The sequence below is a fragment of the Falsihalocynthiibacter sp. CO-5D18 genome (assembly GCF_041205445.1).
GTDB lineage: Bacteria > Pseudomonadota > Alphaproteobacteria > Rhodobacterales > Rhodobacteraceae > Falsihalocynthiibacter > Falsihalocynthiibacter arcticus.
The window spans coordinates 54,567-450,855 of the sequence record NZ_JBGFCF010000002.1 but is presented as its reverse complement, the minus strand read 5'-3'; the positions used below and the strand labels follow the sequence as shown (position 1 = coordinate 450,855).

The 396,289-nt window shown below is 53.5% G+C and carries 388 protein-coding genes, 1 tRNA gene, 3 pseudogenes and 2 riboswitches (1 of these 394 running past the window's edge); of the genes and pseudogenes, 203 read left to right on the top strand and 189 right to left on the bottom strand.

Annotated features, from left to right (window positions below):
- Positions 1-788, bottom strand: a 788-nt coding sequence (locus AB9F27_RS04745) for a transposase (protein ID WP_369757589.1), incomplete at its 3' end; no start/stop codon positions are given.
- A 413-nt stretch (positions 789-1,201) separates the two neighbouring features.
- Between AB9F27_RS04745 and AB9F27_RS04740 the strand changes: the two genes are divergently transcribed.
- Positions 1,202-1,663 (top strand): hypothetical protein, encoded by a 462-nt coding sequence (locus AB9F27_RS04740; RefSeq protein WP_369754931.1) that lies wholly within the window; start codon positions 1,202-1,204, stop codon positions 1,661-1,663.
- Between the two features lie 297 nt (positions 1,664-1,960).
- On the opposite strand, the gene AB9F27_RS04735 is transcribed toward AB9F27_RS04740, so the two are convergent.
- The 5 genes from AB9F27_RS04735 to AB9F27_RS04715 are packed head-to-tail and all read right to left on the bottom strand — an operon-like array spanning position 1,961 to position 5,715.
- A complete protein-coding gene (locus AB9F27_RS04735) occupies positions 1,961-3,493 on the bottom strand; it encodes a glutamate synthase-related protein (RefSeq protein WP_369757588.1) in 1,533 nt (510 codons plus the stop codon).
- A 28-nt stretch (positions 3,494-3,521) separates the two neighbouring features.
- Positions 3,522-4,082, bottom strand: coding sequence for a hypothetical protein (locus AB9F27_RS04730; RefSeq protein WP_335586909.1), 561 nt, complete (start codon positions 4,080-4,082; stop codon positions 3,522-3,524).
- A gap of 45 nt (positions 4,083-4,127) precedes the next feature.
- Positions 4,128-4,670, bottom strand: coding sequence for a luciferase family protein (locus AB9F27_RS04725; RefSeq protein WP_335586908.1), 543 nt, complete (start codon positions 4,668-4,670; stop codon positions 4,128-4,130).
- 43 nt (positions 4,671-4,713) lie between these two features.
- Positions 4,714-5,208, bottom strand: coding sequence for a nuclear transport factor 2 family protein (locus AB9F27_RS04720; protein WP_335586907.1), 495 nt, complete (start codon positions 5,206-5,208; stop codon positions 4,714-4,716).
- Positions 5,209-5,235: 27 nt separating this feature from the next.
- Positions 5,236-5,715, bottom strand: a complete 480-nt coding sequence (locus tag AB9F27_RS04715) for an ester cyclase (protein WP_335586906.1) — start codon at positions 5,713-5,715, stop codon at positions 5,236-5,238.
- A 127-nt stretch (positions 5,716-5,842) separates the two neighbouring features.
- Between AB9F27_RS04715 and AB9F27_RS04710 the strand changes: the two genes are divergently transcribed.
- A complete protein-coding gene (locus AB9F27_RS04710) occupies positions 5,843-6,727 on the top strand; it encodes a LysR family transcriptional regulator (protein WP_335586905.1) in 885 nt (294 codons plus the stop codon).
- Between the two features lie 173 nt (positions 6,728-6,900).
- Here AB9F27_RS04710 and AB9F27_RS04705 read toward each other — a convergent pair whose 3' ends face one another.
- The gene (locus AB9F27_RS04705) at positions 6,901-7,797 is read right to left on the bottom strand and encodes a LysR family transcriptional regulator (RefSeq protein WP_335586904.1); all 897 of its coding nucleotides are present in this window, start codon (positions 7,795-7,797) and stop codon (positions 6,901-6,903) included.
- A 105-nt stretch (positions 7,798-7,902) separates the two neighbouring features.
- Between AB9F27_RS04705 and AB9F27_RS04700 the strand changes: the two genes are divergently transcribed.
- From AB9F27_RS04700 to AB9F27_RS04680, 5 genes are all read left to right on the top strand, one after another.
- Positions 7,903-9,126: a hypothetical protein gene (locus tag AB9F27_RS04700; protein WP_335586903.1), complete on the top strand. Its 1,224-nt coding sequence runs from the start codon at positions 7,903-7,905 to the stop codon at positions 9,124-9,126.
- On the top strand, positions 9,126-10,211 hold the full coding sequence (locus AB9F27_RS04695) for an Ig-like domain-containing protein (RefSeq protein ID WP_335586902.1): 1,086 nt from the start codon (positions 9,126-9,128) through the stop codon (positions 10,209-10,211). Before AB9F27_RS04700 ends, AB9F27_RS04695 begins: the two co-directional genes overlap by 1 nt.
- Positions 10,212-10,289: 78 nt before the next feature.
- A complete protein-coding gene (locus AB9F27_RS04690) occupies positions 10,290-10,646 on the top strand; it encodes a DoxX family protein (protein WP_335586901.1) in 357 nt (118 codons plus the stop codon).
- 316 nt (positions 10,647-10,962) lie between these two features.
- Positions 10,963-11,595, top strand: coding sequence for a CDGSH iron-sulfur domain-containing protein (locus AB9F27_RS04685; RefSeq protein WP_335586900.1), 633 nt, complete (start codon positions 10,963-10,965; stop codon positions 11,593-11,595).
- Entirely contained in the window at positions 11,595-11,882 is a 288-nt protein-coding gene (locus AB9F27_RS04680) for a GNAT family N-acetyltransferase (RefSeq protein WP_335586899.1), read from the top strand. Before AB9F27_RS04685 ends, AB9F27_RS04680 begins: the two co-directional genes overlap by 1 nt.
- Before the next feature lie 249 nt (positions 11,883-12,131).
- Here AB9F27_RS04680 and AB9F27_RS04675 read toward each other — a convergent pair whose 3' ends face one another.
- Together AB9F27_RS04675 and AB9F27_RS04670 are read right to left on the bottom strand one after the other, a co-directional pair.
- Complete coding sequence (locus AB9F27_RS04675) at positions 12,132-12,287, bottom strand: hypothetical protein (protein WP_335586898.1); 156 nt, start codon at positions 12,285-12,287, stop codon at positions 12,132-12,134.
- A gap of 72 nt (positions 12,288-12,359) precedes the next feature.
- Positions 12,360-13,226 (bottom strand): alpha/beta fold hydrolase, encoded by an 867-nt coding sequence (locus tag AB9F27_RS04670; protein WP_335586897.1) that lies wholly within the window; start codon positions 13,224-13,226, stop codon positions 12,360-12,362.
- Positions 13,227-13,323: 97 nt separating this feature from the next.
- Here AB9F27_RS04670 and AB9F27_RS04665 point away from each other — a divergent pair, with 97 nt between their 5' ends.
- Positions 13,324-13,890, top strand: a complete 567-nt coding sequence (locus AB9F27_RS04665) for a TetR/AcrR family transcriptional regulator (RefSeq protein ID WP_335586896.1) — start codon at positions 13,324-13,326, stop codon at positions 13,888-13,890.
- Between the two features lie 183 nt (positions 13,891-14,073).
- Positions 14,074-15,456, top strand: coding sequence for a transposase (locus AB9F27_RS04660; protein ID WP_369757587.1), 1,383 nt, complete (start codon positions 14,074-14,076; stop codon positions 15,454-15,456).
- A gap of 228 nt (positions 15,457-15,684) precedes the next feature.
- Here the strand turns inward: AB9F27_RS04660 and AB9F27_RS04655 are convergent, their stop codons facing one another.
- Genes AB9F27_RS04655 through AB9F27_RS04645 form a run of 3 tightly spaced genes read right to left on the bottom strand, consistent with a single transcriptional unit; the run spans position 15,685 to position 17,772 of the window.
- Positions 15,685-16,539, bottom strand: a complete 855-nt coding sequence (locus tag AB9F27_RS04655) for a branched-chain amino acid aminotransferase (RefSeq protein WP_369757586.1) — start codon at positions 16,537-16,539, stop codon at positions 15,685-15,687.
- A gap of 10 nt (positions 16,540-16,549) precedes the next feature.
- Positions 16,550-16,999: a DUF2000 family protein gene (locus AB9F27_RS04650; protein WP_369757585.1), complete on the bottom strand. Its 450-nt coding sequence runs from the start codon at positions 16,997-16,999 to the stop codon at positions 16,550-16,552.
- Positions 16,996-17,772, bottom strand: coding sequence for an acetoacetate decarboxylase family protein (locus tag AB9F27_RS04645; RefSeq protein ID WP_369757584.1), 777 nt, complete (start codon positions 17,770-17,772; stop codon positions 16,996-16,998). The genes AB9F27_RS04650 and AB9F27_RS04645 overlap by 4 nt, the downstream gene beginning before the upstream one ends.
- A gap of 94 nt (positions 17,773-17,866) precedes the next feature.
- Between AB9F27_RS04645 and AB9F27_RS04640 the strand changes: the two genes are divergently transcribed.
- The 3 genes from AB9F27_RS04640 to AB9F27_RS04630 all read left to right on the top strand — a co-directional run bounded on the left by AB9F27_RS04640 (position 17,867) and on the right by AB9F27_RS04630 (position 20,355).
- Positions 17,867-18,385 (top strand): Lrp/AsnC family transcriptional regulator, encoded by a 519-nt coding sequence (locus AB9F27_RS04640; protein ID WP_369757583.1) that lies wholly within the window; start codon positions 17,867-17,869, stop codon positions 18,383-18,385.
- A gap of 573 nt (positions 18,386-18,958) precedes the next feature.
- Positions 18,959-19,297, top strand: a complete 339-nt coding sequence (locus AB9F27_RS04635; protein ID WP_039002689.1) for a DUF952 domain-containing protein — start codon at positions 18,959-18,961, stop codon at positions 19,295-19,297.
- Positions 19,294-20,355, top strand: coding sequence for a quinone-dependent dihydroorotate dehydrogenase (locus tag AB9F27_RS04630; RefSeq protein WP_335584946.1), 1,062 nt, complete (start codon positions 19,294-19,296; stop codon positions 20,353-20,355). The genes AB9F27_RS04635 and AB9F27_RS04630 overlap by 4 nt, the downstream gene beginning before the upstream one ends.
- Here AB9F27_RS04630 and AB9F27_RS04625 read toward each other — a convergent pair.
- Genes AB9F27_RS04625 through AB9F27_RS04615 form a run of 3 tightly spaced genes read right to left on the bottom strand, consistent with a single transcriptional unit; the run spans position 20,352 to position 22,610 of the window.
- On the bottom strand, positions 20,352-21,665 hold the full coding sequence (locus AB9F27_RS04625; protein ID WP_335584947.1) for an MATE family efflux transporter: 1,314 nt from the start codon (positions 21,663-21,665) through the stop codon (positions 20,352-20,354). The two genes, AB9F27_RS04630 and AB9F27_RS04625, sit on opposite strands and share 4 nt — an antisense overlap.
- 1 nt (position 21,666) lies before the next feature.
- Entirely contained in the window at positions 21,667-22,176 is a 510-nt protein-coding gene (locus AB9F27_RS04620) for a PaaI family thioesterase (RefSeq protein ID WP_335584948.1), read from the bottom strand.
- Positions 22,173-22,610: a PaaI family thioesterase gene (locus tag AB9F27_RS04615; RefSeq protein WP_335584949.1), complete on the bottom strand. Its 438-nt coding sequence runs from the start codon at positions 22,608-22,610 to the stop codon at positions 22,173-22,175. Before AB9F27_RS04615 ends, AB9F27_RS04620 begins: the two co-directional genes overlap by 4 nt.
- 137 nt (positions 22,611-22,747) lie before the next feature.
- On the opposite strand from AB9F27_RS04615, the gene AB9F27_RS04610 reads away from it, so the two are divergent.
- From AB9F27_RS04610 to AB9F27_RS04575, 8 genes are all read left to right on the top strand, one after another.
- Positions 22,748-23,107, top strand: a complete 360-nt coding sequence (locus AB9F27_RS04610) for a MerR family DNA-binding transcriptional regulator (RefSeq protein WP_335584950.1) — start codon at positions 22,748-22,750, stop codon at positions 23,105-23,107.
- 170 nt (positions 23,108-23,277) lie between these two features.
- Positions 23,278-23,673: a MerR family DNA-binding transcriptional regulator gene (locus AB9F27_RS04605; RefSeq protein WP_335584951.1), complete on the top strand. Its 396-nt coding sequence runs from the start codon at positions 23,278-23,280 to the stop codon at positions 23,671-23,673.
- 12 nt (positions 23,674-23,685) lie between these two features.
- Entirely contained in the window at positions 23,686-25,464 is a 1,779-nt protein-coding gene (locus tag AB9F27_RS04600) for an acyl-CoA dehydrogenase C-terminal domain-containing protein (RefSeq protein WP_335584952.1), read from the top strand.
- A gap of 19 nt (positions 25,465-25,483) precedes the next feature.
- Positions 25,484-25,696, top strand: a complete 213-nt coding sequence (locus AB9F27_RS04595) for a hypothetical protein (protein ID WP_039002697.1) — start codon at positions 25,484-25,486, stop codon at positions 25,694-25,696.
- Positions 25,697-25,747: 51 nt separating this feature from the next.
- Positions 25,748-26,383, top strand: a complete 636-nt coding sequence (locus AB9F27_RS04590; RefSeq protein ID WP_335584953.1) for a glutathione S-transferase family protein — start codon at positions 25,748-25,750, stop codon at positions 26,381-26,383.
- 13 nt (positions 26,384-26,396) lie between these two features.
- Positions 26,397-27,608 (top strand): acetyl-CoA C-acetyltransferase, encoded by a 1,212-nt coding sequence (locus AB9F27_RS04585; RefSeq protein ID WP_335584954.1) that lies wholly within the window; start codon positions 26,397-26,399, stop codon positions 27,606-27,608.
- A 39-nt stretch (positions 27,609-27,647) separates the two neighbouring features.
- The gene (locus AB9F27_RS04580; protein WP_369757582.1) at positions 27,648-28,118 is read left to right on the top strand and encodes a cupin domain-containing protein; all 471 of its coding nucleotides are present in this window, start codon (positions 27,648-27,650) and stop codon (positions 28,116-28,118) included.
- 105 nt (positions 28,119-28,223) lie between these two features.
- Entirely contained in the window at positions 28,224-30,425 is a 2,202-nt protein-coding gene (locus AB9F27_RS04575; protein ID WP_335584956.1) for a 3-hydroxyacyl-CoA dehydrogenase NAD-binding domain-containing protein, read from the top strand.
- A 76-nt stretch (positions 30,426-30,501) separates the two neighbouring features.
- Here the strand turns inward: AB9F27_RS04575 and AB9F27_RS04570 are convergent, their stop codons facing one another.
- Together AB9F27_RS04570 and AB9F27_RS04565 are read right to left on the bottom strand one after the other, a co-directional pair.
- The gene (locus AB9F27_RS04570; protein WP_335584957.1) at positions 30,502-31,158 is read right to left on the bottom strand and encodes a Hint domain-containing protein; all 657 of its coding nucleotides are present in this window, start codon (positions 31,156-31,158) and stop codon (positions 30,502-30,504) included.
- A gap of 169 nt (positions 31,159-31,327) precedes the next feature.
- Positions 31,328-31,960 carry a sulfotransferase family 2 domain-containing protein gene (locus AB9F27_RS04565; protein ID WP_335584958.1) on the bottom strand — a complete coding sequence of 211 codons (633 nt, stop codon included), beginning with the start codon at positions 31,958-31,960 and terminating at the stop codon, positions 31,328-31,330.
- A gap of 187 nt (positions 31,961-32,147) precedes the next feature.
- Between AB9F27_RS04565 and AB9F27_RS04560 the strand changes: the two genes are divergently transcribed.
- Positions 32,148-33,161, top strand: coding sequence for a hypothetical protein (locus tag AB9F27_RS04560; protein ID WP_335584959.1), 1,014 nt, complete (start codon positions 32,148-32,150; stop codon positions 33,159-33,161).
- Between the two features lie 14 nt (positions 33,162-33,175).
- Here AB9F27_RS04560 and AB9F27_RS04555 read toward each other — a convergent pair whose 3' ends face one another.
- The 6 genes from AB9F27_RS04555 to cdd form a co-directional block, all read right to left on the bottom strand.
- Entirely contained in the window at positions 33,176-34,138 is a 963-nt protein-coding gene (locus tag AB9F27_RS04555) for an SPOR domain-containing protein (protein WP_335584960.1), read from the bottom strand.
- A gap of 69 nt (positions 34,139-34,207) precedes the next feature.
- Positions 34,208-34,840: a uracil phosphoribosyltransferase gene (gene upp, locus AB9F27_RS04550; RefSeq protein WP_039002705.1), complete on the bottom strand. Its 633-nt coding sequence runs from the start codon at positions 34,838-34,840 to the stop codon at positions 34,208-34,210.
- A gap of 1 nt (position 34,841) precedes the next feature.
- On the bottom strand, positions 34,842-35,825 hold the full coding sequence (locus AB9F27_RS04545; RefSeq protein ID WP_335584961.1) for an adenosine deaminase: 984 nt from the start codon (positions 35,823-35,825) through the stop codon (positions 34,842-34,844).
- Positions 35,822-37,015 carry a phosphopentomutase gene (locus tag AB9F27_RS04540; protein WP_335584962.1) on the bottom strand — a complete coding sequence of 398 codons (1,194 nt, stop codon included), beginning with the start codon at positions 37,013-37,015 and terminating at the stop codon, positions 35,822-35,824. The genes AB9F27_RS04545 and AB9F27_RS04540 overlap by 4 nt, the downstream gene beginning before the upstream one ends.
- Positions 37,016-38,320 (bottom strand): thymidine phosphorylase, encoded by a 1,305-nt coding sequence (locus tag AB9F27_RS04535; RefSeq protein WP_335584963.1) that lies wholly within the window; start codon positions 38,318-38,320, stop codon positions 37,016-37,018. It abuts the gene before it with no gap.
- Positions 38,321-38,713, bottom strand: a complete 393-nt coding sequence (gene cdd / locus AB9F27_RS04530) for a cytidine deaminase (protein WP_039002709.1) — start codon at positions 38,711-38,713, stop codon at positions 38,321-38,323.
- 171 nt (positions 38,714-38,884) lie between these two features.
- Here cdd and AB9F27_RS04525 point away from each other — a divergent pair, with 171 nt between their 5' ends.
- Together AB9F27_RS04525 and prpE are read left to right on the top strand one after the other, a co-directional pair.
- Complete coding sequence (locus tag AB9F27_RS04525; protein WP_335584964.1) at positions 38,885-41,170, top strand: NADP-dependent malic enzyme; 2,286 nt, start codon at positions 38,885-38,887, stop codon at positions 41,168-41,170.
- A gap of 108 nt (positions 41,171-41,278) precedes the next feature.
- Positions 41,279-43,168, top strand: coding sequence for a propionate-CoA ligase PrpE (gene prpE, locus AB9F27_RS04520; RefSeq protein WP_335584965.1), 1,890 nt, complete (start codon positions 41,279-41,281; stop codon positions 43,166-43,168).
- A 34-nt stretch (positions 43,169-43,202) separates the two neighbouring features.
- Here the strand turns inward: prpE and AB9F27_RS04515 are convergent, their stop codons facing one another.
- The gene (locus tag AB9F27_RS04515; RefSeq protein ID WP_039002712.1) at positions 43,203-43,964 is read right to left on the bottom strand and encodes an NAD kinase; all 762 of its coding nucleotides are present in this window, start codon (positions 43,962-43,964) and stop codon (positions 43,203-43,205) included.
- Positions 43,965-44,149: 185 nt separating this feature from the next.
- On the opposite strand from AB9F27_RS04515, the gene glyA reads away from it, so the two are divergent.
- On the top strand, positions 44,150-45,445 hold the full coding sequence (gene glyA, locus AB9F27_RS04510; RefSeq protein WP_369757581.1) for a serine hydroxymethyltransferase: 1,296 nt from the start codon (positions 44,150-44,152) through the stop codon (positions 45,443-45,445).
- Between the two features lie 56 nt (positions 45,446-45,501).
- Here the strand turns inward: glyA and AB9F27_RS04505 are convergent, their stop codons facing one another.
- Positions 45,502-45,873: a hypothetical protein gene (locus AB9F27_RS04505; protein WP_369757580.1), complete on the bottom strand. Its 372-nt coding sequence runs from the start codon at positions 45,871-45,873 to the stop codon at positions 45,502-45,504.
- Positions 45,874-45,958: 85 nt separating this feature from the next.
- Between AB9F27_RS04505 and AB9F27_RS04500 the strand changes: the two genes are divergently transcribed.
- On the top strand, positions 45,959-46,714 hold the full coding sequence (locus AB9F27_RS04500; protein ID WP_335584968.1) for an alpha/beta fold hydrolase: 756 nt from the start codon (positions 45,959-45,961) through the stop codon (positions 46,712-46,714).
- 2 nt (positions 46,715-46,716) lie between these two features.
- Here AB9F27_RS04500 and AB9F27_RS04495 read toward each other — a convergent pair whose 3' ends face one another.
- Positions 46,717-46,899 (bottom strand): CTP synthetase, encoded by a 183-nt coding sequence (locus AB9F27_RS04495; RefSeq protein ID WP_335584969.1) that lies wholly within the window; start codon positions 46,897-46,899, stop codon positions 46,717-46,719.
- Between the two features lie 71 nt (positions 46,900-46,970).
- Positions 46,971-47,528: a PhnA domain-containing protein gene (locus AB9F27_RS04490; protein ID WP_369757579.1), complete on the bottom strand. Its 558-nt coding sequence runs from the start codon at positions 47,526-47,528 to the stop codon at positions 46,971-46,973.
- Between the two features lie 161 nt (positions 47,529-47,689).
- On the opposite strand from AB9F27_RS04490, the gene AB9F27_RS04485 reads away from it, so the two are divergent.
- Positions 47,690-47,977, top strand: coding sequence for a hypothetical protein (locus AB9F27_RS04485; RefSeq protein ID WP_335584970.1), 288 nt, complete (start codon positions 47,690-47,692; stop codon positions 47,975-47,977).
- A gap of 787 nt (positions 47,978-48,764) precedes the next feature.
- On the opposite strand, the gene lepA is transcribed toward AB9F27_RS04485, so the two are convergent.
- The gene (lepA, locus tag AB9F27_RS04480) at positions 48,765-50,564 is read right to left on the bottom strand and encodes a translation elongation factor 4 (protein ID WP_369757578.1); all 1,800 of its coding nucleotides are present in this window, start codon (positions 50,562-50,564) and stop codon (positions 48,765-48,767) included.
- A 297-nt stretch (positions 50,565-50,861) separates the two neighbouring features.
- Here lepA and AB9F27_RS04475 point away from each other — a divergent pair, with 297 nt between their 5' ends.
- Positions 50,862-51,191 carry a hypothetical protein gene (locus AB9F27_RS04475; protein ID WP_335584972.1) on the top strand — a complete coding sequence of 110 codons (330 nt, stop codon included), beginning with the start codon at positions 50,862-50,864 and terminating at the stop codon, positions 51,189-51,191.
- 55 nt (positions 51,192-51,246) lie between these two features.
- On the opposite strand, the gene AB9F27_RS04470 is transcribed toward AB9F27_RS04475, so the two are convergent.
- The 4 genes from AB9F27_RS04470 to meaB all read right to left on the bottom strand — a co-directional run bounded on the left by AB9F27_RS04470 (position 51,247) and on the right by meaB (position 53,790).
- Positions 51,247-51,747: a copper chaperone PCu(A)C gene (locus tag AB9F27_RS04470; protein WP_335584973.1), complete on the bottom strand. Its 501-nt coding sequence runs from the start codon at positions 51,745-51,747 to the stop codon at positions 51,247-51,249.
- A 53-nt stretch (positions 51,748-51,800) separates the two neighbouring features.
- Positions 51,801-52,265 (bottom strand): DUF2946 family protein, encoded by a 465-nt coding sequence (locus AB9F27_RS04465; RefSeq protein WP_335584974.1) that lies wholly within the window; start codon positions 52,263-52,265, stop codon positions 51,801-51,803.
- Positions 52,266-52,301: 36 nt separating this feature from the next.
- A complete protein-coding gene (gene rpmB, locus AB9F27_RS04460; protein ID WP_039002721.1) occupies positions 52,302-52,592 on the bottom strand; it encodes a 50S ribosomal protein L28 in 291 nt (96 codons plus the stop codon).
- A 199-nt stretch (positions 52,593-52,791) separates the two neighbouring features.
- Positions 52,792-53,790 (bottom strand): methylmalonyl Co-A mutase-associated GTPase MeaB, encoded by a 999-nt coding sequence (gene meaB, locus AB9F27_RS04455; protein ID WP_335584975.1) that lies wholly within the window; start codon positions 53,788-53,790, stop codon positions 52,792-52,794.
- 116 nt (positions 53,791-53,906) lie between these two features.
- Between meaB and AB9F27_RS04450 the strand changes: the two genes are divergently transcribed.
- From AB9F27_RS04450 to AB9F27_RS04435, 4 genes are all read left to right on the top strand, one after another.
- Positions 53,907-54,644, top strand: coding sequence for a DUF3108 domain-containing protein (locus AB9F27_RS04450; RefSeq protein WP_335584976.1), 738 nt, complete (start codon positions 53,907-53,909; stop codon positions 54,642-54,644).
- On the top strand, positions 54,583-57,123 hold the full coding sequence (gene hrpB, locus AB9F27_RS04445; RefSeq protein WP_369757577.1) for an ATP-dependent helicase HrpB: 2,541 nt from the start codon (positions 54,583-54,585) through the stop codon (positions 57,121-57,123). The genes AB9F27_RS04450 and hrpB overlap by 62 nt, the downstream gene beginning before the upstream one ends.
- A gap of 67 nt (positions 57,124-57,190) precedes the next feature.
- Positions 57,191-57,646: an NUDIX hydrolase gene (locus tag AB9F27_RS04440; RefSeq protein ID WP_335584978.1), complete on the top strand. Its 456-nt coding sequence runs from the start codon at positions 57,191-57,193 to the stop codon at positions 57,644-57,646.
- A gap of 75 nt (positions 57,647-57,721) precedes the next feature.
- Positions 57,722-59,203, top strand: a complete 1,482-nt coding sequence (locus AB9F27_RS04435) for an inorganic phosphate transporter (protein WP_335584979.1) — start codon at positions 57,722-57,724, stop codon at positions 59,201-59,203.
- A 65-nt stretch (positions 59,204-59,268) separates the two neighbouring features.
- Here AB9F27_RS04435 and gndA read toward each other — a convergent pair whose 3' ends face one another.
- The 4 genes from gndA to AB9F27_RS04415 form a co-directional block, all read right to left on the bottom strand.
- A complete protein-coding gene (gene gndA, locus AB9F27_RS04430) occupies positions 59,269-60,693 on the bottom strand; it encodes an NADP-dependent phosphogluconate dehydrogenase (protein ID WP_335584980.1) in 1,425 nt (474 codons plus the stop codon).
- Positions 60,694-60,747: 54 nt separating this feature from the next.
- Positions 60,748-61,674 (bottom strand): ornithine carbamoyltransferase, encoded by a 927-nt coding sequence (gene argF, locus AB9F27_RS04425; protein ID WP_335584981.1) that lies wholly within the window; start codon positions 61,672-61,674, stop codon positions 60,748-60,750.
- Between the two features lie 28 nt (positions 61,675-61,702).
- Positions 61,703-62,884 (bottom strand): aspartate aminotransferase family protein, encoded by a 1,182-nt coding sequence (locus AB9F27_RS04420; RefSeq protein WP_335584982.1) that lies wholly within the window; start codon positions 62,882-62,884, stop codon positions 61,703-61,705.
- 205 nt (positions 62,885-63,089) lie between these two features.
- The gene (locus AB9F27_RS04415; protein WP_369757592.1) at positions 63,090-63,833 is read right to left on the bottom strand and encodes an ABC transporter permease; all 744 of its coding nucleotides are present in this window, start codon (positions 63,831-63,833) and stop codon (positions 63,090-63,092) included.
- A gap of 217 nt (positions 63,834-64,050) precedes the next feature.
- Between AB9F27_RS04415 and AB9F27_RS04410 the strand changes: the two genes are divergently transcribed.
- The gene (locus AB9F27_RS04410; protein ID WP_039002729.1) at positions 64,051-64,617 is read left to right on the top strand and encodes a GcrA family cell cycle regulator; all 567 of its coding nucleotides are present in this window, start codon (positions 64,051-64,053) and stop codon (positions 64,615-64,617) included.
- Positions 64,618-64,675: 58 nt separating this feature from the next.
- Here the strand turns inward: AB9F27_RS04410 and AB9F27_RS04405 are convergent, their stop codons facing one another.
- Positions 64,676-66,643 carry an AsmA family protein gene (locus tag AB9F27_RS04405; protein WP_335584984.1) on the bottom strand — a complete coding sequence of 656 codons (1,968 nt, stop codon included), beginning with the start codon at positions 66,641-66,643 and terminating at the stop codon, positions 64,676-64,678.
- Between the two features lie 131 nt (positions 66,644-66,774).
- Here AB9F27_RS04405 and rimO point away from each other — a divergent pair, with 131 nt between their 5' ends.
- Complete coding sequence (rimO, locus tag AB9F27_RS04400) at positions 66,775-68,163, top strand: 30S ribosomal protein S12 methylthiotransferase RimO (RefSeq protein WP_335584985.1); 1,389 nt, start codon at positions 66,775-66,777, stop codon at positions 68,161-68,163.
- Here the strand turns inward: rimO and AB9F27_RS04395 are convergent.
- Positions 68,160-68,612: a nucleoside deaminase gene (locus tag AB9F27_RS04395; RefSeq protein WP_335584986.1), complete on the bottom strand. Its 453-nt coding sequence runs from the start codon at positions 68,610-68,612 to the stop codon at positions 68,160-68,162. The two genes, rimO and AB9F27_RS04395, sit on opposite strands and share 4 nt — an antisense overlap.
- A gap of 73 nt (positions 68,613-68,685) precedes the next feature.
- Between AB9F27_RS04395 and AB9F27_RS04390 the strand changes: the two genes are divergently transcribed.
- The 6 genes from AB9F27_RS04390 (at position 68,686) to AB9F27_RS04365 (ending at position 75,198) form a co-directional block, all read left to right on the top strand.
- Positions 68,686-69,648, top strand: a complete 963-nt coding sequence (locus AB9F27_RS04390; protein WP_335584987.1) for a pseudouridine synthase — start codon at positions 68,686-68,688, stop codon at positions 69,646-69,648.
- Between the two features lie 276 nt (positions 69,649-69,924).
- Positions 69,925-70,797 carry a 5-bromo-4-chloroindolyl phosphate hydrolysis family protein gene (locus tag AB9F27_RS04385; RefSeq protein WP_335584988.1) on the top strand — a complete coding sequence of 291 codons (873 nt, stop codon included), beginning with the start codon at positions 69,925-69,927 and terminating at the stop codon, positions 70,795-70,797.
- Positions 70,798-70,810: 13 nt separating this feature from the next.
- The gene (locus AB9F27_RS04380; RefSeq protein ID WP_335584990.1) at positions 70,811-72,004 is read left to right on the top strand and encodes a toxic anion resistance protein; all 1,194 of its coding nucleotides are present in this window, start codon (positions 70,811-70,813) and stop codon (positions 72,002-72,004) included.
- A complete protein-coding gene (locus AB9F27_RS04375) occupies positions 72,001-72,963 on the top strand; it encodes a DUF2927 domain-containing protein (RefSeq protein WP_335584991.1) in 963 nt (320 codons plus the stop codon). Before AB9F27_RS04380 ends, AB9F27_RS04375 begins: the two co-directional genes overlap by 4 nt.
- The gene (locus AB9F27_RS04370) at positions 72,963-74,075 is read left to right on the top strand and encodes an SPFH domain-containing protein (protein WP_369757576.1); all 1,113 of its coding nucleotides are present in this window, start codon (positions 72,963-72,965) and stop codon (positions 74,073-74,075) included. Before AB9F27_RS04375 ends, AB9F27_RS04370 begins: the two co-directional genes overlap by 1 nt.
- 25 nt (positions 74,076-74,100) lie before the next feature.
- On the top strand, positions 74,101-75,198 hold the full coding sequence (locus AB9F27_RS04365) for a primosomal protein N' (replication factor Y) - superfamily II helicase (protein WP_335584993.1): 1,098 nt from the start codon (positions 74,101-74,103) through the stop codon (positions 75,196-75,198).
- 640 nt (positions 75,199-75,838) lie between these two features.
- Here the strand turns inward: AB9F27_RS04365 and AB9F27_RS04360 are convergent.
- Positions 75,839-78,418 (bottom strand): methyl-accepting chemotaxis protein, encoded by a 2,580-nt coding sequence (locus tag AB9F27_RS04360; RefSeq protein ID WP_335584994.1) that lies wholly within the window; start codon positions 78,416-78,418, stop codon positions 75,839-75,841.
- A gap of 342 nt (positions 78,419-78,760) precedes the next feature.
- On the opposite strand from AB9F27_RS04360, the gene AB9F27_RS04355 reads away from it, so the two are divergent.
- From AB9F27_RS04355 to AB9F27_RS04335, 5 genes are all read left to right on the top strand, one after another.
- Positions 78,761-79,225, top strand: a complete 465-nt coding sequence (locus tag AB9F27_RS04355; protein WP_039003207.1) for an NUDIX hydrolase — start codon at positions 78,761-78,763, stop codon at positions 79,223-79,225.
- A 92-nt stretch (positions 79,226-79,317) separates the two neighbouring features.
- Positions 79,318-79,797 carry a DUF1178 family protein gene (locus AB9F27_RS04350; protein WP_335584995.1) on the top strand — a complete coding sequence of 160 codons (480 nt, stop codon included), beginning with the start codon at positions 79,318-79,320 and terminating at the stop codon, positions 79,795-79,797.
- 121 nt (positions 79,798-79,918) lie between these two features.
- Positions 79,919-81,157: an aspartate kinase gene (locus AB9F27_RS04345; protein ID WP_335584996.1), complete on the top strand. Its 1,239-nt coding sequence runs from the start codon at positions 79,919-79,921 to the stop codon at positions 81,155-81,157.
- 12 nt (positions 81,158-81,169) lie between these two features.
- Positions 81,170-83,422 (top strand): phosphoenolpyruvate--protein phosphotransferase, encoded by a 2,253-nt coding sequence (ptsP, locus tag AB9F27_RS04340; RefSeq protein ID WP_335584997.1) that lies wholly within the window; start codon positions 81,170-81,172, stop codon positions 83,420-83,422.
- Between the two features lie 61 nt (positions 83,423-83,483).
- Positions 83,484-83,675, top strand: a complete 192-nt coding sequence (locus AB9F27_RS04335) for a hypothetical protein (RefSeq protein WP_335584998.1) — start codon at positions 83,484-83,486, stop codon at positions 83,673-83,675.
- Here the strand turns inward: AB9F27_RS04335 and AB9F27_RS04330 are convergent.
- On the bottom strand, positions 83,672-84,157 hold the full coding sequence (locus tag AB9F27_RS04330) for an N-acetyltransferase (protein ID WP_335584999.1): 486 nt from the start codon (positions 84,155-84,157) through the stop codon (positions 83,672-83,674). The genes AB9F27_RS04335 and AB9F27_RS04330 overlap by 4 nt on opposite strands.
- Positions 84,158-84,258: 101 nt before the next feature.
- Here AB9F27_RS04330 and AB9F27_RS04325 point away from each other — a divergent pair, with 101 nt between their 5' ends.
- The 3 genes from AB9F27_RS04325 to AB9F27_RS04315 are packed head-to-tail and all read left to right on the top strand — an operon-like array spanning position 84,259 to position 86,332.
- Entirely contained in the window at positions 84,259-84,867 is a 609-nt protein-coding gene (locus tag AB9F27_RS04325; RefSeq protein WP_335585000.1) for a flavin reductase family protein, read from the top strand.
- 10 nt (positions 84,868-84,877) lie between these two features.
- Positions 84,878-85,756, top strand: coding sequence for an S-methyl-5'-thioadenosine phosphorylase (locus AB9F27_RS04320; RefSeq protein WP_335585001.1), 879 nt, complete (start codon positions 84,878-84,880; stop codon positions 85,754-85,756).
- 39 nt (positions 85,757-85,795) lie between these two features.
- On the top strand, positions 85,796-86,332 hold the full coding sequence (locus AB9F27_RS04315) for an adenine phosphoribosyltransferase (protein WP_335585002.1): 537 nt from the start codon (positions 85,796-85,798) through the stop codon (positions 86,330-86,332).
- 130 nt (positions 86,333-86,462) lie between these two features.
- Here AB9F27_RS04315 and AB9F27_RS04310 read toward each other — a convergent pair whose 3' ends face one another.
- The 10 genes from AB9F27_RS04310 to coxB all read right to left on the bottom strand — a co-directional run bounded on the left by AB9F27_RS04310 (position 86,463) and on the right by coxB (position 95,446).
- Positions 86,463-87,884 carry an FAD-binding oxidoreductase gene (locus AB9F27_RS04310; RefSeq protein WP_335585003.1) on the bottom strand — a complete coding sequence of 474 codons (1,422 nt, stop codon included), beginning with the start codon at positions 87,882-87,884 and terminating at the stop codon, positions 86,463-86,465.
- Between the two features lie 8 nt (positions 87,885-87,892).
- Positions 87,893-88,477: a GNAT family N-acetyltransferase gene (locus AB9F27_RS04305; protein WP_039001465.1), complete on the bottom strand. Its 585-nt coding sequence runs from the start codon at positions 88,475-88,477 to the stop codon at positions 87,893-87,895.
- Positions 88,477-89,739, bottom strand: coding sequence for a pitrilysin family protein (locus AB9F27_RS04300; protein ID WP_039001466.1), 1,263 nt, complete (start codon positions 89,737-89,739; stop codon positions 88,477-88,479). Before AB9F27_RS04300 ends, AB9F27_RS04305 begins: the two co-directional genes overlap by 1 nt.
- The gene (thrC, locus tag AB9F27_RS04295) at positions 89,736-91,121 is read right to left on the bottom strand and encodes a threonine synthase (RefSeq protein WP_335585004.1); all 1,386 of its coding nucleotides are present in this window, start codon (positions 91,119-91,121) and stop codon (positions 89,736-89,738) included. The genes AB9F27_RS04300 and thrC overlap by 4 nt, the downstream gene beginning before the upstream one ends.
- A 13-nt stretch (positions 91,122-91,134) precedes the next feature.
- On the bottom strand, positions 91,135-91,812 hold the full coding sequence (locus tag AB9F27_RS04290) for an SURF1 family protein (protein ID WP_335585005.1): 678 nt from the start codon (positions 91,810-91,812) through the stop codon (positions 91,135-91,137).
- Between the two features lie 92 nt (positions 91,813-91,904).
- Positions 91,905-92,705, bottom strand: a complete 801-nt coding sequence (locus AB9F27_RS04285; RefSeq protein ID WP_335585006.1) for a cytochrome c oxidase subunit 3 — start codon at positions 92,703-92,705, stop codon at positions 91,905-91,907.
- 20 nt (positions 92,706-92,725) lie between these two features.
- Positions 92,726-93,301, bottom strand: coding sequence for a cytochrome c oxidase assembly protein (locus AB9F27_RS04280; RefSeq protein ID WP_335585007.1), 576 nt, complete (start codon positions 93,299-93,301; stop codon positions 92,726-92,728).
- Positions 93,301-93,495 (bottom strand): hypothetical protein, encoded by a 195-nt coding sequence (locus AB9F27_RS04275; RefSeq protein ID WP_039001471.1) that lies wholly within the window; start codon positions 93,493-93,495, stop codon positions 93,301-93,303. Before AB9F27_RS04275 ends, AB9F27_RS04280 begins: the two co-directional genes overlap by 1 nt.
- Positions 93,495-94,439 carry a heme o synthase gene (gene cyoE, locus AB9F27_RS04270; protein WP_335585008.1) on the bottom strand — a complete coding sequence of 315 codons (945 nt, stop codon included), beginning with the start codon at positions 94,437-94,439 and terminating at the stop codon, positions 93,495-93,497. The genes AB9F27_RS04275 and cyoE overlap by 1 nt, the downstream gene beginning before the upstream one ends.
- Before the next feature lie 86 nt (positions 94,440-94,525).
- Positions 94,526-95,446 (bottom strand): cytochrome c oxidase subunit II, encoded by a 921-nt coding sequence (gene coxB / locus AB9F27_RS04265; protein ID WP_335585009.1) that lies wholly within the window; start codon positions 95,444-95,446, stop codon positions 94,526-94,528.
- Positions 95,447-95,624: 178 nt separating this feature from the next.
- Here coxB and tldD point away from each other — a divergent pair, with 178 nt between their 5' ends.
- From tldD to AB9F27_RS04220, 9 genes are all read left to right on the top strand, one after another.
- Positions 95,625-97,046, top strand: coding sequence for a metalloprotease TldD (tldD, locus tag AB9F27_RS04260; RefSeq protein ID WP_335585010.1), 1,422 nt, complete (start codon positions 95,625-95,627; stop codon positions 97,044-97,046).
- On the top strand, positions 97,046-97,513 hold the full coding sequence (locus AB9F27_RS04255; protein WP_335585011.1) for a GNAT family N-acetyltransferase: 468 nt from the start codon (positions 97,046-97,048) through the stop codon (positions 97,511-97,513). The genes tldD and AB9F27_RS04255 overlap by 1 nt, the downstream gene beginning before the upstream one ends.
- 63 nt (positions 97,514-97,576) lie before the next feature.
- On the top strand, positions 97,577-98,731 hold the full coding sequence (gene dprA, locus AB9F27_RS04250) for a DNA-processing protein DprA (RefSeq protein WP_335585012.1): 1,155 nt from the start codon (positions 97,577-97,579) through the stop codon (positions 98,729-98,731).
- Between the two features lie 85 nt (positions 98,732-98,816).
- Positions 98,817-101,552 carry a type I DNA topoisomerase gene (gene topA, locus AB9F27_RS04245; RefSeq protein ID WP_335585013.1) on the top strand — a complete coding sequence of 912 codons (2,736 nt, stop codon included), beginning with the start codon at positions 98,817-98,819 and terminating at the stop codon, positions 101,550-101,552.
- A gap of 141 nt (positions 101,553-101,693) precedes the next feature.
- On the top strand, positions 101,694-102,389 hold the full coding sequence (locus AB9F27_RS04240) for a CoA transferase subunit A (protein WP_335585014.1): 696 nt from the start codon (positions 101,694-101,696) through the stop codon (positions 102,387-102,389).
- 3 nt (positions 102,390-102,392) lie between these two features.
- Entirely contained in the window at positions 102,393-103,016 is a 624-nt protein-coding gene (locus tag AB9F27_RS04235) for a CoA transferase subunit B (protein WP_039001478.1), read from the top strand.
- 143 nt (positions 103,017-103,159) lie between these two features.
- Positions 103,160-104,182, top strand: a complete 1,023-nt coding sequence (locus tag AB9F27_RS04230) for a lysylphosphatidylglycerol synthase transmembrane domain-containing protein (protein WP_335585015.1) — start codon at positions 103,160-103,162, stop codon at positions 104,180-104,182.
- Complete coding sequence (locus AB9F27_RS04225; RefSeq protein WP_335585016.1) at positions 104,166-105,479, top strand: FAD-binding oxidoreductase; 1,314 nt, start codon at positions 104,166-104,168, stop codon at positions 105,477-105,479. The genes AB9F27_RS04230 and AB9F27_RS04225 overlap by 17 nt, the downstream gene beginning before the upstream one ends.
- A complete protein-coding gene (locus AB9F27_RS04220; protein WP_335585017.1) occupies positions 105,476-106,213 on the top strand; it encodes an SDR family NAD(P)-dependent oxidoreductase in 738 nt (245 codons plus the stop codon). Before AB9F27_RS04225 ends, AB9F27_RS04220 begins: the two co-directional genes overlap by 4 nt.
- On the opposite strand, the gene AB9F27_RS04215 is transcribed toward AB9F27_RS04220, so the two are convergent.
- Positions 106,210-107,643: a UbiA family prenyltransferase gene (locus AB9F27_RS04215; protein WP_335585018.1), complete on the bottom strand. Its 1,434-nt coding sequence runs from the start codon at positions 107,641-107,643 to the stop codon at positions 106,210-106,212. The genes AB9F27_RS04220 and AB9F27_RS04215 overlap by 4 nt on opposite strands.
- Positions 107,636-108,544, bottom strand: coding sequence for a lytic transglycosylase domain-containing protein (locus AB9F27_RS04210; RefSeq protein ID WP_335585019.1), 909 nt, complete (start codon positions 108,542-108,544; stop codon positions 107,636-107,638). Before AB9F27_RS04210 ends, AB9F27_RS04215 begins: the two co-directional genes overlap by 8 nt.
- 357 nt (positions 108,545-108,901) lie before the next feature.
- On the opposite strand from AB9F27_RS04210, the gene AB9F27_RS04205 reads away from it, so the two are divergent.
- The 13 genes from AB9F27_RS04205 (at position 108,902) to AB9F27_RS04145 (ending at position 119,903) form a co-directional block, all read left to right on the top strand.
- On the top strand, positions 108,902-109,093 hold the full coding sequence (locus AB9F27_RS04205; protein ID WP_369755003.1) for a Flp family type IVb pilin: 192 nt from the start codon (positions 108,902-108,904) through the stop codon (positions 109,091-109,093).
- Positions 109,094-109,234: 141 nt separating this feature from the next.
- On the top strand, positions 109,235-109,426 hold the full coding sequence (locus tag AB9F27_RS04200) for a Flp family type IVb pilin (protein ID WP_369755004.1): 192 nt from the start codon (positions 109,235-109,237) through the stop codon (positions 109,424-109,426).
- Positions 109,427-109,623: 197 nt separating this feature from the next.
- The gene (locus AB9F27_RS04195) at positions 109,624-109,809 is read left to right on the top strand and encodes a hypothetical protein (RefSeq protein ID WP_335585022.1); all 186 of its coding nucleotides are present in this window, start codon (positions 109,624-109,626) and stop codon (positions 109,807-109,809) included.
- Between the two features lie 143 nt (positions 109,810-109,952).
- Complete coding sequence (gene cpaB, locus AB9F27_RS04190; RefSeq protein WP_335585023.1) at positions 109,953-110,792, top strand: Flp pilus assembly protein CpaB; 840 nt, start codon at positions 109,953-109,955, stop codon at positions 110,790-110,792.
- Positions 110,793-111,005: 213 nt separating this feature from the next.
- Positions 111,006-112,445, top strand: a complete 1,440-nt coding sequence (locus AB9F27_RS04185; protein WP_335585024.1) for a type II and III secretion system protein family protein — start codon at positions 111,006-111,008, stop codon at positions 112,443-112,445.
- A 4-nt stretch (positions 112,446-112,449) separates the two neighbouring features.
- Positions 112,450-113,097, top strand: coding sequence for an OmpA family protein (locus AB9F27_RS04180; RefSeq protein ID WP_335585025.1), 648 nt, complete (start codon positions 112,450-112,452; stop codon positions 113,095-113,097).
- Between the two features lie 196 nt (positions 113,098-113,293).
- Positions 113,294-114,544 carry an AAA family ATPase gene (locus AB9F27_RS04175; protein ID WP_335585026.1) on the top strand — a complete coding sequence of 417 codons (1,251 nt, stop codon included), beginning with the start codon at positions 113,294-113,296 and terminating at the stop codon, positions 114,542-114,544.
- Between the two features lie 9 nt (positions 114,545-114,553).
- Positions 114,554-115,987: a CpaF family protein gene (locus tag AB9F27_RS04170; RefSeq protein ID WP_335585027.1), complete on the top strand. Its 1,434-nt coding sequence runs from the start codon at positions 114,554-114,556 to the stop codon at positions 115,985-115,987.
- 5 nt (positions 115,988-115,992) lie between these two features.
- Entirely contained in the window at positions 115,993-116,961 is a 969-nt protein-coding gene (locus AB9F27_RS04165; RefSeq protein WP_335585028.1) for a type II secretion system F family protein, read from the top strand.
- Positions 116,962-116,974: 13 nt separating this feature from the next.
- A complete protein-coding gene (locus AB9F27_RS04160; protein WP_039001489.1) occupies positions 116,975-117,955 on the top strand; it encodes a type II secretion system F family protein in 981 nt (326 codons plus the stop codon).
- A gap of 5 nt (positions 117,956-117,960) precedes the next feature.
- The gene (locus AB9F27_RS04155; RefSeq protein WP_369757575.1) at positions 117,961-118,524 is read left to right on the top strand and encodes a tetratricopeptide repeat protein; all 564 of its coding nucleotides are present in this window, start codon (positions 117,961-117,963) and stop codon (positions 118,522-118,524) included.
- Positions 118,525-118,542: 18 nt separating this feature from the next.
- On the top strand, positions 118,543-119,397 hold the full coding sequence (locus tag AB9F27_RS04150) for a tetratricopeptide repeat protein (protein ID WP_369757574.1): 855 nt from the start codon (positions 118,543-118,545) through the stop codon (positions 119,395-119,397).
- Between the two features lie 2 nt (positions 119,398-119,399).
- On the top strand, positions 119,400-119,903 hold the full coding sequence (locus tag AB9F27_RS04145) for a prepilin peptidase (protein WP_335585029.1): 504 nt from the start codon (positions 119,400-119,402) through the stop codon (positions 119,901-119,903).
- Here the strand turns inward: AB9F27_RS04145 and AB9F27_RS04140 are convergent.
- Positions 119,850-121,526, bottom strand: coding sequence for a hypothetical protein (locus AB9F27_RS04140; protein ID WP_369757573.1), 1,677 nt, complete (start codon positions 121,524-121,526; stop codon positions 119,850-119,852). The two genes, AB9F27_RS04145 and AB9F27_RS04140, sit on opposite strands and share 54 nt — an antisense overlap.
- 153 nt (positions 121,527-121,679) lie before the next feature.
- Between AB9F27_RS04140 and AB9F27_RS04135 the strand changes: the two genes are divergently transcribed.
- Entirely contained in the window at positions 121,680-122,990 is a 1,311-nt protein-coding gene (locus AB9F27_RS04135) for an ATPase (protein ID WP_039001494.1), read from the top strand.
- 87 nt (positions 122,991-123,077) lie between these two features.
- Positions 123,078-123,875, top strand: coding sequence for a crotonase/enoyl-CoA hydratase family protein (locus AB9F27_RS04130; protein WP_335585031.1), 798 nt, complete (start codon positions 123,078-123,080; stop codon positions 123,873-123,875).
- On the opposite strand, the gene folD is transcribed toward AB9F27_RS04130, so the two are convergent.
- The 17 genes from folD to ruvC all read right to left on the bottom strand — a co-directional run bounded on the left by folD (position 123,872) and on the right by ruvC (position 139,031).
- The gene (gene folD, locus AB9F27_RS04125) at positions 123,872-124,774 is read right to left on the bottom strand and encodes a bifunctional methylenetetrahydrofolate dehydrogenase/methenyltetrahydrofolate cyclohydrolase FolD (protein ID WP_335585032.1); all 903 of its coding nucleotides are present in this window, start codon (positions 124,772-124,774) and stop codon (positions 123,872-123,874) included. The two genes, AB9F27_RS04130 and folD, sit on opposite strands and share 4 nt — an antisense overlap.
- Positions 124,755-125,081, bottom strand: a complete 327-nt coding sequence (locus tag AB9F27_RS04120) for a chorismate mutase (protein ID WP_335585033.1) — start codon at positions 125,079-125,081, stop codon at positions 124,755-124,757. The genes folD and AB9F27_RS04120 overlap by 20 nt, the downstream gene beginning before the upstream one ends.
- 60 nt (positions 125,082-125,141) lie before the next feature.
- Positions 125,142-126,818: a formate--tetrahydrofolate ligase gene (locus AB9F27_RS04115; protein WP_335585034.1), complete on the bottom strand. Its 1,677-nt coding sequence runs from the start codon at positions 126,816-126,818 to the stop codon at positions 125,142-125,144.
- A 149-nt stretch (positions 126,819-126,967) separates the two neighbouring features.
- Positions 126,968-127,192, bottom strand: a complete 225-nt coding sequence (locus AB9F27_RS04110) for a DUF6500 family protein (protein ID WP_335585035.1) — start codon at positions 127,190-127,192, stop codon at positions 126,968-126,970.
- A gap of 67 nt (positions 127,193-127,259) precedes the next feature.
- Positions 127,260-129,182 carry an ATP-dependent zinc metalloprotease FtsH gene (ftsH, locus tag AB9F27_RS04105; protein ID WP_335585036.1) on the bottom strand — a complete coding sequence of 641 codons (1,923 nt, stop codon included), beginning with the start codon at positions 129,180-129,182 and terminating at the stop codon, positions 127,260-127,262.
- Positions 129,183-129,264: 82 nt separating this feature from the next.
- Positions 129,265-130,536, bottom strand: coding sequence for a tRNA lysidine(34) synthetase TilS (gene tilS / locus AB9F27_RS04100; RefSeq protein ID WP_369757572.1), 1,272 nt, complete (start codon positions 130,534-130,536; stop codon positions 129,265-129,267).
- Positions 130,533-131,378 carry a tol-pal system protein YbgF gene (gene ybgF, locus AB9F27_RS04095; RefSeq protein WP_369757571.1) on the bottom strand — a complete coding sequence of 282 codons (846 nt, stop codon included), beginning with the start codon at positions 131,376-131,378 and terminating at the stop codon, positions 130,533-130,535. The genes tilS and ybgF overlap by 4 nt, the downstream gene beginning before the upstream one ends.
- 3 nt (positions 131,379-131,381) lie before the next feature.
- Positions 131,382-131,894, bottom strand: coding sequence for a peptidoglycan-associated lipoprotein Pal (gene pal / locus AB9F27_RS04090; RefSeq protein ID WP_335585333.1), 513 nt, complete (start codon positions 131,892-131,894; stop codon positions 131,382-131,384).
- Positions 131,895-131,963: 69 nt separating this feature from the next.
- Positions 131,964-133,280, bottom strand: a complete 1,317-nt coding sequence (tolB, locus tag AB9F27_RS04085; protein WP_335585332.1) for a Tol-Pal system beta propeller repeat protein TolB — start codon at positions 133,278-133,280, stop codon at positions 131,964-131,966.
- Between the two features lie 2 nt (positions 133,281-133,282).
- Positions 133,283-134,335 (bottom strand): energy transducer TonB, encoded by a 1,053-nt coding sequence (locus AB9F27_RS04080; protein ID WP_369755018.1) that lies wholly within the window; start codon positions 134,333-134,335, stop codon positions 133,283-133,285.
- A gap of 9 nt (positions 134,336-134,344) precedes the next feature.
- On the bottom strand, positions 134,345-134,821 hold the full coding sequence (tolR, locus tag AB9F27_RS04075) for a protein TolR (RefSeq protein ID WP_335585330.1): 477 nt from the start codon (positions 134,819-134,821) through the stop codon (positions 134,345-134,347).
- A gap of 1 nt (position 134,822) precedes the next feature.
- Positions 134,823-135,518 (bottom strand): protein TolQ, encoded by a 696-nt coding sequence (gene tolQ / locus AB9F27_RS04070; RefSeq protein WP_335585329.1) that lies wholly within the window; start codon positions 135,516-135,518, stop codon positions 134,823-134,825.
- Between the two features lie 112 nt (positions 135,519-135,630).
- On the bottom strand, positions 135,631-136,023 hold the full coding sequence (gene ybgC / locus AB9F27_RS04065; RefSeq protein WP_039001505.1) for a tol-pal system-associated acyl-CoA thioesterase: 393 nt from the start codon (positions 136,021-136,023) through the stop codon (positions 135,631-135,633).
- Between the two features lie 57 nt (positions 136,024-136,080).
- Positions 136,081-136,719, bottom strand: coding sequence for a hypothetical protein (locus AB9F27_RS04060; protein WP_335585328.1), 639 nt, complete (start codon positions 136,717-136,719; stop codon positions 136,081-136,083).
- Positions 136,720-136,788: 69 nt separating this feature from the next.
- The gene (ruvB, locus tag AB9F27_RS04055; protein ID WP_335585327.1) at positions 136,789-137,826 is read right to left on the bottom strand and encodes a Holliday junction branch migration DNA helicase RuvB; all 1,038 of its coding nucleotides are present in this window, start codon (positions 137,824-137,826) and stop codon (positions 136,789-136,791) included.
- 3 nt (positions 137,827-137,829) lie between these two features.
- The gene (gene ruvA, locus AB9F27_RS04050) at positions 137,830-138,513 is read right to left on the bottom strand and encodes a Holliday junction branch migration protein RuvA (protein WP_335585326.1); all 684 of its coding nucleotides are present in this window, start codon (positions 138,511-138,513) and stop codon (positions 137,830-137,832) included.
- On the bottom strand, positions 138,510-139,031 hold the full coding sequence (gene ruvC / locus AB9F27_RS04045; protein ID WP_335585325.1) for a crossover junction endodeoxyribonuclease RuvC: 522 nt from the start codon (positions 139,029-139,031) through the stop codon (positions 138,510-138,512). The genes ruvA and ruvC overlap by 4 nt, the downstream gene beginning before the upstream one ends.
- A 303-nt stretch (positions 139,032-139,334) precedes the next feature.
- Here ruvC and AB9F27_RS04040 point away from each other — a divergent pair, with 303 nt between their 5' ends.
- Positions 139,335-139,532, top strand: a complete 198-nt coding sequence (locus tag AB9F27_RS04040; protein ID WP_335585324.1) for a DUF1127 domain-containing protein — start codon at positions 139,335-139,337, stop codon at positions 139,530-139,532.
- A 165-nt stretch (positions 139,533-139,697) separates the two neighbouring features.
- Here AB9F27_RS04040 and AB9F27_RS04035 read toward each other — a convergent pair whose 3' ends face one another.
- From AB9F27_RS04035 to AB9F27_RS04015, 5 genes are all read right to left on the bottom strand, one after another.
- Positions 139,698-140,048 (bottom strand): hypothetical protein, encoded by a 351-nt coding sequence (locus tag AB9F27_RS04035; protein ID WP_335585323.1) that lies wholly within the window; start codon positions 140,046-140,048, stop codon positions 139,698-139,700.
- Between the two features lie 102 nt (positions 140,049-140,150).
- Positions 140,151-141,023 carry a 50S ribosomal protein L11 methyltransferase gene (locus AB9F27_RS04030; RefSeq protein WP_335585322.1) on the bottom strand — a complete coding sequence of 291 codons (873 nt, stop codon included), beginning with the start codon at positions 141,021-141,023 and terminating at the stop codon, positions 140,151-140,153.
- A gap of 93 nt (positions 141,024-141,116) precedes the next feature.
- The gene (gene msrA, locus AB9F27_RS04025) at positions 141,117-141,761 is read right to left on the bottom strand and encodes a peptide-methionine (S)-S-oxide reductase MsrA (RefSeq protein ID WP_335585321.1); all 645 of its coding nucleotides are present in this window, start codon (positions 141,759-141,761) and stop codon (positions 141,117-141,119) included.
- A 58-nt stretch (positions 141,762-141,819) separates the two neighbouring features.
- Positions 141,820-143,049 carry an MFS transporter gene (locus AB9F27_RS04020; RefSeq protein ID WP_335585320.1) on the bottom strand — a complete coding sequence of 410 codons (1,230 nt, stop codon included), beginning with the start codon at positions 143,047-143,049 and terminating at the stop codon, positions 141,820-141,822.
- 42 nt (positions 143,050-143,091) lie between these two features.
- The gene (locus AB9F27_RS04015; RefSeq protein WP_407067044.1) at positions 143,092-145,242 is read right to left on the bottom strand and encodes a primosomal protein N'; all 2,151 of its coding nucleotides are present in this window, start codon (positions 145,240-145,242) and stop codon (positions 143,092-143,094) included.
- Between the two features lie 185 nt (positions 145,243-145,427).
- Between AB9F27_RS04015 and fsa the strand changes: the two genes are divergently transcribed.
- From fsa to AB9F27_RS03995, 4 genes are all read left to right on the top strand, one after another.
- Entirely contained in the window at positions 145,428-146,081 is a 654-nt protein-coding gene (fsa, locus tag AB9F27_RS04010) for a fructose-6-phosphate aldolase (protein ID WP_039001514.1), read from the top strand.
- A gap of 228 nt (positions 146,082-146,309) precedes the next feature.
- Complete coding sequence (locus AB9F27_RS04005) at positions 146,310-147,014, top strand: DUF484 family protein (RefSeq protein WP_369755024.1); 705 nt, start codon at positions 146,310-146,312, stop codon at positions 147,012-147,014.
- Entirely contained in the window at positions 147,011-147,931 is a 921-nt protein-coding gene (locus AB9F27_RS04000) for a tyrosine recombinase XerC (RefSeq protein WP_335585318.1), read from the top strand. The genes AB9F27_RS04005 and AB9F27_RS04000 overlap by 4 nt, the downstream gene beginning before the upstream one ends.
- A gap of 50 nt (positions 147,932-147,981) precedes the next feature.
- A complete protein-coding gene (locus tag AB9F27_RS03995) occupies positions 147,982-148,683 on the top strand; it encodes a phosphatidylcholine/phosphatidylserine synthase (RefSeq protein ID WP_039001546.1) in 702 nt (233 codons plus the stop codon).
- Here the strand turns inward: AB9F27_RS03995 and AB9F27_RS03990 are convergent.
- On the bottom strand, positions 148,676-149,131 hold the full coding sequence (locus tag AB9F27_RS03990) for a methylated-DNA--[protein]-cysteine S-methyltransferase (protein WP_335585317.1): 456 nt from the start codon (positions 149,129-149,131) through the stop codon (positions 148,676-148,678). The two genes, AB9F27_RS03995 and AB9F27_RS03990, sit on opposite strands and share 8 nt — an antisense overlap.
- Before the next feature lie 56 nt (positions 149,132-149,187).
- On the bottom strand, positions 149,188-152,121 hold the full coding sequence (gene ileS / locus AB9F27_RS03985; protein WP_335585316.1) for an isoleucine--tRNA ligase: 2,934 nt from the start codon (positions 152,119-152,121) through the stop codon (positions 149,188-149,190).
- A gap of 250 nt (positions 152,122-152,371) precedes the next feature.
- On the opposite strand from ileS, the gene AB9F27_RS03980 reads away from it, so the two are divergent.
- Positions 152,372-152,788: a group III truncated hemoglobin gene (locus AB9F27_RS03980; RefSeq protein ID WP_335585315.1), complete on the top strand. Its 417-nt coding sequence runs from the start codon at positions 152,372-152,374 to the stop codon at positions 152,786-152,788.
- Here AB9F27_RS03980 and AB9F27_RS03975 read toward each other — a convergent pair.
- Positions 152,785-153,792 carry a TIGR01620 family protein gene (locus AB9F27_RS03975; protein ID WP_335585314.1) on the bottom strand — a complete coding sequence of 336 codons (1,008 nt, stop codon included), beginning with the start codon at positions 153,790-153,792 and terminating at the stop codon, positions 152,785-152,787. The genes AB9F27_RS03980 and AB9F27_RS03975 overlap by 4 nt on opposite strands.
- Positions 153,789-155,204: a YcjX family protein gene (locus tag AB9F27_RS03970; RefSeq protein ID WP_335585313.1), complete on the bottom strand. Its 1,416-nt coding sequence runs from the start codon at positions 155,202-155,204 to the stop codon at positions 153,789-153,791. The genes AB9F27_RS03975 and AB9F27_RS03970 overlap by 4 nt, the downstream gene beginning before the upstream one ends.
- Before the next feature lie 114 nt (positions 155,205-155,318).
- Between AB9F27_RS03970 and truA the strand changes: the two genes are divergently transcribed.
- Both truA and pth read left to right on the top strand, forming a co-directional pair.
- The gene (truA, locus tag AB9F27_RS03965; protein WP_369755029.1) at positions 155,319-156,122 is read left to right on the top strand and encodes a tRNA pseudouridine(38-40) synthase TruA; all 804 of its coding nucleotides are present in this window, start codon (positions 155,319-155,321) and stop codon (positions 156,120-156,122) included.
- On the top strand, positions 156,119-156,805 hold the full coding sequence (gene pth, locus AB9F27_RS03960; protein WP_369755030.1) for an aminoacyl-tRNA hydrolase: 687 nt from the start codon (positions 156,119-156,121) through the stop codon (positions 156,803-156,805). The genes truA and pth overlap by 4 nt, the downstream gene beginning before the upstream one ends.
- A 2-nt stretch (positions 156,806-156,807) precedes the next feature.
- Here pth and trpB read toward each other — a convergent pair whose 3' ends face one another.
- From trpB to miaB, 15 genes are all read right to left on the bottom strand, one after another.
- A complete protein-coding gene (trpB, locus tag AB9F27_RS03955) occupies positions 156,808-158,043 on the bottom strand; it encodes a tryptophan synthase subunit beta (RefSeq protein WP_335585310.1) in 1,236 nt (411 codons plus the stop codon).
- On the bottom strand, positions 158,036-158,734 hold the full coding sequence (locus AB9F27_RS03950; RefSeq protein ID WP_335585309.1) for a phosphoribosylanthranilate isomerase: 699 nt from the start codon (positions 158,732-158,734) through the stop codon (positions 158,036-158,038). Before AB9F27_RS03950 ends, trpB begins: the two co-directional genes overlap by 8 nt.
- 9 nt (positions 158,735-158,743) lie before the next feature.
- The gene (locus AB9F27_RS03945) at positions 158,744-159,103 is read right to left on the bottom strand and encodes a lipopolysaccharide assembly protein LapA domain-containing protein (RefSeq protein ID WP_335585308.1); all 360 of its coding nucleotides are present in this window, start codon (positions 159,101-159,103) and stop codon (positions 158,744-158,746) included.
- Positions 159,104-159,107: 4 nt separating this feature from the next.
- The gene (gene ihfB, locus AB9F27_RS03940; RefSeq protein ID WP_039001524.1) at positions 159,108-159,389 is read right to left on the bottom strand and encodes an integration host factor subunit beta; all 282 of its coding nucleotides are present in this window, start codon (positions 159,387-159,389) and stop codon (positions 159,108-159,110) included.
- 284 nt (positions 159,390-159,673) lie between these two features.
- Positions 159,674-161,350, bottom strand: coding sequence for a 30S ribosomal protein S1 (gene rpsA / locus AB9F27_RS03935; protein ID WP_335585307.1), 1,677 nt, complete (start codon positions 161,348-161,350; stop codon positions 159,674-159,676).
- Positions 161,351-161,575: 225 nt separating this feature from the next.
- On the bottom strand, positions 161,576-162,193 hold the full coding sequence (locus AB9F27_RS03930; protein WP_335585306.1) for a d(CMP) kinase: 618 nt from the start codon (positions 162,191-162,193) through the stop codon (positions 161,576-161,578).
- Positions 162,194-162,277: 84 nt separating this feature from the next.
- The gene (locus AB9F27_RS03925; protein WP_335585305.1) at positions 162,278-163,024 is read right to left on the bottom strand and encodes a tRNA (guanine(46)-N(7))-methyltransferase TrmB; all 747 of its coding nucleotides are present in this window, start codon (positions 163,022-163,024) and stop codon (positions 162,278-162,280) included.
- A gap of 68 nt (positions 163,025-163,092) precedes the next feature.
- A complete protein-coding gene (gene metK, locus AB9F27_RS03920; RefSeq protein ID WP_335585304.1) occupies positions 163,093-164,265 on the bottom strand; it encodes a methionine adenosyltransferase in 1,173 nt (390 codons plus the stop codon).
- Positions 164,266-164,269: 4 nt separating this feature from the next.
- Positions 164,270-164,318: riboswitch (SAM-SAH riboswitch) on the bottom strand.
- A 33-nt stretch (positions 164,319-164,351) separates the two neighbouring features.
- Positions 164,352-165,854, bottom strand: coding sequence for an apolipoprotein N-acyltransferase (lnt, locus tag AB9F27_RS03915; RefSeq protein ID WP_335585303.1), 1,503 nt, complete (start codon positions 165,852-165,854; stop codon positions 164,352-164,354).
- Complete coding sequence (locus tag AB9F27_RS03910; protein WP_039001529.1) at positions 165,847-166,752, bottom strand: transporter associated domain-containing protein; 906 nt, start codon at positions 166,750-166,752, stop codon at positions 165,847-165,849. The genes lnt and AB9F27_RS03910 overlap by 8 nt, the downstream gene beginning before the upstream one ends.
- Positions 166,753-166,817: 65 nt before the next feature.
- The gene (gene ybeY / locus AB9F27_RS03905) at positions 166,818-167,336 is read right to left on the bottom strand and encodes an rRNA maturation RNase YbeY (protein WP_335585302.1); all 519 of its coding nucleotides are present in this window, start codon (positions 167,334-167,336) and stop codon (positions 166,818-166,820) included.
- A complete protein-coding gene (locus tag AB9F27_RS03900; protein WP_082802165.1) occupies positions 167,320-168,366 on the bottom strand; it encodes a PhoH family protein in 1,047 nt (348 codons plus the stop codon). Before AB9F27_RS03900 ends, ybeY begins: the two co-directional genes overlap by 17 nt.
- Before the next feature lie 117 nt (positions 168,367-168,483).
- Positions 168,484-168,777: a hypothetical protein gene (locus AB9F27_RS03895; protein ID WP_039001551.1), complete on the bottom strand. Its 294-nt coding sequence runs from the start codon at positions 168,775-168,777 to the stop codon at positions 168,484-168,486.
- A gap of 4 nt (positions 168,778-168,781) precedes the next feature.
- Positions 168,782-169,366, bottom strand: coding sequence for an OmpA family protein (locus AB9F27_RS03890; RefSeq protein ID WP_335585301.1), 585 nt, complete (start codon positions 169,364-169,366; stop codon positions 168,782-168,784).
- A 228-nt stretch (positions 169,367-169,594) separates the two neighbouring features.
- Positions 169,595-170,917, bottom strand: coding sequence for a tRNA (N6-isopentenyl adenosine(37)-C2)-methylthiotransferase MiaB (miaB, locus tag AB9F27_RS03885; RefSeq protein WP_335585300.1), 1,323 nt, complete (start codon positions 170,915-170,917; stop codon positions 169,595-169,597).
- Between the two features lie 122 nt (positions 170,918-171,039).
- Between miaB and AB9F27_RS03880 the strand changes: the two genes are divergently transcribed.
- The gene (locus tag AB9F27_RS03880) at positions 171,040-171,909 is read left to right on the top strand and encodes a hypothetical protein (RefSeq protein ID WP_335585299.1); all 870 of its coding nucleotides are present in this window, start codon (positions 171,040-171,042) and stop codon (positions 171,907-171,909) included.
- Positions 171,910-171,915: 6 nt separating this feature from the next.
- Here the strand turns inward: AB9F27_RS03880 and irr are convergent, their stop codons facing one another.
- Positions 171,916-172,353: a Fur family transcriptional regulator Irr gene (gene irr / locus AB9F27_RS03875; protein WP_052274647.1), complete on the bottom strand. Its 438-nt coding sequence runs from the start codon at positions 172,351-172,353 to the stop codon at positions 171,916-171,918.
- Between the two features lie 173 nt (positions 172,354-172,526).
- On the opposite strand from irr, the gene fabA reads away from it, so the two are divergent.
- The 3 genes from fabA to AB9F27_RS03860 are packed head-to-tail and all read left to right on the top strand — an operon-like array spanning position 172,527 to position 175,098.
- Entirely contained in the window at positions 172,527-173,039 is a 513-nt protein-coding gene (gene fabA, locus AB9F27_RS03870) for a bifunctional 3-hydroxydecanoyl-ACP dehydratase/trans-2-decenoyl-ACP isomerase (RefSeq protein WP_039000745.1), read from the top strand.
- A gap of 33 nt (positions 173,040-173,072) precedes the next feature.
- Positions 173,073-174,302 carry a beta-ketoacyl-ACP synthase I gene (gene fabB / locus AB9F27_RS03865; protein ID WP_039000744.1) on the top strand — a complete coding sequence of 410 codons (1,230 nt, stop codon included), beginning with the start codon at positions 173,073-173,075 and terminating at the stop codon, positions 174,300-174,302.
- A 7-nt stretch (positions 174,303-174,309) separates the two neighbouring features.
- Positions 174,310-175,098 (top strand): SDR family oxidoreductase, encoded by a 789-nt coding sequence (locus tag AB9F27_RS03860; protein WP_335585298.1) that lies wholly within the window; start codon positions 174,310-174,312, stop codon positions 175,096-175,098.
- A gap of 80 nt (positions 175,099-175,178) precedes the next feature.
- Here the strand turns inward: AB9F27_RS03860 and AB9F27_RS03855 are convergent, their stop codons facing one another.
- Positions 175,179-175,607: a peptidylprolyl isomerase gene (locus AB9F27_RS03855; RefSeq protein WP_039000742.1), complete on the bottom strand. Its 429-nt coding sequence runs from the start codon at positions 175,605-175,607 to the stop codon at positions 175,179-175,181.
- Between the two features lie 160 nt (positions 175,608-175,767).
- On the opposite strand from AB9F27_RS03855, the gene AB9F27_RS03850 reads away from it, so the two are divergent.
- The 4 genes from AB9F27_RS03850 to AB9F27_RS03835 are packed head-to-tail and all read left to right on the top strand — an operon-like array spanning position 175,768 to position 179,084.
- Entirely contained in the window at positions 175,768-176,454 is a 687-nt protein-coding gene (locus AB9F27_RS03850; RefSeq protein ID WP_335585297.1) for a haloacid dehalogenase type II, read from the top strand.
- The gene (locus tag AB9F27_RS03845) at positions 176,451-177,275 is read left to right on the top strand and encodes an alpha/beta hydrolase (RefSeq protein ID WP_335585296.1); all 825 of its coding nucleotides are present in this window, start codon (positions 176,451-176,453) and stop codon (positions 177,273-177,275) included. Before AB9F27_RS03850 ends, AB9F27_RS03845 begins: the two co-directional genes overlap by 4 nt.
- Positions 177,272-178,243: a threonine/serine dehydratase gene (locus AB9F27_RS03840; RefSeq protein WP_335585295.1), complete on the top strand. Its 972-nt coding sequence runs from the start codon at positions 177,272-177,274 to the stop codon at positions 178,241-178,243. Before AB9F27_RS03845 ends, AB9F27_RS03840 begins: the two co-directional genes overlap by 4 nt.
- 31 nt (positions 178,244-178,274) lie before the next feature.
- The gene (locus tag AB9F27_RS03835) at positions 178,275-179,084 is read left to right on the top strand and encodes an alpha/beta fold hydrolase (protein ID WP_335585294.1); all 810 of its coding nucleotides are present in this window, start codon (positions 178,275-178,277) and stop codon (positions 179,082-179,084) included.
- 166 nt (positions 179,085-179,250) lie between these two features.
- On the opposite strand, the gene AB9F27_RS03830 is transcribed toward AB9F27_RS03835, so the two are convergent.
- From AB9F27_RS03830 to AB9F27_RS03810, 5 genes are all read right to left on the bottom strand, one after another.
- Positions 179,251-180,102: an ABC transporter permease gene (locus AB9F27_RS03830; RefSeq protein WP_335585293.1), complete on the bottom strand. Its 852-nt coding sequence runs from the start codon at positions 180,100-180,102 to the stop codon at positions 179,251-179,253.
- Between the two features lie 4 nt (positions 180,103-180,106).
- The gene (locus tag AB9F27_RS03825) at positions 180,107-180,964 is read right to left on the bottom strand and encodes an ABC transporter permease (RefSeq protein ID WP_039000733.1); all 858 of its coding nucleotides are present in this window, start codon (positions 180,962-180,964) and stop codon (positions 180,107-180,109) included.
- A complete protein-coding gene (locus tag AB9F27_RS03820) occupies positions 180,964-182,058 on the bottom strand; it encodes an ABC transporter ATP-binding protein (protein ID WP_369757570.1) in 1,095 nt (364 codons plus the stop codon). The genes AB9F27_RS03825 and AB9F27_RS03820 overlap by 1 nt, the downstream gene beginning before the upstream one ends.
- Before the next feature lie 64 nt (positions 182,059-182,122).
- On the bottom strand, positions 182,123-183,187 hold the full coding sequence (locus tag AB9F27_RS03815) for an extracellular solute-binding protein (protein WP_335585292.1): 1,065 nt from the start codon (positions 183,185-183,187) through the stop codon (positions 182,123-182,125).
- Positions 183,188-183,354: 167 nt separating this feature from the next.
- Complete coding sequence (locus AB9F27_RS03810; protein WP_335585291.1) at positions 183,355-184,251, bottom strand: GNAT family N-acetyltransferase; 897 nt, start codon at positions 184,249-184,251, stop codon at positions 183,355-183,357.
- A gap of 45 nt (positions 184,252-184,296) precedes the next feature.
- On the opposite strand from AB9F27_RS03810, the gene AB9F27_RS03805 reads away from it, so the two are divergent.
- Positions 184,297-184,458 (top strand): hypothetical protein, encoded by a 162-nt coding sequence (locus AB9F27_RS03805; protein ID WP_335585290.1) that lies wholly within the window; start codon positions 184,297-184,299, stop codon positions 184,456-184,458.
- Positions 184,459-184,518: 60 nt separating this feature from the next.
- A complete protein-coding gene (locus tag AB9F27_RS03800; protein WP_335585289.1) occupies positions 184,519-185,208 on the top strand; it encodes a phosphatase PAP2 family protein in 690 nt (229 codons plus the stop codon).
- On the opposite strand, the gene AB9F27_RS03795 is transcribed toward AB9F27_RS03800, so the two are convergent.
- Positions 185,192-185,626, bottom strand: coding sequence for an RbsD/FucU family protein (locus AB9F27_RS03795; RefSeq protein ID WP_335585288.1), 435 nt, complete (start codon positions 185,624-185,626; stop codon positions 185,192-185,194). The genes AB9F27_RS03800 and AB9F27_RS03795 overlap by 17 nt on opposite strands.
- Positions 185,627-185,803: 177 nt before the next feature.
- Between AB9F27_RS03795 and AB9F27_RS03790 the strand changes: the two genes are divergently transcribed.
- Entirely contained in the window at positions 185,804-186,745 is a 942-nt protein-coding gene (locus AB9F27_RS03790; RefSeq protein ID WP_335585287.1) for a LysR family transcriptional regulator, read from the top strand.
- Here AB9F27_RS03790 and hemP read toward each other — a convergent pair.
- Positions 186,729-186,905, bottom strand: coding sequence for a hemin uptake protein HemP (gene hemP / locus AB9F27_RS03785; protein WP_335585286.1), 177 nt, complete (start codon positions 186,903-186,905; stop codon positions 186,729-186,731). The genes AB9F27_RS03790 and hemP overlap by 17 nt on opposite strands.
- 228 nt (positions 186,906-187,133) lie before the next feature.
- Here hemP and AB9F27_RS03780 point away from each other — a divergent pair, with 228 nt between their 5' ends.
- Positions 187,134-188,930 (top strand): IlvD/Edd family dehydratase, encoded by a 1,797-nt coding sequence (locus tag AB9F27_RS03780; protein ID WP_335585285.1) that lies wholly within the window; start codon positions 187,134-187,136, stop codon positions 188,928-188,930.
- A 69-nt stretch (positions 188,931-188,999) separates the two neighbouring features.
- Here the strand turns inward: AB9F27_RS03780 and AB9F27_RS03775 are convergent, their stop codons facing one another.
- Positions 189,000-189,839, bottom strand: a complete 840-nt coding sequence (locus AB9F27_RS03775) for a fumarylacetoacetate hydrolase family protein (protein WP_335585284.1) — start codon at positions 189,837-189,839, stop codon at positions 189,000-189,002.
- Positions 189,840-189,995: 156 nt separating this feature from the next.
- Here AB9F27_RS03775 and AB9F27_RS03770 point away from each other — a divergent pair, with 156 nt between their 5' ends.
- Together AB9F27_RS03770 and AB9F27_RS03765 are read left to right on the top strand one after the other, a co-directional pair.
- Positions 189,996-190,679, top strand: a complete 684-nt coding sequence (locus tag AB9F27_RS03770; protein ID WP_335585283.1) for a GntR family transcriptional regulator — start codon at positions 189,996-189,998, stop codon at positions 190,677-190,679.
- Between the two features lies 1 nt (position 190,680).
- Positions 190,681-191,589 (top strand): sugar kinase, encoded by a 909-nt coding sequence (locus tag AB9F27_RS03765; protein ID WP_335585282.1) that lies wholly within the window; start codon positions 190,681-190,683, stop codon positions 191,587-191,589.
- A gap of 79 nt (positions 191,590-191,668) precedes the next feature.
- On the opposite strand, the gene AB9F27_RS03760 is transcribed toward AB9F27_RS03765, so the two are convergent.
- The 4 genes from AB9F27_RS03760 to AB9F27_RS03745 form a co-directional block, all read right to left on the bottom strand.
- A complete protein-coding gene (locus AB9F27_RS03760) occupies positions 191,669-192,838 on the bottom strand; it encodes a Gfo/Idh/MocA family protein (protein ID WP_369757569.1) in 1,170 nt (389 codons plus the stop codon).
- A gap of 2 nt (positions 192,839-192,840) precedes the next feature.
- Positions 192,841-193,899: a sugar phosphate isomerase/epimerase gene (locus tag AB9F27_RS03755; RefSeq protein ID WP_335585280.1), complete on the bottom strand. Its 1,059-nt coding sequence runs from the start codon at positions 193,897-193,899 to the stop codon at positions 192,841-192,843.
- A gap of 208 nt (positions 193,900-194,107) precedes the next feature.
- Positions 194,108-194,248: a hypothetical protein gene (locus AB9F27_RS03750; RefSeq protein WP_335585279.1), complete on the bottom strand. Its 141-nt coding sequence runs from the start codon at positions 194,246-194,248 to the stop codon at positions 194,108-194,110.
- A 148-nt stretch (positions 194,249-194,396) separates the two neighbouring features.
- Positions 194,397-195,431, bottom strand: a complete 1,035-nt coding sequence (locus tag AB9F27_RS03745) for a LacI family DNA-binding transcriptional regulator (RefSeq protein WP_335585278.1) — start codon at positions 195,429-195,431, stop codon at positions 194,397-194,399.
- Positions 195,432-195,620: 189 nt separating this feature from the next.
- Here AB9F27_RS03745 and AB9F27_RS03740 point away from each other — a divergent pair, with 189 nt between their 5' ends.
- From AB9F27_RS03740 to AB9F27_RS03715, 6 genes are all read left to right on the top strand, one after another.
- Positions 195,621-196,853, top strand: coding sequence for an ABC transporter substrate-binding protein (locus AB9F27_RS03740; RefSeq protein ID WP_335585277.1), 1,233 nt, complete (start codon positions 195,621-195,623; stop codon positions 196,851-196,853).
- Positions 196,854-196,970: 117 nt separating this feature from the next.
- Positions 196,971-197,867 carry a sugar ABC transporter permease gene (locus tag AB9F27_RS03735; protein WP_335585276.1) on the top strand — a complete coding sequence of 299 codons (897 nt, stop codon included), beginning with the start codon at positions 196,971-196,973 and terminating at the stop codon, positions 197,865-197,867.
- A gap of 37 nt (positions 197,868-197,904) precedes the next feature.
- On the top strand, positions 197,905-198,750 hold the full coding sequence (locus AB9F27_RS03730; RefSeq protein WP_335585334.1) for a carbohydrate ABC transporter permease: 846 nt from the start codon (positions 197,905-197,907) through the stop codon (positions 198,748-198,750).
- A gap of 3 nt (positions 198,751-198,753) precedes the next feature.
- On the top strand, positions 198,754-199,836 hold the full coding sequence (locus AB9F27_RS03725; RefSeq protein ID WP_039000712.1) for an ABC transporter ATP-binding protein: 1,083 nt from the start codon (positions 198,754-198,756) through the stop codon (positions 199,834-199,836).
- Between the two features lie 5 nt (positions 199,837-199,841).
- Entirely contained in the window at positions 199,842-200,588 is a 747-nt protein-coding gene (locus tag AB9F27_RS03720) for a sugar phosphate isomerase/epimerase (RefSeq protein WP_335585275.1), read from the top strand.
- A gap of 9 nt (positions 200,589-200,597) precedes the next feature.
- Positions 200,598-201,719, top strand: coding sequence for a Gfo/Idh/MocA family protein (locus tag AB9F27_RS03715; protein ID WP_369757568.1), 1,122 nt, complete (start codon positions 200,598-200,600; stop codon positions 201,717-201,719).
- A 47-nt stretch (positions 201,720-201,766) separates the two neighbouring features.
- Here the strand turns inward: AB9F27_RS03715 and AB9F27_RS03710 are convergent, their stop codons facing one another.
- The gene (locus AB9F27_RS03710) at positions 201,767-202,558 is read right to left on the bottom strand and encodes an N-acyl homoserine lactonase family protein (protein ID WP_335585273.1); all 792 of its coding nucleotides are present in this window, start codon (positions 202,556-202,558) and stop codon (positions 201,767-201,769) included.
- Positions 202,559-202,711: 153 nt separating this feature from the next.
- On the opposite strand from AB9F27_RS03710, the gene AB9F27_RS03705 reads away from it, so the two are divergent.
- From AB9F27_RS03705 to AB9F27_RS03695, 3 genes are read left to right on the top strand one after another with little or no spacing between them, the layout of a single operon-like run.
- The gene (locus AB9F27_RS03705) at positions 202,712-203,818 is read left to right on the top strand and encodes an isocitrate/isopropylmalate family dehydrogenase (protein WP_335585272.1); all 1,107 of its coding nucleotides are present in this window, start codon (positions 202,712-202,714) and stop codon (positions 203,816-203,818) included.
- Positions 203,815-204,840, top strand: a complete 1,026-nt coding sequence (locus tag AB9F27_RS03700) for a Gfo/Idh/MocA family oxidoreductase (RefSeq protein ID WP_335585271.1) — start codon at positions 203,815-203,817, stop codon at positions 204,838-204,840. Before AB9F27_RS03705 ends, AB9F27_RS03700 begins: the two co-directional genes overlap by 4 nt.
- Before the next feature lie 9 nt (positions 204,841-204,849).
- Positions 204,850-205,149 carry a putative quinol monooxygenase gene (locus tag AB9F27_RS03695; protein WP_335585270.1) on the top strand — a complete coding sequence of 100 codons (300 nt, stop codon included), beginning with the start codon at positions 204,850-204,852 and terminating at the stop codon, positions 205,147-205,149.
- A gap of 30 nt (positions 205,150-205,179) precedes the next feature.
- On the opposite strand, the gene AB9F27_RS03690 is transcribed toward AB9F27_RS03695, so the two are convergent.
- The 3 genes from AB9F27_RS03690 to xylF form a co-directional block, all read right to left on the bottom strand.
- A complete protein-coding gene (locus AB9F27_RS03690; RefSeq protein WP_369757567.1) occupies positions 205,180-205,941 on the bottom strand; it encodes an ATP-binding cassette domain-containing protein in 762 nt (253 codons plus the stop codon).
- A gap of 15 nt (positions 205,942-205,956) precedes the next feature.
- A complete protein-coding gene (locus tag AB9F27_RS03685; RefSeq protein WP_335585269.1) occupies positions 205,957-207,222 on the bottom strand; it encodes a sugar ABC transporter permease in 1,266 nt (421 codons plus the stop codon).
- A 147-nt stretch (positions 207,223-207,369) separates the two neighbouring features.
- Positions 207,370-208,389, bottom strand: a complete 1,020-nt coding sequence (gene xylF, locus AB9F27_RS03680; protein ID WP_335585268.1) for a D-xylose ABC transporter substrate-binding protein — start codon at positions 208,387-208,389, stop codon at positions 207,370-207,372.
- Positions 208,390-208,665: 276 nt separating this feature from the next.
- On the opposite strand from xylF, the gene AB9F27_RS03675 reads away from it, so the two are divergent.
- The gene (locus tag AB9F27_RS03675; RefSeq protein ID WP_369757566.1) at positions 208,666-209,844 is read left to right on the top strand and encodes an ROK family protein; all 1,179 of its coding nucleotides are present in this window, start codon (positions 208,666-208,668) and stop codon (positions 209,842-209,844) included.
- Positions 209,807-211,372, top strand: coding sequence for a CRTAC1 family protein (locus tag AB9F27_RS03670; protein ID WP_335585266.1), 1,566 nt, complete (start codon positions 209,807-209,809; stop codon positions 211,370-211,372). The genes AB9F27_RS03675 and AB9F27_RS03670 overlap by 38 nt, the downstream gene beginning before the upstream one ends.
- Here the strand turns inward: AB9F27_RS03670 and AB9F27_RS03665 are convergent.
- The 6 genes from AB9F27_RS03665 to AB9F27_RS03640 form a co-directional block, all read right to left on the bottom strand.
- Positions 211,369-212,679 carry a cytochrome c peroxidase gene (locus tag AB9F27_RS03665; RefSeq protein ID WP_335585265.1) on the bottom strand — a complete coding sequence of 437 codons (1,311 nt, stop codon included), beginning with the start codon at positions 212,677-212,679 and terminating at the stop codon, positions 211,369-211,371. The two genes, AB9F27_RS03670 and AB9F27_RS03665, sit on opposite strands and share 4 nt — an antisense overlap.
- Positions 212,676-213,677, bottom strand: coding sequence for an aldose epimerase family protein (locus AB9F27_RS03660; protein WP_335585264.1), 1,002 nt, complete (start codon positions 213,675-213,677; stop codon positions 212,676-212,678). Before AB9F27_RS03660 ends, AB9F27_RS03665 begins: the two co-directional genes overlap by 4 nt.
- A gap of 35 nt (positions 213,678-213,712) precedes the next feature.
- Complete coding sequence (gene xylA, locus AB9F27_RS03655) at positions 213,713-215,023, bottom strand: xylose isomerase (RefSeq protein ID WP_335585263.1); 1,311 nt, start codon at positions 215,021-215,023, stop codon at positions 213,713-213,715.
- Entirely contained in the window at positions 215,020-216,474 is a 1,455-nt protein-coding gene (xylB, locus tag AB9F27_RS03650) for a xylulokinase (protein ID WP_335585262.1), read from the bottom strand. Before xylB ends, xylA begins: the two co-directional genes overlap by 4 nt.
- A 186-nt stretch (positions 216,475-216,660) precedes the next feature.
- Complete coding sequence (locus AB9F27_RS03645; RefSeq protein ID WP_335585261.1) at positions 216,661-217,719, bottom strand: sn-glycerol-3-phosphate ABC transporter ATP-binding protein UgpC; 1,059 nt, start codon at positions 217,717-217,719, stop codon at positions 216,661-216,663.
- Complete coding sequence (locus AB9F27_RS03640) at positions 217,707-218,531, bottom strand: IclR family transcriptional regulator (RefSeq protein WP_335585260.1); 825 nt, start codon at positions 218,529-218,531, stop codon at positions 217,707-217,709. The genes AB9F27_RS03645 and AB9F27_RS03640 overlap by 13 nt, the downstream gene beginning before the upstream one ends.
- 137 nt (positions 218,532-218,668) lie before the next feature.
- On the opposite strand from AB9F27_RS03640, the gene AB9F27_RS03635 reads away from it, so the two are divergent.
- The 9 genes from AB9F27_RS03635 (at position 218,669) to AB9F27_RS03595 (ending at position 228,951) form a co-directional block, all read left to right on the top strand.
- Complete coding sequence (locus AB9F27_RS03635) at positions 218,669-219,916, top strand: ABC transporter substrate-binding protein (protein ID WP_335585259.1); 1,248 nt, start codon at positions 218,669-218,671, stop codon at positions 219,914-219,916.
- Between the two features lie 75 nt (positions 219,917-219,991).
- The gene (locus tag AB9F27_RS03630; protein ID WP_335585258.1) at positions 219,992-220,918 is read left to right on the top strand and encodes a sugar ABC transporter permease; all 927 of its coding nucleotides are present in this window, start codon (positions 219,992-219,994) and stop codon (positions 220,916-220,918) included.
- A gap of 4 nt (positions 220,919-220,922) precedes the next feature.
- Complete coding sequence (locus AB9F27_RS03625) at positions 220,923-221,771, top strand: carbohydrate ABC transporter permease (RefSeq protein WP_039000692.1); 849 nt, start codon at positions 220,923-220,925, stop codon at positions 221,769-221,771.
- The gene (locus AB9F27_RS03620; RefSeq protein WP_335585257.1) at positions 221,768-223,867 is read left to right on the top strand and encodes an alpha-galactosidase; all 2,100 of its coding nucleotides are present in this window, start codon (positions 221,768-221,770) and stop codon (positions 223,865-223,867) included. The genes AB9F27_RS03625 and AB9F27_RS03620 overlap by 4 nt, the downstream gene beginning before the upstream one ends.
- A 21-nt stretch (positions 223,868-223,888) precedes the next feature.
- A complete protein-coding gene (locus tag AB9F27_RS03615) occupies positions 223,889-224,659 on the top strand; it encodes an SDR family oxidoreductase (protein WP_335585256.1) in 771 nt (256 codons plus the stop codon).
- Positions 224,659-225,570, top strand: a complete 912-nt coding sequence (locus AB9F27_RS03610; protein WP_335585255.1) for a 2-dehydro-3-deoxygalactonokinase — start codon at positions 224,659-224,661, stop codon at positions 225,568-225,570. The genes AB9F27_RS03615 and AB9F27_RS03610 overlap by 1 nt, the downstream gene beginning before the upstream one ends.
- Positions 225,567-226,184, top strand: a complete 618-nt coding sequence (locus tag AB9F27_RS03605) for a 2-dehydro-3-deoxy-6-phosphogalactonate aldolase (RefSeq protein ID WP_335585254.1) — start codon at positions 225,567-225,569, stop codon at positions 226,182-226,184. Before AB9F27_RS03610 ends, AB9F27_RS03605 begins: the two co-directional genes overlap by 4 nt.
- The gene (locus tag AB9F27_RS03600; protein WP_335585253.1) at positions 226,181-227,053 is read left to right on the top strand and encodes an SMP-30/gluconolactonase/LRE family protein; all 873 of its coding nucleotides are present in this window, start codon (positions 226,181-226,183) and stop codon (positions 227,051-227,053) included. The genes AB9F27_RS03605 and AB9F27_RS03600 overlap by 4 nt, the downstream gene beginning before the upstream one ends.
- The gene (locus AB9F27_RS03595) at positions 227,050-228,951 is read left to right on the top strand and encodes a beta-galactosidase (protein ID WP_335585252.1); all 1,902 of its coding nucleotides are present in this window, start codon (positions 227,050-227,052) and stop codon (positions 228,949-228,951) included. The genes AB9F27_RS03600 and AB9F27_RS03595 overlap by 4 nt, the downstream gene beginning before the upstream one ends.
- Positions 228,952-228,976: 25 nt before the next feature.
- On the opposite strand, the gene AB9F27_RS03590 is transcribed toward AB9F27_RS03595, so the two are convergent.
- Both AB9F27_RS03590 and AB9F27_RS03585 read right to left on the bottom strand, forming a co-directional pair.
- Positions 228,977-231,508, bottom strand: a complete 2,532-nt coding sequence (locus tag AB9F27_RS03590; RefSeq protein WP_335585251.1) for an FtsX-like permease family protein — start codon at positions 231,506-231,508, stop codon at positions 228,977-228,979.
- Positions 231,505-232,194, bottom strand: coding sequence for an ABC transporter ATP-binding protein (locus AB9F27_RS03585; RefSeq protein WP_039000683.1), 690 nt, complete (start codon positions 232,192-232,194; stop codon positions 231,505-231,507). The genes AB9F27_RS03590 and AB9F27_RS03585 overlap by 4 nt, the downstream gene beginning before the upstream one ends.
- Here AB9F27_RS03585 and AB9F27_RS03580 point away from each other — a divergent pair.
- The 3 genes from AB9F27_RS03580 (at position 232,193) to AB9F27_RS03570 (ending at position 234,976) form a co-directional block, all read left to right on the top strand.
- Positions 232,193-232,891, top strand: coding sequence for an arylesterase (locus AB9F27_RS03580; protein ID WP_335585250.1), 699 nt, complete (start codon positions 232,193-232,195; stop codon positions 232,889-232,891). The two genes, AB9F27_RS03585 and AB9F27_RS03580, sit on opposite strands and share 2 nt — an antisense overlap.
- A gap of 65 nt (positions 232,892-232,956) precedes the next feature.
- Positions 232,957-234,237, top strand: coding sequence for a 3-deoxy-D-manno-octulosonic acid transferase (locus tag AB9F27_RS03575; protein ID WP_369757565.1), 1,281 nt, complete (start codon positions 232,957-232,959; stop codon positions 234,235-234,237).
- A 118-nt stretch (positions 234,238-234,355) separates the two neighbouring features.
- Positions 234,356-234,976, top strand: a complete 621-nt coding sequence (locus AB9F27_RS03570; RefSeq protein WP_335585248.1) for a Crp/Fnr family transcriptional regulator — start codon at positions 234,356-234,358, stop codon at positions 234,974-234,976.
- 46 nt (positions 234,977-235,022) lie between these two features.
- Here the strand turns inward: AB9F27_RS03570 and AB9F27_RS03565 are convergent, their stop codons facing one another.
- The 3 genes from AB9F27_RS03565 to AB9F27_RS03555 form a co-directional block, all read right to left on the bottom strand.
- Entirely contained in the window at positions 235,023-236,159 is a 1,137-nt protein-coding gene (locus AB9F27_RS03565) for an ABC transporter substrate-binding protein (RefSeq protein ID WP_335585247.1), read from the bottom strand.
- Between the two features lie 19 nt (positions 236,160-236,178).
- A complete protein-coding gene (locus tag AB9F27_RS03560; RefSeq protein ID WP_039000680.1) occupies positions 236,179-236,415 on the bottom strand; it encodes an Lrp/AsnC ligand binding domain-containing protein in 237 nt (78 codons plus the stop codon).
- A gap of 196 nt (positions 236,416-236,611) precedes the next feature.
- Positions 236,612-237,259 carry a 50S ribosomal protein L25/general stress protein Ctc gene (locus AB9F27_RS03555; protein ID WP_335585246.1) on the bottom strand — a complete coding sequence of 216 codons (648 nt, stop codon included), beginning with the start codon at positions 237,257-237,259 and terminating at the stop codon, positions 236,612-236,614.
- Between the two features lie 155 nt (positions 237,260-237,414).
- Here AB9F27_RS03555 and AB9F27_RS03550 point away from each other — a divergent pair, with 155 nt between their 5' ends.
- Entirely contained in the window at positions 237,415-238,563 is a 1,149-nt protein-coding gene (locus AB9F27_RS03550; RefSeq protein WP_335587005.1) for an MFS transporter, read from the top strand.
- Here AB9F27_RS03550 and AB9F27_RS03545 read toward each other — a convergent pair whose 3' ends face one another.
- Both AB9F27_RS03545 and trpA read right to left on the bottom strand, forming a co-directional pair.
- Positions 238,564-239,727, bottom strand: a complete 1,164-nt coding sequence (locus AB9F27_RS03545) for an alpha-hydroxy acid oxidase (RefSeq protein WP_335587004.1) — start codon at positions 239,725-239,727, stop codon at positions 238,564-238,566.
- Between the two features lie 162 nt (positions 239,728-239,889).
- The gene (gene trpA / locus AB9F27_RS03540) at positions 239,890-240,681 is read right to left on the bottom strand and encodes a tryptophan synthase subunit alpha (RefSeq protein WP_335587006.1); all 792 of its coding nucleotides are present in this window, start codon (positions 240,679-240,681) and stop codon (positions 239,890-239,892) included.
- 153 nt (positions 240,682-240,834) lie between these two features.
- Here trpA and ychF point away from each other — a divergent pair, with 153 nt between their 5' ends.
- Positions 240,835-241,932 (top strand): redox-regulated ATPase YchF, encoded by a 1,098-nt coding sequence (gene ychF, locus AB9F27_RS03535; RefSeq protein ID WP_335587003.1) that lies wholly within the window; start codon positions 240,835-240,837, stop codon positions 241,930-241,932.
- A gap of 585 nt (positions 241,933-242,517) precedes the next feature.
- Positions 242,518-242,607 (top strand) — tRNA-Ser (locus AB9F27_RS03530).
- A 255-nt stretch (positions 242,608-242,862) separates the two neighbouring features.
- Here AB9F27_RS03530 and AB9F27_RS03525 read toward each other — a convergent pair.
- A complete protein-coding gene (locus AB9F27_RS03525; protein ID WP_335585102.1) occupies positions 242,863-243,774 on the bottom strand; it encodes a DMT family transporter in 912 nt (303 codons plus the stop codon).
- 395 nt (positions 243,775-244,169) lie between these two features.
- Positions 244,170-245,099, bottom strand: coding sequence for a DUF1214 domain-containing protein (locus AB9F27_RS03520; RefSeq protein ID WP_335585101.1), 930 nt, complete (start codon positions 245,097-245,099; stop codon positions 244,170-244,172).
- 116 nt (positions 245,100-245,215) lie between these two features.
- On the opposite strand from AB9F27_RS03520, the gene AB9F27_RS03515 reads away from it, so the two are divergent.
- On the top strand, positions 245,216-246,175 hold the full coding sequence (locus AB9F27_RS03515) for an IS110 family transposase (RefSeq protein WP_335585100.1): 960 nt from the start codon (positions 245,216-245,218) through the stop codon (positions 246,173-246,175).
- 83 nt (positions 246,176-246,258) lie between these two features.
- On the top strand, positions 246,259-247,317 hold the full coding sequence (locus tag AB9F27_RS03510) for a PHB depolymerase family esterase (RefSeq protein ID WP_369757564.1): 1,059 nt from the start codon (positions 246,259-246,261) through the stop codon (positions 247,315-247,317).
- 116 nt (positions 247,318-247,433) lie between these two features.
- Here AB9F27_RS03510 and AB9F27_RS03505 read toward each other — a convergent pair whose 3' ends face one another.
- Positions 247,434-248,111 carry a DUF2306 domain-containing protein gene (locus tag AB9F27_RS03505; protein ID WP_369757563.1) on the bottom strand — a complete coding sequence of 226 codons (678 nt, stop codon included), beginning with the start codon at positions 248,109-248,111 and terminating at the stop codon, positions 247,434-247,436.
- A gap of 193 nt (positions 248,112-248,304) precedes the next feature.
- Between AB9F27_RS03505 and AB9F27_RS03500 the strand changes: the two genes are divergently transcribed.
- Both AB9F27_RS03500 and AB9F27_RS03495 read left to right on the top strand, forming a co-directional pair.
- A complete protein-coding gene (locus tag AB9F27_RS03500; protein WP_335585097.1) occupies positions 248,305-248,937 on the top strand; it encodes a tyrosine-type recombinase/integrase in 633 nt (210 codons plus the stop codon).
- Between the two features lie 479 nt (positions 248,938-249,416).
- On the top strand, positions 249,417-250,421 hold the full coding sequence (locus AB9F27_RS03495; protein ID WP_335585096.1) for an AraC family transcriptional regulator ligand-binding domain-containing protein: 1,005 nt from the start codon (positions 249,417-249,419) through the stop codon (positions 250,419-250,421).
- 486 nt (positions 250,422-250,907) lie between these two features.
- Here the strand turns inward: AB9F27_RS03495 and AB9F27_RS03490 are convergent, their stop codons facing one another.
- The 5 genes from AB9F27_RS03490 to AB9F27_RS03470 form a co-directional block, all read right to left on the bottom strand.
- Positions 250,908-251,921, bottom strand: a complete 1,014-nt coding sequence (locus tag AB9F27_RS03490; RefSeq protein ID WP_335585095.1) for a DUF1214 domain-containing protein — start codon at positions 251,919-251,921, stop codon at positions 250,908-250,910.
- A 443-nt stretch (positions 251,922-252,364) separates the two neighbouring features.
- Positions 252,365-253,915, bottom strand: a complete 1,551-nt coding sequence (locus AB9F27_RS03485; RefSeq protein ID WP_369757562.1) for an AMP-binding protein — start codon at positions 253,913-253,915, stop codon at positions 252,365-252,367.
- Positions 253,916-254,201: 286 nt separating this feature from the next.
- A complete protein-coding gene (locus AB9F27_RS03480) occupies positions 254,202-254,531 on the bottom strand; it encodes an ArsC/Spx/MgsR family protein (protein WP_335585093.1) in 330 nt (109 codons plus the stop codon).
- A 148-nt stretch (positions 254,532-254,679) separates the two neighbouring features.
- Entirely contained in the window at positions 254,680-255,450 is a 771-nt protein-coding gene (locus AB9F27_RS03475) for a homocysteine S-methyltransferase family protein (RefSeq protein ID WP_335585092.1), read from the bottom strand.
- A gap of 252 nt (positions 255,451-255,702) precedes the next feature.
- Positions 255,703-256,188, bottom strand: a complete 486-nt coding sequence (locus AB9F27_RS03470) for a peroxiredoxin (RefSeq protein ID WP_335585091.1) — start codon at positions 256,186-256,188, stop codon at positions 255,703-255,705.
- A gap of 412 nt (positions 256,189-256,600) precedes the next feature.
- Here AB9F27_RS03470 and AB9F27_RS03465 point away from each other — a divergent pair, with 412 nt between their 5' ends.
- Both AB9F27_RS03465 and AB9F27_RS03460 read left to right on the top strand, forming a co-directional pair.
- Positions 256,601-256,948, top strand: coding sequence for a CidA/LrgA family protein (locus AB9F27_RS03465; RefSeq protein WP_335585090.1), 348 nt, complete (start codon positions 256,601-256,603; stop codon positions 256,946-256,948).
- Positions 256,941-257,657, top strand: coding sequence for an LrgB family protein (locus tag AB9F27_RS03460; RefSeq protein ID WP_335585089.1), 717 nt, complete (start codon positions 256,941-256,943; stop codon positions 257,655-257,657). The genes AB9F27_RS03465 and AB9F27_RS03460 overlap by 8 nt, the downstream gene beginning before the upstream one ends.
- Before the next feature lie 240 nt (positions 257,658-257,897).
- Here the strand turns inward: AB9F27_RS03460 and AB9F27_RS03455 are convergent, their stop codons facing one another.
- The gene (locus tag AB9F27_RS03455; protein WP_335585088.1) at positions 257,898-258,629 is read right to left on the bottom strand and encodes a GntR family transcriptional regulator; all 732 of its coding nucleotides are present in this window, start codon (positions 258,627-258,629) and stop codon (positions 257,898-257,900) included.
- 586 nt (positions 258,630-259,215) lie between these two features.
- Between AB9F27_RS03455 and AB9F27_RS03450 the strand changes: the two genes are divergently transcribed.
- The 7 genes from AB9F27_RS03450 (at position 259,216) to AB9F27_RS03420 (ending at position 265,797) form a co-directional block, all read left to right on the top strand.
- Positions 259,216-260,310: a TRAP transporter substrate-binding protein gene (locus AB9F27_RS03450; protein WP_335585087.1), complete on the top strand. Its 1,095-nt coding sequence runs from the start codon at positions 259,216-259,218 to the stop codon at positions 260,308-260,310.
- A 111-nt stretch (positions 260,311-260,421) separates the two neighbouring features.
- Complete coding sequence (locus AB9F27_RS03445) at positions 260,422-261,045, top strand: TRAP transporter small permease subunit (RefSeq protein WP_335585086.1); 624 nt, start codon at positions 260,422-260,424, stop codon at positions 261,043-261,045.
- Positions 261,042-262,409 carry a TRAP transporter large permease subunit gene (locus AB9F27_RS03440; RefSeq protein WP_335585085.1) on the top strand — a complete coding sequence of 456 codons (1,368 nt, stop codon included), beginning with the start codon at positions 261,042-261,044 and terminating at the stop codon, positions 262,407-262,409. Before AB9F27_RS03445 ends, AB9F27_RS03440 begins: the two co-directional genes overlap by 4 nt.
- A complete protein-coding gene (locus tag AB9F27_RS03435) occupies positions 262,406-263,746 on the top strand; it encodes an amidase (RefSeq protein WP_335585084.1) in 1,341 nt (446 codons plus the stop codon). Before AB9F27_RS03440 ends, AB9F27_RS03435 begins: the two co-directional genes overlap by 4 nt.
- A gap of 13 nt (positions 263,747-263,759) precedes the next feature.
- Complete coding sequence (locus tag AB9F27_RS03430; RefSeq protein WP_335585083.1) at positions 263,760-263,954, top strand: hypothetical protein; 195 nt, start codon at positions 263,760-263,762, stop codon at positions 263,952-263,954.
- The gene (locus tag AB9F27_RS03425) at positions 263,951-264,910 is read left to right on the top strand and encodes a D-glycerate dehydrogenase (protein ID WP_335585082.1); all 960 of its coding nucleotides are present in this window, start codon (positions 263,951-263,953) and stop codon (positions 264,908-264,910) included. Before AB9F27_RS03430 ends, AB9F27_RS03425 begins: the two co-directional genes overlap by 4 nt.
- A 17-nt stretch (positions 264,911-264,927) precedes the next feature.
- Positions 264,928-265,797 carry an NAD(P)-dependent oxidoreductase gene (locus AB9F27_RS03420; protein WP_335585081.1) on the top strand — a complete coding sequence of 290 codons (870 nt, stop codon included), beginning with the start codon at positions 264,928-264,930 and terminating at the stop codon, positions 265,795-265,797.
- A 483-nt stretch (positions 265,798-266,280) separates the two neighbouring features.
- Here the strand turns inward: AB9F27_RS03420 and AB9F27_RS03415 are convergent, their stop codons facing one another.
- Both AB9F27_RS03415 and AB9F27_RS03410 read right to left on the bottom strand, forming a co-directional pair.
- Positions 266,281-266,832 carry a hypothetical protein gene (locus AB9F27_RS03415; RefSeq protein WP_335585080.1) on the bottom strand — a complete coding sequence of 184 codons (552 nt, stop codon included), beginning with the start codon at positions 266,830-266,832 and terminating at the stop codon, positions 266,281-266,283.
- Between the two features lie 168 nt (positions 266,833-267,000).
- Complete coding sequence (locus tag AB9F27_RS03410) at positions 267,001-267,390, bottom strand: SHOCT domain-containing protein (RefSeq protein WP_369757561.1); 390 nt, start codon at positions 267,388-267,390, stop codon at positions 267,001-267,003.
- Positions 267,391-267,515: 125 nt separating this feature from the next.
- Between AB9F27_RS03410 and AB9F27_RS03405 the strand changes: the two genes are divergently transcribed.
- Positions 267,516-267,866, top strand: a complete 351-nt coding sequence (locus AB9F27_RS03405) for a hypothetical protein (RefSeq protein WP_369757560.1) — start codon at positions 267,516-267,518, stop codon at positions 267,864-267,866.
- Positions 267,787-268,188 (top strand): annotated as a pseudogene (locus tag AB9F27_RS03400) (ATP-binding protein); the annotation flags it as partial. The gene AB9F27_RS03405 and the pseudogene AB9F27_RS03400, both read left to right, overlap by 80 nt.
- Positions 268,189-268,333: 145 nt before the next feature.
- Here AB9F27_RS03400 and AB9F27_RS03395 read toward each other — a convergent pair.
- From AB9F27_RS03395 to AB9F27_RS03380, 4 genes are all read right to left on the bottom strand, one after another.
- Complete coding sequence (locus tag AB9F27_RS03395; RefSeq protein WP_369757559.1) at positions 268,334-268,690, bottom strand: hypothetical protein; 357 nt, start codon at positions 268,688-268,690, stop codon at positions 268,334-268,336.
- A gap of 366 nt (positions 268,691-269,056) precedes the next feature.
- On the bottom strand, positions 269,057-269,566 hold the full coding sequence (locus AB9F27_RS03390) for a hypothetical protein (RefSeq protein ID WP_369757558.1): 510 nt from the start codon (positions 269,564-269,566) through the stop codon (positions 269,057-269,059).
- A 439-nt stretch (positions 269,567-270,005) separates the two neighbouring features.
- On the bottom strand, positions 270,006-271,085 hold the full coding sequence (locus AB9F27_RS03385; protein ID WP_369757557.1) for an AAA family ATPase: 1,080 nt from the start codon (positions 271,083-271,085) through the stop codon (positions 270,006-270,008).
- Positions 271,082-271,504 carry a toprim domain-containing protein gene (locus AB9F27_RS03380; RefSeq protein ID WP_369757556.1) on the bottom strand — a complete coding sequence of 141 codons (423 nt, stop codon included), beginning with the start codon at positions 271,502-271,504 and terminating at the stop codon, positions 271,082-271,084. The genes AB9F27_RS03385 and AB9F27_RS03380 overlap by 4 nt, the downstream gene beginning before the upstream one ends.
- Before the next feature lie 180 nt (positions 271,505-271,684).
- Between AB9F27_RS03380 and AB9F27_RS03375 the strand changes: the two genes are divergently transcribed.
- Complete coding sequence (locus AB9F27_RS03375) at positions 271,685-271,912, top strand: hypothetical protein (RefSeq protein ID WP_369757555.1); 228 nt, start codon at positions 271,685-271,687, stop codon at positions 271,910-271,912.
- Positions 271,913-272,213: 301 nt separating this feature from the next.
- Here AB9F27_RS03375 and AB9F27_RS03370 read toward each other — a convergent pair whose 3' ends face one another.
- Both AB9F27_RS03370 and AB9F27_RS03365 read right to left on the bottom strand, forming a co-directional pair.
- Positions 272,214-272,777 (bottom strand): hypothetical protein, encoded by a 564-nt coding sequence (locus AB9F27_RS03370; RefSeq protein ID WP_369757554.1) that lies wholly within the window; start codon positions 272,775-272,777, stop codon positions 272,214-272,216.
- Positions 272,774-274,066 carry a tyrosine-type recombinase/integrase gene (locus AB9F27_RS03365; RefSeq protein ID WP_369757553.1) on the bottom strand — a complete coding sequence of 431 codons (1,293 nt, stop codon included), beginning with the start codon at positions 274,064-274,066 and terminating at the stop codon, positions 272,774-272,776. The genes AB9F27_RS03370 and AB9F27_RS03365 overlap by 4 nt, the downstream gene beginning before the upstream one ends.
- 309 nt (positions 274,067-274,375) lie before the next feature.
- Here AB9F27_RS03365 and AB9F27_RS03360 point away from each other — a divergent pair, with 309 nt between their 5' ends.
- Together AB9F27_RS03360 and AB9F27_RS03355 are read left to right on the top strand one after the other, a co-directional pair.
- Complete coding sequence (locus AB9F27_RS03360; RefSeq protein WP_369757552.1) at positions 274,376-275,038, top strand: tyrosine-type recombinase/integrase; 663 nt, start codon at positions 274,376-274,378, stop codon at positions 275,036-275,038.
- A 565-nt stretch (positions 275,039-275,603) separates the two neighbouring features.
- Positions 275,604-275,807 (top strand): annotated as a pseudogene (locus AB9F27_RS03355) (IS3 family transposase); the annotation flags it as partial.
- A gap of 218 nt (positions 275,808-276,025) precedes the next feature.
- Here AB9F27_RS03355 and AB9F27_RS03350 read toward each other — a convergent pair.
- Positions 276,026-276,628, bottom strand: a complete 603-nt coding sequence (locus AB9F27_RS03350; protein WP_369755084.1) for a TetR family transcriptional regulator — start codon at positions 276,626-276,628, stop codon at positions 276,026-276,028.
- Positions 276,629-276,834: 206 nt separating this feature from the next.
- Here AB9F27_RS03350 and AB9F27_RS03345 point away from each other — a divergent pair, with 206 nt between their 5' ends.
- The 4 genes and pseudogenes from AB9F27_RS03345 to AB9F27_RS03330 all read left to right on the top strand — a co-directional run bounded on the left by AB9F27_RS03345 (position 276,835) and on the right by AB9F27_RS03330 (position 279,537).
- Positions 276,835-277,224 carry a hypothetical protein gene (locus AB9F27_RS03345; protein WP_369757551.1) on the top strand — a complete coding sequence of 130 codons (390 nt, stop codon included), beginning with the start codon at positions 276,835-276,837 and terminating at the stop codon, positions 277,222-277,224.
- 15 nt (positions 277,225-277,239) lie between these two features.
- Positions 277,240-277,485 (top strand): annotated as a pseudogene (locus tag AB9F27_RS03340) (CocE/NonD family hydrolase); the annotation flags it as partial.
- 222 nt (positions 277,486-277,707) lie between these two features.
- Positions 277,708-278,583 carry a CocE/NonD family hydrolase C-terminal non-catalytic domain-containing protein gene (locus AB9F27_RS03335; protein ID WP_369757591.1) on the top strand — a complete coding sequence of 292 codons (876 nt, stop codon included), beginning with the start codon at positions 277,708-277,710 and terminating at the stop codon, positions 278,581-278,583.
- Between the two features lie 366 nt (positions 278,584-278,949).
- Positions 278,950-279,537 (top strand): hypothetical protein, encoded by a 588-nt coding sequence (locus tag AB9F27_RS03330; RefSeq protein ID WP_369755086.1) that lies wholly within the window; start codon positions 278,950-278,952, stop codon positions 279,535-279,537.
- Positions 279,538-280,008: 471 nt separating this feature from the next.
- Here the strand turns inward: AB9F27_RS03330 and AB9F27_RS03325 are convergent, their stop codons facing one another.
- The 5 genes from AB9F27_RS03325 to AB9F27_RS03305 all read right to left on the bottom strand — a co-directional run bounded on the left by AB9F27_RS03325 (position 280,009) and on the right by AB9F27_RS03305 (position 285,874).
- Positions 280,009-280,779 (bottom strand): SDR family NAD(P)-dependent oxidoreductase, encoded by a 771-nt coding sequence (locus tag AB9F27_RS03325; RefSeq protein WP_369757550.1) that lies wholly within the window; start codon positions 280,777-280,779, stop codon positions 280,009-280,011.
- Positions 280,776-282,296: an FGGY-family carbohydrate kinase gene (locus tag AB9F27_RS03320; RefSeq protein WP_369757549.1), complete on the bottom strand. Its 1,521-nt coding sequence runs from the start codon at positions 282,294-282,296 to the stop codon at positions 280,776-280,778. Before AB9F27_RS03320 ends, AB9F27_RS03325 begins: the two co-directional genes overlap by 4 nt.
- Before the next feature lie 2 nt (positions 282,297-282,298).
- Positions 282,299-283,321: an ABC transporter permease gene (locus AB9F27_RS03315; protein WP_369757548.1), complete on the bottom strand. Its 1,023-nt coding sequence runs from the start codon at positions 283,319-283,321 to the stop codon at positions 282,299-282,301.
- The gene (locus tag AB9F27_RS03310; protein ID WP_369757547.1) at positions 283,318-284,835 is read right to left on the bottom strand and encodes a sugar ABC transporter ATP-binding protein; all 1,518 of its coding nucleotides are present in this window, start codon (positions 284,833-284,835) and stop codon (positions 283,318-283,320) included. The genes AB9F27_RS03315 and AB9F27_RS03310 overlap by 4 nt, the downstream gene beginning before the upstream one ends.
- A 73-nt stretch (positions 284,836-284,908) precedes the next feature.
- A complete protein-coding gene (locus tag AB9F27_RS03305; protein WP_369757546.1) occupies positions 284,909-285,874 on the bottom strand; it encodes a substrate-binding domain-containing protein in 966 nt (321 codons plus the stop codon).
- Between the two features lie 212 nt (positions 285,875-286,086).
- Here AB9F27_RS03305 and AB9F27_RS03300 point away from each other — a divergent pair, with 212 nt between their 5' ends.
- The 6 genes from AB9F27_RS03300 to AB9F27_RS03275 are packed head-to-tail and all read left to right on the top strand — an operon-like array spanning position 286,087 to position 291,002.
- Entirely contained in the window at positions 286,087-286,722 is a 636-nt protein-coding gene (locus tag AB9F27_RS03300) for a glucose-6-phosphate isomerase (RefSeq protein ID WP_369757545.1), read from the top strand.
- Complete coding sequence (gene eda, locus AB9F27_RS03295; RefSeq protein ID WP_369757544.1) at positions 286,719-287,366, top strand: bifunctional 4-hydroxy-2-oxoglutarate aldolase/2-dehydro-3-deoxy-phosphogluconate aldolase; 648 nt, start codon at positions 286,719-286,721, stop codon at positions 287,364-287,366. Before AB9F27_RS03300 ends, eda begins: the two co-directional genes overlap by 4 nt.
- On the top strand, positions 287,363-288,316 hold the full coding sequence (locus tag AB9F27_RS03290) for a shikimate dehydrogenase (protein ID WP_369757543.1): 954 nt from the start codon (positions 287,363-287,365) through the stop codon (positions 288,314-288,316). The genes eda and AB9F27_RS03290 overlap by 4 nt, the downstream gene beginning before the upstream one ends.
- 4 nt (positions 288,317-288,320) lie before the next feature.
- Complete coding sequence (locus AB9F27_RS03285) at positions 288,321-289,253, top strand: phosphoglycerate dehydrogenase (RefSeq protein WP_369757542.1); 933 nt, start codon at positions 288,321-288,323, stop codon at positions 289,251-289,253.
- Entirely contained in the window at positions 289,246-290,097 is an 852-nt protein-coding gene (locus AB9F27_RS03280) for an MBL fold metallo-hydrolase (RefSeq protein WP_369757541.1), read from the top strand. Before AB9F27_RS03285 ends, AB9F27_RS03280 begins: the two co-directional genes overlap by 8 nt.
- 20 nt (positions 290,098-290,117) lie before the next feature.
- Positions 290,118-291,002 carry a MurR/RpiR family transcriptional regulator gene (locus AB9F27_RS03275; protein ID WP_369757540.1) on the top strand — a complete coding sequence of 295 codons (885 nt, stop codon included), beginning with the start codon at positions 290,118-290,120 and terminating at the stop codon, positions 291,000-291,002.
- Positions 291,003-291,095: 93 nt separating this feature from the next.
- Here AB9F27_RS03275 and AB9F27_RS03270 read toward each other — a convergent pair whose 3' ends face one another.
- Both AB9F27_RS03270 and AB9F27_RS03265 read right to left on the bottom strand, forming a co-directional pair.
- Complete coding sequence (locus tag AB9F27_RS03270) at positions 291,096-292,136, bottom strand: zinc-binding dehydrogenase (protein WP_369757539.1); 1,041 nt, start codon at positions 292,134-292,136, stop codon at positions 291,096-291,098.
- The gene (locus AB9F27_RS03265; protein ID WP_369757538.1) at positions 292,133-293,260 is read right to left on the bottom strand and encodes a mandelate racemase/muconate lactonizing enzyme family protein; all 1,128 of its coding nucleotides are present in this window, start codon (positions 293,258-293,260) and stop codon (positions 292,133-292,135) included. Before AB9F27_RS03265 ends, AB9F27_RS03270 begins: the two co-directional genes overlap by 4 nt.
- A gap of 193 nt (positions 293,261-293,453) precedes the next feature.
- Between AB9F27_RS03265 and AB9F27_RS03260 the strand changes: the two genes are divergently transcribed.
- From AB9F27_RS03260 to AB9F27_RS03240, 5 genes are all read left to right on the top strand, one after another.
- Positions 293,454-294,161: a FadR/GntR family transcriptional regulator gene (locus AB9F27_RS03260; RefSeq protein WP_369757537.1), complete on the top strand. Its 708-nt coding sequence runs from the start codon at positions 293,454-293,456 to the stop codon at positions 294,159-294,161.
- Positions 294,162-294,595: 434 nt separating this feature from the next.
- A complete protein-coding gene (locus AB9F27_RS03255; RefSeq protein ID WP_369757536.1) occupies positions 294,596-295,549 on the top strand; it encodes a sugar ABC transporter substrate-binding protein in 954 nt (317 codons plus the stop codon).
- A gap of 71 nt (positions 295,550-295,620) precedes the next feature.
- On the top strand, positions 295,621-296,562 hold the full coding sequence (locus tag AB9F27_RS03250) for an ABC transporter permease (protein ID WP_369757535.1): 942 nt from the start codon (positions 295,621-295,623) through the stop codon (positions 296,560-296,562).
- Positions 296,559-298,088, top strand: a complete 1,530-nt coding sequence (locus AB9F27_RS03245) for a sugar ABC transporter ATP-binding protein (protein WP_369757534.1) — start codon at positions 296,559-296,561, stop codon at positions 298,086-298,088. Before AB9F27_RS03250 ends, AB9F27_RS03245 begins: the two co-directional genes overlap by 4 nt.
- A complete protein-coding gene (locus AB9F27_RS03240) occupies positions 298,078-299,067 on the top strand; it encodes an ABC transporter permease (protein WP_369757533.1) in 990 nt (329 codons plus the stop codon). The genes AB9F27_RS03245 and AB9F27_RS03240 overlap by 11 nt, the downstream gene beginning before the upstream one ends.
- 61 nt (positions 299,068-299,128) lie before the next feature.
- On the opposite strand, the gene AB9F27_RS03235 is transcribed toward AB9F27_RS03240, so the two are convergent.
- The 9 genes from AB9F27_RS03235 to AB9F27_RS03195 form a co-directional block, all read right to left on the bottom strand.
- On the bottom strand, positions 299,129-300,562 hold the full coding sequence (locus AB9F27_RS03235; protein ID WP_369757532.1) for an aldehyde dehydrogenase family protein: 1,434 nt from the start codon (positions 300,560-300,562) through the stop codon (positions 299,129-299,131).
- 20 nt (positions 300,563-300,582) lie between these two features.
- Entirely contained in the window at positions 300,583-302,085 is a 1,503-nt protein-coding gene (locus AB9F27_RS03230; RefSeq protein WP_369757531.1) for a sugar ABC transporter ATP-binding protein, read from the bottom strand.
- Positions 302,082-303,068, bottom strand: coding sequence for an ABC transporter permease (locus AB9F27_RS03225; protein WP_369757530.1), 987 nt, complete (start codon positions 303,066-303,068; stop codon positions 302,082-302,084). Before AB9F27_RS03225 ends, AB9F27_RS03230 begins: the two co-directional genes overlap by 4 nt.
- Positions 303,069-303,124: 56 nt before the next feature.
- A complete protein-coding gene (locus AB9F27_RS03220; RefSeq protein ID WP_369757529.1) occupies positions 303,125-304,162 on the bottom strand; it encodes a sugar ABC transporter substrate-binding protein in 1,038 nt (345 codons plus the stop codon).
- 37 nt (positions 304,163-304,199) lie between these two features.
- Complete coding sequence (locus AB9F27_RS03215) at positions 304,200-305,156, bottom strand: ABC transporter permease (protein ID WP_369757528.1); 957 nt, start codon at positions 305,154-305,156, stop codon at positions 304,200-304,202.
- Positions 305,157-305,301: 145 nt separating this feature from the next.
- The gene (locus AB9F27_RS03210) at positions 305,302-306,918 is read right to left on the bottom strand and encodes a GMC family oxidoreductase (RefSeq protein ID WP_369757527.1); all 1,617 of its coding nucleotides are present in this window, start codon (positions 306,916-306,918) and stop codon (positions 305,302-305,304) included.
- Positions 306,919-307,035: 117 nt separating this feature from the next.
- Positions 307,036-308,073, bottom strand: a complete 1,038-nt coding sequence (locus AB9F27_RS03205; protein WP_369757526.1) for a zinc-binding dehydrogenase — start codon at positions 308,071-308,073, stop codon at positions 307,036-307,038.
- A gap of 12 nt (positions 308,074-308,085) precedes the next feature.
- Positions 308,086-308,802 (bottom strand): SDR family NAD(P)-dependent oxidoreductase, encoded by a 717-nt coding sequence (locus tag AB9F27_RS03200; RefSeq protein WP_369757525.1) that lies wholly within the window; start codon positions 308,800-308,802, stop codon positions 308,086-308,088.
- A gap of 3 nt (positions 308,803-308,805) precedes the next feature.
- Positions 308,806-309,918: an extracellular solute-binding protein gene (locus AB9F27_RS03195; RefSeq protein ID WP_369757524.1), complete on the bottom strand. Its 1,113-nt coding sequence runs from the start codon at positions 309,916-309,918 to the stop codon at positions 308,806-308,808.
- Positions 309,919-310,094: 176 nt separating this feature from the next.
- Between AB9F27_RS03195 and AB9F27_RS03190 the strand changes: the two genes are divergently transcribed.
- The 7 genes from AB9F27_RS03190 to AB9F27_RS03160 all read left to right on the top strand — a co-directional run bounded on the left by AB9F27_RS03190 (position 310,095) and on the right by AB9F27_RS03160 (position 317,732).
- The gene (locus AB9F27_RS03190) at positions 310,095-311,087 is read left to right on the top strand and encodes a C4-dicarboxylate TRAP transporter substrate-binding protein (RefSeq protein ID WP_369757523.1); all 993 of its coding nucleotides are present in this window, start codon (positions 310,095-310,097) and stop codon (positions 311,085-311,087) included.
- A 57-nt stretch (positions 311,088-311,144) separates the two neighbouring features.
- A complete protein-coding gene (locus tag AB9F27_RS03185; RefSeq protein ID WP_369757522.1) occupies positions 311,145-311,636 on the top strand; it encodes a TRAP transporter small permease in 492 nt (163 codons plus the stop codon).
- The gene (locus tag AB9F27_RS03180; protein WP_369757521.1) at positions 311,633-312,913 is read left to right on the top strand and encodes a TRAP transporter large permease; all 1,281 of its coding nucleotides are present in this window, start codon (positions 311,633-311,635) and stop codon (positions 312,911-312,913) included. Before AB9F27_RS03185 ends, AB9F27_RS03180 begins: the two co-directional genes overlap by 4 nt.
- An 8-nt stretch (positions 312,914-312,921) precedes the next feature.
- Positions 312,922-313,686, top strand: coding sequence for an enoyl-CoA hydratase/isomerase family protein (locus tag AB9F27_RS03175; protein WP_369757520.1), 765 nt, complete (start codon positions 312,922-312,924; stop codon positions 313,684-313,686).
- A complete protein-coding gene (locus tag AB9F27_RS03170; RefSeq protein WP_369757519.1) occupies positions 313,683-314,492 on the top strand; it encodes an IclR family transcriptional regulator in 810 nt (269 codons plus the stop codon). Before AB9F27_RS03175 ends, AB9F27_RS03170 begins: the two co-directional genes overlap by 4 nt.
- 14 nt (positions 314,493-314,506) lie before the next feature.
- Entirely contained in the window at positions 314,507-315,670 is a 1,164-nt protein-coding gene (locus tag AB9F27_RS03165) for a CaiB/BaiF CoA transferase family protein (RefSeq protein ID WP_369757518.1), read from the top strand.
- Between the two features lie 1,465 nt (positions 315,671-317,135).
- Entirely contained in the window at positions 317,136-317,732 is a 597-nt protein-coding gene (locus AB9F27_RS03160; RefSeq protein WP_335585078.1) for a hypothetical protein, read from the top strand.
- Between the two features lie 11 nt (positions 317,733-317,743).
- On the opposite strand, the gene AB9F27_RS03155 is transcribed toward AB9F27_RS03160, so the two are convergent.
- The gene (locus AB9F27_RS03155) at positions 317,744-321,181 is read right to left on the bottom strand and encodes a glycosyltransferase (protein WP_335585077.1); all 3,438 of its coding nucleotides are present in this window, start codon (positions 321,179-321,181) and stop codon (positions 317,744-317,746) included.
- A gap of 237 nt (positions 321,182-321,418) precedes the next feature.
- Here AB9F27_RS03155 and AB9F27_RS03150 point away from each other — a divergent pair, with 237 nt between their 5' ends.
- From AB9F27_RS03150 to AB9F27_RS03130, 5 genes are all read left to right on the top strand, one after another.
- Positions 321,419-323,980 carry a DUF3131 domain-containing protein gene (locus tag AB9F27_RS03150; protein ID WP_335585076.1) on the top strand — a complete coding sequence of 854 codons (2,562 nt, stop codon included), beginning with the start codon at positions 321,419-321,421 and terminating at the stop codon, positions 323,978-323,980.
- Between the two features lie 819 nt (positions 323,981-324,799).
- Positions 324,800-325,339 carry a VOC family protein gene (locus tag AB9F27_RS03145; protein ID WP_335585075.1) on the top strand — a complete coding sequence of 180 codons (540 nt, stop codon included), beginning with the start codon at positions 324,800-324,802 and terminating at the stop codon, positions 325,337-325,339.
- Positions 325,339-325,575 carry a VOC family protein gene (locus tag AB9F27_RS03140; protein ID WP_335585074.1) on the top strand — a complete coding sequence of 79 codons (237 nt, stop codon included), beginning with the start codon at positions 325,339-325,341 and terminating at the stop codon, positions 325,573-325,575. The genes AB9F27_RS03145 and AB9F27_RS03140 overlap by 1 nt, the downstream gene beginning before the upstream one ends.
- A gap of 5 nt (positions 325,576-325,580) precedes the next feature.
- Positions 325,581-326,051 carry an SRPBCC family protein gene (locus AB9F27_RS03135; RefSeq protein WP_335585073.1) on the top strand — a complete coding sequence of 157 codons (471 nt, stop codon included), beginning with the start codon at positions 325,581-325,583 and terminating at the stop codon, positions 326,049-326,051.
- 23 nt (positions 326,052-326,074) lie between these two features.
- On the top strand, positions 326,075-326,428 hold the full coding sequence (locus AB9F27_RS03130; RefSeq protein ID WP_335585072.1) for a VOC family protein: 354 nt from the start codon (positions 326,075-326,077) through the stop codon (positions 326,426-326,428).
- A gap of 117 nt (positions 326,429-326,545) precedes the next feature.
- Here AB9F27_RS03130 and AB9F27_RS03125 read toward each other — a convergent pair whose 3' ends face one another.
- Positions 326,546-326,662 carry a hypothetical protein gene (locus tag AB9F27_RS03125; protein WP_369757517.1) on the bottom strand — a complete coding sequence of 39 codons (117 nt, stop codon included), beginning with the start codon at positions 326,660-326,662 and terminating at the stop codon, positions 326,546-326,548.
- 143 nt (positions 326,663-326,805) lie between these two features.
- Here AB9F27_RS03125 and AB9F27_RS03120 point away from each other — a divergent pair, with 143 nt between their 5' ends.
- Together AB9F27_RS03120 and AB9F27_RS03115 are read left to right on the top strand one after the other, a co-directional pair.
- On the top strand, positions 326,806-327,294 hold the full coding sequence (locus AB9F27_RS03120; RefSeq protein ID WP_335585146.1) for a transporter: 489 nt from the start codon (positions 326,806-326,808) through the stop codon (positions 327,292-327,294).
- A gap of 329 nt (positions 327,295-327,623) precedes the next feature.
- Positions 327,624-329,399, top strand: coding sequence for an SLC13 family permease (locus tag AB9F27_RS03115; RefSeq protein WP_335585071.1), 1,776 nt, complete (start codon positions 327,624-327,626; stop codon positions 329,397-329,399).
- A 23-nt stretch (positions 329,400-329,422) separates the two neighbouring features.
- Here the strand turns inward: AB9F27_RS03115 and AB9F27_RS03110 are convergent, their stop codons facing one another.
- The 10 genes from AB9F27_RS03110 to thiD are packed head-to-tail and all read right to left on the bottom strand — an operon-like array spanning position 329,423 to position 336,880.
- Complete coding sequence (locus AB9F27_RS03110) at positions 329,423-330,175, bottom strand: ABC transporter permease (RefSeq protein WP_335585070.1); 753 nt, start codon at positions 330,173-330,175, stop codon at positions 329,423-329,425.
- The gene (locus AB9F27_RS03105) at positions 330,172-330,897 is read right to left on the bottom strand and encodes an ABC transporter ATP-binding protein (protein ID WP_335585069.1); all 726 of its coding nucleotides are present in this window, start codon (positions 330,895-330,897) and stop codon (positions 330,172-330,174) included. Before AB9F27_RS03105 ends, AB9F27_RS03110 begins: the two co-directional genes overlap by 4 nt.
- Entirely contained in the window at positions 330,894-331,577 is a 684-nt protein-coding gene (locus tag AB9F27_RS03100; protein WP_335585068.1) for a TenA family protein, read from the bottom strand. Before AB9F27_RS03100 ends, AB9F27_RS03105 begins: the two co-directional genes overlap by 4 nt.
- Positions 331,574-332,512: an ABC transporter substrate-binding protein gene (locus AB9F27_RS03095; protein ID WP_335585067.1), complete on the bottom strand. Its 939-nt coding sequence runs from the start codon at positions 332,510-332,512 to the stop codon at positions 331,574-331,576. Before AB9F27_RS03095 ends, AB9F27_RS03100 begins: the two co-directional genes overlap by 4 nt.
- Entirely contained in the window at positions 332,509-333,504 is a 996-nt protein-coding gene (locus tag AB9F27_RS03090) for a HesA/MoeB/ThiF family protein (RefSeq protein ID WP_335585066.1), read from the bottom strand. Before AB9F27_RS03090 ends, AB9F27_RS03095 begins: the two co-directional genes overlap by 4 nt.
- Positions 333,501-334,097 (bottom strand): thiamine phosphate synthase, encoded by a 597-nt coding sequence (locus tag AB9F27_RS03085; RefSeq protein ID WP_335585065.1) that lies wholly within the window; start codon positions 334,095-334,097, stop codon positions 333,501-333,503. The genes AB9F27_RS03090 and AB9F27_RS03085 overlap by 4 nt, the downstream gene beginning before the upstream one ends.
- A complete protein-coding gene (locus AB9F27_RS03080; RefSeq protein WP_335585064.1) occupies positions 334,094-334,867 on the bottom strand; it encodes a thiazole synthase in 774 nt (257 codons plus the stop codon). Before AB9F27_RS03080 ends, AB9F27_RS03085 begins: the two co-directional genes overlap by 4 nt.
- A 3-nt stretch (positions 334,868-334,870) precedes the next feature.
- On the bottom strand, positions 334,871-335,068 hold the full coding sequence (thiS, locus tag AB9F27_RS03075) for a sulfur carrier protein ThiS (protein ID WP_335585063.1): 198 nt from the start codon (positions 335,066-335,068) through the stop codon (positions 334,871-334,873).
- Positions 335,052-336,047, bottom strand: coding sequence for an FAD-dependent oxidoreductase (locus AB9F27_RS03070; protein ID WP_335585062.1), 996 nt, complete (start codon positions 336,045-336,047; stop codon positions 335,052-335,054). Before AB9F27_RS03070 ends, thiS begins: the two co-directional genes overlap by 17 nt.
- Positions 336,047-336,880: a bifunctional hydroxymethylpyrimidine kinase/phosphomethylpyrimidine kinase gene (gene thiD, locus AB9F27_RS03065; RefSeq protein ID WP_369757516.1), complete on the bottom strand. Its 834-nt coding sequence runs from the start codon at positions 336,878-336,880 to the stop codon at positions 336,047-336,049. Before thiD ends, AB9F27_RS03070 begins: the two co-directional genes overlap by 1 nt.
- Before the next feature lie 29 nt (positions 336,881-336,909).
- Positions 336,910-337,010, bottom strand: a riboswitch (TPP riboswitch).
- A 98-nt stretch (positions 337,011-337,108) separates the two neighbouring features.
- On the opposite strand from thiD, the gene AB9F27_RS03060 reads away from it, so the two are divergent.
- The 4 genes from AB9F27_RS03060 to AB9F27_RS03045 are packed head-to-tail and all read left to right on the top strand — an operon-like array spanning position 337,109 to position 340,845.
- Positions 337,109-337,822: a TetR/AcrR family transcriptional regulator gene (locus AB9F27_RS03060; RefSeq protein ID WP_335585060.1), complete on the top strand. Its 714-nt coding sequence runs from the start codon at positions 337,109-337,111 to the stop codon at positions 337,820-337,822.
- A 4-nt stretch (positions 337,823-337,826) separates the two neighbouring features.
- Positions 337,827-338,777, top strand: a complete 951-nt coding sequence (locus AB9F27_RS03055) for an HlyD family efflux transporter periplasmic adaptor subunit (protein ID WP_335585059.1) — start codon at positions 337,827-337,829, stop codon at positions 338,775-338,777.
- Entirely contained in the window at positions 338,774-339,712 is a 939-nt protein-coding gene (locus AB9F27_RS03050; RefSeq protein ID WP_335585058.1) for an ABC transporter ATP-binding protein, read from the top strand. The genes AB9F27_RS03055 and AB9F27_RS03050 overlap by 4 nt, the downstream gene beginning before the upstream one ends.
- Positions 339,709-340,845 carry an ABC transporter permease gene (locus AB9F27_RS03045; protein WP_335585057.1) on the top strand — a complete coding sequence of 379 codons (1,137 nt, stop codon included), beginning with the start codon at positions 339,709-339,711 and terminating at the stop codon, positions 340,843-340,845. The genes AB9F27_RS03050 and AB9F27_RS03045 overlap by 4 nt, the downstream gene beginning before the upstream one ends.
- A 53-nt stretch (positions 340,846-340,898) precedes the next feature.
- On the opposite strand, the gene katG is transcribed toward AB9F27_RS03045, so the two are convergent.
- Positions 340,899-343,073, bottom strand: a complete 2,175-nt coding sequence (gene katG / locus AB9F27_RS03040; RefSeq protein WP_335585056.1) for a catalase/peroxidase HPI — start codon at positions 343,071-343,073, stop codon at positions 340,899-340,901.
- 152 nt (positions 343,074-343,225) lie between these two features.
- Here katG and AB9F27_RS03035 point away from each other — a divergent pair, with 152 nt between their 5' ends.
- The 3 genes from AB9F27_RS03035 (at position 343,226) to AB9F27_RS03025 (ending at position 345,837) form a co-directional block, all read left to right on the top strand.
- A complete protein-coding gene (locus AB9F27_RS03035; RefSeq protein ID WP_039001640.1) occupies positions 343,226-344,122 on the top strand; it encodes a hydrogen peroxide-inducible genes activator in 897 nt (298 codons plus the stop codon).
- Positions 344,123-344,195: 73 nt separating this feature from the next.
- Complete coding sequence (locus AB9F27_RS03030; protein WP_335585055.1) at positions 344,196-344,960, top strand: NAD(P)H-dependent oxidoreductase; 765 nt, start codon at positions 344,196-344,198, stop codon at positions 344,958-344,960.
- 139 nt (positions 344,961-345,099) lie between these two features.
- The gene (locus AB9F27_RS03025) at positions 345,100-345,837 is read left to right on the top strand and encodes a YbaY family lipoprotein (protein ID WP_335585054.1); all 738 of its coding nucleotides are present in this window, start codon (positions 345,100-345,102) and stop codon (positions 345,835-345,837) included.
- Positions 345,838-345,927: 90 nt separating this feature from the next.
- Here the strand turns inward: AB9F27_RS03025 and AB9F27_RS03020 are convergent, their stop codons facing one another.
- The 8 genes from AB9F27_RS03020 to AB9F27_RS02985 all read right to left on the bottom strand — a co-directional run bounded on the left by AB9F27_RS03020 (position 345,928) and on the right by AB9F27_RS02985 (position 358,834).
- Positions 345,928-347,211, bottom strand: coding sequence for a TRAP transporter large permease (locus AB9F27_RS03020; RefSeq protein WP_335585053.1), 1,284 nt, complete (start codon positions 347,209-347,211; stop codon positions 345,928-345,930).
- Positions 347,208-347,735 carry a TRAP transporter small permease gene (locus AB9F27_RS03015; RefSeq protein WP_335585052.1) on the bottom strand — a complete coding sequence of 176 codons (528 nt, stop codon included), beginning with the start codon at positions 347,733-347,735 and terminating at the stop codon, positions 347,208-347,210. The genes AB9F27_RS03020 and AB9F27_RS03015 overlap by 4 nt, the downstream gene beginning before the upstream one ends.
- Positions 347,736-347,799: 64 nt before the next feature.
- Entirely contained in the window at positions 347,800-348,804 is a 1,005-nt protein-coding gene (locus tag AB9F27_RS03010) for a TRAP transporter substrate-binding protein (RefSeq protein WP_335585051.1), read from the bottom strand.
- Between the two features lie 291 nt (positions 348,805-349,095).
- A complete protein-coding gene (locus AB9F27_RS03005) occupies positions 349,096-354,954 on the bottom strand; it encodes a glycosyltransferase 61 family protein (protein WP_335585050.1) in 5,859 nt (1,952 codons plus the stop codon).
- 19 nt (positions 354,955-354,973) lie between these two features.
- Entirely contained in the window at positions 354,974-356,083 is a 1,110-nt protein-coding gene (locus tag AB9F27_RS03000) for a DegT/DnrJ/EryC1/StrS family aminotransferase (protein ID WP_335585049.1), read from the bottom strand.
- Between the two features lie 8 nt (positions 356,084-356,091).
- Positions 356,092-356,520, bottom strand: coding sequence for an FdtA/QdtA family cupin domain-containing protein (locus AB9F27_RS02995; protein ID WP_335585048.1), 429 nt, complete (start codon positions 356,518-356,520; stop codon positions 356,092-356,094).
- A 98-nt stretch (positions 356,521-356,618) separates the two neighbouring features.
- Positions 356,619-357,671: a Hint domain-containing protein gene (locus AB9F27_RS02990; protein ID WP_335585047.1), complete on the bottom strand. Its 1,053-nt coding sequence runs from the start codon at positions 357,669-357,671 to the stop codon at positions 356,619-356,621.
- A 236-nt stretch (positions 357,672-357,907) separates the two neighbouring features.
- Positions 357,908-358,834, bottom strand: a complete 927-nt coding sequence (locus tag AB9F27_RS02985) for an NAD-dependent epimerase/dehydratase family protein (protein WP_335585046.1) — start codon at positions 358,832-358,834, stop codon at positions 357,908-357,910.
- 226 nt (positions 358,835-359,060) lie between these two features.
- Here AB9F27_RS02985 and AB9F27_RS02980 point away from each other — a divergent pair, with 226 nt between their 5' ends.
- From AB9F27_RS02980 to AB9F27_RS02960, 5 genes are all read left to right on the top strand, one after another.
- Entirely contained in the window at positions 359,061-359,414 is a 354-nt protein-coding gene (locus tag AB9F27_RS02980) for a hypothetical protein (protein ID WP_335585045.1), read from the top strand.
- A gap of 209 nt (positions 359,415-359,623) precedes the next feature.
- On the top strand, positions 359,624-360,637 hold the full coding sequence (locus tag AB9F27_RS02975; RefSeq protein ID WP_335585044.1) for an NAD-dependent epimerase/dehydratase family protein: 1,014 nt from the start codon (positions 359,624-359,626) through the stop codon (positions 360,635-360,637).
- Positions 360,638-361,247: 610 nt separating this feature from the next.
- Entirely contained in the window at positions 361,248-361,907 is a 660-nt protein-coding gene (locus AB9F27_RS02970) for a hypothetical protein (protein WP_335585043.1), read from the top strand.
- Between the two features lie 134 nt (positions 361,908-362,041).
- The gene (locus AB9F27_RS02965; protein WP_335585042.1) at positions 362,042-363,229 is read left to right on the top strand and encodes an O-antigen ligase family protein; all 1,188 of its coding nucleotides are present in this window, start codon (positions 362,042-362,044) and stop codon (positions 363,227-363,229) included.
- Positions 363,230-363,304: 75 nt separating this feature from the next.
- Entirely contained in the window at positions 363,305-365,440 is a 2,136-nt protein-coding gene (locus AB9F27_RS02960) for a GNVR domain-containing protein (protein ID WP_335585041.1), read from the top strand.
- Between the two features lie 64 nt (positions 365,441-365,504).
- Here AB9F27_RS02960 and AB9F27_RS02955 read toward each other — a convergent pair whose 3' ends face one another.
- From AB9F27_RS02955 to AB9F27_RS02935, 5 genes are all read right to left on the bottom strand, one after another.
- Positions 365,505-366,059: a F0F1 ATP synthase subunit B gene (locus AB9F27_RS02955; protein ID WP_039001625.1), complete on the bottom strand. Its 555-nt coding sequence runs from the start codon at positions 366,057-366,059 to the stop codon at positions 365,505-365,507.
- Between the two features lie 4 nt (positions 366,060-366,063).
- The gene (locus tag AB9F27_RS02950) at positions 366,064-366,654 is read right to left on the bottom strand and encodes a F0F1 ATP synthase subunit B' (RefSeq protein ID WP_082802184.1); all 591 of its coding nucleotides are present in this window, start codon (positions 366,652-366,654) and stop codon (positions 366,064-366,066) included.
- 76 nt (positions 366,655-366,730) lie between these two features.
- Entirely contained in the window at positions 366,731-366,970 is a 240-nt protein-coding gene (locus AB9F27_RS02945; RefSeq protein WP_039001624.1) for a F0F1 ATP synthase subunit C, read from the bottom strand.
- A 62-nt stretch (positions 366,971-367,032) separates the two neighbouring features.
- Entirely contained in the window at positions 367,033-367,806 is a 774-nt protein-coding gene (locus tag AB9F27_RS02940) for a F0F1 ATP synthase subunit A (RefSeq protein ID WP_335586998.1), read from the bottom strand.
- Positions 367,807-367,877: 71 nt separating this feature from the next.
- Complete coding sequence (locus tag AB9F27_RS02935) at positions 367,878-368,234, bottom strand: AtpZ/AtpI family protein (protein ID WP_039001623.1); 357 nt, start codon at positions 368,232-368,234, stop codon at positions 367,878-367,880.
- A gap of 298 nt (positions 368,235-368,532) precedes the next feature.
- On the opposite strand from AB9F27_RS02935, the gene AB9F27_RS02930 reads away from it, so the two are divergent.
- A complete protein-coding gene (locus tag AB9F27_RS02930; RefSeq protein ID WP_335586993.1) occupies positions 368,533-368,856 on the top strand; it encodes a metalloregulator ArsR/SmtB family transcription factor in 324 nt (107 codons plus the stop codon).
- Here the strand turns inward: AB9F27_RS02930 and AB9F27_RS02925 are convergent.
- Together AB9F27_RS02925 and AB9F27_RS02920 are read right to left on the bottom strand one after the other, a co-directional pair.
- Positions 368,853-369,782: a DMT family transporter gene (locus AB9F27_RS02925; protein WP_335586994.1), complete on the bottom strand. Its 930-nt coding sequence runs from the start codon at positions 369,780-369,782 to the stop codon at positions 368,853-368,855. The genes AB9F27_RS02930 and AB9F27_RS02925 overlap by 4 nt on opposite strands.
- Positions 369,775-370,656, bottom strand: coding sequence for a LysR family transcriptional regulator (locus tag AB9F27_RS02920; protein ID WP_335586995.1), 882 nt, complete (start codon positions 370,654-370,656; stop codon positions 369,775-369,777). Before AB9F27_RS02920 ends, AB9F27_RS02925 begins: the two co-directional genes overlap by 8 nt.
- Before the next feature lie 124 nt (positions 370,657-370,780).
- Here AB9F27_RS02920 and AB9F27_RS02915 point away from each other — a divergent pair, with 124 nt between their 5' ends.
- From AB9F27_RS02915 to rpmE, 11 genes are all read left to right on the top strand, one after another.
- Positions 370,781-371,353, top strand: coding sequence for an NAD(P)H-dependent oxidoreductase (locus tag AB9F27_RS02915; protein ID WP_335586996.1), 573 nt, complete (start codon positions 370,781-370,783; stop codon positions 371,351-371,353).
- A 242-nt stretch (positions 371,354-371,595) separates the two neighbouring features.
- A complete protein-coding gene (gene ffh, locus AB9F27_RS02910; protein ID WP_039001619.1) occupies positions 371,596-373,095 on the top strand; it encodes a signal recognition particle protein in 1,500 nt (499 codons plus the stop codon).
- Complete coding sequence (locus AB9F27_RS02905) at positions 373,096-373,638, top strand: GNAT family N-acetyltransferase (protein ID WP_335586034.1); 543 nt, start codon at positions 373,096-373,098, stop codon at positions 373,636-373,638. It begins immediately after the preceding gene.
- Positions 373,639-373,702: 64 nt separating this feature from the next.
- Positions 373,703-373,999, top strand: coding sequence for a chorismate mutase (locus tag AB9F27_RS02900; protein WP_335586033.1), 297 nt, complete (start codon positions 373,703-373,705; stop codon positions 373,997-373,999).
- 57 nt (positions 374,000-374,056) lie between these two features.
- A complete protein-coding gene (rpsP, locus tag AB9F27_RS02895; RefSeq protein ID WP_335586032.1) occupies positions 374,057-374,443 on the top strand; it encodes a 30S ribosomal protein S16 in 387 nt (128 codons plus the stop codon).
- Between the two features lie 21 nt (positions 374,444-374,464).
- Positions 374,465-375,094, top strand: coding sequence for a 5,6-dimethylbenzimidazole synthase (bluB, locus tag AB9F27_RS02890; protein ID WP_335586031.1), 630 nt, complete (start codon positions 374,465-374,467; stop codon positions 375,092-375,094).
- 9 nt (positions 375,095-375,103) lie between these two features.
- Positions 375,104-375,622, top strand: a complete 519-nt coding sequence (rimM, locus tag AB9F27_RS02885) for a ribosome maturation factor RimM (protein WP_335586030.1) — start codon at positions 375,104-375,106, stop codon at positions 375,620-375,622.
- A 245-nt stretch (positions 375,623-375,867) separates the two neighbouring features.
- Positions 375,868-376,692, top strand: a complete 825-nt coding sequence (gene trmD / locus AB9F27_RS02880) for a tRNA (guanosine(37)-N1)-methyltransferase TrmD (protein WP_335586029.1) — start codon at positions 375,868-375,870, stop codon at positions 376,690-376,692.
- 86 nt (positions 376,693-376,778) lie between these two features.
- Positions 376,779-377,195: an MAPEG family protein gene (locus tag AB9F27_RS02875; protein WP_335586028.1), complete on the top strand. Its 417-nt coding sequence runs from the start codon at positions 376,779-376,781 to the stop codon at positions 377,193-377,195.
- A 345-nt stretch (positions 377,196-377,540) separates the two neighbouring features.
- Positions 377,541-377,918 carry a 50S ribosomal protein L19 gene (gene rplS / locus AB9F27_RS02870; RefSeq protein WP_039001659.1) on the top strand — a complete coding sequence of 126 codons (378 nt, stop codon included), beginning with the start codon at positions 377,541-377,543 and terminating at the stop codon, positions 377,916-377,918.
- An 11-nt stretch (positions 377,919-377,929) separates the two neighbouring features.
- Entirely contained in the window at positions 377,930-378,151 is a 222-nt protein-coding gene (gene rpmE / locus AB9F27_RS02865) for a 50S ribosomal protein L31 (protein ID WP_039001611.1), read from the top strand.
- A 71-nt stretch (positions 378,152-378,222) separates the two neighbouring features.
- On the opposite strand, the gene AB9F27_RS02860 is transcribed toward rpmE, so the two are convergent.
- Positions 378,223-378,501 carry a hypothetical protein gene (locus tag AB9F27_RS02860; RefSeq protein ID WP_335586027.1) on the bottom strand — a complete coding sequence of 93 codons (279 nt, stop codon included), beginning with the start codon at positions 378,499-378,501 and terminating at the stop codon, positions 378,223-378,225.
- A gap of 191 nt (positions 378,502-378,692) precedes the next feature.
- Here AB9F27_RS02860 and AB9F27_RS02855 point away from each other — a divergent pair, with 191 nt between their 5' ends.
- A complete protein-coding gene (locus tag AB9F27_RS02855) occupies positions 378,693-379,505 on the top strand; it encodes a division plane positioning ATPase MipZ (RefSeq protein ID WP_039001609.1) in 813 nt (270 codons plus the stop codon).
- A gap of 3 nt (positions 379,506-379,508) precedes the next feature.
- Here AB9F27_RS02855 and AB9F27_RS02850 read toward each other — a convergent pair whose 3' ends face one another.
- A complete protein-coding gene (locus tag AB9F27_RS02850) occupies positions 379,509-380,381 on the bottom strand; it encodes a MurR/RpiR family transcriptional regulator (protein ID WP_335586026.1) in 873 nt (290 codons plus the stop codon).
- Between the two features lie 141 nt (positions 380,382-380,522).
- Here AB9F27_RS02850 and AB9F27_RS02845 point away from each other — a divergent pair, with 141 nt between their 5' ends.
- From AB9F27_RS02845 to AB9F27_RS02790, 12 genes are all read left to right on the top strand, one after another.
- On the top strand, positions 380,523-381,296 hold the full coding sequence (locus AB9F27_RS02845; protein ID WP_335586025.1) for an N-formylglutamate amidohydrolase: 774 nt from the start codon (positions 380,523-380,525) through the stop codon (positions 381,294-381,296).
- Positions 381,293-381,802 (top strand): TRAP transporter small permease subunit, encoded by a 510-nt coding sequence (locus AB9F27_RS02840; RefSeq protein WP_369757515.1) that lies wholly within the window; start codon positions 381,293-381,295, stop codon positions 381,800-381,802. The genes AB9F27_RS02845 and AB9F27_RS02840 overlap by 4 nt, the downstream gene beginning before the upstream one ends.
- Positions 381,802-383,304: a TRAP transporter large permease subunit gene (locus AB9F27_RS02835; protein WP_335586024.1), complete on the top strand. Its 1,503-nt coding sequence runs from the start codon at positions 381,802-381,804 to the stop codon at positions 383,302-383,304. Before AB9F27_RS02840 ends, AB9F27_RS02835 begins: the two co-directional genes overlap by 1 nt.
- A 54-nt stretch (positions 383,305-383,358) precedes the next feature.
- Positions 383,359-384,387: a twin-arginine translocation signal domain-containing protein gene (locus AB9F27_RS02830; RefSeq protein ID WP_039001605.1), complete on the top strand. Its 1,029-nt coding sequence runs from the start codon at positions 383,359-383,361 to the stop codon at positions 384,385-384,387.
- Between the two features lie 59 nt (positions 384,388-384,446).
- Positions 384,447-385,799, top strand: coding sequence for a glutamine synthetase family protein (locus tag AB9F27_RS02825; RefSeq protein WP_335586023.1), 1,353 nt, complete (start codon positions 384,447-384,449; stop codon positions 385,797-385,799).
- A gap of 2 nt (positions 385,800-385,801) precedes the next feature.
- Positions 385,802-387,184 carry an aldehyde dehydrogenase family protein gene (locus tag AB9F27_RS02820; protein WP_369757514.1) on the top strand — a complete coding sequence of 461 codons (1,383 nt, stop codon included), beginning with the start codon at positions 385,802-385,804 and terminating at the stop codon, positions 387,182-387,184.
- Positions 387,185-387,189: 5 nt separating this feature from the next.
- Positions 387,190-388,335 (top strand): iron-containing alcohol dehydrogenase, encoded by a 1,146-nt coding sequence (locus tag AB9F27_RS02815; RefSeq protein ID WP_335586021.1) that lies wholly within the window; start codon positions 387,190-387,192, stop codon positions 388,333-388,335.
- A gap of 172 nt (positions 388,336-388,507) precedes the next feature.
- Positions 388,508-390,748 carry a glycosyltransferase family 2 protein gene (locus tag AB9F27_RS02810; protein ID WP_335586020.1) on the top strand — a complete coding sequence of 747 codons (2,241 nt, stop codon included), beginning with the start codon at positions 388,508-388,510 and terminating at the stop codon, positions 390,746-390,748.
- 42 nt (positions 390,749-390,790) lie between these two features.
- On the top strand, positions 390,791-391,729 hold the full coding sequence (locus tag AB9F27_RS02805) for a phosphoadenosine phosphosulfate reductase (RefSeq protein ID WP_369757513.1): 939 nt from the start codon (positions 390,791-390,793) through the stop codon (positions 391,727-391,729).
- A gap of 140 nt (positions 391,730-391,869) precedes the next feature.
- The gene (locus AB9F27_RS02800) at positions 391,870-394,677 is read left to right on the top strand and encodes a molybdopterin oxidoreductase family protein (RefSeq protein ID WP_335586018.1); all 2,808 of its coding nucleotides are present in this window, start codon (positions 391,870-391,872) and stop codon (positions 394,675-394,677) included.
- Positions 394,674-395,423: a 4Fe-4S dicluster domain-containing protein gene (locus tag AB9F27_RS02795; protein ID WP_335586017.1), complete on the top strand. Its 750-nt coding sequence runs from the start codon at positions 394,674-394,676 to the stop codon at positions 395,421-395,423. The genes AB9F27_RS02800 and AB9F27_RS02795 overlap by 4 nt, the downstream gene beginning before the upstream one ends.
- On the top strand, positions 395,420-396,289 hold the 5' portion of the coding sequence (locus AB9F27_RS02790) for a DmsC/YnfH family molybdoenzyme membrane anchor subunit (protein ID WP_335586016.1). It continues 3 nt past the right edge of the window; the window shows 870 of its 873 coding nt (coding positions 1-870); its start codon is at positions 395,420-395,422; its stop codon lies off the right edge, out of view. The genes AB9F27_RS02795 and AB9F27_RS02790 overlap by 4 nt, the downstream gene beginning before the upstream one ends.

The following is a 396,289-nucleotide window of genomic DNA, read 5'->3' as shown; positions in this document are numbered from 1 at the left end:
AAGTCGACGCCAATCATTGTAACTTCGTTCATGGATGTCTCCTCCGATTTGGTGCTTTCAATATCACCACTATGGCACACTTTGATGCCGGTTCCGGGGTGAGGCATCCACACCATCAGTGGCCTGGAACAGCCCGATCCTCGACCGATGCTGGTCTTTCTGAGATTGATATGGCGTTCTTGATCCGCTGACCGGCAGGCGAATGCAAAGCAATCGCTGAGAGGTTGACCAAGACCGTTGCGCTTGAGGCTGGCATGCTTAGACCGCCGAACTGTACGCTTGGCACGCAGATGCTCCAGCAGCTCCTTCTTGAGGACGCCACGTGCTTGTATGTATAGGCTTTTGTATATCGTCTCGTGTGACACTTGTCTCTGCGCCTCTCCCGGAAACGCACGTTTGAGCCAACCCGCAATCTGCTCGGGCGACCATTTACGTCGTAGCTTTGCTGATACTGCGCGGCTCAAAGATGGATGACAAGCCAGCTTACATGTCTTGGGGCGCAAAGCGCGATCCCATGTTGCTTGGTCTGAAGCCACCGCCCGATATCCAGCAGGCCCACCATTGCGCCTAACCTCGCGGCTGATGGTCGACGGGGAGCGCCCTAATTGGTGCGCTATCATGCGTAGTGAACATTTGATGCTCAGCCCACGCGATATTTCCTCCCGCTCAAAAAGGTTCAAAGCACGGGTGCTACGCTTGCGATCTGGTGGGCGGATGCCACCCGTCGGCGAAATCACCGAAAAGACCGACGAGGAGGGCCTATCAAACACGCGCCCAATCGACCTCATGGACTCCCCACGCTGCCATCCACTGCCGACAGGCGATGCTTGCATCGCTGAGAGGGATCCCAAATCTCCGTGCGCTGCTTAGACGAATAGTAAATTCTGCGACGATACTTCATGTTCAACACTCCATCTCTTCCAAAAGATTAAAGTGTTACGTCCACCGGTTGAAACCACCGCGGAAACCGGACTTTCGCTGCACACGCAAACTAATTTAGGCAACTTGAAGAAAGCGGACACTCGGGGCTGTGACCCAGTTTTTTCAATGTGCAAACGCAGCGAAAGTCAGCAAGGAGCCCATAGCAACCGTTACTTCTTTGCTTTTTCCTCGCATGCGAAGGCTTGCGACACGATACCCCGCTTTTCATTTGTGTATTTCTGCAAAGAATCTAAAATGAACGGAATTCAGGGAGGCCTTTGTGAAAATCCTAATCTTAGTCTCAATTCTGGCCGCAATTGGTTTTGCTGCCAATGCCGAAGAACAACGCATCGAAATCAATAACGTCTACCCGCTTTCTCAAGAGAATTTTGACCTTGGCGATCATATCTTTCACCTTACGGACAACAAGGGCGGTTTTGAAGTTATTGAAGGTCCTTTGGAAGACGGAGTCACCCGATGCGTTGGTTCAGGCTTCGGATACCAAGATGGAACCAACTCTATAACTGGGATATGCGTTTTCGGTGAGGGTGAAGACACGTTCATAATGCGTTGGAAGGCTGGAGAGAAAGGCGCGGCAAACAACTGGGAAATTGTCACTGGCACGGGGCGCTATAATGGTATGACTGGCAAGGGCATTGCCACAACGGATATTGTTTCGGCGTACCAAGCTCTGCCATTGAGGCGGACTCACATTGTTGGAGTTGTGGAAGTTCCCAACTGAAAAAACATACAATCGAAGATTGTGACGAACAGACTTGTTCGCAAGACCATCGGCTCATGGCCATTCTCTCCGAAATGCAGCAGTTTATTTCGGCAAAGCGAGCAGCGAACGGCGGCAAGGTCCGCATAGCCGCCGCTTGCCCTCCGATTTGACGTTGATTTCGTGTGCAAACGCAGCGAAAGTCGGCAACGAGCCCATATTGACAGATGCTGCAACGTGCTTGAATGGCGGCTTCCACGTTCAGTTGGCAACAGCGAGGCGACATTCAAGCACGTCACCTCGCATGATGGCTTATGCCTAACGCTTGATGCCACCAAATCGCACTCCGCTAAGATCGGCCATCTCTTTCTTCCATGTGGTGATGTCACGATGAGCGAAATCAGAAAGATTATTGTGTCCACAGGCGCGCGCCAAAACCTGCATTAACTCCACCGATGCACCGAAATAACGGGCGAGTTTTTTTGCGCCGATTTGCACATCCAGTCGGGCACGCAATTCGGGTTTCTGGGTCGCGACACCGACAGGGCAGTTGTTTGAATTACACATACGTGCTGCGATACAGCCGACCGCCTGCATGGCAGAGTTTGAAACTGCGACAGCATCCGCGCCCAAGGCCATGGCTTTGGCGAAATCCTCAGCCACGCGCAGGCCACCTGTGATGACCAAGGTCACTTCACGACCTGTCTTTGCATCCAGATGCGCACGGGCACGGGCCAATGCTGGGATTGTTGGCACTGAGATATGATCGCGGAAGATCAACGGTGCAGCACCTGTACCGCCGCCGCGACCATCCAGAATGATGTAGTCGGCACTGGCCTCCAGCGCGAAGTCGATGTCGTCCTCAATGTGGTTCGCCGACAGCTTGAACCCGATAGGAATGCCACCAGATCGTTCGCGAACTTCATCGGCGATACGTTTGAAATCTGCTGGCGTTTCAAGGTCTGGGAACGTTGAAGGGGATATCGCGGATTGTCCGGGTTCCAACCCACGCACTTCCGCAATCTTACCTTGCACCTTATCGCCGGGCAGATGCCCGCCCGTGCCGGTTTTGGCACCCTGACCACCTTTGAAATGAAAGGCTTGCACGCGCGCGACCAGATCGAGGTCCCAGCCAAACCGTGCGGAGGCCAATTCGTAGAAGTAACGCGCATTCTCGGCTTGTTCTTCAGGCAGCATACCGCCTTCACCGGAGCAAATCCCAGTTCCTGCCATCTGAGCGCCGCGCGATAACGCGATCTTCGCCTCCTCGGACAATGCGCCATAGCTCATGTCCGAAACGAATAATGGGATGTCCAATTGCAACGGTTTGGCCGCACGCGGGCCAATCGTCACGGATGTCGCCACGGGCACGTCATCCAGCAATGGTTTGCGGGCCATCTGCGCCGGTAAAATCTGAATGTCATCCCAGTGCGGAAGGTCTTTGCGTGGAACACCCATTGCACCCATTTCACCGTGGTGGCCCAGTTTGGATAGCCCGTCTTTAGCCAAGGCGTGAATTCGGGCCACGGTTGGCTCTTCTGGCGTGGGTGTCGCAGTCGGGGTGTCAGACTTCGGCTTCGGTGACGGATCACCTACTTTTAGGTCACCAAGGCTTGCATGGGTTCCATCGCAGAATGGACCGTTCGCTGTCGCCTTGCACTGACATAGCGCTGCGCTGCCTGTGCTATCAGCAGTAAATTTTTGAGGCGTCACATCAGTGCCTGCATGCGACCCATCGCAAAACGGTTGGCTTTTTGACAATCCGCACCGACACCAATAGTAATCCTTGCCCTTTTCCAGATCGACTTTGGCGGGATGTTTGGCGGCGATGATCGGAACGGATTGGGTCATATCTTTGTCCTTATTGATGCTTTGAATTTCATAACTTGATAGGCTGTGAAGTGCCCTTGAGATCAAGGGTACCTTGTTTTGCCGCAAGGCGGTCTATTCTGTGGCCTTGGTGGCAATAATAACTAGTTTTTGGGTTTTGAAAGTTGGAAAACAGCCCTCGAAATCTGAGCATAAACAGCAAACCAAAGAAGACTACATCTAATACCGTCTGTACTACGGGCGCAGCATAAGGGTTTCCTCCCCCGTTGAATTGTTCAAATGCAATGGGTTCACCGATCAGCGTGAGGTTCGTTAGTGCACCAATGTGATCGACGATAGACAGCGTGAAATAGACAATTGTGAGCGTCCAAACCGTATACCCCCGCCATTTCCAAATTGCGATTGCGAGCGGCACGGCAAGGATTGCAGTAACAACGTCAAGGATCGCGGGATACATCCAACTCGGCGCATCGATGCCGTTTGCGACTCTCGTGATGAGCGGGATCGCGATGAAGCGGATTAACTGCGCTAGAATCCAGACGACGAGAGCAGTTAGGAAAATCTTGCCAGATCGACCTAAACCGATTGAAGGGTTCGTTGTCTCTGGCATGTCGTACCTCTTTGATTAGTTTTTTTGTCGCGTGTTCTGCGCAAACTATGGCGCTGGCAGCCCCGTCACATAGGTGTAGGACCCACGCACCAATTGATGTACGACGTCTAACTCGGCTTTTGTGGTGGGCGTATAGATCATGACGAAGCCCTCCCAACAGGGTCTTTGATCAGCCCAAGGGTGCGGTGTGGCCCAACCGGCGTTCACCGCGGCGCGCGCCAGTTCAGGTTCGAGTGATGCGTGCAAACTGCCGTCTGGGTGGACGTGCGCGAACTCTCTTCCGCCGACGATTGCATCAGGTTCGGCAAGGATGATATCAGTGTTCAATTGAAAGCCAACAGCGCCGGTCAAGGAAACCCGTGTTGAACCGAGTGTCACACCGGAAAGCTCTGCCACTTGTTTCAGCATCACTTCTGTTAACTCAGGGACCGCCTCCAGACCCAACTGGATATGGGGGACGCCATTGGTAGTTTCGGGGCGGGGCCCGTCACGGTTCGGGATTGACACATCCTGCGCAAAGGCAGGTGTGACGCAGGCAAAAAGGGATGCCGCAGCCAAAATGGTAAATCTTTGTGAAAATCTAATCATTCTAATTTCCTCTAATGTTTGGCCACGGCTGTGGATTTGGAAGTTACTTCGCGTGGAAGGCTTGGCTGACTGCGAAACTGTCTTCGAACCAGTTCCAAAGCACAACTTGGCCGTCACGCACTTTGGCACGTAGGGCGAAGGTGAAGTCACCAATTTCTTGGCCGGACTTCGTGGTGATCCCATTCATGTCACCAAAGATCGCGACCGTGTCGCCAGAGGCGAGAACATCGGTATTTTCCCACTTGGTGGTTTGAAAGTTTTCACTAAAGACACCGAGGAAGCCAAAGATCTCTTCTTTGCCATCCCACGGACCGATCCAAGGAAGGGTCGGATCGCCAGCGTTTAACCAAACCATGTCGTCGGCCATAAGATCGGCCATCGCACCCATGTCACCGCTGCCCATTGCCCCCATAAGGGCCAAAACAGTGTCGAGGCCTGCCTGACTTTGATCATCATTTGACTGCGCTGTTGCAGCCGAGGCAAATGTTGCGCCGGTGACCGCGGCTACAGAAGCCTTCATTGCTTGTCGTCTATTCATTTTCAGTACTCCTATTGGGTTCAATTTCTAGCGGCCAGAAAGCTGCTGCAGTGCGCCTGCCCAGTCTTCGACGTGGTATGAGCGAACGATTTTTCCGCCGGCAAGCTCATGGATGTCGATCGTCATGATATCAAAGCTGCGACCTTCACCATCGACACCAAAGAAGGGTGCAACGGGTGTACCTGTCGCGCGGCTACGCACGGTTACGAAATTACCGCTTTCATGCAGATCTTGGATGGCCCAGTTCAGGTCAGGGAGAAGCTTGGCGAAGCCACCAACTTGACCCAAGAAAGCATCGCGGCTTTTGTTTTCACCGGCATAGCCGCCAACGCTTTCCCATGTGTCAGCAGTCGCTTCAACGAAGGCAGCAGTGTGGGATTCAGAACCTGGATTGCTGAGGAGTTCATAGAAAGCCTGAACCGTATCGGCATTGTCAGCGATGGCTGACGAGGCGATTGAAGAGACGGCCAATGTCGCGACCGCAAGTAGGGATTGTGACTTTTTCATGTGAATAATTCCTCTTATGAAAAGTGAAGCCCATGAAGTTGTCGGGCGCTGTTCGAATAAGCTGGACATATTTTAATTAGATCATAAGGTGCGTTTATCAATTTTAACTGTTCGGATTACTTACCTAATGATTGATCGCCTCAGACAGATGGCCATCTTTGCCAAGACAATCGACCATGGCTCATTTCGCGGCGCGGCGCGTGAGCTGCATCTTTCGCCGTCGGTAGTCAGCCATCATATTTCACAATTGGAAGAACACCTTGGAGTTGCGCTGATTTATCGCTCAACCAGAAAGCTGACGCTCACAAACGAGGGTCAAAGGCTGTTGGCTGCAACACGCAACATGTTGGACGCGGTTGAAGGCGAATTGCTGGACCTTTCTGCGACAGCTGGTGAACCCAGTGGAGAGTTGCGCATCACACTGCCCTCCGTTCTCTCCTTGTCACACATTACGGATCAGATCGCCGCGTTCTCACTGGAATATCCGCGCATCACATTGACTGTAGATTTTTCAGACACACGCCGCGCGTTGATTGACGATGGGTTTGATTTGGCAATTCGAATGGGGCCGAGTTCAAAGAACTCAGCGACCTCACGTACTTTGTTTGAAGTGCGACGTGTGCTGGTTGCGTCCAAAGACTACCTCTCGACGCGTACTGTCGGTAACGACCCCATGGCGCTAACCGATTGGGAATGGCTTGCGCTTGCACCGGTTCAAAACGTTCCTTTGAGTTTTAGGAACAAGGACGGGGAGACCATGAAGATCAAGCCCACCCCACACATGTTTACAAACGATGCCCAAGCTTTGCATCGCCTCGCCCACGCCGGAGCTGGGCTGGCTATCGTACCTGAGTTCCTTGTCGCGCCCGACATTGACAACGGCACGATGGAAATAGTGCTGCCTGAATGGGAATTACGATCAATCAGTGTCTTTGCCGAATGGCCAGCAAACGCGCCAAAACATGGGCTCATTCACCTTGCTTTAAACGTATTGAGCCTAGCAAAATCCTAATCACGGCAGCTTGTGACAATTTCAGGAAATCCCCAAACCAGACATTGGTGCAATTGCAGCGAATTCACACTTGGTCCCGCATAGCCGACCTAGGTGCATTGTGCAGCGAACGGCGGGTCTGAGCCCATTTTGCCAAATGCTGCGCACTGCGCGAACGTCTGCTTTGCATATGGTCAGCGATTTTCATTCAGTACGGTACAGCCCTGTTGGAGCGCATCAACCAACACCCGCATTCGTTTGTTCAGACGCCTGTTGGCACGATAGACGACTTGGACATTGAATGTTTCGAATTCGAAGCTCGGCAAGACAGGGACAAGATCGCCATTGTGAACCGCTGTGGACACCAAGAAGTCAGGCAAGCGGGCTAAGCCCTTGCCCTTCTGCGTCGCGTCCAGCAAAAAAGGCCCGTTATTTGAATTCAGCGCAGGCTGGAATTCGACGTATCGCTTTTTCCCGTCACACAGAAACTCCCAACGGGCACGCCGCGCGGAGCCATAATGTAGCAACGGGTGTTTGGTTAGGTCGCAGAGCTGTTGCGGCAGGCCGTTCTTGGCGGCGTAGGACGGGCTGGCAAAGAGGCCGTGACGCGTCACTGCAAGGGGATGGTTTACGTACCCGGCCATATCTCCAGAGGTCATGCGGACGCCCAGATCATAGTTCTCGCTCTCTAGATCAACGATCCGGTCGTCAAAATCGACGGTTAGATCAATCTGCGGGTGCGCCTCCATGAAAGAGAAAAGGGTGGGCTTGAGGAACGAAAGCCCGAACTCTCTTGCGATGGAGATACTGAGTGGTCCGCTTAGGCTTTGCGCGCTGTGGACAAAATCAGCCTGTAGCTCGTCGACATCCGCGACCGTGACGCTGGCGCGCTGGTAAAGCTCCTGACCCGCTCTTGTAACCACCCACGTGCGTGGCTGCCGGTCGATCAGATGCACGCCGTAGCGGTCTTCAAGTTGCCCAAGACGGCGGCTGACAGCGGACTTGGCGATACCCAATACTTCGGCCGCGCGAGCGATCCCGCCATTTTCGACGATGCTCACAAACACACGGAGGTCTTCGATCTGGCCCATTTCGACGTTCTCATTTTGTGACCCTAAGGACCACTTTTTTTCATCTATCGTAAAAATTTGCAACCGTTAGTTTGCATCTCATCAGATCAAACAAGGGAGACAGAAATGTCCATTTCCAAGTCTATACTCTCTGCAAGCGTGATGGCCCTCGCCACCGCCGGCGGAATTTCTGCGCAAGAGGTAAACTTGCAGTCCGCCGGTGCACTGGCCTTTGACACCGGCACTGTGTTGTTCGTTGGGGACAGCCAAGCGGGCCTCGTACATGCCTTTGATCTTGGCGAGGCCCTTGCGGATCAATCTGATTACCAATTGGGGCGTGCTCAAACATTTGAAGGGCGCACAATCTTTAACAACCTCGATGTTGAAATCGCAGCCTTGCTGGGTGTGAGCGCCGAGGACGTGGTGATCAATGACATGGTCGTACACAAACCGAGCAAGCAAATCTTCTTGTCCGTGCATCGTGGCCATGGTCCGGACGCCGAGGCGGTTATCGTCTCCGTCAATAATGGTGCGCTTGATATTGTTGATCTAGCCGCCGCTGACCACACCTTACAGAGCGTTGGCCCTGTTCCGACAGACGCAACGTTTGAATTTGGTCAACCGCTCAACACATTGGCAATAACGGATATCGACTACTACGACGGGGAGCTGCTGGTAGCGGGTCTATCGAACGAAGAGTTCAGCTCCAAGCTGCGCCGCATGGCATACCCGTTTGACGATGAAGTCAGCACCTCCTCGATCGAAATTTGGCACGCTGTTCATACGCAGTATGAGACCCGCGCGCCAATCATTTCTCAGACCGTGACCGAACTTGACGGTATTCCAACATTAATCGCGATTTACGCCTGCACACCGATTGTGCGCATCCCGCTGGCCGAACTGACCGATGGTGCGGAGGTGCGTGGCACGATGATCGGCGAGATGGGGTTCGGCAACACACCGATTGATATCGTTCCCTACGTGAATGGGTGGGACGGAAGCAGTAATGTGGTGGTGACGAACACCAATCGCTCGGCTGCGTCGTTGAACCTCGCCTCCGTCGCTTCGGCTGAAGAAATGCCACACGGCGAAGGTGTGCAACCTGTCTTTTCGGTTGCAGGTGTGGACCAGTTCGCACTGCCAATGAGTGGTACAATGCATCTTGATACGTTGGACGATAGTTTTGCCGTGGTCGTGCGCCGCAGCCCAGATGATGGGCGCAACATCCAACTGCACACGCTGGCCTTGCCGTTCTTCTTTGATCGTGCTGATCACATTGTCGAGATGAACTTTGAGGATGGCCCCGATCCATTTGGCTACGGCGCGGCTGGACCGCTTGAGTTTAACTGATGACATCCTTTGGCTCTTTCATGCGGCAGGCTTTGCTTGCCGCATGTATCACCCTTCCGTTGCCAACATTTGCAGCCCCAAATGCGCAGTATGACGCAACATCAGGTGCTGTAATCCTAAGGGGGCTTTCAGAGGCGGAGCAGTCAGAGGCAATGTCGACCGAGGATGCATTGCGCTTGCAAGTTGCCAACCTCAACACAGAGCTCGGGATGCCTGTCACGCTTGATGAACTGGGCGCAGACATCGTGATCATGCCTCGTTTCGCACTCCGGGCAGGGACGGAGTATATCCTAAATCTTGATCTGGCGAAAACGTCGTATGACTTGGGCATCTCTCTGCCCGAGACTGAGGTCACGATACCAAAACTCATTGGTTTTGCGCCATCTCAGGCTGTTATCCCTGCAAATACCCTACGCCTCTATGTACAGTTTTCCGAACCCATGGCGCGCGGTCAGTTGCGCGAGGCCGTCACGCTGACCCAAAGTGACGGTGACGCAGTCCCAAGTCCGTTCTTAAACCTTGAGACCGAGCTTTGGGACCCTTCACAAACCCGCGCCACCTTGCTGTTGGACCCCGGTCGCATCAAGCAAGGAGTCGGACCTAATATGCAGGCAGGCGCTCCATTGCAGTCAGGCGAAAGCTACCAGTTGATCGTGTCTGAGCGCATGCAAAGCGCGGCTGGCGCGCCGTTGGAAACAGACGTTACACTTGCCTTGCGTGTCGGGCCGTCCGAGCGCCGCGCTATTGATCCGATGAACTGGCAAATTCTAACACCGCCTGCCGGCAGCCATGCATCCCTAACAATTGCCTTTGACCGCATCATGGACAGCGGTGCTGTGCTGCGATTGCTGCGTGTGCAGGACAGCGCACGCAATGATCTGCGCGGTCACGTTTCCAGTGATGCGGGTGGTTGGGCCTTTGCCCCTACGGAAGCATGGCAAGCGGGCGAGTATTATCTGATCGTCGATCCTGAACTTGAAGACGTCTCGGGCAACACCATCGCGGCCCCTTTTGACGCGGCCTCTGGCACCATCGGGGCAACAGTTCCGGAGGCATTGATCACAATTCAGATTAGCAAAAACTAGGCGATCCTCCGGCTCCCAATTTAGCTTGAGGCTCGCCACAGCACACACCAGTCGAAGTCAAAGAAAAGAAAGAGAAATATGTTCTCCAACGTACACAAATACGGCCTTCTGACCATCAAGGCCCTGCTTACATTCGCCTTTGTCACTGCCGGCGGCGCGAAGCTTTTGGGCGCAGAGATGATGGTGCAAACCTTCGAAGCGGTCGGTGTCGGACAGTGTTTCCGCTATGTGACCGGCATCATCGAAATTGGCGGGGCCGCCCTGCTGTGGGCGCGCGGCCGTGAGGTTTTCGGTGCGGGTTTGCTACTTTGCACCATGATCGGTGCGGTGCTGTCGCACTTTTTTATCCTCGGTCCTTCAGCCGTCCCGGCGCTAGCGCTCGGGGTTCTGGCCGCCGCGGTGGTTTTCACGCATCGCGATCAGATTTCAGCCTGACGCAACAAATTCTATCGCTGCGCCATGAAAAGGGGCGCGGCCTCGAACTCAGAGGAAAGGCAAAAACTTTTGATTGTTTCAGCAAGGCCTCTGGGTCGATCAGTGGTACACCGCTAAAAAAAGCGAGGGTGTTGGCACGTGACTAGCCGAAGTCTTTGGCAACGCCCTCTTTGTTTGAACTCGCTCGCTTTTCGATAAGACACCTTGGCCTGAGCCAGAAACTCTCTTTGATCAAATCACCCTATTGGAGTCATAAGCGCTGATGTTAGACACTCCCGCCTTATAGCCTACAAACCCAGCAAGAAGGAAAATCATAATGGCCAATGTCAAAGGCAAAAATATCTCTGTCCAGTTCGACGGTAAAAAGTGCATTCATGCGCGGCGCTGCGTCCTCGGGCTTCCAGCGGTGTTTCAACCAGGCGCCAAGGGTGCCTGGATTTTTCCAGAAAATGCAAATGCCGAAGAAATTGCAAGGATCATAGACAGTTGCCCTTCCGGCGCGCTGACCTACGAACGATACGATGACGGAACTGATGAACCGATGCCTAATGTGAACACCTCCCGCATTTGGGAAAATGGTCCAAACGAGCTCCACGGAGATATTCGTATCCCCGGTGAAGAACCGCGCAAACGCGCCGTGCTGTGTCGCTGCGGGCAATCGAAGAACAAGCCATTCTGCGACAACTCCCATATTGAAGCTGGTTTCACCGGGACTGGAGTGGCCGACGCGACTGAAAACACAGATACGCTTGAAGTGCGAGATGGCCCGCTTGAGGTCAAACCGCTCAAAAACGGCCCCGTAATGGTAGTAGGGAATCTGGAGATTATTGCGGCATCTGGCCGGCGTGTCGCTACCGGACAGAGGTTTGCGCTTTGCCGGTGTGGAGCTTCCAAGAACAAGCCGTTCTGTGATGGGAGCCATGGTGAAATTGGGTTCGAGGCGGACTGATGGTGGATCTCAAAACTTCCAAAGAAGAGAGCGATACCCGAGGAAGATACATTACCGTCGTAGATGGGCTCGAAGCTGAACTTACTTTCTCGAAAATGGGGGATACTGGCGTAATTGCAGATCACACGGGTGTCCCCGAAGCGCTGGAAGGTCGAGGTGTTGGTAAGGCGTTGGTCGAGGCATTGATTGCAGACGCACGTGACAATAACTTTAAGATCATGCCGCTTAGCCCGTTTGTCAGGGGCCAATATACACGCCACCCAGAATGGGAAGATGTGATGATGTGACGCCTGCGGATTTCATCCGTGAATTCTGGCTTGCTGCGCAAAAGTCGGTCCAGCCGGGAAAAGCAGCTTGCGGACATTGGAGTGACGGCAGCGAAGGTCTCTTTTGTCCGCATAGCCGCCGCTCGCCCTCCGATTTGACGTTGATTTCGTGTGCAAACGCAGCGAAAGTCGGCAAAGAGCCCATTGTGCCTGTTTCTGCGGCCAGCCCCAATGTCAGCTTTCCTAGGTTGGAAAAGTAATAAGCGCGCACTATTCGATCTCGAAGGACGCCTTCATGTGTGGGTGGTATACACAGAAATAATACGTTTCCATTTCAACGTTTACGATGATCTCGTTGCTTTCGTCCTGAGCAATCTCACCAGTATCCCATCCAGCCTTATCGCCTGTCGCGGTATGTGGGGCCAAATCATTGTTGGTCCAACGAATTACATCCCCAATGAGCGGTGTTACGCTTCTAGACCAAAGAACATTTCAACATCAATCAATAATGGCGCGCCAGATATCTGTATTTCGTGCGGAGAAAGCGCCGAAATGTCCGATTTTTTTCAGAGAGAAGTCACTCGGCGCGAATACTTGATCAATGACATCAGCCTTTGGGTAAAGCTCTTTCAGTCGATTCACTGTGCGCGGTGGGATCAATTGATCATCTGTAAATGCGACCGTTTTCAAAGGACATTGAAGACGGGACGGATTCAACAATGACAACCAAGGGATTGCTGAATCATTCCGGAAGAATGTTCTGGTCAAACACCATCTGCGCCACTGCCAGTATACGCCAGCAGGTAAGTCAGCGCCCAGTCCAATCCGCCTGCCGGGCAGGTATCCGGAAAAAACCGTTGCGAGAGGGCCAATAACGAACCAGAAAAGCATTGCAAGAGGCATATAGCTCAACGGATGCTCCCGCCAATTGACTGGCCCGCTCGCTACGGCAATGAACCTATCAATCTTGCTAGCGTCTTCGTGAAAACCGGTCATAAAGCCGCCAAAAGAGTGCCCAATAACCCAAAGTGGCACGCCCCGCTGATCGGCTTGTCTTATTGCAAACGTGAGAGCGGCGGCCTGATCGAGCGTTCCCCAGTCGGCCATCGTCGCATCTGAGTCTCGCATTGGTTTTTGAGAAGACGCCCCAAAATCACGGTAATCGTAAGTCAGACTAGCGATACCTTCTGCTTCTGCCAGCCAATTGGCAAATTTGGCATAGAAGGTCTGCGGGACACCAACTGCCCCGTGGATCAATACGAACGCGCGCAGTTGATCGCTGGGCACCCGCGACGTACCGACTAGGTTCGCGCCATCGGCAGAGAGGGAGACCGTTTCACTTCGGGTAATGCTTTTATCTTGCATAACACAAGCCCTTCACTAGACTATATGGTCCAGTTTAATATCGACGCTAGACCATTTAGTCTAGACCAAAACGTCTAATTCGTGCGGAGTCCGTAACTTGAGCCAACGAAAAGCTTCAAAAACCACCTCTCGTGATCGATTGGTCACTGCCGCAAACGTGGTATTTATGGAACGTGGATACCACGGAGCCACGATAGCTGATATTCTGGACGCAAGTGGTGTCCCAAAAGGATCGCTTTACCACCACTTTCCCAACGGAAAAGCCGACATAGGACTAGCCGCCGCGCAAGATGCCGGAAAACAAATGGCTTCCCTTATCGATGCAACATTTGAAGCATCGCAAACTTGGCATGCCGCAATTGATTTGTTTTGCGAGCGTCTCGCCACCTTGTTTGAGCGGACAGATCAGGGCAGCAGATGTCCTGTGGCCAGCATACTCCTTGACGGGCACCAACCGCCTTCTTCGCGCGAAGAGGCAAATATAATCTACAATAATTGGATCGATGTGACAGCTTCGAATCTTGAACGTCTTGATGCACCTAACCCGCGTGAAACCGCTGAAAAGTTATTAGTGCTCTTGCAGGGCTCATGGGTCATCGCAAGAGCAAGTGGGTCTGGTGACAAATTGCGTGACTTGCCCAAACTTGTTTTGGGAAAAATATAGGAAGCGCTTGGTGCCCGGCAAGCCCCTAGATACTCAACCCATCAGTCAAGCCAATTCGGTCGACAGTAGGCATTCGTACACATCCCAGCATTCGGTATTTTGGGCTGATTTTGTTGAAAAACTCTTCCTTGATCTAGCGGTCAGTCACTGATTCAATTCGTGTATTGAACGGGAGGTTTGGCGATGATGGGACCCATGCAGGAAGAGCAAGCGGCGCTGTTTTACGAGTTCTCGCTCGAGGATCATGTCCCGCAAGATCACTTGCTGCGGTCCATTGACCGGTTCGTCGACTTAAGCAGCAGCCGTGGTCATTTAGCTGATTTCTACAGCCACACTGGCCGCCCATCCATCGATCCAGAGTTGCTGATCCGGATGCTGTTGGTGGGATACTGCTTCGGCATTCGCTCTGAACGCCGCCTTTGTGAAGAAGTGCGCCTGAACCTGGCGTATCGGTGGTTCTGCCGTCTCGATCTGACCGGCAGCATTCCGGATCATTCGACCTTTTCCAAGAACCGCCACGGTCGTTTCCGCGAGAGCGGTTTACTACGGCACGTGTTCGAGACGACTGTCGCGCGCTGCATGCAAGAGGGGCTGGTCGGGGGTCAGGGATTTGCTGTTGATGCTAGCTTAATCTCAGCTGATGTTCAGAAGCAGAACTCCAGCAATCCTGACGATTGGGCGGCCCGCAAAACTGACCCCAATGATGCGCCGCGCGCAGTGCGCGAGTATCTCGACACCCTGAATGACGAGGCCCTTGGCGCAGCCAGTGATGTCATGCCCAAGTTTACCGCCCACGCGGACCCGGCCAGCCAGTGGACTGCGGCGCGCAAGGGGCCTGCTTTCTTTGCCTATTCAGACAATTACCTCATCGATACAGATCACGGGATCATCGTGGATGTGGATGCTTCTCGATCAATCCGGCAGGCGGAAGTGGGCGCAATGCGCAAGATGATTGACCGCACCGAAGACCGCTTTGGCCTTAAGCCCGATTGGGTGGCCGCAGACACGGCATACGGGTCTGCTGATAATCTTGTCTGGCTCACGTTGAAGCGGCAAATACTCCCCTTCATCCCTGTATTTGATAACTCCAAACGGAAGGATGGTACGTGGTCACGATCGGACTTCACCTGGGACGAAGACAACGACCTATACATCTGCCCGGAAGGCAAAGAGCTTCGCCAAACCCGACGGAATTATTCCGACGCCAACAGGCTCACACCCAAGGCTGGCCGTCGCCAATATCGCAGCCTGAAGCTGGAGTGTCAGGCATGTCCATCGAAGTCCAAATGCTGCCCAAATACTGCGACGCGCAGCATCACCCGTGAGAAATACGAAATTGTCAGAGACTTCGCCCGTCAATGCACAGCATTCGAGTTCAACGCGACGGCCCAGAAACGCCGAAAGAAGGTCGAGATGCTGTTCGCACATCTCAAACGCATCCTCGGCTTGGGCAGGCTCCGATTACGAGGACCATGTGGTGTCCAAGACGAATTTACCCTCGCCGCCACCGCCCAGAACCTCCGGAAGTTAGCAAAACTCAAGCCGTTGGTTCCCACAACAGGTTAACAAGTGGGGCGAGCATCGGACATCCAAGACAATCAATGCAGTAGCTCGCTCCAACGCTCCTAAAACAACGAGTTTTTCAACAAAATCGGCCCTTCCTACGCCTTCGCTGCGCGATCTACGAATGACAGCTCCCAGAAACAGCGCATTTCGGTGCGTCGTGCACGAACTGGTAAGGTGCGGGACTCTTCAGTCATTCGCCTATTTCTTTTCAAGGTCCGGTTTCGAGTGTCATAGTGTCTTGGTAGATTGATGAGCAAAGTCGCGATATTTGGATACGAGCTTCTTTCCGATTTGTCCCACACCATAGTGGGTCTCTTCGAGACGACTACAGGGATGGATACGTGCGTGGTTTCCTGTCGAGATGACTTCATCAGCGGTAGACAGTTCGTCGGGTAATATCTTGCGTTCTACGATGGATAGGCCCATGTCACTTAGCAGGCCCAATGCGCGGGCGCGCGTAATTCCTGGCAGCAACATATCATTGGGAACCGGAGTATGGATTTCATTGTCCATGACCAACAACAAGTTCTGCATTGTGAACTCAGCAACATCGCCTCGGGCATCCAGCATAACTGCATTGTCGAAGCCACGTTTCCGAGCCTCTCCCCATGCGCGCGTAAGCTGTGGGTAAAGGCAGGATGCCTTTGCTGTCGTGGGCGCGGTTTCGGGAAGAGGTTTGCGAAGAGGCGAAATACAAGCGCTGAAACCCTGCGAAACATCAGGCATCGGCATGACCTGAATAACCAGCGCGAAGCGGGTTGAGGTTGGATCAATCGGCCCCAAGCCGTCTTCGATCCAAAACATCGGCCGGATATACAATGCTGCATCAGATGCAAATTTCTTGGCACCGTCTCTCGCAAGTGCCTCAATGGTCTCTGCATCGCAGGTCGGGATCATGCCCATAATCTCAGCAGAACGGACCACGCGTTGGCAGTGGAGGGCCAGATCGGGAAAGACGCCGTCATAGCGACGCGCACCGTCAAATACTGTATTGCCGAGCCACGCGGCGTTGGTCGTCGCAAACATGAGCGGTGTCGCTCCGGCAAACCAATCATTATTAATGTACGTCCAAGTGTCCAACATGATGAAGTCCTTACCTTAGAAGCTTGAGCGATCCAGTTAACGAACGGACCCACTTTGATGGGCCACACAAACCGATCCCATCAAGTTTTTCTGTCATCAAGCGGCGCTCTGGGAAGACGCTCTCGTATTCTTCAAAGGAATGAAGGGACCGAGCAAATGCAGGGAATGCAACAACAGAATGATCGGTGCTTGGCGCATGTGCCTTTTCTAAAAGAGACGCGAGAGCTGCAGCATCAGCCTGCAATATTGGCACAGGCCGATCAGCGCTGTTGAATATAGTAACCCCGTTTGAATCCGTCATTCTGACGTTGCCCGCGCCGTGATGACGTGCGCCCAGGCCGATTGCGATAGTCGCAACGGTGTTTGCGAGCAGTCCTGACGCAAGCTGAGGATCGACGATAATCGCAAATCTCAGATCGCCGGTCCCGCGTAGCGGCACAATGTCGTCATTAGCAGTCATAGCTGGACCTCTTGCACGCCAACGACCGTCAGCGCCAATGTACAAAGCGTTGCCTCTGTCGTTCTCAACGGGGCGATGTCGGACAACTCATCGCGCGGAGCGGGCAAGACCCGCAATTCACCCGTCGCCCCATAGACGTCACCTACCTGTTTTTCTGATACGTCCTGTCTGACCAGCCGATGCGACCCCGCATCTGGTCCCCCAATCAATGTTGGGTGCCCCACTAGACCAAGCGTAGGAGTGGCAAGGAAACCGATGGGTTCGCTGATCTCGCCTGTCAACTGCAACTCTGCTTCGGCTAGCCGTCTGTCTTTCACGGCCACCGTTGCTCCCAAGCGGGTATCTTTCTGAATTTTACCCGCTGCAGGATGATCAAGATCATAGGACCTTGCGATCCGGACGGAGGCCATCTTCTTGGGCCAGCCCTGCAATAACCCCCTCACCATCGAGATATCTTGCGTCACGTAGATGAACGGACAGAACAGACGTTTTTGTCCCTCGTGTTCAGCCTCCAAGAGATAAAAGAATTCGTCATAGAGCGCGTAGGCTGGATCAAGCAACTCAGAGCCATCCGTCGTCGCCTGCCACTCACAGAAATGGCCGAATGCGCGGCCAGTCGGTTTACCAAAGCCCTCTGGCAAAAACCGTGCGCTGGCCTCTTTGTCGACATCGACAGCAAAGCTCATGACGCGACCTGCATAATGCCACGGCGGTGCTGTAACGAGTGAGGACTTTCCGGTGTCGCTATAAGGGGGAGTGAAGCCAGTAAACATGATGATCTCCTTTTCGAGGTAAATAATCACATTTATGACGGTCGTAATTCATTGATAATTCCGAAAAATTCTCCAATATGGGCAGAACCAATCTATGATATCCACGATTAAGAAAGAAACTACCATTTTGGAAGACGTAACCTCTGATAACATTGGCGGCTTGGACGACGCGGACCGCCGCATCCTTCAGGCGCTTCAAAAGGATGGTCGCCTGAGCAACGCGGAACTAGCTGTACAAACAGGCATGTCCACATCACCTTGCTGGCGACGAACCCGACGCCTTGAAGAACAAGGGCTCATCATGGGCTACCGTGCAATGCTGGATCGCAAACAATTAGGTATGGGCGTTCTCGTATTTGTTTCCGTCCAGATCGACACACATTCAGAAGAAGAAGCCGGTGCCTTCGAACGCGCGATTGCGACCCTTCCAAAGATTGTGTCCTGTCATTCGGTGGGGGGTGGCGCTGATTTTTTGCTGCAAGTTGTATGCCGAGACTTGGACGATTATGCAGAGTTTTCCATGAATCGCCTAAGGCGGTTGCCTGGCATCAAGGCAATGACCAGCAGCTTTGCGCTGAAAGAAATCAAGTCCGATAATGGTTGGCCGATTTAAGAAACGTAATGCAGCTGTGCTACAAGAATATTTGGCAGTGGTTGATCCATTAATGGAATTCGACGACGCAAAACTGATCGCGCCCTGTGAAATCACAGAAACCCTATCCAGGTCCGAGATACCGCCCTCTGTGTCCGACATCGCTTATACGAGCCCCGAATTCGCGAAAGCAGACTTTTATACTACCCGCAGCATCGGTCAAAGTGGGCTCGTAGCCGTCATCCGCTGCAAAATGCACCAATGTCCGCTAAAGGCGGCTGTGCTAAGACGGCAGCATAATCTCTAGCTAAGCCCGTGCTATTCCCCAATAATCCCTAATATCCAAAATCCCGAAATTGAACAAACGAAGTACAACCACTACCCATTCTCTACCCACCGACGCCATAAATCATTGAAAAGTAATTGAACTTATAGGGAAATCAATTACTCCCTATTATTGTTCTAGAGCGATAGATTGACCAAATGCAGCTTCAGAGTCAAAGGCTGCTTTCCCAATCCATTTATTGACCCTAGGTAACGTTGAGATGACAAGAAGGACTTGACCAAAGTTTAAGCAAAAGGCATTCCAATACCATGCTTATTTACAAAGTTTTTCAAGAGTCCGAATGGGCTGATTTGGTGCAAAACGGGGAAACCGAGGGCGCACCTGTGGATCTAGCGGATGGGTATATCCATTTTTCCACCGCAGAACAGTTGCGCGAAACAGTCGCGAAACATTTCGCAGGAAGCCCGACGCTTGTCCTTGTCACAATAGACGCGGATACGCTTGGAGAGGCCTTGAAATGGGAAGTCTCGCGGGGTGGAAAAGAGTTCCCGCACTTGTATCGCAAATTAAAACGCAGCGACGCGGTGGCGCACGCCCTCTTGCCAATGGGGGAGAATGGTCATGTCTTTCCCGATGATATTCCATGAGTTTTCTTGAGAAATACGGGCTGAAAGCGCTACACGCGTGCTCCCCAGAAGTAGCGCATAGCCTTTCGATTAAGGCCTTGAATGCGGGTCTTGTCCCGATGCCCGGCGGTCCGGTTGGAGGCGACAGATTGGCGACCAATCTCTGTGGTATTGACCTGCTCAACCCCATTGGGCTGGCGGCGGGCTATGACAAAAATGCCGAGGCCATTGTGCCCCTGACGCAGGCAGGTTTTGGCTTTATAGAAGTTGGGGCTGCGACACCTCATGCCCAACCTGGAAATCCCAAACCACGCCTTTTCCGCCTGACCGAAGATCGCGCCGTCATCAATCGGTTTGGTTTCAACAATCAGGGCGCGGATGCGATTGCGGCACGTCTTGCCACCGCAAAACCTCGCGTGCCTGTGGGCCTCAATTTGGGCGCAAACAAAGACAGCAACGATCGTGCAAATGATTTCGCCCGCGTAATGCGCGTTTGTGGTCCCCACGTGGCCTTCGCAACCGTCAATGTGTCGTCGCCCAATACCGAAAAACTGCGAGACTTACAGGGGGCAGATGCGCTGCGCGGCCTCCTACAGGGTGTCCTCGACGTCCGCGCTGAAGTCGCGCCCAATACACGCGTTTTCCTCAAAATTGCGCCCGACTTGAATGTTGAGGAGCTTACCCAAATAGCCGAAGTCGCAATCGAAGTAGGCATTGATGCCATCATCGCGACCAATACTACCCTTGATCGTGATGACCTAAAAAGCAGCCACAGGGACGAAATGGGGGGGCTTTCTGGAGCGCCGCTTTTTGAAAAAAGCACCCGCGTCCTCGCGCAACTGTCAAAAATCACCGATGGAAATCTTCCGCTCATTGGCGTCGGCGGGATTTCCAATGCCGCAGAGGCCTATGCCAAAATTCGGGCCGGTGCTACAGCGGTACAGCTTTATTCTGCCCTTGTTTATCAAGGGATGTCCTTGGTGCGCGACATCGCCCAAGGGCTTGAAGCCCATCTTGAGGCCGACGGGTTTAGCCATGTTTCGCAAGCCGTAGGCACCGCAAGGGACGCGTGGCTTTAGGCAGGGTTCGCGTCACGTTCAAGCGATGGATAGCGTGCGCCAAGCGTAATGGCGCGCGCAACGAAGGAAATTAACAGGGCTATCCACAACCCATGATTTCCGTACGCAGGCACCAAAACCAGCACCGCTCCGCCATAGACCAGTAAGCTTAAAAACATCATATTTCGCATATCGCGGCTGCGCGTCGCGCCTATAAAAATGCCATCCAGTATCCACGACCACATCCCGATGAGCGGTGCGGCGATCATATATCCAAGGTAAATTCGCGCCTCGGCGCGGACGGGTTCGGACTTGGCCATAAGATCGATGATGTCTTTGCCAAACAACGCAAAAACAACCGTCAAACCGATGCAAACAATGAGCGACCAAAACGTACAGAGCAGCGCGCTTTGGCGCAGATCAAAGCGGGATTTCGACCCCAAGGATTGCGCCACGAGGGCCTCCACCGCGAAAGCAAATCCGTCGAGCGCATAGGCCGTAATCATCAGGAACTGCATGAGGATTTGGTTTGCCGCCAAGGGCACGTCGCCAAAATCCGCACCAAAGAAAAGAAACGATACGAAAATCACCTGAAGCATCACAGAGCGCAGCATAATATCGCTATTGACCAAAAGCATGCGTTGTAACCGAATACGGTCAAAAACCTGCCCCCAATTTCGCCAATCGGGCGCGTAAAAAGTTGCACGACAGAACCACAGCGCAAGGGCAAAACCACCCCATTCCGCAATGACGGTCGCGATGGCGACGCCGTTCACACCCCAGTCGAAATGGAGCACAAAGAGAAAGTCGAGGCCGACATTGACGCCGTTCATCAATAACTGGATTGCCAAAACCGCGCGGGTGCGTTCCGCCGCGATAAGCCACCCTGTCAGGCCATAAATCCCAATCATTGCCGGTGCCGAATAGACGCGAATTCCCATGTAGGAGCGCGCAAGGCCTTCAACTTCGGGCGACGCGGGCGAAACGAAGAAGGCCCCCGCAAACAGGGGTACTTGCAGCAGGAAAATCCCCAAACCGGCGGTCAACCCAACAAGCAGTGCACGCGTCAAAATGGCGGCCAGTTCCGGCTGGTCATTTGCGCCCAAAGCCTGTCCCGCAAGGCCTGTCGTTCCCATGCGCAAGAACCCAAAAATCCAGTAGATCGCCGTCAGGATAATCGCCCCGATGCCCACCGCACCAATCGGCGCCGCGAGGCCAAGTTGACCGACAACTCCAGTATCCACGATCCCTAGAAAGGGGACCGTGGCATTGGAAATAACGATAGGGAGGGCAATTTTTAGAACGCGCCGGTGCGTGACTTTACGTGTCAAATTAATCGCCCTTTTGTGGCATCAAAAAATGCCCAGTCGCTTGCGCGAATAAACGAGTGCGGTTGTCTTGCCATGCTTCAACATGGACGCTGGCGTATCTCCGCCCCGACCGATTGACCCGCGCCCGTGCATAGGCATCACGGGGGAGGCCCGTGCGTAAATAATCAACGCTAAAATCAATGGTTTTCGGGAGACGTGGTAGATTGTTGGGGTCCAAGGTTTCTGCATCAAGCACCCCACTCTCCATATCCTGCCAGAGCATGCCCCACGACAGTTCAATAATCGCCGTCACCTCAAGAAAACTCGCCGTTGCTCCTCCGTGGATCGCGGGTAAAGTCGGATTTCCGATCAGGCTTTCTCTGTAGGGCAAGGTCGCGGTCAATTCGTCTCCGCGCCGATCAAACCGAATATCCAAGAACTGAATGAACGGCACGCCATGGACCAGCGCTGCCAAGGTTGAATCGCGTCGTTGTTTGATGACCTGAACGGGTTCGGGAGGGCGACGGTTCATGCTGTTTTCTCCTGCGCGCGCTCAAGTGTGAAGGCTCCCGTCGCGGAGGCTACGGGAATTTCGCCCTCATCGTCCCGCGCGGTTACCCGAATAAAGGCGACGCTGCGGGTGACGTGATAGCATTCGGCCCGTGCGACGATCCGTTGACCCGGGGTGGCGCTGCGCATGTAGTCAATCCTGAGATCGATCGTCGCGGTTGCGATTGGATTGGACGGATGGCTCATGACTGCCGCGCCACTACAGGTGTCCATTAAAGCGGAAACCGCACCACCGTGAATCACCCCCGTTTGAGGGTCGCCAACAAAACGCGCGTCATAGGGCATCGAAATCTCTGCGACACCATCGCCAAGTTCATCAAGGGTCATCCCGAGGGCCTGCGAAAACGGAATTGCTTCAATAAATTTTCGGGCGACTTCTGTTCTGTCATGGCTCATGGGACCACCTTTCCTTAAAACGGTTATTGGCCGAACTGATTGACGCATCAAGCGCTAATAATCTGACCCGCCTAAAACCAGCGATTGAATCGCTCGTCATATGACCCTAGGTTTGGTTGTAAGGAGAACCCAAGAACATGACGCAAACACGCCTCAATTTCAAAGACATGTGTGCGAAATTCGATGTGACTCCGCGCACATTGCGGTATTATGAGTACATTGAACTACTGCAACCTGAAAAAGAGGGTCGTAGCCGCTTTTACACCGGTCGCGAAGTGGCGCGTATGGTCCTTATTCTGCGTGGACGCCGGTTTGGGTTTAGCCTCGAAGAAATCCGCCAATGGTTGATGATCTATGAAGAGGCGGGCACCAAGTCGCAAATGAATGCGTGGGTGGAAATGGCGGATCGCCAACTGATTGCGTTGCGTGCACAAGCCGTTGAGTTGCAAGAAACGATAGACGATTTGCAGAGCCTACGCGACGAGGCCCTCGGCTAGTCTGCGCCTTAAGATATCTCCTTTTTGCACGCAAAAACACCAAAAGCCCCCTTACGTGCCGTCAGGAAGAAAGTGACGTAGCGTTTCGTTTACGTTAACGTCAAGCTGTATTGTAGAGTTGCAGTGACCCTCCCATGTGTGGGTGCAGAAGCAACCACAAGGAGCGCCCCATGACCGACATGATGACCATCCGACAAATGTGTATTGCCTTTGATGTGACCCCGCGCACATTACGTTTTTACGAAGCAAAAGAGCTGATATTTCCTGTGCGTGACGGGCAACACCGTCTGTTTACAAAACGGGATCGCGCCCGCCTCAAGCTTATTTTGCAGGGGAAACGTTTTGGCTTTTCCCTTGAAGACATTCGCCAGCTTTTAGATCTCTACGACATGGATGACGCGCAATTCACCCAGTTGAACCGCACCTATCAGCTCGCCCATGAACGCCTAAAAGACATGATCGCCCAGCGCGACGAACTTACAAGTGCAATCGAAGATTTGCGCCTTCAATTAAAATGGGGCGAACAGCGCCTCGCCGAGATGCAACGCCCCAACGCGGCCGAATAAGGGAACCCCGATATGCCCAGCTATGTAGCCCCAACTCAAGATCTGCAATTCGTTTTGCATGAAGTGCTCAAAGTGTCCGAAAGCGCCGTTCCTGGCTATGATGAACTCGAGCCTGACTTCACTTTGGCGGTCATTGAGGAAGCGGGGAAAATCGCGTCCAACGTGCTTGCGCCGCTCAACTTCTCTGGCGACCGCGAAGGCTGTCGTTTGGAGAATGGCGTCGTCTACACGCCAAAGGGGTTCAAAGAAGCGTTTGAGCAGATGAAGGACGGCGGCTGGACGGCACTGGACTGCGATCCCGAATACGGCGGCCAAGGCATGCCTTACGTTTTGGCAACCTCCGTCGGCGAGATTTTCGTTTCCGCCAACATGGCGTTCAACATGTATCAGGGCCTCACGCACGGGGCCTATTCCGCGATCCACGTACACGGCACCGATGCGCAAAAACAGACATTTCTGCCCAAAATGGTGTCCTGTGAGTGGACCGGCACGATGAATCTGACCGAACCCCACTGTGGCACCGACCTTGGTTTGATGCGCACAAAAGCCGAGCCACAAGACGACGGCTCCTACGCGATCACAGGCCAGAAAATCTTCATTTCGGCTGGCGACCATGACATGTCCGAAAATGTCATTCACCTTGTGCTTGCCAAAATTCCCGGTGGTCCTGAAGGCGTCAAAGGGGTGTCGCTCTTTATTGTGCCCAAGTTCAACGTCAACGAAAACGGCTCGCTTGGCGAACGAAATGGCGTATCTGTTGGAAGCATTGAAGAGAAAATGGGCATCCACGGCAATTCGACCTGTGTGATGAACTATGATTCCGCGCGTGGGTTCCTGCTTGGGGATATGCACAAAGGTATGCGCGCCATGTTCACCATGATGAACGAAGCGCGTCTGGGCGTTGGCCTTCAAGGCTATGCCCAAGCCGAAGCCGCCTATCAAAATGCAGTCATCTATGCCAACGACCGCCTGCAAGGGCGCGCCGTGACTGGGGCGCAAAACCCCAATGGCCCTGCTGATCCCCTGATTGTGCATCCAGATATCCGTCGCAATTTGATGGATCAGAAAAGCTTCGTTGAGGCCGCCCGTACTTTTGTTATGTGGGGCGCCTCAATGATCGACGAAGGGCACAAGCTTGGCAACAAAGACGCCGAAGGCCTTGTTGGATTGCTCACCCCTGTCATCAAGGGCTTCCTGACGGACAAGGGCTTTGAGATGGCGATCAACGCCCAGCAAGTCTATGGCGGACACGGCTATATCGAAGAATGGGGCATGTCCCAATTTGCCCGCGATGCCCGTATTGCGATGATTTATGAAGGCGCGAACGGCGTTCAAGCGCTTGACCTCGTTGGTCGCAAGCTCGGAACGGATGGCGGCAAACACGTGCTGGCTTTCTTTGAAATCATCAAAAACTTCATCAAGGAAAACGCCGATCACCCTGCCCTTAAGGATGATTTCTTGCCACAGCTCAAACAGGCCAGCAAAGACCTGCAAGCGGCGAGTATGTACTTCGTGGAAAACGGTATGAAAGACCCGAACAATGCGCTCGCGGGGTCCTATGACTTCATGCATTTGTTCGGCCACACTTGTCTTGGCCTGATGTGGGCCCGCATGGCAAAAGCCGCTCATGATGCAATCGAGGGTGGCGCTTCGGACAAAGACTTCTACACTACGAAAATCGCAACTGGCCGCTATTACATGGCCCGACAATTGCCCGCAACAAGCCTGCACCTTGCCCGCATTCAAACTGGCGCGGACACGGTTATGGCCCTAGATGCGGAGCAGTTTTAAGGCCCCAAAGGAGCTTCTCATGCCCAAACGTTTTCGTCTGACTCGCCGTTTTCCTGTCGCAATGACCGAGGATGGCTATCGCCGCCTTCGCAAGTTTTCAGCAGAAGCGGGTCTAGACGAAGGCGAGGCGTTGAGCTTCCTTTTTGAGAATTTCAACTCGGTGATCCATGAGGAGAACCTCACCGTCAAGTTGCGCCTTTTCAATTCGGAACTCGAAGCCCGTAAAAAATAGCGCCTTTGAAGCACCAGAGAACAAACTTATTTCGACCGGAGGAACGCAAGAATGACCATCCAACTCTATTGCTTTGGGGAAAGCGGAAATGCCTATAAGGCGGCCCTCGCTTTGGAACTTTCGGGCCTTGAATGGAAGCCCGTATACGTCGACTTTTTCAACGGCGGGGCGCGTTCAGATGTCTATCGTGCGATAAATAATATGGGCGAAGTGCCCTGCCTTATCGACGGCGATTTGCACTTGTCTCAATCGGGCGCCATCCAAGATTACATCAGCGAGAAAACTGGAAAATTCGGTGGTCGCGATTCCGCTGAGCGCCGCGAGATTTTGCGCTGGGTTCTTTGGGACAATAACAAATTGTCCGGCGTCGCGGGCATGACGCGCTTTTTGATCAACTTCCTTCCTGAAGACAAACGTCCCGCAGAAGTGATCGCCTTTAACCAAGGCCGCCTTCTCAACACATACAAAATCCTCAATGATGCCCTCGCGGACAACGACTGGCTTGTTGGAGACAGCATTACCAACGCCGATCTTTCGTGCTGCGGCTATCTCTTTTACCCAGAGCCCTTTGGCTTTGAACGCGCAGACTGGCCCCATATCGATGCATGGCTTTCGCGCATCGAAGCCCTACCCGGCTATAAAACACCCTATGATCTGATGCCCGGCTCCCCTGCCGATCGCGCTTAAGAAGGAATCCGTTATGACCGAAGCCTATATTTATGATGCCGTGCGCAGCCCACGTGGCAAAGGCCGCAAAGACGGTGCGTTGCACGAAGTAACCTCCGTGAACCTCTCGGCGCAAATCCTGAATGCCGTCAAAGAGCGCAACAACCTCGACACCAAATCCATCGAAGACGTGATTTGGGGCAACGTCACCCAAGTTGGCGAGCAAGGTGGTTGTTTGGCACGGACCGCCGTTTTGGCCAGCGACTTTGACCAACAAGTACCCGGCCTTGCGATCAACCGTTTCTGTGCATCCGGCATGGAAGCCGTGAACCTCGCGGCGAACCAAATCAAGGGCGGCGCAGGCATGGCCTATGTCGCTGGCGGCGTTGAAATGATGGGCCGTGTTCCCATGGGAAGCGACGGCGCAGCCATCGCCGTTGACCCAACCGTTGCCATGAAAACCTACTTTGTCCCACAGGGCATTTCTGCCGATATTATCGCCACCGAATATGGCTTTACCCGCGAGCAAGCCGACGCATTGGCCGTTGAAAGCCAACGTCGCGCGGCACAGTCTTGGGCGGAAAATCGTTTCGCTAAATCCATCATCACGATCAAAGACCAAAACGGCCTGACGATTTTGGACCACGACGAATACATGCGCCCCGGAACCGATATGCAGACCCTCGGCGCGTTGAATGCCAGCTTCCAAGCGATGGGCGAAGTCATGCCCGGCTTTGATAACGTCGCCATGATGAAATACCCGCACCTTGAGAAAATTAACCACATCCACCACGCGGGGAATTCCTCGGGGATTGTGGATGGCTCCGCTGCTGTCCTGATCGGCAACAAAGAGTTTGGCGAGAAATATGGCCTCAAACCACGCGCCCGCATCCGTGCGACTGCGAAAATAGGAACCGACCCAACCATCATGTTGACCGGCCCTGTGCCCGTGACCGAAAAAATCCTCAAAGACCACGGCATGGATATTTCCGACATTGATTTGTTCGAAGTAAATGAAGCCTTCGCCGCGGTTGTTCTGCGCTTCATGCAGCGGTTTGAAGTTGATCCAGCGATTGTAAACGCGGGTGGTGGTTCGATTGCGATGGGGCATCCCCTCGGCGCGACGGGTGCGATGATTATCGGCACATTGCTCGATGAACTTGAGCGTCAGGACAAAGAGGTTGGCCTTGCCACCCTCTGCATTGCGTCTGGCATGGGCGCCGCAACAATCATCGAACGGGTCTAAAACCCGTTCAAACACCCCAACAGCAAGGAGGAACGCGACATGTCAAAAGTTGATTTGGACAAACTCCAAGCTCGAAGCGGATCTATCTATCCGGGAACCCTTGCTGGCCAAATGGACGGGCGGACGTCCCTTCGGGTCGGTGATGCAGGAGGCCTGACACAATTCGGCGCGAATATTATCATTCTCGCTCCGGGCGCGAAATCTTCCCTTCGCCATTGGCACCTCAATGAAGACGAATTTGTTATGGTCACCCAAGGGCGCGTCATGTTGCACATGGACGCGGGCGAAGAAGAAATGACCGTCGGCGAATGCGCCGCGTTCCCAGCGGGGGTTGCAGATGGTCATTGCTTCATCAACCAAAGCGACGAAGAAGCACGCTTCCTTGTCATCGGCACCCGAGCCCCACATGAGGTGGCAACCTATTCCGACATAGACATGAAAGTGGTTCTGGGCGAAGGAAATCCGGTTTTCACTCGTCACGATGGCACCCCTTTGCCGGACGATATCTAGTGGGAAAGCAGCCTTTCCCAATCACACCCTTATTTTCGAGAAACACGACCTCAAAGCGTCGACATCTCACAAGCGACGGGACTCCGGTCCAAAAGGAGAGAGTAAATGACTGATTTCACAACTCAAATCGACGCGGACGGCGTAGCGGTTATCACATGGGACGTTCCCGAAAAATCAATGAACGTCATGAGCCTCGAGGGCTTTGCAGAACTTGAAGCCGCGGTTGACGCCGCCCTTGCCGATGACGCCGTTAAGGGCATCGTCATCACCTCGGGTAAGGCAGATTTCGCGGGCGGCATGGACCTCAACGTCATTGCAAAGATGAAAGAAGACGCGGGCGACAACCCCGCCAAAGGCCTGTTCGAAGGCACTATGGCTATGCATGGCGTTTTACGTAAAATTGAGCGCGCGGGCATGGACCCCAAAACCAACAAAGGCGGCAAACCTATCGCAGCGGCCCTCCCCGGCACCGCAGTTGGGATCGGCCTTGAGCTGCCCCTTGCCTGTCACCGTATTTTCGCCGCCGACAATCCAAAAGCCAAAATAGGCCTTCCCGAAATCATGGTCGGCATTTTCCCGGGTGCTGGCGGAACAACCCGTCTGGCGCGCAAACTCGGCGCGATGGCGGCAAGCCCCTTCCTGCTTGAGGGTAAGCTCTCTGATCCTAAAAAGGCCAAGATGGCCGGTCTGATCGACGAGGTCGTCCCAGCGGAAGAACTCCTTACTGCAGCCAAGGCTTGGGTGTTGAGCGCGACAGATGCGGACATCCTCAAACCTTGGGACGCCAAAGGCTATAAAATGCCCGGCGGCGCGCCATACCATCCTGCGGGCTTCATGACCTTTGTTGGCGCTTCCGCCATGGTCCATAGCAAAACCAAAGGCGTCTACCCCGCCGCAAAAGCTCTGCTCTCTGCTGTCTATGAGGGCGCATTAGTACCCTTCGATACGGCTCTCAAAATTGAGGCGCGCTGGTTTACAAATGTCTTGATGAACCCAAGCTCCACTGCAATGATCCGCAGCCTTTTCATCAACAAAGAAGCTCTCGACAAGGGCGCAGTTCGTCCCGCAGGTATCCCCGACCAACGCGTCAAAAAGGTCGGCGTCCTCGGCGCAGGCATGATGGGCGCTGGCATCTCGCTGGTTTCTGCAAAAGCGGGCATCGACGTTGTTTTGCTGGACCAGAACCAAGAAGCCGCGGACAAGGGTAAAGCCTATTGCGCGAGTTATATGGACAAAGGAATCGCCCGTAAGAAAGCGACCGCTGAAAGCAAGGAAGCCCTCCTAAGCCGCATTACGACGACAACAGACTATGCACTGCTCTCAGATTGCGACTTGATCATCGAGGCCGTTTTTGAGGACGTAGCGATCAAGGCCGAAGTGACCGCCAAGGTCGAAGCCGTGATCGGTCCGGACTGCATTTTTGCAACCAACACGTCGACTTTGCCGATCACCGAGCTCGCCAAAGCCAGCAAACGCGCGGACCAGTACATCGGCATCCACTTCTTTAGTCCCGTTGAGAAAATGATGTTGGTCGAGATTATCAAAGGCGCTGCAACGGGCGACCGCGCTGTCGCCAAGGCTTTGGATTACTGCCGCCAAATCCGCAAGACACCCATCGTTGTGAACGACGCGCGTTTCTTTTATGCGAACCGTTGCATCATTCCCTACATCAACGAGGGCATTCGCATGGTCGCCGAAGGTGTTGAACCTGCCCTGATCGAAAACGCAGCGAAACTGGTCGGCATGCCGCTTGGTCCCCTCCAATTAACGGACGAAACCTCCATCGATTTGGGCGTAAAAATCGCTAAGGCCACCAAGGCCGCGATGGGTGACGCCTATCCAAACGAAGCCGTTGATCCGGTGCTGTTCTGGATGGCTGACGAAGGCCGTTTGGGTCGCAAAGCCAATGCAGGCTTCTATGCCTACGACGACAAGGGCAAACGCACGGGGCTTTGGGATGGTTTGGCCGCGCGGTATCCTGTTGCGGACGAACAACCGGACCTCACCGAAGTACAGCACCGTCTCCTCTTTGCTCAAGTGCTTGAGGCCGTACGGGCGCTCGACGAAGGCGTTTTGATGGATATCCGCGAGGGCGATGTTGGCGCGATTTTGGGCTGGGGCTTTGCGCCTTGGTCGGGCGGGCCGTTTAGCTGGCTTGATATCCTTGGAGCTGGTCGTGCGGTTGAGCTTTGTGATGCGCTCACCGAGAAATTCGGACCACGTTTTGAAACGCCTGATCTGCTGCGTGAAATGGCGCGGAATGGAGAAGTGTTTTACACCCGTTTTGCCACTGAAAAAGCCGCCTAATCCGCTCCGCTAAATTGAAAATACGGCGCGCTGCCTCCCAAAAGTGCGCCGTATTTTCTTAAACCTTTACCGCCAATTAAGCAGCGACGTACTCTTGAATTGAGGGTTTTGCGATATCTTCCATCGCATAGGCCTCGGCCAATAGGCGCGCTTCGGGCATTGGAAGCACATCATACGTCGGAAGGTCCAGTTCCGCGACTTCAACCATATTGGCCTGCTCGCTGCTCGGACATAAAAACAAAGCACCGATGTTTGCGAAAACCACTTGGTCTTGGGCAAATTCGATCGCTACGACGCGCAATTCTTCTGTTGCCGCCACACGTTGAATTCCGCGCAAACCTTCTAGGGCCAAAGCTGGGATCAATGCAAAAGGATCGCCAAACAGGTCTTCGGCCGCGTCGCTCTCGATCATCACGTCCTGTGTTGCCAAAAGGTAAACGGTTTCGCGGTTCCCAAGTGCCGATGAGGGAACTTCCAATAAGCTGTCCCCTGGAATTTGCGCCACTTGCTCATGGCGAACGGCTTTCACAACCTGCAAACCACCATCGAATGTAAGCACCCGATCTCCCGGAACGATTTTGGTTACATCACGCCATCCAAATTGTGTCGCGACGCGCGTTCCTGAAATCATTCCTGTGCGACTTGGCCGCTTGAAGTGGCCTCCACCATATGAGCCCGATGCTTCTGCAGTACGGTGCGCCCCCCGGCGGATAGGTTTTTTCAGCCCAAACATATCGTATCCCTCATTGAAACTGGGTGGCAGCCCAGCAGAACCAACATGGTTAACGTAGGGTGATTCCTATGCCCGCAAATCGACCAGAAGTTGTCTAAAATGCGGCACTGTTTCCCAACAGAATCCAATTGCGGAATAAGAGCGAAATTGTCTCACATTCAGAGCCACTCTAAGAAAATGAATAGGCAAACTGTTGAACATCTGCGGCCAGAAGAAGGCGGGCGTGCTCCGCATCAGCATCCGTATAATAGCTCCGATAATCTGCTTTACGCTCCGAAGTATTCACCTGCGCAATCGGCGAAAGCGAAAACCCGAGATGTTCCCAAAGGGGCAGCAGGTCTGTTTCCAAATGCTCCAACCGCAGGAAATGTGCATCCTGTGCACCACTCATATAGGACGCATAGTTGTTTAATTTCAGCGACGCCATAATCGAGGGCGCTCGGATAAACGCGGCAAACGGGAGGGTCTGGGCCAAGGTAACCGCCCTATGCGAAAAACTTTGGACACGCAGCCAGTGATAGTAACTCACCAAACGATCCCAAGGATTTCGCACCAACGTGAAGCAATAATAGCTTGGAACATCCTCATCCAGCCTCATAGCCACCGAGTAATTGGCGTGTTTGTTCATCCGTATATAGGGGAATTGAGTACGCTGGCGTTTGTGCCGCGCCTTGGCTTTTGGCGTATCCCCAATCAGAATATCATCCTTCATCGCACGCCCCTCAAGCGCAAGGCTCAGGGCGGTTCCCCCCGTTTTGGGAATATGAACAAAGAGAAACTGGCGCCCAGACGAAATAATCATATCGTGTTTTACAAAACTCCCTACAAGGATACTAGCCTCACGCGTGTACGGCGTCTTATGTTTCTGGTATATCTACCTAAATTACGGGATGTCCCGCCCTGAAATAAAGGAATTGTCGTTTGCGAACTTGTTGATCCCCCCTCCCTAAGTTAGGCTACTTTCATTCAAGAGGCAGCGCAGAGCCCACATGACCGCATTATCAGAATACGATCGGCTCGAAACCACGGGTCTTTGGCGCGAAACGCCCGAAGACCACAAGCGTGAAGTCATTGTGAGCTTTGGAAATGCGACCCTTGTTCTAAAAGATAAAGCCGAGCGCGCCTTGACCCACTGGTCCCTTCCCGCGATATCACGGCGAAATCCCGGAGAGCACCCCGCGATCTATAGTCCGGATGTAGAAGGAGGGGAGACGCTTGAACTTGATGAGACCTTTGCCATCGAAGCCATCGAGAGGGTGCTTAAAGTCATCGATCGGCGGCGTCCACAACCCGGGCGCTTGCGGCTTGTTCTCACGACCAGCATCCTCGCCGCTTTCACGGGGTTGATGGTTTTCTGGCTTCCAAACGCAATGGTCGAATACGCAACCAGCATCACACCCCAAGCCCAGCGCACTAAAATCGGCGATGACCTTTTCCAACAAATTCGGCGCGTTTCAGGGCACCCCTGCACACAGCCTCAAGCCAGCAATGCGCTCTCCAAAATGGCGCAACATTTGGGAGCAGAGCGCAACAAACTTGTGGTCGTGCGCACGGGCGTCGAAACATCCGTGAATTTGCCAGGTGGTTATATCATTTTAAACCGTCGATTGGTTGAGGATTTTGAGGATCCTAATTCGGTATCTGGCTATGTTTTGGCCGAACTCGAGCGCGCAAAAAACAACGACCCGCTTTATGAACTCTTGCAAGATCTCGGTGTGCGCGGCACGTTCCGCTTCCTAACATCGGGCCAGATCAGCATTCCTGCCCTCACCCGACACGCGGAAAAACTGCTGGCACAACCGCTCGCACCGGTCGATCCGGAACCGCTTCTCGCGAGGTTTGAGGCCGCGAATTTGCCCTCGACGCCCTATGCCTATTCGGTTGATATATCTGGGGAAACGACATTGCCCTTGATCGAAGCGGACCCTATTCCACAAGAGGCCTCAGACGCAATCATCACAGATGGCGAATGGGTCGCGCTTCAAGAGATTTGCCAATCTTAGGTTTTGGACAGACCCTACTTAACGAAGGCGTCTTTGAACCCAGCGGAATGCGCGGCATTCAACCCAACCTTAATGTCTGAGTTGCTCGCAAATGGCCCCAAATAGAGAACCTGCAAGCTTTTGCCATTTCGTTTCGTGTTTTGCACAGCCACAGGAAGCCCCATTTTCTGGAACTTTCTGATCGTCGCTTGCGCATTGCTTTCCACGCCAAACGCGCCAACCTGAATCAAACGCCCGCCCGATTTCACGGCTACGGTACGACTTGGCGTCGCTTTTGCGACACGTATGGATTTGGGTACGGTCTTTGTACCCGTCGCTGTTCGCCCTGTCCCGTTTGCGGCCTTATACCGCAAATGCGCCTGTTTTAATTCCACATCTTGGCCATTCTCGGCCACCAGTTTCATCGGTACGGTACTGGTCCACACTTTCAACATTTCCGCCTCGCCACGGGCGGTTCCAATTCCGCGCTTCGGATTCAAACGCCCATCGTCCCACACCGGTTTATATCCAGCCGGAAGCCGAGGGACGGGAGAAGCGGCGGGCGCCTGCGTCAAAACTGTTTGAGTGGACGGCACTCTTTTGACTGCTTTGGGCGCCTGCGTAACCTGAACACTTCTAACCGCCGGCGCGGCAATCAGAGCCGTGGTTGCCAACGGTTTACCGGGCTTCGCGGAACTGCTCTTTGAGGGTGTGTTCGACACTTGGACTGTGTCTTGGATCGCGCGACCCTGCAGGGAAGGCTTATACCCACAGACCAATTTTCGGCTCTGTGTTACGCGCGGCACCCATGTGATCGAACGTCCCACACCTGCCCTGATAAAGACACACCCGTTGCTGTCCACATATTGCGCGGCCGTATAACTTGCGGGTGGAATTTCAGCAGGCCCATCGGAACTCGAGAGCGTTGCTGCGTTAACAGCAACCCCAGAAAACAGGGTTGATAAGACGATGGCGACAGAATATTTTAAACGGTGCATTTTGTGCCCCCACACAATATATTGTGCGAGGATGCAGCAAAAGACTAATTTAGTAAAGGAAATGTTCGCCTATTTTGTGCCAAACATCCTATCACCCGCATCTCCTAGTCCCGGAACAATATATCCAGCGTCATTAAGGCGTTCATCCACAGATGCAGTAACGATCTGCACATCAGGATGCGCTTCTTTCATCCGCGCGATCCCTTCTGGGGCTGCCAAAAGACACAAGAAACGGATGTTTTCAGCTCCTGCCCCTTTGAGAAGATCAATCGCCGCAACCGATGAATTTCCAGTGGCTAGCATTGGATCTACCGCGATAACAAGACGGTCATTTAGCTCTGTGGGAACCTTGAAGTAGTATTGAACAGGCTGGAGCGTTTTCTCGTCGCGGTACAACCCAACAAAACCAACGCGCGCCGATGGGATCAACTCCAAAACACCATCAAGCAAGCCATTGCCCGCACGTAAAATAGAGATCAAAGCAAGCTTTTTCCCATCCAAAACGGGGGCCTGCATTTCCTGCATAGGGGTTTCAATCGTTTGGGTAGTCATCGGCAAATCAGCGGTGACCTCATAGGCTAGCAACTGGCTAATTTCCCGCAACAACTGGCGAAATACAGCGGTCGACGTCGTTTTCTCACGCATCAATGTCAGTTTATGTTGCACAAGGGGATGGTTCACAACGGTTAGGTGCTGGCTCATTTTAGGCCTCCAGTTTTTTGAGAATTTGGGCGCGTGTGGCGTCGGTACAAAATGCCGCTTCGGCCGCGCCAATATTTAAGGCGCGGAAGGTGTCGTCATCCCAACCGAATGTGCGCGAAAGCATTTCATATTCGTCTGTCATTGTGGTGTGAAAGAAGGGTGGATCATCGGTGGAAACCGTAACCTTTACGCCAGCATCACGGAGCTTTTGGATCGGATGACTCGCCCAATCCGCATAGACACCAAGCGCTATGTTCGAGCCGGGGCAAACCTCAAGCACGATATCCTTCTCAACGATTTCTCGCACCAATGCCGCATCTTCGATTGCGCGCACACCGTGGCCAATGCGTACGGCTTTGAGGTCTTGAATCGTGGCTCGTATTTCCTCGGGGCCGGACCATTCACCGGCGTGCGACGTGATTTTCAAACCCGCTTCCCGCGCCATATCAAACGCGTATGCGAAATCAGACGGCGTGCCGAATTTCTCGTCCCCGCCCATGCCAAACCCGACGACCCAATCGCCCGCCGTTTCAACGGCGCATTTCGCGGATTTCTTGGCCGCATCAGGGCCAAAGTGGCGGACGACCGTGGGGATACCGCGCAGAATAATTCCAGAGTCTTTTTCGGCTTTGTCAGCAGCCTCTTGCATCGCATGCAAATACTCGCGCCACGCAACAACATCGCCGCCGCCGCAAAAATCGGGTGCTAAAAATGTCTCAGCGTAAACTACACCATGCTCAGCGCAATTTTCAAGAACGGCGGATGTTAAACGCGCATAGTCTTCGGGTGTTTTAAGGCATGCGGTTGCCGCCTCATAGACCTTCAGAAAATCCCAAAAATCCGTGTAGGAATAGGCGCCATTCTCGTCAAAAACACCGTCGATGGACATGTTCTTTTCTTTTGCAAGGCTGCGGATAAATGCAGGAGGCGCGGCCCCCTCAAGGTGCAAATGCAATTCAACTTTTTTCAGCTTAGAAAAGCTCATATTAAGTTCCTTCCGGGCCCGTCCGAGGGCACCCCAAGATGATGCGCAAGCGTGGCTGCAACATCTGTAAATTGGCAAAGTCCGACTTCGCCCATCCCTGCTCCCCAAATCAAAACAGGCACGCGTTCGCGCGTGTGATCCGTGCCTTGCCAAGTGGGGTCATTTCCATGGTCCGCGGTGAATATCACCAAATCATCGGAACGCAACCGCGCAATGAAATCTGGGATTTGAGCGTCGAACCATTCAAGGGCGCGCGCATAGCCCGAAACATCCCGACGGTGGCCATACAGACTGTCGAACTCGACGAAATTCGCAAAGGTCAGGCTTGAATCTACGGCGGCGTCCGCATGCTCTAGAAGGCGCTGCATGAGCGTGAGATCATCGCCTTTTACAACCTCGTCAATTCCGCGCATCGAAAAAATATCGCCAATTTTTCCAATAGCATAAACGTGTTTTCCAGCGTCGTGAACCCAGTCACAAAGAGCGGGCGCGGGGGGCATAATCGCGAAGTCTTTGCGATTGGACGTGCGGGTAAACCCGTCTTTGACTGATCCGACAAACGGGCGCGCGATGACGCGACCCACTTTCATTTCATGTAGCATCGGTGCCAATTTTTTGCAAAGATCGAGAAGATTTTGCAGACCAAAACGTTCTTCATGGGCGGCTATTTGAAACACGCTATCCGCAGAGGTATAGCAAATCGGCCAGCCCGTTTCCAAGTGACGCGCGCCTTCCCGCTCGATAATTTCGGTGCCTGAGGCGTGGCAGTTTCCAAGCGTTCCCCCCGTCCCCGCCGCTTTACAAACCTCAAACAAAAGGTCATCATCAAAAGAATTCTCTTTGGGGAAATAATGCCAATCCCAAGGGACGGGCAACCCCGCAAGCTCCCAATGCCCCGAGGGCGTATCCTTGCCAATCGAAACTTCGGTGGCCGCCGCCCATTTGCCCGTCACATCCGTGAGTTTATCGGCAAACGTCGCCCCCGACGCGGCCTCGACCGCATGCCAAAGGCCAAGCGAGGCCAGATTTGGCAAGGAAAGCGCGCCGGAGCGCCCTTCCTCGGCATTTCCTGCCGCACATTCAGCGGCAATATGGCCGAGCGTATTTGCCCCTTCGTCACCAAAATCGACCGCATCCGGTGCGCCGCCACACCCAACAGAATCTAGTACAATAAGAAATGCTCGTGCCATCTAGGTCACCTTTTCGAATACAAGTTCATAGGGTTTTGGCGCGTCAGCCCCCAAAGTAATGGCTCGTGCCACAGCCTCGCAAAAGGCCAGCCCTTGCGCCTCGCTCTCGCAGTGGACCATCGCGAGCAATGTCCCCGCCTCAACGAAACTCCCCAGTCTGGCGATTTGCGAAAGGCCCACGGCGGGGTTAATCTTGTCGCTGCCAACAAGCCGCCCTCCGCCCATTGCAACGACGATATTGCCCAAGGCCTGACCGTCGATGGCCTGAACGAACCCGTCGACTTGCGCTTCTACCCCCAGCACACACCGCGCGGCGGGCAAACGATCGCGCCAACATTCGACGAAATCTTTGGGTCCACCTAAGCGCGCCACTAGGCGCCCAAAACCTTCGGCGGCATGGCCTCCATTGATCGCCTGTCTTATCTGAAGCGCGCCAATTATGCTATCACTCGCCTGCCCCGCGGAATGCAACAAGCTCCCGCCCAACTGCTCCGTCAACTCAATCAAGGGGGCCGCTTTAGGGTTTGTTAGCAACTCCATCACGGAAATGATCTCAAGCGCGTTGCCCATACTCGTTGCTAAGGGTTGGTTCATATCGGTCACAAGCGCCGTCGTGGGCGTTCCTGCCCCGTTTGCCGTTTGCACCAAGGTTTGTGCCAAATTACGCGCGTCATCCGGCGTTTGCATGAACGCTCCTGAACCCCATTTCACATCCAAAACCAGCCCCTCAAGGCCTGCCGCCAATTTCTTGGACAAAATCGATGCTGTGATCAGATCGATACTATCGACGGTCGATGTCACATCTCGAATGGCATAAAGGCGGCGATCCGCGGGCGCGATGTTGCTACTGGCACTGGCGATGGCAAAGCCGATGTCGCCGACGATCTGCTGAAAATCTTCAGTCGAAAGCTCCGTCGAGACACCCGGAATGGCTTCCAACTTATCTAGTGTCCCGCCGGTATGGCCAAGACCACGCCCTGAAATCATCGGAACGAAGGCCCCACAAGCCGCAAGGGCGGGCGCAAGCAAAAGCGACACGCAATCGCCAACGCCGCCCGTGGAATGCTTGTCTAAAATCGGCCCCGGAAGCGCCCACTCTAGTCGCTCGCCGCTGTTGCACATTGCTTCCGTCAGCGCCACACGGCCCGCGTCCGTTAACCCGTTCAAGCAAACCGCCATGGCAAATGCGCCCGCCTGTGCATCCGAAACGGCACCGCTCGCCAAACCCTGCGCAAACCACTCAATTTCCGCCCCACTCGGAGTAGTCCCCGACCGTAAACAGGCTATGATTGAGCGCGCATCCACTTAGGTATTTTCCATATGAGCTTGCGTAAAGGCTCCGGGTAAAAGCTGCCCCATCGTGAGCGTCTGCGAATTTCCCTCAAGCGTCGTCATGGTGACTTTGGTTTCTGGCTGCGCAAATTCCGCCAACTTCTGGCGGCACCCACCGCATGGGCTTACGGGCAAGGGAGAATCCGCAATCACCAAAACCTCGGTGATCTCGGTTTGGCCTGCCGCAATCATTGCCGCAATCGCGCCTGCTTCGGCACAGGTTCCTTCAGGATAGGCGACGTTCTCGACGTTACATCCAGAAAAAATCTCGCCAGATGCCGCTCGTAGGGCCGCGCCAACTTTGAAGTTTGAATAAGGCGCGTACGCACGAGCTTGAACATCAGTTGCAGCTTTAAGAAGGGGCATTTAGAACCTCATTTTACCTATTGGTCAATATTGCCCCGCCCCCAGAAGGGATGCAAGGGAAACGGTAATTCGTAATTTATTTGCAAGTGGGGCGTATTGACCTAGTGTAAGCCGTTCAGATAGGCAGTATGGCAGGTAGTTTAATGCTAAACTATATATGGGAGGCCCACCATGAGTGACGCAAAAAATGACACAATCCGGCAAGCAGCCTTGGATTATCACGAGTTTCCAAAACCCGGAAAACTGGAAATACGCGCGACGAAACCACTGGCCAATGGCCGCGACCTTGCCCGCGCTTATAGTCCAGGCGTGGCCGAGGCCAGCCTCGAGATCAAAAAAGACCCCTCAACGGCGCGCAAGTATACTTCGCGTGGCAATCTGGTGGCCGTCGTAACCAATGGGACCGCCGTTTTGGGCTTGGGCAATATCGGCGCCCTTGCCAGTAAGCCTGTCATGGAAGGCAAGGCTGTCCTCTTTAAGAAATTCGCGAATATCGACTGTTTCGACATCGAAATCAACGAATCTGATCCCGAAAAGCTGGCAGATATTATCTGTTCCCTTGAGCCAACCTTCGGCGCGATCAACCTTGAAGACATCAAAGCGCCCGATTGTTTCATCGTCGAGAAAATCTGTCGCGAGCGCATGGGCATTCCCGTTTTTCACGACGACCAGCACGGAACCGCCATAGTTGTCGGGGCCGCGGCAACCAATGCTTTGCGAGTCACGGGCAAGAAATTCGAAGACATCAAGGTTGTGTCCACGGGTGGCGGCGCCGCAGGGATTGCGTGTCTGAACATGCTATTAAAACTTGGCCTCAAGCGCGAAAATGTTTGGCTTTGTGATATCGCAGGTCTTGTCTACGAGGGCCGCACCGAAGAAATGACCCCTCAGAAAGCCGAGTTCGCCCAAGCCAGTGACAGTCGGACGTTGGATGACGTTATTGGCGGTGCGGATCTTTTCCTTGGCCTCTCAGGCCCCGGAGTTTTGAAGCCTGAAATGGTCGCAAAAATGACCAGCCAGCCGATAATTTTCGCACTGGCCAACCCGAACCCAGAAATTTCGCCCGAAGACGTGCGCAAAGTTGCGCCAGACGCGATTATTGCAACCGGGCGTAGCGATTATCCCAACCAAGTGAACAACGTGCTTTGCTTCCCCTTCATCTTCCGTGGTGCACTGGATGCGGGCGCAACTGTGATCAATGACGAAATGCAAATTGCCTGTATCGAAGGTATTGCCGAACTGGCCCGCGCAACCACTAGCGCCGAGGCCGCCGCCGCTTATCAAGGCGAACAAATGACATTTGGGCGCGACTATTTGATCCCAAAACCCTTCGATCCACGTCTCATTGGGGTCGTGGCCAGCGCCGTTGTCAAAGCCGCCGCCGCCAGCGGTGTTGCCGAACGTCCCATCGAAGATTTGGATGCCTATAAACGTGAATTGGATGGTTCCGTCTTTAGATCCGCCCTCATTATGCGCCCTGTTTTCATGGCTGCCGCCACCGCAGAGCGAAAAATCGTTTTTGCCGAGGGCGAAGACGAGCGCGTCTTGCGGGCGGCTAGCGCGATGCTAGAGGACATGACCGACAAGCCCATCCTGATTGGTCGTCCAGACGTGATCGAAAGCCGTTGTGAACGCGCTGGCCTCAACATCAGACCTGGGCGTGACTTTGACCTCGTTAACCCCGAAAATGACTCACGTTATCGCGAATATTGGCAGACATATCATAAGCTTATGGCGCGGCATGGCGTCACTCCGGATATCGCCAAAGCCATTATGCACACCAATAATACCGCCATTGGTGCCATCATGGTTCAACGCGGCGAAGCCGACAGTATGATCTGTGGAACCTTTGGCCAATACCTCTGGCACCTGAAATATGTGCAGGAAATTTTGGGAACGGGGGAAGGCGGCTTGCACCCTGTAGGCGCGCTTTCGATGATGATCCTTGAGGACGGGCCGCTCTTTATTGCCGACACCCATGTTCATCTTGAACCGACGCCCGCGCAAATTGCCGAAAGCGTGATTGGCGCTGCGCGACACGTGCAAAGGTTCGGTGTCGCTCCCAAAATTGCTATTTGTTCCTACTCTCAATTTGGCAACTTAAACGGCGGCACAGGCGAACGCGCCCGCGCGGCGCTTGATATTCTCGACAGCCAAACCCGCAGTTTTGTCTATGAGGGGGAAATGCACATTGATGCAGCCCTTGACCCCGACGTTCGAGCGCGTATTTTTCCGGATTGTCGTCTTGAGGGGGCTGCCAACGTGCTGGTCTTCACCAATGCCGACGCAGCCAGCGGGGTTCGTAACATCTTGAAAATGAAGGCAAATGGACTTGAGGTCGGCCCCATCCTGATGGGCATGGGCAACAAGGCACATATCGTTACGCCCTCAATCACGGCGCGCGGCTTGCTCAATATGAGTGCGATTTCCGGTACACCGGTTGAATATTACGAATAAAATGTGGGGCGGCAATCGGGCGCAGGTCAAGACACCTGTATCCCCTTGCCGCCCCGTTCCAGCGCCGCTATCAATGCCTAGAGAGCGCGATTCTGAGGAGGATCAACCATGGGTTTCACCCGGGTTTATGAAGCGTGGAAGAACGACCCCGAAACATTTTGGATGCAGGCCGCCGAAGGTATTGATTGGGTTAAAAAGCCAAGCAAAGCGCTCTTTGACGACAATGCTCCCCTGTATGAATGGTTCAAAGACGGACAAGTAAACGCGTGCTACAACGCCGTTGACCGTCATGTTGAGAATGGCCGCGCGGATCAAACCGCCATCATTTACGACAGCCCCATCACCCATACCAAACGCGAAATCACGTTCCTAGAGTTACGGGATCGCGTGGCCAGCTTGGCGGGGGCTTTGCGGGCCAAAGGTGTCGAAAAAGGCGACCGCGTCCTTATCTATATGCCTATGGTTCCAGAGGCGCTCGAAGCTATGCTTGCCTGCGCGCGCCTTGGGGCGATCCACTCGGTGGTCTTTGGCGGATTTGCAGCGAATGAACTTGCCGTGCGGATTGACGACGCAAAACCAAAAGCAATCATCGCCGCCTCCTGCGGGGTCGAGCCCGGACGGGTCGTCCATTATAAACCCTTGCTGGATGGCGCGATCGACCTTGCCACACACAAGCCTGATTTTTGCGTTGTTCTTCAACGAGAACAAGAGGTTGCAAAACTCATCGAGGGACGTGACTTTAATTGGCACGGATTTCAGCATGGCATAGCCCCGGCAGAATGCGTTCCCGTTTCGGGTGACCATCCCGCCTATATCCTCTATACTTCCGGCACAACAGGCGCCCCAAAGGGCGTCGTTCGCTCCACCGGCGGACACCTTGTTGCGCTAAACTGGACCATGAAAAACGTCTACAACGTCGACCCAGGCGAAGTCTTTTGGGCCGCATCGGATGTTGGTTGGGTGGTTGGACACAGCTATATTTGCTATGGTCCGCTTGTGCATGGGAACACCACAATTGTGTTCGAGGGCAAACCAATTGGCACCCCCGATGCGGGAACGTTTTGGCGAGTTATTTCCGAGCACAAAGTCGCAAGTTTCTTCACTGCACCAACGGCTTTTCGTGCTGTAAAACGCGAAGACCCGACAGGGGAGTTTATCAAAAAATACGACCTCTCCTGCCTCAAAACCGTTTATTTGGCGGGCGAGCGGGCAGACCCAGACACCATCACATGGGCGCAGGAAAAGCTGAACGTTCCGGTGATTGACCATTGGTGGCAGACCGAAACAGGCTGGGCGATCGCTGCGAACCCTATGGGAATTGAGGAGCTACCGGTAAAACTCGGCTCTCCTTCGGTTGCGATGCCCGGCTATGACGTTCAGATTTTGGACGAAGGCGGTCACCCAATGCCGACGGGTGGATTTGGGGCAATTGCCATCAAACTTCCCCTGCCGCCGGGCACACTTCCAACGCTTTGGAATGCCGAAAAGCGGTTTATGTCCAGTTACTTGGAACACTTCCCCGGCTATTACGAAACCGGCGACGCGGGTTATATCGATGACGACGGCTATCTCTATATTATGGCGCGCACCGATGACGTCATCAACGTTGCGGGCCACCGGCTTTCGACGGGGGCGATGGAAGAGGTCTTGGCCAGCCATCAGGACGTTGCGGAATGTGCCGTTATTGGTGTTGCCGACGCGCTGAAAGGTCAAATGCCGCTGGGCTTGTTGTGTCTCAATTCAGGTGTGACACGTCCAAACAGTGAAATTACCGCCGAAATCGTCAAGCTGGTGCGCGAAAAAATCGGGCCTGTTGCGGCCTTCAAAACGGCAATTGTGGTTGAAAGATTGCCAAAGACCCGTTCGGGGAAAATTCTTCGGGCGACCATGGTTAAAATCGCCGACAGCGAAGATTTCAAAATGCCCGCAACCATTGACGATCCGGTCGTGCTCGATGAAATTCGGGTCGCTTTGCAAACCGTCGGTCTGGCGCAATAGGATTGGGCGGCCCGAAAGGGCCGTCCGCACCCCGCTAAACGAATTGCTCTCGGAGAAGACGCTCTTTTAGCCCATGCCCCTCATCAAAGAGAATGCGATGCTCAATGGTTGGATCGCTATAGATTTCAACCGACAAGACGTCCTGCTCGGAGCGACTGTCGGCGGCAACCATCACGGGGCGTTTTTCGGGTTCTAGCACATCAAAGCGAACTTTGGCCGCCTTTGGAAGCAAGGCCCCACGCCAACGCCGTGGACGGAACGCGGCCATCGGTGTCAAAGCCAAAACATCAGACCCAATCGGCAAAATCGGTCCGTGCGCCGAATAGTTATAGGCCGTTGACCCAGCCGGCGTCGACACCAAGGCCCCATCGCAAATCAGTTCCGAAAGCCGCACATGCCCGTCGACAGTAATCCGCAACTTGGCGGCCTGTGGCCCCGCGCGCAAAAGCGAAACTTCGTTGATTGCCAGCTGGTCGTGCTCCACACCTTCGGTAGAAACAGAGTGCATGCGCAGCGGATTCAGAATTTCTTCCTCGACCTGTCGCAGCCGTTCCTCAAGGTTGTCATCACTGTATTTGTTCGTCAGAAAACCAACGGTGCCACAGTTCATTCCGAAAACGGGCGTGTTCAAATGTTGTGTGGAATGAAGGGTTTGCAACATCATGCCATCCCCACCAAACACTACGATCACATCGCAGTCTTCCTCAGGGGCGTCGCCAAACTGGGCCTGAAAACGGGCAAGTGCCGCCTGTGAAATGTCGGTACCGTTTGCCTTGAAGTGAATTCTAGCGCTCATGTCATTCCCATTTTCGCCCACGTTTGCCCGTGCAGATCGGAAACACAAGACCAGATAGGAAATATTTGATCACACGAATTGATGTATATGGCGCAAAATATCATACAAATGCCGCGAAACAGGCTTTTGTGAAAGGCGCGAGACCGCTACAAGGCCTAAACATTTCACGCGCCATGGAGCCCACGATGACCGTAAACAGCAACGACCCAGGTTTTTTCACCGAAAGCCTTGAGACCCGTGATCCTGAAATTTTCGCCGTAACGCGCCAAGAACTTGGCCGCCAACGCGACGAAATCGAATTGATCGCCAGCGAAAACATCGTTTCCGCAGCCGTGATGGAGGCACAAGGCACCGTCCTAACCAACAAATATGCCGAAGGTTACCCGGGAAAACGGTATTACGGTGGCTGCCAGTATGTTGATATTGCGGAACAATTGGCAATCGATCGCGCGAAACAACTTTTTGGCTGTGAATTTGCCAACGTCCAACCAAACTCAGGCTCGCAAGCCAACCAAGGTGCCTTCACGGCCCTCATCAAGCCCGGCGACACCATCCTTGGGATGAACCTTGCCTCCGGCGGGCACCTGACCCACGGCGCAGCTCCAAACCAATCCGGCAAATGGTTCAACGCCATTCAATACGGTGTGCGCCTGCAGGACAACTTGATCGACTACGATCAAATCCAAGCCCTCGCCACCGAGCACCAACCAAAACTCATCATTGCGGGCGGGTCCGCGATTCCCCGTCAGATCGACTTCGTGAAGTTCCGCGAGATTGCCGACAGCGTCGGCGCCTATTTGATGGTTGATATGGCCCACTTTGCCGGCCTTGTTGCCGCAGGAGAGCACCCTTCCCCGTTCCCATACGCAGATGTCGTGACAACCACCACGCACAAGACTTTGCGCGGCCCACGCGGCGGGATGATCCTGACCAACGACGCGGATATTGCGAAAAAAATCAATTCTGCAATCTTCCCCGGCATTCAAGGCGGCCCCTTGATGCATGTGATTGCAGGCAAGGCCGTCGCCTTTGGCGAAGCGCTGCGCCCTGAGTTCAAAGCCTACCAAAAGCGCGTGCGTGCGAACGCGGTTGCCCTTGCAGACCAGCTTATGAAAGGCGGCTTGGACATCGTAACAGGCGGCACAGACACCCATGTTATGCTGGTTGATTTGCGCCCCAAAAATGTCAAAGGCAATGCCACAGAGAAAGCGCTGCAACGCGCCAACATCACAACAAACAAGAACGGTATCCCGTTTGACCCTGAGAAACCCTTCGTAACATCGGGCATTCGTTTGGGAACACCCGCAGGCACTACACGCGGATTCGACGAAGCTGAATTCCGTGAAATTGCCGATATGATCGTCGAAGTTGTGGACGGCCTCGCCGCAAATGGCGAAGACGGAAACCACGATATCGAAGCGGCCGTAAAAATCAAAGTCGCCGCACTCTGTGCGCGCTTCCCAATTTACGACAACCTCTAAGATATTGAAAAACGGTGAAGCCTTGCCTCCGCGCTAGGCTTCACCGACACGCCTATTTACAGATACCCACGCCAGACGAGTACTGTCGTAAAAAGCGCCGCTGGAATGAGAATTCCCAACGCTACCCCACTCAAAACACTTAGAAAAACATCTGTGCGGCGTTTGCTTTTGTCGATCCCTTTAAGGTGCTTGAGGCAATTTAGATACGACTTTTCAACCCGCCCAGAATCTACAAAACGCTGCAACTTCGGATTTTGCGAGGCTGCTGCCGCGCTCGCCAGAAATTCCGCGTCCTTGCGCACATGTCGCGGCAAAAGACGCCCACCACGCCGCAGTTTTCCGTCAAGCCCTGTGCCGCCAACGGACAGTTGTTTTTTCAAAAGGGTCGCAACCTCATCGGCGCAGTCTCGGGGGGATCTTGAATTCATAAATACCTCGTCGCAAGACCATACAGGCCAAAGGGATTCAGCTCAAGCCACTGGCCTAAAGGAATTTTTCGAGGTACAGAAAGATATGTTGAAAACCTATACACAGGGTCATTCAAGCGCCCTCCCGCCCCTCTTAATCGTGCACGGCCTGTTTGGATCGGCGCGCAATTGGGGTGTCATAGCAAAACGCCTCGCTGAGGACCGCGTTGTCCACACTGTCGATATGCGCAACCACGGCGAGAGTCCGCGATATTCATCGCAAAGCTATATGGATATGGCCGATGACCTTGCGCATGTCATCAACGACCTCGGCGCGCCCATGGATGTATTGGGGCATTCGATGGGGGGAAAAGCCGCGATGGTACTGGCGGTTCAATCACCTGATCTTGTGAACCGGTTGCTCGTCGCGGATATTGCGCCGGTTGCGTATTCTCATACGCAAATGCCCCTTATTGAGGCGATGCGGTCACTGGACCTTGCGCAGGTTGAGAAACGTTCTGATGCTGATCGTCTACTGCGCGATGCAATTCCAGAGGACGGTGTGCGCGCGTTTTTGCTGCAATCCCTTGACGTTAAGGCGCAGGAATGGCGTCTTAATCTGGACGTTTTGGCAGATCAAATGGATAGGATTCTTGGTTTTCCTGAGTTGACGGGCGTGTTTGACAAGCCGACGCTGTTTTTATCTGGCGGCGCATCAGAGTATGTTTTGCCCGCGCATCGCCCCCTCATTAAAGCGTTGTTTTCAAACGTCTATTTTGCCAAAATGCCCGACGTCGGGCATTGGCTGCACGCCGAAAACCCACGTGACTTTGAGGCCAGTATTCGGGCGTTTTTCAGCTAGCTTTAAAGATCTGCAATTTTCTTGGAAACAAAATAAGAGACCGGAAAACCCGCGACAAACCCAAGGGCGGCCGCGATCAAAATCGGGGACAGTGTATCGTTGCCTGTGACCAGAGCGATGATGACGCCGAGGCCTGCCATACTGGGGGCAATTATGGTAAACATCAGCAGTGTTAAACGGTTCATATCAGGCTCCTTTTGCGCGTCCTGCGGGGAACATTACGGGTTTTCTCGGAGCTTACCTTGATCTATGTCATCTAGCTCTTTTTTACAAATTCCGTCAGGATAACAATACGTTGCCCTTCTACGCGGCCTTCGATGTGGCCTGCGTTGTCGGACACGAGAGAGATGTTTCGTACCGCAGTGCCTTGCTTGGCGGTGAAGCCTGCGCCTTTTACGGGGAGGGCTTTGACGAGGGTGACTGAATCCCCTGCGGAGAGCACGTTTCCGTTGCAATCTTTGTGGATCAAGGTGGGGGTTTCGGCGCCGGCTTTGGCCCATTCTAGAGTGGCGTCGTCAAGGTAGAGCATATCAAAAAGGTCGTGTGCCCATGCTTCGGCTTTGAGGCGATCCAGCAAGCGCCAGACGAGGACTTTTACGGGTTCGTGCTCGCTCCACATGGCAGAAGTCAAGCAACGCCAATGACTTGGGTCGAGTTCACCGTCAATCTGTGCGCGGCATTTCTGGCAAATATGAGCCGACATGTGCACGGTGTTGTCGGAATTCGGGCCCACATCATGGACCCCCAAGGCGTCGCTTGAGCCGCATAATTCACATTGATCGCCGGAACGAGCTGAGAGGGCATTAAGGGGCATTGGGGGATCTCCAAGGGAACATTTTTATCATCTATCTGTAGCAGAGCGACACTTGGTTTGCCAAGGGCACTCGTTAACGCGCCGCGCGTTGAAACAGGCGAAAGTTTAAAGTTTTTAAATACTCTGAGGGTCGATTTTTAAACTTTTTAAAGAGGGTAACGATGGTTTTTGAGGTGAATGCGACGGAGTTGCGGTGGGAAATGTCGCGGATTTTGGGTCAGGTTCAGCACGGCAAGAAAATTGCGGTGATCGCGATGCATGGCAAGCCTATTGGGGCGATTGTGCCGATGGAGGACCTGCACCGCATTTGGGAGAAACAGGACGACGAGACCCACGGGGAGCGCGACCCTGAAACGGGGAAGCGGCCGAGCGTGCTGATGACGAAATACGGGATTTGGTCGGATGCGCTGGCGGCGCGGATTCGGTGGGTGAAGGAGATGGGGGAATGACGTTTTGGTTTTTTGGGGGGCGCGGTTTGGTTTTGGTGAGGGGATTTTGGGGGTGAATGGTTTGAGGGGGGTGCAACGGGATTGGGATGCGGCGCACGATCCGAGGGGTGGAAGCGAAGCGCCCGCGCATTCTTGAAAACGGCGGGGGCGGATCGGGCGCTGCCTGATTTGGAAAATCAGGCAGTTAGCAACAGAACTAAAACACCTACACTTAGCCCCCCATTTTCCAGACCATGTCTATTGGAGCACGCCGTAGTGGATTTTTACTGTGGCGGAGGCGACACAGAACAGCATTCGAAGTAGGGTATAAATATGCGTATAATGAGGGTGGGGTGAGGCTCCATTCTTTTTGCACCACGCGAGCGAAAAGAGTGAAAAATAAGGCCAACTACCCATGAATCAAATCAAGTCGAGTGCCAAAAACGCCTCTGTGCCTATAGGTCAACGAAAAAAACCAGTGGATAACTCAAACAATTACGTTGCTGTCTCCATTGGCAAGGCTGTATTGTGTATTTAGCCCAGCAGGAGACACAATATATTGTACTCCGAATAGTTTCTAGCAACACGTTAGGTGCTTTGGGCTGTACACTCCCTTCCAAAAGGAATGTACCGTCGCATCGCGACAGAGCCGGCGCTGCTAGGGAAGAATTTCCAAACTCTTTCCCTAGCAGTCCACCTAAAATCATACAGGTTTCGTTGAAGAGCTCAACAGTTCTTGCAAGCTTAAGTGACAAATTCTCACATAAGCCATGAGAATAGAAAACCCCGCCAGAGGCGGGGTTAGGTATTAATCGTCCATTTTCAACGCATTGATAAAGGCTTGCTGCGGGATTTCTACTTTCCCGAATTGACGCATTTTCTTTTTGCCTTTTTTCTGCTTTTCGAGCAGCTTTTTCTTGCGGGTCATGTCGCCGCCGTAGCATTTCGCGGTCACGTCTTTGCGCATGGCAGAGAGGGTTTCGCGGGCAACGACGCGGCCACCGATGGCGGCTTGGATCGGGATTTTGAACATGTGACGCGGGATCAGGTCTTTGAGTTTTTCAACCATGGCGCGGCCCCGTTGTTCGGCGCGATCACGGTGGACCATGGTGGAGAGCGCGTCGACGGGTTCCTCGTTGACGAGGACGGTCATTTTCACGAGGAAATCTTCTTGGTAGCCGGTCATTTGATAATCAAAGGACGCGTAGCCTTTGGTTACGGATTTCAGACGGTCGTAGAAATCGAAGACGACTTCGTTGAGCGGCAAATCATAGACGACCATGGCGCGGGCGCCCGCGTAGGTGAGGTCGAGTTGCACGCCGCGGCGGTCTTGGCAAAGCTTGAGGACGTCGCCGAGGTACTCGTCTGGCACAAGGATTGTGGCCTTGATGCGCGGCTCTTTGATGTGCTCGACATAGGTGAGATCGGGCATGTCGGCGGGGTTGTGCAGTTCGAGATCGGTGCCGTCCTTCATCTGGATGTGATAGATAACCGAGGGCGCGGTGGTGATCAGATCGATGTCATATTCGCGCTCGATCCGGTCGCGGATCACCTCAAGGTGGAGGAGGCCAAGGAAGCCACAGCGGAAGCCAAAGCCCAGCGCGGCGGAGGTTTCCATCTCGTAGCTGAAGGAGGCGTCGTTGAGGGCGAGTTTTTCGATGGAATCGCGCAGGTCTTCGAATTCGGCGGCATCAACGGGGAAAAGGCCACAGAAAACAACGGGTTGCGCAGGCTTAAAGCCAGGAAGGGCCGTGGTACAACCGCCTTTTTCATGGGTGATCGTATCGCCCACACGAGTGTCGCGGACCTGTTTGATTGAGGCGGTCAGGAAGCCGATTTCACCGGGTCCAAGCTCGTCGATCATGATCATACCGGGTTTAAAAACGCCGATACGCTCGACCGGATGGACCGAGCCGTTTTGCATCATGCGGATTTTGTCGCCCTTTTTGAGGACGCCATCGATGATGCGCACAAGGACGATCACGCCGAGGTAGGAGTCATACCAACTGTCGACCAGCATGGCTTTGAGCGGCGCGGAACGGTCGCCTTTGGGGGCGGGAAGACGGGTGACGATGGCCTCGAGGGTTTCGTGGATGCCTTGGCCGGTTTTGGCGGAAACTTGGATGGCGCCAGAGGCGTCGATGCCGATGACGTCTTCGATTTGCTCGGCGACGCGATCACAATCCGCCGCTGGCAGGTCGATTTTGTTTAGAATCGGGACGATTTCGTGGTCGGCATCCAGAGCGTGGTACACATTGGCGAGGGTTTGGGCCTCAACGCCTTGGCTGGCGTCCACAACAAGGAGCGAGCCCTCGACGGCGCGCATGCTGCGCGACACTTCATAGGCGAAATCCACGTGACCGGGGGTGTCGATCAGATTGAGGACATAATCGAGCCCGTCGTCTGCTTTGTAATTGATGCGCACGGTGTTGGCCTTGATCGTAATGCCACGTTCGCGCTCGATGTCCATGCTGTCGAGCATCTGGGCCTGCATATCGCGCAGAGCCACAGTGCCGGTCTCTTGGATGAGCCGGTCAGCGAGGGTGGATTTACCGTGGTCGATATGCGCCACGATTGAGAAATTGCGGATTTTATCAAGATCAGTCATAGCGTTTGATATGCGGTGGAATTGTGGTCTGGTCAAGCGGGGTTGATCGTTTGGAGGGGCAGTTCGGCGTTATTTTGAACGAATTCTGGTGGGGGCGGTTCATTGCCTGCGATTCTAGCGGTTTTGGGACTTGGGCAATCAGGCGTAAAACCCAAATCCTGTGGCTTTTGGGCATATGGACCGCAATATATATGGAATTGATTTGCGATGAAAAATTTGCAATATTGTCAGGGTAGCAGGCCCAGTGATGATCCCGAAGCGGGCGGACTGAGCGAAATCAAACTATAGGCAATTCTTATGAAACCTTTTAAAATGGCCGTTCTAGCCCTTTGCATGTCCCCATTGGCGACAGTTTCCCTCCCCGTTTCAGAAGTTCACGCTGCAAAGACAATTGAGCGTGCATGTGTGAAATCGGAGCGCAAAGCCGCATCCAAACCCTTGTGCGGGTGTATTCAGGATGTTGCGGATATGATGCTTTCCCGCAGCGATCAAAAAACTGCAGCGAAGTTTTTTGATGACCCCCACAGGGCGCAAGAAATCCGCCAGTCGAACAATCGCAGCCACGAGAAATTCTGGCTTCGGTACAAAGAGTTCGGCCAAACGGCGGCCACATTCTGCAGGGGTTAAGCGGCTGATTTTAGGTGAATAAGGGCGCGTTTTGCCACGCCCCTATCCCTTCCGTTTATTGCGAGACTTCGGGTGTTTCGTGATCCATTGAAGAGTGGTCGGCTTCGTCCTCTGGCGTGCGATCATTGTCTACAGGAATTTCAACCGCGACATCGCCCGCGTTTTCAAAATGCAGGACGATTGAAACAGTCTCGCCATTTGCCAACCCCTTGTCCAATCCCATTATCATGACGTGATCCCCACCGCGTTTAAGTTGGTACATCCCATCGGCCGGAATCGCGAATCCCTCCTCCACATGCATCATTTTCATAACGCCGTTGCCCATATCCTTGTGGGTATGCAACTCAACACGCGGAGCGATATCGGACGACACACCAATAAGCTGGTCGGCCTCACCCGCGTTCATAACTTCAAAAAACGCCGCACCGGTTTTGGCCACGGGTGTCGCGGAGCGCGCATAGGCGTCGTGGATCAGGATTTCGGCACTTGCGGGCAAGGCAAAAGCGGCGATAAACGCGGCGGCGAGCGGCGCGCGTAGGGAGAAAGTGAAAGACATTGGATGTCCTTTCGTAATGATTTTGGGGTGTTAGAGTGTTTTGACGAGGGGTGTCAGGCCAAAGGTGGCGCGCGCGGACTGTGGGCCTTGCTGCGCGCGGGACGTGTGGGGAATGCCACCGAAACGCGCCGCAAATCCGCAGATGTAAACACCATATCCGTTGTGAACGTCGACGCGGGAGCCTCAAGGATAACGGCGGAAAGGAGGCAATCGGGACAGGTTGTGCGCGCCTCGACGGGCTGCCCCTGTGCATCAATTTGAACAACGCGCGGACCGTATCCCGTGCAAAGAACCATCTCGCCGACGGCTGCCCCCCGCATTTGCCCCATTGCGGTCGCCATGCTGGTCAAAACCATAACCAGCGCTAAAACAGCGGCGAGCATTGATGTGGATTTTGAACGAGGGATAAACATACGCCAACTATAGGCCTCCCACTGGGGGAGGCAAAGCGACAAAACGGCGCGTAAGTGAAAAGCAAAAAGCCCCACCAAAAAGGTGAGGCTTTTAAAACTGATCATCCAGAGACTCACCTATTGGCAAGTGACCGAGCGATATTAGGCTGCTGTAGCTTGCGCTTTAGCGATGTCTTTTTTGACTTTCTGAGCGGAGATAGAAAGCTCAGTGTCTTTTGCTTTGGCAAGATATGCGTCCAGACCACCACGGTGATCAACGGAGCGAAGAGCCGCAGCAGAGATTCTGAATTTGAACGTGCGACCGAGCATTTCGGACTGCAACGAAACGTCGTTCAAGTTCGGCAAGAACCGACGACGCGTACGGTTTTTAGCATGGCTGACATTGTTGCCAGACATAGGGCCTTTTCCAGTCAATTCGCAACGACGTGACATGATGTATTCCTCAGATCGTGGCCGATCACGGGCGTATCCCGATCTGTGGCCGATAACATAAAATGGGCATCCGAAAAGGGATACCCTGAATTCCGTCTGGGGCTGATACGCGGAATCACTGGGGCCGTCAAGCGGCTGGCGGGTTTGATTGCCCAGAATTCGTGCAAAAAGCGCCTTGGGGTGAATTATCTGCGAATTGTCAGTCTTTCAAGGCCCCAAGCACCGTGGCGGCGGCGGCAGATGGGGTGGACTCGCCGCGCTGAACGGCATCCATTTCGCGCTCAAAAGCGGATTTCAGGGTAAAATCCTCGGTGAGTCGGGCCAAAAGGCCAGCTTCGACTTCTTCGCGAAACCACGCTGCCGCTTGAGCTGTGCGATTCTTCTGCCAGATCCCGGCCGATTTGCGCCATGCAATCAACGCTTGGACTTCGGCCCAGATCGCGTCCAGCCCGTTTTCCTCAATGGCGGAGGCAAGCATGGCCTTGGGAAAGCCCTCGGGGTCTTGCTCGCGCTTGCGCAACAACATCAAGGCCCCCGCGTAATCGGCACAGGTGCGGGTCGCGGCGGGCTTGAGGTCACCGTCGGCCTTGTTGACCACAATCATGTCAGCGATTTCCATGATGCCGCGCTTCACGCCCTGCAGCTCATCGCCACCTGCGGGGGCCATTAGGAGGAGGAAGACGTCGGATATGCCCGCGACCATGGTTTCGCTTTGGCCCACGCCGACGGTTTCGATGAGGATGATGTCAAACCCTGCGGCCTCGCAGAGGATGGTCGCTTCGCGTGTGCGGCGGGCAACACCGCCTAGACGGTTGCTGCTGGGGGTGGGGCGGATATAGGCGTTGGCTTCGCGCGCCAACAGGTTCATGCGGGTTTTATCGCCCAGAATAGAGCCGCCAGAGCGCGTCGAGCTTGGATCCACAGCGAGGACCGCCACGCGCAACCCCTGCCCCACCAGCATCATGCCAAAGCTCTCGATGAAGGTGGATTTGCCGACCCCTGGCGTGCCGGACAAGCCAATCCGAAGAGCTTGTCGGGCGGGTTGGGGTCCGGCGGCGCGCAGCGCATCGAGCAAGGCAAGCGCCTCTACACGGTGGCTGGGCTTGGCGCTTTCAATCAAGGTGATCGTCCGCGCAAGGGCACGGCGATTCCCGTTAAGCACCGATTCTGCGCGTTCTGTAATAGTCTGTGCGCTCAATTGGCAGCCTTTCGCCGGTTTTCGTAACGCGATATAGTCATGATATTGGATAACAATTCCTTTTACCCCATCTTTTTGACATACCTTGAGTAAAGACAAGAAGGAACACTCATTTCATGCGGACATTCAATTTACGCCTTATTGCAGCCAGTCTTGGCGTGGCGACACTGCTGGCGATCGGCGGCACCACCGCGCAGGCGCAAGCCGAAAACGGCGATTTCAAGCTCTATATCGGCGGCATCCCTGCAGGGCAGCTGACAATTAGCGCTCAAAACAATGGCAAGGCCTATCAGGTTGCGGGCTACGTGCGCAGCACCGGTCTTATCGGCTCGCTTGTAAAGGTCAGCTACAAAGCACAGGTCAAAGGCGCGGTGAAAAACGGCAAACTCAGCCCACAATCCTATGCCGAACAGGCCGACACGGGGCGGCGCGAACAAAGTTCGCAGTTGAATTACAAAAACGGCGTGCCGCAAGTTCTCAAGCTTGATCCACCACGCACCAAACGGGACTATGATGTAAATCCCGCGGGGCAAAAAGGCACGCTCGATCCGCTCTCCATGATCTATAGCGCTTTGCGGAACGTGGAAGAGAGTGACGCCTGTACCTTGAATCAGAAGATGTTTGACGGGCGACGCCTGAGCGAAATCGTACTCGGTGCTCCAAGCAAGAACGGGAACGAAATTTCCTGTAGTGGGGTTTATCGCAGGCTCGGTGGCTTCTCCCCCGAAGACATGCAAGAACGCACCGACTTCCGCTTCACCTTGACCTATGGGGCCTTAAGCGACGGCCGCTATGGTGTTCAGCGCATCAGTTCTGAGTCCCTTTTTGGCAAGGTCGTCATCAAACGAAAGTAACGACGTGCGCCACGAAAAACTGCCTATAGATGACGCCCTCCCTGCGCTGGTTGCGGCCCTCCGAAGTGAGGGCCGTGTCGTTTTGCAGGCCCCTCCTGGGGCGGGGAAAACGACACGCGTTCCTTTGGTGCTTCTGGAAGCTGGCCTCGCGGATTTGAGCGAAGGTGGGGGCCGTATTCTCATGCTCGAACCGCGCCGTTTGGCCACCCGTGCAGCGGCGGAACGGATGGCGCAATCCTTGGGCGAGAAGGTTGGCCAGACCGTCGGCTATCGAATCAAAGGCGAGAGCGTTGTCGGCCCCGCCACGCGCATCGAGGTCGTGACCGAAGGCATTCTGACGCGGATGATTCAGTCGGACGCGGAGCTTTCCGGCGTGTCCGTCGTGATCTTTGATGAATTCCACGAACGCAGCTTGAATGCCGATTTGGGGTTGGCGCTGGCTTGGGAAATCCGCGGCGCGTTGCGGCCCGATCTCAAACTTGTGGTCATGTCCGCCACGTTGGATGCCGCCCCCGTCGCCGCTCTGCTTAACGACGCACCGATTGTCACCTCGGAGGGGCGGGCCTTTGCCGTCGAGACCTTGCACCTACCCAAACCTCTTGCCAAAACCATCCGTTTTGAACAGGCCTCCGCGGATTTGGTTGCGCAGGCGGCCCAAGAAACCGAGGGCGGCATTCTGGTTTTCCTCCCCGGCGAGGGCGAAATACGGCGCGTCGCAGGGCTACTTGCGGGACGCGTTTCTTCCGACATCACCATCCATACGCTTTTTGGCGCCATGAGTTTCGCCGATCAACGCGCCGCAATTTCCCCCGCAAAATCGGGGCGAAAGATTGTTCTGGCCACCTCCATCGCCGAAACCTCCCTCACCATTCAGGACATCCAGGTCGTGGTTGATTGTGGCCGCGCGCGCCGTGCGCGGTTTGATCCCAATTCTGGCATGTCGCGCCTTGTGACCGAGCCCGTGTCCCGCGCCGAAGCAGAACAACGCCGTGGCCGCGCGGGGCGGGTCTCTGCTGGCACATGCTATCGACTTTGGACCAAGGGCCAAGAGGGCGCCCTGCCCGCCTTTGCGCCCGCCGAAGTCGAAGCCGCAGACCTGACCTCGCTTGTGCTTGAACTTGCCCTTTGGGGGGCCGCCTCACCAGACGAGTTAGCGTTTCTCACACCGCCGAGTGCGGGTGGCTTTGCCGAGGCAAAACGGCTCCTGCTGGAGTTGGGCGCGCTGGACGTAAGCGGCAGAATTACACCGCATGGCCGTAAAATCGCCGCCCTTCCCGTACATCCGCGACTTGGACATATGCTCCTTTTGGGCGGCGCGGCGGGTGCACCACTGGCCGCGCTTATTGCGGGCCGAGATCCCTTAAGGGGTGGTCCCTCTGACGTAAACCTACGCTTGAAAGCGATCGAAAACCCGACCGCGTTCCAACGCGCACATCCTTACACGCTTCATCGTGCGACCATCGAAACCCTACGAAGTGACGCCAAAGCGTTGGCGCGGCTGGTATCACATATCAAACATTCGGGGGCGAAATACTCTTCGGCTGAACTGGCCTCTTTGGCCTATCCAGATCGCATTGCATTGCGTCGATCTGGCTCCGCGCCCCGGTTCCTTTTGTCCGGCGGTAAGGGCGCAATTATGGACGACACAGACCCGCTGTCAAAAGTGGACCTCTTGGTCGCCACCGATTTGGACGGCGCTCTTCATGAGGCGCGCATTCGTCAAGCGATCGCCCTGCCCGCGTCAAGCCTGCGCAGGCTGTTTGCCGATCAAATTCAATGGCAAAATACCTGTCGATGGTCACGCCGAGAGAAAAAAGTAGTCGCACGGCGAGAGGAGCGTTTGGGGGCGTTGGTGTTGACGGATCAGCATTGGAGCGACGCGCCAGAAGGCCAAATTGCCCAATCCGCGCTGGAGGGGATTCGCGAAATCGGCCTACCGCACACTGCGGCCTCGGATCGCCTTCTTGCGCGGATTGCCCTGTTTGAATCGGATGGCTTTCCCGTGACGGAAAGCCAAAGCCTTTTGGACAGCGCCGAGACATGGCTTCTCCCCCATCTACTGGGCCTCAAAACCGAGGGACAACTGCGGAATTTCGATCCATCCGAAGCCCTGCGCCAAATGCTGACGTGGGAGCAAACCCAAACCCTTGACCGCCTCGCGCCCGCGAGTTTTGTGACGCCGCTTGGGAATAAAGTGCCGATTGACTACGCGGGAGAGGCGCCCGAAATCGCCGTGCGTTTGCAAGAAATGTTTGGCGTTTCGCAGCATCCAACGGTTGGCCCTACGCGCATCCCTTTGCGAATCACTCTTCTTTCGCCCGCACGCAAACCCTTGCAAACAACGGCGGATCTTCCGGGGTTTTGGGCGACATCCTATGTGGATGTGCGAAAAGATATGCGGGGGCGCTATCCGAAACATCCGTGGCCGGACGACCCGACGCAGGAAAAACCAACCCTGCGCGCCAAGCCTCGGAAGTAGGCAAACGTTGCCTTTTACTTAAAATTAACGTATGTTTAGCAAAAATAATAAAAACGAGGCGAGTAGAATGACGAATGCACTCAAGAAAGCTTGGGCAGAATACGTGTCCCCAATATTCAAACGCCCCGCGCGGGTGCAGGTTGCTGCGCTTTGCTATCAGGGCAAGGGAGTGGACAAACGCGTCCTTTTAATTACCAGCCGCGATACGGGCCGCTGGATTTTACCAAAAGGTTGGCCCATTGACGGACTCGATGCGCCCAACGCTGCGATGCAGGAAGCTTGGGAAGAAGCGGGCGTCAAAGGCGAAGTCAACAGCACCCCCATCGGGCAATTTTCGTACGAAAAGTCGATGGATTCCGGTGGAATTTCTTGGTGTGATACGTCCGTATTTGAAATGACCGTGACGGAAATTTGCGATAAATTCCCTGAAGCTGATCAGCGCGAACGCAAATGGGTGACGCCAACGGAAGCGGCGAATATGGTTCAGGAACCAGAACTAAGTGCTATTTTGGCGGCATTGTAACAGTTTCTCGACAAAACTCTTGATCCACTCGGCTGCGACGTTTAGCGCTTCCGCAACGTAGCCGAGGGGTAACACATGTCGGATTCTCCAAAGACCAACCAGTGGCAGACGCTGGACAAAGATCTTAACCGGATCAGCCAGCTTGAGTCAGCGACCGCATATGTGTCGCGGCCATTGGTGGCTCCAGGTATCGCGCTCGCCTTTATTGCGCTGACCATCATTACCGCCGCCATTTTCTTTGACGCCACCTCTTCCAATTTCGTTGTGATCGCCGCGGCAGGTTTTGGCGCGTATATGGCGATCAATATTGGCGCCAACGACGTCGCGAACAACATGGGTCCAGCGGTTGGCGCCAACGCCCTGACTTTGGGATCGGCCATTGTTATTGCTGCATTTTTCGAGAGTGCCGGGGCCTTGATTGCGGGCGGAGATGTTGTTTCGACGATCTCAAAAGGGATTATCGACCCTGCGAGCTTTACGGATACCAAAGTATTCATCTGGGCCATGATGGCCGCCTTGATCAGCTCGGCCCTTTGGGTCAACCTCGCAACCTTCGTCGGCGCACCTGTTTCCACCACCCACTCTGTGGTTGGCGGCGTTATGGGCGCGGGGATCGCGGCGGCTGGCTTTTCTGTAGTGAATTGGCCAACGATGGGAACAATTGCGGCAAGTTGGGTAATTTCTCCGGTTTTGGGCGGCGCAATCGCGGCGGCGTGTCTGGCATTTATCAAAGCGAAAATCATCTATCAGGACGACAAAATCGCAGCAGCGCGCAAGTGGGTGCCTGTTTTGATGGGCGTCATGGCGGCGGCTTTTTCGGCATACCTTGCGCTTAAAGGCTTGAAAAAAATCATCGAAATTGACATCGGCATGGCGTTGTTGATTGGCGCGGGTATCGGCGCGGTTGTCTATGTTGTTTCTGCGCCGCTGATCAAACGCCAGTCTGAAGGGCTTGAGAATCGCAACAAATCCCTCAAGGCGCTTTTTGCGGCCCCCCTCGTGATTTCGGCCGCCATGCTGTCGTTTGCGCATGGGGCCAATGACGTTGCGAATGCGGTGGGGCCATTGGCGGCCATCGTCCACGCTGCTGAATTTGGCGACTTTTCGTCGAAGGTTGAAATTCCCCTTTGGGTTATGGTGATTGGGGCGCTTGGCATTTCGTTTGGTCTCGTGCTGTTTGGTCCAAAACTCATCCGCATGGTGGGTAGCCAGATCACCAAGCTCAACCCGATGCGCGCCTATTGCGTTGCCCTTTCCGCTGCGGTCACCGTAATTATCGCCAGCTGGTTGGGCCTGCCTGTGAGTTCAACGCATATCGCAATTGGCGGAATTTTCGGCGTTGGATTTTATCGCGAATGGAGTACGGAACGTCGCCTTGCCAAGAGCCGCGAAACGCGCGCACCAGAGAAACGCATCGCGGTTGAGGAGCGGCGTCGGCGCAAATTGGTGCGTCGCAGCCACTTTATGACAATCATCGCGGCATGGGTGATCACCGTGCCCGCAGCCGCGATAATGTCGGCTGGAATTTTCTACTTCCTCAACTTCGTCATTGGCTAAAACAAGAACGCCGAGAGTCTTACAAGACACTCGGCGTTGCAATTAGTGGTAGCGTAGGCCCGTATTTACTTAGGGTTCATCGCCCATGGCCCGTGATGAGCACCCGGTTGATCAACCCGTTCAAACCCATGCGCCCCAAAGAAGTCCCGTTGCGCTTGCACCAAATCCGTCGTGCCGCGCGCTTGGCGCATCGTGTCGAAATAGGCCAAAGCGGCGGAGAACGCAGGGGTCGGTTGGCCATTCATCGCAGCGGAGGCAACCACACGGCGCAATGCCGCGGAACCTGCGATCAGGCGTTTGGCAAAGGCAGGCGCAAGGATCAAGCGCCCTTTGGGCATGTCACCACGGAAGGCGGCCGAAATATCATCAAGCAGAGCTGAACGAATGATACATCCTGCGCGCCAAATTTCGGCGACCCGCGCCATATCCAAGTCCCATTTATAGGTTTCAGACGCAGCCGTTAGAATGTCAAAGCCCTGTGCATAGGCCAAAATTCGCGCGGCAAGGAGTGCCTCGGCGAGGTCTTCTTCGCTTACAGATGCGCCGCCTTCAGGGGTAACTTTCAGGATTTCAGCTCCCGCTTCACGCACGTCTTTGACCGCAGACCAACTGCGTGCGCCGACGGCGGCCTCAATCGTGGAGGCGGACTGTCCAAGGCCAAGGGCTTCGATCACCGTCCAACGGCCCGTGCCCTTTTGCCCAGCACGGTCGAGGATAATGTCGACCATCGCTTTGCCGGTTTCAGCGTCGACGGAACCAAGTGCTTTACCTGTGATTTCAACGAGGTAGCTCTTGAGATCACCCTCGTTCCAGCGGTCGAACAAGGCCCCTGCTTCGGCTGCGGATTTCCCCTGTCCGTCGCGCAAAATACCCCAAACTTCGGCGATCAATTGCATGTCGGCATATTCGATACCGTTGTGAACTGTTTTTACAAAGTGACCCGCGCCATCGGGGCCAAGATGCGCGGCACAGGGGTCGCCTTGATATTTCGCGGCGATTGCCATGATGATCGGCTCAATCGGGGTGAAGCTTTCGACGGGGCCGCCGACCATGATGGACGGGCCGAAACGCGCGCCCTCTTCACCACCAGAAACGCCCATGCCAATGAAGCGGAGCCCTTCGGCGGCAAGGGCTGCGTCGCGGCGACGGGTGTCGTGGAAGTTGGTGTTGCCAGCGTCAATGATGGTGTCGCCTTGGTCGAGATAGGGCTTCAGGGCCTTAATTTGATCGTCAAAAGCTTGTCCTGCGGGCACCATCAAAATGATCGCGCGGGGCGTTTTGAGGGATGCGACGAAGCTTGCGATATCATCGCATCCAACAAGGTTTTTAGCCAAATCTCCGGCGTCGCGCGTAAATTCCGCGACGCGGGAAACTGTGCGGTTCGTCACCGCGATTTTATAGCCATTGTCCGCGATGTTGAGCGCAAGCGCGCTGCCCATTGTGCCAAGTCCAATCAGGCCGATTGCAGCCTTATCCCCATTATCCGACATGTGATGTCCCTTAAATCTGTGGTCGTGTTTGCGTTAACGACCACAAATAGGACTTTAAACGCCAAGACACCAGCGCATCACGGCTTTTTGTGCATGAAGACGGTTTTCGGCCTCATCAAAAATCACCGATTGCGGGCCGTCCATGACCTCGTTTGTCACCTCTTCTTCGCGGTGGGCCGGAAGGCAGTGCATAAACAAAGCGTCGTTTTTTGCGTTTTGCATCAAGCCTTTATTCACCTGATAGGGGTAAAGAAGGTTGTGGCGACGTTGGCGCGCGGATTGGGGATCATGCATGGAAACCCATGTATCGGCGACCACGAGGTCGGCGCCCTCAACGGCTTTTTCAGCATCGCGTTCGATCTCGATTTTGCTGCCTTTTGCACGTGCAGCCGCGATGAATTCGGCTTCGGGATCAAGTTGTTCGGGGCCTGAAAAGGTGAGATCGAATCCAAACTGGCCCGCGGCATGGATAAAGGAGGCGGCGACGTTGTTGCCATCGCCCATCCAAACGACTTTCTTGCCTTTGATCGGGCCGTTGTGCTCCTCAAAGGTCTGGATGTCGGCCATGATTTGGCAGGGATGCGTGCGGTTTGTCAGGCCGTTGATCACCGGTACAGAGGCGTTTTCGGCAAGCTCCAGAAGGGTGGATTCCTCAAATGTGCGGATCATAATCAGATCGACATAGCGCGAGAGAACACGGGCGGTATCGGCGATGCTTTCGCCGTGACCGAGTTGCATATCGCTACCAGAAAGGACCAGCGTTTGGCCGCCCATCTGGCGCACGCCCACGTCAAAAGAAACGCGCGTGCGGGTTGAGGGTTTTTCAAAGATCAGCGCGACCATTTGGCCCGCGAGGGGTTGTTCGGCGTCAAGGGTGCCCTTTGGCAGGCCAGCGCGCGCTTTTTTCATTGTGTGCGCTTGTTCAATCATCGCCCGCAAATCGGCGGGATCAGTTTTGTGGATATCGAGAAAATGGTTCATTTGTAATTCCTTAGCGAGCCGAGGTTGCTTAGAGCAAGGCGTTTTCGATCGTTTTTGCTGTGGCATCCAGGCGCGCGAACGCTTGGGCGATATCTTCGTCGGCGAGGTTTAGCGGGGGCAGCAGGCGGATGACATTATCGGCGGCAGGGACAGTGATAACCTCATTTTGGTAACCAGCAGCAACGATGTCACCAGGGGCGGGCACACATTTGAGGCCGAGCATAAGACCCATTCCGCGCACCTCGGTGAACACGTCAGGATGGGAGGCGACAAGCCCTTCTAGCCCCTGCCGTAAGAGGCCCGCTTTGCGGTTCACCTCGGCGAGGAATTCGGGCGTGTTGATTTCGCGCATCACGGCATTTCCGACGGCGCAGGCCAAAGGATTGCCACCATAAGTCGAGCCGTGCGTGCCAGCGGTCATGCCAGATGCGGCATTTTCGGTAGCGAGAACCGCACCAATCGGGAAGCCGCCGCCGATACCCTTGGCGACCATCATGATGTCGGGGGTAATCCCCGCCCATTCATGCGCGAAAAGGCGGCCTGTGCGGCCCATACCGCATTGAACTTCATCAAGAATAAGCAGAATGCCTGCCTCGTCACAGATCGCGCGCAGGGCCTTGAGGTCGGCGTCGGGAAGCACGCGAATGCCGCCTTCGCCTTGGATGGGTTCAATCAGGATTGCTGCCGTTTTGTCGGACAGTGCCTCTTTGACGGCCTCAGTATCGCCAAAGGGGAGATGGACGAAACCGGCGACGAGGGGGCCAAAGCCCTTGGTCATTTTTTCCGATCCCGCCGCAGCAATACCTGCCGCGGAACGCCCGTGGAACGAGCCGTCGAACGTTAGGATTTCGACACGTTCAGGTTCGCTTTTATCAAACCAATATTTCCGCGCCATTTTCACGGCGAGTTCACAGGCTTCGGTACCCGAATTGGTGAAAAACACGGTGTCGGCGAAGCTGGCTTCGACCAAAGCATTCGCCAGCGCGGTTTGTTGGGGGATTTCATAGAGGTTGGAGGTGTGCCACAGGTTTTGCGCCTGCTCGGTCAAGGCCGCAACAAGTGTGGGGTTTGCATGGCCCAAAGCGGCGACAGCGATCCCTGCCCCAAGGTCCAAGAATCGGCGTCCGTCAGCTTCAATCAACCAAGCGCCTTCGCCTTTAACGAAGGTAAGGGGAGCGCGATTGTAGGTCGGAAGAACGGATGAAATCATCGGGTTGGTCCTTGTAAAAGAGACTTTGGTGCCGCATGGGCACAGGCATGTCAAGATTTTGGAGAGGGGTGCGCGATTTTGCGCAGGATCAATAGCGAATAGGCCGCAGCTTGCCTAGCGTCGGCGTCGGTTCGAGATATTTGTGCTTATGATCATGCCGACGCGTATATCGACATCTCTGCCCCTTGGGAAGAATAAATTTCCGTTAAGCTTTAAGGCGGTAGCCTTTGGCGAACCAAACCCAACACAGAGCCATCACTGCCAATGTCGCCGCCGTACACACAACAAGACCAAGCCACGGCGTTTGGGTATGGCCGATCACGCCATAACGCGCACCATCAATTAGGTAATAGACCGGATTGGCGCGGGTGATGGTTTGAATGAGCGGCGGCAGGGTGTCGATGGTGTAAAATGTCCCCGAAAGAAACGCGAGGGGGGTGACGATAAAATTGGTGATCGCAGCCATTTGATCGAATTTATTGGAATAGATTCCGGCCACAATTCCCACGGCGCCCATCATGGAACTGCCAAGGAAAACAAAGACAAGAGCCCAAATCGGATGCTGAATTTCAATTCCGAGGAAAAAGAGCATGCCAAGTCCAATCGCGACGGCAACCATCATTCCGCGCACCACTGATCCCGCCATATAACCAAGGAGAAGTTCGAGGGCAGACAGTGGCGGCATGAGGGTGTCGACGATATTCCCCTGCACTTTTGAGACTACAATTGACGAGGAGGTATTGGCGAAAGCATTCTGGATGACGGTCATCATCAGGATACCGGGCGCGAGGAAATGCAGGAACGGCACCCCTGCGATATCGCCACGCGTTGGGCCGATGGCGACGCTGAAAATGGCCAAGAAAAGGGCGGCCGTTACGAGGGGGGCGAGAAGCGTTTGTGTCCAGACGACGACAAACCGGCGGGTTTCGCGGCGGGCAAGTGTTGCCATCCCCAGCCAATTGATGCGACCGAAACGACGTTCTCCGAGGGTATTTTCGTTATGCACTGCCATTTTCCTTCAACTTATCGTAGCGATTCACGTGGATTCCGACTCTGTGTCTTGTATCCCGTGTCAGGGTGTTTAAAATAGAGGGAGAATAGAATTCTTTCAGGCTGCAGGTGCGGGCCATTCTTGGTGCGCGCGTAGCCCTACTTAAGGAACAGATATGTCCTGGACAGATGAGCGCGTAGAGACCCTCAAAAAGATGTGGGGCGAAGGACAATCTGCGAGTCAGATTGCTAAAGAACTTGGTGGCGTGACGCGCAATGCCGTTATCGGCAAAGTGCACCGTTTGGGTCTGTCTAATCGCACGACCACAGCGAAAACCACACCCGAGAAGAAAGCCGCCCCCGCGAAACCTGCGGCACGGACAAAAGCCGCCGAACCGCGCGTTGAGCCTAAAGTTGAGGCCAAGCCGGTGAGCCCCGAGCCGACGCGCCCGATCCCAATTCGCAAGGCCATCATTCCTGCGGGCCAACCCTTGCCGCCGCAACCCTCGGCAAATGAGATCAGCCCAGAAGCCATGGCCTCTGTGCGCGAAGTTGAGAAAACAGCGAAGAAGCTGACCCTCATGCAACTAACCGAGCGGACCTGCAAATGGCCAATTGGCGACCCTGCGACCGAAGAGTTTTGGTTCTGTGGTTTGGACACCAAGGCCGGCAAACCCTATTGCGAAGCGCATGTGGGCGTGGCCTTCCAGCCGATGAGCAGCCGCCGCGAGCGTCGCCGCTAGACAGTCGGAACAGTATTTTAAAAGGCGCCCGTTTGTGGCGCCTTTTTTATTTGCGTGATTAGTTTTGCCCTAGGAGTTTCAGCAATTCTTTGGTCGCGGTTTCTTCAAGAGTGCGCCGCGCCGCATCTTCTAGGCTCTCATCTTTTTTCTGCTTCACGCCAAGTTTTTTAATCGCATTGGCTTTTGCAGCTTTCTCAGCGTCTTTCAGCTTTTTCTCTAGAACCGCTTTCTCCGCACTCAACTCCTGATTAACGATCGCCTCAAGATCGAGCGAAAAACGAAGGTCGGCCCATGGACCACGTATAAGCAACGGCACGCGAACCCCACCAGTCCCGTCAGGGGAAACAAGCGCGGTCGGCGTTAGGCGATAGACCAATAATTTCTGGCTCAGATTGGTTTTTCCACGCCCTTCCGCAATAAGCCCATTGGCCCTAAATGCGAGGTCGGTCCCCGACATAATCCCATCGGTGATATTAAATGTCGCATCAATACTTTCGAAAACGGTGCGCTGCCCCGTGCCTCGATACCCAAGATCCAAGGTGCGGATCATTTGCTCAACATCGACCCCCTTCAGGACGCCTTTCTGGACATTGATCGCGCCCTGCCCCGAGAGGCTCTTTACAATCGCATCCAAATTATTGCCGACCCCAAGGAATTTCACCCGAACGTCTGCCGGGCTTACCAAACGGTCAAAGTCAACGAGCGCCCCAAGAAGTTGGTCCGTCTGAACGCCCTTCATGGTTAAATCGCCGCCAACCGAAAGGCCACCACGCCCATTCACCACGAATTCACCCGCGAGATCACCGCCATAAGCTTTGACCTTTTTGAGATCAAAAACCGCCCTGCCTGCATTCAACTTCATCAGGACTTGGCTTGGTCCAAATTCGACGACACCAAGATCAAGAGACGTCGCCGTCAATGAAATTTCCGCGTCTACCGCAGAGAGGCCTGAGACATCAATTGGAGCCGTCGACCATCCGCCGGAGTTTGCGGTCAGACTTGTCTGGCTTTGTGTGCTCGCCCCTTGAAGCTCAGGGAGGCTCAAGTCTTGGGCGGTAAATATCCCTTTAATGACGGGCCGATCTTTGCCAGCTTTAAAATCAATATCCCCACGCAGAACTTGGGTTCCGATCTTATACTCGCCACCCCGCACATATGTTGCCCCATCCGGAGTGCGAACAAGTTTCCCCTTCATGCTTAGGGCTTTGGGACCCGCGTTGTTCCCCGCATTTATCGCGTTCAAAAGGGGCGATCCTGCGGCAATTGAGGCCACCAAATCTCCGTCCATAACCAGTCCGGACAAACCGAGCTTGCCCGTATAGGAAATTTTGGCGCCCCCTAACGACGCGGTTGTGTCCAAAGTGGCAATATCGCCCAGCAAAAAGCCCATCGGACGATCCAAACCCGCCTGAACGTCCAGACTGGCCCCTTTGTATTGTCCGCTCAAAGACACCCGGATTTCCCCGTCAGATTCGGGGAAACGCGCTTCAAAGTTTACGTCACTGAGAGATTCCCGCAGCCCTGAGGCATCGTCATAAAAATGAATCTCTCCGTCTTTAATGCCTGCGTATTCAACAGTAACGCGCCGCGGTCCGCTTGAGGGCGCTTTCGCCACTTGGGCCGTTGCCGCCGCCGTGGGTTTTCCAGAAAAGTCCCAGTTTTTTCGACCATCTTTTGCCACCGACAACCGAATGTTGGGTTGCAGGATTTTAATGTCTCTAAACTCAAAATTTCCCTGCAGCAGGGGCAATAACTCCACCCCAATCGTCAGGCCCTCGGCCGTGAGCAACGGCGCGTCTTCGGCCCAAGGCGCGTTCGCAACCGCGATGGGGCCCGTCGTTACCGAAAGGCGGGGGAATATTTTGGTCGTCACGTCGCCCGAGAGGGTCACTTCGCGGCCCGTAAATTCCGCAATCTGCCCGGCGGCGATTTCAGCGAGTTTCTTGCCGGGAATGAGGGCAATCGCGAAGACACCCAGCACAGCCAAAGTCGCAACAATCATGAAGGCTCTAAAAATCCACCGCATCGTTCACCTCACTTTTTTCTATTCCCTTTAATCTAGGGGGGATGGATGCATGAAACAATGGGCGCATCCTCCACTGCGCAACACAACAACGCGATATTGCTCCGTCGCGAACTCGGGTGTATAGCGCAGGGATGAGCCAGAATCCTCCAGAACTCCGCCCCGATCTCGCGCCCCGCGCGATCATCACCGATCCTATCCGCGCCGATCAGCCCAAAATTGGGATGGTCAGCCTTGGTTGCCCCAAGGCCCTTGTCGATAGTGAGCGGATTCTGACGCGTTTACGCGCCGAAGGATACGCGATTTCGCCAGATTATGCGGGTGCGGAAGCCGTGATTGTGAACACCTGCGGCTTCCTTGATAGCGCGAAAGCCGAGAGCCTTGAGGCCATCGGTGAAGCCCTTAAAGAAAACGGAAAAGTAATTGTTACCGGATGCTTGGGCGCGAACCCCGAGTATATCACGGGGGCGCATCCCAGCGTTTTGGCTGTGACAGGCCCGCATCAATATGAGCAGGTTTTGGACGCGGTGCACAGCGCTGTTCCGCCGAATCCAAATCCGTTCATCGATCTTTTGCCCGCCCGTGGGGTTTCACTGACGCCGCGTCATTTCAGCTATCTCAAAATTTCTGAAGGGTGCAATCACAAGTGCAAATTCTGCATTATCCCTGACATGCGCGGCAAGTTGATGAGCCGCCCAGCCCATGCGATTCTTCGCGAGGCTGAAAAGCTGGTGGAAGCGGGTGTTCGCGAACTTTTGGTGATTTCGCAAGATACCAGTGCATATGGTCTGGACAGAAAATACGATTTAAATCCGTGGAAAGACCGCGAAGTACGTAGCCACATCACCGATTTGGCGCGGGAACTTGGCGATATGGATGCGTGGATTCGCCTCCACTATGTGTACCCGTATCCCCATGTGCGCGATCTTATTCCACTGATGGCGGATGGGCTTATTCTGCCCTATCTCGACATTCCGTTCCAACATTCGCACCCCGATGTCCTGCGCCGCATGGCGCGTCCGGCAGCGGGAGCAAAAACCTTGGACGAGATCAATGCGTGGCGCGAAATTTGTCCTGACATGACTTTGCGCAGCACGTTTATTGTTGGTTTCCCCGGCGAAACGGAAGCGGAATTTGAGCATTTGTTAGAGTGGCTGGATGAGGCCCAACTCGACCGCGTTGGATGCTTTAAATACGAAGACGTTGCGGGTGCGCGCAGTAATGCCCTGCCCGATCACGTGTCGCCAGAAGTGAAAGAAGAACGCTGGCATCGGTTTATGGAAAGATCACAGGCCATTTCAGCCGCAAAGCTGGAGAAAAAAGTTGGATTTGTGCAAGAAGTCATCGTGGACGAAGTCGACGATGAAGCCGCGACATGTCGCACAAAGGCCGATGCTCCGGAAATTGACGGCAACCTGTTCATCGACGAAGGGTTTGAAAATCTGAAGCCGGGCGACATTGTCAAAGTCATGGTCGACGAAGCCAGCGAATATGATCTGTGGGGGACGCTGGTTAAAAACTAGCGCCTTTCTTGGAAGAAACTCTTGAGTAACTCTTCGGAATCACGCGCGCCAATTCCATCATATACTTCGGGTACGTGGTGCGCTTGGGAATGCGCGAATATACGTGGCCCGCGCTCGACCCCACCGGATTTGGGGTCACTCGCGCCGTAATATAAGCGCCGAATCCGTGCCGCTGAAATCGCCGCCGCGCACATTGGACAGGGCTCAAGGGTGACATAGAGGTCGCAAGCAGACAGCCGCTCAGACTTTAACAAGCGACACGCTTCGCGCAGAACGAGGATTTCCGCATGCGCGGTGGGATCACAATCCGCACGCGTCTGATTCCCTGCGACGGCCAAAACCTTCCCGTCGGGGCCAACCAACGCGGCGCCGACCGGTACCTCGCCACGAATGGCGGCCGATTTGGCTTCCAAAAGGGCCAGATTCATATAGCTTTGAAACGGTTGCATGCTGCTTTGTGCCTGTTTCGTCGCCACGTGCCAAGCGGCTTTCTATTTCCCAAATGGTGAGGTAAAGCGGGTCATGGAAAATTCTAGTGAAAAAACCGGCGAACGCATCGCCAAGATTATGGCTCGCGCAGGCGTCGCATCGCGCCGCGAAGTGGAGCGCATGATTGAAGCAGGCCGTGTCTCGGTGAACGGCAAGATTATTGAAAGCCCCGCGTTGAACGTAACGGGGGCGGACAAAATTTGCGTTGATGATCAGCCAATTTCCGAACCTGAACACGCCCGCCTCTGGCTCTACTACAAGCCGCTGGGCCTTGTGACATCCAATAGCGATGAAAAAGACCGTGAAACAGTTTTTGATACGTTGCCGGTCGAACTTGGCCGCGTTTTGAGTGTTGGTCGCCTCGATATCAACTCTGAAGGATTGCTCCTTCTGACCAACGACGGCGGGATCAAACGTAAGCTCGAGCTCCCTTCAACGGGCTGGCTGCGCCGCTATCGTGTGCGGGTAAACGGACGCCCAACGGAAGAGTCTTTGGCCCCCCTGCGCGCCGGAATCGTTGTTGATGGCGAAAAATTTCAGCCGATGAACGTTAGTTTTGACCGCCAACAAGGGGCCAATGCGTGGCTTACTGTATCGATTCGCGAAGGTAAAAACCGTGAAATTCGCCGTGCGATGGCCGCAGTTGACCTGACAGTAAACCGATTGTTGCGCGTGTCTTATGGGCCGTTTCGACTGGGCGAACTTAAGCCAGGCGATATCGAAGAAGTAAAAACACGCGTTCTTCGCGATCAACTTGGCCAAGAGCCTTTGGCCGATGAAGATGAAAAACCTCGTATCGTGCGCCAGCGCAAACCCGTCGGGAAAATGCCGCGTCACGGAACCGAGCTTGATGCTCCTGCCAGCAAAGGTCCACGGGGCGGCGGCAAACGCACGGGTAAACCTGCGGACAAACGGTCCTTCCCCGATCGAAGCGGTGGAAAATCCGCGCCTTCCCGTCCGAGTGGTAAACCGCAAGGAAAACCGCGCGGCAGGTAAGCCCAATAGGGCCCGTATCCGCCCGTTTTTTTGGAGCCGTTCCCTTTAACGACCTCAATTCTCTGGCGAAGGCTCGCCAGAGATCACACTTATATCGAAAATACACTTTCAACTTCGGGGCCTTTTGCTATCATGAAGTCCTAAAGTGCTTTATAGAAAACAAATGTTTCTACACATCTAATTGAGGGACCTTATGGCAGAGACCGGACTTAAAAAGCTCTCATTTGTCCTGCTACTTGCGCTCGTCCTTTATGTGACCTTTTCGGGAGCGGTATAATGGCACAGCGGTATGGTGGCCAGTTTAGCCCCCAAGGTTCGTCTTCCCAGACGGATGCGCCCAATCCGTTTCGTGGCAAGAAGCCTGCTCCCGCGAAAGCACGGATTAACCTGTTGTTTGCCGCGCCTATTCCCCTTGCCATACTGGCATTTTTCCGGTCTCCAGCAGAAATGGCGGCGTCCCTTCTCGCTGTCGCGCTACTTCTTGGGGCCGCTTGGTTGACCCGCGAGGGTGTCGCTGCGCAAGAAGCCTATGAAGCCAGAAGTGTTGCCCGCCGCCCCGCCTTTCCCCGAAAGTTATTTGCGGCAATCTTAATGGGCGCAGGCCTGTCTGTCGCGGGATTCGCGAGTGGGAGCGCCTTTTTGGCGGTCATTATTTTCGGTGCCCTTGGCTTTATTCTACACATTGCTTCCTTTGGGGTGGACCCAATGAAAGACAAAGGCGCGGATGGGGTCGACCTGTTTCAGCAAGACCGCGTAGCACGCGTTGTCCAAGAAGGTGAGAGCTATTTGACGAGCATGGATGCCGCCATCAAGCGTACCGAGGACCGCCGATTGATCGCTCAAGTCCAAGATTTTGCGGACGTTGCCCGCCAATTGTTTAGAACCGTGGAAGAAGACCCGCGTGATTTAACGTCGGCGCGAAAATTCATGGGCGTCTATCTAAAGGCTGCACGCGACGCGACCATCAAATTTTCCGACATCTACAATCGCAATCAAAACCAAACAGCCCGCGAGGACTATGAGGGATTACTAGAATATTTAGGCGACAATTTTGCTGCACGCATTTCAAAACTGCTCGAGGACAATACCGTCGACCTAGATATTGAAATTGAGGTTCTTCGTGAGCGCCTTGCTCGCGAAAATTTGTAACGAGGGGATTTTTATGACCGAAACTATTCGCAAAGAAGCCGAAAAAGCCAAGCCATTGGTTGATGAAGTTGTGGCCATTGAATTGCCAGAGCCCAAGACCGATCTGGTATCGCTTAAGGCCGCGCCCGCCCCCATTGCCGCGGAAATCCAGCGGCGCATGGACGAGTTAGATATGAGTGACACGGGGTCGATCGTGAATTTCGGATCCTCAGCCCAAGCCGAACTTCAGGTCATCAGCCAAGCCATGCTGGCGGATGTTAAAAACAAGGATGTAGGCCCCGCAGGCGACAGTTTGAGTGGAATCGTATCGGCAATTCGTGGCTTTAGCGTTTCCGAACTGGATGTCCGCCGCAAGCGAAGCTGGTGGGAAAGAATCACGGGCCAAGCCGCACCTTTCGCCCAATTCCTTGCACAGTTTGAAGACGTACAGGGCCAGATCGATAAAATCACCGACGACCTATTGGCGCATGAACACACGCTCCTCAAAGACATCAAATCCCTAGATCAGCTATATGGAAAAACCTTGAATTTCTATGATGAACTTGGGCTGTACATCACCGCCGGAGCGGAAAAAATGGAAGTTTTGGACGGTACCGATATTCCCAAGAAAGAGGGTGAAGTAACCGCCGCGGACCCTGAACACGCCGTGATGGTTGCGCAAGAACTGCGCGATTTACGATCTGCGCGAGACGACCTTGAGCGCCGCGTGCATGACCTCAAGCTCACGCGTCAAGTTACGATGCAAAGCCTTCCGTCCATTCGGCTTGTCCAAGAAAACGACAAATCTTTGGTCACGAAAATCAACTCGACATTGGTGAACACAGTTCCCCTTTGGGAAACGCAACTGGCGCAAGCCGTTACAATTCAACGCAGCAGCGAAGCCGCACATGCGGTCCGCGACGCCAATGATTTAACCAATGAATTACTCACCTCCAATGCAACCAATTTGCGTCAGGCGAACACGGTTGTGCGCAAAGAGATGGAGCGCGGTGTGTTTGATATTGAAGCAGTTAAGATCGCCAACCAAGAGCTTATTGGTACGATTAACGATAGCCTCGCGCTTGCGGACGAAGGGAAACGGCGCCGTGCGGAGGCCGAAGTTGAACTTATCAAAATGGAAAAAGACCTCAAGGAAACTTTGGCAGCCGCGAAATCACGTGACGACGGTACGGGGCATCAGATTGGGGCGGCTGTCGGAAGCGAATGAGGCTTAAAGCTCCGATAAAACTGGCAATGTTCGTCATCGGCCTCTCGCTCCTTTTGGGGTGCGAGGCAGACGTGGTATCAAGCAAGCCACCGGAGCCTAAACCCGTCGCGCCACCCAAAGGGCGGTCAGAGTTAAGTCAATTCTACCTGAATAGCTTTAGCCGGCTGCAAGAAGACTTTCTTGTGAAAGGGCTTTTGCGGACAGATGGCGGCGGTGTGGATGTTGCGTTTACTGCCAACGATCTGGCCGAGAACTTCATGAAAATCGCTTTTTTTGCGGAGTTTTCCATGGTCAACGGACGGCTCGTGGCACAGGAAGTCGCTTTCCCAATGCGCCGCTGGAAAAATCCCGTGGTCATAAACGTTATCCTTGGTGAAACCCTAACAGAGTCCCAACAACGCGCGGATCAAGCGGAAGTTAAGCGTTTTGCAAGCCGTTTGGAACGCGTAACCGGCCATCCGATTCAAATGGGATCACGGCAATCGGCCAACTTATTTGTGTTGATCTTAAACGAAGATGAACGTCTCGCGGCGGGCCCATTGTTGCGGGAAATTATCCCAGAAATTTCGAACGTCGATATACAAGCCCTCACTCAAATTACGAAAAATGACCTGTGTATCGCGCAATCCTACAGTGAGGGGCATGCCTCCAAATACATCGGGCGCGCGCTTGTGATCATTCGGGACGAACATCCCGACCTCCTGCGCAAATCCTGTATTCACGAGGAAATCGCACAAAGCCTCGGCCTTTCAAATGACAGCGACGCTGCGCGCCCCTCAATTTTCAACGACGACGAAGAATTTGGACTTTTAACCACGCATGATGAATACCTTTTGCGCATTCTCTATGATCCGCGCCTTACCCCCGGAATGGATGCGCAAACAGCCCGCCCGATTGTCGATCAAATTGCCCGCGAGCTGATGGCCCCTGAAACACCTGAAAAGATTGGAAGAATATAATGGGAATTTTTGATTTTTTAACGGGTGAGTTTATTGACGTCATTCAATGGACGGATGACACGCGTGACACAATGGTTTGGCGTTTTGAACGGGAAGGTCACGAGATAAAATACGGGGCAAAGCTGACGGTGCGTGAAGGTCAATCGGCGGTTTTCATCCACGAAGGCCAAATGGCGGATGTGTTCACCCCCGGGCTTTATATGTTGGAAACCAACAACATGCCCGTGATGACAACGCTTCAACACTGGGATCATGGGTTTGAAAGCCCGTTCAAATCCGAAATCTATTTCGTAAATACAACGCGCTTTAACGACCTTAAATGGGGCACCAAAAACCCGATTATGTGTCGGGACCCCGAATTTGGCCCTATTCGCCTGCGCGCTTTTGGAACCTATTCCGTGCGCGTGACCGATCCTGGGGTATTCCTGCGTGAAATCGTTGGGACGGACGGCGAATTTACGATGGACGAAATTAGCTTTCAAATTCGCAATATAATTGTTCAGGAATTTAGTCGCTCCATTGCGGGCTCTGGCATTCCTGTCCTCGATATGGCTGCGAACACCGGCGACCTGAGTAAACTTGTTGCCGCCCAAATCAGCGCAACGCTGGCGGAATACGGCCTCTCGATCCCCGAACTTTACATTGAGAACATCAGCCTCCCGCCCGCCGTCGAAGCGGTTTTGGACAAACACACCTCTGTTGGACTCGCGGGCGACTTGGGGAAATACACGCAATTTTCCGCCGCTGAAGCCATGACCACGGCGGCCCAAAACCCCGCAGGCGGCGGTATGGCCGCTGGACTTGGTGCGGGCATGGGCATGGCGATGGCGAGCCAATTTGCTGGACCATGGGGCGCGCATACTGTGCAGGCAGCGGCGCCCGCGACTCCCCCGCCCGCGCCGGTTGAACACGTGTGGCATACGGCAAACAATGGCGAGACATCCGGCCCGTTTTCGCGGGCAACAATGGGACGCATGGCACAGGACGGGCAACTCACGCGCGAGACATTTGTTTGGACTGCGGGGCAAGACGGGTGGAAAAAGGCTTCTGAAATTGGGGCGCTCGCCACTTTGTTCACCATAATGCCCCCTCCCCCTCCTGGTGCTGAATAGTCAGAGAATCGGAGCGTTTCGCGTTATGAATACCATTGAGAATACGCCTCAAGAGGAGCACCTATTTCCGTGCGAAAACTGTGGGGCAGACCTGAGGTTTTCCCCCAAAACAGGTGTGCTCACATGCAATCAATGCGGCTTTCAAGAAGACCGTGTGGAGCCCAAAACGACCATTCTTGAATTGGATTTCAAATCTGCTTTGGCAGATGCGCTGCCATCCGCCGAGATCGAAGAGAACCGCGTCACAAGTTGCCCCAATTGCGGCGCGCAGGTGGGGTTTGACGGAGAAAACCACGCATCCGAGTGCCCTTTTTGCGCCACTCCGGTTGTTGTTGATACTGGTTCTCACCGTCAGATTAAGCCAAGTGCTGTCCTCCCGTTTCAACTCGAAGAAACAACCGCCCACGATGCGATGTCAGCATGGCTTGGGCGGCTGTGGTTCGCTCCGAATGGACTAAAAGCATATGCAAGAAAAGGGCGGAGAATGCAGGGAATATACGTTCCCTACTGGACATTTGATGCAGATACTAAGTCGCGGTATCGGGGGCAACGCGGAACGGAGTATCAGACAACATCGACTCATTTTGAAAATGGGAAAAAAGTTCAACGCACTGTAACCAAGGTTCGATGGAGCCCAGTATCAGGTCGCGTTTCGCGCCTTTTTGATGATGTTTTGGTGCTCGCCAGTAAAGCTTTGCCGACCCGTTATACACAGGCGTTGGAGCCATGGGATCTTAGCGGATTGGAACCGTTTCAAGCGTTTTACCTCGCTGGCTTCAAGGCAGAAGGTTACTCAATCGACTTGGAAAATGGATTCTCGTTTGCGCGAGAGAAAATGGATCGCCAGATTTTACGCGATGTGAAGTTTGATATCGGCGGGGATCGCCAACAGGTTGGCGCAATCGAAACCTCCGTTAGCGACGTAACTTTTAAACACATTCTTCTACCGGTTTGGCTCGCAGCCTATAAGTATCAAGGCAAAACATACCGTTTTGTTGTAAATGGTCAAACTGGCCGCGTAGAAGGCGAGAGGCCATATTCGGCATGGAAAATCGCGTTTTCAGTCCTTTTGGCCTTGGGGCTCGCCGCCGTTTTTGGGTATTTTTACGCGCAGTCGACCTAACGCATTACTAACCTTAGACACAGATTTTAAGTCGAGGTGTTTTCCCAAAGGGTAATTGTGACTGAGCAAGCCTTAAGGGACTATTTTCAATCAACTTTTTTGGTGGGGCGTAACCCTACTCAAATTCATATTGTTCAGAAGGTTGATTTCACGGTCTATTTCCACGCCCAGAGACCTGTGCTCTTTTCGACGGCATCGTTGAGTAGCCCAGCTTACTACATCGTTTCACTCGCCAGATTTCATTTGTGCCGCCACGAGGGTTTCAGACAAGAACTAACCAATGCCTTAATCCAAAACCACAGCAGCCTTAAACTTGTCCGAAAAGTTTCGCCGCTTCGTCATTCTCGTATCCATTCATTCGTGTTGGATACACCTTAGCACGCGGTCCAGTTTTGCCGGACCACTTCAGTGGCCCAAGGTCGGCGGAAAGTGTACATTTACCCCAAGGGCTGCGGTCAGCCTGGAGGCAACTTGGAGCGCAGGTAAGTTGGCGTAAAACTTATACCACAATCGAACGCATTTAGGCAAAGACCGATGGGTTTATGAGAAACATTTATTGCTTACTAATTCAGGAAAAAACCGGCTCACATTTTTACTGTTGCCCAATAATTAATTGGACAACAGTTTGTTTGTTTTCGAACTAAAAATCTTCCCAACTCTCAGCTGTTGAGGAAAGCACTTGGCCTCCATTCCCCACCATTCTTACATTCGCCGTTGGTTTTTCAGTTGGCTTTTGAGCTTCATTTTTTTGCATTTGAGGTGGTCTTCGAGCGGCCTCCCCCTCGCGAGATAAAAGGAATTGGGCCATAGTCGTCGCGAGGTTCTCAGCCTCGCTGGTCAATGCGTGACTTGCGGCAGTCGTTTCTTCAAACATTGCAGCGTTCTGTTGCGTGACCTGATCCAGTTGGTTGACCGCGATGTTTATTTCCGCAAGACCTCGAGATTGTTCATCTGCTGATACAGCAATTTCTCCTACATGTGTCGAAATTTCAGACACGCGATCAAAAATCCCCCTCAATGCATCACCCGTTTGGTCAACGAGTTGCACACCTCGTTTCACATGCCCCTCACTGGCTGAAATGAGAGCATTAATCTCGCTTGCGGCTTGTGACGACCGTTGAGCAAGATCACGCACTTCGGTTGCCACAACTGCGAATCCTCGACCTGCATCGCCCGCATTCGCCGCCTCAACACCTGCGTTCAGTGCCAAAAGGTTTGTTTGAAAGGCAATCTCGTCAATTACCGAAGTAATCTTTGAAATCTGTTGTGAAGAGCTCGCAATTTCGCTCATCGCTGCGACTGCTTCACGAACCACTTCACCGCTGGCCTCCGCATTATCACGCGCTTCGATTACCATTTTCCGCGCGATACCTGCCCCTTCCGCCGCTGAACTCACTGAAGATGTCATTTCATCAAGTGCTGCCGCGGTTTGCTCAAGGGTTGCTGCCTGGGTTTCGGTACGGCGAGAAAGGTCGTCTGCCGCCTTGGAGATTTCGTTGGTTTCCCCCCGGATCATTTCAGAATTTTCAACAACACTCCCCATGGCTTTTCGCAAGGCGTCAATCGCTTCATTGAAGTCACTACGGAGTTGCTCGTACTGTGGTGAAAACTCTATTTCAATTGATGCTGTTAGGTCACCTTTGGACAAACTATTGAGACCCGCTCGTAGACCCTCGACAACCGCATCCTGTTCTTTCGTTGAAGCCTTACGCTGCTCTTCCGCTCTTTGGATTTCCCGTTGTGTGGTTGTGACATCTGTACCGATAAAAACCAGACGGTTCACGTTTCCTTGGCGACCAGTTACAGGGCTAAAGCTTCCGTCGAAGATAAGATTTTCGCCAGATGGGATGCCGCACTCAAACTGTCCAAAAAATGGCTTACCTTTAGAAAGCGCGGGCCAGTAATCTCTTTCTTCTGCAGAAGCCTCCAAATTCTCGGAAAAAACATCGCGGCAATGATGCCCGAGAAGTTGAGTTTCCTCACTCCCGTAAGATCTGCAAAAATTATCGTTAGCTTTTACCAGTTCTCCGGCGGCGTTAAATTCCACACGCACTTGACTGGAATCTAACGATGTAAGGATCGCCTGATTCAGCCGTTCTTCCGTTACATCTTTCCATTCAATGACTCGACCAATCGAGATTCCATTAACGTCAACGACATCGTTGATTGATTGTTCGACACGGGTTTCGCCCATGACAATGTCGGATATATGTGGAAGATTGTCTGAATCCTCCGGAATACTTTCCGCCCCGCTACCTTCTCCGTGAAAAATCGAGAAATGTTTACCAACAATTTCCGACGGATTTAGCTTTTTGAGTTTGCTGGAAAGGTTCTCTTGGTTTGCCATCATAATCTTCGAAAAGGCACTGTTAATGTAGTTAATCGTTAGGTCCTGATCTACCATCAGCATAGCAGAGGATGACGATTCAAATGCGGCCCCCTTAAACAAGCTCTCTCGAGACGTCGCTTCCGCCTCTAATAGAGTTGTCCTAAAGTCTTCGAGGGTTCGCGCGATGTCTCCGATTTCATCTTTGCGTTTGAGGTTTGGAACCTCGATTGTGTAATTTCCATGCGCAACATCATCCATCGCCGTGCGATGACGTACCAACGGCTTCGACAAAAAGCCGCGCAGCAAAATCGAAACAATGACAAGAGCAACAAGGAACACTATCCCTGCTATGAGGTTTGTCTTTTTTTGAAGATCCGCTATGTGTGAGATCGCTGGATCCGGGCTCCAGAGCATAGCGACAACACCTACCACGCTGCTGTCCTTTCCAAATAGCGAAGGGACCGCCACGTAAAACCCATCACCAGCAGTCTCGATTTCACCGGTTTCCATTGCTTTTGTCGCTAAGTTTTTGAGGTCTGAAACTAAAGCTTCTTGTCCCAAATATGTATACAAGACCTCCCCTTTTGCATCCAGAACGATAGCTTCCAACGCGGAGTCGCCAGAGGACTGAACCGCTCCCTGGATGATCGTTTCTAGAGCCTGCGGGTTTGCAAACCTTATCGAGCCCGCACTTTGAACTGCCGAAAAGGATGTGAGATTTATTGCGAGTTCCTTTGTATTTTCTCGAGCAACATTGTACTGAGCATCCAGAGATAACGCCGTCATTGTGCCGGCAACAGCGGCGGTGCAAAGGGCAACAATTGCGGAGACCCTAAAGAAAACCGTTCGCGTGGTGCCCTTAAGGTTCTTAAAAATAGATATCACTTTCATACCGGTTTCCTCATTGAGACGATCTATTGGGGAAGTGCATGACGCTAGACGACCTAACTGCGCACTCTTGCCTTTTTGCTAATGGGAAACTCTTACAAGAAATTTAAAACTGGTCGTTTTTTTTGCCCAGCTTGAAAATAATTTCATTCAAATTGAAGTCATTCTTCTTCAAACTCTTACTTTTCACAACAAATCCAAACACCTAGCGCCATGGGGCATATACTTTACGGTTTTAAAAGGAAAACTCTAGGTTTCCCTTGCAACCTCTGAAACAAGCATAGACAAATTAGGCGCGCCCGAATTGGCGCTTGTTGGTGTACTTAAGGGCATGAAAAGGCTCACATGGTTAAGAACATACAAAAGGGATCGGCCCTTTCTCTAAAGAGTAAATATGATCTGCGCACGCAATTTGGCGCTATCTGCTATCGCGTTGCGAATGGAAAAATCCAGATACTCTTGATCACGAGCCGACGCTCTCGCCTGTGGATTGTTCCCAAAGGCTGGCCAATCAACGGAAAAACACCTGCTCAATCGGCCGCCATTGAGGCGTGGGAAGAAGCGGGCGCGATCGGCGTTATGGGTGACGCTTGTATCGGCTTGTATTCGCATACTAAAAAGGCAACTAAGGGCGAAATCCTTCCGGTTATGGTTTCCCTTTTTGCCTTACAGGTGAAGCGTACCGCGAAAAAGTTTCCCGAAAAAAGCCAGCGCAAACGTAAATGGGTGAGCCGTAAGAAGGCAGCAAGTATGGTTTCTGACCCCGAACTTGGAAAAATTCTGCGCGGTTTCACGCCAGAAAATTTCTAAATGCGGATTCAGGTGTTGGTTGGAGAAATTCACAAGGTCATGTTAACCTTGTTACGGCAAAACTAGTTTGCACATAGCTTGAAAGGCCCGAAATGATCCGCTTTGCCCTGAAATGCGACCACGACCACTGTTTTGAGAGCTGGTTTCAATCTGGTTCAGCATTTGACAAGGTCAAATCGGCGGGGATGGTGTCGTGCCCAGCCTGCGGCTCAACGGATGTCGTTAAAACTTTGATGTCCCCTCAGGTTCAAACAACGCGCAAGGCCTCAAAGGAGGGTGACACTCCACATCCAGCCTCTGAGACCCTTTCGCCCCCTCCAGATCAATCTGAGTTTATCCAAACACCGTCAAAAGAACTTGAGGCCAAAATTGCCGCACTTAAGGCCCATGTCGAGGCCACCTCAGACTACGTTGGCAAGAATTTCGCCAAAGAAGCGCGCGCGATGCATGAGGGTGACACCCCAGAGCGCACAATCTATGGCGAGGCAAATATGGCAGAAGCCCTGTCGTTAATCGAAGACGGCATAAGCGTGGCTCCCCTCCCCTTTATTCCCGCGCGTAAGACAAATTAGGGGCAAACGGCGCTCATTTGGCATAATAATCGACACGGAACGCCCCTTCTGACCCTTCCCCGCTTGCGCTGAACCAAACTTCCTCCTAAGACACCAGCGGTTTAACCCTAAAGGAGCATCCATGCCTCTTCTGGTCATGAAATTTGGCGGCACGTCCGTTGCCACCCTCGATCGCATCCGCCGCGCCGCAAAGCGTGTTGGCGTCGAAGTCGCGAATGGCTATGACGTCATCGTCATTGTTTCGGCGATGTCCGGCAAAACGAATGAGCTTGTCGGGTGGGTTCGCGAGACCTCCCCTATGTTTGACGCGCGTGAATATGATGCCGTTGTCAGTTCGGGCGAGCAGGTCACGGCGGGGCTTATGGCCCTCACGCTTCAGGAAATGGATGTTCCGGCGCGCAGTTGGCAAGGCTGGCAAGTTCCGGTCAAAACGACGTCTGCGCATAGCGCCGCCCGCATCGAAGACATTCTCACCGAGAACATCAACGGCAAATTCGCCGAAGGAATGCGCGTTGCAGTTGTTGCTGGCTTTCAAGGCGTGAGCCCTGAGGGGCGGACGACGACGCTTGGACGCGGAGGTTCGGACACAACGGCTGTGGCGTTTGCTGCGGCCTTTGGCGCGGAGCGCTGCGATATTTATACCGATGTGGATGGTGTCTATACCACCGATCCCCGCATCAGTTCCAAGGCGCGCAAACTTGACAAAATCGCCTTTGAAGAAATGCTCGAATTGGCTTCGCTGGGCGCCAAGGTCCTTCAGACCCGCTCTGTCGAACTGGCCATGCGCTATAAAGTGAAATTGCGCGTCCTTTCGAGCTTTGACGAACAAACAGACACATCCGGCACCCTAGTGTGCGACGAGGAGGAAATCATGGAAAGCAATGTAGTATCTGGCGTCGCCTATAGCCGCGACGAAGCTAAAATGACCTTGATTTCGGTTGCTGACCGTCCGGGTATTGCCGCCGCGATCTTTGGGCCACTGTCCGAAGCGGGCGTCAACGTCGATATGATTGTTCAGAACATATCCGAGGAAGGCCGTACGGATATGACCTTCTCCTGTCCTACCGAAGACGTCCTGCGGGCCGAAAACGCGATGGCGACAGCCAAGGCTGCGGGCCACATCAATTATCATGATTTGGTCGCGGACACGGATGTCGCGAAAGTCAGTGTCGTTGGCATAGGTATGCGCTCACACGCGGGTGTCGCCGCCAAAATGTTTGGCGCACTCAACTCTGAGGGGATCAATATTAAGGTCATCACAACCTCCGAGATCAAAATATCTGTGCTGATTGACCGAAAATATATGGAACTTGCGGTCCAAGCCCTGCATGATGTTTTTGAACTGCACAAATCACCATAATTAAGGGGCCAAATGCCCAATTTATCAGGAAAGTCTACCCAAAGTGAGAGCCGAAAGCTGCTTGGGCGGCTTCGCGAGGCATTGGCAGAGGATTCCGAAGGTCAAAAACGCCTCGACCGGATCACGAGTTTAATCGCGGATTCGATCGCAACTGAAGTATGTTCGATCTATTTGTTTCGAGATCAAGACACTTTGGAACTTTGCGCATCCGAGGGCTTGAAAGCGGAAGCGGTCCACCAAACGCGGCTACGCCTCGGCGAAGGCCTCGTGGGGCGCGTGGCCAAAAGCGGCAGCATCGTCAACTCCGCCAACGCCCCCAGCGAGCGTGGGTTTCGCTTTATGCCAGAAACGGGGGAGGAAATTTACTCCAGCTTCCTTGGGATTCCAGTGCAGCGTTTGGGGGAAACTCTCGGGGTTTTGGTCGTCCAATCCAAAGACGCTCGGAGCTATTCCGAGGACGAAGTTTACGCGTTAGAAGTTGTTGCTATGGTTCTCGCTGAAATGGCCGAACTTGGGGCCTTCGTGGGCGACGGCGCAGCCCTCTCGGCGCGTCATCAACACCCAGTTATGATCCGCGGCGGCGTCGGCCAAGAAGGCACCGCAGTTGGCAATGTCTACTTGCACGAGCCGCGCGTCGTGGTCACAAACCCAATTGCCGACGACCCGCAGGCCGAAGAAATACGTCTGGATGCGGCCGTAGATACCTTGCGCGTCTCCGTGGACGAATTGCTGCTCGGTGCGGTACAAGGGGACAAAGAACAGTTGCAGGTCCTTGAGACCTATCGGATGTTCGCCAATTCCAAAGGGTGGATGCGGCGCATCAAGGAAGACATCTCGCGTGGACTGTCCGCCGAAGCTGCGGTTGAAAAAGAACAGTCCACCGCCCGTACGCGGATGAGCCAAGTGCCCGATGCCTACTTGCGCGAGCGCTTGCACGATTTAGACGACCTCTCTAATCGGCTGCTTAGAATTCTAACGGGGCAAGGCAAAGATACCGGCGCGGAGATGCCACAAAATGCTGTGCTGGTCGCACGAAATATCGGCCCCGGTGAACTGCTGGAATACGGCAGATCGCTTCGAGGTATTGTTCTAGAGGAAGGGTCTGTGGGCAGCCACGCGACCATTATTGCCCGCGCCCTTGCGATCCCTTTGATTATCAACGCCAGCCGCATCACGACCGAAGCCCTCAATGGCGATTATATCCTTGTGGATGGCGAGCAGGGCATCGTTCATTTGCGTCCAGACGATTCCGTCAAAGCAGCGTTTCACGACAAAATCGCGATGCAAACCACCGCGGCGGAGCGCTATTCGTCCATCCGCGACAAGCCGGCAATAACGCTCGATGGCACTGAAATTCGTCTATCGATGAACGCGGGGCTGATGGCAGATTTACCATCTCTCAAGAGTTCGGGCGCGCAGGGTGTCGGGCTTTTTCGTACCGAGTTGCAGTTCCTCGTCCGCAATAAAATGCCGCGTCGTGGTGAACTTGTTGAGCTGTATAAACGCGTCTTGAACGCGGCTGACGGGCAGCGGGTGAACTTCCGAACGCTTGATATTGGGTCTGACAAAGTACTGCCCTATATGAAGCCACAGGATGAACCAAACCCCGCGATGGGTTGGCGAGCAATCCGCCTTGGGCTCGACAAACCTGGTGTCATGCGCATGCAACTGCAGGCCTTTATCCGAGCCTGCGAAGGGCGTCCCTTGACGGTGATGTTCCCGTTTGTTGCGCAATTCGATGAGTATATTCAGGCGCGGGAGATTTTTGAGAAGGTACTCGAAAACGAAGCCCGTTTGGGTCATATTCTTCCAGAGCGCGTCGAAATTGGCGCGATGCTGGAAACCCCTTCATTGGCGTTTGCGCCGGAGCAATTCTTTAAAATGTGCGATTTTATTTCCGTGGGCGGGAATGATCTCAAACAGTTTTTCTTTGCTGCCGACCGCGAAAACGAACGGGTTCGCAAACGCTACGACACGTTGAACGTAAGCTTTTTGAGCTTCTTGGAGGGGATCGTCGAACGCTGTGTTGCCTCGGGAACTCCTATATCCTTTTGCGGTGAAGATGCCGGTCGCCCGGTCGAGGCCCTCTGCTTTGCGGCTATGGGATTTCGCGCCCTTTCGATGCGCCCTGCTTCCATTGGTCCGGTGAAAAACCTGTTGCGGCGCGTTGACCTAGCGGAAGCAAAATCGGTTATCGATGCGGCACGCGCCTCTGGTGCGCAATCTGTTCGACCTGCCGTAGTAGAGTGGATCTCCAACCTTTAAGCTGGAAAACCAATATGTCTGGCGCCATTTTTTACGAGTATTTTTTGTTTGGAGATCGCCTGTGATTGGGCCTCTTATTTTTGCATCTATTGTCGCGGGTCTCGCGGCCATTGCAGCCCTGTTGAACGGCAGCACTCTCTTGGGTGCATTTATCGTTTATTCGGGAACAGGCGCGGTGACGGTACTTTGCGTCGCGCTCTTAATGTACACTTTGCCGCGATTGCGCAGATTTTTCGGTTTGCAAAACGACTAGACGTATTTGCAAACCTCCCCCACACACCTATCCCACGCGCCCGACGTCAGCGAATAGCCCAGCACACGCGCAGGGTTGCTTGGTGCTGGCATGACAACGTCTGGCAAGGTGTCAAAGCCAAAGCGCTGATAATACGGCAGATCCCCGACAAGGAGCACCCGCTCCCATCCCGCGACGCGTGCCAAATCAAGGCTGGTGCGCATCAGTAAGTCGCCCAAGCCTTCGCCCTGCCGAGTCGGATGAACCGCAATCGGGCCTAGGAGTAAGGCCGCCTTCGGGCCGACTAAAACGGGCCAGTACCGGATCGCTGCGGCAAGGGTGTTATCGGTGTCCCGCGCCACAAGGGAAAACTCTGCAACTTGCGAAACGCCTTCACGCAATCGGTAGGACGACAGCGCCTCGCGCCCCGGCGCAAAGCACAGATCGTAAAGCGCCTCAACTTCCCACAGGTCCGCTGGTTTTTCTTGTTCGATCCTGTACACGCGGCGCTCCGAAAATGGGTTCTGACGCGAACCTGCTCTTTTTCTCTGGCAACGCCACTAGCACAGCGTTACCTCTTGTTCAAACACAAGAAAGGCCGCCAATGTTTTATGAACCTAAAAATGGGCATGGTTTCCCGCATAACCCATTTAATGCCCTTGTCACGCCCCGCCCCATTGGATGGATTTCCACGCGGGACAGAAACGGAAACGACAACCTCGCGCCTTACTCGTTTTTCAACGCGGTCGCCTATGAACCACCACAGGTTATGTTTGCATCAACGAGCGCAAAGGATGACCGCGACGGCACAAAAGACAGCGTTGCCAACATTCGCGAGACGGGTGTTTTCTGTGTGAACATCGTTGAATATGCCATGCGCGACGCGATGAATGTGACCTCGGGAAGCTATGCAAAAGACGTCGACGAATTTTCCCTCGCGGAGCTTGAAAAAGCGGAATGTTCAGTTATTTCGGCCTCACGTGTCGCCCTTGCCCCGGCGAACTTGGAATGCAAGCTGACCAAGATCGTTCAATTGCCTGGTGAAGCCAACTTCGCGGTTTTCGGCGAGGTAGTGGGCGTGCACTTGCGCGATAATTGCCTTGTGGACGGTGTTTTTGATGTTTCCACATTCAGCCCACTCGCGCGACTGGGGTATAAAGACTACGCGCGAGTGGAAACGGTTTTCAGCCTCAAACGTCCCGGCGAAGAATAGGAATTTTGATATGCGCGACACGATGATTGGTGTGATTGGCGGCTCTGGCCTGTATGAAATTGACGGGCTTGAGAACGCGGAATGGACGCGTGTTGAAACGCCTTGGGGCGAGTCGAGTGATGCCGTTTTGACGGGCGTTTTGGATGGCGTCAAAATGGCCTTTTTACCGCGCCATGGACGTGGGCACCGCCTTAGCCCGACAACCGTACCGTATCGGGCAAATATTGACGCATTGAAACGCATTGGCGTTACGGATGTGATCTCGGTTTCGGCCTGTGGCAGTTTCCGCGAAGAGATGGCACCGGGTGATTTCGTGATTGTGGATCAATTCATTGACCGCACCTTCGCGCGTGAAAAATCGTTCTTTGGCACCGGTTGCGTCGCGCATGTTTCCGTCGCCCACCCCACCTGCCCGCGCCTCTCAGCGGCCTGCCTCACGGCGGCAAAAGATCAAGGGATCACCGTCCATGACGGCGGCACGTATTTGGCGATGGAGGGGCCGCAATTCTCGACGCTCGCAGAAAGTAAAATGTACCGCGAAAGCTGGGGCGCAGACGTGATCGGCATGACAAATATGCCCGAAGCAAAACTCGCCCGCGAGGCCGAACTCTGCTATGCGTCCGTCGCGATGATCACCGATTACGACAGCTGGCATCCCGATCATGGCGAGGTCGACGTCACCCAAATCATCCAAACATTGATGGGCAATGCAACCAAAGCGCGCGGCTTGGTCGCACGCCTGCCCACCCTCTTAGGAGCACAGCGCGACGATTGTGAACATGGCTGTGACAAGGCACTGGAATACGCCATTCTCACGGCCCCCGACGCAAGGGACCCAGCCCTTGTGGCCAAGCTCGACGCCGTCGCAGGCCGTGTCCTCAACCGATAGTCTCGCCCCCCTTTTTTCGAAAGCAGAATGGACAAAACGATGCAAAAAAAGACCGTTCAAGACTACATTCGTACGATTGTTGATTTCCCGCACGAGGGCATCCTTTTTCGCGATGTCACAACCCTTTTTGCCGACCCACGCGGGTTTCGCATGGCGGTAGACCAAATGCTGCATCCCTATGCGGGCATGCGGATCGACAAGGTGGTTGGGCTTGAGGCTCGCGGATTTATCCTTGGTGGCGCGATTGCGCACCAGCTTTCGGTCGGCTTTGTGCCCGTGCGCAAAAAGGGCAAACTTCCTGGCACCACGATCAGTGAAGAATACTCGCTGGAATACGGCGAGGCGATTGTGGAAATCCATGATGACGCCATCAAACCGGGGGAAAAAATCCTTCTGGTTGATGATCTGCTTGCGACAGGTGGTACCGCCGAAGCCGGAATTAAGTTGATTGAACGATTGGGCGGTGAAATCGTGAGCTGTGCGTTTGTGATCGACCTTCCTGATCTTGGCGGACGTGAAAAGCTCGAAAAAATGGGTATGGATGTCACATCGATTTGTGAATTTGGCGGACTGTAATCGTCTCTCGAAGTAATAGTTTATTAAAACTTTAGTCTTAGACCCATGCTTGCCAGTTGGGAGCAGCTGGCATTTGCTTACATGTTCCGATTGACGCCTCGTCGTTCGCGGCGGGGCGTTGATTTTTCAACTATGCGTGCAAATTGCCGATGACGGCTCCGGGATTCATGATTCCGTTCGGATCAAGGGCCGTTTTGATCGCCCGCATCGCCGCGATTTTTCCCGGATCACCATAATGTGCCAAGTCCTTGGCCTTCAGGCGTCCAATTCCGTGTTCGGCACTGATGGAGCCGCCCATTTCGCTCACCAAATCATGCACACAGCGCTGAATATCATCACGTATAGCATCGTATTCGTGGCGGTCGCGCCCGCGTGCGGGGAAGGCATTGAAATGCAGGTTCCCATCACCGAGATGTCCAAAACAATTCACCCGTATATCGCCAAGCTTTGCAAGACGCGCGAGCCCTTCGATGACAAAGGCCGCGATACTTCCAAGCGGCAGAGAAACATCATGCGAGACAATGGAGCCTATCGCCTTATTGGCTTGGGGAATCCGCTCTCGGACCTCCCAAAACTGGCGCCGCTGGGCTTCGTTTTGTGCGATAGCTCCGTCCGAAATCAATCCCGCCGCATGCCCTTCCTCAAACAAGCGCTCGAGCAAAGCGTCCGGATCACGCCCTCTTGCAGTTCCTAGGTCAATCAGAACCATCCACTCTGGTTTGTTCTCAAAGGGTTGCCGAACATCCGGTAGCTTCTCTGAAAGGAACTCGAGGCCCGTTTTGTGAATGAGTTCAAAGGCAGAAACTTCGCTGGGTGCAATGGTTTGTGCGAGATTAAGCAGCGCGAGGGCCGCCGTTGGATCCTCTACAACAAAAACTCCCGTGCCATTTTCGGCGGGACGCGGGTAAAGTTTCAACGCAGCGGCGGTAATCACGCCCAATGCGCCCTCGGAACCGATCATCAAATTGCGCAAATCAAACCCCGTGTTGTCTTTGCGCAAGCGCGTGAGCCCGTTCCAAATTTGCCCCGAGGGGAGCACCACTTCGAGCCCCAAACACAAGTCGCGCGTATTTCCGTATCGCAACACATTCAAACCGCCCGCATTTGTCGCCAAATTACCGCCAATACGGCACGATCCTTCGGACGCAAGGGATAGCGGAAACAGGCGATCCACAGCTTGTGCCGCAGATTGCACATTGGCCAGAATTGCGCCCGCTTCAGCGATGAGGACGTTTTCTTGTGGGTAAGTTGCACGAATTTGGGTCATACGTTCAAGCGAGAGAATGAGAGGTAGGGGCCCTTGGGGGGCAACTTGCCCGCCAACCAAACCCGTCCCGCCACCGAAAGGAATAACGCCAATCCGCGCCGCATTGCAGGCGGTGATGATCTTGGAAACCTCCTCAACCGTGCTTGGCGTGGCGACATGTGTGCCCAAACCTATATAGCGACCACGCGGCTCCTCCACGTCGGCAGGTGTGGCAAGGCGCAGGGCCTTATCGGGCAACATCGCAGACAGCTTCTCGACGAAATCGTTGGTGAGCGGATTGAGCATAGGTCCTCCTAACGTACGCCGGTTCTCCCCCGACGATCGCCCCGTAGATTGGCATATAGAACATGGTTGCGCCAGCGTCCCGCGATCTGAAGGTAACTTTGCGCGACCCCTTCATACTTGAAACCTGACTTCTCTAAGACGCCCCGCGACGCGACATTTTCAGGAAGGCAGGCCGCCTCAATGCGCGACAAATCGAGTGTGGAAAACGCATAGTGGCTCAGGGCCTCGATGGCCTCGCGCATGTAGCCTTGGCGCGCGTATTCTTCGCCAACCCAATACCCAAGTGTGCCCGATTGCGCGGGGCCACGGCGAATATTATCCAAAGTGACCGCCCCCAAAATCTCTCCCGATTGGCGCAAGGTTAGAAACAATGGCAACGCGGTCCCTGTCGTGACAGCGCGTTGTGCCCAATAAACACGATTGGTAAAGGCTTTACGCGTCAAATGATCCGCCGCCCACGCGGGTTCCCATTGCGACAGGTGAGATTGGCTGTTGTGACGCAATGCGGCCCAGTTTCGGTAATCCGAATGTTGTGGCAGCCGAAGCGTCATGCGCTCCGAATCCACCAGAACTTTTCTACGCTTAAAAAGCATCAGCCAACCAAACGCCCACGGATACCCTCGATTGAAACCGATTTCGCGTTTGGCCCATAGGTGGCCAGTGAGATACGCGCATTTTCGGCCATTTCACGGGCCATATCGGCGACACCTTGCCGTGAAACCGCATCAATTTTAGTAACGGTTTCAGACAAGCTTGGGACACGGCCCCAAATTGAAATCATCCGCGCAAGGCGTTCTGCGCGGCTTGACGGGCTTTCGAGGCCCATGAGCATTCCGGCCTTCATTTGTGTACGGGCACGATCGATTTCGCGTTCCGACATGTCCTCGGCGGCGCGGCGGATTTCGCTCACGGTGATTTCGGCCAATTCGGGCAATTTTTCGCCAGACGTGCCCGCATAAATCGTGGTTGAGCCGCCGTCCGAAAATGCGCCCGCTTGGGCGAAGATCGTATAGCAAAGGCCCCGTTTTTCTCGAACCTCTTGGAACAAGCGGCTCGACATACCGCCTCCAAGAGTTGAGGCAAGGACTTGGCTGGTGTAAATAGCGTCGTCTGTATAGCTGGGTCCATCGAAATTAAGCGCGAAATGCGCTTGCTCAAGATCCTTTTCAACACGGGTCTCGCCGCCCTTAAAGGTTGCCGTGACTTCCTGAGCGCTGTCTCGATTTGGCAGGTGGCCAAAAAGCGCGGTCGCGGCTTCAACGAGGGCCGCGTGATCGACCTCCCCTGCTGCAGATAGGATCATTTGTGCGGGGCCGTAACGTTCCTTCACAAATCCAACCAGATCGTCACGGGTGAAATTCTTCACGCGCTCTTCGGGGCCAAGAATCGTTCGGCCAATCGGCTGGTCCGGATAGGAAACGTTCTGGAGCCAATCGAAAATCACGTCGTCCGGTGTATCAAGCGCTTGGCCGATTTCTTGCAAAATCACGCCACGCTCAATCTCGATTTCTTCGGGGGAAAACGTGGGATTGAGCAGAATATCGGAAATAACATCAAGGCCAAGGGGCACGTCCTGCCCCAAAACACGCACGTAATAGGCTGTCATTTCGCGGCTGGTATAGGCATTGATATAGCCGCCGACATCCTCGATCGCTTCGGCTATTTCGAGGCTACTGCGCGTTGTCGTGCCTTTGAATGCCATATGCTCAAGAAAATGCGCGATGCCGTTTTGCTCAAGCCGCTCGTGACGACCGCCTGCCATCACCCAAATGCCGATGCTCGCGCTTTTAAGTCCGGGCATGTTTTCAGAAACAATGCGAAACCCGTTATCGAGAGTTGTAAGTTGGCTGGTCAAAGAGCGCGCCTTTCGTGAACCAACGCCATAAGCGCGGCCAAATCATTTGGAACGCGGGTCACGCGTTCGGGTTTGTTGCCGAGATCTGCCATATGAGCGGGCAACGTAGGATGAATACCGCAGGCCGCCTCGACGGCTGCGGGGAATTTAGCGGGATGTGCCGTTGAGAGCGTGATCATGGGAACCGATCCCAGATGCTCTTTTGCGACCTTAACCGCGACCGCAGTGTGCGGGCAAAGGACGTGGCCCGTTGTGGCGGCCATTTCCTTGATCGTTGCGGCACATTCTTCCTCGGAAGCACGACCAGAGGTGAAGGTTTCGCGCAGGCTCTCGAGGGGGCCTTGGGAAATTTTGAAACTACCCGATTTCAGCTCTTCCATCAGTTGCGCCACGGCTTTGCCATCGCGACCATACATATCAAACAACGCGCGCTCGAAATTGCTGGAGACTTGAATGTCCATGCTGGGGCTGCGGCTTGGGATCGTTTTGGCCTTGGTATAGGCGCCAGTTACCAAGGTGCGGTGCAGAATGTCGTTATGGTTTGTGGCAATCACGAGTTCGCGAATAGGCAGGCCCATTTTCTTGGCAATGTAGCCTGCAAAAATATCACCGAAATTGCCGGTCGGAACCGTAAAGGAGACTTCGCGATATGGCGCGCCGAGCGCCACAGCTGATGAAAAATAATAGACGACCTGAGCCAGAACTCGTGCCCAATTTATCGAATTCACCCCCGCAAGTTTGACACCTTCGCGGAAGTCAAAGTCGTTAAACATATCCTTGAGGCGGGCTTGGCAATCATCAAAATCCCCGTCCATCGCGAGGGCGTGAACGTTGCTCTCGGTGGGGGTGGTCATTTGGCGACGTTGAATCTCCGACACGCGACCGTGGGGAAACAGGATAAAAACGTCGACATTGCTAAGGCCTTTAAAGGCTTCGATTGCTGCGGACCCTGTGTCGCCCGATGTGGCCCCAACGATAGTTACACGCTTGCCTGAACGGCTCAAGGACGCTTGAAACAATTGCCCGATGAGTTGCATCGCGAAGTCTTTGAAGGCGAGCGTCGGGCCGTGGAACAATTCGAGTAGAAAGTGGTTTTGATCCAACTGCACCAGCGGCGCGCGCGCGGTGTGGCGAAAACCTGCGTAAGCCCGTGCAATGATCGCTTTGAATTCGTCGTCCGTGAAGGCGTCCCCAATGAAGGGGCGCATCACCGCGAAGGCGATTTCTTCGTAGGATTTTCCCGCAAGGGCTGCGATGTCTTCAGGGGACATGACAGGGATTTCCGCAGGCACAAAAAGGCCCCCGTCCCGCGCAAGGCCAGTCATCATCGCATCTTCAAAACTCAGTTCGGGCGCTTGGCCCCGTGTCGAAATATAGTGCATTTTTCTCTCGCCTCTAGACGGTTCTCTGCCTGATACGCCACAGAAGGAACGCTGTCATCCCAAACCATACCAACGCCAGCCCAAACCACGTCACAACATACTCCAAATGCTTGTTTGGGATGCCCGCCGAATCGACAGGGAACGAGGTCGTGACAAGATTTGGCTCTGTTGACGTGCGCTGAACAAGCATGACGGGTTCGGTGTTAAGGGCTTCGGCCATGGCTGGAATATCGCGCCCGAACCAGATGCCTGCGTTGAGGTCTGGCGGCGGGGTCGCGTTACTGATTTCATCGGGCCAGAGCAAATTACCGACGATTTCGGCCTCAACGGCGGGGCGGGGCGCGTTTTTCGCTGAAATCGCAACGAAACCACGATCCAATAGTACGCGACGTCCGTCGGCCATTTCCAGCGGCGCAATCACCCGATAACCCGGTCCGATTTTTTGAACGCTGGCTAAGATGGTAATTTCCTGTGGACCGATAACGCCTTTGGCCTGCACGGGCAGGAATTGATCCGTCGCTTCGGTTGGGTTTAGCGGAATATCAACAGGTTCAGACAGAATTTTCGTGTCAATTGCGGCCAACACTTCTGTTTTCCACGTCAGACGTTGGAGCTGCCACGTCCCAAGCGCGCACAGAATCGCTGTGCCAATCAAACCAAAGATCAAAGGGATGAGCATTTTGCGGCGCATGGAGTGCAACCTTATTACTTAAAACTGGAAAGGCGCGGACGATGCCCGCGCCTTTTTTATTTTATAACGGCGCCGTTAAGCACCCGTCAAATTTAGCCGCCCCAAACGTAGACCGCTGCGAAGAGGAAGAGCCACACAACGTCCACAAAGTGCCAGTACCAAGCAGCAGCTTCGAAGCCGACATGGCTTTCAGGAGTGAAGTGCCCCTTGAGGGCGCGGATCAAACAAACACCCAAGAAGATTGTGCCGATGAGAACGTGGAAACCGTGGAAACCCGTCGCCATAAAGAAGTTCGCGCCGTAAATATTGCCCGAGAACGCGAAGGCCGCATGGCTATATTCATAGGCTTGGAACAAGGTGAACACCGCGCCAAGACCAATTGCGAGAGCAAGGCCAGTTACGAGATCTTTGCGGTTATTTTCATGTGCGAGCGCATGGTGCGCCCAAGTCGCTGCTGCACCGGAGCACAGGAGGATCAACGTATTGATCAGCGGCAAATGCCAAGGATCAAATGTTTCGATACCGATTGGCGGCCAAACGCCATCGATTGCCGGGGAATCTGGACCCATTGGATAGATCGCGTTTTTAAAGAAACTCCAGAACCATGCGGCAAAGAACATAACTTCGGACATGATGAACATGATCACGCCATAGCGCAGACCGATTTTAACAACTGGCGTGTGGTCGCCTTGTTGGGCTTCGGTCACCATCTCGCTCCACCACGCGTACATAACGTAAAGGACGCCAGCGAGGCCGATGAAGAACATGAACGGAGTGATATCACTCATCCACATAACCGCACCGAAAAGCATAATGAAGCCCGATAATGCGCCCAAGAGCGGCAGGATCGAAGGGTTGAGAATGTGGTAGTCGTGATTTTTAGCGTGTGCCATGGGGATCCCCTGTTTGGGACTTAGTTAACATTAGCCGCGGGTGTGGTCGAGAGGTTCGCCACATCTTCAGGCAGTTCGGTTTCGTAGAACGTATAGGACAGCGTAATGTGATGCACGTATTTTGCATCCCTGTCCGTAACGATTTCGGGATCGACGTAAAAGCTGACCGGCATCATGACGGTTTCGCCCGGTCGCAACACCTGTTCGGTGAAGCAAAAACAATCGATTTTCGTGAAAAAGCCGCCCGCTTCATAGGGAGCAACATTATAGGCGGCGGTTCCCGCGATAACGCGGTCGGTCGGATTTGTGGCCTCATAGAACGCAAGGCCGGTTTCACCGATACGTATTTCCATCTCCCGAACAACGGGTTTGAATTCCCACGACATGCCGCCAGCCACATTGCCGTCAAACCGAATGGTGATGGTTTGATCGAGTATCTCGTCAGAGCCAGCCGCGGCAACGCCCGTGGTGCCGCCAAAGCCTGTGACTTTGCAGAACCAGCTGTAAAATGGCACCGAGGCCCATGCGAGGGCGCCCATGAGGACCACCACGCTTACTGCTTGCGCGGCCGTTTTATGGGTGTTTTTCATCGCCATCAGTTCGTGCCCCCTGTTACCGGCTCTAAGGTCCGGCTCGGCGTATGGTCATAGGCTTCGACCGGTTCGCCGCGCTGCACTTTGGCCAGTGTCAGGGCAAAAACGATAACGACGAATGCCAGTAAAAGCCCACCGACGCCGTAGTTGCGGCCTTGGCGGCGCTGGTGAAGTTCGTGCTCAACGTGCGGTGCCATTATAGGATCGCTCCCCAGGTAAGGCCCACGGCGGATTGCACCAAGAGGGCTGTGAAATGCAGAAAGAGGTAGTAAAGCGACAGGCGAAAGAATTTACGCTCGCTTTTGTATTTGTCAGCTTCCGCGTCGGCTTCTTGGCGTTTCCAAAGGCCAAAAGCTCCCCAGATAAACATGAGGTTCAGAACAGCAGATACCGCAAAGTAAATCGGACCGCCGATGGACGTAAAACTAATGCTCAACGCAACAGGGGCGAGCAAAAGCGTATAGACCAAAATATGGTTTCGGGTGGATTTACGGCCATGGGTTACCGTTAGCATCGGCACTTTGGCTTTGGTGTAATCGTCGTTCATAAACAACGCGAGCGCCCAGAAATGCGGAGGTGTCCACATAAATATAATCGCAAACATAAGAATGGATTCGATAGAAATACCACCGGTCGCAACCGCCCAGCCAATCATCGGAGGGAAGGCACCAGCGGCCCCGCCAATCACGATGTTTTGAGGCGTCCAACGCTTGAGCCAAATGGTATAAATCACAACGTAAAAGAAGATCGTAAAGGCCAGAAGCGCGCCGGCAAACACATTGCCCGCAAGTCCCAGCATGACAACGGCAATGCCAGAAAGCGCCATGCCGATGCCCAACGCCTCGCCTTCGGCGACTTTGCCGGAGGGAATTGGGCGACCTTGGGTGCGTTTCATCACGCGATCAATATCGGCGTCCCACCACATATTCAGCGCGCCAGAAGCCCCGCCGCCCAGTGCGATAAAGAGAATAGAGGTAAAAACCACAAAAGGATGCACGGGATTGGGCGCAACCAACACGCCCACGAGGGCAGTAAAAACGACCAGCGACATCACCCGTGGTTTCAACAGAGCAACAAAGTCGCCAAAACCGGCTTCGCCTGTATCGGCGGAGGTATGAGTCTGTAGGCTTGCGTCGCTCATGTGGGTTTCCTTGGGGCAGATCTTGGTAGGTCAATGGCTCTGCGGCGTCCTGTACGGACACCGCAAAATCGCTCGAATAGGTTGGTCTAGTTGCTTGAGGCAACCGTAAGAGGCAGCGGTATACCCGCATATTCTTCGATCGCACCAAGGAGCCATTCGTCATAAACTTCTTGGCTCACAACCTTAACCGTAATCGGCATGTAAGAGTGGTCTTTGCCGCACAACTCGGAGCACTGGCCAAAATAAACGCCTTCTTTTTCCGCAGCAAACCAAAGTTCCGCAAGGCGACCAGGGACCGCATCCTGTTTCACGCCAAATGCGGGAACAGTCCAGCTGTGGATCACGTCGGCACCTGTCACCTGAACAACAATCGTTTTGTTCACGGGGATCACAAGCGCAGTTGTTGTCGCCAAGAGGAACTCGTCGGGGGAATACCCGTGACGCTCAAGCATAGCATCCATAGCAGCATCGCGCACATAAGGCGTTACGTCGCCGTCTTCTTCTTCCAAAGATGCGGGCTGGCCGAGCATGTAGCTGTCGAATTCAACACCGTGGTCAACGTATTCGTAGGTCCAAAACCATTTATTCCCAGTGGCTTTGATCGTAATATCAGCAACCGGAATGGTTTGTTGCTTGAACAGAACGGGCAAGGAAAACGCGCCGATAAAGACCAAGATCACAATAGGTACGAGGGTCCACGCAACTTCGAGGGGCGAGTTATGTGTGAATGTCGCGGGATTTGGGTTGCGTTTGGCAGAGTAGCGAAATGCGATCCAGAGGATCAAACCCGTTACGAAAATCACAATCGCTGTGATGATATAGAGAATCATGCCATCGAGCCATTGAAGCTCGCGCGCAACCTCGGTCGCGGCGAATTGAAAGCCCGTAGATTTGTCGACAGGTTTGCCGATAACTTCTAGATTGCCCAATGCATCTTGAGCATTTGCTGCGCTGGCGAATGCTAGCATCGAAGCTGAGAGGCCTGAAATCTTGGTCAAAAATCGCATAGTTGTTTCCTGTTCGCTCGGGCTTTAGAGCCCCTGCTATAGCCTTCATCCCGCCCTTCGGCTGGAATCCCATTGTGTTTGTTGCGTCAAAAACCATATTAGACGCAACAGAACAAGCAATTTACGCGCGGCAAACAGCCGCTTCACCTCTTTTTGGTGTAAAATCTGGAGAATATCCATGCCCAATGATCGTTTTCGCCCTTTCGACACGATAATAGATAAAGCTGCGGCCCTTTCCGTTTTGCAAAATGCAACTGCTGGCGCGGATGATGGCGAATTGTTTTTGGAGCGTCGCAGTTCTGAAGCTTTGGTTTTTGATGACGGACGGGTGAAAACGGCGAGCTATGACGCGAGTGAAGGATTTGGCCTTCGCGCGGTGCGTGGCGAAACTTCCGGCTATGCCCATTCCACAGAAATGACCGTCAAGGCGATGCTACGTGCGGCAGAAACCGCGCGCCTTGCGGTTGGTGATGGCGGCGGCACCCTCGCCATGGCTCCCGTCCAAACGAACCGGCGCCTTTATTCCGACGACAACCCGATTGAGCAAACGACCTTCCCCGTCAAAATCGACCTTCTCAAGGAAATCGATGCTTTCACGCGCGGCCTCGACAAACGAATCATTCAGGTTTCCGCGACCCTTGCGGCCTCCATGCAAGAAGTCGAAATCCTGCGCCCCGACGGATTGCACGTCCGTGATGCCCGCCCCATGAGCCGTTTGAACATTTCGGTGATTGTTGAAGAGAATGGCCGTCGCGAATCTGGTGGCACGGGAGGTGGTGGTCGCGCCGCCTTAACTGGTTTACTTGAACCGGAACATTGGCAGTCTGTAGCCCGCGAGGCTTTGCGCATTGCGCTGGTGAACTTGCGTGCTGTGCCCGCCCCTGCTGGGGTTATGGACGTGGTACTTGGCGCAGGTTGGCCCGGAATTTTGCTGCATGAAGCGGTCGGGCACGGACTTGAAGGCGATTTTAATCGCAAAGGGACCTCGGCTTTTAGCGGTCTTATAGGCCAACAAGTTGCTGCTAAGGGCGTGACAATTCTGGACGATGGCACAATTCCTGATCGGCGAGGCTCCATTAGTTTTGATGACGAAGGGACTGCTAGTGGCAAGAATGTCCTTATTGAGGACGGCATTTTGGTTGGCTATATGCAGGATCGCCAAAACGCGCGCCTCATGGGGGTTGAACCTACGGGCAACGGGCGGCGTGAAAGCTATGCGCATACGCCAATGCCACGGATGACCAATACTTATATGCTTGGTGGTGACACCCCCCCTGCCGATATTGTTGCCGACCTTAAAGACGGTATTTATGCGGTTGGATTTGGCGGCGGACAGGTTGATATTACGTCAGGCAAGTTCGTTTTTTCCTGTACCGAAGCCTATGCCGTGAAAAACGGTGTCATCGGAGATGCCGTCAAGGGAGCAACCCTGATCGGCGACGGCCCAAAGGCAATGCAGAAAATTCGCGCTATCGGCAACGATATGGCCCTTGATCCCGGCATCGGAAATTGCGGTAAGGCCGGACAATGGGTGCCCGTTGGCGTGGGGCAACCGACCCTGTTGATCGGAGGATTGACCGTCGGCGGAAGCGCCGCATAGTGGACCGCGTCCGCGCCTTTGATCCACGCGATGAGGCCGCCCTTGCGGTTTTGTGGCACGACGCGTGGCATATGGCGCATGGTGCCCATGTGCCCGCAACCTTGCTCCCCAATCGGCAATTGGATTATTTCCAACGCACCCTCCAAACCTTTGCCGCGCAGACGCGCGTCATTGGACAGGTGGGTGCACCGTTTGGGTTCTACTTGCGCATTGGAAACTATGTTGATCGACTGTTCGTTGGCGTGCGCAAACGGGGGTATGGCGCCGCACTCTTAAACGATGCCGAAACCGAAATGCGGCGAGAGGGGATATCGGAGGGCGAACTCGGATGCCTTGTTGAAAACACCCCCGCACGAGGATTTTACGAAGCGCAGGGCTGGCAGTTTATCCACATGAAAATGGAGAAAATATTGGAGGAACACGGTGGTGGAAACCTAAACGATTGCATTTATCGCAAAAAGCTCTGAATTTGTTCACAAGTTATTAACCATCCTGATTCTAGTCTGAAGGAGTAAGCAGACGGAGCCACGATGACCGAAGATACTATTTCTTCTACCCCACCCCTCACCCCACCCACCACGGAAGAAATGCGTGCGTCGTGGCTCCGTCTTTTACGCTCTCGCCGCGTTGGTATTTCCACTTTCTACCGCTTGCTTAACGAGCATGGCTCCGCAGAGGTCGCACTTGAAGCGCTTCCAGATGTCGCCCGTGCCGCCGGAGCCTTCGACTATCAAATTTGCCCAATCGGCGTTGTAGAGGCAGAACTTCGCGCTGCATATAAAGTTGGCGCGCAGATGATTTGTTACGGCGACCCGCGCTATCCCAAAACCCTCATGGAACTCGAAGACGCCCCACCCCTGTTTTGGGCGATTGGCGACACCGCCCTCCTTGCCCGCCCGAAAATCAGTATCGTCGGCGCGCGAAATGCAAGTTCCCTTGGTGAACGCATGGCGCGCAAATTGGCCGCGGGCCTCTCGGAGCAGGGGTTCGTCGTGGTTTCCGGACTTGCCCGCGGCATTGATGCAGTGTGCCATGACGCCGCCCTCAAAGGGGGCACGATCGCGGTTCAAGCAGGTGGGGTGGATAAAATCTATCCCCGTGAGAACACCGATCTTTTCTGGGAAATCGGCGCCAAGGGCTTGCGCATTTCCGAAGACCCCATTGGCCTAACGCCACAGGCCCGCCATTTCCCCAAGCGCAACCGGATCATCTCTGGGTTATCCCGCGGTCTTGTCGTTGTCGAAGCCGCCGCGCGTTCGGGCACTTTGATCACAGCGCGCAATGCCCTCGATCAAGGTCGCGATGTCATGGCCGTTCCGGGGCACCCGTTTGATGCCCGCTCGGCTGGAAGCAATATGCTGTTGCGCGATGGGGCGACAATGGTGCGCCACTTGGATGACGTTCTCGAACAACTTTCCGGCATCGTCGGCGATCTTGAACAGACGCTCGCGCCGCAAACACCCCAATTCGAAGTTTTCAAAGAACCACCCGCGCGCACCTTGAGCGACACATCACAACTGCACCAAATGATCCTCAACCGCCTCGGCCCGACGCCTCTCGCTGAGGACCAATTGATCCGCGACCTAAATCTCTCGGCCCATCAAGTCAGTTCCGAACTTGTAACTTTGGAGATCGACGGGCACATAGAGCGGGCAAGTGGCGGGCTTTTGACGCGTGTAAATTAGGAGTTTCATCACTCCCATTGACAATCAGTCCAATCCGACCACATTTTGCGCCGCCAATAGCTCCCAGTGAGTCGAGAGGAAATTTATGCCCGTTGTTGTCGTTGAATCGCCCGCGAAAGCCAAAACAATCAATAGCTATCTGGGGAGCAATTACACCGTTCTCGCCAGTTATGGCCACGTTCGCGATTTGCCCGCCAAGAACGGTTCCGTCGATACGGACGCCGATTTCGAGATGAAATGGGAAATCGGATATGACAGCCGTAAGCACGTCAAAGCCATCGCCGACGCACTTGCCCTCGACAATGAATTGATCCTCGCGACCGACCCCGACCGCGAAGGCGAAGCAATTTCATGGCACCTTCAGGAAGCCCTGACCAAACGCAAAGTGATCAAAAAAGACACACCCGTCAGCCGCGTGGTCTTTAATGCCATCACAAAATCCGCCGTCACCGAGGCGATGAAAAATCCGCGCCAAGTCGACACCCCGTTGGTCGAAGCCTATTTGGCCCGCCGCGCACTCGACTATCTGGTTGGCTTTAACCTGTCGCCCGTTTTGTGGCGCAAACTGCCCGGTGCTAAATCCGCAGGGCGGGTGCAATCCGTTTGTTTGCGTCTCATCGTTGAACGTGAGGCAGAAATCGATGCCTTTGATGCACGCGAGTATTGGTCCGTCAAAGCGATGATTGGCACACCCCGTGGCCAACAATTCGAAGCCCGCCTGACCGTATTGGGCGGCAATAAACTAGATAAATTCGATCTACCCACAGCCACCGACGCGGAATTGGCCGTTCAAGCAGTTTCAAGCCGGTCCTTGTCCGTACTAATGGTTGAAGCCAAACCGGCCAACCGTAGCCCCTCTGCGCCCTTCATGACATCGACCCTTCAGCAAGAAGCCAGCCGCAAGTTTGGCTTTGGCGCGCGTCAAACCATGAGCACCGCGCAACGCCTGTATGAAGCGGGTTACATCACTTACATGCGGACAGACGGGATCGATATGGCACCAGAAGCCATCACCGAAGCCCGCGCCGCGATCACCGACAGATATGGTGCCAACTATATCCCTGAAAAACCCCGTGTTTACAAAAACAAAGCCAAGAATGCCCAAGAGGCCCACGAGTGTATTCGCCCCACGGATATGACCTTGGATGCCAGCAAACTGGCGAAACTCGAGGCCGATCAACGCAAGCTTTATGATCTCATTTGGAAACGTACTTTGGCAAGCCAAATGGCCGGTGCGGTTCTGGAACGTACCTCCGTGGATATCGGCTCAGACGACGGCCAAGTTGTGCTGCGCGCGACGGGCCAGGTTGTTGCGTTTGACGGTTTCATGAAGGTCTATACCGAAGGCCGCGACGATACCGATGACGAGGACGAAAAACGTCTGCCGCAAATTTCCGAAGGCGATGCTGCCCCCCTCGTCGCGGGCGCATTGAGTGCTGATTTTGCTAAAGGTGAAAAATCTGACAGTGTTGTTGAAGCTGTGGGTGCTGGGATGCAACGCAATAGCGGCGCGATCATGACAGAAAATGCCGCCATTTTGGGCCAACAGCACTTTACCCAACCGCCCCCTCGCTTCACCGAGGCCACTTTGGTGAAACGCATGGAAGAATTGGGCATTGGCCGCCCGTCCACATACGCAAGTATTGTGACCACGATTCAAGACCGTGAGTATGTGCGCAAAGACAAAAATCGCCTTATTCCCGAAGATAAAGGTAAAATCGTTACCGTCTTTTTGATGAATTATTTCCGCAAATATGTGGGGTATGATTTCACGGCTGACCTCGAAAGCCAGCTCGATGACGTGAGCGCAGGCGAACGGGATTATAAAGAGGTGTTGCGGCATTTCTGGAAAGACTTTTCGGTCGCCATTGGAGAAACCACGGAACTACGGATTTCCGAAGTTCTCGACCACCTTGATGACGTCCTTGCACCAACACTCTATCCACCGCGCGAAGATGGGTCCGACCCCCGCATTTGTCCAAAATGCGGCGAAGGCCAACTACACCTAAAAACCTCCAAAACCGGCGGTTTTGTTGGCTGTGGCAATTATCCAGAATGCCGTTACACCCGCCCAATCGGTGGCGAAGGCGACGCAACAGGCGAACGTGTTTTAGGCGAAGACGCCGGAGACGAAATCAGCCTGCGTTCGGGACGTTTTGGACCCTATGTTCAACGGGGCGAAGTCACCGAAGAAAACAAAAAGCCGCCGCGTGCGAGCTTGCCGCGCGGCTGGGAACCCGACGCGTTGGACCTTGAAAAAGCACTGACATTGTTGAGCCTCCCCCGCCAAATCGGCCCACACCCCGAAGACGGGGAGATGGTCGAAAGCAACATCGGACGCTATGGCCCATATGTGAAGCATGGCAAAATCTACGCGAACATTCCTGATGTAGAGGAAGTCTTCACCATCGGGATGAACCGCGCCATGGAAGTGCTGGCGCAAAAGGCAGCCAAAACGGGCCGTGGCGCAGCCGTCGCCCCGTTGAAAGAACTCGGCGAACATCCTGAAGAGGGCGGCCCAATTAATGTCATGGAAGGCCGCTATGGCCCGTATGTAAAATGGGCAAAGATCAACGCGACAATTCCAAAAGACGTTGAGCCAAACGACGTCACAATGGAACTCGCGCTAACTTGGATCGCTGAAAAAGCCGCGAAAAAGCCAACGCGGAAAAAAGCGGCTCCTAAAAAAGCAGCCGCTAAGAAACCCGCGGCCAAGAAGGCGCCCGCCAAGAAACCCGCGGCCAAAAAGACTGCAGCTAAGAAAGCCCCCGCGAAGAAAACGGCGGCGGCGAAAGCGGATGATGGCGACGTCGTCGAATAGAACAAACCCACATCTATAAATAATCAAGCCGCGCCCTTCCTAAGGAGCGCGGCTTTTTTCTGCGTCGCAGCAAAGTCGTTGACACGCGCCCGTACAAAGGCAAAACTCCGCCATCGAGAGAGAGCAGTTAGGGAGTTTGAAATGAAAAAGATCTACGGATCAGCAGCCGAGGCCCTTGATGGCTTGCTGTTTGATGACATGTTCATCGCAGCGGGCGGGTTTGGCCTTTGCGGCATACCGGAATTGCTTTTGGCCGCAATTCGGGACGCAGGCACCAAGAATCTGACCTTTGCATCCAACAATGCGGGTGTTGACGATTTTGGTATTGGAATTTTGCTGCAAACCAAGCAGGTCAAAAAAATGTTGTCCTCATACGTCGGAGAAAACGCAGAGTTTATGCGCCAATATCTATCCGGCGAATTGGATTTGGAATTCAACCCCCAAGGAACTTTGGCGGAACGCATGCGCGCAGGCGGCTGTGGAATCCCCGGTTTCTACACCAAAACGGGCGTTGGCACCGTTATTGCAGAAGGCAAGGAACACAAAGATTTCCGTGGCGAGACCTTTATCCTTGAAGAAGGTATTTTCGCCGATCTTTCTCTCGTTAAAGCATGGAAAGCCGACGAAACTGGCAACCTCGTGTTCCGCAAAACCGCCCGTAATTTCAATCCCCCCGCCGCAATGTGCGGCAAGGTCTGTGTGGTTGAGGTTGAGGAAATTGTACCTACCGGAAGCCTTGACCCTGACTCGATCCATTTGCCCGGCATTTATGTGCATCGGATCATTCAAGGCGATCACGAGAAACGTATCGAACAACGCACAGTGCGGGGGGCCTAGACCATGTGGGATCGCAATCAAATGGCCGAACGGGCCGCGCAGGAATTACAGGACGGCTGGTACGTGAACCTTGGGATCGGCATCCCAACACTCGTTTCCAACTACATTCCCGAGGGTATCGAAGTGACTCTTCAAAGCGAGAATGGTATGTTGGGCATGGGCCCCTTCCCCATTGCAGGCGAGGAAGACGCCGACCTGATCAACGCTGGGAAACAAACGATTACCGAACTGCCGCAAACCGCATATTTTGATAGCGCGCAAAGCTTTGGCATGATCCGTGGTGGCAAAATTGCCATGGCTATTCTCGGCGCGATGGAAGTTGCCGAAAACGGCGACCTCGCGAATTGGATGATTCCGGGCAAGCTCGTCAAGGGTATGGGCGGCGCGATGGACCTTGTTGCCGGCGTCGGTCGCGTTGTGGTTGTGATGGATCACACGAATAAAAAGGGCGAAAGCAAACTTCTTAAGGAATGCACTCTACCCCTTACTGGACAAAAATGTGTTGATCGCATCATCACCAACTTGGGTGTTTTCGATGTGGTCGAGGGCGGATTAAAGCTTATTGAACTTGCCGAGGGGGTGAGCGAAGAAGACGCACGCGCCAGCACGCAAGCCACGTTGGTTTAAACCGAGATCAGAATATTTTAGGGCTGCATTTCTGGATGTGGCCCCAAATAGTAATCAAAATTTAGCTTTTTCACGGTTTTTGTTCCCAATTTGGAAACAGCATCATATTCTTGCCCTAATTAGCATCTAAATCGCAGGCAATGATGACGAGCACCCATACCCCCAAAACGGTAGAAACCGTCGCGCCCCTGCGCCTGCCACCTGTGCATAGATGGCGCGACATTGCGCTATTTGCGGGTCTTTTCGGGCTGGTGATTGCGGGGCTCTTTGGTATTGCCGCCGCAACAGGCTGGGAAGAAACGTGGACTCACATTAAAAACCTCGCCGTTTGGCAAGTTGCGATTTTGCTTCTGCTTTCCCTTGTGAACTACGTCATGCGTGGCCTGCGTTGGCATATTTTGGTGCGTCGGTTGGGGCTCGATTTGAACTTCTCTCAAAATCTACGCCATTTTCTGGGCGGCTTTGCAATGAGTGTGACCCCCGGGCGTTTGGGGGAATTCGTGCGTATGCGATGGATTCGCCGTGAAACTGGGATGCCCGCGGAAAAAACCGCGCCATTGATGTTGATGGATCGGGCGAGCGACCTCGCCGTTATGGCGCTCCTGCTGGCGATCGGTTTGCTGGCGGCGGCAAGTGGGCCCCGTGGTGCGATACCGGTTGCTATTGTCGCTTTGGTAATGGCGTTTGTGGTTACTCGCCCCGCTCTGCTAAGGTTTGTGGTGAATGGCCTTTATAAAACCATCGGCCGCAAGCCACGCTTTTTTGTCCGTGTCCGGCGCGCGTCCGACAGTCTTGCCCAATTTTCACACGGCCCTACGATGTTTATGGCGCTTATACTGGGCGGTATCGGTTGGTTCGCCGAGGGCACATCTTTTTACTATTTAATGAGTTGGCTGGGTTCGGACATTTCGCTCGCAACCTGTGTCGTGATCTTTGTCTTTTCAACACTGGCAGGTGGGCTGACGGGCGCACCGGGTGGAGTGGGTGGTGCAGAAGCGGCGATGATCGCGCTGCTGTCGCTCGAAGGCATTCCGCTTTCAATGAGTATTCCGGCGACTGCCGTAATTCGCCTAACGACCCTTTGGTTTGCGATTGCCATCGGGTTTGTGATTTTTCCAATTGCCGAGAAATATTCGAAACGAGGGGCCTATGCGCTGGAAGTCTGAAAAAGTAAGTGGATGGGGCCGCGTGTTGAGCGCATCAAGTGAAGTTGCACGTCCTGAACGGATGCATGCCTTTGAAACCCTATCCGAAGGTGATTTGGCTCCGGCATTTGGCAATTGCCGCTCTTATGGTGATGCGCCCCTAAACAACAATGGCCGCAGCATTGATATGACGCGCCTTGATCGCATCCTTGGATTTGATGCCGAAACAGGCATTTTGGAAGTCGAAGCTGGGTGCCGGTTGGGCGAGTTGACCCGCCTTTTCGCGCCCCAAGGCTGGCTTCCTGCTGTGCTTCCGGGAACAGGGTTTGCGACCATTGGCGGCGCGATCGCGATGGATGTGCACGGGAAGAACCATCACGTCGCGGGAAGTTTCGGCCAACATGTTGTCTCGATCACGCTGCTTGTAGATGGCAAGAAAAAGACAATCTCGTCCAAAAGTAATGCCTCCCTTTTCAAGGCCACTCTCGGCGGTCTAGGCCAAACGGGCATTATCCTTTCTGCTAAAATCACGATGCTGCCCTGCAAGGGCGACGTCATCATGGTGACCGAACGGCGCGTGGATGGGTTTGACGAATTCCTCTCCCTTCTCGACACCTCGTCGGCGACTTATACCGTTGGCTGGATTGACGCGACGGCCAAGGGGAACGCCTTGGGACGCGGCATTTTGGAAGAAGGAGAAACGGGGTCTGGCCTTGTACCTGCACGACAGAAATCCAAATCTATCCCCTTCAACGCGCCTAGTTTTGCGCTTTCGCCCCTCACCGTACGCCTATTCAACAAGCTGTATTTCAAACGGGTACCAGATCATGGTCGCACATTGGTTAAGCCAATCACCGATTTCTTTTTCCCCCTCGACCGGATTCACGACTGGAACAAACTCTATGGAAAACGTGGTTTTCACCAGTTTCAATGCGTCGTGCCAATTGATCAAGCCCCTGCTCTGCGCGAAATGCTCACGCAAATAGCGCATTCTGGATTGGCGAGCCCGCTTGCTGTTTTGAAACGGATGGGAGAAGGAAGCGAAGGGTTTATGTCATTCCCAATGGAAGGCTACGCCTTGGCTGTGGATTTTCCCAACACCGAAGCGGCACGCGTTTTGATCCCGCGGCTTGAAAAACTCACCGCCGAAGCCGGTGGCCGGATTTACTTGGCCAAGGATTCTATGTCCAGTGGCGTACGTATCCGCTCAATGTATCCCGATTATGAAAAATGGCGCGACGAGGTCGAAAAATCCGACCCGAATGGTGCTTTAAAAACCGACCTTATCCGCAGACTCGAGCTTAGGAGCACAAAATGACCGAAACATGGATCATTCTCGGCGCAACCTCGTCCATGGCACGCGCCTTTAGCCGTGCCGTCAGCGAAAAAGGCGCAACTGTCCTCCTTGCAGGCCGAGACATGGACGATTTGAAAACCGCGGCCTTGGATTGCAAAACGCGCGGCGCGCGCAGGGCCGAAGCCGTTAAGTTTGACGCTCGCAAGCCTGAAGGCTTTGAAGCGATCATTGAGCGAGCCTGTGCCGAAGAAGGTCTCATCAACGTCGCCTGTTTTGTCGGCTCGATGCCCGATCAATCGGAAATCGATACGGACCCGAGTTTGATTGCCGGCGTCGTTATGGACAGTTTCACAGGCCCCGCGTGTTTCTTGCAGATGATCGCCCCCGAGATGGAAGCCCGCGGTGGCGGCGCGGTCATTGGGGTCGGGTCTGTGGCTGGAGATCGAGGTCGTATTGGCAACTATGTCTACGGCGCGGCCAAAGCTGGATTTCACACCTATCTTTCGGGATTGCGCAACCGTTTGAACCGCTCTGACGTGCACGTGATGACCGTGAAGCCGGGATTTGTGGACACGGCAATGACATGGGGAGTCGAGGGCATGTTCCTTGTCGCCTCGCCCGACGATGTTGCCGCAAGCCTGCTTAAGGCCGTGAAGAAAAAGAAAAACACGCTGTATACACCGTTTTTCTGGCGCTACATCATGTTGATCATTCGCTCCATACCTGAGCCGATTTTCAAAAAGCTATCGGTCTAAAACCCGAACCACTGTTGCCATAACCCCGCTGCGTAAAACATGAGTGACAGTGTAAACATCAGGATCCCGAGTCCCTTTTTGTCTTTCAACGCAAAGATTATGGGATCGTGGTCCTGTTTGCCTTGGTAACCAAGAATTAGCATGCGCACGAGCCAAATCGAAATCGGCAAAAGTGCGAACCAAAGCAATCCTTGGGAGGGGTAGAGGCTCGCGGCGTGGTCTGTGAGGCTGTAGAGAAAAAACAAGATAAGCGCGCCGATAATGCCGATAACCCCTAGATACAAAAGGGGTTTGCGATCTTGGCGCGCATACCCTCGCCCGGGTAAGCGCGCATCATCCGTGGCGCCATGCAGTTCAGTTAATCGCTTCACACTTCCTAGGGTTATGAAAATCGGGAAGATAAACACCAACATATAAAGGGAAACGTGAACCCCTCCTGCAGCGGCACCAGCAACGACACGTAGCGTATAGAGCGTCGCAAGCATAATCACATCTACCCAGCGCATCCGCTTTAATCGCATCGAATACGCCAGTGAAATCGCCATATAGAGCACGACGATAGCCATGAACTTCGCGCCCAATAAGGAACTGATCCCTAAGGTTACAAGAGTCAGAACCACATAAAGCAACATGCCATGCTTGATGGAAACCGCACCGCTGGCAAATGGACGGTACTTCTTTTTCGCGTGGACGCGATCTGCCTCAAGATCCAAGAGATCGTTAATAATGTAGATGGACGACGCCGCCGCGGAAAAGGCCACAATGCCCAGCGCAACACTCAACCATGACGCAAGCGCGAAATCATGTGCCGCCAAAAGAGGGAGCAAAAGGAGGATATTCTTGACCCATTGATGCGGCCGCATCGCCCGAAGGACGTCTTTTGGAGCGGTGCCATCGTCGATTTCGGTAACAGTACGCCCGCGCGCGCGTAACTGGGCCGCTTCTTTTGGAGCCCCGACAACAATTGCTGAGTCGCCCTTCTCCCAAATTTGCATATCAACGGGTTCATTCCCCGCATAGTCAAACCCGCCTTCACCAAACCGTTCGACAAGGGCCGCCGCTTTTGTCGAACCCTTCATGTTTGTCACACCGTCGGAGGCAAATGTTGTGCCTGTGTGTCCGCTGACCTGCGCAACTGCGGACACCAACTTCTGGTCAGACGCCGACGCCAAATGAACGGGTCGGCCTTGCCCCTTGGCTGCTTGTGCGAGGGCCTCGACCTGTGGATTCACGGGCAACAAGTCACAATTTAGTTCGGCGATCTCGGCAAGTTTCGCCTTAAGGAGCGCGCGATCATTTATATGCGCCACGCAAACCTTGAAGGTTTTGGTTGGATGTTTACCAAGCCCAGCCCAAAAACATTCGAAGAGCATGTCGGTCTTGAGATAGGTTCCATCCACATCCAAGACCAACGGTTTCTGTTCACCCACCTGAAACCTCGTTTTTATTTGCAAAGACACACCCGTCTGAAACCAATTGCGGTGGGGTGAGGCACATTCCGCGTGCGACCTCCCAAGCAGCGAGGACTTTAGGGACGTAGCCCCGTGTCTCTGTATAGGGAGGCACACCGCCATTTTTGATAACAGCGTTTTCGCCTGCGTTATATCCAGCGAGCACCATCATTGGGTCGCCGTCGAATTTTTCCATCAGCCAATCGAGATAGGCCACGCCGCCCGTGATGTTTTGTTTGGCGTCCGTGGTGTCTTTTACGCCAAAGCGCTCAGCCGTAGCAGGCATGAGCTGCATCAGACCGTTTGCGCCAGCCGAGGACGTCACATCCGTACGCCCCCCCGATTCCACGCTGATAATGGCCAATGCCAAGGCGGGAGAGACTTTCGTGCCAATTGTTGCAATCATTATCTCTGTGCCGTGGGCAAAAGTAATATCCTGCAAGGTCTGCAAGCGGGGGCTTAGGTTTGCAAGCCCTGATGGCGCTTTTTTGAGGTGCAACACCGCCGCGCCCAACCTACCCGGCCCGGAATCTGAAATTTTTGGTGAAATAACCGACCAGTACCATTCGAAAGCATCTTTTTTGGCAATGACCTCAGCCAAGATTTTTTCACCGTCTTCTGTTTCCTCCTGAGGAGCCTCTTCACTCTCTGTTCCATACAGACGCTCGTTTAACGCACGCGCACGCGCCACGGCGGCCTCCTGCACACGGGCTTGCTCAACGGGATCAATCTGAACAGTAATTTTTGGCGGCGCCCCTCGTTGCGGGACTTTAAGGCGCTTGAAAGTAAAATCCTCTACGGGCGCTGGCGATTCCGCCTGCGCGCTCATAGCAAAACAAACTGCTACTGCTCCGAATATCCGCCCGTAGGTCCGCTTCATGCGGTTTTTATCCTGCTCGTTTATTATTTCTACGTGCAGTGTCGCAAATAAATCGGCTTCTCGCTAGCAAAACCCATGAAAAAGATTGGCAAAATGGCCATATTCTGTCCGAAGCACAACCACCACAGAAGAAAATAGGAACAATTATAAATATTAAATCCATTGTTTTCATATAGATAAATAAAAAAGTGGTAATTATTAACGTCCCCTTAAATATGTACTTTTCGTGCCCAAATGCTGCCCCAATCCGAGGGCTATATATGTACATCCAAGACGAACACGGGGCCAACAAGAGGCCGGCCTACACAACGTGAACGTCAGGGCGAATGAGCAAAATGAATTCTTAGGAGAGACACAATGACTAACTTTATCAAAAACTTCGCAAATGACGAATCCGGTGCCGTAACTGTTGACTGGGTTGTTTTGACAGCCGCAATCGTTGGCCTTGGTGTTGCAGTTCTTGCAACTGTTAAAGACGGCGTAACTACTCTGTCCGAAACAATTTCGACAGAAGTTGGCGCGATCACTGTTGACAACGGTCAACCATAAGAACAGCCGCTGACGAATAAATTCCCGCAGGATTTGGCTGCAAAAACACCAAGCAACATTCAAGATGTCGCCACAATTTGCTGCCAAACTTCATCCAAGACCTGAATTCTCAGGCAAACAAACTTAGTAAGGATTAACAACATGACTAACTTTATCAAAAACTTCGCGAACGACGAATCTGGTGCCGTAACCGTTGACTGGGTTGTTCTTACAGCTGCAATCGTTGGCTTGGGTGTCGCAGTTCTCGCAACTGTACGTGACGGCGTAACAACATTGTCGGAAACTATTTCGACACAAGTTGGCGCGATCACTGTAGACAACGGTCAGCCATAAAACCCGTACAAACTTAGGTTTGTATCCGCCGCGCTCCTTTAGTTAGGGCGCGGCATTTTTCATGGAATGCCCATTCTCAATGGACACAAACATACCGTGTGAAATGCAAAAATCTGCCACAATCCCTCCCCACAATACCTACAGATCTCGGTGAGAAAATCGGTGTTAAATGTCCTACAGAAAGAAGGAATGAAGCCATGACTAACCTTTTCAAAGCTTTTGCAAAGAGCGAATCCGGCGCAGTCACTGTTGACTGGGTCGTACTAACGGCGGGCATCGTCGGTTTAAGTATTGGTGTGATTTATTCACTCGCGAGCTCCTCATCCAATGTCGCCAGCAACATCAGCGAACAAGTGGCCGAAATTGAAGTCATTTCCGAATGATATTTGTTTCCATTTTAGAGGGAATTCATAATTTTCCCGCCGAAACTCCACGGATTTGACACAATCAGCGCGCAATATTGGTTATCGAGTAACGGCTTTTCCGACAACGTCTGAGAAAAGCAACAATAATGAAAGGGCAGAAAATGCGATTGGTTTTTGGATTGGTCCTCATGCTTGGCTTAGGCCTAGCTGGTTTCGCAGTATATACCGCAAAGGGCTTCATTGAAGGCAAAGAAAACCAGTTGGCCCGCGAACGCGCTGCTGCTGCGAAAATTGTTCCGACACTTGATGTTTATGTTACGACACGCCGCGTAGTATATGGCGAGCGTCTTACTCTCAAAGATATCAAGACCATTGCCTGGCCAGAAAACGCGATCCCTGAGGGTGCTTTCACCTCGGAAGAAGCGCTTTTCTCTAAGGGGAAAGATGAGCCACGTACAGTATTACGCACCATGGAGCTCGGAGAGCCCATCATGGCTGTAAAAGTTACCGCCCCCGGCGAAGATGCTGGAATTACATCGCGGCTAACCAAAGGAATGCGCGCGTTTGCCATCAAAGTTGACGTCACAACAGGTGTTTCCGGGTTCTTGCGTCCGGGTGATCAGGTTGACGTTTATTGGTCCGGTTCTAGCAACGGTAATGATGTGACCAAACTTATCGAAACCAATGTTCAGTTGATTGCCGTCGATCAGACCGCGAATTCGGACCGCTCCGATGCGGCGATTGCACGAAACGTAACTGTAGAGATCACGCCACAGCAGGTTGCGGCATTGGCGCAAGCGCAAGCAACCGGTCGCCTTGCCCTGTCACTTGTCGGGGCTCAGGATGACACAGTTGCTGATGCAAATATCGAAATCAACCAACGAGACCTATTGGGCATTGTTACCCAACAAGTCGTGGAAGTCGAACAACAAGAAGTTTGTACTATTCGAACACGCCGAGGCGCAGAAGTTGTGGAAATTCCAATTCCCTGTACCAATTAGAACATTCTAAAAATCTGAAGGGCGCACACTCTATATAGAGTCTGCGCCCGAACCCAATCACAACAGATTGTTTTGTGTTGCGACTTATCCACATCAATATCCCCCCTCAATGCTTTGATTCTTGCAATGAAAATTGCTTTGCGTCATTGTAGCTTTAAAATGGGCAACAAAAGACCCAATAAATAGAGGCGTGGTCGGAGAGGCGGGATCACAATGATGATCAAAAAAATACTTACAGCAGCATGTTTTGGCGCAATTTTGGGCTCAGCAGTCCCACTATCAGCACAAGCAGAAACACTTAAAGTCCTGCGGGGGTCGACCTCAACTGCGTTGAGCGTCCCGATGAACCGCGCGGTCGTTGTGGAAAGCGAAACTCCTTTTGCGGAACTTTCCATCGCAAACCCAGGAATCGCGGACATTTCCACACTTTCTGATCGAACGATCTATGTTTTGGGCAAAGCGCCCGGACGGACGACGTTGACCCTTCTTGGAGGCGACGGAAATCTTCTTACAAACGTAGAAGTTCAGGTCACGCCAGACATTGCTGAATTCAAAGAGCGTTTGAAACAAATCCTTCCGAGCGAGCAGATTCAAGTCCGCACAGCAAATGACGGTATAGTCCTTTCTGGTACGGTATCGAGCATTGCACGTTTGGATCGTGCGATGGACCTTGCGCAAAGATACGCTCCTGAGCGCGTCTCCAACCTCATGGTTGTTGGCGGAAATCAGCAAGTCATGCTGAAAGTTCGCTTTGCCGAGATGAACCGCTCCGTACGCAAAAGTCTAAGTGCAAGCGTCGGTGTTACGGGTCTCATCGCAAATGGTTCGGTTGGCACAACGGCAGGGTCTGGCCAGTATGCCAACAGCACGCTGTTAAACAACGCGATCAATAATGGGTCCACAGCTTCGACCAACGCTGGTGATCGTGCTGGCGCGATGCTCTTTGGCTTCAATGCGGGCGCAACACAAGTTGCCGTAATGCTCGAAGCCCTTGAAAGCAAAGGTGTTGTTCGTACGCTCGCAGAACCAAACTTGACGGCTATTTCCGGACAAGAAGCTAAATTCTTGGCGGGTGGTGAATACCCTGTTCCAGTCGCAAGTGAAACATCAAGCGGTGGATCAACAACAACGGTTGAATATAAACCCTTCGGTATTTCGCTAAACTTCATTCCACGCGTTGTTGATAATGACATCATAAACCTGTCGCTCAACGCCTCGGTTTCGAGCCTCGATACTTCAAACGGTATTGACGTGAACGGCTTCCGCATTGACGCCTTCAAAACGCGCGAAACCTCGACAACAGTTGAGATGCGCGACGGTGAGAGTTTTGCCATCGCCGGTTTGCTAATGGATGACTTTCAGGACCTTAACAGTCAGGTTCCATGGGTCGGGGACATCCCTATTCTTGGATCTCTTTTCCGCAGCGCCGAATACCAACGGGCCCAAACTGAACTTGTGATCATCATCACACCTCACTTGGTGACCCCAACGCGCGGCGAAGCCCTTGCTCTTCCAACGGATCGCATTCGAATCCCGACTGAAAGTGAGCTCTTTCTCTTTGGCAAAGTTGCCGGTTCAAAAACACCTAAAGGCGTTGCCGGGGAAGTTGCCAAGCAAGAATTTGGCGGATCCTACGGTTACGTGATGGAGTAAGTAAATGCAGCGGTTTATGTCTAAAGCAGCCTTCGTAAAATCTTTCGCAATGGTTAGTCTAGTTGCAGTCGCCTCTTGTAGTACAGAAGCTGGCTCGGAATTGGACGAGGGCAGTTTCGGAAACCCGACCATGAACAATATATTGGTCGAAACCGGGCAAAAATCTTATGCCGTTGATTTGGCAAAGCGTTTTGCTGAAGAAACACCGTCAACAATCAATTTCGCATTCAACTCATCCCAGTTGGATGACAACGCCCGCGCCGCACTTGCGATTCAGGCAAAATGGATTGCCCAGTTCCCTGAAATGAAGTTCAAAGTCTATGGCCACACCGATCTGGTTGGCTCTGTGGCTTACAACAAGGCCTTGGGACTGCGCCGCGCACAAGCTGCGGTTAACTATATCGAAAGTCAGGGAATTAGCCGCAGTCGCCTTGCGGCTGTTGTATCATACGGTAAGTCTCAGCCTTTAATTGATACCAACAATCCAAATCGCGAAAACCGTCGTACAGTTACTGAGGTGGACGGTTTCTTAAAGAATCACCCAACCGTACTCAATGGTAAGTATGCAGAAGTGGTTTTCCGCGAGTATGTTGCAAGCGCAACTTACCAAACCGAACTGACTGGGACGGGTGCTGCCGGAAACAGTCAATAGTCTCAAGATACCGCACAATTATAGCTTTTTGGCCCTAATGTTGCCCAGATTGACTGCCATTCTCAAAAAATGGGAGCAGTACACGCAGAATGACTTGCGTGTATGGGCGACAACGGGACGATCCATCACTTGAGCAGTGTAATGTGGGTTGTCATTTAGAACCGTTTTCGTCCTTTAACAGAAGGACGTGAGGCAAATGACGAGTAACGCAATGCTGCAGCCAGAGTTGGCACCGATCGTAGCGTGTACCATCTCTCGCGATGTGCAAAACTTCGATCTTTTGATCGAGGACATGGAAACAGAACTCGGCGAGAGCTGGGGAGACTTGACGTTCCAAGACGCACTCGCTTTTTTAGGACAAGATGAAGCCCAAGGGCTTGAGTTCGTCGCCATCGCGGTTGACGACCAAGACGAAGAGGACCTGTCCCTAATATCCAACCTGATCACTGCGGCGAAAACCTCGGAAGTTAAGGTGATATTAATCGCCGACGATGTGAGCCCCATTGCTCTGCACAAATTATTGCGGTTGGGCGCGGATGATTTCATCCCCTACCCGCTTCCAGAAAACGAACTGCATGAGGCCATCGAACGGCTTCGCCAGAAACCGAGCCTTGCAGCCGCAGCGGTGGCGGAGGTTCCACTTACGACCACGCTTAAGGCGACCAATGACCATAGTGGCGTTGTTCTACCGGTCCACGGACTTGCCGGAGGCACTGGCGCGACTACTTTCGCTGTGAACTTGGCGTGGGAACTCGCGACAATCGACAAAAAGAACCCACCGCGCGTGTGTTTGCTTGATCTGGATTTCCAGTTTGGATCCGCATCCACATTCCTGGATTTACCGCGTCGCGACCTCGTTTACGAAATGTTGACGGATACCGACACGATGGACAGTGAAAGCTTCATGCATACGCTTTTGTCCTATAACGAGAAGCTCCACGTGCTGACGGCGCCTGCGGAAATCTTGCCGCTGGATATTATTGGCCCGGAAGAAGTACTAAAAATCGTTGAAACCGCACGGACCAACTTCGATTACGTGGTCATTGATATGCCTTCGACTTTGGTTGCGTGGACAGAAGCGGTTCTTCAGCAAGCGCATATTTACTTCGCGATGGTAGAATTGGACATGCGCTCTGCCCAAAACGCATTGCGGATGATCCGCGCCCTGAAGGCAGAACAACTGCCCTACGAGAAAATGCGTTTCGTACTCAATCGTGGGCCAAAATTCACGGATATTGCGGGAAAAACGCGGGTCAAGCGGATGGCGGAAAGCCTGGATATACACATCGAAGTCCAGCTGCCAGACGGCGGCAAGCAGATCGTGCAAGCAAATGACCACGGTCAACCGCTAGCCGAAAGCGCTCCGAAGTCTCCGCTTCGCAAAGAAATTCACAAACTGGCCCTGTCGCTACACAAGCACAATTTGGCTGAAGCTACAGGATCGTAAGGGGTTACCATGTTTTCACGTTACAGCAAAAAAGACGCCGTCACTTCAGCAGCTAAACTTGTGGAGGCCGCTCCAAAGGTTACTTCGAGCGCGCCCAAAGCGCCGAGCCTTCGCAAGGCTTTGGTCGCAGGAGCCGCTGCGCCCCAAGACAAAGAAGTTAAACGCAAATCCCGTCTCAGCGAGATCAAAGTTGAGATTCACAGTCGCCTATTGGACAACCTGAACTTAGCGGCCTTGGAAAAAGCGAGCGAAAAAGATTTGCGCGCCGAAATTCTTGCCATAGCAAGTGAGTCCCTGGAAGATATGGGAGTTGTTCTCAATCGCGAAGAGCGGGCGGCGCTGAACGGAGAGCTTTTTGACGAAGTGACCGGCCTTGGCCCGCTCGAACCTCTCCTGAGGGATGAGACCGTGAACGATATTCTCGTGAATGGCCCACAGCAAATATTCGTGGAGCGCGACGGGAAACTGGAACTCACCAGCATCACTTTCAAGGACGAAAAGCACCTTCTGCGGATCATCGACAAAATTGTTTCCGCCGTTGGCCGTCGTGTTGATGAGAGCAACCCTTACGTGGATGCGCGGCTTCAAGATGGCTCTCGTTTTAACGCCATGGTGCCCCCTGTTGCCGTAGACGGCAGCTTGGTTTCAATTCGTAAGTTCAAAAAGGACAAGCTGGGCATTGATGATCTGGTAAACTTCGGTGCCTTCACCGAGGAAATGGCCGCCTATCTTCAGGCCGCCGTTGCCACGCGCCTGAACATCATCGTTTCTGGCGGTACTGGCTCGGGTAAGACCACAACGTTAAACGCGCTTTCGTCCTTCATTGATAACGCCGAACGCATCCTAACAATCGAGGATACGGCGGAGCTTCAACTCCAGCAAACACATGTTGGACGCATGGAGAGTCGCCCGCCAAACGTTGAGGGCAAAGGCGAAGTTTCCGCGCGCGACTGTTTGAAAAACGCCCTTCGGATGCGCCCAGATCGCATCATCGTTGGGGAGACGCGTGGCGAAGAAGTTATCGACATGTTGCAAGCCATGAACACGGGCCACGACGGCTCTATGACCACAATCCACGCCAACTCGGCGCGTGATGGTGTCAGCCGTCTGGAAAATATGATCGCGATGGCCGGCATTGAGATGCCGCTCAAGGCTGTGCGCAGCCAGATTTCTTCGGCTGTTAACCTCATCGTTCAAGCCAGCCGCCTTCAAGATGGCTCGCGCCGCATGACCTCGATCACCGAGATCACGGGCATGGAAGGCGACGTGATTTCGATGCAGGAAATATTTAGATATCAACGTGTTGGACTAACCCCCGACAACAAAATCATTGGTCACTTCACAGCCACAGGTGTGCGCAGCCACTTCTCAGAGCGGTTCCGCATGTGGGGTTATGATTTGCCAGCCACCTTGTTTGAACCCACCAAAATGGCCGCGGAGTAAATGTTATGATTATCAGTGCAGCCCCTCTGATTTACGTCCTCATTTTCGTATCGGTATTGGTCCTTGTTGAAGGGATCTACCTGACGGTTTTTGGCAAATCCATTAGCTTGAACAGTCGCGTAAACCGACGCCTTGATATGCTGGAAAAAGGCGGCGGGCGGGAACAAGTTCTCGAACAACTTCGCAAGGAAATGGGGCAACACCTCAAATCGCGCGGCATTCCTCTCTATTCACTGTTGGCTGTTAAGGCGCAAAAAGCGAACATCGCCTTTTCACCCGCACAGCTCATTCTCGTGATGGTCGGGATGGCGGGCGTAGCCTTCCTCGGCCTGACAATCGCCACGGGGGCTTCCGCGCCAATTCGCGTTGGACTCGCAATCTTGATGGGTATCACCGCCGTTTTTATGTGGGTGAATGGCAAAGCCAAAAAACGTATGGCACTGCTCGAAGAGCAACTGCCTGACGCAGTTGAGTTGATGGTGCGCTCCCTGCGTGTTGGGCACCCCTTTTCGTCTGCAATTTCCATTGTCGCAAAAGAAGTTGCCGATCCCTTGGGAACCGAAATGGGCGTCATTGCCGATGAAAATGCCTATGGTCGCGACGTTGGCGAAGCGCTAAAACACTTGGCCGAGCGCATGGATATGCAGGATTTACGCTTCCTAGCGGTTGCCGTGACAATCCAGCAGGTATCAGGTGGTAACTTGGCCGAAATTCTGGACGGGTTGGCAAAAGTTATCCGGGCGCGTTTCAAACTTTTCCGCCGCGTGAATGCGATTACCGCAGAGGCTAAATGGTCTGGTATGTTCCTCTCCGGCTTCCCGCTTTTGGCCCTTGTTGGCATCAGCGTCCTTCAGCCAGATTACTATGACGGCGTGAAAGAAACCTCTGTCTTTATCCCCGCTTGCCTCGTTGTGGCTGGCTTCCTCACGGCGAACATTTTCGTAATGAGATCGCTTGTGAACATCAAAGTTTAGATCGGAGCACATCATGGGACTTATTGATACTTTCAAAACAATGCTGATCGACAACTTTGGGGATGTCACTGTCGGGCTTGCGATTATTGCGGGCGCCCTCGGAATTCTCCTCATTTTGGGCACCCTTCCGTTCTTAATGCGCAAGACGGTCGACCCATTGGACAAGCTGCGCCAGACACGGACCAATGGTGAGCAAGGCAAAACGCAAGCCTTGCGGTCGGGCAAGAACGACAAGTTGGAAAAATATTCCAACTTCTTGGAGCCACAAGACGAAGAAGAATACTCCGCTGTGCGCTTGAAACTTTTACAGGCTGGTTATCGCGATAAAACCTCGGTGCGCACCTATCATTTTGCACAATTCGCATTGGGTATTTTGGCGCTTATCCTTGGGGCCATCTATACTTTGACCCAATCAGGTTCAGAAGATGCGGGCCTGCAATCGTCGATGATGAGCATCCTCCTTCCCGGAATTATCGGTTATATGGCCCCAAAATACTGGGTAAACCGTCGTCTCCAAATGCGCCAAGAGGCGATCATCAACGGCTTTCCTGACTCCCTCGACTTGATGCTCGTCTGCGTCGAGGCGGGGCAATCCATGGACCAATCCATCCTCCGCGTAAGTGAAGAAATCCGCGCAGGATTTCCAGATTTGGCCGATGAGTTTGCCATCGTTGCCCACGAATCCAAAGCGGGTAAGGACAAGGTGCAGGTTCTCAACGACATGGCCGAACGCTGTGGTGTGCAAGACGTACGTAGTTTTGTGACCGTTTTGAATCAGTCCCAGACCTTCGGGACATCCATTTCCGATGCGCTCCGTGTCTATGCTGAAGAAATGCGCGACAAACGGGTGATGCGGGCCGAAGAAAAGGCCAACAAATTGCCAACAAAAATGACTTTGGCCACGATGATGCTGACAGTTCCGCCACTATTGATAATTCTTATTGGCCCATCGGTTTATGGTATTGCCACAACACTAGGAAGTGCGGGACTCTAGGTGGCATGACAGCCACGAAATTTGTTCTCCTCTTTGCCAGCCTCTTCTTAACCGCCTGTGATCCCACGGGCGGTTCTGGCGTGAATGGTACTCTCGCTCCCGGTGTTAGCTCCGAAAACGGCGTAGATGGCCTTCTCGTAGGACACCGATTGATGGAAGCTGGCGAATATGAACTCGCCCTCAAAGCCTATTTACGCGCCGCCACCGAGCAGGGAATGACCATAGATGTGCTCAGCGCGCTTGGTTCGGTGAACCTGCGTCTTGGCCGATTGGGGCAATCTGAAAAACTGTTGCGACAAGCAGTGAAGAAGGATCCGACTTTCGTTCCCGCATGGAACAACCTCGGGGTTGTCCTGATGGAAACGGGCCAAACGGGTGAAGCCAGCCGCGTATTCCAAACGGCTTATGCCTTGGATAGTGGCGAAAGCGACTCAATTCGCAAAAATCTTCGCTTAGCGCTCGAAAAAATTGACAATACGACCTATGCTGAGGAAGATGTAAGTAATTACGAGTTGGTTCGGCGTGGTAGCAGCAGCTATTTACTCCTCGCGACTCCACGAGAGAATTGAGCAGTAAAGGACGCAAAAATGCGCCATCCAATTTTTCTAACGCTGTGCTTGAGCAGTGCAATAGCTCTTGCCGCCTGTGAAGACTCGTCGAATTCAGCCGATGTCAAACGTGCGATAAAAGACATTAACGTCATTGACGAGAGCAACCTGAACGACATCATGTTGACGGTTGCAGATCCAAATGAAGGCGTTCTCTATTACAAAAAAGCCGTCCTCAGCGACCCCAGTCGGATGGATTTCCATCGGGGCCTTGCGGTGTCCTTGGTGCGTGCCAAGAAACCCGATGAATCTTTGAGCAGCTGGAAAACCGTTGTTGCAAGCAGTGAAGGGACAAGCACCGATCAGGTTGATTACGCTGACGCGCTGATCCGATCCAATAAGTGGGATGAAGCCGAAGTTGTGCTGGATCAAGTCTCCCCCACAGTCGAAACTTTTAAACGGTATCGCCTCGAAGCTATGGTCGCGGACTCGAACAAAGAGTGGACCAAAGCAGATAGTTACTATGAAACCGCGGTTGGACTGACAACGACACCGGCAAATGTTTTGAATAACTGGGGCTACTCAATGCTGACCCGTGGGAATTATGCTCGGGCCGAAAAGCTCTTTGGCGAGTCAATTTCCTATGACACCAAACTGTTTACTGCCAAAAATAATCTGGTATTGGCTCGGGGCGCACAGCGCAATTACGAAATGCCTATTGTCCCCATGACCCAAGAAGAACGTGCTTTGTTGCTTCACACGATGGCCCTTACTGCCGTCAAGCAAGGGGATGCGGCTACTGGCAAAGGTCTCCTCAAGGAATCGATTGATACCCATCCTCAGCACTTCGAAGCGGCGGTTCGATCCCTGACTGCCCTAGAAGGTGGCGCTTAACTTTGGATTTAGCACTTTCCGCTAGCGCGGCGAAAGTCTTCTTGCCTTTCGTCCTGCCCATTTGTGTCTGGGTCATGTTTAGCGATCTTAAGTACATGAAAATTCGCAATACAGCCGTCCTAGCGTTGGTCGCGATCTACGCGGTTGTCGGCTATTTTGTTCTGCCTTTAGACGTCTATTTTTCCGGCTGGATGCAGGGGCTAGTTATGCTCGTCGTGGGCTTTGTTGCCGCAAGCATAGGTTTAGTGGGCGCAGGAGACGCAAAGGTATTCGCCGCGATTTCCCCTTTCGTTGCGCGAGCGGATATCCCGAAATTTACGATTTTACTCGCAACCTGTTTGCTCGTCGGATTTGTTGCGCACCGGCTTGTGCGTGCTTCGCCTTTGGCGAAAAAACTCGCGCCCGAATGGGAAAGTTGGCATCGCAAAAAAGAGTTCCCTGCGGGGATCTCTCTAGGATTTTTGCTCGCGCTCTACCTCGTACTTGCTGCTTTTTTCAACGTCTAAGACGTCGATCCGAAAGAACCCATAAAGCGGCGTTTCATCCAAGGGCGTCAACAAAACCTTCTCGTGGGCTTGGATTTCCGCGAGCATGGCATTGCGTACCGACAGAAGCGCGGGGCATTTGGGAACAAGAAGGAACTCAGCGTTCTCAAACCCCGGAAGCCCACCATAGTACCACGGTGCCGAACCTTTGGCGGGCGTCATCCCCGCTTCGATCCAATGCGCCGAAATCACGTCGGCCACATAAAGTGCCCCGCCCTTCGCGGGAATAATCTGGGAAATCGCACCCGAAATCGCATGAACTGTCGCGACCACACCCGTTTGGTTCTGACACTCGGGGAACACTATCCCACCTAACATGCGTGGTTCCTTTTCAAGAGGCTCCGAAACAAACCCTTCAAGGCCACTCGCACCGCCATCCTCCCTCTGAAGGGTTGAAACGGATTGGCTTCGGATATTTGCTGTCTGAATGTCCGCAGCGACAATCGGAAGAAAGGGTGCGTAGGAGGCTGTGTTTACGGCGTAATGGTGCAAGCTACTCGTCAGGATGTTCAGATAAACAGGGGCAACAATTGCAAGCGCTGCGCCAGACATAATCGCCGCCACCCCTCGCATACTCCAGCCCATTCCATTGCGTAAATCCCGATCCGGACGGTTGGCCATAAGGAAAACCATGAGGAAAATGAGCCAAATCGGATCATTACCGAAATTCTGGAAAGTGATGTAATAGAAGCCCGGCAAGCAAATCAGAAGGAGAAGGGCCGCTTTGCCTTGCCCTGACTGCCGAAGCGTAACGCAGGCTATAAATGCCACAATTGACGTTGCCAAATACTGCGGAGCGGTCACAAGAGTCATAAGACTTTCACCGGGAAACGGCCGATTTTTAGACGTGGCGACCCGCATCAAATCATCAAAATAGGCACCCCAAAATGTGGCCCCCATCATCAAGGTTGTCGCCGCAACGACACCGAGGCCAGCCAAAATGGCAACGCCGAGGCCCTTTTTATTTTTGTGCAAAAGAAGGCCAACCACTACAGGTATGGCGAACCCCAGAAAAAACGTAACCTTCAAGAGCGCCAAAACGGCCATAATGACCCCAATGACCGCCCCTTCAAACATGCTCGCTCTAGGCGAGGGTATGCGCGGCATCAAAACAGCAAGAGCAAGACCTGTCAGGGCAAGGGCCCAAGCCCACCGGTTGTAATGCACCGATATAGAGGAGGATGTATCGGTTTGCCCGCCAACCATCGAGGTCGCAATCGCAAGGATACTCACGCCAAAAAACACCGCGCCAACCGGCCCAAGTCGCGAAACGCCAATCCAAACAAGAGCGGGTAACAAACAAAGTGCGAGCCCCAATTGAACGATTGCGAAGCTCATCCCAAAACCAACGTCAAAATTAGCCACCCAAAGTACCGGCGCGAACGCAAAAACCCCGATGGGCGTTTGAATATCAGTGTGAATTTCCCCACCCAATCTTAATCGCTGTAAAATATCCAAGAGATGGAGGATGTCGGATTCGTGCTTCCCCAAATACATGCCCCCCTTGGCAAGGGTCAGGCCTGAAAAGACAATTGTGGCTGCGAATAAAATCGTAAAAAGGAGAATTGAATTAATTTGTTTCATGGGTGCCTGCGTTAACTTTTAAGCAACACTAGCTGCAGACCATACGTCTTGCAAAACCTCCTGCGCGATTTTTGTGGTCATTCCTACAAAGCGCGGTAGAATCACCACAAAAAGAGCAGTTCTAACCAATTGGCAAACAAACAGGTATTTCAAATGTCTTATGAATCCACGGGTGTTGTTGCCCCCCCCGCCCCAAAACGTCTCAACGAGATGAACCTCTCGCCTGTGATGATGCGCGACATACTTCTAAAAACGCTGTTTCGGCAGAATATCGAAATGGTGTCTGAAATTGCCAAGGCTGTGTGCCTCCCAATGCCCGTCACCCAAGAATTGGTGGATATGGCCCGCGAGCAACGCTTACTTGAAGCGACAGGGACCCTTCACGCCAACTCGGGCAATGAAATGGGCTACCAACTAACCGATCAGGGTAAAGCACGTGCCTTAGATGCTCTAAGCCAGTCCGAATATTATGGCGCCATGCCGGTCCCCCTCGCGGTCTATCAGGAACAGGTCAAACGCCAATCGATCAGGAATATCATGATCAACAGGGCGCAACTGAACGGCGCAATGGGGCATTTGATCCTACCGCCAACGCTCCTTGATCAACTAGGGCCTGCGGTGAGTTCTGGGCGCTCAATCCTGATGTATGGCCCTCCTGGCAACGGGAAGTCCTCGATTTCGAACGGGATTCGCGACGCGCTTGGCGACAAAATTTTCGTACCGCGCGCCATTGAATATGCCGGTCAGGTGATCACGGTCTATGACCCGATTGTGCACAGTGCTGCAGAAGCGCAGGAGGAGGATCCAAACTCGCTGCGACGTGCCTCCAACCGTTTTGACACACGCTATGTGCGGTGCGAGCGCCCCACGGTTATCACCGGTGGCGAGTTGTCTCTCTCCATGCTCAACCTTGTCTACAACCCAACTTCCCGCACCTATCAAGCGCCTCTCCAGCTTAAATCCACGGGCGGCGTCTTTATTGTGGACGACCTTGGACGCCAAGAGGAGTCACCACAGGCTCTCATCAACCGTTGGATTGTGCCGCTTGAAGAGGGCAAAGATATCCTATCTCTACAATCGGGCGAAAAATTTGAGGTTCCCTTCGACACGCTGGTCATTTTCTCAACCAACTTCCACCCGAACGAGATTTTCGATAGAGCGGCTCTGCGCCGGATCTTCTTTAAAATCAAAATTGATGGTCCCGACCAAGAAGATTACATCAAGATTTTTGCCATGATGGCACGTCGCCGTAAGATGCCTCTTGATGAAGCCGCATTGGTGCATTTGTTGAAAAAGAAATATCCCGAAATCGACAACGTTTATGCCAACTATCAGCCTATCTTCCTGATCGACCAAATGATCGCGATTTGCGAGTTTGAGGGGATACCCTATCAGATGTCCCCCGACCTGATCGACCGCGCATGGGCCAATATGTTCGTAAAAGACGAGGCGATTATTCACTAACAGCTTGGCCCTTCCCTCGCGGAAGGGCTTGGAAAAAGGTTGAAACCACGGCAATCTTCTCCCTGAATGTCAAAGGAGAATGCTATAATGAAACGTGTATCCCTATCGATTGATGGGCCTGTCGCGATTGTTGCGCTCTGTCGTCCAGAAAAACGCAACGCGCTTGATCTGGAAATGATCCAAGCGATTGTCGAAACGGGTGAAGCATTGATGGACCGCAAAGACATTCGCGCGGTAGTCTTATGCGGCGACGGCCCGTCCTTCTGTGCGGGCCTTGATACATCCACATTTGGTACGCTCGTTGCGCAAATGTTCAAAACTGGTGGCATTACGGCGCGTACCCACGGAGACAGCAACCTTTTCCAACGCGCAACTATGGTCTGGCGCGACTTGCCGATGCCTGTGATCGCCGCAGTGCATGGGCACGTTTATGGCGGCGGCTTTCAAATTATGCTCGGCGCAGACATGCGGATCGCACGGCCAGACAGTAAGTTTTCGATCCGCGAGGGAAAATGGGGGCTCATTCCCGACATGGGAGGCATGGCCCTTCTGCCGCAACTCGCCCGCGCAGACCTTATCCGGAAATACATATATTCCGCTGAGGTTTTTGAAGGCAATGCAGCACTGAACGCGGGCTTCATCACCGAAATCAACGATGATCCCAAAGCCCGCGCACTTGAGATCGCTTGTGATATTGCGACCAAAAACCCCGATGCTATCCGTGTTGCCAAGGAATTAATTACAGAAATCGAACATGCGAGTGTACCTGACGTACTCATGGCGGAATCTGTAGCACAAGCAAAACTCTTAGGTACACCCAACCAGATGGAGGCCATCATGGCTGGGTTAGAGGGCCGAAAAGCGAACTATAAAGACCCCGTCTAAGCCGTCAGCCCCTCAGGTTCAGCTAGCCCGTTCGCGCGGCAGGTTGCTGTCAGTGTGTTTGCAAGCAAGCACGCAATCGTCATGGGGCCAACACCCCCCGGCACCGGTGTAATAGCGCCAGCAACTTCCTTGACCGACGCAAAATCCACGTCGCCAACAAGGCGTGTCTTGCCCTCGCCTTTTTCAGGGGCAGGAATTCGGTTAATCCCCACATCAATCACAGTTGCGCCCCTCTTGATCCAATCCCCCGTTACCATCTCTGGCCGCCCAACGGCGGCCACAACGATGTCCGCAGCTCGGACGACACTTGGTAAATCCTTCGTGCGACTGTGGGCGATTGTTACCGTACAGCTATCCCCAAGAAGTAGGCTCGCCATAGGCTTGCCCACAATATTTGAGCGCCCAATGACCACAGCGTTCAAACCAGAAAGCGAACCGTGGAACTCGCGCAACATCATCAAACAGCCGAGCGGCGTACAAGGCACCATAGATTTTTGCCCCGTTCCTAAACGCCCAACATTGGAAATATGAAACCCATCGACGTCTTTGGAAGGATCAATGGAATTGACCACCAGATCCTCGTTTAAATGCGCAGGAAGCGGCAACTGGACCAAAATGCCATTCACGCTAGGATCGGCATTTAGCTTCGCAATCAGCGCCAACAAGTCGCCTTCAGGGGTATCCACTGCCAACTTGTGCTCAAAGGAATTCATGCCAACTTCGGTCGTCATTTTTCCCTTAGCGCGCACATAAACTTGGCTCGCAGCGTCTTCGCCAACCAACACAACGGCCAACCCCGGTGTAATGCCATTTTCATCGCGCAATCGGGTTACGTGGGTGGCCACTTTCTGACGCACTTCGGCTGCAAATGTTTTGCCATCAATCAACGTTGCTGTCATCGGGGCTCTCCTTGGGTGAGTTTAGAACGGCTTCTTCACGGGCAATCGAAAACCCGATCATTTCGCGCCATATGGATTCTGCGAGTGCTGGCGCAAGGCCAGCAACCCGAGCCTGTGACGTGACTTTTTCAACGACATCTTCGACTCGAGCGGGGATGTTTGCCGGCAGGCCATCACGCATTTTGATCTCGGCGGCACGGTCGATATACTTCAACCGTAACGCCAGTTTCGAGACCAATTCACGGTCCAGCGCATCGATTTCGACGCGCAATTCCGTCATGTTTTTACAGTTTTTTGGGTCGCGCATGGGCATTCCATAGTTTAGGTCGCCTTCTCATACGCCAATACGCGCCCACCCTCAATGCGTCTAAAACAACCCTTCAATCTCCCCTTGGGGATTGAGTTTTATCGTCTCTGCGGACGGCACGCGCGGCAGACCGGGCATCGTCATGATCTCCCCGCAAATCGCGACGATGAACCCAGCTCCCGCCGCAAGCCGAACTTCCCGTACAGGCACAGAATGACCCACAGGTGCACCGCGCAAATCTGGGTCGGTTGAGAAACTATACTGTGTTTTTGCCATACATATTGGGAGATGGCCAAATCCAGCATCTTCCCATGTGCGCAGTTGGTCGCGAATTTTCTTGTCCGCAAGGACTTCGTCGGCGCGGTAAATTGACTTTGCAATCCGCTCTATTTTTTCAAACAGTGGAAGGTCGTCGGGATATAGTGGCGCAAATTGGCTGATACCAGCATCCGCAATCTCCGCGACACGCGTTGCCAGTTCAGTGATTCCCGCAGAGCCCTTTTCCCAATGCTTACAGAGAATCGCTTCAGAACCTTGTGACGCGACATAGTGTTTGACCGCTTGGATTTCAGCGTCTGTGTCGCTTGTGAAATGGTTGATTGCAACGACGACGGGCACCCCAAAGGATTTCATGTTGCCAATATGGCGTCCTAGGTTCGCACAGCCATGCTCCACAGCCTCGACGTTTTCCGCGCCAAGATCGCCTTTGGCGACGCCCCCATTCATTTTCATGGCGCGCACTGTGGCGACCAATACGACGCAATCAGGCGCAATGCCCGCCTTGCGACATTTGATATTCATGAACTTTTCGGCACCTAGGTCCGCGCCGAATCCAGCTTCTGTCACAACATAATCGGCCAGTTTTAGGGCCGTAGTGGTGGCGATAACCGAGTTACAGCCATGTGCAATATTCGCAAACGGGCCACCATGAACAAAGGCTGGATTGTTTTCGAGCGTTTGAACAATGTTGGGTTGCATCGCTTGTTGCAACAACACGGTCATCGCCCCATCCGCCTTAAGATCCCGTGCGTAAACGGGTGTGCGATCCCGACGATAAGCGACAATAATATCCCCAAGACGTTTTTCGAGATCCTTCAAATCCGTGGCCAAACACAAGATCGCCATGACTTCGGACGCCACCGTAATGTCAAAACCTGTTTGGCGTGGGAAACCGTTCGCAATCCCACCCAATGACGTCACGGTGTCGCGTAGGGCACGGTCATTCATATCGAGAACGCGGCGCCAAACCACACGACGCTCGTCGATTTCAAGTTCGTTGCCCCAATAGATATGGTTGTCGATCATGGCCGCCAACAGGTTGTGGGCCGACGTTATGGCATGGAAATCGCCCGTAAAATGGAGGTTCATATCCTCCATTGGTATAACCTGCGCATAGCCACCACCGGCGGCGCCACCCTTCATCCCAAAGCACGGACCCAGCGATGCCTCGCGAATACAGATTGCGGTTTTCTTTCCGATACGATTGAGGCCATCCCCCAAGCCAACGGTCGTTGTGGTTTTACCTTCGCCCGCCGGAGTCGGATTAATCGCGGTCACAAGGATGAGTTTGCCGTCAGTTTTACCCTTGAGGCCTTTGATGAAGTCGGCGCTGACCTTGGCTTTGTCATGACCGAAAGGCAAAAGATGATCTGTTGGAATGCCAAGTTTTTCGCCAATTTCCTGTATTGGTTTCTTGTTGGCTTCGCGTGCAATCTGAATGTCGGTTTTGAAAGTCATTATGGCCTCTGGTTCAAGGGTGCTTCACAACTGCTATACCTTGCCAGAACCGGTGCCACAGGCGCAATTCCGACATATCCCCCATAGAAAGCGCCGTGATTTGTTTCACATGGGAAAGATTGGGGCCATTGAGTGGAAGAAAGCTTCGCTCACGCTTCGGATTCTGCGATCGCCATGGCCAGAATTTTTGTCGCTTTTTCAAAATGATCCAGCTTGTGAGTTTCAATCCACCACGTCGCGGCCTCCATCAATCTGACAGGGTCGTCATTTCGATTGGCGAAAAATGCATAGAACGATAGGCCGACGCCTTCGCCCTTTTGCGCAATTTTTTGGGTGCAAACTGTGATAATTTTTGCGCGTAGGCCGGCGTGCATAAAGTGTTCTTTCCAAAAAAAACGCCACGAGAATTCCCGTGGCGTTTAAAATCTTATGGGTGAAAAACTAAGCTGATGGCTCTGGCTCCATACCACCGTCCAACTTTGGCTTTTTCGGTTTCGTTTTTGGAACTGCTGTCAAACTTGGCTTGGAACCTTTGTCCGACTTGTCATCATTGTCGTCGCTCACATGAGGTGACTCGCCGCGCACAACGCGGGCTATTTCCTCACCCGTTAGGGTTTCGTACTCAAGCAACCCTTGCGCCAAACGTTCAAAATCTTCGGCGCGCTCTTCGATAATACGCACCGCAGTGGCATAGCCCTCATCGATCAGCACTTTAACTTCGCTTTCGATCAATTCTTTTGTTGCCGCAGAAACCGAGAACCCGCCGACACCGCCCATGGAATCATACCCATTTGCCGCCTCCTGATAGTCGATATTGCCCACTTTATCGGACATGCCATAGCGCATGACCATGGCGCGCGCCAAAGCTGTCGCCTGCATGATGTCGCCTACGGGACCGCTGGAAACACTATCCGCGCCGTATTTGAAAATCTCGGCGGCTTTCCCTGCCATCGTCATGGCAATGCGTTGCTTGGCTTCGTCCTTAAACATTTGCAGACGGTCCATTTCGGGAAGACTCATCACCATGCCCAAAGCGCCACCACGTGGAATAATTGTGGCCTTGTAAACCGGATCACATTTCGGCAACGTAATCCCCACGATCGCGTGGCCAGCCTCGTGATAGGCCGTTTTTTCTTTTTGATCCGCCGTCAGAACCATGCTGCGACGCTCCGCGCCCATCATAACTTTGTCTTTGGCCATTTCAAAATCATGCATGGTCACAAAATTGCGCCCAATGCGCGCGGCCATCAAGGCACTCTCATTCACAAGGTTAGCAAGGTCCGCCCCAGAGAAACCTGGAGTACCGCGCGCAATGATCCGCAGATCAACGTCGGGGCCAACAGGGACTTTAGCAGCGTGAACATTCAGAATTTTCTCGCGACCTTTGATATCTGGATTTGGAACTTGAACTTGGCGGTCAAAACGACCGGGGCGTGTTAGTGCTTTGTCCAGAACATCGGCACGGTTTGTCGCGGCAAGAAGGATCACACCTTCGTTGCTTTCAAAGCCATCCATCTCGACCAGAAGTTGGTTGAGAGTTTGCTCGCGCTCGTCATTGCCGCCGCCATGGCCGGAACCACGATGGCGCCCAACCGCGTCAATTTCGTCAATAAACACAATACAAGGTGCGTTCTTTTTGGCCTGTTCAAACATGTCGCGCACGCGGCTTGCGCCCACGCCGACAAACATCTCAACAAAATCAGAACCCGAAATGGTGAAGAAAGGCACACCCGCTTCGCCCGCAATCGCACGCGCTAGCAATGTTTTACCGGTACCTGGAGGGCCCACAAGCAAAGCACCTTTAGGAATTTTACCACCCAAGCGGCTAAATTTTTGTGGATTTCGCAGGAATTCTACGATTTCTTCGAGCTCTTCCTTAGCTTCGTCAATACCTGCAACATCATCAAATGTTACTCGGCCTGATTTCTCGGTCAGCATTTTGGCCTTGGATTTGCCAAAGCCCATCGCGCCGCCTTTGCCGCCACCTTGCATACGGTTCATCATAAAGAACCAGAAACCAATCAGGAGAATGACAGGACCAAACAGCCAAATGATACGACTAACCGATGAGGCTTCCTGAGAAACGGCGGTTACTTCGACGCCTTGATCAAGAAGCATTTTCGTAACTTCAGCGTCCTTAGGAATAATCGCCCAAGCCTCTTTATTATCTAGCCCAACAAAGGTGACGCGTTCGCCATCAACTTTTGCTTGCGTGATTTGACCGGCCTCAACCGCAACGGCAAAATCCGAATAGGCGTACTCACTGCTAGACAGTGTCGTTTGATTGCCGCTGAAAAGCTGGAACAATGCAATAAAAAGCAGACCCAAAACGATCCAAAAAGCGAAACTTCGAGCGTTGCCCAAGGGACATCTCCTTACGAAAATTAACAGAACGGTAGAATCCGAGCGTCGTCACCTACCTAAAATAAGGATCACAGCGAAATCTTCAATGCGATAAAAGGATTCTGATCAAATCTTCCTTATCACGAAGAGGTGTCGCCACCAAGTATTTGTGCTTTTTGGCCAGTGGCGCCGCAACGAGTTCTGCGCCGACCCATACCGATGGAGAGGACAGGAGCGACTGCCTCTTGCGCCCAGATGCACGCCACTCGGGGCAAGCAGCGAGGCCCTGCTCGCCGAGTGCACCGACCCTAGCATGTTCTGGAAATCCTCCAGAAATATGCCAACGATTATCCCAGTCAAACGCGGCACTTCCATGTGTCTCAACGGGTTCCGAGACCGCAGAAAGCTCCCTAAATATCCTTATTTCATTGGACTTCAAGGTCAAAATACAGCCAGAAAGCGTACTCGTTCCTTGGTCAGTAAGCTGCGCAAATACTTGCGTCAATGCCCGCGAACGTGGAGAGTATTCAGATGGAGAAACCCAAGAAAGTGCACCGATAAGCAAGCGCCTTTGGATGTCCTCTGGCATTTTTTTGAGCTGCTCCCAGTCGAGCAACGCGTCGCCATCTTCAACCTTCATCGCTGCTTCGGCTTCCTTGGCCGCGTAAGTTTTCAATGCGATTGAAGCCTGTTTTAAATTTTCTGCTACCTGCGTTATTTTTTTTGTTTCTAGCCCGCAGGCTTCCAATTCCCGCAAAACGGAGCGCATTTTCACCCGCTCAAATCTGGAATCTTGGTTAGAGGGGTCCTCGAACCATGTCGCACCACGTTCCCGAAGAAACATTCGCAGCGACTCGCGGCGCATTGATAGGAGTGGACGCGTAAAGAGCATTCCTTCTCGCTCAAACTCCGACCGCATACGCGCGAGTCCGTCGACACCAGAGGAACGTGCAAGACGCATCAAAAACGTCTCGGCGACGTCGTCGGCGGTATGCCCGAGGGCAACGGTTGCTACCCCGCCGGCAACGGCCCACTCTGCGATTAAATGATAGCGCGCGCGGCGGGCCTGTGCTTGCAAATTGCCCTGACCGTCCCAATTGTCCCAAACCAAAATGTCATGCGGAATCCCGCGTTGTGCGCAAATTTCCCCAACCCACTTAGCTTCGTTTCGCGCCTCTTTACGCAATCCGTGGTCAACCGTCGCAACCAGCAATTCGCTGTTGGTTTCGCGTGCCCAATCCGCAGCTAATTCAAGCAATGCCCTCGAATCCGAACCACCCGAAACTGCGAGCCCAAGGGTACGACCGACAAAAGGCGCCAGCTTTTCTGCCAGCGCCTTTTGCAATTCTTTGTCGTGAAGTTCGGGTTCGATCAACTGCAGCCCAAACCACTCAAAGATGATTGCGCTTGGCCTACGATTTCGGAGGACGGGAAGCGTGTTTCGACCTCGCCAAGCATCAAACAGGCTTCATTTGTTTGGCCAAGCGCACCCAAAGAAACGCCCAGCTTAAGCAAGGCTTTTGGCGCAAACGCTCCGTTGGGATCGCCGGAGAAACTGGCCAGAAAAGCCCGCGCGGCTGAAGAGGTTTCCGACAGGGATTCATAGGATGTCCCGCGTAAAAAATGGGCTTCCTGCGACAGTCTGCTACCTGGATAGTTCGTGGTGAAAGCGTCGAATTTCTCCACGGCGTCAGTGAAATTTCCGGCGTCCATCGCCGCTTTCGCCGCTGCAAAGTCGGCCTCTTCACCAACCGCCAATTGCACGCTATCTGTAGGTGCCTGAGCCGTATTCACAGCCGACGTATCGCCGCCCAATGTGCTGCCCAATGTCAAACTACCGATGTCGCATTTTGGTTCAAGCTCACAAATCCGGAATTCTAAATCCCCAATCCGATTGGTGCCATCCGTGACAACCCGGTCAAGCCGCAATTCAATCTCTTCTGAACGTGCGGTTACACTTTGCAGCTGGGCCTCTAGGGTCTCAATTCGCTCAATCAAACTGCCATTGTTCTGGCCACCATTTGCACCACCCGTCGTGGACAATTCCCGCTTAAGCTTTTGTATTTCTACATAAACAACGGAAAGTTCCTGACGGATGTCGGCAAGGGTCTGATCCTGTGCTGCGGCAACCCCACCCATTCCAAAGCTCAGGAACGAAGCTGCAACAATACCTGTCAGTGCCCTACGAGATGTTGAAAAACCAATCTGATACCGCATGCGCTAGACTCCAGCACCAGCGGCTACAACGGTGACAGAACGGCGATTGAGCGCGTAACAACTTTCCTGGGAACAAATCTCGATTGGGCGTTCTTTGCCATAGCTCACCACTTGCAGACGGCTGCTTGAAACGCCTTGTGACACCAAGAATTGCTGTGCGGCGTTTGCACGACGCTCGCCAAGTGCAAGGTTGTATTCACGCGTGCCTTGTTCGTCCGCGTGCCCTTGTACGATCGCGGTATAGGCCGTGTTTTCCATCAACCAACGGGCTTGAAGCGTTAGAATATCTTTCCCCTGTTCGCTTAAGGTGCTTTGATCCACGGCAAATAGAACGCGGTCGCCAATCGTTGTGTTGAAATAGGCCACACTGCGCGGATCATTTGCATCGCCATAGCCACCGCTGGTGCTTGAACCGTCGCCATAGCCACCGCTTCCTAACGCGTCTGCATTTTTATTGCTACATGCCGCGAGCCCAAGGACTGCAATCAGCAAAACCACTTTCGAAATATGTACCATTAGAAGTTCCACTTCGTTTTTACAAAGGGGATCCCTTTGCATTTCCCTCGTTATTTCAGCTTCGCCGCCTTATTTCAACAGCGGTGACCATGCGGGATCACTTGCCGCCCCTGGGGTGCTTATCCGTTTAAGGTTACGCCCAGTTGCATCCACGGAATAGAGCGCCGCGGTTCCACTTGCACCGGAGGTTTCGCGGGTAAACATAATCACACGCCCGTTTGGCGACCAAGTAGGCCCCTCATCAAGAGTCGACGTTGTTAACAACCGCTCTTCGCTGCCATCCGTGCGCATAACACCAATGTGGAAGCGGCCCCCATCTTGCTTGGTGAAGGCGATCAAATCACCACGCGGAGACCACACCGGCGTACCATAACGACCGGACCCCTTGCTGATCCGGCGCGCTTCACCGCCGTTGGACGACATAATATAAACCTGCTGCCCACCGCTTCGGTCGCTCTCGAACACGATCTGGCTCCCGTCAGGCGAATAGCTCGGCGCTGTTTCAATTGCGGGTGTATTGGTCAGGCGTGTCGGCACTCTTGACGCAAGGTTGAGCGAATAAATATCTGTATTGCCCCCCCGTGAAAGGGAATAGACGACCGTTTGGCCATCTGGCGAGAAACGCGGTGCGAAACTCATACTGCCTTCTTGGCTTTCGAGGAGACTGCGCCCCACAGTGGCCACATCCAAAAGGTAAATCCTCGGAAAGCCAGAGTCATAGGACGTATAAAGGACGCGATCACCCGTTGGGGAAAAACGCGGCGCAAGCACCAAGGAGGAATCATTGGTCAAATATTGAACGCCCGCCCCGTCATAATCCATCACCGCAAGCCGTTTTTTACGGTTATCCTTAGGGCCACTTTCGGCAACATAAACAACGCGACTGTCAAAATATCCACCTTCACCCGTGATCCGGCTATAGACGGCATCCGCAACCTTGTGGGCCATCCGACGCCAACTATCTGTGGTGCCAACGAATTGAAGTCCCTCACCCTGCGCTTGCCCTGTTACGACATCAAACAGACGAAACTTCACAGTAAGGCTTGATCCGTTGACGCTCACCGCCCCCGTTACAAGGGCTTGGGTGTTGATCGCGCGCCAATCCGAATATTGGATCGGGCTGGCGAAACTAGTGACTTGGGAAATATACGCGCTTTGCGGGATTTCCCGAAACAAGGCGCTTCCTTCCAAATCGCTGACAACGACACGACTGATTTGCGTGGCAATATCCGTCGCCGCCGCGTTTTCGCCGATGAAGTTTGGCACCGCAATTGGCATGGGCTCAATCTGACCCTGATCAATTGTGATCCGCAGGGGTTCTGCCAAAACGGGTGTAATTGCGCTCGCAAAAGTGAGGGCAACCAACATAGTTAATTTACGGAACATAGTCATCTATTCCTCATCTTTTCTGGGTCAAACGTAATTTCAATTTCTTTCCAATGATCGTATTTTTCGGCCGGAAGATCAAAACCTTTGGCACCGCACCGAATAATTGCGCGACGTGCCGCCTCAAAGGCTTGGTTTGCAGCGGCTTGTCCACCGCCACTAAACGAAATCATACGCAGGGAACTGCTAACAGGCTTGCCGTCCAATCCCACATCCAAACCAACAATTACAATCGTGCGCAAGGCTTCACTTGATAGCGTACCAACATTCCAACATTCGGAAACCGAGATGCGCAACGCGTCTTTCTCCCCTTCAGATAAGGGGGGACCACTTGGAGCGGATTGCGTCACTGGCGCTACATTTGCTTCATTCAAGGCCGCCATAATATCCGCGTTTTGGGTGGACGGTGGCGCTGGGGGCGTCGTCGGTGTCGGCGTAACCGTGGGGGTAGGTTTTGGCCGTTCTGGGCGCGCGGGAGGGCGCGCGGAAGAGGCTGGCGCAGAAGCGGGGGGAGCCACGGCTTCGGAAACGATACGGTCACTTGTCTCCTCGGGGGCGGTCGTTTGTTCAACCTCTGGCGCAGGTTCAGGGATTTGCGCCGGTTCATCGACAGATTCTATGGCCTCTTGGGGAATGTCATCCACCGCCGCGTCAGGGGTTTCATTCACAACAGGTTGCGGGGCGACACGCTGCGATGGCCGTGGAGACGCGGTGGGTGCCGTTGGGGCGAGCGGCACCACAAGGGGGTCTGGCGATTGAATAGTTGATGGGGGCTGATCATCCACAACCGTTGGCGCGCTGGGTTGAATGGGTTCGTCTGGTGCCGCCGGCTCTGGTGCATCGGGCGTCGCGGCCTCCGGCTGACTAGGCTGAGCACCGGTTGCGGCCGGAAGCTCGGGTGGCGACAACGCCGCGAACTCCTCTGACGTCAAAAGAGAAACCTGTGTGTTTTCAAGCGTAGGTGAATCCTCGGCACGCAAAAACAGGCCCCCCAAAAGAAGCCATATTATTATGCCTGCATGCGCAGTGCCTGAAGTATAGAAGCCGGTTTTCACGTTGTACCGTTATCCGTCGTTGCCGTTCAAACGGGGCCCGCCCGTCTCGGTTACTAGGCCGATATTGTTGAACCCGCCAGCATTCAGCGCACCCATGATCTGGACCACGTCTGAATAGGGAATACTGCCGTCTGCACGCAAAAACACCTTGTTATCATCACGCTCTTCCGCAATTGCGATAAGCTTGGTGAGCAAGTCCTCACGGGCGATTTCCGTACTCATGAGTACAACTTGCCCCTCTGCTGTCAGGGTGATTGTCAGGGGTTCTTCCTGCTCGCTCGGCAAGGCTTTCGCCGCCGTTTTGGGCAACTCCACTGGCACACCAACCGTCAACATTGGCGCCGCGACCATAAAAATGATCAGCAAAACCAACATCACATCCACAAACGGAGTAACGTTAATTTCCGCCATTGCTTTGGATCGACCACGGCCGCGACGGCCGCGTCGTCCGCCACCGCCACCACTTTGCACCACTCCAGCGCCCATATCAGCTATCCAACTGACGGCTTAGAATGGTCGCAAACTCATCTGCAAAACCTTCATAACTTGACACGATCCGATCGCTATCGGCAGACAGCTTGTTATAAAACACAACCGCTGGAATCGCCGCAAGTAGGCCAAGTGCGGTAGCAAGAAGCGCCTCCGCAATCCCGGGCGCAACAACTGCTAGGTTCGTGCTTTGCTGCATCGCGATTTCCTCAAAGGCGTTTTTAATGCCCCAAACTGTACCAAAAAGCCCAACAAAAGGTGCCGTCGCGCCGACCGTAGCCAAGAACGACAGACCATGCGTAAGAGATTCGCTTTCCTTTGAAATCGCCACATCCATGGAGCGGTCAATCCGTGCCTGCGCGCCTGCGATTAAGCCGCCATCCTGACGATGCGACCGCCGCCACTCTAACATTCCTGCTGAGAAAATCTTCTGCGAAGACCCTTTTGGGTCGCCTGCGATTTGGTCAAAGAGCTCGTCCAAAGGTTCGCCCGACCAAAAAGCCTGATCAAAGTCGGTAGATTCTCCACGCGCACGCTTAAATCCAATGGATTTTTGAATAATGATCGCCCACGACCAAAAAGACGCGATAATCAGAAGGATCATCACAAGTTTTACGGTGAAAGTTGCACGTAAAAAAAGCGCCATGAAGGAGAAATCAATCTCCTGCGCCATCGCAAGGGTATCTGTTTCCATATGCCTGCTCGTTTATAAAGGCCGGTGTTCCGGCTCTGATTAGTTGATGTTTTATAGCACTCCCACAGGAAAAGCTATGATTTGCAAACAGCACGCCAAAAATGACGCATAATTAGGAGGCGATGTGGCGAATTTCCGCCGGTAATCGCGTTGGGGCCCCATCCGACAGGCGAATTGCAACCAATGTTACAAGTGCCGTGAATAAAATCGTATCGCCACGCTTAACGTCTTGCGCCATTGCCATCCGTGCGCCAGTGACCGCCTCCAACGAAGTTTCGACCGTGAGAACATCGTCAAATAAAGCTGGTGCCAGATAATCCGCTTCAAGGCGGCGTACGGCAAAAACCACGCCTTTTTCTTCCTTTAAACTTACCTGATCAATACCGTGGTCGCGGACGAATTCTGATCGTGCGCGCTCGATAAACTTCAAATAATTCGCATAATATACAATGCCCGCCAAATCGGTGTCTTCGTAATAAACGCGCAATGGGAAGCGATGAATCATTCGGCACTCACAGGTTTTGGCGGCAGGGCAAAATGCACCATGCCAACGCTTAATGGATTAGACAACTGAAGACGTAGGCGGAATCCGTGCAAAAAGGCGAAGCGCATGACTGCTGTCGGTTGCGACGGAGGGAAGGATCGGGTCGTATCCCGCTTGGATAATCTGCGCGATTTCGGGCCGTAAAACTGTGTGACCCGTATCAGGGTGGATTGCCAAAGGGGACGCCGTGGCAAAAGCCTGATCGCCCCACAGCAGTATCATTTGCACCATCTGACCAAGCGAAAGGACGTCGGCTGGAATTTGCGAGAGGGCCTCATCCATTCGCAAAAATAGGAAACCAGCTTTGATCGCGCCGTGGGTATCAAACCTGAAAAAGCGATACTGATTGGCGTTGGCATTGGTCAGTCGCGGCAAAAGCGCATCCATTTCGGGGATAAGGCCATCCATATCTGGCACGCCCTTAAGTTCGTCCCAGTCCCGTAGGAAAAACACCCACAGGTTAGACCCAAACTCTGGGTCCGTTTCCACAATGTCGTGCCGCGCAAGCGCGGTGACTGCTTCAAGAGCGCCCTTCACCACGGCCAGTGTTTCGTCTTCAACCCCAAAAACAACGGGCGCGATAGGCCTGCCCCAACGGGAAAACCCATAAGCACCGTTTCGCTGAAACAGCGCCGAAATATCTTCAGGTGAGGTCATCACATCGTTCCCTTTGACATCGGATTGAACCGAGATTGGGATATGTTTTCAAGGGCAGCAATGCAAGCTTTAGTCGTCAAACATTTGCGTTTGCCCTGGGGGGAGGGGCGCATTTAGCCCAAGGTGGGTCCATGCTTTTTGAGCCAGCATCCGTCCGCGTGGCGTGCGCTGAATCAGACCTTGCTGAAGGAGGAACGGCTCAATGACCTCTTCCAAGCTGTCGCGACTTTCAGACAGCGCCGCCGATAGGGTTTCAATGCCTACTGGCCCCCCACCATAATTTTCGGCGACGAGCTTAAGGTAGCGACGATCCGCACCATCCAAACCGAGGTGATCCACCCCAAGCCGCGTCAGTGCATGATCCGCGAGCTTGCGGGTAATCTTGCCACCGTTTTCAACAAGCGCAAAGTCCACAACGCGGCGCAAAAGCCGTCCTGCGATCCTTGGTGTCCCGCGTGCGCGCCGCGCGATCTCCATTGCCCCATCGGGTTCTGTCGGGACATGCAAAAGCCTTGCGCCACGGGTCACAATTTCATGCAATTCCTCGACGGTATAAAATTGCAAACGCGTCGGAATGCCGAATCGGTCGCGTAGCGGCGTTGTCAAAAGCCCCATGCGGGTGGTCGCCCCGACAAGCGTAAACGGCTGAAGCTCAATACGGACAGTACGTGCCGCGGGCCCTTCGCCAATCACCAAATCAAGCTCGAAATCCTCAAGCGCTGGATACAAAACCTCCTCAACAGCCGGATTTAATCGGTGAATTTCGTCGATGAACAAAACATCTTTGGCCTCAAGATTGGTGAGGATGGCCGCAAGATCACCTGCCTTTGCCAGCACAGGCCCACTCGTCATGCGGAAATTCACGCCCAACTCGCGCGCCATAATCTGGGCAAGCGTAGTTTTGCCCAAACCGGGAGGGCCGTGAAACAAGACGTGATCCATTGCTTCGTTACGCTGTTTTGCGCTTTCGATGAAAATTCGAAGATTTGCCCGAACTTCCGCCTGGCCGATAAATTCTTCCAGGATTTGAGGACGCAATGCGCGGTCCGTATCTTCGGGACGCACTTCTGGCCGCAAGTCTGGGTCGGGTTGGAACACATCACTCATAGTCTAGCCCTTCGGAGCAAGCAGGCGCAGCGCTGCGCGAATAAGGTCGGGCGTTTCAACGTCAGGAGTGTCCATAGCAGCCTGCGCCACGCCTCGCGCGGCTTCGCTGGGATTATACCCCAAATTGGTCAACGCCGAGAGCGCCTCGGATTGCGCCGCAGCAAAATTTCGAACAGGTACCGATGAAGTGGCTTTCGGAGTCTCGATCACGACATCATCGTCCGCATCCACAACTGGCGCAACGGTGCCCTGCGCCATCGACAACGACCCGCCCAGTGCCATCACATTTGGCGCTTTGTCTTTGAGTTCCAAAACAACACGCTGTGCGGTTTTTGGCCCAATGCCTCGCGCGGCTTTAACGGCATTCCAGTCGCCCAGCGTAATCGCGCGGCCAACGCCTTCGGGCCCAAGGGCGCCCAAAATCGCCAAGGACGCCTTAGCCCCAACTCCTTGCACAGACAAAAGCAAACGATGCCATTCCTTTTCAACCAAGCTTGTGAAGCCAAAAAGTTGCAACAAATCTTCGCGCACCAAAAGCTCCGTATAGAGCGCAACTGCTTCGCCGACCTGTGGTAACGCGGCCAAAGTGCGCTCAGAAACATAGACCAAATATCCAATGCCGCGCACGTCGATCATCACATGATCGGTGCTGCGATATTCCAAACGCCCTGAAATCTTGCCTATCATGCGGCCCCCTGTCGCTCTGCACGTTTCACTGCTTTTTCCAAATGGTTGGCGGATTGTGCATGATGAGCATGACAGATCGCAATCGCAAGAGCATCCGCGGCATCAGGCCCCGCAAGAACACATCCCGGCAACAACATAGACACCATATGCGCGACCTGCCCTTTGTCGGCATGGCCAACCCCGACAACGGTTTTCTTTACTTTGTTTGGGGAATATTCGCCAACGGGCAAACCCGCTTGAGCAGGAACCAACATCGCAATACCGCGCGCCTGACCCAATTTAAGGGTGCCCGCGCCATCCTTATTCACAAAGGTTTGCTCAACGGCCGCTGTATCTGGGGCGTATTGCTTAAGGACGCGCGTCAACTGGCTGTGCAAGGATAATAAACGTTCCGCCAATTCGGCCTTTGCATCCGACGTACAAACCCCGTTTGCCACATGTGACAGGCGCACCCCCGTGACATCAATAACGCCCCATCCAAGATTCCTAAGACCGGGATCGATTCCCAATACACGCATATTACATCCTGTCTGCTCTGGATTTGGCGTTTGCCGCCATTATCGCTTGCGGCCAGCAATAGCACGAAACGCGAACATTTGCCAAGAGATTGCCGCACGAACCTTGTTTTTATGCCCAGAAGACACATCGTTTTCGTAGCGTTTACAGGGGTTTCCGCCCGTTTTTGACCACCAAGGTTTCAGCTATGCACAAAACGCATGCGGGATATGCGGGTGTCGCCACTTGTTTGGGCGATTTAATAACCCTATTTGCCATTCAAGATAAAACGAAATCATCAATACACACAAAAAAGGATGCCTAGCATGGCTGTTACATATTCTTCCGGAACAATCGCAAACGGCGCCTCAATTGGTGGTCGCGTTTTCGGCGCCCTCGCAACTCTTTTCGGAACATTCGCTGACTGGAACGACACCCGCGCAACACGCAATGCACTGAGAAAACTTTCCGACCGCGAATTGGACGACATCGGCCTTTGCCGCCAAGACATCGAACGCATTTAAAAAACGACAACACTCACGGTGAGAACCTGCGTCTATTTTAGGATAGCGCGGGTTTTTTGCGTTTTTGACTCCTCAAATAGAAAAAGCCGCACCAGAGGCCATGGTGCGGCTTTTTCGAAGTAAAACTGAAGGATCGAGAGAGACACCAATCGAATCCGGCACATATTACTTTAAGTATTTCCCGATAGTTTCCGCCGTCATTTTGGTGACCGGATCGGCCGCCATGGCGAATGCACCGACCTTTTCAAAGGCAGTTCCCGCTTCAAGCTTGGCAACGCGAGCGTCGTAGGTAGCCGCGCCAAGGTGCGCAAGCAACATCCCTTTAAGAACGAAAAAGACTGCAAGCGTTAGAAAAACACCACGCCAAGGAAAACGAGGGGTACGGCGGAGCGTACGCGTCGCAATCAGGCCGTCATCGTCCACGACCAACGTAGAGCCATTTCTGGCCTGCTTGTGTTTACGCTTATTAATGCGAGACACACGCTTGGCAAAATCTTGCATATTTGCATCAGCCATATCCGGCTCCGTCAGTTGGCCCCCACCAACAATGTTATTCTCAAGGTGAAATGTGGCAAAATCAAGGCGAATAAGGCAAAATCAGGGAGTTTCACCCTCACCTCAGCCTTTTTTCTGGAGCAAAAGAGTGGTCCATTCAACAATCTCGGTGCGAGAGATAAGATTGAACTCATTCTGTGCATAAACCTCGACCACAGAATCTGCCTGCTCGTTCAGAATCCCCGAGAGAATCGCATAGCCCCCCGCTTGAATATTAGCCTTCATGTCAGGCGCGAGGCCAATAAGAGGGCCCTTGAGGATGTTTGCAAACACCAAATCATAGGGTGCTTTCGCTACAAGTGTTGGATGATTAAAGCCCGCAGCTTCGACACACTGCACCTGCTCCAAAAGGTCGTTAGAGCGCACATTGGTCATGGCAACGTCGACCGCAACTTGATCGATATCGCTCGCCATCACCCTGTTAGGCCAAATGCGCGCGGCGGCCATAGCGAGCACGGCGGTTCCACACCCGATATCCGCCACATTTTTGCCGACAAAACCACCGCTCGCCAAGCCATCCAGTGCCCGAAGGCACCCCAACGTCGTGCCGTGGTGGCCCGTTCCGAAGGCCATCGCGGCATCGATCAACAAAGGAATGGAATCCTCAGGAACCGTATCCGCATCGTGGGTGCCGTAGACATAAAAGCGGCCCGCCTTAACGGGCGACAACTCGCGACGCACATGTGCAACCCAGTCGACGTCTGGCACCTCAGATACGACAAATGGTTTTGCACCCGACATTGTCTCAAGCAATGCCAATTCGGTCACATCGGGCATCTCGGTGAAATAGCCCCCAACTTCCCAAAAACCAGACCCGTCCTCAACTTCGAACACGCCTACACCCGTGGGTTCAGACGTCATATTCTCCATGGCTTCGCCAAGCGAAGTCGCTGCGGCTTTGCCGTTGAGCGTTGTGAGTGCGGTATAAGTGGCCATAAGGTCCTCGTGCAGAATACGCCAATTGGTTTCTGTTCTATTCCGGCGTAAGGTCTTGTCCCGCACGGGTCAAGACGCGTTGATCAATCCCGCCTAGACGGCCACACCGATAGGGCATGTCACCCCTGTTCCGCCGATGCCACAATACCCACTTGGATTTTTCTCAAGGTATTGCTGATGATATCCTTCCGCGAAATAGAAGGTGTTCGCGGGCAGAATTTCAGTGGTAATCGCACCGTGCCCGTTGCGCCGCAAACGATGTTCATAGACCGCCATGCTGGCCTCGGCCTTTTCAGCTTGCGCTGCATTGAACGTGTAAATCCCAGAGCGATACTGTGTGCCGCGATCATTGCCCTGACGCATGCCTTGCGTTGGGTTATGGCCTTCCCAGAAATGCTGAAGCAGGGTTTCATAGGAGATTTTCTTGGGATCAAAGATTATCCGCACAACCTCATTGTGGCCAGTTTGTCCGGTGCAAACCTGCTCATACGTACAGTTTTCGGTAAAGCCGCCGGAATAGCCAACCATCGTCAGGTAAACGCCCTCGATTTGCCAAAAGATCCGCTCAACGCCCCAAAAACATCCCATGCCAAACATGGCTTCTTCCATGCCCTCCGGCACGTCAGAATTGAGGGGAATACCAGAGAGAAAATGAACATCCGCAGTGGGAACCGGTGCTTCTTGTCCCGCAAGCGCACGGTCTTCTTTCACCATTGTCTCTTTTTTCGTACCAAACATGACGCGCTCCCATTTCTATTCCGTATATCGTCAATATAGGAGCGATGTAACGTAATTGCTACTCTGCCACTGCCAAGTCACGTCCAGAAAAAACCGTTTCATATCCAGGTGTGGGATGGCGCGGGATGAGCAGCGCGAGGAGGAACGAGCCGCATGCGATCCCTGCGGCGGCAAAAAACACGGCGGCCGGAGACACGACCCATAACAGGCCAAGTAGAATGGGCAAAAACACCGCCGCAATATGATTGATCGTAAAGGCAACAGCGGCCGTTGGGGCAATATCACTTGGGTCTGCGATTTTCTGGAAATAGGTTTTGAGCGCCAATTTCAACGCAAACAACATGTGATCGACCACATAAAGCACCATCGCCAAAAGCACGCCCCAATTGAAGAAATAGATACCGCCATAAGCAAGAAACACCAAAACGAGGCCCGTGTATTCAATCAAAAGCATACGCCGCTCGCCAAAACGCGCAACCAACCCGCCAAACATGGGGGACAGAGCAATATTGGCGACAAGGTTAATCATAAAGAGCCCCGTCACTTCGTGCACGTCAAAGCCAAAGCGTTCAACCAGCATGAAGCCCGCAAAAACAACAAAGATTTGCCGACGCGCACCCGCAAAAAACTCCAACGCATAATAGAGCCAATAGCGTTTGCGCAAAACGACCTCGCGGCGTTGCACCACTTTGTTCTCAAACTGCGGAAAGCCAAACATGCAATACAGGGCAATCAACGCGCAACTGCCTCCCGACAGCAGGAACACAATGTTATACGTGAGCGCCAACGGCTCCCACAACAGGACAATCAGCCCGTAGGACACCAAAGTCGCCGCTGATCCCACAGCCCCGAGAATACCAAGGATTCTTGGTGCGCGCTCTTTTGAAAGCCACTGAAGTTGCAGCGATTGATTGACCGTCTCGAAATAATGGAACCCAACAGAACTCAGAAAGGTAATCATCAGAATACCGCCAAGGCTTGGGAAATACGCCGTAACCGCTGTCGAGACTCCAAGCAGGATGAGCGAGACCATCGCCAAAACCTGCTCGCGCACAAACAGTAAGACGGCGATCACGCCAATAGCTAAAAAGCCAGGAATTTCGCGAATTGAGTGGAGCATACCGATATCGGCACCATCAAATTGAGCGACCTCGATAACGAAGTTATTTAGCAGCGCGGACCACGTCGCAAAAGCCAGTGGAAGCGCAATCGCCGTCAAAACCAAATAGGCAATGGGGCGGCGCCATACGGGAAGTTGATCCACGTTTTCGAGAGGGTAAGTTTTCATTCGATTTTCCTACGCAGAAATTTGCGCCAAGGGAAGCAATGTTTAAAAAAAGTTCTGCGGATCAATGTCGACCGAAAGGCGTAATGTGTTTGGGATTTTAAATTGCGCAATCCACTTGGTCAGCGCCTTTTGCAGCGGTACATTTTTTGGGGCTTTCACCAAAAGGCGCACGCGATGGCGGCCACGGACGCGGGCAATAGGTGCCGGCGCTGGGCCAAAAACTTGCGCGCCTATGGCCCGCAGCGGCCCATCCATCCGCGCCATTTCTCCACCTAAATCAAAGACTTCCTGCACGTCGGTTGAGGACAAAACAATCCCCGCCATACGCCCATAGGGTGGCACGCCCGCCTCCATACGTTCCGCCGCTTCTGCCCGCCAAAACTGTTCTTCTTCACCCGACAAAATTGCCCGAATAACAGGATGCTCCGGTTGGAAAGTTTGTAAAAGCGCCGTGCCTTTTTTCGCCGCACGCCCTGCCCGTCCCGACACCTGTCGCATCAGTTGAAAACTGCGTTCGGCAGCGCGCAGGTCACTGCCCTGAAGACCCAAATCCGCGTCAATGACTCCCACCAATGTAAGGTTGGGGAAGTTGTGCCCCTTGGCCACAAGCTGCGTGCCAATCACAATGTCCGCGCCCCCTTGGGCAATCGACACAATCTGCTCCTTAAGCGCGCGGGCCGAACTAAACAAATCGCTCGACAATACCGCGACACGAGCGTCGGGGAAAAGTTCGGTCACTTCTTCCGCCAAGCGCTCAACTCCGGGTCCGACGGGCGCAAGTTTCCCTTCGACCTTGCAGCTCGGACATTCAATCGGCATCGGCTTTGTCTCGCCGCATTGGTGGCACACCAGACGCTTTTGAAAACGGTGTTCCACCATCCGCGCGTCGCAAAATTCGCATCCGATTTGCTCACCACAGGCCCGACACAGAGTCGTCGGCGCATAGCCACGACGGTTGATGAAAAGCAACGCTTGCTCCCCTGCATCAACGCGCATTTGCACTGCGGCTTTTAACGTCGGCGAAATCCAGTGATTGCTTGCCAACTTCTCACTGCGCATATCAATCGCACGCATTTCCGGAAGTTGCGCTTCACCAAACCGGCTGGAGAGATCAAGACGTTTATACTTGCCCGCCTCCGCGTTGGCCCAAGTTTCAAGGCTAGGGGTAGCCGACGCCAAAACAACTTCCGCCGCGCAATATGTGGCCCGCAAAACCGCCATATCGCGGGCCGAATACAAAACGCCTTCTTCCTGTTTATAGGACGTGTCGTGCTCTTCATCGACAACGATCAACCCGAGGTCGCGAAAGGGCAAAAATAGCGCAGATCGTGCACCAACAACCAACTCGGCCCCGCCCGCCCCGACCATCCGCCAAACACGACGGCGCTCGGTCATGGTAACGCCGGAATGCCACTCAGCAGGTTTCGCACCAAAGCGTTTTTCAACCCGCGTCAAGAACTCTGCCGTCAAAGCAATCTCGGGCAAAAGGACCAACGCCTGCCGACCCAAACGCAAACATTCTGCGACCGCCTCAAGATAAACTTCGGTTTTCCCCGATCCGGTCACACCCTTCAAAAGCACCGTCGAATAGGCCCGATCCGCCACGCCCTCGCGCAATTCAAGCGCCGCGCCATTTTGATCGCCCTCAAGCGCGACACCGCTAAAGTCATGCCGCAACAGTGGAAATGGCACGTCGCGTGGCGTGTCTTCTTCGCGCACAGCCCCCTGTTTTGCGAGGCCTTTTACAACCGACGACGTTACCCCTGCCATGTCGGCCAATTCCTTGAGCGTAAAGGACATGTCGCCATAATCCTCTAGCACAGCCAATACTTTTTCACGCGCGGGCGTCATGCGGTCGGGTGTTCCAGTCCCCATGCGAAAAATTTTACGCATCGATGGCGGATTAAAAAGCCCCGGCGCGCGGGTTGCCAACCGAACCATTTGGGACAAAGGCGTTAGGGTATATTCCGCTGACCGCACGAGGAATTCGCGCATATCTTGGCCCATTGGCGGCACATCCAACACACGGCTTACCGCGCGAATTTTCGACGGATCAAACCGCCCTTCACCAACGCCCCAGATAACACCCAAAACTTTGCGTGGCCCCAAAGGCACCTCGACAAAATCGCCCGTATTGCATCCGCCCTCTGGTGATTTATAATCCAAGAACCGATCAATCGGTTGGGTGGTCATCACGGCAACCTGCGCGCCGCGCGCAAATTCTTGCCCATCGTCAGACGCAAAATCAGACTCGCCACCAAAATCAGCCCCAAAGCCAAACTGATCAGACATGTTTCGCCCCCTTTTGGGGTTCCAGCAAAGTCTGAGTTGAGGTACATAGGCGCCGGATAGAGCCCAACCTAACTAGGAATACTCTCATGAAATTCTTTGTAGATACCGCAGACGTCGCCGCCATTGCCGAACTAAACGACCTTGGCATGGTAGATGGGGTTACAACAAACCCCTCCCTCATTATGAAATCCGGCCGCAATATTCTGGAAGTCACAAAAGAAATCTGCGACATGATCGACGGTCCGGTTTCAGCCGAAGTCGTTGCCCTTGAGGCCGACGAAATGATCGCTGAAGGCCGCAAACTAGCCGAGATCGCAGAAAACATCTGTGTCAAAGTTCCTCTTACTTGGGCCGGCTTGAAAACATGTAAGACGCTTAGCGATGCAGGCACCAAAGTCAATGTCACTTTGTGCTTCTCCGCTAACCAAGCCCTGCTCGCAGCAAAAGCTGGTGCCACATTCATTTCGCCCTTCATTGGTCGTTTGGATGACATCAACATCGATGGTTTGGACGTGATCGCGGACATCCGCACGATCTATGACAACTACGCGTTTGAGACTGAAATTCTGGCGGCCTCAATTCGCTCCGTCAACCACATGAAAGATTGCGCCCTTCTGGGAGCCGACGTTTGCACGGCCCCTCCTGGCGTTATCTTGAAAATGGCTGACCACGTTCTTACGGATGCAGGCCTCGCAGCTTTCATGGCTGACTGGGCGAAAACAGGTCAAAAAATCCTGTAATCCTACGAACTAAATTACAACAAACAGCCTCTGTGAAAGCAGGGGCTGTTTTGCTTTGTGCCCCTAAGCGTACATTCGCACAGAATTTCAATTCTGCTCAAAAACCTGATGCAATGAATCCCCCCCCATGTTAGAAAAGAGCAAGCAGGCGGTACAATTCAGCGCATTTAGACGGAAAAATCCGCGAAATGTGCAAGTACCATATAAAAACAAAAACGAGGCAGGCACTTGAGCAACGCGATTTTGCAAGAAGATCTCCGTGAAAAAATAATGACGGACCCCGAGTTCATTCTTGAGGACAAAGACGTCATGCGCGCCCTTGTGGCGGCCAACGAAAAGGCCCTTGGCGGCAATATCGTGGATTTGCGCGGGATCGCGATGGACCGCTTAGAGGCCCGTCTTGACCGCCTCGAAGACACACACCGCTCCGTCATCGCAGCGGCCTATGAAAATCTCGCAGGTACCAATCAAGTGCACCGCGCGGTTCTTAAACTGTTGGACCCCACAGATTTTGAAGCCTTCCTTCAAGAACTCGGAACGGGCATCGCCGAAATCCTGCGGGTTGATGCCGTGCGCCTTGTTTTGGAAAGCGTTCAAAAAGGCGAAGATCCCGTCGTCAAAAAGCTTGGCCATGTTTTAACCGTCGCTGAACCGGGTTTCGTTGACACATACCTCAAAGCGGGCCGCCAATCCGAACCGCGTCCTGTAACTTTACGTCAGTATCGCCCAGCGGATGACGAAATCTATGGTACGGGTTCTGAATATATCCGGTCCGAAGCGGCCCTTAAGTTGGACTTTGGCAATGGCCGCCTCCCAGGGTTGCTGCTTCTGGGGTCAGAAGACCCACATATGTTCAAATCGGACCAAGGCACTGACCTTTTAGCGTTTTTTGCGGGAACTTTTGAACGTGCAATGGCGCGTTGGCTGTCATGACATCCGTTTCGCCAGCCGCCAGCGCTTTGCTGTCTGGGTGGCTTGAAATGAAGCAATCCGTTCAAGGATTGTCAGAAAACACGATATCAGCCTATCAAGCAGACCTCCTATGCTTTTTCGCATTTATGGGGGAACGTTTTGGTACAGACCTCGGCGTCGCCCCCCTAAAAAGGATTTCGATCCAAGACATGCGCGCCTGGCTTGCCCGTGAACGAGGCCGCGGAATTGCGCCGCGCTCCCTCGCCCGCGAACTTTCCGCCGTCAAAAGTTTCTACAACTGGTTTGCAGAACGCGACGGATTTGACGCCACTGCCATCCTTGCGACCCGTGCGCCAAAATTCCAACAAAAACTACCGCGCCCCGTTGAAAAAGAGGCCGCGCGCGCCCTTCTTGAAACCATCGCTTATCAAAGCGAAAAACCTTGGGTCGCTCAAAGGGATACCGCAGTCTTAACACTCCTCTATGGCTGTGGGCTGCGGATTTCCGAAGCACTCTCGCTCAAGGGAAGCGACTCCCCGCTTTCCAGCAGCCTGCGCATTATCGGCAAGGGCGACAAAGAGCGCGTCGTCCCCGTTTTGCCCGTAGCCCAAGCCGCAGTCGCCGCCTATGTCGCGGATTGCCCCTATGAGTTGACCGCGAAATCGCCACTGTTTTTCGCGGTACGTGGTGGCGCACTCACGCCGCGTACGGTCCAAAAAGCGATGGCAGCAGCAAGAATGCAGCTTGGCCTTCCAGCAAGTGCAACGCCACATGCTTTGCGCCACTCCTTCGCTACGCATCTGTTGAGTGCTGGTGGTGATCTGCGGACAATCCAAGAACTTTTGGGCCACGCCTCCCTTTCTACGACCCAAACTTACACGGCGGTGGACACAGCAAGATTGATGGAAGTCTATGAGCGGTCCCACCCGCGCGCCTAGCCAAAGTTTTGCCCCATTGCATGGCGGCCAATTTTGAGCCATTAAACCTCATGTCCAAAGAACTTCGCGCTTATGCCGTCCATCTCTTAACCGCAACTGGTGCGGTTTTCGCAATGCTTGCCCTTTTGGCAGCGGCCGATCAGGCATGGAGCCAAATGTTCCTGTGGCTTGTCGTTGCGTTTTTTGTGGATGGGATCGATGGACCTTTAGCGCGGCACACTGACGTCAAAACAAACGCCCCCCAGATCGACGGCGTGCTCCTCGACCTCATTATCGACTACCTCACCTATGTCTTTATTCCGGCATTTGCCCTCTTTAAATCAGGTCTCTTACCGGGGTGGACAGGGTGGATTGCCATCATCGTGATCACCTTCACCAGTGCTCTGTATTTTGCTGATACGCGCATGAAAACCAAGGATAATTCCTTCTCTGGATTTCCGGGATGTTGGAATATGGTGGTCTTGGTGTTCTTCGCGGTTACCCCGAATTTTTGGGTCATGCTTGCGATTATCGTCGTGCTCGCCGTCGCAATGTTTGCACCGCTCAAATTCATCCATCCAGTGCGTACAGAACGCTGGCGCAACCTGTCGCTTCCCATTGCTTTGGCTTGGACATGTTTTGCTGGCTGGGCCGCGTGGGTGCGCTTTGAGCCGCACGATTTTGCGCTTTGGGGGCTGATCGTCACCTCCCTCTATCTGCTGGGTGCAGGCATTGCCCAAGAGATTATTCCCGAGCGCAAGACGGCTAAATAAGCAATCCAGCCGCGCCCTCATGTATCAAAAGTTTCACTTTGGTCTCGACGGCACCCTCACCGGAAAAGCCCCCTAATCCCTGTGCCCCAAGGACACGATGGCAAGGGATGATAACGGGTATGGAGTTGGTTCCACAGGCATTGCCAACAGCTTGCGCAGAGGCGCCAATATCTTTGGCTATCTCACCATAAGTCCGCGTTTCCCCGTAGGGAATAGCGCGCATCGCCGCGTTCACTTTTTGCTGAAAAGCGCTGCCTGAAGGGCGCAAAGGAAGGTCAAATCCCGCCTTTCCCCCATCGAAATACGCAGAAAGCTGATCTGCCGCGCGCTTTGAAACATCTGTACTCGGCGCGGGAGCTTGGCTGTGCCACGTCAAACGAATGATCGCGCCCTTGTCCTCAATAAGTCCAAAGGTACCCATGGAAGTAAGGACACTGGATTCGATCATGGCTTCGCCCCCAAAAGAAATTGCCCGCCACAGTTTCCTGCGGCGGGCAAAATTAACTAGCTCAGTGCCGCATCGCAACGGCCACAAACACCTTCGTGTTTGTGCTTCCCAACATCAGGAAGCGTTTTCCAACACCGTTGACATTTCACACCCTCGGCAAGTTCAAACACAACGCCAACACCTTCGATTTCGGGAAGGCGGAAGGCCTCGTCTGGCAGCGGATCATTGGTCAGCGAAACCGCCGACGTGATGCAAATATCCTCGAACGGCAACTCTTGGAGCGCCTTCAAAACTTTGGCGTCCCGAACGTGAACCGTGGGCGCCGCTTCAAGACTCGCGCCAATCACTTTGTCCTGCCTCTGGATTTCAAGCGCAGCAGTCACAACACGACGGGCCTTACGCACCCCGTCCCATTTGGCCGCCAATGGCTCGTTCAACCAATCCGCAGGTGTTTCGGGGAAGTCCACCAAATGCACGGAACTGTCCTCACCGGGGAAGCGTTCAAGCCAAACTTCTTCCATCGTAAAGATCAGGATCGGTGCCAGCCAAGTTGTCAGGCGATGGAACAAAATGTCCAAAACCGTCCGCGCAGCCCGCCGCTGTACCGTATCGCCATCGCAATAAAGCGCGTCTTTGCGAATATCGAAATAGAACGCCGAAAGATCGAGCGTTGAAAAGGTAAAGACCGCTTGGAATACACCTTGGAAATCAAACGCCGCATATCCCTTGCGCACCTCATGGTCCAACTCGGCCAAACGGTGCAAAATCAACTGCTCCAACTCGGGCATGTCCGCGGGATCCATGCGATCCGCTTCGGTGAATTCCGCCAACGATCCCAACATATACCGCATCGTATTGCGCAAACGACGATAGCTGTCAGACACGCCTTTCAGGATTTCAGGACCGATACGTTGATCAGAGGTATAATCGACCTGAGCAACCCAAAGACGTAGTATATCAGCGCCGTATTGTTGGATGATTTTTTCAGGCACAATCGTGTTGCCGATGGATTTGGACATCTTCATGCCCTTTTCGTCCAAGGTCATGCCGTGCGTGACAACATTGCGATAGGGCGCGCGCCCATTGGTGCCGCAGCTTTGCAAAAGTGAGCTGTGGAACCAGCCGCGATGCTGGTCTGTACCCTCTAGATAAACATCTGCAATGCCATCCTCGGTACCATCTTCACGGTCCCGAAGAACGAAGGCGTGTGTAGAGCCCGAGTCAAACCAAACATCAAGAATATCAAACACTTGATCGAAGTCTTCTGGGTTTTGCAAACCGCCGAGAATCCGGTCTTTGGAGCCATCAGCATACCAAGCATCCGCCCCTTCGGCCTCAAATATCTCAACAATCCGTGCGTTCACAGCAGGATCGCGCAGAAGGAAGTTCTCATCCGTTGGCAAGGCACCTTTGCGCGTGAAACACGTCAGAGGAACACCCCAAGCGCGCTGCCGCGAAAGGACCCAATCAGGGCGTGACTTGATCATCGAATGTAAGCGGTTGCGACCCGATTGGGGCGTCCATTTCACATTGTCGATCTCGGTGAGGGCACGTTCGCGGATGGTTTTGCCATGCGTGTCTTTGCCGTCGCCGATCTCGCGATCAATCGCCGCAAACCACTGTGGCGTATTGCGGAAAATGATGGGCGCTTTTGAACGCCACGAGTGCGGATAGCTATGCGTGATACGGCTGCGGGCAATCAACCCGCCAGCTTCAACCAGTTTATCGATAACGGTGCTGTTTGCTTTGCCCTCTTTGCCTTTTTGATCAAAGACTTGAAGACCCGCGAACAACGGAACATGTGGCAAGAACTGGCTTTCTTCGCCAACATTATGGGTCATGCGGTCGAGCCAATTGCGCTTAACGAAACATTCATAGTCATCAGCACCGTGGCTTGGGGCCGTGTGAACAAACCCCGTCCCAGCATCGTCCGTAACGTGATCCCCATCAATGACCGGAACGTCGTAATCCCAGAAACCATTCGCGCCTTCAAAACCGGCCAATGGATGGCTACAAGTAATGCCAGCAAGCTCGGATGCACTCACCTCACGCACACGCGTGAACTCGGTTGCGCGGGCTTTGGTCAGAACCTCGGAGGCAAGGTCGTCGGCCAAAAGGTAGAGATCTCCCGCCGCCGTCCAGCTTTCTTCTTCGGTGGCTTCAACGCGATACAGCCCATAGGCAATGTTTGGGTTATAGGCGATAGCTTTGTTCGATGGGATCGTCCAAGGCGTTGTCGTCCAAATAACGATGCGCGCTTCGGTCAAATCCGTAATCGTGCTTTCATCCGCATCTAACTCATGCAGAACAGTATGCACTTTAAACGCAACCCAAATCGCATGACTTTTGTGATCGTGGTATTCGATCTCGGCCTCGGCCAAGGCGGTTTTTTCAACAGGCGACCACATCACGGGTTTTGACCCTTGATAGAGCGTGCCGTTCATCAGGAACTTCATGAAGTCCTCGGCGATCACGCGCTCGGCGTGGAAATCCATCGTCAGATAAGGCTTGTCCCACGTCCCAGTGATGCCCAACCGCTTGAACTCGTCACGCTGAATATCAACCCATCCCTGCGCGAACTTACGACATTCGGCACGGAAATCATTGATCGGGACTTCGTCTTTATTTTTGCCCTTTTGGCGATATTGCTCTTCGATTTTCCACTCAATCGGAAGTCCGTGGCAATCCCAACCGGGAATATAACGCGCATCAAAGCCCATCATCTGATGGCTGCGCACGATCACATCTTTGATGGTCTTGTTCAAGGCGTGGCCGATATGCAGGTGGCCATTAGCATAGGGAGGGCCATCGTGGAGCGTAAAGGGCGTACGGCCCTTTTTCTCGCGCAACTGACTGTAAACATTAAGTTTATCCCATTTCTCAAGCCATTCCGGCTCGCGTTTGGGAAGCCCCGCGCGCATTGGAAAATCGGTTTTGGGCAGGTTTAAAGTAGATTTGTAGTTCAGAGTCTCGGGCGTATCGGCGCACATATCTGCGGTCCTTAAACGGGGAATTTGAATTCAGTGGGCGGCGCGCGTTGCAGGCGCCTTGTCCCGGCGGCTCATCGTCAGAGCGCCGGGCAAATAATTCGTATAAGGGGCAAGTGAAACATCCTCATACGGCCTTATAGTTCGACGTTCCAACGGGGTCTAGTGCAATGGGAACCTCTCGTCTCCCTGCGACATTTACGTGGTTGCGTGCACTTCTCAAAGGCGTATCACTAATGCGAAGGGATACCACATGGCTTCCAAGCTCGCCCGTTTTGACATCACACCAGACGAAATTGCCCGCGTGGTAGCCGCGTTCTATTCCCGCATTCGTGCGCATGACGTTTTGGGGCCGATTTTTATCGGCCGCTTAGGAACTTCCGCCGAGGTTTGGCGCCCCCACGAAGCAAAAATCGCCGCGTTCTGGAGCAATGCAATCCTGTTTGATCGCGCGTATTCTGGTAATCCGATGCAGGTTCATATGGGCGTGCCCGAAATCAAACCAGAACACTTTGTCCTATGGTTGGAGCTTTTTGACAAAGTCTTGGAAAAAGAATTGAAGCCGGAAACCGCACAGGCTTTTTCCGCCCTCGCCCACCGAATTGGCCGCGGATTGCGCATGGGCGTCCAGGCCGTCAGACAACCAAAAGACGGACCTCCGATCTTCTAGCTGCCTGTTGTGTCGCCATTTTTTTTCCCGGAAAACAAGCCAGCCATAGCCCGCTGAACCAGCGTCGTCACGCGTGGACGCTTCTGCGTGACAAAGGGCATTGGCCGGCAAACCTCAAGAGCGGCAACGCCCACGCGGGCCGTAAGTGCGCCATTAATGATGCCTTCCCCAAATCGGCGCGACACTTTTGACATCACGCCCCCACCTGCAATCGATCCGATCAAGTCATCCCCAACGGCCACCGCCCCCGTCGCAACAAGGTGGCTTAAAACCACTTTGGTTAACCGCCACGATCCAAGCGTTCCCGCACGGCCACCGTATATTTCTGCAATCCGTCGGATCATGCGCATATTCATCGTTAACGCGGCGATGACATCCGCAAAAGCCATCGGCACAAAGGCCGTCACGGTCGCAACTTGGCGGGCTGCAGACTGAATTTCCAAAAGAGCTTCCGCGTCCAAGGGAGCTAGAATTTTATTCTCGGCCAACGACATAAGGTCAGTGGCATCAAACTGTTCCTCAGCGCGTTCATGAAAGGCCGCGAGTCCCCATTCGGCTTCATGGCGGTTTTTATAGAGTTTTTGCAACTTCCCCGTAAAATGCTTCGCGCGACCGATGTCATGCGAGGCCAGCACTTCAGCCGCCTCTTTTTGCAACGAATCAATCCGCCCCAATCGCAAAAAACCAGCTATTTCGCGCAGGATGACCGCGCACAAAACAGCTAAAAATGCCAAAGTGATCGCAAGCACCGCACCGCCAAGAACTTCATTTCGTGCCAATAAACTCGTGACAAAGTCCCAAACAGCCACCGAAACAAACGCGCCAAGAAGTGCGGCCAGCAATCCCCAGAACAGCGAGCCAATGCGGGAGCGCGGACGTGAGGCAAACCGTGCAGCGCGCTGCATTGTGGCCTCGGAAGTTTCCAATATTATCGGCGCATCGGCGGGAGAAAGTACCTCCTCAACGTCCAGTTCAACGAGGACAGGCTTATCATCTGAGGTCAAAACTGATCTCCAATCAAAAATTCAACGGCCTTGTCGAGGCGGATATGCGGCAAACCTTCACCGGATTTCAATTCAAGAATTGCGGGGTCAAATTGCTGATTTTGAATGGTAAACCCACCCCAATCGGCCTGCCCCATTTGCGCCGCCGAAAGGATGCGTGCCGGATCTTTGGGTAGGGCTCCCGCAAAAAACGCAACGGGCTTTGCGTTCTGCGCAATCCGTCCCTGAACACACTCAAGCTTACGTCCCTCGTGGTTTAACGTGGTTTCGGTCGTGGTTCGTAGCGCCGCAATCGCCATTGCCTGTGTTTTGGCCCCCGCGAAATCCGCGCGGGACTTTGCGTGGGCCAAAAGCGCCTGCGTAATCTCAGCAAGTTGCGGATGCTGACTCTGGTGCAAATGGTCTGATTTTGTTGCGGCGAAAAGTATCTTTTCCACCCGTTTTCCGGCCAAAAGACCGCTCAGCCACGCGTTTCTCCCCGGCCTAAAGCCTGCCAAAATATCCGCCATAGTTTGTTGCAAATCATCGACGGCCTTAGGCCCCCGATGAAGCGCCGCAAGCACATCAACAAGAACAACTTGGCGGTCAATCCGCGCAAAATGGTTCCGAAAGAACGGCCGCACCACTTCGGAACGATAGGCATCATAGCGTCTTTCCATTTCACGCCATAACGACCCTCGCGGCGGTCTTTCAACGGGAAGCAGTGGGAAAAATGTCAAAACCGGCGAGCCTTCAAGTTCCCCTGGCAAAACAATCCTCCCCGGAGCGCCGCTACTCATGCCGTCGTCGTGCGCAGAACGCGCAAATCGAGCGTATTCCGCGGCATGCGTCTGCAAGGTGACTTCATCCATCGGTTTCGCCCCATCAACCTGTTCAAGCTGATACGAAACCTGCGCCCCGATATCCTGTGCCCCCATCCGACTAAGGGCGTCCGCCGACCATTCCCGATAGGATTTCCCCATCAGGCCAAGATCGAGAAGCCACTCGCCCGGATAATCTACGATATCAAGGTGGAACGTTTTCACGCCCCGTAATCCCCCCAACAAACCTGCGGGATTCACGCGGAACGAGAGGCGCAACTCGCTGACATTTCGTGTATTTTCCGGCCATTTAGGGGTGCCGCCCGTGAGGGACGCGAGGTGCTTTTCATACGGAAACCGTGCGATTGTATCGTCAGGCTGCGGCTGCAAATAGACCGTTTGCAAACGCCCGTTGTTTGCGGCGCTAAATTGCGGCATGCGTCCGCGCTCAAGCAAGTTTGAAACAAGCGACGTAATAAACACGCTTTTTCCCGCGCGACTAAGGCCCGTCACACCCAACCTCACAGTTGGTTCAAACAATGCCTCATTCACGCGTGAGCCAAGGCTTTCGACATCACGTAAAACGCTATCGGTAAAATCTGCTAAACCCAATTCATGCCCTCAAATTACTTGCCATACACTTAATCCCTTATAGGCAATTTTCCTAGGGGCCGTGCCAAAACACGTTCCTGTTGCCATTGTCATCGCAAGAATGTATCGCGGGGGATGCCTCGTTTTGCACTAAAAATTGAATATCAAGGGACACCGTTTTACGGGTGGCAGCGGCAAAAGACGCTCCCTTCCGTACAGCAGGCCATTGAAGATGCTCTTCTGAAAATCGACCCGACCAATAAAGGGATTGCCGCCGCAGGCCGCACCGATGCGGGCGTTCATGCGACCGGCCAAGTCGCGCATTGCGATCTCGCGCGCCATTGGGATTCCTTTCGTCTGGCCGAAGCCTTAAATTATCATCTCAAGCCCAACCCGATTGCAATTGTAAACGCGGCCCCCGTTGCGGATGATTTCCACGCGCGATTTTGGGCGCTAGAACGGCGGTACATGTACCGTCTTATTTCACGCCGAGCCCCTCTGACGTTTGAAGCAGGAAGAATCTGGCGCGTGCCCCACCTCTTGAGTCGGGAAGCGATGCAAGAAGGCGCGAATTACCTGCTCGGAAAACATGATTTCACGACCTTCCGCTCAACTCTCTGCCAAGCCCCTTCCCCCGTTCGCACCCTCGATGAATTAACCGTAGAGGAAATCCCACTCGCAGACGGCACCGAGTTTCGCTTTCACGTCCGCGCACGCGCATTTTTACACAATCAGGTACGCAGCTTTGTCGGCACATTAGAGCGCGTCGGCGGCGGAAGTTGGGCGCCAATTGACGTGAAAACCGCACTCGAAACCCGCAGAAGAGACGTTTGTGGGCCTGTCGCCCCCTCGCAAGGTCTATATTTGCGAGAAGTGTGCTATGAAACGGACCCCTTTGCGGGCCACACTGCAGGCGAATCAAACGAGGGAACCCCATGAAACTTTTTGTCGGCCTTGGAAATCCTGGTGCGAAATACGCGCAAAATCGCCATAACATTGGCTTTATGGCGCTGGATGCAATCGCCTCGGACCATGGATTCGCTCCATGGAAGAACAAGTTTCAAGGTTCTGTGAGCGAAGGTAAATTGGGCAGCGAGAAGATTATTCTCCTCAAACCTGAAACCTTCATGAACCTGTCGGGCCAGTCGGTCGGTGAGGCCATGCGCTTTTACAAACTCACACCAGACGACGTGATCGTTTTTCACGACGAACTCGATCTTGTGCCAGGAAAAATTCGGGTAAAACAAGGTGGAGGCCACGCGGGTCACAATGGTTTGCGCTCTATGCATCAACATATTGGCGATACCTATGGACGGGTTCGCATGGGCATCGGCCATCCCGGTCACAAGGATCGCGTTGCGGGATATGTTTTGCACGACTTCGCAAAGGCGGAACAAAACTGGCTTGAGGATGTTCTACGTGGTGTTTGCGATGGGGCCGTTGATCTTGCCAAAGGGGATAGTGGACGTTTTATGAATGCCGTTGCCCTGCGCGTTCAAGCGCCCCGCGAGACGGAAGCGAAGCCAGCGAACAAGCCGCAAAAGGCAGCCCCCAAAGAAAAACCCGAGGTGAAAGATACACGCTCGGGTCTTCAAAAACTCGCTGATAGATTCCGCAGCTAGACTTAGTCTGCGTCGCTCATATCAAAACCGAGCGCCTTGGCCACGGTGAAGATATCCTTGTCGCCACGGCCACACATGTTCATCACGATGATGTGGTCTTTTGGCAAAGTTGGTGCAATTTTCATGACATGCGCGAGTGCGTGGGAGGGTTCCAAAGCCGGAATAATCCCCTCTTGCGTACAGCAATATTGGAACGCTTCGAGCGCTTCCTTGTCTGTAATCGCGACATATTTGGCGCGGCCAATCTCATGCAACCAGCTATGCTCTGGGCCAATTCCGGGATAATCAAGCCCCGCAGAAATCGAGAAGCCCTCAAGGATTTGGCCATCGTCATCCTGAAGCAAATAGGTGCGGTTGCCGTGCAAAACCCCCGGACGACCACCGGTAAGGCTCGCGCAATGCTCCATTTTATCGTTCACACCCTTACCGCCAGCTTCGACGCCGATGATATTTACGCTTTCATCGTCCAAAAACGGATAGAACAAACCAATGGCGTTTGATCCCCCGCCAATAGCGGCGATCAACGTGTCTGGAAGGCGGCCTTCGCCCTCATGTTCTTGCAATTGTTCACGGGTTTCCTTGCCAATGATCGACTGAAAATCACGAACCATGGCAGGATACGGGTGAGGCCCAGCCGCCGTGCCGATACAATAAAACGTGTCGTCTACATTGGTCACCCAGTCGCGCAACGCATCGTTCATCGCATCCTTAAGCGTACCCCGACCGGATGTCACGGCAATCACTTCGGCCCCAAGAAGACGCATCCGAAACACGTTCGGCGCTTGGCGTTTCACATCATGCGCGCCCATATAGACGATACATTTAAGGCCAAAACGCGCACAAACCGTCGCTGTGGCAACGCCGTGCTGGCCCGCGCCTGTCTCGGCGATAATCCGTGTTTTCCCCATCCGTCGCGCGAGCAATATCTGCCCCAAAACGTTGTTAATCTTATGCGCGCCCGTGTGGTTAAGCTCATCCCGTTTGAGATAAATCTTCGCGCCACCAAGATCTTCGGTCATACGTTCGGCAAAATACAGCGGGCTCGGACGGCCAACGTAATGCTTCCACAAATCGTCCATCTGGGCCCAAAACGTTTCGTCCGTCTTTGCGCGCTCATATTCCTCTTCGAGGCTGAGAATCAACGGCATCAACGTCTCGGAAACGAAACGGCCACCAAAATCGCCAAACCGCCCGTTTTCGTCTGGGCCGTTCATAAAACTATTAAAGAGATCATTCATGGTAGTGCTCCTTTTGCGCGGCTTGCACGAAGTCGGCGATCAGTCCTTGGTCCTTGATTCCGGGCGCGGATTCAACCCCTGAGGAGACATCAACTTGACGTGCTCCTGTTAATTTTATCGCCTCGGCCACGTTCTGGGCGGAAAGCCCACCCGCCAACATCCAAGGCTTTGCCCATCTGCGTCCAGCAAGGAGGCGCCAATCAAAAGACATCCCGTTCCCGCCCGGCAAAACCGAACCCGGCGACGGCTTCGCGTCGACAAGGATTAGGTCCACAACGGCCTCATAAGCGGCGAGTTGCTCTAGGTCGTCACGCGTTGCGACTCCAACGGCTTTCATCACTGGAAGGCCGTAGCGCGCCCGAATTTCGGTGACACGCTCTGGTGTTTCGCGGCCATGCAGTTGCAACATATCCAAGGGGACTTTATCCGTGAGCTCATCCAGAAAACTGTCGCTGGCATTAACGGTCAAAGCAACTTTCGCCACCCCGACGGGAACCTCGATTGCCAACGCACGCGCCACATCTATCGACACGTTGCGCGGGGATTTTTCGAAAAAGACAAACCCGATATAGGTCGCGCCCGCCTCAACAGCCGCCGCGATGTCCTCCGCATTGCGAAGGCCACAAATCTTAACGTTCACATCGCTCGCGGATTGCGAAACGACATCTTCTGGGTTTTGAATACGTATCATGAGTAGGGTTTAACGCGTGGCGTTACTATCCTCAAGTAGAGCGAGCACATCATCTTTGTGCTCCCCCTTTTCTTCTTTCAAACGGGCTACTTCAGCCCGCAAACCGTTAAGCTCTCTGCGTGTACGGTTCGCCTCGGCACGTTGCTTATACTCCCGAATCCATTCCCAAACGAATCCGATCAATAATCCCGCAACGATCCCGCCAAAAATGACGATAAAGAGCGGCAACTGCGCTGCATATTGAACACCGAGGAAAGCTGCGAAATCGTTTGGCAGGACTTGAACCGAAACATCGGCACGATTGGCGAGCGCAATTGTAACGAGCACCAGCCCGAGGGCCGCGAGAAACGCATAGCGAAAATAACGCATTGGATTACTTTCCGTTCAAACGGTCTCGGAGACGTTTGCCAGTTTTAAAGAAAGGCACGTGTTTTTCTTCGACGGCAACACTCTCGCCAGTCCGCGGATTGCGACCCGCGCGCGCATCACGCTTCTTAACAGAGAACGCACCGAAGCCACGCAATTCAACTCGGTCGCCACGAGACATCGCTTCGATAATCTCTTCGAAAATCGTATTCACGATGCGCTCAACATCTCTTTGATAGAGATGTGGGTTTTCATCGGCAATCTTTTGAATCAGTTCCGAACGGATCATCCGTAGTCCCCCTCGTTGTGGTTATTTGCGCTAGCAGACAGTGTGCGCCGGTTCCCGCAACTATAGGGGTAATTTCTCGTCTGAGAAAGATTTTCCAATGGGTTGTCGGTAAAAAATCGCTCAAGTTTGCGTCCAAAGGTCCGATTTTTCTGAATTTTAACCTAGGGTTGCACGGAATTTCCAAATTTACCCGCCCAGCAAACTTTTGGGAGCCATTGATTCGCAAAAAAACGGCCCCACCAAAGTGAGGCCGTTTTAAAATCATACATCAATTGATGTGAAGATTATTCGTCGCCTTTAAGCGCCGCACCAAGGATATCACCGAGCGATGCGCCGGAGTCCGAGGAGCCATATTGCTCAACTGCTTCTTTTTCTTCTGCAATCTCACGGGCTTTGATCGACAGACCAAGGCGACGTGTTTTCGCATCAACGTTTGTTACACGAACGTCGAGCTTGTCGCTAACGCTGAAGCGCTCAGGACGTTGCTCTGCACGATCACGCGACAGGTCGGAGCGACGGATGAAGGATTTCGCGCCTTCATATTCGACTTCGATGCCGCCTTCTTCGATCGCAGTTACTTCAACGGTGATGATGGAGCCGCGTTTCACGCCTTCAACTGCACCAGAGAAGCTATCGTCGAGCGCTTTAACGCTCAAGGAGATGCGTTCTTTTTCAACGTCAACTTCAGTGACAACCGCTTTAACAACGTCGCCTTTAACGAAGTCGCCAATAACGTCTTCGCCACGGCCTTCCCATGTCAAATCTGACAGGTGAACCATGCCGTCGATGTCGCCTTCGAGACCGATGAAGAGACCGAATTCAGTGATATTTTTGACTTCACCTTCAACGTTTGTGCCAACAGGGAATTGCTCAGCAAAGACTTCCCATGGGTTGCGCTGTGTTTGCTTGAGGCCAAGCGAAACGCGGCGTTTTGCACTGTCGATTTCCAGAACCATAACTTCGACTTCTTGCGAAGTAGAAACGATTTTGCCTGGGTGTACGTTTTTCTTTGTCCAAGACATTTCAGAAACGTGCACAAGACCTTCAACGCCTGGCTCAAGTTCAACAAACGCGCCATAATCGGTGATGTTTGTTACGCGGCCTTTGTGGACCGACTCAAGTGGGAAGCGTTCTTCAACGAGGGACCATGGATCGTCTTGGAGCTGTTTCATGCCCAAGGAGATACGGTGTGTCTCTTTGTTGATTTTGATAACCTGAACTTTAATTGTTTCACCAATTGTCAGGATTTCGGATGGGTGGTTCACACGACGCCAAGCCATGTCAGTCACGTGAAGCAAGCCGTCTACGCCGCCAAGGTCAACAAAGGCACCGTATTCAGTGATGTTCTTAACCACACCGTCAACCGCATCGCCTTCGGCCAATTTGCCGATAACTTCTGCACGTTGTTCAGCACGTGATTCTTCAAGAATAGCGCGACGCGAAACAACGATGTTGCCACGACGACGGTCCATTTTGAGGATTTGGAACGGTTGCTTAAGACCCATCAATGGGCCCGCATCGCGAACGGGGCGCACGTCAACTTGGGAGCCGGGCAAGAAGGCCACTGCACCACCAAGGTCAACTGTGAAGCCACCTTTAACGCGGCTAAAGATTGCGCCTTCAACGCGCTCTTCGTCACCGTATGCTTTTTCGAGGCGATCCCATGCTTCTTCACGGCGAGCTTTGTCGCGCGAGATAACAGCTTCGCCTTTGGCGTTTTCAACACGGTCGAGGAAAACCTCGACAACGTCGCCAACAGCGATTTCGGGAGCTTCGCCTGGATTTGCGAATTCTTTTAGGTCAACGCGGCCTTCCATTTTGTAGCCTACATCGATGATGGCTTGGCCAGCTTCGATTGCGATAACTTTACCTTTGACAACGGAACCCTCTTCGGGTGTGTCAATTTCGAAGCTTTCAGCAAGAAGAGCTTCGAATTCGTCCATAGAATTTATTTGAGCCATGTGGTCTCAGTTTCCTTTACATAGTTTTTTTACGGGCCGTGCGGTTGTCTCCGCCGGTCTTTGGATTACGAATTGGCCGATACGACGGGTCACCCAACAAAAATAGGCCGGAGTAAATTACCCGACCCTGTATATTCTGCTGCGTGGCGATTCCGCCTTATCGACACGCGCTATATAGAAGCATTTCTGCCCGCAGGCAAGGGCTTCGCACATATCAGGGCGCAATTACGCCTGTGACTGGAGTGCCGCTTCTATGGCTGCCACCGCCCGCGCAGTCGCGGCCTCGATGGTCAAATCACTGGTATCGATCAAAACGGCATCCAAGGCCGCGACCAACGGGGCGGTTGCGCGCTCGCTATCCCGTTTATCCCGCGCGATGACATCCGCAAGAACCTCCGAAAGGCTGGTTTCTGCGCCCGTTTGGGAGAATTCTTGAAACCGACGCGCGGCGCGCACTTGCGCACTTGCGGTCACAAACAATTTCACGTCTGCATCTGGGCAAATCACTGTGCCAATATCGCGGCCATCCAAAACGGCCCCCCCGTCGCGCTCAGAGAAACTACGTTGAAACTCTAACAAAGCCGCCCGAACTTCGGGAATAACCGCAATTTCACTGGCCGCATGCGCAACTTCATTGGTGCGTAGGTTTGATTGTTCTAGATCAGACACGGCGAGGGACCGCGCGGCGAAAATCGCCTCATCTCCACCAATAACGCGCGCGCCAACGGCCCGATACAAACGGCCCGTGTCCAGATGTGCAAAACCAAAATGCGCGGCCACAGCCTTGGAAATCGTTCCCTTCCCCGCCGCTGCAGGCCCGTCAATCGCCACCGTAAATTGCATAAACTACCCGCATTTTTTGTTTCGCCGCTAAATGGTATTACAGCCAGTGGCGTTGAAAGAAAGAAAAATAAACCAAAGTTCGCTTTAGGATGCGTTGCGCTGAAACGTCAGATAATGTGGTTTGCGGCCTTCGCGATAAGCTTTTTGCTCATAGCGCGTAGAAATCCAGTCGTCCCATTTATCCTGCCACGTGGCGGAATCAGGATTGAGCAATGTGAACCCTTGAAGCGGGACTTCTTTGATCGTTTGGCGCACATAATCAGGAATATCCGTCGCCACCCGAAAAATCGCGTTTGGTTTCAACACGCGCGCTAAAGGCGCCAAATGCTCAGGCGTCACAAAGCGGCGACGATGGTGGCGGCGTTTGGGCCACGGGTCTGGATACAACAGAAATGCACGCGAAATCGACGCTTCGGGCAGCACGTCAAACATATGGCGCACGTCCCCAGGATGCACGGCGACGTTTTCAACGCTTGCAGCTCGGATTTTCCCCAAAAGCATCGCGACGCCGTTGATATAAGGTTCGCAACCGACGATCCCAACATCGGGATAGGTCACAGCTTGGTGGACCATATGTTCCCCGCCGCCAAACCCGATCTCAAGCCAAACATCGCGCGTGCCAAACAAACCCTCAAGATCAAGGTTCTCGCGATCAGGATTTTCTTCCCACGTCACTTTTCCAGGAGAAAGCGAAGCGAGGTCTTGCTCAAGATACTCTTCTTGCGAGTCGCGTAGGGTTTTCCCTTTGAAACGGCCATAGAAATTGCGCCATGGAGCCCCAGTGGGATGGGAGCCAATGTGATCGGCGTCGTCAGTGTGATCATCATTCATAGAAAAAGGCCCCGAGCTATGTTGGGGGCCTTTCCTAGTGATTTAATCGCCGCCGTCAAGCGGTGCGCTTAAAGGGCGGATTTAATCGCCTCAATAAGGTCCGTTTTTTCCCAACTAAAGCCGCCGTCCGCGTCAGGCGTCCGCCCAAAATGACCATAGGCCGCTGTGCGTTGATAAATCGGGCGGTTTAATTTCAAGTGTTCACGGATTCCGCGAGGCGTTAGGTCCATTGCTTTTGCGATGGCAGCCTCAATCGCGGCCTCCTCAACCTTACCAGTTCCATGCGTATCTACATAAATCGACAAGGGGCGGGCAACGCCGATGGCATAAGCAAGCTGCAACGTGCATTTTGTCGCGAGCCCCGCAGCAACGACGTTCTTCGCCAAATAACGCGCGGCATAAGCAGCAGAACGATCAACTTTTGTTGGGTCTTTGCCAGAAAACGCACCGCCGCCATGGGGGGCTGCGCCGCCATATGTATCGACAATGATTTTGCGTCCCGTAAGACCCGCATCGCCGTCCGGGCCACCAATGACAAATTTACCTGTAGGATTCACCAGCCATTCTGTTTCGCTGGTTATCCAACCTTCGGGGAGTGTTTCACGAATATAGGGTTCAACAATTGAACGCACATCGTTGGATGTAAGTGTTTCGTCCAAATGCTGCGTCGAGAGCACAATAGACGTCGCGCCGATTGGGCGGCCATCAACATACCGCAACGAAAGTTGAGACTTCATGTCCGGTCCAAGAACCGCCGCGGACCCGACGCCTGACTTACGCTCCTGCGCTAAACGGGCCAAAATGGCGTGCGCGTAGTGAATTGGCGCGGGCATGAGGACCTCGGTTTCATCTACGGCATAACCGAACATGATCCCTTGATCCCCCGCACCTTCTTCTTTGTCATCCGACGCATCTACGCCCATGGAAATATCCACGGACTGCTCATGCAAAAGGTTGGTGACCTCTAGCGTGTCCGCATGAAAACCATTCTGGGTATATCCAATGTCACGAACGCATTCGCGCACGATGTCCTCAACACGGTCAATAACCGCCTGGGGTCCGCGCACTTCGCCCCCAACAACTACACGATTGGTAGTCGCGAATGTTTCGCATGCGACCCGTGCTTCGGGAGCCTGCTCTAGAAATGCGTCCAGAATAGCGTCGGAAATACGATCGCAAACTTTGTCTGGATGCCCCTCAGAAACGGATTCCGAAGTGAATAAGTAGTTTTGTCGTGACATGAATTGCTCCAGTTAAAGTTGCCCGCCACTTCAGGAAGCCGTTGTGGGGGAAAGATGAATGTCGCTACCCGTGAGATGAATGGGCGTCAACGTGAAAGTCGGTATCTATGCACTGTTAGACTTAAGATAAGGGTAAAGAAAAAGAAAATAAGTGGAATATTTCCTGTTTTACTAAAAACTGTGGCAGAATTGGGGGCTGGAAGGGTAACGTCCAGCGCTCCTGCGACGCCCAAAGGTAAGCTATCAATCACCCTCCCATAGGGGTCAATGGCGGCTGAAATCCCTGTATTTGCGGCCCGAACCACCGGAAGCCCCTGTTCAATGGCGCGCATTCTAGCTTGCGTTAAATGCTGATAGGGCCCTGCTTTTTTGCCAAACCACGCATCATTTGTAATATGCAAAATCCATTCAGGCCGATCCTTGGCGACATGTACATCACGCGGGAAAACCGCTTCATAGCAAATTAACGGCAACGCGCGCCCCAACGCGCCAAGCTCCAATATTTGCGTACCACTTCCAGCTTGATATCCGCCACCCAACTGGTCCGCGATTCCAGAAAGGCCAAGTTTTCGGGCCACCGTACCAAAAGGAATATACTCCCCAAAAGGAACGAGATGGCTTTTGTCATACGTCTGCGCAATGCTGCCATCCCCGTTAAGAACGACCATGGAATTATAGAAACCATCGCCATCCTCCCGTTGAATACCCGCGACAATTGGAACCCCACCAGAAGCCTGAACCATAACGTCAAAGGCCCTGCCCGCCCGCTCCATCAAATACGGAACAGCCGTTTCAGGCCAAACAATCAAATCAGGTTTGTGGTCAGAATTTTGCGCCGTAAGCGCGAGATTTCGCTCCCAAAACAAAGAGATTTTGCCTGATTGCCATTTTTCACTCTGCGCGGCATTGGTTTGCACAAGGCGAATAATGGGAGCATCCAAACGAAGGGATGGCCCCTTCGACAGTTGCGAAGCGCCAAATACGACAGCAATAACAGCAACAAGTGCCGCGCCACTAAGCGCCACCCATTTTTGCCGCCCAGCGAGACCAAAGCCCCCGCCCAAAACGAGAAATGTCAGGAAAGTAAGGCCATACGGTCCAATGAGTGAGGCAACCTGCGCCACGGGTGTGTCCACCCAAATATAGCCGACAAGGCCCCAAGGCAGCCCCGTAAACAAATAACCGCGCAACATTTCGGCAGCAGCCCAGCCAAGCGCCAAAGCCAAGCCCGGTGAACGCGTTCTCCATTTCGCCCATCCAAATCCGGCACCCCACAAGAGCGCCAATCCTGCAGAAAGAAAAACAAGCGCGAATGGAGCCATCCAACCATGGCGCGCCGCGTCGACCTGAAAGGGAGCCATGATCCAATAAAGCGATCCCGCGAAGTAGACCGTCCCGACAAGCCAACCCAAAAGGGCCGCCTGTAGCGGGGTAGAAACTCGGAGATTCAGATAAAAAACGCTGAGGATGCCAATTACCGCAAGCCACCACAGCGAGAACGGAGCTTGGCCAAGCGCCATTGCGCCCCCAGCCAATGCCCCAAAAAGCAATGTCGCCTTAAACGCGGAAGGCCGCAAAATGCTAGCCATCCACAGGTTCAACGATCCGCGCCCGAAGACGTTTTATCTTACGCAAATCGGCGTCGACGATCTCAAACTCGACCCCATTGGGATGACGCACAACCTCGCCACGGGACGGAACATGCCCCGACAAAAGAAATACAAGCCCACCAAGGGTATCAACCTCGTCCTCATCTACGACCGACCGCAAATCGACGCCGATCTCGTTTTCAAAATCCTCAAGCGGGGTGCGTGACTGCACCAAATAGCAGCCATTTTTTTCCAAATTCCAGTAGGTGTCTTCTTCGATGTCATGCTCGTCTTCGATCTCGCCAATAACTTGCTCGATCAAATCCTCAAGGGTGACCAATCCGTCGACTCCACCATATTCATCAATGATCAACGCCATGTGGCGCCGCTCGCTCTGCATTCTTTGGAGCAGAACGCCGATCGGCATTGAGGGCGGCGCGAAAATAAGGGGCCGCAAAAGGGGCTCTAACGCAAATTTTTTGGAGCGGTCGCCGTTAAATCCATGCTGAAGCGCCAAGTCTTTGAGGTGGATCAGGCCAATGGGCGTATCCAATGTACCGTCAAAAACAGGTAAGCGCGTCAATCCGGACTCGCGAAACAGGGACACCAAAGCGTCCTTGTCTATGTCTTTTGGAACAGAAACGATTTCCGCCTTGGGGATAGCTACATCCTCGAGGTTAAGACGCCGCAAATTAATCATACCGCCGCCAGATTGTGCCGGTGTTCGCGGCACATCCGTTGGACTATCAACGATCTGGGTTTCTTCTGTCGGGCTCAGGGCGCCAACGATGCGGCTAAAAAAGCCGCGTGTCTCCGGAGGGATTTCTTCAGTTTGCGCGCTCTGCGCTGCGCTAGAGGAGTCTTCGCTCCCTCCATCGATTGATTGAGTGTCGCCCATGGGCCCTTTCCAAAATACATAGTACGAATGTGCACATATGCTTCGTTAACGAAAAATAGTTAATACTATGTTTTATATGGGTCTGGAATAGATAAAGTTTCAAGTATGTCCCGCTCTAAACCTTCCATTAAATCCGCATCTTTTTCGCGAATGTGATCGTAACCCAACAAATGAAGGACCCCGTGCACAATCAAATGGGTTACATGGTGGTTGATTGGCTTGCTTTCATCGGCAGCTTCACGCGCACAGGTGTCATACGAAATCGCAATATCGCCCAACTCATCCGGCATGCCAAAATCTGCGGATTGCGAATCCGGTTCTGGATTTTCTGGCGATTCCCCATCGATTTCCGCAGCTCGCTCTTCGCTCGGCCACGATAATACATTCGTCGCGTCGCCTCTATCGCGAAACTCCGAATTCAATTCCGCAATACGATTGTCATCGCAGGCCAGAAGGCTGATCTCAAACCCATCGGAAATTTTGAGGAAGCCAAGAGTCGCCGCCGCAGCGCGCTGCGCCAATTTCTCAATCCCAACATCATCCCAACGTGCGTCTTCCGCCGTAATATCAACGATTTGTTTCATCGGAACTTTCATAGGCCTCAATAATGCGTGCAACCAACGGATGGCGCACAACATCTTTGGACGTGAAGTAATTGAAATCGATTTTCTGGATATTCTTCAACAATTCTTCTGCTTCTCTCAAGCCGCTTTTGATCCCTCGCTGAAGGTCGATCTGTGTGCGGTCACCCGTAATCACCATGCGACTCCCCTGCCCTAGACGGGTAAGGAACATCTTCATTTGCATCGTCGTCGCATTCTGTGCCTCATCCAAAACAACAAAAGCGTTGGACAATGTGCGCCCGCGCATAAAGGCCAAGGGAGCAATCTCAATCTTTTTGTCCTCAATCAGCTTAGCCACTTGTTTTGAAGGCAAAAAATCATTGAGCGCGTCGTAAAGCGGTTGCATATATGGATCGACTTTATCTTTCATATCGCCAGGCAAATAGCCCAATTTTTCGCCAGCTTCGACCGCAGGCCGCGACAAAATTATTTTATCTACATGCCCGTTGATAAACATATTCACCCCGACGGCCACCGCCAGATATGTTTTCCCCGTCCCTGCAGGTCCGATCCCAAAAACAAGCTCATTGTCAAACAGCGACTTAACATAGGCTTTTTGCGCCTCAGTTCTGGGCTCAACGAGCTTCTTACGCGTTTTGATCTCTACCTTATCGCCAACAGATAACTCAAGCTGGTCTCCAGTGAGGACACCAGTTCCTTTATCAGCTCCCCCCATGCGGATTTCACCATCTATTTGGCCGCTTTCAACATCGCCGCCACCTTCTAGACGCAAATATAGCGACGAGAGAACATCCTTGGCTTTTTCTATGGAATCGGGCTCGCCCATAATATCAAGATGATTGCCGCGGCGAACGATCTGAACTGTTAAGTCAGTTTCAATTTTCGCCAAATGGCTATCGTACGGACCACAAAGACTTATCAGCAAACGATTGTCAGGAAATTCAACGTGAATTCTAGTGACTGCGTCACCGGCTATCGGGCGTTGCGAGGATTTTGTTCCCAAAAAGGACTCCCTAGGACTGTGTTCCATTCAATGTTGCCAACTTGCGGCCTAGGGTGCAAGGGGTCAGAAACAAGTTTCACGATTCTGATACAAAAACGGCCACCGTGTTTACACGATGGCCATTAAATTCGCTAAACGATTTATCTAAATTGGGTCGGAGCGACCACCATTATGGCCCGCAGCCTCGCCAACCGGCAATACGCCCGAGCAAACGCGTGCGCCGGTACGTGGTTCCAATCGCGCAACCGCGTACCCTTCGATTCCGTCATCGGCGATCCAAGTGTCGCACCCATCTGGATCTACATAGACACCCCATTTAACTTTACTTGCAAGGGAACCGGAATCAATAAAGCGGTCGACCGATTGATCAGTCTTTGGCGTACAAGCCGAAACGGCGACAGCTACTGCCGCAACAAGAGTAAAACCTTTAAGTGCCATCAGATTAATACCCCCCGATGTTTCGGTGACAGAAAATTTCCACCCTGCGATTTTGTTGCATCCCTGCGGATGTATTATTTGCCGCACGCGGATATTGTTCACCAAGTGCTCGAATGGCCGTTACCTTTGCACCAGCCGCTTGGGCAACCTCAGCAACAGTTTTCGCCCGCCAGCCAGAAAGTTTGATGTTGGACTCATAAGATCCGCGCGAGTCTGTGTAACCGTTGATTGCGTATGAATACACGCCCTCTTGTTTGAAAAACTTGGTCAAACGCTCGCGCTGACCTGGGCGCAAATTACCACTCGCGGTTGTGAATAGATTATCGGAAGGCTCACTAAAACAAACGGCAGTTTCGCCACAAATTGGCTTTCCGTCGCGGTCTGTCCGGTTCCAAGCATAGCCTTCCCAGCCGTCATCGATCATCCAAACCTGACAACCATCCGGCGTAACACCCAACGCAGGCTTATAGCGATCCGTTTTGATCGTGTTTTGAGCCGACGCGCCATTAGGTACGGTAACGCTCACTCCGAAAATCGCAATCCCGACGACCACTACGCGCAAAGCGCTTATAAAAATTCTACTTATCATTCCCGTCCCTTTTTGTGAAACGCAGCACAGAAGAATACTGTGATACCACTTTAGGTGCTTATAAAACCTAAAGGAACTTTATCAATATTTAGGTTTTTTGAAAGCAGACAATGGGAATACTGTGGAGACACAAGAAACAGTTGCGAGCAAATTCCAAGACTAGCCCTGTCCGAGAAACGGTTTCCGCTATTCCTCTCAACCCAACGTTGAAAGCACGGCAACGCCGCCCTAGTCGAGCAATTTTCCGCCGAGGGAGTTGCGCTCTGTGTTGATGATTCTCACCCGCGCGATATCCCCACGTTTGGCGTTCGGAGCCGTCACGTGAACGGCATGCAAATACTCGGATTTTCCAACCATTTGCCCCTCCATACGCCCTTCCCGTTCAAACAAAACGCTGACGTCCCGCCCGACCATCTCATCCTGAATCGCGTATTGTTGCGAACTCAACAACGCTTGCAAACGTTGCAAACGATCATTGGCTTCAGCGACGTCAACAAGGGGGCGTTCCGCCGCTGGCGTTCCGGGCCGCGAGGAGTATTTGAACGAATAGGCTTGGCCATAACGCACTTGCCGTACAAGCTCCATCGTTGCCTCAAAATCGGCTTCGGTCTCCTCAGGGAAGCCCACGATAAAATCACCCGAAAGAAGAATATCCGGACGCGCCGCCCGAATGCGTTCGATCACCTTAAGGTAACTCTCGGCCGTGTGATTGCGATTCATCCGTTTGAGGATTTTGTCACTGCCACTTTGCACAGGAAGATGCAGATACGGCATCAGTTTTTCGCATTCGCCGTGGGCGGCAATCAGGGCATCCGTCATGTCGTTTGGGTGGCTCGTGGTGAAGCGAATACGCTCCAAACCATCGACATCGTTCAACGCCCAAATCAGCTTATCGAGCGTCGTGTCACCATCCGGCCCAATGCCATGATAAGCATTCACATTTTGCCCCAATAGGGTGATTTCACGCACCCCACGTTCGACCAAATCACGCGCTTCCGTCAGGATACGATCCACAGGGCGGCTCACTTCTGCGCCGCGTGTATAAGGCACTACGCAAAATGCGCAGAACTTGTCACAGCCCTCTTGGACGGTCAAAAACGCCGTAGGACCACGTGCCGCTTTCGGGCGATTAGGCAGTTTCTCGAACTTATCCTCTTCGGGAAAATCCGTATCAAGCGCGCGCTTGCCCTGACGAATAAGTGCCTCCATTTCGGGCAGGCGGTGATAGCTTTGCGGTCCAACAACAAGATCCACAGCAGGCTGGCGACGGACGATTTCTTCGCCCTCGGCCTGCGCCACACATCCAGCAACAGCAATTTTGAGGTTCGGATTGTTTTCCTTATGAACCTTCAAGCGCCCAAGTTCCGAATAGACCTTCTCGGCTGCTTTTTCGCGAATGTGACAGGTGTTAAGCATGATCATATCGGCAGAGGCCGCATCATCGGTCGTTTCATAGCCAACGCCACTCAAACTCTCCGCCATGCGCTCACTGTCATAGACGTTCATCTGGCAACCATATGTTTTGATAAACAGCTTCTTTGGAACAGACATAACAGGCCTCATGGATTCATCGGGGAGTAACTCTGTGTCCCTACACAACTATGAGCGCACCTGCAACGCTTGCAATAACAAGAGAATTCGCAGAAATTGAGGAAAACAATACGGGCAGCGTCATGCAATATTCTAACCTTCAGGAATTCCTACAAAATAGTGGCGATGCTTTGACCAAAGGGCCGATCGCAATTCTTCTTATGGAAGACCTTGTTGAAGTTGATACGACGATTCGCCATCACCTTGCCCTTGGTTTTAAAACGGTCTTGCTGTTCGCGCCTCGCGGATTGGAACTTCCCGTCGAATTCAAAGAAAAAGTCCATTGCATCACCGCCAATTTGTTCGAAAAAAACGCAACCCAGACAATTGTAAATCGCGTCAATGACGCGGCCATCGGGCAATGGATTTACTACTGCTATAACGCTGAGTACCTCTTTTTTCCCTTTTCAGAAAACCGCACGATTGGCGAAATGCTCGCCTATCACACAGAAGAGCGGCGCGAGTCCATGCTGACCTATGTTGTCGATTTATACGCCCTTGATTTGGAAAAATTCCCCAATGCCGTCACCCTCGAAGGGGCGCATATCGATAAATCGGGCTATTACGCCCTCGCCCGTGCGGACGCCGCCACTCACAACCACCCAAAAGAACGCCAACTCGATTTCTTTGGCGGCTTAAGATGGCGGTTCGAAGAACACATTCCCGTGAAAAACCGCAAAATAGACCGAATTTCAATCTTTCGGGCAAAAGCAGGCCTCAAACTCCGCGAGGATCACACCTTCTCTGATGAAGAATACAACACCTATGCTTGCCCATGGCACCACAATCTTACAGCGGCGGTTTGCAGTTTTCGGGTCGCGAAGGCCTTGAAACTCAACCCTGGCTCATCAATCGAGATTGACACCTTTAAATGGCACAATTCCATACCCTTTAAATGGCATGGCCAACAACTTATGGATCTAGGCCTGATGGAACCCGGTCAGTGGTTCTAGCAACCGCTATTTTCTGCGCAACCGAATAACCACATCAACTTTGGAGATTTCGGCCCCCGCTGGCGCATCGGGAATTTGCGCCAAAACCAGTTGCTCTTTGGGGGCATCCGTCAAAATAGCTTCATCTTCCCAGAAGAAATGCGGGTGATCACTCATGTTGGTGTCAAAATAGCTTTTTGAACCATCCACGATGATTTCGCGTAACAGCCCCGCTTCACAAAACGCTTTCAACGTATTGTAGACCGTCGCAAGAGACACTTTTTCGCCCGCCTCACTCGCGGATTCATACAGGCTCTCTGCGGTTACATGGCGATCATTGCCATCGCCAACCAAGAGTTCTGCCAACGAGAGGCGCTGGCGCGTTGGACGCAAGCCAGCACAGGACAACCACAAAGAACTTATCTCTTTTGAGTCCGGTGTAAGAAGAGGTGCCGCGGTTTCCATAGGTGCCTTTGACTAAGTTCCCCACCATATAAGGGGTTTTTACAGTAATTTTCAAACAGGTTTTTTTTATGCGGACATAAACACGTATATTGTGCGAACCCTTGCCAGCCTAAGTAGCGGGATGGTAAAGAAGAAGTGTACAATTGGCACACAATATATGGGGGCAAGGCCGAATGGCTAATTTTCCGAGCAGCTTCGACAAAGAAGATCTTATAAAATGCGCACAGGGCGAGCTTTTTGGCCCCGGTAACGCACAATTACCAATGCCGCCAATGTTGATGATGGATCGCATCACAGACATCAGCGCGGACGGCGGACTTCACGGCAAAGGCCATGTGGTTGCCGAATTCGACATCACGCCCGACCTTTGGTTCTTTGAGTGCCACTTCCCTGGCAACCCGATTATGCCCGGATGCCTCGGCCTTGATGGCCTCTGGCAGCTCACAGGGTTTAACCTTGGATGGCGTGGAATGACAGGCCAAGGCATGGCATTGGGTGTAGGTGAAGTAAAGCTAACCGGCAAAGTAACCCCCACCCGCAAATTGCTCACATATAAAGTTGATTTTACCAAGGTTATCGACCGCGCTAAGATCAAAGTTGCCTTGGCTGACGGCGTTCTCTTTGCCGATGGCGAACAAGTTTACGAAGTTAAAAACATGAAGGTTGGTTTGGCTCCGGCCGAATAAGCTTAACAAACCGAACCTTACGAAAGGACACCCATGCGTAGAGTCGTTGTCACAGGGATGGGCATTATTTCCCCCATCGGAAATTCTGTTGCTGAAGTTGAAGCCTCCCTTCGGGCGGGCAAATCGGGTATTATTCGCGAAGAAACCTATGCCGAAAATGGCTTTCGCAGCCAAGTTGCTGGTATTCCGCAAATTGACCTCGCTGAATCCATCGACAAACGCCAGTTGCGGTTCATGGGACCGGGTGCGGCCTATAACTACCTCGCGATGGAACAAGCAATCGCCGACGCGGGCTTGGAGCCAACCGACGTTTCTAACGAGCGCACAGGCCTCGTTATGGGCTCTGGTGGTCCGTCCACGTCGAACTTCTTCTCGGCCTTCACGACCGTCAAAGAAAAGGGCGCGCCCAAGCGTATGGGGCCCTTCATGGTCACCCGTTGCATGAGTTCGACCAACTCTGCCTGCCTTGCGACTCCGTTTAAAATCAAGGGCGTGAACTACTCCATTACGTCCGCCTGCTCCACATCTGCGCATTGTATCGGCAACGGCGTTGAGCAAATCCAACTTGGCAAACAAGACATCGTCTTTGCCGGTGGTGGCGAAGAGGTCGACTGGACTTTGAGCTGCCTGTTTGACGCGATGGGCGCCATGTCGAGCAAATATAACGACACCCCAACAACGGCCTCTCGCCCGTTTGACGCCACACGCGACGGTTTTGTCATCGGCGGCGGCGGCGGCGTTGTCGTCCTCGAAGAGCTTGAACACGCAAAAGCACGCGGCGCGAAAATCTACGCAGAAGTCACAGGTTATGGCGCAACATCCGACGGCCACGACATGGTGGCTCCGTCTGGTGAAGGCGGCGAACGTTCGATGAAACTGGCGCTCGGCACCCTCGAGAAGGGCCGTTCTGTTGATTACATCAACGCTCACGGCACCTCCACACCAGCGGGCGACGTGACCGAAGTAAACGCGGTGCGCCGCGTATTTGGCGAGGGTTCCACCCCACCAATGGCCTCAACCAAATCACTCACCGGTCACTCACTCGGCGCAACCGGCGTGCATGAGGCAATCTACTCGCTCATCATGCAACAAAAGGGTTTCATCGCGGCTTCGGCAAACATCACCGAACTTGATCCCGCAATCAACGAGGGCGAAATCGTCCAAACTCTGCGCGAGAACGTCGAAATCGATACCTTCCTTTCCAACAGCTTTGGATTTGGGGGCACAAACGCCACCCTCGTCATGAGCAAATACCACGGGTAATTGCCACATGGCGAATTTGATGAACGGAAAACGTGGCCTCGTCATGGGGGTCGCCAACGAACGGTCGATTGCTTGGGGCATTGCAAAAGCTTTGTCCGAAGAGGGCGCTGAACTGGCTTTCACCTACCAAGGTGAAGCTTTCGGCAAGCGGGTACTTCCCCTCGCCCAGACCCTCGGCAGCGACTTCATGGTGGATGTTGACGTCACCGACGATGCCTCGCTTGACGCCGCCTTTGCCGAACTCGAAGCAAAATGGGGCAAGATCGATTTCATCGTCCATGCCATCGCGTTCTCGGATAAAAACGAGCTCACGGGACGCTTCGTAAATACCAGCCGCGAGAACTTCAAAAAGACTCTCGACATCAGCTGTTATTCCCTCATCGAAGTGGCCCGCCGCGCAGCCCCTTTGATGACCGACGGCGGCACGATCCTTACCCTAACCTACCAAGGGTCAAATCGCGTCACACCGTTCTACAATGTGATGGGCGTTGCCAAAGCCGCGCTCGAAGCGGCGGTGCGCTATCTTGCCAACGATCTCGGACCCGACGGAATTCGCGTCAACGCGATTTCTCCCGGTCCAATGAAAACGCTCGCTGGTGCCGCCATTGGCGGCGCGCGCGCGACCTTCCGTCAAACCGAAGCCAATGCCCCAATGCGCGCGAATGCAACTTTGGAGTCCATCGGCGCGACGGCGGTCTATCTGGCATCTGATGGGGGCGCCTGCACAACGGGCGAAATCATTCGGGTCGATGGTGGCTACCATGTGCTCGGCATGCCGCAGCCAGATAATCTTTAAAAAGTTTAAAAAGGCACCCCTTTGAGTGTTTAAAAACTTTAAAAAATTGCGCCGCTGAGATCCTCAGCGGCGCTTTTTGTTTACGCAATCGAAACCAGTTCAATCGCGAAGGTAAGGTCCTTACCGGCCAATGGATGGTTCGCATCCAAAACCACAGAATCGTCACCAACTTCTGCGATCGTCACCATGACAATCCCGCCTTCAGGCGTTTGCATTTGCAATGCCGTTCCAATTTCCATCGGAACATCATCAGGGAATTGATCACGCGGCACAGGTTGGCGTGCGTTGTCTTGCAAGGGGCCATAAGCCTCTTCGGCAACGGCCTTAATTGTCTTTTTGTCGCCCACGTTCATACCGGGCAATTCTTTGTCGAGACCAACAATCACCTCGCCACTTCCGACCGTAAACTCAAGGGGACCGCGCCCCTCCGAAGTATCAAAAACACTCCCGTCGTCCAGCGTACCCGTGTAGTGAAGTGCGATTTTATCGCCCTTTTCAACTATTTTCATCTCGTGCCCTTTCAATATCCATCAGTGCGCGGCTCTAACCGCTATCTGAAAAACGGGCACTCTAGGGATTATGTGCCAACTGTAAACCCTCAGTCTTTTATGAAATTTCGCTTTCCGCGCCTAGGCCCCCGTGCCAAACTCCGGCAAAAGGGAGGGCACCATGACCATCACAACTTGCATCTTTGACGCCTACGGAACACTTTTTGACGTGGCTGCCGCTGCGCGCGAGGCTGCAGCAGAGCCCGGTCGCGAAGACTTCGCCAAGCTTTGGCCCAGGGTCGCAAGCGATTGGCGTCTGAAACAGTTGCAATACACATGGTTACGGGCGGTTGCCGATGCGCATGACGACTTTTGGGAGGTCACCCAGAACGGCCTAGATTGGGCCCTCGAAAACAGCGCCATTGACGATCCAGACCTGCGCGAACGCCTCCTGCAACTCTACTGGGAGCTCTCGGCTTACCCCGAAGTCCCCACTATGCTTGCCGCCCTCAAGACGGCGGGATTAAACACCGCCATTCTCTCAAACGGGTCTCCCGAAATGCTTTCAGGAGCGGTAACTTCTGCGGGCCTCGCAGACCTATTGGATGACAACCTTTCGGTCGAATCCGTGGGCGTCTTTAAGCCACATAAGTCGGTTTATGACCTTGTCGGGAAGCGTTTTGGTTGTGCAAATGACGAAGTTTTATTTGTATCTTCAAACGGTTGGGACGCTGCTGCCGCGACTGGATATGGCTTTCAAACTGTTTGGGTGAACCGCTCAAAAGAGCCGATGGATCGCCTTCCTTGGACGCCTAAAAACACTCTTTCCGACCTCAAAAATATCCCTGAATTGGCAAAATCTCTATGAATCACACCTACAAAAGCGTTGATGGCCTCACGCTAAATTATATGGACCAAGGCGCTGGTCTTCCCGTCATCTGCCTCCCCGGCCTGACCAGAAATGCACAAGATTTCGACTATCTGGTCCCGCACTTCCCAAACATTCGCATCATTCGCCCCGATTATCGTGGTCGGGGAAAATCAGACTGGGCCGATCCGGCCACATACACGGTTCCCGTCGAGGCAGGTGACATTCTGGCCTTGATGGACTACCTTGATCTCGAAAAAGCCGCGCTTTTAGGGACCTCCAGAGGGGGCCTCATCGCAATGGGTCTTGCCCGTGCCGCCAAGAACCGCTTGCTTGGGGTTTGCCTAAACGACATCGGCCCCGTGATTGAACAAACGGGACTCGATGATATCGCACAGTATTTGGGACGCCCTCCCGCGCAGAAAAACTACCAAGACGCTGCGGTAGCTAGGGCGAACTATCTCACGGGATTTCGTAATGTCCCGATGTCGCGCTGGCAGGAAGAAGTGCAGAACCAATTAGCGCAAACAGATGACGGCCTCGCGCTGCGATATGACCCCCGATTGACGGATACCGTGCTGGCCACATTTAATGCCCCTGCGCCCGATTTATGGCCCTATTTCGACGCATTGGATGGCCTTCCAACCGCCCTTTTACGTGGCGAGACTTCCGACCTATTATCGCGGGAAACAGCCGAGGAAATGCTGAGACGTCGCCCCGATATGTTTTTCACGCAAGTCGCGGACCGAGGCCATATTCCATTTCTGGATGAGCCTGAGAGCTTGGAATTGATCCGTTCGTGGTTGGGAAAAATGCAGTGAACTTTGACCGAATCCAAGCCGCTGCAATCCGCTTAAACGGGCGTGCGCGCGTCACACCGCTCCTCTCCTCTCCCTTTCTGGATAAGATCGCCGGACGACAGGTTTGGGTGAAAGCAGAATGTCTCCAGCACACGGGTTCGTTTAAATTCCGAGGTGGCTGGGCAGCGGTTTCCGCCTTGAATGACGAGGAGAAATCGCGCGGCATTTTGGCCTACTCCAGCGGCAACCACGCCCAAGGCGTCGCATATGCTGCGCAAAAACATGGCGTTGCTGCGACCATTTTAATGCCTTCGGATGCGCCCGAAATTAAAATTCAAAACACGCGGGCATTGGGAGCAGAAGTCATATTGTACGACCGTTCCACCCAAGACCGCGACGCCCTAGGAGAGGCGCTCAGACGCGAGAAAAACCTGTCGCTCATCAAGCCATTCGATGATCCAGAAGTTATCGCAGGGCAAGGGAGCGTCGGGCTTGAAATCGCGCAGCAAGCGCAGGTTGAGGGCATCCTAGAAGCAGATGTTCTGGTCTGCTGCGGCGGCGGTGGTTTAACGTCTGGTGTGGCCCTCGCCCTTGAAAAAACCGCTCCCCGTTTTACCGTGAGACCCGTGGAGCCAGAGGGGTTTGACGACGTGACCCGTTCGCTGGAAACAGGTGTACATCAGACGAACAAATCAGCGTCAGGCTCAATCTGCGACGCCATTTTAACCCCGTCACCTGGACAAATCACATTTCCAATTCTTAAACGACTTTGCGGGTCGGGCATTGTGGTTACGGAACTAGAAGTTTTGCAGGCAATGGCACTAGCCTTTCAGCGCCTTCGTATTGTCATTGAACCAGGTGGCGCGGTATCGCTTGCGGCGGCGCTTTTCCATGGAAACGAGCTTTCAGGCGCGCATGTCATTTGCATCGCGACTGGCGGAAACACCGACCCCGCGACTTTCAAAGCTGCCCTCCAAACGTTAGATTGAACCTTCACGTTTTCAACAAATGGCATCAATCATGGCGAACCTATCGACTCCTCCCCGATCAACGCTTCATTCCGAATTCGGAAATCCCGATGGCTCGCCCGTCGTGTTCATCCATGGGCTGGGAATGGAGCGGAGCGTCTGGCTGGACGCCATAAACGCCTTAAACAGTCGACAGGATTGCCGCATCATCACTTATGATCTGAGCGGGCATGGGGCAAGTGACGCCCCCAGTGGCCGTGGCTCCATGGGTGCGCTCATTCGCGACGCGGAGCTGCTCATGGAGGGGCTAATGCTGCTCGATGCCGTGGTCGTCGGGGTTGGTTTGGGCGGGATGATTGCCCAAGGCTTGGCGATCAAACGGCTAGACCTCGTGCGTGGCCTTGTCCTTCTAAACTCCGCCGCAAAACTCGGCACCAAAGCCCATTGGGATGCCCAGATCGATCGCTTAGAACAAGGCGGAATGCCCCAAATTAGCCAGTCCCTGTGGGACGGATGGTTTAGCAAACAAGCTCGCACAACGACCACATATATGCCATGGCGGCACATGCTCGATTCCACTAGCCCGGAGGGGTTTATCGCGGGGATCGAAGCGCTTTCTGGCACCGATTTCTATACGCCGATATCCGGCTTAAGCCTGCCAACCCTCGGAATTTCCGCCTATAACGACTTACTTTTCCCGCCAGACCTCATGCGGGAAACGGTGGATGTCATCAAGGGCTCAGAGTTCCAAATCATGCCACGTGCTGGACACCTCGCTATGGTCGAAGCCCCTGAGGATTTTGCGACACGATTGGACACTTTCTTGACGCGCATCGGGCACCGCGTCACTGTTTTGAATTAGGGTCATGCTAAGTTCGCCAATGTAAAACCACTGTTTTGCGCGCGATCGGCTGTAGAAAGAAGTGCCTATGATCAGGCGTCCACCGTTCAACTCCATCCCGCTAACCCTCAGGATTGATGGGGGGGTATTTTCGGAATTGCCCGAAACTCTCTGAGTAAACGCCTAACTAGGCTTTGCGCTGAAAGGCGATCATTGTGAGGGCAAGCAGAGAAGATCCCAGCATGAGCAACAACGAAACCGCGTTTAGGACGGGCGTAGACCCTTCCCTGAGGCGGTCAAACATGGTGATGGTCAACGGCGAGTCCGAGCCGACGAGCATCAGAGTCGTGTTGAAGTTTTCAAAACTCATTAAGGATGCAACGAGGAGCGCTCCTAAGATTGCGGGGCGCAAATAAGGCAAAGTAATCGTTCTTACCGCCGTCATCCGAGCAGCCCCGAGACTAAGTGCTGCCTCCTCAAGGCTGTGGTCAAACTTCTTGAGTCGTGCTGAAATGACAAGCGTCGCGATCGTTGTAATAAAGGAAAACTGGCCGAGGATCACCAAAGCAAGACCGGGCCGCAACGCCTCAATGTCCATACCCAAGTTGTCTTCAATTCCGTTCGCCAAAGTTGATGAAAACACCAGAATCGAGATACCCAAGACAATCCCGGGTATCACCAGTGGTAAAAGCATCAAGATATAGAGAGCGCTTTTGAAGCGAAACTCATAGCGGTTAAAAAGGAACGCATTACACGTGCCAACGAAAACCGACAAAACCGAAACGCAAACCGCGACAAAGGCGGACGTGCCGATGGACGTCAGGATACTGCTTTCATAAAAAACGCCACGGTTGGGCAATTCAGTTCCGAAGAACCAGTCCAACGTGAACCCCTTCCACGGCAACGACGGAAACAAGCTGTCGTTGAAGGCAAAAACGGATACGACCACAAGCGGCAGCGAAAGATAGATGAAGAACAACGCAACATAAGCGCCATAGGTGATTGAAAACGCAGGGGATTGTTTGATTGTTGGTATCATGCGCCTACCCCATCGTCTTTTCGAGTGTTTGACCGGAAAGCTTGAGTGCGCCCCAAACTATGAGCGAAGACAGGCCAAGAAGCAGGAAGCCAAAGGCCGCCCCAAGTTCCCAATTAAATCGTACAATGAACTGATCATAGATCATTTCCGTAAACCAAAGACTGTCCTTACCACCCAACATAATCGGGGTGAGATAATTGCCCAGCGACAGCATAAAGACAACAATTGAACCCGAAACAATACCGGGTACTGCGTGGGGAATGATGATTTCACGCAGAACAGTTAAGCCATTGCCGCCAAGGTCGTATCCCGCTTCGATCATGCTGTCGTCGAGGCTCTCAAGGGTTGTCACAAGCGGTACAACCATGAACAGCATCGATGTATAAACCAGCCCGACCATCATGGCCGCATCGTTATAGAGAAACTCAACAGGGCCGTCGACAATCCCCGACCATTGCAAGAATTGAGAGAAAATCCCCGTTTCCCGCAGCAGGATCATCCAGCCAAAAGTCCGCACCAATTCCGAGACCCAGAACGGCACAAGACACATGAGAAACAAAACCGATTGAAGGCGTCCTCGCGCGATTTTCGCGATGTAATAGGACACCGGAAAGGCGATGAACAAAGTTAGGATTGTCGCGAAAATTGACATGAACGCGGTGCGCAAAAAAGTGCGGATATAAAGCGGCTCTGTGAAGAACGTCAGGTAGTTGGCGGGACCCGTTTCATATTGCCGAACGCCCACTTTTTCCTGCAGCGACAATATAAACATATCGATATGCGGGATGATGATCAAAAGGGAAAGCCAAAGCAAAAGCGGGCTTGCCAGAAGGATAAATCCAAGTTTCGCGCGGGCTCCCATCAAGCAACACCAAAGCAAAGAGATTGTGCCGCGCCCCAGCCAATGTGCAGTGTATTTCCGCGTGATAAATCCGCGAACTCCCCTGATTGTGGCAGCGCAACGTCGATTGTTCCCCCTGTAGGAACGGCCAGCAAAACGCGACTGTTTGCGCCGTTGAACAGCACGTTTTCAACCGTTCCAACAGCGCTATTGTCCTGCCCCGCAACACCAGCAGCGGCACGAGCGATCCTTATGGCCTCTGGACGCAAGAATATTTGGGCCATGTCGCCCTTGGCGAGCGGAACTTGCGACACACCTCGCAGCGAAAGACCAGTACTTGTGCGCACGCTAATTGCGCGCCCGTCCACGCTTTCAACAAGGCCTTCCCAACGATTTGAATCGCCCACAAACCCAGCAACAAATGGTGTTTTCGGCGCGTAGTAAAGGTTGGACGCGGTATCGAGTTGTTCGAATCTCCCTGCGTTCATCACGGCGACTTGGTCGCTCATCACAAGGGCTTCGGATTGGTCATGCGTAATATAAACGAAGGTCGTATCAAAAGCCGCCTGCAAGGATTTCAACTCAACTTTCATGTGCTCACGCAGCTTCAAATCCAGCGCCCCAAGGGGTTCGTCAAGCAACAGAACGTCAGGTTCAAGAACCATACACCGTGCAATTGCGACGCGTTGTTTTTGACCACCAGAAAGTTGATCCACTTGGCGTTTCCCAATTCCGGGAAGCCCGATGCGCTCCAACGCATCACCAACTTTGGCCTCAATTTCGCGCTTCTTTAAGCCCTGACGACGCAAACCATAACCGATATTTTCTTCGATGTTCATCATCGGAAACAGAGCGAGATGCTGAAAGACCATATTGACCGGACGCCGATTGGGCGGAGTTTCAAGAACCGAATGACCTTTGATCTGAATGTCGCCAGACGTGGGATCAAGGAATCCCGCGATCATCCGCATGATCGTGGTTTTTCCACATCCCGACGGCCCGAGGATTGAAAAGAACGATCCCCTAGGTACGGAAAAGGTCACATCATCCACAGCAAGAGTTTCCGCAAAACGCTTCGTGAGGTTGATGCAGTCGAGGTCATTTACAGTCATCATTTAGAACATCCAAAATAATAGAAAAAGGCGCGCGAGTTTCCCCGCGCGCCTTTATGTGGTTTGATTAATTCGCGGCTTTGATACGATCCAAAGCTGCGCCTTCGATGTCTTCAAGGCCTGCTGGTACAGTCGGGTACCAATTGATGTTGTCGATAGCTTCAGGTGGGAAAGACGCTTGGAACTGCGCTTTCAGTTCCTCGTCGGCAAAGCCATCGGCACCCACGGACGCCGTGAAGTTGCCAGCAGACGCTGTGATCATAGCAGCGATTTCTGGCTGCATAACAAAGTTGATCCACTTGTAAGCCGCGTCTTCCGCTTTGGTTTTCCGTGGAAGCGCGAAAGTGTCGATCCAGCCAAGCGCACCGGACGCGGGTGCGATAAACGTGATCTCTGGATTTTCGGAGTTAAGCTTCCATCCGCCTGTATCCCACGCCATGGATGCCGTCACTTCGCCAGACCGCAAAAGGCCCATCAACTCGTCGCCACCGCTCCAATAGGCTTTTACGTTCGCCTTACAGGAGACGAGTTTTTCTTCAACCGCAGTGATGATTTTTTCATATGCTGCGGGGTCGGAATAAGCTGCGAAAGGATCCATGCCCATAGAGAAGGCGAACCCAATCAAAGTGGGGCGTTTCAGACGGTAGGAAACTTTGCCAGCAACGTCATCTGCGCAAAGGTCGGTGTAATCTTTGACATTTGGCGCCATCGCCGTGTTCACAACAAGGCCCGATGTGCCCCAAATATGTGGCAGGCCATAAACGTCAGACCCAAGCGTTGTGTTGCCTTTTGTGGCTTCAAGCATGGACGTGATAAAGAGGCTGGTATCGATTTTGGAAAGGTCGATCGGCTTGTAAATGTCGAACTCTTCCTGTGCACCGGCAATACGGTCTTGGGAGGGTTGAGCCAAATCGAAACCACCGCCATCAGTTGCGCGCAACTTGGCAATCATTTCTTCGTTGTTGGATTTTGTAACTTCAACTTCGATGCCTGTCTCGGCCGTGAATTTCTCGATCACTTCCTCAGGAGCATAACCACCCCAAGTGAGCAAACGCAAAGTTTCAGCGGACGCACCAGTCGCCGCAGCAGAGGCAACGAGGGCAATCGCAGTGATCCCAGTTTTAATCGTCATAGTCTCTCTCCTTGTCGGTGAGCCCTTTTTGAGCTCTCATTGTTGTTCCCGAAGCCTAATTTGTTTTTTACCACTTAGTAAAGAACAGAATACGACAGGCGAACGCCTTCCGAAAAATAGTTTTCAGAATTGGGCCTTCCATAGCCGCTGCGGGTAACAAAATTATGTCACGACGATCGGAGGAGATACGTCTTACCAATGCATCGCGCCCGAGCGCCCGAGCCGAGCTTAAATCGTGCAAGATTTGGTGAATTATGGGTGTCCAGAAGACCAAGATCGAGTCGCTTGATGTTGAGATGTGCCAAAAGCCTCATGCCCTGCCAGAGCATCAAATTGTGAACCGGAATGTGTGCCTCAACCTCGCGCCACCCAAGGTGATAAGTCGCGGTACCTCCGTGTCGCAGGAAAACCATCGCGGCGTTGATCTTGCCGCAACTACGGCTCACAAGGATATGTGTCTTCTCGGGATAATGCTCCGCCCAACGGCGCAAGAAACGCGGGGGAAGGTTGCGATACCCTCGCCGTTTTTGCTGTTTGGCATCTCGCGCCAGAAGCATCTCAATAAGGGCCGGTGTAGGCGCAATCGGTTCGACGTTTAAATCCATACCTTCGGATTGCACCAAACGATTGCGCCATTTTCCGTGCATAAAGGCGCGTTGTGCGGTGTCGTCTTCCATGAGGGAAATCTCCGCAACTGTCGCCCCAGACATCATCGGGATGCCAACAAGGGGAGCCAACCCATTTGGTGTCGCCATCATAATACTGGCACGAGACATGGGGATCGTCTTATGTAGGGCAGCACTACTTACAACATCACGGTCGACCCCGTCGGGCCAAATCGGGCCACGCGACAAAAGTGCCAATCGCCGCCCCCCAAATGCGCTGCGCACCAAAACTTGTGCATAGCCCTGCTCGCTCTCTTGCGTCAGGCGCGCCCGCATAACTTCCAGTCCGAATGAGCCACAGATTTCTCCGTACTCATAGGATTGCTGAAGCGATGCCAATGACGCGCAAGCGGCTTCCCCCCACTCATCTTCTTCAATATTGGCCCAGACAGCATCCATACTCCTGTTAACCGTTTGATTACTTAAAACGTAGTTAATGCGCGTATGAAAATCCGTACCAAGCGCCCAAAACCTGAATTCATTCTTGGCGTCAGCGCCGCGCCGCCGCGCCTAACCCGCGAGGCAATTCGGTTTCTGGTATTGCGGGTTGGTATACCTTTGATCGCAGCGTTGATTTCGATAGATCTGCTGGTTTGGTTGATTTAGCGGCTTTGCGGGCAAACCAACCACGTGCTATGAGAGCCCAACTTAATTTCAGGACCTAAAATGCAACCCTACCTTCAACGCCTTACGGTCGTATTCCTCCTCACCCTAGTAATTTTCACCACCGTGCCTTCGATTGATCTATGGGTAGCTGGGCTTTTTTATAATTCTGAAACTGGAGTTTTTCCGGCGGCCCAATCGCCCTTTGCCTTGGGCGTGCGCAGTGTCATGATGAACGCAATGCTGTTGTTCCCTGTGGTGGCCCTGATCTTTCTCCTCCTCAACCTTTGGAAGCGGAATCTCTTGGGGGTTACACCGCTCATGTGGGGTAAAATCCTTGCCCTATTTCTCTTGGGACCGGGCCTTTTGGTCAATGGCATTCTTAAATCGTATTGGGGTCGAGCCCGCCCCGCCTATATCACCGAATTCGGAGGCGACGCGGCATTTACCCCGCCTTTCCAAATCACCGATCAATGCGCCCGGAACTGCTCATTCGTTTCTGGCGAAGCGTCAGGTGCCGTCGCCGTGGCAATCGGAATTTTCGTGCTAACCTCCGCGAGCAGCAATCCCGTAACCGCGCGAAACTTACGCAGATTTGCGATATTTTTTGCCATCGTCGGGTCAGGGATGCGCGTTGCGATGGGGCGGCATTTCCTCTCGGACACAATCTTCGCCGTCCTGTTTGTCCTACTCATATCCTACGGGTTAGACGTCCTAATTGCCCGCAAAAAGCTGCTTACTCTGGCGAAATAACACCCTTTTTCAGCACGATATTCCCGTAGAGACGCAGTTCCCCCGTTTGAATAATAGCGTAGGTTTGCTTGGTGCGCTCGTAAAACGCAAAGCGCTCAAGCGTTTGAATTTGCGCCGGATTATCCGCGGTTTCATTTATAATATCTTGGAATTCCGCAACAATTGGTGGGACATCATCAGGGGCCCCAACAACTTGCATAGTTATTGCTGGGTCGGTGACGAAACTGTCCAAAGGCATCACGCTCAACACAGCCCGCAACGCTTCGGTGGCTGAAATTCCATCAAGGCGCACAAGGCGGTCGGTGCATGAATCCCCGGGGAAATTTGCATCCGCAATTACGATTTCATCTCCGTGCCCCATTGTTGCCAGTGTATAAAGAATGTCTGGTGAAAGCAGGGGGTTAAGGTTGCGAAGCATGGAATACCCTTTTCAGAAAAATTGAATTCAGAATATCAGTCCTAGCCGCGCAATCCAGTCAAATCCCACCCCGTGCCCCAAACTCACAATCTTCCAGTGCGCTGCACATTGCACTAAAGCTGTATGTTGGATACTATTTGGAACAAAAAATAACATTCCTTACAAAGCGGATCAAATATGAACCAGTCGACTTATCGTCCCCTACCTTCGCGCCTGTCGCGGTTTGACTGGAATGACCTAAAGTACTTTCTCGCAGTTGCGCGCACGGGTACCATTCGTGGTGCGGCGATCAAGTTGGTCACGAACCATGCCACCGTTTCGCGGCGTATTACTGCCCTAGAAGACGCAACGCGCGCGCGATTATTTGACCGCGCGAAGTCTGGCCTTGCATTGACCCAGCTCGGCGAAGATCTTTTTCCCATAGCAGAGCGCATTGAGGATGAAATCGCTTCAGCTGCCCGCCTGATCGCAGGGCGCGACTCCCTCCCCTCGGGCGCGATTTACGTTTCGATGCCGCCCTTCCTCGCATTTTCGTCCGTGACGGGAGACCTTGCCCTCTTTGGCAAATTGCATCCAGAAATCGACGTGCATTTAGGATTCACAAATACTGTTGTTCGGCTCGACCATCGAGAAGCAGATATCTCAATTCGCTACGCCCAAACCGTCGAAGACGATGTTTATGGGCGCAAATTGGTGGACTGCCGCAAGGCTGTGTACTGCACGCCGGAATACGCCGCCCAAATTCAAGACAACGCAGGCGCAGGACTTCATTTTATTGGCTGGAATGAACCCGAAGAAGCAACCTCCGCGAGCTGGATTCGCAAAAGTGATTACCCAAAGGCTAGCCTTCGGTTTCGATGCTTTGAAGTAGCACCACAGGTCGCCATGGCTCTTGAAGGGGTTGGAATGACCATGCTTCCGTGCTTCGTAGGCGACCGAATTCAAGGCCTCGTTCGCCCGCCCTACCAAGGAACAATTGCCGACAGAAAACTCTGGCTTCTCCTCCATGGCGACCTGCGCAAAACCGCACGCATCCGCCTGTTGCTGGACTTCCTACAGGGACGTATCTGTAGTCGCCGCGCGGAGTTTGCGGGAGAGTTGGTTACTTTGTCAGAATGAGTTTGTTGGCTCGAGTAATGCGCAAAGAGTAGATTTGTCCATCTAGGATGATGCGCGCCTGCCCGTTGTCCAAGGTCAAGCGGCGCGCGTCGTACGCGGGGATTTCGCGCTCAATAACATCAATCTGCGGGATTCGCTCGGCACTCACTACAATGTTCATTTTGCACTCCTTTTCGCGGTTATCTGATCATATACCTGATCTATTTACTCAAGTAAATACGCTTCCTACTGGAATATCAGTGATTTGGTTCAAAAATTCACAATGTGGAACAAACTTCCAGAGAATGCCCTTGCAAACACCCCCCTAACCCGCTTTGGTACGCCCAGTCAGAGGCCATATAAACAAGGCGCTCTCCCCCCCTTAAACCCAATGCAAGGACTTACAATAATGACCGAAAATTCAACCAAACTCCGTTCGCAACAATGGTTCGACAACCCAGACAACCCTGGAATGACGGCCCTATATATTGAGCGGTATTTGAATTTCGGCATCACCCGCGAAGAGTTGCAATCCGGCAAGCCGATCATTGGCATCGCACAAACAGGCAGCGATTTGTCCCCATGTAATCGCCACCACATTGAGCTTGCGAAACGGACGCGCGATGGGATCATTGCGGCGGGCGGGATTTGTTTTGAATTCCCTGTGCATCCAATTCAGGAAACAGGCCGCCGACCCACGGCAGCCTTGGATCGCAACCTTGCCTATCTTGGATTGGTCGAAGTTTTGCACGGCTACCCGCTCGACGGCGTCGTTTTGACCATTGGCTGTGATAAAACCACCCCTGCCCTCCTGATGGCCGCCGCAACGGTCGATATTCCTGCAATCGCGCTTTCCGTTGGCCCCATGCTCAATGGCTGGCACAAAGGCAAACGCGCGGGTTCTGGCACGGTGATTTGGGACGCGCGCCAAGAGTTGGCGACGGGTGCAATCGACTATCCGGAGTTCATGGATATCGCTTCTGCCGCTGCCCCCTCGGTGGGGTATTGCAACACAATGGGCACCGCGAGTACAATGAACTCCCTCGCCGAGGCCCTTGGCATGCAACTTCCGGGTGGCGCAACAATCCCTGCGCCGTATCGCGAGCGCGGCCAGATCAGCTATGAAACTGGCAAACGCATCGTCGCGATGGTCAACGAAGACCTCAAGCCCAGCGATATTATGACGCGCGAGTCTTTTGAAAATGCAATTGTTGTGAATTCAGCAATCGGCGGCAGTACAAACGCCCCAATTCACCTCATCGCAGTCGCCGCGCACCTTGGGATTGATCTCACGAACGCCGATTGGCAAAAACATGGGCACAGCACACCGCTGTTGTGCAACGTACAGCCCGCTGGTGAATATCTGGGCGAGGATTTTCACCGCGCAGGCGGCATTCCGGGCGTGTTTGCCGAGTTGATCGGCGCGGGTGCTCTGCCTCATCCCAACGCGCTTTGCGTGACAGGAACAAGCATGGGCGAGGCCTATGCGGGCGCAAGTGTTAGCAATGCTGACGTGATTTACCCCTATGCGGCTCCGCTCAAACCGGCCGCAGGATTTGTTGAACTTACCGGTAATCTTTTCGACAGCGCCATAATGAAAACAAGCGTGATTTCAGAACATTTCCGAGCGCGCTATCTCTCGAACCCCGACGATATGAACGCCTTTGAAGGACGCGCAATCGTGTTTGACGGCCCCGAAGATTACCACACGCGCCTTGACGATCCATCGCTCAATATCGACGATAGCTGCATTCTTGTTATGCGCGGTGCAGGCCCAATCGGGCACCCAGGCGGCGCGGAAGTTGTAAATATGCAACCGCCGACCGAGTTGATCAGACAGGGGATTTCCGAACTGCCCTGTATCGGTGACGGGCGTCAATCGGGCACCTCCGGCTCTCCGTCGATCCTGAATGCATCCCCCGAGGCCGCAGCCATGGGCGGTTTGGCCCTAGTGGTCACGGGCGACAATATTCGCGTCGATCTGAACAAAGGTTCCGCAGACATCCTGATCAGCAAAGATGAGCTGGCAAAACGCCGTGCCGACCTCGAAGCAGCGGGGGGCTACCCTTACCCCGCGCACCAAACACCGTGGCAAGAAATCCAACGCGGTATGATCGAACAATTCGACAAGGGTATGGTGCTTAAACCTGCGGTGAAATACCAAAAAGTTGTGAGCAAACACAGAGTTCCACGCGACAACCACTAAGTCGACTTTAAACGAAAAACGCCCCGAAGAGATAATCTGCGGGGCGTTTTATTAGAGATTCAGAATGGCTTACAGCTCTTCAACGACCTGTTTTTGCGCGCCCAGACCATCAATTCCCAGCTCAACAGTATCGCCAATTTTCAGGTAACGTGGCGGCTTCTTGCCCATCCCAACACCCGGAGGGGTACCCGTACAAATCAAGTCGCCCTCTTCGAGCATCATAAAGCTGCTCATATAGGAAACGATTGTTTTCACGTCGAAAATCATCTTCGCTGTGGTTCCGGTTTGCATACGCTCCCCATTTACATCAAGCCACATTCCAAGATTTTGAACATCCGCAAAGTCGTCTGGCGTCACAAGCCACGGGCCAGTCGGACAGAAGTTTAGAAAGCTCTTGCCTTTCATCCACTGGCCACCACGTTCGGCCTGCCATGCGCGCTCGGACACGTCATTAACTACGGTAAAACCTGCGACATGATCCATTGCTTCGTCTGGTCCAACGCCAAAGGCCGTTTTGCCGATCACGATCCCAAGTTCAACTTCCCAATCGAGTTTCGTCATATGCGCCGCGTAGAACAGCGGCGCATTGGGACCGCAAAAGGAACTGGAGGATTTGTTAAACAGAATAGGTTCGTCTGGAACAGCTAGTCCCGACTCTGCCGCATGATCCGAGTAGTTCAAACCAACACAATAGATATTCTTAGGTTGGCTGATGGGCGTGCCGATACGTGGATCGCCAGCATACTCGGGGAATTCGCCGAGGTCCAAACCGTCGAAAACGCTGGTCAAATCGGCGAGGGTCGTGGGGCCAAAGTCGGCAACAACGCTCGACACGTCGCGCACAACGCCATCAGCATCCAGAACACAGGGTGTTTCAGCGCCCTCTTTGCCCATTCGAAGAAATTTCATGCTTGTATCCTTTTGCAATTTGGCGCGCATCGCACCGTAAACTGAACTCATCCGAACATGTCATACCGTTCGGCCCACTGGAAGGGCTTGCTTCCTCCGCCAAAACTAATATGCTAGTCTGTAAGATGCTTCAACCCGCTTTTGGAAGAACAACGAATGGCTCTGTCAAATACTACCCGTCGCGCGCAATCCGCGACCGAAGCCCTGCATGACATTCTGTTTCATCAGATCGTTTCTTTGGAATTGGAACCCGGCAAGAAAATCTCCGAAAGCGAAATTGCGAGCCAATACGACGTAAGCCGCCAACCCGTGCGCGATGCTTTTTATCGGTTATCCCAACAAGGGCTTCTTCGTATTCGTCCGCAAAAAGCAACCGTTGTCACTCATATATCGATCCCAGATCTGCGCCGCGCACGGTTCATTCGCGTGGCCCTCGAAAAGGAAATCGTTCGGGAGGCCGCCAAGAATATGACGCCAACCGCCATCGGCACGCTTAAGGATTTGATCGAAGCACAGGCCGTAGTTTTGGACCAAGGCTCCATTATCGCCTTTTATGAATTGGATGAACTCTTTCACCAAGAACTTTGCAGAATTGCAGGCCAACCGAAGGTCTGGCACCTTATTTGCGACACAAAAGCCCCAGCGGATCGCGTGCGGTTTCTAAGCCTCGCCTTTGACAGCCGAACGGCCCTTCAAGACCACAAGGACATCCTTTCCTCCCTTGTTTCTGGCGACGTGCTCTCTGCTTCGGATCAAGTTGAAATCCATCTCTCGCGTGTCTTAACAGCCTTACCGAGAATCCAAGCCAACCACCCAGATCGCTTCAAGGAAACAACCTGATATGACGCAGAAAAACTTTATGGCCATTGGCGAAGCGATGATCGAATTGGCCGTCGTTGGACCAGACACCTATCGCCGCGGATTTGCGGGCGATACTTTCAACACCGCGTGGTATTTGGCCAAGACGGTGCCAGAAGCGTGGAAAACGTCCTATTTCACGGGCCTAGGTTCAGATTCTGCCAGTCAGGAAATGCGGGCTTTTGGAGCCGCCGCAAATATCGACATGTCCTTCGCGCGGGACGTTGCGGGCAAAACCGTCGGCCTCTATATGATCCACTTGGACAACGGCGAGCGCAGCTTCTCTTACTGGCGTTCGGATTCCGCGGCCCGTCAAATGGCTGGCGACCAAAACACCCTGCGCACCGCATTTGCATCGGCGGATGTCTTGTTTTTCTCTGGCATCACAATGGCTGTTATCCTGCCGGAGCACCGTGATACTTTTCTTTCTGAATTGGCCTATGCACGCAAAGCTGGAAAAACAATTGTCTATGATCCAAACCAACGTTTGCGCCTTTGGACAGATCAGGCGGAAATGCTGGCCGTCAAAACAAAGGCCGCACAAGTCTCGGACATTGTGTTGCCGTCCTTTGACGAAGAACAGCTATTTAACGGCGACGAAACTCCCGAAGCGACCATCGCGCGGTACCAATCGCTCGGCGTGAAAACCGTTGTTGTCAAAAACGGTGCGGCTTCGGTTATCGCCCAAACTCTGGGCGGGACACCCCTCACAATCGCGCCAAACATCATCGACAATGTCGTGGACTCAACCGCCGCTGGCGACAGTTTCAACGCAGGTTTCTGTGCCTCTTACTTCACGGGCGGCACCCTGAGCGACGCGATCAAAGCCGGCGCGAGCCTTGCCGGACAAGTGGTACAAGCGCATGGAGCCCTCGTCGCGCTTACGGAATAAATCTTCTGGTTTTCGGGCCGATACCGGAGGATTTATGGCCGCACCAATGCGCATTTTGCCCAAGGTGCGGCCAATCAATTTAGACGAACTTAACCCACGCAGAATCCCGCGCCGAGGAGCGCACGCAGGCGTCGATGAATTGCACACCCTTTAGACCGTCCTGAACGGTTGGATAAACAACTTCGCTCGGCACGTCTTTTCCGGCCCGCTTTGCTAGTATCGCTTCTGCAGCCTCGGAGTAAATCGTGGCGAACCCCTCAAGATACCCTTCCGGATGCCCTGCGGGAATACGACTAACCCGTGCGGCGGCCGCGCCCGTTCCGGCCCCTCCGCGTGTCAGCAACCTCTTGGCTTCACCAAATGGGGTATACCAAAGATAGTTTGGATCCTCTTGGGCCCATTCAAGCCCGCCTTTCTCACCATAAATTCTAAGGCGAAGTCCGTTTTCATTGCCGACGGCAACCTGTGAACACCACAGCATCCCCCGCGCACCGCCTTCATAGCGCAGCATCACATGCGCGTTGTCGTCCACTTGGCGCCCCGGTACAAAAGCCTGCAAATCGGCACAAAGCGTTTCAACCTCAAGACCGGATACAAAGCTCGCGAGGTTAAACGCATGCGTTCCAATGTCGCCCGTTGATCCGCCCGCGCCAGACTTGGTCGGATCAGTGCGCCACGCTGCTTGTTTGTTGTCGGGATCGGCGGCCTCTGCCAACCAATCCTGCGCATACTCAACCTGCACCAAACGTATTTTTCCTAATGCGCCACTAGCGATCATTTCGCGTGCTTGGCGGATCATCGGATAGCCCGTGTAGTTATGCGTGAGCACAAACAATGCGTCCGAAGCTTCGGCAGATTTCACCAGCTTTTTTGCATCCGTCAACGTATGCGTAAGGGGCTTGTCGCAAATAACATGGATGCCCCGCTTCAGGAATTCACGCGCCGCATCCATGTGAACATGATTGGGCGTAACGATCGCAACCGCCTCAATCCCATTTTTGAGGCGCGCCTCGCGGATCGCCATTTCCTTATAGCTGGAATAAATTCGATCCTCGGCCAATCCCAACGCAAGGCCAGATTCCAAAGCTCGTTCAGGGGTGCTCGAAAGCGCCCCCGCGATTAGGTTGAATTTGCCATCAATACGCGCGGTAATCCGATGAACTCCACCAATGAATGCGTCTGTACCGCCGCCGACCATACCTAAGCGTATGGGACCCTCTAGGGCTTCGTTACGTCCTGTGATCGCCATTTCTATGCCTCCAAGCCAAGCATTTTGCGATTAGCAGCGTCGTCGGTGCCACCATCCGCAAAGTCGTCAAACGCCCGTTCGGTGACGCGAATAATGTGATCCTTAACAAATTGCGCACCCTCGCGCGCCCCATCTTCGGGATGTTTCAGCGCACATTCCCATTCGACAACGGCCCATCCGTCAAAATCATTGGCTGCCATTTTGGAGAAAACTGCGCCGAAATCGACTTGGCCATCACCCAAGCTGCGGAAGCGGCCCGCACGATCAACCCAACTCTGATAGCCGCCGTAAACGCCTTGGCGACCCGTCGGGTTAAACTCGGCATCCTTAACATGGAACATTTTGATACGGTCTTTGTAGATGTCGATATTATCAATGTAATCAAGGCACTGCAGAACATAGTGGCTGGGATCATATAGCATATTGCAACGCGCGTGATTGTTGACGCGCTCAAGAAACATCTCGAACGTCACGCCATCATGGAGATCCTCACCCGGGTGGATTTCATAACAAACATCCACACCACAATCTTCTGCGTGGTCAAGAATCGGCAGCCAACGCTTCGCCAATTCGTCAAATGCCGCCTCAACAAGTCCGGCTGGGCGCTGTGGCCAAGGGTAAACATACGGCCAAGCGAGGGCACCAGAAAATGTCCCATGTTTGGTAAGCCCAAGGTTTTTGCTCGCCGTCAAACCCATTTTCACTTGATTGACCGCCCACTCTTGCCGCGCTTTGGGATTGTCCCGCACGGTGGGGGCAGCAAAGCCGTCAAACGCGATATCATATGCCGGATGGACAGCAACCAGTTGTCCTTGCAAATGCGTCGAAAGCTCTGTGATTTCAACGCCGTTTGCGAGCGCTTGCCCTGCGAGTTCGTCGCAATAATCTTTAGATGTTGCTGCTTTTTCTAGGTCGATGAAACGCGCGTCCCAGCTGGGAACTTGCACGCCCTTATAACCGCAATCCGCCGCCCATTTGGTGATACCGTCCCAAGAATTGAACGGTGCCTCGTCGCCCGCGAATTGCGCAAGAAAGAGGGCTGGCCCTTTTAATGTTTTCATTATTTCCTCCAAAATGAACCTTCCCCGAAATCCCAAAAATGCGGGGGTTGGCACAACGTAATCGATTACAATCGAAAAAATCAAGCTATGTAAACGGTTACGGTCAGATTTTTGGAGAAAAGATTCGGCATCTGCAAAACCAAAAGTCTTGCATCGCGTGGGTTTTGAATACTGAAACTAGCTTCGGGGCATTGCCGCAGTTAAAGCTCTAGACTGTAGTATTGATCAACCATCCACCTGGACCTGCAACATAATTTGGCAGCGTCGCAATCATCGCTTCCCGCACCAAGAAACACGCCATAAAACTTAAGGCGACTTGATCAAATGTAATGGCCGTAAAAAAAGACATGTTGTTCTCGCAGTTAAACTTAAGGGGGCGTGCAAATGCACTATCCCCTAAAATGCGCTTGAGATTGCGGCGCCAACATGGCGAAATACAGAATTCATTAAGACATCTCTTAACTGGACCGACCAGACTATTAGTCTCCAGTCGTGGACTATGCTTTTGGTAAAAACCTACCCGTACTTTCGCGACTTATTAATTCGACTGGCACTGTGTGTCTAAAATAAGGGTCGATATTTGAGGGGTCACGAAGACGTGAAAGCAACGTGGTGGCGGCGACCCGCCCGATTTGACCCCGATCTTGGCGAATTGTCGTTAGGGACGGGTGGTAATATGCTGCGAGGCCCACGTCATCAAATCCAATAACAGACACGTCTTCGGGAATGCGTATTCCCTCGGACAAACATCTCTTCATGAAGCCAATGGCCATAAGGTCCGACGCACAGAAAATCGCGCTCGGCTTATCCTCAAGGGCCATATACATGTCCGCCGCCTGCGCACCCGTCACAAGGCGAAAATCGCCGGGAAAAACCCACTCGTCGCGCACTTCCATACCCAATTTCTTTGCTTCTGTAAGAAACGAATCACGCCTCATGGGAGTCAAAACATTTTCGGCGGGTCCACAAACGTGACCAACAGTTTTATGTCCAAGGCTCGCAAAATGTTCCGCAGCCATGCGCGCGCCTGCCGGATTATCGCTGCGAATCGATGGAATGCCCTCCGATTCACCCCACTCGCAAGCATATATAACCAGATGCTCGGCTTCGGTGCCGCGCAACGATGTGATCGCCTCAAGCGGGATGTAGCCGTCCAGCAAAATGATGCCATCCGCCTGCCCGTCCCGAAACACGTCAACCAGACTAAAATTGGGTTTGCTTTTGTTTTCGGTATCAGCCACCAGTAGTGAGTAACCGGCCCGCGAGAAAACTTGTTCAATTCCAGAAATTATTTGCGAAAAGAACGGGTTAGAGAGGTTTGGAATCAAGACGAGAATGGCACTCGTCTTCTGGGTTCGTAGATTTCTAGCCGCGCGATTGACCCGATATCCGGTGACTTTCACGGCTTCCAAAACCGAGCTTCGCGTCGCTTCAGAAACCACAGACGGGTTGCTCAATGTGCGGCTTACGGTGGCCGTCGAAACCCCCGCAACACGTGCAACATCTTGTATTCTCGCCCTGTTCGAATTCATGCGGTGGTCCCCAAAAATGATTTCTCTGTCTACTCTGTGGAAAAGATTAATCCAAGGGCTTGACAGAATCGCGCGTTCGTTGAAATCTACCTGTAATCGATTACAGAACCTATTTCACGCTGCGGCACGATATTGTAATCGATTGCAAAAGGCGCTCAGGGAGGCGCCGGACACAATTGGGAGGATAACATGAAATTACGTAATGCACTTATTGCGACCACCGCGCTCTGCGCAGCGTCGACAGCCTATGCGACCGATTTGGAAGTCACACACTGGTGGACATCCGGCGGCGAGGCAGCTGCGGTTGCTGAGTTCGCAAACGCATTTAACGCAACTGAGGGCAACACTTGGGTAGACGGCGCTATTGCGGGCGGCGGCGGCGTTGCGCGCGGCGTCATCGTGAGCCGTATTCTTGGCGGCGATCCAATGCACGCCACACAGTTGAACCACGGTCGTCAGGCAGAAGAGCTCGTAGAAGCTGGCCTCATGCTCGACCTTACAGACATTGCGACCGAAGAAGGCTGGCGCGACATCGTGAACCCAGTATCGCTGCTGGACAGCTGTACACTTGATGGGAAAATCTACTGTGTGCCTGTAAACATTCACTCTTGGCAGTGGATTTGGCTTTCACACAAAGCATACGCCGACGCCGGTGTTCCTGTTCCTGCGAATTGGGATGAGTTTGTGGCTTCCGCTCCTGCTCTGCGGGATGCTGACAAAGTACCACTTGCGATGGGTCAGCAGTCTTGGCAGTCCTCCGGTGCTTTCGGCGTGATGAGTGTTGCGCTTGGTGGTGTCGATCTTTGGACCAAAGTGAACGTCGACAAAGATGCTGAAGCTGCGTCTTCTCCTGAAATGCTCGCTGTTTTTAAAGCAGCAGCAAGCGCACGTGAACTCGCGGTTGGCTCCAACGTATCCGATTGGAACCTTGCAACGGCAATGGTTATCAACGGTGAAGCTGGCGGCCAAATCATGGGTGATTGGGCACAGGGCGAATTCGCTGTTGCAGAGCAAGTTGCGGGAGTTGATTACACATGCCTCCCAGGTTTGGGCGTAAATGAAATCATCTCGACTGCGGGCGATGCGTTCTACTTCCCAAAACAGGATGATCCAGAAATTGAAGCGGCACAAAAAGAGTTGGCCAGCTTGCTTCTTTCCAAAGAAGTTCAAGTAAACTTCAACCTGAAAAAAGGCTCGCTTCCCGTTCGGGGCGACATCGATCTTTCTGCGGCAAACGACTGTATGAAAAAGGGCCTCGAAATCCTTGCTTCGGGCAACATCATGCCCAGCGGCGACCAAGTTCTTTCCGCAGATACATCCGGCCAAATCGAAGATCTTATGGTTGAATTCTGGAATGACCTGTCGATCACAGCAGAAGACGCCCACACGCGTTATGCTGCGATCATTGCAAACGCGGACTGATCCTCCCCGATTGTGACATGCCCCCGAACACATGTCGTTCGGGGGCATTTTTTTCATTACAAACGAGGTGCCACCCTTTGAAATGAGGGCGTACCTTCCTGAAAGAGAGTCCTTCCAATGGCGGATGCAAAAAGGCCCAACCAGCTTTTTCGCAACCTAAACGCCAAAGTCGCCGCGCTTCCAATGATCGCGACTGCCTTGGTAATTTTTGTAGGTTGCACAGTGTGGACTGTTGTCCACTCCTTCACGAAATCCAAATTGTTACCCAAACTAGATTTTGTTGGTCTTGACCAATACGATCGCCTTTGGTCGACAAATAAATGGCTGATTTCGATCGAAAATCTCGCGATTTTTGGGTTCTGCTCCTTGGTGCTTTCGATATCAATCGGCTTCTTTTTGGCAACCTTGCTTGACCAAAAAATTCGGTTTGAGAATACGATCCGCACCATCATCCTTTACCCGTTCGCCCTGTCCTTCGTCGTAACGGGCCTTGCGTGGCAGTGGATTTTGAATCCAGACTTTGGCATCCAGAATGTCGTGCGCTCAATGGGGTGGGAAAGCTTCAATTTTGATCCGTTGTATAATCAGGACATCGTTATTTATGGCATACTCATCGCGGCGATGTGGCAAGGGACCGGTTTGATCATGGTGCTCATGCTCGCGGGTCTACGTGGAATCGACCAAGACATCTGGAAAGCGTCCCGTGTGGACGGTATCCCACGCTGGAAAACCTACATCTTTATTGTGATCCCGATGATGAAGCCTGTCTTTATCACAGCGCTCGTTCTCATCGCTTCGGGGATTGTGAAGGTCTATGACCTCGTCGTCGCCCAAACAAACGGTGGGCCGGGGATCGCTTCTGAAGTCCCCGCCAAATACGTTATCGAAAGCATGTTCAAAAACCAAAACCTCGGACAGGCCTTCGCCGCGTCTACCATGATGCTCGTGACTGTTCTGATCATTCTTGTCCCCTACGCATACCTAGAATTCGGAGGGAAACGCCGTGAAAAATAATCTTACCGGACCCCAAGGTCCCAAACCCAAAAAACGTATGAGTCCCAACAATATCATGCTCTATGGCACGCTTCTTTTGGTGACGATGTACTACCTCCTGCCCCTCTATGTGATGGTTACAACCTCCCTTAAGGGCATGCCGGAAATCCGACTGGGCAATATCTTTGACCTCCCCGTCGAGGTCACGTTTGAACCATGGGTGAAAGCGTGGAGCACGGCCTGTACGGGTTTGAACTGCGACGGGTTAAGTCGCGGATTTATGAACTCGGTCCGCATCCTTATCCCCTCGGCAATTCTGTCGATTTTGATTGCCTCTGTGAACGGATATGCGCTGGCGAATTGGAAGTTCAAAGGCTCGGAAATTTTCTTTACCATCCTCATCTTCGGGGCTTTCATCCCTTACCAAGTGATGCTCTATCCCATCGTTCTTATCCTGAAGAACCTCGGCCTTATGGGGTCGCTTTGGGGGCTTGTTTTGGTGCACACGATTTTCGGAATGCCGATCCTGACGCTCTTGTTCCGTAACTATTTCACAAGCTTGCCCGACGAACTCTTTAAGGCGGCCCGTGTAGATGGCGCTGGCTTCTGGGGTATCTACTTTCGCGTGATGCTGCCCATGAGCCTGCCCATTTTTGTTGTGGCAATGATCATTCAGGTCACGGGTATCTGGAACGACTTCCTCTTTGGGGTCATTTATACCAAACCGGCGATTTATCCGATGACGGTTCAGCTTAATAACATCGTGAACTCCGTCCAAGGTGTGAAGGAATATAACGTCAATATGGCGGCAACCCTTCTGACCGGTCTCGTTCCTCTCATTCTCTACTTTGCTTCTGGCAAGCTCTTCGTACGCGGCATCGCTGCTGGTGCGGTGAAAGGCTAAATCATGACAAGCGTATCTATCAAAAACCTCGACCTAAACTTTGGTGCCGTTAAGGTTCTCAAAGACCTGAATTTGGACATTCCAGAAGGCGAATTTCTTGTGCTTCTTGGCTCGTCGGGCTGTGGAAAATCCACCCTGCTCAACTGTATTGCGGGTCTTTTGGATGTCTCGGGTGGGCAAATTCACATCAATGGTGAAAACGTCACTTGGGCCCAACCCAACGAGCGCGGCATCGGCATGGTGTTTCAATCCTATGCGCTTTACCCACAGATGACAGTCGAAGGAAACCTTTCCTTTGGCCTTAAAAACGCCAAGGTTCCCAAGGCCGAAATCGCAAAACGGGTCGCGCACGCCGCAGAAGTTTTGCAAATCGAACCCCTGCTCAAACGTAAACCCGCGGCCCTTTCTGGCGGCCAACGTCAACGTGTTGCCATTGGCCGCGCCCTCGTGCGCGACGTGGATGTCTTCTTATTTGACGAGCCACTGTCAAACCTCGATGCACAACTTCGCGCTGATCTGCGGGTTGAAATCAAACGCCTGCACCACCAACTCAAAAACACCATGATCTACGTGACCCACGATCAGGTCGAGGCCATGACCCTCGCGGATCGCATTGCCATCATGAAAGGCGGATTAATCTACCAACTCGACAGTCCCGACGTGATCTACAACAAGCCTTGCAACAAATACGTCGCAGAGTTTATCGGCTCCCCCTCCATGAACTTCTTTGAAGGCGAAATCACAACGGACGGTGCCCCGATGTTCGTGACGGCTGGCCACTCGATCCCGATCTCAAATTACGAGTTCATCTCCAAACCCGCCGCTGGCAAAGGCTGGATGGGCATTCGACCCGAACACATTGTGACCGGAGAGGCCGTCGATGCTGCCGATTTTGCTTTGGACACCACCGTTGAACTTGTTGAGCCCATGGGAAGCGACACCATTGTTTGGTGTGAAATCATGGGGGTGCGCATTCGTCTTCGCATGGATGGGCAATCGAAGGTCCGCGACGATGATAAGATCCGCATTGGCTTTGACGCGGCCCGACTCTCTCTTTTTGAAAAAACCACTGAAAACAGGATTTAATCCCTATGACCGCTTCTTTTCAGCTTTATAGCGCCCGCAATTTCACCCCATGGGACGACGTTTTCGCAACGATCTCATCCCTTGGATATACGGGCGTTGAGGGCTACGGCGCCCTTTACGTTGACACCGCCAAAGTACGGGCCGCAATGGATGCCACGGGCCTTTCCATGCCAACCGCCCACGTTGGTATCTCCGATACCGAGGACAATCTTGAAGATGTTGTGGCCACGGCAAAAGCCCTCGGGATCACGTCAATTTTCGGCCCCCACATCGTTGAGGACGATCGCCCAACAGACAAGGCAGGCTGGAAAGCTTTCGCAGCCCGTTTGCAAGCGATCAGCAATGCACTTGCCGCACACGGCATTTCCTATGGCTGGCACAACCACGACTTTGAATTTGTTGCCTGTGACGACGGCTCCATTCCAATGGAAACCCTGCTTGAAGCTGCCCCTGGATTGATGTGGGAAGCCGACATCGCGTGGATCGTGCGAGGCGGTGGCGATCCCCTTGCATGGATCGAGAAGTACGGCGACCGCATCACCGCCGTCCACGTCAAAGACATCGCCCCCGTTGGCGAGAACGCAGACGAGGATGGTTGGGCAGACGTCGGTGAAGGCACCATGGATTGGGCAGGCATCCTCGCCGCCGTCCGTAGCAAAACACCCGCGAAACACTTCGTTATGGAGCACGACAACCCAAGCGATATCAATCGCTTCGCGACGCGTTCCATCAACAACTACAAAAACCTTTAAGGTAATAAAATGACCAAAAAACTTGGAATCGGTATTATTGGCGCGGGGAATATCTCCGCGGCCTACCTGCGGCTTGCGCCGATGTTTAAAGGCATCGAAATGCGGGCCGTCGCAGATTTGAACATGGAAGCCGCCCAAAGCCGCGCCACAGAATTCGGCGTCCGCGCTGAGACCGTTGAGGGCTTACTGGCTTCTGATGACATAGATATCGTCGTCAACCTGACAATCCCTGCGGCGCATTTTGCGGTGTCCAAAAGCATTCTCAATGCGGGTAAACACGTCTACTCGGAAAAACCTTTCGTGCTCACTCTCCAAGAGGGCGCAGAAATTGCGGCTTTGGCGGCGGAAAAGGGTCTGCGCGTCGGCTCTGCTCCGGACACGTTTATGGGCTCCTCGCACCAGCATGTGCGCGCAATGATTGACGACGGTACATTGGGAAAAATCACCTCTGGCACGGCCTTCGTTATGGGGCATGGCATGGAGCATTGGCATCCAAACCCCGATTTCTTTTATCAGCCGGGTGCCGGACCCGTGCTCGATATTGGCCCCTATTACGTGACCAACCTCGTACAGCTCCTTGGCCCCGTGGCTCGTGTAGCGGCACTGACCTCAACGCCTTCTCCTGAGCGCCTGATTACATCCGAGCCACGCAATGGCGAAACGATTCCAGTGGGTACACCAACAACCATCCACGCTCTGCTTGAGTTCAAATCCGGTGCCGTAATTTCGATGGTCACCAGCTGGGACGTTTGGCAACACGACCATTCCAACATGGAACTCTATGGCCAAGACGGCACCGTCCACGTGCCCGACCCCAATTTCTTTGGTGGGGATATTCGCATCACCAAACGGGAGGATTTTGTGGAATTGCCCGATGGCTGGGATCACCCTTTCTCGGTTCCAAACGACGGCGAACACGCAAACTATCGCGCGGCTGGGTTGTCCGATATGGCCATCGCAATTTCCGAGGGTCGGCCACATCGCTGCTCCTCCGAGCTTGCCCTCCATGTCGTCGAAGTTATGACGAGCATTTTGGCCGCAGGCGAAGCGCGTAGTTTTGTCGAAATGACAACAACCTGCGATCGCCCTGCCCCCGTTGGCCCAGAAGAAGCCCGCGCGCTTCTCTCCTAAAACAAAGAGGGCGCCGTACAACATGTACGCGGCGCCCTTTTCACGTTCTAAACGCGGCCAGAATCCAACCGCCAAACAAACCCCGACGTCCCCACCTCAGGGTAGTAATCGCGCACCAGTGGATCATGCCCGGGGATAACCCGCGTTTTTTCGCCCGCAGCCAAGGCCGTGATCTTGTCAAAGCCCATCACCATATCCTCGACGTCCACGACAATCGGAAACGGCTTGCGGTTTAAAAAATTCTCGTAGTAATGCGTGGCATCCGATGCCAAACACAACGGGCCGTTCTCGGTCTCTACCCGAACCGCCTGCAAGCCGCGCGAATGCCCCCCAATCCGGTGCACCGTGATCCCCGAAGCAACCTCGCCATCTCCCTTGTGGAACACAACGCGCCCCGAAAAAACGTGGCGCACCATGTCGCAAACATGATCGGCGGTATAGGGCATTTGCAGCGTGGGATCACACATACATGGCCCTGTCGCAAAGCCCATTTCGATCTCTTGCAGGTGGAATTGCGCATTCGGATAACGGTCCAACCCCCCCGCATGGTCATAGTGAAGATGGGTGATGATGACCGTGTCGATACTCTCGGCGGAAACATTCAACGCCTCAAGCGCAAGCGCGGGATCACGCAGGATCGGACGGTCACGGCGCTTCCCCTCGGCCTCATCATACCCCGTATCGACCAAAATATTGCGCACACCATCCGTGAGCAGCCACACGAAATAGTCCATCCCATGTTGCGCAGCGGGATGATCGTCGAAAATAAAGCTATCCGCGCGTGTTCGCGTGTTCCGCTCAGCGTATTTTATTGCGAAGACATTCCACTTGGTGCTCATTTCGGCCTCATTTCCCGCATTCAAACTTTAAAAAGTTCCACATTTTTCAGTTTACCCAATTGATAATCTTGTGCAATCGCATTAATGAGTTTAATAATGTATTTATTATCAAATCCGTAAAACGGGTAAACACCTAAAACCCAAAGGACGAACATGGCGCATATTCCAACAATTTCTCTGATTAAAGGCGATGGTATTGGCGTGGACGTCGCGGAATCGGCTTTTGCGGTTATGGATACTGCGCTCCTTCGTTGCGGAGCGGTTGCGCCCAAGGTGCAAGAAATTGCGGCTGGTGCAGAATACTTTGCGCAAACTGGTTTGGACATCGAACCGGGTGGCGAAGAAAAAGCCGGCGAGGCCGATGCAATTTTTCTTGGCGCCATTGGCCTTCCCTCCATCCGCCAAGAAGACGGAACAGAGGTTTCGCCGCATTTGCGCTTGCGGGACCGATATCAACTTTACGCAGGGGTGCGCCCGATTAAGGCCTATCCGAACGCCCCCCAGCGCCTCGCAGACCCACGCGCAGCGGGTATCGATATGATCATTCTGCGAGAAAGCACGGAAGGGTTATTTTACTCCGCTGCCGTCCACAAACGGTCCGAAATCATCCCAAACGTCGAAGTCCGCGACATTATGCGGATTACACGGGCAACGACGGAAAAGCTGCATGAATTTGGATTCAAGCTTGCTGAAAAACGGCGCGCACGCGGGAAATCGGGAAATTTGACCTGCGTTGATAAGGCCAACGTCTTTACGAGCCAAGCATTCTTTCGTCAGATTTTTGATGAAACCAAGGTTCGCTATCCAGATGTGAATGTCTCCTACAACTATGTTGACGCGATGGCGCTTGACCTTGTACGCCAACCTTGGAACTTTGATGTCATGGTGATGGAAAACATGTTTGGCGATATTCTGAGCGACCTCGCTGGTGGCCTTGTTGGCGGCATGGGCATGGCGTCTTGTGGGGAAATCGGCGAAACCATTGGCCTGTTCCAACCCGCGCACGGCTCGGCACCCGACATCATGGGTCAAGATAAAGCAAACCCACTTGCAGCGATCCTGTCAGCGGGCCTCATGCTGGACTATATCGCGACCAAAACCCAAACCGAAAACTATGAAGCGGCAGGCGCCCTAATCGACGCCGCCGTGGACGCGGGCTTTGCCCAAAACCGCCTGCGCCCGATGGAGTTTGGGGGCGACATGGGCACCATCGCAGTCACTGAAGAACTTATCAAAATTATCGGTGAATTGCCCAAATGACAAACCTGCGCGTCGGGGTTGTGGGCCTCGGATATTTTAGCCAGTTTCACCTAGACGCATGGCGCGACATCCCCTCCACGACCCTCGCGGGCATCTTTGATCTCGACCCCGCTCGAACACAAGAGGTTGCCGCAAAGTACGACGTTGCGGGCGCTCGGTCGGCTGCGGAATTGGCAGATCAAGACCTCGATATCGTCGATCTGGTTGCGCCACCTCCGGCACACAAAGCGCTGGTTGAGCAATTCGCAAAATCTGGCCGCATCCTGATTTGCCAGAAGCCCTTTTGCACGTCATATGAAGAGGCAAAGGCCGTGTGCGAATTTGCGAAAACCCGCAATTGTACATTGATTATACACGAGAATTTCCGTTTCCAACCGTGGCACCGCGCGATCAAAACGGCCTTGGATACGGGGCTCCTTGGTGAAATTTATCAGGCGCGTTTTGCCCTTCGACCCGGAGATGGACGCGGCCCTGATGCCTATCTTTCCCGCCAGCCCGCGTTTCAGAGCATGCCGCGATTGCTCATCCATGAAACAGGTGTCCATTTTGTCGACCTGTTTCAGTATTTCTTTGGCCCGATCTCCTCGATTTATGCCGATTTGGTGCGGCTGAACCCCGCGATAAAAGGCGAAGATGCAGGCATTTTGATCGCCCACCACGAAAACGGAACACGCGCCGTATTTGACGGAAATCGCCTCATGGATCACGCAACGGATTCACCAAGGCGCACCATGGGAGAAATGGAAATCGAGGGCGAAAAAGGAACCCTGCGCCTCTCTGGTATGGGGGAGATTTCCTTTCGTGCTTTTGGCGAGAACGAGGCCGTTAATATTGCCGTCACCGCCCCTGTTGACGAAGCACGTTTTGGCGGCGGGTGCGTTCAGGCCCTCTGTGAGCACATCGTAGAAGCCCGCGCGGGTCGAGTGCCTTTCGAGAATACCGCCGAAGACTATTTAAGCGTCATACTTGCGACACAAGCGGCCTATAGGTCCGCCGAAACAGGTCAGAAACAATCCCTTTAGGAGGCTTATATGTTTGCCGTAACCGTATCTTTTACCGTCGCCGACGAGTTCGTAAATGACTTCGCCGCGCTCATCGAACACAACGCCGCAGCGTCTGTAAGGGACGAGGTAGCTTGCCAGCACTTTGACGTCTGCACAGACCCGTCAAATACGTCCCTCTTCTTCCTGTATGAAGTTTATGATGATGCCGCGGGTTTTGACGTGCACCTAGCCAGCGCGCATTTCAAAGCCTTTAGCCAGGCCAGCGCGCATATGGTTGTGGCCAAAAACATTGCCACTTTCCAAAAAGTAACGGCGGCCCGCGCTTAGCAGACCGCCGTTAAACACTCATGTTTTGGATTAAGCTTCCGCTTTTTCGTGAGGATGTTTGCCTAGAATAATCATCCCAAGCAGATCTTCATCGGTTACGCTATCCACATCCACGGTGCCAACAAGTTTCCCGTGCTGCATAACGCTTGCACGATCACAAAGTTGCATTACATCGTGGATGTCATGACTGATCAGGAAAATCCCGATGCCTTCGGACTTGAGTTGCTGGATAAGCTCGGCAACCATTTTGGTTTCTTGCGGCCCAAGAGCGGCAGTTGGCTCATCCATAATCAGGATACGCGCGTTGAAATACACAGCGCGCGCGATCGCAACAGACTGGCGTTGCCCACCTGAGAGCGCGGACACAGGGCTGTCGAACTTGGCGAAGTTTGGATTCAAGCGCGACATGATCTTGCGAGTCTCGGCTTCCATATGGTCATCGTCGACCGTGCCGAAAGCAGTGACCAATTCACGGCCCAAGAACAAGTTGGACGCCGCATCGAGATTATCCGCCAGCGCGAGCGTTTGGTAGATCGTTTCGATGTTATAGTGGCGCGCATCGCGAGGATTGTTGATCGTCGCCTTTTTGCCCTCGACCCAAATTTCTCCCGAATTGGCGTGATATGCGCCCGAAAGGATTTTGATCAAGGTCGACTTACCCGCGCCGTTGTGCCCCAATAGGCCCACAACTTCGCCTGGGTAGAGATCAACCGAAACATCATCAACTGCTTTGACACCGCCAAAGGAAATCGAGATGTTCTTCATCTCTACGAGAGGTGTTCTATCTGTCATTTTCTGGTTCCTCCCTTAAACGCCGACTTTACGACGATATACGATGTCCACATACACAGCTAACACGAGGACAAAGCCTACGACCATGTTTTGCAACGGTGCATCGACGCCAACGGATGCCATGCCCGATTGCAATGTCTGCATGATTGCGGCCCCAATGACGGCGCCGTAAATCGTTCCGAAACCACCCGCGAGTGCTGTGCCGCCAATAACGGCCGCCGCGATAACGCGCAATTCGTCCAGCGTTCCAAGCCCGACATCAACCGATCCAAGCCGCGCCGAAGCAACCACCGCAGACAAGCCAGTCAGCGCGCCCATGAGCGCAAAAACTTTGACTGTCAGCATGCGTGTGTTGATTCCAGAAAGCTCGGCGGCCTCAGGGTTGCCACCGGTTGCATAGACATAGCGGCCAAAACGTGTGCGTTTTGAAATAAATGTCATGCCGACCGTTACCAACAAAAGGATGACGACTGGAATTGCGACACCGTGGTTGAGCGACAATGTATCCGTCAACACCAGCCCACGTTGTTCAGCGACCCGTTCCCGCGCACCTCCAGCGATTTCATAAGAGTTCAGTGCCCAGACAAAACCCAAAGTTAGCCCAACCGCGATTGCGATAAGTGTCCCTTCGGCCCATGCTGGCTTGACGACAAATCCATGGTTCGATTTGCGACGACGGCTCATAAGGATCATGGCAACAGCAACGAAAGACGCGAAAAGACCGAAGCCCCAACTTAGCTTCTCGCCCAATGTCCCATCCGCACCCCCGCCAAGAAGCTTGAATGTAGGGTCAAGTGGCGCAACAGTTTGCCCCTGCGTAACCCACCACATCGCACCGCGAAAAATGAGCAACCCACCGAGTGTGACGATAAAGGCGGGTACGGTCAGATAACCAACGACCCAGCCTTGGATGCCGCCAATAACCAGCCCCATAAGAACCGCAGCAACAACCGCAATCACCCAAATGGACCCATTCCCAAGGCCCAAATACTCGGGCAACACGTGCACTTGAAGGGCGGCAACGGTCATACCGATAAAGCCAAGCATCGAACCGACCGAAAGGTCGATATTGCGCGTCACGATTACGAAAACCATACCGGTGGCCATGATGGCGACCGACGACGTTTGGACTGAAATATTGAACAAGTTGCGCGGCGTTAGAAAACGTCCTCCCGTCCACAAATCAAACACCACCCACAGAACAACAAGCGCACCAATCATCCCTAGCAGGCGAGGATCGAGTCCCACGTTGTTCACGAATTTTTTCACTGAATCTTTCATATATTGCGCCTCTCCCGAGCGACAAACGACCCATCTATCGCAAAATGTTGTGTATCCCGTGCTTGGGACCACAATATCAGATAAATGCGATGTTAGGAAAAATTTTAAATGTTCCCCCAGCCAGAACGACTGGGGGAACGGATTATCTTAGTTACAGGCTGCGAGTTCAGAACCGGCGCAGAGAGCTTCTTTAGAAATCCAACCAGCGTCCAAAACGACACTGATGTTGTCAGCAGTCACAGGCACTGGAGCAAGGAATTTTGCTTTCAGTGTCGTGCCGGATGGCGAAGTCCAATCCGCGGAACCATCGATCATCGCCATATTGTCTTCTGCAAGAGCAACAGCGATTTCACCCGCAGCTTTACCAAGCTCACGTGCATCTTTCCAAACGGAAACTGTTTGAGTGCCCATCGCAACGCGGTTCAGAGCAGCGTGGTCGCCGTCTTGGCCGGACACGGGAAGACCTTCCATGCCTTGTGCCGTCAAAGCAGCAACAACACCGCCAGCGGTACCGTCGTTAGAAGCAATAACAGCGTCAACTTTGTTGTCGTTTGCTGTTAGGATTTGCTCCATGTTGCGTTGTGCGTTCGCAGGAACCCAGCCGTCGGTGTAAGCTTCACCAACGATTGTGATGTCGCCAGCGTCGACTGCAGCTTGGATGATCTCTTGCTGGCCGCCACGAAGGAAGTCTGCGTTCGGATCAGTTGGCGAACCTTTGATCATAACGTAGTTGCCTTTTGGCATAGCTTCGAGAACAGCGCGTGCTTGCATGCGACCAACTTCAACGTTGTCGAATGTAAGATAGAAGGCGCGGTCGTCTTCGATCAGACGGTCATAAGCTACAACAGGGATACCCTCGTCAGAAGCTGCTTGAACTGCTGGGCCAACCGCTGAAGCGTCTTGAGCCAAGATGATCAACGCGTTTGCGCCTTGAGCGATCAAGTTTTCAATGTCCGAAAGCTGTTTTGCAGAAGAAGCTTGTGCGTCTGCGGAGATATAAGTCGCGCCAGCAGCTTCAAGAGCAGCTTTAATCGCAGCTTCGTCAGTTTTCCAACGTTCTTCTTGGAAATTAGACCAGCTCACACCAACAACAACGCCATCGGCCAGTGCTGTGGTGCCCATTGCTACAACCATAGCTGCAGCGGCAAATCCAGTAAGTTTTTTCATTAGATCCTCCCAAAAGATTTTTTGTCCCCGCAAATCACTAGAATCGCGGTGATCGTTATAGTGTTAGCACTATTAAATTCAGAGGTCTAATTAAATACGCGACTTTCGAATAATTCTGGTTCATACTGCGGGCTGCACCCTTAAATTATTGGTGCTATATATCGCAGACTGCGGGAGCATTGCGCCCTCGAAATCTACATATTAACTGGGAGGGGCGAGTTCTTGGCAAAATCGGACAAAACTTCATCGGCAACAGACCAAAGAGAATCAGGCAGGTTGCAAGTCATTTCCGCTATTCGAAAAGCCGAAGAAATTGCCCGCATCGATATCGCCAAAATCACCGACTTCAGCCCCGCGACGGTCACGTCAATCACGAGTGAGTTGTTAAGTGCGGGCCTTATCGAAGAAGTTGCAGTCGATGAAGCCACACGCGATACAAAACGCGGGCGCCCCCGGGTCGCCCTTAAAATCCGTGGCGCCGCCCATTGGGTTGCTGGCATCAAAGTCTCGAACAAAACGGCGACCGTGGCGCTCATGGATTTTGAAGGGCATACCTTTGCCGAATTCGAGACCCCCCTGCCCAAAAGCCAGCTTTCCGGTGAGGATATGGTCGATTTTATCCTCCATTCCTTGAAAACAGCAACATCTGAGGCAGGAATTTCGATTTCTGACCTATCTGGGCTGGGTGTCGGGGTTGCGGGCATTATTGATGCGTTGCGAGGGTTTGTTTATTGGTCGCCCTCCATGACCGAGCGCAATGTGGATTTGCGAGACATGTTGGAAAACGTCATCCCCCTGCCCGTGTTTATCGACAATGATGCCAACCTCGTGGCCAAAGCTGAACAGCTTTTTGGCATGGGCAAGTCCCACCGCGATTTCATCGTGGTCACCATTGAACATGGGGTTGGGATGGGGATCGTTATTGACGGCCAAATCTATCGCGGAACGCGTGGCTGCGGCGCGGAATTTGGCCACACAAAAGTGCACCTAAACGGAGCACTTTGCCGCTGTGGGCAACGCGGCTGCCTCGAAGCCTATGTGGCCGATTACGCCGTTTTGCGCGAGGCAAGCATCGTCGCATCCTCCATGGGTGACGAAACATCGGAAAAGAAACTCGAAGAGCTTTTCAATGCGGCAAAGGCCGGTGATCCCCTCGCCAAATCAATCTTCCAACGGGCGGGAACAATGTTTGCCATGGGCCTTGCAAATATCGTCAATATTTTTGACCCCGAGCTTATTATTCTCTCTGGCGAACGGATGCAATTTGACTATCTTTATGCGGATGAAGTTCTTGATGTGATGAAAAAATCGGTAGTCCAGATCGACGCACCACTGCCGCAAGTTAAAATCCATAAATGGGGCGATTTGATGTGGGCCAAGGGCGCTGCCGCCTATGCCATGGAAGGCGTCACGGAACATGCAATTCGGAAAATTTCGCAAGATGCACAAAGCTAAAATCCTCGTCGTGGTTGCTACAAGTCTCAGCACATCCGCGTTTGCCGCTCCTGAATTTACACGCCTTCCCGCGCCGCCTCATCAGTATGTTGGTGGGTGGGAACATTATGTCGGTGGCGGTCTTGCCGCGTTTGATTGCAACGATGACGCGTTGCCCGAACTTTATGCTGCGGGTGGAGAAGCTCCTGCCGCTCTGCTCCTCAACACCACCGCCCAAATGGGCGACACGCCGTCATTTTCCGATAACACCCCAGAGAGCCTTGCATTAACTGGTGTAACAGGCGCTTACCCGATTGATATCGACAGCGACGGACATATCGATTTGGCGATCTTGCGTGTCGGGGAAAACCGTTTTCTACGCGGGTTGGGCGACTGTGCATTCACGCCGTTCACCAGCCTTGATTACATCCCAGACACCGCTTGGACCACGGCGTTTTCGGCCACATGGGAAGGCACAAACGCACTGCCAACAATGGCCTTTGGAAACTACGTCGATCGCGACAATCCCGACGGGCCCTTCGGGACCTGCGATGAAAATACGCTTTTGCGGCCAAAGGACGGCACTTACTCCGCCCCCACGCCACTCGCCCCCGGTTTTTGCGCCCTTTCCATCTTGTTTTCCGATTGGTCACGCAGCGGTCAGGCCGATTTGAGAGTTTCAAACGACCGGCATTATTATGTCAAAGGTGGCTCTGAGCAAATGTGGGAAATGGCCCCCGAACCAAGGCTTTATACTCAAGCGGACGGCTGGAAAGACTACATGATTTGGGGCATGGGAATCGCAAGCCGCGACCTTACTGGCGACGGGTATTCCGAGGTCTACCTCACCTCCATGGGCGACCAAAAACTACAAAGCCCCACAGGTGACGGCACCCCAAATTTCATCGACTACACCTATGAGCGGGGAACAACCGCCCATCGCCCCTTCACGGGTGAAGATGGCCGCCCCAGCACAGGCTGGCACGTCGCTTTTGGCGATATCGAAAACAACGGACGCGACGATATATTTATCGCCAAAGGCAATGTTGAACGCATGGCTGGCGCGGCCATGGAAGACCCGAACAACCTCCTAATCCAAGATGAGAATGGCAATTTCTCGGAGCAAGGCGACGTTGCAGGCATCGCAAGCCTCGTGCGCAGTCGCGGCGCGGCGCTTGTCGATTTCAATGGCGACGGGCTGCTTGATTTGGCGGTCAATAACCGCAAGGCGGACATTGAATTATATCAGAACACGTCCACAAATACCGGAAATTGGGTGAGCCTAAAAATTCAACAGGCTGGCGTAAATCGGGATGCCATCGGCGCTTTTGTTGAGGTAAAAACGGATGCTAGCGTTCAAACGCGTGAAATCACCATCGGTGGCGGACATGCTGGTGGCGAATTGGGACCGTTGCATTTTGGGCTTGGGATGGCCGAAGCTGCAACCGTTCGTGTCATCTGGCCAGATCACACGACATCCGAGTGGTACGATTTCACACCGAACCAGCCCTTTGTTTTTCAGCGCGATGAAGGCCTTAAACCGCTTTAATCAAGCGGCAATCCACTGGGAACACGCTGGGGAATCCCCAAACGCCCTTGTCCCATTTTTGTGTCGTCGAGGGTTGCAAGAAACGCCATGAGCGCATCAATATCGCTATCGGTTAAACCGTAATTTGGAGACAATTCGGACGCCGCAGCGATATCTGATGCTTCCCTGTCGTCCGCCTGAATACGCCAGTCCTCAACTTCCGAAAACGCTGGGAGTCTTGCGAAGGCTGGGTCGTAGTTTTCCAATGACGCGACAGGCGACAAATGGTGCTCAACGACGTCACGCAAATCCGAATAGGCCCCCGCATGCCCATAAGGCCCCGTGACAGAAAGGTTCCGCAAGCTTGGGGTGCGAAAAGCAAAGGCATCTTGGGATTTTCCCGTCACCTCCATGCGCCCCGTATCCCTTACATGGTTCTCAAATGGTGCTGCTTTTCCGGGTCCGAGTTGCGGCATAGCAATGGCATGAAACGCGTGATCTGTTTGGAACTGACCACTGTGGCACGTGCCGCATTGCGCCTCCCCATAGAAAAGCTCCATCCCCAAAAGGGCCGCGCCCTCTAGCGCCCCTTCACCGCGCAAATGACGATCAAAAAGACTGTCATCGGCGCGCCATTCAAAGGCAATAAAATCGGCAATCACATTCGCAATGTGTTGGAACGTGATGGGCGTCTCGCTACCGATTTGGGCGTCAAACATTGCGCGATATTCGGGGATATTCTCAACCCGCGCAGCGATGATATCCCACGCACCACCTTCTTGGCTGCTTTGGCCCATACGGACCGCTTTTGAAACGTCATTTTCCGAATAGTGACCCGCCATTTCGTCGGCAGATAGGACGGGAAACATCGCCTGCGCCGCAAGGGGCGACTTAAATCCCGTGACCATTTCAACACCAAGCGGTGTGCGCATGGCGCTTGGCTTATCCGGACTCGCCTCAATACGTCCGTCATGAAACATCACGGTAAATTCGGTGGCACCGAGATTCCACAGCGCCGGAGCATTGCGCGGAATGCGCGCTTCGGGTGGGTTTTTCGGATCATGGATGCGCTTCATTCCAAGCCCAATGCCACCTTCGCCGATCCCCAGAGAAACCCCATCCGACGTTCCCAAACTTGGGTGATGGCACGTCGCGCAGGCGATATTTTTGTTTCCGCTCAGGATCAGATCATAAAATAGGAACTGGCCAAGTTGCACATTCGCGGTCTCAAGATCAGGAAAAACCGCGTTGGCTGTTGGCAGTGTTGACGCCACATCGGCGAGTGCTGTTGTTCCCAAAAATGCGAAAACAAAACATATGGGTTTCATATGGGTTTCCTATGGATATCAACCACCAGTTTTTGGAAATAGGGACTGTCGGGCGTTGCAATCGGCTGATCGAAACCCATCTGATTAACGGCGTTCGGAAAATGCTGCGCCTCAAGACAAACGCCCGAATACGGGCCTATTTTTTGGCCGTTTTGCCCAGTCATTTCGTTGACGTAGTGACCCGTATAAAGCTGCAATCCCGGCTCTTGAGTCGTCAATTCAAGGCGAAGGCCATTAGGAGCCACAAGTGTCACCGAGGGGTTTTCATCCCCCAGAACCAGGTTGATATCCATCCCTTGCTTTGCTGAATCCACTGAAGAAATCAAACCGCCCGCCTGAAAATCATAGCGGGTATCCGTGACGGGCAGCACCTCCCCAGTAGGGATATTCTCTGAATCCGTAGGTGTATATTTTGCGGCGTCAACCGTGAGGTGATGGCCCCGAATATCGCCCTGCCCCATCAAATTATAGTAGCTGTGCTGTGCGAGGTTAATCGGTGTCGGGCGGTCTGGGGTTCCCGTCATCTCATAAGTCAAAGCCGAGCCTTGCAGCGAAATCGCATAGGTAAAATCCACCGCCGCAGGAAAGCCTTCTTCCCCGTCTGGCGAGTGATAGGCAAACAATACACGGTTCTGGACGGTATCAATTTCTGCCGTGAACAGACGTTTCGCGAGGCCAACATGCCCCCCGTGCAGCATATTTTGCCCCTCGTTCTGGCTGCATTGAAAGGCCTTGCCTTGCAACTCAAAACGCCCCCCCGCAACCCGATTTGCAACACGTCCCGCGATGGCCCCGAAGTAATAAGGATTTTGCAAATAGGTTTCAGGGTTTTCATGTCCCAAAACGACAGGGATTTCTTGGCCTAAGTGGGACACGCGCCAATCGCGTGTAACGGCGCCCACCGTCAGGAATTTCACCTCAGAGGCACCATCAACAAGGGTGATTTCATCGATGCCCACGCCATTCTCTGCGCGGGCAACTGTTTTACGTGTGATCATGGAGCCTCCGAAAATTCATCATCCCATGCTTCCCTTTAAACAAAGCGGTTTACAACGTTTTCGAGGTATTCTTGTTTGCCGGATTTTGCCTTTGGGTTCACATCCGCCGCTTCGACATATTTTTGGATGTCTTCGAGGGAGTATTCGCCCTTGAGCATTTTTTGGGCTTCTTCGCCTTCCCAACCGGCATAACGGTCAGCAAGCTCTTTATCCAAAGTACCATCCTCAATAATCGCCGCCGCAGCTTTAAGGCCCCGAGCACAGATATCCATACCGCCAATGTGACCATGCAGAAGGTCCGCAGGATCAATGGATTGACGACGCACTTTGGCATCAAAGTTTGTGCCGCCCGTTTTCAGGCCACCATCTTTGAGGATGTGGTAATACGCCAGCGCAACTTCTGGAACGTTATTTGGGAACTGATCCGTGTCCCAGCCAGATTGGTAATCGTTGCGGTTCATGTCGATGGACCCAAGGATACCAAGCGACGTCGCCGTTGCAATTTCATGCTCAAAGCTGTGGCCTGCAAGGATCGCATGGCCTTGCTCAAGATTTAGCTTCACTTCATTTTCAAGACCGTGGCGCTTGAGAAAACCGTAAACCGTCGCCGCGTCGTAATCGTATTGATGCTTGGAAGGCTCTTGTGGTTTTGGTTCCACGAGGATTGCGCCTTTGAAGCCAATCTTGTGCTTATACTCGACAACCATGTTGAGCATCCGGCCCATTTGCGCATCTTCTTTGCCAAGGTCCGTGTTCAAAAGGGTTTCATAGCCTTCACGACCGCCCCAAAGAACATAGTTCTCGCCACCAAGACGCATTGTGGCATCCATACAGGTTTTGATCGTTGCAGCAGAAAAGGCAAACACATCAGGATCTGGGTTGGTCGAGGCACCAGACATAAAGCGTGCTTGGCTAAACAAGTTCGCGGTCCCCCAAAGGAGCTTCACGCCAGTCTCAGCTTGTTTTTGCTCAAAAATATCAACAATTGCGTTTAGGTTCGCTGTGTTTTCCGCAAAGTTTGCGCCTTCTGGACGCACATCCGCATCGTGGAAACAATAGTAGGGGGTGCCAAGAGCTGTGAATAATTCAAACGCGATGTCGGCCTTTTTCTTGGCAAGGTCCATGTTGTCTTGCGGATACCAAGGACGGTCAAATGTGCGGCCCCCAAAGGGGTCGCCACCTTCCCAAGCAAACGAGTGCCAATAGGCCGTCGCAAAGCGTAGGTGCTCTTCCATACGTTTGCCCAAAAGGATCTCATCTGGGTTGTAATGACGGAAGGCAAACGGGTTTGTGCTGTCGGGGCCTTCGTATTTAATTTTATCTACGGGGAAAAAACCTGTGCTCATTTTTTAATCGCCTTTATAGCTGGATAGAGTGCGCGATATTCTTCGTAGGCCTCTGAATAGGCGTCGGAAAATTCACTGCGCGGGGATACGGTTTTGGCCACTTTAGGGCCGGTCATTACATCTTTGGGATCAGCGCCAGTGACGCCGACAATCGCGAGGCGGGCCGCGCCAAGTGCGGCACCAAAATCGCCAGCTTCGGGAAGGTCGATAGGCATATCAAGCAGGGTTGCCAACATCTCGACCCAATATTCCGACGCCGCGCCACCACCAATCGCAAGCACCCGTTTCAAGTCGGTGCCCGTTGATTTCAACGCTTCAAGATTGTCACGAAGGGCAAATCCAACGCCCTCCATAACCGCCTGGGTGAGTTCCGCGTGGCCGGTACCAACATCCATCCCAATAAGGGACGCGCGGATTCTGCTGTCGTTATGGGGTGTGCGTTCGCCAGAAAGATACGGCAAGAACCGAATGTCGCTGGGGCCGGAGATTGTGGGTCCCAAAAGGCCGGACAGTTCAGCAGGAGACGGGCCAAGATTTTTTGACAGCCAGTTCATGCAATCCGTGGCTGCGAGGATGACCCCCATTTGGTACCAAGTATTTGGAATAGCGTGGCAAAATGTATGCACGGCGCTTTCGGGTTTCGGGGAAAAGCTTTCCTTCGCGGCAAGAATAACGCCAGAGGTTCCCAGCGAAACAAAGCCGTCGCCTTCGGAAAAGCACCCAACACCACAGGCCGCCACAGCATTGTCACCGCCGCCGCCAACAACCGTTACAGGGCCTTCTATGCCCCAATCGCTTGCGAGAGAAGAACGCAACATACCTGCAGCTTCACTTCCTTCCACAAGGTCGGGCATCTGGTCCCGCCGCATGCCGGATTTCTCAAGGAGTTCCGCGGACCATGCGCGTTTTCCAACGTCCAGCCAGCTGGTGCCCGCAGCGTCCGACATATCGCCAAAATATTCGCCCGTGAGCCAATAACGCAGATAATCCTTCGGAAGGAGCACCTTGTGAATTTGGGCGAAAATCTCGGGCTCGTGCTTTGCAACCCACGCCACTTTTGGCGCCGTAAAGCCAGGGAACACAATATTCCCCGAAAGAGCACGGAACCCATCGGTTCCGTCCATTTTGGCGGCCTCTTGAGCACTTCGCGTGTCGTTCCACAGCATGCAGGGGCGCAAAACGTCGCCGTTTTTGTCCACCAGTGTCGCGCCATGCATGTGGCCCGAAATTCCAATGCCTTTAATTGCTGTGACAGCCGCCGGATTTGCCGCGCGTAATGCAATGAGCGTTTTCTGACAGGCCGCAATCCAAGCCGCAGGGTCCTGTTCACTCCACCCAGAATGTGGATGCGACACCTCATAGTGCGCCTCCTCTGAGCCGAGGATTTCCCCACCCTCGGAAACCAAAATCGTCCGAAGCCCGGACGTGCCGAGGTCAAACCCAAGATACATGACATTCCTCCCACAAGCGCGACCCAACCGAGTCGGCTCTTTATTTTAATGATTAAAATATATTCACATCTAGACGGGCTTTGTCAACGGGCAGCACGCTTTCCATGGGCAAAATTTGAGTAGAAAAAACAATAAAGGGCCCGCTGTTTTCCAGCGAGCCCTCTATTCACTTAGCTTTTGTTACAGTTAACGAAAGCGCAATTCCGTTTGCGCATCAAAGAACATTGCGCTCGTTTCATCAATTTTCAAGCCCACGGTCGCACCAGAACGAGCGGGCTCCTCCTCGTGAGATTCGACAATGAGGCGGCTACCATCCTTGGCCGTAAGGTACACATACGACACGCCGCCTAGGGATTCGGTAATATCTACGGTATGTGTGTCCCCTGCAGGATCGACCACAATATGGTTGGGACGCACGCCAACAATCACCGCAGTTTCGGCCGCTGGGAGCGCAACCGATGTGGACACGGTTAATCCAATCCCTGGAACAAAAGCACCGCCGCCCGAAACCGTGCCATCAAAGAAGTTCATCGCGGGGCTGCCAATAAAGCCGGCAACGAATTTATTGTCTGGGTTGCGATACAACTCTAGCGGCGCCCCAACCTGTTCGATCCGCCCAGCGCGCAGCACAACAATTTTATCGGCAAGCGTCATCGCTTCTACCTGATCGTGCGTCACATAGATCATGGTCGCGCCGATTTCTTTGTGCAAACGCGCGATTTCCACCCGCATTTCCACCCGAAGCTCTGCGTCCAGATTTGAGAGCGGTTCGTCAAAGAGGAAAACTTCAGGTCCCCGAACAATTGCGCGACCAATCGCAACCCGTTGACGCTGCCCACCGGAAAGCGCCTTTGGTTTGCGGCCAAGGTAGTCGTCGAGTTTGAGGATTTTAGAAGCAGCCGAAACTTTTTCTTTGATCTCCGCCTTTGGGTGGCCCGTCATCTTAAGCCCAAAACCCATATTTTCTTCGACAGTCATATGCGGGTAAAGTGCGTATGTCTGGAAAACCATCGCGACACCGCGCTCGGCGGGGTCTCGATTTGTAACATCCTGCGCGCCGATACTAATTGCGCCACTTGTGGTTTCTTCCAAACCCGCAACCATGCGCAACAACGTGGATTTCCCACAACCAGACGGCCCAACAAATACACAGAATTCGCCATCTTCAATTTGAAGGTCAACGCCGTGGACCACCTGAACATCGCCATACCGTTTGATAATATCTTTAAGGATTACGCCTGACATTTAGAATATCCTGTTTTTTGAGTTTGAGTTTTTTGATCGGGGAAGTGCCAGTTCCGCATGACCTCTTGAATTTTTTTCGTGGTTTCCTGCATTTTCGGTACGAGTTTTTCGAGTTCGGAAAGGCTACTACGGTGTGTAGAACTGGTTATGGACAGGCCGCCAAGCACGCGCCCACCTTTAGTAAGAATGGGAAGTGCGACGCAGATAATGTTTGGTTCGTGCTCCTCGTCATCAAACGCGTAGCCTCGTTGCCGAATGACTACGAGATCTTCACGCAAAGCAGCGTCGTCGCATCGGGTCTTTGGAGTGAAACGGTGGTAAGATTGCTGAAGGAGCAGCGCCGCCAGGTCTTTCTCCGGAAGGAACGCCAACATAGCCTTGCCAACGCCCGTGCAGTAGGCGGGGCCCACTTTCCCTGCCATCGAGTACATTTGGATCGGGTCACGCGCATTGCGTTTGTCCACATAAAGCACCTGCGCATGATCGAGTTGCGCTAGGTGAACGGTTTCTCCAACCGACCGCGACAGTGCATCAATGAACGGACGCGCCAGTGGTGCGAGCGAACTTTGTGCCCAAGCCGCGTGTGCGAGCCCCAAAAGCCGCACCCCTAACGCATAGGTTTGCGCTTCCGGATCAAACGAAAGCATCCTTTGGCTCGTGAGGGTTTGGATGAGTCGGTAGAGAGTCGCCTTAGGGTAGGGGCTGGCGTTCAGCAATTCCGAAAATCGTATGGGCCGCTCAAAATGCGCAACCATATCAAGCACTTCCAGCGCTTTTCCAACGGTTCCGTCTCCGCTTCCCTGTCCTGCCATTCGCTCTTCCTCCCAAGTTTCCCTAAGGTTCTACCTTAAGAAACTGTTGACAACCCTACCTGATTCGCCTCATGGTTTCAATATGTGGAATTAAGTTTCACATAGTGGAACAAGCATACGAACTTTGGGAGGACACAATGAGTTCTATTATTAAAGCGACCCTCGCGGCGCTCCTTACGTCTGCAGCCTTTGCAGGCACTGCGTCGGCGGAACTAACCGGCGACCTGAGAATTTTCTTGGACACATCCAACCCTGCGCCCCGCGCAACGATGGAAGGCATGATTGCCGATTTCCAAGCTTTGAACCCAGACCTCACGATCGAAACAACGATTATCGATCGCGAAGCCTATAAAACACAAATTCGCAACTTCTTAACGGCGGACGCGCCTGACGTTGCAACGTGGTATGCGGGCAACCGGATGTTGCCCTACGTAAACGCGGGCCTTTTTGACGACGTTTCCGACCTTTGGGGCGATGAAATGTCCGCCGATCTTGCGTCGACAAAACCGTCGATGACAATCGAAGGCAAGCAATACGGCGTTCCCTACACATACTACCAATGGGGCGTTTACTACCGCAAAGACATCTTCGACAAACTCGGCCTTTCCGAGCCCAAAACATGGGAAGAAGAGCTGGCGAACTGCCAAACCCTTCTCGACAATGGCATCAAGTGCTACACAATCGGCACAAAATACCTTTGGACCGCTGGTGGCTGGTTTGATTATCTCTCGCTGCGGACCCACGGTTATGAATTCCACATGGACCTCACTGCTGGCAAAATCAGCTGGGAAGATGATCGCGTAAAAGAGATTTTCGCGCATTGGCGTGAACTGATCGACATGGGTGCGTTCGTTGACAACCACACATCCTACAGCTGGCAAGAAGCCCTGCCCTTCATGGTCAAAGGCGAAGCTGCTTCCTACTTGATGGGCAACTTTGCGGTTGCGCAATTGCGCGAAGCTGGCCTGACGGACGATCAGTTGGACTTCTATCAGTTCCCATTGATCACTGAAGGCGTTCCAATGGCGGAAGATGCGCCAACCGACACGTTCCACATCCCGTCGCAAGCCAAAAACAAAGAAAACGCCCGTGCGTTCCTTCAATATGTTGCTTCTGCTGACGTGCAAACAGCGATCAATGCTGGGGACAAATTGGGCCAACTTCCTGTGAACAAAAACAGCTCGGTTGACGATGACAAATTCCTTCAAGAAGGTTTTGTCGTTCTCTCCAACTCGGCTGGTCTTGCGCAGTTCTTTGACCGCGACGCTCCTGCGGAAATGGCCAAAGCTGGGATGGAAGGTTTCCAAGAATTCATGGTGAAGCCAGATAATCTTGACGAAATTCTTGCCCGTCTTGAGAAAACACGCGGCCAAGTTTACGAATAAAATATCGCGGAAGGGGCGGGCCAAATACGCTCGCCCCTTTTCCCCTTTCCCCTCCTTGGAAAACGAAAGCGCGTCATGACGGATTCAGCCCTCGCAGATGTAGCCGCACTAGGTCCAAAAAAACCTTGGTGGCGCAGAAATCAACAAAAAGTCACCCCCTGGCTTTTCCTCGCTCCCGGCATTCTCTTCTTTCTCGTTTACGTGATTGTTCCGATTTTCCAATCGTTCCAGATTTCCTTTTTGGATTGGGACGGCTTGGGCCAGAAAGAATTCATCGGCATGGGCAACTATGTCGAGTTGATGGACGATGAGGCCTTTTACACGTCCCTAAAAAACAACATCATCTGGCTGACGCTCTATCTTTTGGCTGTTCCGGCGGGCTTGTTTATCGCCCTTTTCCTAAACCAAACCGTCACCGGAATTCGCCTGTATAAATCGCTTTTCTTCTTTCCTTTCGTGATCTCGCAAGTCGTTGTGGGTTTAGTTTTTAGCTGGTTCTATGACCCGACCTTTGGCTTGATGAACGAATTTATTGGCCTCTTTGGCCTTGGCCCCATTGCGGTTCTTGGCGACGAACGCTTTGTGACTTACGGGATTATTGCCGCGGGTCTTTGGCCCCAGACAGCCTATTGTATGATCCTCTATCTGACCGGCCTCAATGCGGTTGACCCAGAACAAATCGAAGCGGCCCGTTTGGACGGCGCCAAGGGCATCAAGATGCTGTGGTATGTGGTGCTGCCACAACTGCGCCCCGCGACGTTTATTGCCTTTGTGGTGACGATCATTGGTGCGCTGCGCAGTTTTGACCTGATTTCGATCATGACCCAAGGTGGTCCATGGGGCTCCTCTCGCGTGTTGTCGTTCTATATGTATGAAAAATCGCTGTCGGAATATGGCTTTAGAATGGGATACGGCGCCGCGATTGCTGTGATCTTGTTCCTAATCATGATGGTGTTCATTACGATCTTCCTTGTAAAAATGTACCGCGACGAGAAAGGGTAAACCCATGTTCCCCACCCCCATTGATAAAACCTCGCGGGCTTGGCAGCTTACCTACCAAACCATGCTCCCTTTGGCCCTCATCATGTGGCTTCTGCCCTTGATTGCGGTTGCCATTTTCTCGGTCAAACCCGCCGCCGATTTCGCGAGCGGCAATTATTGGGGCATGCCCAGTAGCTTTGACTTTCTCGCCAACTACACCCGTGTTTTTGCCGAAAGCCCAATGCCGCGCTATATTCTCAACTCGTTTTTCATCACAGTTCCAACTGTGATCGGCGCAGTTGCCTTGTCTTGCATGACGGGTTTTGCCCTCGGTGTGTACAAATTCAAAGGCAATATTTGGATCTTCTTCCTCTTTGTCGCCGGGAATTTTGTGCCATTCCAAATCTTGATGGTTCCGGTGCGTGACATGACCATTAGCTTGGGTCTTTATGACACCAAAACGGGCCTTGTGATGTTTCACATCGCGTTTCAAACTGGGTTTTGCACCCTCTTTATGCGCAATTTCATCAAGGCCCTGCCGCATGAATTGATTGAAGCTGCTCGCGTAGAGGGCGTCGCGGAATGGCGCATTTTCTGGTACGTTGTGCTGCCCCTCATGAAGCCCGCAATCGCGGCGCTTTCGGTGTTGATTTTCACCTTCATCTGGAACGACTTTTTCTGGGCAGTCGTCTTGACCCAAGGCCCCGATTCACAGCCCGTGACGGCAGGCATCACAAGCTTCAACGCGCAATTCGGGACCGCCTATCACATGCTCTCCGCAGGCTCGATCATCGCGGCGCTTCCGCCAGTTGCCATGTTCTTTTTGATGCAAAAGCACTTCATTGCTGGTCTTACTTTGGGTGCCGTAAAATGACTTCGACTTGGCGGCTGGATTCACCGACCCAAACTTTGGTTTTGGCCTCTGAGGGCCAACTGCCAAGCGTTATATACTGGGGGGCACTTCTCCCCAGTTCTGAAGACCTCTCAGCGCTTTATGCCATGAGTAAATTGGACGTCACAGGCGGGATGCTCGATACGGTTCCCCCTTTGACGATCTGCCCCGTTGCGGGAGACAGTTTCCCCGGCCACGCAGGGCTTTCATTGCGCGACGCTCAAGGCAAACGCCTGTTGCTGGACTTTGCGCAGGTTGACGTCTCTCAAGTTGCTTCCCTCCTAAAAATCAATGCCCGAGACGCGATCTCTGGCGTCACATATACCGCCAGTTTTGCAGCAGATAGCGAAACAGGGATTATTACAGCGCGGGCCGCCATCGCCTCTGAGCACCCCGTAATCATTGAGCATTTTAGCGCGCCAGTTCTTCCCGCGCCCCAACAAGCCGATGAGATGATCGATTTCTCTGGCAAGTGGGTTGGCGAATTTCAAGTGGTCACAACCCCGTGGCAAGCAGGTATCCGGTTGCGCAATACGCCAACAGGCCGAAGCGGCCACGAGCAATTTCCGGGGCTTTACCTGCCCGAAACGGGCGCCAAAAACACGCATGGATCGGTCTACGCCCTGCATTATGGCTGGGCCGGCGGCAACTGTATGATTGCCGAGGAACTGCCGGATGGCCGCCGCCAAGTTCAGTTCGGGCCTGCCACCGGATCTATAACCACTGCCGTCACATCCTTTGAAACCGCGCCCCTCTATTTGGCATATTCAAACGCTGGCATGAACGGCTGCGCGATTTCTTTTCAGCGCCATGTGCGCGACCGGATTATCACATGGCCCCACCGCAATCGCCCCGTGCATTACAACTGTTGGGAAGCGATTTATTTTGACCATGATCTCGCCACCCTTTCCGAAATTGCCACCCGCGCCGCTGCCCTTGGGGCCGAGCGTTTCGTGTTGGACGATGGTTGGTTTGGCACGCGGGATGACGACACTTCTTCGCTGGGTGACTGGGTTTTGGATCGGCGCAAATGGCCTGATGGCCTGACGCCCCTCATCACACATGTGAAATCGTTGGGCATGGGTTTTGGCCTTTGGTTTGAGCCAGAAATGGTCAATCCGGACAGCGACCTCTATCGTTCCCATCCTGAATGGGCCCTTGGTCGCGCGGACCAGACTTTGGGACGCCAGCAAATGGTGCTCGATATGGCGCGTGCCGATGTGCGCGGCTATCTCTATGATTTGATCGCCGATGTTCTAGCGCACCTCGAAATTGAATACATAAAATGGGATCACAACCGCGTTTTGCCCGCCAATGATGTCGCCCAAACTGAGGGTGTCTATGCTCTCATGGATCGTCTTCGCGCCAACTTCCCCGATGTTGAAATCGAGAGTTGCTCGTCTGGTGGCGGACGTATGGACTATGGCATTTTGGAACGCACGCAGCGTGTTTGGCTATCCGATAGTAACGACGCAATTGAGCGCCAGCGTATTCAACATAACGCCGCACTTTTCCTACCTGCAAGCGTAACGGGCAGCCACGTTGGCCCGCGTCATTGCCACACATCTGGACGCACGCTGAATATGAGTCTGCGCGCGTGGACCGCCGCCCAACGCCATCTCGGCTTTGAAATGGACCCCCGTGAATTGAATGACGCCGAGGCCGAGGCCCTGACGAAAGTTACTCACTGGTGGAAATCCAATCGCGGCTGGATGCTCGAAGGTGATATTCATCGCCTAGATGCGCCCGATCCCGAAATCACTGCCGAAATACAAATCGCCCGCGATGGGCAGGATTTTGTATGCTTCATTGCCAAAACCGCGAATTTCAAACAGGTCTTGCCGCGCCCCATTCGCCTTACAGGGTTAGTGCCAAATGCCACTTATGAGGTGTCCCTCATTAACGCCGCAGACCCGAGCTCTGCTTCGCCACCTTCACGCGGGGATTGCGCCCTAAACGCGGGAGATGTCACCCTTTCAGGCACCGCATTGATGCAATTGGGGTTGACCCTCCCCTGTAGTTTCCCCGCAACAATTTTCGTGGTTCAAGGCAAACGCCTCGACCTCATTAAACTATAAATTATACGATTGGACCCGACTATGAGCGACACAGCAATTTATCCCGACCTCAAGGGCCAATCCGTTTTCATCACCGGAGGCGGTTCAGGTATTGGCGCGTCATTGACCGAAGGTTTTCTGCGCCAAGGTGCCCAAGTCGCATTTGTTCAACGCTCCGATTCCACCGCATTTTGTGACGAAATGGAAAAGGAAACGGGATCACGCCCCCTTTTCATTTCATGTGATGTTACGGATATTCCAGCCCTCAAAGGTGCACTCGATACAGCCTCAAAAGCGCATGGAGCCGTAACCGTATTGGTCAACAACGCGGCCAACGACCAACGCCACGAAACCCTCGAAGTGACCGAGGAATTTTGGGATTGGTCTCAAGCCATCAACCTCAAATCCTATTTCTTCGCGTGCCAAGCAGCCTTTGAAGGTATGCGGGATGCGGGCGGCGGCAGCATTATCAATTTCACCTCCATTTCCTACATGATGGGCGGCGCGGGCTACCCCGCATATACGACCGCCAACTCAGGCATCAATGGACTGACCCGCAGCCTTGCACGCGAGTTTGGCCCCGACAAAGTGCGGGTAAATGCCCTCGCTCCGGGATGGGTTCTGACACAAAAACAGATCGACATGTGGGTCACGCCAGAGGGCTTGGCTGGGCACCTCGACAAACAGTGCCTCAACGAATCCCTTGCCCCCGAAGACATCGTGGGGGGCGTCCTGTTCCTCGCCTCAAAATCAAGCAAGATGATGACCGGACAAGCCCTCGTCATTGACGGCGGCGTTGTGGTGACAGGATAATGGCGCGCGCGATTAGTCCAGATTGGATTGCAGTTGATTGGGGCACGTCCAATCTGCGTGCTTGGGCCATGTCGCACACGGGTGACATTCTTGCTGAAGCGAGTTCCGATCAAGGCATGGGTAAGCTCACCCAAGACGCGTTTGAGCCCGCCCTATTGTCATTGGTTGAGCCTTGGCTTTCCGACGACACGCCCGTGGTCGCATGCGGTATGGTCGGCTCACGACAGGGGTGGCAAGAAGCCCGTTATCGCACCGTGCCTTGTACACCCTGCAGCGGGGATACCACCCGTGTAGACACTCACGACCCACGCCTTTCGGTCCATCTCATTGCGGGTTTAAAACAAGACAAACCCGCCGACGTTATGCGCGGCGAAGAAACCCAAATTGCGGGGCTTCTTGCCTTGAACCCCACCTTTGATGGCGTTGTTTGTCTTCCGGGAACCCATACCAAATGGGCGCGGATCAGTGCGGACGAAGTCGTAAATTTTCAAACCTTCATGACGGGCGAACTTTTTGCGTGTTTGTCCGATTATTCCGTCTTGCGCCATTCTGTAACTACGGAAGATTGGGACGATGCGGCCTTTTCGCAAGCGATTGACGACGCGCTATCCAAACCCGAAAGCTTGGCCGCGCGCCTGTTTTCTTTGCGCGCAGAATCCCTTCTTAACGACCTCCCAGCGGCCTCCGCACGTGCGCGCCTCTCAGGCTTGCTACTTGGTGCAGAACTTGCCGCAGCACGACCCTATTGGCTGGGTCAAGACATTGCGATTATTGGCGCAAAGGGCCTCTCAAACCTTTACGCAACCGCCCTGCGCCAACTGGGGTGTGCCCCCACGATTCCCGAGGCCGAGAACCTTACACTCGCGGGCCTTGCAACGACCTATCTATCTCTTAAGGAGACTTCCAAATGAGCCGCCCCCTGATCGCCATTATTCGTGGCGTTACCCCCGCCGAAGCCCTCGACGTCTCCGCCGCCCTTCTTGAGGCAGGCATCGACCGCATTGAAGTGCCGATGAACTCGCCGGATGCGTTGGTGAGTATTGCATCAATGGTCAAAACCTATGGTGACCGCGCGTTAATTGGCGCAGGGACCGTTTTGACCCCCGAGGTCGTACGCGCGGTGGCAGACCTGGGTGGCAAGCTTATTGTCTCGCCGAATGCAAATGTTGAGGTGATCAAAGAAACCAAACGTCTGGGCCTCCAGAGTTTTCCCGGCGTACTAACCCCAACCGAATGTTTTTCCGCCATCCAAGCAGGTGCTGACGGCATTAAAATTTTCCCATCCTTTCTCCTCGGCGTCGAGGGCCTCAAGGCAATCTGTGCCGTCCTTCCTCCCGAGGTTCCCGTGTTCATGGTCGGCGGGGTTGGCCCCGCGAATTTCGCCGAACTTCTCCAAGCGGGGGCCTCCGGTTTTGGCATTGGGACGGGTCTTTACAAACCTGGTTTCACAGCCGACGATGTGCACAAACGCGCCGTAGAAATGGTCGCCGCCTATGACAAAATCACGCAGGAGACACACACATGACCCAAGCCACGCTCTTTGATTCCCGTACCTGTATCCTTGGGGAAGGCCCCCTGTGGCACCCTCTGCGCAAACAATATTATTGGTTCGACATCATGGGAAAAAAGCTCCTAACTTTGGGCGAGGATGGCCCTAAGGAATGGAGCTTTGACGAATACGTATCGGCAGCAGGTTGGGTCTCTGAAAACGAGCTTTTGATCGCCAGTCAAACGGCGCTATTCTTGTTCGATTTGAACACAGGCAAAACCGTTCGCAAGCTTTGTGACCTTGAAGCCGACGACGCCACCACCCGTTCAAATGATGGCCGCGCAGACACCTATGGCGGCTTTTGGATCGGAACAATGGGCATCAATGCCGAGACGAACGCAGGCGCAATTTATCGCTATTATAAGGGTGAACTTCGCTGCCTTTACTCCGATATTTCGATCAGTAACTCGATTTGCTTCTCACCTGATGGGGCCTATGCCTACTATAGCGACACGGCCGAAAAAACCATTCGACGCCAGAAGCTTAACCCAAAGGACGGGTGGCCAACGGGCTCCAGCGAACTTTGGCTCGACCTCTCGAAAGAGGGCATTAACCCCGATGGATCCGTGATCGACATGCGGGGTTATTTGTGGAACGCACAGTGGGGCCTAAACCGCATTGCGTGCTACAACCCCGACGGCGTTTTACTCGAAACCGTTGCCTGTCCAGAAGCGAGCCAAACATCTTGCCCCGCCTTTGGTGGCGAAGGTTTAACCGACCTCCTCATCACAACTGCGCGCGTTGGATTGAGTGCTGAAATCTTAGAAAAAGAGCCAATGGCAGGCGCGACTTTCATAGCCAAAGACGTCGCCAAAGGCCAACAAGAGAACCAAGTCATCCTATGAAAAGAACCCTCGGCGTTTGCTATTATCCGGAACATTGGCCCGAAGAAGAATGGGCCGACAATGCGCGGCGTATGGTCGAAGCAGGCCTCACATGGGTGCGTATCGGCGAATTCGCGTGGCAGCGCATGGAACCCACGTCTGGGCGGCTGGAACTCGAATGGCTCGACCGCGCAATTGATGTTTTGGGCGCAGCGGGTCTGAAGGTCATCCTCGGGACTCCCACCGCGACACCACCGCGTTGGATGCTCGACAAACATCCCGATATGAACATCGTGACACCCGACGGCGTTCAACGCAAATTCGGATCGCGCCGCAACTACTGTTTCAGCCACATGGGCTACCGCCAAGAATGCGCGCGGATCACCCGTATTTTGGCTGAACGCTATGGAAAAAACCCACATATTGCCGCATGGCAAACCGACAATGAGTATGGCTGCCACGACACAACCCTTTCCTACTCCACCCATGCACGAGACGGCTTTCGCGATTGGCTCGCGCAGAAATATCAATCCACCGAAGCGTTAAACCGCGCTTGGGGCAATGTCTTCTGGTCCTTGGATTATGACACATTCGACCAAATTGAACTTCCAAACCTAACAGTCACCGACCCAAGTCCAGCCCACGTCATGGCGTTCCGGCGGTATTCTTCTGACCAAGTTGTCGCTTTCAACCGCGTTCAAACCGAGATTTTACGCGCCCACACTGATGCGCCGCTGATCCACAATTACATGGGGCGCATCACCGAATTTGATCATTATGCCGTTGGCGAAGACCTCGATATCGCCAGCTGGGATAGCTATCCCCTCGGCTTCCTATCTGATCGACTGGAGGGCACGCCCGAACACAAAGCCCGCTATCTACGCCAAGGCGATCCCGATATGCAGGCCTTCCATCACGATCTTTACCGCTCCGTTGGCAGAGGCCGCTGGTGGATCATGGAACAACAGCCCGGCCCCGTAAATTGGGCGCCTTATAACCCTGCCCCCCTTCCGGGAATGGAGCGTCTTTGGGCGTGGGAAGCTTTCGCCCATGGCGCGGAAACCGTCTGTTTTTTCCGCTGGCGACAGCCTGCTTTTGCGCAGGAACAAATGCATACGGCGCTCCTTCGGCCCGATGGGGTTGACGCGCCTGCCCTCGCCGAAGTTTTGCAAGTATCCAAAGAAATTTCGACCATTCCAAATGTCGGAACCGCGACCGCGCGCGTCGCATTGTTTTTTGACTACACGTCGGCATGGGCATGGGACGTGCAGCCACAAGGCGCGGATTTCGACTACTTCCGCCTTTGTATGTCGCACTACCGCGCCCTACGCCGAGCGGGATTATCCGTCGATATTTTACCGGCCGACACCCAGAATTTGAGCCAATACAAATTGGTTCTTGCTCCAGGCCTCATGGTCATTCCGCCCTCCTTGATGGCCGCACTTACTACGTTCCAAGGGACGGCACTCATTGGTCCTCGCAGCAATGTCAAAACAGACGAGATGTCGATTGCTGTTCCGCTTGGACCAAACCTGCCGAACCTCGATAGCAAGGTCGTGAACACCGAAAGCATCCCGCCCAATAGCGCAATTGCGTTGCAAAACGGTGGTACTATCCGCCACTGGTTTGAACACCTTGAAGGGGAAGCGCCCATTCGCTGGAGCACTGCCGATGGCCGCCCTGCCATCGTTTCAAACGGTAATCTCAACTATTTAGCGGGATGGCTTGACGACGAAACCCTATTCCAATTGATCGCTGAAACCTGTGTTGATCTAGGGATGGAAGTGACGGACCTTCCGGACGGATTGCGCATTCGGGATACGCAAACGCACCGTTTCTATGTCAACTATGCCCCTGAAGATCTCGAACACGAGGGTTTAAAAATTCCTGCCGCTGGGGTGGTTTGGAAAGCGTTTTAAGCATCGGCCACGCGCCCTAATCCAATTACTCGCGCGCGCGAAGGATTGGCGCAGGCCGTGTAGCCAAGGGACGCCACGCAAATATCAGGCCGGCAATTGTTGTAATAGCAGCCCCACCGACGATGATCGTGATGGCGGACATCCAGTTAAATCGAAACGAGTTTTCCATAACGAAAACCATAACCGCCCACCCCGCGATGGCCCCTGCCAGTGTCGCCACAACGCCCGCCGCGGCTCCCAAAAGAGCGCTGCGCAAAGCAAAGCTCGCAAGGATTGTGCCACGTGTCGCGCCAAGCGTTTTCAGGACCGCGGCTTCAAAAACCCGCGCACGTTCCCCCGCTGCCGCCGCACCAATCAGCACAATGAATCCAGTTAGCAATGTTGCTGCCGCCCCAAACGACGTGGCCGCAGCAATGGCCCCCAACGCTTCCGTCACGCGCGCAATTGCATCGCGAACACGGATCGCAGACACATTTGGATACGCCCGAGAAACATCCCGCACAAAGGCTGCTTCGGCCTCCTCTTGGGCATAAACCGTTGCGATATGGCTGTGAGGCGCGCCTTCAAGGGCTGACGGGTTGAAAATCATCACGAAATTCATACTCGCGTCCGAGAAATCCACAGACCTAAAGCTGGTAATTTCAGCCGTTAGATCGCGGCCCAGAATATTGACGGTCAACCGGTCCCCAAGCTTGAGGCCCATCTCGGCGGCCTCTTCGGCCCCAAAGCTCATGACCGGTGGGCCTGAATAATCTTCGGGCCACCAGTCGCCATTGGTGAGCGTGGTATTTTCAGGAGGTAGCGCCGCATAGGTCACACCCCGATCCCCCCGCAAAACCCAATGGTCCCCCGCAACATCTCGCGCGGGCTGGTCATTAATCTGCGTGATAACACCCCGAAGCATCGGCGCGGATTGAACACGATCTACACCTTCATCCGTTGCGGCACGTTCCTCAAAGCTTGCAAGTTGATCCGGCTGAATATCGACGAAAAAATAGCTCGGAGCCACGTCGGGTAAATCTTGGGAAATCGCCGCCCGCAGGTTTGAATCTATCTGTCCGACGGCGGCCAAAACCGAAAGACCTAAGCCAAGCGAAAGGACGACGGACCGTGCTTCCCCCCCAGGTGCGGCGATGGACGACAGCGCCATTCTCACAGCTGTATTTCCGCGCGCGAAAATGCCCATTTTGCGCGCAATTATGCGCAAACCACCTGCCATCAGGGTCAAGAGGGCTAGCGCGCCTAGTACGCCAACAAACGCCCAAAGTGTCAGGCGAGGAACGCCAGAGAAAGATGCCGCCGTAAACACGAGGAGTGCCAAGAGAAGGCCCGTGACAACGATGTACCGGGGTCGTGGCCATCCGCTTTCTCCACCCGAGATTGAGCGAAAAAGTGCGGCTGCGCGTATATTTTCGGTTTTGGCGAGGGGCCAAAGTGTAAAGAGCAGGGCCGTCAAGGCGCCATAGATTGCAGCTTCGATCAATGGTGCCGCATGAAACGAAATATCAATAGGGAACGGGAACCGTGCCGCGAGTAACGGAGCAATTGCGAACGGAAGAACCGCCCCCAAAATAAGCCCTAAGCCAATTCCAAAGAGTGTCAGCACGCCAATTTGAATAAAGTAGGCAGCAAAAATCGTCCGCCCTTCGGCCCCTAAAGTTTTCAGAATCGCGATTACTTCGGTTTTGGATTCAAGATACGTACGGACAGCGGCCGAAATCCCAACCCCGCCAACTGCCAATCCAGCAAGTCCTACGAGCACCAAAAACGCGCCGATCCGTTCCACAAACCGAGATATTCCCGGGGCACCGTTTCGCATATCTCGCCACCGAACACCCTTATCGGCGAACTGTTCAATCGCCACAGTCTTGAGCCCTTCCAGATCGGTGTTTTCCGCAAGGCGCAGACGGTATTTGGATTCAAAGAGCGTACCCGGCTCAAGAAGTCCGGATTGGGTCAAATCTTTTCGAAGCACCATGGTGCGTGGCCCAAGACCAAAGCCTGATCCTGCAGCGTCAGGTTCTCGCAGCAAAGAAGCGGCCAATCGAAACTCTTGTGTTCCTAGGGTAAATTTATCACCAATTTGCAAGTCAAGCCGCGCAATTAAAACCGGATCCATCACCGCACCGGGGACGCCATCAATGGCTGCGAAAGCGGAGGCAAGATCAGGTGCGCCGTCCAAAACAATGTCGCCGATGAGCGGGTATTGCGCATCTACCGCCTTGAGTTGCGTCAGCGCACGCTCTTCTTGCGATCCCGTTTTTTGGGTGACGGCCATCGAACGGAAATCCGCGACTTCCGATATTTCGGTTGCAACATTGGCCATCCACGCACGTTCGTCTTCGTCGGCAAAACGATAGGTGAACTTCAGTTCGGCGTCCCCGCCCAAGATGACACCGCCCTCATCTGCAAGCCCTTGTTCAAGCCCCGACCGAACGGATCCGACCGCCGCAATCGCGGCGACTCCCAGAGCCAAGCACATGACGAAAACGCGAAACCCCGAGAGACCGCCACGCAACTCGCGGCGGGCAATACGAGCGGCCATGCGAAGACTCATTCGGCGGCCTCTCGCTGCACATCCAATTCGCCATCCACAAGCCGAATAACGCGATCACATTGCGCCGCGAGACCGTTTGAATGTGTGACCAAAACTAAGGTCGCCCCGTGGCGCTCCCTTAGCCCCATGAGTAAATCGAGGACCGCCGCACCATTCGCGCCATCCAGATTCCCTGTCGGCTCATCGGCGAGCAAGATGTCGGGCCGTGGCGCCGCCGCGCGAGCCAAAGCAACCCGTTGTTGCTCGCCACCAGACATCTGAGAAGGATAGTGCCCTGCCCGCGCGCCCAGCCCCACGGCCTCAAGTTCCGCGCGCGCGCGATCAAACGCATCTGCATCCCCTGCAAGCTCAAGAGGGGTCGCAACATTTTCCAAAGCAGTCATTGTGGGAATGAGGTGGAAAGATTGAAACACAACCCCCATATGCTTTCTACGAAAGCGCGCCAATGCGTCCTCATTCATCGCTGACAAATCTTGACCCAGCGCCAAAACCTGCCCCGAATTCGCCCGTTCAAGCCCGCCCATGACCATCAAAAGAGAAGACTTTCCCGACCCCGAAGGCCCGATCAGCGCCAATGTTTCTGCGCGGGTGACATCAAGGGAAATTCCCTTCAATATATCAATTACGCCCGCGTTGCCCGCAAGCGAGAGCGTCACATCTGTTAGTGAAAGGACCGTGTCAGACATGTTCAGTATTCCTCGCCTTAGGGTAGCTTTTTTATATGGGCCTTTTCTGTCGGGGTACAAGCTTCTGATTTCAGTGATTTTAGCGACAAATCTAATCAGTGCGCGCGCTCAGGCCGAACCCGTCGTCATTGCGGCACTTGGGGACAGTTTAACGCAAGGTTATGGCCTCCCTCAGGAAGACGGTTTGGTCGCACAACTCCAAGGCTGGCTTGATGAAAATAACCACGATATTCGTCTTATCAATGCGGGGGTTTCGGGCGACACCACTGCGGGGGGACGGTCGCGCATCGAATGGACCCTCACGCCTGACGTCGACGCCGTGATCGTTGAGTTGGGCGGGAACGATATGATGCGCGGGATTGCTCCGAGCGACAGCCGTAAAAACCTTACTGAAATCCTTGAAGTCCTGCAAAGTCGCGACCTCCCTGTTTTGCTGGTTGGTTTGCCCAGCGCCAATAATTTCGGACCCGAGTTCAAGGCGGAATTTGATGATATGTTTCCAGCCCTCTCGACGGATTTTGAGACGCTGCTCTATCCCGATTTCTTCACCAGTTTTCGCACGGAACTCAACGATACGTCTGCTTTGACAACCTACATGCAGGATGATGCGATTCATCCGAATGCTAAGGGAGTCGCGGCTATTGTGGAAGATTTCGGACCGTTGGTCGTGGAGCTTGCCCAACAGACACAAGAATAGTTTCTGGTTTGTCCTGCGCCGCGAACCCTATAGTACGCTTGGACAACCCATCAAAGGATAGGCAATTGCTCTCACTATACCTCCTGTTCGCGCGTTTTAACGCTCCGCTCTGGCGGCTCATTTTGCGTCGACGTCTTGCCCAAGGCAAAGAAGATCCGAACCGGTTTCAGGAAAAACTAGGGCTTGGCTTAACGCCGCGCCCCAAGGGCGAAGTCATTTGGCTTCACGGAGTGAGTGTGGGCGAGAGTCTGTCGCTTCTGACCCTGTTAGCGGAACTGGGCAAAGCACTTCCTAAGGCGCATTTCGTCCTTACAACAAACACCCGCACGTCCTCTGACACCCTTGCGCGCATGGGGCTGCCCTCGCGGGTCATTCATCAGTTTCAACCCTGCGACAATGCTCCTGCGGTTCAGCGTTTTCTTACTCATTGGCAACCAAGTGTGGCCGTATTTTCCGAACTGGATATGTGGCCGTGCCTTTTGACAGAAACCCACAAAATGCAAATACCTATGCTGCTGATCAATGCGCGCATGAGCGAAAGGTCCGTTCACAAAAGGAGGTTTTTGAAGGGGGTGTATCGCAAAATGGTACAGCTGTTTGATATAATATTAACTCAAGAAGACGTTTCACGCGATAATTTCATCGCCATGGGCGCGGGGGCAAAAACCACCCAAACGACCGGCCCGTTGAAAATCGCTTCTGCCCCCTTGCCCGATCTTCCAGAGGAGCGTGCCGCGCTTGAACTCGCGATTGGAGCCCGACCACATTGGCTCGCCGCATCAACGCATCCTTCTGAGGAGGAGCGTGTCCTGAAGGCGCATCTGATCGCGCTCAAAACGTTGCCAGATCTGCTCCTCATAATTGCGCCACGTCATCCCAAATTTGCAAACGAAACGCTCTCTATGGCACGGCCCCTCTTTACGGGCATCGCACAGCGCAGCAAAAAAAACGCCATTCAAACCAGCACACAACTCTATCTCGCGGACACATTGGGGGAACTTGGCCTCTTTTTCCGCCTCGCGCACACGGCCTTTATCGGGCACAGCCTTGTGTCACAGGACGGCCCTTTGCCGGGTAAAAACCCCTACGAAGCCCTCGCACTCGACACTTTGGTGATGCATGGCCCTGTCTATTCCGACTTCACCTATATTTATGACAGCTTGAAAGATGCAGGCGCGACCCATCAAATTTCAACCCCTGAGGATCTTGCCCGAGCCGTACTCGAAGCCCAAGACCCGCAGTGGCGCACGCCATATGTAACAGCCGGAACGGCCGTGATGGACTTGGGGCAAGACGCGCTAAAAAAACCACTTGAGGCCATTCTGAAGGCCCGAACCAGAAGCTAAGCGCCCTTTACGTACCCCCGGAAACCTGAGATACAGTACTATGAACAGCGCGTATAGGACGATAGCTCGTAACTCACTTTTGTTATCGAGCATTCCCACCGACTTGGCAGATGATATCTTGAGTGACGCGAATGCGCGTTCCTTTAGCCATGGGCAGATGATTTTTTCCCACGGCGATATCGCAACCAGTATCTTCATCGTGATTGAAGGATGGGTGAAACTTTTCCGTGTTACGCCAAATGGCGCAGAGGCGGTGATGGGCGTTTTCACGCAGGGACGAAGCTTTGGCGAAGCGGTCGCCTTTAAGGGCGACACATATCCCGTGAGCGCGGAAGCTGTTACGGATGCAAAAGTCATTCAAGTAAGCGCAAGCAAATTGCTTGATCTCATGCAGGCTCGCCCCGAAGTCTGTACCGCTGTGCTCGCGTCAACATTCGCCCATTTACATGGCCTTGTCTCGCAGATTGAGCAACTCAAGGCGCAAACTGGCGCGCAACGGGTTGCGGAGTTTTTGATGTCGCTAGCGGATTGCGAACACGGAAAATGTTCGGTTACTCTGCCCTATGACAAGGCCCTGATTGCGGGTCGTTTAGGGATGAAACCCGAGAGCCTCTCGCGCGCTTTCGCAAAGCTGCGCTCTGTTGGTGTTACCGTCAATCGCAGCTCAGCAGATATCGAAAATCTGGAAGACTTGGCGGATTATGCCGAGGGTGATCCAGCCGAAGCTTGGTCAAAATAACCGCGATCAATGAGGGCAAGGAGCCTTGGCCCCCTGCCCGTCAAACTTACATTTTGCAGTCTGCCGCATAGGCATCCGAATGGTTGGTCAGGCCCGTTGCCACAATTTTATTTGTGAAAACGTCACCCTCTTGAATCACCTCACGTACATAGATGTTCTGAATGGGGTGATGATTGGGCCCAAAGGAAAAATCGCCGCGAACGGAGTCAAAATCAGCAGCTTCGAGCGCCGCTTGGAAAGCATCCGCGTCGTTGACATCTGCTATAGCCGCGGCTGAAATCAGGAGGTTCGCTGTATCAAACCCTTGGCTCGCATATAGCGAGGGAAGGCGGCCATACTCAGCTTGAAAGCTTTCAACGAATGCTAAGTTTGTAGCATTATCAATGTCTTTGCTCCACTGGGATGTATTTTTCACACCCAATGCAGCACTCCCAACGGCCTGCAGGATTCCCTGATCGAAGGAAAATGCGGGGCCAACGAGGGGCAAGTCCACACCACTATCCGCGTATTGTTTGAGAAAGGAAATCCCCATACCGCCCGGCAAGAAGAAATACACGTTCTCAGCACCAGAGGCCCGAATTTGCGCGATCTCGGCGGCATAATCCGTTTGGCCAAGCTTGGTATAAATTTCGCCTTTTACGTCGCCCTTGTAGAACCGTTTATATCCTGTGAGCGCGTCTTGTCCGGCAGGATAATTCGGCGCAAGAATAAAACTGCTGGCATATCCAGCGTCCGTGGCGAAGGCCCCCGCTGCTTCGTGCAGGTTGTCATTTTGCCATGCGACATTGAAATATTTAGCGTGACACCCTTTGCCCGCGAGCGCTGATGGCCCCGCGTTGGGCGATAGATAGAATTTGCCCTGTGCCGTCGCAGCAGGCACAACCGCCATCGCAAGGTTGGACCAGATAATCCCCGTGAGGACATCGACCTTCTCGGATTGGATCATCTTGTCAGCGAGTTGCACAGCAACGTCAGGCTTGCGCTGATCGTCTTCAATCACGACGTCAAAATCCACACCCGCTTGCTTCACCGCGAGCATAAACCCGTCCCGCACATCAATACCAAGCCCAGCGCCGCCACCCGAAAGGGTGGTGATCATTCCGACTTTCAGTGGTTCCGCGATTGACGCCGTTGCCAAGGCCGCAGTTCCCAATGCAAGCGCGCATGTTTTCAGAATTCCCATTCTAATCTCCCTGTTTTATCTAAAATGCTTTGAATGTCAGCGTGGTGAGCGAGCGCTCAATACCTTCAATCGTGAGCAAATTATCATTGATAAATTTGCCGACGTCCTGCCCCTCGGGAATATAGACCTTCATCAGGAGGTCAAAGTCTCCACTGGTCGAATAGAGTTCCGAATGGATTTCACGCAGGGTGATTTCATCGGCAACCTTGTAGGTCGTGCCGGGCTTGCAGCGAATTTGGATGAAAACACAGGTCATTTGAGCGTCCCTTTTCGTATAAATTTCAACGGTTGGGGTACTCTATGCCGAGGGACGCGGTTATTGCCAGCCCTCAGCGTAATTTCGCGCTAAATTCTGAAAGTCGAACGTCTGAATGCAAAACGCAGGACCACTGGCCCTGCGTTTCAATTCTTTCAATGTGAAAGAGATATCCCAATCACACGAAGCTAACTGCTTATTCTTCGCCTGCTTCGCCTTCGGCCGCAGCGTCTTCAGCTGCAGCTTCGTCTGCCTCATCATCCGCAGAACGAAGGCTCGACGGTGCTGCAAGGTTCGCAATAACGAAATCACGATCGATTGTTGGTTTAGCACCTTTTGGAAGCTTGATGCTCGAGATTGTGATTGTGTCACCAACTTCGAGACCGGTCAGATCAACTGTCAGGCTCTCAGGAATGTCACTAGCAGTAACCGCAAGTTCAACTTCTGGACGTACAACAGTCAATGTGCCGCCTTTTTTCAAGCCAGGGCATTCTTCATGGTTGATGAAATCAACGTGGATGAAGAGTGACACAACACTTGAACGCTTAAGGCGCATAAGGTCGAGGTGTGTTGGCAAGTCTCTTATAACATCGCGCTGAACGTTCCGGCAGATAACGCGAACGTCGTCTTGGCCTTCAACTTTCAGGTTGAACAATGTTGAAAGGAAACGGCCCGCTTTGAGGCGCTTCAAAAGAACATTGAACGGAATGCTAATCGCTTGGGGCTCTGCGCCGCCACCGTAAACAATACCTGGTACAAGTCCTTCACGGCGTGCTTGACGAGCGGCCCCCTTGCCTGTCCCCGTACGCGCTGTGACTTCTAGGTCTGGAATTTTGCCAGCCATAGTAATTCTCCTAAGTTTAGAGGGCCTTCCTCCAAGGGTGTAAGGCCCGATGAAGTCGCGCGTATATGGGAGAATCCCTACTATGTGAAGGGAAAATTTAATTTCGCTCTGCTTTGAGTCTTGCTTTGTAAAAAAGCCCGTGCGACGCGTGTCGAATGCAACTCAAAAAATCCTTTCATTTGTCCAGAGTTACCGCACCGGCCTTTATGGCTCAGGGGTTCACTTGGGGCATTTTTGCGGCCTATGCTCCTGATATTAAATCGCAAATTAACGCAAGCGATGCCGTATTTGGCTGGGTCCTTTTGTGCGGTGCGGTTGGTGCGGTCACGGCAATGTGGCTCGCTCCTATTTTTGATCGGCTGGCGGGGCGCTATGGCATGGCAATCGGCGCTGTCCTCCTTGCAGTGGCTTTTCAGTTTCCGATTCTGGCCCAAGGGCCGGTGTTATTTGGCGCGTTGATGTTCTTTGTTGGAGCTTTTTCAGGCCTCCTTGATGTGGTCATGAACGCTCGCCTTTCGGTGATAGAAAGCCGCGAACGCACCTCTTTGATGAACCTCAACCACGCCCTTTTCTCCTTCGCATATGCGGCCTCTGCCATCACGGCGGGTCTACTGCGAGACGATGGCGCTTCGATCAATAGTGTGGCGTTTGGGCTTCTAATTCTAATCTCGATAACGGCATTGGGGATGATCCAACCACGAGCATCAACACCCGCTGAAATTTCCCAAGCGGACACAAAACCTGCTCTTTGGGGGGCGGTATTTTGGGGAGGGCTAATTGTCTTCGCTGCGTTTCTTTCAGAGAATGCCGTTGAGGGGTGGTCCGCCCTCCACATCGAACGCAATCTAGGTGGCGGGGCCGCTGAAGGCGCTTTTGGTCCTGCAATGCTGGGCCTCACGATGGGATTTGGCCGCTTTGGCGGGCAAGTCATTGTCTCTCGTATTTCCGAGGCACGTGTCGTGTTGTTTGGGTCACTTTTGGCGGCAGTTGGCGCAACCATAGCGGCTTTTGCACCAACGCCAATCTGGGCCTATGTCGGGTTTGGCCTTCTTGGATTAGGGGTTTCGGTCATTGCGCCGATGGTTTTCGCCCTCGTCGGACGACGTGTGCCCGACGAAATCCGTGCACAGGCAATTTCGCGGGTTGCGGTCATTGGCTATCTTGGATTTTTCGTTGGACCGCCAATTGTTGGCTTCCTCGCCGGAGCAGTCGGCCTGCCTGCGTCGTTTATCTTTGTGGCGCTCGTCCTTCTCGCCATCCCGCTTTTGCTCAAATTGCTTCGGCGGGATGCGCGGATTGATTAACTACTGCCATTCGCCTTCGAAATTCTTGGGGATCAACAAGATATCGCGCCCAACTTTTTCGATGTCACGGTGTCCACAAAGCGCCATGGTGTAATCCAACTCTTTGTGGATGACTTCCAGTGCTTTGGTGACACCCTCTTCGCCCATCGCCCCTAAGCCGTGGATATAGGCGCGGCCAATATAGGTGCCCTTTGCCCCCATGGCCATCGCTTTTAACACGTCTTGGCCGCTGCGAATTCCACTATCAATATGCACTTCGATTTTATCACCAACGGCGTCAATAATGGCGGGCAACGAACGAATAGACGACAGCGCACCGTCAAGTTGCCGTCCCCCGTGGTTGGAAACAATGATGGCATCCGCGCCAACATCGAGCGCTTTGATCGCGTCTTCTGCGTCCAAAATCCCCTTCAGGATGAGCTTGCCGCCCCATTCGTCCTTCAGGCGTTTGATTTGATCCCAATCCATGCGCGGATCAAATTGCGAATCCGCCCATTTTGAAAGCGACGCAATATTTTCAACACCCTTGGCATGACCCACAATATTGCGGAACGTGTGGCGCTTGGTGCCCAACATGCCCATGCCCCACTTCCAGCGCTGTGCCAAATCGAAAATGGCTTTTGGCGTTGGTTTCGGAGGGACACTCAGCCCGTTCTTTAGATCTTTGTGGCGCTGCCCCAAAAGCTGAAGATCCAGCGTCAAAACCATCGCCGAACATTTCGCCGCCTTGGCGCGCGCAATCAGTCCCGAGGTAAATTCCTCGTCCCGCATCACATAAAGCTGAAACCAGAAAGGCGCTGTTGTGTTTTCAGCGATATCCTCAATCGAACAAATTGCCATCGTGGACAACGTGAAGGGCACGCCGAATTTTTCTGCCGCCTTTGCCGCTTTGATTTCCCCATCCGCACATTGCATACCTGTCGACCCAACAGGCGCGAGCGCAACGGGCATCGAAACCTCTTGGCCAATCATCTTTGTTTTGGTCGTCCGACCTTCCATATTCACTGCCACCCGTTGGCGCAGGCGAATTTGCGCAAAATCCGTGGTATTTTCACGGAAGGTTTGCTCAGTCCAACTGCCACTCTCGCAATAATCATAGAACATTTTGGGAGTGCGTTTTTTGTGGAGGTCTTTGAGGTCTTGGATATTGGTGATAACGGCCATTTTAGGTTGCTTTCCTCTATTTTGGTAACAACATCTTACCAATACCGCCCATATAAGGTAAAAACCCGGGCAAGACCAGAAATTTTTCAGGCGGAACTATGAAACGAAAAAAGCCCCGCGGGATGGCGAGGCTCAATCCATAAAGGTATAAAAACGGGGCCGCTAGCCGCGATGTGCGCCCTCGGCCAAGCCTGCAACGAAGCTCAAAACATCCGCCACAGACTTACCTGCGCCAATTTGCGCGACAATTGCCGAGCCAACCACACAGCCATCCGCTGTCCGCGCAATATTCTCGGCTTTTTCCGGCGTGTTAACACCAAAGCCAACAATCACTGGAAGGTCGGTTTGGGATTTAATTCGCGCCACTTCTGGCCCCACGTCGCCAACCTCGGCCTCTGCGGCACCCGTCGTTCCGTTTACCGAAACGTAATACACAAACCCCGATGTGTTTTGAAGAACCTTAGGCAAGCGTTTATCGTCCGTCGTGGGCGTCGCCAGACGAATGAAGTTCATCCCAGCGGCTTGAGCGGGAATGCACAGCTCGACATCTTCTTCGGGCGGTAAATCCACCACGATCATGCCATCGATTCCCGCAGCCTTTGCATCAACGAGGAATTTTGCGACCCCGCGACTGTAAATCGGGTTGTAATAGCCCATCAAAACGATCGGCGTTGTATCATCGCCCTTGCGAAATTCCGTTGCCAGATCAAGTGTGCGCTGAAGCGACATTCCCGCGGCAAGCGCGCGTTGGCCCGCCAATTGAATCGTTACCCCATCGGCCATCGGATCGGTAAACGGCAAGCCAAGCTCGATGATATCCACCCCAGCACCCGGCAAACCTTTCACGATTTCAAGGGATTCCGCATAGTTCGGATCGCCCGCCATCACATATGTCACAAAGGCCTTTTTGCCCGCAGCCTTGAGTTCAGCAAATTTATCGTCGATCCGTGTCATAGCCATTCCCGATGTCATTCTTATATCCAGCCCGAAGATTGGGCACATTTACGCTATGGTTTGCGGTAAAATCAGCCGGAAATCAATGCCCCGCTTGACCTTGGCCCCACATGGCCCCTACATGCGCCCCAACATCAGCCAATGGAGTGTGTAATGGGTTTCAAAATGGGTATCGTCGGAATGCCAAATGTGGGCAAATCCACCTTGTTTAACGCGCTGACAAAAACAGCCGCCGCTCAGGCCGCGAACTTCCCGTTCTGCACAATCGAGCCAAACGTTGGCGAAGTCGCGGTGCCTGACGCACGCCTTGATAAATTGGCCGCCATAGCCGGTTCAAAGCAAATCATCCCAACACGTATGACCTTCGTCGATATCGCGGGCCTCGTAAAAGGCGCGTCCAAGGGCGAAGGCCTCGGCAACCAGTTCCTCGCCAACATCCGCGAATGTGATGCCATTGCACACGTTCTGCGGTGCTTTGAGGACGACGACATCACTCACGTCGATGGCCGCGTCGATCCTGTCGAAGACGCAGAAACCATCGAAACCGAATTGATGTTGGCCGATATGGAAAGCATCGAAAAGCGCCTTCAAGGCCTGCAACGTAAAACACGCAGTGGCGACAAAGACGCTATTCAACAAGAACGCCTGCTAAAAGCTGCCCTTGCCGCTCTTGAAGCTGGCAACCCTGCTCGCTCCATTAGTGTCGACGAAGACGACGCGCGGGCTTGGTCTCTCCTTCAACTGCTCACATCCAAACCTATCCTCTATGTGTGCAACGTTGAAGAATCCGCAGCCGCCCAAGGCAACGACTTCTCCGCACGCGTCGCGAAAATGGCCGCCGAACAAGGGGCCGCAACAGTTGTCATCTCAGCAGCTATTGAAGAAGAAATCAGCCAGCTCGAAGCCGACGAAGCCGAAATGTTCCTTACAGAAATGGGCCTAGAAGAAGCGGGCCTCGATCGCCTGATCCGGGCTGGCTACGCACTCCTCCACCTTAACACCTATTTCACCGTAGGCCCCAAAGAAGCCCGCGCATGGACATTTCCCGCCGGAGCCACAGCCCCAAAAGCCGCCGGAGTTATTCACGGCGACTTCGAGAAAGGGTTCATTCGCGCGGAAACCATCGCATTTGACGACTTTGTCGCGAACAATGGCGAATCTGGCGCGAAAGAAGCTGGAAAAATGCGCTCAGAGGGCAAGGCCTACCTCGTGAAAGACGGCGACGTCATGCATTTCCTCTTCAACACATAAACCGTTTCCTTGGTCTATGGAGAGGTCATCTTGCACTAGTCACGCCAGATGACCTCCCTTTTGAATGTGACAAAGGCATCTAAAAAGTCACGAGTTGATCAAGCGAGCAACACCCAAACAACGACGCTCGCATCCCCTCCTCCCTGCGGCACAATGCAATCACCGGGTGTTCCGAAGTATAAAAGCCCTATTTAGTCCCTATTGACCGCTACGCTGAAGGTCCCATTTATAACGGTCACAGAAGTTTCAGATACGGATTTTATTTGCCTAATTGAAGCACTCTATTGGAAAACGAGACACAAAGATTTTCTCGAGAATAGCCCATTAAGCAGCTACAACAGATCAGCAACATTAGAATCTAGAAGCCCCGATTTTTGTGTAAGGCGTTGGACCATGGCCCGCTTAAGCTCCCTTGTTTCAGTGCAGAGTTTTTTGAACTCGGGCTCGCAAAAACTTGCACAATTTTTTTATTGTAGAAACCGGGCAAAATGGGGAAAATCAACAAAAACAGGAACTTGGCTTCTTTATATTTTTTTTCGAAAAAAGGCTTGTATCTCTAGGGAGTTACGGGCTAAACCGCTCCTCGGAGACGTGGCCGAGTGGTCGAAGGCGCTCCCCTGCTAAGGGAGTAACGGGGTGACTCGTTCGAGGGTTCGAATCCCTTCGTCTCCGCCACTACACATTGATTTTAAACGATAATATTTGAGATTTATAGATTTACCCGCCTAATTACCCCGCATTATAAATGCGGTTGATTACTACAAGATGCTTCAAGTAGCCAAATTAGTATTCCGCGCGTGTTGAGTTCTGTTTGCGAATTACGGCCCATAGCGGACACCCGGCCACACTCAATGTCAGCTTACCCATTTCCCGAAAACAGACCTGTGCGCATTGTGCAGCATTTTGGTTTCCTATCCTAGTCGATGCAGACTAGCGCTTCTTACGAAGCCTCAGCTGTGTCAGGCCAACGCCAGACAGGATGATTCCTGCACCTATGTAGGTGCTGAAACTCAGGGTTTCGTTCAGCAAAATGACTCCCAGAAGAATAGCCCAGAGAGGTACGATGTAGGCCACGAGGCTCATGAATATGGGGCCCGCGGATCGGATCAGCACTACGCGCAGCAGAAAGGCCAAGCCAGTAGGGAGTATACCGGCGTAGAGCAGCGCCCATGTCGCCCGTTCACCGGTGATCTCTGGCAGTCCTTCTAGCAGGAGCGCGATCGGCGTCAGTGCAATCGTTCCCGCCGTTAGCATACCCGCGGTGAATGCCATTGGAGGGGTCGGCGGCGCGCGGCGGATCAGAATGGCACCGACCGAATAGCAGAGCGCCGCCGCCACACAGGCAATCTTTGCCACGACGGTACCACCTGAGACTTGTCCGGCCAAAACCTCAGGCAGAATTAGAACCAGAAGTCCCACGAACCCAAGGAAGACACCCGCGATCCGGCGCGGACCTATCTGTTCGTCCGGAACGAAGATATACGCTAGGAGCAGCACGAATACAGGGGAAGTGCCCATTGTGATACCAGCAAAGGCTGAAGGTACCCGCTGTATCCCCCAGGCCAGAAGGCTGAATGGCAAAGCGAAGTTCAAAATTCCCAAAAGCAGGATGAAGCACAGGTCTTTCGGGTTCTTGATCGCCAGATCTGCCGGACGAGTGATGGCGACGACGGCCAGAAGCGCCAGCGCGCCGATACCGATGCGGCCAGCAGCGACGGTGAAGGGACCGTATTGCTCTAACGCCACAGCCATTGACATGAACGCGCCTCCCCACACGAAGCTGAGGAACAAAAGGACCGCCCAGTTTCGGGAGGCGGGTGTATTGGGGACGGCTTCTGTCATATCTTGGCAATCGGTTGGTGATTGTTGTCCTTATAAGCCGTTTGCATGTCAGCTGCCAGTCCCAGCATACTGGGCGGTGCCCGCTATTAGCTTGGTTCCACTACCTCGGGCTCTTTCTAGAACTAAAACTGTAGCGCGGCATCGTAGGTTCTCAGTTCAAATGCGCAGTTGGGGTCGGCCCAAACTGGACCTTGGTGCGCAGTGCAGTCAACAGCAACTATGTGCGCAGACCTGTAAATGCTGCACAACAAATGGATAGGAGCGTTGGAATTAAACGAACTTTCCAACTTTTTCGCAATTGATTTCGGTCAATGCCCGACCTCCCTAGAACTTCATGCAGGACACGGATGGCATCTCCCAATCTGGTGACCCCATCCGCATTGATCTGCTACGGCTTATTGCGCCTTAACCACCTTGGGCATGTCGTAGGTACCGTTCACAATTGGGGCGTAGGGCCCGTAAAAGCGCGCAGTGAAGCGGAAACCTTTTTCTGGAGCGGGGAGCCAGTTCTTGGCCTGCTCCGGATCAGAGGGCTTTTCGTGTTGGACATAGATTACCAACTTACCGTCTTTGGCCACCAACTCACCAGATTTGAGCATAAAGCTGTTGACGGTGTAGCGGTTGATCTCATTGGCTACAAAATAGCCTTCAGCGCTGTAAATCGGGATCGACCAGAACTGTGTAACCGGTGGAAAATCGTTCATGTCGAAGGTCAGGGTGTAATTGTTCTGGCCGTCAAGTGGCTTGCCTTCGGAATCGGCAAACAGGAACGCGCCACCATGCGAGATGTTCTTGTCCGGTGCGGCCCAGGCGGCATCGGCGATGATTGCACGGTCCATCCACTGGGTTTCGAACCCACCGTCATTGCGCACGACGCCCCAGCCATTCATGTTTATCATATTGGTCTTCAGCGTCTTGCGCACATCGTCAAACCCAGCCTTAAAGCCGGTCTCCAGTGCCGTTTGCTGTTCAGCTGGCAGCTTGGCCCAGTCAAAGGTCAGGCCCTTGCCGATGTTGAACGTCTCAAGCTGCTTGAGCATGTCGGCCTCTTTGATCGAGTCCGTGAGTGTCGGCATGGTCGGATCGTTCAGGATGACACCAAGTAGGGTGAAATATTGTTCGGCAGTCTGCTTGTCTACCTGACCAAACTGATATTCAGGTAGACCTTCAGGGATGAAGAAATCGCCTTTCACAATAGATCTGTCAGCTTGGGCAATGCCTTTGTGATCATTGGCCAGCCAGTCGGCCAGTGGCGTCATGGTTACCTGATCCTGATAGCCGTTGATGATCTTGATCTCAGCAGCGGACCCGGTTTCGACGGCCATCCGTACGACCCCGTAAGACCGCATGTCTTTTGCAGGGCAGTTTAGTGCGGTGAGGTTTTATGCTTACCTCCAGTTGGGCTAAACATTGTGTTGCCCTTCATTTTTGGAGGATTTCTATGAATAGCAAAGAGAAAGCAGTTTTCGTTGGGCTTGACGCGTCCAAAGCCACATTAGCGGTTTCGGTTGCAGATGATGGCAGAGACGGTGAGATACGGGATTGGGGGGCTATTTCTACTGCCCCCAGCTCTGTCGATAGGTTCCTCAAGAAATTGGCAGCGCGGTTCGACCGAGTCGAAATTTGCTACGAGGCGGGGCCAACTGGTTATGGGTTGTATCGCCAGATCACAGCCTTTGGGTTCACCTGCTATGTGATAGCTCCCTCTTTGATCCCGGTGCGTCCGGGTGAACGGATCAAAACGGATAGGCGGGATGCGGAACGCCTTGCGCGTCTTCTTAGAGCGGGCGAGTTGACGCCAATTTGGGTGCCTGACGAGACCCATGAAGCGATGCGGGATTTGGTGCGGGCACGCGACAGCGCGGCGCAGGATCAGCGCCACAAGCGACAACTGATCTCGGCGTTTCTTCTGCGACATGGGCGGATTTATTATCGCACCAAACCCTGGAAAATGCGCTACCGACGTTGGTTGCAGCGACAGTCCTTTGATCACCCTGCGCAGCAGATAGCTTTGCAAGAGATGGTTCTGGCCGAACGCCATGCTGTGGAACGGGTTGGGCGGTTAACGGCTTGTATTGAGGAACTGGTGCCAGACTGGAAATTAGGGCCGGTTGTTGAGGCGTTGCAGGCGTTGCGCGGTGTCGCCTTGATCAGTGCAGTGACATTCATGTCCGAGATTGGTGATGTGCGCCGGTTTGAGAACCCACGCAAACTGATGGCCTATCTGGGTTTGGTGCCAAGCGAATACTCAACGGGACAAACAACCAAACTTGTTATGTTGCCCGATACCGGCGAGCGCTATCTTTCAACTCCGTTGTTTGAAGGCATAGAGGAAGAGATGACGGATGAGGAAACGGCGATTTCTCAGTCAACTCCAAGTACTCAGATGGTTAGCGGCTAATAACGCCTAAGAGCAGATCAGCGGGGCTTCTCCCCTTGGACATCATTCAGAGTATCGATTCATCGAACACCTTCGGGGCCCCCATGCCCTCGAATCCGTTTCCAGCTGGAGTTGTGGCCAATTGGATCAGACGTCATGCGCAGTTAGCTGCGATTGCTTTTGTCGTGCTATTAAACACGCAATCTGTAACCGCACTCGAACAGGTTTCCAGTTTCGGCAAGAACCCGGGCAATCTTTTGATGTATTTGCATCGGCCCTCTGGTCTCAAGGAAGGCTTGCCTTTGGTCGTGGCCCTCCATGGCTGCGCACAGACCCCGGCTGATTTTGACGATGAGACAGGACTTGTGGCGCTGGCAGAAGAGTTTCCATTCCTACTTTTGCTGCCTGAACAACGCGCAGAAAATATGTCTCGGCGATGTTTCCGTTGGTACGATACGAATGACAATCGACCGGGGATTGGGGAAAGCGCGTCGATCCTGGAGATGGTTGATGCTGCCATAGAGGCAGAAGGCGTAGATCCCAACCGCGTTTTTGTTATGGGCCATTCCGCCGGTGGAGCCATGGCAGCTGTAATGTTGGCGAACTATCCGAACCGCTTTGCTGGTGGCGCAATTTTCGCCGGTCTGCCGGTCGGCTGCAATCGACCGGCAGGCGCTTTCGATTTGTTTTGGAGTTCACTTCAAGTTAAATTCATTGCTCCCGACGGTGCAGACGCAAGTTATGCTTGCGGGATCGGAGGTTTCGATCTGACGGATCGCGATGGCGATGAGTGGGCTGGCTATGTGACTGAGGGCACAGATGCAGTACCTGAAAATTGGCCACTGTTGTCGCTTTGGCAAGGCACCGCCGATGCGATCGTTCACCCCAACAACCTTCGCGAACTGACGGAGCAGTGGACAGCAGTTCAGGAAATCGACCTTGTCGCGGATGAACGAGAGGTTATTGGCAGTGCTATTCGCGAAGTCTATCGCGACAACGCCGGAATGGCGCGCATCGAAACTTGGTCGCTCGATGGCTTTGGACATGCCGTACCAATCGATGCAGATGGCAACCCGGAAGTCTGTGGACTAGAGGCCGAGTACGTCGTGAATGCGAACTTATGCGCCATTCGGCGCGTCGCAGATTTCTGGCAGCTCCGGTGAAGGGACTGCGGGAAACGGTTCTGATCTCATACGGCGAAGGCAACCCGCGCCGACACAGTTTCTTGGCCGGTTTGTTGTCGGGGTTACCAATAAAACAGTATCTGTGACAGTGAACTTTAACCCTGCGTCGCCAAGGAATGACGACCACTGTTCTGTTTGATGCGCAGGTAAACTTCTGCGCCGATGAGATAAGGCAGAAAGAACGCCACGCTTTGTACCAGATCAAACCCTCCTGTGAATTGGGGGTTGGACCATAGACCGTCAGTGGCCACATACCAAAGGCCATAGTGGACACGGTAGAACCAAGAACCCAAAGCCAGCCAGAAAAAACGCAGTGCCCAAGCGTTGTGATCCGCGAAGCGCCTTGCCCGTGCGTAGCGGATTGTTTGCACGGCTGTCAGCAGAACCAGTACCCCGTAAAGTGAAAAACCGATATTCATGGGCATCCCACCGATTGTGCCCCTCAGTGGAATGTAGACGAGCCCACCTATTGCAGTAACAATCGCAGCTAGAATGATCAGCCGCCCCGACCAGCGGTGCAGCGCGGGCAAACGCTGCCGCAATGACGGGATCAATTGGAGCGGCACCAGCACCGTGATAGCCGCTCCAGCGGCCATATGGTTAAAAATAGATAGATTGGCGATAGTGTTATCGGACCGTATATAGTGCGGCTCGGGCAGCGCATCCCGCAGACCGCCCAGTGCAAAGTTTATGGCGTATATCGCAAAGGGAAGCGTTAGCAGTACCAAAAGTACAAGCAAACATGTTTGGAGAACGTTTTTCATAAGCGACATTAAATAGCGTGTGAAAAGTTTAAGCAACTTTATGAGAATGGACTTCGTTAACAGAGCAACGGGAGGACGGAGTGGCAAATCAGCATTTTGGGCTCTTGGCGGACTTTAGCTGCTCTTGCACAACTTGTGATATACGGCTCTGTCAACGTCGGGTTGTCGCTGTGGGAGGGTATGGCGGATCGGAGGATCTCTCATGCAAACGCTACACTTACCTGCCATCCGCGCGCTTCGGCCCGCTTGGAACAAGGGTCGCATCGTCGGTCAGAAGCTCCCGCTGAAACCAAAACATGTTTGGGCCATCCGTGTCAGGCTGGAACTGGCTGAAAACCATCGTGATCTTGCCTTGTTCAACTTGGCCATCGATAGCAAGCTGCGCGGCTGTGATCTTGTCCGGATGAAAGTCGTGAATGTAATGGCATCGGCGCAGATCAAGGCGCGGGCGTCCGTTCTGCAAAGCAAAACCCAAAAACCGGTTCGGTTTGAGATTTCGGAGGGCACCCGGGCATCGGTCGCGAAGTGGATGGAGGATCCGCTGATGGTCGGGTCAGAATTTCTCTGGCCAGGGCGTTTCCAAGAGCGCCTTCACATCTCGACACGCCAATATGCCCGGATTGTGCGCGGTTGGATTTCGTCCATTGGGTTGGAAGTCACTGCTTACGGGACTCACTCCATGCGCCGAACCAAAGTGACGCAGATCTACAAGAAGACCGGCAACCTTCGCGCTGTTCAGTTACTGTTGGGACACACGAAGATGGATAGCACCGTCCGATACCTTGGCGTGGAGCTGGAAGATGCCTTGGCAATTGCTGAAGCCATTGAAATATAAGCCCTTGGGCCGTTCAACGCGAACGGCCCAGAGCCGACTTTGGCCACCCAGTCATCATGCTGCGATACAGCCCGTCATTGCGGCCATTCGTGCAGAGCGCAGCATCTCGTCGGCTGCATCTGACCTGTAGATTTTGGCTCCCGGAAAGGTTTGCGACCTTTGAAGCAAGCTGCCGCAGGTCAGGTTCGGAATATCTGGTTCTTTTGATCAGGCATCTGCGCTCCAACACCCGCCTGTTGCGATTATCCAGTGTACGCTCAGGCTCGATTCTGGCGCATTCCGGTTTGGTACATTTTTTCACCTTGCCACTTTCCAGCCCGGATCAGGCACCACTTTGCGACGAGCACGCCGATGGCCGCCCATAAAACGCACCGAAAAGTGCCGATCTGTGCCAAAAAGTGCCGTGAATCGCCTGGGCGATTTTGCTGGACAAGCTCTGGAACAAAAAATACCGTTTATTTTCTGTTAGGGGGGCCACAATGAGAGTTCCGCTCATATCAGCGCGCGTTCTTATGGGATTGCATGACACGTTCGTCAGCTACGTTGGGGAGGACGGGTTAGATGCGGCTTTGACGGCGGCACATATCCCCGTGCCATCGATGGAACGCCCCGAGGTTTTCATGCCTCAGAAATTGCTGTTTCGGTTCTTCGAAGACATCGCGCGCCAACTGGGTGACCAGAATTTTGGCCTGACCTTTGGCGTTCATGTTCATATGGTGAACTTTGGCACCTGGGGACGTTTACTGCTTTCATTTGATACGCTGGAAGAAGCGCTCTTCGCAGTGGAGGAATCGCAGAGATTTCACATTACTGCCGACAAGTTTACAGTGGAAAAAAAAGACGACCACCTGTGCTTTGTCTACACATCGGGATTGCCAAACCTGATCGGGCGGCGACATTATTCCATCGCGGCAGCGACCGTGATGATGGATTTGTGCAGACACTACATGGGCAGACACTGGAGCCCGCTAAGCGTCGACCTTGACGTTCAGAAAACGCGTTACTTGGCATCCTTCGAGGATGTTTTTCAGTGCCCGGTGACCTTTGATAACCCCAGCACGCGCATAACCATCCATCGGGAAGAAGCAGGGTTAGTGTTTTTACGAAAGAAGCCTCCGTTTATAACCCAATCTGATCTGAGACGTTCGTGTCTTGCTGCACCCACTGAGCTGATCGGCATCGTGAAGGAACTCGTACGGTTCCGGTTGCTTGACAGCGAGATCGATATCGACAGTGTTGCCAGCCTGATTTCATTGAGTCCCCGAACGCTGCAGCGGCGGCTTGCTGACGAAGGGATTGATTTCAGAACCCTTGTCTCGCAGGTGAGGGCCGAACGTGCGGTTGAACTGCTTCGCGAAACACAAATGCCTGTGTCCAGCATCGCGGCCGATCTTGGGTATTCGACAGCGTCGCATTTTTCCCGCGCCTTCCGAAAGACGACCGGAGCGTTACCATCTGACATCCGTAGCCGCCTGGTGGGCTAGACACGCCAGTCCGTCTGACAGATTTGGAATCGCGATCATTTGACTCGCGAGATATTGGTGCCTTCGGTCCCCGTGCCCGCAAAATATCCGCCCTGGCTCACGAAAATCTCGTCTCGCACGCTCGAGGTTGAAACCTTGCGGGCGATCTCCTCATCAGCGACGGTGATGTTCGGGCCGACACCACCTTGGGCCTATAAACGTGCCACTTCCCCAAACCCGACATTCGCTCTCTGCGAAGTACTTCCAGTGCGCGGACTACGACTATGTTGGACGAAACGGTGCTTTGTGGAGGGAGCAAGACACCGCTCGCCCCACGCCATATGGTCTTGACCCGTATTCCCCGAGTAGCGGGGTGACTTTCCAACTCTGCTTGTCGATATCATTCTATGGGCAGACACGGTAGTTTACTTTCGACCCGCATACTTGAGCCAAAGGATTGAAGCTCCAACCATCTCGATGACGGCCGAAGCTAATTTGGCCTAATTTCTATTCCACGATTGTAGGGGCTGGGAACGTCCAAGTCCCGTCGAGGATTTCTTGCTGAGGTTGATAGAGGCGCACAATGTAGTTCCAACCATCTGAAATCGGAATACAGTTCTTACGACCATCCTCGCACCCACCGAAGTGAACGGTGGCACCGCCGCCTTCATCTGGCATAGCAGTCAGGTTGTTGAGAGAATTCACACCTAGGTCGTTCTTCGCCATAAAGCCCTGCTCGTTATACACAGTGATGGAGGCGAAGCCGTCCACAGGCACATCCTTGACGCTCAAAGCGTAGTTAACCTCACCATCGTTTTTCTCTGGAACTACGTTTACGTAAATGGCGTCCTCTTTGGGATTGCCACCCCAACCCATTGCCGTTCCCATCAGATGATCGATAGGGTTGAGGTCGTCCTTTATGCCAAGCATACCTGAGGTGTCACTGACGGATGAGGCGAGCACGTTGACTGCATCCCGAATTTTCGAAAGCGACTCCTCGTCCCAGTCCGGAACATCAAGGGACCCCATGCTTTCTTGCGCCACCCCAATCTGATCCTGAACAGCATTTGCCAGCTTTATATCATTTTCATCGTTGGCATTTACCAGGGTGCGAAACACCACGGTGACATATCGCGTCCCAATTTCTTCTTGTGTCAGAGTGTATGATCCCGGCTCGTAAATCGCAGCAGGGATAGAATGATCCTGATTTACCAACATCAAGGATTGCCAGCGATCAGTCTCTGGTTTGGTAATGGTGACCGGAGTGGCGAGATCAAAAATGCCAATGGAATAGAGAGTATCTTGATTCATACGAATGACATCTTGCTTGTCTAAAGGCGTTGGTTGGCGAATGTGAAACATCTTGCCGAAACCGTCAGCCGCTTCATAGCGCCGCATCGTCATGTCAGTCTCAGCACGCACGAAATTATCCACGGTAACGGTTTCGCTGGCCCACGCGCTTTGGGTGGAGCCAAGCATCCCAACCACCAGCACACACATCGTCCAAGTCTTCATTTTCATTTCAGATATCCCATTTATATATTTCTTCTGACGATATTTAATCGCCTGTGATCTTCCTGTAACTGGCATTCCCCAAGTGGAACGCCTTCTCCTGAAGGTTAGCCTGCTTTGAGGCCAAGTTAAAATTTCTGCGCATGGTATAAACTCAGGTGCGCTTTTGACGCATTCCGGTGCGGTAAACTTGTTTTCACCTTGCCACTTTCCAGTTCGGATCAGGCACCACTTTACGACAAACGTGCCGAGACACTATGAGAGCAGTGCAGCACAAAAACGCAGTTTCGTAGCCTGTTGAACGTCCGCTTCCTAAAAAAGAATCTATCAGGCGCAGCTGCAGCGAACGACCGCTCACCGCCCTTATTGGCGAATGCTGCACTTGAACATCGGGCCTCTAACGGGCCACGGCTGACCCAGAGCATGGCTAACTATGCTGCGGAGTGAAATGGTCACCTAAATCCATACATTTTGATTAGGGATTTTCGCTTCAACTTCCCGTTTGGGTTTAGCGGCAATTCCTTCACGGTTCGAAAAACCTTGGGTACTTTGTAAGACGCAAGAAATTCAGCACAATGGCTTGTTAGGTCGGCTTCAGTTAAGTCCAACTCATCCGAAGTTACAAAGGCGGCAATAACGGACAGGTCTTTACGAATTGGAAGCTCTACCGCTGCGGCACCCGTTATCTTGGGATGGCGCATGAGGGCGTCTTCGATCTCTTGGGGCGCTACCCTGTATCCAAGGGCGTTCATCTGATCATCTGATCGGCCCTCAAAAAAAATGTAATCATCGCTGTCCATTACGCCGAGATCCCCAGTTAGGAACCATTCGCCGCGCATGGTCGCCTCAGTCTCTTGCGCGTTTTGCCAATACCCAATCATCAGGCCCGGGTCTGAGCGATGAATAGCAATGAGGCCGGTATCGCCCCTTGGAACAGCGTTTTCACCTTCATCAATTGGCAAAAGTGCAACTCTTCTCCCCTTTTGGGGGCGGCCGGCTTTAGCCGACTTGCTTGGGAACGCAGGAGAGGAGGATATAAATGTCGAGCATTCTGTCATACCCAGCGCGCCATAAACCGGCTTTCCAGTGCGAGAGACCCATTCCTGTTGTAGTGAAGCCGCCATTGTCTCACCCGCGGACAATCCATGCCGCAATCCGGAAAACCCGCTCAAATCAGCCTTCGACTTGAGTAATTGACGGTAGACGCCTGGAGCTGCGGCGAAAATCGTCGCCCCAAAGGTATTCACCAAATTTGGCCAAACGCTTGGGTCTCGGGGACCCGCATAAATCAGCGAAGAGGCCCCCGCGGCCCATGGGTCCATAAGCCCTGCCCCAAGGGTGTAGCTCCAGTTAAACGCGCCTGCATGTAGCATCGTATCTTCTTGGGTTAAGCCATACCAACCTTCCCACATCATCCTTCGGGCAAAGGCCGCCCGATGCGCATGTGCGACACCTTTTGGACGACCAGAAGAACCGGATGTGTAAACGATGTAAGCAAGATCATCCGCTTGGGTTACTGCGAAATCTTGCAGCGGATCCGCAATCATTTTATTTGGCGCAAAGGATCTTATTCCCGAGACTTCGATTGCATTTTGTTCAGAACAGATCAAGAGAACGGCAGCTGTGTCTTTGACAATGAACTGCAATTCAATCTGGCTCAGAGACACCGAAGTTGGGACTGGGATAGCCCCAAGCGCTGCGGCCCCCAAAAATAAAATTGGGAAATCGGTTGAGTGTCCTATTCTCAGGACAACACGATCGCCGCGTGTCACGCCATGTGCCGCCAGGCCAGCAGCGGCAACCATCACTGCGGTCTTTAGGTCGGAATAGGTTACTATTTCAGGATATTGATCATCTCCCGACACCACAACTCTTAGGGCCACTTTGTTTGGGGTTTTATCTGCTACTGCGAGCGTGTGTGCAGCAAGATTAAAGAACTCTGGAACCACGGGGTGTGGCCCGAAATCACATTCGGATAGAGTTGTGCATTGCAACGGCGCCATTGTACAGCGTTCCCATTCTTTTTCCAAACAAAGTCAAACCCAGCCATAATGCACTTAGCAGCGTTGTAGGGAAGCTCTGAAATTTATATATGCAAGTGTATCAACAGGCCGCCATTTTCGGAGTGTTTCTCAGAAGTTCGACCAGGAAGGGTTCCCATTCTGGGCAGTTTGCGTTTGCTGGATGTCATGGAAAGTGCTGGAACCAAATTTCTCATACAATGACAATATAGGCGTGTCTTTCTTGGCGACCTTCCGTAAAGGGAGACTCCGCAAAACCTTCGAGCAATCAACCTGCGAGTAAAGCCTTTTGAACCGTTTCATCCCAACCGAGGTATAGGTTATTTTGGTCTCGTATCACTGGGCGAGCCATTACCTTGGGTTTGGTCGAGATTTGAGCTTCCGCTTCGGACGCTTTCAGCCAGTCGTTGAGCCCCCGATAGTCATTGGACTTTCGGTCCACCAACCTATCTCCAAACTCCGCAATCAGTTCAGCCAATTCAACTTGGTCCAAGGGCTCCGCTCGAATATCGCGAAAATCAACCTCTTTACCGTCGGCTTCTAGTGCTTCGCGGGCCTTCTGGCAGATCGAGCAGGTGTTTAAACCGTAGATAATCATGTCGCTAACTCCTTGGGTGTTGTTTTCCAAACTCGTAGATTAGCTCCCCTAACGCAACCATACCATTCTGCACGGAGTTAAGAACGGCCTAATGCCGCCGTTTTATAAAGCTGCGGAGAACGGCGGTGAGAGCCCATAGCAGACGCGTTCATCGACCCTCCGGTGTTGTTATTCGACCCACTGATGATGAAACCAGATTATCGGCCAGCGCGGCTATGTGCTCCGTCGAAGATCCACAACATCCCCCGAGATAGGCTGTGCCAAACTGAGCATGCAGCGAAGCGAGGTTTTTTCCGAAATCATCAGGAGCTTCAGTATCAATCTCTACCAAACCTTCGAGTTCTTCCGGAGTCTTGGCTGATGTGTTTGCATCTATGCCGAGTATTCGGTCTGCTGCGTTTGGATTTCGATCACGGACCGCTGTATAGGCGGCGGAAAACACGGATGTGTGCACGCAATTTACGGAATAATTCGCTGGTGCGTAACGCGATTCTTCGTCAATCGTTTCGATCGCGATTTCAAGAGGTGTGCCATCGAGTATTGTGCCGTCTCGGCGGATCACGAAGCTTAGAACGTAAGGCAGCCCCGTCGTCTCGATCGCTTTGGCAATCCCACGCGCTTCGTCAAAACTCGGAAGAGTTTGCACCTTAAAGAAGTCAACTCCAGCCAGCGCGATCTCTTCGATCTGGGGTTTGTGAATATCGACCGCATTTTTGGTATCCGGTGCGTCTTCAGGCAAATATCCATCGCCAAATGGTCCTGTTATTCCCGCAATCAATATCGGGGCCGCATTCGGTCCGTAGGTATCGCGTAACTCTGTCATGAAACGGCAAGCTTCGGCGTTTACTGTTTTTCCGGCGTGCAGGGATTTTGCAACGCGAACCGCTCCCGCACGCCAAGTTGGTGTACCTGCGACCAATCGAGCTCAAAGACTCTCCGCGCTGCCATCGATCCCACATCTCCGACTTCTGCGTCTCTGTATAAAACGTCCGTGTGCGATACTTCATCATAAACACTCCATCTTTCCAAAAAGATTAAAGTGTTGCGTCGACCGATTGAAATCACCCCGCATAGCAGACCTCTGTGCTACCCGTCACCGTTTGTGGCCACCGCGTTATACGAGTTAAGAATAAAAAACGCAAAATGGCCAGTACGGACGACTTTCTGCCACCTAAAGCTGATCCAGTAGCGCCTCGCCAGTTGAGCAGGCTATCTCAAGTCCTGGCTCGACGTTCAGGATCGTAATGACACCATTCTCGACAAGCATAGAAAAGCGCCGTGATCGGTTCAAAAGCCCAGTCTCTGGGTTCGAAAAAGTCAGGTTAAACGCTTCTGTGAAAGCCGCGCTGGAATCTGCCAGCATCCGCACTCCGGCGTCATGAGCACCGGTGGACTCGCCCCAGGCACGCATAACGAAGGGGTCGTTGACACAGAGGATCACTACGTCGTCCAGTCCATTTTCCTTCAGGGCCTCCGTCGAAGCGATTACCGACGGTAAATGCACCGTGCTGCACCCTCGAGTGAAAGCACCTGGCATCGAGAAAACCGCCACGCGTTTATCAGCAAAAACCTCTTCTGTCGTTACCTCATATGGCCCTTCGGCGCCAAAGATTTGGAATGTCGCTTCTGGCACTTTGTCGCCCATCGATATAGTCACTTACCGTCCTCCAGTTTGTCTTTATCTTGAACACACATAATACTTATCTTCCGACTGACAATCACCTTCGCGAAGTTAGCATTGAGCAACGCTACCTTTGGTGTCCAAAACGACCCGAAGGATTGCTCTGGCCGCACAAAAGTCAGCTTTCGGCCCTGAGGTATCGCGAACCGCGCCATAGTTTTGCACGTGAAAATGTCAGAGCGCATTTGGTGTACTATCGCGTTATAGCCTTAAAATTTTGGATGTCCGGTATAGTCCGGATTTTGTGCTCAGAGCCCGCTTTTCTCGTCGGTCTGTAGTGAACCCACACTATCATTGCATTTTTCCATAACGCACGAAAAATGACTCAATGGCCTAGTTGACCTACATTCAGCCCAATGAAAGAGTAAACGCGTGTTTGGAGGAAACGATGATCGGTTATTTCACGCTTATATTGGTCTGCCAACTGCTGGGAGAACTTGTTGCTGGTACGCTTTCCCTCTCAATTCCGGGCCCCGTTCTTGGGATGTTGTTTCTCTTCCTTTTGCTTTTATTTCGAGGAGAAGTTCCCAAAGGCTTAGGAAAGACCGCAGATGGGTTGCTGCGAGCGATGTCGCTGCTTTTTGTACCTGCTGGTACAGGCGTGATGATGCATTTCAAGCTGCTCGGCGACGCGTTGCTGCCCTTGAGCGCTGCCCTTGTCGTGAGCACGGTTATGACCATCATTGTGACAGCCCTTATGATGCGGTGGCTTAATCGGTCGAACCCAGATGCATAGTCTTCAAGAAACTTGGGTTTACTTAAATGCATCGCCACTTTTTCATCTGACGTTGACTCTTGTCGCGTTTCAGTTGGCAAGTTGGATGTTTGAAAAAGGCGGCCGCAACCCCTTGCTCAATCCCGTATTGGGCGCCGTTATTCTGGTCGTTTCGGTTTTGTATATTAGCGGAACGGACTACGGCACCTATTTTGAAGGGGCGCAATTCGTTCATTTTTTGCTCGGGCCGGCGACGGTGTCACTGGCAATTCCGTTATACCGGCATTGGCATAAGGTGCGCAGATCGGCCCTGGCCATTGGAGTGAGCCTTTTAACGGGATCGTTGGTTGCGATCCTCACATCTGTGGGCACCGCATGGGCCTTTGGGGGCTCGGAGGTTTTGCTTGCCTCGATCGCGCCAAAATCCGCGACCGCACCGGTCGCAATGGCTATTTCACAGGAATTGGGCGGCCTCCCGTCACTCACTGCGGTGATGGTGATCGTTTCGGGGATTTTGGGAGCAATGTTCGGTCCCATGCTGCTCAATCTGATCGGCGTCAAGGACTGGAGCGCCCGTGGCTTGGCCATAGGCACCGCCAGCCACGGCATAGGGACAGCGCGGGCATTGCAGGTCAATGAAACGGCGGGGGCGTTCTCGGGGCTCGCCATGGGCCTCAACGCCGTGGCGACAGCTTTGCTTGTGCCAATCCTTTGGGGGCTCTTGTTTTGAAGAGAACGGGCTTTGCATTCTTCTTGCTGCCATAACTTGCCCGATGACATGGAGCGCCTTAGTGGAATTGCTGTTTAGAACTATGGCGCTTTATGGCGCCCAAAGAGAACAGCACAGGCAGGGTGTGCGGTAGGTTCACGGGGTTTCGGCTAGGATTTGCCGTTCGTCTGTGTCGATAGCTTGGTTATGGGGCCGGCTCCAAGTCTGCGATCGAAGCTTATCTGTCGACGGGACTCACAGTCATGTTGGAGCCACCAACATCAAACCTGGCACTTCATTGACGAGCTTTGGTTCAACTTCATTAAAGTAGTTAAAATTTACTAACGCCAGCCGTGCGTGCTCGCGTGTCGGCGCTTCTGCGCGGGTGCCTTCGCCATTAAAGATCGCGTCTAGGATGGCGCGATGCTGCCGTTGGGCATATCGCAGTGAATCTTGGAAATCAGGGATCATGGCCTGATCACTCAGAAATGCAGAGGGCGATGCCAACGGCAAAAGGCTTATGCGTTCGATTTCACGCTGGACAATCTGACTGGCTGGAAACCTTGCCAAAAGATCGTAAAACCGAGCGTTTTGTTTGACGTATTGAGCGAAGTCCAGATCACACGTTCCGTTAAGCGCGGTATCTATTTTGTCCAGAGCATCCTCCGCCTGTGCCAACAAGTCAGCTGTCACACCACGTTCTGCGGCCAATCGCGCCGCGGCACCTTCAATCATACCACGCACTTCAATGGCGTCGGCAATGTCGTCTTTGGTAAAGGTTGCAACTCGGCAGCCCCTGGTCTGAATGCGCTCCAGCAGACCTTCGGCCACCAACCTGTCCATGGCTTGCCTAAGCGGCGTGCGGGATATTTCCAGCTTTTTAGCTAAGGCGACTTCCGATAACCGTTGCCCTTTGGAGAAGCTTCCCCCCAAGATCAGCGACCTCAATCCAAGGAGCGCTGTGTCGAGTCGGCTAAGATGTCCCTTTGTCATGCTTCGCCCTCAGAAGTTTTGCGCAATTCCAAGCGCCAAAATGGCCACTGTATACAGATATTCGGGAATACAAGTGATTCGGGCAAAATGATTTTCGGCAATCGCATTTCAGTCCAAAAAATTTTGCAGAAATGTATACATATCGATCATTCACCGCCTTTCGAAAACTTTTTTCGGGGGTTTAATAGGGCCCTTTTATGACCAGCGTTTCTGCTCCCCCTCCCCCCAAAAAAAGTTGAGACTTATCAAAGCAAACGGCTCGCGGTTTCCCTTTTAAAACATGCGGTACTGTCCATACGGTAACGGGTCTCTGAATGCTCAGAGGTATAGCGAAGATCACGTTCAGGCAGGAGTCATCTTCGCTTGAAGACTGCGAAGAGATAAACCGCATCCCAAAAAGACCCTCTTGATCGAAGTGGCTCTACGCCTATGGTTATCTTCAGGAGCGGGGGATAGGGAGCGCTTATGAAACCTGGGGAGGAGCCTAGCTTCATATTATTGCGCGTCACGGACCAAGTTCTGAAAAATAAATGCGAGTCACATGGCAAAAGACATTGGGCCGCATGAAATTCCTTGGGAGGGAAGCATGACGAATACTCTGAACCGCAGAAAATTTCTGCGCGGCTCTGCCGTTGTAGGCGCCGCCGCATTGGCCACACCAGCTATTGCCGACGGCCACGGCACAACATTGAAGATGCAAGCTGCCTGGGGCGGCGGTATTTTCCTTGAGAACGCTCAATCCTTCGCCGCTCGTGTAAACGAGATGTCCGGTGGCTCACTGACAATCGACGTTCTATCAGTCGACTCAGTTGTAAAAACAAGCCAGATGCAAGACGCGGTTCACCGCGGCGTTCTGGACGCAGCGCACTATGTGCCTGCTTATTGGTACGGTAAGTCCAAAGCGGCATCGTTGTTCGGCACCGGCCCATGCTTTGGTTGGTCCAGCCAAGAAGTTCTGGGTTGGGTTCACGCAGGCGGAGGCCAAGAGCTGTTTGACGAACTAATGTCTGAACTGCGCCTAAACGTTGTGTCTTTCTTCAACTCTCCAATGCCAGCGCAACCTTTGGGTTGGTTCAAAGAAGAAATTAAGGACGCAAGCCAAATGAGCGGCCTGAAGTACCGTACTGTTGGTTTGGCTGCTGACGTTCTCTTGGAAATGGGCATGTCTGTTGTGCAACTTCCAGGCGGCGAAATTCAGCCCGCAATGAAGTCCGGCCTGATTGACGCGGCTGAGTTTAACAACCCAACATCTGACCGTGACTTTGGGATGCAAGACGTGTCCAAGCACTACCATTTGGCTTCTTATCACCAGAGCCAAGAGTTCTTTGAAGTTACGATCAACAAAGATAAGTTTAATGCGCTATCACCTGAGCATCAGGCAATCATCAAGAACGCATCCATGGCTGAAAATTCCGGCTTTTACTGGGGCAATACCAAGCGTTACTCCGATGACCTTCTGAAATTGCAAGAAGCTGACGGAGTAAACGTCTACCGCACGCCTGACAGCGTGATGGAAGCGCAGCTTGCGGCTTGGGACAAAGTGACGGACCGTCTTGCCGAATCCGACCCCTTCTTCGCGAAGGTGATGGAGTCGCAGAAGGCCTACGCCAAAGACGTGATGAACTACCTGAACTTGAACCAGCCTGACTACAAGCTGGCCTACAAGCATTACTTCGGTTGATCTGACCGTTCGTGAAGACAAAGTCCTCGGGCGCAAAACACGTCCGGGGACACAAACGCTCTGGGGAGCGGACGCAGTGATCGCTGCGCAAAAGATAGGAACAAAGATTTAATGAAATTCGTTCACGCTGTTGAAGGCCTGAGCCTTTGGGTGGGGCGCGCCTTTGGATGGTGCATCCTTATCTTAACACTCTCTGTTTGTTACGAAGTGTTCGTGCGCTACGTGCTGAATGCGCCAACTGTTTGGGCATTTGATATGATGGTTCAAATGTATGGTGCGTTGTTCTTGATGTGCGGAGCCTACGCTCTCGCCCAAGATACTCACGTGCGCGCAGACGTCATTTACCGCCTTTGGCCCGTTAAGGTGCAGGCAGGTATGGATTTCGTCTTATACTTTCTATTCTTTTTTCCCGGCATCATCGCACTGGTCTGGTTCGGGTACGAAATTGCTTCCGACAGTTGGCGCTACAAAGAATTCAGCTTCAACAGCCCCGCGAGCATCCAGATTTACTTCTTTAAATCCCTCATTCCTCTTTCCGGTGGGTTGCTGATGATCCAAGGTATCGCGGAACTCGTCCGCTGTGTCATGGCCATGCGCACCGGTGTCTGGCCTGAACGGCTTGCGGATGTAAAAGAAACTGAAGACTTGCTCACTGAGGCTGATCTTGATGAGATCTCTTCCTTCGCTTCTGGCGAACCTAAGCCCCTTGACGCTTCTAGAAAGATAAAAAGATGACAAACCCAGAAGTCGCCTTGATGATGCTTGGACTATTTATTGTCTTCGTCTTACTTGGCTTTCCAATTGCTTTTACATTGCTCGCGATGGGCGTCGCTTTCGGCTTTTACGCCTACCACCAAGGTAACGCGATCGAGAGCGTGGCAGATATTTTTAACAATAATATCTTCTACTTAGTCAACCAAAACACCTATTCAGTTATGGAGAACCCGACGCTAGTCGCTATACCCCTATTCCTGTTCATGGGGTACGTGGTGGAGCGGGCTAATATCGTCGATAAGCTGTTCTTCTCGCTCTACCAGGCGGCGCGCAACTTGCCGGGATCTCTGGCTATTGCCGCTCTTTTAACCTGCGCGGTCTTCTCAACAGCCTCCGGTATCGTGGGCGCGGTTGTTACTCTGATGGGTTTGCTGGCTTTCCCCGCAATGGCAAACGCAAACTACGATAAAAGTTTTGCAGCTGGTGTTATTTGTGCGGGCGGCACATTGGGTATTCTAATCCCGCCCTCAATCATGTTGATTGTATACTCGGCTATCGCAGATCTGTCGCCTTTGCGGCTTTACGCTGCAGCCGTGTTCCCAGGAATGTTGCTGGCAGGTCTTTATATTGTCTATGTCATTGTGCGGGTCTGGATCACACCCTCTTTGGCACCAAAGCCAAACCTGGTTGACGTCCCTCCACCGCGTGAAATCTACTGGAATTTGCTCGTTAGCTTCGTGCCGTTGACCGTGCTGATTGCACTGGTCCTAGGCTCAATTTTGGGCGGCCTTGCAACACCCCCAGAAGCGGCGGCAATGGGCGCATTGGGCGGTATCGTTCTTGCGGTTCTCTACCGGTCAATGAGTTGGTTGAAACTCAAGGAAAGTGTATTCCTGACTGCCAAAGCAACTGCAATGGTATGTTGGCTTTTTGTCGGCTCTTGGACCTTCGCCTCGGTCTTCTCCTACCTTGGGGGCCACGACCTTATCGCGAACTGGGTCGGCGGCATGGATCTAGAGCCTTGGCAGTTCCTTGTGCTTGCGCAAGTAATCATCTTCCTATTGGGCTGGCCGCTTGAGTGGTCGGAAATCCTGATCATCTTCGTACCAATATTCCTGCCGCTTCTCGAAGTCTTTGGGGTGAACCCCTATTTCTTCGCGATGCTCGTGGCGTTGAACCTGCAAACCTCCTTCCTGACACCGCCAATGGCCATGTCGGCGTATTATCTGAAAGGGGTGTTGAAGGACCAAATTGAGCTGATGGATATTTTCCGAGGGATCATGCCTTACTTAGGCATTGTGATCCTGACGATGGTGCTCATGTACCAGTTCCCTGGTATTGCGCTATGGTTCCCTGACTACCTGTTTGGAACCTACATCCCGTGATCAAAGACTCATACACACTCTCTGCAACCGAAGCACTGGCTGCTATCGCTGCGGGTCGCCTTTCCTCAGTGGAGCTGGTCAAGTCCTGCCTCGAGAGGATTACCGCGACGGATGACAATATCCGCGCTTGGACTTATCTAGACCCAAGCGCAGCTATTGCGCAGGCTGAAGAATGTGACCGGATCGATAAGGCGGGCCTCGCTAAGGGACCACTGCACGGTATTCCGGTTGCTTTGAAAGACATCATCGATACCGAGGACATGCCGACCCAACGCGGCACGCCAATTTTCAAAGGGCGTCGGTCCGAGCGTGACGCCCGGCTGGTAGAACAATTGCGCGAGGCCGGTGCCGTTATCATGGGCAAAACGGTTACGACTGAATTGGCTTTTGTTCACGCCAATGAAACCCGTAATCCACACAACGCGGGCCACACGCCTGGTGGTTCATCCAGCGGGTCGGCTGCTGCTGTTGCCGCCCATCACGTGCCCTTGGCAGTGGGCACCCAAACCAACGGCTCGGTTATTCGCCCGGCCTCCTTCTGTGGCACATTCGGGTTCAAACCCACACGTGGCGTTATCTCTCGGGATGGGCTTTTACAAACTTCTGTCTCGCTGGATCAAGTCGGCTGCTTCGGGCGAACCCTTGCTGATGTGGCCTTGCTCACGGACGCGATCAGCAGCTACGACAGCCGCGATGCCGCCAGCTTTGCGCGACCTCGTCCAAATATGCTGGACGGAGCAGGTGCCGACGCTCCAGTGCCCCCTGATTTGGTGTGGTTCAATCTGCCCTTCTATGACCGAATGAGTGCCGACGCGCGCGAAGGCATGGATGCAGTGCTCGACATCTTGGGCCCACAAGTCACGCGAATGGACCCTGCCGACACGCTGTCCAATCTGGTGGCTGTCCAAGCGAGAATCCATGAATATGAGATTTGCATGCACCAAAAGGATATTTTCGACGGCCATTGGGACGCTTTGAGTGAGACCCTGAAACCCGTCATTACCCGTGGACGGAAGGTTACTAAGGCCGAGTATGAAGACGCATTGGGCGTCAAAGCCTCTGCTGAAGCTTTCTTTAAGGACTTCTTCGTCGAATTTGACGCGATCGTCGCTCCGTCTGCTGCGGGCGAAGCACCTCAATTTGGCGGAGGAACCGGCGATCCGATCTTCTGTACCCTTTGGACGCTTGCAGGGCTACCTTGCGTGAGCCTACCATTGTTGGTGGGGGAAAACGGCCTCCCCATTGGTGTTCAGTTGATTGGTCCCGCTGAAAAAGATGACCGCCTGCTGCGCACTGCGCGTTGGCTACAAACCCAGCTTATCGAAGACCCCGCATAGGAAAGGACACGTCATGTCATATGGAACTAAACTCATCATGGGCCTGATAGGCACCACAATTCTGTGCGTCTTTATCGGGGGACTCTCGAAGTCCATCTCTACCGGCTTCGCCGGATTTTACGGCGGTTTGCCCTTCATGATTATCGCGATCGTGGTCTGCGGTATGGCTGTTTATGACTTCTGGGACGAATGCGTTCGTAAAAAATGAGTAAGAAGCGCCTTTGGATCACCCGCCGCTTGTCTGACGCCACGCTTGAACGGGCCAGTCGCGATTATGATGTGGTCATCAACCACGAGGATAACCCGGGCACGGCGGATCAATTGATTGCCGCCAGTGCAGATTTTGACGCGATCATTCCCTGCCACTCAGAACACTTTAGCGCGGATGTCGTGGCGCAGTTCAGTGACCGGTTGAAGATTGTCGCCAACCACTCTGTTGGCGTAGATCACTGTAACCTGCCTGCCCTCAAAGAGCACGGTATTTTGGTTACCAACACACCCGACGTGCTGTCGGACGCCACTGCAGAGCTTTCGATGCTACTGATGTTGGGCGCTGCCCGTCACGCCGTCGCTGGGGACCGTATTGTTCGCACGGGTGCTTGGAACAGTTGGTCGCCCGCGTTCATGGTCGGCAAGCAAGTCACTGGTGCGCGCCTTGGGATCATCGGCATGGGGCGCGTTGGCCGCGCCTTTGCGGCCAAAGCGCGTGGGTTCGATATGGATATCCACTATTTCAACCGCTCTGAATTGACCGCAGACCAAGCCTATGGCGCAACTTATCATAGTAGCGTCGAGAGCCTTTTGGGTGTTGCTGACTTTCTGTCGCTGCATTGCCCCGCGACACCGGAAACAACCAACATGATGAACACCGAGCGCTTTGCATTGCTTCCAGACGGGGCCGTCATGGTGAATACAGCGCGCGGCGCCTTGGTTGATGAGGACGCCTTGCTCGCCACCATAGCAACCGGCAAGGTCGCGGCCGCAGGCTTGGATTGTTTTCAGGTAGAGCCCGGCGGCAACCCCGCCTTTGCGGCCCATGACAACATCTTCATGTTGCCCCATATCGGTAGCGCTACTCGACAAACTCGCGACGCTATGGGTTTTCGCGCCTTGGACAATCTTGACGCTTTCTTTAAAGGGAAAACGCCCGTTGATCTTTTGTAATCCGTTAGGACATTTTCATGACTAAAATTGCATTCCTTGGCCTTGGCGTGATGGGCTATCCAATGGCCGGTCACCTTCAGGCAGACGGCTATGACGTGACAGTTTATAACCGCACCCCTGCCAAATCCGAGGCTTGGGTCAAGCAACACGGCGGCAAAAGCGCGGCGACACCAGCGGACGCCGCAAATGGTGCTGATGTGGTCATGGCTTGTGTCGGCAATGACGATGATCTACGCGCCATTTGTTTGGGCGAGACCGGCGCATTTGCGACCATGGCGAAGGGCACGATATTCGTAGATCACACTACGGTTTCGGCTAAGGTCACCCGCGAACTCTATGCGTTGGCGCAACGCATTGGCGTGGGCTTCGTCGATGCGCCTGTGTCCGGTGGTCAAGCTGGGGCTGAGAACGGGCAGCTCTCAATTATGTGTGGCGGCGACGATGACCATTACAACCGCGCTGAACCGGTGATGACCAGCTACTCCAAAATGTGCCGCCAGATCGGCCAAAGCGGTGCGGGTCAATTGACCAAGATGGCCAACCAGATTGCGATTGCTGGGCTGGTCCAGGGACTTTCGGAAGCCATGCACTTTATCTCGAAGGCCGGCCTAGACGGCAAAGAGGTGATCGAAGTGATTAGCCAGGGCGCCGCCGGCAGTTGGCAGATGTCCAACCGCTACGAGACCATGTTGGCCGATCATTTTGAACACGGCTTTGCAGTTGACTGGATGCGCAAAGATCTTAGTATCTGTCTTGATACAGCCGACGAGAATGGTGCAAGCTTACCCGTCACGGCGCTGGTAGACCAGTTCTATAAGGATGTTCAGAAGATGGGTGGCGGTCGGTGGGATACATCATCTCTCTTTAAAAGACTGCAATCGTTCTGAACCAAATGCAATTCATGACGGCACTGTGGAAGGTTTTCAAATCCTACCACGTTGCTGTTCTCCGGTCAGGCTGGGCTAGGACTGCATTCAATTTTTTGTATCATCATGGACGTCAACGGCTGCAAATTCCGCCCATCAGACCTTTACGCAAGGTGCCGCGAATGGTGGCTCTACGCCCGCAGTGCCGAATGCCGCATATGAACACGGGCGCTTGTGTGAGAGAAACAATAGGTGCAGCCAATTTACTGGAACCAAGGGTTCAGACACTAATGCTAGCTCGACCAGTCTCGGCAAAGGACATGCGCACGTTTAAAATTGCAATCATCTTCAGTCAAACATATCGGAAAATCTGACACTTAGGCTAATCCCGCCAGTTTTGTTCTGCTCTCAACTCTAAACTCGAGCCTGATTGCGGTAGAGAAGTGCCGTCGAGTGAAAAAACTTCCGCCCCAATCGAGGGCGGTTTTGATCGTGTGCGTACCCTCAGATATCTTCGCCTGGTGGTAACATGTGGCGCTCGCTGATCCATGGATTGATACGCATAGCATCGCGCAAGGACCGAAAGCCGACATCGGTTCTACCCGTGCTGATTAAAACCGACGCGCGACCTGCGAGCGCACCAAAATGGCGCGGTTCAAGTTCTAGGACAACTGAAATGTCGTCAAGTGCAGCATCGTAGTCATGGCGCAGAAAGTGAGCAAAAGCACGTTGGTTCCAGCCTTCGGCATAGTCGGGGCAGTATTCTACAAGATCGGTAAGATTTTCTACCGCCTGATCATAGTCCGAGTAGCGTATTTGCTCACGCCCAAGATCAAGCAACTGTTGCGACCGGGCATCCGGTGCAGTGTTCCAGATCATCCACAGTTGGTCTGAAATCGGGCGGGCAAGCATTTCTTTAGGGGCGGCAAGCAATTCGGCGTGCAACGTATTCTTCTCAATGTCCCGATTTTCTGAGGCAGGGCAATCTTGCGCAAACACGGGTTGAGAAAGAGTTAGAGCGGCGGCGAGAACCGATATTTTGATCCAATCATACATTTTGAGTCCCTCCTGTCGTCAATTTATGTAAGGCAACTGCCCAGCCGATCTTTCATTCGAGCTTTATAATGCGGCCAGCTTTACAGGCGTAAAACAGGCCTCCGATCAAGTATAACGACCCTATTGAACTTCAGCAGCACCAGAGATCGCTGCATTTCTAAATGCAAACTAGGCAGCAAGAACCTTTGATTTTTGGGTTAAGAATTCCGCTTCAGTTATAGCTCCGCTTTCCTTCAGGGCTGCAAGCTTCTCTATTTCATCTGCCGCAGAAACGCTGGCAAGACCGCGAACATATTCACGTTGTGCCTTTTCCATATCACTCATCGCTGCTTGATTGCGTACCTGCATTTTATCGCCGCGGACAATCAAATAAGACAGAACACCGAGCCATGGAACAACAATAATAAACAAAATCCATAGAGCTTTAGAGAGGCCATTTAGGTCTTCACTGCGGAATACGTCTGAAACGATGCCGACCATCACCCAGATCCACGCGACCATTAGGAATATCCAAAAGATAGAAAAGAAAATATCGAAAAATCCGAAGCCGTCAGCCATGATAAATCTCCAAGAAAGGTTGCTGCATATTACCTATCAGCAGGCTAGCCTCACATACCAAAAAAGCAATACATTAGTGTTTTTGATTACCCTATTGTGCAAAGGTAACCGCCTCCAGAACTGAAATGTATTCGGCGATGCATTGGCTGCTTCCGGCCCAAAGCGGCCATCCAGCACATGTTACGAGTGCTGCGGATGCAGCCCGCATTTCTGCCGTTCGCGAAATCTGTGGTAAGTCGCATTCACACGGTGCGGACCTTGCTGCCGATGCACCGAAAGTGATTTATGAATTTTCAGTTTGGCTTGGGGTCACGCCTTATCCGACCAGACCAACGCGGGAACTCATCACAGAGCCGTTTGAAGTGGAGTTCATAAGCGGGCGTCTCGATTTCGTTCATAGCTTTAGGACTTGGATTAGCCGCGTGCCAAAGAGGGTTGAAAGTACGGTTCACGACGGCGGCAGCCTTGGTTCATGATCTGATAGAAGCCCAAGATGAGCGCCGATTGCAGCGCATGCAAAAGCAACTGACGAGCCAGAATCTGTTGATCATTGATGAATTAGGCTTCGTTCCTCTGAGTAAATCTGGCGCAGAATTGCTCTTTGAGGTGATCTCGCAGTGCTACGAACGTGGTTCCATCATCATAACCTCAAACCTGCCCTTTGATGAATGGACCGAAGTCTTTGGCTCTGAGCGGCTCACGGGAGCCTTGCTGGATCGTTTGACACATCACGTCCACATCCTTGAGATGAACGGCGAAAGCTATAGGCTCAAACACAGTCGTAAGAACCGCCAGTAATCAAAACACATCAAGATCAGAACAATGTTGGCCCATGGGCCAACATGCGCTTTGGCACGCGTTAGCTATTTGGGGGCACGCGCACCAAAGCGCAGAATATCCGAGAACTCAGTGGACCAATTTTACGCCGCGATCTGGTCCCTTTTTACACTGCGATTGACAGCGCGCTCAAGTTGGCTTCTGGGTTGCTCTTCAGTTTCTGGGCGACGCAATAGTCCACTTCTCCGTGAGGATATTCAGAATAAAGTTGGTTAAAAATGCCATCGAATGAGGGGGCGGAGTTTTCGTCTGCATTGGGCAATAACCATTTGTTAAAAAGCTGCCGTGATTTCGCGTCCTCCGGCGTCCCCAATTCATCAAGTACATGTTGCGTGAGCCCCTTAAACGTCGGCATGCCTGCAGGGTAAGAAGCCCCAGCACCACACAAAAAGACCACTTCACCTTTATCTCTCGCCACCAATAACTGATCAGGAATATATGGGCCCCGTTCGACGAATCTCATTTCTTTTCCAAATTTCTATTACAATACGATTCCACTTTAGCACCTTGCCAGCAAATCAATATCGTTTTCCGACAATGTAAAGGGATCGGCGGCATGCATCCAGACGACTGAGATCAGATTGTGGACTATGCCCGAAGTACCTCGATCGCAGTCAAGGTCAACTTTTCGGTGTTCCGTCCGTCCTGTCGCAAACGCAGCGAACTTCTGCTTTCCACCCTTTACTGTTGAATGAAACGAACGGACCAAAGCTGCCATCCATTGAAAATCGCTCCGCTGCAGCTTTCAAAAGCTGACTTTGGATGGCAGGGAAAATTTAGAACTTTAGGCCACGCTACTGCTTCGTACTCTCATTGGAGTGCAAGGCATTTAGGTGTTCTTATATTCATTCGCGGATATAAACTCGTGGTAGAGCGCCCACGCCTCTTCATCCTTGCCAAGAGCAACTTGGTTCAGCACTTGCAACAAGATGACTGAACCAGGAGTTACTCCGTCCTCGTCGAATTCCTTCCCCGCTAGGTCCGGGTCGGTTGCTATCTCGACATTCACGATCCACCATCTTTCAATTTTGGCGACAAGTGAAATCAGTTTAGGGAAAAGGTTTTCGAAATCATGCCTATGTGTGCCACCGAGCACCTTCCGGAGTTCATGAGCCAGACGATTCCGTTCTTCTGTCAATTCCCGGATAGTAATTTCATCATATTCGTCGATCGCCCCTATCTGTCGAAGCCACGCGATGCTCGCCCGTAAAGGATCGTTCTTGCCTTTAGGGTCCAGAGACAAGACATTCTTACGATATTTTGGGCTCGACTTCCAGCCGTCAGTGGCAGTCCAAGTATCTGAGAAGAAGTCGTGTGGCCGATCTTTGACGGAGTTCAACAGCATCTCATGAGCAACGAGAAACAAACCTGTTCGCAAGAACCGAGTTCGAAGTACATCTGGATTAAGAAAATCTGCCCATTCGCTCGCCATTTGGTGACGTTAGTATAGCTCGGCCAGACATGCAATCTTAAGCGCATAAGCCCTTTTGAGTGAGCTTCAGCTGCAATGTCAGCTTTCGTCGAGGACTTTCTTCGGTTTCGCAGATGCGGCGAAGGTCCGGTTTTCTCCCGTCGTGTTTATCTGCGTGAATAGCACACATTCACCGATTTCTCGCCACTCTTCATCGTTCATATTCCGTCCCAAAGCGACGGGAAAAAGCGGACATGTCCCGGACAATACGGCCTTGTCCGTGAGACATCTTCGAGCGGACGGACAGGACACACACCTTCAGGTGTGTCCAGCTGTCCGGCTGTCTGGTCGGATATTCTTGGCCCGATCAGTCATCGTGCGGCACTTTCCAAACATATTCACCAGAGGCCTCGATGAAGTTTCTTTCAAGCAGAGATTTTTTGGCACGACCGAAGGCCTTGCGATTGGCATCTTTAGAGGCCCCAGGACCAGCAAGGCCATTCTCCTTGCATTGAATTTGCCACCTAAAGACCTCCACCACGTTTCGGTTGTTCGGCATGGTCTCGCCACTTTGAGTTGTGCCGTGCAATTCCAATATTTCTTCAAGTGCCTGAAACGCGACCATTTCGCGGTGAGAAAGTTCCTTGGCTTTCCCGGTCGGAGGGTCCGCAGGAACGACGACGGCGCTTGTCACTGAGACACCATCCTGATCAACGCCGAGTGCGACCGATTGCAGGTCAAAAAACAAGTGTTTTGAAATTTCCATGTCCCGCTGTTTCGTGCTGAAAATTTTGTGGTCAAAAATGGATATCTCCGTATCAACCGCCGCCCGTAGTGCGGAGGATCCACGGGCACCAGCTTGGACGTTCTTGCCTGTATGATGGACGATCAGCACATGCGCCCCTGTGCGTTCTCGGATGAAGTCACAGCTGCTGACAAATTGGGCAACATCACGGGCGCTGTTCTCATCACCAGCACCCATCGAGCGTGCCATCGTGTCGACTATGATCAACGCCGCCCCATCAACAGGCATAGTATAACACAGCTCCGAGGCGTCGTTAGGGGCGAAGAGGTCAAGATTCGTTGGTAGAAGATGCAGTCCAGAATTGGCTCGGAGCATTGGGTATTTTTTACGAGTTGCAGCGAACCGATTGAGTATCCCTGGTCCACCTTCACCAGCGATATAGATCACCGGGCCAGGGCGCACCGTGTTCCCATGCCATTGATATCCACTGGCGACATGCACAGCTAAATCAATAGCAACGAAGGTTTTACCCGAGTTGCTGGGTCCATAGAGGATTGATAGTCCGCCTGTTCCAAGCCAGCCTTGCACGAGGTAGTTGTTGTCGAGACGTGGCTCGATCTCGTCATAACTCACAAACTGACGTTGCAGCGATTTGGCGCGCTCCGTCAATAATGGCAGGGCTGGGGGAGGATCGTCGATCATGGCCTCTCCTCGTCGCGTAGAACGTCATTCCAATCCTGGCCGTCTGGGGCGGGCATCAATGAAACCCGCCAGCCAAGACGTGAAGCACGATGCGCTAGTTTGTTGCCAGCTTCGCGTCCCGGTGCATCGCCATCGGTTGCGACGATCAATTCGCCGAGCTCAAAAGGCAACTTAAGCGCCTTCATTCCCGAGGTGCTAAGGGTGGCCCAAACCGTCATTGGGCTTCTCAGGAGGCCAGAAATTAAGGAGAGTCCCGTTTCGATACCCTCGACCACGACAAGAGGTCCAGGGCCTTCGGAAAGCCGAACCGCGCCACCAGCACATGGACCGAGCATCATTTTTGTATTTCCCGTCAGGCGGTTATCCCGCTTGTCGAAATAAGTCCGATGAATGCCGCCAGTCGATACATTTGCCACCATCGCTATGCACCACGACTTTGACGGGCCATGATATATGTCGGGCAAGAAGCGGAGCGAGGGCGGCAAGTCGCATGTTATCCCGCGCGCGCGCAAATATGCTTCGGCCTTTGATCCGCCTATCGGCTTGGCCGAACCCCAGATTGACCGTGCTTTCGCTAGTTGAACAGCCCGATACTCGGATTGCTGCTGCTCATTTTTGGACTGCTCTTTAAATTTGATTTGCACTCGGCCCAGATCAGCCTCTCCGGCTTTGGCAATCGCGACAAAACTGCATCCGCTCTTGAAGCACCAAAGCAAGAGTTTATCGCCTGCCTGCCCGATAGAAAGACCCACCTGATCTCGGCGGCGTTCGGGCTGGCAAACGGGGCACGGGGCTTGTCCTCGACCATTGCGCCACTGACCACTTAGTTTACGGGTGAACGTTCGGGCGTCCATTAGTTGTTTGGGGAAGCGACCGATTTTGAAGCCTCCCAGTTCACGAGCGAGGAAAGTGGCCACCGCGTGCAGCCTGGCGATAGAGTGATGGGTGCGGGGAACTTTAGCTCAGATTTTGCCCATCGCCATGGCGTGGATCTATGAACACCATATCGGGCGGCTACTTGAATGTCGGATAGATAAGTTTCTCGCATGCGACGTGCTCCAAAGAATTGTCATTGGATGCAGCCTATTGCGTAGCAGTTTTAAGATCGCGGGGCAGCAAGCAAGGGGCTTATGACCCCCTATCCTTGCGTTCGCGTCGGTAGGACTGTGGTTTGTATTTTTTCCATATATCATTGACCGTATGGGCTGACCGGATATCGAGATTGTGTTTGGCGCACGCTTTTGCAACGGCATCGCATGCCGGATGGTGATTTAGACCCCGTAGTCTCAGAACATGGACACAGTTCGCCACAAAGGTGTGAAGTCCGAATTTTCTGACACCGTCATGGGCGGTATAGGCGCGAGATGAATAGGTTGGAGTGTCATGTTCTCCAGCCAGAGCTTCTGCCGCCCAAGCCGCTTCGTCGGCCTCAAGTTTGAGAGAACGATAGATTTTCTCCGCCAACGTATAACGCAACATGTCGTAGTAAGTTCGGTCACTAAGTGACTTCTCAAACACAAAGGCGCGGTCGTTTTCAAGATACCACGCACCTTTCAGACTCAGAATACTTCTCAGTATAGATTTATCATCCGTTGAATCTTGCCAGTTCCAGTCCAAGTTTGCTTTCTTGTGGTCTGCAATTCGATCGTAGATTTTTTGAACAGCCTCATCATAATTGATCGGTCGCTTCATATCAGATTGACCACCTGGGCAGCGGTAGCATCTTGACCACGTAGATGCGCGGCCCACTCTGTCATCATCGCGCGCCGCCGCTCGATCATATCGCCTCGCCTGTAGGATGCTTCGACGGAGTTGGATATCCGGTGCGCCAAAGCAAGTTCTGCCATCTCGCCTGGATAGTGCGTGCGCTCGGCCACCCAATCACGGAAGGTACTGCGCAAACCATGCGACACGGCTGGGCGCTTACTTACTCGATCCAAAAAGCCTATGCCACCGGTTTCAATTTCTTTCTTGTGCAATTTCTTCATCGCTGCGCTGAGGCTCATGTCGGATAACTCGCCCCCGCGCGGCGCGGGAAACACCAACGTATTATCTTCGAACCGGGGAAGAACTTCGAGAAGCCGCAGGGCGTATTTAGAGAGGGGTACACGGTGTTCGCGATCCATTTTCATGCGTTCGGCGGGGATGATCCAGAGACCGGCTTCCGTGCAAAATTCATCCCAACGCGCCCCGCGCACCTCTTGGCTCCGCGTAGCGGTTAGGGCTGCAAACTCAAGGGCGCGGTTACTCATTCCTTCGCGCTCGCGCAGGGCTGCAAGCCAGCGCGGAGCATCATCAATTTGCAAAGCAGGGTGATTGCCCACCTTTGCAACCTTTGAGCGGGCAGGCAGAAGCTCTTTCAGGTTGCCAGCCCATCGCGCTGGGTTGTCGCCTGCGCGATGCCCCGCCACCGTCGCCCACGATAAAACTGCCTCGATCCGCCCTCGGAGGCGAGAGGCTGTTTCGGTTTTACTCCGCCATATGGGTTCTAATACGCGCAGAATATCTTGCACGGTTATGTCTTGCACCAGCATAAACCCAATTTGGGGTAATGCGTAGGTCGTAAGGGTATTGCGCCACTGTTGGCGATGCTTAGGGTTTTTGAATGCATCTAACTTGGCAGCAAGATACTCGCCCACGGCATCAGCGAAAGTCAGGCCGCGGCGTTGGGCGGCAATGAGCGATGCCTTGGCCGCTTTGCGTTCCTCGACAGGGTCAATGCCGCGCCTTATCTGATCTTTTGCGTCTCTGGCGCGTTCTCGCGCCATGGCTAGGGTCACATCGGGATAGCCACCCAAGCCAATTTCACGGCGAATATCACCCACTTTTGCACGCAAAAGCCACGTACGTCCATCATTCGGGGTTACTTGTAGATAAAGTCCGGACACGCCACCTACCGCAAAGGTTACATTCCGTCCTTTGCCGAGATGCTTAAGACGCCTTACTTCTAGTGCGGAGAGTTCGTTCGCTATCCGTGGCATCGCATACCCCTTTTCCTACCCGCCATAAATTGTAAGAAGGATTGCGACAGGTTGCAATGGGCAGCGACAGGCTAAAATACAAAGCACTTTAGAATAAAGGCTTAATCCGACCTCTTGCCAAACACTGCACTCCAATATTGGCGGCCTTCGTCTCCGCCACCATACAATTTTGCACGACTATAGTGGGTCGCCTTGGGCGACCCTTTTGCTTTATTTCATTGGAAAAACATCAATATAGCTTTATGTTGAGTTTCTGTCGATGATGCTCGCACTCATTCTTTAAGTGGTATGGAATGTGGTATTTTTGAAATGGCTCTAACTGGCAAACTAACTAAGAAGCTAGTGGAAAACCTTCATGCTGGGCGTCACGGTGATGGCGGCGGCCTCTATCTTGTTGTCGCCCCGTCCGGCGCGCGGCGCTGGATTGTCCGCGTCGTTGTTAAAGGTCAGAAAAACAAAAAGGGTGACCCTTTGCGCACTGACTTTGGATTGGGCGGCGCTGACATTGTGACTCTAAACCATGTGCGCGAGCGGGCACTGGGATATCGTCGGATGGCAAAGCAGGGCTTGAACCCCCGCTTTAACGGTGCTCGGAAGATACCAACTTTCGAGGAAGTTGCTCAGCAAGTTCACATCGAACGCATTCCAGCTTGGAAGAACGCCAAGCACGGCCAGCAGTGGATTAATACGCTGCACGACGACGCCTTCCCCAAGATTGGACAAATGCCGATTAATGCGATTGAACAGCCTGAAGTGATGAAGTGCCTTGCGCCGATTTGGACAGAAAATCATGAAACCGCAAAACGCTTAACGCAACGGATCAAGATTGTTCTGGACGTCGCGCGATCAAAAAGGTTTCGGTCGGGAGAGAACCCAGTCACGGTTATTAGAGATGCACAGGCTCTGCCGAAGGGGAAAGCCAAACCCAAGCACCACAGTGCGATGCACTGGAAAGATGTGCCGACCTTCTAATCCGTCCTGAAAGGCCGCAAGGCGATGGCGGCAAAAGCGATAATATTTACCTGCCTGACAGGATCACGAGCGAGCGAGGTCCTAGGCTTGCGTTGGGAGGAAGTCGACTTTGAAGAGCCTTTGGACCTGCCCCGCAGAACGGATGAAGACTGACGAAGCACACCGCGTGCCGTTGACAGATGAAATTCTGGCGATCATCGAGCCATTGAAGGTGTCACTGTGCATGGGGTCCGGTCTACATTTAGGGATTGGGCCTCTGAGGTGGCGAACGTGCCGCGCGAAGTTGCTGAAATGAGCTTGTCGCATCGCGTTGGCTCGGATGTAGAGAGGGCTTACGCGCGATCAGACTTGCTGGATAAGCGACGGATACTCATGGAGCGTTGGTCTCGTCATGCATCAGAGTTCAGCGATACAGTCGATTCGACGCGGAATTCTAACGCTGCAGGCAAAAACTAAATGTGAAAAACTCTGCTATCACGGGGGGCTCCGAAGCCTATCATCCCCAGACACAGGACAAGACCCCCTCTCATCGCCGCAAGCTGCGACCGCCGGGCTAGTGGGGTGATGGCGTCAAGCCCGGAAGAACCGCATCCTGCTAGAAAACCACTTCCTGCCCGGCGATCTCGAAGCGCTAATCGACGCCTTCGTCGATCAATATAATCACCAGCGTTACCCTTTGACCGGCAGGGCATGCTTGCATCACCGAAAAAGGATCAAACGAAAGACGCTCGAAGCGCGCCCCTTGCATCACAGACAACGCGCCGCATAATGAAACCAACCTGATGAGCCAAACTCTCTCTTTGTTTACGCCGCCCTTGGACCCAAAAACCCCGACCACGTACACCTCTAACAAATGCGGGGATCAACGCCGCACACTATCAGCCTAAGCCGAATCCTTGGGCCTGTTTTGACCTATCAGAGGTCATCTGAGCGTCACCATGCATTGCTCAATCGTTTAACGAGAGCCATATACAAATGACCGCAATGTCACTGGCCTTCAAGAATGCTCTGAATTGACGGACCAATCATGGTTGCAATCTCATTGCGCGACAGGCTCTTCACCAAGGGGATGCCGATCATATCACGGGTCAGCACCAGACCCATCAACATCGAGATCACGACCCCTACACGTCTCGCACTTTCTTGTCCGTCGCCGAATTTTGGGCCAATAACGGACAAAAGTCGGACCTGAACGAACTCTCGAAGTTGTTCGGCGGCAAAGTCGTTCGACGTCGCCCCTCGCAGCGTGGCCATCAGCGCCTCGGTGTCGGAGCTCTCCTCCCACAAGCTTAGAAAGGTTTGGGTCAGGCTTTCCCCCAAACGTTCCTTGGGTCCGTCGAATGCGGCAGCGATGCGATCTTGAACCTCGTATGACAGGGCAAGACTGGCCGCAAATAGCCCGTCTTTCGATTTGTAAAACTGCATTACCAGCGCGGGATCGACGCCTGCATCGGCCGCAACCTTTCGGATAGAAGTCGCGCTAAAACCGTCCTGAGCGAATCGGGTTTGTGCTGCCTGAAGCACGTCATTTCGGGTTGTGTTTGGTCCGGACCTGCGACCAAGGCGTGAAGTATCTTGAGGCTTTTTCATATCAATTACCGTCTGTTAGATCGAAATATCAACAACCGTTGATTTCCTGTGGTGAATTCATTATACCTACAAACGTTGATATAACGCAGATCCAGCTCACGCTCCACCCCGTAACGACGGAAAGCGTGACTCCCAAAACCGGCCGGGCTCCAACAGATGACCAAAAGTGGTTCATCGGCGATCGGCCACATGGAAAGGTTAAAGCCATGAAAGATATTACATTCGCACATCTGCCCGCTCTGCCAGATAACGCAACCCGCCAAGGGCTATTCAGTGGCTTTGCCGCAGGCTCGGTGACTTTACCCAAGGGTTTTCGCGTCAGCGATAAGTTCGCTCCCCTGCCCGTCGATATCATTTTGGATAAAGACGTAGCTGTGACCCTGCGCGACGGCACCACAATCTACACTGACGTGCTGCGGCCTGTATCTGATGAAAAAGTGCCCGTCATTGTTGCGTGGAGCCCTTACGGCAAAAGCTGTGGCAACGCCCCTCAATACGACGATCTATTCAGCCTTTTGGGCATGGACCCCAGTATTCTGTCAGGTTTGCAGAAATTTGAGGGGCCAGATCCCGCATACTGGTGCGCCAAAGGCTAAGCTGTCTGCCAGCCTGATCCGCGCGGCACTTATAATTCTGAGGGCGATGCCCGTTGGTGGAACCGCCGTGAAGGTGAAGATTTCCACGATTTGGTAGAATGGTGCGGGACGCAAGAGTGGAGCAACGGCAAGGTCGGTGCTTCGGGCAATTCATACCTCACGGTTTCGCAATGGTTCATGGCCGCAGAACGCCCTGCGCATCTAGCCGCCATCGCCCCTTGGGAAGGCATGAGCGACATCTACCGCGATCTCATACTGCGCGGCGGTATCCCCGACTATGGGTTCTCTAAAACCCTGCGCAATGCCTACATTGGCAAAAACCAGCGTGAAGACCTGATCCTTGACGCAGACGCCCATCCGCTGCGCGATGAATTGTGGGAACAGCGTGCCCCCGACTTTAGCAAGATCGACGTCCCCGCTTATGTGGTGGCAAGCTACTCCAACTCGATCCACACCCCCGGCACGTTCCGCGGATGGCGTGACATGGGATCAACGCAGAAATGGCTGCGCATCCACGCCACTATGGAATGGCCCGACTACTATATCGAGGAACATCAGGCAGACTTGCTGCGGTTCTTTGACCGTTTCCTCAAGGATGTCGACAACGGCTGGGAGGACACCCCAACAGTGCGATACACGTTGCACGATCTGGAAGGCGCTGACCGTACCAACCTGCCCGCAACACAATTCCCACCCGAGCAGGCGGTCGCCACGCAATATTTCCTAGATGCAAGCACAAGCACATTGGGAACCGAGGCACCCTCTGCTGCAACAGCAAGTTACGACGCGACCACCAAAGATGGGTGCGTGGAATTTGCAATGACCGTAGAGAAAGACACCGCCTTCATTGGCTACCCGCGTCTACGTCTTTTCGCGCAAGCAGATGGGTCTAACGACATGGACATCTTTGTACTTTTGCAAAAGCTCGACGCCGATGGGCGCTTGATGGAACAGATCACAATCCCGAACAAAAGCCCACAGATGCAACAGATGACCCGTGAGGGGGCCTCGATCCTGAGTTACAAGGGGTCAAACGGGCGGTTACGGGCCTCAATGCGGCAACTCGATACGGACAAAACCACCGACGACGTGCCGGTCCACAGTTTCGACCGTGTCGAAAAACTGGCCAGCGGAGAGATCGTAGCGCTTGATTTTGACCTCTTTCCAACGGGTCTGCTGCTTTATGCAGGTCAACAGTTGCGGCTGATCGTGGGTGGCTACAACACCTTGGGCGGCGCGATGCCAGGCACCGAGAACCTCGTGCCTGACAACCACGGGCGGCACGTGATCCACACGGGCGGGGACCATGCTTCGTTCCTGCGGATCGGCACGATGCCTTTTGCCGCCGATCCTGAGTAAATACGCACAAGAAGCCGTGCGCGTCATCGCCGCGCACGGTCAAAACACGCAGTATTGGACTTATGGCATACACCGATGCCACGCCTGACCAATATTGGCCGCAATCACACCCTTTTTAAACTGTGACTGACAGCCTTCCACCCCCCCCTTATTAGTAACCATAATCAAAAACCGATCGGGCTTTTGCAGCCACGAAATCCGACGCCTGCCACGCGCAAGATGTTGGCTCGAAGGAGGCACTGTAGAAGGGACGACGGCTCTACGAACAAAGATAAAAACTTGTTTTGTAATGACAAGACGCGCATGTTGTTCGGAGTGCTCTACCCCCGCTCACACCTAGAGGGCTTTTTTTAACAGGAGTGGACAATGCTAAGCGGATATTTGAACAAAGGCACCAAGTTGATGGGACTAGCTGAGTTGGTAAATTCCGGTCGCCCCGGGTTTGATGGATGCTTCAGAGTTGTGCCAGTCGGCGGGTCCATGGTGATCGAATTCTTCGACGCCTCGCAGCGTAAGGATAAGGGGAAGATGAAAGCTGTACGGATTCTTCCGTATCGCTCGGGCATGATAAACCAAGTGGCCCTTGGCGGGCAGGAAGTAATCAGCGGTGAGTTTACAGGTTGCGTCATGACCCTCTTTAAGAAGGGTGGCGCCCTAACGGCAGGGCACGTAGACACCAATAAAGATACTTCGCAGCGGGCAGCCTATGGTGATTTGCTCGCGGCCAATGGAAATAATGCGGTCGCGGAGTATGACACAACTGGTAAGTTGACTGCATATCCCGGCGTCGATGGATCAACCTTGCTGTTTTGCGTGGCGACAAGTAGCGCTATCAATCACTATTTTGTTTCCAAAAGCAGTATTGGGGTGTCAAAGAACATTGCGGCGAACCCAATAATGGGAACGGACGGCGGCTGGCAAATCCGAAACGAGGCAATTTATACTATTCTCTAATTACTGGAAGCCTTGGCCCGAAGGCGTGGCTCTCTTCCTCATTGGGGAAGCGGCACCCCGCTTTCAGATAAAGTAGCCAATAGTGTCGACGGAGCGAATTGGCGCTCTATAATGTGTGTAGAGCGGCCACTTTGCTTGGCTTGAGTGACACGATGTCTGCAAACTATGGATCGAATTTTTCCGGCTCTGCGCCTTTGAACGATCCGCGGATCGCCCAATTCTCGAGCGCGAACCAGTCTTGATCTAGGTCGGATGACCGCCGCGCAAATGGCCCCTGAAACAAGCTTGCGCGGAGCCTGCAGTTTGATGCGATTTGTTCCCGACAGGTTGGCCGGCCCAGCTTTGCGCACTGCCGTCAGTCAGAATGGGAAAGTAAAAAACGTCAACTCCCAAAAGTTTGGCTATTTGGAGCCTGAGCGTAACGAAAATTCTTGCTGGTCTCTCTATGCCAAATTCAAAGCACTGACAAAGTTACCAGCAGGTATACCCTCCGTCTGCCAGCACAACCGACCCCGTCATTAGGCTTGCGGCCTCGGATGCGAGGAACAATATCACCGACGCAACCTCGTCCGGGCGGCCCATGCGGCCCTGCGGCGTGCCGCCAACCCAGTGGCGCAAGAGGTCGGCATCATCATAAACATAAGTATTCATGGCCGTTTCGATGTAGGTTGGTGCAACAGCGTTCACCCGCACACCCCGCGGGGCCCACTCGGCCGCCAGTGATTTGGTCAGTTGATGAACCGCAGCCTTGGAGGCGTTATATTGCGCTTGTTCTTGCGGTTTGTTGACGATGAATCCTGACATGGACCCAACATTAACGATGCTTCCGCGCCCTGCCTCCAGCATCGGTTTCCCGAACGCACGACAACACCAAAACAACCCGTTGAGGTTGATATCCACAACCGATAGCCACTCGTCGTCGCTCATCCCCTCGGCGGGAATGTTTGAGCGCGCGATACCCGCATTATTGACCAGAACGTCGACCTCTGGATGGCGGGAAGCCAAGGCGTTGACGGCGGAGGAGTCCGTGACCTCGAGAATATCATGACAAACGTTCAATCCCTTTGCGACGAGTCCCTGCGCTGCGGCTTCGGCCTCGTCTCCGTCACGGTCAGTCAGCACAACGCGCGCACCCGCTTGTGCCAAAGCTTCGCAGGTCGCAAGCCCAATTCCGCGTGCGCCACCTGTCACAAGGGCCGTGCGGCCATTCAATCGAAAACGGTCAATATAGGAGGTCGTCATAGGGGGTCCTTTGTTGCGGGGGCGGCCAGCGCGTCAAGATCGTCGTAGAACTGTTGGCTAACCGTATAGAGCCGATCAAAGACGGGCTGCATTTGGGCATAATGGTCAACCCAGCGGGGGTCTGGATGCACCTCACGCGCGTGGCGCACGGTTTGCCGAGAAGCCTCGTTTAGGTCAGACGCGTTCCCTGTGGCGACCGCAGCGAGAGCTGCACATCCAACCAAGCCACATTCGGCTTCTTCTGGGATCAGGATGGGGCGATCATAGATGGCAGCCTTGATTTGCAACCAAAGATCAGCTTTGGCACCGCCGCCCGATGCGATCAACATTTCAGGCCGTGTACCCGTAGCGCGCTCCAATACCTGCAGGTGGCGATTGACGGCAAAACCAACCCCCTCCAGCACAGAACGGTGCATTTGTGGCAACCCATGGCCTGCTGCGAGGCCAAAGAATTGCGCGCGACTGTTGCGGTGTTTGCCCAGACGTTCGCCCACAAGATAGGGCAGGAAAAACAGCGCGTCCGACCCCGGGGCCGCTTCTTTGGCCATTGACATAATTTGGGCATAGGACAGCTCATTGTCATGGAAAACCCGACGGGCCCACCGTGCAGCATCGCCGCCAGACTCAAGCAACACAAAGGCACCCCAATTGCCACCGGGCGTGCCGATATTACTAATCTCAAGATCAAGCACGGGCTTTTCCGTGACCAAAGTAATGATGGAGGACGTCCCAGACACTTCGGACGCAAGACCGGGGCGCGACACCCCAGAGCCAAGCAAGGCAATGGGGAAATCCCCGCCCCCAACAAGAACAGGCGTCCCTTGTGCCAAGCCCGTGGCCGCCGAAGCGGCATTGGTCACATGGCCCAAGATTTCGGTTGGCAACCGGATCGGTGCCATGCGCGCGCGGTCAAGGCCAAGCACATCCAGCACCTTATCCGACCAATCCCCCGTTTGCGGATCCATCAGAAAGGAGCAGGCGGCGTCCGTCCAATCCATCGATCTTTCGCCCGTCAGCATGAGATTAACATAATCCTTGGGCATCAGAACCGTTTTGCAACGCGCCCATGCATCAGGATCATTATCACGCAACCACTGTAATTTGAACGCGGGCCACGCGGGTGTTGGCGGGTTCGCCGTATAGGGCAACCAAGCCGCGCAATCCTGCGAGCCTTCAAAGGCCCGCACATAATCCAGCGTGCGTTTGTCATTCCATAGGGCGACGTTAGGGCGGGTCGGATGGCCATCGTCGTCGACCATGACCGTTCCGTGCATTTGCCCACACGGGGCCAACACATCGACCTTGAGCCCATGCACGCGGGTCCAATCGGTGACCTCTTTTAGGGCCGCGCAGGCTGCATCCCACCAATCGGTGGCCCGTTGCTCGGACCACCCGTAGGCGGGTACGATCTGTTGATATTCCCGCGAGGCAACCTTAAGAACCCGCCCATCTCGCCCCATCGCCGCAGCACGGGTTGAACCGGTTCCGATATCAAGGGCAATTGAACAGCTTGTCATTTTTAGTGCCTACTAAACAGTTGATTACCATGTTGAAGCACAACCGCGACAACGATGATCAGCCAAAGGTACACTTGTTGATGGTATCCCGGAACCCCTGCAAGGTTCATGATATTGCCAATAACGCCAAGGATCATCACGCCGATAAACGTGTTAATCACACCACCGCGGCCCCCCATCAGACTTGCACCGCCAATGACCACAGCCGCGATCACATCCAGTTCCGAACCATTTCCCACGGAAGCCGAGCCAACGCCAGAGCGCGACGTCACCAACACACCGGCAATCGCCGCCAATGCCCCAGAAATCACATAGACTGACAGGACATACCAAGGCACCGAAATCCCCGACAGGCGCACCGCATCTTCATTGGAGCCGATGGCCTTGATCAACCGTCCAAAACGCGCATAGTTTAGGATAATAAAGGCGACGGTAAAAAATGAAAACATCAGCAGCGCCGGATTGGGAATGCCCAAGGTGAACGATGTGCCGAAGCGCTGTAATGCGCCGCCAGCTTCTCCCAACATGATGGGCTGACCGTTTGACAAGATCAGCGCAACGCCACGCGCAGCCGTCATCATGGCGAGCGTAATGACAAAGGCTGGCAGGCGTAAAAAGGCAACCAACACCCCTGAAACAAGTCCGCAGGTCGCGCCGATACCGACAACCATAATCAGAGCGATGGGAACGGGATAATCCTGAACCAGCATCGCCGCGCTGACCGCACCCAATGCCGCAACACTCCCTACGGAAAGGTCGATCCCCCGCGTCAGGATCACGAACAACATCCCGATGGCCATGATGCCAATGCCCGACATTTGCCGCAGTACATTCATCGCATTGCCTTGCGTCAGGAACACGTCAGACTGAAACGACGCAACAAGGATCAAGAGCACAAAAATCACGGATGTCCCAAATTGGCGAAACAATTTGCCGAACAAATGCACATAGGCCCCCGTGGTTGCCTCTGAGGTAGCCTCGGTACTCGACGCAACTTCTGTTGCGATTTTAGCGGCGTCGGTCATGTCATTGCCTTTCTCGTTCCTGATCCAGCACCGGTCCCAGCACTCGTCATAGATAGCGTTAGAAGTTTCTCTTCTGTAAATTCTTCGGGCATCAATTCGCCCCGCAATTTCCCTTCGCCCATCACCAGAACGCGGTCACAAAGACCAAAAAGCTCTGCGTGCTCGGACGAAATGACCAAGACAGCTTTCCCCTCGGCGGCAAGGCGATGGATCACCGAATATATCTCGGTTTTAGCGCCCACATCGACGCCTCGCGTTGGTTCATCCAAAATGATAATGTCACCACCGGCGTTAAACCACTTGGCCAGAACCACCTTTTGCTGGTTGCCGCCTGACAAACTGCTGACGGGGTCATTCATATGGGCCAGCTTTATCCGCAGTTTCTCGATCAACCCGTTCACAACATTGCGTTCTCGCCCAGAGTGATAGAACCCAAATCGTGTCACACGACTGGAATTTGCCATGGTTGCATTTTGATAGATCGGCATATCAAGAACGACACCCTGACCTTTGCGATCTTCGGGAACCAGACCCACGCCACGCTTCACCGCCTCTTTGGGCGAACGCGGCGTGTAAGGCTGACCCGATATCTGAATTGTGCCGGACTGAATTGGGTCAGCACCAAAAATGGCCCGAGCGACCTCTGTGCGCCCCGATCCGACCAAGCCGCCAAGCCCAACCACTTCACCGCGGTGCAACTTAAACGACACACCCGACACACCATTGGGCAGGGTCAGGTTTTCAACATTCAGAACCTCTTCACCAAGGGTTGTCTTGGGTTTGTCGCCAAATAACTGCGACAACGGACGCCCCACCATAAGGCGGATTAATTCATCAACGGCCACGTCGCTAGGCTTCACCGTCGCCACGTTGCGCCCATCCTTCAAGACCGAAATTCGGTCTGAAATCGCGAAAATTTCGTCAAGGCGGTGCGAGATATAGACAATCCCAACCCCCTCGCGTCGCAGATTATCAATGATGGACAGCAAACGTTTTGCATCCCCCATCGACAACACCGCCGTGGGCTCGTCAAAAACAATAACCTTGGCCTTGCGTGACAGCGCTTTGGCGATCTCGACAACCTGCTGATGTGCAACCGACAAGTCGGACACAATAGCGCTTGGAGAAATATCAAAGCCAAGTTGCTGGATCAAGTCGCGCGCTCTAGCCCGAAGCTTGGACCAGTTAATCCGCGCTGGAAGCTCCCCCAGAAAAATATTCTCGGCCACTGATAAATCGGGTGCCAGCGCCATTTCCTGATGAATTATCGAAATTCCGCGTCCAATGGCGTCCGTCGGCCCGGACAGCCGCACGAGGTCGCCCTCTATTTTTATGTGGCCAGCGTCAGGGCGCAATTCGCCGCCAAGGACACGCATCAACGTGGACTTGCCCGCCCCGTTTTCGCCGACCATCGCATGGACTTCTCCGGCATGGATATCAAAGGAAACATCCGTCAACGCGTGAATGCCTGCGAAATGCTTAGAGATACCGTCTAACTCAACGAGCGTCGTCATGCGTTCCCTCCCGAATTGCATGTTCGTATCGTCCTGCCCGACAGGAATGACGGGCAGGACGCGTGATGTAGTATTAGAACAACGATTTTTCGTCGTAGTAGTCGTCAACGTTGTCTTTTGTGATGGCGGCAGGCGCAGTATAGGTCAACTTACCAATATCAGCAGGCAATTCCCCGTTTAGCGCTTGAAGGCCTACCTTCACAGCCATGTTGGCGATCTGGTTGGGATTGTTCAGACCGGTTACACCATATTCGCCGGTCCGGATCAGATCATAGGCTTCTTTCTGACCATCGGCAGCAGCAACCAGCAGAACTCCGTCCAGACGTCCCGCAGCACGCAGTGCTTCACGAGCGCCAAGGACCATGGAGTCATTCTCGCCAAGCACGACATTGATGTCTGGATGCGCGGTCAACAAATCTTCCATCGCCGTAAGGCCACCCTCAGTGGACCATGCGCCCCAGCCTTGGCCGAGAACTTCAACATCGGCGTGGCCATAGCCCGTAATCATCGCATCCATCAAGCCGCGCAACACACCAAGACGGCGATCACGTCCAACTGGATTGCCCTGATCGCCCGACAGCAGCGCGATACGTGCAGGCGCTCCATCAAGCTCCTTAGCCAACCAATCTCCAACCAACTCGCCATTCGCTTGGTTTGAGGATTGAATCAACGTGATGTAATTGGCGGAAGGATCAAGCGCCGAGTCGATAGCAACAACATGGATGCCAGCGGCCGCTGCAACGTTGACTGCAGGAACAAGCCCCTGCGCATCGCGAGCGTTAACAATTAGAATATTAATCCCCGCTGTCGCCATATCTTCGATATCGCCGATTTGTTTAACCATATCGCCTTGAGCGTCTGCAGAGCGCACTGTGCAGCCCGCTTCCTCAGCAGCCGCACGCGCCGACGCCTCTTGAGCCGCGAAATAAGGGGCGGCAAGTGTATTCATCGAAATGCCAACGCGACAGTCCTGCGCGGAGGCAGCAACGGTTGACATCAGCAGAGCAACCGCACCTGCGGTAAGAACGTTATATTTCACTTTGGGTCTCCTCCCAGTTTATTTTCCTGGCCCTCAGACGGTTTGCATGTCTTGCCTGTTTGAGGGCATATACGTTGCTTAACTACCAAAATGCCTCACGTCAATCCAGAAATCTACACGAATTCCGTATATTTTGGTTGAAAAATTTCCTTTCTTTGCGTAAATTCCACCAAATTGAGTAGTTATACTACGTTTTAAAAGGAAACATCCAGATGAGACTTGCAGAGCCAATGGGATGCCGTGTCGACGTAGACGGAGGTATGCTCGGGGGGCACGATGGCCATTACAAAAAGCTTTTTTCTGACCTCTCGGGGCTATATTCTGATGCGGGCGCTTTCGAGCAAGTGCTCCTCTCACGCGCCGAAGACATCGCCTATGAAGTGACATCCGTAACGCCGGGCACCAAGACCAGTGACCTGATTATGGGTGTCACGCGTATGGAACCCGGGAAGGTCGGCCATGAGTATTTCATGACTCGCGGCCATATCCATTCCGTCGGGGATCGCCCCGAAATCTACTATGGGCAGGCAGGCAATGGCCTGATGTTGATGGAAAGCCCCGAAGGCGACGTGCGGATCATTGAAGTCAATGCGCAAACCATCTGTTACGTCCCGCCCTTTTGGATTCACCGGTCGGTCAATGTCGGGGACACAGACCTCGTCATGATGTTCGCCTACCCCGCCGACTCGGGTCAGGATTATGGAATTATTGCCCGCTCCAACGGAATGCGCACGCGCATCGTCGACGACGGGCAAGGGGGATGGCAGCAGGCCAGTAACCCAGATTGGACGCCCCGCAGCCAAACCGAAATCGCGGCGATTTATCACCAAGCAGGAGACGCAAAATGACCCATGATGCATTCAACCAAATCGTCAAATTCGGCGTGGTTCCCGTAATAGCAATTGAACACGTGGATCATGCCATCCCTCTCGCGGACGCGCTGCTTGAAGCAGGGCTTGGCATTGCGGAGATCACCTTTCGAACCGAAGCTGCCGCCGACGTCCTTGCCAAAATACGCGATGAGCGGCCCGACCTTCTGATTGGTGCCGGAACGATCCTCAACACGGACCAGTTGCAACGGGCAATTGACGCGGGTGCTGCCTTTGGGCTTGCCCCCGGATGTGACCTGAATCTGGTTAAAGCTGCGACATCGGCTGGTTTGCCTTTTGCCCCTGGCGTGATGACCCCCACAGACATCAGCCTCGCCGTGGCGCATGGCTGTCGGCTAATGAAGTTTTTTCCCGCAATGCCCGCAGGCGGCCCTTCGATGCTGTCCAATATTAGCGCTCCTTTCAAGCATCTCGGCCTGAAGTTCGTCCCAACGGGGGGGGTGAAAATCGGCAATATGCAAGACTGGCTTAGCAAGCCCGAAATCGCGGCGGTCGGTGGCACGTGGATTGCAACCACAGAGATGATGCACGCAGGGAAATGGGCCGAAATCACGGCCAATGCACGGGCCGCCGCTCAACGCGCACAGGAGATTCGCCAATGATCTCCCTGCGCGCCGCAACACGCCCGACGCTCTATTTTATCGGTGTCACCACAACCAAAAGCTCGATTATGAAGGTTTTTCCCGCTTGGGCAAAACACCTCGACCTTTCGGACGCCATTATTGTCGGCATCGATTTTCCGCTGCACGCCGACCCCGCAGCCTACCGCGCGGCGGTCGCCTTTATTCGCGACGATCCCTTGTCGATGGGCGCGCTGGTCACCACTCACAAAATAGATTTGTTCAATGCCTGCAAAGACATGTTCGATGTGATTGACCCCCATGCTACGCTGATGGGCGAAATCAGCTGCATCTCAAAACGTGGCGGCAAACTAATCTGTCACGCAAAAGACCCGATTTCGTCAGGCCTGTCGATTGACGGTTTTTTGGGGTCAGATTATTTTGAACGCACAGGTGGCGATCTGTTTTCGATTGGCGCGGGAGGGTCAACCATCGCCCTGACCTGGCATTTGATGCGAAAAATGCGCGGGGGAAATGTCCCAAACAGCATCGTTGTCTCCAACCGCTCACAGGCGCGACTCGATGAAATTCGACGGGTTCACAGCCAAATCGCAACCGACGTGCCGTTACGGTATGTGCTCGCGCCCACGCCCGCCGACAACGACGCGGTGTTGGAAACGCTCAAACCCGGATCGCTGGTGATTAACGCCACCGGATTGGGCAAAGACGCCCCGGGTTCTCCCCTCACTGGTGTTGCAAAATTCCCGCGCGAGGCTGTCGTCTGGGATCTGAATTATCGCGGGGAATTGGTGTACCTTGATCAGGCCCGCACTCAGAAAGCCGAGCGGGGACTAGCGATTGTGGATGGGTGGACGTATTTCATCCACGGCTGGACACAGGTGATCGCGGAAGTTTTCAACCTCACAATCGACCCAAGCCCTGCAAATATCGATGTCTTGACGGACATTGCCGTTCAAGCTGCGAAGGAATAAAATTATGGATCGTATCCTTATTACGCCGCGCTCGCTGACCTCCTCGCCCTCCTCGGATTTGGACGCGCTGCGCACCGCAGGCTATGAGCTGGTATTTGCTACCGCAGGCCAAACCCCGAACGAGGCCGAATTGCTCGCATTGATCCCCGATTGCGTGGGCTGGTTGGCTGGCGTTGAACCCGTGAGCGACGCCGTGATCGCCGCCGCCAACAAGCTGCGCGTCATCAGCCGCAACGGCACCGGAGTTGACAACATACCCCAGTTGGCCACCGCCGCCCGCAACATCACCATCACCCGCGCGATGGCCGCGAATGCAACTGGCGTGGCGGAACTTGCGCTGGGGCTGATCCTCGCAAACCGTCGGCACCTGATTGAAACCGCCCTGGGGGTTCGGCAAGGGGAATGGCCCCGATTGCGCGGCCTCGAGATCGAAGGTTCCAGCGTCGGAGTCGTCGGCATGGGCGCCATCGGCCGAAAGGTTGCTACCGCCATGAGCGCCATGGGGGCCACTGTCATCGCTTATGATCCGATGACACCGGATATGGGCGATCTGCCAATCACCTATTTGACACTTGACCATCTGCTAACTACCTCTGATATCATCACCCTGCATTGTCCGATGCCACAGGACGGCCTTCCATTGATCAACGCCAAAGTGCTGACCACCACAAAACAAGGCTTGCTGTTGGTCAACACCGCGCGGGCAAATCTTGTCGATCAAGCCGCCCTGCTTGGGGCGCTGAATGACGGACGGTTGAGCGGCTATGCCACCGATGTGTTCGCCCAAGAGCCGCCACTTGATCAAACATTGGCGCGCCATCCTGCCGTCATCGCGACCAGTCATATCGGCGGCTTGACCGATCAAAGCGTGGCGCGGGCCACCCAAATTGCGGTCGCGAATCTGCTGGAAGGCCTCAAGGGCCCAGCGCATGCTTAAGGCGCATCCCCTTGCCGCGACCCTGACCGAGAGGCTGGCCGAACCTCCTGGCGACGCCCTCTCGCTCTTTTGGTTGGGGCAAGCGGGATTTGTGATCGACGGCCAGAAACGCCGCGTGGTGATCGACCCCTATTTGTCAAACTCATTGGGCGAAAAATACCAAGACACCCGTTTTCCGCATCTTCGGATGATGCCAATTCCGATCGCTCCCCGCGACATTCCCCACGTCGATATCGTTTTGGCGACCCATGCGCATACGGATCACCTTGATCCTGACACGCTCCAAGACCTCCTCCGCGCCAATCCGCGCGCGGTTCTGGTTGCCCCAAAATCCGCCCGCGACCTCGCCCTCACGCGCAGCCAAATTGCGCAATCGCGCCTGCATCTCATCGAAGCGCATGAAACGCTCAACCTCGCGGGTGTTCAAATCACCGCCCTGCGCGCCGCGCACGAAGGCTTGGAGCTTGACGCCGAAGGGCTTCACAAATTCCTCGGGTTGGCCGTGACCATCGCGGGGCGGGTGGTTTTTCACAGCGGCGACACCATCCCCTTTGACGGGCAAAGCACCGAAGTCGCGTCCCTTCACGCCGATCTCGGCTTATTTCCCGTCAACGGGCGGGATGCTGTGCGAAAATCAAACGGTGTCCCCGGGAATATGACCATCGCAGAAGCCGTCACATTGGCGCAAAATGCCCATATTTCCACCGTGATCGCGCATCACTTTGGCCTTTTTGCATTCAATAGTGTCGAGCGAGAGGAGATAGAAAAGGTTGCCACCGCCGCGCGCGATGTCTATCTTTATCCTGCCAAAACTGGCGCGGAGTACCGCTTTTTATCCGAGTGACCTTTACGAAAGAGGGCCCTGTGAAACCAACCGATCCTGTTGCTCTGAGCCCCCGAAACGTTATCGAAGCGACGCGTTCCATGCTTCCTGATCTGCGCAAATCCGACCGAAAAGTGGCGGACGTCCTGATTGCGAACCCGCAGTGGTTCATGAACGCCACAATTGCGGACGTCGCAGAACTCGCGGCCGTCAGCCAACCCACGGTCATGCGGTTCTGTGCGGCCGTCGGCTGTGAAGGGTTTCAAGACTTCAAGATTCGCCTCGCTCAAAGCATCGCCTTTGGCACCCCCGCCACCCATTCTGCGATTTTAGAGGAGGACAGCTCTGCCGATGTGGCGGCCAAAATTTTCGCCTACACAATGACCTCCCTCGATTGGGCGCGTCACAAGCTGGACATGACGCAAATGGATGCGGCAGTTAAACTGATTGTTGCGGCAAGTAGCATCGAGTTTTTCGGCTTTGGCGCATCGGCCATCGTCGCGCAAGATTTACAGCAGAAGTTTCCGCTCTTTGGCATTCCCTGCAACGCAACGGTGGACGCCCACCAACAACTTATGGCGGCGTCGATGATGCGCCCCAACAGTGTGGCCGTCGCAATTTCCAACACCGGAAGCACCGCCTCAATCGTCGAGCTTGCCCGGATTGCGCGCGAGCAAGGAGCGAAAGTTGTTGCGATCACCAGTTCCACAACGAACCAGCTGGCGGATTATTCCGACATCGTCATAAATATCGAAACGCTCGACAACACGGATGTTTTCACCCCCACAACATCGCGGATCGCCGCCTTAGTCGCGGCAGATATCCTCTCGACCCTGGTGGCCCGTCAACGTGGCAACGACCACAACCAACGCCTCACACGGATGAAACGTCAATTGAACCAAATGCGCCGCAACAGTATTTTGTGACACCAATTGCGAAAATTTCCCGAGTATAACCTTATTTAGGGTAGGCAACGGAACCAACGAAAACCTTAGAACTCTGCCGTATCGAGAGTGGGCTTATGCACCCATTCCGACTTTTATCAGACTTTTCATGGCTGTAGGGCTGGTATCCAGTGCCTCAAACGCTGCTTGAATTTCAGACAGAGGCGCTACATCTGTAACGACAATATCCGCATCAATACCACCCGACCCAATGATGGAGATCGCTTTTTCATAATCTTCGGGTTCATATACCCGCGCGCCAATGAGTTTCAACTCCCGCCAGAAGAACCGAAAGAGATCAATCGTCGGTTTCTGCGCATGGATTGCAACCATAACAATACGGGCGCGCGTGGCGGCCACCGCGGTCATGGCATCAACACCTGGTTGGGTTCCCGAAACCTCAAAGACAACATCCGCACCCTTATTTTCCGTGCGCTCGTTTATGAAATTAACCAAGTCCGTTTCAATGGGATTAACCGTGTCGAACCCCAGCGATTGGGCAATCTCCAGACGGTTAGGATTTACTTCCGAAATCACCACATTCCCGCCTGCATCCCGCGCGACCATAGCGACGAGCACGCCAATGGGACCACCGCCAATGACGACAACGTTTTCACCGGCCTGAAGGTCGGATAGACGCACATCGTGGCAGGCAACGGCGACCGGTTCAATCAAGGCAGCATGATCAAGGCGAAGGTCGTCGGGGAGAATGTGGAGCGTGTGACTTGGTACGGTCCAGAGTTCCTGCATCGCGCCATCGGTATCAAGCCCAAGGAACTTCAAGTTGTGACAGATATGCGCATAGCCACTCAGGCAAGCGGGGCAATTTCCACAATGATCCAGCGGCCGCACCACGACCTTTTGTCCCACGGCGACATTACTGACACCCTCGCCAATGGCCTCGACCACGCCAGACATCTCGTGGCCAATGATGCGATTGGCACCAACGCGGGCGTCCATATTGCCATGATACACATGCATATCCGTGCCACATATTCCGCAATAGGCAATTCGAACAGTGGCCTCTCCTGCGACTGGCGGGACTGCTACGGCCTTTTCAACAACGAATGTTTTGTCACCACGGTAAAAGGCTGCGGAGATTGTTTCTGTGTTCATTTGTGCATGTCCTCATGTGCTTTTTGCAATTTTTCCCAGTCAAACGTCACGCCAATTCCGGGGGTACTCGGCGCAAGCGCCATGTGGTTTTCAATCACCAAAGGGCGGGTTGTATATTCGTCGATCGGAAAGGAATGGACTTCGATCCAGCCGGAATTTGGTTGGGCGGAAACCAGACTCACGTGAAGCTCCTGCATCCCGTGCGAACATATTGGAATATCATATTTCTGGCTAAGGGCCGCGACTTGCAGCCACCCTGTAATGCCGCCGCAATTGGACGCATCTGGCTGGATGAAACTAAGGTGTGCGTCTTCAAACGCGTATTCAAATTCGTGGATCGTGTGCAGATTTTCCCCCATTGAAAGCGGCATGCCTGTTGCCTCGGCAATGCGCCCGAACCCCTTGTAATCATCCGGAATGGTCGGCTCTTCGAACCAAGTGATATCATAGACTTCAAACGCTCTGGCGGCGGTGATGGCCTGCTCCACGGTCATCGAATAATTTGCATCCACCATAAAAGTGATATCAGGCCCAATAAGGTCTCGAACAGCGGCGATACGCGCAACATCTTCTGCGAGCGTTGGCTGGCCGATTTTGATTTTAATTCCGTCAAAGCCCCGATCCAAATAGCCCTGAATACTGCCGAGAAGCTTTGGCAACGGAAAATTCAGATCGATCCCCCCCGCATAGGCCCGACATCGATCTGCGGTACCCCCGGCCATTTGCCACAAAGCTTGCCCGGCTTGTTTGCCGCGCACATCCCACAAGGCAATATCCACCGCTGAAATCGCAAACGAAGCGATGCCGCCCCGCGCGACATAGTGCACGTGCCATTGCATCGCCTCATACACTTGTTCAATGTCTGCTCCATCTCGGCCAATCAGGAACGGAGCAAGATCGTGCTCGATCATAGCCACAATCGCATGCCCGCCTTTTCCGCCCGTATAAGTATAGCCAGTCCCCTCAGTCCCATCTTCCATTTGCAAGGTGACAGTGATCAATTCGAAATGCGTGTGATCGCCGTGCTTGGCGTCACTCAGCACCTCAGCGAGAGGAACCTCAAACAGACGAACTTTGACTTCTAGGATCGGATTGATGCTTTTGGGTTGAGGCTTCTGTTGCATAGCGACTCCTTTTCGAGATTATTGTACTCCCAAACTTGAAGGAATTAAAGTTTTTAGTTGATTTTTCCTCACAATCGTCCAACTTTGCTATTTTTAATCATACCAAACAAAAAAATCCAAACCAAATCGCATAATCCTTTTAATCCATGTAAGAAGGAACGACGATTCCACTTGTGTAATTCTGAGAGGGCAAATGAGTAATCAGAATAATGCTGGGCGGGCGGCAGATCCCGTAGTCCAAGCCATCGAAGACCGTATTCATGCAGGCATCTTGATGGACGGGCACCCTTTGCCGCCAGAACGCGACTTGATGGAAGAGTTTGGCGTTTCGCGTACGGTTGCACGCGAAGCCGTGCGCCTTTTGTCGTCACGCGGCTTGGTCGAAGCACGGCCCCGCTTCCGCCCCGTCGTACGCAAGCCCGGGTTTGACACCGCAGTTGATGTGGTCGGTGGAATCGTCACACATCTCCTTTGCCAGCCTGACGGCGTCAAAAACCTTTTCGATAGCCGCGCCATGATCGAAATCTCGCTCGCACGTCAAGCCGCCACTGGCGCCTCCAAAGGCGACATTGCTGCCCTGAAAGGCGCACTTGAAAACAATGGGCTGGCGATTGAGGATAGCGATCTTTTCTACCAGACGGACAAAGCCTTTCACGAAGTCCTGTACCAAATCCCGCAAAATCCAGTCCTTCCAGCGATTCACAAAGCTTACTCCACTTGGCTGGCGCCACAATGGTCGCGGATGCCACGCCTTTCCAAACGTAACCAAGAGAACTTTCAGGCCCATACCGCCATTTTTGAGGCCATCCTGATGCGTGACCCCGATGCCGCCGAAGCTGCTATGAAGTCACACTTGGACGCTGCGTGGAAACAGGTTCGGGAAACGTTCGGGGATATTTGACGGCCAAATTCCAAACGTCCTAACAGGGTCTTTGCAGACATCTGGGCCTCCTCCTAACTCAAAAAACCGCCAAACAGTGTATTTTGGGGCGACCAAAATTCAGATTTCTGAAATTACCCACCTGATTCTGGTCCCATAACTTAACACTAAAACCAAGAGATGGCGCGCCAAATTTCAAACCGTACCTTTAATATTAACAGCACTGGACATCACACACTTACCCAAAAGCATCCGCAATCCTTCGAAAAGGTCCTTTTTCAACTACATTCCGCGCGGCGTAAATTCATTGTTTGGTACGACCAAAATTTCCTTGCAAATATCAAAGTAACTTGCTTTAGTGATTTTGCAGCTCCTTCCTGCCTAGGAACGAGAGCACGCCACCTGAGACAGGCAATCAAATGCCCTGCCAGATGAAACTCGGAGGAGACGAAATTATGAAGAAACTATTAGGGGCAGTTGCGGCTGCGGCTATTTTTGCGGCAAGCGCCGCTTTTGCTGACGGAATCACCGTTGGCCTATCGGTTGATCAGTTGTTCGAAAGCCGCGTCGCCGTGAACAACGGTATCAAAGCAGAAGCCGCAGATCGCGGTTATGAGTTGATCGAAGTCGTTGCCGATGGCGACGCGCAGCAGCAAAACGCACAAATCCTGGCGCTCATTGCCCAAGGCGTGGACGCCATCGTGGTCTGTGCCGTTGACCAAACCACCATTGAACGCGCCCTCATTGCCGCAAAACGTGAAGGCATTCCAGTTATCGCGTATGACCGCGACCTGCCCGACAGCGCAGTTGTCGCAGCCTTTGTTGGTCCAGATTCCCTCATCGATGGTCGCCTCGCTGGCGACTTTACCGCCCAAGCTTTGGCGGGCCGTGAAGGTGACCTTGTGATCGTAGAATTGATCGGCGCTTTGAACGACCAGAACGGCATTGATCGCTCGGCAGGCTTCCGGGAAGGCATCGCAACCCTCGACAATGTGACTTTGATCGAAGTTCCAACCGACTGGGATTCGGCGCGCGCCTTGTCTGGCACCCAGAACGCGTTCCAAGCCAATCCAAATGTTGCGGCTGTTTTTGCGGCGACCGACACCCACATTCCCGCAGTGGAAACGGTACTGGCTGATCTTGGCCAATTGGTTCCCGTCGGCGATGAAGGCCACGTTGTTATCACAGGTGTGAACGGATCACGCGACGGATACGACGCCGTTCTTTCGGGCACTGCAGACGCATTTGTGGTCATGGGCACAGAAGCTACCGGACGCAAGGCCATCGATCTTGTGGCGCGGGTTTTGGCAGGGGAAGAAGTTGAGCGGACAAACTATGTCGGCGGCAACCTTTTCACCGCCGAAAACGCCGAAGCGAACGCAGCTGCCATTTGGGGCGCACCTAAGTAAGAACACCCAAAATAGCGATGCGCCGATTTTCTTGGCGCATCGCATACGTTCAAGCCCAAGGGGGCCCTCCTTTGAAGTTCGCATTGTCTACTCTGAAGTCATATCCGGCGCTTGCGATGATTGCCGTCCTGTTTACGGCCTTCTCTCTGATGTCACCCTATTTTCTAGCCTCCGGAAACATCGAGGCCATTATGGGGGCGAATGCCGTTGTCATGATTGCCGCAGTCGGGATGACCGTTGTTTTTCTAGCTGGCGGCATTGATCTGTCAATTTCGACAGTGATCAGCGTCAGCGCCGTTGTCTCCGGACAAGTTATGGCAGCAACAGGCAGCGTGCCCGCCGGTGTCATAGCCGCGCTAATCGCAGGCCTTGCTTTCGGCGCGCTGAACGGTGTTCTAATTGGCTATTTCCGACTAACTCCCTTTATTACAACCATGGCGACACAATTGATCGCGCGCGGATTGGCCTTTGTTTTGAGCGCTGGAATAGCCGTCAAAGGAACGCCTTACTGGATGCTCGACTTTGGATTTATGCTTTGGCTCGGCATTCCAGCCGTGATGATTATCGCGATATTGGCAACCGCAGTTTCGGGATTTGCCATCTCAAGTACGACGTGGGGCCGCCACGTCATGCTTGTTGGCTCTAACGAAGAGGCCGCAAGATATTCAGGCATTGACGTGCGCTTCACCACCTTCAGCGTTTACCTTTTTTCCGGTTTGATGGGCGGGCTGGCTGGCTTTATTTCCATCGCCAACCTTGGCAATGCAATCCCCGGTGTCGGCGACACCTTGCTCCTGATCATTATCGGTGCGGTAGTTCTGGGCGGTACGGGCATGACAGGCGGCGAAGGGTCGGTTGGACGCACAGTTTTGGGGGTCGCGATCTTGGCGATCCTGACGAATGGCCTAAACCTGATCGGCATTCCATTCTATGACCAGTTGATCATTCAAGGCGTCCTTATTTTCTTGGGTACGTGGATGGCCATGAAACTTGGCACGCGGAGGGGGGTATGAACACCATGACGGCTCAAGCACCCCTCGCGCAATTGGCCCCAACCCTATCTGTGCGCAACCTGACGAAGGCGTTTGGAGACAAAACCGTTGTTTCCGGTGTGACCTTCGATCTGAAACCAGGCGAAGTCCTTGCGCTTGTCGGCGAAAATGGCGCGGGAAAATCGACGACCAAAAACATGTTGTGCGGTTTGCTTCGACCAACCAAGGGCGAAATCCTTGTTGGCGGCGAACCCGTCGATCAGGTCATCGGAACTGAGCACGGCATTTCCGCCGTCCATCAAGAGTTATCGTTATTTGGCTCCCTGACTGTGACCGAGAACATTTGCATCGCTGATTTGCCGGGACACGCGACACGTATCGACTGGCGACAAGCCGAAAGCATCGCGCAAAAACAGATCGATTTTCTGGGAATTGAAATTGACCCGCACGCGCGGGTTGAAACCCTTGGGGCTGGCAAGCAACAAGTGGTCGAAATTGCCAAAGCTTTACTGCATGCGGACAAAGTGTTGATTTTGGATGAGCCGACGACGTCCCTCACCGCCATTGAGCGCGAAAAACTCTTCGCGATTATCGATAAACTCAAGGCGCAGGGTCTCGCAATCGTCTTTATCTCGCACTTCATGGAAGAGATTTACCGCGTTTGCGACAGCTTTGTTGTGCTGCGCGATGGGCAACAAGTGGGCCAAGGACGTTTGGCCGAGGTAAGCCAACGGGCGCTCGAAGAGATGATGGTGGGCCGAACCTTGGAAGGAGCGCAGGTCGACCTTGGACAGCCGAGCGAAACACCTTTACTCGAATTGCGCGACCTCTGCTCGTCAGATTTTAGCAACATTAACCTGACGGTGCATAAAGGAGAAATTCTAGGCATCGCCGGCTTGATGGGCGCAGGACGAACCGAGGTCGCCGAGGCTATCTTTGGTCTGCGCCCCGCCACAGGGGACGTGTTGATCAACGGTACACTTGCGCCCCGAAACGTCACGGCGATGAAGGAACAAGGGTTGTGTTATGTGACCGAAGATCGGCGCTCCAACGGGTTGTTTCTAAACCGCCCCGTACGTGAAAACCTTTCCGCCTCTGCGATTATCAATTTTGTGCGGCGCAAATTGCGGGGCATCGGATTTCGCGGAGAAGACGAGAAAGCACAGGGATTGGTGAGCGAAATGAACATTTCGATTCCCCATATCGAAAACCACGTCGGCGACTTGTCTGGGGGCAACCAACAGAAAGTGCTGCTGGCGCGTTGGTTATCGATGGAACCCGACATCCTGATTTTCGATGAGCCTACGAAGGGGGTCGATATCGGTGCCAAATTCGACATTCATACCGCCATTGCCGACCTTGCTCGAACGGGTAAGGCCATTCTTATTGTGTCGTCCGATCTGCAAGAGCTTCTACACGTAACCCACCGAATGCTGGTGATGCGCAAGGGCAGGATCGTCGGTGAATTCCAACGCCCTGACTATGACAGTGTCAAGATCATCTCGCTGGCCGCGAGCTCAGGCGAGGACGTAAGTAATGCAGATTGAAATGTTACGCAAATTGATGTCGCGCCAGAAATGGGTCGCCGTCGCCTTGGCCACGATTGTGTTGGCGGGAGTTCTGTCCGTGGTTTCGCCAGTTTTCCTGACGGTATCGAACTTTCAGGCGATACTGGTCCAATCAAGCGTCACGGCGATCATGGCCGTCGGTATGACCTTCGTTATTATGACGGCTGGCATCGACATTTCTGTGGGGGCGATCTTGTTCCTCACCTCTGCCCTGTTTGCGCAATTGATGCTCGATACAGAAAGCTATCTTATTGCCTTTGTTGTGACCCTCGTAAGTGCAACGGCATTGGGCGCGCTCAACGGGATATTGGTCGTGCGTTTTCGGGTTTCCCCCCTGATTACGACGCTGGCAACCTATTCAATTTACCGCGGCGCGGCGATTCATCTGACGGGTGCGCAGAACATTCCCGTGCCGCGCGAAATGGGGTTTATTGGCAATGGTCGCATTCTGGGAATCCCCGTGCCGATTTTGGTTCTGTTGGTGATCACCATCATTGGTGTCTACATTTTGAACCGCACGCGGCTTGGTGTTTATGCGCGCGCAATCGGAAATTCTGAACGCTCAGCAAAAGAAACCAACCTGCCCGTCGGCCGTGCCACGGTTGCGGTTTACACTTTGAGTGGGCTTGTCACGGGGATCGCCGCGATGATTTTGCTGGCGCGTGTGGGTGGCTTACAATCGGGGATTGGTATTGGGATTGAGTTTACCGTCATCGCCGCCGTCATCCTTGGTGGCACCAAATTGACTGGTGGATCAGGGACGGTTTTTGGATCCGTGATTGGTGCGGTATTCCTTGTGCTGATTGATAACGGCCTCAACCTGCTGAACGCCTCGCCCTACATTTACGACGTCGTTCGGGGCAGCGTTTTGCTAGCGGCTGTCGCGATCGACCGCTACTCTGCTGTGCGTCAACAGAATGCGCTTGATGTCCAAAGGGCAGCTCGACTAACCGCTTAGGGAATGTGGAAACGGCTGCCCCCGCGTGGGGACAGCCGTAACTCCGCTGCATAAAACGCGTTTAGTATTTTTGATAAACTACGCGTTTTTGCAAATATCCTTCAATGCCGTAAATGCCGTCTTCGCCCCCTACTCCGCTCAACTTGTGACCGTTGTGATAGCCTTGGACATAGCCGACGATTCCGGAATTGAGAAAAATCGTTCCGGTTTCTAACCTCTGGATCGCATCCATATAAACCGATGGGTTCTGGGTCCAGAGATAGGCCGACAGGCCGTCCGGACGTGCGTTGGCAATTGCCAGTGCCTCTTCGTAATCGGCAACGCGTACAATTGGCAGCACTGGCCCAAAGATCTCTTCTTTTACCGCAGCGGTGTCAGCGGTCGCATTGATCAAAACCGTTGGCTCATACCAGTTACCCGATTGAAAAGCCGCTCCTTCGGGACGCTTACCACCGATCGCAATCTTGGCGCCACCAGCGACTGAGTCTGCGACGATCTTCTCAATCCGCTCCAGCGCACCTGCAGTTGTAATCGGCCCCATACCGCTGTTGGTCATAGGATTTCCAGGGCTGATTTCGGCTACCCGTTTGAGGAGCTTTTCAGTGAATTCATCGGCAATAGCATCTTCAACCAGTACCGCTTCGCTGCAAATACAAACCTGTCCCGCATTGGCAAACCGCGCAACCGCACAGGCTTCGACCGCAGCGTCTATATCGGCATCCTTTAGCACGATAAACGGCGCGCTGCCCCCCAACTCGAGCGACAGGGCGGTGATGTTTTTGGCCGAAGCTTCGGCGATCATTTGGCCCGCACGGATGGACCCCGTCAGGGTAATCATGCGCACGATGGGGCTTTCAACCAGCGGCGCGCCAACATTGGCGCCTGTTCCGGTTACCATGTTGATCACACCTGCAGGCAGGCCTGCTTTCTCAACGATACGGCAAAAAACAGAGGCCGTGACGGGCGTTGCTTCATGCGGTTTAATAATCATAGTGTTGCCCGTCACCAAGGCCGGACCTGCCTTGCGGCCAATCAAAGCCAGCGGATAGTTATAGGCGCAAAGGCCCAACGTTACCCCGTAAGGCACTTTGTAAATGAACAACTGCTCGCGCGGGTTATCCGAAGGAAAAATATCGCCCCGCAAACGGCGCGCGGCCTCGGCAGCATAGGTGAAATAGCGGATGGTATCGGTGACTTCGCCTGCGGCTTCGGCAAGGGATTTGCCCTGTTCTTTAACCAGCAACTCCTCAAACAAGGCTCGCTCGTCTTCGATCCCTTCCGCGATTTTGTAGATATAGGCCGCGCGCTCAACGGGTGGCAGCATTTTCCACTTTAGTTGCGCACGCTGCGAACTTTCCAACGCGCGGGTAACCTCTTGCCCCGTGCAGGCAGGCACCTCGGCCCAAGCTTCACCCGTCGCTGGATTCAAAACGGGCATGCGCGCGCCATCGGAAGCCTCGACCCATTCATTGTCGATAAAGCATTTGTAGAACATTTTTAGTCTCCTTTGGGAATTCAGTGCGACTGGCCCGCTCCGGCCATATCTGCAAGCATCTGATCCTTTTCGAAATTCGGGTAGGAGTACTCGGACACGCTTGCGCCTTGGTACATCGTCAACACCCGATCGGCCAACATGATGACCTCGTCGATTTCATACGATAGGATCAGGATACCGACACCACGTTCTGCCAAATCTTCGATGATACGATAAATATCGGCCTTGGCATGCACGTCGATGCCACGCGTGGGCTCCAACAACAGAAGCAGTTCCAAGTCTTCGTCCAACCAGCGCGAAAAGCAGATTTTCTGTTTGTTGCCGCCCGAGAGAAAACGAATTTCTTGATCAGGCGAGGACGTTTTGGTCGATGTGTCGCGGATCGCATTGGTGACCACACTTTCAATGCGCCGCGCGTCGATGATCCCGCCGCGCACAGCCTTATCCAAAAACGGCAGGGCGATATTATCTCGTACGGAAAGTGCTGGCAGAATTCCGTTCTTGTCGCGATTTTCAGTGACTAACCCCATGCCGTCGCGCACAGAAACGGAGGGGCCACGGCCCGGTTTCAACGCTTCATTGCGATAGGAAATCTGGCCCGTATAATCGCTATCCAAGCCAAAGATAGCCTTGGCCAACTCGGGCGCCCCGCAGCCGCGCAGACCCGTCATAACAACGATTTCGCCCCGCCGGACATCCAACGATATATTGTCATATGCCCCTTTCTTGCTTAGGCTTTCGACGGACAGGATCGCATCACCACCGATTTCTTTGTGTGGCTTTACGAAATGCTCCAGCGCTTCGCCGGTCATCGCATGGATCACGTTCTCCTCAGACGTTCTGGCGGTCCGTTCGGACAAAACAATCACCCCGTCGCGCATGACTGTGACTTGCTCGGCGATGCCGAAAATCTCGGGCATATGGTGGGAAATATAGATGATGGCGATGCCTTCCGCCTTCATCCGACGGATAAATTCGAACAGGCGGTCTTTGTCCTCTTCTGAGAGGGCCGACGTGGGTTCGTCCATGACGATCAACCAACTGTCGGACATCAAAGCGCGGATGATTTCCACGATCTGCTTCTCGCCTGAATTCAACTCTCGTACGGGTTTATGCGGATCAAGTGTCAGCCCGAAACGGTCCAACTGTTCTTTCACCCGCCGCGCCATTTCGCGTTTATCAAGGAAGGGCGTCGCACCCAGTTTCAACTCATGACCAAGAAAAATATTGCCCGCAACGGTCAACTCATTGATCAGCGACAACTCCTGATGGATCATCGAAATCCCCGCCTTACCCGCATCCGAAGGTACCGCGATTTCGATGGCCTGACCGTTCTTTTCGATCACGCCTTCGTCCATTTGATAAACGCCGCCCAGAACCTTCATCAGGGTTGATTTGCCAGCGCCATTGAGGCCGACGAGGGCATGTACCTCCCCCGCCACACAAGTAAAATCAATGTTGTCCAATGCGCGGGTGGCGAAAAAGCTTTTGCCAATACCTTTCATATCGATCCGGTTTCTCATGCTGCTTTCCCCCGCTGTGTGAATTGGTCCAGAAGGACAACGCCTAGCAAAATCAATCCCTTGATCAGGCTTTGTAGGTACGGATTTGTGCCCGTTAGAACCAGTCCGTTGATAATGATCCCATAAAGCAAGACCCCAAGGATCGTCCCCAAGAGTTTGCCGCGCCCGCCAAACAGCGAGGTCCCGCCCAAGATCACCGCAGTGATCGCATCAAACTCTAGATAAAGTCCGGCCCAGGGCTGTCCTGACGACACGCGTCCCACAGTGATGATTGCCGATAAACCCGCCAAAGCCCCAGACAGGACATAGACCCAAACAAGGGTGCGTTCGGGGCGGCGCCCCAAAACAAACGCTGTGGCAAAGTTGGAACCCGCCGCGTAGGTGTCGCGTCCAAAGGTAGTTTTATAGAGCAGCACCGACAGGCCCGCGAAGACCAGTACTACAAAGGGAATGACCACAGGCATGTTGCCCCAGCTCACAGCCCCTAGCCACAAAAATGTTGAATTTGAAACGTTGATTGAGGTCGCGTCATAGATTACCAGCGCCAATCCACGCGCCAACGCGAAGGTTGCGAGCGTCACCATAAAGGCCGACAGTTTCAAACGGCCAATAAAAAAGCCATTGAGCGCACCAATCGCCATACCTGCGAAAATCGCAGCGGCGAAGCCCAGAAACGCACTCCCCGTTGACGTCAGAGTGATAACCCCAACCCCGCCAGCAAAGGCCACGTTGGAACCGACGCTCAGGTCAATACCACCAGTTAGCATGATAAACGTCATGCCCATCGACAGCAGAAACAACACGGTAATAGAGCGCAAAAGAATGCCGACATTGGTTAACGAATAGAAGTTTTCGTTGGCAATCCCAAAGCCGATCGACGCAATCACGATCAACCCGATCAGAACAAAATAGCGCAAAGTTAAGCTATCGATGGTCCGCTTGGGTTTGCGCATATTCGCGGTGGCTGTGCTTGTGCTGGTCATCATTATTTCCCCCGACGGTGAGCCATCGGCACCTTAAGCGCCGATGGCAGATGCGTTTACTTGACAGAGTCAGGACCAAATTCGAGGAAGCCTTTGGAAGCCACTTCAAGCGCTTGATCGACATAGTAGACTTGGACATCTTCAGGGAACCCGTTGGCCAAGGCCACTTTGTGGTTCTCTTCTGTCAGCACCAATGGTGTGAAGAAGTCATAGACTTTGTCAGGAGTTTCGCCGTTGTGGATTTTGTAGGCCATTTGAACGAAATTCCAGCCTTCGCGCGTACCAGACAGCAGGATGTCGGCCTTGACTTGACCGTCGGTCATTTGTTGCAAGATCGGGATGTCGCCATCATAACCAAAGAACTCAAGATCGGTGTTGCCGCTGTTGGTAGCAATCGCAATTGAAGGGTACATATAGCCATCGGTCACGCCCGAGATTGCGTTCAGGTCTGGGTACTGTGTGAGCCAGTTTTCGGCGATCGATTGCGCTTTGACGGTGTCCCAATCTGCAGGCTGTTCGGCGACGACTTCTACGTTGTCACAGGTTGCGATCCCCGCAAGGATACCTTCGCGACGTGCTTCGCCAGAAGGGTTCCCAGCTTGGCCGAGCATAACGCCGACTTTATATGGCTCACCACCCGACAAGGCACACATTGCCATACCTTGGTTGGTGCCGTTCACAACATCCCCAAGGGTAAAGCTGTAGTCCGCGCTCTCCATGGGCGAATGCACCGCGATCCATGTGATGCCTGCAGCTTGTGCTTTAGCAACCAAAGGTTCGAACGCATCGACGTTGATGGCGTTTACAAACATGGCGTCTGGTTTTTCGTTGATCGTCACTTCTGTTTGCTGGATCATTTTCTCCAGCGAACCTTCCGCAGACAACCAGCGACCGGTTACTTTCAGATCGCTAAAGGCTTCGTCATAGGCGGCAATTGCATCCTCAAAACCGCTCAGCCAAGCCACGTGATAAGGGGCAACGTGCCCGTCATTGATGAACACGATATCCAACGTGTCATCCGCCGCAAAGGCGGACCCAGTACCGAAAGCCGTCGCAAGAGCAGCGGTCGCCGCCATAGTTTTCGTAAGTTTCATTGGTTTTCTCCTCCAGTTTTTTGATAGTTCGTTTGAATTAATGCGCTTCGGCCTGCTGGGATTGCCAAAGCACCCAGTTCGCGCCAAGCGCCGCCAAAATCACTCCGCCTTTGAACACCTGATGCCAGACGTCCTCCACGTTCAAAAGGTTCAGTGAATTGTTGATGACTCCGATGAACAACAGCCCCCAGAAAGCGCCAGCAATGGTGCCGCGCCCGCCCGAAATTAGAGTGCCGCCGATGATAATCGCCGCAATACCGTCCAACAGCAGGCCGTTTCCGTCGAGGCCAGGCTGCACAAATCCCATCCGTGTAGAGAGCATAATTCCGGCAAAACCACTGCACAGAGCCGAGAACATAAAGATCCCGATTTTCACGCGGTCAACATTGATTCCTGCAAGTTTTGCGTTCTCTTCGCTGTTGCCAATCGCAACGACATAAGCGCCCCAACGCGTGTGATTATAGACGACATACGCCAGCGCAAAGAGCACGAGGAGGAACCAGAAGGACAAATAGAGTCCCAAGAATTTCTCGGCGCCAACAAAGCGAAAGAATCCGCCCATTAGGAAAATCTGTTGCCCGCGCGGGATGATCAGACCGGACAGACCCTGCGCCATAAACAGCATCGAGAGCGTCACAATAAAGGCGGGTAGCTTAAGCTTGGCCACCAGCACCCCATTTAGAAACCCCAGCGCTAGAGAGGCGACAATCACCGCAGCAATGCCAACGCCGACACCGCCCGTAAGGCCGAAACAAACGCCCAGCAAAATCGCAAACAACACCGACCCCATGCCCATCGACAGATCGATATTGCCCGAAACAACCACAAAAAATTGGCCCAGCGCGATCAAACCAATCGGCACAATTTGGCGCGAGATGGCCGACATGTTGTCAATGCTCATGAACCGTGGGCTGATCAAATAGAAGACCAAACAGAGCGCCAGAGTGACGAAGATGATGTTCTTCTCTCGCAATAATTTTCCGATATCAGGCATGTATCCCCCCATTCCCGCGTTTGTTTTTTGGTATGACCAAACTTAACATAAAGGGACATAACTCTCGCTCAAATGTCAATACCTCTAATGTATTTCCTTTTATAGTCATACAAAACTTAAGTTTTTCAACACGAGTCGCCATATTTCACAACCTCCCCAGGACCAGATCGGCACAGCGGTCCCCCAGCATCATCGCTGGCGCATTGGTGTTGCCTGCGGGAATCTCTGGCACGGCGGACATGTCGCACACGCGTAAACCTTCGATGCCGCGCACACGCATCCGCGCATCCAGAACCGCCATTTTATCGCCGTCGGCCCCCATCTTGGCGGTGCCTGCAGGGTGAAAATTGGTTTTTACGACTTTGCGACAATGCGCCGTCAGCCCCTCGTCGGAGTAGTCCAGCGGCGCTACGATTTGGTCGATCTTGTCGGCCAGTGGCTTGGTCTCCATTGTTTGGCGGAAATATCGTAACCCTTTAATCATCTCATCTATATCGCGCTGATCACTGAGGAAATTGGGATCAACCAGCGGCATATCCGCAGCGTCCGCCGACGCCAATTGCACGGTGCCCGTGGAATGTGGTTTCAGCAAAACCGTCTGGATTGAAACACCGTAATCTTCCTTGATGTCTTTCAATTGCTCCGCATTCAGATACATAATCGGGATGCAATAGGCCTCGTGGGTTGGCGGAGCTTCGGGGTCGGTTGGGTTCAGGAAGCAAGCCGCCTCAAGTCCGGTCGTGGTGACCTTGCCGCGCCCAAAAAGTTTAAACTCCATACCATTGCGCAGCATGTTCCACCCACGATCCTGTTTCCAATATCCGTAGGGTCCGTTGGCGCGCGCCACGACCGAAACATCCGGATGGTCCTTAAGGTTTTGGCCGACGCCTTGGAGGTCCTCAACAACTTTGACGCCGTGTTTTTGCAAGTGCTCCGCAGGGCCAAGCCCGGAGAGCATCAAGAGTTGGGGCGTGATCAACGCGCCAGCCGAAAGGATGATCTCGCCATCGGCGCGCACAGTGTGTTCGGTGCCAGATTTATCTTTGTAAACAACCCCAACCGCACGGCCATTTTCGATGACAATCCGTTGCACTTGGCATTGCAAGCGCAGGGTTAAATTCGGATCGCCCTTAAGGGGATCGATGAACGCATAAGCCGCAGAAACCCGTTGCCCCCGATCATAGGTAAACTGAAAGTATCCCACACCGCGTTGATTTACACCGTTAAAATCGGGGTTAAACGGCTCGCCTTGTGCCTGAACGGATTGCACGAACCTCCGCGCCATATCGTCTATATATCCGGGATCGGAGACGATTAGCTTACCCTCACAACCATGCAAGTCATCGTTGAATTTGCGATTACCCTCCAGCCGCTTGAAATGAGGGAGGACGTCATCCCAATCCCAGCTGACGGCATCATTGTTGCCGCGCAAAATCTCGTGCCATGCGGTATAATCACTTGGCCGCCCGCGCACATAGGCTTGGCCGTTCACCGTCGACCCCCCGCCCAAGACATTCCCCTGAGGGATTTCCGTGCGACGGCCATTCAGATGGGCCTGCGGGGTCGACAAATGGGTTTTGAAAAATTTCGAGCCGTTTTTGAGCAGCTTAAACACACCTGGGGGCATGTCCAACAATGGGTGCCGATGGTGATGCCCGCCCTCAAGCAACAAAACTTTCACACCGCTTTCAACCAGACGAGAAGTCGCAACGCACCCTGCGGAGCCACCCCCAATGACGATGTGATCAAAGGTCTCTGTCATTCTTCCTCCATCAGACATTTGGCGCCTGCGTCTAAAATTACATTTGGTACGACTAAAGTAAGCACAAAACAGAATATCTTCAACATAAATGTCAATACTGTCCAATTATTAACCTTATCATCGTACTAAAACACTACCGAGGATGATAATTTTACCAAAGGCTTTCCCTCCGGCCATCATTTCTAAGGCCTCGCCCGTTTGATCCAAAGGGAAGGCATGAGCCGTCAAAGCCTCAAAATCCACCGCGCCAGATTCAATTAGTTGAACAGCTTCTTCGAATTCGCGGTTGAATTGAAACGACCCTGCGACTTCGATTTCTTTGAGCATGATCAGGTGCAGCATGACCCGTGCGTCGCGCAGTTGAATATTACTGAGAATGGAAATGCGGCCCTTTTGGCGGATTGCCTTGAGCGCCGTATTGAAGGCCGGAATTGCCCCGCTGGCTTCGATAACCACATCGAATTTTTTCTCGAGATCGCTTTCGTCAAACTTGCCGCTGACCAGTCCAGTCTGCGCACCTGCTTTCACCGCGACCTCTACCGCCTTGGCACGCAAATCCAACGCCGTGACGTCTGCGCCACGCGCGGCCGCCCCCGCAATCGCCAGCAAGCCCATGGGGCCGCAGCCTGTCACCAAGACCTTTTGCCCCGCAGCCACGCCGCCTTTGTTGAGCGCATGCAACGCACAGGCCATAGGTTCGGCAAAGGTCAAGTGACGTGGATTAACGTGATCCGCCACAGGGCGACAACACCGCGCGGGATGGTCAATCACGTCGCGAAAAAAGCCATCAAGATGGGGAACCGCTGTCGCGGATCCGGGGAATTTTTTGGCGGTGCAGAGGTTTTCTTCGCCGCGGTTACAGGGCGCGCATTCTTGGCAATTCATGATCGGGTTGAGGGCAACCAATTGCCCAACCTTGAGGTTCGAGCCGTTTGGATCGACCACATAGGCGCAAGCTTCATGCCCGAGGGTCACGGGGTTTTGCAGGACAAAACCCGCATTGGCGAATTGCGAATAATAGTGCAAATCGGTCCCACACAGACTCGCCACAGCCAATTGCAGGCGCGCGTAACCGTCGGGAATACTCTGCTCCTCGGGTTGCACGGACACGGAAACGGCGTGGGCCGCAGTTAATTTTGTTTCGAAGTGTGACATGGGGTGTGTCCTTTAAAAGCCGATGGCATAGCCACCATCCACAGGGAGGTTTACGCCATTGACGTAAACTGCCTGATCGGAGGCGAGGTAAAAAATGCTGTTGGCGACGTCTTCTGGTGTGCCAAATTTATGGGTCGGGATACGGCCCTCGATTTTGTCGCGGCGCGCGGGGTCTTTGGCGAGGATAGCGCGGGTCATATCTGTGTCTATGAAACCGGGACTAACGGCATTGCAGCGAATTCCGAATTGCGCGGCATCCACCGCGACCGAGCGCGTCAGCCCAACCACGGCGGTTTTCGCGGTGACATAGGCCGCAGCAGAAGGCAGCGCCATGATCGCCCCCATCGAGGCTACATTCACAATAGCTCCCCCCGTCTCGCGGTGCAGCGCCACATAGCGCCCGCAAGCAGCAAACATGGCACGTACATTGATGTCGAGAACGTGGTCCAACTCCTCTGGGGCGACGTCCCAGATCGGTTTTTTCAGATGCACACCGGCGTTATTAATGAGCGCATCAATTGGGCCATTGGCGGCATAGATATCGGCAAGCCAATCCGCCGCGCGATCTTTGGCGATGTCGCGCTCGTGGAAAACGGCATTTGCGCCCAATGTGTCAAAGTCTGCGCGGCTGCGGGCCACGACATTTACCTTAAAACCCGCGTCAAGAAACCGTTTGGATTGGAACAAGCCCAGCCCTTTGTTTCCACCCGTAATAACTGCGATCGGCATAGATCAATTTTCCTTATTGTGATGGCGATAAAGTGTGTTGAGCGTCGCGAGGAAGCGCTCAGCGGGTATGTCTTTGCGGAAGAAATCCGGCATGACCGCACAAACGGCATCGACATACTCAAGGAACCACGGCTCTCGAGGGCGGGTCCATGCTGTATCGATGGTGTGGAACCCCCCTTTGAAAAACCCAGAGGCCTCGGGATCATTCTGTTGTTCCAGCCATGTGTGCCGATTGGCGGGCTGGCCATTATTGTCCAAATAGACCCCCGACTGGATCGGTTGCGAGGTGATCCAGTGAGCGAATTTGATCGCTTCCTCAGGGTGCGCGGTTTTGGCAGAGATGCCAATTCCAGCACCGCCGAGGATCGCGCGAGGTTGGGAGAACCCCTCGCACAGGGGCATATCAAAATACGCGACCCTGTGTTTTCGAAAGCCTGAACGGGCGTAGTTTACATAGCCGAAAAGGCACGGAGAGCAGGCAAATTCATCGGTTCCAGACAAGAGTTCCAACACATGTATCGGGTTCATGTCCACCTGTTCGTCCGGCCCAAGACGATAGAGCGCGCGCAAGATATTGAGAGCAAACAGGCCGTTACTTTCGGAGACAAATTGCGTCGGATCTAGGGGCATTTTCTCGCCGCCGCGCCCCGCGACGAGGGTCATAAACATGTCGAACGCATCGACAGGCAAAAGCGGGGTCACGGCGCGAAACTGTTTGGCGTCATCCCCTAAAAACTGCTCCCATGTCGTGGGCAATGGCGTGTTCAAATCCGGACGGTGGGCCGCCATTTGGCACGCGGTGTCCAGCGCATAGGCCCAACATTGTCCCCTCCAAAGGTAGCTTTCGGCGGATCCGCCCAAGGACGCGCTGGCATCTGTAGGTGCGGGAAGCGGCAAAAGCGCACCCGTCTCAGAGATCTGCCCGACATGGGGATGATCAAGAACCACAAAGTCATAGGTTTCGGCCAGCGTATGAATCGGCACATCCGCGAAGGCCTGAAGGGAGCGCTTATCCCATTCAACCTTGATACCCGCCTTGTGAAAATAGGCTTCGGATGCCGCAACGACGGGGTCGTATCCGCGGGGGTGGTCCCATGTCATGCCTTTAAGAATCATGTTTTGCGTCTTTCAATTTTTTTCCAACTTGCTTCATTTGCAATTCTATTTGCAAGTATAAAAATTACTTTGATATTTGCAAATAGCTGTGTTAGCCAAATACCCAAGAGGAGAAAAGTTGGAGAATCCAGCTTAAAAGGCCCCACGGGGCGCACACAAAACGGAGGAATTCATTCATGTCATTTCACATTGGCCGCGCGGGCCAACTCATCGCCGCAGCGCTCATTGCCGTGAGCCCGATAGCCGCATCCGCTCAGGAATACACATTCCGCCTCGCCCACGTGACCTCGGATAAAGAGCCGCTCCAGCAAGCCTTGGAACAGTTCGCCAATAACGTCCAAGAGCGCACCGACGGTCGCGTTGCCATTCAGATTTTCGCAAATGCACAGTTAGGGTCCAACCCCGAAGTGTTTGAGCAAGTGCGTGCAGGCGCCCCAATCATCACCATGTCAGACCCCGGATACCTCAGTGATTTCGTCGCTGATTTTGGCGTTCTGGGCGGGCCTTACCTGATGGAAGATCCACGCGACTTCCAAAAAATTATCGACTCTGAACTCTATACAGGTATGAAAAACCGCCTGCGGGACGAGTCTGATCTTGAGCTTCTTTCGCTGAATTGGTTGTTTGGTTCGCGCCACATGCTTTCGGACAAAGCCATCAGTTCCCCCACCGACACCGCGGGCATGACGTTCCGCACGCCGCCAAACATCATGTGGGTTGAAACCTTCAATGCCATGGGCGCACGTCCAACACAGGTTGCTTGGGGCGAGGTCTATTCCGCATTGTCCGCAGGCGTTGTGGATGGCGCCGAGGCACCGCTGCCATCGATCTATGGGTCAAAACTGTACGAAACGAAAAACGTCATATCGCTTACGGGCCATTTCAAAGGCTTTACAGGCCTGATGATGAACGCCGATCTCTTTGTCGCCTTACCAGAAGACATTCAGACCATCATCAATGAGGAAGCCATAAACGCTGGCGGTTTCATGACCGACCTGATGTTGAGCAGCGAAGAAGAGTGGATCGCCAAATTGGAAGCCGAAGGGGTTACGTTTAACCGTGATGTCGACGTGGCGGCCTTCCAAGAAGCAACCGCTGACGTCTATACCAAATTCCCTGATTGGTCTGACGGACTTTACGTGCAGGTCCGCTCAATTCTAGACAATTAATCAAACAAAACGCGCTCGGCCAATCCTAGGCCGAGCGATTTAATGGGAGAAGTTGCCATGCGTTCATTCGGCCTTTGGATCCGCAGAATAGAAAACCTGATCTCGCTTTCAGCTCTCGCGCTTCTTGCCATGACAGTCTTGTGGGGTGTGATGACGCGCTATATCACAGAGCGCCCCGCCGTCTGGACAACCGAACTTTCGGGCATCCTCTTTACGTGGGTTGTCTTCATTGGCGCGATGACCGCGTTTAGGGAAGGCAAGCATATTCGCGTCACCCTCTTTATCGACATCCTTCCAGATGCCCTTCAAAAAATCCTGCTAAAGGCGGGTGACTTTATCGTTTTGGGCTTTTTGGTCTACGTCACATATCTGAGCTTTCTGATGATGCTAAATGGTGCAAGCCGCCCCTCACCTGTTCTCAATATCCCGTTCAGCATGGTGTACCTCGCGACCGTCATTTGCTTCGCCAGCATGACCGCGACTTCGATGCTCCGCCTCTCGGGTTTTTTGCCCCCCCCTGAGAACGCCCCATTGGAGGAAGTCCTATGACATTGTCCCCCGTTTTTATTCTTCTGTTCGGGATCGCAATTGGCATTCCTGTGGCGTTTGCAATCGCCATTGCCGGCCTGTCTTTCTTTTTGATTTCTGGCGCAATGCCACCCGAAATTTTCATACAACGTATTGTTGCCGTCACCCATTCCTTCCCGCTTCTGGCGGTGCCGCTTTTTGTTATGACGGGTGTTGTGATGAATTATGCGGGCATTACCTCGCGGATGATGACCTTCGCAGAGGCGATGACCGGCCATTGGAAGGGCGGCTTGGCACAGGTAAATGTGTTGTTATCGACCCTGCTCGGTGGGGTTTCCGGCTCGGCCAATGCTGATGCCGCCATGCAATCCAAAGTGCTCGTCCCCGAGATGACAAAACGCGGCTATGACCCCGCATTTTCCTCGGCGGTTACGGCCTCCTCTTCCATCATTTCTGTGATTATTCCGCCCGGTATTGGCTTGGTTCTGTACGGGTTCATGGGGGATGTCTCCATCGGGCGGCTTTTCCTTGCGGGCATCCTTCCGGGCATCGTGATCTGTGCCGCAATGATGGGCGCGGTTGCGATACAATCCCGTCGCCTTGGCCTTCAACCCTCGCTTGATCGCCCGATGCCGTGGATTGACCGTGGCCGTGCTTTTGCGGGGGCCTTCCTTGCGCTTTTGGTGCCTATTGGCATCGTTGGCGGCATCCGATTTGGCTTTTTCACGCCAACGGAAGCGGGCGCGATGGCGGCAATGTTCGCGGCAATTATCGGCGTGGTTTATGGCGAGTTGAAATTCACCCATATCAGGCCAATCCTTGAACAAACGATGCAGGCAACCGCTGTTATTCTGTTCATCATCTGCGCGGCAAACGCCTTTGGATTTTACATGACGTGGGAACGTATTCCCGCCGCCGTGGCCAACGCCATGCTCGCGATGACGGATAATCCACTGCTGCTCCTGTTGGCGATCAATTTACTGCTCATAATTGCGGGCATGTTCATTGAAGGTTCGGCGACAATCATCCTTCTCACACCGATCCTTGTGCCCGTTATTATGAAAGTTGGCATTGATCCCGTGCATTTCGGGATTGTGATGGTTTTCAATCTTACGGTCGCAGGGATCACGCCGCCACTTGGCACCTTGATGTTTACCACCTGTGCCATCACGGGCGTCTCTATCGCCGATTTCATTAAGGCCTCGGTGCCATTTTACATCGTGCTGTTCGGCATGTTGTTGGTACTGACCTTCGTGCCACAACTCTCGCTGTGGCTTCCTGATCTAAAATTCAACTGAGGTACGACATGACAGACGCATCCAATGGCCTCGTGCGGCTTGAAATCAAGGGCAATGTTGGCGAGATCATTCTGGATCGGCCTGCAAAGCACAACTCTTTGACACCTGAGATGTATCGCCAGATCGCGACCTGTTGCACAGAGGCGGACGAAACTGCGCAAATCCACGTGGTTATTTTCAGGGGGGCCGGGGAGCGCGCGTTTTGCGCGGGTTCCGACATCAAAGCGTTGGAGGGCTATGAAGACTTCTGGGCATGGCGCAATCGGTTCGATTATATTCCACCGATCCTTGCCCTGCGCAAACCGACGATTGCAGCGGTCAAAGGCTGGGCACTTGGCGGCGGGCTTGAGATTGCGCTGGCCTGTGATTTGCGTGTTGTCGCGCGCTCGTCCGTCTTCTCGGCCCCCGAAGTACAACTGGGCTGGAATGGCGCTGGAGGTGCTGCACAACATCTCACCCGTTTGTGCGGTTATGGTCAGGCCATGCGCTACCTTCTCACGGGCGACCGTTTTGACGCCGACGAAGCGCAAAAAATCGGCATGGTTGAATGGCTTGTCGAGAGCGGCGACGAAGTTACCAAAGCACGCGAAATCGCCACCCAAATCGCAGGAAATTCAACCGTTGCGACCCAAGCGGTCAAGGCGGCGGTCCGTGGCGCAATGGATCTATCTGTGGCCCAAGGTCTAAGAAATGAAAACGAACTCATGTCACTCTGTTTTGCCAAGGTAGAACAGGCTAAACTCAAGGCTTCAACGGATGGAGCCCCCACATGACAAAACAAGACGCCCTTGATTCACCGGAAAGTAAGAAAGCCAAAACAGCCGTTCCCGCAGTTGAAAAAGCGCTGGACGTGCTTGAACTTATGGCCAAATCCCCAGACGGGCTGACAATGAACGAGATTGTCGACGCGCTGGATCGCACCATGGGCGAAATTTACCGCGTGGTAGTGTACCTCGCCGAGCGGCAGTACCTGCGGCAAAATATTGACACAAGTCGCTATGAGTTGACTCTAAAGCTGTTTGAATTGTCCCACACCCACGACCCTACTGAGCGTTTGGTCAAAGCCGCGCTGCCGATGCTCGAACGTATCGCCGCCACCAACCGTCAATCCTGCCATATTGGCGTACTCAATCGCACGAATGTCCTTGTTTTAGCCTCGGTTCAAAGCCCGCTTCCAGCGGGGTATGCCGTACGTACAGGCGCCCTGTTTCCGGTTGATCAAACGAGTTCTGGCCACGTGATCCTCGCGTTTTCGACCGACGAAGTACAAGAACGGTATCTGGCCCGCAGATCGCCGGAAGATCGAGCAGACCTCAAGGCGCGTTTGGCAACAATCCGCCAAAACGGGTTCGAAGACACCAGCAGCACCATGATCCTAGGCGTGCGTAACCTCTGTGTCCCCGTCTTTGATACAAGGGGCGTCGCAGCGGCGATAACCTCGGGCTTTATCGGCCAAAACAATGCGGCGTCGACTGCCGAACAAACCCTCGCATCCATCAGGTTGGCCGCTCTCGAATTGTCTAAAACCCTCGGATTTCGCCTCGACACCAGCCCATTTGAAGCAGCACTCACACCATAAAGGAACAAAGACACATGCCGGACGCCCCCTCCACACTTCCTCTGAACGGACTTCGCGTTCTGGATTTTTCACAATTCCTTGCTGGTCCTGTTGCGGCCCTACGGTTATGCGATTTAGGCGCCGAGGTGATTAAGATTGAACGGCCACAAGGCGGCGATCTTTGCCGCTCAATGGTGGTCAATGACCAGCGTCTCGATGGGGAAAGTCTAGTGTTTCACACGTTCAATCGTGGCAAGAAAAGCGTCGCCGCTGACCTTAAAGTTGCCGAAGATCTCGAGTCCGTGCGCCACCTGATCAAAACAGCGGACGTTATGATCCATAACTTCAGACCCGGTGTGATGGACCGCATCGGCTTGGGGTATGACGCCGTGCGCGCCCTAAATCCTCGGATTATTTATGGTGCGGTTTCGGGGTACGGAACATCTGGCCCGTGGCGAGACAAGCCCGGCCAAGACCTGCTGGTACAGTCTCTGTCAGGCATCGCTTGGCTTAATGGCAATGCCGAGGACGGCCCCGTGCCCACAGGATTTGCCATGCTGGACGTCGCGACCGCAGGCAATTTGGTGCAAGGCATTTTGGCCTGCCTCGTACGGCGCGGGGTAACGGGAAATGGCGGCTTTGTGGAAGTCGATCTTCTATCAGCAGCTATCGATATGACGTTTGAACAATTCACCTGTTTTCTCAACGATGATGAAAAACAACCCACTCGGCACAAAATCGGCAACGCCAACCCCTATCAGCCCGCGCCCTACGGCATGTACAAAACCACTGATGGATATATGGCCTGCGCAATGGCCCCTCTGGCGCGCGTTGCAGAACTCTTGAATACCCCCCAGATCGCAACCTACTCCCAAGATCAGGCGTTTACCCATCTCGATGAAATCAAAGCAATCGTCGCGGGCGTGTTTGCGACCGAACCAACACAGCATTGGCTGGATATTCTTGAGCCGGCGGGAGTTTGGTGCGCTCCGGTTCTGGATTGGCCCAGCTTCGTCGCCTCGGACGGCTTCAAAGCCCTGAACCAAATCCAAACCATTCGTTCAGACTCCGGCGCAGAAGCCCGCACAACTGTTTGCCCCATCCGGATCGATGGCGCTCAGATCAAATCGGCAAAAGGCGCGCCTGCCCTTGGTGCGAACAATGTCGATTATAAAGATCTAGTGGCGCTCTCAAATTAGGTTAATCATATCTCAAGCGAGGCCGCATACCACTTTCCCCCAATCTTTGATCGGATTGGGGGGAACTTTATAATTGATTGGCGTTAGTCAAATCTCAGCAAATGGAGCCCGCCCAGAACGGCCCCAAAGAAGTAATCCGCCTCTATAGTCAGGACTGCGGAGGCGGCGCAAACTTTTCAAGAATTGAACCTAATTTTCCTTCTAGAAAATATGTGTGAACGTCCCAATCGGATTTCAATGCTATGCCATACCTTCAGGTCGACACTAGTTTCGCGATGATCTTCCATAAAGACATCAATTATCAGGACAATCCGATTAGGGCCTAGATCAAACGGTGCAAAGAAAAAGGTTATGGCTTCCTAATAAAAACCCTAGCACCCCATTTTTCGCAATTGTCCAGTTATACGACACCGATGCAAATGCTAAATAGTGCGCAACGGAATGGAGCCAACACGCGCACGAACCACATCACCATTTGCGCCCTGATTTGTTGAGTTCAGGAGTGTTTTTCCTCCAAGTGTTTGATCAACTTGAGGAACGTGCCCCCCCAAGACGATCAATCATATTCCCTGCCACTGGCTCTTTGCTTTTGGGAGGTCGATTATTCACTACATTGACACCATCGGCCATGAGCGCGACAGCGGAGCAGAAGCGTTTGATGTCCAATAATCCACGATGGACCTACCAGAACGACAAGAGTGCCGTTTGTTTTCCGTACACCCTCAGCGCGGTTACTTGAGACGGTATTTCATGAGCCAACTCACGGGCGACCCAGCGGTTTTTGAGCCCTTACTTCTGGCAGATTTTGACGCCGATGTTTTGCTTGAGGGAGACGGCTCCGCCATCAAAATTTGCATAATACTGGTGGCCGGTACGGGGAGGATGCAAACTGTCTCTTCAAGGACCATGACGTAGCCGTTAATCTTGCACTGATTTCGAGCGGCTCAAGGAAAGCCATGTCGCAGCCCACTTTTAAATGCCCCCTTTGCACTCGGCTGCTCTCCCACAACCGCTTCATTACCCAGCCCCACATTTGCAGCAAGATTAATGGCGTCAGAGACGCTATATTGGATGCGGCAAAAAATGAAATAGACGCGTTTCGCCGCATCCAAAAGCCATAATACCACCGGAACCGCCTCAAACCGGCAATGTCTAACCGGCCCGATGACTGCCCCAGAAAAGTGATGATATCGCCCAAACAGCCCGAATTTGGCATGAATCGGCCTAAATAGGCCTTATCTGGTGCCCTTTTTGGCAAAAACATGCCAAATCTTATACGCAATGGTTTAACTTCTAGACATAGTAATAGTTTCTATTATCTACGGTACCACTAAATATAGTCTCTACGGATGCCGCTAGTTTTTGCCATTCCGTTGTCACAAAAATGCCTGAAAGACCAAGTATAATTAAATATTAACTAACTTAATGCTGGTATGAGACCGGGACCAGAATGAGGATTTGGCTAATGCCGAAACAGATACTGAAAAAAATTGTCGCTTTAAGTGGTCTGTCTCTTCTCATCGGCAGCTCTGCGATTGGCGAGCAGGTTACCCGAGCGAACACTTCGTATGCCTCGTTGAGTGAACTTGCAAATGGCCAGGAAAAAAGCTTCAACGCCTATTTGACCGGCTACAGTTATTGGGACAACACCCCGCCCGGCTCTGCTGCGATCGCAAGACCGGTCATTCATAAACGAGCTGGAGGCACAGGGTCCTACAATGATCCGATCACGATTGCTGTCGGTCACTCAATTGTAGGCGGCAAACAAACTCTCGATTTCCCTTCAGGTACGCGTTTCTATATTGGGTCCATTCAGAAATACGCCATCGTTGAGGATGTTTGTGGTGACGGGCCCACGCCTCAGGGTGGTCCCTGCCACACGGGTCGTAACGGTTTGCCGTGGCTCGACATCTATGTTGGTGGTCGCAGGGCGGGTCCGGAAATTGCGGATGAATGCATGCGACGGATTACTGCGGTTCACACATTTATCATCAATCCGCGCTCCGGATACCCTGTGATTGCCGGAGAACTTTCAAACAACTGTCAAATCCTATCCAGCTGATTTGACCGCGCTCAGGTCCATTGGCTCAACTTAACCGTGCCCATCCGCTTGAGGGTTCCCCATTTCGCGAGTCGCCCAGTTAGGGCGCGCAAAACGGATCGATACACGGTGAAATAAAGCATCTGGCGGTAGAAAATCCGTTGGAACGGGATGACCCAAAGTTGCGAATAGGTTTCCGAACCGTCGTTCCGCCGATCCAAGCGTACAGCCGTAACGGCCAAAATAATATCCATTAATGGCAGTAAGATATATCCCGCGAGCAATATGTATGAGGCGTTAGGATCTAGCGGTGGTCGGCCTGCTAGAAACTCCTTGATGGCCACGCCGACAGTGGTGATGAGGACCAAATCAGCGATGGGCGCAAAGAGGGCGAATAACACGCCAAATATCTGGAGGTCCGTTAACGACACAAGACCAATGGTACGCTTTTCAGTATAACAGGCACGGTGTTTCCACGCCATTTGCATCATACCTAAAGTCCACCGAAGGCGCTGTTTGAGAAAAGGCACAAGGGTAGCAGGCGCCTCTGTGACTGAAATCGCATCCTCGACAAAGCACACACTGTATCCACATCTCTGGATTGACACGGTTAGATCAGCGTCCTCTGCGAGGGTGTCGCCTGAATAGCCCCCTGCCTCCTTGACCGCTGCGACACGCCAAGCCCCAATCGCGCCTGGCACAACAAGCATCCCGTTGATTTTGTCGAATGCGCGGCGCTCGAGATTCTGGGCAGTTATATATTCTACTGCTTGGAGACGCGTCAGAAGATTGAGCCGATTTCCGACTTTCACGTTCCCCGCGACCGCGCCCACTTTTGGGTCACTGAAGCGAGCCACGAGCTTTCTGATTGCATCCTTGCGCAGAACTGTGTCGGCATCAATCGCCACCACTATGTCGGTCGATACGTACCTGTAGGCCGCGTTGAGGGCCCGCCATTTCCCTCCATTTTTCTGTCTGTGAACCTTAACACGACGGTCCTTTTTGAACGCGGAACGGACAACGTTCCCCGTGCTGTCCTTCGAACCATCGTCAATTACCAAAACCTGAAGGTTGCTGTAATCCGAGGCAAGGATCGTCTTTATGGATGCTTCAATGACCGTCGCCTCATTATAGGCTGCGACAACGACCGTCACCAAAGGTTCGTATGCGGGATCCCTCGGACCGATGGGTCGTCGAGTTAGCGCCAGAAACAAAATTGTGAGGGAGCGCAAAATGCCAAGCACGACAGTTAGCCAAAAAATCGTAATGAATGCCGATTTGGCCATTGTCAAAAAATTGAACGACATGCCATGCAACTGGGCCTCGAAACTGTCATCTAGCGGCATAAGATCGGAAACTTTTAGCCCCAAAATTTCCGTTGCCGAGACAAACTCATAGCCCTCCGCCCGCATCTCATCAATCATTGGCCCCAACGCGTTGACCGTTGCGCTTCGATCTCCCCCCGCATCGTGTAACATAACCACTCGATTTCCCCTGTGGGCCCCCTCGCGGACATGTTCACGGATGTCTTCGGCTGAATTATTCGTCCAATCATATGTAACCACGTCGCTACTCATCTCAATGTAGCCGAGCGATGTTGCAACACGGATCGGTTGTACGAATTCCGCCGTATCTGGCCCTTGGCTTTTGCCAAAGGGCGTCCGATATAGCGCCATACGATGCCCTGTGAGGCCAGCAACAATGCGTTGCACGCTGTTGAGTTCAAGCCTAACCCGACTTGGTGAAACCTCCTCAAGCTTAGGATGGAAAAAGGAGTGGGACCCCACGATATGCCCTTCCCGCACGATCCGCTTGAGGACTTTTGGAGCAAGCGCGATGTTCTGTCCAACGACGAAGAATGTGGCCTTAACCCCTTTATCTTTCAGAACATCGAGCACTTTCGCGGTGAAAACCGGATCGGGCCCATCATCGAAAGTCAACGTGATCTGGTTTCCGCTGGGTTCTCCAAAGCGTTCAATGAGGATTGGCATAGGCAGGACGGCGTAGTCTTGTGCGTGGATAAGGCCATCCCCCTGATCGCCTGCAAAACTGCGGCGCCCCAAGACGGCTTCGGAGGACAGATGGTAAAACGATCCTTCGCCAAAATAGCGAACGCCGTCCGCAACGGAAACGGTTGCAAGCCGATCCTTCAGAGTAGCAAAGGATTCACTCTGTAGGGCCAAGACATCCCAGACACCGGGATCCTCGCGCCCAATGGTCCAAACCGCGACACCCGCTAGACCATATCCCTCAAGCGCGCGAAGTTGGTTGTGGAAAGAGGCGGCGTCGAGAAACCAGCTGACGTGGCGGCGTTTCTCGCGGTCAACACGGATAGCTTGGCTATTGAGGTCGGTATCAAAATAAAGCACCTGCCCCTCATCCAACACTGTCTGGCTGATTATGGAGGTATAGTCTGACCTGACCGGTTCGACCTGCCCACTTTCCCAATCATATCCCCCAGTTCCCAAAGCAAAAACAAGCTTGTCCGAAGGCACACGCTCCGCAACGAAGTCAGCCGATTCTACAAACCATTGCTGTGGTGCTATTGGTGCCGGAAAGGAGCCTGCGAAAGGTTCGCGTATCATTGTGATGACAACCCTGTCAGACGCGGCAACAAGGGTGGTATCCATCCAAAATTCGTTATCGAAATCCATGACCGAACAGGTTTTTAGATTAAGCCCCGCGAAACCTACCTTGAGCCGCTGTAGTATATCCGCCGAATAGCCGACCGTCTCGGAGGGAAAGCCGCTCGTATCAAGACATATACCGTCGAGGTCATTGGCCACTGCAATATTGATTACCTCATCCACAAGGGACTGGCGCAACTTGGCCGTGCCAACCAGCGCTTCCACATCTTCGATGCTGCTAAATTCGGGCAGGGATATACTTGGCATTAACGCAAAATCATCCCGATTAGAGTTTATCAGCTTCTGAATGCGGTCGCCATATTCAAACTTCGTCCCTAGATTCAAGACGGGACGCTCTAACCCTGATATTTCGTACCAAGCAGGTACAAGTACGTCAATCTGCGCGCAATGTGCCTCAAGCGAGGTATAGGACCAGATCGGCTCAATCGGCAAAAATGCGAAGATATCGCGTGAACCTTGTGTGAGCGCGTCGCGCCGCCCCCGCTGGCCATTGCAATTCGACAAGGCGTTTTTGCCGAGTGGTGAGGGGGATTCTGTGAAGTTTTCATCCAGCCCCTGAACGCTGAGGGTAAGGGCTTTGGCTGTTACCTTAAACAGAGGTTCCGAGAGGGGGGCGGCAAACGGTGCAAAATCAAAATCAACATTCTCCACTTTGGCGATTTGAAGTCCCAAAGCGACACCCCAAAGGAGAAACGTAGAAATAAGAGTAACTGCAAACAGGGCCACCCTGCGCGACCGAATACGCGCAGGATCTGAAAATACAGGTAGTCGCTCAAGTGGGCCCTTTTTCTTCGAGCCAGAACTCTTGAAATGCGCAGTCACTCTTCCCACCCCCCAAGTATTAATCCCCGTAAAACACCGCCTAGAAATTGAAATATTTTTGCAATTGCCAAGCTTCACCCTGAATATAAAGTAAAACAAATTGGCACCTTGCAATTGACGCAAATCACTGCAAACAACTTAAGAAATTAGTATTTTTAAAATAAAATGGCCTTTTTTATCGCCGAAATGGTGCACAGTGTTGTTATTCTGGAATAATTAGAGGGTGTTCAAAGAACGATGAAAATTAGTCGCCGCAATCTAATGCTGCAGCTCGGAATTCAGCTTCCCGCTATGGTTGCGCTGCCTTCTATTTCTCGTGCCGAATCACCCTACAAATCGTTTCAACTCATTCTTACGGGCATTACCTCCACCACCCCCCCCGATAGCCTCCTCGCTCTCCTTGAGCCATTCGTGAGCGCAAATATCCCTGTCAGTTGCATTGTGTCGCCAGAAATTGCCACTGGCACACTTCTTCCTGATAGCAGTTTGGCCGGCTATCTTCGCCGTTTCATAGCCGACTATCCGGCTCAAATTGAGATCGTCCTCAAGGCGCCAACGCTGTCCGAGCGACCATATTATTTTCAATCACGAATGGCGACCCAAGCGCGGCGTGCTCTTGAGGACGGGCTTGTGACCGCACAGTCGGACCATCAACTTACTCGTTCTGTGCTGACTGTGGCAAACTTCGGGACGTCGGGGAGGTATCAACCTGGTGGCGTACGAGCTGCTGGATTTCGGACGGTTCTCAGCTTGCCCGAATCCGGGATCGAACCTGCAGACAGCCGCTGGGACCAGAGTGTCCTGCACATTTTTGGCGGGATGCACTTCGGGCTAAACGAGTCCTTCGATTCAATCAAAAATGCGCTGACCGCGAGCATTCAAGACGACACGCGATCTTTACTCGCTCTCTCTCTCGAAGGTCTCACGCCGGAAAATAGTGGCCTCGCCGCCCAGCGAATGACCAAGATTGCATCCCTAATATCCGAATTTTCCTTGGCGCGGCAGATTGTCCCGACAACCCCAACTGACTACCATGTCCGCGCGTCTCCTGACCCCGAAACTGTAATTGGCCTACGGCTGGATGTCACAGGCAAGCCGGACGAACCCGGCGGCGAAGCCGCGCTTGAGCTTGCTGAGTGGCTTCGCGCCCATAATTTTCATTTCACCGTGGCAGGCGAGCATGCTCAATCTTGGCAAGAGGATGGCGGAGATGTTTGTCCGCTCGCAGGCCAAAGTAGCGACGAGAGCCTCGGAAACTGTCGCATGCTTGGCGACGAGTCTGACCAAAAGAACACGCCTAGAGTGCCGCCACGGATTGCGATGGTTCCCTTTCCCGAGATCGACTTGATTGCTGGTGTCGATCATCAGGCAAGCCTCCACCCGCCAAGGTTACATTTTATCGACGAAACGAATTCGTCGTCACAGGCCGCCTCAAAAATCGGGATCCTCGAAGATACCGTCCTCGTCCTTGATCAGAAATCCTATAGGAACGCCGCGCAACGGCAACGGACGATAGCCATCATCAATAGACTAAAGCACCATTCGGGGTATTGGATAACCGATGTAGCAACATTGGCGGATCAAATCCTGCCAGCCGACTCGCTCAGTTCAGTCTATCATCAAACCCAAGAGATAATGCACAGTGAACAATTGGCCTTTGCCCAAAGCGAGCAGTTGGATCGCGACTTACTCCTTCGCGATGCAAAACTCGCTTGGCGTTATTTCAAGAGGTTCACAAACGCAGAAACTGGCCTGATTTCTTCAACGACCTATCTTGTTGATGACGTAAATACGTTCTTCGATTACGCCACGATGTGGGATATCGGAAGCCAACTCCTCGGCATGGTCGCGGCAGTGAAACTTGACCTGATGAGCCTGACTGAGCTCAATAGTTGGGCCGAGCGTATAATCGAAGGGCTGCCAGCGGTAACGATTCAGGGATTGCAGCTCCCGGGCTCTTTCGTTCATGTGGCCTACGAAGAAGAGCCGACGCCTTCGTTCAATACTTGCGATACTGGGCGCCTTCTCAATGCTTTTCACCAGCTCAGAACCTTTTCGCCTGCATTGAACGATCTCATTGAACAAAAAGTCGCCAGCTGGTCCCTCAAAGAGACCATCCACGACGGACGGATGCACGATGTTTCGGAACCGCTCACCTATGATCGCTTCATCTCGCATTGCACCAATTACGCAGCGAGAGGATACGCCGCTTTTGGCATCGCCGCCCAAAGCCCTTACGCGCCATTAGACGGGCGAACCGACGCGGATGCGGTGATCGAGTTGCTTTTCAGCGCGTCTAAAATCGGAAGCATTGGTGCCGAACCACTGCTTCTAGAAGGTGTCGAGCTGTGCTTCACGCCAGAGACCCAGTACCTTGCCGACATGTTATTTTCCGCTCAACTTGAAGACAATCAAACGACCGGCACGATGCGTTGCGTTTCCGAAAGCCCCATAGATATGGCCCCATGGTTTACATATCAGGGCTATAGCATCGACGACTTCGCAAATCCGTGGCGGGTTCAGGTTATTTCTGATGACGACCAATATACGCAACCCGATTTTTTACGTTCGATCGAAGTCGTGAGCGTCAAGGCAGCGTATCTCTGGGCGGCCACTCACCCTCACGAATATTCCCATGCTTTGGTCGATTACGTCCGCTCCCGCGCCCGCATTGAAAATTTCGGTTTTTCTCCCGGAATATACATGAAAAACGGCCTTCCGATGGCGGGATATTCCGACCTGAATACCAACGGGATTATCCTCGAGGCTATTGCGCATATTTTGAAAAAAGAGGTTTGAAAACAGGCGAGAAAACCGGACACAATTTGGTTCAGCTAAACCGCAGCGTAAGCATTTTTCCGCCCTGCTCTCCAAACCCCCTTCGGCCCAAATCCTCTCGACTATTTTTCGGACTTGGTACAGACCGCCAAAGTGAATTTGAAAATTAGATTTCTATTTAGGAAGGACGCAAAATGTGGTCCCCTATTCCCTCCCTCATTTGTGCAGGTTTCGCAGCCACTTCCGAGACCTGAGCAGAACAAAATTTCAGACGCGAAACGCACCAAGTTCGAGGCCAGTCCGAGAAGCTCGACATCGTTCTCTTCTTCGTTGATGACATGGGCTATGGCGATCTGGCTCGGGACGAGGATGAACACAATCGGCATGACTCCCTTGGCGTATACCATACCCTAGCGTAGGTGGAGCCTATATCGATGGTTTCGTTGCGGCTCTCGGCGGAATGGGGGACTTAGAGAATTTGTCGCCTCGGATAACGTCCCCCAGATGGAGATTACACTCAGTTTCGGGGTGTAAAAAGGCACCACGTGGGAGGGCGGTGTGCAGGACAAATGGTTCACAACGCATCAGACATTGTTGGCCGATTTTGGTTTTGTTGACCAACTCACCAAACCTACGGTATTCTATCTCTATGGTAAGGTCCGCCAAATTGAGTCCTGAACGCGCCAATGCCCGCCCATGCTTATTAAGCCACGCGGACCACTAACTTTTTCGAGACCAAGGCGGATACCATTTGCAAAACAATAAGCGTCATTAAAGCGGCCCGTCGCCGCACAATCGAACAACTCTGCAAACGTTCACTAGTACAAAGGAGACAGACCAATGACCAATCGTGAAGGCACCCCTATCTGGTATGAACTGAAAACGCAGGACCCCAATGCGGCGCAGTCATTTTACGAAAGCGTCATGGATTGGACGTTCGAAAAAATGCCGGGCGGACAAGAGATGGACTACAGTGTCGCCTCTGCCAGGAAGGAAACCGTTGCCGGGGTGATGCGAACTCCCGTCCCCGCGCAGGGCATGCCGAATATGTGGTTTATGTATGTCGGGGTCGAAGATGTCGATGCCTCGGCAGTCAAGGTAAAGTCGCTTGGCGGGGGTATCAATATCGAACCAACCGATATTCCCGGCGTTGGGCGTTTTGCCTTTTGTACCGATCCACAGGGTGCGCATTTCTATCTGATGCGTGGCACCAGCGAGGAAGATAGTGCCGCCTTCACACCGATGAAGCCTGGCCATTTCTGCTGGAACGAACTGGTAACCTCCGACCAAAAGGCCGCGCTCGGTTTCTACAGCAAACTGTTTGGCTGGGAAATGGCGGCGCGATGCAGATGGGGCCTGCGGGGGAGTACACTTTCATAATGCATGATGGCGCAATGATCGGTGGCGTCATGGACGCGCCAGAAAAAGGCACCCAGCCGTTCTGGAATTTCGCGATGCAAGTCACCGATATCGACGCAACCAAAGAGACGGTGGAGAAAGCGGGCGGCACCGTTCGAATGGGGCCTAATGAGTTACCAGACGACAGTGGTTGGCTGATTCAGATTGACGATCCGCAGGGCGCGAAGATCATGTTTGTCGGTGAGCGCAAAGGTTGAGCGTTATGAGTGACTCCAAAAACAATCACGATCTTGTCCTTGAACTGACCCTTGATGCACCCCGCGAAAATATCTGGCGTTGCTGGACGGAAGCCGTGCTCCTGGAACAGTGGTTCACGCCAAAACCGTTCACAACAGAAGTTGAGAGTATCGACTTGCGAGTCGGTGGTTCCAGCGTTTTCATCATGCGCGGACCGAATGGCGAGGAGATGCGCAATTCTGGCGTCTATCTGGAGGTCGTGCCCAATGAACGGCTGGTATTTACTGACGCGTATACCCAAGCGTGGAAACCATCGGCAAAGCCCTTCATGACGGGCGAAATCGTCCTGAAGGATGCGGGGGCTGGCAAAACTCGTTACACCGCTACCGCCCGCCACTGGAGCGCTGAAGACCGGAAAAGTCATGAGGAAATGGGTTTTCACGAAGGCTGGACATTGGCGGCGCGACAACTCGAAGAACTCGCCAAAACCCTTTAATTGGACTCGGACGGTGAAATATTATGGAACCTCAGCAAAAAATATCTCCCTGCCTTTGGTTCGAAAATAAGGCGCAGGAAGCGGCAGAGTTCTATGTCTCTGTCTTTCCAGAGTCACGCATCGACCACATTATGCGGTCGGGTATCGACTGGCCTGCGGGCAAGGCTGGGGACGTCATCCTTGTCGAGTTCACCCTATCAGGGGTCGCTCATCAGGCACTGAATGGAGGGGCGAGCGAAGCCTTCAATAACGCGGTTTCCTTGTCGGTCAGTTGCAAGGATCAAGCTGAGGTTGACAGGATTTGGGATGCATTGATTGCTAACGGAGGTGAGCCCATCCAATGCGGCTGGCTAAAGGACAAATATGGTGAAACTTGATGTCGCGGAGCTGAAGGCTGCTTACGAGAACAACTTTTAACGATGCTCGGCGACGCCCCTTCCTTTCGTACCTCTGGGCAAACATTCGGTACGCATACGCCGACCACTTCATCCAAGTTACGTCCTCACCTCCTTGAATTGAAGTCTGCGATATTCGCATGGGCTCGATCCCGTCATCCGGAGGAATGCGCGCGAAAATCGCTTTGGATTTTCGTACCCAGACATCATTGCCACATCGCGGGCCGTTGAGCGGGGCAGGCATAGGGGGCCCGGTCAAGTCTCGCAATGCCCACAATCAGGCGCAGGTCTTCACCTTCGCAGCGAATGCGGGTGCGACTGATCTGTCATCTTGAACATCGGGGCGGAATAAGCGTTCGATTCTAACGCGGCCGATCGGCGCATCGAGCACGGCGACGCGGAATGGGCATTGCCAATCCAAGGTTATAGCTACGGCGGCGGGACCTCTGGCTCAAAACAACTCGGTCGCGGCAAAGGGGATCGAGTTTTCCTCCGTCGGAGGCGTAACTTACAACCTTGAAAACAGTGACACGGGGTATCGGAACGGAATCGACGCACACCTAGATTGGTCCGCATCACGGTTCCTGAATGAAAACTGGCAAGTTGGCCTTGTGGGGTACGTTTATGGCCAGCTAACCGGCGATACGGGGCCGCAACCTGCCAACAACGGGCTGAAATCCAGCGGCGCGGCCATTGGCCCGCAAATCGGCTACTCGTTTACCGTCAACGGGCAGGCAGCTTATGCGAACTTGCGCGGGTACAAGGAATTCGCTGCGGAAAACCGCGTTGAGGGCACTGCAGTGTTTGCAACACTATCAATCCCCCTTGGGCGCAAGGCGTCGAAGTAAACCACGCAAGGGTCGCGACTGTATTCTGGGCCGCATCTGCAAAATCGCCTACCCCTTTTGGTAGATATTTTCATGGAAGCAATACGAAAGGGGAATACACAATCGCGGAATTGCTCTCGGATTCCGATTATGCCACCGCACTTTACGGCAAATGGCAAATTGATGTCTATGAAATGGCGCAACTACAAGACGATCCAGCGTACATCGTGACACAACTGCCGTTGTACTTTGATCTGGCCCGCGCTTCTTTGAGGAATGGTAGCGCTTTGCATTGTGGCAATTGATGGTAAGACTATCATCAAGCGCTCAACAGAGAGAAGTATTGCCTAATGCCATCTGACCAGACCCTGATTATTGCGATTTTCGCTGTCCTTTTTGTGCTGCTTGTCTGGGGGCGTATCCGCTATGACCTCGTCGCATTCGGAGCCCTCGTGCTCGCCGCCATTTTGGGGCTGGTGCCGACCGAGGATGTCTTTTCCGGCTTCGGTCATTCGGCCGTCGCCATCATTGCCTTAGTCCTAATTGTGTCACGCGGCCTTGTTGGGTCGGGCGCCATCGAAAAACTTGCAGAACGCGTTTTGGACTCCGAACGCCCCCTACCGCTGCATATCGCAGTTATGGCAGTCGTCGGCGCTGGTTTGTCGGCGGTTATTAACAATGTGGCCGCGCTGGCGCTGTTGATGCCGCTCGACATCGACGCCGCCGCCAAGGCAAAACGTACGGTCAGTAAGTCGCTGATGCCCCTATCTTTTGCGACTATTCTTGGAGGAATGATAACCCTGATCGGGACGCCGCCGAATATTGTCATCGCCGCTTACCGCGAGGACGTGCTTGGCGCGCCGTTTGGGATGTTTGATTTTGCCCCTGTCGGCCTGACGGTCGCCATCGCGGGGATTGCCTTTGTTTCCCTCATCGGGTGGCGGTTGCTGCCCAAACGCGAAGGGGCTTTTGAACAAGAAGGCGAGTTCGCCAAGGGCCGCTACATCGCCGAACTGCGCGTCGGCGACAAATCCATGGAAACCACGTCTAGTGTCGGCGACCTGTACCCGCTCGCGGAAGAACACGATTTGAATATTCTGGGGTTGGTGCGGCGCGGGAAACGCTTGCCTGGGTTTGCGGCCTCGCAGGAAATACGGGCTGGCGACTTTATTGTCGTTGAGGGGGAAACAAAATCTATTGAAACCTTTCTGGGGAAAAGCGACCTAGAGTTTTCAGGCTCCGAAAAGCACTCAGGTGGCGTCGCATCGGGCGGCTTGGCCCTCACCGAGGCCATCGTCCCGGAAGGTGCGCGGATTGCGGGACGCACTGCGCGGGGATTGAAGCTCCTGTACTCCCAATCTGTCACCCTCTTAGGAGTCTCGCGTAATGGGCGCCGTTTTACAGACAGGGTGCGCCTGTTGACGATCAGGCCGGGGGACGTACTTTTACTTCTCGGCGCACCCGAGCGAAACGCGGCAGCGGCGGCCTTTCTGGGGGTTCTTCCCCTAGAAGGGCGCAAGACCCAAGTCGTTCAACGCTCTAAAGCGGGCCTCTCAATTGGGATATTTTTAGCGGCAATTGGCACCGCCGTTTTGGGTTGGGTTGCGCTTCCGGTTGCCCTTGCGGCCGCGGTCATTGCCTTGGTCGCGATTGGACTCGTGTCGGGCAGCGATGTTTACGATTCCATCGAATGGAAAGTTATCGTTCTTTTGGCGAGCCTTATCCCGCTTGCAGAAGCGTTTGAAAATTCTGGCGGCGCAGAACTTATCGCTTCACAAATTCTTTCTATAACGGACGGCTTCCCCGCTTGGGTCTCGCTTCTTGCATTGATGATTGTGACTATGACCCTGTCAGATTTCCTGAACAATGTCGCAACTACACTGATCGCCGCCCCGATTGCGATGGGGATGGCTGCGGCAACCAGCACAAATCCGGATGCGTGGCTTATGACCGTCGCAGTGGCCGCCTCTTGCGCCTTTCTCACCCCGATCGGGCACAAAAACAACACCATCATCCTTGGACCTGGCGGATATCGGTTTGGCGATTACTGGCGTATGGGCTTCCTGCTTGAGGTGCTGGTTGTGGCGGTCGCAATGCCGACGATTCTGATCGTCTGGCCTCTATAGAGCGTTCGGATTTTCGAGTGCCGTCACGTGTGGTGTGTCGTCCCCTCCGCATACCTTGTTAAGCGTGCAGCCAGATTACCAACGGTAATGTGGAGGAGAACCGTCAAACAGGCCAGCACAATGAGACTTGCGAACATCAAGTCGATCTTAGCGCGGCCATTGGCCAATAACATGAGGTATCCAAGCCCTTTGGAAGCGCCAACCCATTCGCCGATCACCGCGCCGATTGGGGCATATACCGCGGCCAGCTTAAGTCCGGTGCCTAGATTTGGCAGCGCGTTTGGAATTTGCACGTACCGCATGAAGTGGAATTTTCCCGCCCCCATCGAAACCGACAAATCACGGTATCCCCCGTCAATGCGGGTCAGGCCGTCATGAAACGCCGTGGTTACGGGAAAGTAAATAATGAGGATCGCCATGACGATTTTCGACCCCATACCATAGCCAAACCAAAGGGTCAGCAACGGCGCGAGCGCGAAAACGGGTACGGCTTGCGTGAACACAAGCAGCGGCAAGATTAGCCGCTCTGAGGTTTTTGAAAGCGTTAACTGGATTGCGGTTAACGCGCCCAACACCGATCCAAGGATAAGACCAAGCAAGACTTCAACGCTCGTAATCCACGCATTTTCCGCAAGGATAACGCGGCTTTTATAGGCGGCCTTTGCCACGCGCCAAGGGGAAGGCAAAATATAATGCGGAGCATGTGTAAGCAACACCGCAGCTTGCCACAAAGCGAGACCAAGCAAGACCGCAAAAAGGATATCGCGTCGCCTCATGCCGGCACCTCGCGCAGATAGGCCAACAAGCGGGCTTGGCAGGAGAGCGTTTGTGGATCGTTAATTTCCCGCAATGCGGGCGTATCAGGGGTTGGCCAAACCGTTGCGTTTTGCGCGGACAGAATGATGATCTGATCGGCCAATCGGGCCGCTTCGGCGGGATCATGTGTGACGAGTAAAATGGTACGATCCGCCATAACTTCCGCGACCAACTCCTGCATATCCGCGCGGGTTCCGGCATCAAGCGACGAGAATGGCTCGTCCAAAAAGACAACGGGCCGATCTTCCATAAGCGTACGCGCGAGGGCCGCACGCTGGCGCATCCCGCCCGATAAAGAGGTCGGTTTCTGCGTGATGTGTTTTGCGAGGCCAACCCGTTCCAATAGGGCAGTTGCACGGGAATAATCGGGAGTTTCTCCCCGCAAGCGGGCACCAATGCAGATATTTTCCAGAACGGACAACCACGGCAACAACAGGTCCGATTGCGCCATATAGCTGATACGTCCAGCGAGGCTCAAACCATCCGAGGCCTCGATTGTGCCGTCAAACTGTCCCCCCGTTTCCAGCCCAAGGATCAGCCGCAACACGGTCGATTTTCCGACACCCGACCGCCCGAGTAAGCACGTCCATTGGCCTGCGTGCAAGGAGAGGTCCGCATCGAACAACAGCTTCCCATCGATACGGTGCTTCCCCGCGAGGCGTATGCTTGGGGGAATCGTCATTGAGTGCTGAGGCCCATTTGCCAGAAACCAACCTCAAGAGTCGTGGCCATAGAAAAGCGATCCTGTAAAGCATCACGGCGTGGCGACATTGCGAGTTTCCCAATTCGCCGCGCGACGGCACCATCGATCATGGAACCAACGCTGGTGCAAACCGACTGATATCCGGGGTCGGCATAGGTGTTGATCCAATCGGCATATGGCGTGTCGGGAGCTTTGCTCTCGGCCAACCGCAGGCCAATTTCGCCATACCCCATAACGCAGGGCGCCAAGGCTGCCATCAAATCTAGGAAATCCCCCTGCAGGCCCGCATCCAAAACATAGCGCGTGTAGGCAAGGTTTTCGACGGCTTCGGTCGCGTTAAAAAGCGTTGCTTCGTCAATCCCTTCGGCGGCACAAACCGACACGTGAAGCGACATCTCGTGATTGACAAGTGCGTCAACGGTCGCAGCGCAAACCTTCATTTCCTCAAGCGTTTCGGATTTGACCACAGCAAGGGACCACGCGCGCGAGAAGTGAACGAGAAACACATAGTCCTGAATGAGGTACTGCACAAACGCTTCGCGCGGCAAAGACCCGTCGCGCAAGCCTTCGACAAAGGCGTGGCGGGTATAATCTTGCCACGGTTCCGCGGCCCCCTCGCGCCAAAGCGCGAAGGTTTTACCATAATCCGGCGCTATCATTTCGCTGTCACATCGATGGCGATTTTTGAAACAGGGTTCTGCGAGGGGATCAGTCCCGCTTCATTCAGGAAAGCTTCAAACGCCGCATAACGGCCCACATCCATCGCCGTTGGGCGCAACGCAAAACGCGGGAATGTATCAACCCAAGCGCGGGCGTTTAACTCGTCTTGCAATTCGGCGGAGGTGCTCGCGAAAACCTCAAAGCTTTCTTCAGGATGATTGACGATATACTGCGTCGCTTTCTCGGTTGCGGCCAAGAAGCGAGCGATCATCTCTTTGTCCATCGTGTCGGGGTTGGCCACATAAATCAGCTCATCATAGGCGGGCAGGCCCTCTTCTTCGACGAAAAAGCAATTGCCCTCGACGCCTTCGATTTCCATTTGGTTCAACTCAAAATTCCGATACGCGCCGATGACCGCATCAACTTGCCCAGACATAAGCGAGGGCGACAACGACCAGTTCACATTGACCATTTCGACATCATCTAGGGTCAGTCCGTTGTGGTTCAGGATCGCCCCCATCACCGCCTCTTCAACGCCGCCCACAGAAAAGCCAACCTTCTTGCCTGCGAGGTCCGCTGGCGATTTGATCGGTCCATCCGCCAGCGCTAGGAGGCAGTTCAATGGCGTCGCAACAAGCGTGCCAACCCGTTGCAGCGGCAGTCCCTCATGAATGAGGAGGTGCAGTTGCGGTTGATAGGATATCGCCAAATCCGCCTTGCCAGCAGCAACAAGTTTCGGGGGATCGGACGGGTCGGCTGGGGCAATAATGTTCACCTCCAAATCTTGATCCGCAAAATACCCCATTTCTTGGGCGACAATGATGGGGCCGTGATCGGGATTCACAAACCAATCAAGCAGCAACGTCATTTGATCTGCGGCCATAATGGGGGTGGCCGCGAGGGTAAATGCGGTGGTTAGGGAGGTTAATTTCATGTGGTCTGCCTTTCGGTATGTGGCGTGTCGCCCATTGCAATGAGGGATATTTCTCCGGTCCAGTAGGTCCGAAGGTGAGTGGCGGCTTGCCATGCGCGCAAACCAGACCGGCAGGTGAAAACTGCGCGCTGGCCCGCGATTGGCGTGGGTTTTTGGTCTGCAAACTCCGCGACGGTAAGGCGCTTTGCAGTTTGCGTGACGGGGATTGGGGCTTCTGTTGCGTCGCGCAACTCCACCACAAAATCAGTCGGGGAAATATCCGATGCCGCGATGAACCCAAGGTCAGCCCTTGGCTCTGGGGCGCTATCAAATCGGAAGCCACCCGTGCGGAAATTTTGCATATCAAAGCTGAGGAGTTGGCCGAGGGGAGACGGGGATTGCCCAGTTAGATAACTTATGGCCATCTGTGCTTGTGCGGCGCCGATCATGCCAACGACGGGTCCCATGACGCCTGCGGTTGCACAGGTTGCTGCGCGGTCTGGCAGGTCGGGGAATACTGCCCGCAAGGATGGCGCGGTGCCGCAAAACCCCGCCACATATCCCGCGAAGCCAAGTACTGAGGCGCTGATCAAAGGAACCCCCGTCGCATGGCAAATATCGGAGAGGGTATAGCTTGTGGCGAAACTATCAGCGCAATCCAAAACAAGGGTGCTATGCGCAACAAGGTGCTGCGCATTTGCGGGGGTGAGCGCGGAGGTAACGCAACTAATTTCGCAATCGGCATTCAGGCGTTGAAGGGTCTCTTCGGCCACTTTTGCCTTTAATAGACCCACATCCTCTTCTCGAAAGAGCGTTTGTCTGTGAAGATTGGACAGCGAAACAACATCGCTGTCAACAAGAGTGAGGTACCCAATGCCGGCCCCCACCAAATACTGAAGCACAGGCGCACCAAGTCCGCCGACGCCTACAACCAGCACCCGCGCTGCTCGTAAGGCGGCCTGTCCAGCCTCGCCAATTTCGGGAAGGGTGGTCTGGCGCGCGTATCTGCTCATCGTGTTGCCGCCAACCAAGCGCGGACGCGGTCTTCGGGACTGTCATTCAAGGTAATGTCGGTGACGGCGGCCACAACATCCGCGCCAGCCTCAAAGGCCCCCGCCGCGCGGTCGATGCGCATTCCGCCAATCGCAATCAGGGGCGTATCCCCAATCAGGGTGCGCCATGTCGTTAGTTTCTCGATGCCCTGTTCATGCCATTTCATTTTCTTGAGGATGGTCGGATAGATGGGCCCAAGGGCGATGTAATTCGAGCGAAGTTCAAGGGCGCGGGCGAGTTCCGCTTTGTCGTGGGTGCTGATCCCGAGGCGCATGCCAGCTGATTGAATGGCCGCGATATCCGCGTCCTCAAGGTCCTCCTGCCCCAGATGGATATAATCACACCCCGCATCAATCGCGAGGCGCCAATGATCGTTGATGACCAGCGTGCAACCATGATCCGCACAGACGGATTTCGCCCGCCAGATATGGGCGCGAAGGTGGTCTGCACTTGCATCCTTCATTCGCAATTGCACCAGTTTGATTCCCAATGGGACGAGGCGTTCGAGCCAGTCCGCGCTGTCAAAAATGGGGTAAAATCGATCAAGCTTCATTCGAGAAACGCCTTTCCGATAACGGGGGTTGAGGGCGCAGCCATGTCGCGTGGCTCCATCGGGTCGGCAATCACTGCAATCTGTCCGGCGCGTATCGCGGTGGCGAATGCTTCGGCCATCGCGGCGGGGTCGCCCGCTTTTGCAACGGCCGTGTTTAAGAGCACAGCATCAAACCCAAGCTCCATTGCGCGTGCCGCTTGGGAAGGCAGGCCAAGCCCCGCATCGATCACCAAGGGCACATCCGGAAAATGGGCTCGCATCGCCCGTAATCCAAAAATATTATTCAACCCCAAGCCCGACCCAATCGGCGCGCCCCAAGGCATCAAAACCTCGCAGCCCGCATGGAGCAACCTATCCGCGACGACTAAATCTTCGGTGGTGTAAGGGAAAACCTGAAAGCCGTCCTCGCTAAGAATACGGGCAGCCTCAACCAGCCCAAAAACATCAGGTTGCAGCGTGTCCTCTTCGCCAATCACTTCGAGCTTGATCCATTTTGTGTCGAAAACTTCGCGAGCCATATGAGCGGTCGTGACGGCCTCTTTGACGCTGTGGCAGCCCGCGGTATTGGGAAGGATATGCACGCCAAGGTCACGGATCAGACGCCAGAAATCCTGCCCCGCCCGATCCTGTCCGCTCTCGCGGCGCAGCGAAACCGTCGCGACACTCGCCCCACTCCGCTTAAACGCATCTGCTAAGATCGCAGGGGACGGATATTGCGCGGTGCCGAGCATGAAACCATTGGCAAGGGTCGTGCCATAAAAATCACGCATCCTTTATCCCCCCTGCATCGGGGCAAGGACTTCGATCCTATCGCCGTCGGAGATCGCGAAATCGGCACGGGCGGTGGCGGGAACAAATTGGCCGTTCACAGCAGTCGCAACTTTAGCTTCCCCAAACCCTCGGGCCTCCAGCAGATCTGCTAACGTGCCAATCTGAATGTCCACGGGTTCGCCATTAATTTGAAGTTTCATCCATTACCTCCGGCTGTTTGTTATCAAAGATTAATTCCGCCACCATGCGCGCCAACGCGGGGGCCAATAGGAACCCATGCCGATACAGGCCGTTGGCGCGGATAAGGTTTCCCTCACGGCGAATGCGCAGCAGGTTGTCGGGAAATGCAGGGCGACTATCGACGCCAATTTCCAATACCTCGGCCTCGCCAAAGGCGGGCGCCAGAGCATAGGCTGCGCTCAGCAGTTCGAGCAGCGCGCGAGCGGTGACGTGCTTGCCTGCGCGGCCTTCAATCATCGTTGCGCCCAGCATGAAAACGCCGTCGCCGCGTGGAACAATATAAAGCGGGACGCGTGGATGCAGAAGGCGGATGGGGCGGCTTAACGTAACTTCGGGGCAGGAGAGCACAAGCATCTCGCCCTTCACACCGCGCAGATCGGCGATTTGATCGCGGGCCTGAAACCCTCGGCAATCAATCGTAAGGCCTCGCTGGGCAAAATCCTCGGGGTCGGCTTCGGCCTGTTCAAACACCGCGCCATCCGCCACCAAACTTGCCTGCAATCGCGTCAAAGTTTCGCGGGGTGCCAGATGCGCCTCGCTTTCGAAGTAAAGCCCTTTGGTGAAACGGTCGGCCAAATCAGGCTCTAACGTTGAGATTTCGTCCGAAGTGACCTCTCGAAAGTTGGTCGTGCGTCGTGCAAATCGGGTCAGGTCCGCTTTGTCGCGCGTCGGCGAAACCACAAGCGAACCGTTGCGATGTACGGTCTGCGTTTTCGCTTCCCACCAGTTGGCGGCCTCTTGGCCAAGTCGGATCACAGGTTCTTCGGCGCTTTCACCCTCGCAAAACGGGGCAAGCATTCCACCTGCCCACCATGAGCAAGCCTGTGGCCCCGGGTTGGCGTGGCGATCAATAACCGTGACATGGGCGCCGCGATCCAACAAGGCGCGCGCCACACACAGGCCCGCGACGCCCGCGCCGATGATTGTGATGTCATGCATTACCATTGTCCATAAAAGTGATGAACGGGGCCCTGGCCCTGGCCAATTTGCAACTGATCCGCGGCGGCGATTGCGCCTTGCAAATAGCTATGCGCGGCGACTACGGATGCATGCAAATCCAACCCCTTGGACAGGTTTGCCGCGATTGCGGAGGCGTAAGTACAGCCAGTGCCGTGGGTATTACGGGTGGCGATGCGGGGCGCAGAAAGCGTTATCACCACGCCGCCCGCCTCAATCAAAATATCTGAGCAAGTTTCCCCTTCTGCGTGGCCGCCTTTCATCAAAACCGCGCTCGGCCCCATGGCCAAAAGGCGCATTCCTTGCGCCGTGACTTCGGCCAATGTGTGCGCTTGGGGCTCGCCCAACAGGCGAGCAGCTTCGGGCAAATTGGGTGTAAGTAACGTGGCGAGGGGGAGGATTTGCGTAACCATTGCTTCAATGGCAGCGTCTTGCAAAAGCGAGTCACCGGATTTGGCGATCATCACCGGATCAACAACTATGGGACCTTTAAAATCGGTGAGGCACCGCGCGACAGCGTCAATGATCGAGATCGAAAACAACATCCCGAGCTTAATAGCGCGGACCTGAATATCGGCAAGGACCGCCTCGATCTGCGCGGCGACAACATCGGCAGGCACCTCATGAACGGCGGTTACTGACTTCGTGTTTTGCGCTGTGATGGCTGTTATGACGCTGGCCCCAAACGATCCATTCGCCGACATTGCCTTGAGATCAGCCTGCACACCTGCACCACCGCCGCTGTCCGAGCCTGCTATTGTTAGGGCGATTGGGGTCGTGAATGTCACTGGCGCATCTCCATCGAGTTGGGGCATGCCAGCGAAAGAAAGAGTCTGCGCGATATTTGCGCAAAGTACCCGTTCCCTACGCCGGTATAACCCGGATCAGGTTCGACGGGTCGGTGCAAGCACCTCTCAGCCCTAATGGGCCCCCCGACGGATAAAATATGGTGTCTGGCCACAAGTACGTGGACAAACAATCGTTGGGGCAATGCTTAGTTTAGATTTCTAGTAGCCACAACCCGATGTTTGAGGCGCTTTCAAATGCATCCACGATCACTATGCCTAACTTGGAAAGCCCTTGCTACTGACCATCAAGTCAGTTATAATTTTCACATGTCCCCATCAGAGAAACCAGAACCAAAGTTTCGCCGACGTGCAAACGCACGCCCAGATGAGGTTTTGGATGCGGCCCTTGCCCTCTTTATTGATCAAGGGTTTGCACGAACAAGTGTGGATCAGGTCGCCCAACGCGCGGGTATTTCCAAGGGGGCCGTCTACCTGTATTTCCCCTCCAAAGAGGCCATACTTGCGGGCTTGGTAAGTCGCACAATCGCGCCCTTAACGGATGCTCTATTTGACAATATTTCGCGTCATAAAGGGGATCCCCGCCCGGCTATTGAGCAATTCTTACGAATGATGGGGAAGGTCTTGACGGACAAACGCAACCGAGCCGTCCCCTTGATCGTAATCCATGAAGCTCCCGCAGCCCCAGAGATTGCCACGCTATTTCGCACCGCCGTTTTAGACCGCGCCATTCCCGCCCTTTCGACGCTTTTGGCGCAGGGTGTCGAAGGAGGCCATATTCGGCCCATCGACCCCGAACTAACCGCGCGAACTGTGATCGGACCGATCCTCGCACACATCATTTTTTACGAAATATTCGGGATCGAACCAGAGGGTGGATTTCATTTGGACCGCCTAATTGAGAACCACCTTTTGATCCTAAACGCAGGCCTCGAACCCCAGAAAGGATAGCGAGATGAACTCCCTTCCGAATTGGCTGATCGTCATCATCAACGCCATTTTTCCAAGTTTTGGGGAGCCCGTTGTTCTGGAATATAACGGCTATGCTGAGGGTGATTACGTCTATGTTGCGTCTGCTGTCGCGGGTCGGATTGTGAATATGCGCGCGCGAGAAGGCGAGTCCATTTCTGCGCTTGAGACGCTGTTTCAAATCGACGACAGCCACCAGACCGCGGCCTTACATGCGGCGCAGGCCCAAGTTGCTGTCGCGCAAGCAAATCTGGAAAATCTAGCGACAGGAAGCCGTGACGAAGAGATCGCCGTGATCCACGCCTCACTTGATTCCGCCAAGGTGGATCAACGCCTTGCCCAGTCGACATTGGAGCGCACCCAACGCCTTTCCAAAACGGGGTCCGTTTCGCAAGCCCGCGTCGATACCGATACGGCTTTGTTACAAGGGGCCAACGCACGTGTCGCCCAGTTTGAAGCACAACTACACGTCGCCGAATTGCCTGCGCGGGTTTCCCAAAGGATAGCCGCCGAAGCCACCCATGACGCCGCCCTCGCCCAACTTGAAGGCGCCCGTTCCGCCCTGAATGACACCACCGTCAAAGCTCCGATTGGAGGGCGTGTTGACAAGGTGTTTTACGAGCAGGGCGAAGTTGCTTTGGCAGGTGCTCCGGTCGTCTCGATCCTCCCTCCGGCAAGCTTGAAGGCTTTGTTTTTCATCCCTGAAGGCGAGCGCGCCAGTGTGTCGTTAGGTGAAATTTTTGATGTCGCCTGCAGTGGTTGCCCTGACGAAATCACCGCGCATCTGACGCGCCTTGCCGCGACGCCGCAATACACGCCTCCCATCATTTACAGTCGCGAGGAGCGGTCGCGGCTGGTGTTTCGGGCCGAAGCTATACTGGAGAATGCGGGTGATGTTTTGCCCGGACAACCCCTCACGTTGAGGCCACGCGATTGACCCAACCATTTGCCATATCCGTTACAGGCCTGACCAAGGTTTTCGGCGGGCGAAGGGTGGTGGACAGCTTTGATATGGAGGTACCCAAGGGGGCTATTTACGGCTTTCTTGGCCCCAATGGTTCGGGCAAAACCACGACAATCCGTATGATGTGCGGGTTGCTCACGCCGGATGAGGGCGCGGGTACCTGCCTTGGGTTTGATATCCTGTCGCAACAAGGCAGCATCAAAGAAAACGTGGGATATATGACCCAAAGGTTCTCGCTTTACGAGGACCTGACGATCCGTGAAAACCTCGATTTTATGGCGCGAATGTACCGGATTAAGAACCGCAAGAAATGTGTACAAGAGGCATTGAGCGACTTAGGCCTCGCTGACCGTGCAAACCAATTGGCGGGCACGTTGTCGGGCGGGTGGAAGCAACGTTTGGCGCTGGCGGCATGTTTGATCCACAAACCCACCCTATTGTTGCTCGATGAACCCACGGCCGGTGTCGACCCAAAAGCGCGGCGCGATTTTTGGGATGAAATACGCTCCCTGTCGGCAGCAGGCGTGACCGTTCTCGTTTCAACCCACTACATGGACGAAGCGGTGCAATGCGATTTCATCGCCTACATCGCCTATGGGAAAAAACTTATCGCAGGGCCCGCGCATGACATTCCGCGCATGATTGGCCTCTATACGTGGCGCGTCACGGGCCCTGAAATTTCGGACCTTGAAGCCTTACTCCGGCAGGATGCCGATGTTGGTCAGGTCGCCCGCTTTGGCGCCGTTTTGCATGTGTCGGGGACAGATGAGGCAAAACTCAAAGCACTCGCGGCGCGATACAACACCGAAAATATATACACCTGGGTTCAAAAAGAGGCCGAGCTGGAAGAAGCTTTCATCTATCTGATGACCGGCGTTGACGACAATTTCAGTGGGGCCAAACCATGAAATGGTCGTTCTCACCTGCGCGGTTATGGGCTGTTCTGGCAAAGGAATTCGTCCAGATGCGGCGCGACAAAATCACCTTTGTGATGATGATCGGCGTTCCGATCATGCAACTCCTTATCTTTGGCTACGCGATCAACTCCGATCCTCATAACCTTCCAACGCTCGTTGAAATGTCGGACGAAGGGCCAGTGACGCGGGCGATCCTTATGGGCATGAAATCGTCCACTTATTTTGATTTTCAAGGCATCGTAACCAGCCGCGAAGAAGGAGACAAAGCGCTGCGCGACGGATCGGCGAATTTCTTGGTGGTGGTGCCCCCCAACTTTGAGCGAGACATTTTACGTGGGTTCTCCCCCGAAATACTCCTGTCTGCCGACGCCTCTGATCCCGCTGCGGTCGGGGGTGGGGCGTCGGCGATGGGGGGTATTATTGACATCGCGATGGCGCAGACACTGACCGGCCCCCTGCGCTATGCCGCTGGGGTCCAACCACCAATTAGCGTTGTGGTTCATCGGCAATATAACCCCGAGGGCAACACCTCAATCAATATTGTCCCCGGCCTTTTGGGGGTCATATTATCGCTGACGATGGTGATGATCACGGCGGTCGCGATTGTTCGCGAAACCGAGAAGGGCACGATGGAAACGCTGATTGCGACACCTGTGCGGCCCCTCGAAGTGATGCTCGGAAAAATCCTCCCGTATGTTTTAGTTGGATATGTTCAGACCGTGGTTTTCTTGATTGCGTCGCAGGTGTTATTTGGCGTGCCTTTCATCGGATCGCCCTTCGCCTTCTTTGTGGGGTTTAACCTCTATATCGTCGTCAATCTTGCGCTTGGCTTCCTGATCTCGACGGTCGCGCGCAGCCAAATGCAGGCCATGCAAATCTCGTTCTTCACGCTATTGCCAACGATCCTGCTCTCGGGATTCATGTTCCCTTTTGCCGCCATGCCCGTGTGGGCGCAGATGATTGGCAATGCGATCCCCGCGACGCATTTCTTGCGTCTCGTGCGCAAGGTCATGCTCAAAGGGGCCGACATTAGCGATATTCTGGGTGATCTCACGAACATCAGCATTATCATGTTGGTGATCGTCGCGATTGCGCTCAAACGGTATCGCCAAACGCTAGACTAAGTGCAATGAAGGGGCATCCTCGAGCACAATACCCGCCCAAGGATGCCGTTTTATTAAGCTATATCAAAGCGATCCGCATTCATAGCCTTCACCCAAGCTGCGACAAAATCCGTCACAAACTTCTCGGAATTATCATCCTGCGCATAGACTTCAGCGTAGGAGCGCAGGATGGAATTGGAGCCAAACACGAGGTCCATGCGTGTCGCGGTCCACTTCACTTTGCCCGAAGTTCGGTCGCGAACCTCATAGGTGCCTCCGTCCACCGGATGCCACGAATTGGCCATATCCGTCAGATTAACGAAGAAATCTGTGGTAAGGGCACCAGCGCGATCCGTGAACACACCGTGTTTTGAACCGCCATAGTTGGTGCCCATAGCCCGCATGCCACCAACCAAGACCGTCATTTCATTGGCCGTTAAGCCCATGAGTTGCGTGCGATCCAACATCAATTCTTCTGGGCTAACAATGTAGTCTTTCTTGAGCCAGTTGCGATAGCCATCGGCCAGCGGTTCCAAAACATCAAAAGACTCGGCATCGGTCATCTCTTCCGTGGCATCTCCACGCCCTGAAGCGAAGGGAACCAACACCGGATATCCCGCAGAATTGGCCGCTTGCTCGACGCCGACATTCCCCGCGAGGACAATGACATCCGCAAGACTTGCACCGCTTTCTGCTGCAATGCTTTCAAGCACACCCAGCACTTTCGCCAAACGGACAGGCTCATTGCCCTCCCAATTTTTTTGGGGTGCGAGGCGAATGCGCGCACCATTGGCACCGCCGCGCATGTCCGAGCCGCGATAGGTCCGCGCGCTGTCCCATGCTGTCGAGACCATTTCGCTCAGGGTCAAACCGCTCGCTGCGATACGGCCCTTAACTGCCTCAACATCATAATCCGTTTGCCCCGTGGGAATTGGGTCCTGCCAGATCAACTCTTCTTGTGGCACATCGGGACCGAGGTAACGGGTTTTGGGGCCCATATCGCGGTGGGTGAGCTTGAACCAAGCGCGTGCGAAAGTTTCGGAAAAATACGCGGGATCCTTGGCAAATTTCTCTGAGATTGCGCGATAGGCCGGGTCCATTTTCATCGCCATGTCGGCGTCGGTCATGATGGGCATACAGCGGATCGTCGGGTCTTCGACATCAACAGGCATATGCTCTTCTTTGATGTCGATTGGCTCCCATTGCCACGCGCCTGCAGGGCTTTTCTTTAGCTCCCATTCATACCCGAAAAGCATCTCGAAATAGCCGTTATCCCACTTGGTTGGGTTTGTCGTCCACGCCCCTTCAATTCCGCTCGAGACCGTTTCGCGGCCCACGCCTTTGCCTACCGGATTTTTCCAACCCATGCCCTGCTCTTCAATGCCAGCCCCTTCCGGCGCGTCGCCCAAGAGGCTTGCGTCGCCATTACCGTGGGTCTTGCCCACCGTGTGACCACCCGCCGTAAGGGCCACGGTTTCTTCGTCATTCATGGCCATGCGAGCAAAGGTTTCGCGGATATGTAGCGCGGTTTTGAGCGGATCGGGGGTGCCGTTCACGCCTTCGGGATTCACATAGATCAAGCCCATCTGCACGGCGGCAAGCGGGTTTTCCATCGTGGAAGGGTCTTCTAGGTTTTCATAACGGTTGTCACTCGCAGCCAACCATTCGTTTTCCGAACCCCAGTAAGTGTCGATCTCAGGCTGCCAAATATCTTCGCGCCCAAAGGAAAATCCAAACGACTTCAACCCCATGGATTCATAGGCAATTGTGCCTGCAAGGATCATCAGGTCAGCCCAGCTTAATTTATTGCCGTATTTCTTTTTGATCGGCCACAACAAGCGACGTGACTTATCGAGGCTGACGTTATCGGGCCAAGAATTCAACGGCGCGAAACGTTGATTGCCCGTTCCACCGCCCCCGCGACCGTCGGCAAGGCGGTAGGTTCCCGCCGAGTGCCAAGCCATGCGGATCATCAGGCCACCATAATGCCCCCAGTCGGCAGGCCACCACTCTTGGCTGTCCGTCATCAGGGCATGAACGTCTTTTTTCAACGCCTCTACATCAAGGCTTTTTACGGCTTCGCGATAGTCAAAATCCGCACCCATCGGGTTGGTTTTGGAATCATGCTGGTGCAAAATGCCGAGGTTAAGCGCATTAGGCCACCACGCCATAACCGACTTGTCCGAAGCCGTATTTCCGCCGTGCATCACAGGGCACTTGCCGACCGTATCTTTATCATTACCGTCCATGTTTTCCTCCGTCAGAAGCCGCGTTACTTGAATTACGTGACAAGGCGAGTAGCTCGAAGAACTCGCCCTGAAACTATCCATTCCTTCTAAAGCTAGCAGACCAGAACCATAATACAAATTGCATTTTCTAAACCCAATGATAGTATTTTCTAATGAGTCGACTCTCTATGAAACATCTGCGTTATTTCGATGCCCTCGCGCGATTTGGCCACTTTGGGCACGCCGCTGAGTCCTGCGCCATTACCCAACCTGCCCTCTCCGTTCAGATCAAAGAACTGGAACAATTGATCGGCACTCCGCTGGTCGAACGCGGCGCGCGGCAAATTCGCCTAACCAGTTTTGGCGAAGAATTTGCAAAACGTGCGGGCGATATTCTACGATCAGTTGACGAGCTTGAAGATATGGCGCGGGCGTCACAAACCCCACTCATTGGGCGGCTTCGGATCGGGGTCATCCCAACCGTTGCGCCGTATCTTTTGGCCGATGTCATCAAAGAACTTTTCCGTCAGTACCCCGGATTGGACCTGCGCCCTCGCGAGGCGGTAACCCAAAAACTGATTGAGGATCTGGTCGGAGGCCGCATGGATGCTGCCATCGTCGCCCTCCCGATTTCCGAACCGTCCTTGCATGAGGAGACCCTCTTTGAGGAAGAATTCGTTTTGGTGCGGCCCCTAAAAGACGCCGATTTACCGGTTCCAAACTCTGCAATGTTACGCGAAATGCGGCTACTTTTGCTTGAAGAAGGCCATTGTTTTCGCGATCAGGCCATTTCGTTTTGCAAGATGTCTTCGACTATGCCGCGCGACCTCATGGAGGGGAGTTCCCTATCGACATTGGTCCAGATGGTTGGGGCGGGAATCGGTGTGACCCTGATTCCCGAAATGGCCGTTCCGATCGAGACAAGCTCCGCAGCGGTTACGGTGTTCCGTCTAGCCGCGCCCCGCCCTTCGCGGACCATCGGCATGGTTTGGCGCAAAACCAACCCATTGTCCGATCAACTCGCCCAAATCGCCGAAGTCGTCAGACAAGCAGGGACGCGCAAAATTTAGATTCCATACGCTTACCTATACGACCGCCAAATAAACCTCTTAATTCGCCTTTGATGACACTAGGACCGCCTTCATGCCCCGCACCCTGATTGTACTTGCCCATCCAGAAAAACAGTCCTTCAACAGCAGCTGGGCACAGGCCAGTGCGCAAGCATCAGAGGCCGACGGACACGAGGTTATGTGGTCCGACCTCTATGCGTTGAACTTCGATCCCAGCGAGAAAGCCGACCATTATGCCAGCGCCCGAAAGACCTGTTTTTTTGACGTTCTAAAGGCCCAGGAGGCCGCCGCGGACACGAACTCTTTGCCAGAGGATGTTGCGCAGGAAATTGCGAAGATCCGTGCGGCGGATCGGATCATTTTTCACTTCCCGATTTGGTGGTTTGCGCCGCCTGCCATTCTGAAGGGGTGGTGTGATCGGGTTTTTGCACAAGGGGCGCTTCACACCATCGACCAACGTTTTGACAACGGAATGTGCGAAGGGAAAACCGTCCTTTTTTGCGCCACCACGGGGGCGAATTCCGCCGAAAGCGCCTTCAACGGCAAGGAAGGCGACGTCCGAATGCTGTTGTGGCCCTTGGCCTATACGCTGCGCTATCTCGGGTTTGACGTCCTTGAGCCTCGGGTTTTACATGGCATTCACGGCTATCACGAAGGTGCAAATGAAGTGGCGTTGAAAGCACGCTTACGGTCCGAGCTTGAGGGCCACGCACAGACGATTTCTCAATTTGAAAGCCTGCCAAAAATCGTCTTTAACGCGGACACAGAATTTGATGCAGAAGGCAGTTTATTGCCAGACGCGCCGAGCCATTCCCATTTCATACGGCAAAAATCGTAAACCAAAATTCAGCAAAAAGGCGCGTCGTTCCATCCGTCTCATTTAATGTGAACCACATTGCGAATATACCGTCGGCAGGCTGGATATTTGAATTTCAACGCCCATCTTTATTGATGAAAACATAGAAAAGGATTTTCGGATGGATTACCCCTTCAAGACGTTTAGCCTCGCATGCGCGACGGTTGCCCTAAGCACGTTCGCCGCCACCGCTGGAACGGTATCGGGCACCGTGACCTATCTTGAACGCATTGCCTTGCCGCCCGAGGCGACGCTCACCGTGCGCCTGCTTGATGTGTCCCGCGCTGATGCGCCATCGATGGAACTCTCGACCAAGGTCTATGCGTTGAACGGAGTGCCACAGCCGTTTAGCTTGGATTATGACGACAACATGATCGACCCTCGATTTACCTATTCCGTGGATGCGGAAATTGAGCATATGGACGAGGTGTTGTTTCGCTCCACATCCGCGTATTTGGTGATTACGCGCGACGCGCCATCCGAGGTGGAAATCGTGGTTCAAAAAATACCCGCCCCACGTGCTACCCTTGAAGATACAAGTTGGGTTGTGACGAGTATTGGCGGCAATGTGATCGTCGCAGATCGCGTACCGATGGTAGAGTTTGCGCAGAACGGTGCGTTTGCCATCCAAACCACCTGCAACAATCTCGGAGGGGAGGCCGAAATCGGCGAGGGCACGATCACGTTTCCCACCAACATGCCAACGACCATGATGGCCTGCGAAGACCCCTATATGAGGTTCCAAGGGGACATTACCGAAGCGCTCCTTCAGGTCACGGGATACACGCTCAGCGACGCCACGTTGACCTTCACCAATGAGGCCGGGATTGAAGTCATGGAAATGCAAGAATCCAAGTAATCAATTACTCGTTAAAAACAAAAAGGGGCGGACCAATCATGGCCCGATTGTGCGGCCCACCCCTTCTCTCAGTCAGTCGTCGCCTATCCCTTAGCGGAACAAGTGAACGGCTGTCATTGAGACCGCTGGGAAATATGTCACGATCATAAGAGCCGTGATGGCCGCCAAATAGATCGGCGCCATTTTCCGTGCGATCGAAAGTACGCCCACACCAGAGATCCGCGACGCCACATAGAGCGTGGCCCCAACAGGTGGTGTGAACAGGCCAACCGCAACATTGCAGGTCATAATTACGCCCAAGTGAACGGGATCGACGCCAAATGCCTGTGCCGTTGGAAGAAACAAGGGCGCAGTCAAGAGGATCGCTGGTACAGGGTCGAGGACCAACCCAAGGATCAACAAAACAATGTTAACCATCAGCAAAAACATCCAAGGTCCGGTTGACACTTCTTGCACGAAGGCCACCAGAATTTGTGGCATTTGTTCAAGCGTAATGAGCCATCCAAGAACAGTTGTTGCGCCAATCACAACCATCACAACCGCACTGGTGACAAAGGCATCAATCATTAGGCTTGGAAGGTCGCGAATGTGGAAATCGCGATACACAAAGATCGTTACGATAAGCCCGTAGACCACCGCCAAAGCCGCAGCCTCAGTGGGGGTTACCCAACCGGTGAAGATCCCGCCAAGGATCAAAACGGGCATAAACAACGCGGGTGCCGTGCCGACAAACGAGCTCCACAATTCCTTGCGCGACGTTTTGCGCCCCCCCGGATCACAGCCCGTGGATTTCCCGACGTAAAAGCACACTCCCATAAACGCGAGCCCGAAAATCAAACCGGGGACCATGCCCGCGAGGAACAGATCGGCGACCGAAACGTTGCCAACAAAGCCATAGATGAGCATCGGAATGGAGGGCGGAATGATGATGCCAATTGTGCCTGCTGCGGCCACGAGGCCCGCTGCAAACGCCTTGTCATAACCTTCCTTGGCCATGTTTTTAATCATGACGGAGCCAATGGCCGCACTGTCGGCAATCGCTGATCCGGAGATACCGCCGAAAATCATCGACGCCCCGACAACAACCATGCCTAAACCGCCCGGCATGAAGCCAAAAGCCGCCCGCGCAAAACCGATAATCCGAAGGCCAACGCCGCCACGGCTCATCAATTCGCCTGCAACGATAAACAACGGAATCGCCAAGAAGTGGTTGGGTTCAACACCGCCGATAAAGTTCAGATAGAGCGCTTGAAGTGGATAGCCCAAGTCGAAAACAAGGATCGGAAGGACCGCCGTCAAAAGGATCGCCCAAACAAGCGGAACCCCCATGAACACCGTCACAAGAAAGACGGCTACGACAAAAAGAAGAATCATATTTGGGCCTCGGTGTTCGATGACAAATCCGGGTCAGTTGGCGGAGTACGCATGTCAATTGCGATATTAAAAGAGTGGAACAAGAGCGTGCAGGCCATTCCCACCGGCATCGACGCGTACAAAAGGCCAACGGGCCAGTAGAGGACCGTGGTTTTTTGCGCCCACGTATGGCTCGAAATCGAGAAGCCCGTGTAGATCAAACTGATCAATAGGGCGGCAACGACAAGGTCGATGAAAAGAACGAGGCGGCGACGCATTACCAGCGAGAAAAGGTTATCAACAATTTCGGTGACCCGCATATGTGCGCCCCGTGCGATTGCTGCGGCGCATCCAAGGAACGTCGTCCAAAGCAGAAGAAACGCGGTGATTTCAAGGGACCATGCCAAATCAAATCCAGCAGCCCCGCGCAGAAACGCGTTAACAAAAACGAGCGAAACGATTGCCGTTCCACCCAAAAAAAGTACACCGTCAATTGATTTGCTCAGTAGGCGCAAACCCGCTGGATATTTTGACCTGTAATCCATGACCCCTCCTTTAGAGAAAAGTCGGGGCCCTTAGACCCCGACTCTGTCACATTATTTGTGTGACTTAGTTGGCTGGAAGTGCAATGCGGATTGCTTCCGCATCGGCCAAGATCTTATCAACTTCTTCGGCGCCATAAACGTCGCGCGCTTTGCCGTAAACTGATGCAACCGCGTCGCGGAAGGGCCCGATCACAGGAACAACAACGGTCGCTCCAGCGTCAACCATTTCGGCCAACTGACTATCAACCGAGTTTTTCACCAAGTCACGGCTAAAGGCGGCGGATTCAACGGCTGCCTTCATCACAGCAGCTTGGTCAGCTTCAGAAAAGGACTGCCAAGTTTTTTCAGCAATCGTCAAAGGAAGCGGGCTGTACACGTGACGAGTCAACGTGATGTTTGGCGCAACCTCATAGAAACGCAGGGATTTAATTGTATCCACTGGGTTTTCTTGGCCGCTCACTGTACTCTGTTGGATCGCGAGATATACGTCTGTGATTGGCATCACAACGGTTTGAAACCCAATCGCTTCCATGGTCCAACGGATCATATCGTTGGGGAAAACACGCATTTTTTCGCCAACGGCGTCGGCAGGTGAATTCAACGGTTCTTTGGTTGTGAAGCTGCGAAAACCCGCTTCCCATGTTGAAAGGACGCGGAACCCTTTTTCGGGCAGTTTCGCGAACTCGCCGTTTAGCCACTCGGAGTTGTCATAAAGTTCCCAGCCTTGCTCGTAGGAATCCACGAGAAACGGCATAGCCGTCAAGTTGAGGGATGGAAGATGGGACGCATAGGACCCCGTCGCCGAAACCGTAAAGTCGATCCCGCCAAGCTGAAGTTGCTCAATCGCTTTTGGGTCGTTTGCGAGTTGGCCTGAAGGGAAAATCCGCACTTCATAGCGGCCTTCCGTATACTCCGCGACTTTCTCGGCAAAAACTTCTGCTGCTGCTTGACGCGACCCACCTGGGTTGTCTGTGTGACTAAACTTCAAGACAGTTTGTGCGGTTGCAGCGGCCCCCATGGCGGCCAACATTGCGGTTGCGGTTGCGAATTTAATAAATGTGTTTTTCATTACGTCCTCCCTGACGTTTTCCTCATTGTATATTTTTAGGTATACATTAATAAATTCACTGTCAACCTTGCAATAGGATTTGACGGTGCCAAAAGTTGGCGAATACTACATAAGAATCCATGCTTTGCCGCGCGCCGTGCTTCGGGCGCATGGTTCGCGTAAGAGGGTTCAGCGTTTTCTAGGAAGAGCTCGGGTGGCGCGCCCACACTTGGCGCGACGCGACGCACCGATGAGGCGCGTGTTTAGGGCAAATTGCGAGGCAGATCGCGGAGAGGAACTCGAAAGTGGCGGCTAGACCTCACCCGTGTCGATTTGAATACTTCGCTTTTCTATTTCCGCCAAACAATTGAGGACTGTCTTTTCCATCGACTTTGAGAAGGCCTCGCTCGCCACAAATACCGGATGCTTCGCAGCCGCTTTGATGTCGGCTCCAAGCTTCCGACGCCCTGCGGTGTCGTCCGCCAACTTTCCAACCAGTTCCACATATTCATCTGGCGTATTGGCAAGCAATTTCTCAAACCCAAGGGATCCAACGAGGAATTGGTCGATCGAGCGCGTGGATCTACGACGCAAAACGACCGGCGGAACTCCGTAGATCAAAGAAAGATGCGTCATCGTCGCTCCCCCATGCGGAAAGGACGACAAATATATATCAGACAAGGACAAAACGGTTTCAGCTTCGGCAACGCTCATTTCGCTCAGGATTATGATCCGATCAAGGGAGACGCCGACCACCTTGGCCGCCTCCGCAACTTGAATATTGAACGCAAACGCTTGGCTACGGCCCGCCCATCCGGGGTTATACGGCGCCAAAAGCAACTTGCCTTTGGGAACCCGCACCAACGCACGCAACATCGTCAACAGAAATTCTCTACGATTTTTTTGACAGGCCCCAGCGTTGATCATAACGACGTCATCGTCGGCAAGGCCAAGGGTCTCACGTGTAATTGCCTTGGTGGCCTTCGGGGTCAGGGAGTTAATGTAATTGATGACCGGCCCCTCCACCCGCAAAATGCGCTCTGGATGAGCGGCATCTGAAATATCGAACTTGGGATCATCGCTAAGACCCGTCAGGCAATAGTCAAAAGAGTCAAAACCGGGCGCAATAGGAACATGTGAATTCAACGTCATTTGCAGCGGTGCAATGCGATTAAAGAGCGCGAGTTCTGGTTCGCCTACACCAAAAGTAGTTGCATTCGCATAGAGGAAAACATCCAGATCGTCGGCAAGCAGCCGTTCCCGCATCCCATGTGCATTACTTGAAAACTCTCGGCGGTGATCAATCACGGTGTCAAACAATTCGTCGAATTTATTGTCCGACGCAACGACGCGGTCCGTAAAATTCATCGAGTAGGCGAAAACCTCAAACTTAGTGCGATCAAAGCTTTTGAAAAATGCGACAACAGCCTCACTGTCGGGGCCTTTAACAAAGGTACGACATAGAACGCCTATCCGCATGCGCCCCTGCGACATATCCATCGGGCGCACTGTTGATCGGGGTGGTGTATCGCTGACTACTGCGAGATGCTCCAACAATCTGTTGCGGGCTAACAGCACGTCACCGAAGGGCAGATCGATGAGGAACATTTGCCCTAAATCGAGGCGCGACGCGACCTCGGCGATCTTTTCGCGCTGCTTGATTGGCCGGCTTTCATCAAGATGAACTGCGAGCCAATCCAGCAGTCGAGTGGCAAAAGCGACGTAAATTGCGTCTTCCCCCTCAAGATACGGATAAGTAAGCGCCGTCAGCCACATAAGGTATAGATCTTGCACAGAAGGCTCTAGGCATCTCAAATCAGAAACCAGAGGCAACTTCCAAGTTGGGACAAGGACCATCGCGAGTGCAAGCATCCGCGCAAATTCTTCGTCGACCTCAGGCTCCTGGGCCAAATCGCCAGCAACTTGCTTTGACGCTTTTGAAAAGTAGGCTTTTATGTCTTCAATAGCCGCAAGCTCATCTGCATTATGCTCTTGCAACGCAATGAAACCCGACCAGATATTCGCCCAATAATCTGTGAAAAATCTGTGTTTCAATAAATCTTGAACCTCGTCAAGGGAGGCGTTCTGTAGACGGTCCAACAATTGGCGACGCATTGCGACCAACCGGTCGCTGAAACCCTCCGGAGTTGGTTTCGAGATAAGGCCCCATGAACTCGTGAGCACACCCGCGTTGCTATTTGCCTCCAAAAGGTCGTCGAGCAAATCTATTGCCGACATCTGGGGACCCTCAAGTCTCTTTCCCGCTGTATTTTTTGAGAAAAATGGCGTCACAAGCGGCACCGGAACGAAAAAGTCTTCGTAAACGCCTTGAAAACCTTGAACACCGCGTATTGCGGAGCTTTTGATCCGTGGGCCAGCAATATTGACAACGTGCGAACCAAGACATTCACCGAGCGCGCTCCAATAATAGTAATTCGTCCCGGGTGTATTTGAAAGCAGCGCAAACACACGCGCCCCTTTTGGCGCAAACAACATGTTGGCCAAATGCGCGTCGCTCTGGCCAACGATATCACCTGCCTGAGCAAACAGGCGCAACAGTTCGGAGAATTGCAAGTCGACACAGGTATGATTTTCGAAACCTTGCTGGTTAAGCGCCTCCCTGACTTTCGGAAAGTTCGCGACCCGCTGATCATCACTTCCGTTGTCCAGAAAAAGGCGCTTTGCGCCCACAAGGCATCCCTCAGAGAGCCCAAACTTAGCGAGCCGCTGGATAATCTTGGGGTGATAACGGACTGTGTCGAATCTAGACTCACCCTCGTTAAAGTAGTCTGAAACAATATTTGCCATGCTGCCGACATAAAGCTTATTGACGCTCACAGAGACATGCCGCGACAGGCGAACGACTTCTCGATTTGGAAAGAAATACCGCAGCGCTTGATAATGCTGAAACGGCATTTCGTCATCCGTTAGGATCGGCACATGCGCGGGCGCGATATCACATGCCAACATGACACGTGGAATAACTTCTAGGATAAAATGGAAATAATTGTGGCTGTAGGTTCCTGAGGCAAAAATCCCGTCTTCAACAATCATTTCTGACGAATACCGGCGCAGGAGAATCCTGTTCTGCTCCACAGCCACGACGGCTCCGGACTCCTTCACACACATCTTTTCGACATCGAAATTTAAAAGACCGTGATCAACCCAGGTACCAAAATCCGTTAAGAACCCGTCGTTTCCCGCAACCAAGGTAGCGTGCGAATATATCGAAGCTGTCGCTGCGGGTGCGAGATATTGGCCGTTGGAGGGAGCAATATGGGTATAGGATGCAACTGATGGCCGCGGGAGGGTGACAGCTTCCTGAGGGTAGATTTCAATCGTCTCAGATGCGTCCGTGGGATCAACACTAAAGGGCACAACCTCAGTAATGAGGGTGGGATGAACGGCACTAGAGGCGTGATGGATCGATGCATAGAGCAAAGAGGCGGACTCTTTGTCTTGCCCAAGCCTAAAGAAACGAATTGCCGCTTCACGGCCTAAGGTTGGAATTCCCGGACTGCCATGTGGGGCCGAGTGAAAATGCGGAGTCCCTTGGGATAAAAGCCAAAGGAGCGGCGACGCTTGAGAACTATCCGCCTGTGCGGTCTCAAACTCGGCATTCCCTTCAAACATTGGGTGCGGGAGTCGCCCCTCAAATTGGCCAAAACTCAAATAATGCTCAAGCGGATTACCCCCTGGCTCGTGGACATCAGGGTATTGCGTAAGATAGTATTGTGTCGAGAAATTCGGGTGCGGATCAATCGCAAAAGATGCACCATTCGTGAGGAAAAACTCAAGGATGCTCCCGTGAATATTAGCCGCATAAGGCGCTTGGGTGAGGATATGGCTTCTTTGAACCAACGGATGGGTATCAGCGTGCAGTTTATTCGTGGCGACCAGTTGAACAATGGTTTCCTGCGTTCTCAATGTGTCTGGTCTACACCGCACAACATGCTCAACCGAAATCAAAAGATGCGGATCACGACCGATTTGATTGCCTTCGATGAGATGCGCCCAAAGCGAGTTTGGCGCGGCCAGAATATAGCGCGCCAAGTCCTGATCCTTACAGAAATACGCAGGCTCAAAAAGGCCTGACACTTTGGCTTGATCGCGCCCCATCTCCTGATGTGTCAGAAACTGTAGGAGCGCGCCTGGGCGTACTTCGGGATCATGCGAAAGCCACGCGGGATGCAGCAACGGATGCGGGCAGGTTCCTTTTTGAATGCCACTTTCAAGGAAATGTGCCAAGAGGGGCTGACCTTTAACCGGTAGTCGCATTTGCCGCACATAATAACGCGGGTCAAAAAACATATGCGGCGCAATTTGGTCGCTGCGCTGCAAATACTGCGCGAGAATGTTTCCCTTGACGGGATCACCCGCCCCTGTTTCCTCGATTGAGACTTTGCAAAAGGCGGGGTCAAAAAGCGGATGGGGGAAATATCCCTGCGCTTCACCGCGCAAAACATAATGCATCAAGGGAGCCGCCGCTGCGGATTTTCGCTCCTGAACCGTCAGGTTGGACAAATAGTAATTGGCGTCGAAAAGGGGGTTTGGGCTGCGCAACTCATTTTCGCCGTTCGACAAGAAATGCTGCAGGGGGTCAACTCCCGCGGTGGCAATATCCGGATAGCGCCTGAGGTAGTATTGCGGATCAAAAAGCATCGCAATAATTTGGTCACGCGGCACGTTGAGCGGGGCACGGTGGCGCCCTTCGCACAGTCCGATGATCGCATTGAGACGGCGGCTAAATTTTTCGGGCGACCCGTTTGAGACAAACCACTGGCGCGATGATACCGCCATACGGCCCAACCGTGCTTTTGTTGGTTTGCCAAGATTTGATCTTGCAATATACTTTGGCGCATCACTGGCGACGCTACTGACAACATCCGGTGTATCGGACATCAGCGCCCGAAGTTTGTCTTCCAACTCTTGCGCGGTTATCCAATCTAGTGTGTCGGAGGGGGCATGGGTCGCACCAGAAAGGTAGTGGGAAACTTCATCGGAACCACCGCCATAGATCGCAACAGGTATTCCAAGGTAGGCCGCCTCGACAATGGTCAAACCCCCGCCAACGGGGAATGACGAGATAAAAAGATCGACGGTATTTGCAATCAGCTCTTGGGCGACGGAAGGAACTTCGCCAACAATCGACAGGTTCTCAGGGGGAATTTGTGCCGAGAGGAGAGCATGCTCAAGACGGGTTTTTAGCGCGTCGGTGACGGGTCCGATGTGGACGTGCTGACCGCCCGTCGCGCGCAATATGCGCACAATGGTTTCGGGAAGACCTAACGGGCCGTCAAGATTGAACTTATGGCTCCCGCCGCAGGTCGCCGTCATGAATGCACCAGCACGGGGAAACACGCGTGGCCGCCGAAGGAGAACCCGCGCGACGCCTTTGCTTTTGGAAACAAGCCGCGCGCGCGCCGTTTTATTACGCAGTTTTATGTGCTCAGGATTAAACGCCAGCGGAAAGGAATAGACCTCGCGATCCGGCCGCATTTCCTGAATACGTTTCTGCTGCTCAGGTCGGATGGCGAGGTGCTTTGCCGCTGCCAGATCAACACCCGCACTCGCGGTGGTATCCGCGTGATGGACGACATAGGTGTTTGGTCGATCAAAATCGCACAAAGCGATTGCCGCGAGTACATCCTCTGGATGGTGCAGCGTAAACAGGCGGCGCGCGGTAAAGGAAGCCAGTTTGTCACGCAGCCACAACAAGCGATCAAAAAGCCCAAGCGTCTTGTCGGGATAGATCGGGAAACCACCCGCCTCGACAACCTCTTGCAAACCAAAGTCACGTTTATTCTCAAATGTACCCGTGAACAAAACGATATGCCGCTCACGTGGACGCGCCGCAATGAGTTGCCTTAGAAGCGTTCGGTGACCGCCCGTTTGATAAACCTCGGTGACAAGATAAACGTTTGTCTGTTTGTCAAAACTTACGCGTTTGGGCGCGACCGTATATTCATCACGCAGTTGCGCCGCAAATTCGCCGCAGGCCGTATCGATTTTTGACAAAAACACTTGCGCACGGCTCGCTGGATCCACGACCGCATCCATTGCGCCCAACAAAAGCAAATTCAGCTTACGAGGTAGATTTTGCGCGGCTTCAGACCCCTCGCCCTGCATTTTTAGATCAAAATCTTGAGAATCAGGTGATCGGAGGTCCATTTAGTATCCCAAAGCTTGTTTACGGCAGAGTACGCGCAGTATTGTCGACGATTGTCGCAATTTCTTGTGCCTGTTCAAGAGACAGATGTGGCCCGATCGGTAGACTCAAGCATGTCCGACAAATCTCTTCGGTAATGGGGAAAGACATTGCCCCAAACTCCGCTTTAAACGCGCCGCTGTGATGATTTGCAGTTGGGTAATGCATTGCCGAAGGCACACCAACTTTTGCCAGCGCCTCTTGCAATCCGGCGCGATTTTCGTGACGCACGACATAGAGATGCCACACCGACCCGACGCCATCGGCAACGCCGGGCAATGTGAGGCCGGGTGTCGCGGCAAGGGTCGTGGTATAGATATCGGCAATTTGAGAACGGCGTGCATTCCACTCATCCAACTTGCGCAATTTCACCGAAAGCATGGCCGCCTGAAGCGTATCGAGGCGCGAATTATAGCCAACCGTATCGTGCTGATATTTCACCTTTGAGCCGTAATTCCCCATCTCGCGAATGCGATCAATAAGGTCTTCGTCATCGGAAACAACCGCCCCTGCATCGCCAAATGCCCCGAGGTTTTTGCCGGGGTAGAAGCTAAAACCTGCCACATCCCCGATTTGACCAGTGCGACGATTTCCGTCAAACGCCCCATGAGACTGCGCGGAATCCTCGATGATTTTTAGGTCATATTTTTCGGCCAGATCCCGTAATCCTTTATAAGGAACGGGTTGGCCATACAGATGCACAGGCATGATCGCACGCGTGCGCTCCGTGATGACCGCAGGCACCAATGAAAGGTCCATATTCATCGTGATCGGGTCGGCATCCACCGGAACAGGCGTCGCACCAACTTGTGCAACCGCCAGCCAAGTCGCAATAAACGTGTTAGCCGGCACGATCACTTCGTCCCCCGGTCCAATCCCATAGGCGCGCAACGGAAACCCGATGGCATCCAAACCACTCGCCATACCAACGCAATATTTAGCACCGCAGTATTCCGCAAATTCGGCCTCAAATTTGGAAACGGGACCGCCCCCGACATAATAACCAGAGTCCATCACAGACTGGTAAGCCGCATCAATTTCGTTTTGCAAAGAACGATAGCCAAAGCCAACATCAAGAAAAGGGTACTTCATGGCATCCACTATTTAACGGGATTTTGCAGCTGCTTCCACGCCAAAAAATCCTCAAAGGTATAAAGATAATCGTCGGTCTCAAAGGGACGCGAAGCAAGGACGCCCACCACAGTTCCCGGAGCATCAAAACTCAGGCTACGCCACAATCCTCGGGCCACATATAGACCGACATCTGGCGACGTAAGTTTGTATTCAGTGGTGCTTTTTGAATCATTCAAGGTCACAGTGCAACTACCGTGCAGGCAAATCATGACCTGCTGAAGTTGCTTATGACCATGCTCGCCCCGTTGCGCACCAAGCGGCACATCAAACAAATAATAGAACCGTTTAATTTCAAAAGGGAGCGCACCAGACTCTACAACGCCAAGCTGTCCTCTGGCATCCGAGAAATTCGGCAAAGACAGCAAACATGGCTTTGAAATGTCGGAAATAATCATCATTCTTCCAGAAAACAAACGTGTTTACGTGAGGTACATGGAAGCGGTTGCGAGGTCAAGGATACTGTAGGTCGCGTGGCGCAGACACCTTCTAGGTGCTACTGAACGGCGATGAGTGGTTTGTTATTAACTATGTGGCGGCGCAACATATTGGCGATAACTTTACCCTTTTTGGCAATGTGCCGTGCTGGAACAGGTGCAAAATTAGAGGTCAAAAATTGAGGGAATATTTCAAATAACTCTTCGCGAGCCGCGACACCAACCCCCTTGAGAGCCTCACGCCCAAGCAACAGGCTTTCTGCAGGAGCGCCCTGTGCAAAAATGATTTCATGCTGATCAAAGAGGATATGGAAATAGGTGACCCTCTGCACCTCATTGTCGACAAAAACTCCCGGCAGGTCCACGAGTTTGTGGGCGGGCACCAAGACTTCTGCCGCATCAAACATCCGCGCAGCAATGGGCGAGCGCACCAGCATCCTATGCTGTGGTGACACACGCAAATCGCTTTCAGGAAGCCCGAGTCCAAGCGCGCCGGCCATGATCTTGATGGGCCTTAGCTTGGTTTTTTGAGCTAATTCCTCGGGTCCAAGCTCATAAGACCCAATCCAGCGAATACGCTGTGCACCGTGATCGCTCGTCAGAACTTCGTCACCAACACACAGTTTTTCAATCGTCCGTTGCCCGTTCGGCGTACCGATCAAAGTTCCGAGCACAAAACAGGGCACAACCGTGTCAACATCAATTGAAGGGCCGTTATCAACGATGGCTCCAATAGTGAGGGGCGTGTTCAACGGCGGCACTTGGCCGTCCAAAAACATCAGAAAATAGCCCTGCTCCGCACCTGGGTATTGGAAACTCCCGTTGCCATTGATGTCATAGTCGACAACGCCAATTTCATAAGTGTTCACACCATCATTAACTAGAATGGTGTAGTCCCAAGCAATCGCTTTACCGTTGTAGGTCTGGGTGGCGTCATTTGGGGTTTCGTTTATTACGTTGTCGCCACTAATGATCGCGGGGTTGGAACCATCGGTCATCGTGATCTGGCTGTAGGCATTGATGACAAAAGTCGCGCCTTGGGTGGCATAGGTTGCCATATCGGCGGTCATTGTTGTATCGGTGCGCAACGCACCATATGCGTTAATTGTCATTGGTTTGCCTGTACTCAAAATTTTCCAGCCACGTATTTACGTCACTGACGGGGTCGTTTTTTTTCACGCGCTCGAACGTGTTATTTTGATACAGTTTTAATTTAAATCTGGGCCAATTTGAGGCAAAATATAGGTGTATTTGGCGCCTTACGAGGCAATCACGCCGCGAAACTGGCGTTTCGCGCTGAGCGGAAAGATTCAAATGGAGTGTCGTTAAATAGCAACGGGAGCGGTGTTTAAACCAGAGACATGCTCTCTATGGTCTGTTTCAACCCTTCTCGCAAACTAACGCGAGGCTGCCAAGCAAGGCAGGTCTTGGCTTGGGCTATATCCAAAAAACTTCGCGGAATGTCAGACCCTCGACGTGAAACGTGATTTCGAGCAACGGGGCGTCCGAGCAAGTCTTCGATCACTTCGATAAGTTCGTTGACCGTATGATGTGCGCCCCCACCGATATTGATCAAATGTCCGACGGAACCTTCAAGATTAACCGCGCTTAAAAATGCCCGGACTACATCGTCAATATAGACATAGTCCCGACTATCGTTGCCGTCGCCAAACACCGTAATCGCTTCGCCATTCTGGATCTTACCCAACAGCGACGGCACCAAAAAACCTTGGCTTGCACGGAAATTTTGTCCCGGCCCGTACGGATTGGACAATCTTAAAGTAACGAAATCCATCCCATGCTCTATGCGGAACAACTCCATATATTTTTCGATCATCAACTTAACTATCCCGTAGGAATTTCTTGGCATGGCAATGGCGCGTTCACTGGTTGGGGATTCAGAAGCGTTCCCATAGATTGCACCTCCGGACGAAGCGAAAATCACACGCTTCACTTTACTCGCGACACAGAGTTCCAGAAGCCGAATTTGCGGCTGAACTTCCTGCTCAATATCTTGAATTAACTGGGTATTCCCCGTACTTGGGTTGATACCGTTTACCAATTGAATCACGGTGTCGGCGCTGCACACAATCTCTTCAAGGGCAGTTGTATCCGCGAAGTCCACCTTTACACATGTTAGGTTTTCGACAGTTGGCAAAAGGGGGCGACGCGACGCGGCAATAACCGAATGCCCATCCTGCGCAAGTGATTGGGTCAAGGAACGCCCCAAAAATCCAGAGCCGCCCAAAACCACAATCCGCTGGGGTTGGGGCAACGAATGCTCCCTGATAATACGTGTCACAGTCTCCACGCGCACTCTCCATAGCAACTGTAAATGGCTCACATTTCCGAACCCGTAAACTGCCTGAAAGCGCGGCGAAACACAATCTTTACCCTGCAAGCTCCCCCTATTTTACGCTAAAGTACTCCACGGGCGGATCGGTGGCCGATGTAATAATGAGTGTGCCAAAAATTCCTCTGCGCGTATTGAATACCATTTCTTGAAACTTAACGCCCCAAACTCGATGGACCGCGAAATCTCTATGCGTGGCGACGGACTTAAACCCTTCGAGGAGGACGCGCGTATCTCCACCGTTTCGTTCAACACGCCACTTGCCCTCGCGCGTACTGACACTATTGCCCATCGATTGAAAAACTGCATGCCGATAAGTTCCATCTTTCATGAGTTGGATCTGTTGACGATATGCCAGTCCGTCACTGACATATGTCTGCGCAAGATTTCCAGTGGTCAACGGCTTGCAACCAACAGTCCCAAGCAAAGCTATAAAAACGAGCAAAAGCCGCAGGTGCAAAGAAATGTGCATTCGGTGGCCTTTTCTGAGTGTGACGCCTAGTGCCGATTCTACGCACAACCCATTTCAAATGTCCTAACCTTCTGGCTCTATTAACGGAAATTTGCGCTGTATTTATGTGCTCAAAGAAAAGCAATAAACTCGCGTTCATTCCCCACATGCCGAAATCCCCCAAACTTACTAGATTTTTAACCCCGTGCGCCCTAAACACGGGTGTAAAACCTTCCAGTACTGTAACAGGACAATGCAGAATGAAAAAAATCTTGGTCACGGGAACTGCGGGTTTTATTGGTTTCCATTTGGCAAAACTGTTACTTCGCGAAGGTTTTGACGTAGCTGGGTATGACGGGATGACGGATTACTATGACGTCCACCTCAAAGAACGGCGTCATCAAATACTGCATCAGAACCCAAACTTTTCATGCAAAATTGGGCTGCTGGAAGATTTTGAAGCCCTGCATAATTTTTGCCTGGACGAAAAACCCGATGTTATTGTTCACCTCGCCGCGCAGGCCGGCGTGAGGTATTCCCTAGAGAATCCACGGGCGTATATTGATGCAAATATTGTTGGTACTTTCAACATCATGGAGTGTGCGCGCGAATTGAACGTAGATCACCTTTTGATGGCATCCACATCCTCGGCCTACGGTGCGAATACGGCCATGCCTTTCGTTGAAACCGAGAAGGCCGACACACCCCTCACCATCTATGCCGCCACGAAAAAAGCAGGCGAAGCCATGGGCCATTCCTACGCGCATCTTTGGAATCTTCCGACGACCATGTTTCGGTTTTTTACAGTCTACGGCCCCTATGGGCGCCCAGACATGGCTCTCTTTAAGTTCACGAAAGGAATTCTCGAAGGGACGCCGATTGATATCTATAACAACGGGGATATGTACCGCGACTTCACCTACATAGACGATTTGGTCAAAGGTATTCGCTTGTTAATCGACACGCCACCCGTGCGCCCAGACACCCCAAACGACATCGTAGAAGGGGATAGCCTAAGCCCCGTCGCACCCTACAGAATTGTAAACATTGGAAATTCTGACAAGATTCGCCTTTTGGACTTCATCGAAGCAATCGAGAGCGAACTCGGTCTCAAGGCCAAACGCAACTACATGGAGATGCAAAAAGGCGATGTGCCTGCGACATGGGCGAACGCCGATTTGCTCAGAACACTGACAGGGTACCAACCTCAAACCGAATTTCGGGATGGGGTGGCGAAATTTGTGGCTTGGTACCGGGACTATTACCAAATCTAAGACCGGTTTCTAACTAGGACTGGATCCAAAGATGGGCCCGTGCCCCCTGTGACCACGATTGCCGCGCCAGCCTCGGTGCCCACGCCGTGAATTCCCTCTAGAAGCCTGGTTTGCCCCGCGCCGGATCGCGGACGCTTGAGCGGCATTCGAGGATGCGTTGGCGACTCTCCCCATTGCTTCGTCAAGATCCCTGAAATACTGTCGGTTTGAACTGTGTGCCGCTTCAGCAATGGCCCCTGCAACGACGCCCAATTGTGAATTAAAGCGTGCGGGGGCAAGACCCGCTGCCATTAGCCGCTTGATTGCAACCTCAACTGCACTATTGCAGCCGTTTGATGAGGTCGAACAAGAGGAGACGAGTTGCTCACGACCGAAGTCTAGGCCTTGTGCAAAAGAAGGCCGTGGCCCTAGCCCAAAAACCAAAATCGCCAGCGTCACTGCCAAAATTTTCGCTAAACTTACTGACACTTTTGGTCCTTTCTCATTTTTCGCCCTTCCAAACCGCGTGTGTGGCGATCCAGAAATGCAACCTATACGCTTGTTTTTCGATATTTTTTCACCTACGAAAAGAGTACATTTCAACTCGCTTTGCGCTAGGAATTCAAAACCTGTGCCTGTCACTCACATCTTTCTTGCCCTTCTCGCGCTGTGCATTGCTGCTCTTTCTTTTTCCTTTGGTCGCACCGAACTCGCCGCTCTTCGTCACATTCAATTGCCGTATTTCGTTCAACTTCTATCTCTGCGCCAATCGGAGAAAACCATTCCCTCGCCGCGCTCTATTCGATACCGTTCCGCTCTCGTTATTCCTTGCATTGAGGACCAACAGACGCCTGATGCCCTGTTTTTTCCCCAAGCAGACCGCCTCGCGTTCGCCCGTAACTGTTCTCAGATAGCCGCTGAAACTCTCACAAAATCGCCAACAGATTCCTTGGCGCGACTTGCCCTTGCCAACGCGATGTTCGTCCAAAATGACATAGTTCAGGTTAATGAAGCCTTAAGTCTCGCGCAAAAAACGGCCCCAAATGAAGGTTGGCTGGCTGCATATCGCGTTGAACTTGCCTTTGCCCTCGGACTTGCCCTGACACCACCCTACGCGCTAGCTCTCGATCGCGACATTTCCCTGCTGCTTAGCGGGTATCGCAACCAGCCATATTTGGCGCGAATTTACCTTGATTGGCCCGACCAAAAGGAGCGCATACTTTTCCTCGTGGAACAGCACCCGCCCGACATTCAGCGCGCCTTCCTTGATGCGGTTCAGGCGGCAATATGAGCAATTCCAAAGCTAGTTGGAGCCCTAGAAGCCTCCACAAAAAATTCGCATGGACCCTCACAATCCTCCTCCTCCTTGCCCCCTTACCTCTGGGTTCAAATCGGCCCGTACCATGGATGGCCTGGACCTTTGTTTTGACTATTCTCCTTCTCCTCTATGTGGTGGTGCTTTCCGTCAAAACACCTGCCCGAAAACTGCGATCAAGGGCCGTTTGGCCGGCCTTCGCTCTTGGTATACCCTTTGTTATCTACGCCCTCCTCCAAGCCCTGCCCCTTGGTCCTTTAAACCTTAAACTTCCCAACGACCTACAGCTATATTTACCTAGTGATTACATAAGCCTAACCCCCGCTGCCACCGCCCTCGGCACCCTGCGAATCTCTGGCTATGGCGTCCTGTTTTTCCTTATTTTTGAAACCGCCACGCGGCAGTCCCTTCTTAAGCGTATGGCTTGGGCGCTGTTCCTCGGCATTTCCCTTCATGCCGCATGGTCCATGGTCGCGCTCAAGCTGTTGGGAGATGTCACTTTGGTCGGTGAAAAAACGGCCTATTTGGGGTCAGCAACAGGTACGTTTATCAATCGGAATTCCTTCGCCACTTTCCTCGGAATGGGTCTTTGCCTTGGCCTTGCTATGATCCTAGATCGCACCAACAAGCTCCCCTCTACAACCACCACAATCCGCCTCGAAACAGCCCTCCTTTGGATGTGCCTCGCCCTCATCGCCATCGCCCTCGTATCGACCCAATCGCGCATGGGCGTTTTTGCCACGGCCCTCGGCACGTCCGTCGTTATTTACCGAATGAAGCCTGCCAAAACTTGGTTCATTTTTGCCGTTGTTTTACTCCCCCTCATCCTTCTTTTCGCCGAAAATCTCGCCGAACGCGCATTTTTTTCCCTTATCGATTCCGAAGGTCGCCGCGAACTTTGGGCGCAATCCTTCAAGCTCCTAAAAATCCGCCCATTCACCGGCTTTGGTCTGGACTCCTTCCCCCAAAGTTTCGCCCTTCAACACGCCCCGCCCCTTGCGAGGGATGTGGTCTGGGAATACGCGCATAATTCATACCTAACGCTTTGGATTCAAAGCGGAGTTATCTTTGGTTCCCTCCCACTTCTGGCTCTCCTTTGGGGGGGCAGAAAGTTGGTGCGCGCGCCAAACCCGCAGGATCCAATCGCCACATCCGCCCTCGCCATCCTTGTCCTCGCAGGCACGCACTCCTTGGTCGATTTCAGCCTTGAAATGCAGGCAAACGCGTTTGTTTTTACCGCAGTTTTCGCAATGGGCCTCGCCGCGGTCCAACCGCGCAAAAATCGCAGCATCACTTAACCGTAAATTAAGGAATATTAATCAAGGTTAACCACGAACCATTTTGAGACACTGACCACACGGAAAGATGCAAACATGAAATCTGGATCCGCCAGCGCCTTTGACCTTCGCGAAATTTGGAACCTCTTGCGCCGAAAAATCCGCCTGATTGGCCTGTCGATGGCGCTCGTCCTTGGCGCGGCCTTGATCTACCTTTTTTACGTCACCCCACTGTACTCGGCGACCGCGTGGCTGTTTGTGGACACCGACCAGAAAAACCTGCTCGCGCCCAACGAAAGCTATGCCTCCCCGGGTTCCAGAGACAATGCGCGCATCGAAAGCGAAGTCCTGATCCTCAAGTCAAATACAGTTGCGCTTGCGACGATCGAGCGTTCCCAACTCGTGGATCATCCTCTCTATAAGTTCCAGTTGGGCTTAACTGAGCGCGCCAAAACACTTCTCGGAATTGCCGCCAACAAGCCGCCAACGGGGCCGGATTTGGTGAACCGTGTTCTGGAGAAATTCGATAGATCCACGACGATCCGTCGCATGGGGCAAACCTACCTAATTTCTGTCACCGCCACCTCTCAAGATCGCCACCACGCCGCCGAATTGGCTAATTCCCTTTCGCAAACCTATATCAACCTCCAAGTGCAATCCAAGGTAAACGCAACCCTCGCCGCCCGCGATATTCTACAGGGACAAATTGCCTCGGCCCGCGATGTTTTGGCGCAAACCGAGGGCGCGTTTGACCGCTATATCGACGCAAATCTTTTTCGTCTTACCCAAGAGAGCGGCAACGCCTCCCTCCACTCTTTGCGCGCGCAATTGCAGGAGACCAACGCTTTTCACCTTGAGGCCGAGGTGCGCGTCACTCAGGCGCAGGCGGCATTTGAGGTGCGCGATTGGAACACGTTGGCCCAGACTTTGGGCGACGAGGCCCTCAAAGACCTCACGCAACAACGGGCTGACCTTTCGCAAAAATTGGGCCAAACCGATGCCAGCACCCCTGATGCAATCGAGCTGCGGGGACGGCTCACCGCCCTTGAGAAAAACCTTGAAACCCGCACATCCATGGCGGTTTCCGACCTCAGACTCGACGCCACACAGTTGGAAATGGTGCAACGGGATCAACGCAGAACTCTGCGCACCACCGTTCTGTCGGGCGATCTGTCGCCCACCACCCTCGCCCAAATTTATCAGCTGCAACAAGAGGCCGACATCGCGCAGCGCCATTATACAACCCTCCTGTCACGCGCCGCTGAGCTACAGGCCCAAGCGCTGGTACATGTGGCCGATACCCGCATCGTGTCCGCCGCCCTTGCGCCCTCACGCGCGAGTTTTCCTAACAAGAACCTGATCCTTGTGCTGGCGGTGATAATTGCGCTGGTGCTTGGTGTTGGATTGGCCTTTCTCAGCGAGTATTACGTTGGCGGCATTTCCTCCACGACCCAACTCGCCAATGTCCTACCCGTGCCCGTTGCGACCGCCGTTCCGCGCATGGATCTCGCGCCGGATCAAAGCTCTATCGCCGATTACGTCCTTGATGCGCCGCTTTCGGTTTATGCCGAATCTCTGCGTCTTCTGCGCAGCGCAATCGACCAGAGTTTGCGCGCCCAGACCGCCCCGCAAACGCCGCCTACATGCACCGTTATTATGGTTACCTCCTCCATTCCCGCTGAAGGCAAAAGCACGGTCGCCCTTGGCCTCGCCCGCACTTACGCCGCTGCGGGAAAATCGACCCTGTTGATTGACGCCGATCTGCGCAAGCCCTCCCAGCATATATACCTTGACCTTAAACCTGACACCAGTTTGCAGGAGTTTCTCAGCGGCGACAGGACCGTCGCGGATGGCTCTGAGTTTTACACATCCGACCCGAAATCCAACCTTGGTGTGATTTTGGGTCGGGACCGCGCTGATGTGCCAACCGACCAGCTTCTTCAGTCCGACACGTTTAAAAACCTGCTGGAAACCGCCAAAATGGCGATGGATATCATCATTCTAGACACATCCCCGCTGCTGCCTGTGGTGGACGCGCGCTATATCGCGCCCCATGCGGATGTGGTGGTAGATTGTGTGCGGTTTGGCGTGACCGAACAGCGCGACCTGCGTGCGGCCTTTGGCCAACTCACCGCGAGCTTGCGCCCCGACACCCCCGTCGTCACGCTTTTGAACCACGATGAAAGCAAACACACCGGCTATCGTTACGATGGCTATTACGGCAAAGAATAGCGGCTTTAAAACAAAAAACCCGGCCACAGGGACCGGGTTCTTATAAAGTCTTCAGCGTTCGAAATTAGTGCAGTTTTGCGCCAACTTCTTTGATCGCATCTTCAATCAGCTTGTTACCGTCCGCCGCAGAGGTGTTTGCCGCGATAACATCACGGGCCGCGCCAATCGCAACCGTAATGGCTGTGTCGCGCACTTCTCTGATGGCTGCGGCTTGGGCCGAAGCGATTTGATCTTTTGCACCAGCAATACGACGTTCAATCGAAGTCTGCAGGTCCGCTTTAGCCACTTCAGCGACAACACGTGCCTCTTCTTTGGCCGCAGCAACAATACCGTCAGCTTGCGTTTGGACTTCTTTTTGCTTGCGTTCGTAATCCGCCAAAAGGCCGCGGGCTTCGTCGCGTAGGGCACGAGCTTCGTCGAGATCCTTTTTGATCCCTTCGGCGCGTGCATCCAACTGGCCCGTCAACATGGCGGGAACGTTGAACTTCAACAAAACCGCGATGAAAAGGATAAAGGCCAGCAGGACAACGAAGTTTGTGTTGGCCAGAGAGAAAAACGGACCAGATGCAGCCAGAGCAGGCGTTGCTGTGAAAGCAAGGAGGAAAGCGAGATGTTTCATCGTATTACCCTTTCATCCGTGCGGTAACCGCAGCTTTGAGTGTTGCAGCATCGGCTTTGGTGCCAAAGGCCGAAACGATCTCTTTTGCCGTATCTTTAGCAACCGTAATCACGCTGTCTTTTGCGCCGTCACGAATGGCCGCAATGGCCTTTGCGCTTTCGGCGGTTTGGACCGCGATCTCAGCATCCGCTTTGGCAATCGCGAGATCCAGATCAACCTGAACTTCGGCTTTTGTCTCGGCGGCGATGCGCGCTGCTTCGGCACGGGCGTTGGCAAGGGCCTTAAGATAGGCTTCTTCCGCTTCATGTGCTTTGGCTTTGAGCTCTTCTGCTGCGGCGATGTCACCGGTGATTGTGCCCTGACGTTCGGCCAAAACTGTTGCGATGCGAGGCAAGGCAACCTTTGTCAAAACGAGGTAGATCACAACCAGTGTGACGGCCAGCCAGAAAATCTGGTTTGGGAACGTCGAAAAATCGAGTTGCGGCATACCAGCGGATTCAGGCACGTGTGCGGCCTCTCCAATGGCGTGCTCTTTCGCGAGTTTCGCTATTTCGTGTGCGGCTTCGGTTGTGCCGCTTTGTGCGTCATTTGCCATGTCGTCCTCCAGGAACCTTGTTTACAACGAGAGAGCGCCAAAGCGCCCCCCCGCACGTAAGGATGGTCCGTGAGACTTAAACAGCAAACATAAGCAAGAGAGCTACGAGGAACGAGAAGATCCCAAGAGCCTCAGCAAACGCGATGCCGATGAAGAGAGTCGCAGTTTGACCTGCGGCTGCGGATGGGTTGCGAAGTGCGCCGGCAAGGAAGTTGCCTGCGACGTGGCCAACACCGATAGCGGCTGCGCCGGAACCGATTGCTGCGAGGCCTGCGCCGATGAATTTGCCAAGTGCTGCTGCTGCGAGTACTTCCATGATATTTCTCCTTACGGTGGGTATCTATTAAATTGAGGTGAGAGAGTTCAAACTTGATCCGCTTAGTGCGACGGATGCAGCGCGTCTTTCAAGTACACGCAAGTCAGAATGGTGAAAACGTAGGCCTGAATGAAGGCCACGAGAACTTCGAGGGCATAAACTGCCGTGATGGCAAGGATCGGCATAAAGGCAAATACGCCCAGCGCGCCGGCAAACCCTGCGAAAACTTTGATAACGGCGTGGCCCGCCATGACGTTACCCGCCAAACGAATGGAGTGGGAAACGGGGCGCACGAAGTAAGAGATAATCTCGATGATGGCGAGGACTGGACGTAATGCCAGTGGCGCAGAAGCGACCCAGAACAGACCCAAAAAGCCAAACCCGTGCTTCACGAAACCAACGATGGTCACCGTAAAGAACACCAGCAGTGCGAGGATCGCTGTGACCGCGATATGCGATGTTGAAGTAAAGGACAACGGGATCAAACCCATGACATTGGACACCATGATAAACAGGAACAATGTCATGATGTAAGGAAAGAATTTCAGTGCATCCTTGCCCGCAACGTCTTCGACCATTTTATAAACGAAACCGTAAATCATCTCGCCGATGCTTTGGGTGCGCGATGGCACCACGGCACGACCACTTGAGCCAAACACCAGCAGAAGAACGATCACCGCAACGGTAATCATCATCCAAAGCGTCGCGTTTGTCGGCGTGTACCAGTGAAGTTCGCCCCCATGACCGCCAAACAACGGTAGGATGTTAAACTGGTCCATCGGGTGGATTGCCAATTCTCTTACTTCTGGTTGCAAGAAAAGAATCGCCAGAACCATCAGCGCAAGTGCGCCGTACAAAGCAAATTTCCCGTTAGAGGAGCCTGTTTTTGGGGCTTGTTCCGCCATGTTTAGTCCTTCGTCGTTTCAGCAGCCTTGGCCGCCTCGTTTTCCTTCGCCGCTTGTGCGGCAATTTGTTCGGACTGAAGTTCGCTCGCCGTTTTGATCATCGTCTTGACCCCCGCGGCAAACCCCAGAAATGTAAACAGCACCAAGAATATCGGCAGCGTCCCAAACAGAACATCCAACCCGTATCCGATGCCAAAGCCGATCCCAAGACCGGCCACCAACTCGATCACCATCCGCCATGCATGATTGGCTAAGGAATAGTGCTCGTCTTTCTTAGGTTCCGGCGCGTGGCTCTTTTTGAGCCGGGCGATTTTGTCGTCCAACGCCTTCAGCTTGTTTGGATCCTGCATATCAGTCATCAAACTGGCCCCTAAGTCTTCGCGGCAACCTAGAAACACTCCCCCTCCGAGTCAATGCAGCATTTTTAAGAAAATTTTCCGCGCAACCATCTGAAACATAACGATAATTTACATCACCCAAGATTCGCCGTGCCGCGTCCCCCTTGAAACCGGGACCATTTCCACAGGATTTCGATATTCAACCATTCGGTTGACGAACATCCCGCGCCCCGTGTTTCGCGCAATCGGCCTTCCTATTAGGCGTCAAACGCTTAACCAAAAGGTTGAGGTTTCATACAACCCACGCTATCTCTACGCTATGACAGCAGCTCTCGACCTCGCCTTTTCCGCCCTCTCCGATCCAACCCGCCGCGTCATCCTTGCGATGTTGCTTGAGGACGATATGGCCGTGACCGATGTGGCCGAACCCTTCGAGATGTCGCTGGCGGCGATTTCCAAACATCTCGCCATCCTGTCCCGCGCGGGGCTGATCTCTCAGGAAAAGCGCGGACGAGTGAAATGGTGCAAACTCGAGCCTGACGCCCTCAAAGAGGCCTCGGTCTGGATGCAAAGCTTTGGCCAATTTGAGGCGATCAATTTGGACGCGTTCGAAAGTTTCCTCGCGGAAAACAAACTGGCTTAATCCTGCCGGAGCAAGAGCAGCAGCGCCCCCACCGTCAGAGCAACCCCGACCAAACTCGCCCCACTTGGCGCGCCATGTCCGAGCAAGATTTCCAGCAAGATCACCCAACTTGGCACAAGATAGGTATAGGCCATCACCTTGGCCCCCGACAGGCGCATCGAGCCAAAATGGATCAGGCTCAGACTTCCCGCCGTCGCAAAAACCGCCGTGTAAAAAATCGTAAACCAAACAAGTGGCGGCAGCTGTGCCCAATCCGTCGCAAAAATCTCGCGCCCGCCGACAACCAGCATCAGCAAGCTCCCCGCAACAAGGGCATACATCACAAAAACAACGCCGCTCTCACCACGGTTAAATTTGCGCAGCAGCGGTATATAGAGAGCATGGGCGCAAGCTCCGATGAAAAAGACCAGCTCGCCGCGCGCCACCTCAAACCGCATCAACGCGCCCACATCTGCCCGAAACACCACCCAAAGCGCGCCAATCCCGCCAAGGATCAGCACCCAAAACACCCGCATCGGCAGCACTTGGCGTAATACCAAAAACGCGAACCCCGCCGTAATAAGCGGTGTGAGCGTAAACACCGCCGCCGTCGAAATGGGAGGGGCCGTTTTTAACCCCTCAAACATCAGTATCATATAAGAGCCGATTAACCCGCCCGTGACCGCATAGCGCCACGGAGCCTTGGCCGCCGCCTTTAGCGCCCGCAATGGCGCGGGTTCAAACCATAGAATTACCACGAGCAACACCAGCGCCGCGATCCAAAACCTCAGCAAGTTCAGGGCAGCAGGCGCGATATCATTCGCCACCATCCCCCCCAAGCTAAACGACCCCGCAACGATAACAGAAAACAACAGCATCGCCGCGTGACCCGCCATTTCGCGTCGCCGTATGTGAAGGCCTTCCCCCCCGAGAGTCGCCTCACTCATCCGGCAAATCTTTCATCGCTTGCTTAAGGAACGTCAGAAAAGCTTGCACCTTGGGCGTACGATGTAGATCCACATGGGTCACGATCCAATTGGGCGCGGCCCATTCGTCGCGCGGCGGCAATTGCTCGATCAAATCCGGATTCTTTTTGGCCATGCTCTCGGTCATAAACCCCAAGCCAGCCCCCGCCTCGATCGCCGCCGTCCCATCATCCGCGTTATTAAAGCGAAACCGGATCCGATCGCGCGAAACACGCTGATCTAGCCAGCTGAAAAAGGGTGCGCGGGCGTGTGCGGTATCGACGCCAACGAAAATATGGTTGGGCAGATCACCTTCGCCCTGCAACTGACCATTGCGTGCAACATAGCTTTTATGCGCATACAACCCGATCAGTGTCGGACGGAATTTCTGCACCACATTGTCCGCCTCTTGGGGTGGATTTCCCGTGCGGATCGCCACATGTGCCTCGCCGTATTCAAGCCGAAACAGCCGCTCGCCCGTCAGAAACCGCACAATAACACTGGGATGCAAACGTTGGAACTCCGCCAAGACCGGCGCCAAATACCGCGCCATTGAGGGCAGACTGGTGATGACCAACTCGCCGCTCACCTCTTCGCCCTGCCCCCGAATGCGCCCTGTCATCTGGGTGAACTGATCGTCAGTGATACGTGCCACCCGCAGCAGTTCCTGCCCCGCTTCGGTCGGCGTATAGCCACGCGCATGGCGTTGGAACAGCTTGGTTTGCAGGCTCTCTTCCAGCGCATCAATATGGCGAATGACCGTTGCATGGTGCACTCCCAAGACCTCGGCGGCCCCGCTCACCGTCCCAACACGCGCGACATGATAGGCCGTTCTAATCTCATCCCAGCTGGACATAATACCCTCTCCGTCAATCCGTGCGTATTCACACATTTAGTGTTGATATATGCGAGTTGTGTTCATTCCCGCAATGCATAAATGTTGGGTCAACAGAAACACTTCCGCCTGAAAGGCTCCTGAAATGACCCATAACATTCTGCGCATTGACGCCTCTGCCCGTTACCAAGGTTCAGTCTCTCGCGACCTTGGCGACGACTTTATCGCCCAAAAACCAAACGCAACCGTCACAACCCGTGACCTTGCCCAAGGCATCCCACAGATCAACGAAACATGGGTCGGTGCCACCTTCACCCCGCCAGAAGCCCGCACCACCGCGCAAAAAGCAACGCTCGCATTGTCCGACGAACTGGTCGCGGAACTGATTGCCGCCGATGAAATCGTCCTGACCACCCCACTCTATAACTTCTCCGCCCCTGCGGCGTTCAAAGCATGGGTCGACCAAATCGCGCGCGCTGGCGTCACGTTCAAATATACCGAAACTGGCCCCGTTGGCCTGCTCGACGACAAACCCGTCACGATCATTGTCTCTTCGGGCGGCGTGGCTCTTGGCTCCCCCGTTGATTTCTTCTCGGCCCACGCGCGCCAAGTCTTTAACTTCATCGGCATTACCAACGTGACCTTGGTTGGCGCGTCTGGTGGCACCGAGGCCGCCATCACCACGGCAAAAACCGAATTGACCAAAATCGCCGCTTAAGCAAAAATCCGGAGGGCCCCAACCACGGGGGCCTTCCCTCTCTTGACTCTCTTCCCCTGACCCCATAAACGCGCACCATATCCCGAGGGTTCCACGCCTTCGGTCCCCGCTTTAGTAGGGATCGCCATCCGTCAGCGCGTTGCGCCCACGGGTGTCGTTGTGGTTTGGTAGTTCGCTACCTTACAATTGGTCGCGCCCAGCATATCTTATGGGCAAATGGTAATGGCGAAGGAGCCGCGATAATGTTTGAAAACCTATCTGAACGTCTTGGTGGCGTCTTTGATCGGCTCACAAAACAAGGCGCCCTCTCTGAGGATGACGTCAAAACAGCTCTGCGCGAAGTGCGCGTCGCCCTGCTTGAGGCCGACGTTTCCCTGCCCGTTGCCCGCGATTTCGTTAAGGCTATCCAAGACAAAGCCACTGGCCAAGCGGTTACCAAATCCATCACCCCCGGTCAGCAAGTCGTCAAAATCGTCCACGACGAACTCGTTCATGTCCTCACGGGCGAAGGCGATCCGGGTGCGCTCAAAATTGATAACGCCCCTGCCCCGATCCTGATGGTCGGTCTGCAAGGCTCCGGTAAGACCACCACCACCGGTAAACTCGCAAAACGCCTGACCGAGAAAAACGGCAAACGCGTGCTGATGGCCTCGCTCGATATTTACCGTCCTGCGGCGCAACAACAGCTTGCGATCCTTGGCACCCAAATTGGCGTTGATACCCTGCCCATCGTGGCCGGCGAATCCGCTGTTCAAATCGCCAAACGCGCCAAACAACAAGCCACCCTTGGCGGCTACGACGTCTATATGCTCGATACCGCGGGCCGCTTGCACATCGACGAAACCTTGATGCAAGAAGTCGAAGACGTGCGCAACGCGGTCAACCCGCGCGAAACCCTCCTCGTCGTTGACGGCCTCACAGGCCAAGTCGCGGTCGAAGTGGCCGAAGAATTCGACGCCAAAGTCGGCATTACCGGCGTGGTCCTCACCCGTATGGACGGCGACGGTCGCGGTGGTGCTGCTCTCTCTATGCGGGCCGTCACGGGCAAACCGATCCGCTTTGTCGGCCTCGGCGAGAAAATGGACGCGCTCGATACCTTCGAGCCTGACCGTATCGCGGGCCGCATTTTGGGGATGGGCGATATCGTCGCCCTCGTTGAAAAAGCCCAAGAAACCATCGAGGCCGCACAGGCCGAACGCATGATGAAACGGTTCCAAAAGGGCCAATTCAACATGAACGATCTCAAATCCCAACTTGAGCAAATGATTAAGATGGGTGGCATGGAAGGTATCATGGGGATGATGCCGGGCATGGGCAAAATGGCCAAACAGGCACAAGGCGCTGGTATGGACGACAAAGTCCTCACGCGGCAAATCGCGCTGATCCAATCGATGACCAAAAAAGAGCGCGCCAACCCTGCCCTCCTGCAAGCGTCGCGCAAAAAGCGCATCGCCAAGGGTGCGGGTCTTGAAGTCTCCGACTTGAACAAACTTCTCAAAATGCAGCGCCAAATGGGCGACATGATGAAGAAGATGGGCAAGGGCGGCATGCTCAAACAGGCGATGAAAGGCATGTTTGGCAAAGGCGGTATGCCCGAGGGCATGGACCCCTCGCAAGCCATGGGTCAAATGGATCCAAAAGCGCTGGAAGCGGCGGCCAAGCAAATGGGCGGCAAACTTCCGGGTCTTGGCGCACCGGGCGGCTTGCCCATGGGCCTCTCTGGTTTTGGGAAAAAGAAGTAAATGAACAAGGCGCCCGTCATAAAAACCAAACGGCTCGTTTTGCGGGGACATATCCTCGCAGACTTCGAACCGTTGCGCGCGTTTTTTGACACGGACCGCGCAAAGTTCGTTGGGGCGCCGATTTCCGATGCCCGTCTGTGGCAAGGCTTCGCCGCCGACGTCGGCGCGTGGGAGCTTTTGGGCATGGGCGGCTGGGCCATCACCCTGCCCGATGGCACGATGATCGGCCAAATCTCCGTGAACCAACCCAAGCATTTCCCCGAAGTCGAATTGGGCTGGATGTTATTTGAGGGCCACAGCCGCAAAGGCTATGCCGCCGAAGCCGCGATCGCCGTGCGCAATTGGGCCGTTGCCAACCTTCCCCTGACCTCGCTGGTCAGCTACATCGACCCCGAAAACGGACGCTCCATTCTACTCGCCGCCAAGCTCGGCGCGCGTATCGACAACAAAGCAACAAAGCCCCAAAACGAAACCTGTTTGGTCTTTCGTTATCCGTTGGCTGCCGTCGACGACACCGACGGTTCTGTGGAGGCCTACGCGTGAAAAAAATCATATGCAAAACATATGCAATTCATATGGCAAACTCATCGCTGTTTTGGGGGGTCAAATGACCGATAATATCACCCGCGCCGCCGAGGTTCTAAAGTCGCATCGCGAGAGCATCGACCGCCTCGATGCCATCCTTGTTTATACTCTGGGCGAGCGGTTTAAACACACCCAAGCCGTGGGCGCCCTCAAGGCCGAACACGCGCTCCCGCCCTCCGATCCTACCCGTGAAGCGGCGCAAATTGCCCGCCTCGAAGATCTCGCAAAAGAAGCAGGTCTGGACCCCGAATTCGCTAAGAATTTCTTGAATTTCATCATTCAAGAAGTGATTCAACATCACAAAAAACATACTGAATAATCAAACAACCCCAGACATAAGATGCTGGAAACAAATAAAACTTAGGAGACTACTACTATGGCTATGAAAATTCGCCTTGCCCGTGGCGGCAGCAAAAAACGCCCTTTCTACCGTGTTGTCGCAGCAGACAGCCGTATGCCACGCGATGGCCGCTTCATCGAGAAATTGGGCACATATAACCCCCTTCTCGCAAAAGACAGCGAAGAGCGCGTACAGCTCGACCTTGAGCGCGTAAAACATTGGCTTGACCAAGGCGCGCAACCTTCTGACCGCGTAGCACGTTTCCTCGAAGCCGCTGGCGTTCTTGAAGCAAAAACACGCAGCAACCCTAAGCGCGCAATCCCAGGCAAAAAAGCCACAGAACGCGCCGAAGAAAAAGCCGCTAAAGCAGTAACAGCAGCCGAAGCTGCCGCTGCACCAGCAGAAGAAGTATCTGCCGAGTAATCAAATAGTTAGGTCCAAATCATGCCCGAGTTTTCAGACGAGTTTCGGCAAGACTTGGGCCAACTTTTTCGGTGGCGGCGCGATGTGCGCCGCTTCCGCACAGACCCCGTCGATCCCGCGTTAGTCGACCTCTGCCTCGCCAGCTTTTCGCTCGCCCCCTCGGTGGGATTGTCCGAACCTTGGCGGATCATAAAAGTACACAGCGCCCAAGCCCGCGCTGCCGCTTTGCAAAACTTTGAAATTGAAAACAAAAAAGCCCTTGAGGGTCAGGTCGGTGACCGCGCAAAACTCTATGCAAACCTCAAACTTTCCGGCATGAAAGACGCCCCTGTTCAACTGGCTATTTTCTGCGACGAGAGCACCGAAAAAGGCGCAGGTCTGGGCGCACAAACCATGCCGGAAATGCGCCGATATTCGGTTGTTTCGGCCGTTACGCAAATGTGGCTTCTTGCCCGCGCGCATGGTCTTGGCGTAGGTTGGGTATCCATCCTTGACGCCCCAAAACTTTGCGCCGAACTAGACGTGCCAAAAGACTGGCGACTCGTCGCTTTTCTGTGCATGGGTTGGCCCGAAGATGATATGGATAGCCCCGAACTTGAACGCGCTGGATGGGAACAAAGAGCTCCCCATTTGACCGTCGAAACCCGTTAGGAGACCGCAGTGTCCAAAGACAAAATTTGTGTGGGTGCCTTTGCGGGTTCCTACGGCGTTCAGGGCGAAGTGCGCCTCAAGAGTTATTGCGCGGATCCCGCCGCCATCGAGACTTATGGCTTGCTCTCTTCTGAAGATGGCGAGATCGAATATATTGTTGGCATAACCCGCGCTGTAAAGAACGGATTTTCCGCCCGCGTCGAGGGTATCTTCACCAAAGAACAGGCTGATGCGCTCACAAACACACTGCTTTATGTAGATCGTGACGTTCTTCCAAGCTTGCCGGATGATGAGTTTTATCACAGTGATCTCATTGGGTTAGATGTTTTGGATACCGGCGGAGCCCTCCTTGGTAAAGTCCAGAAGGTTGTCAACCACGGCGCCAGCGACATTCTTGAAATTGCGGGCCCAAATCTGAAGGCCACCGTCCTTATGCCCTTTACACATGCGGTGGTTCCGACCGTCGATCTGGCGTCTGGCCGCTTGATTGTTGACCCGCCCGAGGGCGTGTTTCCTGATGACGACTAGGATCATCATTCACGCAGGGTTTTACAAAACTGGAGCCACGTCGCTTCTGGCCTATTTTGAGCGAATCTCAGCCCTGTTTGGGGACCAAATATTCTATTGCAGTCGCGACCAATTGTCCGACGCTGCCATCGCGGCCCCGCAAAAGCACTCCTTGATTTGCTCTGGATGCAGGACAGTCTCCGTGCAAAACTTTCACCTGCACGGCGCGAAAACACAGGCAACACGCTAAAAACAAGAGATATTTCATGACAATCCCACCAATGAAAAGAGCCCTCGCCACAAAGTCCCACGGCCGTTTGTCTATAAGCACGTCCCTGAAACCACGCGAATTGATGACGGACACCCCCCGCCTAAAGGGTGCGTGGACCGCCAAGATCGTCACGCTTTTTCCGGAAGTTTTTCCGGGGATATTGGGTGCATCTTTGACGGGGAAGGCCTTAAAGGAGGGGCTTTGGGCGCTGGAGACCATCGACTTGCGTAGCTATGGCGACGGACGGCACAAAAACGTCGATGACACGCCGTCAGGAGGGGGTGCGGGGATGGTATTGCGGGCCGATGTGGTTGGCAAAGCGCTAGAACATGCGACACACGGCGCACCAAAGGATCGCGCGCGCTGGCCTGTTATTTATATGTCACCACGGGGCAAACCGCTTACGCAAGCGATGGCCCAGAAGTTCGCACAAGCCGAGGGAATGACCATCCTGTGTGGACGGTTTGAGGGCGTGGATGAACGTGTTTTGGAGCATTATGAAATCGAAGAGGTGAGCCTTGGGGATTTCGTTTTAACCGGTGGTGAAATTGCCGCCCAAGCCATGATTGACGCCACGGTGCGGTTGCTGCCGGATGTCCTTGGAAATCACGTGTCGACCGAAGAAGAGAGCTTTTCAAACGGCCTACTAGAACACGCACAATACACGCGTCCTGCGATTTGGGAAGGCCATGAAATCCCAGCGGTCCTCACCTCAGGCAACCACGCGAAAGTTGAAAAATGGCGCCACGAGCAGTCAGAAAAAATCACGCGAGATCGGCGTCCAGACCTATGGGAAGCCTACCAGAAACGGCCTAAATGACGGGCGCCCTAAGCGTGGAAGACCTTGACATACCTAGGCTTTCCTTCCCCTATTGAAACACAGAAACTCATTTAGGGAGAACTCAAATGGAATTTGTAGCCGCCTATTCGACCGCGATACTATCGCTCCTCGTGTTTGTTTTAATTGTTTTGGTTCAAGGCGCAATGGTGGGGGCCGCCAAGGCATCGGCCGCGATCACCCCCGGAAGTTCACCCAAAGCCGACTATGAGACCGCGTTGTATCGCCTAGATCGTTCGCACCAAAACGGCGTGGAGAACTTGGCCGCCGCGGCGATTGCGTTGTTTTCATGCATACTCGTTGGCGCCCCAAGTTGGTGGGTCAATCTATTGATGGTCCTCTTCCTTTTGGGACGCATCGTTTACGCGCTGATCTACTTGAGAAACGTGGGAAAGCCGACGCAAGGCATCCGAACAGGGGTTTATGTCTTTAGCTGGGCAATGATCGTCATCCTGTGCTGCATGGCAATTTTGTCCCTTATTTAACGGGGCTTTCCTTAGGTCTTCGCAGGCAACTTTGTGGTCGCTTGGGGCTTGCCCCTAGGCCTTTTTGCGCCTATACCGCGCAGACTTGAGATGAGAAAACTGGGTGGATGATTCTGTTTGGGTTCTTGTTTCAGGTACTAAGGGCTATCCCTAACGCGGGGCGCGTCAAACCAAACATTCTTCTGTTTGGGTGTTATGTGCATCAACCGCTTGTGGGCTACCTCTCAAAGGAATGACGATCTTATCTCTGGCGGGCTGATTTTTCGGGACCCGGTGAATGACCAAGAGCACTTAGACCGCACAAACTTCGTGGAAAAAACCGCGAGCATTTATGGAGTAAATCAGATGAACCTGATTGCACAATTGGAAGCTGAGCAAGTCGCAAACCTTGCAAAAGACATTCCAGATTTCAAAGCGGGTGACACTATCCGCGTTGGTTACAAGGTAACCGAGGGCACGCGCTCTCGTGTACAGAACTACGAAGGCGTTTGTATCGCCCGTAAAAACGGTTCCGGCATTGCTGGTTCGTTCACAGTTCGCAAAATTTCTTTTGGTGAAGGTGTAGAGCGCGTATTCCCACTGCACTCCACAAACATCGACAGCATCACCGTGGTTCGCCGCGGTAAAGTCCGTCGCGCCAAATTGTACTATCTGCGTGAACGTCGTGGTAAATCCGCACGTATCGCCGAAGTTACAAACTATAAACCCAAAAAAGAAGCGTAAGGAAAAGGGCCATGAAAAAAGATATTCACCCCGACTACCACTTCATCAACGTCAAGATGACAGACGGTACAATCGTTCCTATGCGTTCGACATACGGCAAAGAGGGCGACCAGCTTTCCTTGGAAATCGATCCCTCCGTGCACCCCGCATGGAATGGCGGCAGCTCGCGTCTTTTGGATGCTGGCGGACGTGTTTCCAAGTTCAAAAACAAATACGCTGGTCTTGGCTTCTAAGCTGTCCACGATATTTATCAAAAAACCCGGCTGTTTTGCAGTCGGGTTTTTTTGTGCGCATTTCTGACGGCCTATGCTTCTGCAAGAGATTGGTTAAGACCGTTCCACTCGTCGGTTAAAGTTCCTGTCGGAGTTTCCTGCCCGCCCATACGATCCCAATATCCCGCATTTGGGATGTCGCCCTCTATGCGGTGACACAAAGCATGAATGCGGTTCATTATCTGGACGTCCTCATAGGCCTGACAGATTTCATGCGCAGCTTCCCAATGCGAACCCAAAGCAAGTTCCCCTTGTTTCAAATGATCCAATGCGGTGCGCGCCAAACCTGTCATATCATTACTTTCCGTCATAATTCTCTCCCGTAAAATACTCGTGAAGGAACTATACGCCTACAGCGAATTCTGGCGAGCATAATTCCAATCCAATGCCGACAATCTTTCATATTCTCTTGCCGCCTGCGATGGCTTCCCATAAGGAAAATCACAACATATAGTGTCCCCATTAGCTGGGGCTACTGGCAGGACTTTGAAGGGGAAAAGATTTGGCGCATATTATCGTTGTGGGGAATGAAAAAGGCGGTTCAGGCAAATCGACAACTTCGATGCATCTGGCAACGGCGCTGGTTCGCATGGGGCATTCGGTTGGGGCGCTTGATCTGGATTTGCGTCAAAAAAGTTTTGGTCGGTATATCGAAAACCGCAAAGCCTATGCAGAAAAGCATGATCTCACGCTCGCCTGCCCTGATTACCAAGACCTTCCCGAAATCGACTCCACCGCTCTCGAACCCGGTGAAAATATCTATGACCACCGCCTGTCAGCGGCCGTCGCGACCTTGGAGCCAACCTGCGATTTTATTCTTATTGACTGTCCGGGAAGCCATACGCGCCTGTCCCAAGTTGCGCACTCGCTTGCCGACACATTGGTTAGCCCGCTCAACGATAGCTTTGTGGATTTCGATCTTTTGGCCCGTGTGGACCCCGAAACAAACAAAATCCTCGGACCGTCGGTTTATTCGGAAATGGTGTGGAACGCGCGGCAACTGCGTGCTCAAGCTGGTCTGCCGCCGATTGATTGGATCGTTGTGCGTAACCGTCTTGCCGCGCAAAACATGCATAACAAGATAAAAATGGGCCAAGCGATGGAAGACCTTTCCAAGCGCATTGGCTTTCGCACTGCGAACGGTTTCGGCGAGCGGGTCATTTTCCGCGAATTGTTCCCCAAGGGCCTCACGCTACTCGACCTGCGCGATATCGGTGTCAAAGGCCAGATGAACATCTCTAACGTCGCGGCCCGTCAAGAGCTGCGCGAGTTGGTCAAAGTCCTTAAACTTCCCGGCGTCGAAGTCGACTTCTAGATCCTAGGTAAACTTCCGAAAAAATCGGGTGCGGTCGAACATATCTTCGAGCGCTTCCATCCGTGGCCGCGTGGTATCCCACGTGCGCTCCTGTACCGATGCCACCACCGTTTCCAACAAAAGCATAGGCACAATAGAGCTGTCCCAAGCAGAAGGCACGATAATGCGACAGCTAAATGTATGTGTCGCAATCTTCTCGATCGGCGATTGCCATTGATCAGTGAACAAGATGATTTTCGCGCCCTTCTCGGCGGCAAGTTCCGCGAGTTTAAGCGTCGAGTTTTCATAGCGCCGCACGTCGAAAATCACCACGACATCACCTTCTTTGACCTCAAGAAGGTAGTGCGGCCATGCATTGGATATTGACTGAATATGGGTCACATTTGGACGCAAAACCTGCATGTGGAGGAAAAAGTAATCCGCCAAAGCGCGCGTAATACGACCGCCCACAACATAGATTCCGCGATCCATATCCGCCAAAAGGTCGCAAGCTTCGTCAAAGCCCGTCGTTTCAATTTGCCCCAAGGTCTGGCGGATATTTCCCATAACCGCATCGGTGAAACGATTGAGAATATGCTCGGTGGGCGCACGCCCCGCCCATGTATCGTGTTTTTCTATCGGGTCAGAAATCTGCGCTTGCAACTCGCCGCGTAGTGCACGTTGAAATTCAGGGAACCCCGAGAAGCCAAGCTTCTGTACCATCCGTACGACCGTTGGCGTCGAAACCTCCGCGTCGTGAGCGACCATCGTGATCGAGCCAAGACCTGACATGGGATAGTTTTGCAGGAGCGAATCCGCAAGTTGGCGTTCCGCGCGGGTCAGGTTTGCGAAGCTGGCACGCAGAATATCGGATATAGTCTCTGGTGTACTGGTCAAAATAGGCCCCTTTTTTATGCGTATACCAAGGGAATGCGTTTTCGTGAAGGAAATGCTTTCGTAAAAGAGTTGACAGAGTGATGCGTTCTGAAACAATACTTTCAAAGCGCCATCTTTGGAAGCGTTGATTTGGGTGGGTGAATGTTAAGACTAGAAGACATCGAGGGGAAACCGGCCGTATTCGTAAACCGCGAAGGCGCGACGCCCATCGCAATTGTTTGCGAACACGCGTCGCGGTTTATTCCAACGGAATTTGACGGCTTGGGGCTGACGGATGTCGCGCGCGAAAGTCACGCAGCGTGGGATCCGGGCGCTTTTGACGTTGCGCAGATGTTGGCTCTTGGCCTCAACGCCCCACTCGTTGCTTCAGGTGTTTCGCGGCTTGTTTACGATTGCAACCGCCCACCTGAAGCGCTCGATGCGATGCCCGCCAAAAGCGAACAGTTTGATGTTCCTGGGAATCTTGCCCTGACCGAGGCCCAGCGCGCTGCGCGTACAAAAAACTACTACGTACCATTTTGCGCCGCCCTCACTGAGATGATGGCAACAGGCATTGAAGCCATCGTAACGGTCCACAGTTTCACCCCTATTTATCACGGCACCCCCCGCGCCGTCGAATTAGGTGTTTTGCACGATTCTGACAGCCGTCTTGCCGACGCGATGCTCAAGAACGCCCCCCAAGAAACAACCCTTTTGACCCTGCGCAACGAACCCTACGGTCCAGAACACGGGGTGACCCACACGCTCAAAGTTCATGGCGTTGAAAATGGCATTGCGAATGTTATGCTCGAAATCAGGAACGACCTTTTAGCGACGCCAGAGCAACGACAGGAAATTGCGCAAATGCTTTTACGGATTTTGAGGAAGTCTCTTAACGACATTGGTGTTCCGACCCCTCAGGAGTCGACAGAATGATCCCATTTATCCGTGTATATGTCCGCATTGTTGACGGCTTCAATCGTCGCCTTGGGCGCATAACAATGTATGGGATTTTCGTAATGATCGCGATCCTCATGTGGTCGTCTGTCTCCAAAATCGCCTTCAATCCTTCGCTTTGGACGCTAGAAATCGCGCAGTTTGCCATGGTCGCCTATTACATGCTTGGCGGTCCTTATTCGATCCAAGAGGGCGCGAATGTGCGGATGGATTTGTTTTATGGCGAGTGGTCGACGCGGAAAAAAGCGTGGTTTGACGTTTTCACGGTGCTATTCCTCATCTTCTATCTCGGTGTCTTGCTTTATGGCGCCTACGACAGCACCGCTTATTCCTTCAAATACGGCGGCGAGCGCTCGCCAACCGCTTGGCGTCCGTACATGTGGCCGATCAAAATCACGATGTGCATTGGGATTTTCTTGATGCTTTTGCAGGCGATTTCCGAACTCCTCAAAGATATTGCGACCCTCAAGGGAGTACGCCTCTAATGTCCTACGAAATGATCGCAATCTTCATGTTTGCCACCATGATGCTAATGATGATGACCGGCCAACGGGTGTTTGGCGCGATCGGCGGCGTCGCGGCGGTTGCCGCCCTAACCCTTTGGGGTACTGGCGGTAGTGATATTCCATTCTCCAGCGCGATGAAGCTGATGAAATGGTACCCCCTACTCACGTTACCGATGTTTATTTTCATGGGCTATGTCCTGTCGGAAAGTAAAATTGCCGACGACCTCTATAAAATGTTCCACGTTTGGATGGGGCCACTAAACGGCGGGCTCGCTATTGGCACGATCGGCTTGATGGTTTTGGTTTCGGCTATGAACGGCCTTTCGGTGGCGGGGATGGCGATTGGGGCGACGATTGCCCTACCTGAACTTCTGCGGCGTGGGTATGACAAGAGGATGGTGACGGGGGTTATTCAAGCGGGGAGTTCGCTAGGAATTCTTGTACCGCCTTCGGTCGTGCTTGTGCTTTATGCGATGATTGCGCGCCAACCCGTCGGGCAGCTATGGCTTGCCGGAGTGGTTCCGGGCTTGATGATGGCCGCTATGTTCATTCTTTATATCGTGATCCGCTGCAAACTGAATCCAGAGCTTGGACCCGCGATGAAGCCCGAAGACTTGGCCGAATATGACCGCGTCTCGGAACATCCTTTGCGGATCAATTTTGTAATCATCGCCGCCTTTTTGATGCTCCCCTTCCTTCTGCAAGCAGAGTCTGTTACGGCCAAAACCATCCTTGTGCTCGCGCTGGCAGTTGGTGGGCTCGCCTATGTGACCCGCAGCATACCTCTTTTCTATAAGGACGTTTTTCTCAAAGAAAAGAACCGCCTTCTGTTCTCGGGCCTCCTCCCCCTCATCATCTTTTTTGCGATGATGGTTCCCTTTGTAAATGGCTGGACAAGCCTTGTGGAAAGTTCTGCGATTGGCGCAATGACGGCCTTTTTGGCGGCGGTCCTTAAGGGGCGGATGAACTCTGAAGTTTTCGAGAACTCCGTGCGCAACACGTTGCTGATCTCCTGTATGTTCATGTGGATTATCCTCGCCGCACTCGGCTTTGGCGCGGTGTTTGATGGACTTGGCGCGGTGAAGGCTATCGACAGTCTATTCACCGATCAACTTGGCTTAAATCCTTGGATGATCCTGATCCTGATGCAGCTTTCGTTCCTTATTATGGGGACTTTTCTTGACGATACTGCGATGCTTGTGATTGTGGCACCCCTGTATGTGCCCTTGGTGCAAGTCCTTGGGTTTGACCTGATTTGGTATGGTGTCCTTTACACAATCACGACACAAATTGCTTATATGACGCCGCCTTTTGGCTATAATCTGTTCCTGATGCGGGCCATGGCTCCACCGGAAATCACCCTTAAGGACATCTACGGCTCAATCCTGCCGTTTGTGTTGGTGATGCTGTTGGCGCTGACCTTGATTATGCTTTTCCCACAGATCGCTTTGTGGCTTCCAAATTACGTTTACGGCAAATAATTTCAACGACCCCGAATGGGGCAAACCCTATAAAACCTCAACAAGGAGACGACCATGACAACAAGACGCAAGTTTCTCACCACCGCAGGGGTTGGCGCAGTTGGCGCAACCCTCGCGGCCCCAGCTATCGCCCAAAGCAAAATCAAATGGCGGATGCAAACTTATGCTGGCCCTGCATTGGCCGAGCATGTGATCACCCCGGCCATCAACAGCTTCAATAAAATTGCTGGCGACGAGATGGAAATCGAACTGTTCTACGCGGACCAACTTGTCCCAACGGGCGAACTTTTCCGTGCGATGCAAAAAGGCACAATTGACGCGGTTCAATCCGACGACGACTCCATGGCGTCCCCAACCGAAGTCACTGTATTCGGCGGCTACTTCCCCATGGCAAGTCGCTACTCGCTCGACGTGCCAGTTCTGTTCAACCAATACGGCCTGAACGAAATCTGGGACGAAGAATACTCCAAAGTTGGCGTAAAACACATCTCTGCTGGCGCATGGGACCCCTGCCACTTCGCAACAAAAGAGCCTATCACTTCGCTCAAAGACCTCGAAGGCAAACGCATCTTTACCTTCCCAACTGCGGGTCGTTTCCTCACACAATTCGGCGTCATTCCCGTAACGCTTCCTTGGGAGGACATCGAAGTTGCGATGCAAACGGGCGAGCTTGACGGCATCGCATGGTCCGGCATCACCGAGGATTACACTGTGGGTTGGGCCGACGTGACCAACTATTTCCTCACCAACAACATTTCCGGCGCTTGGGCGGGTTCGTTCTTTGCCAATATGGATCGCTACAATGAGCTCCCTGAGCACTTGCAAGAACTGCTCAAAGTTTGTACCGACCAATCGCACTATTACCGTCAGTGGTGGTATTGGGGTGGCGAAGCTGCGCTCCGTGTCAACGGTCCGAAAATGGAACTGACAACAATCCCTGACGAAGAATGGGCTGTTGTTGAAGATGCCGCCGTTAAATTCTGGGATGAGATTGCTGCCGAAAGCGAGACCAAAGCCAAGGTTGTCAATATCATCAAGCAATACAACGCAGATATGATCAAAGCTGGCCGTCCATACCGTTAGGTCAATAAATACGGTGCGCCCCGTTCTGGGGCGCACTTGCTCACCCAAAGGATACGAAAATGCTAAGTTTTGAAGCTCTTAAAACCGCTGTCGCCGCTGGCACAGTTGATACAGTTCTGGTTTGTCTTGTGGACATGCAGGGCCGTCTCATGGGCAAGCGTTTTCTCGCACAACACTTTGTGGACTCCGCCTATAGCGAGACCCATTGTTGTAATTACCTGCTCGCCACTGACCTCGAAATGGCCACACCCGATGGGTTTGCCTCAACCAGCTGGGAATCTGGCTATGGCGACTATGTGATGAAGCCCGATCTGAGCTCCATCCGCCCTATGCCGTGGCTCGACAGCACCGTCATGGTACTTTGTGACGTGCTCGATCACCATAACAATCCCATTCCCCATTCCCCGCGTGCCATTTTGAAAAAGCAGGTCGCGCGCCTTCAAGACATGGGCTTTACGGCAATCATGGCCACTGAGCTTGAGTTCTTCTTGTTTGAGAAAAGCTTTGAAGAAATTTCAAAATCCGGCTTCCGCGATTTGACGCCGATCTCGGCCTACAACGAAGATTACCACATCCTGCAAACCACCAAAGAAGAGCATGTGATGCGCCCCATTCGCAACCATCTCTATGCTGCGGGCATTCCGATTGAGAGCACCAAAGGCGAGGCCGAGGCGGGCCAAGAAGAGCTCAACATCAAGTATTCCGAAGCTATGAATTGCGCCGAATTTCACACCATTGCCAAACATGCGGTCAAAGAAATCGCTTGGCAAAAGGGCCACGCCGTCAGCTTCCTTTCCAAGGTTTCGCGCGACCTCGTTGGCTCCTCCTCGCATGTGCATCAGTCGCTTTGGAAAGATGGCAAGAACGCGTTTTTTGATCCCGATGCCGAACTTGGCATGTCTGATATGATGCGTGCCTATATGGGCGGCCTGTTGAAATATGCGCCCGACGTAACCTACTTCCTCGCTCCCTATATCAACAGCTACAAACGCTTCCAAAAGGGTATGTTCGCCCCCACCAAATCCGTCTGGTCCGTGGACAATCGCACCGCTGGTTTCCGCCTTTGTGGCGCAGGCTCCAAGTCTGTGCGCGTGGAATGCCGCATCGGTGGGAGCGACCTAAATCCCTACCTTGCGCTCGCCTGTCAACTTGCTGCGGGGATCAAGGGCATGGAGGAAAATCTTCCCCTTGCAGCCCCCGCCAAAGGCGACACATATGGAGACAGCGACGGCCCCGAGATCCCGCAAACTCTGCGCGACGCCGCCAAAACACTCACGAACTCTGTGATGCTGCGTGAAGCCTTTGGCGACGACGTTGTAGATCACTACACCCGCTGTGCTACGTGGGAAATTGAAGAATTTGACCGCATCGTGACCGATTACGAAATCGCTCGCGGATTTGAAAGAGCCTAAACATGACAAACACAGTGAAATGTATCTCGCCCATCGACGGGTCGCTTTATGCCGAACGCCCAGTCCTGACCCAATCTCAAGCAGAGGCCGCCGTTGCGCGCGCCCGCGCTGCGCAAATCGAGTGGGCCGCACGCCCTTTGAGTGAGCGCAGTGCCTTGGTCATGGCTGGCGTTACTGCCGTTGGTGCAATGAACGACGAAATCGTTCTTGAAATCGCCCACCAAATGGGTCGCCCCGTGCGCTATGGTGGTGAATTCGGCGGCTTCAACGAACGCGCAAGCTACATGGCCACGATTGCCGAAGACGCCCTCGCGGACATCGCAGTTGGCGAAGATGCCCAGTTCAAACGCTATATCAAACGCGTACCACATGGCGTGGTTTTGGTCGTGGCCCCATGGAACTACCCCTATTTGACCGCGATCAATACGGTCGCGCCCGCCCTCATCGCGGGCAACGCCGTCTTGCTCAAACACGCGAGCCAAACCCTGCTTGTGGGCGAACGTATGGCCGCCGCTTTCCACAGCGTGGGCATCCCTGCGGACGTGTTCCAAAACGTATTCCTTGACCACGCAACCACCAGCGCCCTGATCGCAGCCAAGAGTTTTGGTTTTGTGAATTTCACGGGATCAGTTGGCGGTGGCCAAGCCATGGAACGTGCAGCGGCTGGGACATTTACCGGTGTCGGCCTTGAACTTGGCGGCAAAGACCCCGGCTATGTTATGGAAGACGCAGACCTCGATGCGGCTGTTGATACGCTTATTGATGGGGCGATGTTCAACTCTGGTCAGTGCTGCTGTGGGATCGAACGGATTTACGTCCACGAGAGCCTGTACGACGCCTTTGTCGAAAAAGCTGTGGCGATTGTTTCGGCTTACAAACTTGGCAACCCACTCGAAGAAACCACAACCCTCGGCCCCATGGCCCACACCCGTTTTGCCGCCGAAGTCCGCGCGCAAACTGAAGAAGCCATCGCCGCAGGTGCAACAGCATTGATCGACCCCGCGCTTTTCCCACAGGACGACGGTGGCGCCTATCTCATGCCGCAAATCCTCACCAATGTGACTCACGATATGCGCGTCATGCGTGACGAAAGCTTCGGCCCTGTTGTTGGCATTATGTCGGTCAAAGACGATGCCGAGGCGATTGCCCTTATGAACGACAGCAACTTTGGCCTAACTGCAAGCCTTTGGACTAAAGACATTGATCGCGCGGCCCGTATCGGCGACCAAATCGAAACCGGAACTGTGTTTATGAACCGTGCGGATTACCTTGATCCCGGACTTTGCTGGACAGGTTGCAAAGACACTGGTCGCGGCGGCGGCCTCTCGGTCATTGGGTATCACAACCTCACACGCCCAAAATCTTACCACTTTAAAAAGGCATAAATGTCATGAACTTAACTGGCAATTGGTCCTACCCAACCACAATCAAATTCGGCGCTGGCCGCATCAGTGAACTCGCGGATGCCTGCAAAGCGACGGGTATGAAAAAACCCCTGCTCGTTACGGATAAGGGCCTCGCGAACCTACCGATCACCACGGCAGCCCTCGATCAACTTGAGGCCGCTGGCCTTGGGCGCGGGCTTTTCTCCGATGTTGATCCCAACCCAAATGAAATAAACGCGGAAGCGGGCCTCGCTGTGTATCGCGCCGGTGGCCACGACGGTGTGATTGCCTTTGGCGGCGGCTCTGGCCTCGACCTTGGCAAAGTGATTGCCTTCATGTCTGGCCAAACCCGCCCCCTTTGGGATTTTGAAGACATCGGCGATTGGTGGACCCGCGCCGACCCCGCTGGAATCGCACCGATCATCGCGGTTCCCACAACTGCTGGCACAGGCTCCGAAGTCGGCCGCGCGTCGGTGATCACCAATTCCGTGACGCATGAAAAGAAGATCATTTTTCACCCTAAAATCTTGCCCGCCATCGTTATTTGCGATCCAGAGCTGACAACGGGCATGCCCGCGTTCATCACGGCAGGCACAGGGATGGATGCTTTCGCGCACTGTCTCGAAGCTTTCTCGTCACCACACTACCACCCGATGAGCCAAGGCATTGCGCTCGAAGGTATGCGTTTGGTGAAAGAAAACCTCATGACGGCTTTCACCAAGCCAAACGACCTTGAGGCACGTGCGCATATGATGTCGGCGGCGATGATGGGGGCAACTGCTTTCCAAAAGGGACTTGGCGCCATTCACGCGTTGAGCCACCCAATCGGCGCGATGTACAACACGCACCACGGCACAACCAACGCCGTCGTGATGCAACCTGTATTGCGCATGAACCGTGTGGAGATTGAAGATCGCATCAACGCGGCGGCACGCTATCTTGGCATCGAGGGTGGCTTTGACGGCTTTTACGACTATGTCGGAACGCTTAATGCTGGCTTGAAAATCCCTGCGAACCTGACCGCAATGGGCATCACAAATCCAGATATGGACAAGCTTGTTCAGGGAGCGCTGATCGACCCATCGACAGGGGGAAATCCCGTGGAAATGACGCCGAAAAACACGCGCGCCTTGTTTGAGGCTTGCTTCTAAACCACCCGCCTGTTGCGCGAAAACCTTCACCCACCGCCCGAAGAATATGGGCGGTGGACCAAGCTGTTACCGATTTGTTAGACTTGTTGCATATAGAGTTTGCCTGCATCAAACCGCAGGTTATCTAGCAAGCTGGGCCAAAGCCCCAAGCGCAATCGAAGACGGGCAAAACATGAGTGTTTTTCATCAACGCAGTCTTTTGGGCTGCCAAGCTGGCAGTGTCACACTGCTGGATGCCGTCTCAATTGACATGGTCGACGGACAGGAACTGCGTTTCTATTTTCAATCCGGCACGCCCGTTGAAATGATCGCGCCCCTCAAGGACTATCGCTTTAAATCCAACCGCAGCATCGGTGGCGGCCTATTGTCGATTGCCCAGGCCCCCAAAAGCCTCACGAACCCGCCGCTTCCCCTTATCGGCCAGCGCTTGCCTGTGACCCCCAACAGACCCGAACCAGAGCTTTTCGCAGGCCTCAATACCATCATGGCACAGCGCAATGGGGAGAGCGCCGACACGGTTTTGGCCTGGCTCGAGTATCACGTCACAGTCCATGGCGCAGAAGGTGTGATTATACTAGATCGCGCGGAACCAGAGACGGATGATAGCTTTGCCAATAAGCTTGAAAACAATCCTGTTGCAGGTTTAAAATCCCTTGTTTTGGTAAACAGCCCCGTGCCCCTTGGCGCGAAAAACCTGCCTGATGAGGGCCATGCTTTTAATGCCCCCGACGCTCCCGGTAAGGACCGAATGGAAATCCCACCGGCCGATCCATGGCGTGCGCCTCTTGGGGATATGCTGATTTATGAGCTTTTGAAAACTCGCTTCCTGTCACAGGCCCACGCGGTGGTAAGCCTTGAATGCTATGACATGCTCGCGCCGATCCCTGACAGAACCATTTTTGATGCGGTTCAAAAGAGTGAAACAGGGGCGCTCCTGTTGCTTGGACAACGCTGTTATCCTTGGCGATTGCGCAAAGGGACGAAACCAAGTTTTGGCGACCATATCTGTCGGCAATTTGATGCACAAAAGGCCAATCGCCGCTGGGCGATTGACTTGTCGCGCATTGGGATTGATCGAATTTGGCGCCTCGCGCGGGTTGTCGGCGCGGAGGCCGCACCACAGGATACTGCACAGTTTTACCGCTGTATGGCCCTGCGGCATCATTGTAAAACTGTCAGTGAAATTGTCCCCAAAACCAGCTTGGTTGAAGATGACGCCTTGTTGAAAATTGCCGAGGTGCATTTCAACTACAAGCCAGTTCGTGTCCCCGAACAAAAAGCCCCGAAAACAGTTCACACCAACTCTTCGGCGATTGTCACCACGATGAAAAACGAAGGCCCGTTTATTTTGGAATGGGTTGCATATCACAAATCCATTGGCGTCGATGAACTGCTCGTTTACACCAATGATTGCGACGATGGCACCGATACTTTGCTCGACGTTCTACAGGAAAAAGGCGAGCTTCAGCACCGCAATAATCCTTTTAAGGAAAGCGGCCTAAAGCCTCAACATGCAGCCCTTCAGGCCGCAGAATCCGAGCCGCAAATCAAAAACGCCGATTGGGTGACCTGTATCGACGTCGATGAATTTATTACAATCCATGCTGGGAAAGGCAAGCTCGCGGATCTTTTTCATGCCGTCAAAGATGCGAACATGATTTCAATGACTTGGCGGCTTTTTGGCAACGACAACGTGCATGAATTCAAGGACGGTTTCATCACAGAACAGTTCAATTCCTGTGCGCCAGAATATATTCGAAAACCGCATCAAGCATGGGGCTTCAAGACGTTGTTCCGCACCATTGGGATTTTCAAAAAACTTGGCGTACATCGCCCCAAGGGGTTGCGGCCACAGCTTTGGGAACAGATCAAGTGGGTCAATGGCTCAGGCGCGCCCCTCCCCAGTAAAATGTTCCGCAACGGGTGGCGCAGCACACCTGACACCTATGGCTATGATCTTGTGACGCTCAACCATTATGCGGTGAGGTCCGCCGAGAGTTTCCTTGTGAAACGGGATCGCGGGCGGGTCAATCACGTGGACCGCGACCAAGGGCTTGCCTATTGGTTTCGTATGAACAACAACGCTGAACACAACACCCAAATCCATCGAAATTTACCCGCCGCCAAGGCCGAGTTTGATCGGCTTATGGCCGACCCAAATATCCGCGCCGCGCATGAATTCTCCGTGCAAAGGCATCGCGAGAAAATCGATGCTTTGCGCGCGACCGACAACTATGCAAAATTTTACCAAGAGTTGACTGGGGAGCGCATGCAGAGAATGTCAAAAATGCATGCGTACTTCGGGGCCAATGTCTTCCTTTCGGGGCCAGAAGTTGTGCCGGATAACATCGTCATGCAAGATCACCCCGAAGACTTCTTTTTTACCGTCGAAAAAGGCGAAACAGTGCACTAGCGCCTGTCAGAAAGTTTAAAAATGGCCCCCAAAGCGAAAACAATGCCCGAGGAAGCAGACACGGTAGCCCTGGCACAGGTGGACAAATCCGACATGAGTCGCAAGGATTGGCGCGCACATATGAAAGCCATGGGGGATGCCGAGGGATTTTACGAAGACATCGGAGACGAGCATACCGCGCTTTTTGTACGACGTGGCGCGACCCTAATTGTAACCTTCGAAAACCTAGATCACGTCTATGAAAACTCCGAGTCACGCATGCCTTGGGGTTTCAATTTTGTCGAAGACCGTGGCTGGTCATTCCTTGGGATGATGGCGCACACATGGTCGTGGTATCGCGACGAATCCGTATATGATTTTTTTGACCGTTTGCGCGACGAAAGTTTCTTTGAAGGTTTTGATAAGGTTGTGTTTTATGGCGCTTCGATGGGGGCCTATGCCGCCTGTGCCTTCAGTGCAGCCGCGCCAAAATCCACGGTCATCGCCATAAGCCCGCAGGCCACACTCGACCGCCAAATCGCAAGCTGGGAAACGCGCTACAAAAAGGCATGGCGGCGCGATTACACCACACGCTATGGCTATGCGCCGGAAATGACTTCAGCCGCCGAAAATGTCTATTTATTCTACGATCCCACTGAAGCCTTAGACGCGATGCATGCGAGCCTTTTCCAAGGCCCGAATGTGCAGAAATTTAAATGCCGATACTTGGGGCATCGGATCGCAAGCTTTTGGATTTCTCTCGGCTTGTTGAAACCTATCATTCAGGATTGTGTCGATGGCACCCTAACGGAACCGACGTTCTATGAGAGAATGCGCGCGCGCCGAGAGAGCATGCGGTACAAACGTGAATTGCTGGGCCGTGTGCAGTCTCGTGGGCGGCACGATCTGGTTGTGCGCCTGTGTGAATATGTTCTCGCACAAAATCGAGGGCCAAAATTTCGCCAAGCGTTGAAGGCGGCGAAGGCAAAACTAAAAATTTAACCAGATCTGGCGGCACATCTATTCTATTTGCATCTGCCAATTCGGAACTATTTTCCCGTTTAACTCGAACAATTGGGAAATAATCTTCCCTTCTTGCTGAAATTCAATTCTATTGATTTTCAGCTATGGAGGTATTCTCGATGACCCATCAACCCCAAATTGACACATCTCCAAAAGTCTCAGACGAAGTCCGCAAAACAACCTGCTACATGTGCGCTTGCCGCTGCGGGATTAATGTCCACATGAAAGGCGGAAAAGTCGCCTATATCGAGGGCAACCGCGACCACCCCGTCAACAAAGGGGTCCTTTGCGCCAAAGGGTCGGCGGGGATCATGCAAGTTAATGCCCCTTCACGCCTACACGCCCCTCTCAAACGGGTTGGGCCGCGCGGGTCTGGCGAATTCGAAAAGATCAGCTGGGACGAGGCCCTAGAAATCGCAACCAAACGCCTTGGGAAAATCCGCAAAGACGCACCGGAAAAACTGGCGTTTTTTACAGGCCGCGATCAGTCCCAGAGCTTTACCTCCTTTTGGGCACAGGCTTATGGCACCCCAAATTACGCGGCCCACGGTGGTTTTTGTTCCGTTAATATGGCGACTGCAGGCATCTATACTATCGGGGGTGCTTTTTGGGAATTTGGCCAACCCGATTGGGACCACACCAAAATGTTCATGCTTTTTGGTGTGGCCGAGGATCATGACAGCAACCCGCTCAAAATGGGCCTTGGGAAGCTGAAGAAACGAGGTGCGAAGGTCATTGGCGTCAATCCCATCCGTTCTGGATACAACGCGATTGCCGACGAATGGATTGGCATCACACCGGGCACAGATGGCCTGTTCATCATGTCCCTTATCCGCGAATTGCTGATGGCTGGAAAGATCGACCTACACTATCTCGCGCAATATACGAACGCGCCGGTGTTGTTGAATTGTGATCCGAAATCCGCTGAGTTTGGCTTGCTGATGCGCGACGGAAACGGAAAAATGTTGGTTATTGATCGTGCCACAAAAAAACCGACCGCCTTCGATAAGCAAGGTGTTCAACCCGATCTTTCCGCCACCTATCGTAAGTCTGGCATTACCCATCACCCCGTATTCCACCAATTGGCCGAAACCTATATGGTCGACGAATATGCGCCTGAGAATGTAACGGACCGTTGCGGGATACCTGCGGAAACTATCCGCAGGATTGCCGCCGAATTGGCCCATGTGGCCTTTGAGGAGGCAATCACCCTCCCCATTGCATGGACTGATTTTAGAGGTGAAAAACATAGCGAAATGATCGGTCACCCCGTCTCGTTTCATGCCATGCGGGGTATTTCGGCCCATGCCAATGGCTTCCAGACGTGTCGCGCCCTCCACATCTTGCAAATCATCTTGGGAAGCGTTGAAGTACCGGGAGGCTTTCGCTTCAAGCCCCCCTACCCCAAGCCCTTCGAGGCGCATCCCAAGCCACATTGCAACGCGAAACCAGATGCGCCCCTTGATGGCCCGCACCTCGGTTTTGTCCATGGGCCAGAAGATCTCGCGCTGCGCCCCGACGGGAGTGCCGCCCGCATTGATAAAGCCTTCACGTGGGAAAATCCAATGTCTTCTCATGGCCTTATGCATATGGTCATTTCAAACGCCCACGCGGGCGACCCCTACAAAATTGACACGCTCTTCTTGTACATGGCTAATATGGCGTGGAATTCGTCGATGAACACAAGTGGCGTCATTAAGATGCTGACGGACACGGACGAGAACGGCGATTACGTCATACCCAACATCATTTATTCCGATGCTTATTCGAGCGAAATGGTCGCCTATGCCGACCTCATTTTGCCCGATACAACCTACCTTGAGCGCCACGATTGCATCTCGCTTTTGGACCGTCCCATAAGCGAAGCGGACGCGGCGGCAGATGCCATTCGGTGGCCTGTTATCGAACCTGATCGCGATGTGCGCGGATTTCAATCGGTCCTCTGTGATTTGGGCGCACGCCTTGGATTGCCAAATTTCGTCAACGAGGACGGGAGCCAGAAATTCGCCGATTACGCCGACTATATCGTTAATCACGAACGCAAACCGGGCATTGGCCCGCTGTCGGGATTCCGTGGCGACGGTACGCAACAGGGTCGTGGTGCCGTTAATCCAGCGCAACTTGATCGTTATATTGAAAACGGCGGTTTTTCGGTCACGCATATTCCCAAATCCGCCTCCTACTACAAACCATGGAACACAGAATACCAAGACTGGGCGGTTGGGATGGGCATCTTTGACAGCCCGCAACCCTATCTGTTTTCGCTCTATTCCGAACCCATGCGCCGCTTCCAATTGGCCGCCGAAGGGCACGGCGAGCGTCAACCGCCCGAACATCTGCGGCAACAAGTACACAATGCGATGCAACCCCTTCCCACGTGGACCGAATCCGCAAAAAACGACGATCAATATCCCATCCATGCCCTCACGCAACGCCCAATGGCTATGTACCACAGCTGGGGGTCGCAAAACGCATGGTTGCGTCAGATTCATGGGCGTAACCCATTGTATCTATCCACAAAAATATGGGCGAAACATGGATTTTCTGAGGGAGATTGGGCGTGTGTCACCTCCCCCCATGGCGAGATTATAGTGCCCGTGGCGCTCCATGCGGCCCTCAATGAGCACACGATTTGGACATGGAATGCGATTGGTAAGCGGAAGGGCACTTGGGCATTGGATGAAAATGCGCCGGAGGCAACCAATGGGTTTTTGCTCAACCATTTGATCCACGAACTACTGCCTCCCAAAGGGGACGGACTTCGCTGGGCGAATTCTGACCCCGTCACCGGCCAAGCCGCGTGGTTTGACCTGAAAGTTCGGTTGAAAAAAAACGCGCCACCTCAAAACGCGCAGCCCGCCTTTCCACCGATAAAGTCCCCTGTTGGACAAGGCCCGAAAAACCTAACGTGGAAGGTGGGGAAATGACCGCATTACCGCAGAAAACCGAGCGCAAACTTGGCCTCGTAATAGACCTTGATACCTGTGTCGGGTGCCACGCTTGCGTCATATCATGCAAAGGGTGGAACACCGAAAACTACGGCGCGTCTCTGTCCGACCAAGACGCCTATGGCGCAGATCCCCAGGGAACGTTCCTCAATCGAGTGCACACTTTCGAGGTACAGCCCGAAGTTGGCACCGCAAAAACCGTACATTTCCCTAAGTCCTGCCTGCACTGCGAGGATGCACCCTGTGTCACGGTTTGTCCGACAGGTGCGAGCTACAAACGCGTCGAGGATGGCATCGTTTTAGTCAATGAGGACTCCTGTATCGGATGTGGCCTTTGCGCGTGGGCCTGCCCATATGGCGCACGCGAACTCGACAAAGCGGCGGGTGTAATGAAAAAATGCACGCTCTGTGTAGACCGTATTTACAATGAAAACCTTCCCGAGGAAGACCGCGAACCCGCCTGTGTGCGCACCTGCCCCGCAGGCGCACGGCATTTCGGGGATTTCGCCGATGAAACCAGCGCCGTAAGTCAGCTTGTGGCTGAGCGGGGTGGGTTCGACCTCATGCCCGAAATGGGCACAAAACCCGTCAACAAATACCTTCCTCCTCGACCAAAAGACACTGGTACGGAAATCGATATCCTAGCTCCGTTCCTTACGCCGATTGCCGTTGAGCCAAAAGGTTTTCTAGGCTGGCTTGATAAAACACTGGAGAAACTCGGATGAATCCTGCCCCCTCAGTGATCCTTTTCACTGCTTTTTCGGGTCTCGGTTTTGGCCTTCTGACATTTTTAGGCTTCGGCGTGCCTGCAGTTACGGGCTGGATCGCCTTCGTGTTTTACTTCATCGCCTTTGCGCTCGCGGTGGGAGGGCTTGTGGCCTCGACATTTCACCTCGGCAATCCAAAGAACGCGTTAAAAGCCTTTTCCCAATGGCGCACTAGTTGGCTTTCACGCGAAGGCATCTTGGCGGTGAGCGCCCTAGGGACGATGGGGGTTTATGCCATTGGCGCGATATTTCTCGGCCAACTTTGGTCAACTTTGGGAGTAATAGGTGCCCTTTTGTCGATCACAACAGTCTTTTCAACATCCATGATCTACGCTCAGCTTGCGACGGTTCCCCGGTGGAATCATCCAATTACAACGCTGTTATTTTTGGCGCTTTCCCTGTCGGGGGGGGCTTTGCTGGCTGGAAGAATTAGCCTCGCGATCCCCCTGCTTCTCGCCGCAGGAGGTGTACAAATCACCGCTTGGATTCTCGGAGATGCCCGCTTCGCGCAGCGCGGTACAACGCTGGAAACAGCCACAGGTCTTGGATTTCTCGGCAAAGTTCGTCTTTTTGAATCCCCTCATACGGGTGGGAACTATGTCCTCAACGAGATGGTATATGTCGTTGGGCGCAAGCACGCACAGCGATTACGGGTCATCGCAGTTTTAGGGTTTTCGGTCATCCCTGCAGTTTTGCTTACACTCTCTCACAGTCACATTGCTGCGCTATTTGCAGTGATTTTTCACGTTGCCGGAGTGCTTGCGGCGCGCTGGCTCTTTTTCGCAGAAGCCGAGCACGTTGTTGGACTGTATTACGGCAAAAGG

Excerpts from the sequence above, each read along its gene's own strand:
- AB9F27_RS04735 (WP_369757588.1), bottom strand. The coding sequence starts at position 3,493 with ATGACCCAATCCGTTCCGATCATCGCCGCCAAACATCCCGCCAAAGTC.
- AB9F27_RS04730 (WP_335586909.1), bottom strand. The coding sequence starts at position 4,082 with ATGCCAGAGACAACGAACCCTTCAATCGGTTTAGGTCGATCTGGCAAG.
- AB9F27_RS04725 (WP_335586908.1), bottom strand. The coding sequence starts at position 4,670 with ATGATTAGATTTTCACAAAGATTTACCATTTTGGCTGCGGCATCCCTT.
- AB9F27_RS04720 (WP_335586907.1), bottom strand. The coding sequence starts at position 5,208 with ATGAATAGACGACAAGCAATGAAGGCTTCTGTAGCCGCGGTCACCGGC.
- AB9F27_RS04715 (WP_335586906.1), bottom strand. The coding sequence starts at position 5,715 with ATGAAAAAGTCACAATCCCTACTTGCGGTCGCGACATTGGCCGTCTCT.
- AB9F27_RS04710 (WP_335586905.1), top strand. The coding sequence starts at position 5,843 with ATGATTGATCGCCTCAGACAGATGGCCATCTTTGCCAAGACAATCGAC.
- AB9F27_RS04705 (WP_335586904.1), bottom strand. The coding sequence starts at position 7,797 with ATGGGCCAGATCGAAGACCTCCGTGTGTTTGTGAGCATCGTCGAAAAT.
- AB9F27_RS04700 (WP_335586903.1), top strand. The coding sequence starts at position 7,903 with ATGTCCATTTCCAAGTCTATACTCTCTGCAAGCGTGATGGCCCTCGCC.
- AB9F27_RS04695 (WP_335586902.1), top strand. The coding sequence starts at position 9,126 with ATGACATCCTTTGGCTCTTTCATGCGGCAGGCTTTGCTTGCCGCATGT.
- AB9F27_RS04690 (WP_335586901.1), top strand. The coding sequence starts at position 10,290 with ATGTTCTCCAACGTACACAAATACGGCCTTCTGACCATCAAGGCCCTG.
- AB9F27_RS04685 (WP_335586900.1), top strand. The coding sequence starts at position 10,963 with ATGGCCAATGTCAAAGGCAAAAATATCTCTGTCCAGTTCGACGGTAAA.
- AB9F27_RS04680 (WP_335586899.1), top strand. The coding sequence starts at position 11,595 with ATGGTGGATCTCAAAACTTCCAAAGAAGAGAGCGATACCCGAGGAAGA.
- AB9F27_RS04670 (WP_335586897.1), bottom strand. The coding sequence starts at position 13,226 with ATGCAAGATAAAAGCATTACCCGAAGTGAAACGGTCTCCCTCTCTGCC.
- AB9F27_RS04660 (WP_369757587.1), top strand. The coding sequence starts at position 14,074 with ATGATGGGACCCATGCAGGAAGAGCAAGCGGCGCTGTTTTACGAGTTC.
- AB9F27_RS04655 (WP_369757586.1), bottom strand. The coding sequence starts at position 16,539 with ATGTTGGACACTTGGACGTACATTAATAATGATTGGTTTGCCGGAGCG.
- AB9F27_RS04650 (WP_369757585.1), bottom strand. The coding sequence starts at position 16,999 with ATGACTGCTAATGACGACATTGTGCCGCTACGCGGGACCGGCGATCTG.
- AB9F27_RS04645 (WP_369757584.1), bottom strand. The coding sequence starts at position 17,772 with ATGTTTACTGGCTTCACTCCCCCTTATAGCGACACCGGAAAGTCCTCA.
- AB9F27_RS04640 (WP_369757583.1), top strand. The coding sequence starts at position 17,867 with ATGATATCCACGATTAAGAAAGAAACTACCATTTTGGAAGACGTAACC.
- AB9F27_RS04635 (WP_039002689.1), top strand. The coding sequence starts at position 18,959 with ATGCTTATTTACAAAGTTTTTCAAGAGTCCGAATGGGCTGATTTGGTG.
- AB9F27_RS04630 (WP_335584946.1), top strand. The coding sequence starts at position 19,294 with ATGAGTTTTCTTGAGAAATACGGGCTGAAAGCGCTACACGCGTGCTCC.
- AB9F27_RS04620 (WP_335584948.1), bottom strand. The coding sequence starts at position 22,176 with ATGAACCGTCGCCCTCCCGAACCCGTTCAGGTCATCAAACAACGACGC.
- AB9F27_RS04615 (WP_335584949.1), bottom strand. The coding sequence starts at position 22,610 with ATGAGCCATGACAGAACAGAAGTCGCCCGAAAATTTATTGAAGCAATT.
- AB9F27_RS04610 (WP_335584950.1), top strand. The coding sequence starts at position 22,748 with ATGACGCAAACACGCCTCAATTTCAAAGACATGTGTGCGAAATTCGAT.
- AB9F27_RS04605 (WP_335584951.1), top strand. The coding sequence starts at position 23,278 with ATGACCGACATGATGACCATCCGACAAATGTGTATTGCCTTTGATGTG.
- AB9F27_RS04600 (WP_335584952.1), top strand. The coding sequence starts at position 23,686 with ATGCCCAGCTATGTAGCCCCAACTCAAGATCTGCAATTCGTTTTGCAT.
- AB9F27_RS04595 (WP_039002697.1), top strand. The coding sequence starts at position 25,484 with ATGCCCAAACGTTTTCGTCTGACTCGCCGTTTTCCTGTCGCAATGACC.
- AB9F27_RS04590 (WP_335584953.1), top strand. The coding sequence starts at position 25,748 with ATGACCATCCAACTCTATTGCTTTGGGGAAAGCGGAAATGCCTATAAG.
- AB9F27_RS04585 (WP_335584954.1), top strand. The coding sequence starts at position 26,397 with ATGACCGAAGCCTATATTTATGATGCCGTGCGCAGCCCACGTGGCAAA.
- AB9F27_RS04580 (WP_369757582.1), top strand. The coding sequence starts at position 27,648 with ATGTCAAAAGTTGATTTGGACAAACTCCAAGCTCGAAGCGGATCTATC.
- AB9F27_RS04575 (WP_335584956.1), top strand. The coding sequence starts at position 28,224 with ATGACTGATTTCACAACTCAAATCGACGCGGACGGCGTAGCGGTTATC.
- AB9F27_RS04570 (WP_335584957.1), bottom strand. The coding sequence starts at position 31,158 with ATGTTTGGGCTGAAAAAACCTATCCGCCGGGGGGCGCACCGTACTGCA.
- AB9F27_RS04565 (WP_335584958.1), bottom strand. The coding sequence starts at position 31,960 with ATGATTATTTCGTCTGGGCGCCAGTTTCTCTTTGTTCATATTCCCAAA.
- AB9F27_RS04560 (WP_335584959.1), top strand. The coding sequence starts at position 32,148 with ATGACCGCATTATCAGAATACGATCGGCTCGAAACCACGGGTCTTTGG.
- AB9F27_RS04555 (WP_335584960.1), bottom strand. The coding sequence starts at position 34,138 with ATGCACCGTTTAAAATATTCTGTCGCCATCGTCTTATCAACCCTGTTT.
- upp (WP_039002705.1), bottom strand. The coding sequence starts at position 34,840 with ATGAGCCAGCACCTAACCGTTGTGAACCATCCCCTTGTGCAACATAAA.
- AB9F27_RS04545 (WP_335584961.1), bottom strand. The coding sequence starts at position 35,825 with ATGAGCTTTTCTAAGCTGAAAAAAGTTGAATTGCATTTGCACCTTGAG.
- AB9F27_RS04540 (WP_335584962.1), bottom strand. The coding sequence starts at position 37,015 with ATGGCACGAGCATTTCTTATTGTACTAGATTCTGTTGGGTGTGGCGGC.
- cdd (WP_039002709.1), bottom strand. The coding sequence starts at position 38,713 with ATGCCCCTTCTTAAAGCTGCAACTGATGTTCAAGCTCGTGCGTACGCG.
- AB9F27_RS04525 (WP_335584964.1), top strand. The coding sequence starts at position 38,885 with ATGAGTGACGCAAAAAATGACACAATCCGGCAAGCAGCCTTGGATTAT.
- prpE (WP_335584965.1), top strand. The coding sequence starts at position 41,279 with ATGGGTTTCACCCGGGTTTATGAAGCGTGGAAGAACGACCCCGAAACA.
- AB9F27_RS04515 (WP_039002712.1), bottom strand. The coding sequence starts at position 43,964 with ATGAGCGCTAGAATTCACTTCAAGGCAAACGGTACCGACATTTCACAG.
- glyA (WP_369757581.1), top strand. The coding sequence starts at position 44,150 with ATGACCGTAAACAGCAACGACCCAGGTTTTTTCACCGAAAGCCTTGAG.
- AB9F27_RS04505 (WP_369757580.1), bottom strand. The coding sequence starts at position 45,873 with ATGAATTCAAGATCCCCCCGAGACTGCGCCGATGAGGTTGCGACCCTT.
- AB9F27_RS04500 (WP_335584968.1), top strand. The coding sequence starts at position 45,959 with ATGTTGAAAACCTATACACAGGGTCATTCAAGCGCCCTCCCGCCCCTC.
- AB9F27_RS04495 (WP_335584969.1), bottom strand. The coding sequence starts at position 46,899 with ATGAACCGTTTAACACTGCTGATGTTTACCATAATTGCCCCCAGTATG.
- AB9F27_RS04490 (WP_369757579.1), bottom strand. The coding sequence starts at position 47,528 with ATGCCCCTTAATGCCCTCTCAGCTCGTTCCGGCGATCAATGTGAATTA.
- AB9F27_RS04485 (WP_335584970.1), top strand. The coding sequence starts at position 47,690 with ATGGTTTTTGAGGTGAATGCGACGGAGTTGCGGTGGGAAATGTCGCGG.
- lepA (WP_369757578.1), bottom strand. The coding sequence starts at position 50,564 with ATGACTGATCTTGATAAAATCCGCAATTTCTCAATCGTGGCGCATATC.
- AB9F27_RS04475 (WP_335584972.1), top strand. The coding sequence starts at position 50,862 with ATGAAACCTTTTAAAATGGCCGTTCTAGCCCTTTGCATGTCCCCATTG.
- AB9F27_RS04470 (WP_335584973.1), bottom strand. The coding sequence starts at position 51,747 with ATGTCTTTCACTTTCTCCCTACGCGCGCCGCTCGCCGCCGCGTTTATC.
- AB9F27_RS04465 (WP_335584974.1), bottom strand. The coding sequence starts at position 52,265 with ATGATCAGTTTTAAAAGCCTCACCTTTTTGGTGGGGCTTTTTGCTTTT.
- rpmB (WP_039002721.1), bottom strand. The coding sequence starts at position 52,592 with ATGTCACGTCGTTGCGAATTGACTGGAAAAGGCCCTATGTCTGGCAAC.
- AB9F27_RS04450 (WP_335584976.1), top strand. The coding sequence starts at position 53,907 with ATGCGGACATTCAATTTACGCCTTATTGCAGCCAGTCTTGGCGTGGCG.
- hrpB (WP_369757577.1), top strand. The coding sequence starts at position 54,583 with ATGGTGTTCAGCGCATCAGTTCTGAGTCCCTTTTTGGCAAGGTCGTCA.
- AB9F27_RS04440 (WP_335584978.1), top strand. The coding sequence starts at position 57,191 with ATGACGAATGCACTCAAGAAAGCTTGGGCAGAATACGTGTCCCCAATA.
- AB9F27_RS04435 (WP_335584979.1), top strand. The coding sequence starts at position 57,722 with ATGTCGGATTCTCCAAAGACCAACCAGTGGCAGACGCTGGACAAAGAT.
- gndA (WP_335584980.1), bottom strand. The coding sequence starts at position 60,693 with ATGTCGGATAATGGGGATAAGGCTGCAATCGGCCTGATTGGACTTGGC.
- argF (WP_335584981.1), bottom strand. The coding sequence starts at position 61,674 with ATGAACCATTTTCTCGATATCCACAAAACTGATCCCGCCGATTTGCGG.
- AB9F27_RS04420 (WP_335584982.1), bottom strand. The coding sequence starts at position 62,884 with ATGATTTCATCCGTTCTTCCGACCTACAATCGCGCTCCCCTTACCTTC.
- AB9F27_RS04415 (WP_369757592.1), bottom strand. The coding sequence starts at position 63,833 with ATGGCAACACTTGCCCGCCGCGAAACCCGCCGGTTTGTCGTCGTCTGG.
- AB9F27_RS04410 (WP_039002729.1), top strand. The coding sequence starts at position 64,051 with ATGTCCTGGACAGATGAGCGCGTAGAGACCCTCAAAAAGATGTGGGGC.
- AB9F27_RS04405 (WP_335584984.1), bottom strand. The coding sequence starts at position 66,643 with ATGCGGTGGATTTTTAGAGCCTTCATGATTGTTGCGACTTTGGCTGTG.
- rimO (WP_335584985.1), top strand. The coding sequence starts at position 66,775 with ATGAGCCAGAATCCTCCAGAACTCCGCCCCGATCTCGCGCCCCGCGCG.
- AB9F27_RS04395 (WP_335584986.1), bottom strand. The coding sequence starts at position 68,612 with ATGCAACCGTTTCAAAGCTATATGAATCTGGCCCTTTTGGAAGCCAAA.
- AB9F27_RS04390 (WP_335584987.1), top strand. The coding sequence starts at position 68,686 with ATGGAAAATTCTAGTGAAAAAACCGGCGAACGCATCGCCAAGATTATG.
- AB9F27_RS04385 (WP_335584988.1), top strand. The coding sequence starts at position 69,925 with ATGGCACAGCGGTATGGTGGCCAGTTTAGCCCCCAAGGTTCGTCTTCC.
- AB9F27_RS04380 (WP_335584990.1), top strand. The coding sequence starts at position 70,811 with ATGACCGAAACTATTCGCAAAGAAGCCGAAAAAGCCAAGCCATTGGTT.
- AB9F27_RS04375 (WP_335584991.1), top strand. The coding sequence starts at position 72,001 with ATGAGGCTTAAAGCTCCGATAAAACTGGCAATGTTCGTCATCGGCCTC.
- AB9F27_RS04370 (WP_369757576.1), top strand. The coding sequence starts at position 72,963 with ATGGGAATTTTTGATTTTTTAACGGGTGAGTTTATTGACGTCATTCAA.
- AB9F27_RS04365 (WP_335584993.1), top strand. The coding sequence starts at position 74,101 with ATGAATACCATTGAGAATACGCCTCAAGAGGAGCACCTATTTCCGTGC.
- AB9F27_RS04360 (WP_335584994.1), bottom strand. The coding sequence starts at position 78,418 with ATGAAAGTGATATCTATTTTTAAGAACCTTAAGGGCACCACGCGAACG.
- AB9F27_RS04355 (WP_039003207.1), top strand. The coding sequence starts at position 78,761 with ATGGTTAAGAACATACAAAAGGGATCGGCCCTTTCTCTAAAGAGTAAA.
- AB9F27_RS04350 (WP_335584995.1), top strand. The coding sequence starts at position 79,318 with ATGATCCGCTTTGCCCTGAAATGCGACCACGACCACTGTTTTGAGAGC.
- AB9F27_RS04345 (WP_335584996.1), top strand. The coding sequence starts at position 79,919 with ATGCCTCTTCTGGTCATGAAATTTGGCGGCACGTCCGTTGCCACCCTC.
- ptsP (WP_335584997.1), top strand. The coding sequence starts at position 81,170 with ATGCCCAATTTATCAGGAAAGTCTACCCAAAGTGAGAGCCGAAAGCTG.
- AB9F27_RS04325 (WP_335585000.1), top strand. The coding sequence starts at position 84,259 with ATGTTTTATGAACCTAAAAATGGGCATGGTTTCCCGCATAACCCATTT.
- AB9F27_RS04320 (WP_335585001.1), top strand. The coding sequence starts at position 84,878 with ATGCGCGACACGATGATTGGTGTGATTGGCGGCTCTGGCCTGTATGAA.
- AB9F27_RS04315 (WP_335585002.1), top strand. The coding sequence starts at position 85,796 with ATGCAAAAAAAGACCGTTCAAGACTACATTCGTACGATTGTTGATTTC.
- AB9F27_RS04310 (WP_335585003.1), bottom strand. The coding sequence starts at position 87,884 with ATGCTCAATCCGCTCACCAACGATTTCGTCGAGAAGCTGTCTGCGATG.
- AB9F27_RS04305 (WP_039001465.1), bottom strand. The coding sequence starts at position 88,477 with ATGCTTTTTAAGCGTAGAAAAGTTCTGGTGGATTCGGAGCGCATGACG.
- thrC (WP_335585004.1), bottom strand. The coding sequence starts at position 91,121 with ATGCACTATATTTCGACACGGGGCCAAGCGCCCGAACTGAGTTTTGAA.
- AB9F27_RS04290 (WP_335585005.1), bottom strand. The coding sequence starts at position 91,812 with ATGCGCCGCAAAATGCTCATCCCTTTGATCTTTGGTTTGATTGGCACA.
- AB9F27_RS04285 (WP_335585006.1), bottom strand. The coding sequence starts at position 92,705 with ATGGCACACGCTAAAAATCACGACTACCACATTCTCAACCCTTCGATC.
- AB9F27_RS04280 (WP_335585007.1), bottom strand. The coding sequence starts at position 93,301 with ATGGCGATGAAAAACACCCATAAAACGGCCGCGCAAGCAGTAAGCGTG.
- AB9F27_RS04275 (WP_039001471.1), bottom strand. The coding sequence starts at position 93,495 with ATGGCACCGCACGTTGAGCACGAACTTCACCAGCGCCGCCAAGGCCGC.
- cyoE (WP_335585008.1), bottom strand. The coding sequence starts at position 94,439 with ATGAGCGACGCAAGCCTACAGACTCATACCTCCGCCGATACAGGCGAA.
- coxB (WP_335585009.1), bottom strand. The coding sequence starts at position 95,446 with ATGCGATTTTTGACCAAGATTTCAGGCCTCTCAGCTTCGATGCTAGCA.
- tldD (WP_335585010.1), top strand. The coding sequence starts at position 95,625 with ATGCCCAATGATCGTTTTCGCCCTTTCGACACGATAATAGATAAAGCT.
- dprA (WP_335585012.1), top strand. The coding sequence starts at position 97,577 with ATGACCGAAGATACTATTTCTTCTACCCCACCCCTCACCCCACCCACC.
- topA (WP_335585013.1), top strand. The coding sequence starts at position 98,817 with ATGCCCGTTGTTGTCGTTGAATCGCCCGCGAAAGCCAAAACAATCAAT.
- AB9F27_RS04240 (WP_335585014.1), top strand. The coding sequence starts at position 101,694 with ATGAAAAAGATCTACGGATCAGCAGCCGAGGCCCTTGATGGCTTGCTG.
- AB9F27_RS04235 (WP_039001478.1), top strand. The coding sequence starts at position 102,393 with ATGTGGGATCGCAATCAAATGGCCGAACGGGCCGCGCAGGAATTACAG.
- AB9F27_RS04230 (WP_335585015.1), top strand. The coding sequence starts at position 103,160 with ATGACGAGCACCCATACCCCCAAAACGGTAGAAACCGTCGCGCCCCTG.
- AB9F27_RS04225 (WP_335585016.1), top strand. The coding sequence starts at position 104,166 with ATGCGCTGGAAGTCTGAAAAAGTAAGTGGATGGGGCCGCGTGTTGAGC.
- AB9F27_RS04220 (WP_335585017.1), top strand. The coding sequence starts at position 105,476 with ATGACCGAAACATGGATCATTCTCGGCGCAACCTCGTCCATGGCACGC.
- AB9F27_RS04210 (WP_335585019.1), bottom strand. The coding sequence starts at position 108,544 with ATGAAGCGGACCTACGGGCGGATATTCGGAGCAGTAGCAGTTTGTTTT.
- AB9F27_RS04205 (WP_369755003.1), top strand. The coding sequence starts at position 108,902 with ATGACTAACTTTATCAAAAACTTCGCAAATGACGAATCCGGTGCCGTA.
- AB9F27_RS04200 (WP_369755004.1), top strand. The coding sequence starts at position 109,235 with ATGACTAACTTTATCAAAAACTTCGCGAACGACGAATCTGGTGCCGTA.
- AB9F27_RS04195 (WP_335585022.1), top strand. The coding sequence starts at position 109,624 with ATGACTAACCTTTTCAAAGCTTTTGCAAAGAGCGAATCCGGCGCAGTC.
- cpaB (WP_335585023.1), top strand. The coding sequence starts at position 109,953 with ATGCGATTGGTTTTTGGATTGGTCCTCATGCTTGGCTTAGGCCTAGCT.
- AB9F27_RS04185 (WP_335585024.1), top strand. The coding sequence starts at position 111,006 with ATGATGATCAAAAAAATACTTACAGCAGCATGTTTTGGCGCAATTTTG.
- AB9F27_RS04180 (WP_335585025.1), top strand. The coding sequence starts at position 112,450 with ATGCAGCGGTTTATGTCTAAAGCAGCCTTCGTAAAATCTTTCGCAATG.
- AB9F27_RS04175 (WP_335585026.1), top strand. The coding sequence starts at position 113,294 with ATGACGAGTAACGCAATGCTGCAGCCAGAGTTGGCACCGATCGTAGCG.
- AB9F27_RS04170 (WP_335585027.1), top strand. The coding sequence starts at position 114,554 with ATGTTTTCACGTTACAGCAAAAAAGACGCCGTCACTTCAGCAGCTAAA.
- AB9F27_RS04165 (WP_335585028.1), top strand. The coding sequence starts at position 115,993 with ATGATTATCAGTGCAGCCCCTCTGATTTACGTCCTCATTTTCGTATCG.
- AB9F27_RS04160 (WP_039001489.1), top strand. The coding sequence starts at position 116,975 with ATGGGACTTATTGATACTTTCAAAACAATGCTGATCGACAACTTTGGG.
- AB9F27_RS04155 (WP_369757575.1), top strand. The coding sequence starts at position 117,961 with ATGACAGCCACGAAATTTGTTCTCCTCTTTGCCAGCCTCTTCTTAACC.
- AB9F27_RS04150 (WP_369757574.1), top strand. The coding sequence starts at position 118,543 with ATGCGCCATCCAATTTTTCTAACGCTGTGCTTGAGCAGTGCAATAGCT.
- AB9F27_RS04140 (WP_369757573.1), bottom strand. The coding sequence starts at position 121,526 with ATGAAACAAATTAATTCAATTCTCCTTTTTACGATTTTATTCGCAGCC.
- AB9F27_RS04135 (WP_039001494.1), top strand. The coding sequence starts at position 121,680 with ATGTCTTATGAATCCACGGGTGTTGTTGCCCCCCCCGCCCCAAAACGT.
- AB9F27_RS04130 (WP_335585031.1), top strand. The coding sequence starts at position 123,078 with ATGAAACGTGTATCCCTATCGATTGATGGGCCTGTCGCGATTGTTGCG.
- folD (WP_335585032.1), bottom strand. The coding sequence starts at position 124,774 with ATGACAGCAACGTTGATTGATGGCAAAACATTTGCAGCCGAAGTGCGT.
- AB9F27_RS04120 (WP_335585033.1), bottom strand. The coding sequence starts at position 125,081 with ATGCGCGACCCAAAAAACTGTAAAAACATGACGGAATTGCGCGTCGAA.
- AB9F27_RS04115 (WP_335585034.1), bottom strand. The coding sequence starts at position 126,818 with ATGACTTTCAAAACCGACATTCAGATTGCACGCGAAGCCAACAAGAAA.
- AB9F27_RS04110 (WP_335585035.1), bottom strand. The coding sequence starts at position 127,192 with ATGCACGCCGGCCTACGCGCAAAAATTATCACAGTTTGCACCCAAAAA.
- ybgF (WP_369757571.1), bottom strand. The coding sequence starts at position 131,378 with ATGCGGTATCAGATTGGTTTTTCAACATCTCGTAGGGCACTGACAGGT.
- pal (WP_335585333.1), bottom strand. The coding sequence starts at position 131,894 with ATGGTACATATTTCGAAAGTGGTTTTGCTGATTGCAGTCCTTGGGCTC.
- tolB (WP_335585332.1), bottom strand. The coding sequence starts at position 133,280 with ATGTTCCGTAAATTAACTATGTTGGTTGCCCTCACTTTTGCGAGCGCA.
- tolR (WP_335585330.1), bottom strand. The coding sequence starts at position 134,821 with ATGGGCGCTGGAGTGGTGCAAAGTGGTGGCGGTGGCGGACGACGCGGC.
- tolQ (WP_335585329.1), bottom strand. The coding sequence starts at position 135,518 with ATGGAAACAGATACCCTTGCGATGGCGCAGGAGATTGATTTCTCCTTC.
- ybgC (WP_039001505.1), bottom strand. The coding sequence starts at position 136,023 with ATGATTCATCGCTTCCCATTGCGCGTTTATTACGAAGACACCGATTTG.
- AB9F27_RS04060 (WP_335585328.1), bottom strand. The coding sequence starts at position 136,719 with ATGACCTCACCTGAAGATATTTCGGCGCTGTTTCAGCGAAACGGTGCT.
- ruvB (WP_335585327.1), bottom strand. The coding sequence starts at position 137,826 with ATGAGTGATGTGTTCCAACCCGACCCAGACTTGCGGCCAGAAGTGCGT.
- ruvA (WP_335585326.1), bottom strand. The coding sequence starts at position 138,513 with ATGATAGGCAAGATTTCAGGGCGTTTGGAATATCGCAGCACCGATCAT.
- ruvC (WP_335585325.1), bottom strand. The coding sequence starts at position 139,031 with ATGCGTGTATTGGGAATCGATCCCGGTCTTAGGAATCTTGGATGGGGC.
- AB9F27_RS04040 (WP_335585324.1), top strand. The coding sequence starts at position 139,335 with ATGGCTGTTACATATTCTTCCGGAACAATCGCAAACGGCGCCTCAATT.
- AB9F27_RS04035 (WP_335585323.1), bottom strand. The coding sequence starts at position 140,048 with ATGGCTGATGCAAATATGCAAGATTTTGCCAAGCGTGTGTCTCGCATT.
- AB9F27_RS04030 (WP_335585322.1), bottom strand. The coding sequence starts at position 141,023 with ATGGCCACTTATACCGCACTCACAACGCTCAACGGCAAAGCCGCAGCG.
- msrA (WP_335585321.1), bottom strand. The coding sequence starts at position 141,761 with ATGTTTGGTACGAAAAAAGAGACAATGGTGAAAGAAGACCGTGCGCTT.
- AB9F27_RS04020 (WP_335585320.1), bottom strand. The coding sequence starts at position 143,049 with ATGAAAACTTACCCTCTCGAAAACGTGGATCAACTTCCCGTATGGCGC.
- AB9F27_RS04015 (WP_407067044.1), bottom strand. The coding sequence starts at position 145,242 with ATGACCACCCAACCGATTGATCGGTTCTTGGATTATAAATCACCAGAG.
- fsa (WP_039001514.1), top strand. The coding sequence starts at position 145,428 with ATGAAATTCTTTGTAGATACCGCAGACGTCGCCGCCATTGCCGAACTA.
- AB9F27_RS04000 (WP_335585318.1), top strand. The coding sequence starts at position 147,011 with ATGACATCCGTTTCGCCAGCCGCCAGCGCTTTGCTGTCTGGGTGGCTT.
- AB9F27_RS03995 (WP_039001546.1), top strand. The coding sequence starts at position 147,982 with ATGTCCAAAGAACTTCGCGCTTATGCCGTCCATCTCTTAACCGCAACT.
- AB9F27_RS03990 (WP_335585317.1), bottom strand. The coding sequence starts at position 149,131 with ATGATCGAATCCAGTGTCCTTACTTCCATGGGTACCTTTGGACTTATT.
- ileS (WP_335585316.1), bottom strand. The coding sequence starts at position 152,121 with ATGTGCGCCGATACGCCCGAGACTCTGAACTACAAATCTACTTTAAAC.
- AB9F27_RS03980 (WP_335585315.1), top strand. The coding sequence starts at position 152,372 with ATGGCTTCCAAGCTCGCCCGTTTTGACATCACACCAGACGAAATTGCC.
- truA (WP_369755029.1), top strand. The coding sequence starts at position 155,319 with ATGCCTCGTTTTGCACTAAAAATTGAATATCAAGGGACACCGTTTTAC.
- pth (WP_369755030.1), top strand. The coding sequence starts at position 156,119 with ATGAAACTTTTTGTCGGCCTTGGAAATCCTGGTGCGAAATACGCGCAA.
- trpB (WP_335585310.1), bottom strand. The coding sequence starts at position 158,043 with ATGAATGATCTCTTTAATAGTTTTATGAACGGCCCAGACGAAAACGGG.
- AB9F27_RS03950 (WP_335585309.1), bottom strand. The coding sequence starts at position 158,734 with ATGATACGTATTCAAAACCCAGAAGATGTCGTTTCGCAATCCGCGAGC.
- AB9F27_RS03945 (WP_335585308.1), bottom strand. The coding sequence starts at position 159,103 with ATGCGTTATTTTCGCTATGCGTTTCTCGCGGCCCTCGGGCTGGTGCTC.
- ihfB (WP_039001524.1), bottom strand. The coding sequence starts at position 159,389 with ATGATCCGTTCGGAACTGATTCAAAAGATTGCCGATGAAAACCCACAT.
- rpsA (WP_335585307.1), bottom strand. The coding sequence starts at position 161,350 with ATGGCTCAAATAAATTCTATGGACGAATTCGAAGCTCTTCTTGCTGAA.
- AB9F27_RS03930 (WP_335585306.1), bottom strand. The coding sequence starts at position 162,193 with ATGCAATTTACGGTGGCGATTGACGGGCCTGCAGCGGCGGGGAAGGGA.
- AB9F27_RS03925 (WP_335585305.1), bottom strand. The coding sequence starts at position 163,024 with ATGAATGATGATCACACTGACGACGCCGATCACATTGGCTCCCATCCC.
- metK (WP_335585304.1), bottom strand. The coding sequence starts at position 164,265 with ATGTCACGACAAAACTACTTATTCACTTCGGAATCCGTTTCTGAGGGG.
- lnt (WP_335585303.1), bottom strand. The coding sequence starts at position 165,854 with ATGGCTAGCATTTTGCGGCCTTCCGCGTTTAAGGCGACATTGCTTTTT.
- AB9F27_RS03910 (WP_039001529.1), bottom strand. The coding sequence starts at position 166,752 with ATGGGCGACACTCAATCAATCGATGGAGGGAGCGAAGACTCCTCTAGC.
- ybeY (WP_335585302.1), bottom strand. The coding sequence starts at position 167,336 with ATGAAACAAATCGTTGATATTACGGCGGAAGACGCACGTTGGGATGAT.
- AB9F27_RS03900 (WP_082802165.1), bottom strand. The coding sequence starts at position 168,366 with ATGGAACACAGTCCTAGGGAGTCCTTTTTGGGAACAAAATCCTCGCAA.
- AB9F27_RS03895 (WP_039001551.1), bottom strand. The coding sequence starts at position 168,777 with ATGGCACTTAAAGGTTTTACTCTTGTTGCGGCAGTAGCTGTCGCCGTT.
- AB9F27_RS03890 (WP_335585301.1), bottom strand. The coding sequence starts at position 169,366 with ATGATAAGTAGAATTTTTATAAGCGCTTTGCGCGTAGTGGTCGTCGGG.
- miaB (WP_335585300.1), bottom strand. The coding sequence starts at position 170,917 with ATGTCTGTTCCAAAGAAGCTGTTTATCAAAACATATGGTTGCCAGATG.
- AB9F27_RS03880 (WP_335585299.1), top strand. The coding sequence starts at position 171,040 with ATGCAATATTCTAACCTTCAGGAATTCCTACAAAATAGTGGCGATGCT.
- irr (WP_052274647.1), bottom strand. The coding sequence starts at position 172,353 with ATGGAAACCGCGGCACCTCTTCTTACACCGGACTCAAAAGAGATAAGT.
- fabA (WP_039000745.1), top strand. The coding sequence starts at position 172,527 with ATGGCTAATTTTCCGAGCAGCTTCGACAAAGAAGATCTTATAAAATGC.
- fabB (WP_039000744.1), top strand. The coding sequence starts at position 173,073 with ATGCGTAGAGTCGTTGTCACAGGGATGGGCATTATTTCCCCCATCGGA.
- AB9F27_RS03860 (WP_335585298.1), top strand. The coding sequence starts at position 174,310 with ATGGCGAATTTGATGAACGGAAAACGTGGCCTCGTCATGGGGGTCGCC.
- AB9F27_RS03855 (WP_039000742.1), bottom strand. The coding sequence starts at position 175,607 with ATGAAAATAGTTGAAAAGGGCGATAAAATCGCACTTCACTACACGGGT.
- AB9F27_RS03850 (WP_335585297.1), top strand. The coding sequence starts at position 175,768 with ATGACCATCACAACTTGCATCTTTGACGCCTACGGAACACTTTTTGAC.
- AB9F27_RS03845 (WP_335585296.1), top strand. The coding sequence starts at position 176,451 with ATGAATCACACCTACAAAAGCGTTGATGGCCTCACGCTAAATTATATG.
- AB9F27_RS03835 (WP_335585294.1), top strand. The coding sequence starts at position 178,275 with ATGGCGAACCTATCGACTCCTCCCCGATCAACGCTTCATTCCGAATTC.
- AB9F27_RS03830 (WP_335585293.1), bottom strand. The coding sequence starts at position 180,102 with ATGATACCAACAATCAAACAATCCCCTGCGTTTTCAATCACCTATGGC.
- AB9F27_RS03825 (WP_039000733.1), bottom strand. The coding sequence starts at position 180,964 with ATGGGAGCCCGCGCGAAACTTGGATTTATCCTTCTGGCAAGCCCGCTT.
- AB9F27_RS03820 (WP_369757570.1), bottom strand. The coding sequence starts at position 182,058 with ATGATGACTGTAAATGACCTCGACTGCATCAACCTCACGAAGCGTTTT.
- AB9F27_RS03815 (WP_335585292.1), bottom strand. The coding sequence starts at position 183,187 with ATGACGATTAAAACTGGGATCACTGCGATTGCCCTCGTTGCCTCTGCT.
- AB9F27_RS03810 (WP_335585291.1), bottom strand. The coding sequence starts at position 184,251 with ATGGATGCTGTCTGGGCCAATATTGAAGAAGATGAGTGGGGGGAAGCC.
- AB9F27_RS03805 (WP_335585290.1), top strand. The coding sequence starts at position 184,297 with ATGAAAATCCGTACCAAGCGCCCAAAACCTGAATTCATTCTTGGCGTC.
- AB9F27_RS03800 (WP_335585289.1), top strand. The coding sequence starts at position 184,519 with ATGCAACCCTACCTTCAACGCCTTACGGTCGTATTCCTCCTCACCCTA.
- AB9F27_RS03795 (WP_335585288.1), bottom strand. The coding sequence starts at position 185,626 with ATGCTTCGCAACCTTAACCCCCTGCTTTCACCAGACATTCTTTATACA.
- AB9F27_RS03790 (WP_335585287.1), top strand. The coding sequence starts at position 185,804 with ATGAACCAGTCGACTTATCGTCCCCTACCTTCGCGCCTGTCGCGGTTT.
- hemP (WP_335585286.1), bottom strand. The coding sequence starts at position 186,905 with ATGAACATTGTAGTGAGTGCCGAGCGAATCCCGCAGATTGATGTTATT.
- AB9F27_RS03780 (WP_335585285.1), top strand. The coding sequence starts at position 187,134 with ATGACCGAAAATTCAACCAAACTCCGTTCGCAACAATGGTTCGACAAC.
- AB9F27_RS03775 (WP_335585284.1), bottom strand. The coding sequence starts at position 189,839 with ATGAAATTTCTTCGAATGGGCAAAGAGGGCGCTGAAACACCCTGTGTT.
- AB9F27_RS03770 (WP_335585283.1), top strand. The coding sequence starts at position 189,996 with ATGGCTCTGTCAAATACTACCCGTCGCGCGCAATCCGCGACCGAAGCC.
- AB9F27_RS03765 (WP_335585282.1), top strand. The coding sequence starts at position 190,681 with ATGACGCAGAAAAACTTTATGGCCATTGGCGAAGCGATGATCGAATTG.
- AB9F27_RS03760 (WP_369757569.1), bottom strand. The coding sequence starts at position 192,838 with ATGGCGATCACAGGACGTAACGAAGCCCTAGAGGGTCCCATACGCTTA.
- AB9F27_RS03755 (WP_335585280.1), bottom strand. The coding sequence starts at position 193,899 with ATGAAAACATTAAAAGGGCCAGCCCTCTTTCTTGCGCAATTCGCGGGC.
- AB9F27_RS03750 (WP_335585279.1), bottom strand. The coding sequence starts at position 194,248 with ATGTCTTTTTTTACGGCCATTACATTTGATCAAGTCGCCTTAAGTTTT.
- AB9F27_RS03745 (WP_335585278.1), bottom strand. The coding sequence starts at position 195,431 with ATGAATTCGAACAGGGCGAGAATACAAGATGTTGCACGTGTTGCGGGG.
- AB9F27_RS03740 (WP_335585277.1), top strand. The coding sequence starts at position 195,621 with ATGAAATTACGTAATGCACTTATTGCGACCACCGCGCTCTGCGCAGCG.
- AB9F27_RS03735 (WP_335585276.1), top strand. The coding sequence starts at position 196,971 with ATGGCGGATGCAAAAAGGCCCAACCAGCTTTTTCGCAACCTAAACGCC.
- AB9F27_RS03730 (WP_335585334.1), top strand. The coding sequence starts at position 197,905 with ATGAGTCCCAACAATATCATGCTCTATGGCACGCTTCTTTTGGTGACG.
- AB9F27_RS03725 (WP_039000712.1), top strand. The coding sequence starts at position 198,754 with ATGACAAGCGTATCTATCAAAAACCTCGACCTAAACTTTGGTGCCGTT.
- AB9F27_RS03720 (WP_335585275.1), top strand. The coding sequence starts at position 199,842 with ATGACCGCTTCTTTTCAGCTTTATAGCGCCCGCAATTTCACCCCATGG.
- AB9F27_RS03715 (WP_369757568.1), top strand. The coding sequence starts at position 200,598 with ATGACCAAAAAACTTGGAATCGGTATTATTGGCGCGGGGAATATCTCC.
- AB9F27_RS03710 (WP_335585273.1), bottom strand. The coding sequence starts at position 202,558 with ATGAGCACCAAGTGGAATGTCTTCGCAATAAAATACGCTGAGCGGAAC.
- AB9F27_RS03705 (WP_335585272.1), top strand. The coding sequence starts at position 202,712 with ATGGCGCATATTCCAACAATTTCTCTGATTAAAGGCGATGGTATTGGC.
- AB9F27_RS03700 (WP_335585271.1), top strand. The coding sequence starts at position 203,815 with ATGACAAACCTGCGCGTCGGGGTTGTGGGCCTCGGATATTTTAGCCAG.
- AB9F27_RS03695 (WP_335585270.1), top strand. The coding sequence starts at position 204,850 with ATGTTTGCCGTAACCGTATCTTTTACCGTCGCCGACGAGTTCGTAAAT.
- AB9F27_RS03690 (WP_369757567.1), bottom strand. The coding sequence starts at position 205,941 with ATGACAGATAGAACACCTCTCGTAGAGATGAAGAACATCTCGATTTCC.
- AB9F27_RS03685 (WP_335585269.1), bottom strand. The coding sequence starts at position 207,222 with ATGAAAGATTCAGTGAAAAAATTCGTGAACAACGTGGGACTCGATCCT.
- xylF (WP_335585268.1), bottom strand. The coding sequence starts at position 208,389 with ATGAAAAAACTTACTGGATTTGCCGCTGCAGCTATGGTTGTAGCAATG.
- AB9F27_RS03670 (WP_335585266.1), top strand. The coding sequence starts at position 209,807 with ATGCAATTCGGAAAATTTCGCAAGATGCACAAAGCTAAAATCCTCGTC.
- AB9F27_RS03665 (WP_335585265.1), bottom strand. The coding sequence starts at position 212,679 with ATGAAACCCATATGTTTTGTTTTCGCATTTTTGGGAACAACAGCACTC.
- AB9F27_RS03660 (WP_335585264.1), bottom strand. The coding sequence starts at position 213,677 with ATGATCACACGTAAAACAGTTGCCCGCGCAGAGAATGGCGTGGGCATC.
- xylA (WP_335585263.1), bottom strand. The coding sequence starts at position 215,023 with ATGAGCACAGGTTTTTTCCCCGTAGATAAAATTAAATACGAAGGCCCC.
- xylB (WP_335585262.1), bottom strand. The coding sequence starts at position 216,474 with ATGTATCTTGGGTTTGACCTCGGCACGTCCGGGCTTCGGACGATTTTG.
- AB9F27_RS03645 (WP_335585261.1), bottom strand. The coding sequence starts at position 217,719 with ATGTCAGGCGTAATCCTTAAAGATATTATCAAACGGTATGGCGATGTT.
- AB9F27_RS03640 (WP_335585260.1), bottom strand. The coding sequence starts at position 218,531 with ATGGCAGGACAGGGAAGCGGAGACGGAACCGTTGGAAAAGCGCTGGAA.
- AB9F27_RS03635 (WP_335585259.1), top strand. The coding sequence starts at position 218,669 with ATGAGTTCTATTATTAAAGCGACCCTCGCGGCGCTCCTTACGTCTGCA.
- AB9F27_RS03630 (WP_335585258.1), top strand. The coding sequence starts at position 219,992 with ATGACGGATTCAGCCCTCGCAGATGTAGCCGCACTAGGTCCAAAAAAA.
- AB9F27_RS03625 (WP_039000692.1), top strand. The coding sequence starts at position 220,923 with ATGTTCCCCACCCCCATTGATAAAACCTCGCGGGCTTGGCAGCTTACC.
- AB9F27_RS03620 (WP_335585257.1), top strand. The coding sequence starts at position 221,768 with ATGACTTCGACTTGGCGGCTGGATTCACCGACCCAAACTTTGGTTTTG.
- AB9F27_RS03615 (WP_335585256.1), top strand. The coding sequence starts at position 223,889 with ATGAGCGACACAGCAATTTATCCCGACCTCAAGGGCCAATCCGTTTTC.
- AB9F27_RS03610 (WP_335585255.1), top strand. The coding sequence starts at position 224,659 with ATGGCGCGCGCGATTAGTCCAGATTGGATTGCAGTTGATTGGGGCACG.
- AB9F27_RS03605 (WP_335585254.1), top strand. The coding sequence starts at position 225,567 with ATGAGCCGCCCCCTGATCGCCATTATTCGTGGCGTTACCCCCGCCGAA.
- AB9F27_RS03600 (WP_335585253.1), top strand. The coding sequence starts at position 226,181 with ATGACCCAAGCCACGCTCTTTGATTCCCGTACCTGTATCCTTGGGGAA.
- AB9F27_RS03595 (WP_335585252.1), top strand. The coding sequence starts at position 227,050 with ATGAAAAGAACCCTCGGCGTTTGCTATTATCCGGAACATTGGCCCGAA.
- AB9F27_RS03590 (WP_335585251.1), bottom strand. The coding sequence starts at position 231,508 with ATGAGTCTTCGCATGGCCGCTCGTATTGCCCGCCGCGAGTTGCGTGGC.
- AB9F27_RS03580 (WP_335585250.1), top strand. The coding sequence starts at position 232,193 with ATGTTCAGTATTCCTCGCCTTAGGGTAGCTTTTTTATATGGGCCTTTT.
- AB9F27_RS03585 (WP_039000683.1), bottom strand. The coding sequence starts at position 232,194 with ATGTCTGACACGGTCCTTTCACTAACAGATGTGACGCTCTCGCTTGCG.
- AB9F27_RS03565 (WP_335585247.1), bottom strand. The coding sequence starts at position 236,159 with ATGGGAATTCTGAAAACATGCGCGCTTGCATTGGGAACTGCGGCCTTG.
- AB9F27_RS03560 (WP_039000680.1), bottom strand. The coding sequence starts at position 236,415 with ATGACCTGTGTTTTCATCCAAATTCGCTGCAAGCCCGGCACGACCTAC.
- AB9F27_RS03555 (WP_335585246.1), bottom strand. The coding sequence starts at position 237,259 with ATGGCTGGCAAAATTCCAGACCTAGAAGTCACAGCGCGTACGGGGACA.
- AB9F27_RS03550 (WP_335587005.1), top strand. The coding sequence starts at position 237,415 with ATGCAACTCAAAAAATCCTTTCATTTGTCCAGAGTTACCGCACCGGCC.
- AB9F27_RS03545 (WP_335587004.1), bottom strand. The coding sequence starts at position 239,727 with ATGGCCGTTATCACCAATATCCAAGACCTCAAAGACCTCCACAAAAAA.
- trpA (WP_335587006.1), bottom strand. The coding sequence starts at position 240,681 with ATGACACGGATCGACGATAAATTTGCTGAACTCAAGGCTGCGGGCAAA.
- ychF (WP_335587003.1), top strand. The coding sequence starts at position 240,835 with ATGGGTTTCAAAATGGGTATCGTCGGAATGCCAAATGTGGGCAAATCC.
- AB9F27_RS03525 (WP_335585102.1), bottom strand. The coding sequence starts at position 243,774 with ATGACAGAAGCCGTCCCCAATACACCCGCCTCCCGAAACTGGGCGGTC.
- AB9F27_RS03520 (WP_335585101.1), bottom strand. The coding sequence starts at position 245,099 with ATGGCCGTCGAAACCGGGTCCGCTGCTGAGATCAAGATCATCAACGGC.
- AB9F27_RS03515 (WP_335585100.1), top strand. The coding sequence starts at position 245,216 with ATGAATAGCAAAGAGAAAGCAGTTTTCGTTGGGCTTGACGCGTCCAAA.
- AB9F27_RS03510 (WP_369757564.1), top strand. The coding sequence starts at position 246,259 with ATGCCCTCGAATCCGTTTCCAGCTGGAGTTGTGGCCAATTGGATCAGA.
- AB9F27_RS03505 (WP_369757563.1), bottom strand. The coding sequence starts at position 248,111 with ATGTCGCTTATGAAAAACGTTCTCCAAACATGTTTGCTTGTACTTTTG.
- AB9F27_RS03500 (WP_335585097.1), top strand. The coding sequence starts at position 248,305 with ATGCAAACGCTACACTTACCTGCCATCCGCGCGCTTCGGCCCGCTTGG.
- AB9F27_RS03495 (WP_335585096.1), top strand. The coding sequence starts at position 249,417 with ATGAGAGTTCCGCTCATATCAGCGCGCGTTCTTATGGGATTGCATGAC.
- AB9F27_RS03490 (WP_335585095.1), bottom strand. The coding sequence starts at position 251,921 with ATGAAAATGAAGACTTGGACGATGTGTGTGCTGGTGGTTGGGATGCTT.
- AB9F27_RS03485 (WP_369757562.1), bottom strand. The coding sequence starts at position 253,915 with ATGGCGCCGTTGCAATGCACAACTCTATCCGAATGTGATTTCGGGCCA.
- AB9F27_RS03480 (WP_335585093.1), bottom strand. The coding sequence starts at position 254,531 with ATGATTATCTACGGTTTAAACACCTGCTCGATCTGCCAGAAGGCCCGC.
- AB9F27_RS03465 (WP_335585090.1), top strand. The coding sequence starts at position 256,601 with ATGATCGGTTATTTCACGCTTATATTGGTCTGCCAACTGCTGGGAGAA.
- AB9F27_RS03460 (WP_335585089.1), top strand. The coding sequence starts at position 256,941 with ATGCATAGTCTTCAAGAAACTTGGGTTTACTTAAATGCATCGCCACTT.
- AB9F27_RS03455 (WP_335585088.1), bottom strand. The coding sequence starts at position 258,629 with ATGACAAAGGGACATCTTAGCCGACTCGACACAGCGCTCCTTGGATTG.
- AB9F27_RS03450 (WP_335585087.1), top strand. The coding sequence starts at position 259,216 with ATGACGAATACTCTGAACCGCAGAAAATTTCTGCGCGGCTCTGCCGTT.
- AB9F27_RS03445 (WP_335585086.1), top strand. The coding sequence starts at position 260,422 with ATGAAATTCGTTCACGCTGTTGAAGGCCTGAGCCTTTGGGTGGGGCGC.
- AB9F27_RS03440 (WP_335585085.1), top strand. The coding sequence starts at position 261,042 with ATGACAAACCCAGAAGTCGCCTTGATGATGCTTGGACTATTTATTGTC.
- AB9F27_RS03430 (WP_335585083.1), top strand. The coding sequence starts at position 263,760 with ATGTCATATGGAACTAAACTCATCATGGGCCTGATAGGCACCACAATT.
- AB9F27_RS03425 (WP_335585082.1), top strand. The coding sequence starts at position 263,951 with ATGAGTAAGAAGCGCCTTTGGATCACCCGCCGCTTGTCTGACGCCACG.
- AB9F27_RS03420 (WP_335585081.1), top strand. The coding sequence starts at position 264,928 with ATGACTAAAATTGCATTCCTTGGCCTTGGCGTGATGGGCTATCCAATG.
- AB9F27_RS03415 (WP_335585080.1), bottom strand. The coding sequence starts at position 266,832 with ATGTATGATTGGATCAAAATATCGGTTCTCGCCGCCGCTCTAACTCTT.
- AB9F27_RS03410 (WP_369757561.1), bottom strand. The coding sequence starts at position 267,390 with ATGGCTGACGGCTTCGGATTTTTCGATATTTTCTTTTCTATCTTTTGG.
- AB9F27_RS03405 (WP_369757560.1), top strand. The coding sequence starts at position 267,516 with ATGTATTCGGCGATGCATTGGCTGCTTCCGGCCCAAAGCGGCCATCCA.
- AB9F27_RS03395 (WP_369757559.1), bottom strand. The coding sequence starts at position 268,690 with ATGAGATTCGTCGAACGGGGCCCATATATTCCTGATCAGTTATTGGTG.
- AB9F27_RS03385 (WP_369757557.1), bottom strand. The coding sequence starts at position 271,085 with ATGATCGACGATCCTCCCCCAGCCCTGCCATTATTGACGGAGCGCGCC.
- AB9F27_RS03380 (WP_369757556.1), bottom strand. The coding sequence starts at position 271,504 with ATGGTGGCAAATGTATCGACTGGCGGCATTCATCGGACTTATTTCGAC.
- AB9F27_RS03370 (WP_369757554.1), bottom strand. The coding sequence starts at position 272,777 with ATGAAGCGACCGATCAATTATGATGAGGCTGTTCAAAAAATCTACGAT.
- AB9F27_RS03365 (WP_369757553.1), bottom strand. The coding sequence starts at position 274,066 with ATGCCACGGATAGCGAACGAACTCTCCGCACTAGAAGTAAGGCGTCTT.
- AB9F27_RS03360 (WP_369757552.1), top strand. The coding sequence starts at position 274,376 with ATGGCTCTAACTGGCAAACTAACTAAGAAGCTAGTGGAAAACCTTCAT.
- AB9F27_RS03350 (WP_369755084.1), bottom strand. The coding sequence starts at position 276,628 with ATGAAAAAGCCTCAAGATACTTCACGCCTTGGTCGCAGGTCCGGACCA.
- AB9F27_RS03345 (WP_369757551.1), top strand. The coding sequence starts at position 276,835 with ATGAAAGATATTACATTCGCACATCTGCCCGCTCTGCCAGATAACGCA.
- AB9F27_RS03335 (WP_369757591.1), top strand. The coding sequence starts at position 277,708 with ATGGGATCAACGCAGAAATGGCTGCGCATCCACGCCACTATGGAATGG.
- AB9F27_RS03330 (WP_369755086.1), top strand. The coding sequence starts at position 278,950 with ATGCTAAGCGGATATTTGAACAAAGGCACCAAGTTGATGGGACTAGCT.
- AB9F27_RS03325 (WP_369757550.1), bottom strand. The coding sequence starts at position 280,779 with ATGACGACCTCCTATATTGACCGTTTTCGATTGAATGGCCGCACGGCC.
- AB9F27_RS03320 (WP_369757549.1), bottom strand. The coding sequence starts at position 282,296 with ATGACAAGCTGTTCAATTGCCCTTGATATCGGAACCGGTTCAACCCGT.
- AB9F27_RS03315 (WP_369757548.1), bottom strand. The coding sequence starts at position 283,321 with ATGACCGACGCCGCTAAAATCGCAACAGAAGTTGCGTCGAGTACCGAG.
- AB9F27_RS03310 (WP_369757547.1), bottom strand. The coding sequence starts at position 284,835 with ATGACGACGCTCGTTGAGTTAGACGGTATCTCTAAGCATTTCGCAGGC.
- AB9F27_RS03300 (WP_369757545.1), top strand. The coding sequence starts at position 286,087 with ATGAGACTTGCAGAGCCAATGGGATGCCGTGTCGACGTAGACGGAGGT.
- eda (WP_369757544.1), top strand. The coding sequence starts at position 286,719 with ATGACCCATGATGCATTCAACCAAATCGTCAAATTCGGCGTGGTTCCC.
- AB9F27_RS03290 (WP_369757543.1), top strand. The coding sequence starts at position 287,363 with ATGATCTCCCTGCGCGCCGCAACACGCCCGACGCTCTATTTTATCGGT.
- AB9F27_RS03285 (WP_369757542.1), top strand. The coding sequence starts at position 288,321 with ATGGATCGTATCCTTATTACGCCGCGCTCGCTGACCTCCTCGCCCTCC.
- AB9F27_RS03280 (WP_369757541.1), top strand. The coding sequence starts at position 289,246 with ATGCTTAAGGCGCATCCCCTTGCCGCGACCCTGACCGAGAGGCTGGCC.
- AB9F27_RS03270 (WP_369757539.1), bottom strand. The coding sequence starts at position 292,136 with ATGAACACAGAAACAATCTCCGCAGCCTTTTACCGTGGTGACAAAACA.
- AB9F27_RS03265 (WP_369757538.1), bottom strand. The coding sequence starts at position 293,260 with ATGCAACAGAAGCCTCAACCCAAAAGCATCAATCCGATCCTAGAAGTC.
- AB9F27_RS03260 (WP_369757537.1), top strand. The coding sequence starts at position 293,454 with ATGAGTAATCAGAATAATGCTGGGCGGGCGGCAGATCCCGTAGTCCAA.
- AB9F27_RS03255 (WP_369757536.1), top strand. The coding sequence starts at position 294,596 with ATGAAGAAACTATTAGGGGCAGTTGCGGCTGCGGCTATTTTTGCGGCA.
- AB9F27_RS03245 (WP_369757534.1), top strand. The coding sequence starts at position 296,559 with ATGAACACCATGACGGCTCAAGCACCCCTCGCGCAATTGGCCCCAACC.
- AB9F27_RS03240 (WP_369757533.1), top strand. The coding sequence starts at position 298,078 with ATGCAGATTGAAATGTTACGCAAATTGATGTCGCGCCAGAAATGGGTC.
- AB9F27_RS03235 (WP_369757532.1), bottom strand. The coding sequence starts at position 300,562 with ATGTTCTACAAATGCTTTATCGACAATGAATGGGTCGAGGCTTCCGAT.
- AB9F27_RS03230 (WP_369757531.1), bottom strand. The coding sequence starts at position 302,085 with ATGAGAAACCGGATCGATATGAAAGGTATTGGCAAAAGCTTTTTCGCC.
- AB9F27_RS03225 (WP_369757530.1), bottom strand. The coding sequence starts at position 303,068 with ATGACCAGCACAAGCACAGCCACCGCGAATATGCGCAAACCCAAGCGG.
- AB9F27_RS03220 (WP_369757529.1), bottom strand. The coding sequence starts at position 304,162 with ATGAAACTTACGAAAACTATGGCGGCGACCGCTGCTCTTGCGACGGCT.
- AB9F27_RS03215 (WP_369757528.1), bottom strand. The coding sequence starts at position 305,156 with ATGCCTGATATCGGAAAATTATTGCGAGAGAAGAACATCATCTTCGTC.
- AB9F27_RS03210 (WP_369757527.1), bottom strand. The coding sequence starts at position 306,918 with ATGACAGAGACCTTTGATCACATCGTCATTGGGGGTGGCTCCGCAGGG.
- AB9F27_RS03205 (WP_369757526.1), bottom strand. The coding sequence starts at position 308,073 with ATGTCACACTTCGAAACAAAATTAACTGCGGCCCACGCCGTTTCCGTG.
- AB9F27_RS03200 (WP_369757525.1), bottom strand. The coding sequence starts at position 308,802 with ATGCCGATCGCAGTTATTACGGGTGGAAACAAAGGGCTGGGCTTGTTC.
- AB9F27_RS03195 (WP_369757524.1), bottom strand. The coding sequence starts at position 309,918 with ATGATTCTTAAAGGCATGACATGGGACCACCCCCGCGGATACGACCCC.
- AB9F27_RS03190 (WP_369757523.1), top strand. The coding sequence starts at position 310,095 with ATGTCATTTCACATTGGCCGCGCGGGCCAACTCATCGCCGCAGCGCTC.
- AB9F27_RS03185 (WP_369757522.1), top strand. The coding sequence starts at position 311,145 with ATGCGTTCATTCGGCCTTTGGATCCGCAGAATAGAAAACCTGATCTCG.
- AB9F27_RS03180 (WP_369757521.1), top strand. The coding sequence starts at position 311,633 with ATGACATTGTCCCCCGTTTTTATTCTTCTGTTCGGGATCGCAATTGGC.
- AB9F27_RS03175 (WP_369757520.1), top strand. The coding sequence starts at position 312,922 with ATGACAGACGCATCCAATGGCCTCGTGCGGCTTGAAATCAAGGGCAAT.
- AB9F27_RS03170 (WP_369757519.1), top strand. The coding sequence starts at position 313,683 with ATGACAAAACAAGACGCCCTTGATTCACCGGAAAGTAAGAAAGCCAAA.
- AB9F27_RS03165 (WP_369757518.1), top strand. The coding sequence starts at position 314,507 with ATGCCGGACGCCCCCTCCACACTTCCTCTGAACGGACTTCGCGTTCTG.
- AB9F27_RS03160 (WP_335585078.1), top strand. The coding sequence starts at position 317,136 with ATGCCGAAACAGATACTGAAAAAAATTGTCGCTTTAAGTGGTCTGTCT.
- AB9F27_RS03150 (WP_335585076.1), top strand. The coding sequence starts at position 321,419 with ATGAAAATTAGTCGCCGCAATCTAATGCTGCAGCTCGGAATTCAGCTT.
- AB9F27_RS03145 (WP_335585075.1), top strand. The coding sequence starts at position 324,800 with ATGACCAATCGTGAAGGCACCCCTATCTGGTATGAACTGAAAACGCAG.
- AB9F27_RS03140 (WP_335585074.1), top strand. The coding sequence starts at position 325,339 with ATGCATGATGGCGCAATGATCGGTGGCGTCATGGACGCGCCAGAAAAA.
- AB9F27_RS03135 (WP_335585073.1), top strand. The coding sequence starts at position 325,581 with ATGAGTGACTCCAAAAACAATCACGATCTTGTCCTTGAACTGACCCTT.
- AB9F27_RS03130 (WP_335585072.1), top strand. The coding sequence starts at position 326,075 with ATGGAACCTCAGCAAAAAATATCTCCCTGCCTTTGGTTCGAAAATAAG.
- AB9F27_RS03115 (WP_335585071.1), top strand. The coding sequence starts at position 327,624 with ATGCCATCTGACCAGACCCTGATTATTGCGATTTTCGCTGTCCTTTTT.
- AB9F27_RS03110 (WP_335585070.1), bottom strand. The coding sequence starts at position 330,175 with ATGAGGCGACGCGATATCCTTTTTGCGGTCTTGCTTGGTCTCGCTTTG.
- AB9F27_RS03105 (WP_335585069.1), bottom strand. The coding sequence starts at position 330,897 with ATGACGATTCCCCCAAGCATACGCCTCGCGGGGAAGCACCGTATCGAT.
- AB9F27_RS03100 (WP_335585068.1), bottom strand. The coding sequence starts at position 331,577 with ATGATAGCGCCGGATTATGGTAAAACCTTCGCGCTTTGGCGCGAGGGG.
- AB9F27_RS03095 (WP_335585067.1), bottom strand. The coding sequence starts at position 332,512 with ATGAAATTAACCTCCCTAACCACCGCATTTACCCTCGCGGCCACCCCC.
- AB9F27_RS03090 (WP_335585066.1), bottom strand. The coding sequence starts at position 333,504 with ATGAGCAGATACGCGCGCCAGACCACCCTTCCCGAAATTGGCGAGGCT.
- AB9F27_RS03085 (WP_335585065.1), bottom strand. The coding sequence starts at position 334,097 with ATGAAGCTTGATCGATTTTACCCCATTTTTGACAGCGCGGACTGGCTC.
- AB9F27_RS03080 (WP_335585064.1), bottom strand. The coding sequence starts at position 334,867 with ATGCGTGATTTTTATGGCACGACCCTTGCCAATGGTTTCATGCTCGGC.
- thiS (WP_335585063.1), bottom strand. The coding sequence starts at position 335,068 with ATGAAACTTCAAATTAATGGCGAACCCGTGGACATTCAGATTGGCACG.
- AB9F27_RS03070 (WP_335585062.1), bottom strand. The coding sequence starts at position 336,047 with ATGCATGACATCACAATCATCGGCGCGGGCGTCGCGGGCCTGTGTGTG.
- thiD (WP_369757516.1), bottom strand. The coding sequence starts at position 336,880 with ATGCCCCAACTCGATGGAGATGCGCCAGTGACATTCACGACCCCAATC.
- AB9F27_RS03060 (WP_335585060.1), top strand. The coding sequence starts at position 337,109 with ATGCATCCACGATCACTATGCCTAACTTGGAAAGCCCTTGCTACTGAC.
- AB9F27_RS03055 (WP_335585059.1), top strand. The coding sequence starts at position 337,827 with ATGAACTCCCTTCCGAATTGGCTGATCGTCATCATCAACGCCATTTTT.
- AB9F27_RS03045 (WP_335585057.1), top strand. The coding sequence starts at position 339,709 with ATGAAATGGTCGTTCTCACCTGCGCGGTTATGGGCTGTTCTGGCAAAG.
- katG (WP_335585056.1), bottom strand. The coding sequence starts at position 343,073 with ATGGACGGTAATGATAAAGATACGGTCGGCAAGTGCCCTGTGATGCAC.
- AB9F27_RS03035 (WP_039001640.1), top strand. The coding sequence starts at position 343,226 with ATGAGTCGACTCTCTATGAAACATCTGCGTTATTTCGATGCCCTCGCG.
- AB9F27_RS03030 (WP_335585055.1), top strand. The coding sequence starts at position 344,196 with ATGCCCCGCACCCTGATTGTACTTGCCCATCCAGAAAAACAGTCCTTC.
- AB9F27_RS03025 (WP_335585054.1), top strand. The coding sequence starts at position 345,100 with ATGGATTACCCCTTCAAGACGTTTAGCCTCGCATGCGCGACGGTTGCC.
- AB9F27_RS03020 (WP_335585053.1), bottom strand. The coding sequence starts at position 347,211 with ATGATTCTTCTTTTTGTCGTAGCCGTCTTTCTTGTGACGGTGTTCATG.
- AB9F27_RS03015 (WP_335585052.1), bottom strand. The coding sequence starts at position 347,735 with ATGGATTACAGGTCAAAATATCCAGCGGGTTTGCGCCTACTGAGCAAA.
- AB9F27_RS03010 (WP_335585051.1), bottom strand. The coding sequence starts at position 348,804 with ATGAAAAACACATTTATTAAATTCGCAACCGCAACCGCAATGTTGGCC.
- AB9F27_RS03005 (WP_335585050.1), bottom strand. The coding sequence starts at position 354,954 with ATGGACCTCCGATCACCTGATTCTCAAGATTTTGATCTAAAAATGCAG.
- AB9F27_RS03000 (WP_335585049.1), bottom strand. The coding sequence starts at position 356,083 with ATGAAGTACCCTTTTCTTGATGTTGGCTTTGGCTATCGTTCTTTGCAA.
- AB9F27_RS02995 (WP_335585048.1), bottom strand. The coding sequence starts at position 356,520 with ATGATTATTTCCGACATTTCAAAGCCATGTTTGCTGTCTTTGCCGAAT.
- AB9F27_RS02990 (WP_335585047.1), bottom strand. The coding sequence starts at position 357,671 with ATGACAATTAACGCATATGGTGCGTTGCGCACCGATACAACAATGACC.
- AB9F27_RS02975 (WP_335585044.1), top strand. The coding sequence starts at position 359,624 with ATGAAAAAAATCTTGGTCACGGGAACTGCGGGTTTTATTGGTTTCCAT.
- AB9F27_RS02960 (WP_335585041.1), top strand. The coding sequence starts at position 363,305 with ATGAAATCTGGATCCGCCAGCGCCTTTGACCTTCGCGAAATTTGGAAC.
- AB9F27_RS02955 (WP_039001625.1), bottom strand. The coding sequence starts at position 366,059 with ATGAAACATCTCGCTTTCCTCCTTGCTTTCACAGCAACGCCTGCTCTG.
- AB9F27_RS02950 (WP_082802184.1), bottom strand. The coding sequence starts at position 366,654 with ATGGCAAATGACGCACAAAGCGGCACAACCGAAGCCGCACACGAAATA.
- AB9F27_RS02945 (WP_039001624.1), bottom strand. The coding sequence starts at position 366,970 with ATGGAAGTACTCGCAGCAGCAGCACTTGGCAAATTCATCGGCGCAGGC.
- AB9F27_RS02940 (WP_335586998.1), bottom strand. The coding sequence starts at position 367,806 with ATGGTTCTGGCGATTCTTTTCTTGCAACCAGAAGTAAGAGAATTGGCA.
- AB9F27_RS02935 (WP_039001623.1), bottom strand. The coding sequence starts at position 368,234 with ATGACTGATATGCAGGATCCAAACAAGCTGAAGGCGTTGGACGACAAA.
- AB9F27_RS02930 (WP_335586993.1), top strand. The coding sequence starts at position 368,533 with ATGACAGCAGCTCTCGACCTCGCCTTTTCCGCCCTCTCCGATCCAACC.
- AB9F27_RS02925 (WP_335586994.1), bottom strand. The coding sequence starts at position 369,782 with ATGAGTGAGGCGACTCTCGGGGGGGAAGGCCTTCACATACGGCGACGC.
- AB9F27_RS02920 (WP_335586995.1), bottom strand. The coding sequence starts at position 370,656 with ATGTCCAGCTGGGATGAGATTAGAACGGCCTATCATGTCGCGCGTGTT.
- AB9F27_RS02915 (WP_335586996.1), top strand. The coding sequence starts at position 370,781 with ATGACCCATAACATTCTGCGCATTGACGCCTCTGCCCGTTACCAAGGT.
- ffh (WP_039001619.1), top strand. The coding sequence starts at position 371,596 with ATGTTTGAAAACCTATCTGAACGTCTTGGTGGCGTCTTTGATCGGCTC.
- AB9F27_RS02905 (WP_335586034.1), top strand. The coding sequence starts at position 373,096 with ATGAACAAGGCGCCCGTCATAAAAACCAAACGGCTCGTTTTGCGGGGA.
- AB9F27_RS02900 (WP_335586033.1), top strand. The coding sequence starts at position 373,703 with ATGACCGATAATATCACCCGCGCCGCCGAGGTTCTAAAGTCGCATCGC.
- rpsP (WP_335586032.1), top strand. The coding sequence starts at position 374,057 with ATGGCTATGAAAATTCGCCTTGCCCGTGGCGGCAGCAAAAAACGCCCT.
- bluB (WP_335586031.1), top strand. The coding sequence starts at position 374,465 with ATGCCCGAGTTTTCAGACGAGTTTCGGCAAGACTTGGGCCAACTTTTT.
- trmD (WP_335586029.1), top strand. The coding sequence starts at position 375,868 with ATGACAATCCCACCAATGAAAAGAGCCCTCGCCACAAAGTCCCACGGC.
- AB9F27_RS02875 (WP_335586028.1), top strand. The coding sequence starts at position 376,779 with ATGGAATTTGTAGCCGCCTATTCGACCGCGATACTATCGCTCCTCGTG.
- rplS (WP_039001659.1), top strand. The coding sequence starts at position 377,541 with ATGAACCTGATTGCACAATTGGAAGCTGAGCAAGTCGCAAACCTTGCA.
- rpmE (WP_039001611.1), top strand. The coding sequence starts at position 377,930 with ATGAAAAAAGATATTCACCCCGACTACCACTTCATCAACGTCAAGATG.
- AB9F27_RS02860 (WP_335586027.1), bottom strand. The coding sequence starts at position 378,501 with ATGACGGAAAGTAATGATATGACAGGTTTGGCGCGCACCGCATTGGAT.
- AB9F27_RS02845 (WP_335586025.1), top strand. The coding sequence starts at position 380,523 with ATGTTAAGACTAGAAGACATCGAGGGGAAACCGGCCGTATTCGTAAAC.
- AB9F27_RS02840 (WP_369757515.1), top strand. The coding sequence starts at position 381,293 with ATGATCCCATTTATCCGTGTATATGTCCGCATTGTTGACGGCTTCAAT.
- AB9F27_RS02835 (WP_335586024.1), top strand. The coding sequence starts at position 381,802 with ATGTCCTACGAAATGATCGCAATCTTCATGTTTGCCACCATGATGCTA.
- AB9F27_RS02830 (WP_039001605.1), top strand. The coding sequence starts at position 383,359 with ATGACAACAAGACGCAAGTTTCTCACCACCGCAGGGGTTGGCGCAGTT.
- AB9F27_RS02825 (WP_335586023.1), top strand. The coding sequence starts at position 384,447 with ATGCTAAGTTTTGAAGCTCTTAAAACCGCTGTCGCCGCTGGCACAGTT.
- AB9F27_RS02820 (WP_369757514.1), top strand. The coding sequence starts at position 385,802 with ATGACAAACACAGTGAAATGTATCTCGCCCATCGACGGGTCGCTTTAT.
- AB9F27_RS02815 (WP_335586021.1), top strand. The coding sequence starts at position 387,190 with ATGAACTTAACTGGCAATTGGTCCTACCCAACCACAATCAAATTCGGC.
- AB9F27_RS02810 (WP_335586020.1), top strand. The coding sequence starts at position 388,508 with ATGAGTGTTTTTCATCAACGCAGTCTTTTGGGCTGCCAAGCTGGCAGT.
- AB9F27_RS02805 (WP_369757513.1), top strand. The coding sequence starts at position 390,791 with ATGCCCGAGGAAGCAGACACGGTAGCCCTGGCACAGGTGGACAAATCC.
- AB9F27_RS02800 (WP_335586018.1), top strand. The coding sequence starts at position 391,870 with ATGACCCATCAACCCCAAATTGACACATCTCCAAAAGTCTCAGACGAA.
- AB9F27_RS02795 (WP_335586017.1), top strand. The coding sequence starts at position 394,674 with ATGACCGCATTACCGCAGAAAACCGAGCGCAAACTTGGCCTCGTAATA.